We start from the raw sequence: 461,373 nt of genomic DNA on the forward strand, positions 1-461,373 counted from the left end.
ATCTTCGAGGAGTTCAAGGGCACCGGCAACATGGAGCTGAGGCTGACCAGGGACCTGGCCGACAAGCGCATGTTCCCCGCCATCGACATCAACGCCTCCGGCACCCGGCGCGAAGAGCTGATCACCGCGCCCGAGGAGCTGGCTGTGGTCTACCGGCTGCGTCGCCTTCTGGGCGGTATGGAGACCGAGCAGGCCTACCAGACCCTGGTGCCCAGGCTGAAGAAGACGGCCACCAACCGGGACTTCCTGGCGGCCATCAACCAGTCCATGCTGGCTCAGAAGTGACTCGGGTCTGACGCCTGATATATTTCATTGGGCCCCATCCGCGATTCAGTTCGCGGATGGGGCCCAATCATAGGCAGCGGCGAGACAAGACAGCCGTTTGGGACGATGATCTATTCGAAGCCTGTCAGCCCTGGTTGTTCATAGTGCCGTCCCTGCTCTGTCAAGCTGTCATCCTGTTCTCCCGCCGCTGGAATCTGGCAGCCATGGCGGCTCCCATGACCAGCAGGCCAGCCATGACCAGCAGGATTATGCCGTTGCTGCCGGTCAGGGGCAGGACGGCCAACTGGTCGTAGGTGTAGGGCAGGGTCTGATTCTGCTGGTCCACGCCGACCAGGCTCCAGTGAATGACGGTATCCACCTGCCCGGGCCTGTAGCGTGGGGTGAGTGCCAACCAGGTGCCATTCTGGTACTGCGGTGTTCCCTCTGCAGACATTCCGGCGAAGGTGACCGCTTTGACCAGGCTTCTGATCACGACAGCCTGTGGCGTCTTGCTGTTCAGGTCCGGCCCGGACTGATCGTCACCCAGCTGACCGGAATCGTCGGCGCCCCATCCATAGGCCAGACCGTCGGAGCCCAGGGCCAGTGAGCTCGGGTCGCCCGTGCAGACGGCAGTGAAGCTGAAATCTGCAGGCACATCCTTGGGTTTGGCCAAGAATGCGGGACCTGTCCCTTCTGCGGCATTGCTCCAGGTCAGGATCCGTCCGTCGGAGCCCAAAGCGGAGGATGCTCCGGTGCCGGCACTGATCTGTGTAATGGCAAATCCGGTCGGCAGTCCGTCAGGAAGGGTCAATAGGGCAGGGGTTTTCTTGTTCTCGCCCTTGACCTGTCCCCAGGTCCAGATGCGTCCCTGGGAATCCAGGGCCAGAGCCTGGTGGTCTCCGGCGCTGACGGCGATCATCTCGACCGTCAGTCCTTGGACGGCGGACGGCGTGGGGTTGGCGCCGTCCTCGCTGACTGGCAGGGTGGGATCGCCTAGCTGGCCGGCATCATTGATGCCCCAGGCGTAGACTTGTCCATCCACGGTCATGGCCAGTGAATACCGGCTTCCGGCGCTGATTGCCGTTATGGTCGCCGGGATTCCGGTCACCATGGCAGGGCTGGTTCGCCCGTCTGGCGAGATGGTATCGCCGCCGGCATTATCCAGGCCCAGCTGCCCGTATTGGTTGGCGCCCCAGGACCAGACTCGTCCCTGGGAATCCAGAGCCAAGGCATGTCCGCCGCCTGCACTGATGGACCGGATCTTGGCCGGCAGGCCGGGTACAAGGTGGGGCCTGCTTTGGGCGTCCAAGGTGGAGTCGCCCAGCTGGCCGACATCGTTGTTGCCCCAGGCATAGACCTTCCCATCGGAGCCTAGGGCCAGGCCATAGTCACCGCCTGCGCTGACCTGGGTGAAGACGAAGTCTGCCTCCGCCTTCTCGGGCTTGTCCACTCGGACCGGCATGGTGCTGGCGTTGCCCTTGGCGATGTTCGCGTTGCCCAGTTGGCCCTTGTTGTTCTTGCCCCAGGCGTAAGCCATCCCATCGGATCCCAGGGCCAGGGACCAGTGGGAACCGGCACTGACCTGGCTGAAGCGAATGCCCCGCAGGGCCGGCGGCGTCAGGGTGATCTTCGTTCCGCCCATCTCAGTTCCATGGTCTGGTGTCATGGTCCAGTTCTGACTCTCAGGGCTCCAGTGGGCCTTGAGCGTCATGGAACTGGTGACTGGCTTGGAGAAGTCGTAGGCGGTCTTGCCTAGGAACCAGCCATCGAAGCGATAGCCGGCCTTGGTCGGATCAGTGCCGGGACGAACTGCCCGCTCTCCCGCTTCCAGACTCTGGCTGGGAGGCGCTGGTGAATCGCTTTGCGACTGGAAGGTTACGGTCACCCCGCTCGACAGGTAGCGGAAGGGCAGGTGGACCAGGGTCTGTTCTTGATCGTTCAAGGTCCATGTCAGGGTCACATCCACCAGCCCTGGGGCGTGCGGCGGGGTAGTAGCCTTCCATGTCCCGTTCTTTTGCGCCTGCATTCCGGTGGTGATATCCGTTGTGTCGAATTGGAGTCCGGTCAGTTTTGCCGGCCAGGGGAAGGCGACCGCGGAGGGCCGGTTATGGGCGTCATCGCCGCTGGTGCCCTGACCCAGCTGACCCATGTTGTCACGTCCCCAGCTGTAGGTCAGGCCGTCGTCGCAAATTGCCAGGTTATACTCCTCGCCAGCGTCGATGCTGATCCAGTGTCGGCCGGCAAGTTTCGGATCCTCCAAACGTTCCGGAGTGGTCTGGGGGCTGTCTGCTGCAGAGGTCTTGCCGTCGCCCATTTGTCCGTAGCTGTTGTCGCCCCAGGCCCAGATATTGCCGTCGGAATCCAGAGCCATGGCGTGGCTAAGATAGAAATTGCCACCGCCAGTGATGGCAGTGATTCTGGTCCCCTGCGGGAAGCTGACCTGGACCGGGTCTTTGAATATATCGGTCTTGCTGGCGCTTGACCCGTTGCCGATTTGGCCGGCTTTATTCATACCCCAGGTCCAGACCCTTCCCTGGTCATCCAGGGCCAGGGTGTTTGCGAAGCCGTTTGCTATGGCCACCACATGGACCTTGTCAAGGCCGTTGATCTTGATCGGCTTAGAGTTGCCAACAACCGCGCCGGCGGACGGGTCCAACTGGTGGTCAAGGTTGCTTCCCCATGACCATACCGTGCCAGCGTCATCCAGAGCCGTTGAGTAGTTCAGCCCGGTCTGCAGGGCGACGATTTTGTGATTCTTGTCGAATCCTTGGATGAGGCTGGGCCTGTAGTCGCATATGCCTTCGCAATCATGGCTACCGGTCTCCCCTTCGCTGCAGGTGCCCCAGCCATAGACGTTGCCATCCGATCCTAAAGCCAGGGTGTGGGTGTAATTGCCGTTGACGGCCTTGTAGGTGAATCCGGCCGGCGCTCCTTCAGGCAGCATCACCTTTACCAGATATTCTGAGTAGTTATGCATGCCGCTGTCGGCCACATTGGGGTTGCCCAAGGTCTTCAGATAGTTGTACCCCCAGGACCAGAGGGTGCCATGGTTATCCAGGGCCATGCTGAAGAACTGACCAGCGTTGACGCTGACGAACCGAAAATCCTTGTCATTGCGGACTTCTTCGGGCCGGGGCACCCTTATGGGAGTTGACCTGTTGACAATAGTGCCGTCGCCTAGCTGACCGGCACGGTTAAAGCCCCAGGCGTAGACGTAGCCATCCGATCCCAAAGCCAGTGAGAACCTGATGCCTGCACTGACCTGGCTGAAACGGACACCGGAGGGCGGGGGTGGGGTCAGGGTCACTCCGGTGCCTCCTGATTCTGGCCCCTCTTGCGGCTGCATGGTCCAGGTCTGGTCGGCCCGGGCCCACTTGGCTTTCAGGGTCAGGTTCGCGTGTACAGGAGCGGAGAAGTCGTAGGCTACTTTGCCCGCGAACCATCCTTCGAGAACGAAGCCTCGGCGGGTGGGTTCAGGACTGGGGCGCGCAACCTGGGCGCCATCGGCCACAGTCGTGGTTGTCGGAGTTGCAGACTGCATGTTGTAGTCGAAAGTGACTGTGTGGCTGGTGGCATTCGATGGGGAAGAGGCGGTTGAGGTCGGCTCCGGGGAACCTGCTGTGCCGGGCGATGATGAGGACGGCGAGGTAGGCGATGTGCTGGCGGCAGGCGCTGATTGTTCTGTTGCCGTCGCATGAGTGCCGTTGGACAGGGTGGGCATGCCCGACGGTGATGATGACGGACCGGGGGAAACCGAAGGAATCTGTCCGGGAGTATTGGTTCCAGTACCAATTGCTCCATTTCCCTGAGTTGCGACTGCGGTCTCATTGGCTTCCGGCGCTGCTTGACCGAATTGCAGGCCGAGCATGCTGCAGGTGACCAAAATACAGCATAGGCTGACGAGCACTGTGACGCGATGACTACGTACCATCTTCATGTGAAGGCATCCTCCCCCCATGCGTCCGGCACTTGCATAGGCAGGTGTAGGCGAACGAGACTCTCCCCAAGAGTCAATAATCCCATCCAATACAATAACACCACTGGCAAGGTGGAGAGGAGCCCGGCATAGTCGCCTAGGGCGCTTGATTAGACTGGTATTTTATGAGCGATGCAAAGACGGAAACAGTGATCGATGACCAGGCGCAGAGCGGGGGTCCACAATCCCAGGGCGCCCGCCAGGTGGAGGAGCTGCGTGCCGATGTGGACACCATTGATGCCGCCATAGTCGCCATGATGGCTGAACGGTTCCGGGTGACCCACCGCATCGGGCTGCTCAAGGCCCAGGCAGGATTCGCCTCGGCGGATATGCACCGGGAGAGTGCACAAATAGCTGCCTTGCGAGACAAGGCTGATGATTACGGGCTGGATCCTGAGCTAGCTGAGGCCTATCTGCATCTGGTGGCCGATGCCGCAAAGCGCGACCATGAACGGTTGGCCAGCCAGGTCAACTCACGCTGAGCAAATCCGTCATATTGTCATGGCCGACGGCACGGGTTAACTCCTATGCCATCGGCCATGAGGTATCAGTGAGTGCTGGCTGGAGCCTGATGGGCTGTTTCCAGGTAATGCTGCCTTGCCGCCAGGACCGTCACCGTAACGAACAGTCCTACAAGCAGTATGACGAGCAGACCCTGGCTGCCGGTCAGGGGCAGAATATCCCTGTAGGTAAAGGGCAGGCTCTCAGTCTGAGAGCTGCCTTGGCCCACATCCCAGGTGATATTGACTGTTGTCTGGCCTGCCTTGAAGGCTGGGGTATAGAAGGTCCAGGTATTCCATGATCCCCATGTGTCGGCTGTGCCGCTCCGGGTCAGTTCAAGAACCGATGCAGTATGCGGATCCGTGCCGACTGTGGCCGAGCTGATGGTCAATTGCGGCGGGCAGACCAAGGTGGCCGCCTTGACTGAGTCGCTGTCCAAATTGGTGCCGAGCTGCTTGCCGCCATTGTCACCCCAACCGTAGGCCATGCCGTCGGAGTCGATGGCCAGGACTTGGCGCTCGCCTGCACTGATCTGTATGGTGCTACCGTCCTTGCTCACCAAAACGGGGGATGTGCTGATGGATCCTGAGATGGAGACATTGCCCAGGGCGTTTTGACCGTTGTTGCCCCAGGTGTAGATTCGCCCTTTGTCGTCGATTCCTGCGCAGAACCATCCTCCGGCGCTGATCTCGGTGGGTTTGAATCCATCGCTGCCTCCGTCGGGATCGGCCACCGCGGTTGGTATTGCGGCATCATTGGTGTCTCCGGTACCCAGTCGCCCATCGGTATTCGCACCCCAGGCGTAGGCTTTGCCGTCTCTGCCAATGGCCAGGGAGTGCGAGCCTCCTGCGCTGACCTGAGTGGCGAAGAATCCCGTTGACCCGTCCTCGTATTGCACGGGTGACGATACCGACACAGGAGTGGCCTGTGAGGATTTGGCATTGTTGCCCAGTCTACCGCTGTCGCCGTATCCCCAGGCGTAGGTTTGCCCGCTTATGCCGATAATCAGAGAGTGCTGATATCCCGCACTGACCTGTCTGGCCTGGAATCCAGGACTGGTGGCGCTTGCGTTGACGGCTACTGGAGCAGGGGCATTTCCGGTCGTGTTGCCGTCGCCCACCTGTCCGCCGTTGCTCCTGTCTCCCCAGGCGTAGACCTGATGATCCTTGCCGATGGCCAGGGAATGATAGCCTCCTGCACTTACCTGGGTGTATGCGAAGTCGGTACCTGCGTCGGATGGCTTCTTCACTTGGACGGGCGTCTTGCTGCTGTCCTTGCTGCCGTTACCGAGCTGTCCCCTGCTGTTGTCTCCCCAGGCGTAGGCGTTGCCGTCACTGCCGAGTGCCAGCGAGAATCCATATCCAGCGCTTACCTGAATGTAGGCGAAGTCGGTACCTGCGTCGGATGGCTTCTTCACTTGGACGGGTGTCTTGCTGCTGTCCTTGCTGCCGTTACCGAGCTGTCCCCTGCTGTTGTCTCCCCAGGCGTAGGCATTCCCGTCGCTGCCGACAGCCAAGGAATGGTTTTTGCCTGTACTGACCTGGGCGAAACGGATGCTGCGCTGTGAGGGTGGAGTGATGGTGACCTGGTATCCGCCAGTGGACGGACTGACGGTTGGGTCGACGGTCATTGGGGTCGAAGGCGTCCAGTGTGCGACCAGGGTCAACGGGTCTGTGACCGGCTTGCCGAAGTCGTAGGCCACATTGGAACTGCCGTCAGCCGCTTTGACGAACCACCCGTCGAACAGGAAGTCCGTTTTGGCCACGGTCTGTCGGGGTACCAATTCGCCTTCCTCGATGTCCTTGCTCGTCCATGCAGCTCCAGTGCCTCCCTCAGGGTCAAGCGTTATGCGTTTCTTGGTCCGATCGAAGGTGTAGTCGAACTGCTGTGTCTGCCTTGAGTCTCCGGTATCGTCGGCAATAGTCCATGTGATGGTGAAGCTGGAGGGGCCGTAGGGGTACGCGGGCGTGACAAAGGTCCAATCCTGGTTTGTATCCCAGGTGTCTTTGCCTGTCTGGGTCAGATTCGTGGCCGGCTTGGTGCTGCTGGCCATGGTGCCGAAGATGACCTTAATCAGGGTGATCTGCGGTGACTGTGTGGTGCCGGGCACTGAGGTCGCTCCGGTTCGTCCAAGCTGGTTGTAGTAGCTGTATCCCCAGGTGTAGAGCAATCCGTCAGACCCGATGGCCGTCTGGTGATGGCTGGAGGTGGACACTGCGGAAGCCTTTATTGACTGAGCCAGTGTGATGGCTTTCGGATTGGTTTGCCATGCCGTATTATCGTTCACACCGTTGCCCAGCTGGCCGTAACCCTCCTTGCCCCAGGTAAAGATCCTTCCGCTGTCATCTATGGCTTCCGATCCATCGTCGCCTGCGCTGAAGGCGGTGATGTTGACAGCATCGGCTCCGAAACTGATCGCGGTGGATCCTCTCGTACTGACATTGGTATCTGTGGTGGAGCCGATGGCGGTGCCGGAACCCCATCCATAGAGGTCATGATCCGTATCCAGCGCCAGCACGTGCTGGTAGCCTGCGCTGATGGCGATATAGAACCGGGTATCAGGCTGTCCGGTGTCCAGGTCTTGGACACGTGTCGGTGTCGGACTGTCATTAGGGGCGCCGTTGCCAAGCTGCCCCTTGTCGTTCTGGCCCCAAGTCCAAGCGTGGCCTTGACTGTCCAGGGCCGTGCCCGAGGTAAATCCTGCGCTGATGGCGGTGATGTTAGACAGCGCCGTGACCTTGGTAGGGGTGGAATGGCTGTCATAGTTGCCGATGCCGAGCTGGCCGTAAGTGTTGTCGCCCCAGGTGTAGACCGTGCCGTCCGAGGCCAGGGCCATGGCATATGCCCGTCCTGCGCTGATGGCGGTGATTTTGGCATTGTCTGTCTGTGCTTTTACTGGTTCGTTGGAATTATCGGTAGTGCCGTTGCCGAGCTGTCCCTTGCCGTTGCTGCCCCAGGTGTAGACCGTGCCGTCCGAGGCCAGGGCCATGGAATAAGCATCCCCGGCGCTGACGGCTATGAAGATCTTTCCTTTTATGGCATCATTTTCGGTGATCCGCACCGGCGTTGTTGCCGTGCCTGAGTCTTTGCCGTTTCCCAGTCCGCCGCTGGCCTGATTCCCCCAGGCGTAGACGTGTCCGTCAGAACCCACAGCCAGGGTGTGGTAGCGCCCGGCGCTGGCCTGGGCAAATCTCACTGCTCTGGGCTTGGGGGGAGTCAGGGTGATTTTGGAGCCCCCGGTGTCGTCGCCATGGAGGGCATCCGAGGTTTTCCATTTCATGTCTGACGAAGACCAATGCGCTTTCAGATTCAGCGGTTCGGTGACCGGACTGCTGAAGTCATAGGCCACATTGGAACTGCCGTCTGCCTCTTTGACGAACCAGCCGTCGAACAGGAAGCCTGCCTTGGTGACGGTGGGAGGCGAGGCCTGCTTGCCTGCGGTGACGAACTGGTCCGAGGCCGATGAACCCCCGTCCGAATCAAAGGTGACCTTCTGGGCAGTGGGTGTGAATGTATAGTTGCCAATGCTTTGCCCCTGTTGTGCAGCACCGCCAATGGACCATTGACCGTCGTTGATCCTGATCTTGGTGGTTCCGTAAGTGTGGTGCGGGGTAGTGACCGTCCATGGGGTATTTGAACTCCAGGTGTCGTCGCCTGCTGAAGTTCGGCTAATCGGGCTGTTGGTGTCGGTCTTTGCTACATCTGTCCTGCCAAAGGTCACCTTGGCCAGATCTATCTGGGGTGGGCCGACCGCTGCAGGCTTGGTCTGCGAACCGCTTTGAGGTCCCTTGCTGCCCTGTCCCAGCTTGCCGCTTTTCGCTTCCCCCCAGCTGTAGGGGAGCCCGTCCGAGCCGATGGCCAGGCTGTGCCGGCAGACATCGAATGCGGCGACTGTGACGCCTGTCAGGCTCACCTCGGTCATAGTTGATTTAGGCTTTGTGGTTCCGTCGCCCAGCTGACCGCTGGAATTGCTTCCGAACATATACAGGCTGCCCTCGGAGTCGACCACCGCAGAGGAGTAGTCCCCGGCGCTGACCGAGACAGGCACCGCCGCTCCTGTGGGCAGACTTACCTGGCTTGGATAGAAGGAGTGAACGCTGTCGGCATTGGCGTCATTGCCCTTGGTCAGCGGATAGCCCCAGTAGTTCACGTTGCCTGTATTGCTCAGTGCCAGGACGTGCAGGTACCCCGCATCGATGTCGGTGTAGACAGTGCTGTCTGCGGCACCGGTCGAGTCGCCGAGAATGCGCTCAGGAGTGTAGACATTGGAACCGCTGCTGGTACCGTCCATCGTGCCGATGCTGAGCTGGCCGCCCTGGTTGCGTCCCCAGGCGTAGGCATGACCTTGGCTGTCCAACGCCGTTTGGAAATCATATCCGGCACTGATGGTGGTGAAGGTGACGCCGGATGGAGAGGCCACCGCCGCGGGTGAAGGGTTGACGTTGACACCCGTGTGCCCGTTGCCAAGCTGGCCGTATTGATTGTCTCCCCATGTGTAGATCGTCCCGTCCGAGGACAGGGCCATGGCATGCCAGTATCCGGCACTGATGGCGGTGATGGTGGCGTTGAGATTCGCCTTTACCGGCACTGAGGAATCCGTGGTGGAGCCGTTGCCGAGTTCACCACGGTCGTTGTTGCCCCAGGTGTAGACGGTGCCGTCCGAGGCCAGTGCCATGGAGAACGTGGTTCCCGCGCTGACGGATACGAAGATCTTTCCCTTGATAGCGTCATTCTCGGTGATCCGAACCGGCGTGTTTCTGTTGATTGTGGTGTCGTCGCCGAGCTCACCCCTGCTGTTGTCTCCCCAGGCGTAGACGTGGCCGTCCGAGCCTACGGCCAGGGTGTGATCGTGGCCGGTGCTGACCTGTGCGAATCTGACCCCTCTGGGCTTGGGGGAAACCAGGGTGATTGCCGAGCTCCCGGTGTCGTCGCCGCTGACGTCGGCTGTCGTCCACTGGGCGTCGTTGACCGACGACCAATGGGCCGTCAGCGACTGCGCGCTGGTGACCGGCTTGCCGAAGTCATAGGCCACATCGGAGCCCTTCAGGAACCATCCGTCAAACAGGTAACCTGATTTGGCGACGGTGGGAGGGGATGCCAGATGGCCTGAGGTTACTGTCTGGCTCAAGGCCGGCGAGCCGGACGTCAGCGAGCCCCCGTCAGGCTCGAAGGTAAGGGTATATGAGGATGAATCCCTGGTCTGTGGCGACTTGGCTCTCGGTGAGCTGTTCCTGATGGGTTTGTCTGTCTTTTTCTCACTGAACGGTTGGATGGACTCGAAAGGCGAGGGATTGTTGCTGGCCAGCGGCGATGGTGTGGCGGTCGGAGCAGCGGCCCCGGCCTGTGCTTCGCCGCCCGTCCTGAGCAATGGACTCACGCTGCTGTACGGGCTGGGAGAGGGCGTTTCCGTGGTAGGCGAAGGTGCCGTATCGCCTGTGGTTGCGTATGCGCCTGTTGATGCTCCGATCAGCGCCAGCCCTATCATGGCTGTCAGCGTCATCAGTCTGCGGATGCCATGAGCATTCCCCATTCGATTCTTCCTCCCCAAACGTGCCGATTCCCCAGGTCGTAGCCCCAAAATCTGCGTCGGTGCACACTAAAATAAAGTCCCTCTATAACTTCTACTGTAGCATTGCAATCTTCGAGCAGTTCATAGTGTCGTGATCAGGCCCTTGCAGGACAAATTCGTTGCAAGAGGCATGCCGTTGATTGTGGAAGCCGCACTTTTTGTATGAGCGCCGAAGGTTCGATTGGCATTGCGGATTGCCACGATGGTTGCACTGATAACGGCCTTGTCGCCAGTGACGCCGACAAAAAACCGGGGCGGTGCCTATGGCTGAACCGCCCCGGTTGCATTGGGAATTGTGAAGCCTACTTGCGAGGCTTCTTGGCGGGGGGCTCGCCCAGCTGGCTGGTGGTCACACGGATGCCCGCCTCATCCTCGCCGGCTCCCGTCGCCTCGGACTGAGCGGTCTCCTCGACCAGATCCAGATCTCCGGTGACCCTGCCCGCTTCGGCTATGTCGTCCAGGGCGGCCTTGACGGCTTCCAGGCCCTCCGGCGCCACGCTCAAGGAGGCTGAGAGGATGGGGGTCTTCATGGAGACCTTGGCCTCGGACTTGATCCGCCGCAGGGAGGCCAAGGCCGTGCCTGCCCAGGCCAAAAGAGCCGGATCCTGGCCCTGGGCAGCTGCCCGATAGGATTCCGGACGTGGCCAGGAGGCGCGGTGGACCGATCCGTCCCCCTGGTGCATCCACTGCCAGGCCTCTTCGGTGGCGAAGGGCAGGAAGGGTGCCAGGAGACGATCCAGAGCATCCAGGACCAGCCCCAGGGTTGTGCGGGCGCTCAGCACCTGGGCCTCGTCAGGGGTCCTGCCGGTGGCATCCGCGGTCCCATAGGCCCGGTTCTTGGCCAGCTCGATGTAGTTGTCGCAGAAGTCCCAGAAGAAGGATTCGGTCACCTCCAGGGCCTTGGAGTGCTCGTAGGATTCCAAGGCCCTGGTGGCCTGGTCGATCACCTGGGCAAGGCCGGCCAGAACCGCGCGATCCAACGGGACCGTGACGTCAGCGGGGTTCCAGGTGGCCTCCGCTGACCGGGTGACCTTATGGTTCTCATCCTCCCGACCGATGGCCAGGGCGAACTTGACGGCGTTGAGGAGCTTGACGGCCAGGCGGCGGCCGATTTTCATCTGCCCCTCATCGTAGGTGGCATCCAGGCCCAACCGGGCGCAGGATGCCCAGTAGCGCACAGCGTCGGCTCCATACTTCTTGATGGGTTCGTCGGGCACCACCACATTGCCCTTGGACTTGCTCATCTTCTTATGGTCCGGGTCCAGGATCCACCCCGACAGAGTGGTGTCGCTCCAGGGCAGGCAGCCGTTCTCCAGGTGGGCGCGGTCCATGGAGCTGAAGAGCCAGGTGCGGATGATGTCCTGGCCTTGGGGGCGCAGGTCCATGGGGAAGGTGGCCTTGAAGAGGGCCTGGTCCTGTTCGCCCGGCTCGGCCCAGTGGGTCACGATCTGGGGGGTCAGGGAGCTGGTGGCCCAGGTGTCCATGATGTCCTTCTCGGCCGTGAAGCCGCCAGGCTGGTCTCGCTGGGATTCCTCGAAGCCCTCGGGCACATCAGTGCTGGGATCGATGGGGAGCCTGTCCTCGGCCGGGGTGATGGGATGGGCGTAGTCGGTCTCGCCGTTCTCCTTGACCGGATACCAGAGGGGGAAGGGGACTCCGAAGAAGCGCTGCCGGGAGATCAGCCAGTCGCCGTTTAGGCCCTCGACCCAGTTGTTGTAGCGCACCCGCATGAAGTCCGGGTGGAAGTTGAGCTCCTTGCCGCGCTCCAGCAGCTCCTGGTTCAGTTTCTGGTCGGTGCCGCCGTTGCGTAGGTACCACTGGCGGGAGGTGACGATCTCCAGAGGCTTGTCGCCCTTCTCGTAGAAGTTGGTCATGCGCTTGGTGGGCTTGGGCTCGCCGTCCAGGTCGCCGGACTCGCGCAGGGCGTCCACGATGATCTTGCGGGCTGAGAAGGTGGTCTTGCCCTCGGTCTGCTCGAAAATGCGCCGCCCGCCCTCATCGGTGATCCAGTCCGGCACGTCCATGACGATTCGTCCGTTGCGCTGGATGATGGACCTGGTGGGCAGATTCAGATCCCGCCACCACTGCACGTCGGTCACGTCGCCGAAGGTGCAGCACATGGCGATGCCGGCGCCCTTGTCCATCTCGGCGGCGGGATGGGCCAGGATGGGCACCTCCACCTTGAACAGGGGGGAGTAGACCTTCTGCCCGAAATACTTCTGGTAGCGCTTGTCATCCGGGTGGGCGATCAGGGCGCCACAGGCCGCCAGCAGCTCAGGCCTGGTGGTCTCGATGTATATCGGCGTGCCGTCCGCAAACCGGAAGGCCACCCTGTGGTAGAAGCCGTCGTACTCGCGCGACTCCAGCTCGGCCTGGGCCACGGCGGTCTGGAAGGTCACGTCCCAGAGCCCGGGGGCCTCCTTCTGGTAGGCCTCGCCCCTGGCCAGGTTCCGCAGGAAAGCCTTCTGTGCCACACGGCGGGGATGCTCGCCGATGGTGTGGTAGGTCTGCGACCAGTCCACCGACAGGCCCAACGACCGCCAGAGCTGCTCGAAGAGCTTCTCGTCCTCGGCGGTCAGTTCCTCGCACAGTTCGATGAAATTCTGACGGGAGACGGGCACCTGGTCCTTGGCGCTGATCTTCTTGCCCTTGGTCCCATGGAAGGGGGGTTTGAAGTCCGGATCGTACTTGAGCGAGGTGTCCACGCGGACACCGTAATAGTTCTGGACCCGCCGCTCGGTGGGCAGGCCGTTGTCGTCCCAGCCCATGGGGTAGAAGACGTCGTAGCCCTGCATCCGCTTGAACCGGGCGATTACGTCGGTATGGGTGTACGAGAAGACGTGTCCGACGTGCAAATGCCCCGAAACCGTGGGCGGCGGGGTGTCGATGGAGTAGACGCCGGAGCGCTCGCGGGTGTTGCGGAAGCGGTAGACGCCGGACTCGTCCCAGTCGCGGCACCACTTTTCCTCCAGGCCATCCACGCCCACCCTCTCGGGCAGGGGGGTCAGATGGGCATTGACGATTCCTTGGTGTTCAGCAGACATACCAGCATTTTATGGACGAACAGTGACAAGGGGCACCGGCCTTTTCACCCCTGGATGCGCAGGTTCCACAGGGGCAGGTAGCGGTCCAACAGAGAGCTGGGCATGCCCTTCAGGCGCGGGGCGGTGAGGACCAGGGGCGTACGCTGATACAGCCAGTCGCTGGGGGAGAGGTCGCTGACCTGTCGGGCAAAGGCCTTCAGCCGCTCGGCATAGGTGTTCTGGTCGGTGCAGTCCGTCACCTGCTTCCAGGAGTTCTGAACATCGACGTTGTCGAAGAGCATGGTGGAGTCGGGGTCGGCGAAGCGGTCGATTTCATCATTGTCCATGACCATCAGGGCCATGTCGTAGTCGCGGCGGTTGAGTACTTGGTCACGGAAGGTGGGCTGATCCACCATGGATACCTGGGTGGGGATGCCTGCTGCTTTGAGTTGTGTGCGCATCAGGTCGCCCACTTGGCTGCCGAATTCGCGTGGATAGACCAGACGTAGACCGTTCTTAAAGAAGGAAGGGCGGTAGTAGGAGGACCGATGAATCGCCTGGGCACGGTCGAAGGGGAAGGCCTGCAGGTCGGGATCGTAGCCGGGGCTCAGCTGGTTGAGCGGTCCGCCCAGCGCCTTGGCCCCGCCTCCCCCCAGTTTGGCGATGGATTCTCGATCCAGGGCGTAGCGGACGGCCTCGCGCATGTGCTGGTCGGACAGCGGGCTGGTTGCTATGTTGTTGAAGGCCAGGACCACATTGTCTGTGCTGGGCGTAGCGGTCGGCGTCCTGTGGGCCTGCGCGGCGGTGGCGGAATCCATGTCCACTACAGCGTCCAGGCGTCCCTGGTCCAGATCCTTGATGGTCTCTTGTGGGCTGCCGGTGTAGCTGAAGATTACCTTGCCGATGGCGGCCTTGTCCGGGCCTTTGTAGGATTTGCTGGCGGTCAGGGTAAGGCTGGTGCCCGGCTGCCAGTCATCCACCTGGTAGGGGCCTGAACCAGCTGATCGAGTGGAATAGTTGACCCTGGCCTGGCGGTCGTAGACTATGCCTGCCCGACCGCTCAGGGCGGTCAGCAGTCTGGCGTTCGGGCTCTTCAGACCGATCACCAGTGTGGCATCATCGGGGTTGGTGACCCTGGCCAGTCCGTCCAGATCCCGATGGCCCTGGTACTGATGGTCGATGATCTGGTGCAGGGACCAGAGGGCATCCTCCGAGGTCAGGCGGCGGCCGTCGGCGAAGCGGGCGTCATTGCGCAGATGAAAGGTATAGAGCAGGCCGTTTGCGGAGATCTCCCAGTTCTGGGCCAGGCCGGGCGTCGGCCGACCTTTGGCGTCGGGCCTGGTCAGGGTCTGGTAGACGTTGCCCATCAGGGCCTGGTCGGTGGCGCGTCCTGGTTCGGTGCGGATGTCCAGGGAGACGGGGGCCTGGCGGGCCCGGATGCGTACGATTCGGCCTGAACCCTCCTGGGCCCAGGGCAGCCGCCAGCCTCCTTGGCCTGTCACCAGCGGCCAGGCCATATAGGTGCCCGCGGTCAGGACCGCCAGTACCAGGAAAAAGATGATTCCGGATCTGATTTGCTTGTGTCTGCCGCGTGCCATGGTCTCGATTCTACCGAGAGGCTGGTCCGGCCAGGAGCTCGGCGCTGGGGCATGTTTCGGCCAGGGGGCAGTGGAGGCAGTCGGGCTTGCGGGCGTGGCAGGTGGCCCGGCCATGCAGAATCAGCCTGTGCGACAGATTGGTCCAGTCCTCGGGCGGGAAGCAGTCGCAGATCTCATGCTCGATCTTCACCGGATCGGGGTGGGTGCTGCGCCAGTCGGTCCGCCAGCGCAGACGGCCGGTGACCCGGGTGACGTGGGTGTCCACCGGGAATCCGGGGATGTTGAAGGCATTTCCCAGGACCACGTTGGCGGTCTTGCGCCCCACGCCGGGCAGGCTGGTCAGCTCCTCCATGGTCTGGGGGACCTTGCCGCCGTAGTCTTCGGTCAGCATCAGGGAGAGCCCCAAGAGGTGGCGGGCCTTGGTATGGTAGAAGCCCACCGGGTGGATGATGGCCTCCAGTTCGGCAGGCTGGGCCTGGGCCATGGTCGCGGGGTCGGGGTAGCGCTCGAAGAGTTCGGGGGTCACCGAGTTGACCCGCTTGTCGGTCGTCTGGGCGCTCAGGACCGTGGCAACCAGCAGTTCAAAGGGGTTGCGGAAGTGCAGGGCGCAGACCGCCTCGGGAAAGACCTGGCAGAGGATGCGGTACTCCTCGTGCATGCGGGCCAGGCGTCGGGCCTTGCTTTCCCTGCCCTGAGGGCGCTTTCGATTTGATGATGCATCAGTCACTGTGATTGGTTTTCTTCTTCTGGGAATCCTGGGATTGTTCCGACTGGCTGTCCTTTTGCTCGGCTGGGTCTGGGCCGGTCTCGGCATCCGGCTCGGGCTTGGGGACTGAGGCCGTCCGTGCCGACGAGGGCGGATCGAACCGGTAGCCCACGTTGCGGACCGTGCCGATCAGGTGCTCGTACTCACTGCCCAGCTTGGCCCTGAGCCGCCGCACGTGCACATCCACCGTTCTGGTGCCGCCGTAGTAGTCATAGCCCCAGACCTCCTGGAGGAGCTGGGCTCTGGTGAAGACCCTGCCTGGATGCTGAACCAGGTATTTGAGCAGCTCGAACTCCTTGTAGGCCAGGTTGATGGGCTGACCGTGGATCCGGGCCGTGTAGCTCTCGGTGTCCACAACCAGGTCACCCGAGCGGACCTGACCGGTGGGCACCTGGTCCTCTACCTCTTCTGGCTGGACATCCGGCTTGCGTGTCGGTGTCACGCGCTGGCAGACCAGACGCAGCCGGGCCTCGACCTCCGCGGGGGATGCGGACTGAATGATAATATCGGCCACGCCCCAGCTGGCATTGACCACAGTGAAGCCGCCCTCGCTCAGAATAAGGATGATGGGCGTGGACAGGCCCGAGGCCCGGGTCAGGTTGCAGAGGGTCTTGGCCTCGGCCAGGTCGTCGCTGGCGTCAATCAGCAGCACGGTGTCCTCGGGCATTCTTACCAGGGAGGCGGCATCCAGGGGCAGGACGCGCACCCGATGGGAGAGCAGGGCCAAGGCTGGCAGAACCGATGCCGGGTCCTCGGCGCAGGTCATCAAGGTCAGATCCGTCACGGGGGTACCTTCTTCCCTGTCCGTTCGTCCATAGCGGGGGGTGGATTCGTTGAACAGTCGTCATCATTGTACAATCGGCCCGTCACAGGGGCTCTGAGTTCACAGGATGGCCTTGCCCTAGGATGTGACGTATGGCTCCCCGACGGGGACAGGCAGGAGGACCCATGGCGCAGACAGTAAAAGAAACCCGGGATGGGCACGCGCCCGCCCTGACGCAGCTGCTGGCCCTGGCGGCCCTGATCCTGCCGGGAGTGGCGACGGGCTTGCTGGCCGAGCCCCGGGTCGCTCGAGGGGTGCAGGCCGTTCTGGTTCTGGCGCTGGCATTGGCCATGCTGGCCTCTTGGCCACTGGTCGGCCAGGGTATCCGACCCGGTCCAGACCGGGCTGTGTTCGGTCTGCTTGCCTTGGCAGCTCTGGTGCCGACCCTGGCCGTGCAGGGGCCTGGTGCCCTATGGGCCTGGCTGTCGACTGCGGCATTCCTGCTGGCCCTCCTGGCCGTATTCATGTTCGTTCGGCAGATGCTGCGTCGGGACCGGCGGATGGTCATCCGTGGCATTTCTGCAACCGCCATGGGCGGGGTGACCGCTGTCGCCGCCTCGGGGTGGGTCTTTCTGCCGGAGCTGGTCAGAGGCCTCCATCCCGACCTGATGCCGATTCTGGTGATGCTTGTGGCCTTGCTGCTGCTGGTCGGGCTCATGACCTCGGGTTACCGCTGGGCCCAGGAGGCAGCTGATCGGCGTGGGGCCGTTGGTCTGGCGCTGATGTCGGTTCTTCTGGCCGGATCCATCGTGGTTCTGGCCGCTATGGTCTTGCAGACGACGTTCTGAGTCAGGCATTCATCAGGTGGTCCAGAAGGATCTGGATGCCCATGACGATCAGAATGATGCCGCCGGCGATTCTGGCAGGCTTGCGCCAGCGGGACCCGACCGCGTATCCGATGCGCAGCCCCAGAATGGAGGCCGCAGCCGTCACCAGCCCGATGACCAGTGCGGATAGCCAGATGTTGATGCCCAGCAAGGCCAGGCCTGCGCCCACGCCGAATGAGTCGATGCTGGTGGCGATGGCTGCGGGAAGCATCTGCCGCCAGGAGAAGCTCTCCTCGCCGTTCGTTCCCCCTTCCTCGCCATAGACGCCCTCGCGGATCATATTGACCCCGATGGCTGAAAGGATACCGAAGATAATCCAGTGATCCACGGCGGCCAGGGAGTCCTGCAGCATGGAAGCGGCGAAGTAGCCCAGCAGGGGCAGCAGCGTCTGGAATCCGCCGAACCAAAGTCCGACCAGCCAATGATGGCGGGCCCGCAGTCGGTCCACGGACAGTCCCTTGCTGATGGAGACGGCAAAAGCGTCGGAAGATACACCTAAAGCGATAAACAACAATCTCAAGAACACGGCATTCCTTGAAAGGGTTCATCCCCGGTGGGATGGGCCTCGACCAGGTCTCCTCAAACCCGCCTACGCCTCGGGAGCGTCGAGCGCGGAACTGCCGATTGGAGTCGGCTTTGAATTCGTTGAATGCCGTTCACATGCTACGCCATAACAGTATGGACATGGATTTTACCTGTCATCGCTGGAACAATCAAGCATGACATGAGACTGGATTTGGACTTTCAACGAGCCACGGTCACAGTCAGGCTGCCCCTGCTGAGTGGATGGCGTTACTGGTCCTGGTAGGTGACGGCATAGAACTCGCCGTTCTGGAAGCGGGCCATGTACACATCGCTGACCTTGTGGATGCCCTGCTTGGCCAGTTGTTCGTCAAGCCAGTCCTCGTCCCGTCCCATGGTGTCAAGAACGTCGGGATTGACCCGCCCGTCCATGACCACCGGGTAGCGCACGTCCTTGTCGCCCTCGGAGATGATGGTCAGGCCGCCGTTCTGCTCGACGATGCCCCGCTTGACGTCGCGGATGTCGTTGATGCCCTTGGTGCGCAGCTTGAAGTCCACCTCCTTGGCCGTCAGGTTGACCTTCAGGCAGTTCTGGACCAGCAGTTTGCCATTCTTGATGATGGTGACCGGTTCGCCGTCGATGTACTTGCCCACCGCGTGGATGTGGGTCTTGGCGTACCGGGTGATGAGAATCAGCGCAGCCCATATCAGCAGGATGACAATGTACTGGGCCATGGAGATGCTGTCGCTGTAGATGACCCCGCCGATGATGCCGCCCAGGACGTAGTTCTGCAGCTGGTCCATGGGCGAGGTGGGCGCCAGGTTCCCCTTACCGGTCACATTGATGAGCAGGGTGATGAAGAGCAGCCCGACAATCAGCTTCAGGGCCACGTTGACGTAGAAATTGATATCCATGGGTCACTCTCCGATCACGGTGATGTCTGGGTGGTACAGGTCGGCCCGCTGTAGCAGGAACTCGGAGCCGGAGCTGTTGAATACCAGGGTGTAGTAGCCCTTGGGGGTCTTGATGATCATGTCGTTGTTGCGCGAGGTGTCGTTGATGCTGATCTGCTCGGGATTGACCTTGAGCTTGGCTGCCGACTTGTCGATGACCGTGGTCAGCTGTCCGCTCTGCAGGCTGGCCGTGCGCAGATTGGTGTAGTCGCTGTACTGGATGGCCGCCGCCAGCAGGAGCAGGGTGGCCAGGATGATGGACAGATCCTTGTACTTATGGTTCCAGCGATGGCGGGAGTACATGAATAGGAAGAAGAGGAAGGCCAGGGCCAGAAGGACGACCACGATGATCCTGATCATGGTCCAGTTGGTCTGCCCGCCCTTGAGGTATTGGTACGTATAGAAAGTCATAGCCGCTCCTACCCTTGCGCGCGCACCCGCAATTCGCAATCGTAGACGGCTGGAGGCGTTTTGGGAGGATTTGGGCATGCAAAACCCCGGTTCGGGCGCTCGATTGGGCCCTTGCCGGGGTGGTTGAGACCGCTGGGCGGCCTTGAGAGGTCAGTGCTGGGCGGCCAGGCGCTCGCGTGCAGCCTTGATCTGGGTCTCGGCGGCCTCGGCGTTGGTCCAGTAGTCGCCGGGCATGACCTCCTTGCCCGGCTCCAGGGCCTTGTACTGCTCGAAGAAGTGCTTGATCTCCTGCTTGTGGAAGTCGGAGACGTCGTCGATGTCCTTGATGGCGTCGAAGCGGACGTCGGCGGGCACGCAGAGGACCTTGTCATCCCCGCCGGCCTCGTCGACCATGTGGTAGAGACCAACGGCGCGGCATTCAACGATGCAACCCGGGAAGACCGAGTCGGGAATCATGACCAGGGCATCCAAGGGATCCCCGTCCTCGCCCAGGGTGCCATCGATGTACCCGTAGTCATCGGGGTAGCCCATGGAGGTGAAGAGGGTGCGGTCCAGCCTGATATGGCCGCTGTCGTGGTCCATCTCGTACTTGTTGCGGGAGCCCCGGGGGATCTCGACCAACACGTCGAATGTCTCTGCCATTGTCCTGTCTCCTTTTCGGTCTGGACGGCATAGGTATGTCTCATACACAGCATAACCGTCCCGCGGCACATTCGACCACAGTCTCCCGCTCACGCACCTATATGCCCGTCGGCCGCTCATACTCAAGGCATGGGCGGGTGAAGAGTGAGGACGAGTATGAACAAGCATAGATGGATCGGCCTCTTGGCGGCTCTGGCTGCCCTGGCGACCCTTGCCGGTCCGGCGGCTCCAGCCGTGGCTGGCGGGGGATCAGGTCATGCCGGCGGCAGACCGGTGCCTCCCGGTGGCCAAAAGGTCCGGCTCTGGCAGGGTTGGGCCTACAAGGATGACGATCATGGTGCCTTTGGCGGCTATGAGATAGGCAGCGTAGACAGGGCGTTCTCCCAGATGGGGGTGGTGGACGGAGGCAATGCCACCACGGCACGGGTCAAACGGCAGGCTCTGGATGAGGCCAACGGCAACTGCCAGGCGCGCTTTAACGAGGCCCATGCCGACCAATCCGGACAGGGCCACTGCCGGGTGACCGGCGTGGGCGTGGTTGCCGGCTACCGTGGGTCCCGGCGTATCTTTGACGGGATCTCCGTGGCTATTCACAAGCTTTGGATGGATAACTGGCGCAGCCAGGTGGCCAACAGCACCTTCAGCAACCGTGGGGTGACCTATCGGACCAGCGACTCCTTCTGGGATCAGTCCAACGACAATCTGGACAAATTCGCTGACGAGTATGCGGGCAACGAGAAGGGCATCTCCCTGGTGGTGATCATGCTCAACGACTACGAGCCCAAGCCGGCCGATCTGCCGCCGGATCCACCTGACAAGCAAGTGGATCGTGGCACCAGCGCGGATGGGATGACCAATCGCACCCATATCGTCACTGGAACCGGTCGGGGCGGTCGCGAACTGACCTTTACCGATGTCTTCAACCCTCAAGGCAAGCAGTACCGTATCAGCGGTCAGCATGTCAAAGACCAGACCAGCGGCGAAGACCTGACCGACAAATTCGTTTTCAACACGGACGAAGGGACCAGGCCGCCTGGAGACCGGGCCACAGCCACCTGGAAAGGCGGTGCTCTGCCGGAGGAACACCGCTGGGCATGGCAGTTGGATGTGACCGTCGACCGGCCGGAGACCGGGGTAATCCTGGACCAGGGGAAAGTCCATTGGAAAGGCGGCGCCCGTGAGGTTGACCAGTCGACACCGGAGCGTCGGACACCCACCTGGAAGCCCAGGCCGGACAAATCCTGGATTCTGCGAGACACAGCCACGGGGGCGTGGAAGAGTGTTGTAGACCCCCAATGGAGTAACGGGACCGGTGCTGACGGACACGTCTTTCTGGACGGCGACCGGGTGGGGTCGGTGGTCAACGCCACTGTCGAAGCCCATCTGATTGAGGCCCCTAAGGTTTTCGCCCTGACCGACGACTGGAGCGCCGCCGACTATCTGGTTGATCAGGATGGGGCTCGGGCCATTCGTATCTTCATGGCCAAGGCTAAGGCGGATGCAGACGGGCACTATCGCCGCAGCAGCGTCGGAGACATCGTGACCAAGGGCAGGGATGTGACCGACCGTTTCGAGATCAGCGTGACAGGCACTCGGGCTCGGGCCCAGGCCAAGAGCGGGTGGCTGAACGGCCTCAAGGGGATGGAGGACCCTATGCAGGTCACCATGCTGGTTCCCTTCACGGTCCGATTTGCCAACGGCGGTGGTGCGGCCAAGGTTCGCAAGGATCTTGGCGGAACACCCGACCAGGAGCTGACCTTCTGCAAAGCGCCTGACGGCCATGGCAACCAGGGCGAGGCCCTGACCAATTCGGGCTCCCAAACGGTCAACACGCAGAGTGTACGGACCAACAAGCCAGGCATCTGCGGATACCTGCCTCCGGTGCGCAAGGATGTCATCTCGGAGGCCGGCCAGGGCGGTCAGCAGGCCAGTGTTGATGGCAAGGTGGTCTTCCCTGGTCAACGGTTGGAGTATCAGCTGGATACCCAGCCCAGCCTGCCCGACAAGCTGGCCTATCCTGTCAAATCAATCATCCTGACGGATGTCTATGATCGCTGGTTTTTGCCCGACAAGCAGACTCTTGAGGTGACTGACCTGCAGAGCGGCGATGTCATCGCCAAGACCGGATATGCCACAAAGTGGAAGGACAAGGACCATAGCCTGCGGGTGACCATTACCGACCCCGCCCGTATCGGCCGGTGGCGGGCCGGGGGCAACCCCAGAATCCGCCTGCGCTTCGAGGGCAGTGTTGATCCCAAGGCCCCAACGGATCATCGTGTGGACAATCAATGGGTGCTGACGCTGAACAACTCGCTGACTCCCTCCAACCGGGTGAGCAACCCGCCGGCTGACTTCCATCCTTCAAAGAGCGATGTCAGCTGGCATGACCCAGGCATCAGCATCGATGGCAAGGTGCTTTTTGTGGGCGACCGTGGTGTCTATCGGATCAGTCTGGACGCCCGCCGAAAAGACACCGCCTATCCGGTCTGGCGGTTGGGCATGACGGATGCCTACGACGCTCGTCACCTGGATATCGATCCCAAGGGCATCGAGGTTCTGGGTTCCGATGGCCGTGATTACACCAAGACCTTCAACATTCAGGTGGCTGACGGCATGGTCCTGGTCTTCGCCAAAACCGTTGATACCTATGTTCCGGCCACAGGTGTGATCCTTAAAGGGGATCCCCAGCCTGCCGACCTGGCTGCTTATGCCGCCGCCCGAGGCCATAATCCCCTCTTGGAACCGTCTATTGACCAAGGGCTGCTGGGGCGCACCTACAATCTGGTCCTGCCATACATGGTCATCCGTGCGGAAACCGGTCACGTGGTTCGCAATCAGGCGACTCAGATTGTCAACGACCTACATAAAGCGACCAACGTGGTCGCCAATCCGGTCAAGCCGCTCAATCCCGCCAAGGATGTGGTAGTCGCAGTGGGTGGAGGAAGCGCTCATGGTGGCAGTATCTACCGTGACCGACTCTTCCTCTACCGTCTGGACTCCAGTCTGCTGCCGGCCGGACGTGCCTATCCGCAGGTGAAGACCTGGCGGATTGAGGATCAGCTGAACCCAGCGGTGGATCGGTTCACTGGCCATTGGGCCGTCTACGCAACCCAGGACCTCTACGGGAATGGGCGCATCCTGATTCATCATGGACAGATCATGGCTGGTTCAGACATGTCTGCAGATATCCATGGCGGTCCTTTGTTTACGATGACCGCAGACCCTGCAGGTCTGATCAAAGTGGAGGCTACATCCCGGTATCTGGCCCTGGTCAGCGCTTCAGGCGACCGCCCGGTCGGTTGGAGGGTCTACCTGCAATGCAGGCGGCTGAAGAAGGTGGAGCGTCATGAGAACCGATTCACTGAGTTCTATCAGGACAAGACCCTGGTCTCCAACACGGTCTGGACCAGAACGCCCGATATGACACCGGCCCTGCATATTGAGAAGTTTGATCAGGCAGGCGGTATGCCCAAAGGGGATCGGGATCAGCCGGAACAGGCTCTCCGGACTCATGACGATGTCCCCATCGTCTTCCGAATCACCAATGATTCTCCTCGTGATCCCAGCGATGGAACCGGAGCAGTCTTCCCTGCCCGACAGCTTCATCTTGAGGATCAGACAGTCGTGGGGCAGGGGCGGGTGACCGGGATCCGCTATCCCGATAATTGGTCGACCCTTATGCTCCGTCCTGGCCAGTCAGTGGACGTGCATGCTAGGGTGACGGGCATATCAGGTCGGCACACCGACAGGGCCAGGGTGATCGGCAGTCCTCTGGTGCCCTGTCCGGTAGAAGATGAGGCGTCCCTTCCTGAACGGGAAGATACCGGCAAGGCTTCTCTACAGCCTGATTCTCGGGGCGTGATGGTCGAAGGTCATCTGCTGTGCTCGGATCGGGCCGTCCGTTCCAATAGCGACGATTGGAACGCCCTTGGGGAAGCACTGCCCAAAACCGGGGAAGCAGTGGTCCTTCCTCTGGCCATTGTTGCATTGGCAGTCGTGACCGGCTCGCTTCTCTCCGGGATGGCCAGGAGGGTGTCCAAGGGCCACGGGGGATGGAAGTGATCGCCGATTTCAGGCACCCAGCCCATGCGTGTCCCCTGGTCTGTCGGCTTTCTAACGGGGCCACTGCTCATCCAAGGGCGGCCGCGTTCCATCGCAGGCCAGGTAGACACGGGCGATGCGCATGCCGGCCCGTTCCGGCTCCAAGGTCAGGACGTGCCGGCCGTTAGTCAGTTGGACGGCGGTCATTTCCGACCATCCCCAGACATGCTCGGTGGCAAAGGTCATCAGTCTTCCCCCTCGGGGGAAGAGGTCGGTCCGGTCCAGCGGGTCACCGTCCAGAATCAAATGGCAGGAGTCCTCCAGGTCGGAGGCGAACTGGGCCAGCAGCCAGATCCGGTAATTGCCTGGCCTGCCAACCTGGAAGGACAGGTTCATGCCGGGAGCCCGACCGGGATCGGGCCAGAGCCGTTGCCTTGGCTCGGCCCGCATGGCCAGTCCCCGGCCCCTGTGAGTGGGGGCGTCGGTGGGGACCCAGCAGCCCTCCCGTGGCTTGCCATTGTGCGGCCCATCCTGTGACAGCCAGGCGTTTTCGTCCTGTCTCAGGCAGGCGGCGGTCTCAAGGTAGATGCGCTCTGGAGCCTTGTTGGCCTCGTTGTTCTGCCTGAGCTCCTGGTCCTGCTGATGCCCGGCAGGCCAGACCAGCTTCGGGCGCGTATACAAACCGCCGTGCAGCCAGTAGTCCTGATCGAAGTAGGGTACAGGTACGTTCGGAGTGCAGTCCGGGTCGATTCCGTAATCCTTGATGGCCAGGTTCCGCAGAGGGCGGTCCAAAGTCTCGGCCGTGGGCGTTGGCTGAAGGTCTGCAATCTGATTCCCGGTCTGAGCCCTGTCTATGTCAGATGAGTGAGAGCTCCCATTATCAGCCTGTTCGGAGGGCCGGCCATCTGTCACCCAGGTACTGAAGGCCGGTCCCAGCCGGCTGGACCGTTCCCTACCTGTGTTGATCACGACTTTGTCGATGCCGAAGGAGTCGTCCACGGCTATCAGATGCAGCCGGTGGGGTCCTGCCTCCAAATAGGGCAGAATCATGGTCAGTTGCTCGGCGTTGTATACGATGGTCTCCTGCCAGTCGCCACGGAACTCGTCGGTGGTGGGCGATTCCAGGATTTCGCCCCGGTTGCCATCAAGGCTGACACGTAGGCGAATTCGGCCACGTGAGTTTAGGGTGGGCAGGCGGTGAACCTCCAGACGATGGCGGCCGGGGGTCTTCAGCCAGAAGTGCAGACTCAGACAAGCCCCGCTTCCTGATTCCGGGTCGCTCCATCCCCGGGTCTGCATCAGGTCCGGGCCGAAACGCCCCAGGTCTTGGGTCGCCAGCCAAGTAGTGGCCTCGGTGAGGTCGTGGTTGACGCGTCCGCGTGAAGGGTCCATGCTGATGTGGCCGTCCGCCTCGACGTAGCCAGTGAATCCCTGTTTGAGGACAGGATTCTCACCTACCAGAACATCGACTCTGATCGGGGCCGACCAGGCTTTTTCGGTTGTCTCCGGGTTGCAGGGACGGGTGATGATGGTTAGCGTGCCCTGACAATCCGCATGGGTTGAGGGGTTCTCGACCTGTACATGGATTCGCCACTCGTCCCTGACGATCCGCCGCTCCTCTGGCAGACGGATCCAGTCCTGATTGGCGCTGATGCACACTTCCTGTGCGGGGCATCCCATAAGGTCCAGGTCAATCCAACGGTCGGTGATGCCATAGGGGTCAAAGACCAGCTTGACGTGATCGTTATCGCCGGGGACCATGGCGCCCTCCTGTGCTCCTTGTGGCGTCAGGATTAGCCTCCGGTTCGGTTGGACCTTGACCGGTCTGCAAGCCGGGTACTGAGGCAGCGTGGGGGGAGGGAACCTGTTTGGAGTGAGGATGCCATCCCAGCAGCCCTGGGTAAGTTCCTCGTTGTACCAATGGAGCAGAGCCCGGATCATCCCCTGGAAGAGATGGGAGATCCTCATCTGCCTGTCGGCGGCCGGCATAGCGCCTCGGGCGGCCTCAAGACGGCTGCGGTCCGCATGGTAGAACTGTGCGTTCACGTAGTAGGCCATGGCAATCTTCAGATCCACCAACGATCGGTAGGATTCGCGAAACTCTGGTTTCATGCTCCTGCCAAGATTGTGCGAGCGCTCAGCCAGTTCTCGTAAGGCTGCCAGGCGGCCGCCGGCCTCGTCGTCGTAACCTATCTGGGTGAAGGAGTCCTCGTGCAGGTGTTCGATTTTGGTCTGATTGTTGATCCGGTAGTAGCTCATACACAGGTCGGCAGCCTCAGATCCGCGATCGTCGTCGAAGGTCTGATCGAACCAGGCGGCCACGAAGTCCCGGGCCGACAGACTGTGGTGATCCTCGTCCGCATTCCAGGCCAGGTGGAGGAAGTAGGACCCCTCCAACTCCAGGCGCTTGATGGCTCCCAGATTATCCACCCATACCCGGCGGATGCCCCGATCCCAGCACTTGCCCAGCTGGTCGTTCATCAGAGCCAGGGGAGTGGATGAAGTGCAGCGGTAGCTGGTCCTCGGCGGCGCCCAGTAGGAGCTGTGGTAGTAAACCCCATTGCCTCCGCTACGTGCCCGTTCGGCCTGATTGGGGAAGCGGCGCATATACCCGTAGTTGTCGTTGACCCACATGATGGTCACGTCTTCGGGCAGGTTCAGGCCCGCATCGTAGAGGGGCAGCACCTCCTTGTATGGAATGAAGAGCTGTGGGATCTCCTGTGGCGGTCGGTCCAGGTGCTGACGCAGGATGTCCCTCTGGTCGTGAATGATCCGACCGAGCAGATCGACTCGCGCTCGCAGACGACCCTCCTGATCCAGATTCGGATTCTCGTCGATGGCGCGCGTGGTCAGGCCCGTGTCGTGGATGCCTCGCATGCCCAGGGTCCAGGTGACCTCGTAGTTCCGGTTCATGTCCACGCTCTGCGACCAGTAGCGCCGAATCATATCCCGGTTGCGTCCGGGCAGCGAATAGTCATAGTCCACATGTGCGCCCTGCGAGGCTACCCAGGGATCCCACTCATGTTGGTTGCTCCGAAGGAGCATGTCGCAGTGGCTGCTTCCGATGACCAACCCCATGCTCTGGGCTAGTCTGCCGTTGCGCGGGTCGGAGTTGAAGGCGTTGACGTGCATGGCCGGCCACAGATAGTTACCACCCAGTCGCAGGATCAGATCGAAGACTTTTTCGTAGGTCGCCGGTCCGATGGTTCCGTCCGGGGTGTGCAGGCGGGCCCAGTCGTCTAGCTCCTCCTCGTCGTTGATGAAGAAGCCTCGGTATCGGACCGAGGGCCAGTCGAAGACGCGCAGGTCGTCGGGCAGACATATCCGTTCATGGCGGCGGGCTGGCACGTTTCCCCACCAGTGCAGGGGTGAGATGCCGATGGCCCGGCTGAGAGCGTAGATTCCGTAGATGGTTCCGCGCCGGTCGGCCCCGACGACATTGAGGGTGCCGTCGACGACCTGCAAGGTGAAGCCTTCCCAGCGGTACCTTCCTTGGGGGTCCTTGAGTGGAGTCAAATCAAGCTCGTCGGAGCAGACAGCTGAATCGATCCAGCTGGAATGACCCAGAGTGCCCAAGCGGATGTTCGGGCTGCTTTCGGCGATCTGATTGGCCGATCTCTGGGCCCGGCCTGTCACGGTCGCAAAATCACGCATCAGGTTGCCGGCCGCAATTTGCACGGCAGAATTCTCCCCATGATCCAGTAACCAATTGGGCCGGACCCCTGAATCGGCCAGAACTGCGCCCGACACGGCGGTCACTGGGATGGTTCCGGGCTGGGGATGAAACAAGGTGACCATGTGGCGCTCCCACTGTCTGCGGATCAGGCGGATGATCTGCCGCCCGTGTTCGGACATCCATAGGCTAACACCGGATTAGGAAAATTTTCAATGAGGAAAAACTAATGCGACCGGGAGGGCCTGATGGCCGCTTTATTCCGTTACCATGGTTGGAGACGTTCACAGTCCAGCAGAGCCGGGAGGCGATCCGATGAGCAAGAAAGTGACGCTGGCCGACGTTGCCGCCAAGGCGGGGGTTGCGGTGTCCACGGCCTCCAAGGCGCTGCGCAACAGCGCACAGGTCAGCGGTCCGACAAGGGCCAAGGTGTTCAAGGCTGCGGCGGAGCTCTCCTTCTCGCTCAATGAGCGTCAGAAGCAGTCCCAACCTCCCAGCCTGCCCAAGTCGGTGGGCCTGGTCACTTCGGACCTGGACGGCCAATTCTCCATGCCCATCCTGATCGGCGCGGAAAGCTACTTCGGGGTCGAGTCCATTCCTGTTTTTCTCTGCAATGCCGGCAGGGACCCGGCTCTTGAACAGCATCACATAGACAATCTGCTGGCCTATGGTGTCAAAGGTCTGCTGATGGTCGGATGGCGTACCGATCCGCGGCCAGCGCTGACCGGTTGCCCGGTGCCGGTTGTCTATGCCAACCAGGCGTCCCTGGATCCCCATGACTGCTCGGTCGTCACCGACAACGAGGATATCGGGCGGTTGATGGTCCGGCATCTGGTCGAGGGAGGATCGAAAAAAATCGTGCTGATTGCCGGCGATCCGGCCTTTCAGTCCTCGGTCAGGAGACTCAAGGGCGAGATGGCCGAACTGGATAGCCATGGGTTGGCGCCCGTGCGTACGGTTCGGTATGGGGGCTGGAACGAAGAGACCGGACGTCGCACCATGGTTGGCTTGCTGGATGAGGGCATCGACTTCGATGGGGTGGCTTGCGGCGACGACGAGATAGCCCGGGGATGTCTGGATATCCTGCATGATCGCCAAGTCTCCGTGCCGGATAGGGTTTCGGTAGTTGGGGTTGACAATCGGCAGGTCATTGTCGGCAACTCGCGTCCCCCGCTGACCAGCGTTGACCTGAACCTGAAGGCCATCGGCACCAGAGCGGCCAGCTGTCTGGCTGAGATGATGGACTGCCGAGGTCACCAGGGCATCGAATATGTCAAGGGCACGCTGGTTCAGCGAGCCTCTACCAGAATGCCGTTGTAAAGCAGTCCGTCGGCAGATTTCAGGGGGTCATACAATTGCGACCTTACTGATACGAGCGAGTATCTCGCTCTTTAACTGTCAGAAACTTTTGCATTTAACAAACTTTCTCCTTGCCATGACCAGTGTCGGAGCTGCCGCTCAGAATCCAGCCAAAGGCCGTCTGGTCTGGTCTGGTTTCCATCGTCAGCGATCTTGATCCTTTCGGCGTCTCGTATTCCACTTGATGAAGAAAGGACATGCCATGGCCTTGCACCTTACAAAAGCGCATTGGACGGAGATTCCGGCTCATCGCGTTTCCTGCGGGATCGGACCCTTAGTGAGATGTCCGCACCATGTTTGGCGCCACTGCTGTTGGTTCCGCAGTGCGTAAGACCTGCGCACAGCTGGGGAAGCCGATTTCGAAGCGTTTGCCGTAGAAAGTCCTGACGCGGAGGGATGTTGGCAGAGTCAATTCTCCTCTGCATCCAGCAACACCACGCCCTGGGGAGGATTGCTGTCGATGGCTCCCACGGTCTCATGTGGCAGGTAGGGCTCCTCCATGGAGGTGATTTCCTCGGGTGTGAGTTTCAAATCCAGTGCGGCCGCCGCATCGTCAAGGTGCCGGGCTTTGGTGGCTCCGATGATCGGTGAAGCAACGCCTTTGGCCCACTGCCAGGCTATGGCTACCTGGGCCATAGGAACATCGTGCTGCTCCGCCACTTTTTGTACGCGGTCAATGATGGCCAGGTCGTTGTCTTCGGCCCGGTCATACTTGCCGCGAGAGACCTTGTCGGTGGCGCTGCGCAGTGTGTCAGTGGCTTTTGGGTTCGGATAGCGGTTCATCGCTTGAGGGCAATCGGCCGCCTGAAGAATTTTGAATTCATATGGTTCTCATCTTGGTCGATTCTGGAGATTCGTATTTAAATTCGATGTTTTCGACTGATGGTATAGATGTTCAGTTATCTGCACAATCAACTCGATGGCCGAATATGGTGGTCAAAGCATTGACTGTTGTTATAAATTTGCCACTGATACCAGGCGTACGCTAGTACAGTTGCGCATCAGCGGCAAATCCAGGCGAATTTTGAATGGCATAGAGCAACAGGATTACCACGGTTGCAGGCGTGATTCCCTGTCCGCTCTTAACGTTAATGCCATGTGATGGTGTCCTGAAATCATGTCAATGAGCTATCTTTGACCATACCAATAGGAACATTTGTGTATCTCCGCTTATGGTGAGTGCAGTCTCGCTTGGCAAAGAAGTGCTCCGCTCAATCGGTGTGGTCAATTTCAATTCCCCTGCTACAGTATATAATCCGCGATATTTCCAATAAATATGTTCTTCGTCAAAGGAGACTATGTGCACTGCAGTATTCGAATCCATCTGAGCTGGTAGAAGCGACTGGCTGACGAAGTACCTGAATTTATCTGTATCGGTCGGGTCTGAGTTATGCGAATTTATAGAATAGGAAAGACCATTTCTTCTAGGGAAGAGCACCATTAAGGTATTGTCCTGCTTTAAGTCATGAATTGTCCAAAGTATGTCATACATACCCGAATCGTAGATAGAAGATTGGCTTTTGATCTTGTCCTCGGCATCTTTGTTCTTTACCATGAAATCAATGACCGCTGAGGGTTTCTTGTAACAACGTCTCCCGTCAGGAACGACGACATCCTCTTTTGCGTTTACTGATAACAGTTGCACAATTATACCCCTTTCATCATGACCGGGGTGCTGTACTTGGCCTTATTCGAACATTATTGCAACAACACAATAAATTTCAATAACCCATAACCCCAGCTTTGATAATTATACATTATTCGGGTCACTTTTATTGGGGAAAGAGGTGGTTAAGGAAGATGCGTTGAATGTCCGTAATCAGCATCGTCTTTGAAAGATAAACTTAACTACGACGTTATTTTGTGCGAGCTCAATTTAGCGGGCTATTGCTAAAGAAGCGGCAAACTCAAATCCAAACCGTGACGTGTGGTGGAATTGCCGCGTTCGTCTTTTTTTTTTCTTAATAAATGTTCTATCTAGGAAACCGACTTCCCATGAAGCAGCGAAGTAGAAAACTGCACAAGGCGTTTGTCGGTTGGGTGAGTTGATGCACAATACGCCCATGGAAGATTCCATGGTGACTGATTTATGGAAATGCGTGCCGACTATAGTTACAGTAGGTTTGAGAGCAACCCTCAACCATTTGGGCATGTCCGTGTGCCACCAATTGGATATCATGGCTAAAAATATTGAGTCGCGAGGCTGAGGTCCTAGGTGCGTCTCATTCATTTTGACTGTTAGCCGGCTACAGTCCTGACGGTAAGAACGATCGCTTGTTGGCTTAGACTCTTGTCGGATCTCAGGCAGAGCGCAGATTTGTCTGCCGCATTAATCGGTGATGAATCGTTTATCTGACTCGAGATCCTGTTTCAACTGTTGATGCTGGAATCAGGAGTTCTTGAGCGCCATGTTGTATGAGGTAGGTTAGGAACGTAAGTGGCTGTGACTTCTTTGGATTGTAAATGAAGAAAAGAAAGCGGCCGCTGCTGCGCCTACCAAGTCGCAGGATTAGTATTGCTTAGCGGCGGCCTCTTACGTTAGTAAATGCAAGAAAGCAATCACTTCCTGTGATGGCATTCTCAATTCAGTCGGATTATGCTATTCGTAAATCATAACTGTAACTGCGTTTTGGTGCTGGCTTGATTGCGAGAATCGGGAATATATCGATGCCTGAAACATGTCAAAAAGCTTCAAGACTCGAGATTTTGAAATATTTGGTAAGCCTATATAGTGCAGATTATGCGAACCGCGCTCTTGGTGCGTCTGCCGGGCCATGGCATGATTGTGATATCCGCGTCACCTGCTGTGAGCGGTCAATGCACGAGTGGTGGAGTCGAGGGAGCCCGGGTACTCGTTGATTCTCACAAAAAATTGGAAGTTTTTAATCAAAATGTGTTGAATACAAATGTTGTATTGTGTAGATATTCATAGTTGCTCTGGAAATTAACAATATGACCTACGAATGGATTGTATGATTAGTAATCGAGCATGTTCCATCGGGGTTTTCCGCACGTTGGTGGAAGAGGTAAGGAAAGATTATTTAATCCTGCTGTATAGGAAACTACGATATCTTATGAATCTGTAGATAATATAGCACGACAGACAAGTGATATAGCAAACTTTGTCGAAGTAATTCTGTAGTTGTTGTCAACCTTCTATCTTGGTTGGAACACCCGTCGATACAGGTTCGAGCGGCGTCTAAGATTTCTATAAATCAAGCATAAATAAGAAATATAGGTATTCAGGTGACCTGTAGTTATATAATGTTAGAAGTTATTTTCAGAGTTGAGGGAGTCCACATGCAAATTAAGTCTTTAAGGATAAAAAACTTCCGTGGATACAAGGATGAGACAACTGTCAATTTTGAAGACTTGACGGCTTTTGTCGGAAAGAATGATGTAGGTAAATCAACTATTCTTGAAGCACTTGACATTTTCTTTAACGATGGTAAAGGATGTGTCAAATTGGACAAGGATGACATTTGTAAAATGTCAGATAGTCAAGAAATCGAAATAGCAGTTGTATTCGACCATTTGCCTGATCAGTTGGTATTAGATCACTCATATAAAACTACCCTTAAAGATGAGTATCTGCTTAACAATGACGGTTTGCTCGAAGTTGTAAAAAAGTATCCTAATGCTGGTAAGTCAAAAGTATTTGTTAGAGCTAATCATCCGACAGGTGAGCACGTTAAAGACCTTTTATCTGCAAAAAATGGTGATCTAAAAAAAATAGTTGACACGTATAACATACAAGCCAATCGAACTATTAACTCCGAGATGCGCAAAGCGATATGGAGAAACTTCGAAGATGAACTTGATTTGCAACTAACTGAGGTGGACGTTTCAAAAGAAGATGCAAAGGAGATTTGGACAAAACTACAATACTTTTTGCCAACGTATTCTTTGTTTCAATCTGATAGAACCAATGATGATGGAGATGGGGAAATACAGGATCCCCTAAAAGAGTCAGTTAAAGCAATTATTAATGATCCTGACTTAAAGAATAGTTTCAATACCATTTATACGAAGGTAACCGATAGCCTCAATGAGGTAGCTTCGAGAACATTGAAAAAGATGAAAGAAATGGATAAGGAGGTGGCAAAAACGCTAAATCCGAAGATTCCCTCTGTTGAAGATTTAAAATGGGCTGATGTATTCAAAAATGTTTCAATTACAGGCGACAATGATATTCCGATGAACAAAAGAGGTAGTGGTGTCAGAAGGTTGATACTGCTCAGTTTTTTCCGTGCCGAAGCAGAGTATAGGTTGGCTTCAACCGATACTAACAATGGGATAATTTACGCGATCGAAGAACCTGAAACTTCTCAGCACACGGCAAATCAGAGAATGCTGGCCGGCGCTTTTAAGGAGCTATCACAAGCTGAAAATACTCAAGTAATTCTTACAACGCATAGTGCTACTGTCGTTAAGGCACTCGCGTATAATCAAATAAGAATAATAACAGATGATGCCTCTGGCAAGCAAATCAAGTGCAGCAAAGAGCATTATATTAGGTACCCCTCGTTGAATGAAGTGAATTACAGCGCTTTTGGCGAGGTATCAATTGAATACCATATTGAGCTGTTTAACGAACTGCATGAAAGACTGAAGGAAATGAAAAGACGTAGTGGCGACCACAAAAAATACAATAGCATTAGCAGCGTGGATAAGTGGTTAGAAGAACAGCCTGGTGCTGAGAAAATAAATTACAATTCTCCTGATTGCATGCATTATAATCACTATCGCGATAATGAAGATCATACAATGACTGCTTATATTCGTAATTATTTTGATCATCCTGGAGACAATCCAAATCATGAGGATTCGAGGAAAAGAGCAAAACCTACGTATGCTGAAATTAAGCGTTCGATCGAATTCATGGCCCATCTGTTGGATACCAAGCTAAAAAACTATGCTATAAGATAAAAAGCACTTAATTATATTAGAGCTAGCGCGCATAAGGTAGTCTAGATGCCAGAGATTATTTGTCCCAAATGCGGAACCGCATTCACCATTGACCAGGCCGGATATGCCGATATCCTGAAGCAGGTTCGTGATAAGGATTTTGACAGGCAGCTTCATGAACGGCTTGAGCAGACTGAACGTGAGAATAGCAAGATCCGCGAACTGGACAAGGCGCAGGCCGAGCAAACCTTGCAGAAGACCAAAAGCGCTAAGGATGCCCAGATACAGGAGCTGCAGGCAAAGCTGGAATCTGAGCAGGCTGCAAAGGAATTGGCTGTTTCAGAAGCCTTGCGGAAGGTCGAGAAGGAGAAAGACGATCTGAGCGCCAAACTGGATAAGGCCGAGTCGGAGAAGCAACAAGCGCTCGATCTGGCAGAGGCCAATTCCAAAAGCGAGCTGCAAAAGGCGGCTGCGGACAAAGAGGCCGAGATAGTCAAATTGCAGAATCAGCTTGATGCTTTTGAGTTGCAGAAGAAGCAGGAGCTTGCCCAGGCTCTGGGTCCGGTGGAGAAGGAGAGGGATGATTTCAAGGGCAGGCTTGAGAGGCTGCAGCTCGAGAAGGAGTCGGAGGAGAAGCTCTCCAAGGAGCAGCTGAAATCGCAGCTGCAGGCGGTCGCCGCGGACAAGGATTCCGAGATAGCAGAGTTGAAGAGCAGTCTGGACAAGGCGGAACTGCAGAGCAAGGTCGAGGCCAAGTCCCTCAAGGAGCGTTACGAGGTCCAGATCCAGGATCGTGACGAGCAGATTGAGCGTCTGCGTGATCTGAAGGCGAAGCTGTCCACCAAGATGGTGGGGGAGACGCTTGAGCAGCATTGCCAGATTGAATTCAACAAGCTGCGGTCCACGGCCTTCCCCAATGCCTACTTCGAGAAAGACAACGATGCGCGTACGGGCAGTAAGGGCGACTTCATCTTCCGCGACAAGGATGATTCCGGCACGGAGATCGTGTCCATCATGTTCGAGATGAAGAACGAGACGGACACCACCTCCACCAAGCACAAGAACGAGGACTTTTTCAAGGAGCTCGACAAGGACAGACGGGAGAAGGACTGCGAGTACGCCATCATGGTCTCCCTGCTGGAGCCTGACAGTGACCTGTACAACACGGGTATCGTGGATGTCTCCTATCGCTACCCGAAAATGTATGTCGTCCGTCCGCAGTTCTTCATACCGATAATCACCCTGCTTCGTGATGCCGCCAAGAACTCTTTGCAATACAAGAACGAACTTGAAGAGGTGAAGGCACAGAACATCGATATAACGCATTTTGAGGACGAGTTGGAGTCTTTCAAGAGCGCTTTTGGCCGCAATTATGATATCGCTTCGAAGAAGTTCAAGACCGCAGTGGAGGAGATCGACAAATCCATCAACCACCTGAACAAGATCAAGGATGCCCTGCTGGGCTCCGAGAACCAGCTTCGTTTGGCCAACAACAAGGCGCAGGACGTGACCATACGAAGACTGACCAGAAACAATGAGACCATGAAAGCCAAGTTCGACGAAGTAAAGAAATCCAAAGCCATAGGAAGCTGAGAACTTGAACGGTGCAACCATGTGAAGGGTTAGGCGTAGACGGCTTCTCTAATTTTGCAGTCGGGATGTCCAACCATAACTGGTTGCACCATGTCAGCAACTGTTCTGATCTTCCTCAAATACGCTGAGATAGAAAAGCAAAGGCTCGGAATCCAAACGATTCCGAGCCTTACTGGTAGCGGGGTCAGGATTTGAACCTGAGACCTCTGGGTTATGAGCCCAGCGAGCTACCGAACTGCTCCACCCCGCGTCGGCTGTTCAACACAGCAGTTATCTATGTTACGGATTCCAGCGCACTTGTCAAGTCCGTGTGTGGGCACGCCCGCGCTGGGCCATAATAGAGTCATGCCTATCACCATCCCCACCGGATTGCCGGCCAGATCCATCCTGGATTCGGAGCGCATCTTCGCCCTGGAAAGCCACGAGGCGGAGCGCCAGGAGATGCGTCCGCTCAGGCTAGTCATCCTCAACCTGATGCCGACCAAGGTGGAGACCGAGACCCAGCTGCTGCGCCTGATCTCCAAGTCACCGCTGCAAGTGGAGATCGACTTCATGAAGACTTCCACCCATCAGGCCGTGCACACCAGCATGGATCACCTGGTCAAGTTCTACGAGAATCTGGACTCCTTCAAGGACAACTGTTATGACGGTCTTGTCGTAACGGGCGCCCCGGTGGAGCAGATGGACTTCGAGCAGGTCGACTACTGGGATGAACTGACCCGCATTCTGGACTGGGCGTCTACCCACGTCTTCTCCACTATGTATCTGTGCTGGGGGGCCATGGCTGGGCTCTACTACCGCCACGGCATCGCCAAGCGCAACCTGGATCGCAAGGTCTTCGGGGTCTTTCCCCAGTATCTGCAGGACGAGTACTGCTTCATCACCAATGGCTTCGACGAGGTAGCCCTGCAGCCCCACTCCCGATGGGCCGGAGTGGACGAGGACCAGGTGCGGGCCTGTCCGGATCTGCAGGTGCTGACCTGGGGTCCCCAGTCCGGCCCAGGGCTTATCAGCACCCAGGATTTCTCGGAGATTTTCGTGCTTGGCCACTGGGAGTACGACCGTGACACCCTGGCCCACGAGTACCAGCGTGACATGGCCAAGGGCCTGGATCAGGTGCCTTTCCCGGTCAACTACTACCCTCACGATGATCCGACTTTGGAGCCGGTCTTCTCCTGGCGGGCCCACGCCAACCTGCTCTGGCGCAACTGGCTGAACTGGGTCTACGAGACCACCCCCTACGACTTGGACCAGGTGCCGACTCTGCGGGCTGCTGGCCGGCTAGGCACCGACCGATCCATCAGACACGCCCCTGCCTGCCCACGCACCGACGGTTATCGGCCCTTGACGGGTGACGGGTATGGGCTTATTCCGGGTGCTGTCAAGAGTTGATGACGGTCGCATTACATTCGTCATCGGCCTGTCCACGTCGCGGTGCGGATTGGACCTGCGGCCACTATTTGTGACACACTGGATGAATCTATGATTACCGTGGCTCCTGGTCTGGGCTACACTACCCATACGGTGCAGCCATGAGTCGCGTGCGCGCTATAGTGTTCACTGTGTCGTTCAGGAGGCGATAGATGCTAGAGGCAATGGGAAGTGAAGCTTTCAGTCTGGCCATGGCCAAGCCGAGTGAGCTGCCTTCCATCGATGATTTCCTGCCTCCTGAGATTCTTTTCCAGGGAACGCCCTTTGCCATGAACCGGATCATCCTGATCAGATTCGTGGCCATGGTCATCATTCTTCTGGTGCTGGGGATCACTGCCGCAAGGGCCAAGCTGATTCCATCCCGCTGGCAGGGGGCAATTGAGTGGGTCATCGAGTTCATCCGTGACTCGGTCGTCTATGACACCTTGGGCGAGATTCGTGGCAAGCGCTACGTGCCCATGATCACGACCATCTTCTTGACCATCCTGGTCTTCAACCTCTGTGGCATCGTGCCAGGCATGAACATAGCTGCTACGGCCACTATCACCATGCCTCTGGTCTTCGCCATCTGGACTTTCTGCCAGTACATGGTAACGGGATTCCGGGAGCAGGGTGTCTGGGGCTACTTCAAGTCGGAGCTCTTTCCAGCTGGTGTGCCCTGGCCTCTCTATATTATTCTGACGCCCATCCAGCTTCTGGAGATGGTCATCGTCAAGCCGGCCTCTCTGACCATCCGACTCTTCGCCAACATGATCGCTGGCCATCTGCTGGTGGCGGTTACCCTGGCCTTTACCCAGTTCTACATCATCGAGGTCAGCAATAAGGCTTTGGCACTGGCGGGCGTCGGCTGGTTCGTTCTGGGCTTCGCCCTGACGGCCTTTGAAATCTTTGTGGCGGCCCTTCAGGCCTACATCTTCGCCATCCTGACCACGGTTTACATCTCCATGAGTTACCCTGAAGAAGGTTGAGCGAAAAGAACAAGCCGCGGTCGGCGTTTTAAGCGGTCGCAGCCCACATATTCGTTGGTTCCGACCAGTAGACGGGGGTCGGGGCCGAACCACAATCCAAGAACCGGCAACGGTGGAGGAAAGGAAAATAAATGGACATCATCACACTTGCTGAGGTCTCCGGCAATCTGAGCATCCTGGGATACGGCATTGCAGCTCTCGGCCCCGCGCTGGGTCTGGGCATCGCCGTCGGCAAGACCGTCGAGAGCATGGCTCGCCAGCCTGAGATCAGCGGACAGCTGCGCACCACTATGTTCATCGGCCTGGCTCTGATCGAGGTGCTGGCCCTGCTGGGCTTCGTGGCGCTCTTCATCGCCTGAGCCGTGTGATTCTTGCATGATCCGGCTTCGATAAAGGAAAGGAGGAGCCAATGTACGCTCTAGCGGTAGGCAAAGGGATCAAGCTGTTTATTCCTCCGATTTACGATATCTTCTGGTCGCTGGTCATCCTGGTCATCCTGGCCGTCTTCTTCTACAAGTTCTTCATGCCCAAGTTCCAGGCCATCTTCGATGAGCGCTCGTCCAAGATTGAGGGCAACATCCAGAAGGCCGCCAAGGCTCGTGAAGAGGCGGATCAGGCCCGTAAGCAGTATCAGGATCAGCTGGGCAAGGCTCGTGTTGAGGCTTCCCAGATCCGTGATGACGCCCGCGCCGAGGCCTCCAGGATCGTGGCGGATGCCAGGACCCGGGCCGAGACCGAGGCCAACCAGATCACCGAGAACGCCCAGCGATCCCTCAAGACCCAGCAGCAGCAGGCGCTGGTCTCGCTCAAGGGCGAGGTGGGCACGCTGGCTACGGCTCTTGCCGGCAAAATCCTGGGCTCGCAGCTTCAGGATGATGCCGTGCAGTCCTCTATGATCGACTCGATCATCGCGGACCAGGGCTCGGACAAGCGGCAGGCAGGGTGACTGATTGGCGGACGATGGGAACGTTGATTCCGCGAAAGGGGAGGTGACATGCGAGGAGAGACTTCGCTGAGCTCCGACAAGGAGACTAGGGCCAAGTATGCCCCTTTGCTCAAGAGCAAGGGGAAGGATGCCCTCCGTGTGGCCATGGAGCTCTATACCTTCGTGACCCTGCTCGATGCCAACAGGCCCCTGGAGCGTGCGCTGACCGACCCCTCCCGTCCTGCTGAGGACAAGTGGCGGGTGATCGACACCATCCTGGCTGATAAGGCCGATCCGCTGACCGTGGATATCCTCCATGATCTGACCGATCATCAGTGGAGCCGTGTGGTGCACATCGCCAACGCGGCCGAGGACATGTCAGTGGATGCCACCGCCTATTACGCCGATGCTCTGGGCATCACCAACCAGGTGGCCGGCGAGCTGGCTGAGATCCATTCGGCCCTGCTCGGGATGCCTCTGGTGCTCTTCCGGCTCTCGGACGAGTACAGTGATTCCAAAGCCCGGGCCGACCTGCTCAGGGCGCTCCTTGACGGGCAGCATATGCATCCGGTCACCGAGCAGATGGCCCTGAACGCCACCATCGACCTGCGCGGACGGCGCTTCCCAGACACTATCGTTTGGTTGGTGGACCGCTTCTCCGAGCACATGGACCAGGTCATGGTCACCGTCACCACGGCGGTCTCCATGAAGGACAAACAGGTCAGCCGTCTGCAGGAGGTCTACGGGCACAAGCTGGGCAAGCCGGTCCACATCAACTCGGTGGTCGATCCTTCGGTCCTAGGCGGCATGAAGGTCCAGTACGGCTCGGTCTCCACCGACGGCACGGTGGCCACCCAGCTGAAGCACCTGAAGCGGCGGATGGCCGTGGCAGGATGAGCATGGGACCAACAGACTTGAACAAGAACAGAAATAAGGAGTGATCATGGCAGAAATGACCATTGATCCCGCCGTGGTGCGCAAGGCGCTCGACCAGTTCGTCGAGTCCTACAAGCCGACGGACACCCCCACCCAGGAGGTGGGCTACGTCCGTACGGCTGGTGACGGCATTGCGCATGTGGAGGGACTGCCTGGTTGCATGGCCAACGAGCTGCTGACCTTCGAGGACGGCACGCTGGGTCTGGCTTTCAACCTGGACGCCCGAGAGATCGGCGTGGTCATCCTGGGCGACTTCGCAGGTGTCGAAGAGGGCCAGGAAGTCCACAGGACCGGTGAGGTGCTCTCAGTGCCCGTCGGCGACGGCTATCTGGGGCGTACGGTCAACCCTCTGGGCGAGCCCATCGACGGCCTGGGCGAAATCAAGAGCGAGGGCCGCAGAATCCTGGAGGCTCAGGCCCCCGACGTCATGCACCGGCATCCCGTCGATGAGCCCCTGGCCACCGGCATCAAGGCCATCGACGCCATGACACCCATCGGCCGCGGTCAGCGCCAGCTGATCATCGGCGACCGGCAGACCGGCAAGACGGCCATCGCCATCGATACCATCATCAACCAGAAGCGCAACTGGGAGTCCGGAGACCCCAAGAAGCAGGTGCGGTGCATCTACGTGGCCATCGGTCAGAAGGGCACCACCATCGCCTCGGTCCGTTCCTCCCTGGAAGAGGCCGGCGCCATGGAGTACACCACCATCGTGGCCTCCCCGGCTTCCGACTCCGCAGGCTTCAAGTACATAGCCCCCTACACCGGTTCGGCCATCGGCCAGCACTGGATGTATGGCGGCAAGCACGTCCTGATCGTCTTCGACGACCTGAGCAAGCAGGCCGAGGCCTACCGGTCCATCTCCCTGCTGCTGCGTCGTCCGCCGGGGCGTGAGGCTTACCCTGGCGACGTCTTCTACCTGCATTCGCGTCTGCTGGAGCGCTGCGCGAAGCTCTCCGATGACCTGGGCGGCGGATCCATGACCGGTCTGCCCATCATCGAGACCAAGGCCAACGACGTTTCGGCCTACATTCCGACCAACGTGATCTCCATCACCGACGGCCAGATCTTCCTGCAGTCTGATTTGTTCAATTCCAACCAGCGTCCCGCCGTGGACGTGGGCATTTCAGTCTCCCGTGTGGGCGGCGCCGCACAGACCAAGGCCCTGAAGAAGGTCTCCTCGACCCTGAAGATCTCCCTGGCCCAGTACCGCTCCCTGCAGTCCTTCGCCATGTTCGCCTCGGATCTGGATGCGGCCTCCAAGGCCCAGCTGACCCGCGGCGCCAGGCTGACCGAGCTGCTCAAGCAGCCCCAGTTCACGCCTTACTCCATGGAGAAGCAGGTCGTCTCGGTCTGGGTGGGCACCCATGGCAAGCTGGATGATCTGGACCTGGAGGACGTGCTGCCCTTCGAGTCAGGGCTCCTGGACTACCTGGACCACAACACCGACATCCTCAAGACCATCCGCGACACTGAGGACTTCACCGACGACACCGAGAAGGCCCTGGATAAGGCCGTGGACGAGTTCGCCAAGACCTTCGTGACCCACAAGGGCCAGACCATGGATGGCCACAAGGCCGATCAGGACCAGGGGCAGCCTGTGGCCGTCCAGCAGGAGAAGCTGGTGGCCGACGGCAAGAGCGGCAGCAAGGCCGGGAAGCGGTAGACCATGGCCTCACAACTCGCATTCAAGTCAAGGATCGCCTCCACTTCGGCATTGGAGAAGATCTTCAATGCCCAGGAGATGATAGCCTCCTCGCATATCGCCAAGGCCAGGACCGTGGCCCTGGAAGCGAAGCCTTACTCCGATGCGATCTTCGATGCAGTCCAGGCCCTGGTGGCCCATACGGACGACATCCGCCATCCCATTGTCAGGAAGGACGAGAAGAACCCGCGCGTGGCTGTGCTGGCGCTGACGGCCGACCGCGGCATGGCAGGGGCCTATACCTCCTCGGTCATCCGCGAGACGGAGTCCCTGCTGGCCCGACTGGACCAGCAGGGCCGACAGCCCCAGCTCTTCGTCTACGGTCGTCGCGGTGTCTCTTACTACCGCTACCGCAACCGCAGCATCGTCAAGACCTGGGAGGGCGACAGCGATCGGCCCGGCGTGGATGTGGCCAGGGAGATCTCCCAGGCACTGCTGGAAACCTATATGACTCCAGCGGCCAAGGGGGGCGTCTCCGAGCTCTACATCGTCTACACCGAATTCATCAACATGGTGGTGCAGAAGGTCCGGGTGTTGCGTATGCTGCCTCTGGAGCTGATCAGGCCGGACCAGGAGCAGCCTGAGGAGGCCATTGATGCTCCCGTGCCGGACGACGAACATGGGCGCCAGGGTGACCGCTATGCGGCCCTCTACGACTTTGAGCCCAACTCCCAGGAGGTGCTGGATGCCGTCCTGCCCAAGTACATTCAGTCGCGCATCCATGAATGCCTGCTCACTTCGGCCGCCTCGGAGACAGCCAGCAGGCAGAACGCCATGCACACCGCCACTGATAACGCCAAGGGGCTGATCGACGACCTGACCCGCAGGCTCAATGCCAGCCGCCAGGCGGCCATCACGCAGGAACTTACCGAGATCGTCGGCAGCGCCGATGCGCTCAACAAAGAGGAAGAGTAGGAACGCCAATGGTTGCACAGCAAGAACAGCCGACCACAGCGAGCCGCAAGCCGGATTCGGCCTCCATGGGGCGCGTCACCCGAGTCCAGGGTTCGGTCATCGATGTGGAGTTCCCGGCAGGTCACCTGCCGGACATCTACAATGCCCTGACCGTGAATCTGAGCCAGTCCTCGAACACCGAGGGCGAGTCGCTGACCACCATCATGCTGGAGGTGGAGCAGCACCTGGGCGATTCCACGGTCCGCACCGTGGCCCTGAAGCCCACCGACGGCCTGGTCCGCGGCGCCACAGTCACCGATACGGGCGGGCCCATCATGGTGCCCGTGGGCGACGTGACCAAGGGACACGTCTTCGACGTGGCCGGCAACATCCTCAACAAGAAGGAGGGTGAGCAGATCAAGGTCACCGAGCGGTGGCCCATCCATCGCAACCCGCCTGCATTCGATCAGCTGGAGTCCAAGACCCAGATGTTCGAAACCGGCATCAAGGTCATCGACCTGCTGACCCCCTACGTGGAGGGCGGCAAGATCGGCCTGTTCGGCGGCGCAGGTGTGGGCAAGACCGTGCTCATCCAGGAGATGATCCAGCGTGTGGCGCAGAACCACGGCGGTGTCTCCGTCTTCGCAGGCGTGGGCGAGCGTACACGTGAGGGCAACGACCTGATCGGCGAGATGGACGAGGCCGGCGTTCTGGAGAAGACCGCACTGGTCTTCGGCCAGATGGACGAGCCCCCGGGGACCCGTCTGCGTGTGCCCCTGACCGCCCTGACCATGTCGGAGTACTTCCGCGACGTGGAGAACCAGGATGTGTTGCTCTTCATCGACAACATCTTCCGGTTCACCCAGGCCGGCTCCGAGGTCTCCACCCTGCTGGGCCGTATGCCCTCGGCCGTGGGCTACCAGCCCAACCTGGCCGACGAGATGGGTGCCCTGCAGGAGAGAATCACCTCAACCCGTGGCCATTCGATCACCTCCCTGCAGGCCATCTATGTGCCGGCCGATGATTACACCGACCCGGCCCCTGCGACTACCTTCGCCCACTTGGACGCCACCACCGAGCTCAGCCGTGACATCGCCTCCCAGGGCATCTATCCGGCTGTGGATCCGCTGGCATCCACCTCCAGGATTCTGGACCCGCGCTATGTGGGGCAGGCCCACTACGACTGCGCCAACCGGGTCAAGGCCATCCTGCAGAGGAACAAGGAGCTCCAGGACATCATCGCCCTGATCGGCATCGACGAGCTGGGCGAGGAGGACAAGACCACCGTCAACCGCGCCCGCAAGATCGAGCAGTTCCTTGGCCAGAACTTCTACGTGGCTGAAAAGTTCACCGGTCGCAAGGGTTCCTACGTGCCTGCGGACGAGACCATCGAGGCCTTCACCCGCATCTGCGACGGCGCCTATGACGACGTGCCCGAGCAGGCATTCTCCGGCATCGGCGGCATCGACGACCTGGAGCACAAGTGGCACGATATGCAGAAGGAATACCGGTAGTCATGGCGGACACAGGCAAGGCTTCCATGCAGGTCAACATCGTCTCGGCGGACAGGCCCATCTGGTCGGGTCAGGCGCGGTCGGTCACCGTGCCCGGCACCCAGGGGTCCATGGGCATCATGCCCGACCACGAGCCGGTGCTGGCACTGCTGCAGGAGGGCAACATCCGGGTTCAGGCCACCGATGGCGGTCGTCAGTCCTTCCATGTGGACAGCGGATTCGCCTCCTTCGACAGCAACAAGCTGACTGTGGCCGTGGACCACTACCTGGAGGATGCCGATCAGGGGCAGCAGTCCTGACTTCCTTTCCTCTTCCGCCCGGCTGGTGCACTCGCATCGGCCGGGCCTTTTCTTTCTCGGCCGGAACAGCGACTGATATATTGGCACCTGTGCGAATCATTGTTGCCGACTGCTCCGCCGAATACTCCGGGCGTCTCAATGCCAGCCTGCCGACGGCCAGGCGCGTTCTGCTGATCAAGGCCGACATGAGCTGTCTGATCTTTTCGGAACTGGGCTCATACAAACCCCTGAACTGGATGTGCGCCCCCTGTACCATCAGGGAGATCGAACCCGAGGAGACCGGCAAGGACGTCCCGGGTGTCAAGGCTGATTCAGTGGCCGGAACCGGGCCGGACGAGGTGGTGGAAGCCGCCGCGCCCGATGCGCTGATCGCCCAGGAGCAGGACCAGGACCAGACTCGGCCCGTCCGTATGGTTCTGCGTGTTTCGGCCGTCAAATCCAGCGATGTGCTCACCATCAGGCTCTACCAGGTCTATGCCGACGACAGTTATGACCTGGGGGTGGATCCGGGATTGGTCAAGGACGGTGTGGAAGCGCATCTGCAGCGCTATCTGGCCGAACAGATCGACCGCATCGGCCCGGGGGCAACCCTGGTGCGCAGGGAGTATCCCACGCCCATCGGTCCGGTGGACATCATGGCCGTGGACGGCCAGGGACGGCATGTGGCCATCGAGATCAAGCGGCATGGGGGTATCGACGGAGTGGAACAGCTGACCCGCTATTGCCGCCTGCTCAACCGCGACCCCCTGCTGGCTCCTGTCCGCGGGATCTTCGCGGCCCAGACCATCACCCCCCAGGCCAGGGTCCTTGCCGAGGACAGGGGATTCGAGTGCCTGATTCTGGACTACGAGGCCATGAAGGGCGCCGACAGCGACGAACTGACCCTCTTCTGAGGCAGTGTTCAGTCTTGCATGGACTTGCACAGGCAATATGTCGGGCAGCTCACATAGATTCTCGGTTGGTTCGAAAAGACCCGAAAAGCTACTAGATATTGGGGTTTATGGCCTGACACGCCACTACAGGTGGTATTGTGCTCACGCCTGGGAGTGTGTAGAGTGCAATCAACAGGTTCCAAGCAGAGGGCTATGGAGCTTGGAAGACACGGCTACATTTACGGGAGAGGCGATTATGTCCATCATGGTCTACACCAAGGCGCACTGTCCCCAGTGTGACGCCACCAAGCGTCAGTTGACCAAGCAGGGGCTGGAGTTCGAGCAGGTGGATTTGACCGAGAATCAGACCTTGATCGACCAGTTCATCGCCCAGGGATTCAAGCAGACCCCCATCGTAGTCACTGACCAGGAGACGTGGAGCGGGTATCGCCCCGATCTGATCAGGAAGGTAGCGCAGAGCGCCAAGGTCTTTGCCTGATCAAAGTACTCGGAGCCCGGTTCACGAATATGTGGACCGGGCTTTTTTCATAGCTTGGTGAGCAGTGGGGCTAATCAAAAACGTGGAATCTACTGCCAGTTTTCGGCAGCCACGATCTGAAGGCGTCGGTCAGCCTTTGCCGACTGAAGCCATCCCATCAGTACTGCCCAGTTGCTGTATGAATTGTCTGGCAACGCGGGCGGTCTCGGCATGATTGCGGATTGTCGTTCAGGTTGCTGTGAGCGCGGATGATAACGCGGTATCCGGTATTCGTATATCCAAAAGCAGAGGAAAGCGGCCCGCCTTCCCTAGGATTGTCGACTATATGCCGCGGTCGACGGGAAGCGGGCGGGAAGCGGTGAAGAGAAGACGATGAACAAGATGCGAGCAAGTAGGGAGGTGAGGGCATGAATTGGACCTTTATGGCGCAGAATCTGCATTTCTTCGTCAATGCGGCCTATGTAACGGTCTTCATCTCCTTCTTCGGCGTGGTGCTTTCCATGCTGATCGGGCTGGTCTGCGCCGGGCTGGAGGTCTTCAGGATTCCCCTGCTCACGCAAGTGGCCAGGGTATACATCGAGCTGTCAAGAAACACCCCGCTCCTGGTTCAGCTCTACTTCCTCTATTTCGGGTTGCCCAAGCTTGGGGTCAACTGGAGCGCCCAGACCTGTGCCATCGTCGGGCTGGCCTTCCTGGGCGGCTCCTACATGGCCGAGGCCATGCGTGGCGGACTGGAAGCGGTGCCTCGGGTTCAGATCGAGTCCGCCCGCGTCCTGGGATTCACGCGAGCCCAGACCCTGTCCAGAATTGTGCTGCCCCAGGCCCTGAGCAGCGCCATACCGGGCGTGGTGGCCAACATCATCTTCCTGATCAAGGAGTCCTCGGTGGTCTCGGCCATCGCTCTGGCCGACGTCATGTATGTCACCAAGGATCTGATGGGCACCTCCTACGACACCTATGAGTCCCTGACCCTGCTCATCGTCACCTATCTGGTAATTCTGCTGCCCATCTCCGTCATTGGAACCGTTCTCGAGCGGAGGTTCGACTATGCAAGGCGTTGAGGTGCTCTTCCAGCCGGGGGTCATGCCCAGGCTCTTCCAGGGGCTCTGGGTGACCGTCTGGATAGCCGGCGTCTCGGTCCTGCTCTCCCTGCCCCTGGGGTTAGTGGTCGGATGGCTGATGACCCTGCGCAACAGCCTGGTTCGATTCCTGATGAGGATCTATCTGGACTTCATCCGCATCATGCCCCAGCTGGCCCTGCTCTTCATCGCCTTCTACGGGCTGTCCAGGGCGTGGAACCTGAATCTTGACGCCACCGGCGCCTGCCTGCTGGTCTTTGTGCTCTGGGGCGGGGCCGAGCTGGGCGACCTGGTCCGCGGGGCCCTGGAGTCCATTCCCCGCACCCAGGTGGAGTCGGCCTATGTGCTTGGGCTGGGGTCCTGGCAGACCTTCTCCAAAATCATCCTTCCGCAGGCCTTGCGCCGACTGCTGCCGGCCAGTGTCAACCTGGCCACCAGGATCGTCAAGACCACCTCCCTGGCCGCCCTGCTGGGCGTCATCGAGGTCATCAAGGTCGGTCAGCAGATCATCGATGCCAACCGTTTCGCCTATCCCCAGGCGACCCTGTGGATCTACGGTGTGATCTTCTTCATGTATTTCTTCATCTGCTGGCCCCTGTCCCTGGTGGCCCGGCATCTGGAAAAGAGGTGGGCCCATGACTGAGGGGCAAGCGATGGCGAACCGGCCACAGGACGAACAGGCGGAGCGGGCGGTGCTGACCGTTGAGCATCTGGTCAAGCAGTATCCGCAGGCGCAGAGCCCTGTGCTCAATGACATCTCCTTCCAGGTGCCCAAGGGCAAGGTCTTTGTGGTCCTGGGTCCCTCGGGCTCAGGCAAGTCCACCCTGCTGCGGACCATAGCCGGACTGGAACCCATACAGGGTGGCCGGATTCTTCTGGACGGTCAGGTGGTGGAGACCGGTCATCCCCTGGGCAAGCGCAGCGGAGGTCCTGGCGGCCTGATGTCGGGCAGCCGCAGCTCCGATCTACGCACCAGGATCGGCATGGTCTTCCAGAGCTACGACCTCTTCCCCAACAGGACGGTGCTGGACAACGTGACACTGGCGCCTGTCCTGGTTCAGAAACGCAAGCGGGACCAGGCGCGTCAGGAGGCTCTGGAGCTGCTGGACCGGGTGGGGCTGGCCGACCGCCGGGATGCTTGGCCCAGCCAGCTCTCGGGCGGCCAGCGGCAAAGGGTGGCCATCTGCCGGGCGCTCATCCTCCATCCTGAGATCATGCTCTTCGACGAGGTGACCGCGGCTCTGGATCCTGAAATGGTCCGCGAGGTTCTTCAGGTCATTCTGGAGCTGGCCGACCAGGGGTTGACCATGATGATCGTCACCCACGAGATGGCCTTCGCCAGGGGCATCGCCGACCATATCGTCCTTTTGGATGGAGGCACCCTGGTCGAACAGTCCGACGATCCGGAGGCCTTCTTCACCCACCCGACCACTGACCGGGCGCAACGCTTCCTGTCCACCTTCACCTATGAGCGCAGGCGGAATCAGGACCAGGATCAGGAGTCCCGATGAGGACTCCACATATTCGTCCGGCGGTCTTCGCCGGAACCGTCCTCAGGGGCGGCCATAGGAAAGAGAACAGGAAAAGAGGGATCATGACCGCAAGGGTAATGAACCGAGTGATACGGGCGGCGCTGGCCACGGGGGCGACGATCGCGATGATGGCTTCCATGGCGGCCTGCGGCCCTTCGGCGGCCACCCCCGGTGACGCTGGAAGCGGTTCGGGGGGCAGCTCGGGCCCCTCGGCGGCATCCGGGTCTGCACGCACCCCGGAGCAGATCACCAAGTCCGGGAAGCTCAAGGTGGCGGTCTTCACCGACAAGGCCCCCTTCGGCTACGTGGACAAGGACGGCAGGAACCAAGGCTACGACGTGGTCCTGGCCGAGCGCCTGGCCAAGGATCTGGGCGTCAAGCCCGAATACACCTCGGTGGACCCGGCCGCCCGGGTGGACGTGCTGTCCAGCAACAAGGTGGACGTGGTCCTGGCCAACTTCACCGTCACTGATGATCGCGCTCGCAAGGTGGACTTCGCCAAGCCTTATATGAAGGTCTTCCTGGGCGTGGTTTCCCCGGATTCGGCGCCGATCAAAGATGTCAAGGAGCTGAACGGCAAGACCCTGATCATCGCCAAGGGGACCACGGCCGAGCCCTACTTCGAACAGCATTACCCGGAAGTCAAGCTGCAGAAGTACGACCAGTACGCCGATGCCTACAACGCCCTGCTTGACCACCGTGGTGACGCCATGAGCACCGACAACACCGAGGTGCTGGCCTGGGCCAAGGCCAACAAGGGCTTCTCGGTGGGCATCACCAAGCTCGGGGACGAGGCGGTCATCGCTCCTGCCGTGCGCAAGGGGAACAAGCCCCTGCTGGACTACATCAACAAGGAGCTGGTCAAGCTGGGCCAGGAGCGGTTCTTCCATGAGGACTACCGCAAGACCCTGGAGCCGGTCTACGGCAGCGAGGCCAACCCCGACGAGATTGTGGTCGAGGGCGGCAAGGACTGACCCGGCCGTCCGGTTTATGGCAGGGGCCCGTACCTATCCGAATGCGACTGGATGGGTACGGGCCCCTGCTTGTCTGAGTTGGTGGATCGGCTGGTCAGTAGGCGGCCAGGATGTCGACCACGAAGATCAGGGTCGAATTGGCCGGGATCTTCTGCTGTTGTTGGCTGCCATAGCCCAAGTCGGGCGGAATGACCAAAAGAACCTGAGATCCCACCGTCTGGCCTGCCAGACCCTGTTGCCAGCCCTTGACCACCTGGTCCAGGCTGAAGTCGCTGGCCTCACCCCTGTCCCAGGAGGAGTCGAACTGCTTGCCGTCGGAGGCCAGCCAGCCGGTGTAGTTGGCGCTGACGCTCTGATGCTCGCCGACCTTGGCCCCCTCGCCCTTGATCAGGGGCTGGACGACCAGTCCTGCCTTGGGCTTATACCCGTTGAGATCCAGTGAGGGCTTGCCCTTGTCGTCCAGGCTGATCCTGGGCAGGTCGCTGGGCAGGTCGGTCACCTTCTTACCCTGTGCGCGGGTCAGGTTCTTGGACCTGGAGACGAAGGTCAGGGCCATGATATAGGAGTCGCTCGCCTGGCTGCTGCCGGAGCCTGACTCATCGATGCCCACGGCCACGGTGGAGTTGACCTTGAGGCCTTTGAAGGTGTCATAGTAGGCCGGGATGGATTTCCTGCTGATGACGATGGAGCACTCCGGGCTGCTCTTGTCCCAGGTGGAGTTGATCACCTTGCCGGTCTTGGCATCCAGAGCCAGGCTCCTTGTACATACACGGTCCCCGTCGCGGATGACCTCGCCGTTGCCCTCCTGGATGACCTGATGGGTTTGGTTCTCGACCTTGAAGGGCGTCTTGAAGCTGATGTCGGGCTTGCTGCCAGGCTTGCCGCTGGCTGATACTCCCTGCATGGTGTCGCCCGAGTGCCCGCCCCCGTCGGATTCCCCGCCGCAGGCTGACAGTCCGAGGCATAGGGCCAGAGCGGTCATGGCGCCCAGCAGACGCTTGCTGCCTGATTTCCTTGCGATGATGGTCATGGAAGACCAGTTTAGGGCTTATGGGTGATTTCCCGGTGCTGGAAACCATCTCATAGGGTGCCGACGGTAGAATGTGGATGATATGGAGCAAGTACCCGAGGAAAAAGATGAGATGACGCGGCCCGGCAAGCCCTCGCGTCACAGCATGATCATGCGCGGCATCGTCACCCCCATCTTCGGACTGTTGGCTGTAACGGCCATAGTGCTGGGTATCTTCAACGCCACGGTCTGGAAGCCTTCGGCTCATGTGGATGCGCATGCGCGTACGAAGGCGGCCTATGTGGTGACCGATCCAGGTGTGCTTCCCCTGGTGGACAGCAAAGTGACCATGCGAGTGGATGCGGCATCGGCTGGGGCTTCCGCGTCAGCAGATCAGGATTCACAGAAGCCCACCGTCTGTATGGCCCTGACCACGGCCAAGGATGCAGCTGGCTGGACGGCCGGGCATGATGTGGCCCGGGTGCGCGGCCTGGATGATTGGCAGACCCTGTCCGTCGGCAGGGACACCAGCCCCGGCAAGGCCGTCAAAAGTGATCAGGGCGTGGCCTTTCAGGATTCGGATATGTGGCAACAGGTCACCTGCTCCGACAGCAGCGTGTCAATGTCCCTGAAGACCGACGATCCGCAGGCCGTCCTACTGGTGGCAGTTCCCCAGGGCGCTCATTCCCTGGGGCTGGAGATGCTCTGGCAGCGTGACAAACTGCCCAACTTCGCCATGCCCTTCTACTTTGCCGGCGGGCTGTTGGCCCTGCTGGCTGTTCTTTCGGCTACGGTCTTTGCCATGGATCCGGCCAAGCGCCGCAGGCAGACCGAACCTGAAGAAGAGGATGAAGAGACTCCCGAGGTCAGTGTGGTCCAGGCCCTGGGCAGCGCCATTCTGCCTGGTCTCGGAAATCGGCATACCCCGGCTTCAGGCCGACGCCTGCGTCACGCTCGTGGCCAGGCGCGGCAGGGGGATCCAGGACCCCCGCCCAGGCCGCCTGTGGTGATTGATCCGCGCAATCGGAACCTGGTCGCTGACCAACAGGAGGGTGCCGACGGCAGTACCGTCAACGGCGACCGGAGAGCCGACGATATGTCGTCCACCAGGGTTATCAGCAGCCAGGAGATGGCCTCCTACCTGGCCAGGCTTGCCCACGAGGGGGAGGAGGAGCGCCAATGAGTATGAACAAACCGTTGAACGGGGTGGCGGCTGTAGCGGCGTTGGCTTTGTCCCTGGCCCTTCTGCCGGGTCTGTCCGCCTGCGAGGGGCAGGTTCCCCAGGCGCGCCGGACCGAACCCCAGAGCACTGCAACCACTGCTCCCGCCCCCAACCTGACCCCGGCCCAGGAGGCACGTATCCGCAAGAGCATCGGGGCTGTTCTCGATCAGGCCAACGAGGCCAAAGACCCGGCCGGGCTGGACCAGCGGGTCAGCGGCCCCCAACTGGAGATCCGCACCAGCGAGCTGACCATAGCACGGGCCACTGGGCAGTTGGATCCCAAGACGACCATCCCCACAACCATCGCCCAGACGGTCATTCCCGGCGATCCGGGCTGGCCGCGTTCGGTCTTCTCGATTACCACCACCACGCAGGATCAGCAGTCCAAGCGCCTCTTGGTTCTGGACCAGGAGTCCGCCCATGACAACTACAAGCTTTGGGGCGTGGCCCGACTCTTCCAAGGAGCCCAGTTGCCCAAGTTCCCGGTGGCCACCATCGGCGCCAGGATGGGGCAGGGCGACGACCAGGGGCTCAAGGCTACACCGGTGGAGGCCGTGCGCCGCTATGCCGACCTCCTGCAGAACCCCCAGGGCAGCAAGTATGTCAAGGAGTTCGCCCAGGATGACTTCCGCAACTCCCTGGGCACGCTGACTCAGGTGGTCCAGCAGGGAATCGAAGCCAACAAGGGCAGTCAGTCCCAGACCTTCACCCCGGCACAGGGGCAGCTGCGGGTCATGCACTCCTCCGATGGGGGCGACCTGGTCGTGGCCCGGATCGATTCGGTCTGGACCAGGCAGGCGGGGGAGGGCCGTGAATCCTCGCCGGCCTCGGATGCCGAGACGGCCCTCTTTGGGCAGGGCAAGCCCACCAGCACCATGAAGGTCACCTATGTCAACGTAATCGCCCTTTACGTGCCTTCGGCGGACTCGCATGAGCCCATCAGGGCCGTGGGCGCCGAGCGTGAGCCCATCAAAGTGGAAGCGGTCTGAGGGGCGGGATTGCGCTGGGTGAACGCCCGGGCCTTGGACTAGATTGGCTTTCAGGAGTTTGCAATCAAGGGCGGGCCGAAGCTGCAGTCGGCGACCGCGGGGTTAAGGAGGACTGACATGGCGAACAAGAACGGGCAGGGGCAGCCGGGCGTCTCGTTGGCAGGAGCGGTCGACCTGGGCGCGCTCAAGCACCAGGTCGATGCCGAGCCAGGCCAACAGGGAGGGGCGCCCGCGGCCGGCGGCTACGTGATCGATACCACCGAGGCCAGTTTCCAGGCCATGGTCCAGACCTCGACCACCTTCCCCATTCTGATCCTGCTCTGGGTGCCCACCGACGACCGTCTCTTCCCCCTGGCCACCCGTCTGGCACAGGCCGTCAACGCCCAGGAGGGGCGCATTCAGCTCTCCCGCATCGACATCGCTTCCAATCCGCAGATCGCCCAGACCTTCCAGGTGCAGGGCGCCCCGGCCCTCTTTGCCCTGCTGGCCGGCAGGCCCATGCCCATCCTGCAGGGGCTGCCCACCGACGAGGAGATGAACCAGATCACCGATCAGCTCATTCCCCAGGTGGTTCAGATGGCGCAGAAGGCCGGCATCACCGGCAGTGCCCCCTACCAGGAGACCAACAACCAAGGGCAGGATGGGCAGGTCGGCCAGTCAGCGGCTGATGCCATCCCCCCTGCCCATCAAGAGGCCCACCGGTTGGCCCAGGAGGGTGACTATGCAGCTGCAGCCGAGGCCTATGGCAAGCTGGTCCAGGCCGACTCGACCGACGATCTGGCCAAGCGTGAACAGGCCAAGTGCCTGCTGATGGCCAGGTCGGCCAAGGCTGACGTCCGCAAGGTCCGTCAGGCTGCTGCCGATGCCCCTGACGACCTGCAGGCCCAGCTGGATGTGGCCGATGTGGATATGATCGGTGGCCAGATTCAGGATGCCTTTGATCGCCTGCTGGACTTTCTGGCCGGGCACCGGGATCAGACAGATCCCATCCGTCGCCGTCTGCTGGAGTACTTCGTCATTCCCGAACCGACCGATCCCCGGCTGGCCAAGGCCCGTCGCCGTCTGTCCACGCTGATGTACTGAACCGCTCCTGGATCACGATTCGCGATTCCCGTCGAAGTTGGTCAGGAAGCGCGGTCCGCTGGCCTTCAGCTCCCGGTCGAAGTCGGTCGCCCAGTCACCGAAGGGACGGTCGGCCAGCCCGTCGTTGGAGAACCGCGGATCGTCGGTGATTTCCGTGGTGCAGAAGTCGGGGATGGTCAGGTCGGTCACCGGACCGGTCCGTTCCACCTCGGCCACCACAAGGGGGGTGTTGCCGTCCCCGAAGACATCCAGGTTCCACCAGTCCTCGTCCAGCCAGACTCCATATCGGTTCTTGACGATGGGAACGCCGCCGCGCAGAACCAGCTCCAGGGCGATTCCCGGGTCTATGGCCCGTTCGGCCTCGTAGCGGGTGCCGCCGACAGAGGGGCCCTTGGCCGTCATTGAGGCGGCCTCGAAGTGGTCGCCTTCCTCAAGCAAGGTGTGGAGGGCATCGGTCCGGGCAGTCATGGGCACCACCGGGTCCACCTGTCCCTGAAGGCGAACACGCAGGGCGAAGTTGTCCTCATGTACGTAGTAGCTCTGCACAATAAGGGTCGGCCGACTCTCCCCGAGCAGCTCCCGGGGGAGGTCCCGGCAGAAGAATCTGCGCTCGAACTCGAAATCGTCCTCGTCCTCATTCATGGCCATGTCTCCCATGGTACGGTAGGCCTGTCGCGTCCACCATTTGCCGTCCACAGCCCATCAGACTTGTCCAGGTATGTGAAGGCCGCTTGTGATGGCCGGGTGAAGGAACTACAGTGGAGACTATCCCGAGAGAAGATCATCCGGGAATGTTGGCGGCTTCGCGCCACCGCATGAGGATGCAATGGCGCAACCGGGGCGGTGGCACGAAGCCTTGCCATCACGATACCTACGAAACGCCCGGAATTTTGCGGCAACACGCCGAGAGTGGCTGGAGCCGGACCGACACGTCAGGACGCGCATGGGTGCGAAAATGTGCAAAGTGTCCTAGTATGGTCTCTGTTGTCCACTGGAAAGTGGCTGTCGGGTTCGTAGCTCAGCGGATAGAGCGTCTGTCTCCGGAACAGAAGGTCGAGGGTTCGAATCCCTTCGAGCCCACCAGGATGAAATCCCTAGGGCCAGGAAGAGCGCAGGGTTTTCGCTATGTGACTCCGGTCTGTCATCGTGCCCGGGATTATGATTACGGCACTGACTGGATGAAACAAGCGCACGCTATGCGTCACGATATGTGTGGTGAATCACTAAGCTTTTGAGGAACATGGCCCTTGGCCCGCTCGTGTCTTCGTTCTCAGGTGCCATAGTGAAAGGGTAAGACCGAACGTCGGGGAGGACCGACGCTTCCGCGTTGTGGCGGAGCCTCCTTTCCCCGGTGAAGCAAAGGAGTTCACATGGCCAATCGAATCAATGCAGGGGATGCTGTCCTTCACGTCCTGGAGCAGTGGGGGGTGCCGCGCATCTATGGCCTGCCCGGCGGTTCCTTCGACTCCATGATGAACGCCATCCACAACGAGCGTGAGCGCATCGACTTCATCCAGGTCCGTCATGAGGAGGCCGGAGCCCTGGCTGCCGCCGGCGAGGCCAAGCTGACTGGCCGGATTGGTGTCTGCTTCGGCTCGTCGGGCCCAGGGGCTGTCCACCTGCTCAACGGCCTCTATGATGCCCGCGAGGACGGCGTGCCGGTGCTGGCCCTGGTGGGCGAGGTGCCCCAGGCCTTTATGAACATGGACTTCTTCCAGGCCATGGACGAGGTGCCTATCTTTACCGATGTGGCCGTATTCGCCCGGGCCGCCACCAACGCCCAGGGGCTGCCGGCCCTGGTGGACGAGGCCATCCGCCGCGCCTATGCCAACCACGGGGTTTCCGTGGTCATCATTCCCAAGGATCTGGCCTGGGCCGAGATCGACGACCGCCCGGTGGCATCTGCACCTAACTTCCGCAAGCCTGAGCCCCTGAAGCCTGCGGCCGACCAGGTCAGCAAGGCGGTGGAGATCATTCAATCCGCCAAGGCTCCGCTGCTCTACTTCGGCCAGGGCGCTGCCGGGGCCCGCGATGAGCTGGTCGCCATGTCAGAGCGTTTCAAGATGCCCATGGTCTCCACCTTCCCGGCCAAGGGGATTGTGGAGGACACCTATCCTGCCTACCTGCAGTCGGCCGGCCGTGTGGCCACCAAGACCGCCACGGAGGCCATCTACACTTCCGATCTGACGGTCTGGGTTGGCTCGGACAACCCCTTCGGGTCCATGTTCGTCACTCCCAACACCAAGGTCATCCAAATCGATCTGAACCCGGTCAAACTGGGCAAGCGCTTCCAGGCTAACGTGGTTCTGGCCATCCAGGCCGATGCCCGCGAGGCCCTCAAGGCGATAACCGCCGCTGGCCAGGACCAGGAGGAGTCCGTCTTCTACAGGGCCTGCCTGCGCAGCAAGGAGAACTGGGACCAGTGGCTGGCCTCCTTCAACGAAGACACCCGTACACCCCTGCGGCCCGAGCCCGTCTACCACGTCATCGATCAGCAGCTTGAGGACAATGACATCGTCATCCCCGACGTGGGCAATGTGGACATCGACTTCCTGCGTCTGCTGCATCTGAAGCCCACCAACCGCTGGACCGTCTCCGGCAAGCACGCCACCATGGGCTATGCCGTGCCGGCCGCCTTGGCTGCCAAGCTGGAGCATCCGGAATCGACCGTCTATTCCCTGAGCGGCGACGGCGGATTCGCCATGCTCGGCGAGGAGGTGCTGGCCCAGCTCAAGTACCATGCCCCGGTCATCAATGTGGTCTTCTCCAACCAATCCTTGGGCTACATCGAGGCCGAGCAGCGCGACGACAGCCATCAGCCCCTGAGCGGGGTGGATCTGCCCGACACCGACTGGGCCAAGGTCGGCGAGGGCATGGGCGCCCTGGGCTTCACTGTGCGCACGGTGGCTGATGCCCGTCATGCCTTCTCCGAGGCCCGCAAGGCCGACAGGTCTTCGGTCATTGACATCAAGCTGACAGGAGCCAGCCCTCTGGATACCCGCTACATGCGGTTCCCGGAGACCTGCTCGGATCCGGACCAGGTCGAGAAATTCGTCAAGACCTACGAGGCCGGCGATCTGCGCTCCCTGGCCTACTGGATGGGTCAGGAGGCTCGCAAGGGCTGAGACTGGTGCCGCTTCTACCGGGCGGGCACTCCTATAGTGGACGGTGTCCGCCCGGGGCTTCGGCCCGGCATGGGTGCGGCGGACCTGAAGAAAGGACGGACTCATGGAAGATGGACCGGAAGAGATCGGCACGCCATATGCGCCCCAGGCCTTGGGGGCTTACAGTCAGGCTGTCAAGGCCGGGGGCTTTGTCTTTGTCTCCGGACAGCTGGGCATCGACCCGGGAACCGGCGAGCTGGTGGAGGGCACTGCGGCTGACCAGGCCACCCAGGCGCTGAAGAACGTCAAGAACATCCTTGATGCAGCCGGCACCGGCATGGAGAAGGTGGTCAAGGCCACCATCCTTATGCGGCGGGTGGAGGATTTCACCCAGGTAGACCAGGCCTACTCCCAGGTTTTCATCGGCTCGGTGCGGCCGGCCCGCGTGGCTTTCGGTGGCGCTGACATCCCCAAGGGGGCCCTGGTCGAGATCGAGGTGGTGGCTCTGGCCTGAGACGGGCCGGCTGCTGTTCCCCGCCATCGCTAGACTTGAGGGCATGAGTCCTGAAGCACTTGCCCGTATCATCTCTTCGACAGCCGTCAAGTTGGCCCAGTCAGGCCGCCTGGGAAGCCTGGAGCCCGACATGGTTCCAGACGCCGACCATCTGGCGGTCATGCGTCCCAAGGACCGTTCCCACGGGGACTGGTCCACCAACATCGCCATGCAGCTGGCCAAGAAGGCTGGCATGAGGCCTGCAGAACTGGGGCAGGTCCTGGCCGATGCCCTGCGAGAGGCCGACGGGATCGCCCAGGTGGACGTGGCCGGTCCCGGCTTCATCAACATAACTTTGGACTCGGCCTCAGCGGCTGCTGTGGTCGATGCGGTCCTGGAGGCGGGACCCGCCTTCGGAAGCAACGATCACCTGAGCGGGCGCACGCTCAATCTGGAATTCGTCTCGGCTAACCCCACGGGTCCCATCCATATCGGCGGCACACGGTGGGCGGCTGTGGGCGACTCCATGGCCCGCGTCCTGGAGGCCAACGGCGCCAAGGTGGTCAGGGAGTACTACTTCAACGATCACGGCACGCAGATCGACCGCTTCTCCCGTTCTTTGGTGGCGGCGGCCCACGGCGAACCTGTGCCTGCTGACGGCTACAAGGGCTCCTACATTGATGAGATTGCCTCTCGGGTGGTCAAGGAAGCGGCCGACCAGGGGCAGGACATCCTGGCCATGCCCAGGGTGCGCGACGAGGACGGCGCCGAGGGTGACAGCCCACAGCGCGAGGCCTTCCGCACCCGGGCTGTGCCCATGATGTTCGCCGAGATCCAGCAGTCCATGCGTGACTTCCGGGTCAATTTCGATGTCTGGTTCCATGAGAACAGCCTGTATGAGTCCGGTCAGGTGGACCGGGCCATCGACGAGCTGCGGGCCAAGGGCGACATCTTCGAGAAGGACGGGGCTACCTGGTTCCGCTCCACCACCTACGGCGACGACAAGGACCGGGTGATCATCAAGTCCGACGGTAACGCAGCATACGTGGCGGCAGACATCGCCTATTACCTGAACAAGCGGCGCAGGGCCAAGGATCCCTGCGACGAGGCCATTTACATGCTGGGTGCCGACCATCATGGCTACATCGGCCGGATGATGGCCATCTGCGCGGCTTTCGGTGATACACCAGGCGTGAACATGCAGATCCTGATCGGCCAGATGGTCAATGTCATCAAGGACGGCCAGGCCGTGCGCATGAGCAAGCGGGCAGGCAACGTGGTCACCATCGACGACCTGGTGGATGCCGTGGGTGTGGATGCCGCCCGGTATTCCCTGGCCCGCACCGACTACAACCAGAGCGTGGACATCGACCTGGACCTGCTGGCCTCGCATACAAACGACAATCCCGTCTACTACGTGCAGTACGCACACGCCCGCTCCAAAAACGTGGATCGTAACGCAGCCCAGGCGGGTATCGACCGGTCCGGGGCCGACCTGTCCCTGCTGGACACTGCCGCCGACAATGATGTTCTGGGCGTCCTGGCCCTCTATCCCAATGTGGTTCAGACTGCCGGCGACCAGAAGGCCCCTCACCGGGTGGCCCACTACCTGGAGCAGCTGGCTGGGGTCTATCACCGCTGGTACAACCTGGAGCGCGTGGTGCCCATGGAGCCCACCGGCCGGGCGGATCTGGACCAGGACGAGGACAGGAATCCTCAGCCGGCCCGCGCGGCGGCGCGTCTGCGGCTCAATGACGCTGTGCAGCAGGTCATCGCCAACGGTCTGGGCCTGCTGGGCGTCCAGGCCCCGGACCGTATGTAAGTCTGAAGGTCACCGGGAGGTCGTCGATGGAAACAGGGATGTGCGGGCTGGGGCCCGACGGGTTCTGGCCTGGAGCTCTGCAGCGGGACAGCGAGGGCATGCTGACCATGCACGGGTGCTCCATGGAGGACCTGGCCAAGCGTTACGGCACCCCCATGTATCTGATGGATACCGCGATGATGGCGGAACGGGCCTCGGCCTTCCGTAGGGCGGCCCTGCGGGATCTGGGTGGTGCGACCACCAGGGTCAGCTACGCCGGCAAGGCCTTCCTCAGCAAGGAGACCGTGCGGATCATGCTGCGCCAGGGGCTGGATATCGACACCTGCTCCCTGGGCGAGATGCTGATTGCCCGGGCCGCCGGCGCACCCGGTCGCCGCCTGGTCCTGCACGGCAACGACAAGTCCGATCAGGAGATCGACCTGGCTGTGAGGGAAGGCTACAGGGCCATTGTCATCGATGCACCCGACGAGCCCGCGCGGATTGCCGCTGCTGCCAGGGCTCAGGGTCGTCGCGCCAAGGTCATGCTCCGGGTGACTGTAGGCGTGCACGCCGGCGGTCACGAGTACATCTCCACTGCCCACGAGGATCAGAAGTTCGGCATCCCCCTGCTGCCCCAGGGCACCGATGTGGGCCTGCTGGACCTTGGGCCTGGGCCTGGTTCCTCCCAACAGGCTGGGGCAGCGACTTCGGTGGCCACGAACGAAAACGGCTCCTCGGCTCCTGTCGATTCCGTGCTCTCACCCTCCTCTTCGGCCCTGTATTCGGCTGCCGACGGGCCCCTTGAACCGGCTGATCCCGCCCGGATCAAGGCCATGTCCGCCCTGGCCGACGGACCGGCCATCGCCCTGCTCAAGGAGATTCGCTCCCACGAGAAGGAACTGGAGCTGGTGGGCATCCACACCCATATCGGCTCCCAGATCCATGACTCTTCGGCCTTCATCGAGGCCGCCCGGCGCATGATGCTGCTGAGGCACACCTTCTGGGCCACTGACGGATACCTGATGCCCGAAGTGGATCTGGGCGGCGGTTTCTCTGTGCCCTATACCCCGGATGAGGACCGGATGGACCTGGACCAGACCCTGACCGGTCTGGGGGCTGACATGGTCGCCATCAACCGTCGCCTGGGCATGCCCATGCCGGTCATTGCCTTCGAGCCCGGCCGCTGGATCGTGGCCCCCTGCGGCATGAGCCTGTATAGGGTGGGCACCGTCAAGCCCGTTCCCCTGTCTGACGGAAGCGTGCGTACCTATGTTTCGGTTGACGGCGGCATGAGCGACAACATCCGTCCGGCCCTATACGGGGCCGAATACACCGCTGTTCTGGCCAACAGACATGGCAGCGGGGACCGGATCCAGGCCCGTGTGGTGGGCAAGCACTGTGAATCGGGGGACATCCTGGTGCAGGATGTCCCTCTGCCTGCGGACATCCGCCGGGGTGACCTGGTCCTGGTGCCGGTGACCGGCGCCTACGGGCGGACCATGGCCAGCAACTACAACCAGGCTCTGATCCCTCCTGTGGTGGGCCTGGACCGGTCCGGCGCCCATCTGATGATGCGGCGGCAGACCATGGATGACCTGCTGGCCCTGGACCAGGGATGAGTCCCGCCCCGGATGGAAGCGGCCGCCGGGGTGGATACGGGTGTCGGATTGGCTTTCTAAGATGGAGCAACACACGGTGACCGGCCCCGTTGGGGCGGATGGAGGATCCATATGCCCAGGAATACGCAACAGCAGGAGGCCGTCAGGCCTATCCGCATAGCACTTCTAGGGGCAGGGACCGTGGGATCCCAGACCGCTCGCCTCCTGGTGGAGCAGAGCCAGGATCTGGCCAGCCGAGTGGGTCGTCCCCTGGAGTTGGTGGGCATCGCCGTCCTCCATCCTGACAAGGTCAAGGCTGATTGGATCGATCCGTCCCTGCTGACCACAGACTCAGCCGACCTGGTCACCCGGGCGGACATCGTCATCGAGCTGATCGGCGGTATTGAGCCGGCCCGCACTCTGTTGCTCAAGGCCATCGAATCCGGCGCCAGCGTGGTCACCGCCAACAAGGCCCTGCTGGCCCAGCATGGTCCCGAGCTCTACCGGGCTGCCGAAGAGCAAGGCGTCGACATCTACTTCGAGGCGGCCGTGGGCGGGGCCATACCCATCGTGCGGCCCCTGCGCGAATCCCTGGTGGGCGACGGCATCACCAGCCTGGTGGGCATTGTCAACGGGACCACCAACTACATTCTGGATGAGATGACCACCAAGGGTCTTCAATTCGACCAGGCCCTGCGCGACGCCCAGGCCAAGGGCTTTGCCGAGGCGGACCCCACTGCCGATGTGGATGGGCTGGATGCAGCCGCCAAGGCCGCCATCATGGCCACGCTGGCCTTCCACACCGATGTGCGCCTGGATGATGTCCCTGTGGAGGGCATCAGCGCCATCACCGCCGACGATATTGCGGCCGCACAGACCGAGCACCGGGTCATCAAGCTTCTGGCCGTGGCCGAACGTGGCGAACAGGGCATCTCCGCCCGGGTTTACCCGGCGTTGATCCCCGACAGCCACCCCCTGGCCTCGGTCCATGGCAGCTTCAACGCGGTCTTTGTCACCGCCAAGGCCGCCGACGACCTCATGTTCTACGGCCGGGGTGCAGGTGGGGCACCCACGGCATCGGCCGTTGTGGGGGATGTGGTCACCGAGGCACGCCACATCGTCCAGCATGGCATGGGCCCGGGGATCCCCATGTACGCCAACATCCCCATGGCCCCGCTGGATGCATCCCGGGCCGCCTTTGCCGTCCGTTTCCTGATCCACGACAAGCCTGGCGTGCTGGCGGCCATCGCCCAGGTCTTCTCCGAGGCGGGCATCTCCATCAACGGAGTCAATCAGGACATCAAGCCCACCCTGCATGACCCGGGCTACAGCGGCGAGATCCAGCAGCTGCGCGTGGTCACCCACCTGTGTGACGAGGTGACCCTGCGGAAGGTGGTCGAACGGATCTCCACCTTTGACTCGGTCACCGGACAGGCATCCATCCTGCGCGTCTTCGATCGGCAGGCCCGATGATGGCAACTGCTGCAGAGGGCCCGTCCATTGTGCGGGTGCGTGTGCCAGCCACCAGCGCCAACCTGGGTTCGGGTTTCGATGCTGTCGGCCTGGCGTTGGACTATCATGACGAGATTGTCTTCACCCGTTCCGTGGATCCGGGTGACACCACCGCCTATGTGGTTATCAAGGGTGAGGGGGAGCGGACCCTGCCCCGAGACGAGACCCATCTGGTCGTCTCCACTTTCAGACGGGCCTGCCAGGTCTTCGGACTGCCAAGGTTCGGCTTCATCATGCGCGCCGTCAACCGTATCCCCCAGGCCAGGGGGTTGGGATCCAGCGCCGAGGCCATCGTGGCCGGGATTGCTGCGGCTGCGGCTTTCGCCCACGTCGGTCCCCTGCGCCGTGATGCCGTCTTCACGCTGGCCGCCCAGATCGAGGGGCATCCCGACAACGTGGCGCCTGCCGTCTATGGGGGACTGACCGTCTCCTATGATCTGGCCACTGGCGAGGGGGTGGGTTCCCTGCCCATAGCCGGGGGCGTGCCCTTGGAGGGCGGTTACCATACCTTGCGCTACCAGGTGGACCCGGCCATCAAAGCCACAGTCTTCGTCCCTGGTGCTCATCTGTCCACGCAGAAGGCCCGGCAGGCGCTGCCCAACCGGGTGCCTTACGCGGATGCCGTTCATAACCTCTCGCGGGCTGCCCTGATTCCCGGTGCCCTGAACCCAGGGTCACTGGATGACCTGGAAACTGATGCAGCCGAGCAGGCCGCCAGGGCCAACGCCCTGCTCTTCGTGGCCACACAGGACCGGCTCCATCAGCCATACCGGGCCGGGCTCATGCCCTCCTCAACCAAGCTCCTGCAGCTCCTGCGCCGTCAGGGCTACGCGGCGGCCGTCTCTGGAGCCGGGCCCTGCATTATCGTCCTGCACTACGGGGAAGCTGAAAACGAGCTGCGGATCCTTGCCAAGGACTATCTGGATTCCGGCCGCTGGCGGATCCTGTCCTTGGACGTGGATCGCAGGGGGGTCCAGGTGGAAGGGGACCAGGAAGGCAATCGTGAACACTGAAGACAGGCATATCCCGCTCATCCTGGCTTCATCCTCCCCCTCAAGGCGTCGGCTTCTGGTCCAGGCGGGCATCGACCCCATCATCCGACCCTCAAAGGTGGATGAGCCGGCCGTCCTGGCGGAACGGGCCCGTGGACTGGGCTGTCACCTGGAAGACCTGGATGTGCGCGAGCGGGTCAGCGTCCTGGCTGAGGCCAAGGCTTCGGCTGTCCAAACGACCATGGATGCCGTCAAGGATGCCGAAAGGCGCTCGCGGGGCGACCTGGTCACCTTTAGGCCTCTGAGCCAGGGCGATTCGGATGCATCCTCCAGGAATCCCATGAGCCAGGTCATCGGGGCCTGGGGCGGGATGCTCGGCGCCGGGCGTGGACCCCTCCTGCTGGGGTGCGACTCCCTGTTCAGCATGGATGGCGCCGTCATGGGCAAGCCTCACAAACCGGAGCGTGCTCTGGAGCGGCTGATGGCCATGCGCGGCCGAACCGGCAACCTGGTCACCGGCCACTGTCTGATTGATCTGGCCACCGGCCGACGGGTCCGAGCGGTCAGCAGCGCCCAAGTGACCTTCGGAGACTATGACCGGGCCTCCATGCAGGCCTATGTGGCCACCGGCGAACCCCTGGAGGTGGCCGGCTCCTTCACCTTGGAGGGATTGGGCAGCGCTTTCATCCAGGGCATCCAGGGCGATCCCAGCGGAGTGATGGGATTGAGCATGCCCACCCTGCGCGCCCTGGCCCAGGAGCTGGGCGTCTCCTGGCCTGACCTGTGGGCCCAGCGGGTCCTGCCCGAGCGGCAGCAGGCAGACGAATCGACGCATGGCTCTGAGGGGCTGGTCGCCCCTGCGGAGAACGTCCACCAGCCTGGCGACGGGTGGGTGGACTGTGCCTGTGGCAGTCGGCACTGGGGGCTCAACGGGGCTGCCGGCGTCTTGCTGGCCAGGCGTGATGCCCGCACCGGCGCACCCGTCAGCGTGCTTCTGCAGCACCGGGCCCGCTGGAGCGCCGAGGGCGGCACCTGGGGTGTGCCGGGCGGCGCCATCTCGGACGGGGAGAACCCCTTGGAGGGCGGTCTGCGCGAGAGCTATGAGGAGGCCAACATCCGCCCGGAGGACATTCAGGTGGTGGGCTCCTACCTGGAGGACCACGGCCCCTGGGGCTACACGACCATCCTGGCCTTCGAGCGTCCCGGCCATCAGGTCGATCCACGAATGAATGACGATGAGAGCATTGCCCTGGAATGGGTGGATCTGGACAAGGTCGCGGACCTGCCCCTGCTGAAGGCCTTCGGTCGGGACTGGCCGCACTTCCGGCAACGCCTGGAGGCCCTGGCGGCCGAAGGTTGAATGGAAGGCCTGGTCTGGCGTGTCAGCTCAGTAGCAGGGCGACCAGGGCGATGATCACGGGCGAGCTGATCGTGCTCAGCAGGATGCCGTCCCTGGCGAAGGTGGTTCCCACCTCGTAGCGGGCTGCGTAGTTGTAGACGTTCTGGCCGGTAGGCAGGGCCGCAAGAACCACGCACCCGTACAGTTCAGCCCCGCTGAAGCCCAGCATGAACCGGGCCAGCAGGTAGGCGATTATGGGCATGACCAGATTCTTCAGGATCACCGCGCACAGGGTGGCACGACGGTCGGTGCCCTGGCCCATGGGCCGCGAACCCCGCAGGGACATGCCGAAGGCCATGAGAATCATGGGCACGGCCGACTGTCCGATCATGTCAATGGGTTTGTAGACGAAGTCGGGGATGATGAAATGTCCGACCTGGGCGCTGATGGCCGAAATCACTATGCCGCCTATGGAGCCGATGAGGATGGGTTGCTTCAGGGGCTGTTTGAGGATGGTCTTGATCGAGAGCCTGCCAGAGGTGGTCGCGTCCAGAACGGTCAGCCCAATAGGAGTGAACAGGGCTTGCTGCATGACCAGGATGGGTGCCACCAGTGTGGGATTGCCCAGAATATAGGTGGCTACAGGCAGCCCGATGTTGTTGGAGTTCAAATACAGGGAGTCCAGAGCGCCGATGGTGGCTTCGGCTGCCGGCAGGTGGAAGCTGGCTGCGTTCAGGGCCACGAAGAGCAGGCCCACAGCCGCCGCCGACAGGAAGGCCACGATGATGCTGGGGTGGAAGATGACCGACAGCTTCTGCTTGGAGAGGATGGCGAACATCAGGCAGGGTGTTGAGACAAAGAAGGAGAACTTGTTGAGCACCAGCTGGGCTGTGGGACCGCCTACATGGAAGCGGGCGGCCACATACCCCACGGCGATGACCACGCCGATGATGAAGAACCCTTCCATGGCACTGAGCAGTCCAGGCACTCCGGCATCCTCCTCGTCTCGCAGGGTGGACGGCGGCCTTCCAGGCGGAGTGCCACCGCTTCCGTCCTCCCCATTGTGCCACCCGGACCTCATGCTTGCGGCTGCAGGTCCATCCGCGCTCCTTCGGCCCGCTAGCATGGCACTATGGCCAAGAACACACAGACGGATATTGATCTTCTCGCCGGCGTCCGGGAGGCTGAACCTGCCCAGGCCCTGGCAAGGATACTGGAGTCCATGACCGCCCTGCCCTCGGTCAGCGGTCAGGAGGGCGCCCTGGCTGATGCCGTCCAGAGGGCCCTGTCCTCACGCTCCGACCTCGTGGTCCGACGGCTGGGCGACACGGTCGTGGCCTCCACGCAGCTGGGCCGTCCCCATCGCATCGTCCTTGCCGGGCATCTGGACACCGTGCCCGTGGATGGGAACCTGCCCCCGCGCTGGCTGGAGCCCGGCGATCCGCATATCCGCACCGATCCGGCCGCCGCCCACCCCGGATCCCGGGTGCTGTACGGTCGGGGCACCGCCGACATGAAGGCCTCGGACGCCGTATTTCTCCATCTGGCGCTCACCCTGCAGGAGCCGGTCCATGACCTGACCTTCGTCTTCTACGACCATGAGGAGGTCCAGGCCGACCTGAACGGGCTGGGCCGGGTGGTGGCCGCCCACCCTGACTGGGTGCGGGGGGATTTCGCCATCATCGGCGAGCCCACCGACTGCGCCATAGAGGCCGGCTGCAATGGAACCATGCGTTTCGACCTGATCACCCACGGCACGACGGCCCACTCCGCCCGGGCCTGGATGGGCAGCAACGCCATCCACGCCGCCGCGCCCATCCTGGACCGGCTGGAGCAGTACCGTCCGGCCACGGTGCGGGTGGACGGCCTGGACTATAGGGAGGGGCTCAACGCCACCATGATCGAGGGCGGTCTGGGCACCAACGTCATTCCCGACCGCTGCCGGGTGCATGTCAACTACCGGTTCGCCCCCGACAAGAGCCTGGCCCAGGCCAAGGAGCTGATGATTGGTCAGGGGACAGGCGCCGAGCTGGGCAATGGCGAGCATATGGCCCGCGGCGGGGTCTTCCAGGGATTCTCGGTGCGCATGTGCGATGAATCTCCCGCGGCCCGTCCGGGTCTGGATTCGCCATGGGCGCGTTCGCTGGCGGACCTGGTCGCTCGGACTACGGGCCAACAGCCTCGCGCCAAGCTGGGATGGACCGATGTGGCGCGGTTTTCAGCCCTTGGCCTACCAGCCGTCAACCTGGGTGCAGGGAACCCCCTGCTGGCCCACAAGGCCGACGAACAAGTGCCCCTGGATGACCTGGTCCGGCTGGAGGCAATACTGGTCGAGTGGCTCAATGGACCTGAAGGCCGCTGATTTGTGTCATACTAGAGGACGGTGGTTCTGCCTGACCACTTGCAGCGTAGGCGTTGATCCCCCCGGATGGAGACCCAGTGATCCGTACGGGCGTCGGTGTCCGCCTGCGTCAGGAAGACTTTTTGCCAAGGCGTTTCGATCGGGCGTACGCAGGTGCGCGGCTGCAGTGAGAGTGCAGCGTGAGGACGGATCGGGACCGTGAGAGCGGCGCGAGGCGGCGTGCCGCAAGGAGCATTGTGCCCGAAAAAGCGAATAACGAGGATACCCAGGATAATAGGTCCACCATCAGGGATGGGCAGGAGCGGCAGGTCGAGGAGACCGCCGCTTCCGGCACCCGTCGCCGCGCCGGACGGCGTGTGGTCAGGGTGGCCGGCGCCGCCGGTGCCGACGTGCCCGTGAAGGTCGAGGCCGAGAAGCGCAAGGCCAGCCGCAAGGCCAAGGAGGAGGACGATGAGTCCAAGCCCGCCGCCACCCGTCGCCGTCGCGCTCGCAAGCCCAAGGAGGATCAGGCTGCCGATCAGAGCCTGCAGGAACACTCCAGCCAGGATGCCCAGGAGGAAGAGAGCGAGTCCAAACCGGCCAGGACGACCACCCGTCGTCGCACCCGAACTACTGCCCGTCGACGCACCGAGGAGCATGCCCAGGAGGGCGAACCTGATCAGGAGCGTCAGGAGCGTGCCCTTGAGGCTGTGGAGGCACTGACCTCGGGCCGCAGCCAGCGGGCAGTCCGGAAGGCCGAGGAGCAGGATGAGCATCCGCGCGCCGCCCGTGCCTCCCGTCCCCGCCCTATGACATCCCTGCTCTTCCAGGAGCCCGTCATACCCGCCTCCCGGCCTGAGCAGGATGAGCGCGAGGAACGGGATGAGGAGGACGAGGATACCGAGCAGTCATCCAAGACCTCCCGCCGGAGCAGGTCCAGGAACACTTCGGAGGGCGGCTCGCGCCGTTCCCGCAGGCTCAACGCCGAGGAGCGCCGGGCCGCTGACGAGGTGGAGCGCATCGAGGAGGATCTGGATCACGAGGGCATCACTTTCGTGGTCGACGAGGACCAGGAGCAGGACGAGGATCAGCAGGAGTCCGGCACCCGCACCCGTCGCCGTCGCCGTTCCAAGAGCGATGACGAGGACTCTGAGAAGTCCGTTTCCACTCGTCGCCGCCGTCGTGGGCACGAGCAGGAGAAAGAAAGGGACAAGGATGACGAGGACGAGGCCCCGCTGACCCGTCGCCGTCGCCGTCGCAGGGGTTCCAAGTCCGCTGAGGGCGAGTCGGAGGAGTCCGGCGCCCGCCGTTCGCGCAAGCAGCAATATATCGACGAAATCACCGACGTGGAGGGCTCCACCCGCCTGGAGGCCAAGAAGCAGCGTCGGCGGGACAACCGCCGCGAACGCTCCCGTCAGTCCCAGCTGGTTGAGCAGGACTTTCTGGCCCGCCGCGAAAACGTCAACCGTCTGATGGTGGTGCGCGAGAAGGAGCATCACACCCAGATTTCGGTCATCGAGGATGACATCCTGGTCGAGCATTACGTCTCCGACATCCAGGAGGTCTCCACTGTCGGCAACATCTACCTGGGCCGGGTCCAGAACGTCCTGCCCAGCATGGAGGCCGCCTTCGTAGACATCGGCCAGGCCCGCAACGGCGTGCTCTACGCCGGCGAGGTCAACTGGGATTCCACCCGTCTGGAGGGCCAGCCCCGCCGGATCGAGCTGGCCTTCAAGTCCGGCGATCCCGTGCTGGTCCAGGTCACCAAGGATCCCATCGGCCACAAGGGCGCCCGCCTGACCTCGCAGGTCACGCTGGCCGGCCGTTTCCTGGTCCTGGTGCCCTCGGGCGGCATGACCGGTGTCAGCCGCAAGCTGCCCGACCGCGAGCGTTCCCGCCTCAAGAGCATCGTCTCCAGGGTGGCTCCCAAGGACATGGGCGTCATCATCCGTACCGCGGCCGAGGGGGCCAGCGAGGAGGCCCTGACCAAGGACCTGGAGAACCTGCAGCGTCAGTGGAGCAAGATCGAGGACAAGCGCAAGGAGTTCCTGCACGGCAAGCGCCCCAAGCTCCTGCAGGGCGAGCCGGACGTGGCCATCCGCGTGGTCCGCGATATCTTCAACGACGACTTCGCCAAGCTGGTGGTCCAGGGCCAGGGGGTCTACGAGAGGGTGCGCAACTACCTGGAGACCATGGCCCCCGACCTGGAGGAGAAGCTCGAGCACTGGGATCCGGCCGAGCATCAGGGCAAGGATGTCTTCGACCGCTGGAGCATCGACAGCCAGCTGCGCAAGGGCATGGAGCGTCAGGTCTACCTGCCCTCCGGTGGCTCCCTGGTCATCGACCGCACCGAGGCCATGACCACCATCGATGTGAACACGGGCCGCTTCATCGGCAAGGGCAAGTCCCTGGAGGAGACGGTGACCCGCTGCAACCTGGAGGCCTCCGAGGAGATCGCCCGGCAGCTGCGCCTGCGCGACATCGGGGGCATGATCATGATCGACTATGTGGATATGGTCATGCCGGCCAACCGCGACCTGGTCCTGCGCCGCCTGGTGGAGTGCCTGGCCCGGGACCGCACCAAGCATCAGGTGGCCGAGGTCACCTCCCTGGGGCTGGTGCAGATGACGCGCAAGCGGGTGGGCCAGGGTCTGGTCGAGGCCTTCTCCGAGGAGTGCCCCACCTGCCATGGCCGAGGCTTCATCCTCCACGACAAGCCGACCATCTCCGCCTCCTATGCCGATCCATACGCGGTCAAGGGCGGCGATCCCTTCGTCAAGACCAACAAGCATGGACATGGCTCCTCTGCCAAGGAGACCCTGTCCACAGGTTCGACTCCTGCCGTCAAGGCCAAGCTGGCCAGGATCGCTGCGGCGGCCCAGGCGGCCTCGGACGAGGACGACGCCCAGGCTGGGTCGGCGGATGTCGCCAAGGAGTCATAGACTGAATTTCGTTTTGTCGGCGGGGCAGGCACATTTGACGACGCGGTGTGTTTGCTTCTATACTGGTTAGCTGGTGTCTGGACGGGTTCGTCAATCGAATGGCGGGACTCGGATGCCGGGCGCATACAGCTTTGGACAACAGGCAAGGTAGGGCTATGTACGCGATTGTGAAGGCCGGAGGCCATCAGGAGAAGGTCGAGGTCGGTGACCAGATCACGGTCAACCGTCTGGCTGCCAGGAAGGGCGAGTCGGTCGAGTTTCCGGTCGCGCTGGTCGTCGACGGATCCAAGGTGACCATGGCCGCCAAGGATCTGGCCAAGATCTCCGTCAAGGGCGAGGTCGTGGACGACGAGGCCAAGGGCCCCAAGATCAACATCCAGAAGTTCAAGAACAAGACCGGCGTGGCGCGCCGCAAGGGTCACCGCCAGAAGCAGACCGTGGTCAGGATCACGGCCATCGCCTGAGGGCCTAGGTCGAGGTAGGAAAGGAACCAGACATGGCACATAAGAAGGGCGCGTCCAGCTCACGCAACGGGCGCGATTCGAATGCACAGTACCTGGGCGTCAAGAAGTTCGGCGGCGAGGCTGTAGTGGCCGGCAACATCATTGTCCGCCAGCGTGGCACCAAGTTCCATCCCGGCCAGAACGTCGGTCTGGGCAAGGACCACACCCTCTTCGCCCTGACGGACGGAACCGTTCGGTTCGCCAACCGGCGTGACCGTAAGGTCGTTGACGTGCTTACCGCCTGATTGCCCCTTATCGGCATGGGCCGAAGGCCATCCCTGTATAGGGGTGGCCTTTTTGCATATGTATGGAGATGCCGGGCATTCAGCTCTCAGGGGCCGCATGTCAGGCCGGATTGAGTACCATGGGCCCCTATGAGTGCATTTGTGGATCAGGTCACCGTCCATGTCAAGGGTGGCGACGGCGGCAATGGGGCGTCCTCCATCCGCCGCGAGAAGTACAAGCCCCTGGCCGGGCCCGATGGGGGCGACGGTGGCCAGGGCGGCTCGGTCATTCTTCAGGCCGACGCCAACGCCACCAGTCTGCTGGACTACCGCTTCCTGCCTCACCGCCAGGCCGGATCGGGCACCATGGGTCTGGGCGGCGACAAGGACGGCAGCCGTGGCCAGGATCTGATTCTGCCGGTGCCGGTGGGCACTGTGGTCTTCACCGCCAAGGGAGGCCAGGGCGAGCGCAAGCAGCCGGGTGAGCGCCTGGCCGACCTGGCTCATGCGGGGGACCGGTTTGTGGCGGCCCAGGGTGGCGTGGGCGGATTGGGCAACCGCTCCCTGGCCACCAAGGCCAGGCGGGCTCCCGGCTTCGCTCTGCTGGGGGACCCCGGTCAGGAGCGCGATCTGGTGCTGGAGCTCAAATCCATCGCCGACGTGGCCCTGGTGGGCTTTCCCAGTGCGGGCAAGTCCAGTCTGGTGGCGGCCATGAGTGCGGCCCGACCCAAGATCGCCGACTATCCATTCACTACCCTGGTGCCCAACCTGGGCGTGGTCCAGGCAGGGGAGGGTCGCTTCACCATGGCCGACGTGCCAGGGCTGATTCCGGGAGCCTCCCAGGGCAAGGGCCTGGGGCTGGAGTTCCTGAGGCACATAGAGCGCACCGAGATCATCGCCCATGTCATCGATTGCGCCACCCTGGAGCCTGACCGGGACCCCATGAGCGACTATCGGGCCCTGGAAGAGGAGCTTTCCCGCTATGCCGACCGTCTGGAGCTTCCGCTGGGGGTCATCCCCATGGCCGAGCGGCCCAGGGTGATCATCCTCAACAAGGCCGACCTGCCGGAGGCCCGCGAACTGGCCGAATTCGTCCGGCCCGACTTCGAGGCCCTGGGCCTCAAGGTCTTCATAGTCTCCACAGCCTCGCATCAGGGGCTCAAGGAACTGGGCTACTACCTGGCCGGTTTGGTGGACCGCCTGCGCAGGCAGTTGCGCGAGCAAGAGGAGACCAGGCAGGAGGAGCGTGTGGTCATCCGCCCCCTGGAGCGTCGGCGCAGGAATGGCGACCGGTCCGGCGATTTCACTCTTGAGCGGCATCAGACCCGGTCCGGACAGACCTGGTTCAGGGTCTGCGGTGCCAAGCCCGAGCGCTGGGTCCGCCAGACCAACTTCGACAACGAGGAGGCCGTGGGCTATCTGGCCGACTGCCTGGCCCGGATGGGCGTGGAGGATGCCCTGCGCAAGGCCGGTGCCAGACCCGGGGACGAGGTCCGCATCGGTCCTGGCGACGATGCGGTGGCCTTCGACTGGGATCCAAGCGTGGCGGCCGGCGCTGAAATGCTGGACGGCACCCCCCAGGTGGCCCGGGGTCGTGACCTGCGTCTGGAGGAGAGCCAGGGGCTCAACCGTCGCCGCACCAACAGCGAACGCCGCCGCCAGTACCACCAGATGATGGACGCCCGGCAGGCGGTGCGTCAGGTCATGGAGCAGGAGCGGCGCCAGGGGCACTGGGCCGATCCCTCCGTGGACGACGATCCCCACGATAGGCAGGGTCTGCTGGGGCGCGGGGACACGGAGTCCGCCGGTTCGGAGGAGGCCGGGCAATGACCGGAGGGGAGGGATCCGATGAGGCCGCGGTCCGCTCCCGGGTGGCCCAGGCCCGCACCATGGTGGTCAAGGTGGGATCCAGCTCCCTGACCGATCCCCACGGGCACCTGGACCTTGGCCGCCTGCGTTCGCTGGTGGGCGCCCTGGCCTCGGCTGCCGTCAACGGCGCCCGCCTGGTCCTGGTCACCTCCGGGGCCATCGCTGCAGGTTTCGGCACCCTGGGATTCGACGAACGCCCAGATGACGTGGCCACCCAGCAGGCTACGGCCTCGGTGGGCCAGGGTCTGCTCATGGCCCAGTACGAGACTGCCTTCGCCCGCTATGGCCTACGTGTCGGCCAGATCCTGATCACCGCCCGTGACACCACCCATGCCGTCCAGTACCGCAACGCCCGGCGCACCCTCTGCCGGCTGCTGGATCTGGGGGTCATCCCCATCGTCAACGAGAACGATGCCCTGGCCAGCAACGAGATTCGCTTCGGCGACAACGACCATCTTTCGGCCCTGATCGCCAACATCGTCAGTGCCGATGCCCTGGTCCTGCTGACTGACGTGGATGCCCTCTACACCGAGCCCCCATCCAGGCCGGGGGCGCGCAGAATCGGCTTCGTGCCCGATGTGGCGGCCATCATGGACCAGGTGGATGCCCAGGGGTCCGTCTCCGGACTGGGGACCGGGGGCATGTCCACCAAGCTGGAGGCGGCGCGGATTGCTGCGGCCTCCGGTATGCCCGTGGTCCTGACCCGCGCCGACCTTGCAGGTCCCGCCCTGGCCGGCGACATGGTGGGCACCCTATTCGCCCCCATTCGTCCACGGGGCTCCTCGCATCGGCTCTGGATCAAGTTCGCCTCCCGTCCCCGGGGCGGCTATCTGGTGGATCAGGGGGCTGTCAAAGCCCTGCGTGGCGGCCGGGCCAGCCTGCTGGCAGCTGGCGCCAGAACGGTCCAGGGTGAGTTCTCGGCCGGTGATCCCGTCTGGATCCATGATGAGTCAGGCCACCAGGTGGCCAAGGGCCTGTCCGGCTACGATTCCGAGGAGGCCCAGGACATGCTGGGCCTAAACACCAAGGAACTCCGCCGTCGACTGGGCGCCCACTATGCCCACCCGCTGGTGCATAGGGACTCTCTGGTCCTGGTCTGAGCACAGCCCTGGGGGTGCTGGGCGGTAGCATGGCAACATGACTATGGCGCAATGGCAGACCCTGAGCAGACGCATAGATGCGGTGGCCCCCAGTGCCACTCTGGCCGTGGATTCAAAAGCCAAGGCCATGAAGGCCCAGGGCATGAATGTGATCAGCTTCGGTGCCGGCGAACCCAACTTCCCCACGCCTGACCACATCGTGCAGGCGGCGGCCCGCGCCTGTCTGGATCCACGCAACCACCGCTATACGCCTACGGCTGGTCTGCCCCAATTGAAGCAGGCCATCGCCGACAAGACCTTGCGCGACTCGGGCTATCAAATCGACCCGAATCAGGTGGTGGTCACCAACGGCGGCAAGCAGGCCGTCTACGAGACTTTCCAGATCCTCTTGAACCCAGGCGATGAGGTCATCATCCCCGCACCCTACTGGACCAGCTATCCCCAGATGGTTCTGCTGGCTGGCGGTCGGCCGGTACCGGTGCTCAGCGGAGCCGAACAGGGCTATATCCCCACCCTGGAGCAGCTGGAGGCGGCTCGAACCGAGCACACCCGTGCCATCATCCTCAACCTGCCCGTCAATCCAACCGGGGCGGTCTGGGACGACGACCTGGTGGCTGCCGTGGACCGCTGGGCCATGGAGCACCGGATCTGGGTGATCAGTGACGAAATCTATGAGCACCTGACCTACCAGGGGGCGCACACCCCCTATCCGGGCGCCCTGGCGCCCCAGGTGCGCGAACAACTGATTGTGGTCAACGGTGTGGCCAAGACCTATGCCATGACCGGCTGGCGGGTGGGCTGGCTGGTCGCACCGCTGCCGGTGGCCCAGGCGGCCGCCAAGCTTCAGGGGCATATGACCTCTAACGTGGCCAACGTCTCCCAGCAGGCGGCCCTGGCTGCCCTGACCGGTGGCCTGGAGGACGTGGAAGCCATGCGGTCGGCCTTCGCCCTGCGTCGGCGGGCCATCGTGGATGCCCTGAACGCCATGGAGGGGGTGACCTGCCCTGAGCCTCTGGGTGCCTTCTACGCCTTTGCCGACGTGACTGGTCTGCTGAATCGGCCGGTGGGTCCGAAAGGCACGGTCTGCTCTACTTCGGGTGATCTGGCCGAGGTCATCCTGGAACAGATCCAGGTGGCGGCCGTACCAGGCGAGGCCTTCGGCGCGCCCGGCTGCCTGCGCTTCTCCTACGCGTTGGCCGACGACGACCTGGCCGAGGGCATGCGGCGCCTTGGGGACTGGGTCGGCGCCTGATTCGGCTCCTGGGCAAAATGCCCTCGGGGCAACACGGTTGGACGCAATCCATCCTTTAGGCTAAACTAGCGATTTGGCGGTTTTTCCTCCCGGTCGAGTAGGCTGGTGGGAAGTTCCGATAGGGAAGTGGCGCAATTGGTAGCGCAACGGTCTCCAAAACCGTAGGTTGTGGGTTCGAGTCCCGCCTTCCCTGCCAAGGCTTGCAGCAGATGATGCAGAACAAACGAAGGACGGATGACCATGGCACAGAAGGATGGGGCTGAGGAAGCCAGGCCGAACTTCTTCATGCGTATCGGGCTCTTCATCAAGCAGGTCATCGATGAGATCCGCAAGGTCGTGACCCCCACGGGCAAGGAACTGGTGGGCTGGTCCGTGGCCGTCTTCATCTTTGTGCTGCTGCTGATGGTCTTCGTGACCGTGATGGACTTCGGGCTGGGCAAACTGGCCTTCCTGATATTTGGCTGAGCCGTGACAAGGTAGAAGGTGGAGTGATCCATGAGTGATGATCTGACCAGAGAGGGATTGGACCCCGATCAGGCCGCTGAGTCGGTCCCGTCGGCGTCCAACGATGCCCCCACGCAGGAGGATGCCCAGGTCCAGGATCAGTCTCTCGGGTCCCCTGCTGAGCAGGACAGCACGCCCGCCGAATCCGCCCAGGCCAATGACACGCAGGCCGATTCTTCCGATTCCGACGACCAGACCGATCAGGAGGATCCCGGTCAGCGGGCCGTGGACGAGTTCTCCAAGAAGCTGCGCACCCTTGAGGGCAAGTGGTACGTTCTGCACACCTACTCAGGCTATGAGAAGCGCGTCAAGGCCAACGTGGAATCCCGCGTGGCCTCCTTCGGCTTGGAGGACAAGGTCTTCCAGGTGGAGATTCCCATGGAGGAGGTCGAGAAGCACACCGACAAGGGCAAGAAGGTCGTCACCCGCGTGCGTGTGCCCGGCTATGTGCTGATTCGCATGTGGCCCGACGAGAACGCCCGCCGCATCATCCGCGACACCGAAGGCGTCACCGGGTTCGTCGGCCCCAGCAAGGAGCCGGCGCCGCTGACCCGCAAGGAGGTCGTCCAGATGATGGCCCCCATGATCGCCTCCGAGGCCCTGAAGGCCGCCGGGGACAAGCCCGAGGCCGCCAAGAAGCGCACGGTGGAGGTCTCCTACGCCGTCGGCGATCAGGTCACCGTCACCGAAGGACCCTTCGCCACCATGGCCGCCGTGGTCTCCGACGTGGAGCCCACTACGCAGAAGCTGACCGTTCTGGTCTCCATCTTCGGCAGGGACACCCCCGTGGAGCTGGGCTTCGACCAGGTCGAGAAGATCGTCTGAGCGCCGTTGGCCGGTCCTCGGTCGATGCGATAATCGTCAAGCTTGTGCTCCCCTGTGGAGCGCATTTGGAAAGAACAGGTTGCGGGAGGGGATCTATGGTCTCCGACATCACCGCTTCGTAGAAAGAAGAACCAGCATATGGCTGCAAAGAAGAAAGTCACCGCGCTGATCAAGGTGCAGATAGAGGCCGGCAAGGCCAACCCCGCACCCCCCCTGGGCCCGGCTCTGGGTTCCCACGGCGTGAACATCATGGACTTCTGCAAGCAGTACAACGATGCCACCAAGGACAAGATGGGCCAGGTCATCCCCTGCATCATCACCGTCTACGAGGATCGTTCCTTCACCTTCATCACCAAGACTCCGCCGGCAGCCGACCTGCTGCGCAAGGCGGCCGGTGTCTCCAAGGGTGCCGGCAACCCGCTGACCACCAAGGTGGGATCCGTCACCAAGGCCCAGGTCCGCGAGATCGCCCAGACCAAGATGGAGGATCTGTCGGCCCGCGACGTCGAGGCCGGGATGAAGATCATCGAAGGCACCGCCCGTTCCATGGGCATCACCGTCACCGACTGAAATTTTCGTTGTGAGCGGTAGGGCACACGCTTGCCCGCACCGCGACTGCTGATAGGAGAAGCAGATGACCAAGCGTTCCAAGAAGTATCGCGAGGCGGCCGAGAAGGTCGATCGCACCAACCTGTACACCCCTGAGGAGGGCATCGCCCTGCTCAAGAGCATGCCCAAGCGCGGGTTTGACGAGACCGTGGAGGCCGTCTACCGCCTGAACGTGGACCCCCGTAAGGCCGACCAGTTGGTCCGCGGCACCGTCAGCCTGCCCAACGGCACCGGCAAGACCGTGCGCGTCCTGGTCTTCGCCCGTGGCCCCCAGGCGACTGCAGCCGCCGAGGCCGGAGCCGACGAGGTGGGCGACGACGAGTTGGTGACCAGGGTCGCCGGCGGCTACCTGGACTTCGATGCCGTGGTGGCCACCCCCGACATGATGGGCAAGGTCGGCCGTCTGGGCCGCGTGCTGGGTCCCCGTGGCCTCATGCCCAACCCCAAGACCGGCACCGTGACCATGGATGTGGCCAAGGCGGTCACCGAGATCAAGGCCGGACGTATCGAGTTCCGTGTGGACAAGAACGGCAACCTGAGCTTCCCCGTGGGCAAGGTCTCCTTCGAGCAGCAGGCTCTGGAGGAGAACTTCCACGCGGTCGACGAGGAGATCAAGCGCCTGAAGCCGGCCACGGTCAAGGGCCGCTACATCACCAAGGCCACCGTCACCACCACCATGGGCCCGGGCGTTCCCCTGGACATCGCGGTGCTCTGAGCCGGTTCGGCTGTATACTTCCAGAGCGGGAGACCTTCGGGTCCCCGCTCTTTTTGTATCTTGGCCAGGAGCACTTGGTCCGGCACCAGTCAGTCGGCGCTCGGATGCGACCTGCGGATTCTACCGATGATCAGGGCTGCCTGGAGGACGAAGGATTCCCGCGGGTCCATGGCATCCCAGCCGGTCACCTCCACGCAGCGCCTGAGCCGGTAGCGCACGGTGTTGGGATGGATTCCCAGCTTCTTGGCGGTGATCTCCAACGAGTTGCCCGAGCGCAGGAAGGTGAGCAGGGTGGTCGGCAGGGGCCCGTCCGGATCCTGTCCGGCCAGGCTCAGATAGACCTCCTGGTAGAGCTGGTCGGCAGCGTCCGTGTCCCCGTTCAGGGCTCGTTCGGGCAGCAGGTCGTCGGCGTGCAGTGGCCTGGGCAGGGCGGCGGTGATGGGGTCGGCAACTGACGGGGCCGCCGCGTGCGTGCTCAGGGCGGCTCGGAGGGAGGCTCCCGCACCGGATATCCCATGGTTCGGTGGCCCCAGACAGACGGCTGACTTGTCGGCGAAGAAGCGCAGGATGGAAGCGCAGAAGTCGGCCGGGGTGCCCGACCGGTCGGGGTCGATCAGGACCACCATGAGCCCCTCGCTCTCGCCCACCAGAGCCCTACCGCCTTGACGGGCCACCGTGGTGTGGATGGGCTGGCGGGCATTCTCCATGCCCTGTCCGTCTTCGTTGCCCCGGGCCTCGCCAACGACGGCGAAACAGTCGAACTCGGTCGGCCAGCCCAGCCGGGCCAAATCGTCAATGGTCCGTGTGTCCGCTGTTTTCTCGATCAGATGCCGGATGATTCTTGACTCTGTTGCGGCCTTGTGTCCGTTCCTTGCCTCGGCCAGGTCGGCGTAGAGAGCGGCTGCTGCGGTGGCGGCGTGACGGGTGTAGACCAGCGTCGACCGTTCCCCCTCGGCCCCCATGGTCCGGCCAGCCTCCTCAAGCATGTCCAGAATGACCCGGGTCAGCTCCATGGCCCTGTGGGGGCCCAGGCTCCGGGAGAGCTCGGCTGGCACGGGGGAGGGGACTTCACCATCTTCTGTGCCTTGTAAGTCGAGTCGGGAGAGCAGGTCGTCCAGGGCTGTTCGAACGGCCCCCTCCAAGGTTCTGTGCCCGTCGGCGGGCAGGGACCTGGCCCAGGGCAGTGCCTCCTCCAGATGATCCAGCGTCTTTCGGAGAATCTGCTGCATGGCGGCATCGGAGGCGGCAGGTGCCCGGTGGGCTTGCTGAGTTTCTGCAGGGTCGTCGTCCTTCGGTCCGGAACGTTTCGACTTGCCGATCATGACGGCCGGTCCATCAGGTTTTCGGCGCGCGCGCGGCGGCTCTGCCGGACCATGTCCAGGATCAGGAAGGGCACCACCATGTCCACCGGCAGCATGTGCCGTTCGAAGTTGTTGGCGGGGGCGGTGATCATGACCCCCATGATCAGCAGGAGGGGGAACCAGCACAGGACCCCGCGCCAGTTACCTGCCGCCAGGCGGGCGACGATCAGCAGCAGGGCGGCCACCACCCAGAAGTTGGCCCGGGCCACCAGGCCCAGCAGGGGGGTGTCGGCCCAGGTTCTGACGAATCCGGTCACCCCGTTGCGCCAGTCGTGGCACCAGGCCGCCAACCAGGAGCCCGAGTTCTGCACGTAGCCATTGTTGAGGTAATAGGACATGGCCACGTAGGCAGGGTCGCCGGGGTCGAAGTAGCCATAGGACTCGGCCAGGAAGGCATCCAGGTAGATCACCGGGTTGCGCATTCCCACTTGGAGCCAGGCCCGATTCAGCCGGGACAACTGCTCGGGCGTGACGGTCCTCCAGCGGTAGACGATCAGTTTGGGCTGGTTGCCCGAGGACTTGACCCGGTCGGCCTCCCAGGGGGTGTACTGGATGGCGGCGTTGTCCAGGTCCATGATGGGCTCAAGGTCGGCCCTTGCCTGGGCTGGAATCCCCTGGGGGTTAAGCTTGGCCACCCGGGCGATCTGCTGCAGCTGGATGCTGCGGCTCTCCACGGGATCGCCCTGGATGACCGTCCCCGTGGCCGTAAGGGCCCCGGTCACCCCCGTGAACAGGACCAGGGGCAGCAGAAGCCCTATCAGGATGGTGGCCCATTGGCGACGGTGGACGATCAGGGCCAGGACCAGCTGGGCCAGGACGATGTAGAGGGCGTACTTGGCGCTGATCAGCATGATCAGGGTGCTCAAGGCGAGGGCGGGCCGCAGTCGGGCCGCTTGGCTGGCGTAGAGCGGTGAGTTCTTGTCCACAGACTCCAGCTGGTGCCAGATGCCGAACCACCAGATGAAGGCGAAGGCGAAGAGGGGGGACTTGGTCAGGCTGAAGGTGCTGAAGACCACGAAGGGGGAGAGGAGGAAGAAGATCATGACCAGGGTGCGGGCCAGTGCCCCGACATGTTCGATTCCGCTCCCGCGCAGGAAGCGGTCGGCAGTGACGGCGCAGCAGAAAGCGGCGAAGATCACCTGCAGCCCTGCCAGGAGCACGATGCCCGCATCATAGGATCCGGTCAGATGGTTGGAGGCCATGATGGTCATCCCGTAGACGAGGGTCAGCACCATGTTGTGCTGGTCGGTCAGGAAGGTGGGATGCTCCGGCCACAGGTAGTGGCCGATGGGGTAGACGTCCATCTGGGTGAAGGCATTGCCGCCGTAGGGGGGCTGATCGCCCTGCAGCTGGGCCAGGAAGTTGGCGCATTCCTGGGCCTGCGCGTAGAGGTCGGCCCCGTAGGCGGCCAGCAGGGTAAGAAAAGCCCAGGCCCATCCCAGCAGGAGCAGACGCATGATGGGTCGCCAGCCACTGGTTTGTCTGGTGATGAAGGCCGCGTAGGCACGCATCCGCGGGCGCTGTGCCAGTGCGGTCAAGCGCTGTGGCATCCGGAGGGGTTCACAGCCCAGCAGAATCCGGCGGCAGGCCAGGACCAGTGCCAGGCAGATGGCCAGGGTTCCCAGCATGATCAGCACCTGGGGCAGACCCACCTGTGCCAGCGAACCCTGCTGACGGTAGATGGGGCCCAGACCGGTGCAGCAGGCAATCCAGAGGCAGGCCAGCAGGGCCAGGACAAGGCCGAGGGTCCGGGATGCACGGGAACCAGGCCTTCCGGTCTGCAAGGCTGAAGTCCGCACAGGTTGTTCGCCCGCCTCTCTCGGTTGCGCCCTTCCACTGTCTGCGCTCAAAAGAACCCCTTTCGCGGGTCATGCCTGGTCTACGGCTTCCCCATTTTATCCAGTGCCCATCCGAGGATGCGCTCAGAGCTGTCCAAGGGTCTCCTGTGAAAAGATACAAAAACCGGCAGCCGCTTTTGTGGGTGGTTCGCTACCGGGGCTGACCCCTTGTGCCGTATAGTGGAACGCGTGCCTCATCAGAATATCAAGTGGCAGCCATCGGCATCGCTGGACAGTGGCGTACTCTCCTCGATCGTGGTGCTCGACACCGTCGATTCGACCAATACGCTCGTGGCTCATGCTCTGGAAGCCTCGACGTATTCGGATGCGCGCGACCGGGTCGAGCGGCTGTTTGGGGGCGGTGAATCGACAACGAGCACGGAGACCGTGAAGGGACTGGCCTCTGGCACAAGGGGAAAAGCCGAAGATACGCCTCGAAAAAATGCCCTCCAGGGTGTTTCTACGACTACACGATACGAGGGAAGAGTCGCAAGTAAAGGTATTCGGCGATGGCCGGGCGCCGGGGGGAGCACCATGCCGCTGAGCGTAGCGGTTGCCGATGCGCAGTCCCGGTGCCGCGGTCGTCTTGCCCGAACCTGGGTCAATCAGCCCCGACGTTCCCTGCTGGCCACTTGGGCCCTGCCGCTGCCCACCAGCTTGCTGACCGGACCCTTAGGTGGATGGATGCCCATGGTGGCGGGAATGGCTGCCTTGGAAGGCCTGCAGGATGTGCTTGGGTACCACGGCTGCCGGCTGGCCGACGGCGGCGACCCGAAAAGGGTCCTGACCCTCAAGTGGCCCAACGATCTGTTCTGCCGCGGGGCCAAGCTGGGGGGCATCCTCTGCGAGCTGGTCCGGGTGGATCAGGACTGGTCGGCCCTGGCTGTCGGCATCGGCATCAACCTCCTGTTGCCCCGGCAGGCGCTGCCCATTGCGGAGTCCACCTCCCTGCAGCTGCATTACCAGGACCTGCCCGACTACCGGACCCTGCGCGACGATCTGGTCGACGCCATCAGCTGGCACCTGAGCGGGGAGATGGCCCCCCTCGGCCTTGACGGGTCGCTGGACAGGACCTTGAACGGGCCACAGGGGCTGCGCTCGCGGATTGTCGAACTCAGTTGGACGCTGGGCAGGCGGGTCAGGGTCGTTCCCGTGGCCGGTGAGCCTGTGGAGGGCCGGGCCCTGCAGATCAATCCGGATGCTTCCCTGCGGGTGCGGTTGCCCGACGGCAGCCAGGTCGACGTTTCCACGGCAGATGTGGGCGTCCTGCCTGAAGTGGCCGCTGTGGGAGCCTAAAGCCCACCCTGTCCATACTTTCCGTCAGTCCGAATCACCCTTGAGCAACCAGTGAGGAGAGGGGAATGAAAAAACTGCTGATCGCCAACCGTGGCGAGATAGCCCTGCGGGTTGTGCGCACCGCCCAGGAGATGGGCATCGCCACCGTGGCCGTCTATGCCGACCAGGATCGGGATGCCCCCTATGCCCAGATGGCGGACGAGGCCTACCTGCTGCCTGGGGACACCAACATGGAGACCTATCTGAACGAGGATCTGATCGTCTCCATCGCCCGCAGGTCCGGCGCTGACGCCCTCCACCCGGGCTATGGCTTCCTGTCCGAGTTCTCCTCCTTCGCGCACAAGGTGATCGAGGCGGGCATCACCTGGGTGGGGCCGGATCCGGAGGTCCTGGACGAGCTGGGTGACAAGATCACCGCCTGCAAGGTGGCCGAGCGGGCCCGGGTGCCCGTGGTGCCAGGCCTGAGCGAGCCCGTCACCGACATGCGCCCACTGCTGGACTTCGCCGACGAGCACGGCTATCCGGTCATGATGAAGAAGGCTGACGGCGGCGGCGGCCGGGGGATCACCCTGATCAACGACAGCGACGAGCTGCGCACCTTCTACATGAACCATGATGCCCTTCAGGGCGGCGACCTGGGCGACTACTTCATCGAGAAGTTCGTGGACCGGGCCCGGCATGTGGAAACCCAGTCCGGCAGGGACAGCCACGGACAGTTCACCGTCTACTCCACCAGGGACTGCTCGGTACAGCGACGCAACCAGAAGCTGGTTGAGGAGGCGCCGGCCCCCTTCCTCTCCGACGACGTGATCGCCCAGCTGGAGGGGTTCTCCCGCCGCCTGTTCGACACGGTGGGCTACGTGGGTCTGGGCACCTGCGAGTTTCTGGTCACCCCCAGGGACGACGTCTACTTCATGGAGGTCAACCCCCGGCTGCAGGTGGAGCATACGGTCAGCGAGCAGGTCTGCGGACTTGACCTGGTCCGCGAGCAGCTGCGGATCGCCGACGGTGGCTCCCTGAACGTGGCGCCTCCGCCCCGAGGCCACAGTTTCGAGCTGCGCATCACCAGCGAGGATCCGGCCACCAACCTGACCCCCAGCTCCGGGACCATCGAGTCGATTCAGTGGCCCTCCGGCCCCGGCATCCGCGTGGATTCGGGTGTCGAGGTGGGCGACACGGTCTCGCCCAGGGACGACTCCATGATGGGCAAGCTGATCGTGACCGCCCAGGACCGTCCGGCGGCCGTGGCCAGGGTCCGTCGGGCCCTGCGTGAGATGAGCATCAGCGGGGTCCCCACCCCGGCCGGCCTCTTCCAGAAGATCTTCACCAACCCCGAGTTCACCGCCGAGGACGGGCACTCCTTCGACGTGTCCACCAAGTGGCTGGAACGGGTCTACCTGAACGTGGAGCCTGCCTCCAACGGGAGCGGCCAGCCCGCCTCGGTCTCCGGCGTTTCGGCCCAGGAACAGGACAGGGACAGCGATCCCATGGAGACCTACAACGTGGAGATAGACGACAAGAGGGTCAGGCTTGCTCTGCCCCAGTCGCTGCTTGGCGGCATGGGCGGCGTCGGCGGCCACGGCGGCATTTCCCGGCCCCGGCAGCCCCTGCGCGGGCGCGGGCTGCGCGATCAGGAGCCCGGCGTCCCCCGGCAGGATGCGGCCCGGTCCGGCGTCATCGTGGCCACCATGCAGGCGGTGGTCACCCGCATCAACGTGGCCCCCGACCAGGAGGTGGACAAGGGCGACCTGTTGGTGGTTCTGGAGTCCATGAAGATGGAGAACTACGTCTATGCCCCGGCCAAGGGCCGCGTGAAGACCATCGAGGTGTCCGTGGCACAAGGGGTGGATCCGGGTCAGACCCTGGTCACCCTGGATCTGGGCGGAGAGGAGCAGGCATGAGCGTCACCGAATCCACCTTGGGCTCCCAGCCGGTGCGCCAGGGCATCCATCGGGCCGCCGCCCTGGCCAAACAGGCCGAGGAGCACGCCCGCGACCGTCAGCATGCCAAGGGCAAGCAGACCGCCCGGGAGCGCCTGGATCTGCTCTTCGACAAGGACACCTTCGAGGAGGTGGGCCGTTTCGCCGGCGGCGACATCGCCGGAGACCGGGCGGGCTCTGCGGTCATCACCGGCTTCGGCCTGGTCTACGGGCGCAAGGTCGGCGTCTACGCCCAGGACTTCTCCGTTAGAGGCGGCACTTTGGGCCGGGCCGAGGGTGAGAAAATCTGCCGGCTCATGGACATGGCCCTGCGGATCAAGGTCCCCATCGTGGCCATGATCGACTCGGGAGGCGCCCGCATCCAGGAGGGTGTGGCCGCCCTGACCCAGTACGGACGCATCTTCCGCAAGACCTGCCAGGCCAGCGGCTTCGTCCCGCAGATCTCCCTGATCCTGGGACCCTGCGCCGGCGGTGCCGTCTACTGCCCGGCCCTGACCGACCTGATCATCATGACCAAGGAGAACTCGGACATGTTCGTCACCGGTCCCGACGTGGTCAAGGCGGCCACCGGCGAGACCATCAGCATGGACCAGCTGGGCGGCGGCTACGTGCACAACACCCGTTCCGGCGTGGCCCACTACCTGGGCGAGGACGAGGCCGACGCCATCGACTATGCCCGGACCGTGCTGGCCTACCTGCCGGCCAACAGCGGCCAGGAGCCTCCCCGGTACGCCTTCATCTCCGGCCATGCCGAGCGCCAGGCCGCCAAACGACTGGCCGCGGTCATCCCCGAGAACGACCGGCAGCCCTACGATGTGCTGGACGTCATCCATGCCATCGTCGACTACGGCGAGCTGGTCCAGGTCCAGGAGCTCTACGCCCGGTCCATCGTGGTGGGCTTCGCCTGCCTGGAGGGCCGTCCGGTGGGGATCGTGGCCAACCAGCCCATGGTGGACGCGGGCAGCCTGGATGTGGAATCCTCCGAGAAGCTGGCCCGTTTCGTCCGCCTCTGCGACGCCTTCAACCTGCCGGTCATCACCCTGGTGGACACCCCTGGCTACAAGCCGGGCTCGGACCAGGAGCACGCCGGCATCATCCGCCGGGGGGCCAAGGTCATCTACGCCTACGCCAACGCCCAGGTGCCCATGGTCACCATTGTGCTGCGCAAGGCCTTCGGCGGCTCCTACATCGTCATGGGCTCCAAGGCCATCGGCGCGGACCTCAACTACGCCTGGCCCTCCTCGCAGATAGCAGTGCTGGGAGCCCAGGGTGCGGTCAACATCATCCATCGGCGCGACCTGCAGGAGGCCAAGGAGGCCGGCCGGGACGTGGATGAGCTGCGCAACCGGCTGGCCCAGGAGTATGAAACCAGCACCGTCAACGCCAATCTCTCCCTGGAGATGGGCGAACTGGACGCCATGATCGACCCGGAGCAGACCAGACCGGTCCTGATCCAGGCCATGGACCTCCTGGCAGACAAGCAGCGCGTCAGGGTCAACGACAAGCACCACGGCAACCAGCCTCTATGAGCTTCCCCTCGTCATTATCAGTAATCCCCAACTCTCTATGAATAGGACATCATGACCAGTACATTCTTCATCAACCGTCTCGCCGAGCAGCCGCACGCGCTCATGTTCGCCGGCCAGTCCAACCCCTGGACCGTGGCCCTGGCCGATCTGCAGGGTGATCCCGACATCGACAAGGCCCTGAGGGAGCGGATGGCGGCGGCCACCGACCTGCTCAGGGCTGTCAAGCCCGACCTGCTGGCCACCAACGGCCGTCAGCTGGACCTGTTCGGCTACAGGCCTGACCCGGTCAGGCTGGGACCGGCCGCCGACGCGGCGGTCAGCGTGCCCGGCATCGCCCTGGTGCAGCTGGGTGCCCTCATGGACATGGACCAGCTGGGCTACGATGCGGCCCAGGCCCGTCCGGTGGCCCTGCTGGGGCATTCCCAGGGCATCATCGGCGTCCACATGGTCCAAGAGATCCAGGCGGCTGGGTCCCTCAAAGCCGCCCAGGGTGCCATCGACCAGATCCTGGCCACCGCCATGCTGATCGGCGCGGCCGGCACCCGTCAGGCCCGTCGTCTGGGCATCCACCGCCAGGGTGAGGCCACGCCTATGCTCTCGGTGCGCGGTGCCACCCGCCGCCAGGTGGAGGTTCTGATCGATCGGGTGCCCGGCGCTCGCGGCCCCATCAGTGTGGCCGTGACCAACTCGGATCGCAACCTGGTCCTGTCCGGCTATCCGGAGGATCTGGCCGCCTTTGCCATCGAGGCGGGCAAGGAGGGCGAGCATCAGCGTCAACTGCGCGAGGACAAGGTCCGTGGTGGAACCGCTTTCTCACCGGTTCTGGAGTACCTGGATGTGACCCTGCCCTTCCACTCGCCGCTCATGAAGGACGCCGTGGATCTGAGCGTGGACTGGGCCTCCCGCTGCGGTCTGGACACCGAGCGTGCCCGGGTCCTTGCCCAAGAGGTCCTGCTCAACCATGCCGACTGGGCCGGCCGGATCGCCGAGGTCATGGACCAGCAGGATGCCGCCTCCCTCTGGCTGGTGGATCTGGGCCCGGGCGAGACCCTGGGCAAGCTGGTGGACAACCTGGTTCAGGGAACCGGCGTGGGCGTGGTCGAGGCCTCCAACCAGGCCCGGCGTGCACAGCTGTCCACCATGGAGGAGGATCCGGCCAGGACCCAGGACTGGTCCAAGCTGGCTCCCCGTCTGATTGAGACACCGGCCGGTCCCCGGGTGGAGACGGCCTTCAGCCGGTTGACCGGCAAGCCCCCGGTCATGCTGGCCGGCATGACCCCGACCACCGTGGAGCCCGAGATCGTGGCTGCGGCTGCCAACGCCGGCTACTGGGCCGAGCTGGCGGGTGGTGGCCAGGTGACCGCCGAAGTCTTCGATCGCCATGTGTCCCAGCTGGAGGACCAGCTGCAGGAGGGCCGCACGGTCGAGTTCAACGCCATGTTCATGGACCGTTACCTGTGGAACCTCCAGTTCGGCAGCCAGCACATCGTGCCCAAGAAGCGCGCCTCCGGCACCCCCATCGACGGGGTGGTCATCTCTGCCGGCATCCCCGAGCTGGACGAGGCCATGACCCTGATCCGTCAACTCAACGAGGAGGGCTTCCCCTACGTGGCCTTCAAGCCCGGCACGGTGGACCAGATCCGCCAGGTCGTGGCCATCGCACGCAAGGTAGCCCCCACCCACATTCTGATGGAGGTCGAGGGTGGGGCCGCCGGCGGGCATCACTCCTGGGAGTCCCTGGACGACCTGCTCTCGACCACCTACGCCGAGGTTCGCGCCTGCCCCAACATCGTTCTGGTGGCCGGCGGCGGCATCGGCACCCCTGAGCGGGCGGCCGACTACATCAGCGGCCAGTGGTCCCGGGCATACCATCTGCCGGACATGCCCGTGGACGGCGTCATGATCGGCACAGCGGCCATGACCGCCAAGGAGGCCCACACCAATCCCGAGATCAAGCGGGCTCTGGTGGCCACCCCCGGCATCGACACCTCCACCCCCGATCCGGATCCCTTCGCCCCCATGGGCGAGAAGTGGGTGCCCAGCGGCAAGTCTGTTGGGGGCGTGGGCTCCGGCCTAAGCCACCTGCACGCCGACATCTACGAGATGGAGAACTCCTCCGCCGAGTGCGGCCGCCTGCTGGTCCGGGTCATGAAGCACCCCGAGGAGCTGGAGACCCGCCGCGGGGAGATCATCGAGGCTCTGAACAAGACCGCCAAGCCCTACTTCGGCGATTTGGAGACCATGACCTACCAGGATTGGGCCCAGCGTTTCGCCGACCTGGCCTACCCCTGGGCCGACGACACCTACATCGACCGCTTCCTGCACCTGCTGCGGCGCATCGAGGCCCGTGTCTGCGAGCGTCAGAGCGGCGAGTTCGACTCCATCTTCGCCTCCAGGCAGGATGTGGCCGAGCCGGGGCAGGCGCTTCGTCGGCTGCATGAGGCCTACCCCCAGGCAGCCGAGCTCAAGGTGGTGCCCACCGATGTGGCCTGGTTCCCCGTCCTGGTACGCGAGTACCCCAAGCCCATGCCCTTCGTGCCGGTCATCGATAACGATCTGCTGCGCTGGTGGGGTCAGGATCAGCTCTGGCAGTCCGAGGACCCCCGCTACGGCGCCGACTCGGTCAGGGCCATCCCCGGACCCATCTCTGTGGCGGGCATCACCACGGTGGACGAGCCGGTGGCCTCCATTCTGGGACGGTTCGAGCAGGCGGCCATAGACCGGGTGCGCGACCTGGACAGCGGTCCTGCCAAGGCCTACAGTCAGCTGGCAGGCGCTGCCGACGCACAGGAGTTCATCCGCCGCAGCCCCAACATCTCCTGGGTGGGCCACCTGATGGCCAATCCTGCCTATGGGACGGCCATGGACGACCCCAACTACACCATCACCGCCACCGGCCGGGATGACCAGGGCGAGTACTACGACCTGGACATCCACCTGGATACCTACTGGGACGACGACCCCGACGGCGGCCTGGACCGGCATGCGGTGCGCGACATCGTCGTACCGCTGACCCTCAAGAGCGACCAGGTCGGCCTCTTCCCGGTGGTCGACCGTAGCCGCCTGCCCAAGGACGTCTACGCCTTGCTGGCCGATACAGCCGGGATCGCCAACACCACCATCACCGGCGACAAGCTGGAGGCCATGCCTGTCATCGAGAAGGACGGTGACGACCCTGAGCATCCCTTCGGCCTGGCCCACAGCGGTTACACCCTGGCAGCTAACCTGGGCTTCGACCATGAGGCGGCCACCGGAGGCGCCCTGCCCGATGCGCTGATCCCCTCAGGCTTCGCCCCCGACGCCCTGGTGGGTCCTGCCTGGCCGGCCATCTACGCAGCCCTGGGATCCGTCTATGTGGATGGCTTCCCCATCATCGAGGGCCTGCTCAACGCGGTCCATCTGGACCACCTGATCGAGCTGGAGGTCAGCGAGAAGCGCCTGCTGGAACACACCGGCCAGCGGATCGAGCTGACCAGCTGGGCCGAGCCCTACCAGGAATCTTCCTCTGGCCGGGTGGTGACCATCCATGTGGTCCACGCAGCCCAGGACGGGACCGTGTTGGCACGCGAGGTCGAGCGTTTCGCCATCCGTGGCCGTGCCTACAGCGACCAGCTTCCCCAGGAGGCTCCCGAGTACGGCGGCATCAGCGCCGACACGGTGGACACACCCCGCAGGCTGCTGCGCCGCGTCACCGTCACCGCCCCCAAGGACATGACCGCCTTCGCACGCACTTCAGGGGACTTCAATCCCATCCACACCTCCAGGCGGGGTGCTGCGGTCTCGGGCCTGTCTGCGCCCCTGGTGCACGGCATGTGGCTGTCGGCCACCGCCCAGTACGCGGCTCAGGCCACCGACGAGCAGGGCGTCCACTACGAGATCGCCGGATGGACCTACAACATGTACGGCATGGTCCAGCTGGGCGACAAGGTGGAGATCAGCCTGGAGCGTGTGGGCAAGGTCCGCCATGGCGGCTTGGTCCTGGAGGTCACCTGCAGGATCGACGGCCAGCTGGTCTCCCGCGGCACGGCCATCGCCCGCGCCCCACGGACCGCCTACGTCTATCCCGGCCAGGGAATCCAGCAGCAGGGCATGGTCCTGGACGAGAGGGCCAAGTCTCCGGCCGCCCGCGAGACCTGGGAACGGGCCGATGCCCTGACCCGCAGCAAGCTTGGGTTCTCCATCCTGGCCGTGGTGCGTGATAACCCCCACACCCTGACGGCCAAGGGGGTCACCTACCACCATCCGGAGGGTCTGCTCAACCTGACCCAGTTCACCCAGGTGGCCCTGGCCACAGTAGCCTTCGCCCAGACCGCCCGCCTGCGCGAGTCCGGCATGGACATCTGGCCCGCCTACTTCGCCGGCCACTCCCTGGGCGAGTACAACGCCCTGAGCTCCTTCGCCGGGGTCATGTCCCTGGAGACGGTCCTGGAGCTGGTCTTCCACCGCGGGTCCACCATGCACTCCCTGATCGAACGTGACGAGCAGGGACGCAGCAACTACCGGATGGGCGCCCTGCGTCCCAACCAGTTCGGCGTGGGCGACTCCGGTGTCAAGCAGTATGTGGAGTCCGTATCCAAGGAGTGCGGCGAATTCCTGGAGATCGTCAACTACAACCTGGCCGGCCAGCAGTACGCCATAGCCGGAACCATCGCAGGTCTGGAGTACCTGCGTGCCGATGCCAACCGTCGGGCCAAGGAGGCGGGTGGCAAGCCGGCCTTCATGTATGTACCCGGCATCGACGTGCCCTTCCACTCCACCCTGCTGCGCAAGGGGGTGCCCGAGTTCCGCGACACCCTGGACGCCCTGCTGCCCGAGCATATCGACTACTCCCGCCTGGAGGGTCGCTACATACCCAACCTGGTTGCACGGCCCTTCCAGATGACCAAGGAGTTCGCGGCCTCCATCCTGGAGGTGGTCCCTTCCGAACGCATCAAGAAGGCTCTGGACGATCCCAAGGTCTGGGATCAGTATGCGGCCGACGACCAGAAGCTGGGGCGTCTGCTGCTGACCGAGCTGCTCTCCTGGCAGTTCGCCTCCCCGGTGCGCTGGATCGAGACCCAGGCACTCATGTTCGATGCCCCCGAGCAGGGCGGCCTGGGCGTGGAGCAGCTGATCGAGGTAGGGCTGGGACATTCGCCCACCTTGGCCAACCTGGGCACCAAGACCCTGAAACTGCCCGACTTCCGCGAGCGTCACGTGAGCGTCTACAACCTGGGCAGGGACGAGAGCCGGGTCTATCTGACCGACACCGATCCCATGGCCCCGGTGGAGGAGGAGCCCGCAGTTCCGGTCCAGGATTCCAGTCCTGAACCTGCTCAGGCTCAGGCTGCTGCGCCTGCACCGGCATCGGAGCCAACTCCAGCCCCTGCCTCTGCCCCTGCCTCTGCCCCTGCGGTAGCCGAGGATTCGGCTCCTGCTCCGGCCCCGACCGCCGGTGGCCCATCAGGTGCCGATGTGGCCGACCTGCCCTTCAAGGCCTCGGATGCCATCGCCGTTCTGCTGGCCTACTCCACCAAGATCCGCCCCGAACAGATTGGACAGACCGACACCACCGACACCCTGACCAACGGCGTCTCCTCCAGGCGCAACCAGCTGCTGATGGACATCAGCTCCGAGCTGGGTGTGGCCAGCGTGGACGGTGCCGCCGAGGCCAGCATGACCGACCTGAGCGCCCTGGTGAACAAGGTGGCCCCCAACTATCGGCCCTTCGGTCCGGTGCTCTCCGACATCGTGCGTGAGCGCATCCGCGACCTCTTCGGCCCCTCCGGCCTCAAGCTGCAGCAGGTTGAGCAGCGGGTCTCCGACGTCTGGCAGCTGGGTGCCGGCTGGGTCTCGGCCACCGTGGCCAGCCTGGTTCTGGACACCCGTGAGGGTGCCTCCTCGCGTGGCGGCGACCTGGCGCTCCTGCCCACCGAAGCCGTCCCCACCGTGCCTGCGGCCAATGCGCTGATTGATCAGGCTGTTCAGCAGGTGGCCCAGCGTCACGGTGTCACGGTCTCCATGCCTTCTGCAGGCGGTGCTGCTGGCGGTGCCGTGGTTGACTCCGCCGCCCTGGATGCCTTCGCAGCCCAGGTGACCGGCTCTGAGGGTGTGCTGGCCTCTACCGCACGCTTCCTCCTGGACAAGTTGGGGCTTAAGCCTCCGGTCGTCCAGCCTGGCGAGAATGAGGATGCCGCTGTTGTGGCCGCCGTCGATGCCGAGCTGGGCAGCGACTGGCCCGAGCAGGTGGCGCCAAGGTTCGAGGCTTCGCGCGCCGTCCTCTTCGACGACCGCTGGGCCAGCGCCCGTGAGGATCTGGCTCACATCTACCACGAGCATGATGATGACCGCAGCCGCCTGAGCTTCGTAGGAGCCGGACGCGAGGTGCACGATCAGGCCGTCTGGTATGCCGAGCAGGCGGGCAAACGCGGCGAGCAGGATCTGGCCCGGGTCTTCAGCGGCATCGCCGACCAGGCCATGACCCCTGCCGACTCGGACCAGACCGCCGCACGATTCGCCAAGGACGTGGCCGTGGTCACGGGCGTGGCCCCCAAGTCCATCGCAGGGTCTGTGACTGCGGGCCTCCTGGAGGGCGGGGCGACGGTCATCGCCGTCTGCCACTCCCTGAAGCCGCAGACCGTCATCTGGGCCCGCGACCTCTACCGTCGCCATGCCGTAGGCGGTGCCCGTCTCTGGATTGTGCCCGCCAACCTGTCCAGCTACCGGGATGTGGACGCCCTGGTTGACTGGGTCGGCAATGAGCAGCGCAAGACCACGGGGGCCACGACCACCGTGCTCAAGCCCGCCTACGAACCCACCCTGCTGCTGCCCTTCGCAGCCCCCGCCATGCACGGGACCATGGCCGACTCGGGCCGGCTCTTCGAGTCCCAGGCCCGGCTCATGCTCTGGAGCCTGGAACGCCAGATCGCCGGGTTCGCTGGCATCGGGGCGGATACCGACGTCGACCACCGTCTGCATGTGGTTCTGCCTGGCTCGCCCAACCGTGGCATGTTCGGCGGCGACGGAGCCTACGGGGAGGTCAAGGCCGCCCTGGACGCCATCGTCAATCGGTCACGACCCGAGCAGGACTGGTCCGGTCGGGTCACCTTCGCCCACCCGCTGATCGGCTGGGTTCGGGGCACCGGGCTCATGGGCGGTAACGATCCGCTGGTCCAGGTGGTGGAGCGCCACGGCATCCACACCTACTCCACCGGTCAGATGGCTGATTCCCTGCTGGAGCTTTGCACTGTAGAAGCACGTCAGCAGGCCCTCCAGGCCCCGCTTCAAGCTGACCTGACCGGCGGCCTGGGCTCCAGCCCGCTGGACCTCAAGGCCCTGAAGGCCGAGGCTGACCAGGATGACAATCCGTCGACACCGGCCCCAGCCGGAAAGTCCGGTGATGCGCCCGCAGATGCCGGCAAGGATCCGGACCGGGTCATCAAGGCCCTGCCCACACCCCGGGTGCCCGCCCAGGCCCCGGTGGATCTGCAGGATTGGCAGGGCGTGACCGTTCGGCCCGAGGATCAGATCGTCATCGTCTCCATCGGTGAGATGGGTCCCTGGGGTTCCGGCCGCACCCGCTTCGAGGCCGAGATGGGCATCCACTCGGATGGACAGGTCGATCTGAGCGCCGCCGCCGTCCTCGAACTGGCCTGGAACATGGGTCTGGTCGAGTGGCAGGACAGCCCCAAGCCGGGCTGGTACGACACCGACGGCGAGCTGGTGCCAGAGCAGGACATCGCAGAACGCTACCACGACCAGGTGGTGGCCCGCTCCGGCATCCGTCCCTTCGACGACGGCATGGGCTCCGACTACCGCCAGGGCACCAATGAAGAGGAGGTCGACGTCTTCCTAGATCACGACGTGGCCTTCTCGGTGCCCACCAAGGACATGGCTCAGGAATACGTGGCCCAGGATCCGGACCACACCAGCATCGCCCGCGACGAGCAGTCCGGCGAGTGGACCGTCACCCGTCTGCCCGGCTCCCGCATCCGCGTGCCGCGTCGGGCCACCATGTCCAGGACCGTGGGCGGCCAGTTCCCCAAGGGCTTTGACCCGGTCAAGTGGGGCATTCCCGCCTCCATGGTCGGGGACGTGGATCAGATTGCCCTCTGGAACATCGTGACCACCGTGGACGCCTACCTGTCGGCCGGATTCACCCCTGTGGAGATCCTGCAGGCCGTGCATCCCTCCAAGGTTGCCTCCACCCAGGGGACCGGCTTCGGTGGCATGGCCTCCATGCGCAAGCTCTACCTGGACCGCTTCCTGGGCAAGGAGATCCCCACGGACATCCTCCAGGAGGCCCTGCCCAACGTGGTGGCCGCGCACGTCATGCAGTCCTACATCGGCGGATACGGCAACATGGTCCAGCCGGTCTCGGCCTGTGCCACGGCTGCGGTCTCCCTTGAGGAGGGCGCCGACAAGATCGCCCTGGGCAAGGCGGACTTCGTGGTCACGGGCGCCATCGACGACATCGGCGTGGAGTCGGTCATCGGCTTCGGCAACATGAACGCCACCGCAGATTCCGCCGAGATGTACGCCAAGGGCATCCAGCCCCGGTTCTTCTCCCGGGCCAACGACCGTCGGCGCGGCGGCTTCCTGGAGTCCCAGGGCGGCGGGACCATCCTGCTGACCCGCGGCGACATCGCCCTGCACATGGGTCTGCCCGTGGCTGGCGTGGTAGGGTACATCCACTCCTTCGCAGACGGTGCCCACACCTCCATCCCCGCACCCGGGCTGGGGGCTCTGGCGGCCGGCATGGGCGGCAGGGATTCGGACCTGGTGCGCTCGCTGGCCAAGCTGGGCGTGAGCCCCGACGACATCGCCGTGGTCTCCAAGCATGACACCTCCACCAACGCCAACGACCCCAACGAGTCCGAGCTGCACAACACCCTGGCCCACGCCATCGGGCGGACGGACGGCAACCCGCTCTACGTCATCTCCCAGAAGAGCCTGACCGGCCATGCCAAGGGCGGTGCCTGCATCTTCCAGATCAACGGGCTTACCCAGCTCTTCCGGTCCGGGGTGATCCCGGCCAATGCCTCCCTGGACTGCGTGGATCCGGTCCTGAGGCGCGACGACCATCTGGTCTGGCTGGAACAGCCCCTGAAGGTGGGCAGGATCAAGGCCGGGCTGGTCACTTCCCTGGGCTTTGGCCACGTCTCCGGCATCGGGGTCATCGTCAGCCCTGGGGCCTTCGAGGCGGCTGTGCTCAAGACCTCCGGCCAGGAGACCCTGGACCAGTGGCGTCGCCGGGCCAACGACCGTCTGGCCGCTGGTCAGCGCCACCTGGAGGAGGGCCGCATGGGTCGGGCCCCGCTCTACGAGCCCATCGACAACCGCCGCTTCCATGAGGACGGCCACGGGTATGTGGGCCATGAGGTCGAGAAGGCCATGCTGCTGGATCCCCAGGCCCGACTGGGTGCCGACGGCTACTACGACCGGAGCTGAGATCAACCCGAGTTGGTCGATTCCCCATCTTCTGCAGTGGGAGATGGGAAATCGGTGAGAGTCCAATCGCTGCACTGATCAGGGAGGTGGGCCAGACGGCTCACCTCCTTTTTTTGAGCCGAGGCTCTCTGTGCCTTATCTTCCTTTAGTTATGGATAGATGCAGCTGCTCCTACTAGGGTGGCTGCTTCCTTCGTGGAAGCATGGATTGAAATAAAAACCAAATTTGAACCCGACAACATGTCTTATGCTGCTTCCTTCACGGGAACGTGGATGAAATGTCCCTGGGTACGTCAGACCTGGCTATGACGATTACTCGTTTTGCCTCATGTCTCGAGCGTAGAGAGTCATACATAGGTATACGGGCTATATCCGGCATCAGAGCGATTAAGAAGGGCGGGTTTTGGGATCTTTCCCGGCTGCCTTTGGATTGGGTTGCTTTAGTGCTGCTTGATCGTGATTGGACCCGGTTCGTGAAAAGGTATAAAAAGTAAATGGGTGGCCCAGGTTTTACTTGGGATTATTGCTGGGCCACCCGAATGGCCAGACTTGTCTTGGGGCAGTCGTCCGGCCTCTTACTCGTGCGAAGTGTTAGTGTTAGTGGCCGCTGTTACGGAATTCCTGCGGCTGAGGTTCGTTGCCATAATACTCATGGCGAGAAGCTCGATTACCATAGCCACGCCGATATTTTTCCCTTCAGCTGTGGGCAGGACTCCTGCAGGCAGGAAGGTGCTGATTGTTGATGTCGTCGGATTGGGCGATCAAATCGAGCGGTTAGCAGATAGTGGCCTTTACAAGAACCGGAGTGTGCGGGGGGTGGGGTACTGCCCAGTGAAGTCTGCATAGGTTTGTTACTGGGATAAACCGTGCGATGACCAATTTGCTGCATGTTCCGGCTGGCCCGTGTGCTATGCTCTTTACCGAGCCAACGGCTTTGCGGGCGTAGCTCAATGGTAGAGCCTCAGTCTTCCAAACTGATTACGCGGGTTCGATTCCCGTCGCCCGCTCCACGATTATCGTAAGTATTCTGTCACTCTCGGCGGGTTTTCCAACAACTTGGAGCGGTCAGGATCGGGTCTGACTGAGCGAAATCTTCCCCAGTATTCGGTACTTTACGGGCTGAATGGGTACACGTTAGGGTACACACGGAGGTGCTCGGCTGACTGCAGCAACAAGGCCTCCCAGATGTCGCACAGGTATCGTAATCGTCCAGGACGGGAGAGGCTACTGGCATTTCCACTGGAACCATCTCTGGGTTCTATGACCAGGTTGGACAGTTGATAAAACGGGCCGCCAAGAATGGAAAGCTAATTGAGTTGTTATATCCAGTCAAGTATGCTTGGTGCATTAAGAGGTATGAAGCTTGACAAGAAAGTTGCCGCTTCCTTAAAGATTGAAAGAATTTCGAGAACACTTAAGGAAAGACACTGCTGGCAGCCCTCGGTGTTGATGGTTGTTGGGCATTGTTCAAGGGATTGGCGGGGTGATGATAGTGAGTATTGTGGCATCCGTCGGTTTTGCGCTGTCAATTATCTGCCTGGTCGAGTGTGTGACTCGTCTATTCCCCAAAGGAGTGACCACTGGCCGGGCAGTCTTGGTTGTTCTGCTATGCCTGGCGTTGATAATTCTGGGATTTGTCTCCTTGCATTTCATGGGTGGCCCTAAGGGTTCCATTCCCATGACTAACTGGATTATCTCTATAGCGCTGCTGGTGATATACGTGGCTGTACGGTCGGCGTTCTCCATTGTCGAGCAGATACATAGCGGCCAGCAGGATACGGATGAAAACCAGCTATAGTTTGCTGCGCCATGCGCACTAATGCCTGCAGCTTGCTTGCTGCTGGAAGCCGTATCTTTTTCGCATGCCTGCACGATGGGTGCAGGGCGTCGTCGCGACATTGCAGGCGCGCCTATTGTTTTCTGGTCACTGTTGTTCCCATGATCTTATCGGCGAAGGTCTGCCCTCTGCCATCCCATAAAGGTTAAAGAAAACCAATGAAGAGCGATGCGAAATCAGCAAGATGCGCTATCTCCCGCACGCCCATTCTCAGACCGGATATGGGCAGGTTGGAATCCTGGTCGCATACCTGAAGCTTGAGGAGAGGTGCGCCCAGGATTGCCCATTGCGCGTGGACCATGCGGAAATCACGCAGGCAACAGCCACAGAAACGCAATCGATCCAAGGTTGAGCAGATCCGCCTGGCGAAGATTTTCCAAATGCAATGGTCCCCACCAACTGTGACAGCAACGACGCAGGCAATACTATGCGAAGCAGGTACGACGCCACTCTGCGCCACCATAAAGCTGACATTATTACCTCCCCTCAAATACCATCCTCTTGCTTTTATTTTCGGTATGACAAGCGTAGTCCTGCATTGTCTATGATGACGTTCTCTCGGCTGCGCATCGAGAACGAAGGACTCAAGCAACTCCACTCCGAGCTGGAGAAGGTCGCAGTGCTTCCCGAACAAACAAACAAGTGTGAACCACTCTGGCCGAGATTCACGCATGGGCATGAGAGAATGGACGAGTGATTTGAACTCCTGATCAATGTCCAGCCGCTAATGATTCTTTTGCCGCTGTTTTCTGTATCTCCGTTCGCAGGTACGTGGCAAGCTAAGGACAATGCGTACTCATCACCGCTTGGATGGGATTCCTGTGGCTTCAGGTCCTACGAAGAGTCTATGAGTTGCTGCGCTGAATGTTCCTCAATGATTTGTGTGCGGTTGGCCCAGCCCGCTGACTTCCGAGCAGGTTGCTGACTGCGCTCTATGAGATATGGCAGACTCTCACTTCATCTATTCTTATCCATACCTTCCCTTCTTGCTAACCTCTTATTCCTTGTGGTTTTATTCCTGTCCAGGGTCATTTCTGCACGATTGCAGTGATCGTCGATTAGGACCATGGGTTGTGTGGTCTCCAAGCTCCTGACCGGATGATTTGCTGTAGGGGCCGATGAGGGGCATACTCGGGCCTATGAATGATGCCGGGTTTGGACAAGTGCTGGGGTTGGGACATGACCTGGTCGACCTGAAGGAGTTCGGCCGGCAGCTGGCTATGCCTGGCACACGTATGACAAGCTTGTTCTCGCCTCGGGAGCGGCGGCAGGCAGAGCAGCGGGCCCTGCTCAAGCATGACGATATAACGGCGCATTTGGCGGTGCGCTGGGCCGGTAAGGAGTCGGTGCTCAAGGCTTGGTCGCAGGCGCTGGGGTCTGAGCCATCGCCCTATGATCTGGATGATTTCCCCTGGAGCGGGGTGGAAATCTTGGACGACGGCCGAGGTCGGCCGAGCGTAAATCTAGAGTCCTCCGTGGAAGCCAGGCTTTACCATTCCTTGCCTCTACCCGGTGGTCAGGTCGATCGAGTGCAGTTGTGCTGGCACATCGCTCTCAGCCATGACGGGCCGGTGGCTTCGGCGGTTGTGGTTCTGTGCAGGTGCATCTGCAATTAGGCCAGGACATGTGGCGCATGTGGCGTTAATTCCTAGTTGTCGTGTTCGACAACCAAATAGAAGTCCTCGGCATATGGGGGTGATGCTTTTACTGTGTCGAAGTCGAATTCGACGTTCAAGGCTACAAATGCAGTCAGTTCTATGTATTACATGCGTCGCTCTAAGGGTTGACTGTGGTTCCCGTGTAGACTACATAAAGCTTCTTCTTGAGGTGTGTTCCCCGCTTCTGTGGGGATGATCCTTTGTGCCATTAGGATTTTATGTGCTCCCTGAATAGTCAGGGTATATAAGTCAACTTGTGTCATTAAGAGATTATAAATTTGGTATATTCCAAATCTTCGTGTTATGCTTACAAATTGTTACAACGAAGTCGTCCAATTGGCAGGATCGCTGAGCTGAGAACGGGGGAACAATGAGCGGAGTGATACCAACAGACTTGGATTTGGACGCTGTAGCCATGTCCCTGTGGGGCAAGACTAATCTGCTTAACGAGGATGACTGGCTACAGGTTTTCGCGCATTTGAGCGATTCCGCTGCAGTGGCTAGGTATCTTTGGCGTGACTGGGTGCCCCGGGGCACCCGAGAGATCATCATCCGCGATGTTGGTGATCCGGAATTGGCTCGCAAAGTCTGCATGTTTATCACCGGTGTCCATGATATCGGTAAAGCAACCCCGGTTTTCCAAAGCAAGCCGTTGACGCATGCGCCTGGTATGCAGGATCTCTCCCTGCGGTGGAAGCCCAGACAGGCTGGTCTGCGGTTCCCTGATGTTCCGATTACGGATACCAATTATCCTACCCATCCCATAGCGGGCCAAAGGATTCTGGAGTCGTATCTGACGCAGGTACGGAATTGGAGCAAGTCAGTGGCCGAATCCTATGCCTGTGTCGTTGGAGGGCATCATGGTCAGCCTCCTACGCGTCAGGCTCTATGCAAGTCCGATATGGATGTGCGGATGGGCACTGCTCAGGATTATGAGGACTGGGCTGAAGTCCAGCGCCAACTGATTGAATTCGTGGCCAAGCAGTGTGAGCTTAGTGATGATGACTTCGCTCGGCTGAGCAGAAGGCGTCTAAACATATATGCCGAATCTGTGCTGGAGGGGCTGGTCATTATGGCCGACTGGATCGCCAGCAACAGCGACGATGCTCTATTTCCCTTGGTGCCGCTCAACCCTAAGAGCTATGACGAACAGACCTGGGACCGGATGAATTCAGTACGTACAAGAGCTGGTCTTAAGGCACGTCAGGAGCGCGGATGGCGTAACCTCGATCTGCCTCCTAAGTGGCAACCGATTCACGAGCAGATCAGCGTAGGGGAGCGCTTCGCCTCCAGATTTGATCTGCCGGCAGGTGCCAATCCCAGACCAGTCCAGGAGCAGGCCGCACATTTGGCGGAAACGACCAAGGATCCAGGCATTATGGTCATCGAAGCGCCCATGGGCGAAGGCAAGACCGAAGCAGCCCTGGCCTGTGCGGAAATTCTGGCTGAACGAACAGGCAGGGGAGGAGTCTGCGTGGCCCTGCCAACAATGGCCACCACCGATGCCATGTTCTCGCGTTGCAAGAGCTGGATCGATAGATTGCCCCAGCCTGAGGGACGCTCTGAGAAATCCACCTCGCTCAGACATGGCAAAGCTGCTCTCAACAGGGAATTCATGTCTATGGCGACTTCAGCCGGGGGTTCGGCCACATCATCAGTCTTCGATGAGGATGTCCTCCAAGGCTCTGGTGCACAAAAGGCCGTCTATCCCGAGGCAGTGGTGAATGACTGGCTGAGAGGCAGGAAGAAAGGGGTGCTGGCTAACTTCCTGATCTGCACTATCGATCAGGTGCTCATGGCCGCTCTGCAGATGAAGCACGTCAGTCTGCGGCAGCTGGCTCTAGCCAACAAAGTTGTCATCATCGACGAATGCCACGCTTACGACACCTACATGCGTGAATACCTCAAGAGAACCCTGGAATGGTTGGGAGGATTCCACAACCCAGTCATCCTTCTGTCGGCAACCCTGCCTGCATCAATGCGACGTGAGCTGGTGGACGCTTATATTAAGGGGTATGCCTCGGTGCTCGGCGGGTCGAGTAACCTTGCGGAGCAGTCCCCCCAAGTTGCACCGCGTCGTTTTGCAAGCATGGAGGCATTTGCTGACCGCTACTCCAAGCAACGTAATGATAAGGCTTCTGACTCTTCACAGCCGGGTGACAGGCAGCCCTTTAATGAGGGAAATGACCCTGACGACCTGCATGCTTATCCGCTGATTACCTACACATCTGGAACGACCTGCCGGACCAGCTCGGTGCGATCTTCAGGTCGTGCGGTAGACATCGATTGTCATGTCATTGATGACGATCTTGAACATTTGTCAGACTTGCTGCAAGAGCGTCTGGCTGAAGGTGGCTGCGCCGCTGTGATTTGCGACACCGTAGACCGTGCCCAGCAAACTGCAGCAGCTTTGACCAATGTATTTGGTTCGGACCAGGTCAGACTGACGCATTCACGCTTCATCGACCGGGATCGTATGGACAACGAACGAGAACTCCGAGAACGCCTTGGCCCGGATGCAACCCTAGCCAATGGAGGACGTCCTCACCGGCTGATTGTTGTGGGCACGCAGGTCCTGGAGCAATCCCTGGACATCGACTTCGATCTTATGGTCACCGATATAGCTCCGGTCGATCTGTTGTTGCAGCGCATGGGTCGTCTGCATCGCCATCGCAGAGGACAAGGTGAGGGCGACCGTCCAGCTGGTCTGCGGAAAGCCTTCTGCTATCTGCGAGGCATTGCCTCCTGGAACGCGGATGGGCCAGTATTTCCTGACTATATAGACAGGGTCTATCCACCGGCATCACTGCTTGAAGCTCTTGCTGTGCTTTGTCTGCAAACAGTTAGCGCCCACCGCTTGCTGCATCTTCCTGATGACATCTCTCCGCTGGTCCGCATGGCTTATGACTCTGATGCAATTGCACAGTTGATACCCAAAGCCTGGCAAAAACGGTATCGGCTGGATGTACACAAGCGTGCCCAAAAGGATGCGGAAGAGATCGATAAGGCCCAAGTCTATTTGATGAAAGATTCGGCCCGTCTGCTGCACCAGTCTCACACCTTGGTGGACCTGTTTACAGGCACTGTGGACGCCAGGTCTGAAGCCAAAGCCAGACAGGCTGTCAGAGACACTCATGATTCGGTGGAGGTGGTGCTTCTGCGCCGGTGTGGTGATGAGTATGCGCTTCTGCCATGGATCGGAAGCGATACAGTACCTTGCGGGGCTCCTGTGCCCACAAAAACCGAACCTGAAAACCGGCTGGCGCAAGTGGTGTTGCGTTGCTCGGTAAATCTGCCGGATCGCATCTGTCACGACATTGATGCGCTGATCAATGAACTAGAGCTCCGAGCCAGTGACTGTGTTGATGCATGGCATCAATCTCCTTGGCTGGATGGCTGTTTACCTCTGGTATTGGATGAGGAAGAATCCGATTCGGGTCGCCGGAGATTTGTCGCCACTGTACTTGGTTACCTTATCGGATACACCCGTGAGGATGGGCTTACTTGTGTGAAAGCCGACGAGGACGAAAAGAGCTGAACGTTGCAGTGCCTCGCCAGTGTAGGCATTTTCCACTTATGAATAATCGAACAAGCAGAAAGGACAATGATAATGAATGATGTTGGAGCGACCGGCGGAGGTCGGCCGTCGTTCAATCTCTTGGACCAGCCCTGGATCAGGGTTACATATTTGGCAGGACACGTCGGCCTGGTCTCCCTTCGTGACCTTTTGGTTGAGGCCCATCGAATCCGTGAGATTTCAAGTGACATGCCTCAGCAGACCTTGCCCATACTGAGGGATGCCTTGGCTGTGCTTTACCAGGCATACGCTCAGCGGTTTCGTCCTATGATCGGGGATGATAATCCGACGGCCTTGCTGCAGCTGTGGTGGACGCTTTGGCAGACTGGGCAGTTCGACCCTCAAGTAATTGACGATTACTTTGAGCGCTATCACGACCGGTTCGATTTGTTCAACCCGGAGCATCCTTTTTACCAGACGCCGGGATTGACCTACTCGTCCGAGGATAAAGAGTATGACAGCATTGGCGAACTTCAGGCTGACGTGCCTAAGCCCAAGAAGTTTCTCTTTTCCATGCGCGCCAAGAACGACCTGGACTCGCTTACATTGCCTGAGGCAGCCCGATGGTTGGTCTTTCTCCAGGCCTATGACCCTGCAGGTATCAAATCGCCGGTGAACGGGGAGACCCATGTGCGGAACAATAAGGTTTATCCGCCTAAGTCCAAGGTGGGAACCGGCTGGCTGGGCGCCTTGGGCAACGTCTATCTTGAACAAGACAACTTATTCGCCACCCTGATGCTCAACTGGTGCTTGATCAATCCCAGAGGCCGCGGAGATGATGATATCTGGTTCGGCAAGCCTGGTGATTTGGCACCCTGGGAACGTGAGCCGGCTGGCCCTGACATGAATCCTGACTATCAGCCCACGGGCATTGTGGACATGCTTACTTTGCAATCACGCAGGGTTAGGCTGATACCCGATAGTTCAGGTTCCCGTGTGGTTGGCATCATCGTCTGCTACGGCGATGTCATCAGCGCTGACAACATGGACGCTTATGAGCCTATGACGGCCTGGCGGTACGGCAGTGAGAACCTGCGGAAGAAATTGGGACTGCCGACGGCTCCTCGCATGCCAGTCACATTCACTTCTGACAAGGCCATCTGGCGGCAACTGCAGCCTTTGATCAGCGCGGGAAGCAACGGTGCGGGTCAGACTGATGACACACGGCCTGGCGTTATTCGATGGGTTGAGACTCTATTGAATTGGAATCAGGATGATGCCGGGTCCGGAAAAGTGATGCAGATGGCTCGCATTCATACCCAGAGCATGATCTATGGTCCGCAGAACAGCTTCTTCTCGGATGCCATTGATGATTCGCTCGATGCAAACCTTCAACTGCTTCATTTGGATGCTCCTGCTGTGGATGTGGTGGTTCAGGTTGTTGAGCGTACTGAGGATTCCATCAAGGCGTTGGACTCCATGGTTGCCCAGTTGAACCAATCCGCAGGCGACAAAGCGCAGAAGGACCGCTTCTACGCCGCAGTAGCCCGAGTCAAGGAACGTGCATATGCTTCCCTTGATCAGCTGTTCAGACAGCGGATTGCGGAGTTCGGTCCTTCAGAAGACATCGAACGCTACCGGAATGACTGGTTTCAGGCCATTCATCGGGATCTGATTGCGGTGGCTGGTGGGTACCGCGATCAGTCTCCGGCGCCGTCTTTCCTGCCCAAGGCCAATGGTGTCCGATCTTCTGAGCAGATCTTCGATAGATTCCTAAGCCAATTGAATAAATATCTAGGTCCTCTTCCCTCGCGTGAGGGCGAGACCGCAAATGAAAAGGAGGTTCAATGATGACTGCAGCCACCATGACGAACGAGCATGTTTTGTCCGTCGACGACCGCAAACAGGCTGTCGGGCGGTATGCCAACTACCGGATCGGGAAATTGCAGTACGCCTACACGGTTCAGGCCAGCAGCGTGGCCAGGGCTCATCTGGCTTTGCTGCGCCGAGGCATTGACGATGGCAGAGTGCGGTGGATGAATGTCGGGTTTGATCTATATGAGGATTGGCCACAGGATATCCTGGGAAACCCAGCCCTTGACAATGACACCAATATCGTCACTGAAACGCGGGCTATTGCCACTGCCTTGCAGATGTATGCCCTTCATCAGCAGTCGAAATCTCAGGGTATGGCCTGGATGCCGGATCATAAGGGCACAGGGAATGGCGCCGAGGCTAAGCAGCGGAAGCGATCCGAACGCTTCCGCTACAGTTTCGGCCGCGCCTGCCGCATGATTGACGCCGACCAGGACGGTTCCAAGGCCACCCCGGTTCTTCGAAGGCTGCAAATCATGGAGGATGCTCCTGATTTCGACGGCATCCGGCATCAGCTGTATTCGCTGATAAGGATGATGAGGAATCAGGATGTGAAGCTGGACTATCAGGCTTTCGCTCAGGATCTTTATCTGTTGCAGCTGCCTGGTCGGAGGGCCTCTGTCTTTCACCGTTGGGCTCGTCAGTATTACGCCGTGCACAAGGCAGCGGATGCGAAAGAGGGTGAGAAGGCCAGTAGAGCAGCTGAGGTCTAGCAGCACGGTCAATGATGACAAGCCGTTTCGATTGATTCGCCATCTAGTAGATACACATACACAAGATCACCAATTTTCAAAATAAATATTAAGGAGAATATGCCATGTTTATGGATATTTACGCAGTTCAGAACGTCCCGCCGAGCAACATCAATCGTGACGAAACGGGTAATCCCAAGACCGCTCAGTATGGCGGTGTCTTGCGCTCGCGAGTCTCCAGCCAGGCCTGGAAGCGGGCCATGCGCGAGACCTTCAAATCGTTGCTGGACAAGAAGCAGCTGGGGGTACGGACGAAGAATGCAGTCGAGCTGATCGTAAAGGCCATGGTCGATCAACGGCCCGAGTCAGAGGATCAGGCTGAAAGCTACGCCTCCTTGGTTTTGCAGGCTACTGGAGTCAAGGTTGTCGCTTCCACGCGTGCAGGAGCAGCCAGTGGCAAGCCGGTCACTCAATATCTGATCTTCATCGGCAACACTGAAATCAGCAAGTTGGCTGCTATCGCACTGGAATGGATGGATCAGGGAAAGGATCTGGCCAAGGCTCCGGATTCGGCTATGAAGAAGGAGGTATCTGCAGTTTTCCACGGTGAGCAGGCGGTCGACATCGCCCTGTTCGGCCGCATGCTGGCTGATGCCCCTGACCTGAATACGGATGCCAGCGCTCAGGTGGCTCATGCCATCTCTGTGGATGCCATTAAGCCCGAGTACGATTATTTCACCGCCGCTGATGACTTCACGGAAGCGGACAACGCTGGTGCGGCTATGATTGATTCTGTCGGCTTCAATTCATCCACACTGTATCGTTACGCGACCGTGAACTTGGATGCCCTGCAGGAGCAGATCGGCAATGCCGAGGCCACTGCAAGAGTGGCTTCGGTCTTCGTAGAGGCCTTCATCCGATCCATGCCGACCGGTAAACAGAATTCCTACGCCAACAGGACTCTGCCCGAGACCTGCGTTGTAGCCTTCCGTGACAGCCAGCCCATCAATGCTGTGGAAGCCTTTGAACGTCCGGTTGTAGCCGAGCATGATCAGCCTATCTCGCAGGTCGCTGGCCGCAGGCTGGTTGAGGAGTTGCGCAGGATTCAGGATGCTTATGATGAGCAACCTGTGCATGCTTGGGCGATCAGCACGGATTTGTCAGCGCAGGACTTGGCTCCGGTGGCTGAGTCTGTCGGTCTCAAGGATCTGACCAGCCAGGTGGATGCTGAGACTATGCGCGTGTTGGGTCAGCAGGAGTAACTATGAGCATACTGCTGTTGCGATTGTCGGGGCCGTTGCAGTCCTGGGGGAGCTCCTCGCGTTTTACGATTCGTACCACACAACGGGAGCCCACCAAGAGCGCGGTGATTGGTCTGCTTGCTTCGGCGCAAGGGCGTCAACGCGGTGATGACATTGAGGACCTGCTACATCTAAGCTTCGGTGTCCGCATCGATCAACCGGGCATCTTGGTCAATGACATGCAAACAGAGCACGGTGCCAATGTCAAAGCCATGCCATTGACCACACGGTACTACTTATCCGATGCGAAATTCCTGGTGGCTTTAGGCGCTGATTCTGCGCTTTTGGAAGGTCTGGACCAGGCTCTGCGTCATCCCCGTTGGCCATTATATTTGGGTCGCCGGGCTTGCCCGCCGGATTACCCGGTCTCGCTTGGTTTGGTTCAGAAGGACCGTGTGGATCAGGCCCTGCGCACCCATCCCTGGATGGCCGCTTCTTGGTATAAGAGGCGCCATCAAGGCTGCCGACTGGAGGTGGTCTGTGACGCGGACTTCGCTAAGGACGAAGACAATGGGATTGTCTCTTCCCAGGCGGATGCTCCGCTGAGTTTCGGTGCTGCCCGCAGATATGCGGTCAGAACGGTTTGCCGATACAGAATCCCCAATCCGGATGGTCCCGGCTCTGACGAGCAGCGGACTAAAGACGTTCCGGATCACGATCCAATGTCGTTTTTCTAGGAGGCAGGCATGTATATATCCAGAATGCCGTTGAACACTGCACGGTATGCGGCAAAGCAACTGATTGCCTCGCCTTACCGTCTTCATGCCGCCGTGGAGAAGTCCTTCCCGCCGGGTGCTGTACGCAGTGGCGATGGGGGACGTATCCTGTGGCGATTGGATTTCTCCCGTGATGGAGATTCGACCTGGCTGTATGTGGTGAGTCCTGAGCGTCCTGACTTCACCCATATTGTTGAGCAGGCCGGTTGGCCGACCCATGCAGAGTGGGAGGTGAAGGACTACGAGCCGTTAATCACTCATATAGCCAAGGGACAGGAGTGGGCCTTCAGGCTTCGGGCCAATCCCGCCAGACAGGTCTATGTCGACAAAGGGCGGCGGTCCAATCATGCAGTAGTCGGCAAGGTGATGGGGCATGTCACTGTGGGTTATCAGTTGTCTTGGCTGCAAAAGCACAGTGAACGCAACGGATTTGCCCTCCTAGGCAGCTCTGATGAGAGTCATGGACCGTCCTGCCTTGTTTCCCAGCGCCGCAAGGAGAAGTTCGACCACGGGGGCGGCAAGGTCACCTTGGTTACAGCCCAGTTCGACGGACAGCTTCGTGTAACCGATGCGCAAGCTTTTCAGCGTTGCCTACGGCAAGGCATCGGCAGGGCCAAGAGCTTCGGCTGTGGGTTGCTGACGGTGGCTCCGATCCGATGACTAAGGATCAGTCTATGGGGTCTGCCGGGAGAACCGAGATTCCCGGCAGTCCCCCTCCTGAATTGGGTGATTTGGTACGGGCCGAGGATAGGCTCTCGTTCGCATATTTCGAGCACTGTGTTATCACTCGCGAGGACAATGCCATCGCGGTTACCAGAGATACCGGGACTATACGGCTGCCTGCCGCCAATCTAGGTGTGCTCATGCTTGGTCCCGGCACCACCGTCAGCCACCAGGCCATGGTGGTAATCGGTGACAATGGTGCCAGCGTGGTATGGGTGGGGGAGCGCGGTGTGAGGATGTATGCGTTCGGCCGTCCTCTGACGCATTCGGCTGCCCTTCTGCAAAGGCAGGCGGCTTTGGTCTCCAACACCCGCAAACGTTTGGCTGTAGCGAGGGCCATGTACCAGATGCGCTTCCTAAACGAAGATGTCAGCTCTTGTACCATGCAGCAGCTGCGTGGGCGTGAAGGTGCCCGAGTTCGACAGGTCTACCGTCACTGGTCGGAACTGACTGGCGTAGCTTGGGATAAACGAACCTATGACCACGAGGATTTCGATGCCGGCAACGAGATCAACAAGGCTCTGTCGGCTGCTCATACCTGCTTGTACGGAATCGCTCACTCGGTGATCGTAGCCCTTGGGTGTTCACCAGGCTTGGGATTCGTCCATGTAGGCCATGAGCGCTCCTTTGTCTATGACGTGGCTGATCTGTACAAGGCCGAGATATCGATTCCTGTAGCTTTCAAGACTGCTGCAAAGCAGCCCGACGACATCGGCTCGGCCACCCGGCACGCCATGCGTGATGCTGTCTATGACCTCTCGCTCATGCGACGGATGGCTCGCGATATTCCACGACTGCTTGGAGCACCTGTTTCTTCCTCTTCTGATGAAGAGGACGGGACCTTGGAGCTCTGGGATGAGAAGGTCGGCGGCGTCCCGGCTGGGAGATCCTATGCAGATGAAGAGGAGGGGATGAGCTGATGGTGGTCGTTGTTTTGACGGCATGCCCACTGGGCCTGCGCGGGGATTTGACCCGATGGCTCCTAGAGATAGCCTCTGGAGTTTTCGTTGGCCACGTCACCGCTAGGGTCCGGGACCGGCTTTGGGAACGTATCACAGGGCAGATCCGAACGGGAAAGGCCATCATGGTCTATTCTGCCCGCAATGAGCAGCATCTGAGTTTCAAGGTGCATCGCTCAGATTGGAACCCAGTCGACTGTGAAGGATTGACTCTTATGGAGAGGCCTGCTGAAGGCGGCGATGGCAGATCTGCGGGTGGTGGAAACCGATACCGCCGAACTGGTTGGAGCAATGCAAGCAAGTACAGACGAGTGGCAAAGTTCCGGCGCTCGCGATCCAACTGAGTCCAAGCGGGACTCACTTTTCAGATGAGTTTTGCCGATGAGTGCCAGGTACTGATTACTGGGCCAGTGCATTGATAAGGATCTCTGTGTAGATGGTCTGAATCGCAGTGGCTGGGACGGGGAATGGAAGGGGCTCGAAATGCAAACTCATTAAAAATCAGAGATTTAGTCTATTATATTGTTGGGATTGCAAGGATTTCTAAGTGTGCTCCCCGCATCCGCGGGGATGATCCTGCAAGGCACATGCCAAGCGTGGTCAACAAAGAGTGCTCCCCGCATCCGCGGGGATGATCCTTTGAGGACGGTTCTGGCGTTCTTCCATGCGTCGTGCTCCCCGCATCCGCGGGGATGATCCCCCTGTGCGTGAGTTATTTACCACTATGTGCCCGTGCTCCCCGCATCCGCGGGGATGATCCCCACCTAATCCTTTCACCACCAACCATACCACAGTGCTCCCCGCATCCGCGGGGATGATCCGGAAAGGACGTGACAAATGGAAAGCATGTGGATGTGCTCCCCGCATCCGCGGGGATGATCCCCGGATATGTCGGCGCTTGGCTGTCAGGCACCAGTGCTCCCCGCATCCGCGGGGATGATCCGGCTGCTCGGACGGCGTGCCTGTCGTGGCAGAAGTGCTCCCCGCATCCGCGGGGATGATCCCCAGGAGGCGGAAGACAGACACGCAATCACCCGGTGCTCCCCGCATCCGCGGGGATGATCCTCCGCCAGTCGTCTTCTCCCCCTGATACAATCCGTGCTCCCCGCATCCGCGGGGATGATCCCGCGAGCTACCACTATGATGCAGCAGCCATCAGGTGCTCCCCGCATCCGCGGGGATGATCCCCCTCTTTCAAAAAGAGTCATTTCTATGAAACGGTGCTCCCCGCATCCGCGGGGATGATCCGTACTCAACAAGCCAAAGCTCAAGGCCGAGGAGGTGCTCCCCGCATCCGCGGGGATGATCCACGGTTCATGGTCTCTCCGAAGGCTTACGTGAGGTGCTCCCCGCATCCGCGGGGATGATCCGGAGGAGGCGCGCGACCAGGCTATGGAGACGGGGTGCTCCCCGCATCCGCGGGGATGATCCGCTCATAGGGATCCACTTTGATGCCGACGGCCGGTGCTCCCCGCATCCGCGGGGATGATCCCCATGTCAAAAGCCCGGGAGACCACGTTTTGAGGTGCTCCCCGCATCCGCGGGGATGATCCCTCAACTCATGCCTTTCTCGGAATCTATAAAATGTGCTCCCCGCATCCGCGGGGATGATCCTCAGTTGAGCAAGAGGCTCAACCAGAAAAGCGAGTGCTCCCCGCATCCGCGGGGATGATCCCAGCCCAGACAGCAGCAAGCGCCACGCCAGCAGGTGCTCCCCGCATCCGCGGGGATGATCCTGTGCAGACGCTGATGAGGATTTTCCCCAATCTGTGCTCCCCGCATCCGCGGGGATGATCCGTTTCGGAAACACCATATCGGGTTTAGGCAAGAGTGCTCCCCGCATCCGCGGGGATGATCCGGGCGGCAGATTGTACCCGGTGGGCCAGTAACCGTGCTCCCCGCATCCGCGGGGATGATCCTTCGTCCGGCGTAATACGGATGGGCACTGGAAAGTGCTCCCCGCATCCGCGGGGATGATCCCCGGCTGATCCAAACCTTAGAGCGTGCGGCAGTGTGCTCCCCGCATCCGCGGGGATGATCCCTGCTAACCCTGCCCCGAGGAGCGCAGGTGACCGTGCTCCCCGCATCCGCGGGGATGATCCTAAGGGGACCGCTGCCGCTAACTACGACTATCTGTGCTCCCCGCATCCGCGGGGATGATCCTGACTACATGAGCACCACAGACTTTGCTTTACAGTGCTCCCCGCACCCGCGGGGATGATCCCGGCTGGAACGGTAATATCGATCTGAGCGTGGTGTGCTCCCCGCATCCGCGGGGATGATCCCACATCCAGAATGGTCAATATACGTCTTGTTGTGTGCTCCCCGCATCCGCGGGGATGATCCCTCGACCGTCGACGGCACCGCCTGAGACACCCAGTGCTCCCCGCATCCGCGGGGATGATCCCGCAGATCGCCAGATGGGTCAAGCAGACAACCGGTGCTCCCCGCATCCGCGGGGATGATCCCTCTCCCGTGGCACGGGGGATACGGTCGCGGTCGTGCTCCCCGCATCCGCGGGGATGATCCATGTTCGCATTCATGCCGGAATTCTGCAATCTCGTGCTCCCCGCATCCGCGGGGATGATCCTGTCAAGATAATTCAAACCATAATCGTCATTCTGTGCTCCCCGCATCCGCGGGGATGATCCCCCTGCGCAAAGCCAAGCTCCCCCAGGTGCGCAGTGCTCCCCGCATCCGCGGGGATGATCCTCCCCGGTCGGCGGCTTGGTTTTTGCGCAGGCCGTGCTCCCCGCATCCGCGGGGATGATCCCGTGTCTGCGGCTCGGGTGGTGCTGTTCGATGGGTGCTCCCCGCATCTGCGGGGATGATCCCAGACGCTCAAAGACTCACGCCACACCAACAGCGTGCTCCCCGCATCCGCGGGGATGATCCCCTCTACGCTCAGGTCACCCGGTATCCCGGTGGGTGCTCCCCGCATCCGCGGGGATGATCCCTTCTAACCCGTTGCCCCGGCCATCCGGTCGGGGTGCTCCCCGCATCCGCGGGGATGATCCTCATGGGCTTGCTCTGCTCACGCCGGCCCAGCAGTGCTCCCCGCATCCGCGGGGATGATCCGGACCAGGACGCTTACCCGGTCCTCGCGACCATGTGCTCCCCGCATCCGCGGGGATGATCCTGTCACGACCACTGGTGCTGACGTGGTGGTAGCGTGCTCCCCGCATCCGCGGGGATGATCCCGTTTTGTCATCTCTCGCGGGTCGAGTACAGTGGTGCTCCCCGCATCCGCGGGGATGATCCTTTTGCGCCGTCGTTTCCGGCTTCGGTCTGCGCGTGCTCCCCGCATCCGCGGGGATGATCCTCGGCGGAAGGACGCGGATATCTCGGCTTGTTCGTGCTCCCCGCATCCGCGGGGATGATCCGCCCACCAGGCCGTCGGGCGTGGAAAACAGGCCGTGCTCCCCGCGGATGCGGGGATGATCCACGGGCTCAACACCACCCACGCGCGGACCCGTGAGTGCTCCCCGCATCCGCGGGGATGATCCTCAGACGGGGCCATCCTTTGTTTATCAGTATGCGTGCTCCCCGCATCCGCGGGGATGATCCGGAAAAGTGGATGGACGATATCCTATTTGAATTGTGCTCCCCGCATCCGCGGGGATGATCCGTGTTCCCCGACAATCTAAGATTCCTGAGCAATGTGCTCCCCGCATCCGCGGGGATGATCCCATAGCCTTTAGGCGGGCCAGCCGTCTGGCCGAGTGCTCCCCGCATCCGCAGGGATGATCCTCTCATCATCGCTCTTGTTCTGCCACTGGGCAAGTGCTCCCCGCATCCGCGGGGATGATCCCGGATCAAACGAGATGGGCCTGAACACGTCCTCGTGCTCCCCGCATCCGCGGGGATGATCCCCTCTGATACATCCTGACGCGCGTTGTCTGCTGGTGCTCCCCGCATCCGCGGGGATGATCCTCCGTGGCGCAAAGACCGACAGACCGGCGATACGTGCTCCCCGCATCCGCGGGGATGATCCCGGCATGGAAGCCCTCCTGCCTGGCCGAGGGGAGTGCTCCCCGCATCTGCGGGGATGATCCCGTCTGTGAGAAACGATGGATGATCCGTCCCCAGTGCTCCCCGCATCCGCGGGGATGATCCCCCATCCCGCAGAATGCCTACGATCATTATCAAGTGCTCCCCGCATCCGCGGGGATGATCCCTGCACCATCTTCAACCCCATCCAGTCCTTGCAGTGCTCCCCGCATCCGCGGGGATGATCCCACGCTCATGGCCTCCGTGTTGGCGGACAGGGGGTGCTCCCCGCATCCGCGGGGCTGATCCCAGCCGCCGCCAGCAGGGCCAAAGCCTGCAGATGTGCTCCCCGCATCCGCGGGGATGATCCCGGGATGTACTCAAGCATTTTAAGGGACGAATTGTGCTCCCCGCATCCGCGGGGATGATCCTGATCTTCAAGACGTTCTGAAGTCTGCAAGACGGTGCTCCCCGCATCCGCGGGGATGATCCCATCATCTTGGTGCCGAGGCCGGTCTGATCCATGTGCTCCCCGCATCCGCGGGGATGATCCCGGAACAACACGATGCACGCCTGGGCCAGCGCTGTGCTCCCCGCATCCGCGGGGATGATCCGTCACTCTTGAGCAGATCGGACCGCTGTGCATCGTGCTCCCCGCATCCGCGGGGATGATCCTGACCTCGCACCACTCGGTGTCACCAGTGTGCTGTGCTCCCCGCATCCGCGGGGATGATCCCCACTATGGAAAGGATGAAGATGATGAATAGTGGTGCTCCCCGCATCCGCGGGGATGATCCTCACCCTGACGAGGACAGCCTGCCGGAGCCTTAGTGCTCCCCGCATCCGCGGGGATGATCCCTACTGGGTCCATTTGACCAAGTGGTACCCAACGTGCTCCCCGCATCCGCGGGGATGATCCCCCGGTGACGAGCTGGCATCGGTCATGAGAGTGGTGCTCCCCGCATCCGCGGGGATGATCCCAATTGGCACGGGCCACATGTAGACCCGATATTGTGCTCCCCGCATCCGCGGGGATGATCCTCAGTGGCCGACTGCCGGCTTTGCGGTCCATGGGTGCTCCCCGCATCCGCGGGGATGATCCGTCATCCGGGACTTATCCGACATCAGGGTGGCCGTGCTCCCCGCATCCGCGGGGATGATCCTGCCTCTCCCAATGGGCTTTTGCATATGCGTCGGTGCTCCCCGCATCCGCGGGGATGATCCTCTGCCGGATGGTGGGTCCAGAAAGTCGTTGGTGTGCTCCCCGCATCCGCGGGGATGATCCCCGTGTTGAGCTGCTTGTCGTCGCCCACCAGGAGTGCTCCCCGCATCCGCGGGGATGATCCCGGGCCTCTTGGCAGGTCCTCGCAGATCGGGCAGGTGCTCCCCGCATCCGCGGGGATGATCCCCGTTGCATGATTTCCTGCGTCGAGGAGCAATGGTGCTCCCCGCATCCGCGGGGATGATCCTCCCAGTCACCGTTCTTCAGGGCGATGGTGTACAGTGCTCCCCGCATCCGCGGGGATGATCCATCGTCTCTGGGCATGTCTTCATACCACTGTTTGTGTTCCCCGCATCCGCGGGGATGATCCACGCACGGTCCGCCTTGTTCGAAGCAGCGTCGGGTGCTCCCCGCATCCGCGGGGATGATCCGGCTCCAGGGCGATATCACCGGACTTGGTGCCAGTGCTCCCCGCATCCGCGGGGATGATCCCGAGTACCTGCACGCCCTGCAGGACCTGGGCATGTGCTCCCCGCATCCGCGGGGATGATCCCGGGGTAGATCGCAAGTATGTAGACCGGCTGAAGTGCTCCCCGCATCCGCGGGGATGATCCTGGACGGCTGCACTTTTCAGCTTTGCCTGCTCGGTGCTCCCCGCATCCGCGGGGATGATCCCAACGAGACATTCGGCCCATACCCCATCACCACGTGCTCCCCGCATCCGCGGGGATGATCCTGGTGCGGACTGGCCCGGCATCCCATTCGTCTCGTGCTCCCCGCATCCGCGGGGATGATCCCCCGACAATACGATCGTACGATGAACAGACTTTGTGCTCCCCGCATCCGCGGGGATGATCCCCGGCAGATGGAGAAGCTGAAACTCGGGTCTTCGTGCTCCCCGCATCCGCGAGGATGATCCCTGGGCCAGCGCCCACTCCAGGGTCATGCCCGAGTGCTCCCCGCATCCGCGGGGATGATCCTTGTCGGGCGATGAAACCAGTCGGGTGAAAGTCGTGCTCCCCGCATCCGCTGGGATGATCCTATGGGAGGCTTTCACCTCTTTTCTCAGCTCATGTGCTCCCCGCATCCGCGGGGATGATTCCCTGCTCCTGTCCGCCGCCGGCCATCTGGTCCGGTGCTCCCCGCATCCGCGGGGATGATCCCCTGTACAATGCCGAAATCGAAGTCATCGTATGGTGCTCCCCGCATCCGCGGGGATGATCCTGACTCGAAGGCTGCCAAGGCCGGAGCCGACCAGTGCTCCCCGCATCCGCGGGGATGATCCTTTTGCAATCTGTGATGGTTTGCGGGTCTCAGGGTGCTCCCCGCATCCGCGGGGATGATCCTGAACCAGCTTTCGTTTGCCGCCACCCGATACAGTGCTCCCCGCATCCGCGGGGATGATCCGCTCTGGGTGGAGGGGTCGAACGGCATGGCCTGGTGCTCCCCGCATCCGCGGGGATGATCCCAAGCAGTGGACCGTGGCTTCTTAAGAGTATACAAATACTATCGGTGTTCCCTGCATCCGCGAGGATGATTCCACAGGCTATCGGATGGATGCCCTGCAGGTTCACAAATATGAGAGGAGACGAATGACTATGGATGAGGATTTCATGAGAAAAATGGCATCCAAGGATAAGGCCTGCACCACTACTCATGACCATATTCCTGATGACCGGATCAACAGTCACGCGTCATGCTATCCCATCACTGATGATATGGATGAAACCGAACGCCGGGTCTGGGATTTGCTGGATGACGAGGACAGGAAAATGATTCAGTCGGATCGTACATACTATGGGACAAACTATGGTGCTGGCTTCGGCGGCAATAGCAAGGTGAGTTTCTACGATGTGCTCGGCATCAGGCAGTTCGACTGATTCATCCCGGGCTTCCACATGTTGCTGCAATCATCAAAAGAATCACTATAGGAGCGCCGGGAAGAATCCATGACCGCTTCATAGTTCGAACATGAGTGTTTGATTCTCTTTAAGTCCCAGTAATCGCATTGGTGTGCCCTGATTGAAGGTTCTGTCTGCCCTTCAAGGCATCGATTGCCGCTTTGCAGATGACTAGCAGGGTGTTAGAACACGGAGTGTCATGGTGTTCAGATGCGCATGATCGGGTGGTCAGAAGACACGGTCCGGGTGCTCCTCGCACACGTAGTGGATGACTCTGGGTCTGCTGCATTTTCGGTCGCAGAGTTCAGGTCTTCCCCGCACCCGCTGTGATGGACTATATCGCTTGCAGAATGAATCCATTTATCCGCTATCGCCTGGATGCCGAGTGTTTGCGAATTTTACTTTCCGCTCCTAAGCGTGAGCGCGCCGCCCGGTATAAGCTTGTAGGCGATGTGTCCACGAGTAGCGGACTTGGAGGTGTGGTCGCCGATGGAACAATTCGACGATGCGGATGACGCGGAATTCGGCAGAAGCGATTCAGCTGGTTCCACAGTCGCACCATCGCACCCGGATGAAGCGACTGCGGCGAACAAGGTTTCCGCCCATCCTGAGGCGACCATTCCTGACTCTGAATATTCGCTGGCTGAGATCGAGCAGCGCCGTGCCCGCCCGGTCCGCTGGGTGGTCTTCGCGCTGGCGGTCCTCCTGGCCATCGTCATTCCTTATGGATATGGGCGCTCGCTGGCCATCAACCACACCCAGGGCGTGCTCCACTATGCCTCGGTCCTGGACCCGCGAGGCATAGCCTTGATTGCCTGGACTGTGACCGTGCTGACCTTTATGGGCATCGGCATGTCCATCATCGAGTCGTCCTCCTGGTTCTGGCGGGTGGTCTTCGTGCTGGGCCTGGCCGCCGAACAGCTAATTGCCGGCCTCTGCCTGCTCAAGATGAACTTCTGGTACAGCACCTTCGTCGTATACCAGCATCAGGCCATCCTGGCCAACGCGGCCAATCTGGGCATCATCGCGGCCGGGCTGGGGGTGGCGGTCTTCGCCGTTATTTTTGTGGCCATCCTGGTCTGCGTACGCAAGGATTCCCCCTGGAACACGCTGACCCACAGCTGGTCGGCTCTCTCCTTATTCTTCATCATCGAGCTGGCGGCCATCGCCATCGTCCTCTTCGGAGGCCTCATCACCGCTGTTTGAATCATAGGATTGCTGAATTTACTAGAATATGCTGCACGATGGGTGTCGGTAACTGTCAGTTGTGGTTTTGGGTTGATTCCTGTCCGCACGCTGTCAAGAGGTGCGAACGTAAGATCAAAGCGCAATTGACCGCGGGGGAGGGGGCTGATGCATATGGGCTTTACTCGGCTAATTCCCGATCCAGGCGTTTGGCTATCCGCTCGGCGTAGGAGGTATCTATGATGATTAGGCTCCCGCAGGTCACAAACAGAGCGACCAAGGGCCAGCCCATGAGGGTATGGACCCATTCGGGAAGGGTGAAGAAATCAGTGAGGAACATGAGCGGCACCAGGGTGTAAACGCTGTAGCCGAGGACATGCATGGTGTAGGGGATGGTAGTTCCTGTGATGTATCGCATGCCGATCCAGTAGTTGTCGAGGGCGATTTGGAGTTCGCGGCTGCTGGCCGGGGTCATTTGGTGTTGGGGGAATTGCCGGTGGGTGGCCCAAACCCATGCGCCGACGCCGATGGCGAGGCCTAGGACGCAGCTGACGATCGCTGTGGTCCGTCGGGGCATACCCAGGAGGACATCGCCGCCCTGGAGTGGATGGTACGGTTCGGAGCGGTGCCATGCGCGGGCTATTTTCAAGGCAGATATGAACATGATGACGATCATCGCGGTGATGTATAAGGGGACGGAGTAGTGTCTTCTGTTGTATTCCCTGGCTTCCGGGGTCCGGTAGAGCATGGGGGCCTTGACGGGCTGGTTGCTGACGCGGTCCCAGTAGACACGGGTGAACCGGTCGGGCAGGAAGCCGATGGCTTCGTAGCGCCACCATGCGGGGCGGCTGGCGTGCCAGCTCGGTGTCGGCCGTGCCCGGCGGCGAACCTGGTCCTCCCGCCGGTGGTCGCGGGCGAGGGCGCGGACCTGGCGGGCGCGCAGGAGCCTGGTGACGGGGTTGTCGGGTCCCTTCCAGGCCGGGAGACTGACCTGGTCCTGGGTGAAGGTGACCAGGTCGGGGTCGGGGGTGTGGCCGACGCCGACCTCGGGCAGGGGAGCGTCGCCCCCGGGAACTACGCCGGGTCTGCAGGCAAGGCCGCCCACGGAGCAGATCCTGCCTGCGTACCATGGACCGGATGACCCGGCGGCCTGTTCGGGTGGCTGCACGTACTGGCCGACCAGACGAACCACCAGCCCGTCCTTTCCCAGCCCGTCAAACCATCCGGTGCCTCTGTAGGCCCCGGATACGGTGGCGGGCCCGTCGGCCAGGACGACCAGCGAGCCCAGGGGCAGGACCTGTCCGGGCCGGGGCCGGCCGATCCTGCCGCGCCGCCGCCACACATGCCCCTGGAAGGTCTGCAGGCACAGGCCCCGGGCCAGGAGGTAGGGCGCCAGGACGCGGTCCATCAGCCGCCTCGACCTCCACGCATTGAACGACATCAACACAAACAACCAGACCAGCATCGCCGGAGCACCTAATACGACATCTACCAATAGGTACAGCATCAGTATGCATCCCCTGATATCATTCCTGGTTTCAATCCGAGCCGCACACATGGCAATGCAGGAGACAGCAGGAAAGCTACCATAGATTGTCCTTAATGTGGCCCCACATGTCATCTCCGTTCCTGCGATTGACGGAATTGTCGTAAAAAGTGTTGCCGGCTACTGCACCGAGGTATCCTACGACTAAACCAATTCCAGCTCCTACAATCGTACCTGGTGCAGGGGCGATTGAATCCCACAACTGCTCCAGCGGCGGCTCCTGATTCAGCACCGATAACACCACCAGAGGCAGTGATCAGGCCATGAGCCATAGCATCTTGGGTAGCTGCCTTTTGATGCCGCTCAATGATTCAAAACCGCCAGAAAGAAAATCGCCGACCATGAAAGAGCGGCTCAACGTGCTCAGTTGCATAGCCTTGGCGGTTGCTTCATCAACGCATCCGTCAAGGTCGTTTTTGGTCTTCTCCCTTCTATCTCTTTTATCGAGTATGTCATGTGTGACCGGTAACTGAATCAGAGATGAAGGTGGGGGTAGGAGGTCGATTCGGTGACTTCATCAAACCTTCGTTCATAGGATCGTTCCTCGGCGTTGATATATCCCATGAACACTATTTCCGTCACGTCTTGGCGGTTGAAGAAAATGATCTTGGCCGGATCGGTCATGCCATACGGGAATTGTACGGCACCATAGTCAAAGTAACCCGTTGTTCCATGCATGTAACCAGCAGGGTACCCGGGTCTCTTCTGGTTTTCACCACGGATCCCAAAGGAAGAATGGTATCTTCTGGTTTGATGGCGTTCTGCTCGGATTGTTTCATTAGGTGCCCTCTTCGGTGGATGAATGAAGTTGCCTTCCTTCAACTTCTCTAACAACCTATGGTAGGACTACACGGTAAATCACGGTCGGTTCATGCAAAACAGTGCGACATCTTCGCTACATCGGAGTGAAATGGCTCATTCCTCATTGGCGCTAATCCAATTTTCGCTGTGCTCTCCTTCATTTTGTTGATTCCGTCATTGTTCGTTTGGTCCGCAAAATGTGTATAATAGACTTTTGGCGTGTTTCGCCCGCGGATCGAGAGCGCTTCAGCATAGGGCTGGTGCACCGCGTAACGGAAGAATGCAAGAGGAGGAGCCGTGGCTCTTACGAGTGAGCAGAAGCAGGCAATCGTCAAGGAATACGCGACCCACGAGGGTGACACCGGTTCCCCCGAGGTCCAGGTGGCTCTGCTGAGCAAGCGCATCTCCGACCTGACCGAGCACCTCAAGCAGCACCAGCACGACCACCATTCGCGTCGTGGCCTGCTGCTTATGGTCGGCCATCGTCGCCGGTTGCTGGATTACCTCAAGAAGGTGGACATCAACCGCTATCGTTCCCTGGTGGAGCGTCTTGGACTGCGCCACTGATATGCATGCTTTCGCCCGGGCCTAGCGCTCGGGCGCTTTTGCATGACTGAACCAGGCACTGTCGATCCCGGGACGGGATTGCAGAAGATGGTGCCGGACTGAAAAGCAAGGCTGGTCCGCAAGGCATGAAGATAGCCGGACATGGGGTTCGGCAGGACCAGACCGAAGTACAAGGATCTCCGGCAGTCAATTGATGCCGAGCATCCTGACGTCAGGTAGTAAACAAGCAGTAAACAAAAGGAGGAACCCTATGGAGGGTCCCGAAATCACGGCTGTAGAAGCCACGATCGATAACGGATCATATGGCAAGCGCACGGTGCGCTTCGAGACGGGTCGTCTCGCCCAGCAGGCGGATGGGGCAGTAGCCGCCTATCTTGATGACGATTCCATGGTGCTGTCCACCACCACCGCTGGATCCAGCCCCAAGGAGAACTACGACTTCTTCCCGCTGACCGTCGATGTGGAAGAGAAGATGTACGCCGCAGGCAAGATCCCCGGCTCCTTCTTCCGTCGCGAGGGTCGGCCCTCCAACGAGGCCATCCTGGCCTGCCGGCTGATCGACCGCCCCCTGCGTCCCCTCTTCCCGCACACCCTGCGCAACGAGGTCCAGGTCGTGGAGACCATCCTGGCCGTCAACCCCGAGGATGCCTACGATGTGCTGGCTCTGAACGCGGCCTCTGCCTCCACCCTGATCTCCGGTCTGCCCTTCGAGGGTCCGGTCTCGGGTCTGCGTCTGGCCCTGATCGATGGCCAGTGGGTGGCCTTCCCCCGCTGGAGTGAGCGCGAACGCGCCGTCTTCGAGCTGGTCGTGGCCGGTCGTGTGGTCGAGGGCGGGGACGTCGCCATCGCCATGATCGAGGCAGGTGCCGGTAAGAACGCCTGGAACCTGATCTATGACGAGGGCCAGATCAAGCCCGACGAAGAGGTGGTCGCCCAGGGTCTTGAGGCTGCCAAGCCCTTCATCAAGGTTCTGTGCGAGGCCCAGAGCGAGCTTAAGGCCAAGGCCGCCAAGCCCACCAAGGACTTCCAGCTCTTCCCCGAGTACACCGACGAGCTCTATGCTCGCATCGACCAGGTGGCTCATGCCGACCTGGACCAGGCCCTGTCCATCGCGGAGAAGCTGCCCCGCCAGGAGCGCATCCACGAGATCAAGGAGAAGGTCCGCGAGGCTCTGGCCGACGAATTCACCGACATGGACGAGGCCGAGAAGGACAAGGAACTGGGCAACGCCTTCAAGGAGCTCCAGCGTCAGATCGTCCGCCGCCGCATCCTGACCCAGGACTACCGCATCGACGGTCGTGGCCTGCGCGACATCCGCACCCTGTCCGCCGAGGTGGACGTGGTGCCCCGCGTGCATGGCTCCGCCCTCTTCCAGCGCGGTGAGACCCAGGTGCTGGGTGTAACGACCCTGAACATGTTGAAGATGGAGCAGACCATCGACGCCCTGTCCGGACCCACCACCAAGCGCTACATGCACAACTACGAGATGCCGCCCTATTCGACCGGCGAGACCGGCCGCGTGGGTTCGCCCAAGCGCCGCGAGGTGGGCCATGGCAACCTGGCCGAGCGCGCGCTGATCCCGGTTCTGCCCAGCCGTGAGGAGTTCCCCTACGCCATCCGTCAGGTCTCCGAGGCCATCGGCTCCAACGGGTCCACCTCCATGGGCTCCGTCTGCGCCTCCACCCTGTCCCTGCTGGCTGCCGGCGTGCCTCTGAAGGCCCCCGTGGCGGGCATCGCCATGGGCCTAGTCACAGGCGAGGTCGACGGTCGGCCCACCTACAAGACCCTGACCGACATTCTGGGCGCCGAGGATGCCTTCGGCGATATGGACTTCAAGGTGGCCGGCACCTCCGAGTTCATCACCTCCCTGCAGCTGGACACCAAGCTGGACGGCATCCCCGCCGACATCCTGGCCGCAGCCCTGCAGCAGGCCAAGGAAGCCCGGGCCACCATCCTGGACGTCATCAACGAGTGCATCGACGGGCCCGCCGAGATGAGCCCCTATGCGCCGCGCATCATCACCACCCAGGTTCCTGTCGACAAGATCGGCGAGGTCATCGGCCCCAAGGGCAAGATGATCAACCAGATCCAGGAGGACACCGGCGCCGATGTCTCCATTGAGGACGACGGCACGGTCTACATCGCCTCCGAGGGTGGCGAGGCCGCAGCCAAGGCCAAGGAGGTCATCGACCAGATCGCCAACCCGCACGTGCCCGAGGCGGGGGAGACCTTCAACGGCAAGGTGGTCAAGATCACCAGCTTCGGTGCCTTCGTCAACCTGACCCCTGGCACCGACGGGCTTCTGCATATCTCGCAGATCCGCAACCTGGCCAACGGCGAACGTATCGACTCCGTGGAGGATGTCCTCAAGGAGGGCGACACCGTCGAGGTCATCGTCCAGGGTGTGGACGACCGCGGCAAGATCTCCCTGGCCATCCCCGGCTTCGAGGACCAGGAGTCCGCAGGAGGTCGCGATCGCGGAGGCCGTGGTGACCGTCGGGACCGTGGCGGTGATCGTCGTGAGCGCAGCGGTCGTGGTGACCGTGATCGCCGTGATCGCCGCAGCCGTTCCTCCGAACGCGAGGATCGGTATGAGGCCCCGCGTCGCTCCCGTTCCGAGCGTGATGACCGCTACTACGACGACGAGGACCAGGAGGACCGTCCCCGGCACCGTCGTCAGAGCCGCGACCGCGACTATGAGGATGGCGGAGACTGGTTCGAGGACGAGGACCGTGGCTCCCGTCGTGATCGTCGTCGTGTCTCCCGCGATGATGACGAGGATCGTGGCGGCCGTGGCCGTGGCGAGCGTCGTGGCCGTGGCAGCCGTTCCGAGCGTGATGACCGCGGTGATCGTGGCGGTCGTCACGAGCGTCGGTCTTCCGGACGTGGCGGCTATCGTGGCCGCAGGGAGAACCCGCGCTATGCCGCCGACGAGCACTATGACGAGTACCGGGCAGACCGGGAGGAGCGCTCCGAGCGTCCCCGTCGCCGCGTGCGCAGGGACTTCGATCCCTTCGACAGTGAGGACTGATTCCCACTGATGCCGGATGTTGATTGATTCGGCGTTTTCCGACAGGACCCCGTTCCAATGGGCGGGGTCCTGTTTTGTCTGCAGACCCTTCCGTGAGAGAATTGGGAACATGTCCGTATCACTGATCGTGCTTATCGTCATTGTCCTGCTGGTCGTGTTGCTGGTCATCTGGGGCATCGGGGCCTACAACGGTCTGGTCAATCTGCGCAACCGGGTGGCCAATGGCTGGGCCCAGATTGATGTCCAGCTCAAGCAGCGTGCCGACCTGGTGCCCAACCTGGTTCAGACGGTCAAGGGCTACGCCTCACACGAGTCCACCGTCCTGGAAGAGGTGACCAAAGCCCGCGCCGACGTGGCTCAGGCCCAGGCGGCTGGCGGGGATCAGATGCAGGCCCGTGCCGATGCCGAGCAGCGGCTGGGCCAATCCCTGGTCACTCTGATGGCTCGGGCGGAGGCCTACCCTGAGCTCAAGGCCAACCAGAACTTCCTGGACTTGCAGCGTCAGCTCAAGGACCTGGAGGACAAGATCGCCTACGCCAGGCAGTTCTATAATGATGTGGTTCAGAAGTTCAACACCCGCATCGAGACGGTCCCCTCCAACATCATCGCTTCACTTTTCCACTTCCGTCAGGCCCAGTACTTCCAGGCTGACGAGGGTAGCCGCCAGGCGCCCGTTGTGGACTTCGGACAGTGAACGCCCCAGCGGCCTCCTCCGGGAAGGCGGCCTCGAATCATCCCTCCTCGGGCCATCCCTCCTGGAGCACCTCACGCTTTCTCGGGGCCTTGGCGCTGGCTCTGGTGGCAGCCTTGGTGACGTGCCTCGCTGTCCTGTATATCTCCAACAGGAATCGTCCCGACCTGGTATACGATTCGGTGGATTATGATGTCCAGGTCCTGGATAATGGGGATTTGCGTATCAGTCAGACCCTGACTGTCACCATGAATTCCCGCAAGGACGACAACGGCAAGAAACGCCCTTGGCGGGAGCTCTACCAGCGCTATCAGATCAAGCCTGACCGGCTGACCGGCATAAGCGACGTAAGCGTGACTGACCTGACTAATGGCTCCACATATAGGCAGACCAACCCGCTAAAGTATCCTGATGCTGTCAGTTACATTCACGACTGGGACAAGAACTGGGCCGGCACCTGGTATATGGGCATGGTCTCGGACTGGAGGCTGAAATCCTACAAGCCGGGCGATGCGGGCCAAGGGTCCGCCTGCGGCGATCTGGGCAATCAATGCCAAGTGGAGCTGGGCTGGAACATTCCACAGACTACCAAGGATTCAGGTCGGCGCTTCCGCATCGACATGACCTTCCACGGGGTCACCACCGCCCATCCCGATGTGGCCGAATTCCAATGGGAGCCCGTGGGAGACACCAACCAGATTCCCGTTGAGCATGTGAGCGCCAATGTCAAGCTGCCCAAGCAGACAGGAACGGAGAAGGGCAAGGACGCGAAGGCCTGGCTGCACTTCGCTGGCAGGGGTTCCTACCAGGTGGTGGATGACAGCCGTATCCGATTCTCCGCAGACCACATCAAGCCGGGCCAGCATCTGGATTTGGTGGTGCTCTTCGATGCGGGGAGGACTTCCTCGGTGGTCAGGACCGATTCTCAGCCGGCACGCGACCGTATTGTTGGGCAAGAGCGTCCGCAGTACGAGCACTGGCACGCTGAGCAGACCAGACGGGCGAGGATCGGACTCTTGACGGGCGTCTTGGTACTCTTGGCTGCTATCGGGCTGATTGCAGTGATGCTTTGGCGGTCCTTCCGCAATTATGGAGACTCCCAGTACCAAGGCGATATCATCTACTACCGTCAGCCTCCTGATCTGTCACCCGCCGTGGCCGCCGTTATCAACGATGTGATGCTGACCCGAGAATCCCCTATTGGCAGGCAATTGTCAGCAACCATTCTCTCCCTGGCCTCCAAGCGGGCCATCGCTCTTGTTCCCGTCAAGTATGAGGACCGGGCGAGTTTCGGCGAAGGATCCGTGACCACCCAGGTGAGGAGCTTGCTGCTCAAAGGCAAACAGCAGTCCATGGAGGTGGTCATCAATCCGGTCTGCAGCAAGGATCGAGCATCCCTGGCCCTGTCCTCAAGCGAGGAAGCCTGCCTGAGCATGCTGGAAGGTGCCTCCACTATGATCGGCTCCGAGAATAAACGCTTCGACCTGTATGAGATGATTGCGCTCTTCGCCAAGACTGAATCCGATAATGGCAGGGCCTACCTGGATGCTTTCTACCAGGCTGTCGAGTATGAGACCGACAATGCCGACCTGCGCGCCTATCGTCATAATGTAGGGATCTTTGCCTTCCTGGCTGTGCTCTTGGCTGCTTTCATTCTGTTGGCCGGATTCCTGCCGGGCACCGTACTGGTACGTGCGCCCTTGGCCATGCTTCTGGTGGCTGTGGTGACATTCTCCTTGCGCTATAACTGTTGGCGGGTGCTGAGCAGGAATGGACAGCCCATGGCCGGGCAGGTGTCGGGACTTCGGCGCTATCTGCTTGACTTCAGCGATTTTAGCCACCGGGGTGTGGAGGATCTGGTGCTCTGGGACCGTTACCTGGTTTACGCTACGGCCTTCGGCATAAGCGACCGGGTCGTCGCTCAGCTGGCACAGGCCAGCCCTGAACTGACCGACTCCGACTGGCTGAATGACAATGCGCGCGGCAGCCTGCTCTACTGGACCTTCCTGCCTTACAGCCAGGATGTTGCGGCGGCTTCCTCCCTGAGTGACCCTGAAGCATTGGCTGTCAATTCAGCGCTCGGCCAAGGTGGCGTGATTGATTTGGGTACTCAATTGACCCAGGGACTCGACCAGATTGGCGGCCTGATTGGCATGGCCAGCGGCAACGGCTCTGGCAGTGTTATTGGTGGGTTTGGCGACGGCGGTGGCTCTTTCGACGGTGGCGGCGGTGGTTCCGGTGGCGGATCCTTCGGCGGCCGCTGAGGCCGGGCCGCCAGTTAAGCTCGATGGAGGCCGGCGGCGTCGAAGCCGGCCTCCATCTACAAGACGGGAGTACATACATGACATCGTCGATGCGGGCCTTGGGGCCCTTTACTACGACAGCGGTCGGACTGGGTTGCATGGGATTGTCCATCGAGGGCAAGCCGGACCAGGCAACGGCCATCGACGTCATCCACCAGGCCCTGGATGCCGGTTGTCGACATCTGGATACCGCCTGGTCATACTACGAATCGGGCGGCCCTGAGCAGACCAACGAGCGACTGGTTCGCCAGGCTTTGGACTCCTGGAAGGGCCCCCGTCAGGACGTGCTGGTGGCCACCAAGGTTGGGCACTACCGCAACTTCACTGACGGACGGCCCACCTGGGCTGTGGACGGTCGGCCGGAGAGCCTGATCCGGCACGCCAAGGAGTCCGCTCAGGCCCTGGGCGTGGACACCATCGATTTGCTTTACATGCATCGACCTGACCCGGAGGTGCCCTACCAGGAGTCCCTGGAGGCCATGGCTGAGCTGGCCAAGCAGGGTGTGGCCCGGACCCTGGGTGTTTCCAACGTAGATATTGAGCGGATGGACCTGGCTCGCAAGATTCTGGGCGATGACCTCGTAGCCGTGCAGAATCAGTTCTCGCCTACCTTCACCAGCTCCCGCCAAGAGCTGGACCATGCGGCCGAACTGGGTCTGGCCTTCGTCTGCTGGAGCCCCCTGGGAGGCTTCCGAGCACCCAAGGACGAGACCCGCTACGACCCCTTCCGCCAGGTGGCCCAGGAACGCGGCGTCTCCCACCAGCGTGTGGTCCTGGCCTGGGAGCTGTCCCAGAACAGCAACGTCTTTGTGGTTCCCGGGGCTCACAGGGCGGCCACCATTCTGGACTCCCTGCAGGCGGCCGATATGGAGCTGAGCGAGGAGGAAATGGAGCACCTGAACCGGGCGGCGACTGCATGAGTCGCAAGCCCCAACCAAGCAAGCAGAATGCCCAGAGCCTTCAGGGCGAAGCCTGGGATCGGGAACGAACCCTGCTGGACAGCAGCCCCCTATCCTCGCTGGACGAACAGGGTCGGCCCATCCCAGTCACCATTCCCATAGCCTTGGCGCCAGGGATCAAGGTGGTCTACACCACCAGGCTGGGCGGGGTCTCCTCAGGCGATTATGCCCAGCTGAATATGGGCGGCAAGGGAGGCGATGACCCGCAGGCAGTTGCTGCCAACCGTCAGGCTCTGGGTCGCCAGCTGAACCGTCCTGTGGTCCTGGTGGACCAGGTTCACTCAGCCCAGGTCTGGGATGCCGACCAGGGTCAGCCCCAGGGGCGCTGCGAAGCCGATGCTCAGGTGACCACCCGTCGCGACCTGGCCTTGGGCATCTTCGCCGCTGACTGCCTTCCCGTGCTGCTGGCCGACCCCCAGGCTGGCGTGATGGGGGCGGCCCACTGCGGTCGTCGTGGTCTGGTTGCCGGAGTCATTCCGGCCACAGTCCAGGCCATGGCCGACAAGGGAGCCGACCCGTCCAGGATTGTGGCAACCCTGGGGCCTCGGATCTGCGTGGATTGCTATCAAGTGGGCCCGGACCTGGCCGATGACTTCGAGAAACGCTTCCCCGGCGCATCCGGACCATGCCGGTTCGGCGGAATCGCCATTGACATCGCCGCTGCAGCCAGGATGGAACTGGAGGCGGCAGGAGTGACCAAGATCGTAGACTCCGCCCCCCGGGTCGGTGCCGCCACCAGATATCTGCGTCAGGACCCGGACCTGGCAGAGCTGTGCAGACAGGACGGTGAGGGTCCCGACCTGTCCAAGCGTCTCGAGGAGTTGCGTCGGCCCTTGTGCACCCTGGAGAATCCGCTCTGGTACTCCCACCGCCGGGCCGCGCTGGCCAGCAAGACGGGGGAAGGCCGCATGCTGGCCCTTATCCTGGCAGACGACTGACCTTGTAGATTGATTGATCCTGCTCCCAGCAGCCGGAACAGGCCTCGGGTGCAGATGTTCGGTGCAGATAGCGCCGGGTCTGCACCTTTCTCTGTTTGCGTATGAGTACCGTTGAATCTATGAGTGAGAGCAGAGCATCGGCAGCCCCGTCCGAGGTCAGTCAGGATGACGTAGAGTCGGAAGAGCAGATTCAGCCAGTTGTGGCGGTGATTCTGGCGGCCGGGCTGGGCGTTCGATTCGACGAGAACAACCCCAAGCAGCTGGTGCAGGTGGGCGGCAAACCCATCATTACCTGGTCAATTGACGCCTTCCAGCTCAATGACCGGGTCACCGACATCCTGGTCGTGGTCAACGATCGGGTGCGGGAGGCTGTCGAGGCCATTGTGGCAGATGATGCCTACGACAAGGTCCGCACGGTCATCCAGGGCGGCATCGAGCGCACGGACAGCACCGAAGCGGCCCTGCAGACCCTGGCTGATGCGGAGATCCCCCGGGATGCCAAGCTGCTCATCCACGATGCTGTGCGTCCCTTCGTCAGCCAGGAGTCCATCAATGGCTGCATCGATGCATTGGATACCTTCAACGCCGCAACCGTGGCCGTGGCCTCGACCGACACCATGCTGATGGCCGGCGACCTGGGCGAACGCAAGGTGGTGCGCCAGGTGCCCGACCGCGACAACATGTTCAGGGCTCAGACCCCACAGGCCTTCCGTTTCAGCACCCTCCGCAAGGCCTATGACCTGGCCGCCGCGGACCCCGACTTCCACCCCACCGATGACACCCGGGTCGTGGTGGACCACCTGCCCGAGGAGCCGGTGGCCATCGTGACCGGCAGTGTGACCAACATGAAGATCACCCTGCCCTCGGACGTGCCCATGGCTGAATGGATAGCGCGCTCCCTGGCGGGGTGAAGCCCTGTGTACCATGGGGCACATGGAGCAGATCAAGGTCATCGTCGCCGGATACGACCATTACCAGGGTGTTGACGTCAACCCCTCCTACCAGGTCTCACAGGCTCTGGCCGAGCATGGCATGGAGGGCATGCGCCCTGTCGGCCCCACCGAGGAGGACCCCTTGGAGGGCGTGGACCTGGCTATTTCCTCCGTCACCATGCCTGTCAGCTTCGCCAAGGCCTGGCCCATACTGCATGAGGCCATAGAGCGGGTGCATCCCGATATCATCATTGCCACAGGGCTCAAGCGTCGGGCTCGCGGCATCGCCATGGAGCGCTGCGCCGTCAACCTCAAGGAGGACGACGCTGACGACCGTGAGAACTTAGGGGAGCAGGAGCCTCAGGATACCGTCCGCCAGACCAGCCGCCAGCCCATCGATCCCCAGGGTCCGGCCGCCTACTGGACCCGACTGCCGCTGAGGGCCATCCTGCACGACTTCGGCACCTGCGGCATCCCTGCCACGCTGAGCTCGGACGCGGGCACCTACGTCTGCAACGCACTCTTCTACAATCTGCTGGCATGGGCTGCAGGACACAAGGATGTCCTGGCCGGGTTCGTCAGCCTTCCCCTGGTCAATGAAAACGGCGGTCAGGAGTGCGGCCTGCCCCTGGATCAGCAGATACAGGCTGTGCGCGAGGTGGTCAATGAGACCATTCGCTACTACCGCAGGCCCTCCTCCAGCCCTATTCTTATTGCCTGAGACCCGTATGTAAGGCCAATGTGTCGGCGGCAGGTCAGACGGCGAATTCCGGCCTGTCATGGGGTAGAGTCGAGGTAAATTCACCGGACCGAAGACATTCTTGTCACGGGCCGGCATGTCCTGGTGGCGAAGAGGAGTGTTTCCATGGCCGAAGATCAGTTTCCCGTTGTCCTGCGAGGCTATGACAAGGAGCGGGTCGACCAGACCCTGGCGGCCTCGCGGAGCAATCTGGCCCGGTTGCGTCAGCAGATCAAGGCTGACGATGATCGCATTCTGAAGCTGGAGGCGGAACTTCAGGAGGCCAAGTCACGCAAGGTCGAACAGCCGCGCAACTCCTTCGCCTCCCTTGGGGCCAACGCCCAGCAGCTGCTGGCCTCGGCCGAGCAGACCAGCACCGAGCTGCTCAACCGCGCCAAGCAGGATGCGGCATCCACTAAGACCTCCGCCCAGGAGAAGGCGACGACCCTGGTCAACGAGGCCCAGCTTGAAGCCAAGCACATCGTGGACGAGGCCAATGCCAAGGCCAAATCTATCGTCGAAGCCGCCAATGACGAAGCCAGGACCGTCACCACCACCGCCAAGCAGCAGAGCGAGCAGAGCAAGTCAGCAGCCGACAAGGTCGTGGCCGAACGTCGCCAGGCCCTGGATCTGGAGCTGCAGAACTCCCGCGAGGAGCATGAGAAGCGACTGGCCACCAGCAAGGCCACCCAGGACAAGGAGCTGTCCGAGCAGAAGGCCAAGGCCGCCAAGGAGATCGCCGACAAGCGGCGCAAGAGCGACGAGGAGATCGCCAAGCTCAAGAAGGATGCCAACGATCAGATTCAGAAGGCCCTGGCCGAGGCCAACAAGAAGCTGGCCGACGTGCGCGAGCAGGTCTCCAAGAGCCTGAATGATGCCCGCAGGCAGGCTTCGGAGATCACCGACAAGGCCAAGTCCGAGGCCCAGCAGATTGTGGACGAGTCCAAGGTCACCAGTGCCGAGACCATGGCCAAGGTCAACGCCGAGGCCGAGCAGGTCCGCTCCGACATCGCCGCCCAGCAGGAGGATGCCACCAAGAAGGTGGGCGAGCTGCTCAAGAGCCTTGAGGAACGGCGGGTCAAGACCGAGAAGGAGTCCCAGGAGCTGATTGAACAGGCCAAGGCCACCCGCAAGGATGCCGACTCGTTCGCCTCCTTCAAGCGTGAGGAGTCCGAGCGCAAGGCCAGCCAGCTGCTGGAGGAGGCCAAGCAGCGCGCCCAGGATGAAGTCGAGGCCCATCGCAAGGCCGCCCAGGCTGAGCTGGACGGACTCAAGGACCACATCACCAAGCTGCAGCACCGTGAAGCCACCATCACCTCCCGGGTCGACGAGCTGCGGAACATCTTCTCCAAGTCCTTCGGCAACTTCGACGGCTTCCACGATGAGGCTGTGGTCAGTGACCAGGACGAGGGGCAGGCGCCCAGCGTACCCGTGGTCAACGCTGTACCTGCCGCGGATCCGTTGCCGGCTCCAGCCCCAAATGCCGAAAGCGAGGATGAAGGTGTCGGCCAGCCCGTCACCGACACCCAGGAGGAAGCCACTCGGACTTCGATCGATCAGGTCGCAGTGGGCCAGCCGGCCGATGACCTGACAGCTGATGACGCGGCAACTGATTCCACCAGCAATTCAGAGGATAAGGCCAACGCGGCCGTGACTGTCCGTTCCTCGGCCAATATGCCCACTCAGGTTCTGCCCTCCCCGGCCCCGAGCGTCCTGCCCGGTGCATCCGGCCAGGCCGATGATGCGCCGGTCCAGGCCAAGGATGGACAGGTGGAGAAGGCGGTCACCGACCAGGAGACTACGGTCATTCCGCCCATCAACGATGACGTGCACCCAACAGATCGTGACTGATTAGGGAACATCGGTAATTCAACAGGGCCGGGTTGCAGGCATGGTCTGCGACCCGGCCTCTGTTTTGCCTGGAAGTTGCCTGGCCGCATGTCGAAACGGGCGCGGGCGTCAATCTCGATTCCAACCCTTGCTCTGGCCTAGAGTCGATGGTGAAGAGGTGCAGGCAAGGGTCACGGGATTGGGAGAGCATCATGCAGCAGCCAAATCAGTCATCATCAGATTCGTCCGTCACGGATTCGACCGAGGCGGATGCGGGAAGACGGGGAGGATCGGGCGCATCTCCAGGACCCGCACGCTCATGGATCGCCCAGGTTCGTCGTGGGGTGGATCTGCAATCCCTCTATGCCCTGGTGTATCTGGTGGTGGCCAACCTGATTGCGGGAGTTCTGAATTTGCCCTCGGTGGCCGCAGCCCTGGGAATTGCCCGCCAGCCAGGGCTGGCCGATCTGCTGGGCGATCTGGTCATGCTGGTCTTCCTCTTCGGCACCCGTGGCCAGGACCTGCTCGGCCGTGGCTCCAACCCTGTAGGGTACAAGGCTCAGACCAATCCCGGCCCGGCCGTGCTGATCGGGGCCATCCTGCTGATCATGCTGGCCAGCAGCATCGAGACGGGCTTCACCTGGGTGGTCAACCAGGGATCCCAGGCCCTGGGGCTGGTCTACCATTCAACAACTTCCCAGATCGCGGCGGGCCAGCATGGGTTCCTGTCGCCCCTGGACACGGCCATCCTGGTCCCCGTCGTCGAGGAGTTCCTGCTACGCGGCGTGGTCATGGGCAGGCTCAGACCCTACGGTCGGACCTTCGCCATCGTCACCTCCTCCTTTATCTTCGCCTGCCTGCACGGAGACATCACCCAGAGCGTGTTCACCTTCCTGCTGGGTCTGATCCTGGGTTTCATCGCCATGGAATACTCCATCCTCTGGTCCATGGCTCTGCATATCTTCAACAACCTGATCCTTGCTGACGCCATGATGTGGCTGACCCAGACGGTGCCGGCCCGCACCGGCACGATGATCAACCAGGGTATGACCCTTCTGGGCTTGGTTGGCGGACTGGTCGTCCTCTGGCTGATTCGGGGACAGCTGGCAGACTACCTGCGCGCCAATCGTTCACGCCACGGAACCTATAAGGGCTGGATCTCCCTCGGGCTGGCTGTCCTGATGGTCCTGGCCGTGGTCAATGCAGCCCAGCGCTTCTCCCTGGCTTGACAAGGTACAGTTGTCCACATCCTCCTCCAGGCGAACCCTCGATGACCAATTCCCGCTATGCTGGATGCAGGGATGCAGATACATCCGCATGAAAGGAAACAAGGACAGACCGTATGACATCAGCACTGACACCACTGGATCAGACCCGTTTGGAGGGCCTGCGCACCGCCTTCGACGAGCGCGAGGCCAACCACGTCGCCATGAACGCCGTCACTCAGGTAGGCATTGACGAAGTGGCCCACAACTATAATCGCTCCCGCCTGCTCCAGCACCGATTTTCGGTCAGCATCGACAATGGCACGGTCACCTCGCAGGCGCACTCCGGCCGTTGCTGGCTCTTCAGCTCGCTGAATGTAGCCCGATTCGTGGCCCGCAAGGCTCTGAACATTGACGGCAAAAGCACCGCCAACCCGATGGGCGATTTCGAGCTGTCCCAGAACTACGCCATGTACTACGACAAGCTTGAGCGCGTCAACTACTTCCTGCGCGACGTGGCGGCTCTGGTGCGTGCCGGCGAGCCCGTCGACTCCCAGCTCATGCGCTTCCTGATGGGCGATGTCATGGGCGATGGCGGCCAGTGGATCATGGCCATGAACATCTATAAGAAGTACGGCGCAGTGCCCAAGCAGTACTATCCCGAGACTGCCTCCTCCCAGAACACCAGCCAGATGAACGATCAGCTGCGTCGTCTGCTTCACCAGGCCACGGCTCACATGGTGGCCAACCCGGACGGCATCGACGAGATCATCGACCGGACCCTGGAGGCCGGTCACCGTATTCTGACCATTCACCTGGGCACTCCGCCCACCAGCTTCGACTGGGAGTGGACCGACAAGGACGGCGTCTTCCACCGTGATGGGCGGATCACCCCGCAGGAGTTCTGGAAGCGCTACGTGAATGCCGGGCTTGAGGACTATGTCTGCCTGGTCGACGATCCGCGCCCCGAGCATCCCAAGGGCCGCAAGATCGGCATCGAGCACCTGGGCAACGTGGCTGGCGGCGATCCCACTGAGTACCTGAACGTCCCGGTGGAGGTCATGAAGGACTGCGCCCGTCGTCTGATGAGCGAGCAGGGTCTGCCGGTCTGGTTCGGCGCCGACTGCCACCCCATGATGGACCGCAAGGCCGGTCAGTGGGCCACCGACCTGTTCGAGTACGGCCGGGTCTACGGTGTGGACTTCAACATGGACAAGGAGCAGCGGGTGCGCTTCGGCGATTCGGCCCAGAACCATGCCATGGCATTCGTGGGCGTGGATGTGGCCGATGACGGCCGGACCACCAACCGCTGGCGGGTGGAGAACTCCTGGGGCGGGGATATCGCCAACAAGGGCTACTTCACCATGAGCGACGACTGGTTCAGCCAGTATGTCTACGAGGTGGCCGTGCCCAAATCCATGCTGTCCGAGGAGTATCGCCAGGCCTTCGACCAGGAGGCCATCATGCTGCCCGCCTGGGACCCCATGGGTGCCTTGGCCTGAGCTTACCTATCTAACTGTTCGCTCCCGTGGCCTATAAGGGTCGCGGGAAAGGACCGTCCACATTGGCCCGGATGTGGGCGGTCATAAGCAATTCGGGCATGATCGTCGTAGCGCGACAGAGAGGAGAGCGACCGTGGCATTCGTCAAGGAACCGGATATCATCCCGGAAGAGGGGCGGCAGTATTTTGCCGATACGGCCGTCTTTCCCGAGACAGTGGATGTCAATATTCGTCAGCTGGATCCCATCCCGGCACCCAGGGTCTTTCTGCGCTCGCGGCCCCTGGATTCGAAGCGTATGGAACTGGTCCGGGACTCCCGCCAAGCCATTCGCGATGTTCTGCATGGGCGGGACGACCGGTTGCTGGTCATCACCGGCCCCTGCTCCATCCACGACCCGGAGGCTGCTCTGGAGTACGCCCGTCGTCTGTCGGCCGTCAATGAGCGGTTGAAGGATCGGCTCCTTATTGTCATGCGGGTCTACTTCGAGAAGCCCCGGACCACGGTCGGCTGGAAGGGCCTGATCAACGACCCCGACCTGGACGGAACATTCAACATTCGCAAGGGGATCCGCCTGGCCCGCCAGGTGCTCTGGCAGGTCCTGGGCCAGGGGATTCCGGCTGCCACGGAATGGCTGGATCCCATCACCCCACAGTATCTTTCCGACGCGGTCAGCTGGGGGGCCATCGGCGCTCGGAACACGGAGAGTCAGGTCCACAGGGAGCTGGCCAGCGGCATGTCCATGCCCATGGGCTTCAAGAACTCGACCGAGGGCAGTGTAGAGGCTGCGGTCGATTCCTGTCTGGCTGCGGCATCCGAGCATCACTTCCTGTCCATCAACCTGGACGGCCATGTCATCGCCGCCGAGACCAGGGGCAACCCCGACTGCCACATTATTCTGCGTGGTTCCAGTCATGGCCCCAATTACGATGCGGAATCCGTCAGGTCCGCCCTGGAGGTCATGCATCAGGCGCCGCTGGGTCCTGGTGCCTGCCAAGGTCTGATTGTGGACGCAGCCCATGGCAACTGCGGCAAGGACCCCGTACGTGAGGCCCGGGTGGTCGAGGAGCTGGCAGACCGTCTCGCCAAGGGCGAGCAGGGTCTGTCGGGCATCATGATGGAGAGTTTTCTTGAGGGCGGTCACCAGAAACCGGCTCCACTGGATCAGCTGGTCTTCGGCCGGTCCGTCACCGATGCCTGCATTGCCTGGGATAGGACCGAGGAACTGCTGCAGATCCTGGCCGATGCCGTGCAAGCCCGTCGGGAAAGGAAGAAGGCATGAGTGGGATGAAGGATGAGCCACAGGAGCCTCTGCCCCGACCCAGCAAGGCCTACGAGGTTGAACTGGTGCACAAGGCGCTGGCGGCCGGCGTCAACCCCTTGCAGACCGGGAACCTGCCCAGATGGGAGGACGAGGTAGGCATAGGCAGGATCGTCAACAGGCGGGTCTTTGAGCTTGACCGCCTGCCTTCGCCCGCGCAGATGCTGACCCGATACCCCTTGGATGGACCGGCCAAGGACCTGGTCATCCGCTCCCGGCAGGAGATTGTGGACTGTCTGCATGGGCGGGACGATAGGTTGCTGGTCATTGTGGGCCCCTGCTCCATCCATGACCCCGATGCCGCGTTGGACTATGCCCGTCGTCTGTCGGCCGTCAATGAGCGGTTGAAGGATCGGCTGCTGATCGTCATGCGGGTCTACTTCGAGAAGCCCCGGACCACGGTCGGCTGGAAGGGGCTGATCAACGACCCCGACCTGGATGGCAGCCACAACATTCAGAAGGGCCTGGTCCTGGCACGGCGCATCCTGCTGGGTGTGCTGGACACCGGGCTTCCGGCGGCCACGGAATTCCTTGAGCCCACATCGCCCCAGTACATTTCTGATGCGGTCAGCTGGGGGGCCATCGGTGCTCGGAACACGGAGAGCCAGGTCCATCGGCAGCTGGCCAGCGGCATGTCCATGCCCATTGGCTTCAAGAACGCCACGGACGGCAGCGTGGATGTGGCCATTGACTCCTGCTATGCGGCCTCTCAGCGCCACACCTTCTTTGGAATAGACCACGAGGGTCAGGCCGCAGCCGTAGCGACCATGGGCAATCCCGACTGCCATCTGGTCCTTCGTGGCTCCAAGTCCGGCCCCAACTACGATCAGGATTCGGTGCGGGCGGCCCTTGCCGTGCTTCGCCAGCGCATGCCCAAGGACAGCGCGGCCGCCCACGGACTGCTCATCGATGCCTCCCATGGCAATTCCGGCAAGGATGAGCGGCGTCAGATCCAGGTTGTCCATGAGTTGGCCCAGCGGATAGGCGACGGCGAGGAGGGCTTTACCGGGCTGATGATGGAGAGTTTCATACGTGGCGGCAATCAGAAGCCGGCCCCGCTGGACCAACTGGTCTACGGGTGCTCGATCACCGACCGCTGCATCTCCTGGCCCGACACTGAGGATCTGCTGGAGGAACTGGCACAGGCAGTGGACCGTCGTCGCAGCACGGCTCGTTGACTTACGGCCTGCAGTAGGCTGGTCGGGCCGCAGTCGCGGGTGAAATCATGGATAAGGAGTCAGGCATGAGTGAAACGGACGGTTCCCTGGAGGGTGAAGATCGACGGCCGGTTGTCGTCATAGGAGCCATGGACGAGGAAGTGGCCCTGATTGGCCAAGGCCTGAAGCAGGCGGATCAGGATCCGCACGCCAGTGATGCTGGACTGAAAGTCATATGTGGCACCCTTGATGGGTCGCAGGGCCCGGTTCGACTGGCTGCCACAGTGGGCGGCATGGGTACTGTCAACATCGCCGCCACCACGCAGTATCTGATTGATGCCTTCCATCCCAGGGCCGTCATCTTCTCCGGCATTGCCGGCAACCTGAACAAGGACCTGCACATCAACGACGTGGTTCTTGGAGGCACCCTGCGTTATTTGGACACGGACATGCGGTTGGTGGCCCAGTCGGCACCCGGCACCGAGGAGTTTCACTCGGACCCCCACCTGCTGGATCTGGCAAGCCGGACTCTGGATGCCATGGGGCTCAAGCACATCGTCGGCACCATTGCCACAGGCAACTACTTTGTGGACAACTCGGAGAAGATTGCCCAGGTCAAGGAGCAGACCGGGGCTGATGCGGTCGAGATGGAGGGGGCTGCCGTCTGCCACGTGGCGGCCCGCAACAAGGTCCCGGCCCTGGTCATCCGCGCTCTGAGCGACAACGCCGACACCGACTACGAGGTCTTCCGGGAGTTTGACATCTCCGAATATGCCGACACGGCCGCCAGGCTGGTGCTGGGCATCGTGCGTGAGCTTTGAGCCTAGATCGATAAGAAGCCCATGGGCGTGTGGCTCGGCGCCCGTGGGCCTGCGAGCTGATTGGTCGCGCCCGCTGAGGTTTGTGTACCATGAATCCGCCGCAGTCCTGCAGCCTTCGGATCTGACTGATGCCGAGCTTGGGGCGTCTGCGGATTTGACGGCCGCAGCCGAACTGTGTATTATTACCCTTTGCATACCAAAGACCGTTGGTCGGGACCCTTGGGTCTCCTAAGTTCGGTTGATCGAGCCAGCACAGGTTGAGTTTCAGATCGGTCCTTACGACCTGTTTTCCGCTCTGCCTGTCGGTAGGGCTTTCTTTTTGCCTGTCATGCTCGGTCGTCCGGCTCCCTCCAGAGGTCTGTCTAGGAAGGAACGCCATGAAAAGGCCCGAAAAGGAAGAGGCTGTCGCCAGGCTGACGGACAAGTTCCGTGACGCCGATGCCATCATCCTCACCGAGTACCGCGGGCTCAGTGTTCCGCAGGTCGCCGATCTGCGAAACAAGCTAGGCCGCGATACTTCCTACAATGTGGCGAAGAACACGCTAGCCCGGATTGCGGCCAAAGAGGCTGGAATCGAAGGTCTCGATGAGATGCTTGCCGGCCCCTGCGCCATCACCTTCGTCAAGGGTGATTACGTCAATGCCGCCAAGACGCTGCGTGATTTCGCCAAGGACAACCCGGCACTGATCGTCAAGGGCGGCTTCATCGATGGAGCTGTTGCTGACGCGGATGCCATGGAGAAGATCGCGGATCTGGAATCCCGCGATGTTCTGCTCTCCCGGATGGCCGGCGCGCTCAAGGGCACCATGTCCAAGGCCGCCAACCTGTTCGTCGCTGTGCCTACCAAGGCAGTGCGCACGTTCGACGCCCTGCGCGAGAAGCAGGAAAAGGCCGCCTGAGTCCACGGCCATCGGCCCGGATTCATACGGCAAACACAAAAAAAGATGTTCGGTGATCGGCCTACCAGTCAATGCCGGTCGCCACAAATGAAAGGAAGCCATTATGGCCAAGCTCTCCGCTGACGAGCTCATCGACGCGTTCAAGGAAATGACCCTGGTCGAGCTGTCCGACTTCGTCAAGAAGTTCGAGGACGAGTTCGATGTTGAGGCCTCCGCCCCTGTGGCCGTGGCCGCTGCCGCCCCCGGTGCTGCTGCTCCGGCTGAGGAGGAGAAGACCGAGTTCGACGTCGTCCTCTCCGCCATCGGCGACAAGAAGATCCAGGTCATCAAGGCCGTCAAGGCCATCACCAACCTGGGCCTGGCCGATGCCAAGGCTCTGGTTGACGGTGCCCCCAAGGCCGTCCTGGAAGGCGCCAAGAAGGAAGACGCCGACAAGGCCAAGGCCCAGCTGGAAGAGGCCGGCGCCACCGTCGAGCTCAAGTAGTCATCGGCTCTTTCTGAGCCCTTGCATGCTGGAAAGCCCTGTGCTGTCATCGACAGCGCGGGGCTTTTCCTATATCTTGTCAGACCTGCGCGCAAGGGTGGTTGCGCTGCCCCGTGCTGAGCCGATTTTCACCGGAGTATATGTGTTTGTTCCCCTCTGCCCCTGTGGACGCAGTTTCGGCCACTCAGCGGCATGGGGACGGCCATATAGTTGGAACGATTGCAATAGATTGCAACATTTTTTTCATGATTGAAACCGCAGCTAAGCTAAGGCTCTGTCCTATCGACCGTGACGCCGATGCCCAGATATGACAACGAGAGAGCAATCATGACCATCACCTTCACCAACCAGTTCTGGACCGTGACCTCCGGAGATCTGACCGATCGACGCAGGCCCCTGCAGGCCCCTCCAATGGGGGAGAAGCCCAGGGGCGCCATGCCCATCGTCATCGATCCCTGCCAGCGCCATCAGCCCTGGATCGGTGCCGGAGCCGCAATCACCGATGCCGCGGCCTCGTTGATCTGGGGCAGCCAATCCGCGCAGCAAAGGCATGTCCTTCTGGACGACATGTTCAACCCTGACAAGGGCGGCTTCTCGGTCATCCGCATCCCGTTGGGCTCCTGCGAGCCGTCCTCCCAGCCCTACTACACCTACGATGACATCCCCTACGGGGAGCATGACAGGGATCTGACCAGGTTCTCCCTGGGTGAGGGCGAGTCTGGCGCTCCGGACGCCACCAAGGACTACAAGTACATCATTCCTGTAGTCCAGGAGATTCTGTCCATCAATCCTGCCGTGAAAATCATCGCCTCGCCCTGGAGCGCCCCGGCCTGGATGAAGAACACCGGTCACCTGTGCATGGGCGGTCACCTGCGCTTCGGCGAGTGGACCGGCAACGGCTATGATCCGCTTGAGGATTCCATAGAGGGGGTCTATGCCCGTTACTTCGCCCGCTACATCGACGAGATGGAAGCCATAGGCATCCCTATATGGGCGGTCACTGTGCAAAACGAACCCTCAAACGCCGCCCCATGGCCAGCCATGACCTGGACTCTGGCCCAGCAGGCCGACTTCGCCCACCGCTTCCTACGGCCTGTGCTGGACCGTCGGCACGCTCAGGTGCGCATCTTCATCAACGATGACTCGGCGCACTGCCTGACCGGACCGGTCGACAAGGATGTCACCGCCGAGCAGGCCCGCTCCATCGATGGTCTGACCTTGCATACCTACGACAACGACTACCCGAATCTGGACTATGCCAACCGGGTCTATCCACAGTGGATCTACGGCATGACCGAACGTCGCTGCATGCTGAACCAGACCCCCGAGGATGCTGCTCACATCATGTCCGGTGTCATTGGCAACTGGCTGGTCCGCCATGGCTCTTCCTTTATCACCCTGTGGAACATGGCCCTGGACGAGCGGGGGCTGCCCAACCAGATCGGTGCCGACGGCAGACGCGGGGTGGTCACCATCGATCATGGCAGCGGCAAGGTCCGCAGGAACCTGGAGTATTTCATGCTCCGCAGCTTCGGCCAGGACGTGGAGCCAGGTTCGGTAGTGATCGACTCCAGCAACTACACTCCGGACGGCTGGAGCGGCTCGCTGGGCTCCGTGGCCTTCCTGGCGCCGGATGGATCCATCGCCGCACATATCTACAACCCCACGGGCAAGCCAGTCAAGGCGGCTGTCACTGTCAACGGTTGGGGGGACCGTTGGCAGAGCGTGACTGTGCCTGCATGGGGGACCGTGACCATGCACGCGACGACGGGCGAGCGGATCAATGATTCGGCCGTACCCGAGGATGAGGACTTCGCTCTGCAATTGCCTGAGTACACCGTGGATGACAAGGCTCCCGGACAGGACTGAGGCTCGGATTCTGCAAACTGGGAAAGAGCCCGGCGGAAGGAGAAATACGATTATGGAGGAGATTTGGACCGCAACCGCAGGGGACCTGTCCCAGCGGCGAGAACCTATAGCGACCCCGGAGACGACAACTGGGCCCGGCGCAGCCGTCCCCATCGTCATCGATCCAACCAGACGCTATCAGTACTGGGAGGGGGCCGGCGCTGCTCTGACGGACTCCAGTGCCTACCTGTTCATGACGGCCATGGATGCCGACCAACGTCATCGGATTCTGACCGAGCTCTTCGACCCGGCTCAGGCGGGCCTGTCCACCTTGAGGATCTCCATGGGGTCCTGCGACTTCTCCAGCCAGCGCTACTACTCCTATGATGATCTGCCCGATGGGGTGATGTCGGATTCGGGCATGACCTACTTCTCCATTGGGCAGGGGAAGCCGGGCACGCCCGAGGCCACCAAAGACATGAAGTATGTGGTCCCCGTCCTTCAGGAGATCATGGCCATCAACCCGGGCGTGCGGATTCTGGCTTCGCCCTGGAGCGCACCCGCTTGGATGAAGGACAGTGGTCGGCTGGACGGGGCTGGACGTCTGAGGCTGGGGCAATACTGCGGCAATGGCTACCGTCCACGTGACACGGTCGATGCCGCCTATGCCCGCTATTTCGTGCGCTTCATCGAGGCCTACCAGAAGCTGGGGATTCCCATCTCGGCAGTGACCATGCAGAACGAGCCCTCCAACAATCCGCCCTGGCCCATGACGATTTGGACCCCTGAACAGCTGGTGCGTTGGGGCGTGGACTACCTGCGTCCGGCGCTGGACCGTAGCTTCCCCGAAGTGGAGATCTTCTTCGGGGATGATGGATTGAGGTTCTTCAGCCGCCCGGTCAGCGACTATATGACCCCTGTGGAGGCCCTGAGCTTCGCCGGGACTGCCATGCACACATACTCCGGTCTGCCCAAGTGGGTCGTGAACGCCACCAGGCAGTTCCCCGGATGGCGCTCGGTCATGAGTGAGCGCCGTTGCATGTTGGACGAGCAGGTGGACGAGGCCAGCCATGTCATGTTCGGGGAGATCGGCATCGGACTGGTCCGCCAGGGCGTGGGCATGATCGACCTATGGAATCTGGCCCTGGATGAGCAGGGTCTGCCCAGTTGGGCGCGAACCATGGGCCGGCGCGGGGTCATCACCGTCGATTCCCGAACCGGCGGGATCAAACGCAATCTGGAATACTTCATGCTTCGTAATTTCGGACAGGATGTGCCGGTCGGCGCTCGCAGGGTGGCCTCCACCAGCCACACCCTAGATGGCCGGACCGGCGGTCTGGGTTCGGTCGCCTTCGTTCGCGACGACGGCGAGCTCAGCGTCATCCTCTACAATCCGACCGGAGAGCCCATCCAGGCGGCCCTGACCGTCAATGGCTGGGGCGCCAACTGGCGACCGGTAAGCGTGCCGGCTTTCGGGACTGTTTCCTGCCACATGTCAGACTCCGATCGTCTCAACCGCAGCACGGTGCCCGAGGATGACCAATTCGTCGTCCATATGACTCCGCACCCAGACGACGACCACGACGAGGGAGAGGACGGCCAGGACTGATCCGATGACGGCGGCCGTTGCTTGACTCTGATGGTTGTGCCCAGAGCAAGGGCGGCCGCCGTTTCTTGTTGATCCAGTCAATCGCTTCGTTGCCAAAGCCTTGCCTGAGGGGAGGGTTCGCTGCACCGGCATGCCTGCCAGTCTTTCATGTGTCCTTTATCGGTTAATTCGGCACGCAATCAATCCTATCTCTGGGTTTCATGACAGAATAGGCGATAGTACCGAGTGAAGGCGGCTGCAGATTTGGGAGGTCGAAAACGTGAGTGACGATCGGCGACCGGGGCAGGTGTGGATAATCAAGTTTAATGGGGCGGAAGAGACCCGGCTCAAGCCTGGCGAGACCGTCGAGATCGGCCGCAAGCCCCTGCGTCCGCTGGCCGATGACGGTCGGCGTCGTCTGGAGGTGCCCGATCAGACTAAATCCATGTCCAAGCGACATGCCATTTTCGCCGTCGACCAGGACGGTCTGGCCACCCTGCGCGACATGGGTTCCACCAACGGGTCCTATCTGATCCAGTCCGACGGATCCCTGGTCAGGTTGCCTGTGGATGCCGACTTCCCCCTGTCCAGCAGTTCGGCTCGTTTCCAATTCGGTGATGTCCCTGTCGACTTCGTGCGCATCAGCAATCCTGAAGAAGATAAGACCGATCCTTCGACCCGGGTGCCCGACCTCTTCTCATACTCCACGCAGCCCCGGGGCATGGTGGAGCCTGATGCAGCTGAGATGTCCGTCGACGACATTCTGGACATGCGCGCCGGCGAGCCCACTGGCATCTTCAAGGCCGACGGGGTCCGCAACAGGGTCACTGCCCTTCACGATATGGCCCTGGGTGCCGCCAAGACAGCCGATTCTTCCCAAGAGGTCAACGGCGCTTCTCAGGATCGTCCCGGGTCTGTCTCAGTCGCTCGCGACTCGCGGGACAATCCGTCGCAGCCCGCGGATTCGCGGGGCTCGCAAGCGCGGCATTCTGACGATTCTGATCCAATCGAGCATAGCCAGGCTGACAGGGGGCCGGTCGATGCAGGCTCAGCGGATGGTCAGGGATCGGACCGTCGCAGGGTCTATGCCGACCAGCCGGATGACAGGGCATTCGAAGACCGCCAGGGTGACCGGCGTGCAGGTGACTTCCAGGCCCAGGGCGCTCGTGGCGAAGCTCGTCGGCCTCTGCCATGGCAGGAGCATGAATCCGAGCAGGGCCTGCCTCTGGTCGGCACCCAGGAGGAGGACAGCCGGCCTGTCGACCGTGACCTTTTCGCGGATGCTCGCCGATCACGTTCCCCCGAATCCGCTTCTGATCAGAACCACTACAACCAGGATGCCGGCGATGCCCATGACGTCCGTGACAATCGTGGTCATCATGACGATCGTGCGGCTTCCGGCCGCAGCGGCTATGCAGACGGCCAGTCACGGCAAGGCCGGAGGGGCGAACCGGGCTCGGCCCAGGGGTTCACCCCGCTGGGAGCCGTGGAGCTGGCCCGCCTGTCCAAGAAGGAATCAGATCAGGCCCGGCGTCCCCAGCCAGCGGATAAGCAGGGTGATGACCAGCGTTATCAGCCGGCCTTCGAGCCCGGATCCGTCTTCGAGCGGGTCTCCAAGGGGGACTATGACCGTGGCCAGGAGGCCATCGTGGTGGACGGGATGAGCTCCGATGATGCCAAGCGTACCGGGGACTTCGCCCTGCAGTTCGCCATGGCCAAGCATCGGCAGCTGCTGCCTTTCCTGGCGATGAACCCGGCCCTCTATGATGATCTGTACGCCTGGTTGGAGGCTCAGGGCGACCAGGACATCGACGCGGCCCTGCGCAACAATGACGGGTATCACGAATATCTGAACGCCGTGCGGAAGTGAGTGGACGGATGAGCGAGACGGTAATGAGCACCGGGGGATCGGAAGAGGAGAAACGGGCTGAAGATGCACAGGCATCAACGGCCGGCTCCTCCTCCGACCGCGCCGCAGAAGAGGTCAAGGCCCCGTTGACTCCACTGGAGCGAATCCGGGGATGGCGCCAGGATTACCAGAACCAGGTGGGCCTGACCCCCTTGGAGAATGTGTCGCAGCTGGCGGCGCAGATGGACCTGACCCATGCGCATCCTTCAGGCATCGCCCAGCTCTTCGCCAGTGGCCAGGTTCATCTGGATGCGCTCTTCCGAGACCGGGGTATGCTACGCGCGGCTCACCGGCGCATGGAGCGGGTTCTGGACGATCAAGCCGCCAAGGAGCGTGCCAGTGGTTTCGCCCAGCTTTCCATGGTGGTGGGAGTGGCTGCCTGGCAGGGGCGCGATATGCCTGTACTGCTCTATCCCGTGCGTATCGACGAGAGCACACAGGGGGCCTCCAGATCCTCCATCAGGTTCACAGGCAAGGTGGACCTTAATCCTGCCCTGATTTCGGCCATGCGTGAGCGGGGCATCACCCTGGACCCGGACCGCCTGTTTTCCGCCTCCCACTATCAGGGCGGCACCCCCGAAACTTCTTCACTGTTCAAGGACATGACGGCCCTGATTACGCCGCATATCAGCGACTTCACCATTGAACGGAAAATCGTTCTTGGGTGCTTTATCGAGCCATCCGCCCAGTTGCTGGGCGAGAGCCTTCGGATTCTGGACCGGATGACCGCCGGGTCCACCGGCAACGATCTGCTGGATGCCTTGGCTGGCGACCAGGCTGCCTCGGAGCGGCTCAAGGGCGGACCAGTGCCCGACTACAGCCCCTTTGATGCTGACCCCCACAGCGAGTTCGAGGCCGGAGACGTCGACAACCAGGTCCGTTATGCCGCCCAGCTGGTGGCGACCGGACACAGTGTGCTTGTCGATGAACAGACCGGCCGCCACAGCGCTGACGATGCTCTGGCCATCGCCTCGCGCTGCGTCACTGCCGGCAGGACCGTGCTCTATGTGCCCTGCGTGGTGGAGGAGAAGCGACGCTTCCAGCATCGTCTGGATGCCGCCGGGATGGCGGACATGGCTCTTGACCTGACAGACGATCAGCTTGGCCGGGTCCTGGACCAGCGGCTGATTGATGCAGTGGGGTTCAAACCCGGCAAGGCCAGCGAACACTTCGATCAGGTGGCTGACGAGCTTGTGGGTGTCCGCTCTCGGCTGACCCGCTACCTGGGTGATCTGCATGGGGTGGATTCCAGCTGGGGGGTTTCGGCCTACCAGACCATTCAGAATCTGGCCAACATCGCCAACATGCCTACGCATCCTGCCACCCGTGTCCGCCTGGGTGCGGCGACGGCCCGCAACCTGCAGCCCGAGCTGGATGCCTGGGCGGACAAGCTGGAGAGGGCTGCCGAGCTGGGCGAGTTCGTCATCGGCCCACAGGACACGCCTTGGTTCGGCGCCACTCTGGTCAACGAGAACGAGGCTGTGGACGCGTACTCCCGTGTGGTTCGCCTCCTGCAGCGGCTTCTGCCGGACACCCGTGAACAGGTCAAATCCACTGTGGAGACCTGCGGATTCCCCGTGCCGGCCACCGTCAAGGATTGGGGGCGGCAGGTGGTGGTCCTCAAGAACCTGCGACGGGTCCTGGATGTCTTCCAGCCTTCCATCTTCGAGCGTGATATTCCCTCCATGATCGAGGCCACCAAGTCCAAGGCCGATCGCAAGGCCAATGGCACCAATCTGGGATTCTGGGAACGCCGACGTCTGGTCAAGGAGGCCAAGAGCCTGCTCAGGCCCGGCGCGCAGGTCGAGGATCTGCATGAGTCGCTGGTGGTGGTCTCCAAGCAGGCCGAGCAGTGGCGGACCTTCGTTCCTCACGGCGGCTGGCCGGTCCTGCCGCCGAAGCTGGACGTCATCATCGACACCCAGGAATCCCTGATTCGCGACATGACGGCTCTGGACACCGTTCTGGCCTCGACTCCAGCCGGCGGCGATCTCGAGACCATGGATTTGAACAAGGTGGAGGAGCGGCTCAAGGCGCTCTTTGACGACCATACAGCCCTGGATACCTTGCCTGAGCGCTGCGCCCTGGAGGGCGAATTCAGCAAGGCGGGGCTGCAGGACCTTGTCCAGGACCTGCGCAACCGTCAGGTCGAGGGCAAAGCGGTACGGGCCGAGTTGCAGCTGGCTTGGTGGACCACGGTCTTCGACGACATCATGCGCTCCTCGCAGATCATCTCCAACCAGGACGGTTCCGCCCTGTCCAACGCAGCCGACCGCTTCAGTCAGGTGGATGCCCAGCACGTGGCCAGCGTAGGGCCCATGGTCGCCCAGGAGAGCGAAAAGCGTCTGTCCGAGCTGCTCTTCTCCCGCACCCAGGAGGCCAATCAGCTGCACACCATGCTGGCCGGCAACCCCGGCGCCTCCCTTGCGGTCTTCCAGCAGGCCCACCCCGGCATCCTGTCGGCGGCCAAACCCATCATCATCGCGACTCCGGCCACGCTGGCGACCAGGACCAATCCGACACAGCTGGCCGACACGGTCATCATCGATGCGGGAGCCCATATGCCTTCCATCCAGGTGCTGACAGTGCTGGCTCGTGCCCGGCAGGTGGCGGTCATCGCGCACCGTCCTACCATCACCTCGGATGGTCTCTTGCAGCTGGTCGACCACCTGGTTCCGGTCACCGTCAAAGCCCGACCCTCGCGCCGCTCGATTCGGCTGGACACCTTCCTGAAGGATCATGGCTATGGGGATTTGTCGGCACCTGTCCCCGATTGCCGGGAGCCTGGCAGGGTAACCCTGACCAGGGTGGAGGGAGCCGGCGTCCCTGTCATGGCCACTGGGCTGGTAGAGTCCAGCCAACAGGAGGTGGCCGCAGTTGTCGAAATGCTCAAACGCAAGGCCGGATCCTTCTCCCTGGTGCCGAACAGTTATCTGCTGACTGTGGTCACCCTGTCGGCCACCCACCGCTCAAGGCTGGGGGCCGAACTCAAGTCGGCTGCGGTCAAGGACAGGGTCTTCGCCAAGTTCCTGCGGCATGTACGCATCGTCGGCATTGACGAGGTCTGTGGCGCCCGGGCCACGGACGTAATCCTTACTCTGGGCTTTGCCAAGACAACCCACGGCCGTCTTCTGCAGCAGTTCGGTGATCTGGAAGGCGAAGGGGGCAAGGGTATGTTGCTGGATGCTCTGGTCCTGCCGGATCGGAATCTGGACATCGTCGCTGCATTCTCGGCCGATGATCTTGAGGCTGACCGCATCCACCAGCCGGGGCCGCGTCTGCTCAAGGATCTGTTGACTTGGGTTGAGCATCCCGATGCCGAACCTGCCCGGCCCGAGCAAGCCGAGCAGTCCACCAATGTGCTCTTCAGGGATCTGGCCCAGAGACTGCGGACCCGGGGGCTGGATGTGGCCCTGGATTACGGGTACGACCAGGCGCCCAGAATTCCGCTGGTGGTGGGGCTCAAGAACAAGCCCTATGCTTTGGCTGTGCTGACCGACGATGCCGAGTTCATGCACACCCAGTCCACCCGGGAGCGTCATCGGTTCACCACCGAGGATTTGCAGTATCTTGGCTGGTCGGTCATGACCGTCTGGAGCGTTTCGGCCTTTGTCAACCCCGACAAGGAAGCCGACAGGATCGTTGCCCGCCTTGCCGACATCTACCAGCAGGCGCGTTGATGGCGGATAATCAGCCGGACCGGGGGAACCAGACCGGTGAGTCTGCGGCTCCGCGTCGGCGTCGGCATCGGCGGGTGGTTCGTCCAGGCAAGGAACGGTTCGATGTCGATGGCACCGAGGAAGATCCCCAGGACCGTGTCTGTGCACAGGATCGCCTTGATGGGGATGATCGACGGATTCTGGGCGAACTGCCGCCTCACTGGGGGCTCTTCCCCAATGAGCGCGGCGACTGACTGTCGGTCCTAATCCTGACTCTTGGGCAGTCCGGTTCCAGCCTGTTGACTGTCTGCACCTGTCGACTGGTGGATGTCGTCGGCGATTTGGCGCAGCAGCTGCAGGCTCTGGTCCTGGGGGCTGGGAGCGTTGGGCTGGTCCTTGATGCCCGAGGCCGCCCGGCTCAGCTGCCGCAACTTGTTGATGGGCATGATGATGCAGAAGTAGACGGCGATGGCGATCAAGAGGAAGTTGAGCAGAGCCGTCAGAATGGCACCGAAGGAGATGGTGGCGTTCCGGTAGCTGATGGTCAGGAGTCCCGACAGGTCCGGTTTGCCGAAGATCATGGCGATCAGTGGGCTGATCAGATTGTTGACGATGGCGTTGACCACGCTGGTCACCGCCGAACCCATGACCACGCCCACGGCCATGTCCACCATGGATCCACGCGAGATGAACTGCTTGAATTCGCCCAGCACACCCTTGTTGCTGATTTGTGAGATTTTGTGGACTGCTTCGGCGGTATCCTTGGCCGCCACCTGGTTGATCGAGGCCATTCTGCATCCTTCCGTAGCTGACAAGAGACATGGAGTGCCCATGCCTGCTTCTTCCTCCATTATCGCGGGCCCAGGATTGTTTCGGTTTTCCGACATGATTGGAGGGTGTCGATGCGGACGCTCTGTCAGGTCGGATGGCAATGACCGGGGTGGATGGATCCAGCGATAACAGGAGCAGAGCCTGACTGGCATCCAGGGCGAAGACCGCCTGGGATGTTTGCCGGACCCGGTTGCCCTCTCGGCCTTCCAGATCGGATCGATCTTTGGCGATGGTCTGTGCCGGTTGTAGAGCCAGTGCCTGCTCGGCTAACGTGCAGCGTCCAACGCCTTGGGTCTGTCCGGGCGTCGGTGTCTGCAGGCCGTTGACTTGCTGGACATGGGAAAACCCTGGTTTGCTGTCAGAACCTGGCTGGTCTCTCGCGGAGGGTGGTAGGGAACTCGGCTGGGCGGAATGCGTGTCGGCACCGGTTGGGCAGTCTCCCGAGGCCAGCAAATTCACCTTGTCACCAGCCTGCAGGTCTCCTGGATCGTCGGCCAGGCGGACGGTCACCGGGGTGGTCCCGGGTGGCTGTGCCGGTCTGCTGCTGATCATGGCTGTGGTCAGCGGTTGCCCTGTGTGCAGGCTGATCATCAGCCGCCGCCCACGTACTTGTCCAAATGAGGAGATCAGGCCAGGCAGCCGTTCCCTGCCGTGCAGGATTCGCGTTTCGACCATGCCAGGTTCGATGGCTGATCCGCGTGCAATAGGTCGCGCGGCGACCAGTATGGACAGGCGGCCCTGGGCCTGGACCAGGATCTGCAGGGCGCAGAAAACCGCCAGCCCCAATGCCAGGGCGGCTCCCGCACGGCGCAGCTTAAAAAGCCGCCGTCGGCGGATTAGGGATCCGGCTGCTGAAGGCTTGCCCTTGTTGCTGAAGATGGAAAAATCGACCATGCCCCCAGCCTGTCAGGAATTTGGCAGGCATATGGGTTTGCATGGTCGATGTGGTCGAATGTGCCTCTCGGTCTACTTGCTGCTTGTGGAGCCTGAAGAGGATGAGGATGAGGCTCCATCGGTCCGGTAGAAACCATGGCCCTTGAACTCGATGGGCACTGCGGAGAAGACCTTGCGGACCTGCTGCTGCCCGCACTTGGGGCAGATGGTGATGGGCTCGTCGTTGAAAGACTGCTCCTTGGTAAAGTCGTATCCGCAGTTCTTGCAACGATAATGATAGGTGGGCACCGTTCTTTCCCTCCGCTGATGGTCGGTTCGCGCGACGATTGGTTCAACACCCAATATCCTAGTGGTGGCTTCGACCAGAAGAATCGGCACCGGGCCTCTCGTCAGTCTTATTCATCACCATTATGGTCCGCTCCGGGCCTTCGTGACAGACCTGCGGCTGTGGGCGTGAAACCTTCAGGCGTCAGGACGGCATCCACAGGAAGGTCATGGTCCAGATGGGGCAGAGGGTCTTCCACGAATTCGCCAGGCCAGCAGATGCCCACCACTGAAGTCTGTTCTGCCCGCAGGGCCAAAGCCCGGTCATACCAGCCGCCGCCTCGACCCAGACGAATGCCGGCATGGTCGATGGCCAGTGCGGGCACCAGAATCAGATCGGCCTGATCCAAGGCCTGCGCTGGCAGGGCCGACATATCGGGTTCGTCCGGCCGCCAGCCGGGAATCCGCTTCATGTCGTCCAGATCCTGCTCTGATTGCAGGCATCCCCAACCTACTTGGGTGCCCGTGCCCAGCATGGGGATGAGCATCCGGTGGCCCCGGCTCAGCAGGAGGTCCAGGCTGGGGTCCATGGCTATCTCTCCCCGAATGGAGGCAAAGGCAGCCACGGTCAGGCTCTGATCGCCTCGGGAGCGTTCGACCTTGGCAAGCACCTGGACGGCCAGCAGATCGGCCAGCTTGCGGCCTGCGTCCAGACATTGGGCCGGGTCGATACGCCGCCTGGCTTCAAGCAGCCGGCCGCGCCGATCCTGCTTTTCCGCATTGATGCGTTCCTGCTCGTCCATGTCCTCAGTTCTACCAGCAGGAGTTCTCCCCGAGTGGACGCATGCCCGCCTCGGCTACCGTTCGGTGGGAATATGGAGTCATGTCGGTTCTGCATACCTTCCGCCAGGTCTGGCAGGGTTCCCGAGCCCGGTCGTACCATGCATTGAATCTGCCTGATCGTCTGACTGCGCCCCCAGGCCATGGGGACTTCCTGCTCAGGCCCATCCGCGATGGTGACCAGGCAGCCTGGAATGCGGTCCGATGGAGGAATCGTGAGTGGCTGGCCCCATGGGAATCAGGGGATCCCCGCCACGGACCCGGAATGACCTATGCCCAATGGATGCAGGAGTTGGAGCGTTCCCGGCAGGAGGGGACTTCAGCGGTCTTTCTTATGGAGTTTCACCAGGGCATCGTGGGGCAGATTTCCCTAGGTGCCATCCGCTACGGGTCCATGTGCACGGCGACAGTGGGCTACTGGGTGGACCAGGATTGGATCGGTCACGGATTCGCACCCCTGGCACTGGCCATGCTGGCTGACTGGGCATTCACAGACAGGAGTGGGCCCCATCTGCACCGTCTGGAGGTGGCGATTCTGCCTGAAAACCAGCGCTCCCTGCGTGTAGTCCAAAAGCTGGGCATGGAGCCGGAGGGGCTGCGCCATAGCTACATGTATGTAAACGGACAGTGGCGGGACCACCTGACCTTTGCCTGGATCAGCGACCAATTCGATCCGGATCTGCTGGCTCGTCTGTGAGCTCCTGCGACGGACATGGTCGACACGCTGGGTTTGACTTGCCGCTTGGGGCATACCGTCAACTAACGTAGTACCTATGGTTTATGAATCACTCAGCAGCATCGTGGTTTTGGTGATTGCGGTGATTCTGGTGCTGGGTTGGCTGCCGTTTCGCACCGTCAAGGGTATGAAGCGGGCCTCGGAGCATCGCCAGGACAGGCTTTCCACCTCCCTGCACATGGTGGGGCGGGAAGACGGCATGAGGTTCTGCGACAGGCAGTCGAGGACGGTGAAAGGGTTGGTCATGCAGCAAGGGCAGCAGGATGGCAACCGGCGCAGTCAGGCCCAGCGCATCAAGCAGATCAGACAGTTGCGCCGCGCGGCCATACGCCGTCGTCGCATCCTGGTCCTTGTCCTCTTGGTCGTCACCCTGCTGGTGGCTGGGCTCTCTTTCCCCTTGGGCTACAGCCCATGGTTCACTTTGATTCCTCTAGCCTTGGTGATGGTGGTGTTGGCGGCAGGCGCGCATGCTTCAGCCCAGGCTCGGGCCTGGGAGCGCAATTTGGCCCAGCGGCGTGCCCGGCAGCGTCGTCAGCAGGCGGCCAGTCTGACCAAGAGCAGGACCTCTGGCAGGCCTGGGCAGACCAAGAATGAGGGCCGCACGGACACTGCCACGGATGTGCTTGACCAGGGTGAGATTCGTCGAACGCTGGCCCAGGCCAAGGCTGATCAGCAGGCAGCCCTCAAGGTCAGGCGGCACAATTCGGCCAAGCCTGCGAAGTCGACGGTCAACAGCAGCAAGGCCAAGGGTTCGGCCGGGTCCGTCCAGTCGACGAAGAAGACCGCTGCGCAGACCGGACATGCGTCGAATAGTCCGTCCGTCGCCAAGAAGGCCTCTGAACGGACCCCAGCCAAACAAACGGCTTCTGGGCCGACGGCTTCCAAATCGGCAACCACCAAATCTTCAAAGGCTCAAAAGACTGCCTCCAAGCCCACAGCGCCTAAATCGTCAGTGAGCAAGTCTGCTGCCTTCAAGTCTGCATCCCAGCCGACTGCGCCGGAGTCCGTACCTGCCCAATCCACCGCTGCCCATTCAGACCAGCCCGGATCGGTCTCTGAATCTGCTGGCAAAGAGCACCCGTCTCCATCGTCCACGGCAAAGGCCCAGGACGATGCCACCAATGAGCTTGAGCGCATCAGTCCTTCTCCGGCCTTGGATGCCTTCGGCATGGCGGCGGGCCAGGATCTGATTTCCTTTTCCTTGGGATCGGCCCGTGGCGAGGGGTCAGGCAAGGACGGCAGGAACAGCGAAGACGAGGGTCCCCACAGCCTGGAGATCAAGTCCACCCGTCAGGTCTCCGTGGCCCGTCCCCCCGAAAAGAAGAAGACCGATGGCCGGCCCGACGACTTTCACAAGCGGGAGTTGCAGGCCCAGGTCGAGGCGCCCGATCGCAGCGAGGACTCCCTGTCCATCGGCGTGGAGGCTATATTGGCCCGGCGTCGTCCGGCAGCCAAGTCCTGAGCGACCAATCGGCAAGTTATCTTTCACCACCAGCGTTAGCACTCAAGTTGGCAGAGTGCTAATTTCGCGCTACTATGGCTTGTAGCGCAAAGGAATGCGTGGTGAGTGTTCGTCAGCCTCTCATCGACGTTCCGGCGTGGGTTCATTGGCTGTTCTCACAAGATGTAGGAGGTCCACAGTGTCGATTTCACTCACACCGTTGGAAGACAAGATCGTCATCAAGCAGGCTGAGGCGGAGACCAAGACCGCTTCCGGGCTGGTCATCCCCGATACCGCCAAGGAGAAGCCCCAGCAGGGCGAGGTGCTGGCGGCAGGCCCCGGCCGTCGTGACGACAAGGGCGAGCGCATCCCCATGGATGTCAAGGTTGGCGACAAGGTTCTGTACTCCAAGTACGGCGGCACCGAAGTCAACTACGGCGGCGAGGACTACCTGATCGTGTCCGCGCGCGACGTTCTGGCCATCCTCAAGTAAAGAGGCGGTGATAGTGGCCCCTGGTCCTGTGGAAGGACCAGGGGTCATTTGCATCCCGGGAGGGTCGTGCAGCGGAACAGACACCGCAGGGACATTTGGGGGCCGCTAGCATGGTGCCCATGTACTATCGTCATCGCGCCAGCATCGATTCCCTTCCCGGATACCGGCAGGGCAGCCCGGCACCAGCCGTTCCCGGGTTGACAAGCTACAAGATCTCCAGCAACGAGAACCCCTACCCGCCCCTGCCCGGCGTGCTCCAGACCGTCTGGGAGCAGGCCCTGGGCCATCTGAACCGCTATCCTGACATGCGTGGCACCCGTCTGGTGGAGCGGCTGGCCCAGCTGCACGGGGTGGATCCGGCATGCATTCAGCTGGGATGCGGATCCACGGAGGTCATCACCCAGCTGGTTGACCTGGTGGCCGGTCATGGCGATCAGGTGGTCTACCCCTGGCGCAGTTTCGAGGCCTATCCCATCATCGTCACCTCGGCTGGCGCCACCGGGGTGCCCGTGCCCCTGGATGACCAGGGGTGCCATGACATCGAAGCAATGATTGCGGCGGTCAACGAGTATACCAGATTGGTCATTGTCAACAACCCCAACAATCCGACTGCGACCAATGTCGATCGCAGCCAGGCCGAACGGCTGCTGCAAGCCCTGCCTGCAGACCTGCCGGTGCTCTTCGACGAGGCTTACATACAGTTCAACGACGACCCTGATCGGGCCGACGGGCTGTCGCTCATGCGTGAGCATCCCAATGTGATAGTGGCCCGGACCTTTTCCAAGGCCTACGGGCTGGCCGGTCTGCGGATCGGATACGCCGTGGCCGCCGAGCCGATCATTGCCGGCATGAACAAGGTGGCCCTGCCCTTCGGCGTCACCGATGTGGCCCAAACGGCGGCGATGGCCAGCCTGGACGCACAGGATCGCCTGGCCGAACGGGTCCGGGCTCTCAAGCAGGAACGGGCCAGAATCCTGGCTGGTTTGAAGGAGCAGGGGTGGGAGATCCCTGAACCTCGGGCCAACTACTACTGGCTGCCTCTGGGCCAGGCCGCGTCGCAGGCTGATCAGCGGTTCCGCGATGCCGGCCTGTCTGTCAGAACCTTCCCCGGCGAGGGCATCCGCATCACTGTGGGGGAGCGGGAGGCCAACGACCGGGTCCTGGAGGTTTGCGCCGACCTGCGTCGACAGGGTTTGCCGCAGGACCCGATCCCTGACTAAAGGTCGTAAGGGGCGCCAGCGTAAATGTAAATGATGGACGTCTCCGTTCTTGTATGGAATCTCACAGCGGGGGCGGTTTTGCTCCTGTGAACTTGTGTCGCCCTGGATAAACCTATATATTGTGGTAGGCTGGCCAATTTTATCCAATATATAGTGTTTACCAAGGAGCAGCGGTCACTATGTCCTCAGCAGATGTGGATCGGCGCGATCCTCCCGATGGCGCCTCCAGGCTGGTGTATTTCTCCAGCGTCTCCAACAACACCCACCGCTTTGTACGGCGGCTGGGCGTAGAGGGGCCCATCCGCATCCCCCTGTATGAGCGGCGCCAGCCCATGCCCGTTATGGATACGCCCTACCTTCTGCTGGTGCCCACCTATGGCGGCGGGTCAGCCAAGGGAGCCGTGCCCAAGCAGGTCATCCACTTCCTGAACAATCCGGTCAACCGCGGGCTGATTCGCGGGGTCATCACCTCGGGCAACCGAAACTTCGGCAGCGCCTATTGTGCAGCCGGCCCGTTGATAGCCCGCCGGTGCGGCGTCCCTGAGCTTTATCGCTTCGAGCTGCTGGGCACCTCGGAGGATGTTCAAGCGGTCAGGGCCATCCTGGCTGGAATGGGAGTGCAGCTCCAGCAGCAGTCGACTGATTCACGAAAGGCGGTTTTGTCATGAGCCAGCAGGAAAGCACCAAAGAGAGCGCCAAGTCAGAGGCCGGCGTCTATGCCGACGACGAGATGATGCGCCAATCCATCACCCCGCCCCAGTACCGGGTCACCCCTGAGGCGAGGATTCGCCCGGTCAACTGGAACAAGATCACCGACGAGAAGGATCTGGAAGTTTGGAACCGCCTGGTCTCCAACTTCTGGCTGCCCGAGAAGGTGCCCCTGTCCAACGACATACCCTCCTGGAACACCCTGACCGATCACGAGCGCCAGACCACGGTCCGCGTCTTCACCGGACTGACCATGCTGGACACCACCCAGGCCACCATCGGCGAGCTGGTACAGATCGATCACGCCCGGACCGAGCAGGAGCAGGCCATCTATACCAATATCGCCTTCATGCAGTCGGTCCACGCCCGCTCCTACTCCTCGGTCTTCTCCACCCTCTGCTCCAGCGAGGAGATCGACAAGGCCTACCGCTGGGCCGTGGCCAACGACGTCCTCCAGGAGCGCGTCCACACGGTCCTGCACGAGTATGTCAGCGAGGATCCCCTGAAGCGCAAGGTGGCCTCCACCATGCTCTCCTCCCTCATGCTCTATGCCGGCTTCTACCTGCCCCTCTACTTCTCCAGCCATGCCAAGTTGATGAACACGGCCGACATGATCCGGCTGATCCTGCGCGACAAGGCCATCCACGGCTATTACTCGGGCTACAAGTATCAGCGGGGTCTGGAGGAGAGGACCCAGGCCGACCAGGCCATGCTGGAGAAGTTCACCAATGATTTGCTGGACAAGCTCTACGATCTGGAGATGGTCTACTCCGGGCAGATTTATGAGGGCTTCCCCTTCGTCGAGGACGTCTTCGCCTTCGTTCGCTACAATGCCAACAAGGCGCTGATGAACCTGGGCTACCCGGCCCGGTTCGCAGCCGACCAGACCGATGTCAGCTCGGAGATCCTGGCGGCCCTGTCGCCATCGGCCAACGAGAACCATGATTTCTTCTCGGGTTCGGGCTCCTCCTACGTCATGGGGCACTCCGAGTCCACGGACGATGACGACTGGGACTTCTAGGCCAGTTGGAACCGGTGTGATATTGGGCACAGAAAACCCTATATATGCTCACCGTTTTTGATATCGACAGCACATATAGTAGTTCAGGCTCGCGCTGGGCGGGTTCTGATCGGTCCGTCCTCAGGGCGGGCATCACCGTCAAGACAGGCTCTGGATGGCCTGATCAGGAGGAAGCATGGAGCAACAGCAGACCGCCGGGACAGATTCGGAGCTCAGCGCTCCCGAGTTCGCCGCCCAGGGCCAGCGCCTGGGGGCCGTGGTCTACTTCTCTTCGGCCTCGCGCAACACCGCCCGGTTCATAGCCAACTGCCATTTGGACGACGAGGGGATTGACGTCTTCCGCATCCCTCTGAGGCCCAAGGATCCGCCGCTCAACATTCGGCAGCCCTACATCCTGATCGTCCCCACATATGGGGGAGGATCGGCCAAGAAGGCGGTCATGCCGCAGATCAAGCGCTTTCTGAACGACCCGGCCAACCGGGCCGGCATCCGCGGGGTCATCGCCTCGGGCAACACCAACTTCGGGGAGGCCTTCTGCATGGCGGGGGACATCATCTCCCGCAAGTGCAATGTGCCCTTCCTCTACTATTTCGAGCTCATGGGCACCAAGGAGGACCAGGAGAAGGTCCGCCGCGGGGTGGTGGATTTCTTCCGCAACCACTCTGAGTCCTGAGCCGATTTCATTACACGTATCATCACTGCCATATTCATGAAAGGACACCCGATGGGAGCAAACGAGGACACGTCCCTGGCCCTGGACAGGACCGCATCCGAGGATGAGGAGGCCTTCGATCCGGCTCACGACTACCATGCTCTGAATGCCATGCTGAACCTGTATGACAAGGACGGCAGGATCCAGTTCGACAAGGACCACGAGGCCGAGCGCCAGTACATGGACCGGCACGTGGGGCCCAACACCATGACCTTCCCCTCCACGGCCGAGCGGATCGCCTACCTGGTGGACCACGAGTACTACGACCGGAAGGTCTTCGATCGCTATACCCCTGAGTTCCTGGACAGGATCTACAGGCATGCGGCTGAGAGCGGCTTCGAATTCGAGACCTTCCTGGGCGCCTTCAAGTTCTACACCTCCTATGCGCTGAAGACCTTCGATGGCAAGCGCTACCTGGAGGACTTCCCCCAGCGCTGCGTGGCCGTGGCCCTGGAGCTGGCCGACGGGGATGAGCAGGCAGCCATGAAGTACACGGATGAGATCATCTCCGGCCGCTTCCAGCCCGCCACCCCGACCTTCCTGAACCTGGGCAAGGCCCAGCGCGGCGAGCCGGTCTCCTGCTTCCTGGTGCGCATCGAGGACAACATGGAGTCCATCTCCCGCGGCGTCAACGCCGCCCTGCAGCTGTCCAAGAGGGGCGGCGGCGTGGCCCTGCTGCTCAGCAACCTGCGCGAGATGGGCGCACCCATCAAGCACATCGAGAACCAGTCCAGCGGCGTGGTCCCGGTCATGAAGCTCCTGGAGGATTCCTTCTCCTACGCCAACCAGCTGGGTGCCCGCCAGGGTGCCGGCGCCGTCTACTTGTCGGCCCACCACCCCGATATCATGCGCTTCCTGGACACTAAGCGGGAGAATGCGGACGAGAAGATCCGCATCAAGTCCCTGGCCCTGGGCGTGGTCATCCCCGACATCACCTTCGAGCTGGCCAAGCGCAAGGAGCCCATGGCCCTCTTCTCGCCCTACGACGTGGAGCGGGTCTACGGCAAGCCCTTCGCCGACATCTCCATCACCGAGCACTATGAGGAGATGGTCAAGGACAAGCGAATCCACAAGAAGTACATCGATGCCCGTGACTTCTTCATGACCCTGGCCGAGATCCAGTTCGAGTCCGGCTACCCCTACATCCTCTTCGAGGACACGGTCAACAAGGCCAACCCCATCGACGGCCGGATCACCATGTCCAACCTCTGCTCGGAGATCCTGCAGGTCCAGGAGCCCAGCACCTACTCCGAGAACCTGAACTACGAGCATATCGGCCGCGACATCTCATGCAACCTGGGGTCTCTGAACATCGCCAAGGCCATGGACGGCGGCCTGGCCGACACGGTCGAGACCTCGGTGCGGGCCCTGACCTCCGTCTCCGACCACACCAACATCGAGGCCGTCCCCTCAATCAAGCGGGGCAACGACGAGGGCCATGCCATCGGCCTGGGCCAGATGAACCTCCACGGCTTCCTGGCCCGCGAGGGCATCCACTATGGGTCCGAGGAGGGGCTGGACTTCACGGACATGTACTTCATGACCGTGGCCTACCACGCCTACAGGGCCTCCCATGCCCTGGCCGTGGAGCGGGGGAAGGCCTTCGCCTCCTTCGCCAAGTCCGACTACGCCAAGCCGGCAGGGCAGGGGAACTACTTCGACAAGTACACCGAGGGCAGCCGTTCCCTGGAGCCCAGGACCCAGCGGATCAAGGACCTCTTCGACCAGTATCAGGTCCACATCCCCACCGTGGAGGACTGGAAGGAACTCCAGGCGGCCATCCTCAAGGACGGCATCTACAACCAGAACCTCCAGGCCGTCCCCCCGACCGGATCCATCTCCTACATCAACCACTCAACCAGCTCCATCCATCCGATCGCATCCAAGATCGAGATCCGCAAGGAGGGCAAGATCGGGCGCGTCTACTACCCGGCTCCCTACATGACCAACGAGAACCTGGACTACTTCGAGGATGCCTACGAAATCGGCTGGAAGAAGATCGTGGACACCTACGCCGAGGCCACCCAGCATGTGGACCAGGGGCTCTCGCTGACCCTCTTCTTCCCCGACACGGCCACCACACGCGACCTGAACAAGGCTCAGATCTACGCCTGGCGCAAGGGGATCAAGACCCTCTACTACATCAGGATCCGCCAGCAGGCGCTGGAGGGCACCGAGGTCGAGGGCTGCGTCAGCTGCATGCTCTAAGGCACCTGTCCTCAGGCATGTGCAATCGATGGCCGGTGCCGTCTTTGAGGGCGGCGCCGGCCCTTTGGTATCCCGCATACACAGGTCGGGCCCGTCCATGCAGTAGACTGGCGGTCCTGTCATGATCCGCGTCGCACCGTCGAACACCCATCCAACAAGGAGCAATCAACCATGGTCCCACCCATTTCCATTCCCCGGCAGCCACTGAAGCTGATCGACCGGGTCTCCGCCATCAACTGGAACCGTCTGGAGGACGAGAAGGACCTGGAGGTCTGGGACCGTCTGACCGGCAACTTCTGGCTGCCCGAGAAGGTTCCCGTCAGCAATGATCTGCCCTCCTGGCAGGCCATGAGCGAGGAGGAGCACACCCTGACCATGCGTGTCTTCACAGGTCTGACCCTTCTGGACACCATCCAGGGGACCGTGGGCGCCGTCAGCCTGATCCCGGACGCGCTGACCCCCCATGAGGAGGCGGTCTACACCAACATCGCCTTCATGGAGTCGGTCCATGCCAAGTCCTACTCCTCCATCTTCTCCACCCTGGCCTCCACGCCGCAGATCGACGCCGCCTTTGAGTGGAGCGAACATAACGAGTTCCTCCAGCGCAAGGCCCAGATAGTCCTGGACTACTACGAGGGCGACAACCCTCTGAAGCGCAAGGTGGCCTCCACCCTCTTGGAGTCCTTCCTCTTCTACTCGGGCTTCTACCTGCCCATGTACTTCTCCAGCCATGCCAAGCTGACCAACACGGCCGACCTGATCCGTCTGATCATCCGGGACGAGGCCGTGCACGGCTACTACATCGGCTACAAGTACCAGAAGGGGCTGGCCAAGGTCTCCGACTCCGAGCGTCAGGCCATGAGCGACTATACCTATGAGCTCCTGGGCGACCTGTACGACAACGAGGTGGAATACACCGAGAGCCTGTACTCCGGGGTGGGCCTGGTGGAGGACGTCACCAAGTTCCTGCGCTACAACGGCAACAAGGCCCTGATGAACCTGGGCTATCCCGCCCTCTTCCCATCGGACAGCACCGATGTGAATCCTGCCATCATCGCCTCGCTGAGCCCCAATGCCGATGAAAATCACGACTTCTTCTCCGGCTCGGGCTCCTCCTATGTCATGGGCAAGGCTGTGGAGACGGACGACGACGACTGGGATTTCTGACCTGTCTGTCCCGCTCTGACACGGAAGACACGACGTTGGAGCGGGACTTGCGGAAAATGGAAAAACATGTCATTATAGGCAAGTTGCCGTACGGAGCTCCGGTTCTAGTGCGACATGGCGGATTTCCCAAGCGGTCAAAGGGAGCTGACTGTAAATCAGCCGCGTAATGCTTCAGAGGTTCGAATCCTCTATCCGCCACGCCTCGGTAGCTCAGTGGCAGAGCACTTCCTTGGTAAGGAAGAGGTCGTGAGTCCGATTCTCACCCGAGGCTCTCTGGCGGGGTAGCTCAGCTGGCTAGAGCGTACGACTCATAATCGTAAGGTCAAGAGTTCGAGTCTCTTCCTCGCTACTGTGGCCGACATACGTCGGTCATGCAACGACTATAGAGGTGAACCATGGCAAAAGCCGCAGATATCCGTCCTGGCATTACGCTGGCGTGCACCGTGTGCAAGGAGCGTAATTACATTACGACCAAGAACCGTCGTAACACTCCTGACCGTCTGGAGCTCAAGAAGTTCTGCCCCCGTTGCGGCAAGCATACCCTGCACCGGGAGACCCGCTGAGTTCTTCCCGTTTTTTGGCTTCATCGGAACCCGACCATTCGGTCGGGTTCTTTTTTTATACAACGGTTCTTCTGTATGTAAATCCGTGCATATGCCTGCGCCGCGCTACCCGGGGATAGCGCTGGGGCGGAATAGGTTTTGTGCTGTATGGGAGGGGCGCAGTCTCTAGAGATTACTCTGGTAGGCGGCCGCGAAGGCCTGATCCAGGTCGGCGATCAGGTCGCCCGGGTTCTCCAGGCCCACGGAGATTCGAATCAGATCGTCGCCCACACCGGCGCTCAGGCGGTAGGGGCCTGGAACCTCCCTGTGGGTGATCCTGGCCGGGTCCACAATCAGGGTGCGGCAGTCGCCGATGTTGGGCATGTAGCTCATGAGACGTACCGAGTCCACGATGCGCTTGACCTGTTCGTAGCCCCCTTGGACTTTGAAGGAGAGGATCGTGCCGACACCCTTGGGCAGCAGAGTCGAGGCCAGGCGGTCCTGCTGGTCTGTATCGCCCTGATGTCGCCCCTCGGGAATGCCTGAATAGTTGACCTGCTCCACCTGGGGAACGGTCAGCAGGTGGCGGGCCAGGGCTTCTGCCGTCTTCACCTCGGTGGCGACCCGCTGGGCCAGAGTCTCAAGTCCGGTCAGCTGCAGGTAGGCGGTGAAGGGGCTCATGACCGCCCCGAAGGTGTGCAGGTACTTGGTATGGACCCTGTGCAGAAAGGCCATCCTGCCGAAGGCATCCAGAAAGCTGACCATGGACCCGTGCCGCTCGTCGCTGATGATCAGTTCGGGCTGGCTCATCTGCGGGAAGCGGCCGTTGCCCCAGTCGAACCGTCCCGCATCCACGATGGCCCCGCCCAGGGCATTGCCATGGCCGCTGATCCCCTTGGTGGTCGAATGCACGACGATGTCGGCGCCGAAGTCGATCGGGTTAAGCAGGTATGGCGTGGGCACCGTATTGTCGATGATCAGGGCCAGTCCATGCCGGTGGGCCAGTTCGGCCAGACCAGGGATGTCGGCTATGGCTGTGGACGGATTGGCCACGGACTCGGCGAAGATGGCCCTGGTGTTGTCCTGGATCAGGGATTCCACGGCATCAAGGTCGTTGATGTCATCCACGAAATCCGTCTCGATGCCGAAGTTGGGGAAGAAGGTCTTCATGGCATCCACAGAGGTTCCATAAAGATCGACCGGGGAGATCAGTCTTCCACCGCCCTCGGCTGCGCACATGAGGGCCGATGACACGGCTGCCATCCCTGAGGCCATGGCCACGGCCCCCTTGCCACCCTCCAGGCTGGCCAGGCGGTCCTCCAGGACCTTGACCGTGGGGTTGGCCAGGCGTGAGTAAGAGAATCCTTGAATTTCACCGGCGGCCAGGGCATCCCCCCGGTCGGCAGTGACCATGTCAAAGGCGGCCGACTGGAAGATGGGGACGCTGGCCGCGCCTCCGCCCAGGCCTTGACAGTCATAGCCGTCATGGACGGCCTTTGTTGCGAATCCTTTGCTCATGACGGCCCGCTCCTCTGAATGTGGCCTAGATGCTGGCTTGCTTCAGGGATTATCAAACCCGTTTTCGGATGCCGAGACAACACTGTTTCTATAGGCGTTCCTTATAAGAGGTTATTCAGTCTTTGCCGTCCTTGTCGGTAGCATCGGCTGACCGCGGATAAATCAAGAGAACCTACCCATGTGTGGCTCTATATTTTGCTTTTGTTTGCCGTGTGCAGGCTGAGGGCACATGGCGTGCCTGCCGTAATTCACTGTATCGAGCCAGTGGGTCGAGAAGGCAGATCAAGACAGCAGATCAGATGGCTGGTAGTCAAGAAGGGCTCTAGATCAACTCTGTCACCTGCGATGATACAGTGAAATACATGTCAGAAGCAGTCACCGCCAACATCTCAACTCCGACATTTGCTGATATCACCACCATAGGTGTGGGCGGGAGCATGGCCGCCTTCGTTCAGCCCCGAAGCCGTGTGGATATGATTGAGGCTGTGGAGGGCGCGGATTCCAAGGGGCTGCCTCTCTGCCTGATCGGTGGGGGATCCAACCTGCTTGCCTCTGACCAGGATTTTCCCGGCGTGGTTGTGCGTGATACCCGTCAGGACATCAGCGTGCCTGACGAGGTGGCTCCGCCTGAGGGTGGGCTTCCCGTCGTTCACATCAATGCCACGGCAGGGACCAACTGGGATGACCTGGTCTCCTACTGCGTGCGCATGCATTTGATCGGGGTGGAGGGCCTATCCGGCATCCCAGGTACTGTCGGGGCTTCGGTGGTCCAGAACATCGGCGCCTACGGCCAGGAGGTCGGACGTCTGGTTGACTCGGTTGAGGTCTGGGATCGCCAGGACAAGGTCACCGCCTATTTGCAGGCCTCGGATTTGGGTTTTGGATACAGGACCTCCCTGCTCAAGCAGACCATGTACCAGGCGCCGGCTGTGCCCGATGCACGGTTCTTCCCGACGCCGCGGTATGTGGTCCTTTCGGTCACCCTGGTTTTGCGACATGGGTCCGCTGCTCAGGTGGGTTCGGCCCAGCTTGCCAAGGCCCTGGGCGTGGAGCCCGGAGCAACCCTTCCCCTGGAGCGGATTCGACAGGCGGTCCTGACCGTCAGAGCAGGCAAGGGGATGCTGGAGGATCCTTACAGGTACCTGACCGACTGGATGGGATCATGCCGTCGAACCTCCGACCTGGAAGAGGCTCTGGAGGCGGTCCAGGATGACCTTCACGGCCCCAGGGGCGAACGGGTGCTGCTTGACCGCCACAGCTGCGGGAGTTTCTTCACCAATCCGATCATCACTCGTGAGGCCACGGATGCCCTGCCGGCGGATGCCCCTCGTTACCCTGTCGGAGACTCGGCTTTGGTCAAGACCTCAGCTGCCTGGCTGATCGATCATTCGGGTTTCCATAAGGGATTCGCTTTGGAGCAGGGGTCGGCTGCCGCCCTGTCTGACGTGCACACGCTGGCGCTGACCAACCGGGGAGGTGCCGGCTCAGACGACATGGTGGCCCTGGCCCGTGCCATCCAGAAAGGTGTGGATTCCACCTTTGGCATCCACCTGATTCCCGAACCTGTCACCCCGGGTATTGATTTGGCCTGGTAACCCCTGCTCCAAGCTCCGTTTCTTCCGACCCTCAGATCGACGCAAAGATCTGGGGGTCTTTTTTTAAAAAAGCGTTCATAAAAATGCCGGGATAAGCAACAGCTGGCAACATATTCCTCCGCCACCGCTCTATCACATAGCTTGAAAACATCAATGGACGAATCGGACCGTCACCTGCGTTGTCGCTGGTTGAAACAGACCTGTCGGATCCATCAGTCCTGATGATGGCAGGGATGGTATGGCGGTTTCCCATGACATAGCGGTCGGCGGGCGGGAGGCAAACGGACGGAAAGGAAGCATCGTGGAGAGGCTGCAGGAAGCAGTGGCCGTGCATCTGGGGCTGACCAATCCAGAGGCAGCTCGACGGCCCATCAGAATCATCCAGTTCGGAGAGGGCAATTTCCTCAGAGGATTTGTTGAGTGGATAGTCCAGCAGCTCAACAACAAAGGCGTGTTTGGGGGGAACGTAGCAGTGGTCCAACCCCGGGAAAACGGCAGAGTCCAAGCCTTGGAGGACCAGGAAGAGCTTTACACCGTCATTTTGGAAGGTCTCAAGGACGGACAGCCGGTCCGTAGCCATGAGCTGATCGACTCCATCGGCAAGACAGTCAACCCTTACCAGGACTGGGAGGGGTTTCTGTCTCTGGCGGATGATCCTGATACGCAGATCATCGTCTCCAACACGACCGAGGCAGGCATTGCCGTCAACGACGGGGATAAGGTCACGGACCAGCCACCAGCGGGGTATCCGGCGAAGTTGGCTCATCTGCTCAAGCGTAGGTTCGACAGGTCCATGCCAGGCTTCCTGATTATGCCCTGCGAGCTTATCACCGACAACGGTCCGGCCCTGTATCGTGCCCTGATAAAGGTCGCCGAACGGTTCGGATGGGGTAAGGACTTCATCGACTGGCTTGATCGGGAGAACACGTTCGTATCAACACTTGTGGATCGGATAGTCCCCGGCTATCCGCGCGAAGATGCCCAGGAGCTTTGGGGGAGGCTTGGCTACGAGGACCAGAACATGGTCAAGGCCGAGCCCTTCCTGCTCTGGGTCGTGGCCGGCGACCAGACCGCCCAGCGCAAGGTCGATGAACTGCTTCCCGCGCGGAAGGTCGGAATCGACCTGGTGACCTGTGATGCCGTCCAGCCCTACCGTGAGCGCAAGGTTTATCTGCTCAACGGCCCTCATACCACCATGGCCCAGGTGGCCCGTCTGGCCGGATTCAAGACCGTAGGACAGGTCATGGGCGATAAGACCATGCGTTCCTTTATCACCCGCGAGATGGAGGAGGAGATCATCCCCGTACAGACCCTGCCCAAGGAGGAGCTGGAGAGCTTCGCTGCTGCGGTTCGTGAGCGGTTCGACAACCCCTTTGTCCAGCATTCTCTGGATTCCATAGGGTTGAACTCGGTCTCCAAATTCGTCTCCCGTCTTCTCCCGCTGGTTACGGCCAACGTAAATCGGGGGAGTGGGCTTCCGGAACGGATCGTCCTGGCGCTGTCCTGCCTGTTGTGGACTTATGGCGGCAAGGCCGGTGATGCTGTGAAGATTCAGGATGATCAAAAAGTCATTGATGCCTTCCGCGAGGCTGCTGGTCAGGATGATTTTGTCAACCGGATTCTTGCTGATGCCTCCATATGGGGCCATGACCTGACCGGGATCGCAGGGCTGGGGGAGGCCGTCCGGAAGAACCTGGACGATTTGGCCGACTGGGGCGTCCAGCCCTTGATTGACCGATTGGCATGAGCCTTCAAGGCAATTTAATTCTCGCATTGCAGGTATGTCGGCTTTCCAAGGTTGGAAGAAGCTTCCCTCAAGGCATGGTCCTGACGGGAATATCGAAAAAGTGTCTGATGCCAGGTTGGGTTTGCGATTGACCCAGACTGGCTCAGACACCTTCTTATTGTTCAGGATTTCTTCTGCTTCACCTTCGGGCCAGCTTCGCTTTCAGGTCTGCTTGGTCGCCGGACGAGGCTTGTCTTGACGAATGAGACCAGGCAATAAGCTGCTAAAGCGGCCGCAAACGAGGAATACAAAGGCCCCCTTGCCCGAACAGCATGGCAAGGGGGCCTTGCCTGATTGTGTTTCATCAACGGTTGTATCGGAAAGCGTCCCAGACTCCGAGCAGATACTGGATGCCCATGGCGCGGTCATAAAGGCCGTAGCCCGGCCGCGGTCTGCCGGCTTCCGTGTTCTCATTCCATAGATGCCGTCCGTGGTCGGGGCGGATGTAGCCTTGGTAATCGGCCTCGGCGTAAGCCTTCACGATGCCGACGGTGTCCACGTTCCCCTCGCAGGCGCGGTGGCCCACCTCGTAGAATGAGCCCTGCTCGTCGGTGAACCGGATGTTGCGCACATGGCTGAAGTAGATCCTGTCCATGAAGGTCTTGACTGCATCCACGGCGTTGTTGCCTCTTCTGGATGAGAAGGATCCCAGGCACAGGCACAGTCCGTTGCAGGGGCTGGGGTTAAGGTCGAGCACTCGTTGGATTCCCTTCTTGCTGGAGACCACGCGTGGCCAGCCGAACAGGTCGAAGGCAGGGTCGTCGGGGTGGACGGCCAGCTTGACCCCGTAGCGTTCGCAGGTGGGGATCACGGCATCCAGGAAATACTTGTAGTTGGCGTACATCTGCCCGTGGTCCATTCCCTGATAGGCCTCCATCAGTTCAGGCAGATGGGCAAGCCGCTCAGGTTCCCAGCCAGGCACAGTCAGGGACCCGGCCCCCTTCAGGGTTTCGTCGATAATGCCCTGTGGGCTGAGCAGGTCCACCTGGTGCTGGTTGTAGTAGAGGGCGGTGGACCCGTCTGGGCAAGGGTGGAACATCTCCGTGCGCAGCCAGTCGAAGACCGGCATGAAGTTGTAGGTGACAACTTTGACCCCGGCCTTGCCCAGGTTGGCTATAGTCTCCATGTAGGCGTCAATGGCCTGGTCACGGCTCATCCCGAGGACCGTCGAACCGGTCTTGATGGATTCGTGAACGTTGACTGACTCAACCACGTCGGCGTTGAAGGTCTTGGTTATGCCTGCCGCCCGATCCCTGGCAGACAACCCGGTGATTGTCGCCATGGCCTCTTCGATTTCGCCCGGCTGCCAAACCTCGCCGGCCTGTTTATGGTGGAGGGACCAGACAATGGTCTCCACCCCCGGAATCTGACGAATATCATCGAGGCTGATGGTGTCGTTGCCCTCTCCATACCAGCGGAATCCCATGTGCATGATGTTCTCTCCTCACATTCGAATCGGGGGAACCCCGTCATTGCCTGCCTTGACCAGTCAGTAGATACCGAGGTCACCAGGCGCTTGCAGCTTTGTGAAGGGTGTTGGCGACGGCGCCGGTGCCCTGGCACATGGCGGCCAGGAGGGTCTCGATTTTGTCGGCCAGCGGGGTGGCGTTCAGATCGGTTCCGAAGATGGAGGTATCGGCCAGGATGGACTTGATCGTCGTCGTCAGAGTCTCCTTCTTTGCTGACCCATTGAGTGGGATGTCGACCATAATCCTTTGAAGCTCTTCCAGACGTGGGTCTGGGCTCAGCTTGATCAGCTGCCCGGCATCGTCGGTTCCATGGCCATCCGAACCGATCAGCAGCCGCAGCCAGGCTGCGATGATCAGCGGGATGGCTTCCAGATCGGCTGTGTCAAGGTCCTGGGATCGGATGTACTTGCTGATGGTGATTCCGTACCTGACCGGAATCTTCTGCGAGGTGTCGGCGCAGATGCGTGCCGGTGTATCGGGCAGGCCAGGATTGGGAACCCTGATTTCAATGACTTGGCGGAGGAATTCCTTTGGGGAGAAGATGCCCGGATCCTCGACCACAGGCAACCCTTCCACATAGCCCAGCCGGGTGACCAAGGCTTTGAGGTCCGGGTCGGCGACGGTCTTCGACATGGTCGGATACCCCAGGAGCATACCGAAGACGGCCAAGGCTGTATGCAGGGGGTTCAGACAGGCGGTGACCTTCATCCGGTCGGCGGCGTTGACCGTATCCTTGTCGGTCATGTAGACCCCTGCCTTTTCCAGAGGCGGGCGGCCTGCAGGGAAGTCGTCCTCAACCACCCAATACCAGGTCTCCTCGGTGTTGGCATAGGGGGCCATAGCGGTTCCGCCCCTGGTACGGAAGGGTTCCGCATCGGCAATGCCCAGAGCCTTGAGTCTGCGACCCACTTCCGCGTCTGGGTTGGGAGTGATTCTGTCGATCATGGTCAGCGGGAAGCTGATCTTGTTCTTGTCTCTGAGGTAGTCGCCGAAGCTTTTTTCGGCCAGGCCTCTCCCTATCCACTCGTCAGCCATCTGCCTCACGGCTTGACCGAACCGCTCCCCGTTTCGTGAGAAGTTGTCGGTGCTGACCAGGGCCAGGGGAAGGGCACCGGCCCGGTAGCGCTCCAGCAGGAGGGCCGTGATGACTGCGATGGCGCTCTTGGCCTTGTCGGGTCCGCCCTCGAATTCCGGAGCAATCCATGGCAGCGGCCGGCCTTGGGAGTCGACCAGCGCGTAGCCTTTCTCGGTGATGGTTGTGGTGACCATCTGCAGGCTGGGATTGCGGAAGACCAGCCTCAGATCACGCAGGGGCTTCGGGTCTTCGCCCAGCGGATAGGTGCCCGCAACTGAGGCGACCAACGAGGTTTTCATGGATTCGTCCGCTTTCAGGATGACCTGAAGATAGCGGTCGTCGAAGGGGGTATAGGCCTGATCGACGATGGCTGGGTCGAAGGATTCGGCCACTAATATGCCTCGGTCGGTGGCGCCTGAATCAAGAAGTTTTTGGGCAATGGGGGCATGAACTGCCCTGAAGAGGTTGCCTGCCCCGAAGTGGACCCAGGCAGGCAAGCGCTTGGTGGCCTGGCGCATGGCCTCGATGTCGTAGGACGGCAGGGTGACACCGGCCTTCTGCCAGGCAGCAGTCTGATTATGTATATCGTCGCTCAGGTGAAGCATCAGTGTCTTCCTTTATCAAAAGAGCCATTCCGCGGAGACCAGGCGTACGCACTTGCCCCACTTGTTTTCGAACCTACTCAAGTCGGAGCTTGCCTGCCTTCGGAGTTGCCGTTTGTTTCTCACCAGACTGCTGTCGGCTGCTATGGACATTGTGGAATTACTTATACTTGGACGCTAAGAGGTACTTGGCTTTGTTGGCGTATGTTCCATGCGCTATGGGGCTGCAGAGGGAAGGCTGATACGGCTAGATGAAGACCGAAGCAGATTCGGGCGGCGATTCCTCCAAGGGCAACCGCCGCATCACCATATATGATGTGGCCCGCCAGGCCGGCGTCTCTCCTTCAACGGTCTCGCGCACCTTTTCACGCCCGGATCGGGTCAGCATTTCGACCGCTCGGATGGTTCAGAAGGTCGCTGATTCGCTGGGCTATCACAGCGACATGGTCGACAGCAGGTCAGACTCCCAAGGCAGGGGACTGGTGGCGGTCATTGTGCCCGACCTGGGTAATCAGTTTTTCACCGGAGTCATCCGCAATATCCAGGACGAATGCGAGCGTTTCCATTTCGAAACTCTGATTCTTGATACCCGGGAGTCCATTACCCGGGAGCGCAGAATCGTCGATGCGGTCGCCCCTGTGGTCTCGGGAATCATCCTGGTCTCCCCTAGGATGCCCGATGCCATGATCCGCAAGTGCGCCCAGCTGCGTCCTCTTGTCAGCGTCAACCGTGATGTTCGGGGCGTCTCCAGCATCAGCATCGACTCGTCCAAGGGGGCATGCCAGGCGGTCGACTACCTGCACTCATTGGGTTGCCGGAGTCTTACTTATTTGGACGGGCCGGCGGCCTCCTGGTCAAGTGGCATACGGTGGCGGCACATCCTCGATGAGTGCGACGCCAAGGGGATGAGCGTCAAGCGCTCGCTGCCTTGCGCTCCCACCTTTTACGGGGGCTATTCCTTTGCAGAGAAATATCTGGCAAATCCTACGGGAGCGGTCATTGCCCACAACGATCTGATGGCGATCGGTCTGATTGTGGCCTTACGACGGCTGGGTTGCCTGTGCCCTCGTGATGTCTCGGTCATCGGGTTCGACAACGACATCATGTCCATGGTGAGCAGTCCGCCTCTGACCACCATTCATATGTCCCTTTCGGCCCTTGGACGTGGGGCTGCCGATCTTCTTATGCAGCGTCTTTCCGGAGCCTCCCTGTCTGTAGCCCCGACGGTTCCAGCCCGTCTGGTCATCAGGCAGAGTACAGGCAAGGTTGCGTCAGGTTCCTGATCAGGAAGGTTTCCGACAAGTCATGGCAACATCATGCTGAGCCTTTTCGGGTGCACATAGGCTGAGCAAGAGCATGTGTGAGTTCCGATTGTCTGACTGCTTTACCTGCCCCTTGGTCTGTACAGGAGGATTTGGGCATCGCGGAAATTCGGATGCCGGACTTGCTGTTTTCGACTAAGGAGTTTGTAGTGGCTTTCCTGGATGACGATTTTCTTCTCGGGACGCGGTTGTCTCGAGGGTTGTTCCATGACGTGGCTGAGAATCTTCCCCTGGTGGATTATCACTGCCATCTGCACGCCAAGGAGATCTATGAGGACCCCAACTTCGATAATATCGTCGACGCCTGGCTGACAGATGGACACAACTATGGAGACCACTATAAATGGCGACTGGAGAGGGCCAATGGTGTTCCGGAACGGCTGATCACCGGGGACGGCGACCCTTGGGACAAATTCATGGCTTACGCCCGGACCATGGAACAGGCTGTGGGCAGCCCGGTCTATCTATGGACGCACATGGAGCTGCGGAGGTACTTCGGCATCTGCGAACCCCTGACCACCAAGACCGCCAGGTCCATCTTTGATCAGACCAACGAGTTGCTGGCCACCCCGGACTTCTCGCGAAGAGCGCTTCTGCGTCGCATGAACCTCAAGGTGGTCTGCACCACGGATTCCCCTGAGGACAGTCTGGAGTACCACGATCGGTTCGCCAAGGAGGGGGAGTCCTTCAGGATGGTCCCCGCCTTCCGCCCGGATGCGGCCCTGAATCCGACAGCCAAGGGGTATGGCGGGTGGATCGGCACAATGGAGTCGGTCTGCGGCAAGCCGATCAATGACTTCAGCGATCTGGTCGAAGCTCTGCGCAATCGTGTGGATTACTTCCATCAGCATGGTTCCAGACTCTCCGACCATGCTGTCGATGTGGTGGAGTTCGCTCCGGCGACTGCCGAGCAGCTGGATGCCATCTTCAGCAAGGCCAGGGCCGGACTGGACCTTGGCAGGCAGGAGCAGGCCCAATACCGTGCAGGCCTCATCCTTGAGCTCATGCGGATCTACAAGGATAAGGGCTGGACCATGCAGCTCCACCTCCATGCCAGTCGCAACAACAATTCGACAGCCTTCCAGCGGTTGGGAGCGGACACGGGTTACGATGCCCTGGCGGACGGTTCGGTGGCCGCCCCCCTTGCGGCCCTTCTTGACCAGGCGCAAAGTTCGAACATCCTGCCCAGAACCATCGTCTATTCCCTCAATCCCAACGACTACATGGCCATAGCCACTGACCTGGGCTGCTTTGGCGGCGATGATCGGGGCCAGCTTCAACTGGGCAACGCCTGGTGGTTCAACGACACCATCACCGGGATGCGCCGCCAGCTTGAGGTTCTGGCAGAAACCTCTCTCTTGGGCAATGCGGTAGGAATGACCACGGACTCCCGCAGCTTCCTGTCCTTCCCCAGGCACGAGCTCTTCCGCAGGGTGCTCTGCGGGCTCCTGGGCGACTGGGCGAGCCAAGGCGTCATTCCTGATGACGAGGAGTATCTTGCCCCTCTGGTCCGCGCGGTCTCCTATGAGAACGCCCTGGCCCTTTTTAAGAGCTGATGTGCAGGTTGGCTGACCCCCATGGCCAGAAAGTCGCTTCGTGCGACAGCTCTGACGGCTCGGCGAGAATGCGGCGCCAGGGCCGCAAAGGCCTGGTCGCTCTGTATCAGGGGGATTCGATCCCTGTGTGATTTGACGGTTCCGGTCGTGCTCCCCAACGGGTAGTATCCCGAAATGGGCAAAGTCCGGACTTGTGTATTCCCATCTCCTATAGTGATGGGCCGGAGGAGCTTACGGCACAATAAGTCACGATTGGGAGCAGAATGGAATTATTCAGGAAGAAATCGGTTGAACAGACCCTGGCAGAGACCGGGGAGGAAGGCAGGTCGCTCAAGCGGACGCTGACCACCTGGGACCTGGCCATCATGGCCGTCGCAGTGGCCGTGGGCGCCGGTATTTTCTCGGTGGGTGCCCAGGCGGCGGCCTTCCATGCGGGCCCGGCCGTCATCATCTCCTTCGTCATTGCAGGCATCGTCTGCGCGGCAGCCGTCATGTGCTACGCGGAGTTTGCCTCCATGATCCCTGTTTCAGGCTCGGCCTACACCTTCACCTACAACACCATGGGCGAACTGGTGGCCTGGATCATCGGCTGGGACCTGATTCTGGAGATGCTCATGGCTGCCTCGGTCATCTCCAAGTACTGGGGCGTTTACCTGAATGACTTCATCCATCTGATGGGCGGCACCTCGTTCAGCTCCAGCTTCCATCTGGGCGGCGTGGACGTGGATCTGGCCCCGCTGGCGGTCGTCACGCTCTTCACCGTCCTGCTGGTCCTGGGCACCAAGCTTTCCGCCCGGTTCGACGGCGCCTTGACCGTCCTCAAGATCGGCATCGTGGTCTTCGTCATCGTGGTGGGCTTCTTCTACGTCAAGTTGGACAACTACCGGCCCTTCATCCCGCCTTCCGAGCCGGCCTCGGCTGTTCCGGGTGCCAGCGTGCCGGGAATCATGGGCCAGCCGCTCTGGCAGTGGGTTTCGGGCATGCAGCCCACCATCTACGGTGTCCCTGGCATCCTCTCAGGTGCTGCTCTGGTCTTCTTCGCCTTCGTGGGTTTCGATATCGTCGCCACCACCTCCGAGGAGGCCAAGGAGCCCCATAAGACCATCCCCCGTGGAATCGGCCTGGGCATGCTGATCGTCATCACCCTGTACATCCTGGTCGCCATCGTCACCACCGGCATGGTCTCCTACAAGGACCTGGCCAAGGCCAAGAGCCCCTCCCTGGCCACTGGATTCGAGATGGTCGGCGCTCCCTGGGCTGCCAAGATCATCTCCTTCGGCATCGTGGTGGGGCTGACCACCGTGGTCATGGTCCTCCTGCTGGGGCTGACCCGCATAGTCTTCGCCATGAGCCGCGACGGGCTCCTTCCACGTGCCCTGTCCCGCACCGGCCGTCATGGCACGCCGGCCCGCATTCAGATCCTGGGCGGCATCGTGGTAGCCGTGGTGGCCTCCTGCTTCCCCATAGACGTCCTGTCCGACATGGTCAACATCGGCACGCTCTCGGCCTTCCTGCTGGTGGCCATCTCCCTGCCCATCATGCGCAAGCGCCGGCCTGACCTGCCTCGGTCTTTCAAGATGCCCGGCAACCCCTGGGTGCCCATTCTGATCGCCCTGGCCTGCCTCTGGCTGATGCTCAACCTGACCGTGCTGACCTGGATTCGATTCGTGGTCTGGCTGGCTGCAGGCCTGGCCATCTACTTCGGCTATTCCTACCGGCACTCCCTGCTCGGCCGTCATCAGCTCAGCGGGAAGATATCCAAGGCCACCCAGGCCGGTCTGGACTGACCTGGAGCGTCTGCGCTGCAGTGTAGAGTGAATACTCGCATACTCAGGAGGTAACCCATGACCTACGTCATCGCTCAGCCCTGCGTGGACGTCAAGGACAAGGCCTGCGTGGACGAATGCCCGGTGGACTGCATCTACGAGGGCGTCCGTTCGCTCTACATCAACCCCAACGAGTGCGTGGACTGCGGAGCCTGCGAGCCGGTCTGCCCGGTGGAGGCCATCTTCTACGAGGACGACCTGCCCGATGAGTGGACCTGGTACAAGGACGCGGCGACTGATTTCTTCGCCCAGGTGGGGGATGCCGGCGGCGCTGCTGCAGTCGGGCCCTACGATCACGATCCGGAGGGTGTGGCAGCCCTGCCACCCAACAAGTAGTCGATAAAGGCTGACGGGCCGCGGATGGGAGCCATCCCTCCGCGGCTTATTCATAGGAGAAAGGCGGGCCATGGGTTTCCACTCTTTCGAATCCCCCTACGACTGGTCAAGGATTGACTCTTTCCGGCGGCGTGCTGAGCAGTGCCCCGGCGGTATGGTCGACCTGTCGGTGGGTTCGCCGGTGGATCCTGTACCCAGGTCGGTCAGGGATGCCTTGACTGCGGCTTCGGATGATGGCCAGGCACGGGGTTATCCGAAAACCGCCGGTGATGGTCCCCTGAGGCAGGCCGCGTCCGACTGGTTCCGTCGTCGCCGCGGGGTCGATCTGGCTGCCATTGGCGCGGATCTGGTGCCCACGGTCGGATCCAAGGAGGCGGTGGCGCTCATGGCCTCTCTTCTGCATCTGGGACCGGGGGACCGGGTGGTGCAGCCGACGGTATCCTATCCCACCTATGCCATCGGAACCCAGCTGGCCGGGGCCCAGGTGACGACCGTGGACGATCCGACTGATACGGACTCATGGGTGGATCTGCCCGGTGTGCGAGCAATATGGATCAATTCGCCAGGCAACCCCGGTGGGCGGATCATCGACCGAGCCGGGCTGGCTAAGATTGTGCGGGCGGCCCGTTCGATAGGGGCGACGGTCCTGAGTGACGAGTGCTATGCCCTGCTGGATTGGTCATGGCCCACCCAAGCCGGGCAGGATGCACCGATCCCCGCCTCGCCCTGCATCCTGGAGCCTCAAGTCTGTGGCGGCGATGCCAGTGGGATACTCTGTCTGTACTCGATGAGCAAGCAGTCCAACATGGCCGGATACAGGGCGGCGCTGGTGGCCGGAGATGCTGATCTGGTGGAGGCCATGACCGCCTACCGCAAGCAGGTGGGACTGATTGTGCCAGGTCCGGTGCAGCGGGCCATGCGGGCCGCTCTGGACGATGGAGAGGCCGTGCTGGCCCAGCGAGAGGTCTACGCCCGTCGCCTGCGAGCCTTGGCTCAAGCTCTGAGGGCTTACGGGTATGAGGCCGTCATGCCCCAAGGCGGCCTTTATATCTGGACGCAAGCCCGTTCGGGTGATTGCTGGGCGGATATGGCTGACCTGTCCCGTATGGGGATCCTTGCCAGTCCTGGGGAGTTCTACGGGGATGGTCGCCGTTTGCGATTCTCGTCCACCATATCTGACGAGCAGCTGGAGCTGGCCCTGGAGCGTTTGCGTACCGGCCCTAAAGACCCATGCTGACTGAACCCTTGCCGTAGCGGCTCCTGATGGAGTCCATGGTGGCCTCTGCCTGATCCAGGCGCTGGGCCTCGCTGCCGGTGTGACGTTTGCTCTCGCGCATGATGTCATCCAAGGATGGCTGGATTGGGGTATCCTCCACCCGGCTCAGACCGGATGCGCTGACACCGGCTAAGCGGATCAGCCGGGGCAGGGGGGTGTCCATGGGCACCCCATCGGGCAGCCCCAGCATGGCCTTGAGCAGGCCGACCGCCTGCGGATAGATGCGGTTGGCTGAGTTGACCGGGGTTTCCAGGGTATGGGCCTTGGTCATATAGCGCAGATCATCAAAGCGCAGTTTGACGGTGATGGTCCGGGCGACCAGGTCATGCGCTCGCAGTCCGGTGGCCACCTCGTTGCTGCAGACGCGCAGGAGGTCGCAGACCTGCTTCATGCTGGTGGTGTCGTGCAGGAAGGTACGTTCCGCGCCCAGGGATTTCTCAGGTGCTCGTGGCTGGACCGGATCGTCGTCCAGCCCGTGGGAGGCCTGTGCCAGCTTCCTGGCTGTAAGGCTCGAGCCTGTGGCCCGAGTCAGGTCGCGCTCGCTCATGCTAGCCAGATCAGCCACATCCTTGACGGCCCAGTCGTTGAGCCGCTTCTCCAGGGCGGGGCCGATGCCGGGAATGCCGCGCAGAGGCATCAGCTGGACGAACTCGGCCTGCCTGGCCTTGGGAATCAACAGCATTCCGTCGGGCTTGGCGTTGGTCGAGGCCATTTTGGCCACCAACTTGTTGGTAGCGATGCCTACTGAGCAGGTGACGTGGAACTGACGGGCCACGCTGGCTCGGATCCACCGGGCTATGGCTGTGGGCTTGCCCCAGCGTATGAGCGCTCCTGACACATCCATGTAGCATTCATCCACCGAGACTTGCTCGATCTGATCGGTGATCTGTGAGAAAACCGTATCAAATATCCGTCGTGAGATGTTCCGGTAATAGGTCATGTCAACCGGGAGGAAGATCCCTTGAGGGCACAATCGCCTGGCGCGTGCCAAGGGCATGGCCGAATTGATGCCGAAAGCCCTGGCCTCATAGCTGGCCGCGGAGACCACTGCACGACGTCCAGTGCCGATGATGACCGGTCGGCCCTGCAGTTGCGGGTGCCGGGCTACTTCGCAGGAGGCGTAGAAGGCGTCCATGTCAATGTGCAGCACTGTGCAGCCGCTCTCGTCATGCCCCCAGTCCTTCTTGGCGGCTGCAAGCCTTGGCGCTGTACTCATAGCTCTATGATATAAGGCGACCCCGGAGGAATGTGTAATACATTATTCTCAAAATTCAATTCTGGGGAAAGAATCATTTTTCTGGTTTTTATCCAAGAAAATGAAACAGGTCTGTTCTCCGATTCATTGGGTCCGCCTGCTCCGGCGAGTCAGATCAGTCAATCATGGTATTCTATTGTTTTGTTCTCGAAACTTTGGGATCAAGTCTCCGGTTCGGGAGCCAGCATGGAGACGTGCCTGAGTGGCCGAAAGGGGCACCCTGCTAAGGTGTTGACTGCGCAAGCGGTCCAGGAGTTCGAATCTCCTCGTCTCCGCCAGATGGCCGGTGATCGCTGATTCTGGACGATCATCGGCCTTATCCATTGTTAAGGGATTCATCACTAGCAGAGTCGTTGCCAAGGGCGTTTATTTCCATATTCTTTCTTTGCGAAGCTGAGGTCTGGAAAAATGCCAGTCCGCGTGGCGGTAGACCGACGGTGTCTGGCAGGCATCTGTATGACAGGGAAAGCCGCAGCCGAGTAAGGTTGCACGGACCGTCCGGGCGATCATGAGGCAGACGAAGCCTGGTCTTTCGACAGGGGAATCAGCCTGTGGCCTTCGCCCAGTGCACTGGGCTGGGCCCGGCCCTGCAGAAGGTCGTCCATTCGGCCATGAAAGGCCGGCGCCTCTGCAGGCTCCAGATCGTAGGTCAATCGGACCCTATCGGTGAAGTCTTCGGTCTCCACGTGCCCGCCAGAGGTGCGGATCAGACGGCGCAGGGGATCGTACTCCGGGTAGTCCACAGTGATTGTGAAGCGCTGCGTCGGGAGCACGCGTGCCGATCTCGCCGCCTTGAGCGCAAGGGAGGCTGCCGAGGAATAGGCCCGGATCAACCCCCCTGACCCGAGAAGGATTCCCCCGAAGTATCGGGTCACAGTCAGGACGCAGTCGGTCAGTCCCTGCCGACGCATGACCTCAAGTATGGGCTTGCCGGCCGTTCCGGAGGGCTCCCCGTCATCGCTCATGCGCTCGCTGGTGCGGCCCTCGGGTCCCCATATCGCGCAGTGGCAGACGTGCCGGGCCTTGGGGTGCTGCAAGCGGACCTCCTGGACGAAGGCCATGGCCGTCTCCTGATCCTCCACATGGCAGGCCTGGCCGATGAATTCGGACTTGCGCTCGATCAGAGAGCCTGTGGCCGGTTTCTGCGGCGTATCCAGTATGGTGAGCAAATCGGCTTGCCTCCTATGCCTCTTGTCTCCTCGATTCCCTCGTCATCTCCATGCTAGAGGGGATCGGATCCCTGGCCGAGTCCGTTATCAAGGAGACGACCTAAGCTGGCTGCATGACCAATCCCCAGGACCCACCGGAAACCGAATCACCGTCAACCGGCAAGCCCCACGAGGCCCTGACCGTTTTCTACGAAAGGCTCAGGCACTCCACGGATACGGCCGAGCTGCACGAATTCGCCCGCAGTCCCCTGCCCGACAAGTCCGATCAGGCCGCCTTCTCCCGCTTTACGGCACTGCTGGAGGCCGTGGCCGGCAACGAGCACACGCCGGTGGAGGACAGGATCTACCTGGCGAAGACCATGCCCTTCCCCAATATCCTGGTCAAGCTCTCCCAGGATTCCAGCACGGAGGTCCGTCGGGCGGTGGCCGCCAACAAGGACGACAAAAACTGGCTGGCCGGTCTGCTCACCAAGGACGAGGATGCCGGAGTCAGGGCTGCTGCGCTGACCAACCCCATGACATCCTGGAAGATGCGCCTGGAGGGCGCCCAGGACGAGCGCACCGACGCTGACACCCTGGACTTCCTGGGGGCTCTGGGCACTCGCGATGAGCGGGATGCACCCCATGTGCTGGCTGCCATGGTGCGCCGGGCCGTGGCCCTGAATCCCAACACCGGGCAGGCGACCCTTGACGCCCTGCGCAAGGACCCGGACGGGCAGGTGGCACGGGCAGCAGCCTCCCGCTGAGACCGGGGCCGACGCGAATTTTGACGAACGGCACTCAGGCGTTACAATAATGGATTGTTGTGTTTCCCTAAGGGGTCCTCAAAGCGCTTTTCCCACTCGCCGTCTAGGACTTTAAGGGAGCCCACGGAATACACGGCTTTCGGCCGGCATGGCAGCATGCGGCGCGGAGAGCCCGAAACACAATGCAAGGAAAAGGTTGAATCGTGAAGACTTTCACCCCGAAACCAGCCGATCTGACACATGACTGGTATATCGTCGACGCCTCCGGTGTGGTGCTGGGACGTCTGGCATCCCAGGTGGCCGATCTGCTGCGCGGCAAGAACAAGCCCACCTATGCGCCCTATGCCGACTCCGGCAACAACGTCATCGTCATCAACGCGTCCAAGATGGTGCTGACGGGCAACAAGAGCGACAAGGTGCTCTACACCCACTCCGGCCGTCCCGGCGGTCTGCGCCGCGACTCCTACGGGCAGTTGATGGAGCACAACCCCGAGCGCATCATCATGACGGCGGTCAAGGGCATGCTGCCCAAGAACAAGCTGGCCAAGGTCCAGCTGACCAGGCTGCGCGTCTTCGCAGGCGAGGAGCATTCTCACACCTCGCAGCAGCCCATTGAGTACAAGATCCATCAGGTCGCCCAGCAGGCCAAGTAGGACCAGAGGAGATAATCACCATGGCTGACAACAACAACAGCTCCGCGGTTCTTGAGGCCGAGGAGACCAGCGCTTCCTACACTTCTGAGACCAACGCCGGTGCAGGCACCGGCACCTCCGCAATCGAGCCGGGCTATGGCACCGGCCGCCGCAAGGAGGCAGTCGCCCGTGTCCGTCTGATCCCGGGCTCCGGCAAGTGGAGCATCAACGGGCACACCCTGGAGGAGTACTTCCCCAGCAAGCTGCACCAGCGCGAGGTCAACTCGCCCATCGTGCTGCTGAAGCTCGAGAACAAGTTCGACGTGGTTGTGCGCGTCGAGGGCGGCGGCGTGACCGGCCAGGCCGGCGCAGTCCGTCTGGGCGTTGCACGCGCCCTGAACGCCATCGATCGGGACGCCAACCGTCCTGCCCTGAAGAAGGCCGGGTTCCTGACCCGTGACGCCCGCGTGGTGGAGCGCAAGAAGGCCGGTCTGCACAAGGCCCGCCGCGCTCCGCAGTTCTCCAAGCGCTGACGTTCGCAGCTTCTTCCATCCCCAAGGTCCTCACGGACCTCGGGGATTTTTTCATGCCCGGATTCATTACTGGACGGCCCAGTCTGAAGCGAACGCCAAAACGCACGTTGCGGTGCGGAAAATGACCAGGAAAGCCACGAATTCCCACACGACACGCGTCAAGCGAACGTTCGCTCATCCTGGGGCTCAATGGTGCCCCCTCTGGTCTATATTGTGATTTTCGTCACGTTATGACGGATGTCTTTCGTGGACCGGTACGGTCTGGGACCGTCTGAGACTTTCTGCCGGCCCTCATCGGCATCCGCGGAACATGAGGAGGGCCAATATCTTGGCTGGAACGCAGAAGCAGAAGCATGAGCATCAAGTGAAGGAGCCGGCAGCTGGCAGGGAAGGCGCTCGGGCCGACAGCAGTGAGCAGGCACGCAGGGAGGTGGATGACCTGGTCGTCCGTGCGCAGTCGGCTTTACGTGCCTTTGAGGAGCTCGACCAGGAACAGGTGGATCGGATCGTGGCCAAGGCCTCGATCGCGGCCCTGAACAAGCACTTGCCCCTGGCGCAGATGGCCGTGGAGGAGACCGGGCGCGGCCTGGTGGAGGACAAGGCCACCAAGAACATCTTTGCCTGCGAGCATGTGACCAATTACCTGGCCAGGCAGCGCACCGTGGGCATCATCAGCGAGAACGACGTGGACGGCATCATCGAGGTGGCCGAGCCGGTGGGAGTTGTAGCCGGCGTGACCCCGGTGACCAACCCCACCTCGACAGCCATCTTCAAATCGCTGCTGGCCCTGAAGACCCGTTGTCCCATCGTCTTCGGATTCCACCCCTACGCACAGCGCTGCTCGGTGGAGGCGGCCCGGATCGTCCGCGACGCAGCCGTCGAGGCGGGCGCTCCGCGCGATTGCATCCAGTGGATCGAGCACCCCTCGGTCGAAGCCACCGGGGCCCTCATGCAGCACCCCGGGGTAGCCACCATTCTGGCCACCGGGGGCACCGGCATGGTCAAGGCCGCCTATTCCTCGGGCAAGCCGGCATTGGGCGTAGGTGCCGGCAATGCCCCGGCATATGTGGACCGCAGGGTCAACGTGCCCCGGGCCGTCAACGACCTGATCCTGTCCAAGCATTTTGACTACGGCATGATCTGCGCTACAGAGCAGGCCATCATCGCCCATCAGGATGTGTATGGCCGGGTGATCGAGGAGATGAAGAGGCGCAAGGCTTACTTCGTCAACCCCGAGGAGAAGGTCAAGCTGGAGGAGTACATGTTCGGCGTGCGGGCCCATGCCGGTGCCGATGCGCCCGCTCCCAGGCTCAACTCCGAGGTTCCGGGCAAGTCCCCCCAGTTCATCGCCCGCCGGGCCGGCTTCAAGATACCCGAGGATGTGACCATCCTGGCCGCCGAATGCGACCAGGTCGGCCCCATGGAACCCCTGACCCTGGAGAAACTGGCACCGGTTCAGGCCGTGCTCAAGGCCAGCAACAAGGAGGAGGGCTTCACCCTCTGCCAGCAGATGCTGCGTTATGGTGCCGGACATACGGCGGCCATCCACACCGACGATGAGAGGCTGGTGCGTGAGTATGGACAGCGCATGCATGCCTGCCGGATCGTCTGGAACCAGCCCAGCTCCCTGGGCGGCATCGGCGACATCTACAATGCCATCGCCCCCTCCCTGACCCTGGGTTGCGGCTCCTACGGCGGCAACTCGGTCTCGGGCAACGTCCAGGCGGTCAATCTGATCAACATCAAGCGGATCGCGCGGAGGAACAACAACATGCAGTGGTTCAAGGTGCCCCCCAAGACCTACTTCGAGCCCAACTCCGTCCGCTATCTGCGTGACATGTTCGGCATCCGCCGGGCCGTCATCGTCTGCGACAAGGTCATGGAGCAGCTGGGGATCGTCGACAAGATCATCGATCAGCTGCGGGCCAGGTCCCAGCCGGTCACCTTCCGCATCATCGACTACGTAGAGCCGGAGCCCAGCGTCGAGACGGTGGAGCGTGGCGCGGCCATGATGCGCGATGAGTTCGGTCCCGACACCATCATCGCCGTGGGAGGCGGCAGCCCCATGGATGCGGCCAAGATCATGTGGCTGCTCTATGAGCATCCGGAGATCTCCTTCGCCGATGTTCGGGAGAAGTTCTTCGACATCCGCAAGCGGGCCTTCAAGATTCCGCCCCTGGGCACCAAGGCCAGGCTGGTCTGCATTCCCACCTCTTCGGGCACGGGTTCGGAGGTCACCCCATTCGCGGTCATCACCGACCATAAGACCGGATACAAGTACCCCATCACCGACTACGCCCTGACCCCCAGCGTGGCCATCGTGGATCCGGTACTGGCCCGCACCCAGCCCAAGAGGCTGGCCTGTGACTCGGGCTTCGATGCCCTGACCCACTGCATGGAGGCCTTCGTTTCGGTCTATGCCAATGACTACACGGACGCCATGGCCCTGCACGCCGCCAAGCTGATCTGGGACAACCTGGAGTCTGCCGTGGGCACCGCCGGCGGCGAGGCCAAGGTGCGGGCCCAGGAGAAGATGCACAATGCGGCGACCATGGCTGGCATGGCCTTCGGCTCGGCCTTCCTGGGCATGTGCCACGGCATGGCGCATACCATCGGAGCCCTCTGCCATGTGGCCCATGGGCGGGCCAACTCCATCCTCCTGCCCTATGTGATCCGCTACAACGGGCGGATCCCGGACGAGCCGACCAGCTGGCCCAAGTACAGCGAGTATGTGGCCCCGGAGCGCTACAGGCAGATGGCCCATGTGCTGGGCATCGAATCCGCTACTCCCGAGGAGGGTGTGGAGCTCTTGGCCCGTGCCGTGGAATCCTACAGGGACGAGCGCCTGGGCATGGATGCCTCCTTCCGGGCAGCCGGAGTGGACGAAGACCTCTACTGGCAGTCCTTGGATCAAATCGGCATGCGGGCCTATGAGGACCAGTGCACGCCGGCAAACCCCCGCATTCCGCTGATTGAGGACATGAAGGACATAGCTGTGGCCGCCTACTATGGGGTCAGCCAGGAGGAGGGCCACCGGATGAGGGTTGCCCGCCAGGGCGAGGATGTGGTCCAGGAGGCCTCCCAGCGGGCCTGACAGGATCGGAATTGAGCCGAGGGTTCCCCTGGGAGCGGCGCGACACGCCCGGATTCTTCTAGGGGAACCCTCGTGCTTTAATAAGAAAGTTGCCTGTTTTGGGCTCGCATTTTGTCAATCACAATAGCGGGTGCAGCGAGGAGTCCCATCCCCACGGGATTTTCCACGGCTGCGCATGGATCCGGCTGAGGCCTGTCGGGAGGAATGTCTCCTGTGGCCGTCGTTCCGTGCCCTCGAAACAGACTGGGTAATCAGTTCATAGATCGCTAGAAAGGGCGGACGGCAATGGCGGGACAGAAAATCCGCATCAGGCTAAAGTCCTATGACCATGAGGTCATCGACCAATCGGCGAAGAAGATCGTCGAGACGGTGACGAACGCGGGCGCAACTGTGGTTGGCCCCGTTCCGCTGCCGACTGAGAAGAACGTGTATGTCGTCATCCGTTCTCCTCATAAGTACAAGGACTCCCGCGAGCACTTCGAGATGCGCACCCACAAGCGCCTGATCGACATCGTGGATCCCACGCCCAAGGCCGTGGATTCGCTGATGCACATCGATCTGCCGGCGGACGTCAACATTGAGATCAAGCTGTAGGGGAGGAGGAAACCGCATGGCTGAAGAGCAGAGGAACCGCAAGGCTCTCCTGGGCCGCAAGCTGGGCATGTCCCAGGTCTGGGACGAGAACGGCTTCTTCGTCCCGGTGACCCTGGTGGACGTGTCCACCAACGTGGTGACCGCGGTCAAGAACCAGGAGAAGGACGGCTACCAGGCCATCCAGATCGGCTACGGGCAGATCGACCCCACCAAGGTGACCAAGCCGCTGGCTGGCCACTTCGCCAAGGCCGGAGTGACCCCGCGTCGTCACCTGGTCGAGGTCCGCACCGCCGATGCTGACAGCTATCAGCCCGGCCAGGAGCTGGGCCTGGACCTGCTGCCCGAGGGCAGCGAGGTCGACGTGACCGGCACCACCAAAGGCAAGGGCTTTGCCGGCACCATCAAGCGTTGGGGCTTCAAGTCCTACCGCCGCACCCACGGCTCGCACAAGAACGAGCGCCGTCCCGGTTCAGTGGGCGCATGCGCAACGCCCAGCCGCATCCTCAAGGGCAAGCGGATGGCCGGCCGCATGGGTCACGACACCTCGACCGTCCAGAATCTGACCATCGTCTCCGCAGATGCCGAGAAGGGCGTCATCGCCATCAAGGGTGCCCTGCCCGGGCCCCGCGGCGCCATCGTCCTGGTTCGTTCGGCAGTGAAGGGAGCCTGAAACCATGGCTAAGTTGACTCTGAACATCACCGACGCCCAGGGCAAGAACACCGGGACCGTGGAAGCACCCGAGCAGATCTTCGGCATTGCCGAGGAGGATGTCCGCTCGCACGTGCCGCTGATCCACCAGGTTGTCGTCGCCCAGCTGGCTGCAGCCCGCCAGGGCACACACTCGGTCAAGACCCGGTCCACCGTCTCCGGCGGCGGCCGCAAGCCTTGGAAGCAGAAGGGCACCGGACGTGCTCGTCAGGGCTCCATCCGCGCTCCCCAGTGGACCGGTGGCGCCATTGTCCACGGCCCGCAGCCACGCGATTACTCCCAGCGCACCCCCAAGAAGATGAAGGCCGCAGCCCTGCGCTACGTCCTGTCCGACAGGGTCAACGCCGGACGCGTGCACGTGGTCGACTTCGGCATTGGCGAGACCCCGTCCACCAAGGCCGCCAAGGCAGCCCTGCTGCCCCTGGTCGACAACAGATTCACCACTGTCGTGCTGTCCCGTGAGAACATCAACGAGTGGCTCTCCGTCAGGAACCTGCCCACCGTTCATGTCCTCTTCGCCGATCAGCTCAACACCTACGATGTGGTCACGGCCGAGGATGTCGTCTTCAGCAAGGATGGCTTCGATGCCTTCCTGGCTGTCAAGGGCGGCGCCAAGTCCGAGACCGTCAAGGAGGCCTGATTTTCATGGCAGCTATTCACAAGCCAGCACACGACATCATTCTGCGTCCGGTCGTCTCCGAGAAGAGCTATGCCAACTCGGACCGCGGCCAGTACACATTCGTGGTGGACCCTGATGCCAACAAGGTCGCCATCAAGCAGGCCATCGAGCAGATCTTCAATGTGAAGGTCACATCGGTCAACACCCTGAATCGGCAGGGCAAGCGGACCCGGACCCGTACGGGCTGGGGTCGTCGCGCCGCCGAGAAGCGCGCCATCGTCAAGGTGGCCGAGGGCCAGTCGATCGATGTCTTCGGTACCAACAACTGAAGGCTAGCCGAGAAAAGTTAAGGAAGAACTAGATTATGGCTATCCGTACATACAAGCCGACGACCGCGGGCCGTCGCAACGCCTCGGTTTCGGACTTCGCCGAAATCACGCGCTCCAAGCCCGAGAAGTCGCTGGTTCGCAAGCTGAGCAAGACCGGCGGACGCAACTCCTATGGCCGCGTCACCAGCCGCCACCGCGGCGGCGGACACAAGCGCCAGTACCGCCTCATCGACTTCCGTCGCTGGGACAAGGACGGTGTGCCCGCCAAGGTGGCTGAGATCGAATACGATCCCAACCGCTCGGCCCGCATCGCCCTTCTGCACTTTGCAGACGGCGAGAAGCGCTACATCATCGCCCCGCAGGGCATCAAGCAGGGTGACGTCATCGAGACCGGTCCCCAGGCCGACATCAAGCCCGGCAACAACCTGCCTCTGCGCAACATCCCCACCGGCACCATCGTCCACGCCATTGAGCTGCGGCCACTGGGCGGCGCCAAGATCGCCCGCTCGGCCGGTGCTGCCGTCCAGTTGGTGGCCAAGGACGGGGCCTACGCCCAGCTGCGTATGCCCTCCGGTGAAATCCGCAATGTCGATTCCCGTTGCCGCGCAACGGTGGGCGAGGTCGGCAACAATGACCACGCCAACGTCCAGCTCGGCAAGGCGGGACGTGCACGCTGGATGGGACGCAGGCCCATCACCCGTGGTGAATCCATGAACCCGGTCGACCACCCGCATGGCGGACGCACCCGTGGCGGCAAGCCGCCAGTGTCTCCCTGGGGCAAGGGCGAGGTCCGCACCCGCAGGCCCAAGAAGGCCTCCAACAAGATGATCGTGCGTCGTCGTCCAAATGGTAAGAACCGCAAGTAAGGGAGTGTCGGAAAGATGACTCGTAGCATCAAGAAGGGCCCATTCGTCGACGCCCACTTGCAGAAGAAAGTCGACGAGCAGAACGAGAAGGGCACCAAGAACGTCATCAAGACCTGGTCCCGTCGTTCCATGATCACCCCGGACTTCATCGGGCACACTTTCGCTGTGCACGATGGCCGCAAGCATGTCCCGGTCTTCGTCACCGAGGCCATGGTCGGCCACAAGCTCGGCGAATTCGCCCCCACACGGACCTTCAGGGGTCACGTGAAGGACGACAAGAAAGCACGCCGCTGAGGCGAGGGAGAGTAGAGACACATGGAAGCTAAGGCAATTGCACGTCACGTTCGCGTGACGCCTCGCAAGGCTCGCCGCGTCGTCGACCTCATCCGAGGCAAGCAGGCGACCGAGGCCGTGACCATTCTGAAGTTCGCCCCCCAGGACGCGGCCGTTCCGGTCCGTAAGTGCCTGGAGAGCGCCATCGCCAACGCGCGTGTCAAGGCGGACAAGGCCAACCAGCCCTTCCGCGAGAACGAGCTGATGGTCCGGGAGACCTACGTGGACGAGGGAACCACCCTGAAGCGGTTCCGTGCCCGCGCCCAGGGTCGTGCGGCCCGCATCAACAAGCGGACCAGCCACATCACCGTCGTGGTGGCCGACAAGGAAGGAGCCCGATAATGGGGCAGAAGATCAACCCGTTTGGGTACCGACTCGGCATCACCGAGGAGCACCGCAGCAAGTGGTACTCCGACTCCAACAAGGCGGGGGAGCGTTACAGCGACTTCGTCCTTGAGGACGACAAGATCCGCAAGGAGATGAACAAGGATCTGGAGCGCGCAGGCGTCTCCAAGATCGTCATCGAGCGGACCCGTGACCGTGTGCGCGTCGACATCCACACCGCCCGGCCGGGCATCGTCATCGGTCGTCGCGGAGCCGAGGCCGAGCGCGTGCGCGCCAAGCTGGAGAAGATTACCGGCAAGCAGGTCCAGCTGAACATCTTCGAGGTCAAGAACGCCTCCATCGATGCCCAGCTGGTGGCTCAGGGCATCGCCGAGCAGCTGACCAACCGCGTCACCTTCCGCCGAGCCATGCGCAAGGCTCAGCAGGATGCCATGCGGGCCGGTGCCAAGGGCATCAGGATCAAGCTGTCCGGTCGTCTGGGTGGAGCCGAGATGAGCCGCTCGGAGTTCTACCGTGAGGGCCGTGTGCCCCTGCAGACTCTGCGCGCCCTGATCGACTACGGCTTCTTCGAGGCCAGGACCACCTACGGCCGCATTGGCGTCAAGGTCTGGATCTACAAGGGCGACATGACCGAGCGTCAGTTCGAGGAGCAGCAGGCTCAGCAGAACAACCGGCCCGGTCGGCGCGGCGATCGTCGTCCCCGTCGTGGCGTCCGTCCCTCCGAGGGACGCACCCGCCGCGAGCAGGATGCAGCCAAGCAGAACAGCGGTGTGGCCGCGCCGCCGGCGGCGGCTCAGGAGCAGACCGCTTCGGCCCCCGTCGCAACCGAAGCAAAGGAGTGAGCCGTGCTTATCCCAAAGAGGACTAAATACCGCAAGCAGCATCGTCCGGGTCGTTCGGGCATGTCCAAGGGCGGCAACGAGATCGCTTTCGGCGATTACGGCATCCAGGCCCTGGCTCCGGCCTACCTGACCAACCGGCAGATCGAGGCGGCCCGTATCGCCATGACCCGGTACATCAAGCGTGGCGGCCGCGTCTGGATCACGGTCTTCCCGGATCGCCCCCTGACCAAGCATGCCCTGGGATCCCGAATGGGTTCCGGCAAGGGTGCACCCGAGTTTTGGGTGGCCAACGTCCGTCCTGGCCGGGTGCTCTTCGAGATCGGCGGCGTGAGCGAGAATGTGGCCCGTGAGGCCCTTCGCCGCGCTACTGACAAGCTTCCCATGAAGTGCCGGATTATTGCACGTGAAGGCGGTGACATCTGATGTCAGTCGGAACAGCCGAGTATTCCATCAAGAATCTGAATGAAAAGACCAATGCGGAGATCGAGGATTTCCTGAAGAAGTCCAAGGAAGAGCTGTTCAACCTGCGCTTCCAGTCGGCCACCGGTCAGCTGGAGAACACCTCCCGCCTCAAGGCCGTCAAGCACGACATCGCCAGGATGTACACCGTCCTGCGTGAGCGCGAGCTGGGCATCAGCCAGGAGCCCGCCGAAGCAAAGGCCGAGAGCAAAGCTGAGGAGAAGTAAGCATGGCTGACAAGCAGGAGCGCAACTTCCGCAAGGTTCGCAGCGGCTACGTCGTGTCCGACAAGATGGACAAGACCATCACCGTTGAGCTGGAGCAGCGTTCGACCCACCCCCTGTACGGCAAGGTCGTCCGCAGCAACCGCAAGGTCAAGGCCCATGATGAGAAGAACGAGGCCCATGTGGGCGACTTCGTGAGTATCATGGAGACCCGTCCTCTGAGCAAGACCAAGCGCTGGCGTCTCGACTCCATCGTCGAGCGCGCCAAGTAACAAGTTCGGCCAGGCTCCGCATTTCATCCCGCCCTTGCGCGGGGTGTCTGCGGAGAACCAGCGCGGCTAAGGAGAATCAATGATTCAGCAGGAATCGCGGCTTCAGGTCGCCGACAACACGGGTGCCAAGGAGATCCTGGCCATCCGCGTGCTCGGCGGGTCGAAGCGACGCTATGCCGGCATTGGCGACGTGATCGTCGCCACCGTCAAGGATGCCATTCCCGGCGGGTCGGTCAAGAAGGGCGAGGTCGTCAAGGCGGTCGTCGTCCGTACGGTCAAGGAGCATCGTCGTCACGACGGCTCCTACATCAAGTTCGACGAGAACGCGGCGGTCATCCTCGGCACCGGTCGTGAGCCCCGCGGCACTCGTATCTTCGGACCGGTCGGTCGTGAGCTGCGCGACAAGCGCTTCATGAAGATCGTGTCCCTGGCACCGGAGGTGATCTGAAGTGGTAGCCAAGATCAAGACAGGCGACCAGGTCAAGGTCATCCGCGGCAAGGATCGCGGCAAGGAGGGCAAGGTTCTGCGGATTCTGCCCAATGACCGCCTGATCGTCGAGGGTATCCAGATTGTCAAGAAGCATGTGCGGGCCACCCAGCAGGGTCAGGAGTCGGGCATCGTCCCGACCGAGGCGCCCATCCATCGCTCCAACGTGATGGTCATCGACCCGGAGACCAAGAAGCCGACCCGCATCGGCGTGAACATCAAGGAGGAGGCGCGTGACGGCAAGGTCAAGGTCGTGCGCACCCGCTTCGCCAAGAAGTCAGGCAAGGAGCTGTCATGAGCGATACCACCGTTGAAGCACCGGCAGTCCCTCGTTTGCTGCAGCAGTACCGTGAGAGCATCGTGCCCGAGCTGGAGAAGGAGTTCAAGTTCTCCAACCCCATGCAGGTGCCCAGGATCGAGAAGGTCGTGGTCTCCATGGGCGTGGGGGCCGCGGCACGTGACTCCAAGCTGATCGAGGGCGCGGTCAAGGACCTGACGGCCATCACCGGCCAGAAGCCCAAGATCACCAAGGCCAAGAAGTCCGTGGCGCAGTTCCACCTGCGTGAGGGACAGGCCATCGGCGCCTTCGCCACCCTGCGCGGCGTGCGTATGTGGGAGTTCCTGGATCGACTGCTCACCCTGGCTCTGCCCCGTATCCGCGACTTCCGCGGAATCAGCGACCGTCAGTTCGACGGCCAGGGCAACTACAACTTCGGTCTCACGGAGCAGTCCATGTTCCACGAGATCGATCCCGATCAGATCGATCACCAGCGTGGTATGGATATCACCGTGGTGACCTCCACCAAGAACGATCAGGAGGCCCGGGCGCTGCTCAAGCAGCTGGGCTTCCCCTTCAAGGAGAACTGATATGGCAAAAACCGCTCTGAGAAACAAGGCGGCACGCAAGCCGAAGTTCAAGGTGCGTGGATACACGCGCTGCCAGGTCTGCGGTCGTCCCCATTCCGTCTATCGCAAGTTCGGCCTGTGCCGCATCTGCCTTCGTGAGAAGGCCCATCGCGGCGAGCTGCCGGGTGTGACGAAGTCCAGTTGGTAAAGATCGACGCTGAAGGTCCGCGGTCGCGGCAGTTTGCTGCCCGGCGGCGGAAACCACGGCGAGGAAGGGCATAAGCCCACATGACAATGACAGATCCCATCGCAGACATGCTGACACGTCTGCGTAATGCGAGTGCGGCCAAGCATGAAACAGTCGATATGCCGTACTCCAAGTTCAAGGCGAACATCGCGCAGATCCTCAAGCGCGAAGGTTTCATCGCCGATTACCGCGCCAAGGAAGCGCGCGTCGGGCAGGATCTGGAGATCACGCTCAAGTACGGTCCCGATGGACGCCAGTCCATCCAGGGAATCAAGCGCGTCTCCAAGCCCGGTCTGCGCCGGTACGCCAAGTCGGATTCCCTGCCCATGCCCCTGGGCGGGCTGGGAATCGCCATCATCTCGACCAGCTCGGGACTGATGACCCAGAAGGAATGCCTCGACAGGGGCATCGGCGGCGAAATCGTCGCCTACGTATGGTGAGAAAGGAGAGCTGAACATGGCATCGCATATTGGTAAGCTCCCCATCGCCGTTCCGGCAGGTGTGGAGGTGGCCTTCAAGGGCCAGGAATTCACCGCCAAGGGCCCCAAGGGCTCGGACGGATACACGCTGCCTGAGGGCATCACCGGCAAGGTCGAGGGCAATGAGATCATCATGACCCCCGCCGACGAGGACCGCACCACCAAGGCCAAGCACGGGCTCAGCCGCTCAATCGTGGCATCGATGGTCGAAGGCGTCTCCAAGGGCTACAGCAAGCACCTGCAGATCGTCGGCACCGGCTACCGCGTGGTCGCCAAGGGCAAGTCCCTGGAGTTCTCGCTGGGCTACTCGCACACCATCACTGTCGACCCCCCGGAGGGCATCACCTTCGAGACGCCGAACGCCAACGAAGTGGTCGTCTCCGGCATCGACAAGCAGGCTGTCGGCCAGGCCGCGGCCAACATCCGCGCCCTGCGTGCGCCCGAACCTTACAAGGGCAAGGGCATCAAGTACGCCGACGAGCACATCCTGCGCAAGGCTGGAAAGGCTGGTAAGTGATATGACGGTCTCGATACTAGGCAAAGGCAAGAAGATCGCCCGTCTGCGCCGCCATGCCCGTCTGCGCAAGCGCGTCTCCGGCACGGCAGAGCGTCCCCGTCTGGTGGTCACACGGACCAACCGCAACATGATCGCCCAGATTGTCGACGACACCAGGGGCGTCACCCTGGTCAGCGAGTCGACCATGGCTTCGGACTACGGCTCCTTCAAGGGCACCAAGACCGAGGCTGCCCGCAAGGTGGGCGAGCAGATTGCGGCCAAGGCCAAGAAGGCCGGCATCACCACCGTGGTCTTCGACCGTGGTGGCAACAAGTACCACGGAAGGGTCGCAGCGGTTGCGGAAGGCGCCCGTGAGGGAGGTTTGGCACTGTGAGCGACAACGAAACGACAAAGGAAACAACCCAGGTGACTGAAGATTCCACAAACGCTCAGTCCAGCCAGGGTGGCAGAAGGGACCGGAACGACCGGAACGATGATCGCCGCGGCGGTCGTCGGGGCGGTTCCCGTGACGGCCGCAGGGATGGCCGTCGTGGTCGTCGTGACCGCGACGAGCGTGACGACATGCTCGACAGGGTCGTGACCATCAACCGAGTCTCCAAGGTCCACAAGGGAGGCCGTACCTTCAGCTTCGCGGCTCTGGTGGTCGTGGGCGATGGCAAGGGCACCGTGGGCGTCGGCTACGGCAAGTCCCGTGAGGTCCCCGCAGCCATCTCCAAGGGCCAGCTGGATGCCAAGAAGCATATGTTCACCGTCCCCCGCATCCGCGGCACCGTCACCCACCCGGTGATCGGCCACGACGCGGCCGGCACGGTTCTCCTGAGGCCTGCAGCCCCCGGCACCGGCGTTATCGCCGGTGGTCCGGTCCGCGCCGTCCTGGAGTGCGCCGGCATCACCGACATCCTGAGCAAGTCCATGGGATCGGCCACCGCCGTCAACATGGTACGGGCCACTGTAGCTGCCCTGAAGCAGCTGGAGGAGCCCGAGGAGATCGCGGCACGCCGTGGTCTGCCTCTGGAGGAGGTCGCCCCCGACTCCCTCCTGCGCGCACGTGCCGCCGGAATCGCCGACGAGCGCAAGGAGCGCGAAGAGGCCAAGGCCAAGGCTGACGAGCAGTCGAAGGCAGGTGAGTGATGACCAAGCAGATCAAGATCACCCTGGTCAAGGGCGTGGCTCATGCCACCGACCGCCAGAAGGAGAACGTCAGGTCTCTGGGCCTTCACAAGATCGGCCAGTCAGTCCTGCGTGAGGACACCCCCGTCTACCGGGGGATGGCCGACAAGGTCCGCCACCTGGTGAACGTAGAGGAGGCAGACTGATTATGGCCAGCGACAAGCAAGAGCCCACCATCCTGCAGATGCATGACCTGCGTCCGGCTCCGGGCGCCAAGCGCGACCGCATCCGTGTGGGTCGTGGCGAGGGGTCCAAGGGCAAGACCTCCGGTCGTGGCACCAAGGGCACCAAGGCCCGCTACCAGGTCCGTCCGGGCTTTGAAGGCGGCCAGCTGCCCCTGTACATGCGGCTGCCCAAGCTGCGCGGATTCAGGAGCCCCTTCAAGAAGGAGTACCAGGTGGTCAACCTGGGTGCTCTGGAAGGGCTCTTCCCCAAGGGTGGCGAGGTCACCGTCGAGGATCTGGTCAACAAGGGAGCGGTCCGCAAGGGCCACCCCGTCAAGGTCCTGGGTGATGGTGACGTCAAGGCTGCTTTCACCCTCAAAGGCGTCAAGGCCTCGGCCTCGGCCAGGAGCAAGATAGAAGCCGCAGGCGGGTCCGTCTCCGAGGACTGATACTCATAGGGGACAGACCGCAAGGCAGATGATTCCGGCCCTCCCCGCTCCAAGCGGGCGGGGGCCGGAACTCGTTTCCGGCCTGGTTGCCGTCGGGTTTGACGGAGCCATCGGCTAAGCTGGTCGGAGCAAGAAGGTGCGATGCACCGGGACCAACGCGCGGGCGCGTAGGGAGGGAACTTAGGTGAGGACGTTAATCCAGGCCTTCAAGACCAAGGAGTTGAGGAAGAAAATCTTCTTCGTCCTTGGCATCATCATCATCTATCGCATCGGGTCGTTCATACCTACCCCAGGCGTGGATTATCCCGCCGTGCAGAAGTGCATCACCACGGCTGGCAATGAGGACTTCATCGGCCTGGTGAACCTGTTCTCCGGCGGAGCTCTGCTGCAGCTGTCCATCTTCGCACTGGGTATCATGCCCTACATCACTGCATCCATCGTGGTACAGCTGCTGCGCGTGGTCATTCCTCGCTTCGAGGCTCTGCACAAGGAGGGTCAGTCAGGCGAGGCCAAGTTGACCGAGTACACCAGGTATCTGACCATTGGTTTGGCGGTGCTGCAGTCCACGACCATTCTGGTTACGGCCAACCAGGGCGCGCTCTTCGGTGGTGCCTGCCAACAGCATGTCATCCCTGACAGCTCCTGGTGGAACATGGGGGTCATGGTTCTGATCATGACCGGCGGCACCGGTCTGATTATGTGGATGGCCGAACTGATCACCGACAAGGGCATCGGTAACGGCATGTCCGTCCTGATCTTCATCTCCATCTGCTCCGGCTTCCTGCCCCAGCTCTGGAACATCGGTTGGGGGACCAACGGCAAGGACGGCGACTGGGTCAAGTTCGGCATTGTCGTGACCGTCCTCCTGGTCATTCTGATTCTGGTCGACTACGTGGAACTGGCTCAGCGCCGTATTCCCGTCCAGTACACCCGTAGGATGATTGGCCGCAAGATGTACGGCGGATCCTCCACCTATCTGCCGCTCAAGATCAACATGTCAGGCGTGATTCCCCCGATCTTCGCTTCCTCGATTTTGGCTATACCCACCCTAATTGCCCAGTTCGGCAATTCCGATCAGAGCTGGGTCAAGTGGATCGATGCCAACATGGCCAACACGACCTCGGTCTGGTACATCGTGCTCTACTCGGTCATGATTGTCTTCTTCTGCTTCTTCTACACGTCCATCACCTTCAACCCTGATGAGACGGCCGACAACATGAAAGAGTATGGCGGCTTTATTCCGGGCATCAGGGCCGGACGGGCCACCAGCCGGTACCTGTCATACGTGATGAATCGGCTGAACACGGTTGGCGCCATCTATCTGCTCTTCGTCGCTCTGATTCCCACGGTGCTGATCATGCTGCTGAAGATCAACTCCAAGCTGCCCTTCGGCGGCACCACCATCCTGATCATCGCCGGTGTGGGCCTGGATACCCTGCGACAGGCCAGGGCCCAGACCGAGCAGTTCCAGTACACCGGTTTCCTGCTGGAGGGTGAGCACAAGGAAGGCTGACCCTTCTGCCGAACACCCGTGAGTGATTTCAGGCTAAACAGTTTGAAGGTCCGGCCCCGGCCCTTGGTGGCAGGGGTCGGCCTTTATGTGTCAGGAAAACTGTTTGCATGGGTTTAGTGGGTGCTGCCTGTATTGGGCCAGGTAGCCGCTAGCATACGTAAATGAGGGTTCTGCGCGGTTAAGACGGCCAAGGCCGTCTGGGGCCGGAGAGCTGAGAGCAAAAGAATATCGAGCAAAGGATAGGGAATGGCACAGAGACTGTTGATCATGGGACCTCAAGGTGTTGGCAAGGGCACGCAGGCGGCCTTGCTCAGCAAGCATTACGGGATTCCGGCCATTTCCACCGGCGATATCTTCCGCTATAACCTCAAGAATGGAACCGAACTGGGCAAGCAGGCCAAGGCCTACACCGACAAGGGTGAGCTGGTTCCAGACGAGCTGACCAACAAGATCGTCAAGGACCGCCTGGGCATGGACGACGCAGCCCAGGGCTGGATTCTGGACGGCTACCCCCGTTCGGCCTCCCAGGTCGAGGCGCTGGACAAGATGCTCCAGGAGCTTGGCACTCCGCTGACGGCTGTGGTGGCCCTGGATGCCGACCATGACGTGCTCATGCAGCGCATCGCCAAGCGGGCAAGGGAAGAGGGGCGGGCGGACGATACCCCCGAGGCCATCGCCAAGCGTCTGGATATCTATGCCAAGGAGACTGCCCCCCTGCTGAACACCTATAAGTCCCGTGGCCTTCTGGTCGCAGTGGATGGCCAGGGTGAGGTCGACCAGATCTCCAAGGAGATTATCGCCCGGTTGGACAAGCGCTGATTCATAGCCTGTCAGGCGAGGGGTCTGTCACTGGCTCAATCAACGATCCCGGTCAATGAGCAGGGCCACGCATGCCTGTTCGGAGCACACAGGCAGGACCCGCTGGCAAGACCAACTGGAGCAAAGAAGCTGCATGACCCCAAGGGGCGTGACAGCTTCTTTTTGTGGAGGGCGGAAATCCGCACCCGTCCGCCCAACCCTGGCGGACAGGATGATAGCCTAGGTGCATTCAGACCCTCTTTCGAGGGTATTGCATGTCGGTGATTGGCCGTAAAAGATAGAGAAATCAGTACAGAAACAGAAGAGGTCCACTTGAAGGGGTCTACTGCATCCGTGGTCAGATCGGAAAAACAGGAACCAGCGCGTCCGAAGCATACCATCCGAACCATCCTGCGCTCCCTGCGCGAATACCGGAAGGCGAGCTTTCTGGCTCCGGCCTTCGTTTTTCTTGAAAGCGTTCTAGAGATTGTGATTCCGACCATCATGGCCTCCCTGATCGACCAAGGGGTCTCGGGAAGGTCCATGCCGGCCATCTTCAAGTTCGGGCTGATATTGTTGGCCTGTTCCGCCGTCTCGCTTTTCTCCGGGTTCATGTCCGGACGGTATGCGGCCATCGCCTCTTCCGGCCTGGCCAAGAATGTCCGCAGCGATCTGTTCGACAAGGTGCAGTCCTTCAGCTTCACCAACATCGACCGCTTCTCCACCGGCTCCATCATCACCAGGCTGACCACTGATGTGACCAACCTGCAGCATGCCTATCAGATGGTCATCAGGGTCGGGGTCAGGGCGCCGATCATGGTCATCGTGGCCTGGCTCTTTTCTTATAGGATCTCCAGGCCCATATCACTGGTCTTCCTGATTGCCATCCCCATCCTGGGCTTCGGGCTGATTGGCTTGTCCCTGCTGGTTCACCCCATCTTCGAGCGCGTCTTCCACACCTACGACCACCTCAACAATGTGGTGGACGAGAACCTCCAGGGCATCAGGGTGGTCAAGTCCTACAACCGGGAGGACTACGAAGAGCGCAAATTCAACGGGATTTCTTTGGCCATCTACCGGGCCTTCTGCAAGGCCGAGCGGATCATGAGCCTGAACCCGGCGCTGTTGAACTTCTGCATCTACGCCTCTTTGCTGGTCATATCCTGGATGGGCGCCTCCCAGATTGTGGCCTCCGGGAACAACGCCGCCCTGGGGCTGACCACGGGCGATCTGACCGCCCTGGTCACCTATGCCATCCAGATCATGATGGCCATGAACATGGTCTCCATGATCGTGGTCATGGTGGTCATCTCCCAGGCTTCCGCCGAGCGTATCTGCCAGGTGCTGAACGAGGTCAGCACCGTGCATGATCCCGCCAATCCGATCATGAAGGTGGCCGATGGATCCATCAGCTTCCAGGATGTGACCTTCCGCTACTCGGACCGGTCCGAACGCCCCGTTCTGAGCCATGTCAATCTGGACGTTCCCTCGGGCTCCACCCTGGGCATCGTGGGCGGGACCGGCTCCTCCAAGTCCAGTCTGGTTCAGCTCATTCCTCGTCTCTATGACGTGACAGAGGGGTCCCTCCAGGTGGGCGGGGTGGATGTGCGTCAGTACGACCTGACCGTCCTGCGCGATCAGGTGGCCATGGTGCTCCAGAAGAATGTCCTCTTCACCGGGACCATCGCCGAGAATCTGCGCTGGGGCAACCCTGAGGCCACGGACGACGAGCTGGTGCGAGCCTGTACCCTGGCTCAGGCCGACGATTTCGTGCGGGAGTTTCCTGACGGGTATCAGACCTACCTGGACGAGGGCGGCACCAACCTCTCCGGCGGCCAGCGACAGCGTCTGTGCATAGCACGGGCCCTTCTGAAGAAGCCTGACATCCTGATTCTGGATGACTCGACCAGCGCCGTGGACACCAAGACCGACCAGCTGATCCGCCGGGCCTTCAGTCAGGAGATTCCCGACACCACCAAGATCATCATCTCCCAGCGTCTAGCCTCTGTAGAGGATGCCGACATGATCGTGGTCCTGGAAGAGGGCAGGATTCTCGACAAGGGCACCCACCAGGAGCTCCTGGGAACATGTCAGGAGTACCGATCCATCTACGAATCACAGACCAGGAACCAGAGCGAGGAGGACAAGGACCATGAGTGACGGATCATTCAAGGACCGCAAGCCCCGCCTGGACAAGGCCGCGCCGGGAACGACCCGTCGCATCCTGAGCTACTTGCTGGCCTACCGCTGGCAGCTGGCGGTAATAGTTGTCTGCATCATCATCAGCGCCGGGGCCCAGGCGGCATCGGCCTTCTTCCTCCAGCCGCTTATCGACAACTACATCCTGCCGCTGGTCGGGGCCGACAACCCTGACTGGGGACCGTTGCTGAGAACCCTGATTCTGATGGGCTGCCTCTATGCGGTGGGGACCTTCTGCTCCTGGTTCTGGAACTGGCTGATCGTCAAGGTGGAACAGGGCACCCTGAAGACGATCCGCGACCAGATGTTCGCCCACCAGCAGGAACTGCCCATCGGCTTCTTCGACACCCATGAGCACGGCGACACCATGAGCCGCTACACCAACGACACGGATACCCTCCGGCAGGCCATCTCCCAGTCCTTCCCGCAGATGGTCTCCTCGGTCCTGTCCGCTCTGGCGGCCCTGATCTCCATGCTTTGGCTCTCCATTCCCTTCACCGTCCTGACCCTGGTCTTCGCGGCGGTCCTGATTGTGGTGGTCCGGGTTCTGGTCACCCGAAGCGGCCGGTACTTTGTTCACCAGCAGCGCTATCTGGGCCAGGTGAACGCCTTCGTCGAAGAGGCCGTCAACGGGCAGAAGGTCGTCAAGGTCTTCAACCATGAGGATGCCACCGCCAAGGTCTTCGCGGAGAGGAACGAGGAGCTCTTCCAGGCCTCGGCCCAGGCCAACACCTACGGCAATGTCACCATGCCGGTCGTGGGCAACATGGGCTACCTGCTCTATGTCATCCTGGCCATCGTCGGTGGGCTGGCCGGCATTGCGGGCATGGGCAATGTAGGACTGACCGGAGCGGGGCCGCTGACCCTGGGAACCATCGTCTCCCTCCTTACCCTTTCCCGCTCCTTCATCAACCCCATCGGCCAGGTCTCCATGCAATTCAACATGGTCATGATGGCCCTGGCCGGCGCCTCCCGGATCTTCGACCTGATGGACCAGCCTGCCGAGTCCGACCAGGGTACGGTCAGATTGGTCAGTGTCGAACTGGCCTCGGACGGACGGACCATGACCCCCGTCGATCACGAAACAGGGCACTGGGCCTGGAAGCGCGAGGCGGATGACGACGGCAGGCGCTCGTTGGAGGCCGCCATGAAGCTTCCCGGCGATGCCCGTGATGTGGCCCTGAAGGCCAAGGATCAGGCCATCACCTCCCCTGACGGGAGATACACCCTCCTCCAGGGGGATGTGCGATTCACCGACGTCAGCTTCGGATACGACCCGAGCAAGCCTGTCCTGCACGATATCACCTGGTTCGCCAAGCCCGGGCAGAAGGTGGCGCTGGTCGGTGCCACAGGTGCCGGCAAGACCACGATCACCAACCTGATCAACCGTTTCTACGACATCCAGCAGGGGCAGATCCTCTATGACGGGATCGATGTGAGGAATATCCGCAAGCCTGACCTCCGCCGCTCCCTGGGCATCGTCCTTCAGGATGTCAACCTCTTCACGGGCACCGTCCTGGACAACATCCGCTATGGGCGACTGGACGCCACGGACGAGGAGTGCATCGAAGCTGCCAGGATGACCAACGCCGACAGCTTCATCCGCATGCTTCCCCAGGGTTATCAGACCGTTCTTGAAGGTGATGGAAGCGGATTGTCCCAGGGTCAGCGCCAGCTGATTTCCATTGCCAGGGCGGCGGTGGCGGATCCTCCGGCCATGATTCTGGACGAAGCCACTTCCTCAATCGACACCCGAACCGAGGAGGTGGTCCAGCAGGGCATGGACGCGCTGATGCGCGGCAGGACGGTCTTCGTCATCGCCCATAGGCTCTCCACGGTTCGCAACTCCGATGTGATCATGGTCCTGGACCACGGGCGAATCATCGAGCGCGGCAATCACGATGAGCTGATAGCCAAACATGGCGAGTACTACCAGCTCTACACCGGAGCCCTGGAACTGGAGTAGGGTTCTCCGGGATTGCCGAAGGTCAAAGGAAGGCGCCGAAAGGTATGACCCGGCGCAAGGCGAATGCCAGCCTAGGGGGTCGGTCCTTGATGGGCCGACCCCCTTTCATGTGTATGTCCCCGTCCATTCTCAGCTGTCGCCCCGAGCTGAACAAGTGCCGGTCAGTCATAGGACTCAGTAGCAATTTTTTAATATTTTCAAACAATTTATGCAGTTCTGAGGGCCGATTCCGACTATAGACTGAGAGCAAATATATACAGTTTTGCTGAGCAGACAAGGGGCTGATGACCATGGGCGTCACAGTGAAAGTCACAGAGCTGACGATTCCAACCTACGGAATCGGAAAACCGGACAAGAATCCGCAATTTATTGAAAATCGAGTCTACCAGGGTTCTTCGGGTCGGGTCTATCCCTACCCGGTCATCGAGACCATCTCGGATGAATGCAAGGATCAGGACTACAAGGCGGTCATTCTGGAGAACGAATACCTGGAGGTGACCGTCCTGCCTGAGCTGGGCGGACGCATCCAGTATGCCCGGGACAAGACCAACGACTATGACTTCGTCTACCGCAACCGGGTCATCAAACCTGCCCTGGTGGGCCTGACCGGCCCTTGGATTTCCGGCGGCATCGAGTTCAACTGGCCGCAGCACCACCGGCCCAGCACCTTCCTCCCGGTGGACTGCACGCTCAAGGACCTACCGGACGGTGGCAAGGCGGTGGTCTGCCATGATACCGACCGCATATACGGCACCCAGGTCACCACGACCATCGCCCTGCATCCCGGGCTCAGCGTCATCGAAATCTCGGCCCGGCTCTACAACGGCACGCCTTTGCCGCAGTCCTTCCTCTGGTGGGCCAACCCGGCCGTGGCGGTCAACGAGCACACCAGGACCGTCATGCCGCCAGATGTCACTGCGGTCATGGACCATGGCAAGCGCGACGTCTCCCGCTATCCCATCGCCACGGGGACCTACTACAAGCACGACTATTCCCAGGGAGTGGATATCAGCCGCTACAAGAACGTGCCGGTGCCCACCTCCTATATGGCTGCCCATTCGGACTATGACTTCGTCGGCGGCTACGATTTCTCCCGGCAGGCGGGCATTCTGCATGTGGCTGACCATCACATCTCCCCGGGCAAGAAGCAGTGGACCTGGGGCTGCGGGGACTTCGGCCACGCCTGGGATCGCAATCTGACCGATGCCGACGGCCCCTACGTGGAGCTGATGACCGGGGTCTTCACCGACAACCAGCCGGACTTCACCTGGCTCAAGCCCTACGAGGGCAAGACCTTCACCCAGTACTTCATGCCCTACAAGCAGGTGGGGCTGGTCAAGAACGCCAGCGTGGATGCGGCCCTGAACCTGGAGGTCGGCCCCGAGCAGACCTTCGGAGCTGCCGGAGAGCATGAGGGGATCGAGGCCCAGGGGCTGAAGGCCGGGCAGGGGCGAGTCACCGTCTACGCCACACGGGTTCAAAAGGATGCGCGTGTCCAGGTCGCTGCAGATGACGGATCCATCCTCTACCAGTGGCAGGGCACCCTAGGCCCCGACAACCAGGTCAGGGCCGAATTCGAGACAGGTGATCGTCCGGCCACTGCGCTGACAGCCCGGGTGGAGGACGCTCAAGGACGGCTCCTGGTCAGCTATCGTCCACAGCCGCCCGCCGGCGGAAGGATTCCCGAGCCGGCACAGGCCGCCGATCGGCCGGAACGTATCGCCACCAACGAGGAACTGCTGCTGACCGGTCTGCACCTGGAACAGTACCGCCACGCCACCTACCGGCCTGATCCCTACTACCTGGAGGGGCTCAAGCGTGACCCGGGCGATGCCCGCATCAACAACGCCTACGGCCGACTCCTGCTTCGACGCGGCGACTTCGCCGGAGCCGAGCGGCACTTCCGCACGGCCATCAAGCGGTTGACCTGGCGTAACAGCCAACCCTATGATTCCGAGGCCCATTACAATCTGGGCCTCGCCTTGAGCTATCAGGGACGAATGGACCAGGCCTACGACGCCTTCTACAAGGCCACCTGGGATGATGCGCAAAAGGAACGGGCCTTCTTCTGCCTGGCCTGCATTACGGCATGTCGCGGCCAGCTGGAGCAGGCTCTGGACTTCGTCCAGCGTGCCCTGACCCGCAACACCGACAACATCAGGGCTCGTGGGCTCAAGGCCTATCTGCTGCGTCGGCTGGGCAGGCAGGATCAGGCGGACCAAGTGGTCCGCGAGAACCTGGCCCTGAATCGTTTCGACTTCGTATCCGGCTACGAGCGGGTCCTGGCAGGCGGTGATCCGGACGAGCTGTCCGGACTGATGCGCGGGGATTACCTCAACCTGCTGCGGACGGCACGAGACTATGCCGCATTCGGCGCCTATGAGGAGGCGCTGCAGCTGCTGGGCCAGGCCGATCAGCAGCAGCCCATGGTCCGGTATTATCAAGGCTGGTATCTGCACCTGCTGGGTCGGAAGGATCGGGCCCTTCAGGCCTTCCAAGCCGCTGAGGCCGCGCCTTCGGACTACTGCTTCCCCAATTCCCTGGATGATATCGCCCCCCTGCGCACGGCCATGACCCTGGTCGACGGTCCCAAGGCAGCCTATTATCTGGGCTGCCTCTACTACGACAAGTCTCTGACGGACCGGGCCATCAAGCTCTGGGAGCACTCCCGGCAACTGGATCCCGACTTCGCCACCGTCCACCGCAACCTGGCCATCGCCTATGGCAACAAGAGACACGATTGGCAGGCCGCCAATCAGGAAATCGAGACCGCCTGTCGGTTGGATCCCGAAGACGCCCGGGTCTTTCTGGAGCGGGATCAGCTCCACAGGCTGATGGGCTGGAGCTTTGCCCGGCGACTGAAAGAATTCGAGCAGCATCCGGAGGTTGTGGCCCGCAGGGACGATCTGTACATCGAATACCTGAGTCTGCTCAATCAGACTGGCGGCTACGAACGGGCCTATCGGCTGATGAGCGGCCGGCACTTCCATCCCTGGGAGGGCGGCGAGGGCAAGATCACCGCCCAATACAGAATCTCCCTGAAACTGATGGCCAAGGACGCCATGGCGGCCAAGGACTGGGACCGCGCTGCTGATCTGCTGGAGCGAGCCATGAAGTATCCGGAGAACTTGGGCGAAGGCAAACTGGAAGGCCAGAAGGACAACGATCTTCACTACTACCTGGGGCTGGTCAGACGAGCCGCAGGTAACGAGGAAGCTGCGGATCAGGAGTTTCGTCTGGCCTGCCTGGGTTCCGGGCAGGTGGGGGAGTCGCTCTACTACAACGACCAACCCGCTGAGATGGTCCTCTTCCAGGGGCTGGCCCATCAGGCCCTGGGCGAGCAGGGTCCGGCCAACGCCTGCTACTACCGGCTGCTGGACTTCGGCGAGCAGCACTTGGACGACCACGTGGAAAAGGACTACTTCGCGGTCTCCCTGCCCGACTTCCTGACCTTCGATGCGGACTATACACGCATGAACCGGGTCCACTGCCTCTACCTGATGGCCCTGGCGGGCATCGGCACAGGGCAGATCGATCAGGCTCGGGAGTGCCTGAAGCAGGTGCTGGAACTGGATGCCGGCCATATTCAGGCCGGGTTGTTCACTGATGAATTGGACCACAGGGCAATTCTTACCGGGAGGAAAGCATGACCAAGGTGGCATTGACCGGAGCCTGGCGGGTTGAGTCCCCGTCTGAGCTGCAGGGGACCGTCCTCTTGCCAGGCACGTTGGACACCAACGGACTCGGACATGATGATCAGGAGCTGTCAGCCAACTATGGCAGTGACAAGCCCGGCCCCATCGGTTCTCGGCTGACCAGGCGGCATACCTTTGAAGGGACGGTCAGGCTGTCCCGGCAGATCCGATGGACCCCACAGCCGGGGCGGAGGGTCTTCTTCGAGGTTGAGCGCGCTCGCCGCCTGGAGGTCAGGGTCGGCGAACATCCGGCTGAGCCCTATCGCCCCCAGACCCTGAACACGCCGCATGTCTTCGAGCTGACTGGGCTGCTGACGGGCGATGACCTGCTGCAGGTGGATTCCGACAACGCCTACCAGGGCATGCCCCACGACGCCATCCTGGATTCCTCGACCGCCACTGACCACACCCAGACCAACTGGAACGGGCTTCTGGGGAACATCGACCTGCGTGTGGAGGAGGATACCTTCCTGGACAGGGTTCGTGCCTACCCCCATGGCGATGCGCTGACCGTAGAGGCCGATGTGGATTCGGGACAAGGATTTCATGGTCGCCTGAGGCTCTCTTCCGATGCGCTGGCCCAGCCTCTGGAGGTCGCTGCAGACCTGGAACCGGGGCGGCGAACACTGACCTGGTCCGATCTGCAGCTTGATGCCCGGGCGGATCGCTGGGACGAATACCAGGGCTGTCTGCACGGCATGACAGTTGAACTCCTGACGCCGGACGGAGCCAGGGTGCTCTCGCGGGTCAGCACGGACTTCGGCATCCGTGACTTCGCTGCCGATGAGCAGGGGAGACTGGCGCTGAACGGGAGGGCCTTCTTCCTCCGTGGCGAGGCCAATTGTGCTGAGTTCCCGCAGACCGGCTTCCCGCCCATGGACGTGGGCTCCTGGATCCATATTCTGGAGGCCTACCGGTCATACGGAGTGAATGTGGTCCGCTTCCATTCACACTGCCCTCCTGAAGCAGCCTTCATCGCGGCGGACCGAGTGGGGATGATGATGCAGCCCGAGCTCTCCCATTGGGACCACCAACATGCCTTCCAGGAGGATGTCAGTTACCGCTACTATCGCACCGAACTGGAGCAGACACTGCTCTTCCTGGCCAACCACCCCTCCTTTGTCATGCTCACCCTGGGCAACGAGCTGTCTGCGGATGCGACCGGTCACCAGCGCATGGCTCAGCTGATTGAGGATGCGCGAGGCATTGACGATACCCGGCTCTATGCCAATTCCTCCAACCCGCACTATGGTCAGCTTGGCAGCGACGACTGCAACGAGGTCTACACTTCTGAGTCTTATAAGGGCCACGACCTGCGCTGCTGCTTCGCCAACATGCGTGGGTCCACAAACGCGGTTCATCCGGGCACTGCCCACAATTTCGAGGACTCCATGCAGGAAGTCCGCAAAGAGTGCGAGGTGCCGGTCTATGGATTCGAGGTAGGGCAGTATGAGGTGCTGCCTGACTTCCGGGAGATCGAGGAGTTCACCGGGGTCACCCGTCCCGACAACTATGCAATGATTCGTGACAGGGTCCTTGAATCCGGCCTGGACCGGCACACCTGGCTGGATTGGGTGGCCGCTACAGGCGAACTGTCGCGGATCTGCTACCGGGAGGAGGTGGAGTCCGTCCTGCGAACGCCCTCCATGTCTGGGCTTTCGCTGCTGGGTCTTCAGGACTTCCCCGGACAGGGCACGGCTCTGGTGGGCATGATGGACGCCCATCTGCACCCCAAGCGCTTTCCCTTCGCCCGCCCTGAACGCTTCCGGTCCTTCTTCACCGACCAGTTGCCGCTGGCAGTCATGGACCGCTACGCCTATACCAGCCGGGAGAAGCTCTCAGGGACGGTCAAGGTGGCCAACTACGGCCGACGTACGCTGCAGGGTGATCTGCGGCTGCGGTTGCAGGGCCGGGGGGTTGATCAGGAGCGTGTCTTCCGTCAGGTCACATGTCCGGTGGGCAAGCTGACTGAACTGGGGGCCTTCGAATTGCCTCTGGACGGAGTTGAAGGCAACCAACGCTGCCGTCTGAGTCTGGAGATCGACGGCGTGGCCAACGTCTATCCGGTCTGGGTCTACCAGGGCAGCCAGTCTGACCGTCCAGACGGTCTGTACGAGGCCAGGAGGTTCGACCGTCAGGCGCGTCGGATTCTGGATCAGGGGGGCACGGTCTATCTGAGTCCCGACTCCACGGCCCAATCCCTGCCCAGATCCGTTCAGGCTCACTTCTCCACGGACTTCTGGTCGGTGGGAACGTTCAAGGAACAGAGCGGCACCATGGGGCAGTTCATTCAGTCCGACCACCCTGTTTTCGCAGATTTTCCGACCGACCCGCACACCGACTGGCAGTGGTGGCCCATGGCCACCCAGCGGGCCATCATCCTGCCCGAGCGCTACCAGTCCATCATCACCGAGATGGACAGCTACGCCTACCTGCGACCCATGACGCAGCTGCTGGAATGCCGTTGCGGCAAAGGCCGGCTTCTGCTCTCCTCCATGGGCCTGCAGAATCTGACCGAATATCCGGAGGCTCGGGCCCTTCAGTCCAGCATCTATCGGTATCTGGGCTCCGAGGACTTCAACCCGCGCCAGCGGATCGATCCCGAGGTCATCGACCAGCTGGTCGCCTGAGTCCCGCTGTCCGCCAAAGTGCAATAAGGGGTCCGACCCGCAATTTCTGCAGGTCGGACCCCTTCTGTCCGGATGGGCTGAGTCCTATCTCAGAGGATGCCTTGGGCCACCATGGCATCGGCCACCTTGGTGAAGCCGGCCACATTGGCGCCCAGCATCAGGTCGCCCTCATGCCCGTATTCCTTTGAGGCCTGGTAGGACTTCTGGAAGATTCCGGTCATAATGTCCTTGAGCCGCTGGTCCACCTCGTCGAAGGTCCACTGCAGGCGCAGCGAGTTCTGGCTCATCTCCAGACCGGAGACTGCCACGCCGCCGGCATTGGCCGCCTTGGCGGGCCCGTAGAGCACCTTGTTATCCTGGTAGACCTGGATGGCCTCGGGGGTGGAGGGCATGTTGGCACCCTCGCAGACCACGGTGCATCCGTTGGCGACCAGGGCCTTTGCGGATTCCTCGTCGATTTCGTTCTGTGTGGCGCAGGGCAGGGCGATGTCGCAGGGTACGGTCCAGACACCCTTGCAGCCCTCGTGGTACTCAGCGGAGTCCACGCGGTCCGCATACTCGCGAATTCGGCCGCGGTGACCCAGCTTGATGTCCTTGACGACGTCGAGGTCAATCCCCTTGGGATCGTAGACGTATCCGTTGGAGTCGGATGCCGTCACCACCTTGGCGCCCAACTGCTGGGCCTTTTCGGTGGCGAAGATGGCCACGTTGCCCGAACCGGAGATGACGACGGTCTTGCCCTGGAAGGAATCCTTGCGCAGCGTCTGCAGGGCTTCCTGGGTGTAGTAGCACAGGCCGTATCCCGTGGCCTCGGTCCTGGCCAGGGAGCCGCCGAAGGTCAGGTCCTTGCCGGTCAGCACGCCCGAGTATTCGTCGCGTATTCTCTTGTACTGGCCGAACAGGTAGCCGATCTCGCGCGATCCCACGTTGATGTCGCCGGCGGGCACGTCGGTGAACTGTCCGATGTGGCGCTGCAGCTCAGTCATGAAGGCCTGGCAGAAGCGCATGACCTCGGCATCCGAGCGGCCCTTGGGGTCGAAGTCGGATCCTCCCTTGGCGCCGCCCATGGGCAGCCCCGTCAGCGAATTCTTCAGAATCTGCTCGAAGCCCAGGAACTTGATGACCGACTCGGTCACGGTCGGGTGGAAGCGCAGGCCGCCCTTGTATGGGCCGATGGCCGAATTGAATTGGATCCGGTAGCCGCGGTTGACCTGGACATGGCCCTGGTCATCGGTCCAGGCCACACGGAACTTGACTGCACGCTCGGGCTCGACCAGGCGCTCCAGCACGCCGTTGGCCTCATACTCGGGATGCCGCTCCACCACGGGCTCCAGGCTGGAGAAAACTTCACGCACAGCCTGCAGGAATTCCGGCTGGTCGCCGTCGCGCTTCTCAACCTGCTGGTATACGCGCTTGATGTATTCGTTGGTGAGCATCTGAGCTCCTTTGATTAGGAATGGCCGGTCCGTCCGGTCCACAAACGATTGGGGCCGCCCTCAAGAGCCTACGGGGGCTGGCGGAATCTTATTCTATGGTAAATGCCTCAAAGTTACGTCACAAGAATTTTGGCCCGTAATGTCTGACATGTGGTCGTTCAAGGCCCGAAGAATGAGAGAGCAAGGATGAGCAATCAAGGCTGCTAGCGAAAGTTGAGTCTCTATGACTCAACTTTTATTCCTTGGGTGAACATCGGGCATGGAACCCGAGGCCTGCGGTTTGGACAAAGTGAAGGGCAGGGAGCCCGGGAGGACAGGTCAGGATGTCCGCCTGGGGTTCCGGTCTGCGAAAACTATTGACTTACAGAATCAGGAGATGCGATTATGGCTATGTTTCCCGCATTGATGAACAATTCGATCTTCGGCGACTTCTTCGACGATCCCTTCTTCAACAACTGGCGTGACGGGCGTCGGCAAGGTCAGGGCGCCAAGAACGCGCTGAACAGCCCCCTGATGAACACGGATGTACGTGAGAAGGACGGACAGTACCAGCTCTCCATCGACATGCCCGGCTTCGACAAGAAGGACATCGGTCTGCGTCTGGAGGATGGCTACCTGATTGTCTCCGCCCAGAAGAACAGTGACCAGGGCGACAAGGACGACCAGGGACGGTGGATTCGGCGTGAGCGCTACACCGGGTCCTGCTCCCGCAGCTTCTATGTGGGCGACAAGGTCCGTCAGGAGGACATTCATGCCCACTATGCCAACGGCACCCTTGAGGTGACCCTGCCCAAGACCAGCATCGAGCCGGCTGACAACACGCAGAACATCGCCATCGAGGACTGAGGAATTCGGGTCCTTATCGGACCGTCTGAACGACTGCTATACTGATTGAGCGACAGCCGTTCAGACGGCCCTTTTGTCGTGTCAACACGCTATTGCCCAATTTTGGGCCCATCAATGCTATACTTGCCATTTGGCGTGTCTTTCGGCGCGCTGTGTAACCGGCCGAGGATCGGATAGAAGGCTTATGGCAAAAGATGGTGTGATCGAGGTGGAAGGGCGTGTGGTCGAGGCCCTCCCCAATGCGATGTTCCGCGTCGAGCTCGAGAACAAGCACCTGGTGCTGGCCACCATTTCCGGCAAGATGCGTAAGAATTACATTCGCATTCTGCCCCAGGATCGGGTGGTGCTCGAAATGAGTCCCTACGATCTGAACCGCGGACGGATTACGTACCGGTACAAGTAACAAGGTACACAAGCAAAGGAAAACCATGAAGGTCAGCCCTAGTGTGAAGAGAATCTGCGAGAACTGCCGCGTGATTCGTCGTCACGGCCGCGTCATGGTGATCTGCAAAAACCCACGCCACAAGCAGCGCCAGGGCTGAGCGGATTCCCAGCGGCAACGAACACCAAAGGCGCTGAGTCACAGCCGACAGGCTGAACCCCGGGTGCGCAGGCCCGGGCCGGGAGACCGGAAGACTCGGTGCACGACCTGCGTAGAACAAAAAGGAATCGCAATGGCACGTCTTGCCGGAGTCGACATCCCCAACGAGAAGCGCATAGAGATAGCTCTCACCTACATCTTCGGTGTGGGCCGTACTCGCGCCAAGGAAACACTTGCCGCGACCGGAGTGAATCCGGACACCCGCGTCAAGGATCTCACGGACGAGCAGCTCATTACGCTGCGTGATTACCTCGAGGGAAACTACAAGATCGAGGGTGATCTGCGTCGTGAGATCGACGCTGATATTCGCCGTAAGATCCAGATCAATTGCTACCAGGGCCAGCGCCACCGCCGGGGCCTGCCTGTGCGCGGCCAGCGGACCAAGACCAACGCCCGCACCCGCAAGGGACCCAAGCGCACCGTCGCCGGAAAGAAGAAGGCGACCAAGTAAGGCCGTATGCGAAGCGGGGATGAGGGTCCCCGATGGTTCGTACTAGCAATCAGTTATTCGTGACAAGGAAACGAGGATCAATGGCAGCAGCAAAGCAGGCCGCGCGCAAGCCTCGTCGTCGGGATCGCAAGTCGGTTCCGGTCGGGCAGGCGCATATCAAGTCAACATTCAATAACACCATCATCTCCATCACCGATCCTTCCGGTGCTGTAGTGGCCTGGGCTTCAGGTGGTGACGTGGGCTTCAAGGGCTCCCGCAAGTCCACTCCTTACGCAGCGGGCATGGCCGCCGAATCCGCAGCCCGCAAGGCCATGGAGCATGGGGTCAAGAAGGTGGATGTCTTCGTCAAGGGCCCGGGTTCGGGCCGTGAGACCGCCATCCGCTCCCTGCAGTCCGCAGGCCTGGAGGTCGGTTCCATCTCCGATGTGACCCCACAGGCACACAATGGCGTTCGTCCTCCCAAGCGCCGTCGCGTCTGAGCACTAGAAAACCCATGAATCCACCCGCGAAGACCGGTGAGTGCACCACCGGTCGGAGCTGAAAGGATAGCAACAGTGCTTATTGCACAGCGTCCGACTCTTACTGAAGAAGTCGTCAATGCCCAGCGCTCCCGTTTCACCATCGAGCCCCTGGAGCCGGGATTCGGGTACACCCTGGGCAACTCCCTGCGTCGTACCCTGCTGAGCTCCATACCTGGTGCGGCTGTGACCTCGGTCCGCATCTCGGGTGCCCTGCACGAGTTCACCACGCTGCCAGGTGTGGAGGAGGACGTCACTGAGATCCTGCTCAACATCAAAGGCATCGTGCTGACCAGCGAGTACGACGAGCCCGTGGTCATGTATTTGCGCAAGAGCGGCAAGGGCGAGGCCACCGCCGGGGACATCACCCCGCCGGCCGGCGTCACCGTGGCCAATCCTGATCTGCATATCGCGACCCTGGCCGAGGATGGAGAGCTGGAGATCGAGTTTACGGTGGAGCGTGGGCGTGGATACGTCCAGGCCCAGCTCAACAAGCAGGACAACGATGAGATTGGCCGCATCCCGGTCGATTCCATCTACTCTCCTGTGCTCAAAGTCAGCTACAAGGTCGAGGCCACCCGTGTCGAGCAGCGCACGGATTTCGACAAGCTGATCCTGGATGTGGAGACCAAGCCCGCCATCTCGCCGCGTGACGCGGTGGCATCCGCCGGGTCGACCCTGGTTGAGCTCTTCGGCCTCTGCCGCGAACTCAACACCCAGGCTGAGGGCGTGGAGGTCGGACCCGAGCCTGTGGTGGAAGAGGCCGATCCGCAGATGTCCGTGCCGATTGAGGACCTGAACCTGACGCAGCGTTCCTACAACTGCCTCAAGCGCGAAGGAATCCATACCATCGGCGAGCTGGTCTCGCATACCGAGCAGGATTTGCTGGACATCCGCAACTTCGGTATGAAGTCGATCGACGAGGTCAAGGAGAAGCTTGAGGGCATGGGGCTGTCGCTGAAGGCCTCCCCGCTGGGCTTCGACACCAATAATCTCGAGGGAGGCACCTTCTTCTCGCCTGATGACGAGTGAAGGGTAGCAGCCTTCGTATGAGCGGGCGAGGGGGAAGGGTTCCGTCGCCTGCTGACAGAAATGCCGGGAAGTCGGATGTTCGGGCGTATGCCCACCTGTCCTCCCGGACCGTAAGGAGATAATCCAATGCCAAAACCTAGCAAGGGCCCACGTCTGGCCTCCAGCCCGGCGCACGAGCGGCTGATGCTGGCCAACATGGCCACAAGCCTCTTCGCCAACGGCCGTATCACGACCACCCTGCCCAAGGCCAAGCGCCTGCGTCCGCTGGCCGAGCGGCTGATCACCTTCGCCAAGCGGGGGGATCTGTCCGCCCGTCGCCGCGTCATGCGAGTCATCCGTGACAAGTCTGTGGTCCACATCCTGTTCACCCAGATCGCCGAACAGATGCAGCAGCGTGAGGGTGGCTACACCCGCATCACCAAGATCGCGCCCCGCCGCGGAGACAACTCCCCCCAGGCTGTGATCGAGCTGGTAACCGAGCCCCTGTCGGCCAAGAAGGCCGTCGTCAAGGAGGCTGAGTCCGCTGCCAAGGTGGCCGCCAAGGACGACAACGCCGAGGTGGCCGCAGCCACCGATGCCGCCGTCGCCGAAGGCGCTGCCAAGGACGCTGTCGACCAGGCCGTCGAGGCCAATGAATCCGATCAGGACGTGGCCCAGGCCGACAAGGCCGCCGAGGATCTGGAGCAGACCGCTGACAAGGCGGATCAGACCGAGGCCCAGGCCGAGGAAGATGCCGACGTGGCCGAGGATGCCGAGAAGGCCGCTGAGTAATCGGTTATTGCATTCGATGACGGGGTCGGGGAGCATGGCTCTCCGGCCCCGTTTGTCATTGGCGCCAGGGAGGTCTTGATGGAGGATCAGGAAGGGAAGATGTCCCTTGTCAGGCTGCGCTTGGATCTGGCCTACGACGGCGGTGGCTTCCATGGCTGGGCCCGGCAGCCAGGACTCCGCACGGTCCAGGGCTGCATCGAACATGCCCTGTCCTTGATCACTGGGGTGCGCAGATCACAAGGCGGGATTGCCCACAGACAAGTCATCTGGGAGCCAAGACTGGTCGTGGCGGGAAGGACCGACACAGGTGTCCACGCATCTCATCAGGTGGCGCACCTGGACATTCCTGAAGCTGTGCTGGAGGCCTGCAGAGGACATATGGGGGTGGATGGTGTTTCGGCCCTGGAACGCCGTCTCCGGCACCTGTTGCCTGCTGACATCGTTCTGCTCGGTCTCAGATTGGCCCCTACCGGCTTCGATGCCCGCTTCTCTGCCTTGGAGCGCACCTACCTGTACCGTGTCAGCCAGGGGGGTCAGCCGGGGGATCCACGTATGCGGGGCTATGTGCTGGACATGGAGGGGAGCCTGGATCTGCAAGCCATGAACGAGGCTGCAGCGGAGTGCATCGGCTTGCATGACTTCGGGTCCTTCGCCAGACCAAACCCCGGCGGCACGACCATCCGCAAGGTCCTGGCAGCACACTGGGACCAGGTTCCCACCGTGAATCTGTTTGGGGCTGATCCAGGGCGGAGCGCCGTCGGATACCTTCCTCCCTTCATGGAATCCGGGCTTACCGTCTTTCGGATCGTAGCCGATGCATTTGCCCATAACATGGTCCGCTCGTTGGTCGCGGCCTGCATTCAGGTGGGCCAGGGACGCCGGTCCGTGCAATGGTTCGCCGACAAGGTGGCCCACCCCCTGCGTGAAGGCTCCACCGGTCCCATAGATGCTCGGGGACTGACCCTGGAACATGTGGCCTACCCGCCTGATGACCAGCTTGCTGAACGGGCGCAGGCCATCCGAGCCCGCCGTACGCTTTGACATCAGGGTTGTTCATGCTGACGGTTGACTGCGCCACGCCGCTTGCCAGGTAGGGACTCTGTGGCATAATAGAAAAGTTGTTGTTCGGCAGTGTCGGGCAACGACCATGGTTGAGTGTCCGAGCGGTCTAAGGAGCACGCCTCGAAAGCGTGTGAGGGCAACTCCCTCCGCGAGTTCGAATCTCGCCTCAACCGCCCTCATCGGCCCCGGCCCGACGGTCGGGGTCTTTTATGTTTGATCCTGTTGCCGCCTTGCACACTTGCAGTGGCTCACTTGGAGCATCAAGTTTCGTAATTGCTGCCGGTATGCAGTCCATGGAAGATCGGCTTTTTGCGCGGATCTGGGAAAATGACACTCGTCGTTTGATTTACGGACTGTCAGACGGGATTGATCCTCCGCATGCCCTCTTTGGCCACTTGGTCCGGCTTGGCCATGAGCCGCGATACCGAGCAGACGAAAAGACCGTCCAATGCAGAAGGCGATGTGGTGGCCAGCACCAGGTCGCCTCCTGCATTGCACGGGTTCATACCCCCCTGCGTTCCTAGGGAATGTTCCTGTGGAACACGTTCTATAATATCACCACCTGAGCCTTTGACGCCACCCGCAATGTTCTGTGAAATTTGCAGTATGCAATAGTGAATCTGTTTTGTGTGATGGTCGATCTTCATGATTGGTCAGGTTTTGGGCATGAGTTGCCAGGGTTGCTCGTATATGCATATGAGAAAACTTGCGAGTGCAATCAGTGCAACCTACGGATGGGCTGGCCCGGCGTCAGTGCTTTGGTGTCTGCAGCAGGGCTGACGATGTGGCCGGGTAGCCGAGGATCATGGCCATGGACATGTGGGCTACGATCATGTCGACCAGGGCCGATGTGGCCTGCTGGTGGCTTTTCGCGTTCTGGCTGGCATCAGTTCGTATGGTGCCTGAGGAGCCGTTCAGTTTCTTCCCCACGGCCAGGAGGGTCCGGGCCGTATCCATCTCGATCAGGGCAGGGGTAGGGGTCTGTATTCCGTTGGCGGGATCGGTGCACTCATCCGGGTGCGCCAGCAGATCAGTGGTGGGATAGACCCCCTGCCGGGGATCGTGCTTGGCGTGACCAACCAGAATCTGCGCAGCCGTAGTGTGCGCATCGGCCAGGGTGAGCATCCATGCGGCATCCGTCTTGCGCGCTGCGAGCACCGAAAGTTCGAACCCGGAACGATCTTCACCTGTAATGGCCTGATCAGCCAATTCGACTGGCAGTGCCTTGGCCAGTGGATCCAACTGCTGCGCAGCCTGGACCAGCCTCAACGTGGCTGTTTGACGATTGGCCTGTCCGCCCTGGGAGGCTGCCAAAGCCTGGGCTGCGTGTACCGTGGCTTCGTCCAGGCGAGCGGGGCATTCACGGGCCGCTTGGATCCAGACCTGGGTCCGGCTGTTTGCCTGATCTTCTTGAAGTCGTTCCGACTGCCGGGCTCGCGTCCATGCCTGCTCACAGGCTGTGGGACGAAGATTGTCAGGGTCGTGCTGGCTGACATGCACCGCCGAGGGTGCGCATCCTGAGATGGTGACAGCCAGCAGAAGAACTGCGATACCGGCCCTCATTCGTCGTGCCGGGATCACTGGCCGACGACTCGCCCACCCTTGGTGTCCAGGAACCGGCAGTGTCTGCATGAAAGGCTAGAATAGTAGGCATTGCAGACTAAAAGAAGCACGGTCTGAATAACTTCATAGGAGGTCTTGACATGGAACTGGACCTGGCTGAAATTCATCAGCTGGCACACGAACAAGGGATTGATGCCGAGACCTTGGATCAAGCACTGGGCGAGGCTCTTCTTCTGGCCTACCAGAAGTCGCCTCATGCAGCCAAACACGCACGTGTGGAGCTGGACGAACGTGCGGGGACTTTTACCATCTGGGCGCAGGACGAGATTGCTCGCGAGCCCACGCCGGAAGAACCCGAACCGGGATATGATCTGGGCGAGGAATACGACGACACACCGAAGGACTTCGATCGGCTGGCAGCCTCCACGGCCCGCCAGGTCATCCGTCAGCTTTTCCGACAGGCCGATGATGAGCGGGTCTTCGGAGCTTTCTCGGGCCAGAAGGGCCATCTGATCACCGGAATCGTGCAGCAGGATGCCAGCGATCCCGGCAATGTGCATGTGGCCGTGGACAATGTCGAGGCCATTCTGCCCCGCCGCGAGCAGGTGCCTGGAGAGCATTACCGGCACGGCCAGCGGATTCGCGTCTACGTGGTCAATGTCTCCCGTGGGCTCAAGGGGCCGGAAATCATCGTGTCACGTTCCCACCCGGAGCTGGTTCGCCGCCTCTTTGAGCGGGAGGTGCCCGAGCTGGTCTCCGGTGCGGTCTCCATCATGGCCATTGCCCGTGAGGCCGGTGCCAGAACCAAGATCGCGGTCCGTGCCAACGCCAAGGGGGTCAATCCCAAGGGCGCGCTGATCGGTCCTGCCGGCGCTCGCGTCCGTGCCGTCATGGAGAACCTGGGACCTGAGAAGATCGACATTGTGGACTGGTCCAAGGATCCCGCCGAATTTGTGGCTGCGGCCCTGTCTCCGGCCGTGGTCCGCCAGGTGCAGATCGTCAGCGAGTCCAACCGCACGGCCATCGCCTTCATCAAGGACGCCCAGCTCTCCCTGGCCATCGGCAAAGAGGGACAGAATGCCCGTCTGGCCGCCAAGCTGACCGGCTGGAAGATTGGCATCGAGTCCGAGGAGGCTCACCAGCAAAAATTGCGTGAGCTGCAGGCGCAATCGGCTTCGGCTGCTGGTGAAGACGCCTGACAGCAAACATCCGACGACGCGAGTATGCTGGACCCGGTATCCCGAGTCCGGTGGTTCATGCCGTCGGCCCCGGCACAGAGACGAGGTAACACGATCATGGTCGCACGATGAGACAGGATATGTTCGCCGTCATGAAAGAGTGATCGCGCCGGTCATATGCGCGGTCCGGTAAGGAGAAAGTAAGTGCCCAAAGCACGCGTGTATGAGCTGGCCAAGGAATTTGGCGTAGACAGCAAGACTGTTCTGGCGAAATTGAAGGACATGGGCGAGTTCGTCAAGTCCGCATCCTCCACTGTCGAGGCCCCTGTGGTTCGTCGACTCAAGAACGCTTTCCCTCAGAAGGGACAGGGCGACGCCGGTCAGGCCGCTGCACGAAATGCCCGCCCCGGCAACCCTAATCATGGAAGCGGCCAGGGTCAGCATGGCCGCCCGCAGTCCGGCGGCACCCAGCAATCCACACCTGGGCCCAAGCCCGGACAGAACCGTCGGCCCTCGGCCGGCGGCGAGGCGCCACGGGGTCAGCAGCGTCCCGGTGGCCACTTCCCCAAGCCTGGTGCCCCTCAGGGCAACCGCAACGAGCATGAGCCGCGCAACCAGTCCCGTGGGCCCAAGCCTTCAGCCATGGGCAGGCCCGGTCCCCAGGGCTCACGCAACAACGGTCGTCCCGGCGGTTCCAATGCTGCGGCGACGCGTCATGGTGCACGGCCGGGAGCATCCACGCCTCGTCCAGGCAACAATCCTTTCAGCCGCAAGCAGGGGATGAAGGCCCCCATGCCTTCGGATATCCCCAGGCCGCATCCTATGGCCCGGCCCACCGTCAACGACTCCCGCAGGGGCCGGGGCGGATTCCGTAACGGTCGTGGCGGCCGTTCCGGGCAGGGCGCCCGTCCAGGGCAGTGGGGCCATAACCGTCCAGGCCAGCAGGCGCATCAGGGCGGCGGCAGTCGTTTCGGCGGCGCTTCGTCGGCACCATCAGGTGGCTTCCGCGGCGGTTCAGGCCGTGGTGGTCGCGGTCGTGGCGGCGCTGCTGGAGCATTCGGTCGCCAGGGAGGCAAGTCCTCCAAGGCCCGCAAGAACCGGATGGCCAAGAGGCACGAATTCCAGGAGATGAAGGCACCCGTCATCGGCGGCGTGCGCATCCCAGCAGGCAATGGGCGTACCGTCAAGCTGCGCCAGGGCGCCACCCTGGCCGACCTGGCTGACAAGATCAACGTCAACCCCGCTGCCTTGGTCACGGTGCTCTTCCACCTGGGCGAGATGGCTACGGCCACCCAGTCCCTGGATGAGGCCACCTTCCAGATTCTGGGCGACGAGATCGGGTGGAAGATCCGCATCGTCTCCGCCGAGGAGGAGGACAAGGAACTTCTTCAGCAGTTCGACATCAACCTGGACGAAGAACGCGAGGACCAGGACGACAAGAACCTGCAGCCCAGGCCTCCGGTGGTCACGGTTATGGGCCATGTCGACCACGGCAAGACCCGGCTGCTGGACACCATCCGCAAGACCAACACGACCACCCAGGAGGCTGGCGGAATCACCCAGCGCATCGGGGCCTACCAGGCCACGGTCACCCTGGACGGGGAGGATCGCAAGATCACCTTCCTGGACACTCCTGGCCACGAGGCCTTTACGGCCATGCGTGCCCGTGGTGCCGAGCTGACCGATGTGGCTGTCCTGGTGGTGGCCGCGGACGACGGCGTCATGCCGCAGACTGTGGAGGCCATCAACCATGCCCAGGCCGCCCATGTACCCATCGTGGTTGCTGTCAACAAGATCGATGTCGAGGGAGCCAATCCCCAGAAGGTGCGTGGCCAGCTGACCGAATTCGGTCTGGTATCCGAAGAGTATGGCGGCGACACCATGTTCGTCGACATCTCCGCCAAGCTGGGCACCAACGTGGACAAGCTCCTGGAGGCCGTACTGCTGACCGCCGACGCCGATCTTGACCTTCGGGCCAACCCCGACATGGACGCTCGCGGCGCCACGGTCGAGGCCCGTCTGGACAAGGGACGCGGAGCTGTGGCCACTGTGCTGGTCCAGCAGGGTACCCTGCATGTGGGCGATGCCATTGTGGCTGGATCGGCTTACGGCCGTGTGCGAGCCATGCTGGACGAGAACGGTCGGCAGATGGATGCGGCCGGTCCTTCCACGCCCGTCCAGGTGCTCGGTCTTACCTCGGTGCCCACGGCCGGCGACCTCTTCCTGGTCGCGCCAGACGATCGCACCGCTCGTCAGATTGCGGAGAAGCGCGAGGCCTCGGCCCGTGCCGCTCAGCTGGCCAAGCGCCGCAAGGTGGTCTCCCTGGAGAGCCTGAAGGAGCAGTTCGCCAAGTCCGAGGTGGACATGCTCAACATCGTCATCAAGGGCGACTCCTCCGGCTCGGTCGAGGCTCTGGAAGACTCCCTGATGAAGATCGAGGTCTCCGACGAGGTCGGGATCCAGGTCATCCACCGGGGCGTGGGCGCCATCACCCAGAACGACGTCAACCTGGCCACGGTCGACAAGGCCGTCATCATCGGCTTCAATGTCCGTCCCAACAGGCAGGTCCAGGATCTGGCCGACCGCGAGGGTGTGGAGATCAAGTACTACTCGGTCATCTACAACGCCATCGAGGACATCGAGGCAGCACTCAAGGGTATGCTCAAGCCGGAGTACGAGGAGGTCACCACCTCCCACTCCGAGATTCGTGAGATCTTCCGCTCCTCCAAGTTCGGCAACATCGCTGGCGTCATGGTCCAGGACGGCACCGTCAAGCGGGGCACCAAGGCTCGCATCGCCCGCAACGGGGTGGTCACCATCAACGACCTGGAGATCTCCTCCCTGCGCCGGTTCAAGGACGACGTCAACGAGGTATCCGAAGGATACGAGGCTGGCATCAACCTGGGCTCCTTCAACGACATCGAGGTGGGCGACATCATCGAGACCTACGAGATGCAGGAAGTGGAACGCAAGTAGAGCCTGTCGACCATCCGACCGCGCGTGGGATGGTCCGTGGCGATCCGCCCCGGTCCGGGTACTCCCTGGCCGGGGCGGATGTCCATGAATGCGAAGATTGGTCATGGACGGTTCGAGAAAGGAATCATGATGGCTGGAAATCCCCGCGCTGTACGCATAGCGGCCCTGATACAACGGGTCGTGGCCTCTGCGCTGGAGTCCCAGATGCACGACAAGCGCCTGGCAGGGGTCACCGTCACTGAGGTTCGGGTCACCAACGATCTACAGATAGCCAAGATCTACTGGACCCAGCTGGGCCGGTCCGGACACGAGGCCGGGGAACGCAAGCGAGCCCAGCAAGCCCTGCGGCAGGCCTCCGGCAGGCTGCGCACCCTGGTCGGTGCCCGGGCCGGTCTGCGGCTGACGCCTACGCTGCGCTTCATCTACGATGAGGTGCCTGCCGAGGCTACCGAGATTGAGGACGTGCTGACTGTAGCCCGTCGCCGGGACGAGGCCATGGCCAAGGCACGGGTCAATGCCAGCTATGCCGGCGATCCCGATCCATATCGGCATGACGACGAAGAAGAGACCGATGAGTCCGACCCCGTCCCTGATGAACCTGCGGCGGAGGATGTGGATGAAGCCGACCGCTGAGCTATCGGACCTGGCGGATTCTGGCCATGATGAGCCGACCTCGGGCATTATCCTTGTTGACAAGCCGAGCGGTGTGACCAGCCACGACGTGGTGGCCGCCGTCCGCTCTGGCCTCGGCATGCGTCGCGTGGGCCATGCCGGGACCTTGGATCCCATGGCCACCGGCCTGCTGGTCCTTGGATTCGGCCAGGCCACGCGGTTGCTGGCGGTCATCGTGGGCCATGACAAAACCTACCGGGCCACCATGCGCCTGGGACTGGGCACGACCACGGACGATGCGGACGGGGATTTGCTGCCGGTGCGTCCTGGAGCTGCGCAGAGGGTGGACGAGCTGACAGCCCAGGGTCTGCAGGATCTGATTGATCGCTGCTTCACCGGCTGGATCGACCAGGTGCCCGATGCCTTCTCCGCCATCAAGGTCAAGGGCAGGCGGGCCTATGACCTGGCTCGTGCGGGCCAGGAGGTCAGGCTGGAACCTCGTCACATTCGGATTGCATCCTTCCGTCTGCTCGACTTTCGCCGTGTGGATCTGCCCGACCAGGGCGCCAGGGTGGTCGATGCGGATGTGGAGGTGACCTGCTCCAGTGGCACCTACATCAGGGCCCTGGCTCGCGACCTGGGCGAGCGGCTGGATTTGGGTGGCCACCTGACCGCCTTAAGACGGATACGTGTAGGTCCGTTCGACCTGGAGGATTCCGACCTCAAATCTAAGGTTGTGGGCGGTCATGTGGTCCCCCATACATACCGGAACCGACAGGGTCAGACGATTGTCCGCAGTCGTATGGTCCCTGACCGCGACAGGGAGGGGATGTTGGATGGCTCCCTGAGTCTGGCGCAGGCGGCACGTATGAGCATGCCTATCCTGAACCTGGATGCCGACCAGGCCGCCAGAGTGGCTAACGGAGGATTCTTGGATCTGCCTGTCGCCGGACCCACGGCCGCCCTGGCCGGGCCAGAGGACAGGCAGCGGCTGGCCGCTATCCTGGTGCCCGGTTCACGAGGTGGGGCCAAGCCGGATGTGGTCTTTCACCCCGAGGCCTGAGTGTGCCGGTTCGGGTTTGGTCTCAGGGTCTTGCCAGGGCGCGACTGTGGGAATACAGTGCTTAAGGAATTTTCGGCGCCCGGGTACGGGGGCCGTCATGGCTAAGTGATGGGAAGCGGATGAAGGTCAGCCAGGTCAGCCCGGATGAGTCGGGCATTGTCAGGTGGCCGGGAACCTTGTGGGCCCGGTCCAGCGTGATTACCATCGGTGTCTTCGATGGTATGCATCGGGGGCATCAGGCCCTTCTGCGTCGGGTGGTGGAGCTGGCTGCCAAGGGCCAGGACCGGCCTATGGCTCTGGTATTCGACCCCAGTCCCAAACTGATTCATAGCTACGCCGACAGCCATGACATGACTGAGCCGTCCCTGGACCTGATTCGCCATGACCCTGATCAGATCATGCCTCTGGAGGAGCGTCTGCGACTCATGGCCCAGCTGGGGCTGGATCAGGTTGTGGTAGTGCGATACACGCTGGCCTTTGCAGCCAAGTCCTATAGGTTCTTCCTCAAGCAGGTTACCGAGCAACTGGCCATGCAGACGCTGGTCCTGGGCCGCGATGCGCAGATGGGCGCAGGGCGGGTCGGTGACATCAAGGCCATTGGTGATCTGGCGGTCACTGGACTGTTCAACCTGGAAGTTGTGGACGACCAGGGCCCAGGCGATTGCACCCTGCCTGACGCTGACGGTCTGGAGCGACGTCGGGTGCGAGCCTGGAGCAGTTCCCACCTTCGGCGGTTGATTCTGGACGGCGATGTGGATGCGGCCATGGAAATTCTGGGTCGGCCGCACATGGTTCAAGGCACGGTGGTCCACGGGGAGCAGCGGGGCCGCCGCTTGGGATTTCCGACTGCCAATCTCGCTCCCGACAGCCAGGGGATGATGCCCGCGGATGGAGTCTATGCAGGCTGGCTGGTCGACCTGGGACTGCCTACGGATCCGATGGCGACGCCGGAGGGCCGGGAGGGTCGGCTGGCTCAGGGTTCGCCCTGGCGGATGCCTGCTGCCATCTCCATCGGCACCAAGGAGACCTTCCTGGCTCCGGGAGAGCAGATGCCGAGAATCCTGGAGGCCAATGCCGTCCGGCCGGATTGGGTGGACCTGTACGGTCACCGGGTACGAGTGGAGTTCCTCAGCCGTCTGCGCGGTCAGAAACGGTATGCTGGCGAGGAACCCCTCAAACGACAGCTGGCCTTGGATGCCGATCGCACCCTGGAACTGACCAAGGCTGCAGGAAGAGCGTTTTCCGCCAACTGAAAGCTGAAGGTACTTGGGAAGTCACAGCCCTCGGAAGTGGCTGAAGAACTCCCTGGTGCGCGGATTCTCCGACTCGTCCATGACCTCTTGCGGAGTTCCGTTCTCAGCAATGACACCGTCCAGCAGCAGAACCACCCGGTTGGCTGCGTGATGGGCGAAACTCATTTCGTGGGTGGCCATGAGGATGGTGGTGCCGCCGGCGGTCAGCTCCGAGACCATGGCCAGTACCTCGCCCACAAGCATGGGGTCCAGGGCTGAGGTGATCTCATCCAGCAGGAGCAGCTCCGGGTCGGTCATCAGGGCTCGGACGATGGCCACCCGCTGCTGCTGGCCGCCGGAGAGCTGGTCGGGGTATGCTCCGGCCTTCTTCCTCATGCCGATCCGGTCCAACAGTTCCAGGGCCCGCTCCCTGGCCTGGTCCTTGGGCATGCCGTGGACCTTGATGGCTCCCAGCGTCACGTTTTTCAGAACGTTCATGTGCGGGAAGAGGTTGAACTGCTGGAAGACCACGCCGATTCTGGCCCGGCAGGCATCCTGGTTGATCCTGGGATCGGTGATGTCGGTGCCACCCAGCCAGATTCTGCCGTCGTTGACGGTCTCCAGCAGGTTGATGCACTTCATCAGGGTGGATTTGCCCGACCCGGACGGGCCCAGCAGGGCCACGGTCTCATGGGGCATGATGGTCATGGAGATGCCGCGCAGGACCTTGTTGCCCCCCGGGTAGGTCTTGCGCACATCCTCCAGACGGAGCACCGGCTGGTTCTGATTGGCGCCTGCCTGTTCGCTCATACCATGCCTCCGCTCTGTTCGCGCTTGCGCAGCCGGTTGGAATACCAGTCGTTGAGAAGAATGAAGGGGACCGAAGTGGCGATGAAGAGCACCGAGGCCACCACGTAAGGGGTGAAGTTGTAGGAGGTGGCCACGATGATCTGGGCCGCCCTGACCGCGTCGACGGCACCCAGAACAGAAATCAGCCCCACGTCCTTCTGCATGGAAATGAAATCGTTCATCAGTGCCGGAGCCACCTTGCGCAGGGCCTGGGGAATGACTACCAGACGCATGGTCTGCCCCGAGGTCAGGCCCAGTGAGCGTGCCGACGCCCTCTGGGAGGGGCCGACATCCTGGAAGCCGGCTCTCAGCACCTCGGCGATGTAGGCCGAATAGGAGAGGATGATCGCCACTGTGCCCAGCAGGGCTGCCGGAATCCGGTTGAAGATGGCCAGGCCGGGGATGCCGAAGCCGATCAGGTAGAGGACCACGATCATGGGGATGCCCCTCATGATCGTGGTGTAGACCTGGGCCAGCACCCGCAGGGGAAAGAGCAGCGGGTTCCGGCTGGTGCGGATCATGGCCAGCAGGGTGCCCAGCAGGGCCACGCCGATCACCGCGAAGAAGAGAACCTCCAGATTGAGCCAGAGTCCCTGGAGGACCTTGGGGAAGGCTTGGGCGAAGTAGGCTCCGGAGAAAAACGACTGCTTGACTCGGGGCCAGCCGGGTGAGGCGTGCAGCCCCAGAGCAATCAGCAGGGCCAACACCAGTGTGCTGGCGATGCTGATTCCCACTGAGCGCAGATTCTGTCGACGGCCGTAGCGTTCCCGCTCCCGTTGGATATCGCTGACCGCGTCCTGTGCCGAGGTGGCCATGAACGACAAGGTTTCCTTTCTTCTCTCAGCCCAGGATAGGCAGGGAGGTGTAGACGTGCAGCCACTGCTTCTGCAGCTTGTCCAAGGTCCCATCCTTCTTCAGGGCGGTGACGGCCTTGGAGGCGGCCGGGGTCAGCTTGGAACCCTTGGGCAGGACTATGCCCATGCCCTCCGGGTCCTGCGAGCCCTTGATCTGCCCGAGGATCTTGGCGTTCTTGACCTGCTTGGAGTCGACCATGGTCACGGCCGAGGGGGTGTCCACGACAAGCGCGTCGATCTGATTGGCGTCCAAGGCCTGGGATGAGGCCACGTCGTCGTTGAAGGTGTCGATGTCGGGCTTGACCAGCTTGTGGGCCATCTCGTAGGAGGTGGAGCCGACCATGGCTCCTATCTTGGCGTCCTTGATCTGGGCAAGGGAGGTGGCGGAGGCGTATGGGGAGTCGTTTCTGACCACCAGAGACTGGGTGGAGTTGTAGTAGCTGGGAGTGAAGTCCACAGCCTGCCGACGTTCCGGGGTGATGGAGAACTGCTGGATGTTCAGGTCGTAGTCCTTGCTTCCCGGGGCGATGGCGGCGTCGAAGGTGGTCCTGGTCCAGGTGACGTGCGCCTTGTCGAAGCCCATTTTCTCTGCCACTGCATAGGCCACGGCCGCCTCGTATCCCTTGCCGGATTCGGGCTTGTTGTCCTGCACGTAGGGGGCGTAGGCCGGGTCCCCGGTGGCAATGGTCAGGGTGCCGGGATTGATGGTCTGCTGGGTGATGTCCTGCTTGTCTGCCGACTGCCCGCTGCTGCTCGATGAGGAGCCACAGGCCGCGCCGGCCATGAGCGTGACTGTCGTGAGTGCGGCCGCCGTCAGCCTGCGTATGGTTTTCCTGGTGAAGATGGTCATACTGATCTGCTCCTCGCGATGGTGATGGGTGTCGGTCTTCCAGCGACTCCATCCTAGTCCGGCAGGTTAACGAGTCGGCAGGCGGGTGCCATAGGGTGCGGTAGGGGACCAGCTGCCACCGGGTTCAGACCAGTCCCAGAGCCTCCAGGGCCTCGGCCAGATAGGTGACCTCGACCACCTCCAGTCCCTGGATGGGCTTTCGGCCTCCTGAATGCCGGTCGGGCGGGACCAGCGCCCGGGTGAATCCCAGCCGAGCGGCCTCCTGCAGACGGTGGTTGAGCTGAGGCACAGGCCTGACCTGCCCGGTCAGCGAAATCTCGCCCATGGCACAGGTCGTGCGCAGGATGGGCCGGGACTTGGTTGCACTGGCCAGCGCGGCCACGATGGCCAGGTCACATCCGGGTTCCTTGGCCAGCCCGCCGGCGATGGTGGACACATACAGGTCCCGTGTCAGCAGGTTGACGCGGCCGTGACGGTAGAGCACCGCAGCCAGCATGGCCAGGCGGTTGGCGTCGATCCCGTTGGTGTTGCGTCTGGGCGTGGGCAGAACAGATGAAGTGACCAGGGCCTGGATCTCGATGGGCAGGCTGCGGTGGCCGTCCAAGGTGAAGGTCACGCAGGTACCCTCCACTTCCTGTCCGGTTGTGGACAGGAAGAGCCCTGTGGGGTCGCTGACCTCCTCGATGCCCTGCTCGCCCATGTCGAAGCAGCCCACCTCGTCGGTGGGGCCGAAACGGTTCTTGACGGCCCTCAGCAGGCGCAGTGCGGTCTGGGAGTCGCCCTCGAACTGGCAGACCACATCGACCAGATGCTCCAGGGTCCGGGGCCCGGCGATGGAGCCGTCCTTGGTCACGTGGCCGACCAGGAGGATGGGGATGTCGTGTGATTTGGCCATGTCTATCAGGCTGATGGCCACCTCGCGTACCTGGGTGGAACCCCCGGAGATGCCGTCGACCTGGCTGGAGACGATGGTCTGGGCGGAGTCCACAATGGCCAGTGCCGGCTTTTCGCGCTCAATCAGCCCGAGCACCGTGGCCAGGTCGGTCGTCGAAGCCAGCAACAGCGAATCCTTGAGCGCTCCCACCCGACTGGCCCGCATCCGCACCTGGGCCTGGGACTCCTCGCCCGACAGGTAGAGCACCTTGCCTTTTTCACCACCCCGGTCGGCCACGCGGCCGGCGGTCTCCAGCAGGAGGGTGGACTTGCCTATGCCCGGCTCGCCGGCCAAAAGGATGACCGACCCGGGTACGATGCCCCCACCCAGGACCCGGTCGAACTCCTCGAATCCTGTGGGAATGCGCTTTACCTGGTCCGTGCCCACCCGTGTGATGGGCCGAGCCAGGCCGCTCTTCGGGGGTGCAGGTGCCGTATGGCTGCCGCCGGAGGAGGACAGACCCCCGCCTGCACCTACGACACGGGCTTCGTGGAATTCCTCTATGGTTCCCCACTGGCCGCATTCCGGGCAGCGTCCGAACCACTTGCCGCCGGTCCACCCGCACTCCGTGCACACGTATTGCGTCGTCGTCTTGGCCATACCTGCACGCTATCGGGATTCAGGGACGAGGAACCAGGCTTTTACGGCATCTTCGCAGTGCCGACACCCTGCCCATGAGAGAATGGAGGCATGGCTGACAATCCTTCTGCACCCGTGTCCTCCTCCGACTCCTCCGCGCATGCCAGGCAACGCCGTCGACGGATCGGTCTGGTCATCGCCCTGGCGGCGGTGGTGGTCCTGGTGCTCCTATCGGCCTTTGTCTGGCCTCATTGGGCGGTGCGCAGCCAAGAGCCCACTGCCCAGGTCCCGGCCTCCACATCCTCACAACCCTCGCAAGCCAGCAGCCCCAAGGCCACGGCGGTGCCCCTGCCCGGCTCGGCTTCCGAGCTGCTCAAGGCCATGCCCGATACGGTGGGAGAGTTCGCCCGTGTCAAAGCGGATTCTGACAGCGAGTGGAGCACCCGTACGCCTATCGAGGAGTACAACCTGGTCTATTCCACCGGCAGGTCGGGCGGGGATGTGACCCTTCACCTGGCTCAGTGGTCCAGGAGCGAGGATGCCAAGGCGCTCTATGACAGCCAGTCCACGGGCATGTCCGGCAAGGAGCTGGCCGCGGGCAATGTTCGCAGCGGCGGCACGGTCACCGGATCCTACCTGGAGAAGGCGGATGGCGACGACGAGCACAAGGTGCTGGTCATTTGGCAGAATGATACCGTGGTCTTCCGTGCCCAGGGCCAGCGGACTGCGCTGGAGGCCTTCTACAAGGCCTTCCCGCTCTAGTCGTCCCGTAAGCGGTGTACGATAAGCAAGTTGGACACTTCCAGGTAACTAAGGATCGGAGGCTCGGATGGGTTCTGTCATCAAGAAGCGCCGCAAGCGGATGAGCAAGAAGAAGCACCGCAAACTGCTGCGCAAGACTCGTCACCAGCGCAAGTAGCTTTATGACTTCTGGCCCATCAGGGCCGACGAAGCCCCCCGCATCGAATGGACGCGGGGGGCTTCATGTATATCATCGCCGGTCATCGTGGCCAGTCGGATGCTTCCAGCCGGGAGGCAAGAGGTTCGCTGATGATTACTTGTTGGCGTTGGTCATGACCCGGGGTCCGTTGGGATCGCCCACGATGACCGTGTCGACCATGTTGAGGAAGAGGCCGTGTTCCACGACGCCCACGGTGGTGATCAGGTCCTGGGCCAGATCCTGCGGATGATCAATTCGATCCAGATGCAGATCAATGATGTGGTTGTGCTCGTCGGTCAGAACCGGTTGCCCCTGGCCGTCCATCCGCAGGACCGGGTGATAGCCGCGCTCCTTAAAGCGATCCAGAATGTGGCGCTCGCCGAAGGGGATGACCTCCACTGGCAGGGGGAAGCGGCCGATGGTGTCGACCACCTTGGACTCGTCCACGATCCAGACGATTCTTCGGGAGTTGACGGCCACGATTTTCTCCCAGAGCAGGGCAGCGCCGCCGCCCTTGATGCCATTGAAGTCCTTGTCGACCTCGTCGGCCCCGTCGATGGTGACGTCGATGTGGTCCACCTGGTCGATGTCGACGATGCGGATTCCGTAGCCTTCAGCCTGTTCCTTGGTCCTCCGGGAGGTGGTCACGCCGGTGAACTCCAAGCCCTCTTCCTTGACGCGCCGTCCCAGTTCATCCACGAAGAACCGGACCGTGGATCCGGTGCCCAGTCCGGCGGTCATGCCATTCTCGACCAGCTTGGCTGCTTCGATGCCGGCGGCTTTCTTCAGTCTGTCCTGCTCGGTCTTGTCCATACACGCTCCTTCATGCCCGCCATGCGCTCAACAGCTGATGTCTGCGGGTATTGTTGGTTCAGGTTCACTCCAGTGTAGACGATGGCCCCTGACGGTCCAGGAGCCGCTCAATCCTCCACTTCGATGGCGTGCAGGCGGAAAGGCGCCTCCTGGATGGTCACGTAGCCGTCAGGGTCGATGTCCGCATCTATATCGATGCTGCCGACGATATGCAGGTCCTGTCCCGTGAACATGCTGCTGCCGGATGGGGGCGGCGTGATGCGGATGCGGCCGCTGGCTCTCAGTCCCCGAGCCCCGGAGTTCCTGGTCTCCTGGTCAACCGTATCGGCGTCCGAGGTATCCTTGGAAGCCGGCGCGACTTCGTCTTCCTGACCGTCGGCCATGTCGGGGTCGGGTGTGTCGTTGTCTGCGACAGTTGTTGCTTCCACAGATTCGGCCTGCTCCGCATCCACGGCCTCGGACTCGACGGCGGTTTCGGCCAGGTCCTTCTGCTCCTTCTGATCCAGGCGAGCCTTCTTGCGACCCAGCTCGTCCAGAACTTGGGGCCCTCCGTCCAGCTCATCCTTGACTGCGGGCGGTACCTGCGTGCCTTTGGCGTAGGGGGAGGCCAACAGTGAACGCCAGCCTTCGATAGGCAGATAGCCTTCCCGGTTGCCCTTGCCTGCAGCTGTGGCGTAGCCGCGGGCCAGAGTGTCCACTTTCTCATTGAAAGTGTTGCCGGCATGGCCCTTGACCCAGACAAACCTGACCGATCCCTGCCGGGCCTGGATCTCCCGGTCGATGGCTTCAATAAGCGGGCGATTCTTGACCGGCTTGCCCTGGGAGTTCTTCCACCCCTTCTTCTTCCACCCGGGCACCCAGGTGGTGGAGCAGTTGATGGCGTATTGTGAGTCGGTTTCGATGACCAGAGGGTGCTCGCCTGGGTGGGCGCGCAGGGCCTGCAGGACGGCGCATAGTTCGCCGATCTGATTGGTGCCGTTGCTGGCGCCGCCTGCATCCGCGTCGCCGCCCTCCTGATCGGCCCAGGCCCAGCCCATGGGGCCATTGGGATTGCTCAGTGCGCTGCCGTCGGTCGAGACGACCAGATTTTTGTCATTGGTCATGGTTCCAGTCTAAGCAGAAAAATAGAGAACTCCCGCGCCAGGGATGGTTCTGTCTGCAGCTCAGCCCAGGGCCTTGGCGACCACCTGGTCGGCGTCGTCAAGAACCTGGTCCAGGGCTTCAGGTGAAACGAAGGATTCGGCGTAGACCTTGTAGATGTTCTCGGTGCCGGAGGGGCGGGCGGCGAACCAGTTGTTCTGTGTGCTCACCTTGATGCCTCCGATTTTGGCCCCATTGCCCGGGGCCTCGGTCAGTTTGGCGGTGATGGGCTCGCCGGCCAGGGTGGAAGCCGTTACATCGTCGCCGTTCAGCTGGGCGAACTTCTGCTTCTGCTCCAAGGTGGTCGGGGTGTCCACCCGCTTGTACCAGCTCTGGCCGAAGCGCTCCACCTGCTCCTGGTGGAGCTGGGCCGGGTTCTTTCCGGTCTTGGCTGTCATCTCGGCAGCCAGGAGGTCGGGGATCAGACCGTCCTTGTCGGTCGTCCAGACACGGCCGTCCCGGCGCAGGAAGCTCATCCCTGAGCTCTCCTCGCCACCGAAGGCCACCTCGCCCTTGAAGAGGGGGTCGACGAACCACTTGAATCCCACGGGCACCTCGATCAGCCTGGCGCCGATGGAGGCAGCCACGCGGTCGATCAGGGAGGAGGAGACCAGGGTCTTGCCGATGCCGGCGCCCTGGGGCCATCCGGGTCGGTTACCGGAGAAGAGGTATTCCACGCAGACGGCGATGTAATGGTTGGGGTTCATGACGCCGGTCCCAGGGCAGACGATGCCATGCCGGTCGGCATCCGGATCGGTGCCGCCCACCAGATCGTAGGAGTCCCAGGCCCCGGCGTTGAGGCGATCCACCAGCCCTTTCATGGCATAGGGGGAGCTGGGATCCATGCGAATCTTCCCGTCGTGGTCGATGGTCATGAACCGCCAGGTCGGATCCACCTCCGGGTTGACGATGCCGATGTTCAGGCCGTACTTTTCATTGATCAGCGGCCAGTAGTTGACCGAGGCGCCGCCCAGCGGGTCGATGCCCAGACGGACCCCGGAGGATCTGATCAGGTCGAAGTCGATGACATTGCCCAGGTCGGCCACGTAGTGTTCCCGGTAGTCGAAGCGCTCCACCAGCTCGGATTTGATGGCATCCTCAAAGGGAATACGCTTGACCCGCCTGTAGTCGCCCAGAAGTTCATTGGCCCGTTGCGCTATGGCGTTGGTGGTTTCGGCCGGAGCCGGACCACCTGTGGGCGGGTCATACTTGAATCCGCCGTCGGTGGGCGGGTTGTGGGAGGGGGTGACCACGATACCGTCAGCCAGGTCCTTGCCGGAGAAGCGCTGGGTGCCGTCGGCCGCCCGATTGTGCGTCAGGATGGCCTGGGATACGGTGGGTGTGGGTGTGTAGTCATCATTGGCATCGATGCGCACCCGTACCCCGTTTGCGGTCAGGACCTCGATGGCCGTCTTCCAGGCGGGCAGGGAGAGGGCGTGGGTGTCGCGGCCCAGGTAGAGCGGTCCGGTGACCCCGTCCTTGGCCCGCTGTTCGGCTATGGCCTGGCTTATAGCCACGATGTGGGCCTCGTTGAAGGAGGTGGTCAGGGCGGAGCCACGATGCCCGGAGGTGCCGAAGGACACCTGCTGGGAGGGTGTGGAAGGGTCTGGGATGGAATCGTAATATCTGCCGATCAGATCGTCGACGTTGATCAGATCTTCTGGGCTGGCAGGCTTGCCCGCGTTCTGTGCTGTCATGGCTCCCATCATGCCACCCCGGCATGAGAAAGCAGACAGAGGGGCAACAGGCTCCTTCGGTTTCAATCGGACCGGGGTACCCGCACGTCTAGGGCCTGGCGCTCAACGCTGAGTGCTATGTGGCAGGTCTCGCCCAGAATGTCGCCGTCCACCTGAGCCAGGGCTGGTTTCTCCAGGCGAATCTCCGCCTTTGTCCCCTGCAGCTGGACAATGGTGGAGTTGGTCGACAGGGGGCTCTGATTGGACTTGCGCGTGATGGTCTGATGCATCACATCACCGAAGAGGTTGGCCCAGCCGATCAGGCCGGCGGAGGTGTCGATGATCTCGAAGTCCAGGATGCCATCGTCGTAGGAGGCGTCGGGCATCAGGGAGAATCCTGGAATCTCCCCGCAGTTGCCGGCCATGAAGGTACGGAAGGTCACTGAGGTGTTGGTCTGTATGACCTGGTCGGGCCGGGTTATGGCGATGTCGGCCGTGTACTTGGGTGCGAACAGATGCTTGGCGCCACTGATGAAGTAGGCCAGCCAGCTGACCGTCTTCTTCAGGTTGGGGTCGGTGTCGTCAATCATCAGGGCGTCGAAGCCGATGCCGGCGATGATCAGGAAGGCGTGACCATGGCCTTGTTCCTCACCTTCTGCGTCTAGCAGGGCCATACGGCCCACATCCACCTGGGTGGAGCCGTGCGATGTGGCCACGGCCAGGGCGGCGTCCAGATCGCCTACGGGAATGCCCATGTTCCGTGCGAAAAGGTTTCCGGTCCCGATGGGGATGATGCCCATGACATGGTCGCTGGAGGCCATGGCGCTGGCTACGGTGCGTACGGTCCCATCCCCGCCCACGGCAACGACTACGTTGGCCCCACGCTCCAGTGCCATGCGCGCACAGGCTCTTCCATCCCGATCCAGCTGGGTTTCGATGAAGCTGAATTCGCGGATGCCCTTGTCCCGGCAGTATTGCTGGATGCGTTCGCGGGCGGCGGCTGCCTGGGGTTTGGAGGGGTTGATAACGAAAGCGTAGCTGAGCTGGTCGTCGTCCCGGGCCAGGATCTGCATGGCGAACTTGTGCCGTCTTTGAGCGCGGACGATCAGCACCACCGCAGTGACGGCAATGGCCGCCGCAGCCAGGATGGCGAGGATGACGACCGCTGGAATTGGCATGACTCTATTTTGCGCGCCGTGCCGACCCGAAGCCCCTGGGCGTGTCCGACGTGAACGAACCCTCTACAGCAATCACGCTGACAGTATGAGCTGATTGAGTTATGAAAATCGCAAAGTTATGATTGCACTCGGTCCATGTGGTCCCCTCGGTCTGGAGCTGCAACGGCTTCGTGCGCTGGAAGTCTGGGAAAGCCAGGGGGTATGGGGAGAGGAGGCAGGCATGGATAAGTACAAGAGCGTGTTCGACATCATAGGGCCCATCATGATCGGACCTTCAAGCTCGCATACAGCTGGGGCAGTGGCCATTGGCCGGGTTGGGCACATCCTCGCCGGGGGTGTTCCAAGCCGTGCCGATATCCATTATTACGATTCTTTCGCTCGCACGCACAGCGGCCACGGCACCGACTATGCCATCATCAGCGGCCTGCTGGGTTTTGCGCCGGATGATCCCCGGGTGCCTGATGCCATCGGCATCGCCCGCAGACAGGGTATGGAGCTGACCTTCCACGAGGAGGACGAACCCAGCCCCATCGACCATCCGAACACCGCCGTCCTGGACCTGCAGGGCCCAACCGGTCGGGTGATGTATGCGGCTTGTTCCATTGGGGGCGGGACCATCGAAGTGCGGCGTATCAACTTGGACGGCTGCCTGATCACTCCTCCGGGGCTTCTGCCCATCCTGCTGGTGGAGCTGGATGAATCCGAAAACGACGCCGGTCGGCGATTGGAGCACATACGCCATCTGCTTCGGGAAGAGGGCGTGACCAAACAGACCAGGTATGAGCCCGAGGGGCCGGCCGGCATGGCCGTGTACGAGTTTGATTTGGACAATCCGCTTTCCGCGCAGCGGCAGAAGCAGATCGCTGGTCACTCGTCCCGGATGATTTATATCGACTAGGAGGCATGGCGCATGTTCACTTCGATCGCTGAACTCGTGAGTATGGCCGAAGAGCGCGGCTCGTCGATATCCGAAGTGGCCATCGACGAGGAGGTGCGACGTTCGCACCAGACCCGTGAGCGGATCTGGGCAAGAATGGCCAGGAACCTGCAGGTCATGCAGGCTGCCGTGGCCAGGGGGTCCCAGGGCGATGGCGTGTTTTCCAAGACAGGGCTGAGCGGTGGCCAGGCTGCGCTGCTGGAGCATTACCGGAAGACACGAACCAGCCTGAGCGGCGATGCCATGTTGCAGGCCGTCGAGGCCGCCATGGCTACCAATGAGGTCAACGCGGCCATGGGCATCATCTGCGCGACGCCTACGGCCGGCTCCTCCGGGACCCTGCCCGGAGTACTCACCGTGCTCAAGAACCGACTGGGGCTGGATGATGATGGACTGATCCGCTGCCTGTTCACTGCAGGGGCTTTCGGACTGGTCACGGCCAACAAGGCGATGATCTCCGGAGCTACAGGCGGCTGCCAGGCCGAGGTGGGCAGCGCATCCGGCATGGCTGCCGCTGCGGCGGTTGAGGGCGCAGGGGGCGATCCCGATGCCTGCGCCCAGGCCTTCGCCATAGCCATGAGCAATCTGTTGGGCCTCGTCTGCGATCCCGTGGCCGGCCTGGTGGAGGTGCCTTGCGTGAATCGGAATGCCATCGGAACAGCCAACGCTTTGATCGCTGCTGACATCGCCTTATCGGGTGGCGTCAGCAGGATTCCGCCCGATGAGGTCATCGCAGCCATGAAGTCCATCGGCGAGAGCATGCCCTCGTCACTGAGGGAGACCGGCATCGGGGGACTGGCGGGCACTCCCACCGGCAAACGGTTCCGCAAGACTGTGTTCGGCAAGTGATGCGGGGCAGCTGTATATAAAAGTCGGACGGTTCCCGTCCGCCTTCCCGTCGTGATTGCTCTTCTCGGCTGGTCGGCGGCGGCCGGACCGGTTGCAGCAGAGGTCATAAGGCTCGGAAAGGGGTGTGCGGGGCCGATTTTCGTGTCCCCTGAAAGTCATACAATTCAGATATGCTAGATATCAGGTTCATTCAGGAGCATCCGGATGTTGTCCGTGAATCACAGCGCAAACGAGGCGAATCGGTCGAGCTCGTCGACGAAGTGCTGAAGGCGGACAGCGAGCGCAGGGCTGCACTCCAGGATTACGAGAGCTACAGGGCTGAGCAGAAGTCGCTCGGCAAGCGCATGGGCTCGGCGTCTCCTGATGAGAAAGCCGACCTTCTGGCCCGGACCAAGAGCCTGTCGGACAAGGTGAACGCCTGCAAGGCAGCCTCCGACGAGGCCAACGCCAGATACACCAATCTCATGTGGAAGTTCAGCAACGTAGTGGAGCCTGAGGCGCCCGAGGGTGGGGAGGACGACTACGTGGTGGTCAAGAAGGTCGGCACCCCGCGCGACTTCGCCAAGGAGGGTTTCGAACCCAAGAACCACCTGGACCTGGGCGTGGGCGTGGCTGGCATCGACATGCGCAGGGGCGTCAAGGTCTCCGGTTCCCGCTTCTACTTCCTGCGCGGGGATGTGGCCCGGCTGGAGATTGCCATGTTGACCATGGCCGTGGACCAGGCCATGGAGCATGGATTCATCCCTACCATCACACCAACCTTGGTCCGCCCTGAGGTCATGGCCGGCACCGGCTTCCTGAATGCCCATGCCGACGAGATCTATCGCCTGCGTGAGCCTGACGACCAGTATCTGGTGGGCACCTCCGAGGTCTCCCTGGCCGGCATGCATGAGGACGAGATTCTGGACCTGAGCAAGGGTCCGCTGCGCTACTGCGGCTGGTCCAGCTGCTACCGGCGAGAGGCTGGCTCCGCCGGCAAGGACACCATGGGCATCATCCGTGTCCACCAGTTCGACAAGGTTGAGATGTTCGTCTACTGCAAGCAGGAGGACTCCCGCGACCAGCACCAGCAGCTGCTGGCCATGGAGCAGGAGATGCTGGCCAAGGTGGATGTGCCTTACCGGATCATCGACACCGCCGCAGGAGACCTGGGGTCCTCGGCAGCGCGCAAGTTCGACTGTGAGGCCTGGGTGCCCACCCAGGGTCGCTACCGCGAGCTGACGTCAACCTCCAACTGCACCGAGTACCAGGCCCGCCGCCTCAACGAGCGCGAGCGGTTGGAGGACGGCTCTACGCGTCCTGTCAGCACCCTGAATGGGACCCTGGCCACCACCCGTTGGTTGGTCGCCATCCTGGAGAACCACCAGAACGCCGACGGCTCCATCGTCATTCCTGAGGCCATGCGCCCCTATGTGGGCGGCAAGGAGGTCATCGAGCCCAAGACCTGGGAGGCCTGAGCCGCCTCTGCTGGGATCGACCGACATTCCGTTGGTGGTCGGCCCAACCTTGATGTCGTATGATGAGTGACGTGCCTGATCGGCACGTCTTTTGGACAGGTGTCTGAGCGGCCGAAAGAGACGGTCTTGAAAACCGTTGTGGCGTAAGCCACCGCGGGTTCGAATCCCGCCCTGTCCGCCTGGTTGATGCCCCGGAGCTACGTCCGGGGCATTCTTGTGCTCGCTGAAGCGTATGTTTCCAGTCCTGAGGTCAGCGGTTGCACAGTGGTTTGAGTTGGAGCCCGGTGTCTACAATAAAAGACTGTAGCCATGCTTAATCACGCGGGTCGACCGTTGGGTGCCGGCTCTGCAAGGGAAAGGTCGGGTCGTGGATCAATTCATCGCCATTGTCTCTCTGATCGGGGATTGGTTGCTTTTCACATTCCCTCTCTTCCAGGGGCTGATGGAGCTGCAGGAATATCAGGAGCTCTTGGACGACTTTGATCAGCTCAGCAAGAATTGGGATGAGGTCTCGCCATGGTGGTGGCTGGTGCCCATCGTCAAGATTCAGCTGGAGCGCAAACGCGGGCACGAAATTCTCCGTCAGGCTACCAGGACCAGATCAGAACGTCGACGGGCGCTGAGCTTCCTCGACCAGGCGACCGCCTGGTACTTCGTGTCGGTCGCAGGCTGGCTGAAGATGATCTCCTCCTCTTATGAATTGCTTGAGAAATACGATGCCGAAGAGAACATATGGCTGCTGGTCCTTCTGATCGTTCTGCTGACCTCCGGCGGTCTCTTCAACGCGTACTATCGCATAGACAGAAAGCGGATAGGCCAGAAGGAGAAGGAGCTGAAGCCCGACTCAGAGGTGGCCAACGACTGACGAGGCGACCTTGAGACCAGGCAATGACAGCACCGATCCTGCAGCCAGAGCAGAGCTTGACGCCTCAGCCGGTATGGATAAGGGGTCATTAGGCTCGGGGGACAGGATGGTTCCCCAGCCGGTGCGAGAGCTTCTGGATAGTTTGAGAACAAATTGGCGAGTCGCTCAACACCCGCCCTTGGACACCATTGACCAGGGCATGGAGCTGGGCATTGCTGACCTGCTGGGGCTTTCTATAGAAAACCTCTCCAAGTTCTTGCTGCTGGAGGATGCTGGAGGTCTGCTGATACTCCTGGTGGCCAAGGGCATAGAGCGGCCTGATTTGCGCCAGGTGCGGGCAGTGGTCGGATGCCGAAGGCTGCACATGGCCTCGGCCGCCACCCTGCGCCAGTGTCTGGATACGGTGCCGGGTCGGGTCTCGCTGCTGGATCTTGTGGGCCATCGCGGCCAGGTGGACACCGTCGTCCTGGACGGTAATCTGACGGCAACAGACGAAGAGACAGCACTGCCTTTGGGCTCTGACTATGTGTCCGTCTGCTTGCCCGGCTCCTGCCTGGCGGATTTTGCTCGGAAGCTGGTATCCCGGGTGTTCATAATGTCTGAGAGTTGAAGCCGTCGACTCAGCCATTGCTCCTGGTCTCTGCCCTGAGAGAAGCTGGAAACCGTTGTGCGCAAAGGAGGGAAGGAGCAGGCCTGTGAGGCTGAACCTGTCTTGGAGAAAGCCGTCGGCAGATGAGATGGATCAGACCCATCGTTCCGACCCTGTGCAGGCGACCAGGCCGGGTCGAGCCAGCCGGTGGCTGGTGGCTCTCAGAGCTGCCTGTTGCGGGTTGCTGGTGGGATTGCTGGTGGTGCTCTACCGGCAGGGCATCGGTTATGGCACAAGGTTCGCTCGATGGGCCTACGCGCAGATGCGTGACCAGCCCCTGATGATTCTTCCTTGGCTGCTGGCCGCCCTGCTGGTAGGACTGGCCCTGGCCTGGATGGTCCGCCGGGTTCCTATGGCCTCGGGCTCCGGTATTCCACAGGTGGAGGGCGTGGTCATCCACGGCATGCGCATGTCTGCCCTGCCTGTGCTGGGCGTACGGTTCCTGGGCGGTCTGGCCTGCGGCATGTTCGGCCTGTCTTTGGGGCGCGAAGGGCCCTCGGTGCAGATCGGCGCGGCCGGTTCCCAGCTGGTTTCCCGTGGATTGCGTCGGGACCGTGTGGAGGAGACCTGCCTGGTGACCTCCGGTGCGGCCGCCGGTCTGTCTGCGGCATTCAACGCGCCCCTGTCGGGGATGGTCTTTGCTCTGGAGGAGATCCACCGGTCCTTTTCGCCAATGATTCTTCTTTCGGCGGCCATGGCCTGCCTGAGTGCTGATTTCATCGCCAAGAACCGCTTCGGCCTGCGTCCGGTCCTGGACTTCACCGCTATGCCCCAGCTGACCATCGCCCAGTATCTGCTGATGATCCCCCTTGGGCTGGTGGCCGGCCTGGTGGGAGCTGCCATGAACCGTCTGTTGCTGGGCGCACAGAGCCTTTACAGCCACCTGCCCTCGAAGCTGGGGCCGGTGATCTCCCTCTTCCTGGCCCTGCCGGTCGGATTGATGCTGCCTGCCGTCCTGGGTGGCGGCGAGGACCTGATCGGCAAGGCGGAAGGCGTTCGCGAGGTGGCCTGGTCGGTGGCCGTCAACCTGCTGGTTCTGCTCCTGGTCAAGATGCTCTTTACGGCCAGTTCCTTCGGCAGTGGCGCCCCCGGTGGCATCTTCATGCCCATTCTGGCTGTCGGTACGCTGACCGGGTCCCTGTGCGGGATGGGTGCGGCCGCCCTGGGAATGCCCGTTCGGATCATTCCGGTCTGCGCGGTCTGCGCCATGGCAGGCACCCTTACGGCCTCGGTCAAGGCCCCCATAACCTCCATCCTGCTGACGGTGGAGATGTCTGGTTCCTTGGTTCACATGCTCCCCGTGGCCCTGTGCGCTTTTACTGCTCTGATGGTGTCCGATTTGCTGCGTGTCGAGCCTATTTACGAGGCTCTTCTGGAGCGTTACCGTCGAGGGCATGCTCCCGATACACAGGCTCCTGACAGGGTCACTGTGGAGTTCCCCATAGAGCATGGCAGCCCGGCGGCTGGTCGTCTGCTGGGGCAGGTTCCCTGGCCGCACGGATGTGCTGTAGTCGGTCTGCGCAGGGGCGAGCATCGGCTGATTCCTGCTGGTGATTTACGGCTACTTGCCGGTGACGGTGTCATCCTGCTCTGTCCTGGTGATCGCTTGGATCAGGCCCGACAGGTCATGGAAAGCCTCTGTCGCTGACGGGTGCTTTTCCAACTGGAGTTTTCTCTAAAGAATGGTCAGGCACTGCCCGTGGACAGCCACGGCCTGGCTGTTGCTGATGGCCACCATGGGACCATCATCGCCGTAGTGGTCCAGAATTTTCCTGGTCACCTCGGCGAAGGGCTCGGAATCAAGGTGGGGGAGGAGGCGGAAGTCCACTAGACCCAGCCCAGTAGTGGAGTCCAGATCCGGGGCGGCCGAGCGAGGATCCATGGCATCCAGGAAGCCGATATCGGGACCGGTCACCACAGCGCCAGCCGATTCGCCGATATAGGGTTTGCCCTGGTTCACCTGCTGTCTGATCAGATCCGCAGCGCCTGAGCGACGCAGCTCCTGCAACAGGAAGAAGGTGTTGCCTCCGGACAGATAAATCAGGTCGTCCTCCTCCAGGCTCCGGCGCATGGTCTCCGGATCGGCGGTCGAGACCTCCAGATCGTCAATCTGACAGCCCATGTCGGTGAAAGCCCGGCGAGCATCCTGGACATAACCATCCGAACGCTGGGGAAGGTTGGCCGTGGGGATGAAGGCCACCGTATGGTTCTTGGGCGAGCCTTCGAGGAAGGTGGGCAGCCTGCCAGCGGTAGCGGAGAATGAGGACGTGAGCAGCAGCCGACGCATGACGGCTCCTTTCGTGACGGGCGGGACTTCCGCCCAGGGCAGGTTATAAAAGGTAAGATCCGATCATTGCTGGCTTCAATATATCCATGCCATGGCCTTCGCCTGGTGATTGACCACGTTGTAGGCTCGGATGCCTAGTCTGGGGGCATGGCAAGGCAGCATCAGGAGTTTCGGCAGAAATCGGGTCAAGACGTCTCGAGTGACATGTCTGGTTATGATTTCTCCGGCAACGACAGGTTCAGCGATGACCGCCCCGATCCTGCGGCCCCCGGCGGCAGCATCATCTTCGCGTTGCCCGGGACCTTGGTGGATTGGGATCCGCGCAGAGCCCTGGTCGGGCAGTACCCTGACGGGGTGATCGATATGGTGCTGGACCCGGAGGACCCTTGGGGCTTCACCTGTGTCAGAAGACAGGTCAATCTGGGTGTGGACCCGCAGCAGGCACTGGCCGACTATGAAACCACCCACGGGCCTGCGGTCGCCTGGGTGGTTCGCGTCTGTCTGGAAAACTACACCCTGGCAGTGAACGGTCTGCTTCCCGGAGCATCGGATCTGCTGGGGGATCTGGAGCGGGCTGGCCTGACCCTTTGGGGTCTGGCGGCAGCGACCGGTCAGCTGATTGAGTCGGTATCCGAGGTACTTTCGCCGCTCTCTGCCCTGAAGGCCGTCCTGATTTCGTCAGAGGAGCATCTGGACCTTTCCGATCCGCTCTTCTATCGTCTGGCCCTGCGCCGCTTCGCCATCAGCCCCGGGCATACGATTTTCGTTGATGCGGACCCTGAACATGTGGCTATAGCTGACAGGCTAGGCATGGATGGAATTCTTGCCCAGGACATCAGCAGCCTGCGTCAGCTCCTTCGTCAGCGGGGCATCGCCTGCTGAGCGGACGTTCAGACGATGCGGCGGTCTGCAGCCCAGCGGGTCAGTTCGGTTCGGTTGGATAGCTGGAGTTTGCGCAGGACGTTGGAGACGTGGGTCTCAACCGTCTTGATGGAGATGAAAAGCTCGGAGGCCACCTCGCGGTATGTGTAGCCCCGGGCGATCAGGCGCATGACCTCCTGCTCGCGCGCGGAGAGCCGGTCCAGTTCGTCGTCTTCTGCCAGGCCGGCATCTGCGACCTCGTCCTCCTGGAAGGCGGAGAGCACGAATCCGGCCAGCTTGGGTGAGAAGACGGCGTATCCTTCGTGCACCTGGCGGATTGAAGAGACCAGATCCTTGGCGGAGATGGTCTTGGTCACGTAACCACGGGCTCCGGCACGGATGACCGAACCCACGTCCCTGGGTGAGTCGGATACGGAAAGGGCCAGAAAGACCGACCGGGGGGAGAGGGGATGGGAACGGCTCAGAATTTCGGCACCTCCACCGCCCTGGCCACCCGGCACGTGCACATCCAGCAGAACCACGTCGGGACGGGTCTGCCCGACCATGAGGATGGAGGATTCCACGTCCGCCGCCTGACCCACGATGTGAAAATGCGGCTGTAGGGTGGTGATGACGCCGGTGCGGAACATCTCATGGTCGTCGACGACGGCTACGCGGATGTTTGCGGACCCATCCTTGGCTTGATGGAGCTCTGCTGCAGTCGTGGTCATGGGCGTGGTTCAGCCCGCCTTTCCCGACGCGGGGTCCTCAAGTGTGGGTGGGATCGGACCGGCATGCGTCTGTGAATGAATGGTTCACCATGCATCCTATCATTGCTGGGCATCGGTCCCTTTTTCACGCTGACCAACCTTGCCCTCCTGATGCTGGCTGGCCTCGGACAGCGGCATGTGCATTCTGACCTCGGTGCCCCAACCAGGACGGGAGACGATCTCGACCCTGCCACCACGTCGCCGAATCCGGCCGATGATGGACTCGCGGATTCCCAGACGGTCAGCCGGAATCGCATCCACATCGAAACCCGAACCGTGGTCGCGCACGTAGACCTCAACCTGATTCCTGCGGGCCTCGCAATATAGGGAGATGGGTTCACCGCCGTGGGTGACGGCATTGACCAGGGCCTGTCGGGCCGCGTTGAGCAGGGCATCGGTCTGGGCGCAGGGCATGGCGTCCCCCACGGTGACCACCTCGATTGGCTTGCCTGAATCGTCCTCCACCTGTGCGGCTATCTGGCTCAGCCCGGTGCTGACGGACCGGTCTGAGGGGGTGCGTTCCTGGTAGAGCCAGTTACGCAGATCTCGCTCCTGGGATCGGGCCAGGGTGAAGACGGTATGCGGGTCGTCGGCATGCAGCTGAATCAGGGCCAGGGTCTGCAGAACGCCATCGTGCAGATGGGCTGCCATATCGGCCCGCTCCTCCTCGCGTTCCTTCATGGCGCGTTCATCCCCCAGCTGGCTAATGATTGAGCCGACCCAGGGCACGACCACCGCGGTTACGCCTACAAGAAGCAGGCCGGCCAGGACTATCAGGGTCAGCGCCCAATGCAATTCCTGGGTGGACAGCAGGAAGATTACCGCAGCCGACAGGATCAGGGCCAGGCTTCCGATCAGGGCCGGCAGGTGGTAGCCGGTTCCTTGGTTCTCCGGCCTCACCCAGGCCAGGACAAGTCCGGCGCAGAAAAGCAGGCAGGGGACGACAAAGGCGGGGCGCATACCGCTGCTGAGCAGAATGACCGCGGTCAGCAGGAGGATGATGCCCAGGCCTGCCAGCAGTCTGGTTACCCGCCCGGGAGTGATGCTGTGATCCTCCTTCTGACCTGGTTGCCCAGTAAGGATGCTGGGCGCCAGCGGGGCTGACCGCGGATCATGCGGTTGGACTCCCTGGGTGGGATCGCCCTGGGGAAGTGTCAACCAAAGAAAGCAGTAGACCACGCAGGTGATCATTTTGGGAGCCAGGAGAACCATGACCAGGCGTATCCAGAAGACGGGGATACCCAGGTGCAAACTGACGCCCTTGCAGACTCCGCACAGGATCCTGCCCTTGTGCGGCCTCATCAGGGGCATGCGCGCAGGGTGCAGAGGAGGCGGTTCCTTCAGCGTTTGTTCTTCCTGCATGGTTGCGTTCATGCTTCCATTATCGTTTTCGGACGGTGCCGATAAGGCAGTAAGGGGAAGAAATCAGGGTTGAATCAGGGTGTTCCCCCATAAGATTTGCGCTCGCTGGGTGTTGTAATGAAGACATGAGTAGCGACATGAACGGCAATGGCCCTGATAACGGCTGGCGGTGGAAGTCCGACAAGTTCTTCCGCGCCTGCAGGGAGTCCTATCTGATCCGCGACCAGGGATGGATCGGCGGCGTCTGCGTAGCCTTGGCCCGTCGGCTGGGCTGGAGCGTGACCCTGGTCAGAGCGCTGATGATTTTGGCGGTCTTTCTCTTCGGCACCGGTGCTGCCTTCTACGGTTTTGCCTGGTTCGTCTTGCCGGACCGGCGTGGGGTCATTATCGCCCAGGAGCTGATTCACGGGATTTGGCACGCTTCCATGGTGGGCATCATCATTTACTGGCTGCTGGCAATCCTGATTCCTGGAGTCGGAATCTTTTCCCTGGGAGTCGGAATCTTTTCCCTGGCTTTGGGTGCGTTGATCCTGTATCTGCTCATCCGGTGGAGCCGCAACAAGGCCCTGGAGTATCAAAGAGGGTACTGGGCTGGGCCGGATGCCGGCAGGCCGGTTTCGGGCGATCCGTGGGTGATGGGATCGCAGTATTCGGAACGGCCGAATGGCACAGGTTCGCAGCGGTATTCGAATCAGCCTGAGTACCCTAGCTTTTCGGGGTATGAGGGATACCAGGATTACACAGGGACGCGAAGCAATGCACAGACAGCAAGTGATTCGAGCTCGGAAGGACTCAAGGATCAGCCAGAGCATTCCGATTCGTATGGAACTTCGGAGCAACAAGGGGAGGTAGCCTCTCCTGGACCCATCTCTGAGACAGAGGATTCGGCAAACGCCGGCAGCGATTCGAATAATACGCAAGATGGGGGCAATCCCAGCGCTGGTGCAGCTCCCGGAGGTTGGACGGGGGCAGAAGGCCCTGCAGAACCTGCTGGGAACAAGAATCAGTCGTATGGATTCAGTGCCTGGCCGGGCTATGGCACAGCCGGGTCATTCTCGACAGGGCCGGGAATAGCCCGTCAGGGTCCGTCGGTTCCGCCCCGGCTGAGGCGTCGTCCCGCCGGACCTATGCTGGTCAGTCTTCTGTCGGGACTGATCCTGGTCTCCGGAGCAGGGGTCTGGTGGATGGCCACGAACCCCTATCGCGGATTGAATGCGACCTTGGCCTATGCTCTGATCTGGGCTGGAGGCGTCACGCTGGCACTTGGCGTGGTCATACTGATCCTGGGCTTGATGGGCCGCAGGTCTGGAGGGTTGACCCCCATTGCCTTGATGGCCTGCCTGGTTGTCCTGATTCTGGCTACCGGTTCGGCCATACCAGGCATTGAGCAAACCCAGAACCGCAGGGTCTTGGCCGACTACGCCACAGTTCAGGTTAACGGCAATAACCACGGGCGTTTGTTGGGGGCGGACAGTGCGGACATGAGGCGTTATCGCCGCGGCACCGCGCTGGTCGGAGACCCGCAGGATCAGGGAAGTGCCGTCATTGACCTGACTGGTTATGAGCGGGAACACGGCACCCATCGTGTTCAGATTATGGATGATGCGGTGAGCACAGTCTCAGGCTGCCCGACGGGCACCGTCCGCCTGGCTGTGGCCTATGCTGACGTTCGCCTGCTCATACCTAAGGGATGCAGCTTGTCCTATAGGGAACACGCCGACCTCTACAGGGTCTTGGGATCAGGGGCGGCTGACTGGATAACCGAGACGGAACAAGGAAACTGGATGTGGTGGGGCAATACGTCGTCATCAGCTGAACGACGCGATTGGGAGGAAGCCCTGCGAGCGTCCAAGGAGGATCAGTGGCATATGCCCGACGAGCCCGAATTGATCGTCGAAGCCAATCTCATGGCCGGTGCACGGGTCACCGTGCAAGCCCGGGGGAGTGCTACCCAGCCAAAACGGGCGCAGCTCTACAGCGGCTTGATCAATGATTATTGGGATTACAGCTACAATCCATGGCAGTTTGGGGAGGACCAGGAAGATGACTGATACGCAGCAACCAGAAGGAGACCAGCCGATGGATCGTCAGGAACGCATCACCAAGGCCATGCCGGTTGAATCCCCACCCCCGATATACCAGGTTCGGATGCAGCCGCCGGAGCCGGTCCGTCCTAGCGGGCCCAGCCTGCCTACCATCATTTTTGGCGCCCTGGTTGGACTTTTGGCTCTGACCATGTTGGCTCTAGGATTGGTCTTTCTGCGTTACGGTACGGATCTGACCATAGTCGTACCCTGGCAGCGGGTTATTCCATTGATTTTTGCCGGCCTGGGCGTAGTGCTGATTGGCGCGTCTGTATTAGCCTGGCTGGCATCGGCAAGGCGCACCCGCTCTATCTCAAAAGACCAGGATATTCCAGAAGATCAGGCTGCCAAGGATGGCCAGAGACCCCAGCAGGGTCAGGGTCAGGGTCAGCCAGTGGCCACTCCCGGCGACAGCCGGCTTGCCGTCAGCTCGGTTGAAGATAGAGGTCAGGGTGCTCGCCAGGAGCAGGATGAGTATCAGGCACAGGACGGATAACAGGGACCAGCATGATGCCATCATCGAGGACAGGTGCATAAGGCCAAGCGCCTTGCGGACCACAGTGAAGGCATAGGCCAGCAGGGCAGCCATAAGTCCTGCGGCTAGCAGGCCTAGCGACCAGAGCCGTCCGGCCAGGCCTTTGCTGAAACCTGACCGTCGGTGGTTATTGCCTTGAGCTCGCAGATGTGAACTTAAGGCTCCAATCAGGGCAGATACCAGGGCGGCAGCCAGCAGGATGGGGCCACAGGCCATTAGCGCCAGCAGGGCGGTGAGCGAAGGTATCAACCCTGTATTCGTGTGCTCGGGCACTTGATTGAGCTGATGGGGCTGGCTGCCGGCAATCATGGGGGTGGACCACTGGTTGGCATGGGTGCCCAGTGCCACGGCGTTGATCCAGTCTTCCAAATTATGGGTGTATCTGGGTTCCAAGGGCAACCCGGCCTTGGCCAGCCGACTACCGGTGCGGATCTGATGGTTGGTGGGATAGTAGCGCAGGGTCACGTTGTCGTTGCCGCTTGCATGGGTTCTGCTGATGATCTCGCGCGCACCCTGCTCGACCGGCATGGAGACGTCCATGGTCCCGAAGTTGACCATGACCGGCATCCGCAGCTGGTCCAGATAGGTCAGGGAGGGGAAGTCGGCGTACTCCAGGCCCAGCAGGGACAGATTCATGCCCATGAGTCGGGGTATCACGTTGCGGATTCCCTTGGGTGCGCCAATCAGATCCAAGTAGCTGGTGGCCGCCATGGCCATCTGCTGTCGTCCCGGGTAGACGGGAGGCGAAGTGAGGATGGAGAAGGCGATGCTGGGGTCCTTGGCGGTCATGATTGACGATATCCAGGTGCCCTCGGACTCAGCATAAAGACCAACCTTGGTCGGATCAACACCTGGCCAGGAGCGCAGACGTTCAAGGGAGTGCCCGTAGTCGGCGGCCATGGCCTGATAGTCACGGTGGAAGGTGGTATAGGTGTCCAAACGTTTGTCGGGCACCAGGGTGGTGATGCCGGCCGAGGCCATGGCAGAAGCCAGGTCGCCGTATACTTCGGAGGATTTGCCGGTTCCGGCACCATGAATGAACAGGCAGGCTGGTCCAGTGCCCTTTCGGTCGCTTGGCTCCCTGACGATGGCCTGAATATGGACTCCGCCATCCAGAGTGATGCTGATCTTCCGTTCCCTGACTGGGTGGGTGCCCTCAGGAGTGGTGGTTCCCAGCCTCGAAGCGATGGCAGTGGACCGGGTCGAGACCTGCAGATGGTCGCGGTAGGGTTCCACCTGCCAGTCCGGCGTCATGGCTTGACCCAAAAGGAGCATGACCAGCAGGATGACCACAAAGGAGGCGGCGGTGAAACCCGCCCGTTTCAGCTTTTGCACCCGTCAACTCTACCCGACCGCCCGACTGGTTGGTCAGATGGACCTCATGATTGTGGTTCAGGGTGTCAGTCCTGGGCCTGTTCGGCCTCGTCCAGGGTCTCAAAGCCGTTCATCTGCACCGTGGCCAGGATGGTTTCCTCGGTCAGGTTGCCGCCTCGTGCCTCGATCCGGTCCACCATGGACTGGTAAAGATCCAGCGTCCGTGCCGAATAGGTGCCCAGTTCGCCACGCAGATAGGTCTCAAAGGAGGTGGCCTCCGGCGTGTCCTCGCTGGTGCGCAGGACCCGCATCTCCTGACCCAGGCGGGGGTAGCGCTCGCGGAAGTCCTTGGCCCAGGCCACCTGCCGGTCGATGATGCGCTCCTGCTGCTCCTGGCGATCCAGGCCCAGCCTGGGCAGGTAGGGGGCGATGTTGCTGTGATACAGGTCCGGGGCCGTGGACTCCATCATCCGCCCGTACTTCTCGGTCAACAGGTTGCGCCCCGCTTTGTCGGCCTGGTCCAGGTCGTCCGCATAGCTGGTCAGCAGGGGATGCGGCCAGGTCAGGAACTGGCTCAGACGCATCTGGTGGAACATGGGCCAATTGCCCTGACAGTTGGCCGGACCACCCTCGTTGTTGACCTGCTGGAACTGCTCCCATTCGTGGCGGACGATCCGCTCGCGCAGGGATTCCTCATCCTGACATTGCTCGTCGTTTGCCATCCTTGGCTCCTTTCAGATGCTGTGCAGAACCGGATCATCGCTGGAGATGTGGGCCTCGACATAGGGGCGCTGCCATTCCAGGAAGGTTTCCGGGCTGTTGGTCAAGCCCTCCGCCTGCAGCTCTTCTACGATTCTTGCGCAGATGGACTCCACAAGCTCGGTGACGCGTTCGGCGGCCGGCCGGGCTCCCTTGCCGCCCTCGCCGAAGCCTTGTCCCCCATAGCAGGCAGCAGATGCCAGGCGCAGGATGTCCTCCAGCTGCTCGGTCAGGTCGGCCAGCCTGGTGGCCATTCTTCCGCTCAGTCGCCGAAGGGCCGCGAAGGTCCACTTGTAATAGGGAAGATACCCGACGGTCAGCGGATTGTTGATCAGGAAGATCAGGGAGGCGCAGGCCTTGATGAATTCGGTGATCGACAGCATGGCTGCAGCCCCGTCGCCACGCTGCAGGCTCCGCGGTAGGTTGTACTGGCCTGCTTGGGCGATCATGCCCAGCCGGCGGGAGATCAGGCAGAAGCGCACATCGTCGGGCATGGCCTTGAACCCCTGCCGGGTGGCCAGTATCTGTCCCAGAGGATCCGCGAAGATCCTGCCATTGGTGGCCGCCGCCAGCGTGGCCTCGTCCAGGAGCAGCCACTCGTGGGGGTGATCTTCCGGGGGCGCCTGCCGGTAGCCGGTCAGGGATTCGAAGAAGGCGCCGATCTCGAAGACACCCACGCGGCGGTCGGCTCCCTTTGCTCTGACGCTATCGGTTCGTGAGCCGAACCCCATGAATTCGGTGGGCAGGGCCTCGTAGTCCTTCTGCAGCTGGTCGCCAATGGCCCGATAATCCTCGCTGGTCAGCCACAGGCAGAAGCCGGGGCCGAAATCGTGGTCCCGGGAGATGGCATCGTCAAAGCCGTAGCAGTCCGAGCCATGGCCCATCAGGCCTACGGCGATCCGGCCGCGATATCGGGGGTAGCGTTCCTCCAGCATGGGACGGCCCACCTGCTCCCAGTAGGCCTTGGCCAGGTCCAGTCCCTGAATATCCGGATGGGAGCCATGCCGATCGTTGTCACTGCTGTGATTTCTGGCCGGAGTCCGATCTGAGCTGGCTTTCGGCTGGCTGGATGTTGCTTCGTCGGCCTGCTTGGATTGGTCCTTGTCCCCGGTTTCTTCGGCGGCGGCCTGGGCCTGGTCCAGATTGGCCTTGGTGATCTGGTAATAGTCGCTGCCCTTGCCGTACCGGTCCTCGATGATGGCCAGGGCCCTTCGGTAGGTGTCCGCCGACTGGCCGAAGCGCCCGGTCATGTAGCAGACCTGGGCAAAGCCAGCCAGGGCCGAGGCATAGTGTGCGCTATTTTCCAGGTGGCCGGTTCGATAGATGTCCAGGGCTGTGCGGGCCTGGTCCCAGGCCTCTCGCAGAGCCTGCGGATTGTCCTTGCGCTGCATGAGCAGGAGGGCAAGATTGGTGTGGGTGGAGGCCAGATCCAGATCCCGGGAAGGATCAGTACTGGAAGTCTCCAGGATGTCCATGGCCTGGCGCAGCTCCTGTTCGGCTTGGTCGGGCCGGTCGGTTTCGCTGTAGAGCATGGACAGGTTGTTGTGCAGGGCCGCCAGCCGCCGGTCCTTGGGCCCAAGGGTTTTGGCTGTGGAGGCAAGCGCCTGCCGATAGAGGTCTTCAGCCTGGTCGTACTTCTTGGCCGCCCGCAGACCTGTGGCTGCATTGATCAGGGTGGTCGTCCAGGCCTCGGACCCCTCGATGCGCATGCGCGAGGCCAGTTCGATGGCGCGCTGGATCATCCACATATTCTCCCGGTGGCGGCCCTGGGACCGGTAGAAGCCCATGGTTTCGTTCAGCACGGTCAGCAGTCCGGCGTCGTCGCCCGCATTCTCCGCATCCACCAGCGCCTGCTGCAGGTAGGGTTCGGCCTGATCACGGGCCTTGCCGGCGTTGAAGATGGCATCCAGTCCGTCCAGGAAGGCTTGGGTGCCGAAGCTGCCGTCCGGTTGCATGTAGGACTGTTGAGGCTCTTTCTGCTTGCTGTCCTGCCAACCGACCTCGTCCATGTGGCCTCCGCTCGTCATCAATGATGGAATCGTGATGCACGCGATCATACGATGCGTCTATTATTCATATACATTCTACGGCTTGAACTTCTGCGGGGAACTGCGGGTCCGGGTCGGCTTGCTCACAGTCAGCGACATCCGTTATCTACGGACAAAGAGTAATCGGTTTCGTAATCTAGCGGGATAAGCAATGACGTCAAAGGCGGAAACGACGGTTTGTCCAAATGGTGTCGCGATTTTCTGAATATCCATAAAACGCTGCAATGACAATGAAAAATCAAGTGCTGAGCCTGTCGTGATTGGCATTTTTGCCAAGCGGCTGCTTGCGCGATCGCGACGAATGGTATAAGACTTTGAGTAACCGGTTACGTAATCGTTGTCGTACAAGGAGGTATTGCAGCACCATGAATCTCGATTCAGTTGTGCAGGCCCTGGACCACGGTTTCAATTGGTTCATAGGTCTGGGCGGCGCGGCCATGATGTTCTTTATCATCACCCTGTTGTCGCTGGCCTTCGGCGTCAAACTGTCCAAGGCGTTTGAAGGCGGTTTGAGAATGGCCATGGCCCTGACCGGCATGAGTGCGGTCATTGGGCTGTTGACCAACACCTTCAGCCCGGCTCTCAAGGCTTTCGTGCGTTATACCGGCCTTCAGCTGTCGGTCACGGATCTGGGCTGGGCACCCATCGCCGTCATCACCTGGAGCTCGTTGTACACGCTCTATTTCGCTCTTATCTGCATCGTGACCAACCTGGTCATGCTGGCTTTGAAACTCACCAACACCCTGAATGTCGATCTGTTCAACATTTGGAATGTATCCATACTCGGCCTTCTCATCAACTGGAGCGCCGGCGGGAACTTCTTCCTCATGTCAGTTTTCGTGGTCTTCATCTACGCCTTGATGCTCTTCAACGCTGATGCTATGAAGCCCACCATTGATGATCTGCTTGGCTATGATCAGGACAACATCACCACCACGGCACACCCTGCCCTGCTGGTCACTCCAGTGGTTGTCCTCCTCGACCGTCTGATCAGCAAGGTCCTGCCTTTCATCGATCGATTCGACTTCGACGCCGAGACCCTGAACAAGAAGATCGGATTCCTGGGAAGCAAGGGGGCCATAGGCGCATATTTGGGCGTATTCGTGGGTCTTCTGGGTCGCCAGGATGCCGCCCATATCTGCGCACTGGCATTCTCTTCCGGTGTCTGCCTGGAGCTATTCGGAGTCGTAGGGGACTGGTTCGCTCCCGCTATCGGTCCTCTATCCCAGGGGGTCACCTCTTTCATGGAGCGTCGCATGAAGGGGCGCAAGCTGTATATCGCCATTGATTGGCCCATCCTGGCCTCTCGGGCCGAGCTCTGGGCTGTGGCCAACATCCTGGCGCCCATTCTGCTCTTGATCGCCATGATCCTTCCAGGCAATTCGGTATTGCCTCTCGGAGGGATCATCCTCACCGTACTGGCGCCCTCGCTCCTCATAGGAGCCAGGGGCAAGGTGGTGAGGATGACCCTGATAGGGACCATCATGATTCCCCTCTTCCTTTGGGCCGCAAGCCTGATCTCGCCCTTCCTGACCCAGACTTCGAGGGCCATGGGAGTCTTCCCCGCCGGGCTGGGCAAGAACGAGATGTTCTCGGCCGTGGATTCAGATCCGCTGGAGAAGATGCTGGCCATGCTGATCGGCAATGCGGTTCGTACACTCGATCTGAAAACCATCGGCCTGGCTCTGCTGGCTCTGTTGGCTTACATTGCACTTTTCGCTTGGTATATCAGGAGGCTTCGCAGGGAGGCGGCAGCAGGAATCAGTGTCGGTTCGGTTGCTGTTGACCAGCTCGATGCCGCCCCTGGGGCTGGTTCGGATTCCGCACAGAGTGGAGTCGCCGCAGCCGAGGAATCTTCATCACCTTCTTTGCCTCCTGTCGGCAAGCGCTCGGGCGAGCCGGAAGGAGCTGGAGTCGGGGGTGATGCCTCCGGTCTATAGAAGTCCTGGAAACCTCGCTGAAATCACGTCTCCGGTTTAACCTGAAGTAACCGGTTAGGCCCAGGGAATCCATCCCATGCAGGGCCCTCCATCGCAAAGATATAAGGATCGACTGATGGTGACGATTAGGGATATTGCGGAGCTGAGCGGTGTTTCCACAGCAACCGTGTCGCGCATTCTCAACAAGAAAGGAGGGGCCAGCGATGCGACAATAAGCAAGGTAAACGCCATAGTCAAAAAGCTTGGATATCAGCCGAACTTCGTGGCAAGGACCCTGTCCGAGCAGTCATCGGATTTGGTCGCTCTCTTGGTTCCCGACCTGGGCAATCCCTACTTTGCTGATTTGTCAGGGAGGATAGAACAGGCCGCTGACCGGCGGGGACTCCATATATATCTATGCAACAGCAGGGATGAACGCGATAAGGTCGATTATTATCTGCGGTTTATGGAGGGCATCCGAGTCCGCGGGGCCATCATCAGCTCCTTGTTTGTTGATGAAGAAGATCTGACCAAGCTCAACAACCTGGGAATCTTCACGCTCACGATGGACCGGGCATGTTTCTCGCATCCGTATTCGGCCTTATATGTGGACCATCGAGCGGGAGGGTACAAGGCCACCAGATATCTGATCCGACAGGGTTCCTGCAGTCATCTCATGTTCATATCGGGACCTGAGCAGGAAAAAAGCTCTGGGGATCGGTATGCCGGGTACCTGAAGGCGATCACCGAGGCAGGGGCCAAGCCGGTTGCCAAACTGACGACTTCCTTCTCCTTGGCCGGCGGATACCAGGCAGCAAAGGGTTTCCTGGAGGATCACCCGGGGTCCGTGGATGGCATCTTCTGCTCTGATGACATTCTGGCCATCGGAGCCATGAGAGCCTGTACCGACCTGGGAATCCGGATACCCCAGGATATGCGGGTCTTTGGCTATGACGACATTGAACTGGCTGGATATTCCGTGCCGCGTCTGAGCACGGTCAATCAGCTTCCCGAGGACATAGGCGAGCAGATCATGGATTTGTTCGAAAGCACAGTGTCCAGCAAGGGGAAGCCGCAGAAACGTTCAATCGAACCGCACCTTGTCATTCGTGACAGCTCACAGACAAGGGGCGCGTAAATAGGAGATGTAATGCTGGAAATAGGGCCATCGCTCATGTGCGCCGATCTGGGCAATCTGGAACGTGATGTCAGGGAGCTCGATGCGGCGGGTGTTGATTTCTACCATATCGATGTGATGGACGGATCGTTCGTTCCGAACTTCACCCTTGGTCCCGACTTCGTACACAAGGTGCGGGCCATTACCGACAAGCCGCTGGATCTGCACATGATGGTGGAGCGGCCGGAACGCTATATTGACATGTTCGCTCTGGCCGGGGCTTCCGGAATCGCCATTCATGCAGAGTCCACCAGAAACCTGCAGGGGACTCTGACGGCAATCCATAAGGCAGGTCTCAAGGCCGGTGTGGCCATCAGCCCGGCTACGCCGCTGGACGTGTTGGACTACGTATACGACGTCACGGATTATGTGATTCTGATGACGGTCAATCCCGGCTTCGCAGGGCAGCGATTCATCGAGCCCATGTACGGCAAAATCAGTGATTTGGCCGATCGAATCCGCAACAGAGGCATGAATATCCCCATTGAGGTGGATGGGAACATCGGCCGGCAGACCATTCCTGAATGCGTGCGCAGAGGAGCCACCAGATTCATCGGAGGCACCAGCGCCATATTCCGCGAAGGCCGCAGCCTGGCTGAGAATGTCCGCGCCACGCGCGAACTCTTCAAGGAGGCGGTGGGCCCGCAAGAGGTCTGACATCCGTTCCTTGTTCTCGATCGGTTACTGATGAGCCGATTATTGCGCATCAGCATGCTTGCCGACTGAGTCCAAACCAGTTGTAAAACACATCACACGTTAAGGCCGAGAGCCGCTGCGTGAGGCGAAGCCTTGCCTGATAGCGGCAAATTCATACCAATTTTGAGGAGATTATCATGCATTATGACGTCATAGTACTGGGCAGCATCAATCTGGATGTCAAGGCCCTGGTGACCAGCTATCCCAGACGCGGGGATACGGCTACAGCAAGGAGCATCACCATGCTGCCGGGCGGGAAGGGTTCGAATCAGGCCGTGGCTGCAGCCAAGTTGGGAGGCAAGGTGGCCATGCTGGGCGCGGTCGGTGAGGACGGCGCAGGCAAGCAGATGCTTGACAATTTAAGCGATTGGGGAGTCGATACCCGGTTCGTCATGCGCAATGGCAATGAGGGGACCGGAACATTCATCGTCCAGGTCGATCAGACCTCCGAGAACACCATGGTGGGAACGCTTGGCGCCAATGACACCATCACGGCCGCAGAAGTGGATACAGCCTTGGATCAGATGGAGGCTCCGGTTCTGCTTATGCAGCTGGAGACCAGTCGCGAGTCCGTTCTGGCTGCTTTGAAGGCCGGCAGACGCAAGGGTATGTACATCATCCTTGATCCCGCTCCGGCTGACGGTTTCTTCCCAGAGGCGCTCGCCTATGCTGATTGTGTCACGCCCAACCAGCAGGAAACCGAGCGGATCACCGGTATTCATGTGACCGACAAGGTGGAGGCGGTCAAGGCTGCCAAAGCCATAGCCGGCATGGGGCCGAAGACCGTCATCGTCAAGCTGGGTGCCGATGGGAGCGTGGTTTTGCATGAGGGGGAAATCTACGAAATCGACTCAGTCAAGGTCCACGCACTGGACTCCGTCTGTGCCGGTGATGTGTTTGCCGGCGCCCTTGCGGTCAACTATGCCCAGCATGGGGATTTTCTGAAGGCGGTGAATTTTGCCAACAAGGCGGCCGCCATCAAGGTCAGTCGTGTGGGCAACCATCAGGTCTTCCCCACCTTGGCCGATATGAGCTGACATGGGTCAGGAACTGCATCGTGCAGCCTGGTGATTACACGAAGCAAAGGAATGAAGAAGAGGCCGACGGAAATTGCCGGCCTCTTCTTGCATCTGTCGGGGTAGGGGGATTTGAACCCCCGGCCTCTTCGTCCCGAACGAAGCGCGCTACCAAGCTGCGCTATACCCCGTGACAACGTTCTATATAGTACACGTACCGTCGGCCAAACGCCATCGTCTGCGCGGCGCGACCGTTCAACCGCTTGCCCCTCGGCGGTACCCCGGGCCAAGTACTGGCTCATGCGTAAAATAGCGATTTATGAATGACTCATCGGAAGAAACCCCTCGCCTGACGACGGTCGAACGCGCTCAGGCGCTGCTTGATCAGGATATGGCCATTACCGAGAAGATCGATCATGGCGCCCAGCTGGATGACGCCATCGATCCCGGCAACCTGACTGACGGCGTTGAAGGCCATCCTGAACAGGTGCGCATGCGTGTGGCCAAAAGGGCGCTCATGCTCAAGGAGGGCATCGAACCATACCCGGTCCATCTGGATGTGACGGATCGCATCGAGGATGTGCGCCGCAAGTATCAGGACCGCCTTGAGCCAGGCCAGGAGACCGAGGACGTGGTTGGCATCGCCGGCAGGGTCCTGTTCCTGCGCAATGGCGGCGGCCTCTGCTTCGTCCAGCTGGCGGCGGGTGACGGCACCCGCATCCAGGGCATGATCTCCAAGCGTGAGATTGGCACTGATTCCCTGAAGCAGTTCAAGCAGCTGGTCGACTTGGGCGACCACCTCTATCTGCGCGGCCGCGTGGTTGCCTCCAAGACCGGCGAGCTCTCCGTCTTCGCCACCGAGTGGAACATCGCGGCCAAGGCCCTGCAGCCCCTGCCCGCCCTTCACAAGGAACTGACCGAGGAACAGCGCACCCGCAAGCCCTACCTGGCCATGATCGCCGATGAGGATGTGCGGGCCATGGTCCGCCGCCGTTCCAAGGCCGTCTCCTCCCTGAGGCGTACCTTCGAGGACCACGACTTCATGGAGGTCGAGACCCCCATGCTCCAGACCGTGCATGGCGGCGCCGCGGCCCGGCCATTCACCACGCATATGAACGCCTTCGACATCGACCTCTACCTGCGCATCGCCCCTGAGCTCTTCCTCAAGCGCTGCCTGGTCGGCGGCATTGAGCGGGTCTTCGAGATCAACCGCGACTTCCGCAATGAGGGCGTGGATGCCACCCATGCTCCGGAGTTCACCATGCTGGAGGCCTATCAGGCCTACGGCACCTATGACACCATCGGGCAGCTGACCAAGGAGCTGATCCAGAAGGCTGCACTGGCCACGTCGGGATCGCTGAAGGTGACCCTGCAGGATGGCAGCCAGTACGACTTCGGCGGGGACTGGCGCCAGATCAGCATGTATGAGTCACTTTCCGAGTCCCTGGGCGAGGAGATAACCCCGCAGACCGGCGTGGACCATCTGCGGACCATCGCTGACAAACTGGGCCTGGAGGAGGAGCCTGCCGAAAACCATGGCAAGCTGGTCGAGCACCTCTGGGAGCACTTCTGGCAGGACAAGCTGTATGAGCCGACCTTCGTGCGTGATTTCCCGGTCGAGACCTCGCCCTTGGTCAAGGCCCACCGCACCAAGCCGGGTGTGGTCGAGAAGTGGGACCTTTACGTTCGCGGGTTTGAGTTGGCCACGGGCTACTCCGAACTCAATGATCCGGTGGTCCAGCGGCAGCGGTTTGTCGAGCAGGCCAAGATGGCCAGCCGTGGCGATGTCGAAGCCATGGACATTGACGAGGACTTCCTGGAGGCCCTGGGCGTAGGCATGCCTCCGGCTGGGGGCATGGGCATGGGTATCGATCGTCTGCTGATCGCCCTTACCGGTGCATCCATCCGCGAGACCATCACCTTCCCGCTGGTCAAGCCGCTGGTCTGAGATAACAGGGGAGGGACGGTCATGAATATCAGGCTGTGGATGGATGGTATGCGTCCCCGGACGCTGCCCGCCTCGGTGGCACCTGTCTGCGTAGGCGCTTCGGCTGCACTCTTGGAGCGGTCACGGCTTCTGGAACAGTGCACCAACTCGTGCTCGCCCACGCCTGTCGATCCCGCCCTGAAGGCTGCCACGCCGGGACGGCTGGCTCTGATCGTGGTCTTGTTGGTCCTGCTCGCCCTGTCCATGCAGATCGCAGCCAACTTCGCCAACGACTACGCCGATGGTGTTCGCGGCACCGACTCCGGCCGTGGAGGCGAGGAGGCCGCCTCCGGCAGGCCCAGACGTCTGGTGGCCGCCGGCGTGCCTCCCAGGAAAGTGCTGTACGCCACCATGATCTCGGCGGCCTTCACCTGTCTGATGGGTCTGGCCGTCATGGCATTGACCGGTCACTGGTGGATGATCCTGGTCGGGGTCTGCTGCCTGGTCGCCGGCTGGTGTTACGTGGGCGGCCCGCATCCATATGGCTACCACGGGCTGGGCGAGGTCAGCGTATTCATCTTCTTCGGTCTGGTGGCCACCCTGGGCACCGAGTATTTTCTCATTAATAGGGTTGATACCGCCGGCATCCTGGGTGCCTGCGTCTGCGGGCTCAATGCCGTGGGCCTGCTCATGCTCAACAATTACCGGGACCTGGATGACGACCGCCGATCCGGCAAGCACACATATGCGGTTCTGGTGGGGGCGCGCGCAGCGGCTATTTCCATTTACCTGGTCTACATCCTGAGCCTGGTTCTGGGTCTGATCCAGTTCGTTCCGGCTGTCATGAGGCGTGGCCTGCCCGGCTTCCCTCTTGTGCTGGTCCTCCTGCCTGTGGCCGCTGTCTTTCTGCTGATCTGTCGAGCCTTTGCCCGTGGCCAGGTGCCCAAGGCCTTCGGCATGGCAGGCAAGGGTACCCTGGTCTCCGCCCTATGCTGGTCGGCGGGCCTGCTCCTGCAGCTGTGAAAATCCTGATACTCTCCTAATAGAGCAGTCCGACTTTCGAGCGATTTGGTGGATAATCAGGCAATCATGTTCATCACACTTCAGGAATACAAGGACGCACTGCGACCCTCGGCCTTGCTCTGCTCGCCCACGCCGGTTCTGATCGGTACGGCGGTGGCCCTGCGGCAGCTGTTCAGCCAAAGGCTTGGGCCGGATGCGCGCTTCTGGCTCATAGCCCTCTTATGCTGTCTGACGGCTGTGTTCATCCACAGCACCTGCAATCTGGCCAATGACTACTTCGACGGCATCAGGGGTACCGATGAGGGCCGGAGCAGCCTTTCGGGCGCCGGCGCTGACGGCTCGGTGCCTGATCTGCCCAGAAGAGGGGTGGCCGGCGGCGTGGAGCCTCGCAAGGTCCTGCTGTCTGCCTATCTCAACATCCTTATGGCCTGCATATCCGGTCTGATCCTCTGTTGGGTGACTGGCCACTGGTGGATGATCCTGGTCGGCATCTTCTGTCTGCTGGGAGCCTGGTTCTACACGGGAGGCAGGCATCCTTACGGCTATAGGGCCATGGGCGAGCTGAGCATCATGATCTTCTTCGGGCTGGTGGGCGTGCTGGCCACCCAGTACCTGGAGACCGGTGGCATCGACCGTCACGGGTTCATCGGCGCCCTGGTCGGCGGTCTTGTCTGCATTCCCGTCCTGGAGATCAACAACTACCGGGACATCGATGCGGACCCTCTGGCCGGCAAGTACACGCTGTCTTCATTCATCGGAGCCAGAGGCACACTGATTCTGATGGGGTCCTGCTATGCCCTGGCTGTGATCCTGGGCGTGGTCGAGTCATGGTCCCTGTCCGGCGGCTCCCTTGCGGACGCCTGGCCCCGCCTGCTCTGCCTGCTGCCCGTCCTGGCCCTGGCCATCACCACCACAGTGGCCAGCTGTCGGAACCGCTTCAGTAGAGCGTTCGCGCTGTCGGGCTATACGGATCTGCTGACGGGGTTCTGCTGGCTGGGGGTCTGCCTGCTTTAAGCGACCGCTCTACAGGGGGAGCTGTAGGTCCGCCAAACAGTCCCTCTTAGGTCTTAGAATTTTGACTATGACCTACAAACTAGTATTGCTCAGGCACGGCCAGAGCGCATGGAACAACACCAATCAGTTCACCGGCTGGGTGGACGTCCCGCTGACCGAGCAGGGCGAGCAGGAGGCCCGCAGGGGCGGCAAGCTGCTCAAGGATAAGGGTGTTCTGCCGGACATCGTCTTTACCTCACTGCTGCGCCGCGCCATCAACACCGCCAACATCGCCTTGGACGAGGCTGACCGCCTTTGGATCCCGGTCAAGCGCGACTGGAGGCTGAACGAGCGTCACTACGGAGCACTGCAGGGCAAGAACAAGACCGAGATCCGTGAGAAGTACGGCGACGAGAAGTTCATGCTCTGGCGTCGCTCCTACGCCACCCCGCCGCCCGAGATCGACCCTGACGACGAATACTCGCAGTCCCATGATCCTCGGTATGCCGGAGCCCCCGTGCCCCGTGCCGAGGCACTGGCCAACGTGGTCAAGCGCGTCACCCCTTACTGGGAGAGCGATATTGTCCCGGAGCTCAAGACCGGCAAGACCGTCCTGATCGCCGCCCACGGCAACTCCTTGAGGGCCATCGTCAAGATGCTCGACAACCTGACTGAGGACGAGATCGCCAAGGTCAACATCCCCACGGCCATTCCCCTGGTCTACGAGCTGGATGAGGACTTCAAGCCCATCAAGCCCCGCGGCGAGTACCTGGATCCGGAGGCAGCCGCCGCCGGTGCTGCTGCTGTGGCGGCCCAGGGCCAGAAGTGAGATCCTCCGGATTGATTCATCCGATGATGTGAATCGGACATTTGGATGCAGAGCATCCAAGCTGATTGGGCGGTGTCTTCTCTTATGCGGAAGGCACCGCCTTTCATATTCATTCCTGGCGGTCGGAGAAGTAAAAAATGGCCCGTCCCCCGACCAATTGTCGGGTGACGAGCCGCACAGTTGCTGCCCGTTCAGTCCAGATCGAGGTCGAGGTCCTTGGGATCCTTGGAGGGGTCGAAGCCTGAGACGATATAGACCACGCGCCGGGCCGCCGAAACGCCATGGTCGCCCAGACGCTCCATGAACCGCGCCACCAGGACCAGGTCGATCAGTTGCTGCCTGGTTCCCTTCCAGTCGTCTGAGAGCGCGTAGCCGAATGTCTGCTGGTGGAGCTTGTCCATCTGGTCATCGCTGACGATGATCTGCTCTGCTATGGTCGTGTCCCTGTCGGAGAGCATCTCGACCAGACGATCGGCCATGACGTCCAGAAAGTCCTGCATCTGCTTGAACAGGGGGATGACCTCCTCGGGCAGGGTCGGTTCGGGGTAGGAGCGCCTTGCCGTCTCGGCGATGTGCCTGGCCAGGTCTCCCATGCGTTCAAAGGTGGCTGACAGGCTCAGCGTGGAGACCACCACCCGCAAATCGGTGGCCACGGGGCTCTGCTTGGCCAGGAGCCTGATGCATTGATCGATGATGCTGGCCTGTAGGTTGTCTATATCGGCATCCCCATCGATGACTTCCTGGGCCGTCTCTACATCGCTGTCCATCAGGGAACGCCCGGCTTTTTTGATGGCATCGCGGACCTTGGCGGCCATCCGATCGAGATCGTCGGCCACCAGCCCCAGCTCTTCGTTGAAAATCACGCGCATTGTTCTTCCCTTTCGGCCTCGGTCAACGATATGACTCCAGTCTATGTGACCAGGATGGCAAGAAAAAGCCAGAACCGAAGAATGTCGGGCCATTGAAGCCAATCAATGTCGGATATGCGAGAATAAAGCCGGAACTGCCGATAAGACTTGGTTGATGTCGCAGCGTCCGGAGTCGGCGCCGGACTGGAGGGAAGTCCTTATGAGACGGTTCATGGACCGCCTACGCAGCCTTATGGGCAACCGGAGCAAGGATGGTGGACAGGCCGATGGCGAGGCTTTGGAGGGACCGACCCAGGCCTTGCTGGCGCTTATCCCCGCCGCCACGGTTGTGGTCGATGGCGATGACGAAGTCGTTCGTTCCAGCCCGGATGCCTACAGGCTGGGAATCGTCAGCAACGACGAGATCTCCAATCCGAAGATCATCGAAGCCATCGCACAGGTGCGCCGCTCGGGCGGTCGACGCAGCTTTAATCTGATCACGCGAACGCCAACTGAATTCGCCTTGGATGCCGCGGCTGAGAGCACGGAATCCGATGATTGGGAGATTGACCAGACCGAGGATCCCGGGGATGCGACCCGTGTCCAGGCCCAGGCGGTGTCCAGAAGGAACTGGCTCAAGATCACCCTGGGTCGCATCGACCGGTCCTTGGTGGTGGTGCTTATCGATGATGTGAGCGATTCGGTCAGGTTCGTTCGGACCAGGGATGCTTTCATGACCAATGTATCCGAACAGATGCTCAAGCCGGTCCAGGCCCTGGAGGAGTTGGCGGCGCAGCTGAAAACCACTTCCCATCTGGAGGGTGATGATCCGGATCTGCTTCGCAGCCACCTGCGCAGCGTCTCCAAGGATGCCTCCTCGGTCCAGCGTTACAGTGCCTATCTGGGGCATGTTCTCAAGGATCTCCTTCTGCTGATACGGGCTCAGGAGCGGATCAGACCCAGCAGGGAGAACGTGCTTGATGTGGCTGAACAGATACGTGCAGTGGTGCAGGGGGAGCAGGATAGAGCCGACCAGGCTCATGTGACCCTGCGGTGGCGATGCGACCAGCCGCTGACGATTCATGGCGACGGGCAGCAGATCAGAGTGGCCCTGGCCAAGTTGGTGGAGAACGCCATCTCCTATTCGTCTTCAGGCTCTACAGTCTCCCTGGTGGCACAGGCCTCCAAGGATGGGCACTACGGAATCATCAGGGTGGTCGATCACGGCCGAGGCATATCCAAGGCCGACCAGGGCAGGATCTTCGAGCGTTTCTACCGCGCCGACAACCAGAGCGAGGAGACTGCCGTGGGCATTGGCCTGGGACTGGCCATCGTCAAGCATGTGGCCCTGACCCACCATGGCTCGGTCACGGTCTGGAGTGCGCCGGGAGAGGGGAGCACATTTACGCTGATGCTTCCTCTGGCTCAGGGTCCGGTTGCTGGGCAAGGCGGCGATAATCCCAGCGATTGAAATGCTCCCAGATCATCAGCAGGATGCCCACGCCTATCCCGGACAGGCAGACAATCAGAGGCTTGGTGACCGTCATTCCGGTCAGGGCCAGAATGCCCACCACGGCCAGGGCCAGAATCCAGGCGCCAGTGCCGAGCAGGAAGATGCGTCGCAGGTCCACCTGCACGGGCCGAGGCGATGGCCTTCGGGCATCCGGGTCGAAAATGGGAGCCAGCTTCATACCCCCACTGTACCGTTTGCAATGACATGCGGTGACCCCCACGCCTTGCCCAGGCTTCGGCCCGTGTCATATTATGACGGAGATTGGTGGGTTCGTATGCACCGGCCCATGGAGGGATTTCCCGTGGAAAGGGGAGTGCGTGTATCCGATCCAAGCTGTGGAGAAGCACTACGCCTGGGGCTCACATGACCGACTGCAGCGCATGTTCCATTTGCATGAGCCGGAGGGATGCCAGGGGGATACCTTGGCGGAGATGTGGTTCAGCGGGCACACCGAATCCCCCTCGCCCCTGACCCTGCCCGACGGCTCGCTCATGCCGCTGACCGAGGCCATACGCCGCAATCCCATGGCCATGCTGGGGGAGCGTGACTCCCGTCTCTTCGGTCCCACCCTGCCCTACCTGTTCAAGATCATCTCGGCCCGCATTCCCCTGTCCCTGCAGGTGCATCCGCTGGATTTCGAGGCCCGTGCCGGTTTCAACCGTGAGAATGCCCTGGGGGTGCCTGACGACGATCCCAGCCGCTCCTTTCACGACAGTCTGGCCAAGAACGAGATGGTGGTGGCCCTGGAGCCCTTCCAGGCCTGTGTAGGCTTCGCGACCATCTCCACGCAGCTGACCCTCCTGCGCGCCGTGGATCACCCCCTGGCCGAGCTGATGACCGAGGCGCTGACCGCCCGCACCTTCCACCTAGGGGTCCCTCCGGCCCGCTTCGCTTCGGCGGATGCCATGATGCCGGTCTCCTCCTTGATCTGGCCGGATTCCCGCCGACGTATCTTCCGGGCCTTCCACGCCGCCGTGACTGCCGAGCCAGAGGCGGCCCGAGGCCTGGAGGAAGCCTTGGAGGCTGCTGCCGGGCGGCTGCGTTCCAGGCGGGCGGGATCTGTGTTGGACCATGCCCTGTGTGCGGCCCGGGCCTTTCCGGATGACCCCGCCGTGCTCTGCTTGCTCATGCTCAATCCCGTGGACCTGGAGGAAGGTGATTCTGTCTATATCCCCGCCGGGACTCCTCATGCATACATCCATGGCACTGCGGCAGAGATCATGACCAACTCCGACAATGTGCTCAGGGCCGGCATGACCCCCAAGCATCGGGACATTCCCAACCTCCTGCGCAGCCTGGACTGCCAGCCTTCAGCCCCCATCGATCCGTCCAGCTCCATGATCGCCACCCTGATCATGCACAATATGGTGACCTACCGGCCCAAGATCAACGAGTACATGCTGGTCTACGGGCATGTGGAGGAGGGTGGCGCCACCTGGCCCCTGCTCAACAGGCTTCAGCAGCGCTATGGGGATCTGATAGAGCGTCTGGGGCCTCGCCACCTGATGATTCCCCGCAGGGGACCGCGCATCATCGTCTGCACTGATGGGCGGATCCGTTGTGCGGCCGCCGACCAATCCTGCCTGCTGGACCAGGGACAGGCCCTCTTCATTCCCTCCGAGGATGGTCGTGTCGACATCACCATGCCTGAAGATTCCGACGAGGCTGGCGGGTCCTTCCTCCTGGCTTCGACCCCGGTTTGACTTCGTGTGAGCCTGGTTCGCTCAGGGTGGACCAGGCGGGGTTCAAAACCGGGGGACACGCCGTGGCGGTCGGCACGCATGCCGGTTTGCTCATGTCCGCCTCATGTCCGTATAATCCTAGCGTATTCCGTGGTTGTCGAAGATGAGCGACCACCGAAGCCATGCTTGAGTACACCAGTATGGACAATCCAGGTTATTTGGCCCGGGTTCTCACTTGCGTTATGGTGTTCCCTTGTGATGGTTCGTGATACGGCACGAAAGTCGCGTCGGAACATAAACGGGAGTGATTCTAGATGAAGCATGCTGCGCACAGGGCTTCGGCCAAGCGAGGCGCAGGTGTCGGCAGTTGGTCGACCGGCCGATCGTCAGGCGTAACCCAGGCAGAGGGCATTGAGGGTCTTGATGATGCCCTGGCGGCCAAGCTCAACGAGGTGGCCCCTCGAACCCGTCGTTCCATTCGTCTGGCGGCCAAGGCCTCAGCCCGTCGCTCCCACATCATGACCGGTTCGGCCCTGACTGTCCTGGTCGGTGCTGCCGCTTCCTCTATGGCGGTCAATCAGGCTCGCAACGACTGGTCCCTGCCTTTGGCCGACAGTGTCGCAATCAATTTGGTCACCCCCTCCTCCTCTGCCGGCTCCTCTGACGCAAATGGTGGTGCAAGGGTCTCCCGCTCTGATTACCGTCAGCCCCTGCCGACGGCTTCTCAACGCAATGAGGGCAGCTGGGAGCTGGGCGAATCCGAACTCGATGCCGGACAGATGTCCAAATCCCTGGCCAACAATCCGGTCGTGGCTGTGCTGATGGATGCCAACCGATCGGTCCTGCCTTCAGGGTTCAATCCCAACCATGCCACTGGGGATGCGGGCAATGTCTACGAGTTCAGCCAGTGCACCTGGTGGGCCTACGTCCGGCGTCACCAGCTGGGTTTGCCGGTGGGCTCACACATGGGCAATGCCAAGGATTGGTCCGGCTCTGCCCGTTCCCTGGGCTATTGGGTGGACAACACGCCGCGCAATGTCGGCGATATCGTGGTCTTCCAGGCCGGCCAGGAGGGTTCGGATTCCACCTACGGCCATGTGGCCATCGTCGAGAAGATCAATCCCGACGGCTCCATCGTCACCTCAGAATGTGGTGCAGTCATGAACGGAAAGACCTACTCTCGCACCCTGTCCAATGTGCACGCTTTCAGCTACATCCACTACTGAATCCGGTACTGATTCCTGGCTGTGCGGATCATATCCGTATATAGCTGGTTCTTGTTCCCGATACGTGATAGAATTGTGTCCGATGAAAAAAACACGCAAGTATGTGAGCATGATGGCAGCTGCCACAATCTGTGGCATGCTTTCCATCGGTATACCCGCCGTGGCCCAGGCCAGTGACGGCAGTGAAGCCGTAGTTACTTCGTCGCGTTCATTCACCCCCGGCAGCAAGGTGCGTGCCGACCTGTTGACCGAGTCGACGGCTACCACCGTCGAAAAGGACAGCAGCTGGGGTGGCATTGAGTCTTTGAACGTTCCTGCCACCAAGTCTCAGGCCGAGAAGGATGCTGAAGCCAGGGCCCAGCAGGCCCAGGAGCAGGCGCAGGAGCAGGCCCAGGTTGCATCATCCAGCCGGCGTCAGTCCGCACAGCAGGTCAGTCGTTCGGCTGCTCGCGCCAGCACCACCAGCACAGTCGTTGATGCGCCGGTCTCCGGCACGGGTGCCGATGTGGTCAACTACGCCCTTCAGTTCCAGGGGATTCCTTATGTGTTTGGCGGGACCGATCCAGCCAAGGGCTTCGATTGCTCTGGATTCACCCAGTATGTGTTCGCCCACTTCGGCATCAGCCTGCCCCGCACGGCCGATGCGCAACGTTCAGTGGGTGTACCGGTCACGGATCCTGCTCCTGGCGACCTGCTGGTGACCTCTGATGGTAGTCATGTGGGCATTTATGTCGGCGGTGGCCGCATGATTCATGCCCCGCGTCCCGGTCGGACCGTAACAGTTCAGAAGCTTTATCGGGATTTCGAGTATCGTCGTCTGGTCTAAGGCATAGTTGTTATGCAGGTTCAACGCCCCTACGGGGGCGTTTTGCATATTCAGCGTCGAAGTTCCTCGCGTGTTGGCCCTTGTCAACTTATTGATCAGGACTGCATGCGATATTCTGACAGAAAGAGCGATGTCGGTTTGTCATCGCCAAGTTTAAAGGAGGTCGTCGGATGAGCAACGACAAGGCTGTTCTGGTAGGCGTCGATGGCTCGGACGCCAGCTACAAGGCGGCGTGGTGGGCCGCCAACTACGCTAAGCATGCAGGGTTGACCCTGCAAATCGTCTGCGCATATTCCCTTCCCTCGTATGCGGCCGTCTCCTTCGATGCGACCTACACCACCATGGGAGACGACGTTGCGGCTCACAACGACGCCCAGGAGATTCTCTCCAAGGCCAAGGCCATCGCCGATGAGCAAGGTGTCGGTGCAGCCACACTGATTGTGACAGGGGATCCTTCATCGGTCTTCGTGGAACTGAGCCGCAACTACCGGTTGATTGTCATCGGAAACCGGGGCAAGGGCGGCCTGGCTGAGCGTTTGCTGGGCACCACAAGCTCCAGCCTGCCCGCCTATGCCTACTGCCCTATCGTGGTCGTTCCTTATACCGACGACGACGGCAAACTGATGCATCTGAGCAACGACATCAAGCGGGTCGCCGTGGGTTCCGACGAGTCCAAGTGGGGGCTCAAGGCCCTGCAGATCGCCGCCGCCTTCGCCGACAGCTGGAATGCAGAACTGGATGTCATGTCGGCTGTGCCCAATATCTCCGGACTGACCGGCACGGGTTCGGCCGAGGAGCGCAGCGTCATGGACTCCTACCTGGATGACCTCAATACCCGAATCACTCCGCTCATGAAGACCTATCCCGATCTGCGCATCAACAAGACCGTGGTGCCGGGGTCGGCTGTGGAGGCCCTGACCCAGGCCAGCAAGACACACGACGTGGTTGTGGTCGGCTCGCGTGGCCGCGGCGGCTTCACCGGACTCTTGCTGGGATCGACCAGCCAGGGGCTCCTGCAGCATGCCGTCAGTCCTGTCTATGTGGTGCCGCGCAAGTACGTGGAGGCCGAGGAGTCCGGGCTCAAGGCTGCAGCCGAAGCTGCCGAAAGCACTGACGTGGCTGAGATCACCGGCGTGGAGCAGGTCTCTGTGGATTCGGCCAAGCCCGAGCAGCTGGCTGACCTGGAGTCGACCATCGACCCCGAACACAAGGAGTAAGGGCAATGTGCGGGGACCCACGAAGTTCCATGAACCTCGGGGTCCCCGCCCCTTCACTGTTGTCGGATCAGTGGCGAACCTTGACGGAGATCCTTACCGGGGTCTCCCGCTGATAGGTGTGTGCCACGGTGCAGGACTTGGCGATATGGCGACGGACCCGCTCCTCCAGCTTGTCTGCATCATCCTGGGCCAGCCTGGCCGAAGTGGCATCGACGTCCACCTGCTCGTCGAAGCTCAGGTAAGCGTCATCGTCGGCGTCATAGGTGCCGTCCACCACGATTTTCGCCCCCTTGCCCTTGCCCAGGGCGCTCTCCACGGCGAATTGACTGGAAAGGGCTCCGCAGGCGGCCAGAGCGATCTTCATCAGGTCGCCGGGGTTGAACTGATCCTCGCCCTTGCCGAAGGTGATGTGGGCACCGTTGTCGCCATAGGCGTTCCAGGTGCCGTCCTCGTCGCGTTCGACCCAAAGTCTCTTGCCCATCTGTTCCTCCTTGTCCACACCCGGCTGGGTGCGTCATTCGGATCCGACCCTGTGGCCGGACCTGCTCCTCCAATCTAACCCGGACTCGGCGATTCGTCACCGGGGCGCGCTCAGCTGACCGAGGACTTGATAGTATGGCCGCATGGCCTTGACTTCCGAAGAACTGCAACGCATCCGTACACGCATCCCCGAGCGTCCCAACTCTGACATCCCCACCCCCTACGAGGACCTGGTGCGCACCATCCTGCGCGAGGGCACCCTGAAGTCCGACAGGACGGGCACAGGGACCATATCCCTGTTCGGGCGGCAGATGCGCTTCGACCTGTCGCATTCCTTCCCGTTGATCACCACCAAGAAGGTCTACTTCCGCGGCATCGCCTACGAGCTGCTTTGGTTCCTGAAGGGATCGCAGAATGTGCGTTGGCTGCAGGAGAACCGCGTGCATATCTGGGATGAATGGGCCGACCCGGAAACCGGGGATCTGGGTCCGGTCTATGGGGTCCAGTGGCGCAGCTGGCCCGCTCCGACCCCAGAGGACCCCCATCACACCATCGACCAGATCGCCAAGGTGCTGGATCTGATACGCACCCACCCGGACTCCCGTCGAATGCTCGTCACCGCTTGGAATCCAGCCCAGATTGACAGCATGGCCCTGCCGCCCTGTCATGCGCTCTTCCAGTTCTATGTGGCCGATGGCAGGCTGAGTTGCCAGCTCTATCAGCGCTCCTGCGACATGTTCCTGGGGGTGCCTTTCAACATCGCCTCCTACGCCCTGCTGACCCTGATGATGGCCCAGCAGGCAGGCCTTGAGCCTGGGGAGTTCGTCTGGACCGGCGGCGACTGCCACATCTACGACAACCATGTGGAGCAGGTTCTGGAGCAGCTGTCGCGCAAGCCTTACCCTTACCCGACCATGCGCATCCGCAAGGCCGACTCCATCTTCTCCTATCAGTACGAAGACTTCGAGGTGGTGGACTATCAATGCCACCCCGCCATCAAGGCCCCTGTGGCGGTCTGATGGTGCGCTGAGCCTAATACGGGCACCGTCGGATCCGAAGATTAGAATGTACTCGTATATCTACTCACTATGAGGAGTGAACACAACAGATGGAGCATGACAATAGTCGAAGCGGCTATCACGAACCCGAGCCCGGTCAGGCCGGGCTTCTAGGCGATGAGGAATGGCGGCATCAGGAAGAAGAGATAGGCCGCCGCTCATCGGTGAATATGATCTGGGCGCAGGCACGGGCCACCGACGGCCGGCGCGGCGCCATCGGTTACCACAATGCCCTGCCCTGGCATCTGAGTGAGGACATGCGGCATTTCAAGGAGCTGACCGTATCCCATCCTGTCATCATGGGGCGGCGGACCTGGGTCTCCATGGGGGAGCGGCCCCTGCCCAAGAGGGACAACATCATTCTGTCCAGTGACCCAGGGTTCCGGGCACCAGGCGCCACTGTGGTATCCGCGGCCGATGATGCCCTGGAGCTGGCCAGGCAGGAAGCCATTCCCGACGATGGGATGGATCGTAGTGAAATCTGGGTCATCGGCGGTGCGGGGGTCTTCAGTACCTTCTTTCCGCTGGCTGATGCAGCCTACGTGACCGACCTGGACCTGCAGACTCCGGCCGACGTCTTTGTGCCCGATATGGAGGAGCTGGTCAGCAAGCGGTTCTGGCAGGTGCGCGACAAGACCCAGTGGATGACCCCTGCCAAACCGGACCAGGCGGCCGCCATCCCGCGGTTCCGGTACGTCACCTTTGGGAAGGTACGTTGATGGGCCAGGATTCTGAAGGAAAGGCCTTGCAGGGTCCCTACAACGTCATGACCGTCTGCACCGGCAACATCTGCCGGTCACCAATGGCTGAGGTCATCCTGCGCAAGTTCTTCCAAGATCGCGGACTGGATGAGGATCGGGTCAGAGTGGAATCCAGTGGGGTCAGCGACGAGGAGTTCGGCAACCCTATAGATCGGCGTGCCCAGAAGGTTCTGCGCGAGCGGGGCTATGAGGTGCCGGTTGACCACTTCGCCCACCGGATCACCCGGGAGGAGGCCGAAGACGCCGACCTGCTGCTGCCCATGACGGCCGACCATATGCGCGCCTTGCTGCGTCTGCTGCCCTCAGGCAAGCGATCCGCCGTACATCTGTACCGTAGCTTCGACCCGGATCTGCCCAGGCCGGCGCCGGGCCGGGAGAGCCAAATCGACCTGGTGGACCCCTGGTATGGTGGCCCCCATGAGTTCGAGGTGGCCATCGATCAGATCGAGCACACCGCGCCATACATCGTCGACTGGGTGGTGCGTCAACTGTCCTGAACGATGGATGAATGGCAAATATCAATTAAGCCCCTGGATTCCTCACGAATCTCAGGGGCTTAATGGCTGGTGGCTCCGAGCGGGATCGAACCGTTGACCTAGCGATTTTCAGTCGCTCGCTCTACCAACTGAGCTACAGAGCCATGAACAGTCGAAAAGACCCGGACAAACCGGGCCAGACCATTCCCAGCGACTCCGGCCGGACTTGAACCGGTGACCTCCGCCGTGACAGGGCGGCGCTCTAACCAACTGAGCTACGGAGCCGAGGCTGCTCGAACAGCCAAGAGGAAAGTTTACATGAGCGCCGGAGGAATGCAAGCCCCGGCGCGTCGCTGCCTAGTCCTGCTGCTGCCAGCCATCGGTGTCGATGTGGTGGGCGGGGTTGGCCTGCCATGCCTTCCAAGCTGATTCGACGATCTCTTCGACGCCATACTTGGCATGCCAGCCCATCTCGGTGTTGATCCGGGTGGGGTCGCCGATCAGGTGCGGCGGGTCGCCGGCGCGGCGGGGCTTGATGGCCTCGGTGAAGGGCAGACCCGTCACTTTCTTGACCTCGTTCACGATCTGGCGAACGGATGTGCCCTGGCCAGTGCCTACGTTGAAGGCATCGTAGCGGCGTTGGTCGCGGTCCAGATAGTCCAGGGCGGCGATGTGGGCGTCTGCCAGATCGGAGACGTGGATGTAGTCGCGCACGCAGGTGCCGTCGGGGGTGGGGTAATCGTCGCCGAAGATGGCGGGTGCCTTGCCCTGCCGCAGCCTGTCGAAGAGCATGGGGATCAGGTTGAGGACAGCCGGGTCCTCCAGGCTGACCGGCCCGCAGCCGGCCACGTTGAAGTAGCGCAGGGCGCAGAAGCGGATGCCGTAAGGCTGCTCGCAGGCCCGGGCCATCCACTCGCCGACCAACTTGGTCTGGCCGTAGGGGTTGATGGGGACCATGGGCTGCACATCCTCGGGGACCACGTCGACCGGAGGCTCGCCGTAGGTTGCTGCCGAGCTGGAGAAGACCAGCTTCTTGGCATCGGTCTTTGCCATGGCCGACAGGACGTTGATCATGCCGTTCAGGTTCTGCCGGTAGTACCAGATGGGCTTCTCCACCGACTCGCCCACCTGCTTGCGGGCTGCGAAGTGGATGACCGAGTCGACCTTGTTCTCCTTGATGATCTCAGCCAGACGCTGGTCGGCCCCCGGTGCGGCCACGTCGGCGCCGTAGAGACGGGCATCGCCGATCCGGCTGGGCTTGCCATAACTCAGGTCGTCGACCACGACGACCTCCTTGCCGGCCTCCTGCAGGGCGTGGACCACATGGGCGCCGATGTATCCGCAGCCGCCTGTAACCAAAACTGACATCTGCATGCCTTTCCTGTCGAAACCGGACGTACGAGCTTGTTCGGTTTTGCAATCTTTTGTTGTTTTTTGTTCTAGATTGAGTATATCACGGGCACATGTGACTCTTGTACCCGCTTGTATCCGCTTCCTAGGATATATATGAGCTGTGATGAGTGCAGAAAGACAGAGCAAGGCCCCCATGAGGTCAATCGTCTCCTATGTGAGGCGGTCCGAGAAGCTGAACGACCGGCTGGCGAGGGCTTGGGCTCAGTATTCCCCCAGATACCTGCTCGATTTGGGCCAGGCTGAGGGTTCATTGACGGTTGCCGGGGATCTGCGTTGTGATGCTGCAATGGTCAGGTCGGCTTGGGGACGGGATGCGCCGCTGATCGTCGAGATCGGATCCGGCCAGGGGGAGAACGTCGTGGCCAGCGCCCGGGAGCACCCCGATCGGAACTACCTGGCCCTGGAGGTCTATCAGCCGGGGTTGGCCCATACCATGCTGATGGCCGGTAAATCCGACCTGCATAATCTGCGGCTTGCCCAGGTCAACGCCCCGGACCTTCTGGCCCGGATGGATCCTGGACTGATCAAGGAAGTCTGGACCTTCTTCCCCGACCCCTGGCCCAAGATGAAGCACCACAAGCGTCGTCTGGTCCAGCCGGCTCTGGCTGGAGATCTGGCGAAGTGCTTGGTGCAAGGCGGCATCTGGCGAATCGCAACCGACATCGAGGATTATGCCCTGCATGTGCATGAGGTGATGGATGGCAATCCGAAATTCACAAACCTGGGCACTTTGCCAGTCAGTCTGCCCACCCGGCATGTCGGCAAGGGGACGGCTGATCAGGCCAAATCCCTGCCTCATGCCATGTTCATGGAGTCGGAGCGGTTCGAAGGCAGAATCGTAACCAACTTCGAGCGCAAGGGGATTCGGGCCGGCCGGGCCATTCACGACCTGACTTATCAGGTTTCGGCAGACTGACCGTAGAGTTGCGCATAGGCATGAAGAGCGAGGGAGGCCCCGATGGTCAAGAGGATAGTGGTGGGGATGCTGGCCCATGTGGACGCCGGCAAGACCACGCTCTCGGAGGCCATGCTCTACCGGGGAGGGGAAATTCGCCGTCTGGGCAGGGTGGACCATGGCGATGCCTATCTGGACACCAACGATCTGGAGCGGCAGCGGGGCATCACCATCTTCTCCAAGCCAGCCCGGCTGACCTATCACGATGTCGACCTGACCCTCATCGATACACCCGGCCATGTGGATTTCTCGGCCGAGATGGAGCGGGTCCTGTCGGTCTTGGATTATGCCCTTCTGGTCGTCGATGCCACAGCTGGATTGGAGGGGTATGTCGACACGCTCTGGCGACTTCTGGCACGCTACGGGGTACCCACCTTCATTTTCGTCAACAAGTTGGATGCCCCTGGAGCTGATGCCTCCCGCATTCTTGAAAGCTGCAAGCAGCGGTGGTCTCCAGGCTGCTTCGATTTGAGCCGTGGACTTGAACATGGCGATATGGAGGATGTGGCCCTGCTTGACGAGGATGTCATGGACGAGTACCTCAAGACCGAGGATATATCGGATGAGAGTCTGGCAAGGCTGGTCGTAGGTCGCCGTCTCTTCCCATGTTTCCTTGGGTCTGCCCTGCGCCTGGACGGGGTCGACGCCCTCCTGGAGGGGCTGGGGCGGTACACCCTTTCGCCTGTGTACGACAAGCAGTTCGGCGCAAGAGTGTTTAAGGTGTCGCATGATGACAAGGGTGCCAGGTTGACCTGGCTCAAGGTGACCGGTGGCGACCTGCCGGTCAAATCCTCTTTGACCACCGGACTGCGTCATGGAGATGGCGCCGGCAAAGCGTCGGGTTCTGTTGCGGAGGCGTACGGGACAGCCGGAGATATGGGGAGGAACGGACACGTTGAGACCAGGGAGACGGTTGATCAGCTTCGTGTCTATTCGGGAGCTTCTTACACGTTGACGGACTGCGCCCAGGCCGGAAGCATCGTGGCGGCAACCGGCCTTGACCTGACACGTCCGGGGCAGGGGCTTGGGTGCGAGCGGAAGGACCTGATTCCTGTACTGGAGCCGGTGCTGTCCTATGCAGTGGCTGCCGAAGGGGTGGACCCGCACCACTTGTTGAGCGCCTTGCGCATCCTGGAGGATGAGGATCCCCTCCTGCATGTGGTCTGGCAGGAACGGCTCCAGGAGATCCACCTACGTATCATGGGCCAGGTTCAGTTGGAGGTGATTCAGGAGGAGTTGGAGCGGCGGTTCGGCATGCAGGTCTCCTTCAGCCAGGGCGGGATTCTCTATAGGGAGACCATTGCTGCCCCCGTCGAAGGAGTCGGACATTTCGAGCCCCTCCGCCACTACGCCGAAGTTCACCTGCTCCTGGAACCTACGGAGCCGGGCAGCGGTCTCAGTTTTGCGTCGACATGCAGTCTGGATCGCCTGGAAGGGAACTGGCAGCGGCTCATCATGACCCACCTGGCGGAGAAGGAGCATCTGGGCGTTCTGACGGGGTCGCCCATCACCGATATGCGCATCACCCTGCTGGACGGCCGCGGGCATATCAAGCACACCGAAGGCGGGGACTTCCGCCAGGCCACCTACCGGGCCGTCCGGCAGGGGCTGATGAAAGCCCGCAATATTCTGCTGGAGCCCTGGTACCATTTCAGACTCACCATTCCTCAGGGGAATTTGGGCAGGGCCATGTCGGACATCTACCGGATGAAGGGCGGTTTCTCGGAGCCGCAGGCAGACGGGGATACTGTCGAACTGGAAGGGGATGCGCCGGTATCACAGATGCGTGATTATGCCATCGAGGTCAGCACCTACACTCATGGCCGTGGACATCTGACCTGTTTCTTCAACGGGTATCGTCCCTGCCAGGACCAGGATGTTCTTGTGGATTCCATCGGTTACGACCCCGAGTCCGACCTGGAGAACACACCTGACTCGGTCTTCTGTGCCCATGGAGCAGGATATCCGGTCAAATGGAACAAGGTGGAGGACTTCATGCACCTGCCCGGCGGCCAGTACATCTGAAATATAGCCTTGAGGGTTGCGTTCGGCGATCCTCGGCATCGAGCGGCACGAGGGAAGATCATTCCGGGTGGTCTGCCCTCATTGGTTGATGATTCACCTAGAATTACGGGCATGATCGATCATCTGACGCTGAAGGTTCGGGAGATCCAGGCTTCCATCGATTTCTACAGCAAAGCCCTGGCGCCATTGGGGTACGTGGCCAAGGCCCACCATGAGCCCACCATTGGGTTCGGTGCAGAGGATGATGGGGCCCACTCGGACTTTTATCTGACACCGAGCGAGGACGGGGCCGGCTCGCCGGTGACCCACATAGCTTTCAGGGCCGCCGATGCTGCAATGGTGGATGCCTTCTACAGGGAGGCGCTCGCTGCCGGTGGCCGTGACAATGGTGCTCCAGGGCTGCGAGATTATCATCCCGGGTACTATTCGGCTTTCGTCTTGGACCCGGACGGGAACAATGTCGAAGCAGTGGTGGACTGGTCAGGAGCCCAGGGGTAACTGTGTCGGTCCACATACGGGATCATGCCAACCTTCGGAAAGTCGGGAAAGCCTAGGATGGCCGGTATGACCTATACAGCCGCATTTGACGTGGGGACCACGCAGGTCAAGGCCGTTCTTGTGGATGACCAGGGTTCTGTCAGGGCGTGTGCATCCAGCGGTCTCCTGCCGATTGACACAGGTGACGGGCGTATCGAACAGAATCCCGAGGATTGGTTGCAGGCCTTCATCGAGGTGTCCCGTGACCTTTTGGCCAGGGCCGGGCGGAGCATCAAGCACTTCAGGAGCGACCAGGTCACCGGCATCATCATGAGTGGGCAGATGCAGGACCTGATCGCCCTGGATGCACAGGGGCAGCCAGTCGGGCCGGCGATCCTGTATGCGGACGGCAGGGCTCAAGAAGAGTCTGCTGAGCTGACTGAAACCTATGGGGCTGAATCCTTCCGCGCCCACGTGGGCAACCCGTGCGATGGGTCCCTGCCTGTATCCAAGCTGATGTGGATGTCCAGACATCAGCCGGACCGGTATGCCCAGGTTCGCCATGTGCTCATCGATGCCAAGGATTATCTGATTTGGTGGCTGACCGGTGTCTATTGCGGCGATGTGACGGCCTGTTCGACGGCAGGTGCCATGGATCTGCGCTCGCGGACGTGGAGAAGGGACATCCTGGAGGCAGCAGGCGTGGATGCCGCGATCTTCCCGGAACTCCATTGGCCATGGGAAGGCGTTGGCACCAGCACGCCGGGCGCATCCGCTGCCACGGGGTTTGCTCCGGGAACCACGGTCTTCGCGGGAATGGGGGATACCGGGGCATCCACCTTGGCCGGCGGGGTGTTCCATCCTGGTCAGTTCAATATCAATTTGGGCACATCCGGGTGGATTGCCACAGTGACGGACCGGGCTGTAACTGACCGCCCTGGAATGGTCAATCTGGCCTATCTGGGTACAGACAGCATCATCAACACGGTGCCATTCCTCAATGCAGGCAACGTGCATGCTTGGGCCACTGGAGTCTTTGCGGGGGGCGGTCCGACCGAGGGCGACGACGACCCCTATCGACGCATGGGGCACTTGTTGGAATCCAGCCCGGCGGGAGCGCGTGGTGTGATTTGCCTGCCCTATCTGGTGGGGGAGCGCTTCCCGATGATGAACCCCTCGATCCGCGGAGCCTATATCGGTATTTCTTCCGAGACCGAGGCCTGCGATCTTGCCCGAGCGGCGCTGGAGGGCGTGTCCTATTCGATTCGCCAGGGGCTTGACCTGATGGGCACGCCTATCGAACGCGTCACTCTGATTGGTGGTGGCACCCGTGAACCCCAGTGGTGCCAGATGCTGGCGGATATCCTTGACGCGACCGTTCAGGTGCTTGACGATGCCCATCTCATGCCTGCAGTGGCCCTGGCAGAGCTGGTCTCCGTTGGCAAACGGACAGGTTCGTCTTCCCGGCCCGATCTGCAGGCCTTGGAGGAGCTGGTGGAAGCGAATCTTGTTGGACGGGTCTATTCACCTGACGACGCAAACCGCCATGTGTACGATGCCGGTTACAACCGGTTCCGGCGGTTATATCCGGCTTTGGATTCCCTCCGGTAGGTGCCCATCAGATGCAGTTGTCGCTCGTGGCTGGCGAGGACGATTCAGGCTGGCCTAATGATGGCAACAGGTTTGATTGCTTTCGCAGTGATTTGTACCCCCGGAGAGAGTCGAACTCTCGCTGTCAGATTGAAAGTCTGGTGTCCTAACCGTTAGACGACGGGGGCGAACGTGCCCATGATACCCGCCCCCTATGGACCAGGCAAGCCTGGTGTGCCGTCCGCAGGTCAGTGGTCCTCCTGGTCCAGCTCCTGGTCGCGTCGGTGGAAGAGCTCCATCTGTTCGCGGATCCAGACACGTTCCGCAGGGTTGATGTCGGCGGATTCCAGGTACTTCTGGTAGACGGGGTAGAAGGCTCGAAGGATCGGGTAGATGGCGTAGAGGGTGTGTTCGGGCTTCTGCTCCCTGGTGTGCTGCGGGTGGGCGTCGAAGGTGTTCTTGAAGCGCTGCATGTAGTGGCGGAAGGATGTGAAGGAAGTGTCCATCCGGCGGGCGCTGATGCCCACGTTCATGTCCTTGCAGTAGACCGTCTTGAACCCTTGGTCGATCAGGTGCAGGGAGATATCGACATCCTCGTGCATGATGTCCTCCTTGTCCCTGCAGACCTGGTTGCGTATGGCTCGCCAGGCCGTGGCGCGCAGGGCCATGTTGGAGCCGTAGAGCAGGTATTGCCCGTCATCGGCCCGGTAGATGGCCCGGCGGATGGTATTGTCGCCCTTGAGCCCGATCTTCTTGCCTGGCATGTCATAGTAGGCCACTGGACCGGTGGCGCCCATGGCCTTGGGGTCTCTGGTGAAGATGCCGGAGACCACCTCGACCCAGTTGGGTCGCAGCATGCAGTCGGCGTCGATCCGGCCCAGCACGTCGCCGGTGGCCCGGTCAAGTCCGTAATTGCGGGTGGGGATCAGCCCCTGTTCGCTGTCCTGGTGGAGGAGCTTGACATGCTGGTCAGGGTGCTGGTCGATGAATTGCTGGACGATGGAGGCCGTTGCGTCCGTGGAGTGGTTGTCGACTACCAGCACCTCCTTGGGTGCCTGGCTCTGCCTGGTGGCGTTCAGGAGGCAGTCTTCAATGCGTTCTTCCTCATTCCAGGCGGGTATGACTATGGAAACGGTCAACATACCCATTAGGATACGTGTGCCCGGATACACTGTCGGCTCAACCTGCGTCCCATGCCCCGCCATGTCAGCCATCTTGGGATAATGGAACATATGGCCAACGAGCAAAAGCAGCGCTTCGATTTCGCGACGGTCTTCCCGCCCAAGGGGGATCCGCGCCGACCTCCGGAATGGTTCGGCCGCGCCCTCCTCTACGTGGTCATAGCCGTCTTCCTGGCCTGGTTCGCCTACTCCTCCTGGTGGAAGATCGAATTCCTTGTTCTGGACGTGGTGATCGCCATCTTCGTCTCCCTGGCCATGGAGCCCCTGGTGCTCAGGCTGGTCAAGCATGGCTGGCGGCGGGGAGCGGCTTCGGCGGTCACCCTGATAGGCCTGATCATTATTGTGATCGTCCTCCTGGGCATGTTCGGCAATCTGCTGGTCCAGCAGGTCATCGGCATGGCCAACGGCTTGCCGGCCCTCTATGAGCAGGTGGCGGAATTCATCGCCAGCCGCACCCCCTGGCACCTGCCGGCCATGCAGGATCTGGGCGGGGAGATCGTCAAGAACATCCAGACATCCTGGGTGACTGACTTCGCCGGGCAGGCCTTGACCACGACCGTGGGTCTGGCAGGGTCCTTCATCAATATCATGACCGTTCTGCTGGTCATCTACTACATCTCCGCTGCAGGCCCCAAGCTGCGCCGCAGCCTCTGCCAGTGGCTGGCCCCCAGGAGCCAGCGCCGCTTCCTCTTCGTCTGGACCATCGCCCAGGACCAGATCTCCAGCTTCCTGTTCAGCAGGACCATCCTGGCGCTCATCTCCGCGGCCTGTATGTCGGTTTTCCTGGTCATTCTCAAGGTGCCCTACTGGCTGCCGCTGGCCCTCTTCTGCGGGCTGGTCTCCCAGTTCGTGCCCACCATCGGCACATACATAGGCGGGGCCGTTCCCATAGTGGTGGCCTGGGGGAGCCGTGGACTGCTGATGGCTGTTATTGTGCTGGTCTACATCATCATCTACCAGCAGATCGAAAACATGATCCTGGCCCCCAAGATCTCCCAGCGGACCATGGACCTCAACCCGGCCATCGCCTTCCTCTCCGTACTGGCACTGGGCGCGGTCTTCGGCGCCTTGGGCGCCTTCCTGGCCCTGCCTCTGGCGGCCAGCTTCCAGGCCATCTTCTCGGCTTCGGTCAAGCATTACGAGCTGATTGACTCACCGCTTATGCAGGATCCCAAGCCGGTCGGCAAGTCCAAGGTGGTCGAGGGTGTCGAGGCCTTCAACGAGCACGTGGTCCAGCCGGTGGCCAGCCACGTGGGCAGCCGGTCCGCCAAGGGGAGCAGCGCCAGGGTTCGAGTGGAGGACCCTGTCATGACCATTGCCAGCCAGCTCTATCCGACATCCTCGCCGACGGCCAAGGATCTGGACGAGTCGGTTACGGTGCCCATACCCAAGTCGGCATCGGCTCCGGTAAAGCACAGGCCGCTCAAGGGTACCGAGACCGGGGACGAGGCCTCCGAGGGGGAGGACAACCCCCGCAAGGAGTGGCGCTGATGGCTCTGCTCAAAGTACTGGACGTTCTGATGCTGCTGCTGGGTGGAGTGGGCATCGTCTACCAGGCCATCTGCATCGTCATCTCCTTCGTCTCCAAGCCGGTGGTCTTTCCCGAGGCTCCCTTCGACAAGCGGTTCGCCGTCCTTATTTCCGCCCGCAACGAGGAGAACGTGGTCGGTCATCTGATCAACTCCATCAAGGAGCAGACCTATCCATTCTCCATGGTCGACATATGGCTGGTGGCCGACAACTGCACCGACAACACAGCCGGGCTGGCCAGATCCCTCGGCTGTCACGTGGTCGAGCGGCAGGACCCGGACCGGGTGGGCAAGGGCTACGCTCTGACTTTCCTGCTGGAGCAGATACTCGATCGGGGTCTAGACTCCCGCTACGACGCCTACTTCGTCTTCGACGCGGACAACATCCTGGACCGTCATTACATAGAAGAGATGAACAAGGCCTTCCAGTCCGGCTTCCGCATACTGACTAGCTACCGGAACTCGGTAAACTTCTCGGACAACTGGGTCTCTTCGGGCTCGGCCCTATGGTTCATCCGCGAATCCCGGTTCCTCAACACCTCAAGGATGGTCATCGGCTCCAGCTGCCATGTGGGCGGCACCGGGTTCATGTTCTCCAGGGAGGTTATGGAGCGCAACAACGGTTGGAAGTTCCATCTGCTGACCGAGGATCTGGAGTTCACCATGGACTCGGTTCTGCATGGCGAGCGCATCGGCTATTGCGGCACCGCCATCCTCTATGACGAGCAGCCGGTCACCTTCAAGCAGAGCTGGCGGCAGCGGCTGCGCTGGAGCAAGGGCTTCCTTCAGGTCTTCCGCTACTATGGGCCTGCCCTGATCTCCCGGGCCTTCCGTGAGCGCGACTTCTCGGCCGTTGATCTGACCATCCTGATCTGTCCCCTGACGGTCCTGGGCCTGGTCCGCTGTTTCTTCGGGCTGCTCTTCCCGGCTCTGGGTTTTGTGACCTGGACCAGCCAGGTGACCACCCTGATCGATGGCATAGCGGCCGGGATTCTGGGCCTCCTGGCCATGATGGGTCTGGCTGCCCTGACCGTGCTGGCCGAGCGGGACAAGATCGGCGCATCGAACAAGGAGCTTTTCGCCTACTGCCTGAGCTTCCCCATCTTCATGCTCAGCTACGTGCCCATCTCCTTCCAGGCCATTTTCGCCAATCCGGGATGGAAGCCCATCGAGCACTCGGGGCATTAAGGCCGGTCATTCCTCGAATGCTAGACTTAAGGCCATGTCCGATGAAGCGCAACCAACCAGCATGACCGCCCGGACGGCAGTGGTTCCTCCGCCAGATCCGCAGGCGGCGGTTTCTATCCGCGCCTTGGTCAAGTGCTACCAGGGTCGGCCAGCTGTCAACGCCCTCTCTGTGGACATTCCCAGGGGGTCCTTCTACGGGATCGTCGGCCCCAATGGCGCAGGGAAGACCACCACGCTGAATATGATGACCGGACTTCTGGTGCCCGACTCCGGCAATGTCATGATTCTGGGCAGGGACGTGTGGTCGGACGTGGATACGGCCAAGCGGGTCATCGGCGTCATGCCCCAGGCCGATCAGATCTTCGACAGGCTGACGGGTCTGCAACTGCTGGTCTACTCGGGCATGCTTCGACGGATGCCGCGCAATGAGGCCCTGGGCCGGGCCAGGGACCTGCTGGAGGCCTTCGACCTGACTGATGCCGGCGGCAAGCGGGTCTGCGATTATTCATCGGGCATGACCAAGAAGATCTGCCTGGCTACGGCCATGATTCATTCCCCCAGGCTTCTGGTGCTGGACGAGCCCTTTGAATCGGTCGACCCGGTCTCCAGCGCCAATCTCAAGGACATTCTGGCCGAGTATGTCGATACCGGAGGGACGGTGGTCATTTCCTCCCATGTCATGGCCTTGGTGGAGCGGATGTGCACCCATGTGGCCATCATCGACCATGGTCTGGTTCGGGCTGATGGCACGGTGGCCCAGGTCGCTGCCGGCGAGGATCTGGAGGATCGCTTCCTGGAGCTTGTCGGCGGCCGTCATCAGGCTAAGCGAATCGCCTGGCTGAACGGCTCCGGGTCCGAGGAAGACCAGGGGACGCAATGAGCATGGCAGCCACCATCATCGCCATGCGTTGGTCCATCACCTGGGGCACAATCAAGCACTCCTCCTGGCAGGTGGTCGGGGCCATCATCAGCCTGCTCATGGCCATAGCCATCTGCCTGGCCTCGTGGCAGGCTGCGCTGACGCTGGGGGACTGGCTGCCCAGTGCCGGTCCGGGCGACCGGCAGCGTATGGGATCCATATTGGTCCTGTTCCTGGCCGGACTGACTCTGGGAGTGATCCTGATTCAACTGGCCTTTCTGGGCCAGGGGTCGAACCTGAGCCCTTCGCGATTCGTCCTTTACGGGATTCCTGACAGCCAGCTGCAAGTGGGGCTCTACCTGGCTGGGCTGATTGGGCCTGCGGGATTGACCGGCCTTGTCTGTTTCCTGGCCCTGACAGCCATCTATGCCCGCATGGGTGTCGGAGCCGCAATCGTGGCCTTGATCGCAGCCCTGCTGGCTGTCATGGTGATGCTGGCCTTGTCCCGGGCTGTTTTGGACCTGGTCGGTACCCTGGTGGTCTCCCGGCGCACCCGATCCGGGCTCTACCTGCTGGTCACCATGGTGATCATGCTTTTGTGCATGCTGCCCTCTCTGCTGGACAGCGGGATTACGGATGGCATGGCAGTCGACACTGACTCCCTCAAGTCCGTGGCCGACATACTGGCCTGGACGCCGCTGGGCGCCGCCGTCCGTCTGCCGGAGGATTTCCTTTCGGGATCATGGTGGGCTCTGGTCGGACGTCTGTGTATGGAGCTGGTCACCCTGGCTCTCTGTTCCATGATCGGCATGCTGTGTCTGCGCCATAGCCGTTTGCATGCCGGGGCGAGGACTGAACGGTCGACTGCGCCCAAGGGGCTGGGGATGCTGGGTCGTTCCCGGAACATAGTGGACGCCATGGCTGCGCGATCGCTGATCTATCTTCGTCAGGACCCCCGCAAGCTTGTCAGCTATCCGCTTCTGCTTGTTGTGGTGATTCTGTACGCGATAATCTTCCGCCAGATGCCCATGATGCTATGGCTGGGACCGATTGTGGGCGCCTGGGTGCTGGAGGTTCCCGAGGGCAACGCCCTGGCCTACGATGGGCTCGCCTTGCGCATGGAGATAGCGGCGGGAGTGAAAGGTCGTGAGGACCGGCTCTCCCGTGTCCGCAGCCATCTGAGTGTAGCTCTGCCCTGCATACTCCTGCTTGGGCTGGTGACTTTGGTATTCTCCGGGGCAATGAAGGGCGGACCAGATCTGGTCATCTCCTTGGATATGCTGGCTGCGACCATAGGATTGCTCCTGTCCGGGCTGGGAGTTGCCCAGGTCTTCTCGGCCCTGCTGATCTATCCGGTACCCTCCATGGATCAGCCCTTCACCTCACCACAGGGACGTGCCGTTGCCCAAGGCTTCCTGCCCATGCTGCAGTTGCTGGCCAGCCTGGTGATCATGCTGCCCACCTTCCTGGTGGCATTGCTGGCCATGATCACGGGCGGGATTCTTCCGTCCTGGCTGCCTATGCCGGTCGCACTGGCCAACGGCCTGATTGTGCTTGCCATAGGCGTCGCTTTGGGGTCCCGGATCTTCGATCGTCGACAGTCGGCCATTCTGCTGACACTGGATCGCTATGCCTCTCTGCAGTCCTGAGACGGTGACAGGACCAGTACTAGGCTGATTGGATGATGCCGACCGAGCCGAACTCGGTTGGCGAACACAAGCCAGGGAGTGAGCAATTGGGTGACAGACATCAGCTGCGCATGACACGCCGTCGTCAAACCAAGCGACGCTGGCGGGTGGCCCTGGCAGCGCTTGTGGCTATCATGTTGGTCCTCGGCTATGCATGCATGGACTTGGCCGACCTGGCTCCCGGACCGCTGACCTTGGCCAAGACCAGTCATTCTTCGGTTCCCCCTGCGGTCATGATGGGCGAGCCGCCCACCCTGGTCGCAGACAAGCCCGGGTCTGCAGTGGATGCCGGCCAGGTCCAGCAGCTGGTCAACGCCTTCGCCGGCACGCCGGGCCTGGGCAATGCATACTCGCTGGTCGTGCGGCAGGCTGATGGACGGGTGCTGGCTCAGAAGAACGCCGACCAGGCGCGCCAGCCGGCCTCCACCATGAAGACCTTGACAGCAGCCGCAGCCGCCTCCGTTCTGGACATGTCCTCCCAGCTGGATACCGAGGCTGTTCTGAATTCCTCTGCCTCCTCACAGGCGACGCTGACCCTGCGCGGTCACGGCGATATGCTTCTGGGGGTCGGCGAGGACGATCCCCTGCACGTCAATGGCCGGGCCGGCCTGGGGACCCTGGCCGGGAAGACGGCCCAGGCTCTGCGCCAGCAGGGAATCAGCCGAGTGACCCTGGCCTACCAAGACACGCTCTTCGGCGAGGATCGTGCGCCGAAGGGAATCGAAGCAAACAATGCTGATGGAATCTATTTCCAGGAGCCTGTCGCTATGGCCGTGGATGAGGCCAGACAGGGGCGGAATGAGCCTTTTGCCTATCCGGATGCGGGTGGTGTCTACCTGCCCAGGGTCCAAAATCCGGCAGGAGCCGCTGCGGCAGTCTTTGCCAGCCGCCTGATGGAGTCCGGGATCCAGGTGGACAATGCCCAAGGGCCAGACCGGACCGACCATGCCCAGGGCAAGGTTCTGGCCAGTATCAGCTCGGCACGGCTCAGCGAGATCATGTCGCTGATGCTACGCAACTCCGACAACAGTCTGGCCGAGCTTTTCGGCCGTCTGACCGCTTTGGCCCTGGACATGCCCAACAGCCCGGCCGGGGCTGTGAAAGCCGTGACCAGTACGCTGAACAAGCTGGGCGTAGACACCACAGGCCTCAACATGGCCGACTGCTCGGGGCTGACCCCTGGCTCAAGCCTAAAGGTGGGCACCTTGGCGGACGTCCAGCAGCTGGCCCTGTCCGAGAAGGGGCTGACCCCCCTGGTCAAGGGTCTGTCGGTGGTGGGGCTGACCGGCACGGCAGCCAGGCGGAAAATAGACAATCAGGCCGACGGGCTGATCCGGGTCAAGACCGGTACCTTGGACCATGTGACTTCATTGGCAGGCAATGTGATTCGACGCTCAGGCGGTGTTCTGGTCTTTGCCGTAGTCGTCAACGATCCCGAGGATGTGGCTGCTGCCCGGCATGCTGTGGACACCCTGGTCGGATCCCTGGATCGGCTCTGAGCGGGAAGCAGCCTGGACCATGGTCTATTCAGCGGAGATGAAAAAGGCGGTGGGGCTCCTGCGTTCGACCCTGGACAGTGAGGGCCTGGGCCTGCAGGATAGGCGGTTCACCCATCACGGGGTTCACCGGCCCGATTCGGATGCCCCATTGATCCTGGTGGCCTGCTCTGGAGGCCGTGATTCGCTGGCTCTGGCCTGCGTGGCCCACCTGGTGGCCGATATGACCGGGCTGCGGTGTGGGGCACTGCTGATCGATCATGGTCTGGTGCCTGATTCGGATCGTATCTCCGAACGTGCGGCTGGAACCTGCCGGGAGCTGGGAATGGATCCTGTCCGCGTCACCAGAGTGAAGGTACCCGTCACTTCGGCCGGCCCTGAGGCCGATGCCCGTGCGGCCCGCTACCAGGCCCTCTCCGAGCAGGCCCTCGGGTTGGGTGCCAGGGCCGTTCTTCTGGCGCACACCCGTGACGATCAGGCTGAAACGGTGCTGATCGGCCTGATCCGCTCCCAGGGGCTGGAGGCCATCACCGGCATGGCCCGGCGTGTGGAACGTGGAGGAATGTGCTATCTGCGTCCATTCCTGGACCTGGACCGGAAGGATACCACGGCCATTTGCCGCCAGCAGGGGATCGGTTGGTGGGACGACCCCACCAACGGCGATGATCAGCCGGCTGGTTCCGCGCTTCCCGAGACGCTGCCGCTGCGCTCGCGGATCCGTCATGACCTGCTGCCTGCCTTGAATCGCTTCGCAGGCCGGGACATGGTCCGCCGACTGGCCCTGGGCGCGGATATGGCCCGTCTGGATCAGGATTACCTGGATTCCCAGGTGGATGGGTTGTTCCAGCGACTGGTGGCCTGCCCTGACACGGACCAAAAGGCCGAAGGGGTGCTGGCCTGCTTGGATGCCCACGGATTGGCCGACTGCCACCCGGCCCTGCGCACCCGTCTGCTGGCCCAGGTGTTGACCAGGCTGGGCATACGGTTCACTGCCGTGCAGGTCCGGGCCCTGGATGATTTGGTCTGCCGATGGCACGGCCAGCAGGGCCCTCGCTTTCCCAGCTCCCATACAGCAATCCGTAAGGGTCAAGTCATTCTCATATGCAATGATGGAGACCATGCGCATCGCTGATATTCAATCCCATATCGACCATGAACTGGTGTCCAAGGAACGGATAGAAGAGCTGATCAACCGGACGGCCGAGCAGGTCAGCCGGGATTACCGGGGCAAGAACCCGATCATGCTGGCCGTGCTCAAGGGGGCTTTCAACACGCTCGCCGCCCTCTCACAGGCCGTCACCATACCGGTGCAGATCGAGTTCATGAGCATCTCCAGCTATCCGGCAGGCAAGACCAGCGTTTCCAGGGGGGACCTGGACATCAGGATGGATCTGGATTGCGATGTGCGCGGACGGCATATTCTGATCGTTGAGGATATTATCGATTCCGGCTACACCTTGCACTGGCTGGTCGAGCATCTCAAGGAGCGAGGAGCCGCATCGGTGGAGATCTTCACCCTGCTGGACAAGACCTCGCGACACGAGGTCGAGGTGGATGTCAAGTATCCAGGGTTCGCCATACCCGACGAATTCGTTGTGGGCTTCGGGTTGGATTACGACGAGCAGTACCGTAATCTCGACTCGATAGCCGTACTCAGGTCCGAGGAATACATGGACCCGACCCAGGAACAGGATCATCAGGATCAGGGGGAGCAGTCATGAGCTACTCGCAGGGACCGCAGCAGGGTCCGCCCAATGGGGGCAGGGACAACGGGGACAAGGGCAACAACCCCTTCAACTTCAATCTGGGCAACAACGGCTCCGGCCCCAACGGGGGCAACCGCTCCTTCTGGCGTTCCCCCTGGCTCTGGGGGATTCTGGCCGTGGTCATCATCCTGGCCATCTTCGGCTTCTTCAGCAGCCAGAACGGCGCTCAGACCATCAATACCCAGGATGGCCTGGAGCTGCTGAACGACCGCAGCAGCATGGTCAAGAAGGCCGAGATCACCGAGAAGATGCAGGTCGTCGAGCTCAAGCTCAATAGCGACTTCGTCAAGGATGTACCCGGCTTCCGCGGCAACCGCACCTCCAAGAACTTCGGCAAGGATGTGCAGTTCTACTACGTGGAGGCCCAGGGGGAGCAGGTTGTCAAGGCAGTCGAAAAGGCCAAGCCCTCCGAGGGGTACAACTCGGTGGTGCCGCAGACCAGCATGATGAGCTACCTGATCTCCTCCATCCTGCCCATGCTGATCATTCTGGGGGTCTTCTGGTTCCTGCTCTCGCGCATGTCCTCGGCGGCCGGCGGCGGCATGTTCGGCATGGGGGGCAAAAAGAACTCCGCCAAGCTCAGCGACGGACAGACCCCCAAGACCAAGTTCTCGGACGTGGCCGGCGAGGAGGCCGCAGTCCAGGAGGTGGAGGAGATCAAGGAGTTCCTCAAGGATCCCTCCAAGTACAAGGCCCTGGGCGCCCGCATACCCCGTGGCGTCCTGCTCTATGGTCCCCCCGGAACCGGCAAGACCCTGCTGGCCCGGGCCATCGCCGGTGAGGCCAGCGTGCCCTTCTACTCCATGGCAGGATCAGACTTCGTCGAGATGTTTGTCGGTCTGGGTGCCTCCCGAGTGCGTGACCTGTTCGACGAGGCCAAGAAGAATGCGCCGGCCATCATCTTCATCGACGAGATCGATGCAGTGGGCGGAAAGCGCGGCTCCGGCATGAGCGGCGGCCACGATGAGCGCGAGCAGACCCTGAACCAGCTGCTGGTCGAGATGGACGGCTTCGACAACGACACCAACCTGATCATCATTGCCGCCACCAACCGCCCGGACATCCTGGACCCGGCCCTGCTCAGGCCCGGCCGGTTCGACCGTCAGGTGGCCGTGGAGGCCCCGGACCTGGAGGGCCGCGAGGCCATCCTCAAGGTCCACGCCAAGGGCAAGCCCTTCGTGCCGGATGTGGATCTGCACACTGTGGCCGTGCGTACGCCTGGCTTCACCGGCGCCGACCTGGCCAATGTGCTCAACGAGGCGGCTCTGTTGACCGCTCGCTCGGATGCCCAGCTGATCGACAACCGGGCCATCGACGAGGCCATCGACCGTGTGCTGAGCGGACCTCGGCGGCGGACCAAGGGCATGGCCCTGGCTGAGATGCGCAACACCGCCTACCACGAGGGCGGCCACGCCATGGTTGCTGCGGCCCTGCACCACACCGACCCGGTCACCAAGGTGACCATTCTGCCGCGCGGGCGGGCCCTGGGCTACACCGCGGTCATGCCCACCACAGACCGCTACTCGCAGTCCCGCAACGAACTGCTGGACCAGATGGCCTACGCCATGGGCGGTCGCGTGGCGGAAGAGGTGGTCTTCCACGACCCGACCACCGGTGCCTCCAACGACATCGAGAAGGCCACCAGCATCGCCCGGCAGATGGTCCTGCAGTATGGATTCTCATCCAAGCTGGGGGCCATCAAGTGGGCTGATGAGAACGACCAGGATGCCGGACTCGATGCCCTGAAGCCCCACAACTATTCGGAGAAAACCGCCGAGGCCATCGATGAGGAAGTCCACAATCTTATCGAGACGGCCCACCAAGAGGCCTGGCGGATCATCACCGAGAACCGTGACGTGCTGGACGAGCTCGTTCGACAGCTGCTGGTCAAGGAGACCCTGAACAAAGACGAGCTGGCTGCGGTCTTCGCTGGTCTGCGCAAGGCTCCCGAGCGCCAGCTCTGGCTGTCTGCGCCGGATCGGCCGGACTCCGAGCAGCCCCCGGTGGAGATCCCCGAGGAGCTCAGGCGCAGCGTGAACGGGTCGTCCACAGAGGACCAGCACTGAATTCCGGATTGGCCCGGTGAAGTGAATGGTCCAAGGCGAGGGAGGAGCGTACATCATGGATTCCATCCGTTTGAGTTCCATCAAGGTCGCACCCCTGCACGGCCAGCATAAGCCTGGGTTGGGCTACCAGGTCGATGCCGTCCTTTACCTGGATTTGAGTGAGGCAGGCAGGCTCAACGACGGCACCCAGACCGTGGACTATGTGCAGATTGTCCGTCGGATCGTCAACCTGATCCAGAACGAGCCGGCTGATGAGATTCTGGAATCCCTGACTGCCAAGGTGGCTGATGCCATCCTGCTCTCCCACCAGATCCGCCGCACACGGGTCACGGTCACCCGTCTGGGTGCTGACCAGGGAACTGGGGTCGATTTTCAGGTGGGCGTCACCCTTGAGCGTGCAGCTGACGATCAGGTGGAAGGCAACCCTGCCAGCATGGAATCCGGGCGGGTTAGCGGCGGCGGGAATCCTTCTTTAGGGCATCCCTCCTTCCTGCTGTCTGGTCGGGCTGATTCTGGCCATGCGGCACAGGCCCGGCTGCGTCACCCCCTGACCTCCTCCATCCAGAGCGGCCTGTCCTCGGATCCGGATAGTGATAACGAAGCGTCTACTCAGCCGTCTGTTGGAGGAGTCAAGCCACAGGGCCTTCTGATGCGTGATGTGATTGCGCTGGAAGGAGCATCGGGAACCGACCGGTTGACCATGCTCCGTGCTCTTGCAGCCCTGGACGGAATTCCCGGCAGTCAGCTGGTCGGCATCTCGCCCCTATATGCCTACCGGGATGATCAGGGGGATCAGCGTCTATCGGCTGTGGTTATTCTGCAGACGCCGCTGAATCTTGGTGAGCTGCGGTCGGCCCTGGACATGGTGGCCGCTCCTATCAGACAGATGGGCGGACTGGATGCCGATGTGGTTGAGGTGGAGACCTCGGACGGTTCGGTTCTGTCTTCCCGGGACCGCCCCCCTCTGCTGACCGCCGATGCTCCATCGCGCATTCTGATTCCCTGGGCCTATTTGGAGCCTGAACACTGCCTGCCTGGGGCTGGCGGATCCTGTCTGGCCAGTCTGGCCAACCGTGCTCCTGACCGTGACCGTATCAGCCTGGTCTCGGAGGACTGGATTCTGGACGGTCTGTCATGAGGGCCCGCCGCACCCCGCTCGCGCACTATCTGGTCGCCCTGGTCCTGGGCCTGATGGGAGGCGCCGGCATCTCGGAACTGGGCATGTCCACCAGGACGGACCTGATGGGGGTTCCCTGGCTGGTCAGTGTATTGCTATTCCTACTGGGGTTGGCCATCCTGATTATGGCCTTCCAGGTGCATCGCTACGCCAAGGGGGACCGCAAGCAGATGGATTTGCGCTTCGCGGTCAACGTGCTGATCATGAGCAAGGCCTTGGGCATCGCCTGTGCCGCCCTGTTGGGCTGGTACGGCAGTCAGGCCCTGATCAGCATGGGTCATGCAGGCGCGCCCTATTACACACGGGTCATGCAGGAGTGCCTGGTCGCATCCCTGGTCTGTCTGCTCGATGTGGTGGCCGGAGCCGTGGGGGAGTGGCTCTGCCAGTTGCCCCCGGATGACGGGCCTGAGAACCCCGACCGTCGCAAGAAGTCCTCGCGAAGACCGATGGCCGATGCGGCCGATACCGCCGATAGGGCGGAGATAAAGGCCGATTCAAGCAAAAAGCACAGCTGAACAGCGTTCAAGGCCCTAACTGGGGACGTTTCTGAAGATAGCTGGCCTGCTGTCGACCAAGCTATTGATCCCTTGCTGGGGAAGAATATGCGATGACGTAGTGGAAGCTCAGTCTTTGGGCACCCTGATCATGGCCTCCTGAACCATGTAGGCAGCCAGGTCACCCTGGCGGTTATAGACCTTGGCCATGCACAGGTTGCGGCCGTGATCGGCTACAGGGGACTCCTGGATGAAGCAGTGCCAGTCACAGGGGTCCAGATCCTGATACCACCACATGGCATGGTCGATGGACGCGAAGGAAATCCCTGGGGTGGTCATGCTCAGCCCGGCACGGCGCAGTGCGGGCTCCATCATGATCTGATCGCATTCCATGGCCAGCAGGGCCCGGCGCATCAGCGGGTCCAGTTCGGCTCTCCCCTGGGTACGGCTCCAAACGGCCTGGCGACTCCTGCTGTCATCCTTGGAATCCCCATGTTCTGCATCATCTGCATCGTCCAGCAGTACCGTGCCGCCGACATGACGCATATCGAAGGGACTCTGATGGGCGTAGTAGTCAGCGAAAGGGGACTTGTCGGCATAGGGTTCCATCAGCTCCCGGGAGCCAGGCAGGTCCTCCGGATCGGGCAGCCCCGTCGGCATGGGGTCGGCATAGAGGACGCCCTCCTGGCCGACCTGCTGATAGGAGAGCAGGGCGTTCAGGATGGTCCGTTCCCCCTGGTGCAGATCAACCCGTCGGGAGGAGAAGGAACGCCCGTCACGGATGGTCTCCACATCCGCCTGAACGTCCTGATCAAGCAGTCCAGTGCGCAGGTAATAGGCGTGCATCGAGTGGGGTAGTCGGCCTTCGGGCACGGTCCGCCCGCCGGCCATGATGGCCTGGCCCAACATCTGGCCCCCGTAGAGGCGGCCGGTGGGGAAGTCCAGCGATTTGCCCAGGAAACGGGAACGGCCATCGGCAGACTGCTGCTCCTGCAGGTTCAGCCCGGCGATGGCCTGGGCCAGTGATTCATCCTCGACGCTCATGCTTCTCCTTGGCCCTCGATCCCTTGTGATCTACTTTGTTCAGCGGGTCAGCTTGCGATGGATGCGGTGGGGCCTGGAGGCCTCCTCGCCCAGACGCTTGACCTTGTTCTCCTGGTAGGCCTGGAAGTTGCCTTCGAACCAGTACCAGGAGGCCGGATTTTCGTCCGTGCCCTCCCAGGCCAGGATATGGGTGGCGATACGGTCCAGGAACCAGCGGTCGTGGGAGATGACCACAGCGCAGCCGGGGAAGGCCAGAAGGGCATTCTCCAGACTTTCCAGGGTCTCCACGTCCAGATCGTTGGTGGGCTCGTCCAAGAGGAGGAGGTTGCCGCCCTGCTTGAGGGTGAGTGCCAGGTTCAGCCTGTTGCGCTCGCCTCCGGAAAGGACGCCGGCCGGCTTCTGCTGGTCCGAGCCCTTGAAGCCGAAGGATGCCACGTAGGCGCGGGTGGGCACCTCGACGCCGCCGACCTCGATGAAGTCCAGCCCTCCGGAGACCACCTCCCAGAGGTTCTTATCGGGGTCGATGCCCTCGCGGTTCTGATCCACGTAGGAGATCTTGACCGTGTCACCGACCTCCAGGGTGCCCGAGGTCAGGGGCTCCAGGCCCACAATGGTTTTGAAGAGCGTGGACTTGCCCACACCATTGGGTCCGATGACGCCCACAATGCCGTTTCGAGGCAGGGTGAAGCTCAGGTCGTCGATCAGAACGCGGTCGCCGAAGGCCTTGTGGATGTGCTCGGCCTCCAGCACCTTGGAGCCCAGGCGGGGTCCCGGCGGAATCTGGATCTCGGAAAAGTCCAGCTTCTTGTTGTTCCGAGCCTCGTTCTCCATCTGTTCGTAGCGCTCCAGGCGGGCCTTGTTCTTGGCCTGCCGGGCCTTGGGGGAGGAGCGGACCCATTCCAGTTCGTTGTTGAGACGCTTGGCCAGCTTGGCATCCTTCTGGCCCTGGACCTCAAGACGCTTGGCCTTGGTCTCCAGGTATGTGGAGTAGTTGCCCTGGTAGGGGTAGAGGTGGCCACGGTCCACCTCGCAGATCCATTCGGCCACGTTGTCCAGGAAGTACCGGTCGTGGGTCACGGCCAGGACCGCACCCTTGTAGGTGTGCAGGTACTGCTCCAGCCAGAGGATGGACTCGGCGTCCAGGTGGTTGGTGGGCTCGTCCAGGAGCAGCAGGTCGGGTGCCTCCAGCAGTAGACGGCATAGGGCCACCCGGCGGCGCTCGCCTCCCGAGATGACCGAGACCGGGGTGTCCGGGTCGGGGCACTGCAGCGCATCCATGGCCTGGTCAAGCTGGGAGTCAAGGTCCCAGCCATTGGCGGCATCGATCTGCTCCTGAAGCTGGCCCATCTCGGTCATCAGGGCATCGTAATCGGCATTGGGATCGGCCATCTGCTCGCCGATTTGGTTGAAGCGGTCGACCTTGCTCATGATGTCGCCGAAGGCCATGCGGATGTTCTCGCCCACGGTCTTGTCCTCGTCCAGCGGCGGCTCCTGCTGGAGGATGCCTACCGTATAGCCGGGGGTGAGCTGTGCCTCGCCGTTGCTGACCGTGTCCAGGCCGGCCATGATCCGCAGCAGGGTGGACTTGCCCATGCCGTTGGGGCCCACCACGCCGATCTTGGCGCCGGGCAGGAAACTCAGGGTCACATCGTCCAGGATGACGCGGTCGCCGAAGGACTTGCGCGCCTTGATCATCTGATAAATGAATTCGGCCAAGAAGCTACCTCACAGAACCATAGAAAGACAGTGCAAACTGCATTCATCGTAGTGGGAACTTCTGACTTATGCGCCGGGCTGATAAGCAAGGTCAGTCAGGTGGATGGCCGCCTATAAACAAGACCTATGACCAGACCCTGGTCCTGCCGCCTTGGTCGGGGTAGCCTTGAGTCGGCGTTCCCGCCCGGCATGCGCAGGTCAAGGAACGCCGGACGGGCCTTTGCCGGCTTGGGTGGGTTCCTTCCTATCGCTGTGCGCATGAGGAACGGACCGTCTGTTCTATGGCGGTCGTAAGGGAGTATCAATGACGGTGAAACAGCAACAGGGTCGGATTTCCGCATCTCATCGGTTGCGCTGGAGGCCGCTTGACATTGCGGTCGGCGCCGGCCTGGGCGCGGTGTCGGGGTTGATTTACTGGTTGGCCAGCCTGCTCGCCTCGTGGATATTCCCGCTGATGACGGCCCTTCTTCCCGGGGCGGCGGCCCTTTTGCATGGGGTCTTCTACTTTCCCTGCACCCTTTCCCTGCTGATACTGCGCAAGCCAGGCGCGGCCGTCTACGTCGGCATCATCAGCGTCCTGGTCGAGATTCTGCCTGGCAACGCCTATAACGTGCCGATGATTATGGTGGAGGCCATCGTCGAGGCCCTCTGCGCGGAACTGGCCTTCGGAATATTCCGCTACCGCCGCTGGACCCTGGGAACGACCGTTCTGGGGGGTATCCTGATAGCCTTGGTCTATAACGCTTTTCTCCTGGCCTTCTACTATCAGGGGGTCTCCCTCCTCAGCCCGAGGGGGATCATCGGCACCATCTGCGAGCTGATCAGTGGAGTGGTTCTGGCTGGACTGGTCAGCTGGTTCCTCTTCCGGGCCATCGGCAGCACCGGTGCTCTGGATCGGCTGGCATCCGGGCAGGATGTCAGGCAGGTCTGAATATCGGCATCCTCGCCCAATCGACTGATTGACTATATCTTTCGTGACAAGGCCCGTACCGGGCAGGAAGGGTCCTATCATGACCAAGCTTCGTTCCTACATCGCAGCAGTGGTGCTTCCGCTCGTCCTGGCAGCGGGCGCCTGCGGCACCTCCCAGGCTTCCCAAGAAGACCGGATCGATCCACAGGCCGCCATCAGCGTCAACAATGCCGAGCCTACGGCTCCCCTGATTCCCTCCAGCACCAACGACACCGCAGGCTGGAAGGTGGTGACCCAGCTCTTCGATGGTTTGGTCACCTTCGATGCCAAGGGCGGGATGACCATGCTTCAGGCCGACTCGATTACTCCCAATGAGGATGCCAGCCGGTACACGATTGTCCTCAAACCGGGACTCACCTTCAGCGATGGGGAGAAGATCACAGCCAAGACCTATGCGGATTCCTGGTCCTTCGCGGCGAATGCGGCCAATGGACAGCTGGGGGCCTCGGCGTTTTCGACCATCGCCGGGTACGAGCAGGTGCAGGATGAGCATGGCGACCCCAAGGCTCCTCTGTCTGGTCTCCGGGTGGTTGACGACCTGACCCTGGAGGTGACCATGGACAAGCCGGATTCCTCCTTCCCCTACAAGGTGGGAGACGTGGCCTTCCTGCCGCTGCCGGCATCCGCCTACAAGGACATCAAGGCCTTCGGCAAGAAACCAATCGGGAACGGGCCATACCGCTTCAAATCATGGGTGCCCAATCAGGGGATCAAGCTGGAGAAGGATCCTGCATACAAGGGACCTCGCAAGGCTCGGAACGGAAGCCTGGAGTTCAGGGACTACCAGAGCCTCGATGCCGCCTATGCCGATATCCAAGCCGGTCACCTGGATGTGCTCGATACGGTTCCGGTCTCCCGCCTGAAAACCTTCCACACCGATTCGGGCCTGCAGCCTTTGATTAAGCCGGGTCCGGCCTTCCGCTCCCTGACCATCCCGCAAGGCCTGCAACATTTCCAGGGGCAGGAAGGCGCCCTTCGCCGGGCGGCCCTGTCATATGCCCTTGATCGCGCGAAAATAGCCGACAAGGTCTTCGCTGGTTCAGTTACGCCGGCCACTGATTTCCTTGCCCCAACCATCAAGGGGAATGCCTCCGATATCAAAGGCAAAGAGGTGCTGAACCACGATCCGGACCAGGCCCGCAAACTTTGGAAGCAGGCTGACGCCATCTCTCCCTGGGAGGGCACGCTTCGCATCGCTTACAGCGCCGACGGGGCAGACAAGGACTGGGTTGATGCGGTTCTACATGAGTACGCCCAGGTTCTGGGCATCAGGACGGCACCGAATATCTTCCCGACGGGCAAGGAATTCAATACGGCGGTTCACAACCGTCAGGTCAACAGTATTTTCAATTCGGGCATCACTTCTGACTATCCCCACCCCGAAGGCTACCTGGTTCAGGGGTATGCCTCCAGCCAGGCCGATGGCAAGGGACTGAACAATGGGGACTACAAGAGCGCGGAATATGATGCCATCCTTTCCCGTGCCGCATCCAAGACCGACCAGGACGAAGCCATGCAGGATTACCGCCAGGCCGAGGCCGTGCTCTTCAAGGATCTTCCGGTGCTGCCGCTCTGGTACAGGAAGGTCTCGGCAGTGGCCGGCAAGCAGGTTCGCCAGGCTCCTTTCGGATACATGGGTCTGCCTGTCTACAATCAGGTCACCAAGTAGGTCCGACGACCCGGACCTGGCTGATGACGAGTCGTTTTGATACCATGACTCTGGCCGATATGTTCGGCGCGGGGCCTTAGCTCAGTCGGTTAGAGCAAACGACTCATAATCGTTCGGTCCAGGGTTCAAGCCCCTGAGGCCCCACACAAGCAAGCCTCGGAACCCTGAAAGTTCCGGGGCTTTATTGATAGATTGAATCGGGGAGACCAAGATGTCTCATCTCAAAGTCAATTGGGTAACTTAGCCCGATGCTGGTTCACGTCTTCAATGACTGCCAGTGGGCTGGTCAGGGTTTTGTGCCCCGAACTTTCTTGATAGTCTTAGTAGAAGGACAGCCCCGGCTATTGTCGGGGCCATCCTCTCGCCGCCTAGCTCTAGCATCCATGATTCACCGATGCAATATGTATGGCTTCACATGTAAGCCGGGGGAAAAGAGCTAGGCGCGTTTTTATGTCGGATCACAGGACACCTTCGGTGTATATCCACTTTTCGGTGTCCCAAGCGTGCATACGTAGACAGCCATAAGATCTGCGCATGTCGCAATAATCCGGAAGCGTTTCCGCAGAAGCGCTAAGTATGAGAATTTATCAGGGAAAAGAATACGGGACGAGCTCGAGTCGGAGCCGTCGGCATATGCCGGGAAACTATACGCATGTACATCTCCTCTGAGACTGAAAATAATTCAGCCCCTGTAGGTCCATCGTGTATACGTCCCCCGTATATCTGTTTTCAATCATACACCCTGGAGGGGGTGTGTCAAAGCTGAGCAGGGCGAGCCTAGGTGCTCTGATCAGGGCCTACAGCGGCATTGCGTATCGTATGCAAATAGCGGTAGACGCTGGGGGAGGAGATCCCTAGAGCCCGGGCAACCGTGTCCACTGAGCCCTTGACCAGAAAGACCCCTGACCCATCCAGTCGTGTAATAAGCTGCATTCGCTCCTGCAGGTTCATCCTTGCCGGAGAAATACCAAGCTCTGTGGCGAACTTGGCGATATTATGCGTAACCACTTCGTCTGCGTTGACGGAGAGGACTTCATGGACCGATTGGTCGGTTCCGGTCTCGGCCTCCGGTTCTTCTGGCGTGGCCTCATTGTCTTTCATTTCGGCAGTGGGATCGGCCAGTCCCAGAGCGTCCAGATAAGCGCTTGCCCGCCTGAGCTCTTGGCTGGCCTGTCGAAAGGCGGAATTGTCAAAATTGATGCAGAGAAAGCCGATCACCCGGCCTCTGGAATTCCGCACGAACAGGGTAGAGGAGACCACGGGATGCCCCTGAATGGTGTAGCCAGCGTAATGGGTCAGATAGTTGTGCTGGTCGTATTCGTGGTTTTGCCAGATGTGCCGGACCAGGTCGGTGGCGGGGCTGCCTATGGTGCGTCCGCTCAAATTGCCGTTGGCGATGGCAACCACCGAATGCGAGAAATCCTTGACGTTCTGAAGCACCACTTCCGTCTTAGGTCCGAGGATTTTACCCAGGAAGTCCACTAGCGGGACGAAAAGCTGCAGAGAAGATGAAACGGGTTTTGATGCACTCATTTTGTCACCCCATCCTCTGACTAAGGCCAGATAGTACCATCGCTGCTTTCGTATTGGACGCAGACACTCGGACGGAGCCCACGGCTGTAGACTGGCGTGAGGTCGCTGCGAGCGCATCTGCACGGGATGAGAGGTTGACTATGACATACGATTTCACCAGCATCATGGATAGGCACGGCAAGGACGCAATCGCGGTTGACGGCCTGGGTACCGAGCCTGGATTCGCCCCCGACCCTCCCAAGGAGGGCTTCGATGTCATCCCCATGTGGGTGGCCGATATGAATTTCCCCACGGTGCCGACCATACCCGAGGCCATCATCGAGCGTGCCAAGCATCCGGCCTTCGGCTATTTCAATCCCACTGACGAGTACTACGATGCCATCATCAACTGGCAGCGCACCCGCAATGGTGTGGAGGACCTGACGGCCGGGGACATCGGCTATGAGAACGGGGTCCTGGGCGGGGTTGTCTCGACTTTGACTGCCTTTGCCGCTCCCGGCGATGCGGTATTGCTCCACAGCCCTACCTATGTCGGCTTTACCTCCTGCATTGAGAATAACGGCTACCACATCGTGCACAGCCCCTTGAAGAAGGACGATAAGGGCGTCTGGCGTATGGACTTCGAGGATATGGACCGCAAGCTCAAGGAGAACAACATCCATGTGGCGGTCTTCTGCAGTCCGCACAACCCCTGCGGCCGTGTCTGGGAGAAGTGGGAGATCGAGAAGGCCATGGAGGTATATAAGGAGAACGACTGCGTGGTCATCTCCGACGAGATCTGGTCGGATCTGATCCTGTCGGGCCACAAGCACATCCCCACCCAGTCGGTCAGTGAAGATGCCCGCAACAGGACGGCTGCCTTCTATGCGCCCAGCAAGACCTTCAACCTGGCCGGGCTGGTCGGCTCCTACCACATCATCTACAACAAGTACCTGCGCGACAGGATTGTGGCCAAGGGATCCAAGGCCCACTACAACGACATGAACGTGCTGTCCATGCATGCCCTGATCGGAGCTTACAAGCCCCAGGGCCAGGAGTGGGTGGATGAACTCCGGCAGGTCCTGACCGGGAATGTGGACTACGCCTACGATTACATCCGGCAGCATTTTAAGGGAGTCGAGCTTTCCAAACCCCAGGGCACCTACATGCTCTTCCTTGATTGCACGCAATGGTGCAAGGATCACGATCTCAACCTGGACCAGTTGCTCAAGCGTGCCTGGGATGTGGGCGTCGCCGTCCAGGACGGGCGGCAGTTCAAGGCTCCCTGCGCCATCCGTATGAACCTGGCCCTGCCTTTGAGCCGTGTCAAGGAGGCCATGGATCGTCTGGACAAGTACGTCTTCAACGCCTGAATGATCCCTTGATGATCATGGACCCTCGCTGTCGGGTGGAACCGATCGGCGGGGGTCCATCATATGCGGGCGAATCCTTGCTACAGAATCACTGGAATTGCATGCCGCCGTCTACGATCAGGGTCTGTCCGGTTACGTAGTCGGAGTCATGCCCGGCCAGGAAGGCCACGGCGTTGGCCACGTCCTCCGGCTCGGAAAGCCGACCCAGGGCGATGCCGTCCGAGAAGGTGGACATGCCCCACTCGTCATCCTTGCCGGCGTTGACCCCGACCTGATGAGCGATGTCCATCATCATGGGCGTCTTGACAATGCCGGGGGCATAGGCGTTGGCGGTGATGCCCTCCTTGGCCAGATCGCGGGCTGCCACCTGGGTCAGGCCGCGGATGGCGAACTTGGTGGAGGAATAGAGCATCAGGTTGGGGTTGCCCACCACGCCTGCCTGGCTGGTGGCGTTGATGATCTTGCCCCCGTGGCCCCTATCGCGGAAGGCCTGAACGGCGGCCTGCATGCCCCAGATGGTTCCTGCCACGTTGACGTGGTAGACCTTGTCGAACAGCTCCGGGGTGATGGACTCGATGGGGGTGGTCGGTCCCAGGCCGGCGTTGTTGACAATCACGTTGAAGTCCCCCAGCTTGGTGGCGGTCTTCTCGACGGCCGAGCGCACCTGGACACGGTCGGTCACGTCCAGCGTGACGGCCATAGCCCGTCCGCCTGATTGATTGATGGAGTCGGCCACTGCCTGGGCCTTGTCCGTATTCATATCCGCCACGGCCACGGCGAACCCGTCCTTGGCCAGACGGCGGGCAATGGCCTCGCCGATTCCCTGAGCCGCCCCTGTAACGAACGCCACTTCCTGCTGCATTGCTGCCCTCCTTTGTCGCCTCGCCGGGCCGGTCGGTCCGACTGTTTGATTCTAGAGGACGCTCGACCGGCCACCTCGGTTGATTGATTCGGCGTGTGGCGCAAGGGTGCCGTAATCTCTTCGGGTTGCGCTAGACTATTACGCGGTTGCCGGTTCACGTCCGCCACAGGGGCGGTCGACCCGGGGCCCTTGGATCTAGGAGTAACCATGAAGCAGGGAATTCATCCCGATTATCATCCCGTTGAGGTCACGTGCTCGTGCGGCAATACCTTCATCACCCGTTCGACCGCTCCCGGCGATCATATGACGGTTGATGTCTGCTCGCACTGCCACCCCTTCTACACCGGCAAGCAGAAGATTCTGGACACCGGTGGTCGCGTGGCTCGGTTCGAAGCCCGTTACGGCAAGAGGACCAAGTAGCACTTCCAACGCCAGTCCCTTCCGGGTCGCTCTGCTATGCCCGGTGGGGACTGGCGTTTTTTATGACTTGAACCATGCGGATAAGCGGACGGGAAGGGTGCAGATGAGCGAGGAGCAGTTTCCGGCGGCGGTGGCTGCCGTCGAGGAGTACGGTCGCCTGGAAAAGCAGATGAGTCAGCCCGAAACGGCTTCAGATCCGGCACAGATTCGCAAGTTGGGCCGCAGACATGCTGAGCTCGCTCCCATCGTTGAAGCCTATAAGGCCTATCAAAGCGCCTTGGAGGACAGCCAGGCGGCCGAACAGATGGCACGGGAGGATCCTGACTTCGCGCAAGAGGCCAAGGCCATGGCTGACCGGATACCGGACCTGGAGCAGACCCTGCGTACCGCTCTTATCCCGCGCGACCCCGATGATGGCCGGGACACGATCATGGAGATCAAGGCCGGCAGCGGCGGCGAGGAGGCGGCCCTCTTCGCTGGCGATCTGATGCGCATGTATGTGCGTTATGCCGAAAAACGTGGTTGGACCACCGAGATCATGAGTGAGAACCGCACTCAGCTGGGCGGGGTCAAGGATGCCCAGCTGGCCATTCGCGCTCGCGGCCAGGTGGCTCCTGCCGACGGCGTCTGGGCTTCACTCAAGTACGAGGGCGGCGTCCATCGGGTCCAGCGTATTCCCGTCACCGAGTCCCAGGGCCGCATTCAGACTTCAGCCGCCGGAGTCATCGTCTTTCCTGAGGCCGACGAGGACGACGACGAGATCGAGATCGACCCCAAGGACCTCAAGGTCGACATCTTCATGAGTTCCGGCCCGGGAGGACAGTCCGTCAATACCACCTACTCGGCTGTGCGCATGACCCACATTCCCACCGGCATCGTGGTCTCCATGCAGGATGAGAAATCCCAGATACAGAATCGTCAGGCTGCCCTGCGGGTGCTCAAGTCGCGTCTGCTGGCCATGAAGCACGAGGAGGAGGCCGCCCAGGCCGCCGACATGCGTCATTCCCAGGTACGTTCCCTGGACCGGTCCGAGCGTATCAGAACCTACAACTTCCCCGAGAGCCGGATTGTGGACCATCGCACCGGCTACAAGGCCTACAACCTGGAGCAGGTGCTGGATGGCGACCTGCAAGCCGTCATCGACTCCGACATCCAGGCCGATGAGGCCCGCAGAATGGCTTCACAGGGGTGAATCAGCAGGAGCATGGGACCAGTCTGGCCGAGCTGGTTGACATGGGTCATCACTTGCTGGCCCAGGCCGGTGTGCCTACTCCGCTCAATGACGCCAGGCTGCTGCTGGCCGATGCCCTTGGGTGCGATCTGCATCAGCTGGATCAGGCTCTGCTCTTGGACCGGACAGCTGAGGAACTGTTGACGAATGAAGGTGGTCGCAGACAGGCTGGTGGTTTTCAGTCGGCGGCCCTGGAACGTTATCGGTCCTATCTGCAGAGGCGAACCGGACGCGAACCCCTGCAGTACATTCTTGGCCACGCCTACTTCCGTTATCTGGATCTCCGCCTGGGGCCGGGGGTCTTTATCCCACGTCCTGAGACCGAAACGGTGGTCCAGGCGGGAGTGGACGCCTTGACCGGAGTGAATCATCCGCTGGCTGTGGACCTGTGCTCAGGCAGCGGGGCCATCGGCCTGTCCTTGGCCACCGAGGTTCCAGGAGCTCGGGTCAGGGCCGTGGAGGTAGACGAGCAGGCGTATCGGTGGGGCGCCTTGAATGCCGCCGCTCAGGAGGCTGCCATCGGTGAGGCTGGGTCGGATTATCAGCTGCTGCAGGCCGATGCCGCGGATCCCGCCACACTCTCTGATTTGGATGCCCAGGTGGGTTTGGTCATCAGCAACCCTCCCTACGTCCCCCTGGATGCAATTCCTGACCAATCCGAAGTACGCGACTGGGATCCGGACCTGGCCCTCTATGGCGGTTCGCCTGACGGGTGCCTTTTGCCTTGCCGCATTCTGGACAGGGCCATGGTCTTGCTGGCTCCTGGCGGTCTGCTGGTCATGGAGCATGATGCCTCCCAGGGGCCGGCCATGGTTGCTGCTGCACTGGAGCGGGGGTTTGTTCAGGCACGTACTCATCAGGATCTGGCTGGTCGAGACCGCTACCTGACAGCCTGGCGGCCTGCCTTGGTCCTGGGATAGATTGGTAGCTGGTCGCATGAACATGTCGAGCCGAAAGGTTGTGATGCAGGGTATGAGCCGGGTGATGACCTATGACAGTCGGTCGCCGCAGTTGCTGGCCCGGGTGGTGGCCGCCGGAGGGCTGGCGGTCATTCCTACCGACACGGTCTATGGCATCGTCTGTGATCCATGCAATGATGCGGCCATCGATAGGCTCTTCCAGGCCAAGCACCGTCCCAGGACCAAGTCCATTCAGGTGCTGCTGGATGGGGTCGAGACCATGGACCGGCTGGATCTTAGCTTGCCTGCTCCTCTTGATCGCCTGGCCGATGCCCTGTTGCCGGGTCCCTTTTCGCCTATCGCCCTTGTGGGGAGGTCCTGCCCCCTGCGCACCCCTCGGATGGAGCCCGATGGTCCCACCCAGGCCGTCAGAGTTCCTGACTCGCCAATCTGTCGGGCGCTCCTGCAGGTGACCGGGCCTTTGGCCGCTTCCAGCGCCAATCGATCGGGCAATCCCAGCGTGGAGACCGCCAGGCAGGCCAGAGCCGAGCTGGGTGATAGCGTCGACCTTTACCTGGACGGGGGGCCGACTCCCGGTTCGGTGGCCAGCACGGTGGTGGAAGCCGACAAGGCTGATCCCGACGGAATACATGTGCTGCGGCAGGGCGTAATCGGCGAGGCCCGGGTCCGTGCTCTTCTGTCGGGCCGGTCCAGCGGAGGGGAGGGCCAGTGAGGGTATACCTGTTCATTGCCGCCATCGCTGGCGGGGCCACCTGGCTGGTCATGCCTATGGTTCGTCACCTCGCCATCAGGGTTGGCGCCGTAGGCGTGGTCCGCGCTCGCGACGTACATAAGGTGCCCACCCCCCGTATGGGCGGCCTGGGCATGTTGATCGGCTTTGCCGTGGCCATGTGCTTCGCCTCCCGCATCCCCTTCATCACAGGCCTCTTCCAGTCCGGACATCAGGCCTGGGTCATCCTGGCCGGGGCCGTAGCCATCTGCCTGCTGGGCATAGCCGACGACCTCTGGGACCTGGACTGGATGCTCAAGCTGGCCGGCCAGCTGCTGATCTCGGTCTTCGTCTCCTGGGGTGGCATCCAGATCATCTCCCTGCCGCTGGGATCCCTGGTGGCGGCCTCGCCCAGCCTGTCCATGGCCATCACGGCATTCCTGATCGTGGCCTCCATCAATGCGGTCAACTTCGTGGACGGACTGGACGGCCTGGCTGCAGGCATCGTGGCCATCGGGGGCATAGCCTTCGCCATCTACTCCTATATCATCGCCCGCATCTCGCCCGACTACGCCTCCCTGGCCACCCTGATCGACGTGGCCATGGTGGGCATTTGCGTGGGATTCCTCCTGCACAACTGGCATCCGGCCAAGCTCTTCATGGGCGACTCAGGATCCATGCTGCTGGGCTACCTGATCACCTGCGCCTCCATTGTGGTCACCGGCCGACTGGATCCGGCCACCATTCATGCCAGCATCTATCTGCCGGCCTTCATGCCCATTCTTCTGCCCATCCTGGTGCTTTTCCTGCCTGTTCTGGACATGTGCCTGGCCATCGTCCGGCGGCTCAGTCACGGGCAATCACCCATGCACCCCGACCGCATGCACCTGCACCACCGAATGCTGCGCATAGGCCACACGGTTCGTTCCGCTGTTCTTATTCTCTGGGGCTGGGCCGCCTTGATCGCCTTCGGCTCGCTCTTTACTCTTTTCTTCCGTCTGAGATATGTCTTGATCGGTCTGGCTCTGGCCGCCGTACTGCTGACCTTCGCCACCCTCTACCCCTACTACCGCCGTCGTCTTCCCGAAATCAGACGCGAGAACGCACTTCTCGCCGCACAAGGCTCGCAGCATGCGGCCAGACCGCCCTGGCATCGCAAGAGCCGCCACGATAAAGATGAGGAAGACTGATTCACCGGATGAAATAGTGTGGACACGGTGCTGTTAACGGTCAAGAAGCACTTGTAGCATGGTGCTATGGCTATGGAAAACCCACAAAGCGAACCCTCCTCCTACACTCAACTGCCCGACGCCTTCCAGAAAATCGGTCTGGCCTATGATGACGTCCTCCTGCTGCCCAACGAATCCGATGTCATCCCATCCGAAGTAGACACCACCACCCGGCTTACTCGGAACATCACCATGAAGTCCCCGGTCCTTTCGGCCGCCATGGACACCGTCACCGAGGCCACCATGGCTGTGGCCATGGCCCGCAACGGCGGCATCGGCGTCCTCCACCGCAATCTCAGCATCGAGGATCAGGCCAATCAGGTCGACATCGTCAAGCGCTCCGAGTCCGGCATGATCTCCGACCCCCTGACCGTCACCCCGGATGCCACGCTGACCGACCTGGACAAGCTCTGCTCCACCTACAAGGTCTCCGGTCTGCCTGTGGTGGATCGTCGCCAGCGGCTGGTGGGCATCATCACCAACCGTGACATGCGCTTCGTCAATCCCGCCGACTTCGACCGGCTCAAGGTCAGCGACATCATGACCAAGGATCACCTGATCACCGGTCCGTCCAACATCACCAAGGAGGATGCCCACCAGCTTCTGGCCAAGTACAAGGTGGAGAAGCTTCCCCTGGTCGATGACGAGGGCAAGCTGACCGGGCTGATCACCGTCAAGGACTTCGTCAAGACCGAGCAGTACCCCGAAGCCACCAAGGATGAGCGCGGCCGTCTGCGCGTGGCCGCCGCCGTCGGATTCTTCGGTGACGCCTGGCAGCGCATCACCGCCCTGGCCGATGCCGGGGTAGACATCTTGGTAGTGGACACCGCCCATGGCCACGCCAAGCTCATGCTGGATATGATTCGCCGGATCAAGGCTGATCACGCCTTCGACCATGTGGATGTGATCGGCGGCAATGTGGCTACCCGCGAGGGCGCCCAGGCACTGATCGATGCTGGAGTTGACGCGGTCAAGGTCGGCGTGGGCCCTGGCTCCATCTGCACCACCCGTGTGGTGGCTGGCGTGGGTGTGCCCCAGCTGACCGCGGTCTACGACGCCGCGTTGGCCTGCCGTCCTGCCGGGATCCCTCTGGTGGCCGACGGTGGAATCCATTACTCGGGCGACATCGCCAAGGCCATCGTGGCAGGAGCCGATTCGGTCATGCTGGGCGGTCTGCTGGCGGGTACTGAGGAGGCTCCTGGTGAGAAGGTCCTCCTGCACGGCAAGCAGTACAAGGTCTATCGGGGCATGGGCTCGCTGGGTGCCATGGCTCCGCGCGGCAAGAAGAGCTACTCCAAGGACCGCTACTTCCAGGCCGACGTCACCAGTTCCGACAAGGTGGTGCCCGAGGGCGTCGAGGGCGAGGTGCCCTACCGCGGTCCGCTCAATTACGTGCTCTACGAGCTGGTCGGCGGCCTGCACCAGACCATGTTCTACACCGGTGCCCGCACCATCCCCGAGCTGCAGCGCAAGGGCCGGTTCATTCGGATCACCGATGCCGGTCTGCGTGAATCGCATCCCCATGACATCGTCATGACCAAGGAGGCCCCCAACTACTCAGGCTTCCACAACTGAGCCCTACATAGGCAGGTGATCGGCGCAGGATCTCATCCGGACCTGCGCCGATTGCATATCTCATGTCAGTTACGGTCCGGTCGGCCGGGCTGAGGACCCCTCCGCCGGTCACGTGCTGGCGGTATCTTGTAATGTTCCGTCCAAGGCGGCGGAAGGAGCGATCCGGGAGGCAACCCGGATCTGAAAGGCGTACAGATGAGCGATAAGAATGATCTGACTTTCTCGGCGGAGGAATCCCGCATGATCTGGATAGACTGCGAGATGACCGGTCTGGATATCTTCCATGACGAGCTGTGTGAGGTCTCCGTGGTTCCCACCGACTTCAACATGAAGGTCCTGGACAAGGGCATCGACCTGGTCATCAAGCCCTCCCAGGCGGCCCTGGACCATATGGGGGATTTCGTCAGGAAGATGCACACCTCCTCCGGCCTGATCGAAGAGATGAAAACCGGCCTGGACCTTGAGGAAGCCCAGCGTCAGGTGATCGAGTATGTCAAGCCCTTCCTGCCCAAGAACGGCAAGGCCCATCTGGCAGGCAACTCGGTGGGCTCCGACAAGAAGTTCCTCGACAGGTACATGCCCGATCTGATGGCTCTTCTTCATTACCGGGTCATTGACGTGAGCACCCTCAAGGAGCTGTCCCGCCGCTGGTACCCGGACGTCTACAAGAACAAGCCGGCCAAGCATGGCGGCCACAGGGCCCTGGCCGACATCATCGAGTCGATGGACGAGCTGCGCTACTACCGCTCCATGTTCTTCGTTCCGGCTCCCGGACCCGACCAGGCCCAGTCCAAGGCCGGGGCGGAACAGATCGAGCAGACCAGTCTTCTGCGCCATTACGAAGAGTCCGGCAATCCTGTCGAGGATGCCAACAAGCCCGAGAAGACCGACTACTGACAGGCGTGGCCATGTACCTCTGACGTGGCACCATGGAGGCATGCAGCAATCCGAAGCCTTGACCATATTGAATGCGGGGGCCAATGCCTTCATCACAGGTGCCCCCGGGTCAGGCAAGACCTTTGTGCTCAACGAGTTCGTCGCCCAGGCCCGCCAGGCCGGGGCGGTTGTGGCGGTGACCGCCTCGACCGGCATCGCCGCCACGCACATCAACGGCCAGACCATCCACTCCTGGAGCGGGGTGGGAATCGCCACCTGCATGACCGAATCGCTCTTGAAGCGGATCAAGACCCGCCGCCGCAGGCAGATCGAGGGCACCGACATCCTGGTCATCGACGAGGTCTCCATGATGCACGCCTGGCTCTTCGACATGGTGGACCAGGCCTGCCGGGCCGTCCGTCACAGCCCCGAACCCTTCGGAGGGATCCAGGTGGTCCTTTCCGGGGACTTCTTCCAGCTGCCGCCGGTGACGAGGTCCAACCGAGCTTCAGGAATACCGCCCAGCCCTGAATTCCAGGCTGCCCGGGAACGCTACGCCCAGGCCGGCAAGGACCCGGACGGGTTCGTCACCGAATCCCTGGTCTGGCAGGACCTGGACCCGGTCATCTGTTACCTGACCGAGCAGCACCGCCAGGACGATGGACAGCTGTTGACCGTCTTGACTGACATCAGGGAGGGTGGCGTCACCCAGGAGGACCATGATGTCCTTGCCACCCGTGTGGGCGTAGTGCCCTCTCCCGGCCAGGTGGCGGTCCACCTCTTCCCGGTCAACAAGCAGGCTGACACTCTTAACGACAAACGTCTGGCCTCCATCGACGAACAGGCCCACCATTACCAGGCCACATCCCGGGGCGAGGCCAGGCTTGTGGAGCGCCTGAAGAAGAACATGCTGGCCCCCGAGGATCTGGCCCTGAAGACCGGAGCCGCAGTCATGGCCCTGCGCAACGACCAGGATCATCAATATGTCAACGGCTCTATAGGTACAGTCAGCGGATTCACCAGCTCGGCCAAGGGGGGATGGCCGATCGTCTCCTTCCAGAACGGCAACGTGGTCACCATGAAGCCGGCCGCCTGGGAGACCATGGATGGGGACACGGTCTTGGCCGCCGTCAACCAGGTGCCTCTTCGCTGTGCTTGGGGGATCACCATTCACAAGTCCCAAGGGATGACCTTGGACAGGGCGGTCATGGACCTGAGACGGACCTTTGCGCCAGGGATGGGATACGTGGCCCTCTCCCGCGTGGAAAGTCTGGATGGGCTCTACTTGACAGGCATCAATGAGCACGCCTTCCTGGTCTCTCCCGATGCTGTCGTTCTGGATGCTGGTTTGAGGGCTGAGTCCAAGGCGGCCTGTGTCCGTCTGAAGGATGAAGGTGCTGAGTCCTTTACCAAGCGTGCCGTGGGTCAGGAACCAGAAGACGAATTCAGCCAGGACCAGCTTTTCTGAAGGGTCGGCCTTACCTGTCTTGGGCCGGTGCGGTCGTTCGGGTCGCTAGAGACACCATGACAGACGGACCATGTCTTTAAGGGTGATTCCGTTCTCGACAATGGGCTGCTGGTAGCGGTCTACAAAATAATCCCGCACAATGCGGTCCATGCGAAATCCGCATGTCTGGTAGAAGCAAAGGGCTCCAAAACTGGTGGATCCGGTGCCGACTTCCAATCTTCTCAGACCCAGCCCGACAGTTTCCATCTTGGCTCGCTCTATTAATCTGCTTCCAAGTCCCTGTCTGCGAAAAGCCCGGTCTACGCTGATATTGGTGATTTCCAGGGTATCCGTGTTTCGTCTGACAAGCAGCATGACGCCGGCCAGGGCTTGTTCCACTCGGATTTCATAGGCGCGGGAATTGGTGAAAACGTCATGGATTATCCGTTCCGAAGGATCTGCCTCCAGGAGAAGCGTCATGTGCTCTGCATCGAGGTCGGTGAAGGTCTGGATGGTCACACCCGGCTCTGATGACATAGGTGTCCGCCTTGTCCTTGTAAATCAGAAAACCTGTTTGATATACAACCATCATATCTTGGCCCTCTTTATAGGAGAGGGTAATACTGGAGAGATGCCGGATGTCAGGATGTTAGGTTGAGGATTTGCCGACCTTTTCCGGTATGCGCCGTTTGGTTTGGGTTCTGCTGACGGCTAGGTGGACTCGGACAAACTCATGCACTGTTAAGGCCGGCAGGTTCTTGCACCTCTCACAAGCAGCTATGCTGGCTCTTTATTTCTTGTCCATGATCATTCCCCGGCCTCCGGTGACCGTCCAGAGTAAGACGGCGAAGACTGTCAAGACCGCTGCAATCGCCGGCCAGATCCCCTGTCCAGGAACAGGCGGTTTGATGTCCTCGGGGTATAGACGAAGCGTCAGCCCCATGCCTACCTGCATACCTTGGCTGGCGATATTGATCACTGCCAGCCCTACGCCCAGCCCAAGCCCGTAGAAACGACCCAGTAATGCGATGCCGAGCATGACCAAGGATGCGTCGACCAGGCCGTTGCAGGCAGCCAGTCTGAGCAGCGACTGTGCGGTTGTCGGGTCACCGTGGGAGCTAGGTATGGTAAGGAGGAGGCTGAAAAGAAACGGCAGCATCAGCACGCCTGTCCCAGCAGCCAGGGCTCGCCAACGGACGCGCGCCAGGTTCAGGCGCTCCCAGGTGGGCATAAGCGGGGCGAGCATGACCAAGGCACATGCGCTGAACGCCGCGTAGGCCAGCTCGGCCATGGGCACGACACTTGGCACGGCGCTTTTGCCTTGTGGGCATTGGGTGTGCACAGCGTCGTTGAATACCACTGCATGTGGATCAGGAAGGCAGACGTACCCGTAATAGGCTGGTCGAGCATAGATCTCTCCGCCGGTAGCGGAAGCGGAGACGGAGGCAAGCAGGAAGGGTACGGCCGCAGCCAGCGCGATGAATGCCAAGGCCGCCCATGGGTTGCGCCCAGCCAGCCATCCGACCGAGATTCCGCCCTTCATGGAACCACGTCGATGCCGGCCGCCCATCAGTGGTTCTTCCCCAGATCATTGATGACATTGGACGGCGTGACGGCGCAGCGTTCGATCTCAGAGAGGTTGCGACGCACATAGGCATGGAACTCTTCATTAGTGGCATCGTTGAGCAGATCGGCGGCAGGGCCTCGGGCGCTTCCCATCCCGGATGCCCCGCTTCCTCTGCCACCCATCGACTCGTAGGCGGTCTCGCTCATGCGCACGGGCAACTGCTCCAGCACGAAGGCGGACACGCTGGCACCGTCATCCAACGTCCCTTGTTTATAAACGTTTTCAAGTGCCGTAGCCGCGCAGTCGGCATGGACGAATTCCTTCACAATGGTCTCTGTGACGTTTTCTAGGCCGCTGTATCGTCCAGTGCGTTCGGTGACTGTGTCGGTCATTACCTGTATCTTTTTGCCGCCCAAGTGTTGCAGTTCGGTCATGCCTTGCCCGGTGAGATTCCATGCCTGGCCATGGGTTGTGGGCGTAAAGGCGTTGCCCAGCAAAAGCACAAGGCCCGAGCTGTCCTCCACACTGTCCTTGGGGAACCATGAGGCGGCCGACCGCATATATCGCATATAGCGTCTCAGGTGGGCATCATCATCCGGGTGGGCACACACTGATAGCGGCACGCCGTCTATGCTTTTGCAGACGGGGGTGAACGGAGCGGACCGGCGCCATTCTGCCGGACCGGACATGGCGACCAGGCCCCCGGCAGCAGTCGGAACAAGCAGAAGCACCGCCAAGGGGGCGACTATCCATGACAGGCCGGGCCGCCACCGGTGCGCGGTCAGAATGCATGCCGCTGTGGACGCGGCCAGCACTACTACGACCAAGACCCAGCGTGCTGTCACCGCTGAAGGGTTAATACTGAGTCCCGGCTCGGCACCGATGCCCGTGTTCATCACGGGCATCGCCACCGCAAGCGGCGACCCCCAAGATTGGGGAAACACATCTCCCCTGGGGGTGCGTGGCATCAGCAGCATCACGCTGACCCAACACAGAGCGGCAGGCAGGAGCGTGGCCGGAGCCAGGGACCAGCGGCTACCCATGATGGTGCCGAATGAGTAACCTAGGGCGAACATAGCTGCTGGCGCTGCCATGCCCATGAGCAAGGCTCCCACGGGAACCGACCCGCCAGTGAACCGCAGTGTCTGGACGATGGCAGGAAGACATCCTGCCGCATAGGCCAGGGCACACAATGCAGCACCCTTGAGGACAGGAACGCCGTATCTTCGGACAGCCGAGCCTCCAATCCAGGGTGGCGCCACCATAGATCGAGGGGAGCATGCCTTCCAGGCGCCCCATGCCCCGAACATGCAGGCGATTACATCAGTTACCAGATGCATGAAGGTCAGATCAAGCTGTAATTGGGCATTTGTCAACGCGAACAAAGACACGTCTGATCGGCCAATTCCATAGTTGCTCACCGAGCTTACGGCCGGATACGACATCATTGCAAGAAAGAACACCAGCGAGCTCACCGGTGACAAGGGATTAAGCAACCGGGCCATCATGAAATCCATTCCTGGTCGGATGGCAGAGGCTCGGTCCCTGTCAGCAGTCGTCGATAACCGGATTCCCAAGGAGATGCCATAGAGTCCTCAGGAGCGGCCAAGGCGGCGAGATCATCCATACCCCCGTTCAGGAGCAGATGCCCGTGATCGAGCACCAGTACACGGTCGGCAATTGCGGCCAGGTCCTCGACCAAATGCGTGCTCACCAGCACTGTGTGGCTGTCGGCATAGGCATCGAGGAATTTACGCACCTCAATGCGCTGCACTGGGTCGAGGCCAACGGTCGGCTCATCCAAGACAAGCACGTCGGGACGGGCGACAATTGCACACGCGATGCCCGCACGTTGACGCATGCCACCGGACAGGCTGCGCACCGGGCGGCGGGATTCCCCAGACAATCCCACCTGCTCCATGGCCCACACTGCCGCATCGCAGGAGGCATTCCAGGACAAGCCCCGCGCCCATGCGGCATACCGCACGTTGCGCATAAGACTGGAAGCATTCATCAGCTCGAAAGATTGTGGCAAATAGCCAATCCGACTCCTGGCCCGATGTCGTCCGGAGTTGGTCAGCACATTCGCGCCGGCTATCCTGACACTGCCCGACGAAGGACGCGACAAGGTGGTCACAATATTCATCAGCGTCGTCTTGCCGGCACCATTGGGTCCCAAGAGCCCGAATACGCCATTGCCGAAGCTCAAGGACACATCTGACAGCGCCTGTTTGCGGCCGTATGAGAAAGACACGTGCGAGAGAGAAACGTCTACTTTATAAGTCACCATTGAACCAAACCATAAAAAGAGAAGCGGCTCTTCTTTACAAAGAACCGCTTGACCAACCTAGTAGTCTTACGGGTTTCCTATTTCCATAGTCACAGGGTTACCGCTTGGAACATCGCTAACACCAAGTGGACACCCACCCGAATAACTGGTGCCGTTCTTAATCCAATTGGTGGCTTGATCGGACCAGAATCTACAGGCAATCTTTGCCCTGGCATATCTAGGCGAATTTTTGCAAGTAATTTTGGCTTGGTTATTATGCCGACTAGCTTTGCACGGGACAGATACCCTCGTCCCCGAGAACGTCACTGCCTCATCGGCGTATACTGCTGCTGGAACTGCTGCAAACATACCAAGCGCAGCAATAGCAACGAGAAGTTGTCTCATGATTTTGAAGAGCTTCATTGTTCCCCCTTACTTATAGAGTCCATTCTCTATTAGAGGTATTACCCTCAATACATAGTTTATAATAAATTATTATACGAGTCAAATCCAGCTTTCCCTGCGCTTCTTCCCAGATTCGCGGTCGTCATGATCGGCCTTGATTGTCCCTCTGGGTTATGGCCACCATGGCTAAGTGCAATTGGAGTTATCAATCGTGTCCGGGCAAGCGTTGTCTACCAGGATAATTTTCTTTCAACATTGTTGGGTAGTCGTATGTAACGAGAGCGGGTTTCTCTGCAAGAGCGTCCATAATCGCAGATTTCAGGCTCTCCTGCAGCAAATTGTAACAGGTCATCTTCTATGGCTGCTTGTCCCTTTGCGCGCATATCTTTGGGAGGTATGAGAACCAAAGCCATGTGCATGTCAACCCTCTTTCTGCGGACCCTCAGGGAGGATCCGGCCGACGCCGATGTGGACTCGGCCAAACTCCTTCAGCGGGCTGGTTACGTTCGCAAGGTGGCCCCGGGCATCTTTACCTGGCTGCCACTGGGTCTGAAAGTCCTTGACAAGGTCCAGGCCGTGGTCCGGGAGGAGATTAATGGCATTGGCGCCCAGGAGGTCCACTTCCCGGCCCTGCTGCCTCGCGAGCCCTACGAGGCCACCCACCGATGGGAGGAGTACGGCGAGAATCTCTTCCGCCTCCAGGACAGGCACGGCGCTGATTACCTGCTGGCTCCCACCCATGAGGAGATGTTCACCCTTTTGGTCAAGGACATGTACTCCTCATACAAGGACCTGCCGGTTGTCCTCTATCAGATCCAGACCAAGTACCGTGACGAGTTCCGTCCCCGCGCCGGGCTGATCAGGGGTCGCGAGTTCATTATGAAGGACGCTTACTCCTTCACTGTGGATGAGGAGGGGCTGAAGAAGGCCTACCAGGATGAGCGCGGCGCCTATGAACGAATCTTCAAGCGTCTGGGTGTCAATTACGTAATCGTCCATGCGGTCTCCGGACCCATGGGGGGATCCGAGTCCGAGGAATTCCTGGCTCCGCTGCCCATAGGTGAGGACACCTTTGCCCTGGCTCCCTCGGGGAAGGCGTGGAACGTGGAGGCGCTGACCACCCCGCACCCCGAGTCCGTCGACTATTCCGAGACCCCGGCCATGCAGGAGCTGGATACCCCCGACTCGACAACCATCGACACTCTGGTGGAGCGGTTCAATCAGCTGCATCCCCGCCAGGACGGCCGGGACTGGACCGCTGCCGATACTTTGAAGAACCTGATTGTGGCCGTCAAGCACCCTGCCGACGATGACCATCCCGAGGGCTGGCGGGAACTGGTGGCCGTCGGCCTGCCGGGCGACCGTCAGGTGGACATGAAGCGCTTGGAGGCCCAGTTCGCCCCGGCCGAGATCGAGGAGGCCAGTGAGACTGACCTTGCGGCCCATCCCGAGCTGGTCAAGGGGTACATTGGTCCTCGCGTGCTGGGCCCTCAGCGTTCGGACAGTGAGTCCGCCGCCCATATCCGCTACTTCCTCGACGCCCATGTGGCGCCCGGCTCAGCCTGGGTGACCGGTGCTGATGCCGAAGGCGTGCACCTGGCCAATGCGGTCTACGGGCGTGACTTCCAAGCCGACGGAGTGGTGGAGGCCGCCGAGGTCCGTCACGGGGATATGAGCCCTGACGGATCAGGACCGCTCAGCTTCGAACGTGGAGTGGAGATCGGGCAGGTCTTCCAGCTTGGACTGAAATACTCTGACGCATTGGGTCTGAAGGTTCTGGACCGCAACGGCAAGGCGGTGCCGGTCTGGATGGGTTGCTATGGCATCGGCATTTCCCGCGTGCTGGCCTGCATCGCGGAGATGCATCACGATGACAAGGGTCTGGCCTGGCCCAAGGCTGTCGCCCCTGCCGCGGTTCATGTGGTGGCCACCGGCAAGAAGCAGGAGGCCTTCGATGCCGCTGAGAAGCTGGTCGCCGATTTGGAGGACCGTGGCGTGGAGGTCCTCTACGATGACCGGCCCAAGGTATCCCCCGGGGTCAAGTTCAAGGATGCTGAGTTGATCGGGGTGCCCCTGGTCGCCATTGCCGGACGCGACACCATCGCCAACGGCACCATCGAGATTCGCAACCGCGACGGTTCGGATGTGCAAGCTGTTCCTGCTGATCAGGCCGCTCAGGTAATCGTGGATCGGATTGCAGCTCTGCAGTAGGATATGCCGCACTTATAGTTGCCTGCCGCAACCAATATAAATATAGAGGGGTGGGGCCTTGGCCGCGTTATGATCTATGCGACCAAGGCCCCACCCTTTTGGTTGCATCGGTTTTGGTTCGGGAACCTATCCGGTCAGATGCGCAGCAGGATGGGCAGGTGGTCCTGGCGCTCGCCTGTGTCCACGGGTTCGCTGGTGCTGACCTGGTCAGCGATTCTGTTGGAGGTCAGCCAGTAGTCGATGCGCCAACCGGAGTTGTTGATCTTGCTTTTTGGAGCCCGCTGGGCGAACCAAGTGTAGACGCTGCGGTGATCATCGTAGAAGCCGGCGGCATCGCCATGGATCTTTCGGAAGGTGTCGGTGAAGCCTGCGTCCAGCAGAAGGCCGAACTTCTCGCGCTCCTGATCAGTGAAGCCGGCGGAATGGTGGTTGGATGCCGGGTTGGCGATGTCGATCTCCTCATGGGCCACGTTGAAGTCGCCACAGGCCAGGACCGGCTTGCGGGCATCCAGTTCCTGCAGGTAGTGACGGTAGCAATCGTCCCAGACGCCGCGCGGCTTGAGCCTGACCAGTCCCGATCCGGAATTGGGGGTGTAGACCGTGGTGACGAAGCAGTCCGGGAACTCCAGAGTGAGCATGCGGCCCTCGTCGTCCATGGTGTCCGGAGCGCCGATGCGGGGACGGGTCACTGTAGGTTCCGGCAGGCTCTTGCGGTAGAGCATGAGCGTGCCTGCATAGCCTGTGCGGGCCGGGGCCTCGGAGCGGCGATCCACCTCCTGGTAATCGGGGAAGTAGCGCATGAGCGCCTTAAGGATGCCTGCGGATTTCTTCTGGTCACCGTTGAGTTTGGTCTCCTGGATGGCTACGACATCGGGGTCCAGATCCCGGATGGTCTCCACCACCTTCAGGGAGAGGGCGCTGCGGCTGCTCTTGCCCAGCAGGGCGGCGTTGAGCGAATCGATATTCCAACTGACCAGCGTGTGAACCATGACTGCGGGTCCTTCCAAACCGTACCGATGTATCTGCTCTCACAGTTTAGCCCAGGACCAATGTTCGATGGTTCTGGGCAGTGTAGAGGACATTCCGAATCCGGTTGTGGGTTCCGTTGATGAATTTTTCGGCATTGCGCGGAAGACAGCGGTGATCAGGCCTCCATCGAGAAATGCTGAGTGAATGCCATCCTCGAGCGCTGCTCGACTGGTTTCTCTCGCCGATCTTTCGGCCTTGTCGCACGTCTGCAGGTCAGCCTCGACCGGAATGATTCACACCTAGTGTTTGTTCGAGGAGGCTGTGACGGCGTCCGTTTTTCGTTATCGTGTTTTCCCTTGTTCCCGTTTTCATAATCATGGGTAAATCCACCTTGCTTTACCCAATGAGACAGGTCTTCCTGGCAATGGACCTATTTCATGTTTCTTATGGAAGAAAGGCTGGTTTGTCCACAAGGTGAATGAGCCGAGCCTGTTCGACCACAATGGTCTGCAAATCAGGTGCGGAGACGTGGGCGGAGGCAGGATGGATTCACCGTTCGACGGAGGGTTCCTGGCTGGGGCCAGTCCCTTCCCCCGCTCCGATTATCCGCGCTCCGGTCGGGGATCCTTCGTCGAATGGCCTCACCGCGCAAGATCAGGAATCGACTGGCAGATTTACAGCGTCGGATTCATAACAACAACAGAGAGGTTCCGGTATGTCCATCAACGAAATAAAAACGACCGTCTTCGGCTTTATGGGGACCCAGCCAACGCGTTTGGGACAGCCGGGGTCTACACCTGTCTGCTCTTTCAGGCTGGGCTCCACGCCGGCCTATTACGATGCTGCGGCTGGGGTTTGGAAACGAAAACCCACCACCTGGCTGACGGTCAAGGCTTTCAGGACTTTGGCGGTCAATGCCCTGGCCTGTCTGCACAAGGGTGATCCGGTAATTGTTTCAGGATCCTTGGTGACGGAGGAATGGACCAGCGATGGTCAGCCGCATAGCAGCCTGGTCTTGGTGGCGGATGGCATCGGTCACGACCTGGCCCGGGGACAGGACACCTTCACCAGGATCCAATCGGGTGTTGTGCCTATTGATGAGGAGGCCGACGGTCCGGATCCTTGGACCACGCCGCTATCATCTTCATCGTCCGAAACTGGATCGGCTCCTGCCTCATCTGTGTCATCTGCAGCCGATCGGACTTCGGTGAAGAATTCCAATGCCGGATGAGCAAAAGTTGTTGAGGCCGAGCAAGACGAAGGCGGGAGGCCAACTGATTCCCGTCGACCTACCGCCTTGATCAGCGGGCTGATTGAAACCGTCAACCAACCAACGATCTCAATCGAACCGGTTTACCAGATCTTGACCCGTGCTTCGGGTTCCAGCCACATACCGTCGTCGGCGGTGACCCCGAAGGCCTGGTAGAAGCGATCCACATTCCTGACGATGCCGTTGGTGCGGAATTCAGCAGGGGAGTGGGGGTCGATCTGCAGATATTGTTCGGCCAGCTGATCCCTGTTCTTGGTCCTCCAGATGGAGGCATAGGACAGGAAGAACCGTTGCAGGCCGGTGTAGCCGTCCATGACCGGAGCCGAGGCCAGTGCCCGGTCCATGGCGGCATCGTCCGTCCCTGCTGTGCCGCCCTCTTTCTTCTGCAAGGAGAGTGCATAGGCCTTGATGGCGATGTTGACGCCTCCCAGATCTCCGATGTTCTCGCCGATGGTCAGCGCTCCATTGACATGGGGTGCCTGCTTGGGCTTGTCGGCGTACTTCTCGGCGAGCTGTTGGGGGACGAACCCGTTGTACTGCTCGATGAGTGCCTTGGTCCGCTGCTCGAAGTTCTCACGGTCCTGCGGGGTCCACCAGTCCTGCAGACGCCCGTCGCCGTCGTACTTGGAGCCCTGATCGTCGAATCCATGGCCGATCTCGTGGCCGATGACCGAACCGATGCCTCCGTAGTTGACGGCATCGTCGGCTTCAGGATCGAAGAAGGGCGGCTGCAGAATGGCCGCGGGGAAGACGATGACGTTCAGAGTGGGCTCGTAGTAGGCGTTGACCGTCTGAGGGTTCATGAGCCACTCTTCCTTGTCCACAGGCTTACCGGCCTTGCCGAACTGGTAGCCGGACTCGTAGAGGTTGGCCCGCCGCACGTTGTCGACCAGACCCAGCTTTTCATCCACAGCCAGGGCCGTATAGTCGCGCCAGTGCTCGGTGTAGCCGATCTTGGGCGAGAATTTGTCCAGCTTGGCAAGAGCCTTGACCTTGGTCTGTTCGCCCAGCCAGTCGCTGGAGGTGATGGAGACCCGATAGGCGTCGATCAGGTCTGAGACCAGGGCCTCCATCCGGGCCTTGCTGGAGGCGGGGAAGTGCCGACGAACATATTCACGTCCGACATCCTCGCCGCAAATGCCGTTGACCAGGGAGACGGCTCGCTTCCAGCGGTCACGCATCTTGGTCGTGCCTGAAAGGACCTTGCCATAGAAGTCGAACCTGGCCTGATCGAAGTCGCCGCTGAGCAGACCTGCCCACTCGATCAGGGTGTGCACGCGGGCCCAGAGTTTCAGATCCTCCAGGTCGCTGGTCTTCCAGAGCTCGTTCAAACCCTGCAGGAAGGAGGGTTCGTGCACGATGGTTCTGGACAGGGCCGAGCTCAGATCGACCGGCTGCAGATTGGCGACAGGGCTGGCTGCGTATGCCTTCTGCCAGGACTCGATCCAGGTGTGCAGATCGAAATCGGCGAGTGTTGATTCCAGGTCAGTCAGGGTGGTGGGGTTGTAGGTACGATCCTCATCTCTGGTGGACACGTTGTCCCAGTGGCGTGCCGCTATGCGCGTCTCGATCTCGAGGAAGGACTCCGCCTGCCTGTGGGCATCCTCCTGGTCGTCGGCGTAGCCGGAGAGCCTGAGCAGGGAGGCGACCATGTCGGTGTAGGCCTGGCGGACTGGAGCGTAGCTCTTCTCCCGGTAGTAGGCCTCGTCGGGAAGCCCCAGCCCGGCCTGTTCCATATGGGCCACGTTGACACCGGCGTTGCCCGGGTCGCCATAGATGGCAATGCCGAACAGATCGGGGCCGCCAGTGGGATTGAGCCGGCCCAGCAGGCTGGTCAGTGCCTTCTTGTCGGTCACGGCATCAATGGCCTGCAGGTCTGGGCGAATGGGTTCCATTCCCGCGGCTTCGATGGCCTCGGTGTCCAGGAAACTGCGATAGAGCAGGGCTGACTTGACAGCCGGGGATTCCGGGTCCTCGAGGATTTCATGGATCTGGGCCTCGGCATCCTCGGCGAGCTTGTCGAAAGAGCCGAACCGGGAACGGTCCTCGGGCAGACTGTAGGTGTCGATCCAGGGGCCGTTGACGAAGCGGAAGAGGTCGTCCTGGGGGCGAATGACCGAGGAGAAGGAGGCCGGATCGAGTCCGGAGGAGGTCGTGGATTCTGTAGATTGTGCCATGCCACAAGCCTAGCCATCTTTGGTGACATGCCATGCCCCGGGGTCGCCGGGAATCAGCGGACCGGCGAACCATCCGCCGAAGGAAAAGCCGCGATTGCCTCCTTGGTGATTTAAACTTGGTAGACGGTAACAGGACGGCCGCTCGGTCGCCCTGAGCGAGCGAAAGAGGACGGTATGACGGATCCCATGCAGGGCGGTCAGCCCAATCAGTACGGTGGTCAGGATTCTTCGCAGAATAATAACGGCCAATACCAGAATTATTACGGACAGAATAATTATGGTCAGTATGGGCAATACCCCGGCTACCAGAGGCGCCCGCCACGGATGGATCCATTCTCCATGATCGCAGAGGATCTGGGATTCAGAACCCTGCGGGCCATTCGCATCATTATGGGCGTCATGGGTGTGATTGGCGTCATCCTGGGCCTGGCCCTGTTGCTCAGACCGGACAAGACCCTCATTGCCGTGACTGTGGTGCTGGGCATCTACTTCATCATCTCCGGTGTGGTCCGTCTGGCCACCTCCATCGTGTCCAAGGGGCTTCCTGGCGGTTGGCGGGTGCTGGGTGTCCTCTTTGGCGCCCTGATCGCCGTCGGCGGCATTGTCATCGTCAGGAACACGGCCCTGTCAGCTTCGGCGCTGACCCTACTGGTCACCATCATCGTGGGCATCAGCTGGATCATGGAGGGCGTGATGAGTTTGGCAGCATCCTGGGGGCTCCCGCATTCAGGCTGGGCCATCTTCTCGGGCATCGTCTCCATCATCGCCGGAATCATCGTCATGATCTACCCGCTGAGCTCCGTCATCTTCCTGGTCATTTTCAGCGGGTGTGCTCTTCTGGTGCTGGGAGTCGTCTCCATCATCAGGGCCTTCACCTTCGGTCGGAACTGAGAGCCGGACTCGTCCGACCGACCCGATAATACTGAGTGGTAGTACTTGGGCAGGATTCTGAGGGGTGGCACCCGCGGGCACCAATTATGAAAGGACGCAGAGGATGATCGAGCTCAAAACCAAGCAGGAGATCGAACAGATGAAGCCGGCGGGCAGATTTGTCGGCAGCATCCTCAAGGAGCTCAAGGCCATGAGCAAACCCGGGGTCAACCTGCTGGAGCTGGACGACTACGTCAAGGACAGGATCAACTCCCGTAAGGGAGCCACCTCCTGCTATGTGGACTACGCGCCTGATTTCGGCACCGGCCCCTTCGCCCACTACATCTGTCTGTCCGTCAACGATGCCGTCCTGCACGGGGTGCCATATGACTACAACCTCAAGGATGGCGATCTGCTCTCCCTGGACCTGGCCATCAACGTGGACGGCTGGGTGGGCGACTCGGCCATCAGCTTCGTGGTGGGCGAGCATGCAGATCCAGAGGATCTGCGCCTGATTCGAACCACGGAAGAGGCCCTGAAGGCGGGCATCGCCCAGGCTCAGCCCGGTAACCGCCTGGGTGATATCTCCGCCGCAGTCGGTCAGGTTGCCCATGAAAACGGATACAGCGTCAACCTGGAGTTCGGCGGACACGGAGTAGGGCGGATTATGCACGGTGACCCCCATGTGCCCAACGACGGCACGCCTCATCACGGCTACAAGCTGCGCCCGGGCCTGGTCATCGCCATTGAGCCTTGGTTCCTGGCGACCACCGATCAGATTTACCAGGATCCCAAGGATGGTTGGACCCTGCGTTCTGCAGACGGATCGCGCGGCGCCCACAGCGAGCACACCATCGCCATCACCGAGCAGGGGCCTGTCATCCTGACGACCAGGGACTGAGTCATAGGTTGCTCGCGGCCGAGCTAGGACTATAAGGGACCCAGGAATGTCCACAATGTGGATGCTTCTGGGTCCCTCTTTGATACCTGCCCTGTTTGACACTGGCCCTTTCTTCCCTGGCCTTGTGCCCGCAGGCTGGTGTGGGAACGAGGACGGCACTGGCCTGGCCCTGCGCGTCGTGGGTGGAGGTGACGGATTCATGCTTGTGGTTACAAGCCGGTAATCGAAGTCGTGGTTGTTTCTGCTAGCATGTCGGCAATTCCACGCCGGTACAGGTGCCGGTAGCCTGATCCGGCATGGCCGTCGACTCTCACTGGCACCTCACTGGTTGATTGACAGGAGGTGCGTGGTGTCCACAGCACGGTTGTCCATCGATTCCGAACAGGTTGATCTTCCCCTGGTTCGCGCCACCGAAGGGCCCGACGGCATTCTGGTCTCCTCCCTGCGCAACGACGGCTGGGTCACGCTGGATCCCGGCTTCCAGACCACGGCCCAGTGCGTCTCGGGAATCACCTTCATTGACGGCAAGCGGTCCATACTGCGCTACAGAGGCTATGCCATAGAGGACCTATGTGCCCAGTCCAATTTCCTCGAAGTGGCCTGGTTGCTGTCCCACGGTGAGTTGCCTGATGCCGAGCAGTACCAGCGGTTCCGCAGCCATGTCCTGGGCTACACGGTCGTAGGGGAGGACTTCCGCCATCTGCTCTCTTCCTTCCCCCGCCAGGCGCATCCCATGAGTGTGTTGGCTGCGGCGGTCAATGCTCTGGCCGGCTTCCACCCGGATACCTGTAATGTTGACGATTCCGATCAGCTGGATGAGGCCAGCGCCATCATCATGGCCAAGGTGCGCACCATCGTCTCCCTGATTCACCGTCGTCGCCGTGACCAGCCGCTGCTCTATCCGGACAGGACCTGGGGCTATGTGGAGGACTTCCTGCGGATGAGCTTCGCCATGCCCTACCAGCCCTATCAGGCCGATCCTCTCAAGGTGCAGGCCCTGGACAAGCTTCTGATCATCCATGCCGACCATGAACAGAACTGCTCCACCTCAGTGGTGCGGATTGCCGGATCGGCCCGGGCCAACCTGTATTCGGCAGTGGCCGCCGGCATCAATACCCTGTCAGGTCCCCTGCACGGCGGGGCCAACGAAGCCGTGCTGCGTCAGTTGAAGAGCATACGGGATTCCGGTCTGGGAGTGCGGGGGTATGTGGACCAGGCCAAGAGCGAGGGGCGGAAAATCGCGGGTCTGGGCCACCGGGTCTATAAGTCCTATGATCCGCGTGCGGCCATAGCCAAGCAGTGGCTCTACAAGCTCATGGACGAACCCGACCAGGATAGGAATGCCGAGGATGCGGAACTCTTCGACGTGGCTCTGGAACTGGAGGACCTGGCCCTGCATGACGACTACTTCGTCGAGCGCCACCTCTATCCAAATGTGGACTTCTACACCGGGCTCATCTACCGCGCCATCGGCTTCGACCCGGAGATGTTCACCACGCTCTTCGCATTAGGACGCATCCCCGGATGGATCGCCCAGTACAGGGAGATGCTGGACGATCCTGACACGAAAATCGGGCGTCCCAGGCAGGTCTATACCGGCCAGGGTCCGCGCGACTACCTGCCCATGGAGCAGCGCTGAGTCCGATGAGCGCCGGGGCTCAGTTGGCGTGCAGGCGCTCGTTCAGCTCGATCCCCTTCTTGCGGGGCAGGGCCTTGACCTGGCCGGTGCGGGAGTCGCGGATGAAGAGCAAATGATCCCGTCCGCTCAGCTCCGCCCCTTTGACCACTTGGTCGCCCAGGCCGATCTTGGTACCAGCGGTGACATAGAGCCCGGCTTCGACCACGCAGTCATCGCCCAGGGAGATGCCGATGCCGGCGTTGGCTCCCAGCAAGGAGTGCTCACCGATGGAGACCCGATGGCGGCCTCCACCGGACAGGGTGCCCATGATGGAGGCCCCGCCGCCGATGTCCGAACCGTCGCCGACCACAACCCCCTGGGAGATTCGCCCCTCGACCATGGAATGGCCCAGGGTTCCGGCGTTGAAGTTGACGAAGCCCTCATGCATCACCGTCGTTCCCGGCGCAAGGTGGGCGCCGAGCCGAATCCGATCGGCATTGCCGATGCGGACTCCCTCGGGAACCACGTAATCAACCATGCGTGGGAACTTGTCCACGCTCATCACCGTTACCTGCGTCACCGGGATACCCGGCATGGACCGGCTGGCTGCATCCATGACCCCTGACCTACGCAGGGCGAAGTCCTCCACGGCGAAGGGTCCGTAGTTGGTCCAGACCACCGTGGTCAGTTGTTCGAAGATCCCATCCAGGTTCATGCTGTTGGGCGGGGTCAGGCGCATGCTGAGCAGGTGAAGCCGCAGATAGGCGTCGGCGGCATCGGCTATCGGGCCATCCAGATCGGCCACGGTGAAGACAGGCACCCTGCGGATGCCGCGGGCGTCGGGCTGGTTGTGAACCTGGTCGCCGAAGTCGTGGTTGGGACGGTTCGCCGGGGTCGGCGGTGTGGAGATCTCGGCCTTGGGGTACCAGACGTCCAGGGTCCGGCCCTGTTCGTCCTGGCTGGCCAGGCCCCAACCCCATGCGGTGCGTGCTGTGCTCATCGTTCCTCCTTCAGGCGGTGCAGTCGTGTTGACATCAAGTTGTCTTACAGGATAAACCGGGTGATGCTCAAACACGGGCGGTCCGTCCGACAGCCGGGTCTGGATCGTCGTCAGCCAGGTCCCAGCCGATAGGTAAAATCATCAACTATGAGTGCCTACAGTCATGAGCGGGAGCGCCGGGAGCGCCGGCGTCGCAATACGGCCAGGGCGGTCTGCCTGGTCATCGCCGTGGCGTTGCTGGCCAGTCTCGTCATCCCTGCCATCTTCAGCGGCCTTTGACCCGGCCCGTCCGGTCGGCGGGAATTCGGCCGTCACAGGCAAAGGCAAACAGGAATGAAGACGGTGGCCGGCTCGTGCGGAGCCGGTCTGGAAAGCGGTGAGACGGTATGGCAGAGATGGATTTTGCTCAAGCATTGGAGCAGGCCAAGGCCAAGTACGAGATGATTTCCAAGGCGCTGGACCCGGAGGGTCTGCGCTCGCGGATTGCTGATTTGGAGCGTCAGGCCAGCGCGCCCGGACTCTGGGACGACCAGGAGAATGCGCAGAAGGTGACCAGCAGGCTCTCGGCCCTGCAATCCCAGCTCAAGCACCTGGAGTCCGCCTCCTCACGGCTGGACGATGTCCAGGCACTGGAGGAGCTGGGCCAGGAGGAGCATGATCAGGACACCCTGGTGGAGGCCCGCAAGGAGATCGACTCTTTGAGGTCCGACCTGGATGACATGGAGATTCAGACCCTGCTGGACGGGGAGTACGACGAGCGCGCTGCCGTGGTCACCATCCGCTCGGGCGCCGGCGGGGTGGATGCGGCCGACTGGGCCCAGATGCTCCTGCGAATGTACATGCGATGGGCTGAACGGCACGGCTTCTCTACCAAGGTCATGGACACCTCCTACGCGGAGGAGGCCGGCATCAAGTCGGCCACCTTCCAGGTGGACGCCCCCTATGCCTATGGGCGGTTGTCGGTGGAGGGCGGCACCCATCGTCTGGTGCGGATCTCGCCCTTTGACAACCAGGGCAGGCGGCAGACTTCTTTCGCTGCTGTCGAGGTCATCCCCCTGGTGGAGCCCACCGACCACATCGACATCCCCGACTCGGACATCCGAGTGGATACCTACTGCTCCTCCGGCCCCGGCGGCCAGGGTGTCAACACCACCTATTCGGCTGTGCGCATCACCCACCTGCCGACCAACATCGTGGTCACCATGCAGGATGAGCGCAGCCAGATCCAGAACCGCGCGGCTGCCATGGCCGTTCTGCAGTCCCGGCTGCTGGTTCTGCGGCATGAGGAGGAGGCCAAGAAGAAGAAGGAGCTGGCCGGCGACATCAAGGCCAGCTGGGGCGACCAGATGCGCTCCTATGTGCTGCATCCCTACCAGATGGTCAAGGACCTGCGCACCGGATACGAGACCTCGGATACCCAGGGGGTCTTCGACGGTGACATTGACGCCTTCATCGAGGCCGGCATTCGCTGGCGGCACCAGCAGCGGGTCCAGGCCCGCGAGGAGGAAGCCGACAAGTAGAGCTTCGTCCGGCTCAGGTCCGGTCGGTGTTTCATGGGTGAGTAGTGTCGGTCTTCTTGATAGCCTCTGTATGGGAATACCGAGGAACGGAGTGTAAATGGCGTTGATTTCGCTCAAGGGCGTGACCAAGATTTACCCCAAGGGGTCCCGTCCAGCCTTGGACAACATCAGCCTGGATGTCAATCGCGGGGATTTCGTCTTTCTGGTGGGTGCCAGCGGGTCGGGCAAGACCACTCTGCTGCGGCTGCTCCTGCGCGAGGAGGAGGCCACCGAGGGGGAGATCCGCGTGGCCGGCAACGACCTGCGACGTCTGCGCAACCGCGAGATCCCCGGCTATCGGCGTTCCATTGGTTTCGTATTCCAGGATTACAAACTGCTCAACAACAAGACAGTATGGCAGAACGTAGCCTTCACGCTGGAGGTCATCGGCGCTCGTCGGTCCACTATCAAGACCCTGGTGCCCCAGGTGCTCAAGACCGTGGGGCTGACCGGCAAGGAGCACAACTATCCCCACGAGCTCTCCGGCGGCGAGGCCCAGCGTGTGGCTCTGGCCCGGGCCTACGTCAACAACCCGGAAATTCTGCTGGCGGATGAGCCTACCGGCAATCTTGATCCCACCACTTCCTTGGGCATCATGGAGGTCCTGGACGCCATCAACAGGACCGGTACCACCGTGGTCATGGCCACCCACAACGAGGAGATCGTCAACTCCATGCGCAAGCGTGTGGTAGAGCTGCATACAGGTCGGATCATGCGTGATGAGGCCCACGGCTCCTATGATTCTTCCCGCTTCTTCCCCGATGCCGAAGTGGCTGCACGCTCCCATCATGCCATCGGGGATCCAGCTGATGGCGATGCCCTGGATCGTGTGCGTAAGGCTGGAGTTGCAGGGCGCCGTCCGGTGCAGGTCGTTGTGCAGGATGGGAACAGCTCGGCTACCGAGCCCATCGCGGATGGGACCAAGGGGGCCAAGCAGGTGGTCCAAGCGGTTGCACAGGCCGTCAACCAGGGTCAGTATGGCGACGAGGGGATCGCGCGTCTGGCCAAGTCCATGCATTCGGGCAGAACCGGGCGTTATGGACAGGTCTTCACCTCGGTGGAGGACACCCTGACCTGGGGCAAGGGTCTGGGCAGCCTTGAGTCCGCCCAGGAAGATCTCGGTCAGCACGAAGACGCCGGTGCAGGGCAGCTCGATCGGAGCAAAGGCTCTGACTCGGATGAGCGGTTCCGCAGGCCTGCGGCCCAGGGCAGCCAGGGTCGATCAGGTCAATCGAGTGACGATTCCAGGGACAGGGACCGCGACAAGGCAGGAACTGATCGTGATGAGTCCGCCAATCATCCCCGTGCGGAACGTACAGCCTCCAGAAAATCTCGGAAGTCCGCGCCTGGTTCGGATGTTGCCGAACCCAAGGTGACCGCTGAAAGCGGGTCCCAGGATCGGCAGACTGAAGATCCGGGCCTTCGGAAGCAGGACGGGAAACAAGGCATTGACCGTGGCCAGGGGGATAAACGAGACAGTGATGGCCAGCCTCAGAAGCATGAAAAGACCGAGGAACGTCCACACTTGAAGAGCTCTTCAGCCGAATCCTCTGATTCTGAACAACGGTTCAAGAGGCCCAATCAGCCCGCGGGGTCTGATGGCTCCAGCCCGGCAGAACCGACCGGCAAATCCGGTCAGACTACAGGCCGGAAGAAGCGGGACGACCTCAAATTCTCAAAACAGACCTCCAACAAGGCCAGGAGCAATAAAAAGGTCTCAACGAGCGAAAATCATCATGACATCAAGTCCATGGGGGCCCCGCCGGCTCCTCCTGCTCCGCCTGAAGTCCCCAAGGCGGCCAGGAAGTCCCATGGAGAGAACGACGCACAGGCTCGGGATGAGCATGATGACAAGAAGAAGGCGGCACGATGAGACTGCGGTTCATCCTTTCCAGCACCTGGGACAACCTGCGCCGCAACGGGTCCATGATCCTCTCGGTCATGCTGGTCACCTTCATCTCCTTTCTGTTCATAGGTGCCTCGGGCCTCATGCAGGCTCAAATCAGCAAGGCCAAGGGAGACTGGTACGACCAGGTGGAGGTGGTGGTCTGGCTCTGCCCGGACGGCACCAGCCAGGCGGCCTCGTGCGCGACCGGCAAGGCGCCCACCGATGATGAGATTGTCAAGCTGGAGAACACCATTAACAACGAGCTGAGCGACTCCGTGGCCAAGATCACCTATCAGAGCCGTGAGGACTTTTTCAAGAACACCTTCCTCAAGCAGTACCCTGACGGTACCTACGAGGGAAGGACCATGACCGCGGCGGACATGCAGGCCTCCCTGCGGCTCAAGCTCAAGGACCCGACCAAGTACCAGGTGGTCTCCGAGGTGCTGTCCGGACGCGATGGCGTAGAAGAGGTCTCCGACCAGCGTCAGATATTCGACCCGGTCTTCAAAATTCTCAACAGGGCCACGGCGGTCACTCTGGTCCTGGCTGTGGTCATGGTGATTGTGGCCATTCTGCTGACCGGCACCACTATCAGAATGAGCGCCGCCTCCCGTCGGAACGAGACGGAGATCATGAGACTGGTGGGAGCCTCCAACTGGACCATCCGGCTGCCCTTCATCCTGGAGGGCGTGGTGGCCTCCCTGCTGGGTTCGATTCTGGCTGTCGGAGCCCTGAGCGCCATCGTCAAGCTCTTCATTACCGACTGGCTGGCTCGCACGGTCCAATGGATGCCTTTTGTGAACCAGTCCACAGTACTGCTCATAGCGCCAGCCTTGATCCTGGGGGCCATGCTCTTGTCCGCACTGGCCTCCTCCATCTCCCTGCGGCGGTATTTGCGGACCTGATTTTCGGCGACTGGCCAATCGATTGGGGGCGCAATCTCTGTCATAATGGTGACTAGCATGGAAAACGATAGTGAGGGACTTGACCATGAATCGTACCAAACAGTGGGAGGCTATTTGCGGTCTCGTCGGATCGTTGGCCATGATGCTGGGCGGCGGAATCCTCGGACTGTCAGTAGCCCCCGAACCTGCCCGAGCCGACTGGAGCAGCTACCAGCAGCAAGTTCAGAACCACGCGGCCCTGAAGAGCAAGCTGGCTGGTGTCAGCGCCCAACTTGCCAACCAGATATTGAGCCTTGATGATCTGACCTCCAACCAGATTCCGGCTGCGCAGCAAAGCGCTAACGATGCCCAGCAGCAGGCCGAACAGGCCGACAGCCTGGTTCAGGCCACCAACGACCGCCTGGAGGCTGCCCGCAAGGATCGCGCAGACCTGGAGGCTAAGATACGTCAGACCGGCCTCGACTATGACGATGCCAAGGCTGGCGTGGCACAGATGGCCAGAAAGAGTTTTCATGGGTCCGAGACTTCTCAGATCATGGATGTGGTGACCAAGTCTTCAAGTACCCAGGATTTTGTAGACAAGATGCAGTCCGATGCGGCTGTAACCAGGTCCGAAGCCAATGCGGCCAACGATGCAGCCAATACCCTTAACTCCTCCATGAACCGCAAGCAGCGTCTGGAGGCCATCGAGGAGCAGATTAGCACGCTCAAGGCCAAGGCCGATCAACAGCAGGCGGTGGCCCAGCAGGCTGTAGCGGCGGCTCAGGCCAAGCAGGACCACCTGCAGGCCCTGCGTGACCAGGGGACCGCAGCACGTAAGCAGCTGGAGAGTCAAAAGGCTGCCCTGACCACACAGTCTGCCCGAGAGGCTGCAGAAATTGTAGCCACCGAATCCATGATTGACTCGCTGAACACCGGCAATGCGGGCGGCAGAGCTGACCCGCATGCCGGAGGAGCCCAGCAGATCAGCAATGGCGGCGGATCCCGTCCGGCACGGAATCCACGGCCTGCCCCGCCCAGTAACAATGGCGGCGGTGGTAATAGCGGTAGAGGCAACGGTGGCGGTAGCGGCGCCTCCGGTATGAATTATGCGGTGCCCGGTAGCTGTCCTTCAGGTTCTGGATTCTGTTATGGCCATAATACTGGCAATACAGTGGGCGGTAGTGCTTATTCTTACCCACAGTGTACACTTTGGGCCTATAAACGCCGCTCGCAGCTGTCTCTTCCTGTGGGATCCTATATGGGTAATGGGGCTGATTGGGCTGGCAATGCACGTAAATTGGGCTATTTAGTCAACAATACTCCCCATGTCGGTGCTGCCATGGTCTTCGCCCGTGGCCAGCGGGTAACTCGTTGGAACGCCAATTGGACCTATGGCCACGTGGCTGTGGTCGAGCGGGTCAATGCAGATGGATCGGTACTCATCTCCGAAGGAGGTGCAGGCTTCGCCTCCTTCCCTACCTATGAAACGGTCTATGGGGCAGGCAACTACCAATACATTCATTACTGATGCCGATGAGGGCCAGGTCCGCCGCTTGGAACGGTATTATCGCTGTCCGGAGTGCCAGGTAGCCTCCTTGGCGCGATCAGGAGGAGGATATTATGGCTAAGGAAACCGGCACGTCGATGATTGCCCAGAACCGCAGGGCCCGTCATGACTACCAGATCGAGGATCGGTACGAGGCCGGCATCGCGCTGACCGGGACCGAGGTCAAGTCTCTGCGCGAGGGGCGTGCCTCCCTGGCCGAGTCGTTCGTCAGCATTGACCGGCGGCACGAGGTCTGGTTGGAAAACGCCAACATCCCCGAGTACCTCAATGGCACCTGGAACAACCACGCACCCAAGCGCAAGCGCAAGCTGCTCCTCCACGCCCGGCAGATTGTTCGCTTGGAGCGGCAGATTCAGGCCAAGGGCTATACCATCGTTCCCTTGAGTCTGTATTTCAAGGACGGCAAGGTCAAGGTCGAGATCGCTGTGGCCCGAGGGAAGCGCGAGTATGACAAGCGCCAGTCTCTGCGGGAGGAGCAGGATCGCCGTGAGGCCCAAAGGGCCATGCGTTACCGCAACCGGCGCGGCTGAGTTCACAGATCAATTTTCCAGTTCCTCAACAAACCGACAGTCGCCCGTTTAAGTCTGCCTGCTCTATGCAGGCTCGACACGCCCGGGGCTGATGGCGATAGGCAGTCTTGAATAGCATCTTTGGCCTGCTATTGAGCCAAAAACATCAGGATAAGCAGTCAGTAATATCGCATTAATCTTATTCTGTATGCATAAAAATACAAATGTGTGCATAATAGTGCATGTCACTCAAGAGCAATGAGGGGTCGCTTCGGGGCGGTCCGGAAGAGGAGAAGACATGGGCAAGATCAAGGCGGTGTTGGCGGCGGCTCTGAGTATCACCCTGCTGGCCTCCATCGGAGCCTGCGGAACCACTGACGAGGCGGACACCAGCAGTGCGTCGGGCAAGGCCACCACCAGCTCCCATCCAGCGGCTTTTGACGTCAGTGGCATCAAGAAGGATCCGGCCATTGCGGCCAAGGTGCCCGAGTCAGTTTCCAAGGACGGCAAGCTGACCGTGGGTATGGAGACCTCATATGCGCCTGGCGAGTTCATGAATGAGGATGGAAAGACCCCCATCGGCTATGACGTGGACCTGTCGAACGCCATTGCCAAGGTCATGGGGCTCGAGGGGGAGATGGTCAGCGCCTCCTTCGATACCATCATCCCGGCCATCGGCAGCAAGTATGACGCGGGCATCTCCAGCTTCACCATCACCAAGGAGCGGATGCAGTCGGTCGACTTCGTCACCACATTCAAGGCGGGCACGGCCTTCGCCGTCAAGAAGGGGAACCCCTCCAAGATCAATCCTGACGACATCTGCGGCGTCAAGGTCGGCGTGCAAACCGGGACCATCGAAGAGCAGCAGGCAGCCGACAAGATCTCGGCCGAGTGCAAGGCCAAGGGCAAGAAGCCGGTGGATGTGCAGTCCTACAAGCAGCAGACCGATGCCGCCACGGCAGTGGTCAATGGCAAGATCGACGTCTTCTACGCCGATTCCCAGGTGACCGGGTATGCCATCAAGCAGACCGATGGACAGCTGGAGAAGCTGGGCAAGGATACCGACATCGTCCTGCAAGGTGCCGCTCTGAAGAAGGGCAGCGGCATGGCCGAAGCCACCCAGGCGGCTCTTCAGAAGTTGATTGACGACGGCGTCTACGCCAAGATCCTCAAGAACTGGGGCGTCCAGAGCGGTGCGATCGAAAAGGCCGAGATCAACCCTGCGGTCTCTGACTGAGGCAAGGCCAGGCGCGGGTCGTCATATCGGGCGACCCGCGCCTCAGCAGGTGGTTAGGCAGTAGATCAGGCCTCAACAAGTACAGCAGTGCGGAAGGAAGCAGGAGATGCATACCAAGAAGGGGACGGACCAGATTCAGATCCCCGGCAGAATACATGCCAGGCCGGTGCGCAAGCCGGGGCCGATCGTTGCTGCCGTCATCGTGGCCATCTTCGTGGCCATGCTGATCCACGGCATGGTGACCAATCCCAACTTCGATTGGCCCACGGTCTGGAAGTACCTCTTCAACGAGCACGTCCTGGACGGCATCAAGTGGACCCTTCTGCTGACCGTCTACGCCATGGTCCTGGCCACAATCCTGGCCATCATCCTGGCGGTCATGCGCAAATCGTCCAATCCGGTCCTGCGCTGGGTCAGCTGGTTCTTCATCTGGTTCTTCCGCGGTACTCCTGTATATACCCAGCTGGTCTTCTGGGGCCTGCTTTCCGTGCTGATTCCCAAGCTGGCCATCGGGATCCCCTTCGGTCCCGAATTCTGGAGCATCGATACCAAGACCGTGCTGAACGCCACAGTGGCCACAGTGCTGGGCCTGGGACTCAACGAGGCCGCCTATCTTTCCGAAATCGTCCGTGCCGGCATCGAGGCTGTGGACCCCGGCCAGGAGGAGGCAGCCAAGGCACTGGGCATGCCGCCGTCCATGATCATGCGGCGGATTGTCCTGCCTCAGGCCATGCGCATCATCGTGCCGCCCACCGGCAATGAGACCATCGGCATGCTCAAGACCACATCCCTGGCTCTTGCCGTGCCCTTCACCCTGGAACTTCAGTTCGCCACCAACGCCATCGCCAACCGCATCTACAAGACCATCCCGCTGCTGATTGTGGCCTGCATCTGGTACCTGGTCATCACCTCCGTTCTCATGGTCATCCAGGCCCAGCTGGAAAAGCACTATGGCAAGGGCTTCGACTCGCGGCCCTTGGTCGGGTCGGGGACCAAGGACGGCAAGGATGGCGAGGACCCGCAGACCCGTCAGGAGACTGACAAGGTCAACAAGGTCATGATGGCCGGGCTGAACGCCTGAGCGCAGGAGGAGAATCATGGACGAGGACAGGCAGACCAAGAAGGACGGTCAAGGCGGCAAGGATCCGGCCATCGTCATCAGGAATGTGCACAAGGTATTCGGCGATCAGCATGTGCTGCGGGGAATCAACCTGGAGGTCATGCCCGGCACGGTGACGGCAGTCCTGGGACCTTCCGGTTCAGGCAAGTCAACGCTGTTGCGGCTGATCAACCAGCTGGAGACCCGCACAGCCGGCGAGATTTATGTGGACGGCGAGCTGACCGGATACCGGAAGATCGATACCGGCAAGGGCCCTGTGCTGCAGACCCTGGACGACAAGGCCGTTGCCAGGCAGCGCTCCAAGATCGGGATGGTCTTCCAGCGTTTCAACCTCTTTCCTCACATGACCGCCTTGGAGAACGTCATGGAGGCGCCGGTCCATGTGGGACGGGTTCCCAAGACCGATGCCCGCAAGGAGGCACAGGCCCAGCTGGAACGTGTGGGGCTGGAGGACAGGATGGATTACTATCCCGCCCAGCTCTCCGGCGGCCAGCAGCAGCGTGTGGCCATCGCGCGAGCACTGGCCATGCACCCCGACATCATGCTCTTCGACGAGCCCACCTCGGCCCTGGATCCGGAGCTGGTGGGGGAGGTCCTGGGGGTCATGCGGCAGGTGGCTCAACAGGGCATGACCATGGTGGTGGTCACCCATGAGATGGGCTTCGCCCGCGAGGTGGCCGAGCAGATCGTCTTCATGGACCAGGGCGTCGTGGTGGAACAGGGAGGCCCTGACATCATCGACCATCCTCATACCGAGAGGTTCGCTGAATTCCTGCATACCGTGCTCTAGAAGCAGGCAGGGTTCAGGTTGTAGAAATTCCGGCAAGAAGCCTTTCGGACGGGCAGCGGCGGAATTCCCATGGCTAAACTGGGGCCCATGTGCGGAATCGTCGGTTATGCGGGATCGGTACGGACGGCCTGCGGCAGGCCCCTGGAGGTCTGCCTCAAGGGTCTGGAACGCTTGGAGTACCGGGGTTATGACTCGGCCGGAGTGGCCCTGGCTGCCCCTGGGATGGCGCGGGTGGCCGTGCGCAAGAAGGCCGGGCGCCTGGGCAACCTGATTGCAGATTTGAAGGCCAAGCCCATGCCCGAGGCCACGGTGGGTATCGGCCACACACGTTGGGCCACCAATGGCGAACCCACTGACGTCAACGCCCATCCCCACATCAGCCGTGACGGCAAGGTCGCGCTGATCCACAACGGGATCATCGAGAACGCCTCCAGGCTGCGGTTGGACCTGGAGGCCGAGGGGTACACCTTCGTATCCTCCACGGACACCGAGGTGGCCGCCAAGCTTTTGGGCAAGATCGCCCAGGAGATTATCGATGCCACCGGCCAGCCCGACATCTTCGAAGCCATCAGGCGGCTGGCCCGCATGCTCAAAGGAGCTTTCACCATCCTGGCCGTGGACTCAAGGCAGCCCGATCTGGTGGTGGGCATCCGACACGATTCACCGCTGGTGGTCGGCCTGGGGGACGGGGAGAACTACCTGGGATCCGATGTAGCGGCCTTCGTGGCCTATACCCGTCAGGCCATGGAGCTGGGGCAGGACCAGGCTGTCTGCATCAGCGCGGACCAGGTCCTGGTCACCGACTTCCAGGGGCATCCTGTGGAGCATCCCCGCCGCTACACCATTGATTGGGATGCTTCGGCTGCCGAAAAGGGCGGATGGGACTCCTTCATGGACAAGGAGATCCACGAGGACCCCGCGGCGGTCTCCAACACCCTGCTGGGCCGGTACGACGAGTCGGGCGACCTGGATCTGGATGAGGTCCACATCGATGAGGAGGTCTTCCGCCAGATCGACAAGATCATTGTCGTGGCTTGCGGAACGGCCTCCTACGCAGGGTTGGTGGCCAAGTACGCCATCGAGCATTGGGTCCGCATCCCGGTGGAGGTCGAGCTGGCCCACGAGTTCCGCTACCGTGATCCCATTCTGACCCCGCGCACCCTGGTCGTGGCCATCTCCCAGTCCGGGGAGACCATGGACACGCTGATGGCGCTTCGGCATGCGCGCGAACAGGGTTCACGGGTTCTGGCCATCTGCAACACCCAGGGGTCGACCATCCCCAGGGAGTCCGATGCCGTGCTCTACACGCACGCCGGCCCCGAGGTGGCTGTGGCCTCCACCAAGGCCTTCCTGGCCCAGATTGTGGCGGCCTACCTGCTGGGGCTCTACCTGGCCCAGGTCAAGGGAACCATGTACCGGGACGAGATCCACCAGACCATCGACAACCTCAAGGCCATGCCTGCCAAGATCCAAAAGGTGCTGGACAGCCAGGCCGAGGTCATCAGCCAGACGGCTCAGCGCATGTCCAAGGCCCGCTCCTTCCTCTTCCTGGGGCGGCATGTGGGCTATCCGGTGGCACTGGAGGGGGCGCTCAAGCTCAAGGAGATCGCCTACATCTTTACCGAGGGGTTCGCCGCCGGCGAGCTCAAGCACGGCCCGATCGCCCTGGTGGAGCCGGGGGAGCCCGTGGTGGTCATCGTTCCCAGCGCCCGGGGCCGCAATGTGCTGCACGACAAGGTCATCTCGGCCATCGAGGAGGTCAAGGCCCGCGGCGCCTTCACCATCGTCGTGGCTGAGGAGGGCGATCCGGATGCCGACCGCTATGCTGACGTGGTCTTTTGGCGGCCGCCCTGCCCGACCCTGCTCAGCCCTCTGGTGGATGTGGTCCCCCTGCAGTTGTTCGCCCTGGACATGGCCAGGCTCAAGGGTCTGGACGTGGACAAGCCCCGCAACCTGGCCAAGTCGGTCACTGTGGAATAGAGGCTGTCCATGGTCGTCGGGTCCGAGCAGCGGGGGCATCGGATCGTTCTGGATGAGCCCTTGATTCCCTTCGAACCCAGAGTCATCTACGAGGACCGTCGCATCATTGTGGTCGACAAGCCCCATTTTCTGGCTACCATGCCCAGGGGGATGTGGTACGCGGGCACCGTACTGATTCGAATGCGCCAGCTGTATGGGGAGCCCGACATCATACCCGCCCACAGGCTCGACAGGGCCACTGCGGGCGTGCTGGTCCTGGTGCGAGATCCGGCTGCCAGGCGGGCCTACCAGATGCTTTTCCAGGAGCATCGCGTGCGCAAGGTCTACCAGTGCCTGGCGCCGGTGCGACCCATGGTTCGCCCGCGGACCGGCATCGTGCGACGCCTGGATCCGCCCCGGGTCTTCCCGCTGGAGCGCCGCTCCAGGGTGATGAAACGCCGAGGGATTCTCCAGGCCTGGGAGGAGCGTGGACCGGTCAATGCCGTCACCAGGGTCGAGCTGACGGCGGGCCGGGGATGTCTGGCCATTTACACCCTCTATCCGCAGACCGGCAAGACCCATCAGCTTCGTGTGCACATGAACGCTCTGGGCCTGCCCATCGTGGGCGACGATCTTTACCCCAGAGTCCAGACCCGGGCCTACGACGACTTCTCCCGGCCACTGCAATTGGTGGCACGTCGTCTGGAGTTCACCGACCCCTTCACCGGGGTTAAACGCATCTTCACCTCCTCCGTTCCCTTCGATTCTCAAGAAGAAGCCTGAACAGTCAGCCTGGTGGGACATAATGGTCAGGGGATACCGGAGCTGCGGGACAACGTGGACGCGGCAGGCATCCCCGTCCGAGGGTTGAGATGGACCAGGAGGTTCTACCCATGAGCATACCGACACGGCGGCCCTATCGATGGCCCAAGCATCTCAAGGGTCAGCAGTCCCTCTGGTACGGATGCGACTACAACCCCGACCAGTGGCCCGAGGATACATGGGATGAGGATGTCAGGCTGATGACCAAGGCAGGGGTCAACGTGGTGGCCCTGGCGGTCTTCTCCTGGTCGCGTATCGAGCCCAGCGAGGGCGTTTTCGACTTCGATTGGCTGGACCGGATCATCGACAAGCTTGGTCGTGCCGGCATCGGGGTCAACCTGGCTTCGGCCACGGCCTCGCCGCCGCTCTGGCTGACCCAGGCCCATCCCGAAGTCCTGCTCAGGGACGAGCGAGGCGACACGGTCTGGCCCGGGGCCCGGCAGCACTGGCGGCCCACGTCGCCGATCTTCCGCTCCTACGCCTTGAAGCTCTGCCGGGCCATGGCCGAGCACTACCGGGACAACCCCTATCTGGTGGCCTGGCATGTTGGCAATGAGTATGGCTGTCACAATCGCTTCGACTATTCCGACGATGCCATGAGGGCCTTCCAACGCTGGTGTCGTCGCCGCTACAAGGACATCGACGCCGTCAACCGCGCCTGGGGCACGGATTTCTGGTCACAGAAGCTGAGCGACTTCTCGCAGATTCTGCCCCCGCGTTTCATCGGCCAGGGGAATTTCCAGAATCCGGGCCGCATGCTGGACTTCGAGCGGTTCAGTTCCGACGCCCTCAAGGATTTCTACATGGCCGAGCGTGACACCTTGGCTGAGATCACCCCGGATATACCCTTGACCACCAACTTCATGGTCAGCGCCGGCGGATTTACCCTGGACTACGACGACTGGGGCGACCAGGTGGACTTTGTGGCCAATGACCACTACGCGACGCCAGGCAGGGATCATCTGGAGGAGCTGGCCTATTCCTCCAGCCTGGTGGACGCCATTGCCCGCCGACGTCCCTGGTGGCTTATGGAGCAGTCCACATCGGCCGTCAACTGGCGGCCGGTCAATCCCCGCAAGGAGCCTGGACAACTGGAGCGCGACTCCCTGGCTCACCTGGCACTCGGTGCTGATGCCATCTGCTACTTCCAGTGGAGACAGTCCCGGGCCGGCGCGGAAAAGTTCCACTCGGCCATGCTGCCCCATGCCGGCGAGGACACGGCTGTCTTCCGCGACGTCTGCCAGCTGGGTGGGGACCTGCAGGGGCTCTCGCAGGCCGGTTTGGCTGGCACTACGCTGGCCAAGGCCCCGGTAGCCTTGGTCCTCGACTACGCAAGCCAGTGGGCCAGCTCCCACGCGTCCTCGCCCAGCGACCGGGTCGAGCATGGCCAGGAGCCGCCGGTCTGGTACCGGGCCTTTCTGGACAACGCCATCCGGCCTGATGTCCTGCCGGTCAGGGCCACCTGGGAGGAGTATCCGCTGGTGGTCCTGCCGGCCCTCTACCTGATCGACGCCGAACTCTCCAAACGGCTGCACAAGTATGTGCATAGTGGAGGGCGGCTGATCGTCACCTGGGGCAGCGGTATCGCCGACGAGCAGGACCGTGTCTGGACCGGCGGGTATCCGGGGCCGCTTCGGGACCTGCTGGGGCTGTCGGTCGAGGAGTTCGTACCCATGGCTCCCGGCACGCCCGGTCTGCAGGACCATCTGGACCTGACCGACGGGGTCACCGCACACGATTGGGCCGATGTCATCGGCAACCTGGACAAGGACACCAAGGTCCTGGCAGGCTACCGGGCCGATCCCTGGACAGGGATGGATGGCATACCGGCCATGACCGTCCATGATTGGGGTCATGGCAAGGCCGCCTACCTGGGCTGCCGTCTGGATGCCCGGGATCTGGCCAAGGTCCTTCCTGCCCTATTGAAGGCCCTGGATGTGGCCGATATGAGGTCGGCCCAGGGCAATCCCGATCTGTTGAGAGTGGAGCGGGTCAGCAAGGATGATCGTACGCGCTTCGTTTTTCTGTTCAACCGGACCAGGCATCCGGTGCAGGTTCAGCTGGAAGGCCAGGTCCTGGTGGGTTCGCTGGCCAGCATCGCCGGGGATGGCAAGCAGGCCGATTTGCAGGTCAATGGTGCGCTGGTGCAGCGTGTGGTCGGCCATCGGCATTGAGCTGGTGAATCCTGTACATGCCGGTGAAGATCAGCTCGGGGTCGTAGACCTCGATCAGGTCGGTGTCCTCTGAGAAGGTACGACCCATGCCGCCCGTGGCCACTACGTGGAAGTCCCGGCCTATCTCGCTGCGGTACTGGCGGATGATCCGCTCCAGGCCGCCGAGGAAGTTGTAGTAGAGCCCGGCCTGCATGGCCGTCCTGGTGCCCGTGGCCATGATGGTCTGCGGACGGGTGATCTCCACCTGGGGCAGCTGGGCGGTCTGACCGGCAAGGGCCTGGGCCCCTGAGCGGATGCCCGGCACGATCAGGCCTGAGCGTATGGCGCCCTTGGCATCCACATAGTTGAAGGTGGTGGCTGTGCCGAAGTCGATGACCAGGACCGGCCCTCCGTAGCGGTGGAAGGCGCCCACGCAGTCGGCCAGGCAGTCGGCGCCCAGGGAGCGCGGGTCGGCCAATCGGATGTTCATGCCTGTCTTCACGCCGGGGCCGACCACCATGGGGTCGATGGAAAAGAAACGGATCAAGCAGGACCTCAAGGCGTGCATGACCGCAGGAGCCACTGAGGAGATGATGGCATCCTGCACATCCGCAGTCCTGTAGCCGGCCAGGGCCATGAGCTGTCCCAACAGAAGCCCGAACTCATCGGCCGTGTGATCGATCCTTGTGGTCAGTCTGTAGGAGGCGGCGACCCGGTCGCCCTCCATGAATCCGACCTCGATGTTGGTATTGCCGATGTCGATGGCCAGCAGCATGTCTTTTCCTCCCTGCCGTCGTCCGGGCGCGTGGCGCTTTCCGAATCCATCCTAAGCGCATAAGCCCAGGTGATGGCTTCAGGGAGTATGCTGGTGGGCGGTGATCGACCAGAACGGCGGTCAACCGCAGCATAAGGATTTGTCAATGAATGCAGATCGACACGGCACGCATGCCCACGGCAGCGTGACCGCAACAGATACAGACGCGGCCCAGGAGTCGGGACCCAGCACCGATCCCGAACTCAACGCCAGGATCAGGCCCATGAGGTCGGGTGGCAACACCCTGCCCTGGAAGCTGCTCAGCCTCCTGCTGGCTCTGGCCTTGGCTCTCTCCCTGTGGACCGGGCATCGTGGATCCGCCGGTCCGGCTCAGGGAGGAATCGTGGCGGATACGGTCACGGTGGGGCTCAAGCTGGCTCCCACCAATCTGGACATCCGCAACCAGTCGGGCACAGCGCTGGATCAGCTTCTGATCGGCAACGTCTATCAGGGCCTGGTGTCACGGGATTCCCGGAACCGGGTGCGTCCGGGCCTGGCCAGGACCTGGGATGTCTCCGAGGACGGCCTGGTCTACACCTTCCACCTGCATGAGGGCATCCGCTTCTCCAACGGTCATGCTCTTCGGGCCCAGGACGTGGTTGACTCCATTCGTGGGCTCATGGAAGGCCACTATCAGGGCAGCGAGATGCTGGAGGGCTTCCAGGGCGTTGAGGCCACAGATCCGCTGACGGTGCGCCTGACGCTTTCCAGACCCTACCAGGATCTGCTCTGGCAGCTGAGCGGCCGGGCCGGCCTGGTCCTTGACCGGCGGGCTCATTACGACATGAAGACCCAGGCCGTGGGATCCGGCCCATACCTGCTGGAAAACTTTCGGCCAAACGATTCGGTCACCCTCAAGGCCGATCCGCATTACTGGGGCAGCGACAAGCCCAAGACGCCAACAATTGTCATCCGCTATCTCAATGACGACAACGCCGCCGTCAACGCCCTGCGCAGCGGGGATGTGCAGGTGCTGGCTCCGATCACCGAGAACCTGGCCAGTCCCTTCCGCGAGAACCCCGACTTCCAGGTCAAGGCGGGCGACGACACCGACAAGTACGTCCTGGCCATGAACGGCAAGGGTGCCGCCACATCCGACCCGCGGGTGCGCCAGGCCATCCGCCATGCCATCGACCATCGGCAGCTGATCGCCTCCCGGGGCGGATCGGACAGGGCCCTAGGCGGCCCCATACCCTCCCTGGATCCCGGCTATCGGGATCTGACCGGGCTCTACCCCCACGATCCGGAGCAGTCACGGCGGCTTCTGGCCCAGGCCGGGTACGGTCCCGAGCACCGGCTCAAGCTGCGGTTGACCTACGCCAACACCTATGGCAGCGAGTTGGGCGATCAGCTGCGTTCGCAGCTGCGTCAGGTGGGCATCGACCTGGATGTCAGGGTGGTGGAGTTCTCGGTCTGGCTGCAGGACGTGCATGCCAACAAGGACTACGACCTGTCTCTGGTGGATCATGGCGAGAGCCACGACTTCCATCAGTGGGCCAACCCTAACTACTACTACAACTATGACAATCGTCAGGTCCAGGATCTCTACCAGAAGGCCATGGCCACGACCTCCGCCGATGACTCCGACAGGCTCCTGGCCCAGGCCGCACGGATTGTCAGCAGCGATGCGGCGGCGGATTGGCTCTTCAACTACCGGGTGACCACGGCCTGGCGGACGGGGTTGGAAGGCTTCCCGGTCGACCTGAACCAGTCCCTCATGCCCTTGTCCGACCTGATCTACAGGCGAGGATGACCATGGCTAGATTCCTGATGCGGCGCCTGGTGCTCTTCATCCTGGCGCTGATGGGCATCTCCCTGCTGATCTTCCTGGCCCTGCGTATCCTGCCAGGGGATGTGGCCGCCGTCATGGCCGGGCTGGATGCCCCGCCTGAGCGGGTCGACCGGCTGCGTCGGCAGATGGGCCTGGACCGCTCCTATCCCCGGCAGTATCTGGATTGGGTCAGCGGCTTTCTGCAAGGGGACCTGGGCAGGTCCATTCTGACCAACCGTTCCATCGCCTCCCAGGTGGGTATCCGGGCCCAGATCACCTTCCCGCTGATTCTTTTGGGACTGGGCGTGGCCCTGCTGCTGGGCATCCCCCTGGGTTGCGCAGCCGCCCTGGCGCGCTCGCCGCGGATGCAGTCCTTCAGTCACATGGCAGCCATCGTGGGCGGATCAGTACCGGCCCTCTGGTCAGGACTGCTGCTGATCATGCTCTTCGCCAAGGGAAGCGGCCTGATTGGTTTGCTGCCCTCCCAGGGCTTTCCTGCTCTCGGCTGGGCTCAGCCTGGGCAGGCCTTGGCAGCTTTGATTCTGCCCGCTCTGTCCACCGGAATCATCGTGGGCGCTGGCATCATGCGGTACACCCGCTCTCTGCTGGGCGACATGCTTTCTTCGGGGTATGTGGACATGGGCATGGCCTGCGGAATGACCCGAACCCAGGCCGCCCTGCGGATCGGTCTGCGGCTGGCTTCCCCCCAGCTGGTCTCGGTGATTGGGCTGACCATGGCCGAGATGATCACCGGGGTCATGGTCAGCGAGAACCTGTTCGCCCTGCCGGGACTTGGCTCCATGCTGGTCACTGACGTGGGCAACCGGGATCTTCCGGCCGTTCAGTCTGAGCTGCTTCTTCTGGCGGCCTTCTTCCTCTTCCTGGGACTGCTGGTGGACGTTGTCCATAGGCTGATCGATCCGCGTTTTCGAGGTGTGGCCAGGCAGGAGGTGGCTGACTGATGAGCTGGGTGCATACAGACAGGCCTCATCTGGGATTGAAGGCCGCCTTCCCCGGCCGATTGGGATTCTTCGGGCGGATGCGGGTGGTGCTGGCCAGCATGTGGTGCAAGGCCTCGGGGCGGTACTCGCTGATTATTCTGGCCATATGGATCCTGGTCTCCCTGGTCTCCAAGTTCTGGACCCCGGTCCCTATCTGGACCACCGACGGGTACCGGATCTGGCAGGCCCCCAGCCGCGCCCACCTTCTGGGAACGGATGGTACAGGAGCAGACATCCTCTCCTGGCTGATGGCGGGGTCGGCAACCAACCTGGTCATCAGCCTTCTGGCGGTCATCCTGTCGGGCGTATTGGGGCTTCTTCTGGTCATGGCCATGGTCTCGCGCAGTTCTGGAGTATCGCAGACGGTCGTGGTCCTGGTAGACGCCCTGATTTCCCTGCCCACGGTTCTGCTGGCCCTGATTCTGGCCGTTCCCCTGGGACCCAGCATCGCCGTGGTCGTCGTGGCCTGCGGATTCGGCTACGGACTCAACCTGGCCCGGATTGTAAGGCCCCAGGCGCTCCTGGCGGCGGAGTCGGACTACGTGCAATCCGCCCGGCACAGCGGGGTCGGGTCCTTCAGAATCTTCTGCACCCATCTGGTGCCCAACGTCATTCCGGTCCTGTGCGTGCAGCTTTCCATGTCGGCGGGGACCTCCGTTCTGGCTGAAGCAGGGTTGACCTACCTGGGGGTGGGTGTTCCATCCGGCCTGCCCTCCTGGGGGCACTCGCTGACCACCTCGGTCAAGTTCATCAACGTCTTTCCGCTGACCGTGCTCTGGCCTGGCCTGGTGGTCACCATGGTTGTGGTGGCGCTGAACCTGTTCGGTGATGCCTTGCGTGATGCCATCGATCCGGTCACCAACCCCAGGTTCAGGGTCGCCGTGGCTGCCTCCGGACGATCCGCTCTCCAGTCTGAGCGCCAGACACCTTCTCCGCAATCGGATGACTCCGGTCATCACGTCGAGAATGCGATCCATACAGGCGAAGGAGGTCGATGATGTCGCTGGTTATTGACGGCCTAGGTCTGTCCATCGGTGGTCGCACCATTCTTGACCGGGTGAACCTCAGGGTGGCGGACGGCCAACGGGTCGGCCTGATCGGCTCCTCGGGCTCCGGAAAGTCGATGATCGCCCGCAGCGTTCTGGGTACCGCACCACTGACGGCCTCCCTGTCCGGCTCCATTCTGGTGGACGGGCTCCAGATTCTTGGTTCCGATGACCGGTCCCTGGCGGACCTGCGCGGTTCCCGGATGGGCATGATCTTTCAGAATCCTTCCACGGCCCTGAACCCGGTCAAAAAGGTCTACAGCCAGGTGGAGCTCCCTCTCCGCCGCCACTACCGCCTGAGTGCCCAGGAAAGGCACAGACGGGTCATGGAGATGTTGGCCCAGGTCGGTCTGGATGCGGATCTGGCTGGCTCCTATCCGCATGAGCTGTCCGGGGGCCAGCAGCAGCGGGCGGCTATAGCCACGGCCCTGGTCACCAAGCCCAGACTGATACTGGCAGACGAGCCCACCACAGCCCTGGATGCCATCACCCAGCGGCAGATTGTGGACTTGCTGGTCTCCCTGGTCGACCAGAGCGGGGCCTCCCTCCTGTTCATCACCCATGACTTCTCCGTCCTGGCCCGGGTTGCTGATTACTGCTACATCCTTGACGCGGGCCGAGTGGTGGAAAGCGGGCAGACGCAGAGCATTCTGCGCGACCCATCCAGTCCACAGGGCAGGACCCTGGTGAGGGCGGCCAGAGAATTGACGCTGCGCGCGGATGGAGGCAAGCATGAGAACGACTGATGGTGCACAGGTCGACCCGATCCTGGTCGGGAAGGGCCTGACCAAGGTCTATGCTCCCGCCGGAAGCGGCATGGCTCGAAAGGCCGCGGTTGACGGAATCGATGTCTCCCTCCTGCCAGGGGAGTGCCTGGCGATCATAGGGGAGTCCGGTTCAGGGAAGACCACGCTTTCCCGCCTGCTTCTAGGGCAGTTGAGGCCTGATGGCGGACAGGTGATGTATCAGGGCAGACCGGTTCTCCACGGTTCTCCGGCCGCCAAGGCGCTTGCCCGGGACTCTGCTCTGGTCTTTCAGAATCCCTTTGCCTCCCTCGACCCGCGGTGGACCATCGGCCGATCGGTCGCCGAACCTCTTCTGGCTGCCAGGCGCAGGGGGGGTGGGCACCTATGGCATCGTCGTCAGGGTGGGACAGACCTTGCTGAGCGGGTGGCCGAGGTCTTGTCAAAGGTTCAGCTTGATCCGTGCAGGATCATGACGGCTTATCCCTCGGATCTGTCTGGAGGCCAGGCTCAGCGGGCGGCCATAGCCCGGGCCCTGATCGTCAAGCCCCGGATACTCTTGGCCGATGAGCCTATGAGCGCCATCGATGTCTCGGCACGCGTCGGGATCCTCCATACCCTTCAATCCATCATGACCCAGTCCAGGCAGCGGAGTGATTCGTCAAGTGGCATGTCCATGATCATCATCTCCCATGATCTGGGCGTGGTCCAGCACATAGCAGACAGGGTCATGGTGCTCGTCCAGGGGAAGGTGGTGGAGGAGGGTCCGGTGAAAGCCATCCTCAATCATCCCAGGCAGTCCTATACCCGGCAGTTGCTGGCAGCTGCAACCCTGTAGGTATCCGTCTTTGTCAGGCGATCGGAATACCAGTCATCGATAGCTGCCCGTGATTCAAGGATACGACCTCCTGGATTGGCTACCGGGGAATCGTGAAGCTCGGAGACGATCGACCACATGGTCGTTCGCCCACTGCTTGACTCCTGTTGGGGCAATAGACTGGGGAACCATGGTGGACATCCAGGATGCAGGACAGGCGCTGAAGCGGTATTTCGGGTATGAGTCCTTTCGCCCGGGTCAGGAGGATCTGGTCAAGGCCATCCTGAACGGGCAGGACTGCCTGGGTGTTATGCCGACCGGTGCCGGCAAGTCCATCTGCTATCAGATACCTGCCACTCTTCTGGACGGTCTGACCATCGTCATCTCCCCCTTGGTTTCCCTGATGAAGGACCAGGTGGACGGGTTGGAGGATGCCGGCATCCAGGCCTCCTTCGTCAATTCCACCCAGGATATGGATGAGCAGTCCCTGGCCCTGGCTCAGGCTGCCCAGGGACGCAGCAAGATCCTCTACGTGGCTCCCGAGCGGCTGGATGCCCCCAGATTCAGGGAGTTCGCCCAGCATACGAGGATCTCCCTGCTGGCTGTGGACGAAGCCCACTGCGTATCCCAGTGGGGTCAGGACTTCCGCCCTGCCTACTTGGGCATCGGCGACTTCATCGGATCCCTGCCCAACCGGCCCACGGTGGCGGCCTTCACTGCTACGGCGACAGAGAAGGTTCGGCGCGACATCATACACATGCTGGGCCTGAACGACCCTTACGTGGCGGTGACGGGATTCGACAGGCCCAACCTCTTCTTCGATGTGATCAAGCTGGAGAGCAAATACAAGAATCGCTGGGTGGTCCAGTATGCCCTGAAGCACGGCGATGACTCAGGCATCGTCTACTGCGCCACCCGCAAGGAGACCGAAGCCCTGGCTGATGATCTGCTCAAGGCTGGCGTCAGCGCTGTCAGCTACCACGCTGGTATGGATGCCCAGGACAGGGAGCAGGCGCAACGGGACTTCGTCAACGACAAGGTGCAGGTGGTCGTGGCCACCAACGCCTTCGGCATGGGCATCGACAAGTCCAACGTGCGCTATGTCATCCATCACAACATGCCCGAGAGCATCGAGGCCTACTACCAGGAAGCTGGCAGGGCGGGACGTGACGGCGAGCCCGCCAGATGCTCACTGCTGTGGAACGAGAGCGACATCGTCACCCGCAGGCGCCTGCTGGACATGGACAACGGCAACGACAGACTGACCGGTGAACAGGCCGAAGCGGTCAGGGCCGAACACCGGCGTCTGCTCAATGTCATGATTGGCTACTGTCGGACCACGGGTTGCCTTCACCAGTACATGTTGCGGTACTTTGGTGAGGAGGTGGATCAGGCTGCCGCGGGCCTTTCTCCTGCCGAGGCCGACAAGGGCAAATCCGTCCCGGTCGGGCATCCCGACACGGGCAGAGGCGGCTGTCGGAACTGTTCCAACTGTCTGAGCACCTTTAAGACCATCGACGTCAGCGATGTGGCCCGTGCCATCAGCAGGTGCGTGCATGATGTGAATCAGGGGTTCGGCTCCGGAAAGATCGCCCAGATCCTCCGTGGCTCGCGCTCGCAGGACCTTCTTCGGCGCGGGCTGGATCGGTGCCCCAGCTATGGCGTCCTGGCCCAGGTTCCAGAGGCACGAATCCGCGACGTGCTCAACCAGATGGCCTCGGACGGGTATCTGTACATCACCGAAGGACGGCTGCCCATGGTCCACTTCGGGCCCAAGGCCGCGCAGACCGTCAGTCCGGACTTTCACTATGAGATCAAACGGACGGAACGCCCGAGTACTTCAGACAAGGCCTTCGGCGGCGGGTCTTCTTCGACGGTCGACGATGACGGTCTCGATCAGGCCGGTGCAAGCGATGCCAGCCCAGAGGATGAGGAACTTTTCCAGAAACTGCGCGCACTGCGGACCAGCATAGCCCGCGAGATCGGCAAGCCTCCCTACATCGTCTTCTCCGACAAGGCCCTGCGCGATATGTGTCGCCTTCGGCCCGCCGATGATGCGACCTTCCTGGCCGTCAACGGGGTGGGACAGCACAAGCTGGAGCAGTATGGACCTCAGTTCATGGGGGTCATCTCCCAGTTCTCGGCCAGAAAAGGAGCGAATGTAGTCATGGGCGCTGCCTGATCTGATAGGCAGGTCGGCCTACCATGAGATATACATGACTTCATCAAGGTTGCCTTTCATACCGGGCGCCCGACAGGAAAGGAAATAACAATGGCTGACAAACCTATTGTAGAGAGCTTCCAGCTTGATCACACCAAGGTAAAGGCGCCCTACGTTCGTCTGATCGACGAGGAGAAGGGCCCCCAGGGAGACATCATCTCCAACTATGATCTGCGCCTGGTCCAGCCCAACCAGAACGCCATTCCAACTGCCGGGTTGCACACCATTGAGCACACCATCGCCGTGCTTCTGCGCGAGCGCATTCCCGGCTATATCGATTGCTCGCCTTTCGGCTGCCGGACGGGCTTCCACCTGCTGGCCTGGGGTCGTCATTCGACCGAAGATGTGGCCAAGGCCCTGAAGGAGTCGCTGGAGTTCATCGCCGAAAAGGCCACCTGGGACGACGTGCCCGGCACCGAGATCACCTCCTGCGGCAACTACCGCGACCATTCGCTCTTTTCGGCCAAGCAGTGGAGCCGTGACATCGTCGCTGCCGGCATCAGCTCCGATCCTTACGAACGCAAGCTGGTCTGAGCGCTGACAGACAAACAATGGGGTCGGAGGAAGGGTAAATTCCTTTTCTCAGGCCCCGTTCGATGCAACAGGTGAAATCTCAACTGCGCAGTATGGTCTCGATCTGTTTCATCTGGTCGTCATCAATCTGTATAGCAGGTTCTCGGATGCGTGTGCTGATGGGCAGACCCTGCAGCCGCACGGCTCCCTTGATGGCCGACACGAACAAATCCGCAGTGTCGTAAATCGCCATCAGGTGGTTGATGCGTCGGGCCTTGTCGAGCGCAGTCTGGTAATTGCCCTCTTGATAGGACTGATGCATGGCCACGAAGGTTTCCGGTTCCACGTTGGTCAGGCCCGATAAAACACCGTTGCCTCCGCAGATGCGATTGACCATATAGTATTCGTCGAATCCGGAGAACACCGAGAACTCAGGGCTGACACGTCTGACTGCCGATACGACTCGACGTGTGTGGCTGATCGTGTCCACGGTGTCTTTGATACCAACGATATTCGGACATTCCTGGGCCAGTTTCGCGACCAACTCCGGAGAGCAGTCGTTGCCTGTACGAGCCGGGAAATTGTAGAGGATCACCGGTACAGCCGAGGCGTGGGCGATGCTGGTGAAATATCGGTAAGCGGTCGGTTCCGAAGGGCCGAAATAATAGGGGCTGACAGCCACCACGGCATCGGCGCCGATTCGTCCGGCAAACCTGGTCAGCTCCATGACCCGGTCCATGTCGGTATCGCCTACCCCGACGAAGATCTTCATGCGCCCTCGTATATGGTCGACAGCGAATTGCAGGGCTGAGCGCTTCTCTTGAAGATCATAGGCATAAAATTCACCAATGCTTCCAAACAGAAGCACCCCATCAATGCCAGCCTGGATCAGATGGTCCAGGTGTCGTCCCCACAGGTCAGTGTCGATGGCTCCCTGATCGTCGCTGATGGTTATCGACGGGCAGAAAATTCCCTCGAATTTGGCTGATGATGTGCTCATGTTCGCCCTTCCACAGTAAGCATATCGGCATCGATTCCATAGGCCCTCATGGCATTGTGCTTGAAGAAGTCCTCATCAGGGCCAAAGGTGTCCAGCATCAGTTGCCAGTGTTCCCTGAGTGAGGAGTGCACGGTGACTACCGGCCAGTTGGAGGCATAAAGGATCCTGTCCGGGGGAAATGTGTCCCTGACGAAGGCGACGATGTCTCGATTGACCGGCAAGTCGCCTGATACCTTGATATAACAGTGTGGCAGGGCCGCCATGGCCTGCATGGCTTTTTTGCAGGCCGGCGACAAGTCGGGCATATTGCCCATATGGTCCATGACGACAGTCAGGGAAGGAACCTGAGAGAATGCCTGAGCCATGTCCGGCAGTTCTGCCCCCCTGTTGCATAGCTCGAAAGGCAGGCCCTTATCAGCCATGGCGTGGAGCCCGGCGATGAAGGAGGGTTCCATGCAACGGCCGCGCGGGGCAGAGTCAGTATGCAACGGCTCTCTGATGCCCGTAGCATTGATGGGCACCCTCGTATAGGGGCCTACCTGGGCTCTTAGCATTCGGGCAAGAATTTTCGGGTCATTGTCCTCATAGACCAAGCGGTCCTCTAATAAGGGGTCATCCGAGTCAACTTCCACGTAGACTCCCCCCAAAAATTCCACTCCCAACTGCTCGTACTCGTCTTCCAGCTCATGAAGAGAAAAGCTCCGGTTCAGTGATGGCATCCCGTCCAGCCAAGGTAGATGTTGCCGTTCAAGATCCCACATGTGGAAGTGAGCATCAATGACCTGTAATTGTCTCGTCATGTCAGGCTCCCTGCTTAAGGCCTATACGGCACCCACGGAAGGCATACCAGGCGATGTAGAGGAATCCGGGCACGGTCACCAGCATGGCGATTTCGATGCCCATGGCATCCTGGATGACACCCAGCAGCAGTGGAATCAGAGCCGCTCCGACGATGCTCATGACCAGCGCCGAAGATCCGGTCTTGGCGTCGTTGCCTCTGATGCCCTTGAGCGTCAGCGAGAAGATCGTGGGGTAGCCGATCGATATGAACAGATAGGCGATCAGGAAGCAGATGACCGAGAATCGTCCCAGACCCAGGAATACCAGAACCATCAGCACGGCAGTGATGCACATATAGATGCCCAGTATCTTGCCGGCATCGAATTTGGTCATCAACGGAGTGGTCAGGAACCGGCCAAGGGTGAACAGTAGCGACAGCAATGCCAACAGTGTGGCGGCCAGGCCGGCGGTGATGCCAGCGCCCCAATGTTTGAGAGCATAAGCGGAGAACATGGCCATGCCCGCCACCTGCAAACCGATAAAAATGAACTCGGCTACCACGCCCAGTACGAAGTAAGGGCGTTTCAGCAGGCTTGAGGTGCCCGAATCGGTGCCGGTGTTCCCTTCCTGCTCGTCATCGCCAGGGGGTGTTGGCAGTTTGAAGACGATGAAAACAGCCAACACCAGCAGCAGGACGATGCCTATGACGATATAGATCATTCTGGTATCAGACAGGAACTTGACCTTGGCTTGCTCAAAGCCTGGATCTTTTGGGGTCAGGGTTTTGGACAGGACTCCGCCCAGAATCAGAGGTCCCACAACGTTGCCGACGCCGTTGAAGCTCTGTGCCAGATTGAGTCTGAAGGATTCGCCTTTTTCGTCGCCCAACTTGGTGACGTAGGGGTTGCAGTTGGTTTCCAGAGAGGAGGCTCCCAGCGCTACCACGAACATGGCGAACAGGAAGAGTCCGTAGCTGGCCATATTTGTGGCCGGCACCACGATGAATGCTCCAACCGCGAACAGTATCAGTCCGGAGATGACCCCGCCCTTGTAGCCGAATCGCTTGGATATGATTCCAGCTGGGATGGCCATGATGAAGTAGGCTCCGTAGTAGGCCACCTGCAGCAGTGACGCCTGGGTGCTATTCAGTTCCATGTAGTTGCTGAACGGACTGTTGAGGGCGTTGACCAGGTTCATGGTCAGTCCCCAGATGAAGAAGAGTCCGATGACCAGGGTTATGGCCACGGTGGCTTTGGAGCCGCCCTTGTTTTGCGTATTTGTATTTTCCATGTCAGAGCTCAATTCAGTGCCCGGTCCAGGTGGACGTATCCGCCATCGACAAACACCCATTGGCCGGTGGTGTGTGATGCGCGATCGGAGAGTAGGAAGGTGGCGGTGTTCCCGATTTCCTCTGGTGTGGTCATGCGATGCTCCAGAGGAATCTTGTCTGTGATGACCGACAGGCGGGCCTGCTGGGCCTTTTCATCGCCAAAGGTCTTGATCCAGTCAGCATAGAGCGGGGTCCAGCATTCCGAGACCACAATGGCGTTCACTCGTACGTCATCGTGGACCAAAGCCGCAGCCCATTCTCTGGTCAGGCCCAGAATCCCGCCCTTGGCAGCCGCATAGGCGCTGGTCTTGCCCTGACCGGTCACAGCGGTTTTGGAGGTGATGTTGATGACGGACCCGTGGCTTTCCTTGAGGTAGGCACAAGAGGCATGCATGAGTTCGTAGTAGTGGGTGAGATTGCCATGCACGGAATGTTCGAACTCCCGCCAGTCAGTAGTCTCCAAGGCCTTGTTGTCGTTGACTCCAGCGTTGTTGACTATGCCATCGATATGGCCGAATTCCTTGTGCACCTGCTCCACAATGGGGGCTATGCCGTCGGTGTCATTCAGATCCAGGATGAAAGTCCGATAGGTATCGGTATAGGCCTCGATGTCTTTGCAGAACTGGCCCCTGGCTGACTCGTCACGGTCTATGACTGCGGTTATGGCGCCCTCCTGGGCCAGTTGCAGAGTGATGCCCCTGCCGATGCCCTTGAAGCCACCGGTGATGATGAATACCTTGTTCTTGAGATGCAGATCCATGAGAACTCCTTTGTCTATATGGATGGTTGATTTGTTGAGGTCCAGTGATTGGACCGAGTTTTGATTGACGGTGCCTGAAGTCATTCCTGGTGGAGGTAGCGCTGTGCAGTCTCCACGGTCATTTCAGCCCCATTGCCGGGAGCGGTCGGTGCCTGATACATGCCCTGGCTGATACGCACGGGGTTCACGAAATATTCATGCTGGTTGTCGACGTACTCGATCATCCGACCCTGTGTGGTGCAGGAGACGGCTGCGTAGTCGAACATGGCGAAGTGGCAGACCATCTCGCACAGTCCGACCCCGCCAGCGTGGGGGCAGACTGTCTTGTGGAACTTACGGGCCAGCAGGTATTCGAGAACTATCTCCTGTGGGCCCGCCACTCTGGTGGCGTCGATCTGCATGATGCCGAAGGCGTTGGCCTGCAGGAATTGCTTGAACATGATGCGGTTCTGCATCTGTTCACCGGTTGCCACGGGGATGGGATTGATGGCCCTGGCAATGGTTGCGTGGCCGATGATGTCGTCGGGGCTGGTGGGCTCTTCGACCCAAGCCAGGTCGAAGTCATGGAAATGGTTGATCCAATCAATGGCTTGAGGGACATCCCAGACCTGATTAGCGTCGACGGCCAGGCGGACGTCGGGGCCGATGGCATCCCTGGCCAGTCCCAGGCGGCGTATGTCATCATCGAGGTTCTGGCCTACTTTGAGCTTGATTTGCTTGAAGCCCTTTTCTTGAGTCTCCCGTTTGGCGATCTCCACCATTTTTTCGTCGCTGTAGCCAAGCCATCCTGGTGCTGTTGAGTAGCCGGGGTATCCGTGCTGGCGAATGTCCTCGATGCGCCCTTTCTTACCGGATTGCCCATCTTTGAGGATGTCTATGGCCTCTTCGGGGCGCAGGGCATCGGACAGATATCTAAAGTCCAGGGTGTTGACCAGGTCTTCGGGGTCCATTTCTGCCAACAGCAGCCATAGGGGTTTTCTCGCCCTTTTGGCTTTCATATCCCAAAGGGCGCTCAGCAGTGCGCCGATGGCCATGTGCTCGACTCCCTTTTCGGGTCCCAGCCAACGCAGCTGTGAATCATGAACCAATAAATCCCAGGCAAGACCCATGCTGTCCAGCAGACGTTCAACCTCCAGGCCGCGCAGAGTCTCTCCTATGGAATCTATGGCTCTACAAACAACATCGTTGCCCCGTCCGATGGTGAAGACCAAACCACAGCCTTTGATCCCGTCGTCAGCCGAGGTGTGTATTTCCACATAGGCGGCTGAATAGTCGGGGTCCTTGTTCATGGCATCCGATCCTGACAGGGTCAGAGAAGTGGGAAAACGAAAGTCATACGTTTTCACCGCAGTGATAGTACTCATCGTGGCTCCTTTGCCAATCTTGTGAACGTATACGTCAGTATAGGCGCAGAAATAGAAATTTGAAAATTAAGAATATAAAAATTCTAAATCCAGCGTGGGTACTATTGCAGCTTCGTTGGTTACGATAAGTGGGTAATGGAAAGGATGCACATGGCCAGACAGGAACCCGGCAATCCGCACGTCGGCGCTATAGCCGAGCAGCTCGGCATCTCAGCGTCGACCGTCTCCAAGGTGATTAACGGTCGACCGGGTGTGGCGGCAAAAACCCGTCGGAGAGTCGAAAAGGCCTTAGCCGATCAGGGCTATGCGCATCCGCTCGTCAGTACCAAAATCGCCCAGACCATTGAACTTGTGGTGGATTATATCGCCAACAATGGCACCATCGAGATGATACGCTATGCCTCAAAGTGGGCTTTGGATGCCGGTCTGGCTCTGACGGTGACACAGACTGACCACCAGAGGCGTGCCGAGGAATGTCTGAGGGGAATCATTGATCGAAACCCGCTGGGTGTGATCACTCAGATGTCCTCCATAGACCAGGAGGGCAAGAACGTGCTCAAAGCAAGGGGCATCCCCTTGGTGGCGGTCGATCCGGTGGACTTGGTCAGCGATGAGGACATGAGCATAACGCTCGACAATTGGACTGGCGGATACCAAGCGGCCAAATGTCTTCTGGATGCCGGACATCGGTGCATAGGCGTCATCGCTGGACCGGCGAATGTGCAATCCGCGCAAGCCAGACTTGCAGGATACCGAGCAGCACTGGCAGCCATCGGTGCCAGCCTGCCGTCGGGTATGGTTCAGCAGGGAGACTATCTGCCTGACAGAGGGTACCAAGCTGCCTGTGATCTGCTGGACCGTGCTCAACGTCCGACTGCGATTCTGGCATGCAACGACTTGACAGCCGTCAATATCTACAGAGCAGCGCGCGAACGTGGACTGGAGCCCGGGCGGGACCTGTCTGTGGTCGGATTCGACAACGTCTATCCATCCTCTTATCTGATGCCTTCACTTACCACGGTGGACCAGCCATTTGATTTGATGGCCAGGATGGCGGTGGGAATGATTCTTGATGCACGCCAAGGCAAGGAGTTCCAGCGGCATGTGGTCATGCCGACTCGACTGGTCAGCCGACACAGCGTGGTCAATCTGACCCGTGCCCGTCATCTGCGCTCGGAAAGTCGGGTTCAAGAGGCCGCACAATAGCCCAAACTATTCCCCGATTCGCTCAATGCGTACTCACTTCGTGACAGCTTCCTGATGGATACACTCGTACTTCGGCAATCGCGGGGGCGGGTTTTGCCCCTGCCGCACCGGTCGAGAAAGAGGTAGCCACAGTGAGCAGGTACGCGATGGAAACTGCACGTTGGATCCGTCATGCCACCATGGACGACTTTGAGGCGATCATGCCCGTCTACGCCTACGCCAGAAAGCGGATGGCCGAGACCGGCAACCCCCGTCAGTGGGGGGACAAGTACCCCCTGCCCGAACGCATCCGCGAGGACATCGCCGGGGGTCACACCATGCTCTTGGTTGACGATGCAGCTGGCATGGATCGGATTCCCGGGGATCCCGCCTACCCTGAACCTGAGTTGGACGAGCACAAGGGCAGCCACGAGCGCATCATAGGCGTCTTCGCCCTCTTCCATGACCCGGAACCAGATTATCGGGTCATCGATGGCAGCTGGCTGGATGACCGGCCCTATACCACCATCCATCGGGTGGCCGCCTCGGGGCTGGGGCGTCACGCGGCCGGGGATCTGCTTGACTGGAGCATGCGCCGGTACGAGAACATCCGCGCCGATACGGGACTGAAGAACTATGCCATGCAGCACATCCTGGAGACCCATGGCTTCACCCGCTGCGGCAACATCATCATGCCCGAGAACAATGAGATCGAGAACGTGCGGGTGGCCTACCAGCGGCACGATCGTCCCCTTGACCTGGCTGAGCGCGAAAGGGCGGCCAAGCGCTTGGTAACTGTCTGAGGGCGGGTGCCGACCGTCGCAGCGCCGTCGCACAATGGAGCCATGACTTTGAGTGCAGCACCGGCATGGCAGTTCTCCGGGCCCGAGGGCCAGCGGCATTACGAGCAAGCTCTTCGGGCCTATCCTGGGCAGATCATCGTGGACTTGCGGACCTTGAAGGCCAATATGGCCACCCTGGTTAAGCTGGTTCATTCCACGAACCCCGGTGCTGCAGTCATGGGTGTGGTCAAGGCCGATGCTTACGGCCATGGGCTCATCCCTGTTGCCCTGGCTGCACTGGCTGGCGGGGCCACCTGGCTGGGCACGGCCCAGTCCAGCGAGGCCCTGCGTCTGCGTCGTGCAGGCATCGGCCCCGACCGTTGCCGGATTCTGTCCTGGATGTTCAACGGGGATCGCGCCCCCTTCGATCAGCTGATTCAGGCTGACATCGACCTGGGTGTTGGTTCCCTGAAGACCATGGACATGGCGGCGCAGGCGGCAGATCAGGTCGGCAGGCCTGCCCGCGTCCACATCAAGGTGGACACCGGCTTCGGACGCAACGGTTTTACTCCCGAAACCTTCGGGGATGCCCTGCGCGAGCTCTCCCGCCTGGCCGCCCAGGGTCTGTTGGAGCCCGTAGGGCTTTTCAGCCACCTGGCGGTGGCCGACATGCCTGGCGTGGACGAGTTCGTGTCGTCCACTGACGAGCAAATCGCCCTCTTTGAGGAGTTCTCCGATAGGATGACCGCCGCAGGCATGAAACCCGAAATCCGGCATCTGGCCAATACCGCCGCCACACTCACCCGTCCCGGGATACGTTACGACCTGACCCGTCCGGGCATCGGCCTGTATGGATACGAGCCCGATCCCTCCATGGGGGTTTCGGCCGATTATGGTCTGCGTCCGGCAATGACCCTTCAGGCCCAGCTCGGCACCGTCAAGGACATGCCGGCCGGTCATGGCGTATCCTATGGACGCACCTATCTGACACAGCAGCCGACAAGCACGGCCATCATGCCCCTGGGCTACGCCGACGGAATCCATCGGTCAGCCTCGGGCTTCGACCGGGAGGGTGCTATAGGCCGGGACCACTTGGGCGGCCCCGTCCGTCTGATGACTCTTCAAGGGCCCAGGTTGGTTCGCGTCGCTGGCAGGGTCTGCATGGACCAGTGTGTACTTGATCTAGAAGGCATGGCCTCTGACTTGGGAGTGCGCGAGGGCGATACCGTTGTTCTCTTTGGGCCAGGCCAGGGGGAGAATCGGGCTGAGCCAACTGCTGATGACTGGGCCCGGGCCGCCGACACCATCAGCTATGAGGTCTTCACTTGCCTGCGTAGTAGGATTCCACGGCTCTACCTGGGCGTGCATGATGTGGTCAACCCCTCCGACCTGCACCTGATTGCCTCTGAATCGATTCTTTGAGACCACGATTTTGAGACCACTATCACAGGTCGAACCCAGGCTTGGGGCCTTGTCAAGGGGCAATATAAGTGGTGAGATGAGGTTATGACTACATATTCAGGAAATGAACCAAGCAATATCTCATACACAGCCGTAGCTGACATCACCGGTGGCCGTGAGGGCCATGCGGACAGCCACGAGCCCGATCTCTCCCTGGACCTGGACACACCCAAGGCCATGGGGGGCAAGGGCCAAGGCACCAACCCCGAGCAGCTCTTCGCCATCGGTTGGGGCGCCTGCTTCCAGGGAGCCATGGGACTGGCCGGCAAGGAGTTGCGCGTGCCGGCCACCAAGCTGGCCCAGAGCAGGGTACGTACCCATATCTCCCTTGGCGACCAAGGCGAGTCCTTCGGTATCAAGGCTCTGATCGAGGTCTGCCTGCCCGGCGTCGATCGTGATCTGGCCACCCGCCTGGTGGAACGCACCCAGGAGCTCTGCCCCTACTCCAAGGCCACGGCGGGCAATGTGCCCACTGAAGTGGTGGTCGTGGACAATCTGGACTGAACGGAGCGGACGGGCCTGATGGGCACTGACGAGGAGGGCGGATCCCGCCTGCTGGCCGAGGGCTACTCCGCCCGGGATCAGGAACGGTGGGCTCCAGAGCCTCCAAAGACCAGCGGCAGGACTCCCTTCGAACGGGATCGGGCGCGTCTGGTCCATTCTTCGGCGCTCCGTAGGTTGGGGGCCAAGACGCAGATCCTGGTCGCCGGCACTGACGACTTTGCCCGCACACGGCTGACCCATACTTTGGAGGTGGCCCAGATCGGTCGGCAGATTGGGACCATGCTGGGCTGCGACCCCGATGTGGTGGACTGCGCCTGTCTGGCCCATGACCTGGGTCATCCGCCCTTTGGCCACAACGGTGAACGTGCCCTGTCCTCGCTGGCCTCGGATATTGGGGGGTTCGAGGGCAATGCGCAGACCCTCCGACTGCTGACCAGACTGGAGCCCAAGGTCTTCCATCCGGACGGACGTTCAGCAGGAGTCAACCTGACCAGGGCCGCCCTGGACGCTGCGGTCAAATATCCCTGGACCCTGGCCGAGGCCTCGGCTCATCCCAAGGGGGAGAGGACCGCCAAGTTCTGCGTCTATCCCGACGACCGGGAGGTCTTCCATTGGCTTAAGCAGGGGGCGCCTCAGGCCAGCACGCCTATGGAGTGCCAGGTCATGGACCTGGCTGATGACATCGCCTACAGCGTCCACGACGTGGAGGATGCCATCGTAGTCGGCTCCTTCATGCCTGAGCGACTGGCTGAGCCTCGAATCATCGATGGCGTGGTCCGGGCCGCCCGATCCTGGTATGGCGACCGCTGGGATGCCGACCAGTTGGTCCGAGCCCTGGAGGCTGTCCGTGGCATGTTGCCGACGGGCTTCGATGGTTCACGCCGGGCCCTGGCTACTTTGAAGAACACAACCAGCTATCTGATTGGCCGCTTTGCCGACTCTGTGGAGGAGGCCACCCGAAGCCGCCACGGCCAAGGTCCTCTGACCAGGTACTCGGCGGGACTGGTCATTCCTCCCCGGACCTCCTATGAGATTGTGGCCTTGAAGGGGATCGCTGTCTACTTCGTCATGGCTCCTCGTGAGAAGGAGCCCTTCCATGCTGAGCAGCTGAAAATCGTGACCGACCTGGTCGAGGTGATGATGGCCGACTCGCCAGCCCCCTCTGATGCCTTGGAGGACGTCTTCCTGGAGGATTGGCGCCAGGCGGGTTCGGATGCGGAGCGTCTGAGGGTGGCCATCGACCAGGTGGCCTCCCTGACCGACGGTTCGGCGCTGGCCCTGCATTCCCTGGTCTGCCCCTAGGCCAGCGGCATTTATGCCGGGCGCAACACATCGCCCTGGCCCGGTAGGCTGGGTGTCATGTCCGGAATGATCAAGAAGGAAGACATCGAGAAGGTCAGAGCCAAGGCCGATTTGTATGAGATCGTATCCGAAAGCGTGACCCTGAAGCCCTCCGGTTCCGGCACTTACATGGGCCTGTGCCCTTTCCATGACGAGAAGTCGCCCTCCTTCTCGGTGCGTCCTTCCATGGGGGTCTGGCACTGCTTCGGTTGCGGTCTGGGCGGCGATGTCTTCACCTATGTTGAGCAGGAGGAGAACGTCGAGTTCGGCGATGCCGTCGAGATCCTGGCTGACAAGTACCAGATCGAGCTGCATTACGAAAACTCCCGTCAGGACAAGCGTCGCGGGTCCAAACGTTCCCGGTTGCTGGAGGCCAACGAGGAGGCCCAGCGGTTTTTCGTCTCGCAGATCATGAGCAAGGAGGCGCTGGCCGCGCGAAAGCTCTTGGCGGGCAGGACCTTCTCCCAGGCTGACAGCGCCCATTTCGGCTGCGGATACGCCCCACGCGGATGGGACAACCTGGTTCGCCACCTGTCCACCAAGGGTTTCACCCAGCAGGAGATGCTGGATGCCGGGCTGGCCAGGCAGGGGCAGCGGGGAGTCTACGACTACTTTCGGGGCAGGGTTACCTGGCCCATCAGGGATTCCACGGGCCGGACCCTGGGCTTCGGCGCTCGCAAGCTCTACGAGGACGACGGAATCAACGCCAAGTACATCAACACGCCTGACACCCAGCTCTACCGCAAGAACCAGGTGCTCTACGGCATCGATCTGGCCAAGGACGCCATCGTCCAAAAGCGGCAGGTTGTCATCGTTGAGGGTTACACCGACGTCATGGCCTGTCACCTTGCCGGCGTCGACACGGCTGTAGCCACCTGCGGTACCGCATTCGGCGAGGACCATGCCAAGATCGTCCGCCGGCTCATCTCCGACGACGCCCTTGGCGCCATCCAGCTGGTGGGGCCGGTCCAAGGCTCCCGGGTGGTCTTCACCTTCGACGGGGATGCAGCCGGACAGAAGGCCGCCCTGCACGCCTTCGGCCTTGACGGGAGCTTTCTGACGCAGACCTTCGTGGCGGTGGCCCGGGAGAATCTGGATCCCTGTGATTTGCGCATCCAATATGGCGATGAGGCCGTGCGATCCCTGGTGGAGCATGCCCGACCGCTGTACGACTTCGTCATCGACACCGCCGTGGCCATGTTCGATACCCAGTACACCGCCGGACAGATGGGTGCGGTCAAGGCCGTTGCACCCATCCTGGCCCAGATCAGGGATCGCTCCCTGGTGGGGGCCTATACCCGCAAGACCGCCAGAAAAATCGGCGTGGATCTGGATCTGCTGCGCCAGGAGGTCAACAGGGCCCGTCGCAAGCTGCATGTAAAGGACCAGGATGCCTATGCGGTCCGCACTCCTCACCGCGGCGCAAATGAATCGGGGGGTCGCGCGGGCCATGGCAGCGACGACGCCATGCAACGCCGGAGGATACAGCGTGAGGATGCCCTCCGACAGGGCTATCATCACATCGATGATTCGGTCTTCATTTGCGAGCAGCAGTTCATGGGCGTGCTTATCCAGATTCCCAGGGCGGTCGGATCCGATGCCTTCGGCCAGCTGAGTCCGGAAAGTTTCGAGGTTCCGATTTTCCGCTCGCTCTATCGGGCGGTGCAGGCCGCGGGAGGACTGCCCGACAGGAAAACGCCCCAGGGACTGTGGATGCATAATTTGACCAAGGCTGGCGGGCCCATGCTGGAGTCGGCCATCAACGAACTGGCTGTCATGCCCTTGCCGCTGAATTTGGATAAACAGGAGGATAGGCAGAGGGGCTCAGGACCGGGCTCCAAGAAAAACGATAAGGGGGACGATCAGGGTGCGGGCTCCGAGGACACGGATGTTCAGCTGAAGCAGCCTAGCCCGGAGGAGCGTCAGTATGCTTCCGAGTTGCTGGCAAGACTGTTGGACGCCACCTACATGCGGCTTATTGCATCGGCCAGGCATCGGATGAATCAGTTGCCCGACGGTCAGGAGAAGTTCGACCTTCTTGGCCAGCTCACCCAGTACGAGACCCAGCGCAACGAATTGCGCAACCAGGTCTTCGGCAACGCCGAGTGAACTTGTGGTCGAATAAGTTGGTCCTCCCTGTCCTTGTCGAAGTTTTGCTTGTAGACAGGGGCAGGAAGGACTTAGGTCAGGTGTGGTCTCCCCGTCAGGCGGGGAATGATATCTGTGAGTTGATGCAGGTCATCACGGTGACAATGATCGCGGTAATGATGCCACCCAGATAGGGATTTCTGGTGTGACGGTAGATCGCCCGGGTCACCATAGGCATGACGGCCAGCGGGACCAAGGGTGTCAGCATCCAGTCCGGTATCTGTGTGTTGTTACCGAACAGGCCGTTGACTCCAGTGACGAAGAAATACCCGTATCCAACTACAGCTATAAGCAGGGCCGGCAGCATGTTGAAGAATGCCAGCAGACCTATGTTGGCTGTTGAGTTCCTCCCGAATGAGGTGGAGTAATTCAGACTATTGATGAAGACCGATGTGGTTCCGTAGGCTACAAGGAAGAAGGGCAGTAGCTTGAACTACGTCAGACCCAATTTTGGTGTAAGACAGAGCACGGTATTCGTCTCTCGTTTAAATAACCAGTAATGCCTTACTGATATAGTATTACCGGTAAGGCATGACAATTTGTCTCTGGTTTCTATCTTGGCTCTGTGGCACATTCTCAAGTACCGAGTGGATGGGCGGAATACGCCGTAATAATGGGCATGAACATACAACGCAGAAGGATGGCTCTGCACTACAGCCAAGAGTTCGTCGCCTACACTGCCAACCTTTCCCGGTTCGCATACCAACAGTTGGAGCATGGCCAGTCGCGACCCGGGAGTCCGGCCAATCCCAGTTTGATCAACATCATGGCAGTTGCCCAAGTGCTTAATGTGAGTCTGGATGAGCTGTTGCCTGATCCGTGGCCTGATCTTCATGCCAAGTAATTTGGGTGGCACCATTGTCAAGACAAGCCCTGCCGATAGGGTGAATGCATGAACATGGAGCATCAAATGGAGGAAAGTCGTGCCGGGTCGACTGACAAAGCCCGGTCTGCTGTGAGTCGCCGACCGCTCGCGGTCTTTTGGGACATGGACGGAACCCTGATCGATTCAGAGCCCTACTGGCATCAGGCGGAGGTCGATCTGGTGCGCGAGCATGGGGGAGACTGGAATGCCGACATGGGTTGGCAGGTTTCCGGCAGACCCCTGACCAAAGTGGCAAGGGTGATGCGCGATCGTGGTCTTGACCTTCCTGAGGATCAGATTCCGGATTTGTTGATCGATGGAGTAATCGCCATGGAGGAGCGTCACATGCCATGGATTGAAGGGGTTCGTGCCATCCTGACAGACCTGGTTGAGGCTGGCATCCCCTCGATTCTGGTCACTACTTCGCCACGCCGCATGGCTCAGGCTGTGGTCGCCAAGGCGCCCAAGGGGGCTTTTGCAGACTATGTTTGCGGGGATGATGGGCTGGCCCAGAAGCCCGATCCTGCCCCCTATCTGCATGCGGCCGGTCTGGTGGGCATCAAGAGCCCTGATTTGATGGCATCCTGCCTGGCTTTCGAAGATACCTTGACCGGTATCACTTCGGCTGTGGCATCAGGAGCCACCACTGTAGCCTATACCGGCACCAACCCGGTCGACACCTCATCAGGCCCTCAGTTCGCTTCCATAGATAGCTATGTTGGTGTCACCTTGGATGATCTGTCCGCACTGATCGCCAAGCGACTCGGGCAATCGGGGTTGCCGGCTGCGCAGACTTGCTGAATCGATCCGCCTACTGCAGCGGTCGGTATTTTCGGCTGGAGCCACGCGAGGTTGCCACCGGATATCTGTCGGCCGTCCTTTGCAGTTTGTCCAAGATGATTCGATCCATATCCAGATCCAGCCGATCTGCCAGCTGGATGCAATAGGTGAGCACGTCAGCCAGTTCGTCGGTAACGTGGCCTTCATCTCCGTCCCTGGGATCATCCCCCCACTGATAGCATTCCAAGAGCTCGGCGGCTTCGATGCAGATTGATTTGGCCAGGTTGGCGGGCGTGTGGAATTGATCCCAGTCGCGCTCGTGCACAAAATCCATCACCGCTGTTTCCGTTTCCTTGCTGATCATGATTTCGAGCCTATCAGTCGGCCCTCCTGCCATCAGATTGGTGTGGGTTCGTGGCATAGTGAAAACCATGGATTCATCAAGCGCGCCGCAGCCTGTGGTGATGACGCTGCCTTATGGCGATTTCAGAGATGAGGATTTTTCCAAGGCCATCGCTGAGTACAAGCAGGCGAAAGCTGTTGGCAGTCAGGGCAGTAAGTTGGAGGGGAGGCTGCTTGAGGAGCTGTTCCTGCGCTATCCCACTGTATATATTGTCTCTGCCGACGAAAGGGACAGCAGCAAAAAGCATGGCGGTGGGCCACCTTATGTGGTTTACGTCGGTGAGACCAACGACATCCGTTCTCGAACCAGGCAGCACATCGAGCTGGATCCACGTACACGAACGGATTGGGAACGCCTGGTGCGATTCATGCGCAATCATCAGGACAGGGTCTGCCAGTACATCATCGGTGATCGCCACTTCAATAAGTCCCTGACGCTGGATATGGAAAATCGGTTGATGGGGTATATGCAGAGCGTAGACGCGGTCAAGCTGGTTATGAACCGTAGAACCAACGCTCAGGATATGTATTACACCAGCGATGAGTTCGACAGCATCTTTTCCAAGGCCTGGCAGACCCTGCACGAAATGGAGCCCGATCTGTTCCCGGAAGAGAAGGCCATCCTGGACTCTGCCCTGTTCAAGGCCTCGCCCTTCCGCAAACTCACCGACGAACAACGGCGGGCTGAAGAGGCTGTTCTGCATGTGCTGGAGTCGGTCATTATTCAAAACCGTGACGAGGGTTTCCACTCGATGACAGAATCCATAGGCCCGGTTCGAATCAATGACAAGGCACGTACCCAGGTCATTGTCGTTCAGGGCATGTCAGGGACGGGCAAGACTGTTTTGCTCAGCCATCTCTTCTATCAGATATGTGCCAGATATGGCATCTACGGGAATTTGAACGGTAAGGACGATAACCGTTCGGCAAACGCCAGGCAGCGTTCCTACATCATTGTTAACCAGGCCGAGCAGGCTAATGTATACAATCAAATGGCTCTGAAGCTGGGACTGCAAAAGAAACGCGGCCAGTGCGTGGTTGGCGCTGTCCAGTTCATCAACCGGTTCAGCAAGCACACCAATCGAAATGGTCGGTCTACAGGCAGGGCGGCGGACCCCATGAATAGCGTCGACGCTCAGGCGGATGTGGTGCTGATTGACGAGGCGCACCTGCTGCTGACGCAAGGGTCGCAGAGCTACTCCGGAGGCAACCAGCTCTATGACATTCTGCGGCGGGCAAAAGTAGCCATCGTGGTCTTCGACCCGGAACAGGTCTTGCGCGGATCCCAGTTCGTAGATGCCCAGGAAAGTCGGCTTCTGGGATTGACGGGTTCCGAACATGACAAGACCTTCTCGCGCCCCATGCTCATCCGCGAAAGGTCAAGGGACGGTCAGCATGTACGCGAGGATACCTTCCAAGTCAGTCATGTTCGCTTGGATCAACAGATGCGCATTCAGGCTGATCCCGCAACATGCGCCTGGCTGGATCGGATGACAGCCAAGGATGGCGTCATCGGTCCACTGCGTCCGGATCCCTGGGAGCATACTTACGAGATCAAGGTTTTTGATTCGCCTAAGGATTTGAGGAAGTTCATCCGTCAAAAGGACCAGGAGCAAAGGGGCGAGGGCTCCTTGGGCCTCTGCCGGCTTCTGGCCACCTATGACTGGCCTTACAGCAGCAGGAATCACCCGGATCCACAGAATCCCTCCAGACACTGGCAGGTTGTACTGCGCCAAGAGGATTCAGGCCAGTGGGTGTGGGCCGAAGAGGGGCAGGACGGGGATGGTGAATTCGCCATGCCCTGGAATTACGAGCTATATGAGGCGCAGGGAAACTCCACTGCGAATCACCGGATCGCCTGGGCCGAGTTGCCTTTCACCATTGATGAGGTGGGCTCCATCTTCACCATCCAAGGTTTTGATCTCAACTACGCGGGGGTCATTATCGGGCCCTCGGTCACTTACAGGAACGGAAAGATCGAATTCGAACCCAAGCTCAGTTGCAACACATTGGCAACCAACCAGCGGTCGGAGCCGGAGATGAATCCTGTGGATAATCTTCGGCACGAGTTCAATGTGCTGCTCAAACGAGGGGTGCACGGATTGGGGCTATTCGCAGTTGATCCCGAGCTTCGGGATCGACTGGCCTGGGCAGTGGGTGGGTTCGCCCAGGTCCGGGACTGACCAGTCTAACGCGCCTACATCGATTGAATGCCAATCAGCGGTATCATGTCCTGGGCCATGGTCAATGGCCCAGGACATATTCATGAGAAAGGCGTAGGCGAGTATATGACGACGCGCAAGATCATCCTGGACTGCGATCCAGGTCATGACGATGCGGTGGCTATCCTTCTGGCAGTAGGCGATCCGCGGATCGACCTGATCGGAGTGACTACGGTTGGCGGCAACCAGAGTCTGGACAAGGTTACCTATAATGCGAGGGCTGTGCTGGAGAAGGCACATGCGCGCCAGGTGCCGGTCCATGCCGGATGCGATAGGCCGTTGGTGCGTCCTCAGGAGGTGGCTGCTTCCATTCATGGCCAGACCGGCCTGGACGGTGTCGAGCTGCCTGAGCCTACCCGGCCCCTGGATCCCGGCCATGCAGTCGATTGGATCATCGAAACCATCATGCGCGAGGAGCCCGGCACAGTGACACTGGTTCCCACTGGGCCCCTGACCAACATCGCCATGGCTGTCCGCAAGGAGCCCCGCATTGTCGACCGCGTCCGCGAGGTCGTGCTCATGGGTGGCGGCTACCATGTTGGCAACTGGAGTGCTGTCGCCGAATTCAACATAAAGGTGGATCCCGAGGCCGCGCATATCGTCTTCAACGAGCCCTGGCCAGTCACCATGGTTGGGCTGGATCTGACCCATCAGGCCCTGTGCACCCCGGAGGTCCAGCAGCGCATCGAGGGCATCGGCACCGATCTGGCCCATTTCGTCAGCGGGCTGATGGACTTCTTCCGCAAGTCCTACCAGGACAACCAGGACTTCGTGGATCCGCCGGTGCATGATCCCTGCACTGTGGCCTACCTGATCGACCCCTCTGTTGTGAGCACCCGTCGTTGCCCGGTTGATGTGGAGCTGCGTGGGGACCTGACCTGCGGGATGACCGTGGCCGATCTGCGCGGCCCGGAGCCCTCTGCCGAGGACTGCCACACCCAGGTGGCCGTCAAGCTGGACTTCCAGGGATTCTGGGACCTGGTGGTCAAGGCCATCACCGCGATTGGATGAGATCGATGAAGACTTCGAACACAGCCGCGCCCAAGAATGACAAGCCCGTTGCCACGACCGCTGGTGGCTCCGGCGCTTCTATAGTCGCCTTGATGACGGCCCTCATGGCCGCCGTCTTCGCCTTCCAGCTCAACGCCTCCATGCTCTCGCCGGCCCTGACGACCATGGGGACCGAGCTCAATGCCAGCAGCTCCAGCATCGGTCTGACCCAGACGGTGTTCTTCACCTCCTGTGCGGTCTTCTCCCTCTTTCTGCCTCGGCTGGGCGATCTGGCCGGCCGCAAGAAGGTGCTGTTGGGCATGCTGAGCCTCACTGCGCTGGGATGTGTGGTCTCCGCTCTGGCTCCCAATGTGACGATGCTCATGATTGGTCGCGTCATTCAGGGGGTGGCCGGTCCGGTCGTACCCATGACCCTGATCATGCTGCACGCCGAGGTGACCGATGAGGCCCGATACGCCAAGCTTATGGCCATTTTGACGGCGGTCAACGGCGGCATCGGCGGCGTGGATGCCATCCTGGGCGGTTGGCTGGCCGGCACCTTTGGCTTCCGCTCGGTCTTCTGGTTCATGGTGGCCATCGCCGTGATCGCCGTACTCCTGGTGGCCCTCTTCGCCCGTGAGAGCTATGCAGACGATCGTCCCCGCATGGACTGGGCCGGTGTGGTCTTCCTCTGCATCGCCTTCCTGGCGGCCTACTTGGCCATCAATGAGGTCGAGAAGTTGGCACAGGCGCGCTGGATCCTGGTGATCGTCGAGATCCTGGTGGCTGCGGTCTTCTTCATGATTTTCTGGAAAGTCGAGAGCACCACGTCGGCACCCATGGTCACCACCACCTACCTCAAGCAGCGGCGCACCTGGGGGCTTCTGCTGACGACTCTCACCACCATGGTCGGTGTCTTCGCCATCATGAACGGGATTGTTCCGGCCCTGGCCCAGGACGGCGAGGTCGGCGTCGGTTTGAAGGCCAGCATCGTCTCCTTTGCCACACTGACCCCCTATGCCCTGGTCGGTCTGGTCTTCGGCCCGGTTGCCGGGACGCTGGCATCGCGCTTCGGCTACCTCAAGGTTCTGAGAGTCGGTCAGCTGGTGAGCGTGTTGGGACTGGTCTTCGGCATCTACGTATGCCTGGTGCCCAGCATCTGGAGTCTGGTGGCCCTCTCCCTGATCCTGGGCGTCTCCTATGCGGGGACGGCCAACATCATGCTCAACGGGCTGGGTGTGGTCCTGTCTCCTGCGGACAACACTGGTTATCTGCCGGGACTCAACGCCGGAGCCTTCAACCTGGGCTCAGGTCTGAGCTATGCGGTCCTCTACGCATTCATGAGCGGCCTGGCGGCGTCCGGGGGAGCCCGCACCGGCTATGTTGCCGCCATGATCGGCGGCGGAGTACTGGTGCTGATTGCCCTGGCCCTGTCCTACCTGATTCCCGATCCGGAACGAATGGATGACAAGTAATATTGCGATCTAATAGGGGTTCTGCGAACGCGCTGATTCGCAGGACCCCTTTCCATGCTTCAGCCGGCCGGTATCCGACTCTATGAACATTCGACAAGGGCCGAAAGTCGGGGCCAGATAGGCTAACAGCCAGTAAGTGCCGAGTGTCCCGACCATAGGCTCAGAAGCGGAAAATAGCGCCTGGCAAGGTCCTGTAAGCCGGGGGCGGGCGCGTAAACTAAGTGAGGAATTCGTTCGCCGGAGGTGACCATGCAACATCGGGTGATCGGACTGTTGAAAAACGAGACCGTCCTGGTCGTCGCGGCAGTCATCGCTCTCGTATCCTGCATCCTCATTCCTCCAGACCGGCAGTATCTGGGCTACATCCACGTCAATACCCTCACCCAGCTGGGATCCCTGATGATGGTGGTCTGCGGATTTCAGCGCATCGGGGTCTTCCATGCCATTGGCGCCGGCCTGTTGAGTCGAGTCCGCTCGGTGCGGGGCCTGGCCTTGGTCCTGGTTTCTCTGCCTTTCTTCTCCAGTATGTTCATCACGAATGATGTGGCCCTGGTTACTTTCGTGCCTTTTGCCATCGCTGTTCTCATCATGGCTGGTCTGGAAAACCATGCCCTGCTGATCGTCACCCTGATGACCCTGGGTGCCAATGTAGGCAGCATGCTGACCCCCATCGGCAACGCTCACAACTTATATCTCAAGGCCCGCTCCGAGATGCCTACTGGTGAATTCCTGCTCCTCATGGCCCCTTACGCCCTGGCTGCAGCCCTGATGCTCTTCCTGTGCTGCTGGTTCGCCTTCAGGAATCAGCATCTGAACAAGTTCGAGGGGATGGATCCGCAGCAGATTCGCCGCAGCATACTAGCACCCAGGGAGGAGGGGATACAGCCTCAGGTGAAGGAGATGCAGCGGTCCAGCGGATGGCGCATCACCCTCTATCTATTCCTTTTCCTTGTTTGCCTGCTGGGTGTGGCCAAGCTGATTCCCCAGTGGGCCATGGTCCTGGTGGTAGCGGTGACCTTTCTGATCTGCGACAGGCGGGTCTATCTTCATGTGGATTGGGGACTGCTGCTGACCTTCGTGGCTTTCTTCATTTTCATCGGCAATGCCAGAAGGATTCCCCAGTTTTATAATCTGGTCAGTGGTCTGGTCAATATCCACCCTCTGATTACCTCGGTCCTGTGCAGCCAGGTCATCAGCAATGTGCCGACGGCCCTGCTGGTCTCAGGTTTTTCGACAGCCTGGCGTCCGATTATTCTGGGCACCAACCTGGGTGGGCTCGGAACTCTGGTGGCTTCAATGGCCTCACTGATTTCCTACAAGGCTGTAGTCAAGCAGTATCCGGGCAAGAAAGGCTATTACCTGAAAATCTATACCGTTTTTAATCTGCTCTTCCTCGTCGTGTTGGTTGGCATGGCCCTGCTGCTGGAGTAGACTGCCCTCCATCAACCAAATGGTGCCGCTAACATTAAGAGGGAGGCAGGAACGATGGAACCGGCCCCGTGCACGTCTAAGCCAAAGCACACAGGGATATTGACCAGACGGAATCTTGGGGTTCTGGTCGGAATCATGGCCTTGGCCATCATGTCGCGGTTTGACTCCATCATCTCTCCTTCCGTTGCAGCCATCCAGGCATCCTTTCCTCATACCGATCCCTCCACCGTTGAATCGGTGGTCTCCATAGGCTCTTCGGCAGCTATAGTTTCAGCTCTTTTATTTGGCCAACTCTTGACCAGAATGAGTTTCAGAATTGCTGCCTGCATCAGCTGTCTGTGCGTCGCCCTGGGCGGCTTGATGCCCTTGGTTGTGCACAGCAGCGTAAGCCAGCTTCTCCTGTTTGCTTTGGTAGTCGGGTTTGGCGTGGGTATCGCTACCACAGTTCTCCCTAGTCTGTCGGCCAGGTTCTTCTGCGGAAAGCAGTTGGCGGCGCTGATGGGGCTGGTCCTGGCTGTTCAGGATGGCTCTTCCATGCTGGTTCTTGCCCTGGGCGGTGTTCTGGCCAAGGGAGGGTGGCTGCACAACTATTGGCTTTATTTCCTGGCCTTGCCTGCCCTGGTCCTGGTCATCTTCATGGTCCCCGGGGTCGGTGCCGTCGAGGAGGAGTCGGGAAAGGCCGTAGGTTCTAAAGTATCGTCCTCCCGAAAAAGCGGACAATGCTGGTGGGCTACCATTGCCTGTGTTCTCATCGGGTTTCTGAGCATTTTCCTGGTCGCGGTCCTCTATAACAAGCTTGCGGTCTACATAGCCAAGTACGGTCTGGGCGGCACCAGTGCAGCCGGGGTGGCCCTGATGTTCAACACGGGTTCCTCGGTCGTGATCGGGCTTAGTGTCAACGCCATCAAGCGGATTTGTCGACAATGGACCATTCCGGTCGCCTTCCTTCTGATGGCCCTGGGTGCCCTGCTCTTCCTGACCACCCGCTCCTTCCCGCTGGTTTGTTTATCGGCCTTTTTGGTTGGTTCGGGCAGTGCCATCAATATGGCTACCTGCCCCTTCCTCCTGTCCAATCTGACTCCACGCAAGCGCTATCCACTGGTAATGGGAATCTTTTCGGCCACCACCAGCCTCGGTTTTACGGCATCCACCTGGGCCTTCAAGGCTTTTTCATCAGTGTTTGGTCTGGATCCGGTAACAGGCAGTTTCATAGGCATGCTGATCATCGCTCTGCTGGCTGCTGTCATTCTCTCGCTTGTCCGCTTCCAGAGCTGTGTTGAATCCCGCTACATTGAGCAATAGCCACCTTTTAGGCTGTAGAAATCAGAAGTATAGGATTCCGTCCTTTCATCGCGACAGGTAGCGGTTACCGGTGATGACGAACCGTCGTAGGGTCTCTTTGGCATGGGAGATGCCTATTCGCGGGGTTGCCGTGATGGTCTCGTCCTGATTCAGCCCTGCGGCTGCCAGGCGTATGGGCGGTTTCCTGAGGTCGTGGCCGTAGTGGCGCTTGTCTATGTCCAATGCCTGGCAGAGCTTGGCGGGGCCGTTGGTTAGTTCCCGATCCGGGTGACTGCCGTGCCTGTGGCTGCGTAGAAGATCCAGACCCTGCACTGGCTGGCAGGCTCGAATCAGTACCCCGGCGCCGAATCCGTCCTCCTGACAGGAGACGTTCATGCAGTAGTGCATTCCATAGGTAAAGTAGACGTACATGTGTCCGCTGGGGCCGAAAAGGGCATCGTTGCGGGCCGATCGCCCGTGGTAGGCATGGCTGGCCGGATCATTCTGATCGTAGGCCTCGGTTTCCACGATCCGAACCCTGGCCTGTTCACCTTCCGACTCGTAGTCCCGGATGATCAGGCAGCCCAGAAGCATCCGGGCGGCCTCCTCCACAGGGCGGTCCAAAAAGTCAGGGAAGACCAGGTGACCGTCATGGCTTGCACCGGCCTTCATTCCGTTTGGTCCTTGCGTACCCAGACCGCGCGCTGGCCGCGTGATTCCGGCTGAATGCAGACGAAGTTATCCTGGTGGGGCAAGGCGACGACCTTTGGATGGTCGTGATCATAGGGACCCTGGGCCTGTGCGCCGCCTGCATCGCCGACCTGGGCAAAGAAGTCTTCGGAGGCATCCTTGAACCAGGTCCATTCCTCCGGCAGGTCCTCTTCGTAGAAGATGGCTTCCACGGGGCAGACCGGCTCGCAGGCACCACAGTCGATGCATTCGTTGGGGTTGATATACAGGTTCCTGGGGCCCTCGTAGATGCAATCCACCGGGCACTCGTCCACGCAGGCCTTGTCCTTGACGTCCACGCAGGGCTGGGCAATTACGTAGGTCATTGCTTTACTTTCCTCCTTGGTTTGTTGTCCATTTTCGCTACTTTCAGGAAGCATCCTTTTGGCGAGGACAGGGGTTTCAGCAATACACGGGCCTTTTGATCCTTGGCCGCCTTGCTGTTGCCTTCCACAATTCCTTGGATCATGCCCAGATGGATTGTGCAGATAATGGGATGGCTGCTGACACTGTCCAAGAAGGGGCATGAGGTCAGATACAGACTCGCTGAATCCGGTTCTGCCGTAACCGGAGCAAACCCCAGGGTGGCCAGGATGTCCAACAGTGTCTGCGTCATGCTCGATGACACGCCCTTTTCCGCATTCGCCCTGCTTTGTCTGGCCAGGGCACGGCCCCAGGCCTGACCTGCTTTCAGTGCGGCCCTATCCCTGCTGCAAGTATCGGGGCAGGCGGTCTCCAGAGCCATGCAGAGCGAGGAGATCATATCCTCCTGGGCGTGGCTTGTGGATGTGGGGGAGTAGATGACAGCCGGTCTGCCTCGACCGGCTGATTGACCGTCACTGTCGTTTCTCCGGCGGACCGCTTCACCCTGTTCGACCAGACGTTCAAGATGGAAACGAGCGGTCGTCGGATGGATGCCAAAGGCAGCTCCGATCTGCTGTGCGGTCAGACCTGTGCCGGTCTGTTCGGCCGCCATATGCAGATAATCCAAGATTCCGGAGCGGATCTCCTCACCGCTTCTGCGCTTGCCGGGGGCTTGGACCAGTTGTTTACGGGCTTGAATTTCCTGACTCATCGATTAAATTGTATAACTATCAAATTAATTATCAAACCAGGACAAGGCGGACAGACCCATGCACAATGACCCAAAGATGCGCAAGTCCGGCGGCAGGACGGCCTTGCCCAGGTCCAGGATGGCCCTCCTCCTCGGCGCTGGTCTGGCTGCATTGCTTGGCCTGGTTGCGGCGCTGATCCGCGCGGATCTGATACACCCCTCAGGTAGGGTTCCCCTGGCGGATCTGCACGGCGGACTCATGGTCTACGGGTTTTTGGGCGCTGCCATCGGCCTGGAGAGGGCGGTGGCCTACCGTAGCGGCGGTTCCGGCAAACCTGCTTGGGGATTTCTCGCCCCTGCCTTGGGCCTGCTGGGGTCCCTGCTCTGCCTGCTGTCGCTGCTAGCTTCAAGCTGCGGTGCTGCGCCGGCATGGGTCAAGGTGGAACTTATTGGCGGCATTCCGTGGACTTTGTCCATGTTGGTCCTGACAGCCATCTACTCGGCCATCTGGCGTCGGCAACCCTCTGCGGAGGTGATCATACAGGTTCTCGGATCCCTGGTTGGTCTGGTCGGGGCCGCTGGCTGGGTTGCAGGATTGGACGCCGCGGTTCTGGCTCCGACCTGGCTCTTCTTTCTGGTTCTGACCATCGTCGGTGAGCGGGTGGAACTGGCAAGGGCGGTCTTTTCGGATGTCCGTCTTGAATCGGGGATTCTGGGACTCAGCCTCCTGGCGGTCCTGATGCTGCCGGTCCAAGCCATGGCGCCTTCGGTCGGCTATCCGCTTCTGGGGCTGTCCCTGGGTCTGCTCCTCCTGGTCATGGCCAGTCACGACGTAGCCAAGGGCACCTTCCGTCATGGCGGCCTGCCAGGGTTCATGGGCACCTGCATGCTATCGGCCTACGCCTGGGGACTTCTGGCTGCCCTCATCTGGATGGTGGCACCCCTGGATTCCAGCACCTACTGGGGCGACATGGCACTGCACGCGCTGGCTGTGGGATTCATCATGACCATGGTCATCGCCCATGTCTGCATGATCGTCCCCTCGGTCATTCGCAGGCCTCTGCCCTTCCATCCCCTCCTTTGGGGTGCCTGGGCGCTTATGCAGGTTGGTTTGCTGATCAGGCTCCTCGGAGCCATCCGGCTCTATACGCCCTTGTGGAAGGCGGGGAACCTGCTGAATGTTCTGGGAATCCTCTCCATGATGCTGACTGTGGTCTATCTGGCTGCTCGTGGCAAGCAGGTCCTGGCATCCAAGCGCTACCGTCGGCGCCAGCCAGAGGGTTCACAAGCCGAACATGTTGGGACCCTGGCCCTGCGGATGGACCTGATTGCCACCTCGGCTACAGTGCTGGTCCTGGTGGCCGCCGTTGTTTTGATGGCCCTGCGGCCGACGCTGGCCGTCTCGGTCGGGGCTGCGCCCACCGGAGGCGTCCAGGAGGCTTCATCGAAGAGCGTCCAGCCGACGGGTCACATCAGCCGAGCTTCAATCAGAGTAAAGGGGATGGCCTTTGTGCCGGATACCATCACCATTGAGGCAGGCGACCGGCTGGTTGTAAATTTTCAGAACACCGGAGATCAGCGGCATGACTTGGTTTTCGCCAATGGCAAGAGCACAGGGTCGGTTCCGGTGGGCAAGAGCGTCTCGGTCGATGTCGGGGTCCTGGGGGGCGACACACTGGGCTGGTGCTCGTTGGCAGGACACCGCCAGATGGGCATGGAGTTCAAGGTCGAAACACAGGGCGGAACTGTTGCCGAGCAAGGTCAGTCCTCTCTAGGGAAGGCGGCGTCAAGCCATGTCCCATCACCAGCCAAGCTCAAGTCGCAGGCCGAGAAGAGCGATCCTGCCATGGCGGCTCTTCCACCCTTGAATGATCAGGGGAAGGTTGGAACAAGAAAGTACACTTTGGAGGTCAAAGAGCGCAAGGAGCAGGTGGCAGCAGGGCTTGAGCGCACGGTCTGGAGCTTCGACGACGCGGGCGATCCACGGGATAAGGGGTCACGGCCTCTGGCTCAGGGTCCGGTGCTCAGAGGCCGGGTGGGAGACACCTTTGAAGTAACCATCAGAAACAAGGGAAGCATGAGTCATTCCATTGATTTTCATGCCGGTCCGGCCGTTCCGCAGACCATGATGCGCAACATAGAGCCAGGCAAGGAGCTCATGTACACCTTCACCGCTGATCGGGCCGGCATTTGGATGTACCACTGCAGCAGCGACCCCATGTCAAACCATATAGCCAACGGCATGTACGGGGCCGTGGTTGTCGATGACGGCACCCTGCCACCGGTGAATGCGGAGTATGTTCTGGTCCAGTCCGAAATCTATCTGGGGCCCAACGGAGGGACAGCCGATGCTGAAAAAGTGGCGGCCATGAACCCGGATATCATGACCTTCAATGGACGGGCCTTTCAATATGACGCCCATCCTCTCAAGCTGGAGAAGGGGCAAAGGGTCCGCATCTGGGTCCTGGATGCCGGACCCAACCAGCCGCTGTCCTTCCATATCGTGGGAACCCAGTTCGAGGCGGTCTGGACCGAGGGCCGCTACCTGATTGGCGCAGGCACAGGTGCAAATTTCGCCGGTGCTTCATCGGCCGGAGCGCAGGTCCTTCCTCTGCTGCCGGCCCAAGGCGGATTTGTCGAGCTCAAGGTCGATCAGCCGGGCGACTATTCCATAGTCAATCACGTCATGAGCCTGGCCGAAAAAGGCGCGCATGGCATCCTTCGGGTGTCGTGACGCGATTACACGACGTCTGTCGTCTTCAATCCTGCAGCTGGAGTCCCTTGCCGTCCATGTGGTAAGGCGAACCTGGATGTGAGCCAAGAATCTGTGCTCCTTCAACGATGGCCCAGACCGAGGAGATGAGAGGGCCGATGAAGAGCACGAAGATGGTGATCAGCAACTGTGCGACCCCACGCCCGGTCTTGCCCAGATAAAAGTTGTGTATGCCGAAGCCGCCCAGGAAGAAAGCCAGAATGGCCGCCGTGACCTTCGACTTGTTCGACATGCCGGGTCCGCTGACATATTGTGTCTGAAGCTGCCAAGGCTGAATTTGGACCGGTCCGCTGGTGCCGCTGGATTGAGGAGTATATGCGGTTTGGCCATAGGGATCCTGTGGACCTCCCTGGGCGTTTGAAGCCTGCCAGGACTGATCCGCATCAGGGTAGCCATCGGCAGCTGTCGAGGGATTCCCTTGTTGGGAAGCGGACTCGTAGTTGTTGTTGGCAGGCTCCTGGCTGTATCCCTTGTGGCCAGAGTCATTATTGTTTTCCTGAGCCGGGTCTTGGTTGTCGCCTGCTTGCTGATCTGTTGGTTGATACCGATCGTTCATGGTTGCCTTTCCTGTGGATGCCATTGTGGGAATGTATCATTATATCTCCGAGAAGGCTTGATTAAGGGGAGGGCCTGGCATTGAAAACCGTTCAGGCTTGTCCATATTGCCTCTGTCACCGCAATCGTCGTGGGTTGTCCATGGGTGACACATGATGCTATGGCGATATGAAGAAGGACACGAAGAATCCTTGCTCCTTGGGCAGAAGCAGGGAGTCCGATTGGTGACCCCGGAGAGATTCGAACTCTCGACCTACAGATTAGAAGTCAGTTGCTCTATCCAGCTGAGCTACGGGGCCAAACCCTTTCATTGTACCCGCCTGGGTCCACCGGCGGGTCAGATCTATGAAGCCTGGTCGGTAAGGGCATCCGATATGGCTCGAGTCATTGCCGGAACGGTCATGCCATACCTTTCCAGCAGGGTGGTCTTGGGGACCCGGTCGTTGAACTCCTTGGCCGCTCCGAAGGCCAGGGTGTGAACCTGACTAGGCCCGTAGTATGCAGCCACGGCTTGGCCCCAGCCGCCGTCCAGCTGACCGTCCTCGATGGTGACCACCAGGGGGTGGGTACTGGCCAGGGCATCCAGGGTCTGCTCATCCAGGCGGTCATAGCGATGTGGGTCCACCAGTGTGGGCTTCAGCCCCGTGGACCTCTCCAAGAAATCAGCAAGATCGCGGCCAAGTGGGAGGGCGTCGCCGAGAGCCAGCAGGGCTACGGTCTTACCTTCTTGCAGGATTCGATAGTGATCCCAGGGAGCAGCGTCCAATCCGCATTCAGCATTGGTCTTCGAGGGATTTGCAGCCAGCTCCATTGGCTTGCCTGCGCGTTCTGTCGCCAGCGTGCGCTCGCCGGGCACCCTGATGACCACGGGCTGCCGGGCCGGACCCGTGGCCCAGGCCAGCATGTCTAGGAATTCGGCCCCGCTGGTCGGAGCCAGGCAGGTCAGTCCGGGGATGCCTCGCATCATGACCATGTCGGCCGCGCCGGAATGTGTGGCATCGGTTTTGGCAACGCCGGTTGAGAAGACCAGCAGAGTCACCGCACTGCCGTTCAAGGCCATCTCCTGCTCAATCTGGTCGTAGGCCCTCTGGAAGAAGGTGGCCGAGGTGGCGACCACGGGCGTGCCTCCGGCCTTGGCGATGCCCGCAGCGTAGGCTATCGCGTGGGATTCGGCAATGCCCACGTCCCGGTAGTGGTTCCCGGCCCGCTGGCGGAAGTCGGGATCGATACCGTTGGACAGAGGCGTGGCGGGGGAGATGACCACCAGGCCCGGCTCTTGTGGGAACCTGGTCTCCAAGGCCTGCATGGCCATTCTTCCGTAAGTCTTTCGTGAGTTGGGCAGGCGACCAAGAGAGTCCAAACCGTCCTGCCAGTGGTTGGCCTCCACCGGACCTTCAGCGGGCAAATCCGGCAGGGAAGTCATATGAGCTGTTTGTCCATCGCTTTGAGTTATGGAAGTCGGGCCGATTTGTCCCTGACTGCCCTGTCCCAGCCCCAGGCCTTTGCGGGTGTGGATATGGACCACCACCGGATGGTCGGTGCCTTTAACCTGACGGAAGGCCTCGATCAGATTCTCAATCCGGTTGCCCTTATCCACGTAGCGGTAGTCCAGTCCGAGGGCGCGGAAGGGATTGTCCGGGCTGCGTCCCCCACTGGCACGCAGGGCGGCCAGGCTCCTGTAGAGCCCCCCGTGGTTCTCGGCGATGGACATTTCGTTGTCATTGACCACGATGATCAGGTTGCCGCCCTGTTCTGCGGCCCAGTCAAGCCCCTCGAAGGCCGGCCCGCTGCTTAGGGAGCCGTCACCGATGAAGGCGATGATGTTGGCCTTGCCGCCGGTTGCATCCCGCTGGGCGGCCATTCCGCAGGCCAGGCCGATGGAGGTGCCGGTGTGCCCCAGCATGAAGTCGTCGTAGGGGCTCTCCTTGGGCGAGGTGAATCCAGACAGATCCTCCTGCGACCCAGGGTCCGTGTAGGCCCGGCGCCGACCGGTCAGGATCTTGTGGGTGTAGGCCTGATGGGAGACGTCGAAGATCAGATGATCATGAGGCATATCGAAGACGTAGTGCAGGGCGATGATGGGCTCGATGGTGGCAAGGTTGGAGCCCAGGTGGCCGCCGTGACGTCGACAGAAGCGGATCAGCAGCTGACGGATCTCGCCGGCCAGTCGAGTCAGCTCTTCCGAAGAGAGAACCTTCAGATCCTGTGGGGAGTCGATGCTGTCCAGAAGCTTGCCCATAACCCTCCTGTCGGTTTCTGTAATGCAATCCAATGATTCTAGGTCTGGCACGAGGGTTCGGAGCCGCTGAAAGCCCGATGTTCACCAGGCCCGGCCCTTACATCCATAGGACCGTCACGATTGGCTGGCTTCTCCCCGGTCTTGCGTAGTATCGAATGTGCATGAACATTGGAGGGCCAATGGCTGACAATACACATGAAGGGGCACGCGTCGCAGTGATCATGGGATCATCGAGCGACTGGGAGACGATGAAGGAAGCCTGTCGGATGCTGGACCGGTTCGCTATCGTCTACACCAAGGAGGTCATCTCTGCCCATCGCACACCCGGGCGCATGGCGGAGTTCGCGCATCAGGCCCGGAGCCAGGGCATAGGGGTCATTATTGCAGGGGCTGGAGGAGCAGCCCATCTGCCTGGGATGGTAGCGGCTCAGACAACGCTGCCGGTCATCGGGGTGCCAGTAAAGTCCCATGCACTGAGCGGGGTTGATTCACTCCTGTCCATCGTGCAGATGCCTGCCGGCATTCCTGTGGCGACCACGGCTATTGGGGCGTCCGGGGCTACCAACGCCGGCCTGTTGGCGGCTTCGATTCTTTCCATCAACGATCCAAGGCTGGCTCAGTCCCTGGATGACTACCGTGCAGAGCTGGCCCGATCCGTGGAGGCTTCCAATGCCAAGCTTGTCTGAGGAGACCAAGGGAAGAATCGACCACCTGGAGCCGGGGTCCGTCATCGGTATCGTGGGTGGCGGCCAGCTGGGACGGATGATGGCCCTGAGCGCCCGCTACCACGGATTCCGTATCGGTGTGCTGGATCCCACGCCCGATGCTCCCGCGGCCCAGGTGGCCGACTTCCAGGAGACGGCCGACTATGACGACCTCGACGCTATCAAAAGGCTTGCCGACCGCAGCGATGTGCTCACCTACGAATTCGAGAACGTGGATGCCGACGCACTGGATCAGGTGAGGGACCGTGTGGCCATCCCCCAGGGAACCGACCTGCTCAGGGTCACCCAGGACCGGGTCCACGAGAAGACCTTCATCAACCGCCATGGCATCGATACCGCCCCTTGGAGGCAGGTTGACAGTCTTGATCAGCTTGATGCAGCCCTGAAAGAGCTGGGAATGCCCGCTGTGCTCAAGACGCGAACCGGCGGCTATGACGGCCACGGCCAGGCGGTCCTGCGCACGAAGGAGGATCTGCAGGCCCTGAAAGCGCGGATGAAGGGCCGGGACCTCCCGCCCTCCGTGTTGGAAGGGTTCGTGGACTTCGCCTTCGAGGCCTCCATACTGGTCTCAGGCAATGGGAAGGACTATGTCACCTTCCCCATGGTGCGCAATGAGCACCGTCACAACATCCTGCACATGACCCTGGCACCGGCCCAGGTCGAGCCTGGGATGGCCGACCGCGCGCGTGACATGGCCCTGACCCTGGCTGACGGCTTCAAGCTGGCCGGGACTTTGGCCCTCGAGCTCTTTGTCATGCCCGATGGCGGTCTGGTGGTCAACGAGTTGGCCCCGCGCCCCCATAACTCAGGCCACTACACCATTGAGGCCTGTTCCATGGACCAGTTCGATGCCCACGTCCGGGGCATTGCCGGGTGGCCCCTGCCCAATCCCCGCCTGCTCAGCCCCGCGGTCATGGTTAATGTTCTGGGCCAGCATGTGGCACCGGTCAGAAGGTTGCTTGGTGAGCATCCCGAATGGTTCCTGCATGATTACGGCAAGGCTGAAGTGCGCACCGACCGCAAGATGGGGCATCTGACCGTGCTGACCGACGATCTCGAGCAGACAGCCAAGGATCTGGAGGCCACAGGCTGCTGGTCCGACCTGGACTGAACCGAATCCTCACATCTGTTACGGCAATCCGGATGTAGGCTTGGTGGAGCCCAAGGAGTGTGTCTAATCATGAACGCTGGCTCATCCGTCGGTCGCCGGACGCGGCAGAAGAACGCCATCTGGAGGGTTCTTCAGGCCCAGAACGACTTCGTCTCAGCCAAGGAGCTGCACAGGCTCCTTCGCGATTCAGGCCAGCGAATCGGCTTGGCCACGGTCTATCGTCAGCTGGGGTCCCTGCATATGTCCGGCAGCCTGGACTGCATTGAGCATGGAGGCATTCGCCTGTACAGGGTCTGCCTGGCCCAGCGGAGGCACCACCATCATCTGGTCTGTGAACGCTGCGGCAGGACTGTGGAGATCAGCCCGCCGGACGATGGCTGGCTGAAGGACGTGGCGGCTGAACATGGTTTTACGGTCTCCTCGCACACCTTGGAGGTCTACGGCCTGTGCAGCAGTTGTCGGGGCCGCTCCGGTCAGACAGACGTCAGCGATCCTCCCGGCCCTTGGGCATGATGGTCTTGATGGCATCCCAGGCCTGCGAAGCCTTGAGATTGGGCAGGTAGGCCTGGACCACGGCCAGTCCGATCTGGGCCAGCTGGGCCGGGTCGGGGTAGCAGATATAGACCGGGTGCTCACTGGGCTGGAACTTCTTCTTGAAGAAGAAGAGGGAACGGAAGCCGTAGGCCGGTTCCATCAGGTCGGCCACCAGATGCAGGGCATGCTGCAGGAAGGCGGTCCGATCTTCACTGCTGTCCATGCCGGCCAAGGGAGCGGCCGACAGGCTCATGAATTCCGCCGTGCCCTGGTCGCGCAGCCGTTCGGCCATCCGCGCAATCAGGAACTCCATGATTCCATTGGGGCTGTCGGTCCTGTGCCGCATGAAGTCCAGGGTCCAGCCGATCACCTGGCCCTGGCGGTAGGTGGGCATCCAGCTGGTCACGGCCAGCACCTTGCCCTGGTCGTCCACGGCGTAGAGGATGGCCATGCGCGGGTCCCTCAGCTCATCCAGGCCGCCCAGGGTGAACTTCATCTCAGGCAGCGCCTTGAGTTCGGCCCACTGCTCGGAGATGTCCACGATCTGCGACTGGACGTCCCAAGACGCGTCGTTGAAGGTGGTCAGCAAGTCGGTGATGTTGTCACGCTTGGCCTTGTTGATGGCTGTGCGAATGTCCTGCCACTTTTTGCCCTTGGTCTGCCAGAGGCTGGGGGTGACAACCATCTCCGTGCCGACCGTCAGGGTGGACCAGCCGCGTGCGGCAAGCAGATCACGTTGGGGCTTGTGGATGCTGTAGAAGACCGGTGACCAGGAGTGTGCGGTGCAGAAACGCGTGAATTCGTCCAGGTCGTCCGCATATTCATCAGGGTCGCCGAATGGGCCAGTGGTGGTCAGGGCTATGCCGTGCAAAAGCCGGTAGGCTATGCCGGAGTGGCCGCTGGGGGAGAACCAGTAGCTGTTGCCCTCCCAGGTGGTCATGAAGGACATGCTTTCACCGCCGTATTCGACCAGCTTGTCGGCCTCCTGGCGTTCGCTGCCGTTCTGGATGACCGAGCTGCGCATCCAGGAGAGTAGGACCACCAGGACCACCAGCCAGAAGATCAGTCCTATACCGTGGCTGACTAGTCTGCCTGTGGGAGTGCGCGGCACCAGTGTTGGAAGGAAACGTGAAGCCACTCCATTGGGCAGATAGAGCCCGGGCAGCTGGGAGAGTGCCCTGCTAGTGGTGGGCCGTGGATTGAAGGAGCCCGGACTGATGGCGGTGAAGGCCATGTAGCCCATGGCGGTGGCCAGGAAGGCCAGGACGATGGCCGCCCAGCCCAGTTGCAGACGTGAGGTCTTGGTCCGGACCAGGAAGATGCCCAGGTTGCGCACCAGGAACCAGCTGAGAATCAGCGGCGGCAGGGTGATGATCAGCAGGGAGGGCAGGGCGCCGTGACGGATGGCCTGGGGCAGGCCTTCGCCGATGGTCAGTGGGAATACCAGGAAATAGAGCAGGGCCATGACGATGGTCAAAGCGTTGAGGACCACACCGGTGACAGCGGCGACCCGTCGGCCATGGTAGATGCCCCAAGCCGCAACCAGCATAACGAGGGTGGGCATGATCAGGGCGGAGATGCCAGTGGGGGCATGGCCGGCGACCAGGCCGTAGTGGGCGTAGCAGCTGACCTGGTTGTTTTCCGCAAGGCAGCGAGACAGTGCAGCGCTTCCGCCTGTATTGGAGCCCATGAATGTACCCAAGGGAGTCAGGAAGCCGGCGCGAATGCGGGAGGAAACGGTGACCAGGGGGCCGAGAGCCAGAACCGTGGCGACCGCTCCCAGCAGGTGGCGGGTCTCGTAGGATCCGCTATGGCCATGCGGGTTGGCATCCTGGACTGGCCCGTGCCAGAGGTGCCCGGTCAGGTGCCCGATCAGCGCGGCCGCCAGGGCGCAATAGGAGCCCGGATTGCCGGTGTAGAGCACCATAAGGATCAAGGCTGTGTAACCGATGGTGGCAATCCTGCGTCGCCAGAGGAAGTCGCTGAAGGGAATGGATGCCATCAGGGAACCGACCACCAGGATGATGGGGCTGAGCGACATGGGCACTCTGATGAACCAGGCCCAATGATTCTGGAGGGCGTTAATCAGCCAGCAGATGATCAGACCGACCGCCGCGCCGCCTATAGCGCTGATGACCGCTGCCAGCACGGTGCGCCTGCGCCCCAGCCTGGTTTCGGCGATGCATAGCATTACCAGCACCAGGGCAACGTCGATAGCCAGCGGCAGGGGACCGGGGGTGATGACCAAGGACACCAGTAGGCGTGCAAACTGGACCAAGAGCGGGGGGCGACCCTGTCCATGGAAGGGCCGGGAGGCCCGACGAATGATCAAATCGGACAGGGGCATGCCCAGCCGGTTTCTGCCGGGGATGCGCAGCAGCCAGATCAGCAGCCAGCTGATCAGGTTGAGCAGGATCAGTCCGAGGCTGAAGGCCAGTGCAAGGGCGTGGCGTCTGACCCATCGTGCCAGGTCTGTCAGCAAGACACTCTTGGCTGAAGGCTCCATCAGTCTGGATCCCTTATTCGTTGTCTGCATGATTGCGGCGGCTCTTTCTGCTGATGATCTCTATTGATCTGCTGTATCGGCGCTTCAGCTGATGTTCATCTCAACAATATCCGGAAAGTCCTGGATTGGTTGGGATATTGGCCCAAGACCCATGGCTTCGCCCAGCCATTCCAGTCCGGGCTTCCAGGCGGTCTTGACCGTGTGCCAGTCATGGCCCGACCCTTGGGCTATGACGGCCTCCACACTCATGCCTGCCTGGTCGGCGGCCTTGGCGATGACCATCATATTATGTTGGGACTCCTTGTCGTTGGAACCAGCGGCAGTGAATAGCCGCTGGCTCGATGGCGCCCGATCCATGATGGCTTTGGCGGGAACCTGGGCCAGGAAGCGTTTCCGGTCGCCGCCGAAGTAGTCCTGGATCATCTGGTCCTGCCGACCCTGGGTCGGCTCCAGCTCCCCGTCGGCCGGTAGCATGTTCCCGTAGACGTCGGGATGCCGCGCACCCAGCTGAGTGGAGCAGGTCCCTCCCTGGGAGAATCCTCCGATGGCCCAGAGCTGGGGTTTGCTGTCGACCGGCAGGTTGGCCCGGATCCACGTGGGCACGTCACGGCTCAAATAGGTTTCGGCCTTTCCATAGACAGGGGAGTCTACGCACAGGCTGTTGTGGAAGGAGGACCCGTTCTGGTCGGGGGAGACCACCACTGGAGCCAGTCCATCGTGTTCGGCCGCATAGGCATCCATCATGGCGGGGATGGACCCGGCGGTGAAGAGCCGGTCGGGGCTGCCGGGTTGACCGGCCAGAAGGACGAAGACGGGCAGGGCAGGAGGCTTCTTGCTCAACGCAGCGGGCGGTAGGTAAATATCGGCTGGACGTGCCAGGAAACGTGAGCTGTCATTGGGGATGTGCACGCTGTAGGAGCGGCCGGTGCGGGGATAGGTCGGCAGGTTGCCCCGGGAGGCACGGGCACGCCACTGGGCCACACTCATAGCCGGTCTGGCTGCCTGATGGCTCCCGTAGTCGGGATAGAGAGTGACATCGAACAGGGATCCCAGAGTGGTGAACTCTCCGTAGATGATATCCACCCGCAGGCCGGTGGACAGCAGACAGAGCAGGACGCTCAGGGCTGCCAGGAGCCGCCGCCATCCATGTGCAGTGATGAGGATGCATACGGTGAACCCCACGGTCAGGAAGCCCAAGGCCACGGTGATGATGACCATCCAGCCCAGGGAAACCCCGAAGAGCATGAAGACGTCGGAGACCAGCCAGGTGGCCAGAAGTCCCAGGGCTCCTATGCCTACGGCGATGGCGATCTGTTTCAGCAGCGTCCGCCAGCGTCCATGGGTCAGTCCGGTCAACACCAGCAGGGCCAGGGCCAGGGCCGTCAGGGTGAACAGCGTCGCGGGCAGCCATCCCTGGGTCAGATGGACCTTAGCCAGCCATGTACCCATGCAATTCCTTCCAGCCAAAACGTATCCGCAGTTCAGTATAGGGAGTGTCCAGGCGGATGACTGCCATTTGTATAGGCAACCTTTCTGATCATGGGTTGTTCTATGGTAGATTTATTGATAATCAATCTCAGTAACGCTCGTGGGGCTTGTCAAATGACCCAAGGCCGTCGCCAGGAAGGAACCCTCATCCATGTATCCCAGCAGCCCACGCCTTCGCCGGACCCGCACCTTGGTCGCCGCCCTCCTGGCCGGACTGACCCTGCTGACCAGTCTGACAGGCTGCGGGAGGAGCGAATCGACCCCATCCGCCTCCGGATCCGGACCTCTGCAGGTGGTGGCCAGCATCAATCAGTGGCAGTCTTTGGCCGAGGACCTGGGCGGCGATCAGGCCAGGGTGGACACCATTCTGAGCAACACTTCGACTGATGCCCATGACTATGAGCCGACAACGGCCGACATCGCCCGAATCAGCCGTGCCGATCTGGTCATAGTCAACGGGGCCGGCATCGACGACTGGGCTGCCAAGGCCGCCGAAACCGGGCAGGCCAAGTTGGTGGACGTATCCAAGGCATCGGGGCGCAGGGCTGGCGACAACCCCCATCTCTGGTTCTCCTCCCAGGGCAGGAGCGCGGCCGCCAAGGCCGTGCATGAGGCTTACCGGCAGCTGCGTCCAGGCCGCGAGGCCGACTTTGGCAAGGCCTACCGGGACTGGCAGGCTCGACAGACCCGGCTGGACAATCTGATTGCCGATGCGCGCAAGCAGACCCAGGGACGTCACTATGCGGCCACGGAATCGGCTGCCTACTATCTCTGTCATGATCTGGGGATGAAGGACCTGACCCCAGAGGGGTACCTGCGGGCGGCCGCCAACGAGAGCGAACCCTCGCCCGAGGACCTGGTGACCTTCCGCCATCTGCTGACATCCAGGCAGTTGGACATGCTGGTGCTCAACACCCAGGAGGTCAATCGAACCTCCAAGGAGCTGGCCATTGAGGCCCACAGGGCCCATGTGCCGGTCTTCGAGGTCAGCGAGCAGCGCCCCAACAAGTACAGGAACCTGGAGGATTGGATCAGCGCCCTGGTCCAGCAGGTGCCTGTCGCCAAGGTCTGATGGGCCCGCTGGCTCTTTTTGTTCGCTAAGGGGTGTTTTCACGGGGCTTGTCGTCCTTAATGGGAACAATGGCACAGGTATCGGTAAAGGCCCATGGGGCCCAGTCACCAAAGTCAGGAGTAAGCGGTGAAGGATCGTAAGCGTCAGCCCGGCCGGTGGACATCCTGGATGCAGAACATGACCGGACGTCTTCGGGTGCGTGGGTGGGTCTACCTGCTCGCCTTCATCCTGATTGACTTCCTGTCGGTAGGCATCCTTCAGTGGGGGGTCTCCCTGAACAGTTCCCGCGTAGAGCTGTCCAACCCGCTGATCGGCTTCTGGGGCTTCATCTCGGCCATGTGGACCCAGCGCCGGTTCGTCCTGGTGCTCAACATGCTGGCTGTGGGTCTGGTCTACCTGGCCCTGGCCTACCTGACCAATCGCTTCTGGGCGGCTTCAGGGCTGATTCTGGCCATCTGTGCGGTCATTGCGATCATCGAGCGCTTCAAGGTACGCGCACGGTATGAGGCCGTCCTGCCCTCCGATCTGGATTTTCTCCATGCCGATGCGGCCAACCTGGTCTCCTTCCTGCCGGCCCGGTCCCTGCTCATGATCGGGCTGGGGATTGTGGCCCTGATCATTCTCGGATTGCTCTGCTGGGTGGTGACACGGATGGATGCCCGTCGCGGCCGTCCTGTGGCCACCGGCAACAAGCCCCTGGGCGCCGGACTGCGTACGGTGGGGGTCCTGGTTCCGGTCCTGGTGGTGGCGCTCTTCATGTCCACTGTGGGCACCTACGGCAGCCCCGCCTATCGCTTCTCGCAGTTCATGGGCGACATACCCTCTATGTGGGACTCGGTCTATGATGCCCAGCGCAACGGGGTCTTTGTGTCCTTCTCCCGGCAGCTGCGGCCCAAGGTCATGGACCAGCCCGCAGGCTACAGCCGTGCCACCATGCAGACTTTGGCCCACCGTTACCAGCTTTCGGCGGACCGCATCAACCGTGACCGTAAGTCCTATATGAATGAGTCGAGCCTGGTCTACATCCTCTCCGAGTCCTTCTCGGATCCCACGCGGGTGCCGGGCGTCGCACTCAACCAGGACCCCATGCCCCATATCAGATCCATCAAGGACGGCACCACCAGCGGGCTCATGCTCTCCTCCGGCTATGGCGGGGGCACGGCCAATCTGGAGTTCCAGGCCATGACCGGCCTGTCCATGGCCAACTTCGATCCCTCGCTGACCTCTCCCTATCAGCAGGTCATCCCTCACCTGAGCTGGATACCCACGGTCAATCAGGCCTGGGGGTCGCCGTCCAAGTCCCTGGCCTTCCACCCCTATGAGTCCTCCATGTACTCCAGGGCCGAGAACTACAAGAAGTTCGGCTTCTCGCACTTCTACTCACTGACGGGCCCTGACCAGATAGCCCACCAGGACCGCATCGACCGCAGCCAGTACGTGGGGGATCACTCCGCCTACGACTCCGCCCTGGAGCAGATGGGTGACGACAAGGGCAACCAGTTCGTCGAGGTCATCACCATGCAGAACCACATGCCCTACAACGACTGGTATGACGACAACAACTTCTCGGTCAGCTCCTCCGACCCAAACATGCCCCTGGGCGACGATGAGATGCAATCCATCCGCACCTACGCCAAGGGGGTCAGTCTGACCGATCAGGCCACTGCCGATTTCCTGAACAGCCTGGATTCCCAGAGCAAACCGGTCACCGTGGTCTTCTACGGGGACCATCTGCCCGGCATCTACGGCACGGCCGGTTCGGACCAGCGCAACTCCCTGGCCCTGCATCTGACCGACTACTTCATCTGGTCAAACAAGGCCTCGGATGCATCGGGGACACAGGTCAGCAACAGCGCCTATTCCTCGCCCAACTTCTTCCAGGCCCAGGTGGCCGAACACATGGATACCAAGGTCTCTCCCTTCACGGCCTTCCTGACCGAGCTGCACGACAAGATCAGTGCCATCGAACCCCCGGTGGCCAACCAGATCCAGGACTGGAACAGGATCCCTGCAGGGCAGACCAACTATCTGGATGCCCAGGGTCAGCCCATGAACGCCCGTGACTTCGACCAGGCCACCCGGCAGCTCCTGAACGACTACAAGCTGATCCAGTACGACATCATGGCCGGCAAGCACTACCTGCAGGGGACCGGCTTCAACACCACGCCCACCCGCCATTCGGATGCCGCCCGGCAGAAGGCCAAGGAACAAGCCCGCCAGGAGGAGCAAAGCCAGGATAAGGACAGCGAGGACTCGACCAGCTCGGCCAATTAGGCTTCCAGGCCGCGGTGGCCGATGTCGTGCCGATAGAAGAGGCCGGGCATCGACAAGCCGTCCAGCCGGGAATAGACCCGGTGGGCTGCCTGGGCCAGGTCGTCGCCTTGGGCCACCACCAGGGCGGTCCTGCCCGAGGACGATGTCAGACCGGTTGAAGCCGAGCCGGACACTCCGGCGTAGTAGGCTCTGAGGTCCTGCTCTGGAGCAATCAAGGGCACGGGCACCCCGGTCTTGGGGTTGCCGGGATAGCCCTGTGCTGCCAGGACCACTCCAAGGCGGCTGTGGGAGTCGTCCCAGGTGAATTGCGGCTCTCCGCCCTCCATCAGTGTGCGGATGGCCGTGCCCAAGTCGCTGGTCAGTGCAGGCAGCACCACCTCGGTCTCCGGGTCACCCAATCGTGCATTGAATTCGATGACCTGAGGGCCTTGATCGGTGACCATCAACCCCGTGTACAGGACCCCGGTGAAGGGACTGCCTTCCCGGGCCAGGGCACGGACGGTGGGTGCGACGATGGTGTCCAGGGCCTTTTGGGTCAGTTCCGGGCCGAACTGCGGCAGAGGGGAGTAGGCCCCCATGCCGCCGGTGTTGGGACCCTGGTCCCCGTCATAGGCGGGCTTGTGGTCCTGCGACAGCGGCATGGGCCAGAACTGCTCACCCCGGACGAAGCACATGAGCGAACACTCCTGGCCCACCAGCTGATCCTCGATGACCACCTGGGCTCCGGCCTGCCCGAACTTATGATCGATGAAGATGGCATCCAGGGCCTGCATGGCCTGGTCAAGGTCGGTGGCCACCGTCACACCCTTGCCCGCAGCCAGCCCGTCAGCCTTGATGACCACTGGTGCTCCGTGCGAGCGCACATAGGACTTGGCACCGTCCAAGTCATGAAAGACCGAATAATCAGCGGTCGGGATTCCATGCCTGCGCATCAGGTCCTTGGCAAAGCCCTTGGATCCCTCTATGCGGGCCGCAGCCTTGCTGGGTCCAAAGGCGGGGATGCCGGCAGCCTGCAGTTCGTCGACCAATCCAGCCGTCAAAGGAGCCTCGGGCCCGACGAAGACCCAGTCGATTCCCAACTCGCGTATGGCAGCGATCAGTTTTTCGGGTTGTGTGGGATCCTCTCGAAGCAGGCTGATGCCGTCCGGTTCCATGCCCGGGTTGCCCGGGGCGCACCAGACCCGATCCACTCCTGGCCCGGACAGCAGGGTGGTGGCGATAACGTGCTCCCTGGCTCCCGATCCGATGACCAGTACCTTGTCCGCCATGATGGGCTCCTCTCGCTATTGCTGACGACCGTCTTCGTTAAGAATGACCTGCTGGCCGTTTTGAGCACCTGTCACCCGACCGATCAGGGCGTAGGGCTCCTGCTCCTCATCCAGGACTGCGCGGGTCTGGTCCAGCCGGTCAGGGGAGACGACCAGGACCATCCCAATGCCCATGTTGAAGATGTTGTACATCTCCAGATGGTCGACCCTGCCCATCTCCTCGATCATCGTGAAGATGGGCGGCACCTTCCAGGAATCGAGGTCGAAGCTGGCAGCCAGACCCTCGGGCAGAATCCGGGGTACCTTCTCCACGAAGCCGCCCCCGGTGATGTGCGCCGCACCCCTGAGCAGGCCAGAGGCGAAGAGCGGGCGCAGCGCCTTGACGTAGATGCGGGTGGGCGTCAGCAGTTCCTCACCCAGGGTCCGTCCGCCAAGCTGGTAGGGCCGGTCCTCCAGCTTCATGCCCCCCTGGTCAAGCAGGACCTGACGAATCAGGGAGAATCCGTTGGAGTGGACTCCCGAGGAGGGCAGGCCGATCAGCTGGTCGCCTTCTGTGATGGCCGAACCATCCACCAGGGACTCCCGTTCGACCACGCCCACGGTGAAACCGGCCAGGTCGTACTCGTCGGGCTGGTACATGTCGGGCATCTCGGCGGTCTCCCCGCCTACCAGGGCGGCCCCGGCCTGGACGCAGCCGTCGGCGACGCCCTTGACCACCTGCTCCAGCAGAGCCGGGTCGTTGTGCCCGCAGGCGATGTAGTCCAGGAAGATCAGTGGCTCGGCCCCCTGGGCGATGATGTCATTGACGCACATGGCCACGCAGTCCTGGCCGATGGTGTCATGGCGGCCGGCCTCCCGGGCCACCATCAGCTTGGTGCCCACGCCGTCGGTGCCTGAGACCAGGACAGGGTGGCGGTAGTTGAGTGCAGACAGGTCGAAGTCGCCGCCGAAGCCGCCGATGTCACCGGCGCCCGGCCTATGGGTTCTGGCCGTGTGGGAGCGGATCCTGTCGATCAGTTCGTATCCGGCCTCCACCGATACCCCAGCCTGCTCATATGCCTTCGGCATGGTTGCCCCTTTCTCTGCCCTGTCTGTCCTGCTCTTCGCTGATGCTCATTGGTTGGCTTCCTGCCTGGACCCTGCAGGCATGTCAAGCCCGTAGGATCCCTTGGAGGCTTCCAGCCGGGCCCGGTCCTCTGGGGTCAGCGAGGCCAGGAAGCCCTGCTCGTAGTCGTCAAGCCTGGTTGGGTAGTCTCCGTTGAAGTAGGCCACGCAGAGCCCCTGGTAGGGTGCATCACGACCCAGGCCGATGGATTCCACCAGACCGTCCAGGCTCAGGTAGGCCAGGGAATCGGCTTCGATGGCTTCCCTGATCTGCTCCACGGACTTCTTGGCGGCAATCAGTTCGGATGTCCGTTGGATGTCGATGCCGTAGTAGCAGGGGTAGCGCAGGGGCGGGGAGGCGATGCGCATGTGCACCTCGCTCGCCCCGGCCTCCCGGAGCAGGCGGACGATTCTGCGCGAGGTGGTGCCTCGGACGATGGAATCGTCGATGACCACCACCCGTTTGCCGGCCACGACGCCACGCACTGCGGCCAGTTTCATCCTGACGCCCTGCTCGCGCATGGCTTGGCTGGGTTGGATGAAGGTGCGTGCCACATACTGGTTCTTGATCAGTCCCATCTCGTTGGGCAGCCCGGCCGCCTCGGCATAGCCTGAGGCTGCGGAAAGGGAGGAGTTGGGCACCCCGATGACCATGTCGGCGTCCACCGGGGCCTCGCGGGCCAGCCTGGCTCCCATCCTCTTGCGGGCCGAGTGGACGTTGACCCCGTAAATATTGGAATCGGGCCTGGCGAAGTAGATGAATTCCATGGAGCAGATGGACAGGCAGGTCTGATCGGTATAGCGTTCGATGCTGTAGCCCGAGTCATCCACACGGACGATTTCGCCGGGACCGATGTCCCGCACCAGCGTGGCGCCGACCAGGTCCAAGGCGCAGGTCTCCGAAGCCAGGACGTATGCGCCACCTGGCAGCCGACCCAGCGAGAGGGGACGGAAGCCGTTGGGGTCCATGGCTCCGATCATGGCGTCCTCGGTCATGAGCAGGTAGGCGAAACCGCCGTGGACCTGGCGTAGGGCCTGTTTGAGCGCCGCCATGAACTCCTTCTCGGGGGTGCGGCGGATCAGGTGCATGAGCACCTCGGTGTCGGAGTTGGAGTGGAAAATGGCTCCCTGATCCTCCAGCTGCGCCTTGAGGCTGTTGCAGTTGGTCAGGTTGCCGTTGTGTGCCAGGGCTATGTCCCCGTCATGGAAGCGGAAGACGAAGGGCTGGATGTTCTCGATGGATCCTGAACCGGTCGTGGCGTAGCGCACATGGCCGATGGCCCGGTCCCCGGTCAGCGGTGTCAGGCTGGACTCGTCCGGGAAGACCTGAGTGAGCAGACCCAGACCGCGCCTTCCGATCAGCTGCCCCTGGTCGTTGGAAACGATGCCGGCACCCTCCTGGCCGCGGTGCTGCAGGGCGTGCAGGCCGAAGTAGGTCAGCCGGGCGGCGTCGGGGTGTCCCCAGACCCCGAAGATCCCACACTCCTCGTGGATGCCTTCAAGCTCCAACGACATGGTTTATGTCCTTTCCCCTAGGCGGCAAAGTAATCCACTCCAGACTGGAAGAGCGGCTGCGTTCGTTTTCCGGGCACGTTGAGATACAGGTCGGGACCACTGCGTTCCGTGTGGCCCATCTTGCCCAGCACCCGGCCGTCCGGGCTGGTGATGGCCTCGACGGCCATGTCGGATCCATTGGGGTTGACCAGCGGATCCATGGAGGGACGACCCTGCTCATCTACATACTGGGCAGCCACCTGGCCTCGGTCGATCAGGGTACGCAGGAGGCCAGGCTGCGCCACGAACCGCCCTTCGCCATGGCTGATGGGCATGGTGTGTATGTCACCCACCCGGCAGGCGCTAAGCCAAGGGGAGCGGGTGGAGCTGATCCGGGTATGGACCAGACGGCTCTGGTGGCGACCGATGGTATTGACGGCCAGGGTGGGATCCTCGGGCGAGCCGGTGACGATTTTGCCATAGGGAACCAGACCCAGCTTGATCAACGCCTGGAAGCCGTTGCAGATGCCCAGAACCAGCCCGTCCCGGTCCTGCAAAAGCTCCTGAAGGGCATCGGCAACCTGGCTCGAACGCAGGAAGGAAGCCACCAGTTTGGCCGAACCGTCGGGTTCATCGCCGCCGGAGAAGCCTCCGGGCAGCATCAGTATCTGGCTGTTGCGGATGGCCTGGGCCAGGCGGCGGGAGCTCTCGGTCACGTCCTCGGCATTCAGGTTGCGGATGACCACGGTATCCACTTGGGCTCCAGCGTCCCGGAAGGCCCGTGCGGAGTCGAATTCGCAATTGGTGCCGGGGAAGACGGGCATGACCACCCTGGGTCGGGCGGTCTTGAAAGTTCCCTTGGCCCTGCGCACTGCAGGCCTGCCGGACTGGCGGTCGGTGCGCCCGATGGTCGGCACCGGGTCGCCTTGGCCTCGGTACGGGAAGATGGATTCCAGACCTTCGGCACGGATTTCCTCGAGCTCGGCCAGGTCCAGATCTTCGCCGCCGCAGCGAAGGTGATAGCCCTCGCGAGTGTGCCCTAGCAGGCGCAAATGCAGGCCGGAATCCTGAATGAACAGGGACTCCGGACCCGAGGCCTCCAGGATGAAGCTTCCATAGGCGGGGCGGAAGAGCGCCGATACAGCAGTGTCTGACGCCAGATCCAGCCCGATTCTGTTACCCAGGCACATCTCCATCAGGGACTGGGCGATGCATCCGTAGCCCGGAGTGGCTGCAGCATCCACCAGGCCCTGGCTGATCAGCGCCTCCACCTGGTCCATGACGGTCCGTAGGCTCTCCGCATCGGGCAGCAATCCGTCCTCCCGGTATTCGGGGGTCAAGAGGTAGACCTGGCGGTCGGCGGCCTTGAATTCTGGGGAGACTGCATCCTTGGCCTGTCCCAGGGCCACAGCAAAGCTGATCAGGGTGGGCGGCACATCCAGGTCCTCGAAGCTGCCGGACATGGAGTCCTTGCCGCCTATGGCGCCCACGGAAAGATCCAGCTGGGCCTGGAGGGCTCCTAGGACGCCGGCCACAGGCAGACCCCAGCGCCGGGGGTCATCACCGGGCTTGGGGTAGTACTCCTGCAGGCTCAGGTGGGCCCGGGAACGGCTGAAGCCAGAGGCCACCAGCTTGGCCAGGCTCTCGACCACGGCCAGGTAGGCGCCTGTGTAAGGGTCCTGGCTGCTGATCCAGGGGTTGAATCCCCAGGCCATGGCCGAAGCGGAGGTGGTGTGCCCATCCACCGGCAGCTTGGCCACCATGGCCTGGGCCGGAGTCAGCTGTCGGGCTCCACCGAAAGGCATGAGGACGGTGCCTGCGCCGATGGTGGAGTCGAACTGTTCGGCCAGACCCTGCTGGGAGCAGACGTTGATGTCCGTAAGCAGGGCCCTCATGCGCGCATCCAGGCTGCCTTGGACCTCGAAGGGGGCGTGGTAGGGAGCGGGGACCGCCACCTGGGCATCGGCCTTATGCGGGGCGCCGTTGGAGGCCAGGAAGGCTCGGGGGATATCCACGATGGTCTTTGACCGCCAGGTCATCCGAAGCCGGGGTTCTTCGGTGACCTCGGCGATGACGGTGGCCTCAAGGTCCTCCTGTCGGGCGTAGTCGATGAAGGCGGGCGCGTCTTCGGCAGCCAGGGCTACGGCCATGCGTTCCTGGCTCTCGGAAATGGCGATTTCGGTCCCGTCCAGCCCCCGGTACTTGAGTGGCACCCGGTCCAGGTCCACGCTCAGTCCGTCCGCCAGCTCGCCTACGGCCACGGCAACGCCGCCGGCTCCGAAATCGTTGCAGCGCTCAATCAGCCTGGCTGCCTCCGGGCGGCGGAAGAGGCGCTGGAGCTTGCGCTCCTCAGGCGCGTCGCCCTTCTGCACCTCGGCTCCGCAACGTTCCAGACTCTGCTCGTCCTGGGACTTGGAAGCCCCTGTGGCGCCGCCGATTCCATCGCGGCCGGTCCTCCCGCCGACCAGGATGATCAGATCACCGGGGGCGGGTCGACGGCGGATCACATGGTCGGCCGGGGTGGCGGCCACCACAGCACCCACTTCCATCCGCTTGGCCGCATAGCCGGGGTGGTAGATCTCCCGAACCTGCCCGGTGGCCAGCCCTATCTGGTTGCCATAGGAGGAGTAGCCATCGGCCGCCTGACGGACGATCCGGCTCTGAGGCAGCTTGCCAGGCAGGGTCTGATCCAGGGGCTGACGGGGATCTGCTGCTCCGCTGACCCTCATGGCCTGGTAGACGTAGCCCCTTCCGGACAGTGGATCGCGGATGGCTCCGCCGATGCAGGTGGCGGCACCGCCGAAGGGTTCGATCTCGGTGGGATGGTTATGCGTTTCATTCTTGAAGAGGAAGAGCCAGTCCTGATCCTGGCCGTCCACGTCCACCTTGGTTCGGATAGTGCAGGCGTTGACCTCCTCGGACTGGTCCATGTCGTTGAGGATGCCGCGCTTCTGCAGGTACTTGGCTCCGATGGTGGCCATGTCCATCAGGCATTCCGGGCGGTCCTGGCGGCCCAACTCCGCGCGAATGGCCCGGTAATGCTCCAGCGCGGCGCGAGCCCGGGGGTCGTCCGCCTTGATCCGCTCCAGCCTGGTGTTGAAGGTGGTGTGCCGGCAGTGGTCGGACCAGTAGGTATCGATCACCTTGAGCTCGGTCAGCGTGGGGTCGCGCTTCTCCTGACGGTAGTGGTCCCGGCAGAAGCGGATATCGGGCAGATCCATGGCCAGGTCCAGCTTGTCGATCAGCGCTTCCAGTCCAGGATCATCCAGATCGCGGAACCCGTTTAATACCGGCACTGGATCCGGATCGTCATCAGGCATGGCCAGGGTCTTGGGCAGCTCCAGCCCCACCACCCGGGAGTCGACCGGGTTGACCAGGTAATTGCGGATTGCCTCGATCTGCTCGGCATTCAGGTCGCCCTGGAGCAGATAGACGGTGGCCGTGGCCACCAAGGGGCGGGCGCCCTGACCGATCAGCTGGACACACTGGGCTGCGGAGTCGGCTCGCTGATCGAACTGACCGGGCAGGGGGGCCACGGCGAAGAGCATGGGAGAGTCCAGCGCTGGCAGATCCTCATCGCCCTTCATGCGCAGGGCCTGCTCCAGTTGCGTGGCCACCAGGTCGGTCTGGGGCTGGGCGAAGACCGTGGGCAGGCAACGTTTGAAGAGGTCTTCGTCGATTCCTTCCAGATCGTAGCGGTTGATCATGCGCAGGCCGGTCAGCCCTTGCACGCCCGGCAGGGTGCGGAGCTGTTCGGCAAGCCTTTCGGCGGCCTGGTCGAAGCCCTGCTTTTTCTCGGTATAGACACGGAAGAGCACAATGGATCCTTTCGCGATGGACTGGTTGGGGACCAATGAAAAACCCGGAGGCGATATGCTCGCTTCCGGGTCCACCGATTCAGCTGTTCGATTGGCTTTCGCGTTCCTCCAATTCGGTCAGCCCATCCAGAATGGTTTGATAAGCCGGAATGATGCTGCCCAAATCCCTGCGGAAGATGTCCTTGTCCAGGTGGGTGACATGGCCGTTATTATTGTTGTCAATCGCCCAGAGCCGACAGGTGTCGGGGGTGATCTCGTCGCCGAGAAGGATGATGCCCGATCCGGTCTTGCCCATTTCGATCTTGAAATCCACCAGCTCCACGTTGATGGCGCGGAAGATGCCGGTCAGAGCCCCGTTGATCTCCCGGGTCTTGGCGGCGATGATGTCCAGATCCTGCTCGGTGGCCAGTCCCAGGGCCAGAATGTCATCCCGGTTGATAAACGGATCATCCAGGGGGTCGGACTTGTAGAAGAATTCCAGCACCGGCTGCTTCAGGGCGGTGCCCTCCGCAACCCCATACCGTTGGGCGAAGGAGCCTGCAGCCCGGTTGCGCATGACGATCTCCAGGGGGAACATGTCCAGCCGACGGTTGAGCTGTTCGGTATCCGAGATGCTGCGTACGAAGTGGCTGGGGATGCCCCGGCGGGCCAGCAGGGAGAATATCACCGTGGTGATCCTGTTGTTCAGTCTGGCCTTGCCTTCGATATTGGCCTTCTTGGCCCCGTTCCCCGCGGTGGCCTGGTCTGTGTACTCGACCCAGAGTATGTCCGGGTCATCCGTCTCGTACAGTTTCTTGGCCTTGCCTTGATAGCGCATTCCCAACTTTTCCATTGTTCGCCTTCCTCGAGTTTGTTGCGAATTGGAAACTTCTGCACTGCTTGGGACACGACCACCATAGCAAGCCCGGGTTACATCCCCGCGCCCACTCGTGGTTTCAGATCGTTGACCACGGCTTCGGCACGCCCGATGGCGGTCTGCAGGTCAGGACCCAGGGCCAGGGCCACGCCCATGCGACGCTGGCCATGCACTTCGGGCTTGGAGAAGATGCGCAGATCAGTGCCTGGGTGGTCCAAGGCCTGCGGCAAACCTTGGAAGCTGACCGGTCCCTGGCCCCTGACCAGGATGGGTCGGCTGACCGCGCATGTGCCTTCCGGCAGATTCGGGGCCAGATCCTCCTGGTGGACGGGAATGCCCAGGATGGCCCGGGCGTGAAGGTCGAACTCACTGAGCCGTTGGGAGATCATGGTCACCATGCCGGTGTCATGCGGGCGGGGAGCCACCTCGTTGAAGAGCAGCGAGCCATCGCGCAGGACGAAGATCTCCACACCGTAGATCCCCCAACCAGTCTCGCCACTCTGGCGGGCCAGGGAGGTCATGGCACCAACCAGCCGGGTGGCCATACTCCGGGCCTGCTGTAAGATGTCGGGATTGAGCTCCGCCGGTTGCCAGGAGAGGCGATAGTCCCCATCCTCCTGACGCTGGCCGATGGGTGTGCAGGTGGCCACGCCGGCAGAGGAGGCCACGGTCAGAACAGTCAGCTCATGGGCCAGGGGGGCCAGGGCTTCCACAATGACCTCGGCCTTGCCCTGGTGCCTGGTGGCCGCCCGGCCCTGGGTCAGTGCCGAATTCCAGGCTTGCGACAAGCCCTCCTTGCTTCGCACCAGGGTTTGTCCGTGGCCGGAGGAGCTCATCAGGGGTTTGACCATGCAAGGGTAGCCCACCTGATCCGCCGCGCTGGCCAGCTCTTCGGGGGAGTCGGCAAATCGGTAGGGGGTGGTGGGCAGGCCCACCTGCTCGTGGGCGAAGACGCGCAGGGCCCGGCGGTCCATACACATGGCCGCCAGTGGGGCGGCAGGCACCACCTGGATGCCCCGGGCCGCGGCGCCGACCAGGCGGTCTGTGGCGATGGCCTCGACCTCTGGCACGATCAAATCAGGCTGGACCTTGTCGATCAGGTCCTCCAGGGCCTGCGGATCACTCATCTTCACCTGGTAGCCGGCATGGGCCACCTGGGTGGCCGGTGCGCCAGGGTAGGAGTCCGCCGCACCTACCCAGGCACCCAGTCGCATCAGGCTGATGGCAATCTCGCGGCCGAGTTCGCCGGCTCCCAGGAGAAGGACTCGTGTAGGTCTTGGCCCCAGAGGAGAGCCGAACGGTCGCTCCCCGGGATTGATGGTGTTGATAATCCGCTGCTGACCGGATGCGCTCATACCCACATTCTGCCACCGACCCGTAGACCAAGCAGGCCAAGTATCGATACATGCCTATAAACGACATCTATAGAGGCCTTCTTGTCCACTGGCCGCCGGGACGATTACCATGTCATGCAGTCGACCAGGGAAGGCGGGAACGTGAGCGAGCGGACACCGGCGGTGCGGATGGAGCACCTGACCAAGACCTATCACAGCGACGACGAAGACAAGACGGCACTGGCCGACATCGATCTGACCGTCGAGGCTGGGGATATTTTTGGCATCATCGGACTGAGCGGGGCGGGCAAGTCCACACTGGTCCGCTGCATCAACGGGCTGGAGGATTATGACTCGGGCAGCGTCAAGGTCCGCGGCCGCGAGGTCAAGGATCTGTCACCGGCTGAGTTGAGGGACCTGAGGCGTCGTACCGGCATGATCTTCCAGCACTTCAACCTGATGCCTTCCAGGACGGTGGCCGACAATGTGGGTCTTCCTCTGCGGGGGAGCGGACACGACCGTGCCTCTCGACGGGCCCGGGTGTCGGAGCTTCTGGAACTGGTAGGGCTGACCGAGCTGGCCGACCACTATCCCGCTGAGCTCTCCGGCGGCCAGCAGCAGCGCGTGGCCATCGCCCGGGCCCTGGCCAACGAGCCGGATATCCTGCTCAGTGATGAGGCCACCAGCGCACTGGATCCGACCACCACACGCTCCATTCTTCAGCTGCTGCGTGACCTGCACGACCAGCTGGGCATCACCGTGGTCATGATCACCCATGAGATGTCGGTCATCCGGCAGATCTGCAACCGGGTGGCGGTCATCGACCAGGGTGTCATCGTGGAGCAGGGCAGGGTCTTCGACGTCTTTGCGGATCCCAAGGCCCAGCTGACCAAATCCTTCGTGGCCACAACCTCCAACCTGGACAAGGTCAAGGATCTGATGGCCGCCGATTCGCCCCTGGTGGCCCTGGAGCCCGGGCAGATCCTCATGCGCATGTCCTATGTCTCCAAGGAGGTCTCCGAGGCCCTGGTCTCCACCATCAGCCGTCGCTACAACCTGGACGTCAACATCATCTTCGGCGACATCGATGTGGTGGAGGGGGCGCCCCTGGGTGGACTGGTGGTCAGGATGGGCGGCGACGCTGAAAATATCCGCCAGGCCATGGAATACCTGCGCTCGCGCAACATCGGAATCGAGGTTCTCAAGTCATGACGTCCCTGCTTACCACCTGGTTCCCCAACGTCATGAGCCGGCTGCCGGAGTTCTTCAGCAGTATGGTTCAGACCCTGGTCATGGTCGGCGTCTCCGGGGTGATCTCCTTCCTGCTGGCTCTGGTCATCGGGGTGGGACTGATCATCAGCCGACGCGATGGCATCCGTCGCAACGGCCTGGTCTTCACCATCCTGGACAAGTTGATCGACCTTTTCCGCTCCATCCCCTTCATCATTCTGGCGGCGGCCCTGGTTCCGGTCACCAGGATGCTCATGGGCACGGCCATCGGGCCCAAGGGGGCGATCTTTCCCCTGGTCGTGGGCATCACGCCCTTCTTTTCCCGGCAGATCGAGTCGGCCCTTGCCGGTCTGGACCCTGGGTACGTCGAGGCGGCGGAGTCCATGGGCATGACCACCTGGCAGATCATCTGGCATGTCTACCTGCGTGAGGGCATCCCCTCCATCATCCGGGTGACCACCATCACCATCGTCAGCCTGGTGGGCGAGACCGCGACCGTGGGCATCGTGGGCGGCGGCGGTCTGGGCGACTTTGCCATTCGCCTGGGCTACCAGCGGTCCATGAACGACGTGACCATCGCCACCATCATCGTTCTGGTCATTTTCATCGCCCTGATCGAACTGTTCGGCCGGCTTCTGGCCGAGGTCGTCGAACACTGAACAACCCGGGAAAGGTCAGATTATCGTGGTCGGTCGCAGTCACGTCGGCAAAAAGAACAGAGCCAAGATCCAGCTGGCGGCGCTCAGCCTGGTCATCGTCCTCCTGCTGGCGCTGGTGGTCGGTACCGATGTCCGTCTGAACCAGGTGGGTGCCGATGTCAAGGTCGTCAAGGTCGGCGTCATCGGCAGTTCGGACGATCAGATCTGGAAGGCTGTCCAGGCGGAGCTGGATCGGCGTGGCGAACGCGTCAGGATCGATCTCAAGCCCTTCCAGGATGCCATCTACGTCAACCAGGCCACGTCCAACCGCGAGGTGGACTTCAACGCCGCCCAGCATTACGCCTACCTGCAGGACGACGTGAAGACCAACCACTACCAGCTGGCCGTGCTTGGCAATACCTACATCTCGCCCATGAACCTCTATTCGCAGCGCTATGCCAAGCCCTCACAGTTCCAGGACGGCGACCGGGTGGCCATCCCCAACAACGCCACCAACATGGGCCGGGCCCTGAAGGTCCTTGCCGATGCCAAGCTGATCGGGCTGCGCGACCCCAAGGCCACCAACCCGCTGCCCGAGGATGTGGTGGACAACCCCAAGCATCTGCGCATCGAGCAGGTGGATCCGGCCGGCATCCTCAACCTTCTTCCTGATTATGCGGGTGGGGTCACCAATGCCAACTTCGTGGTCGATGCGGGTCGCAGCGTGCACGATGCCATCCACGAGGTTCCCTACGACCTGCAGAACCCGGCCAACAAGCCCTATATCAACATCATCGTCACCACCAAGGATCAGCGGGACAACCCCACCTATGCCGCAGTGGTGCGCGCCTACCATTCCAAGCCCGTGGCCGACACCATCGTCCGTGTCTACAAGGGCGCCTGTCTGCCGGCCTTCAAGGTTTCCTGATGCGATAGGTTCCAGCAATGAAGGAGGACGGATATGAGCACCAGAAGAACCAAGGCCAAACGAGAGCTGGTGGCTGTCTCGGTCGTCATCCTGGTGGTCGCCGTCCTGATGGGTGTGGCCTATGTCAAGGTCAACCAGCCCGAACGTGGCCAGCGGGAGATCAGCATCGGCCTGGTAGGCGATGCCGATGAGGAAATCTGGAAGGCTGTTCAGCACGAGTTGGACCAGCGCCGGGCCGGCATAAAAATTAAGCTCCGGTCCTTCCAATATGGGCGTTACGCCAATCAGGCGCTGTCCAACGGGGAGATCGACCTGAATGCCTTCCAGCACTACGCCTTTCTGGAGCAGGAGTCCAAGCAGCACGGGTACCGGTTTGCCGCCATCGGCGACACTTACATCTCACCCCTCAACCTCTACTCAAAGAAGTACCGGAGCGTTGACCAAATTGGCTATGGTGAGCGTCTGGCCATACCCAGCGATCCCATCGACCTGGGCCGCTCCCTGAAGGTGCTTGCCAGCGCCGGGCTGATTGGGTTGCGCGACCCCAAGGCCACCACGCCGGTTCCTGAAGACATCGTCGACAATCCGCGCGGGCTGGTCCTGGACCAGGTAGATCCTCCGGGAATCGTCAAGGTCCTGCCCGACTATGCGGCCGGCATCACCAACACCAATTTCATCCTGGATGCCGGCATGAAGATCCAGGATGCCATTTACCAGGTGCCCGGCGATCTCAAATCGCCAGCCAATCACCCCTATGTCAACATCATCGTGGCCAGGCAGGCCGACAAAAACGACCCCGCATACAAGGCTCTGGTCTCCGCCTACCACAGCCGATATGTGGCTGACGCCATCAACCGCTACTACCGTGGGGCAGCCGTCCCGGCCTTCTCCTACTAATATTGGGTGCAATTAGTGGGTGCAATCGGGTCGTCGCCCTGTCTTGGTCCGGCCCAAGGCTGCTAATGATGGACAGCGGAGGGAGCGCTGATGAGGGATCATGATCGCCTGACGCTGGCCCTGGTTCTGGACTCCTTCGGCAACAGGGGCAATGGGACCTCCAACTCCGCCATCCAATACGCCCAGGGTCTGGAAGCGTTGGGACACCAGGTCCGCCTGGTGGGGGTGGGTTCGACCGACTATCCGGCACGGGTGCATCGAATTCCTCTGGTCTCCCGTGTGGCGGCCAGGCAGCAGATGAGCTTCGCTCGTGCCGATCCGGAACTCTTTCGAAGAGCCTTTGCCGGTGTGGACCTGGTCCATATCTACGAACCTTTCGCCTTCGGCCGCGCCGCCCTAGCGCAGGCCAGGTCCATGGGTATACCGGTTACCGCCGGGTTTCACATCCAGCCTGAAAACATCACCTATTCCGCAGGCCCATTGCGCTGGTTGCCCGGGGTGGACGCGGCTATCTACCGGCTCTTTCGGTTCTGGCTTTACGATCATGTCGGGCACATCCACGTTCCCACCCAGCTGACTGCCGACCTGCTGCGCTCGCATGGGTACAGGGCCCGTCTGCATGTCATATCCAACGGGTACCAGCCCAGATTCAACCCCGGTGACCGATATGAGCGGGACCGAAACGAGCGGCTGCAATCCGGACGACTGATCCAGGTCGTGGCCTCTGGCAGGCTGGCCCGGGAAAAGGACCATCTGACTCTGATCCGTGCCCTGGCCTTGTGCAGGAACAAATACAGAATCCGCTTGACCATAGCAGGCACAGGCCCCATGGAGCGCCGGCTGAAGGCGGAGGCATCCCGGCAGTTGGACGGCATGCGGGTCTCGATTGGATTCCACCAGAACGCGACCATGCCCGACCTGCTCAGGCGGGCCGATCTGCTGGTCCATCCGTCAATCGCGGATCTGGAATCGGTCAGCGTCCTGGAGGGGATGGCCTGTGGCGCAGTCCCGATCATTGCCCGATCCGACCTGAGCGCCGCAGGACACTTCGCCCTGACGCAGCATTCGCTCTTCCCGGTTGGCAAGGCCTGGGCGCTGGCTGAGCAAATCGACTGGTGGATAGACCATCCTGATGCCCTTGCAGTCTGGTCCGGACGCTACGCCGAACATGCCAAGGAACATTATTCCCTGGATGCCTCCGTCAAGGCCTTTGCCCATATGGCCATGCAGGCCGTCAGCGATCAAAGAGCCGGAGCAGGTATAGCCTGACCTGGCTTAGATCTCCTGCTTGGATATGATCAGAGCCGATCCGATGATGGCCGCCAGGACCACGCCCACGGATGCTCCGGCATAGATCCAGGCCTGATCGGCCTTCAGAGTGTTCAGAACGATCTGTTCGCCGAACCCGACGAAGTCGAAGTATTTCAGCCACTGCCATTTTGCTGTCAACTCTACGAGGCCGATCAGCACGGGCCATATCACGATCACCACCGCTGGGGCTACCAGGGATTTGGCAATGATCAAGAGGACAATGCCCAGACTGATGATGACGGAAATGCAGAAGCTCACCAGTAGGGTCATGACGGCCACATCCTTGCCCAAGACGCCCCAGTCGGCCCCCGGCTTCCTTCCTAGAGCCAGACCGGTGATCAGGATGGTGATGAAGTAGCACAGGGTCAGGAGGATGATGTCAATCAGGATGGTCACGTACTTGCCTAGGATGAACTGTATTCGTGAGATGCCTGATGTCAGCGTGTTCTTCAAAGTGTGCTGGCTGTATTCCGAACCAATGACGATAACGAAGACCGCGATGTAAAAGTAAACCAGGGACGAGGCGGAGGCGACACCTGCTTGCAGGCCTGTTCTGACTGTCCAGCCCTGGCGTTCGATTTCCGACAGTTTATGAGCGTATTCTTCGCCTCCGGTGGTGATTCCTATGGTCGTCTTGCCCCATGTGGTCACTATGCCGAGGACCACAGTGGCAATCAGCAGAAGCAGCATGCCGATGGATCGCCGCTGCCTGTAAAAGTCGGCCCTGATCTGGTTAATCATTGTTGTCTCCTAAGCTCTTGAGGGTCCTTGTTCAGCAGATCCGCGAAATATTCCTCCAGCGATCCCTTCTGCTGGCCGATCTGATTGACCAAGATGCCTTCCTGAACCAGAAGACTGTTGATGGGTCCCGGTTCCAGATTCCCTTGCTTGATCAGAATCTGATGGTCGTCAAGGACTTGGAAGGGGCCGATTCCCTTGCGATCCAGGAGCATAGCGGCCTTGGAGCTCTGGTCCACGTCGATCAACAGTCCATTCTGATTGATCCGATCCAGTTCATCCTTGTCTACCTCCTTGATCAGGCGACCGTGGCTGATGAATCCGAACCGGGAGGAGACCAGGTAGAGTTCGCTCAGAATGTGACTGGAGATGAGAATGGTCGTCTGGCGCTCCTTGTTGAGCTTGTCCAGGAGTGTTCTGAATTCCATGATTCCTGCCGGGTCCAGGCCGTTGATGGGCTCGTCCAGAATCAGGAAATCGGGTCGGGTGAGGATGGCCATGGCCAGCCCCAAGCGCTGACGCTGGCCCAGAGAGAGGTGACCGGCCCGAGTCTTGGCCTTTTCGCTCAGGCCGACGAAGTCGATGGTCTGATCGATGGCCTTGTCGTCGGCCAGCCCGTGCTGGATGGCTGTCAGCTTCATGTTCTGGCTGACGGTCAGTTTTTTGAAGGCGGCTGGTGCCTCAATGACCGAGCCTATTCTGCTCAGTATCCGGCTGTCCTTGCCAATTGTGTGCCCCATCAGCCTTATGGTTCCCTTCTGTATGGGGGACAGTCCGGTGATCAGACGCATCAGGGTGGTTTTGCCAGCGCCGTTCTCGCCGATCAGCCCGTAGATCTCGCCCTTGTTTATGGAGAGGCTGAGATCGTCCAGTGCCTGGAAGCGGCCGAACCGTTTGCTGACATGGTTAATATCCAGAATGGTATCGTCCATGGAATTCCTTTCCCTGTGTCGCTGCCTTAAAATCTAAAGTGCCTTTCTTAAGTGCTTGGCTAAGAAATCATTAAGAATTTCATAAATCCGATTGGGCGAGATCGGCATCGTTAGGCGGCTTCAGTAACATGAGAGTGACCTGCGAAAGGAAGAAAGTATGCCGACGATTCTGGTCGTGGAGGATCAGGAGGACATCCAGTCCCTGCTCAAGGATGTGTTGGGAGGGACCTACCGAATCATCCAAGCGACGACTGGCGCCCAGGCCTTGGCCCGCTTCCAGCAGGAGGAACCCGACCTGATTCTTCTGGATCTGATGCTCCCCGTAGTCACCGGGGACAGCGTTCTCAAGTCCATTCGGCATATGTCGTCAGTGCCGGTCATCATCCTCACGGCCGTCCAGGACAAGACCAGGACCGTCAGCCTCCTGGAGCAGGGCGCCAATGATTATGTAACCAAGCCATTTGACATCGATGAGCTTCGCGCTCGCGTACAGGTTCAGCTGCGCCAATCCGGGGCACTGAAAGCGGATGCGAATGCAACAGGTGAATCCGACACCAAAATTTGTTTCGAGGGGATCGAGCTGGACCGGATGGAGCACACGGTCAGCGTTGATGGGCACCGGGTCGAACTGGCGCGCAAGGAATTTGCCATTCTTGAGCTTCTGATGGATCATCCGCATCGGGTTTTCGAGAAGGAGGACCTCTACAGGCAGGTTTGGAACCAGCCATACATCAATGCCGAGAATACACTCAATGTGCACCTGAGCACCTTGCGGACCAGCCTGAACAGATACGCCGGCAGTCAGCGCTACATCGTGTCGGTCTGGGGCATCGGCGTTCGCCTGGTCTGAATTCGGATGGAAGAAAGAACGATGAATAAGGGTCGTCGGAGGTGAATTCGTGAAGGTGGCCGCACTTGTTTTGGGTCTTGTCGCCCTCGCCCTGGCGATTGGCCTGATAATGCTGATTACCGACCTCAAACGGATCAGTGATGATCTGGACTTCATCAACCATGCCGACACTAATGCCTTGGTAACCACTGGGTCCAATATCGGGCTCATTCGCACTCTGGCGGATAGGATCAACGCCGTTCTGAACAAGACCAGACGGCTGCAGATCACCCAGGCTGAGCAGAACAAGCAAGTCCGGCAGATGCTGACCAATCTGACCCATGACATCAAGACCCCTTTGACCGTGGCCAGGGGATACGCCCAGTTGCTCAAGGAGGGATCGGCTGATCAGGAGCAATTGGGCAAGATCCTCAACAACCTGCAGTCGGTGGATCACTATCTGCATTATCTGATGGATTTCAATCTGATACAGGAAAAGAGCGTGAGCCTGGATCTGACCAGGGTGAACCTATCGGCATTGGTTCAGCAGGAGCTCTTCAATGCCTTCGATTCTCTTACCGCGCGGTCCGTCACGGTGGAGCCCAGAATTCAAACTGGTGTGGAAATTACGACGGATCAGACCATGATGAGTCGAATAATTCAGAACCTGATTGGCAACTGGCTCAAGTATGCGGAGAAATCAGCCTGGGTGGACCTGTACAAGAGTGAAGATGGACGAATTCATTTGGACTTCGGCAACAAGACTACGGGTGGAGCCGTCGATGTGGACAGGCTCATGGAACGGTTCCAGACAGATGACCAATCACGGACCAAGATCAGAAGCACAGGTCTGGGTCTCAGTATTGTCGATTCCCTGGTGGATTCGCTCGGCGGCTCCATGAGCCTGGAATCGGCGGCCAACGGAATTTTCTTGGTCCACTTGCTGCTGAGTGATGCTCCCCAATCGAGTGAAGGATAAATACTGTGGGTTCAAGATCCCTTGGTGAGATGCTGTGGCCTGTCACGGCCTTCATGACAAGGCCGTGACAGGCCACAGTGTCTGTAGACGAAGAATGGTATCAGCTCATCGATCTGATTGTGCTCAAATCCGATTGTGCTTAACCCCAATCGATAGATGAGCTGCTTCTCCGTCTAGGATCAAGGGAAAATCAAGCCTTGGTGTGGGGGACTATGACGGCCCTGGCTGAGAGCTTGTTGTCGACCAGCTTGTGGTAGGCATCCAGAGCATTGTCCAGCGAGTAGGTTTCAATCTCGGTCTGGATCTGGCCGTGGCGATACATGTTGGCCACATCGTAGAGCTCAGGAATGGAGCCCCAGTACACGCCCAGCAGCTCCTGCTCCCAGGGCTTGGAATACCAGTCGTATTCCGCCTTGCCGCCGGCGATGCCGACCACGGTCACCCGGGATCCCGGGCCGCCCGAGGCCTGTGCGGCAGCAATGGTCGGGGCCACACCCACGAAATCGAAGGCGGCATCCACGCCCTCGCCATGGGTGATCTTCCTGATGTTCTCCACCTGGTGCTCGTCGCTCATAACGGGAATGGCACCCTTGGCCTCAGCCTTAGCCAGAGCCTCCGGCTTGGTGTCAGTGGCGATCACGGTGGCGCCGGTCAGAGCGTGCAGAATCTGAATGGCGATCTGGCCCAGCCCGCCCAGGCCAATGACCAGAGCGTACTTTCCGCCGCCGTTCAGGTGGGGCATGGCAGCCCGGATGGCGTGGTAGGGAGTCAGAGCCGCATCAGCCAGGGGTGCTGCGCCGATTGGATCCGCATCGCCCAGCGGCACCAGATTGCGGGCAGGGACAGTCATGTACTCAGCCATGCCGCCGTCGCGACCCAAACCCAGGGCCAGTGACTTATTGGTCGCGGCGCTGGAGCAGTAGTTCTCCTGGCCGGCCACGCAGTGAGGGCAGTGACCGCATCCGGTGGGCCCGTAGACGATGTAGGCATCACCCTTCTTGAAGCCCGTGACATCGGGTCCTACCTCTTCCACCCAGCCAGTGGTCTCATGCCCCAGAATGAATGGCGGCTTGGTGTGGCTCCCGGTTTCTGGGGTGTAGTCCTGGAAGACGGAGACGTCGGAATGGCAGCAACCTGCTCCGGCCACCTTGAGCAGAACTTCGCCGCTCCCAGGGGTCGGCTCCGGCACTTCCTTGAGGGTGGGGAAGGTATTGAATTGTTCGAAAACAACGGCTTTCATAAGCTTCCTTTCATCGTTGAAACATTTCGACCCCCTATGCTCAGGGCGGGGGTGTGTGCATCAGCATTGTTGCAATAAAGATCTTACTGAACGAGAGCTTTGCACTCACCCGAACGAGTGTGATATGTCCAACAATGTGGGATTGGTCGTGTTTGCAGGGCGGATGAAAAGTTCACGTACACATGCGAATACCCCTCCCTAAGGAAGACCAGCAGGGGAGGGGTAGCAGGATGACCGTGGTTTGTCTTGGTTGAGCTCGGAGGGCCTTTACAGCAAATTGATCAGGGCTTGGGTGTCCTCAACAGTCGTAGCCCATGAGGTGGCCAGTCGGATCACGGTGTGGGTGGCATCGCTGCGTTCCCAGAAGTCGAAGGCGACCTGCTTCGATAGCTCTTCCATGCGCTCATTATCCAAGCGGACGAAGGTCTGATTGGTGGGGGAGTCCATGACAATCTGATACCCCTTCTCCCGCAGGGCCTTTTTGATCATCGCTGCTGTCTGGATGGCGTTGCGGCTGATTCGCGAGTAGAGGCCGTCGGTAAAGAGGGCGTCGAACTGCGCTCCCAGGAGTCTTCCCTTGGCCAGAAGGGCACCTCTTCTTTTGATCATGGTGCTGAAATGCTCGGGAGCGTTCCCCTTGGGGAAGACCACAGCTTCTCCACAGAGTGCGCCGACCTTGGTCCCGCCGATGTAGAAGACGTCGCAGAGACGGGCTATGTCCGTCAGATCGACGTCGGTTCCGGGGGCCACCAGTCCGTACCCAAGCCTGGCCCCGTCCAGGTAGAGTGGAATCTTGTGTTCCCGACAGATTTGCGAAAGGTCTTCCAGCTCGTGGCGGGCATAGAGGGTTCCATACTCTGTGGGATGGGAGATGTAGACCATTCCGGGGAAGACCATCTGCTCATGGTTTTCGTCGGCGTAGAAGCCTTCCAAAAAGGCCTTAAGGTCCTCTGCACGAATCTTTCCACGTTCGCCGGGGATGGTCAGAACCTTGTGGCCTACGGCTTCAATGGCACCGGCCTCGTGGACGTTGACGTGGCCGGTGCCCGCAGCAATCACTCCCTGGTAAGGCTTCAGCAGGCAGGAGGTGACGACCTGGTTGGTTTGGGTCCCGCCGGCCAGGAAATAGACCTGAGCATGGGGGCAGTCGCAGGCCTGAGCGATCTTCTGAGCGGCGGAGGAGCAGTACCGATCCTTGCCATAGCCGGGAAGATGCTCCATGTTGGTGTCGATCAGCCGCTGCAGGACTTCGGGGTGGGCGCCCTCGGAATAGTCGTTGACGAATGACAGCATAAATACCCTTTCTGAGGACCGTACCCGTGTATGCCTTATGGTACACGTAAATTGAGTTCCAACTCCCTCTCCGAGCTTTCTTCATTCTGGCTCGGAGCATTGGCGCATAATAAGAAAGGTTCGTGTACAAGATCGCGAAGATGAGATTGAATACAGCGACGATTGCATTCAAGCTGGCACAAATTCAAGTGTTGATGATTGAGCCCTGCTTCTTGTCCCCACTTCCCATTGATGTGAAGAAAAGATGTCGATGATGAAGACCTAAATAGCGATTATGACGGTAGCAACTGTGACCGCCCTGCAATTGCTGTTGGTCGGTATTCTCCCGTTCTCTTCACGCTAGAGGGGCAAATCCGATAAGTTGTGGGAAACATGTACCAATATCAGAGAGGGTTGTACTCATGACAGGGAGAAAAAGGGCAGAATATATAGTGACCCTTTAGAACAGTTATGAAGCACACATTGCTACCCGGAGACACAAGTTACACGTCTATTCCACACCCTGTGTTCAAGGCTCCGATGTAGTCCCTGCTGCCAGCTGTCTGCTACTTTTGCATGTGCCTCATGAGAATTGCCGGTTTGCATCATACATTCGGAATCCTGCTGTTGTTTACTCCACTTTTGCCAGGTGGCTTCAGCGACGGAGTCTCCTGACTGGGCAGTCCCGGCCTCATACTCAGCAACCTGGGCTACGACAGCGAGTTATTTCTTATTCTTATCCATCATGTCTTTTTGGTCACGTTCGTTATTGTTCTTGTGTCCTTTCTTTCCTGTTCTTCGTCTCTAATTGCTGATTTCCACTTGATTTGTTAAAAGGTCTACGTAATCCTATGACGCACTCGCTTTATCAGAACGGTCTTAGTCATTTCAATTAGTATGAATTTGTAAGGCTACACAATCCTTCTAAACTAATGATCCCGGGCAAATGAGGTATGTGGCATTCGGCTGTTGTAGTTGACTTATTTTAGGGTTCAGATGGGAATGGGCATAACCTTACATGAACCTGCCTGCTGGTCCCATTACCACCGAGAAAGCGCATAACTGGAGTAAGTATACTTGTGACACATGGTGGAGATACAAAGGGACGTACCATATGATGACAGTAATGTCAGTAGCATTGAAGAGTATGCCAAGCGCATAGTAAATAAAACCCTGAGAGAAGCTTTGGATTTGCCGCCGGATGCCAGACCCAAGGGTAGCGGAGGCAAGGGTGCCATGGGTGAGACTGTCGAAGAATACTATTTTCGCATCAGAAACAACAATGTTCAAGGTCCTGATTTCCCAAAAGTCGGTGTTGAGCTTAAGACTACAGGTTTGAAATACGATGCCGACCACAAGCCTTGTGCCAAGGAACGGCTCGCTATAACTAACATCAACTGGATGACGATTCTCAACGAGGATTTCGAGAAGAGCCATCTTATGGATAAGATGTCGAAGATTCTCCTGCTGGCCTACGACTATGACCCAGGTAGCGACAGCGTTTTGGATATGAGATTCAGGCTGGCCACCATGTGGGGTGTGCCGGAAAGAGATAAGCCTCAGATGCTGGCGGACTGGAATACGGTTCTCGCAAAAGTGAGGAATGGGGATGCAGATAAGGTAAGTGGCCGTGACACCGTTTACCTTGAAGCTGCCACTACCGGTTCCGGCCACGGGAAAAAATACCCGCAACCCAAATCGGACCGGTGCGCCAAGCCAAGAAGGTGGGCGCTGAAATCATCCTATATGACCACGGTCATCAATCAGCTCTTCCAAAAGAAAAAGTACGCTCCAATCAAGAGGGAAAAGAATGAGGGGAATCTGACCCTCCACCAGTTGGTGGAGACGAGATTCGATCCTTACATGGGAAAAACGAAGAAAGAGCTGAAATCCATCCTGCAAATCTCTGCAAGCGAGCGTGCTAAGAACTATTACGCGATAATAACAAAGAAAATCCTCGGTATAGGTACTGATAGGAGCATAGAGGAATTCGACAAGGCCGGTATCATGGTGCGCACAATCAGGCGGAGCCACACAGGACGTGTCAAAGAGTCGCTTTCATTTCCTGCAATGGACTATAAGGAAGTAGCCTGCACTGATTGGGAGGATAGTAAGCTATACGGATACATGACCACACCCTACCTGTTTGTCGTCTTCAGGCAGCGTGAGGAGCACGGACCCTTGATTTTGTCGCAGTTGGTGTGGTGGACGCCAACCGATGAGGACCTGGCCGAAGCCTGCCAAGTGTACAATATAACTAGACAGCACATCATTGCTAATGATTATGATCACTTTCCCGGCATCAAGGGTTTGGATGGTAAGGGTTCGCATATACACGTGCGTCCTCACGCTACGAAAGGTGAGACCTGTCTTACCCCACAGGGAACTAGGGAAACGAAGAAATCTTTCTGGATTACGAACAGATACGTTCAGCAAATCATCGACCAGGCGTCAGACGGCAGGCAATGACCTTGCCAATCCTGTGAGGGATTCCGGTGACAAGGGCATTGCCCATGCAGAAGGCCCTGTGCCCGTCGCTCATGCCGTCATCTGTCCAGCCCCGTGGGAACATTTGCAGCTGGTCGAGTTCATCTGGTACCAGCCTTCTGAGCCTGCCGTCCTGCTTGACAACATGCTTCATACGACTGGCCCCCTTACCGCCTTCACCTGTCAGAATGGTGCGGCTGGGTTTGTCCAAAGAATCTGGAAAGGTGACGGGTCCTTCGGCGTAAGTGTATTCAAAACCTGACTTTGCCTCCCGCTTTTCCTTTTTTGCGCCCTTCAAATATGACCATTTCGATAGGGAGCCTTCGTCAATCCAGAACTGCGGTGGAACATCTTGCGGAGGTACAAGGATGTCTCCTAAGACAGTTTTTTGGCCAGCATACACCGCTTCTACCCGTTCGCTGAATACGACACCGTCTTGCATTACGCCTGCATTCCGGAAGAGCGAAGTCTTCGAATCGATGCCGAATCGTTTGGTTACGTCATAGGGGTCATCGTTAATACGAAATGTACCTGAATCTTTTTTCCCGGAAGGCTCTGCCGGAAAGGCTTCCGCCATGATTCCGCTGCTGTGCAAACGAGTCGAAAGGTCCCATGTATTCCGGGTGAGTTCTGCGAAGATGTAGACCCTCCTCCTCCGTTGAGGCATCCCATAATCTGCAGCATTAATCACTCTCCATTCGACCGAGTAACCAAGTCGGGACAAGCAGGAAAGAATGATGGCAAAATCCCGTCCACGCTGTGTAGATGGTGATTTCAACAGCCTATCTACGTTCTCGAGCAACACAAGACGTGGTCTACGTTTCTCCAAAAGTGTATTTATGCTCCACCAGAGGACACCTTTTTTGCCTTCTATACCTGAAGATTGAGAAAGAGGCTTAGCCACGCTGTAATCCTGGCATGGGAAGCCACCGACAAGCATATCGAACTGTGGAATATCGACTTTCCCCTTGTCGACTTTCCTCAGTACCTCGGCTATATCTTCGTTAACGCAGGATCCAGTTCCGAATCGGTCCTCGTAGCAGCGCCATGCAAATTGCCTGGCTTTGCTGCCATTGGGCTCCCACTGGTTGGCCCAGACGGTCTGGAAGGGGCCGGCGGCTTCCATGTGAAATTCGGGATGGTCAGGATTGTTGTAACCATCCAGGCCCAGACGAAATCCGCCCACACCTGCGAACAGTTCGACCACCCTGATGGACATAAACGCACCAACTTACTTCCGAGGAAACTCTGACATACCAATGATACGAGGATATATCGATTTGATCAACCGGGAGAGGTTCTCGGGAGCATCGGATGTCTGCTCGACAAAAACCAAGTTGAGATGAAAACTGGTATGATATTTTCCACTAAATGTTGACGAAATGTTCATGTTTTGCTGCGAGTCAACAGCTATCCTCAACATTCCGGCCTGTCTGTATAGGTTACCGATTGTCCTGAATAGTTGTGTGAGTTGCATTGAGTCCAAAGGTTTACACGTGACGCCTGCCAGAGGTTCTGTTTCCTCGCCTTCTTTGGGCGTATCTATATAGATACGCCTACTTTCTTTTCACAACGAACGGTTCCTGCATATAAATACATTTTAAAATAACTGTTTGGTATAAGTGGCGAAAAGTCTGGCAGCAATGCTGCTTCTATCTTAAGGCAGACTTGATAAGTCTGATTGGTCTAATCAAATGTCAGAAAGTACAGTTTGTCGGCTTTGAATACCATTCTGCGTTAGATATGAAAAGCGCGGGCTTGTCCGCCTTTAATAATCGAGGGCGAGGTCCGATGCTTATGGAGTGTGAACAGACAGCCACTTGCGATACCTGAGTTTTCTTAATTGAAAAATCTTTTTGAAATTTTACGGTTTACGTGTCTCTTTGTAAATCCGAGTTTGCGCAGATTTATGCTGGACAAGCTGTGTATTACTTGTGATTTGTGTTTGTAGAGCTTCTGTTGAAATCAAACCTCTCCGAACTACAAATACTGAGCCTTGCTTCAAAATTTTAAGTATAGTTTTCTAATTAGGTGGGAAAATACGTATAGCTAATTTAGCACGTATAGACTAGTATGCAGGTCCATATTGTTCGATGATAATTGGCTCCGGACCGGCCAAGCCAATCCGGAGCCATGGCTCTGACTACAGCATATGCTCAGGCAATGAGCTCCTTGACGGAGGCAATGATCGCTTGCAGGCTGGCCTTGGCATCATTGAAGAGCATCTGCGTGTTCGGGTTGAAGTAGAGCTCGTTCTCGATGCCGGCGTACCCCTTGCCCCTGCCTCTCTTGAGGACGACAACATGCTGGGCCTTGTCAACGTCCAGGATGGGCATGCCAGACACCGCGGTCCCCGGTCGGCGTGCAGCCGGGTTGGTCACGTCATTGGCGCCGACCACCAAGGCGACGTTCGCTGATGGGAACTGGGGATTGATGTCGTCGAGGTCGATCAATTCCTCATAGGGGACGTTGGCCTCGGCCAAGAGGACGTTCATATGTCCGGGCATACGGCCGGCCACAGGATGGATGGCATAGGAGACCTCCACGCCACGGCTCTTGAGCAGCTCGCCCAGGTCGGCCAGTTCGCGCTGGGCCTGGGCTTGCGCCAGACCGAAGCCGGGGACGAAGATGACCTTGTCAGCATAGACCAGCTGGACGGCTACATCGTCGGGCGTGGTCTCCTTCATGGTTCCTTGGGCGCTCGCGTCCTGGGAGGCGCTAGTCGAGGAGCCGCCGAACCCTCCGGCCAGCACGCTCAGGAGCGGCCGGTTCATGGCCTGGGCCATCAGGACGGACAGAGTGGCACCTGCTGCACCAACCAAAGCGCCTGCCACAATCAGAGCCACGTTGTCGATGGCCAGGCCGTTCATCGCGACAGCTGTGCCGGTGCAGGCGTTCAGGACGGAGATGACCACGGGCATGTCGGCACCGCCAATGGGGATGACGAAGACCAGTCCATAGCCCAGGGCGAAGATGGCCGTGAGGATGGCCCATAGGGTTCGATTGCCGGGATTCAGGCAGAGCATGACCAGGCTGAGGACCGTCAACAGGGCGAAAAGCACATTCCAGACGGCCTTGGCCGGCAGCTTCAGGTTTTTGATCAGGCCGATGCCCTGGAGCTTGCCGGCAGCTATCAGAGAGCCGGTGAAGGTGATGGAACCGATGACCACGCCCAGGCCGGCGGTGATCAGCACTACCAGAGTCGGAGTGCCCTCGGAAGTCAATATGTCGTTCAGGGCGACCAAGGCAGCTGCGCCGCCGCCGACCGTGTTGAAGACGGAAACCAGCTGAGGCATGTCCGTCATTTTGACCTTCTTGGCCGAGTAGACCCCTGCTGCGGACCCGATCAGGATGCCAAGCACGAGCAACACGATGGCCAGGGAGGAGGTGAAACCGGTGGCGAACAAATGGATGAAGGCCATAGCCACGGCGATGACCATGCCTGCCGCAGAAATCCTATTGCCTGTACGTGCCGTCTTGGGTGAGTTCATGTAGTGCAGACCCATGACGAACATGACTGAGGAAAGGAGATAGACGAACCAGGTGATGATGTCGAGGGTGTTCACTTGTCGGCCCCCTGATCCTTAGCGGTCTCGGTCGTGGCGGTCGGAGCCTGTTCGTCCTGACCGGCCTTTTTCTTTCCCTTGTCGGGTTTGGAGGATTTGAACATCTCCAGCATCCTGTCGGTCACCACGTAGCCGCCCACCACATTCATGGCGCCAAGGACGGCAGCCAGGAAAATAAGCACATAGGAAAGCGGGGAATGAGCCTCGGCTGCGATGATGACCACCCCGACGATCACAATGCCATGAATGGAGTTGGCGCCTGACATGAGCGGTGTGTGCAGCGTGGCCGGAACCTTGCCGATCACCTCCACGCCGATCAGCAGGGCCAGAATGAAGAGCGTAATGGCTATGACCACAGAATTCATTGCTCTTGACCTTTCTCTTCGGTCTCTTCGGCATCTGGAGCTTCTGTGCTTTCATGCGTGCCGGATTCGGCTGCTCCTGATACAACCAATGCTTGATCGATTTCGTCGTCCGCTCTGATGCCGAGCGCGCCATCACGAAGGAAATGCACCAGCACGTCCGCCACATTTCTGGACAGTAGGTTGGAGGCTGTCGTGGCTACGCCGCTGGCCAGGAATGGGGCCCCGATCAAAGTGACCCCCTTGTCGGTGGTCCTGGTTCCCACCTGTGATCCCTCGACGTTGCCGCCCAGGTCACTGGCAGCGCAGTCCACGATCACTGCTCCGGGGTGCAGATTGGCCACACCCTTGGCGCTCAAAAGGCGGGGAGGCTTTCCGCCTGGAACCTTGGCCGTGGTGATGACCACATCGAAGCCTGCCGCTTTGGCATCCACCGCAGCCTGCTGCTGGGCCTGCTCCTGATCGGTCAGCTGGCGCGCATAGCCGCCCTGGCCCTGTCCCTTGGAAAAGTCCAATCCCAGGTCGAGGAACTTGGCTCCCAAGGATTCCACCTCCTGCCTGGAAGCGGGTCTGACATCATAGGCGGTGACCACGGCTCCCAGACGTTTTGCAGTCCCGATGGCCTGCAGACCTGCGATCCCCGCGCCCAGGACCAGGACCTTGGCTGGTCGGATGGTCCCTGCTGCAGTGGTCATCATGGGGAAGAAGGATCCATAGGCATCGGCAGCCACCAGTGCTGCCTTGTATCCCATGACCGAGTTCTGCGAGGTCATCTCATCCATGGACTGGGCCGAGCTGAGCTGGCGGGGGAGTCGTTCCATGGCGATTCCGGTAAGCCCGGACGCTTCTAGGGACTTGATGTAGTCCTTGTCGCTCAAGGACCCCAGCATGCCGATGATCCATGTTCCGGCTGGAATTCGCTTGAGCAAGGAGCTATCCGGTCTGTTGACGAAACCCAGGACTTGTGACTTGGATAGGATGCTATCCCTGTCAGTGACTGTGGCTCCCGTCTGCTGGTAGTCCTCATCCCGGAAGCCGGCTCGGGCTCCGGCTCCGGACTCCAATAGGCAAGCAATGCCTTGCCTGGTCAGCCGAGTCACGATGTCAGGGGTTAGGGCCACACGGGACTCGTCATCGTCAGTTTCTTTGAGGACCCCGAAGGTTACAGGAGATTGTTCTGGTCCACTCATGTCTTTCCTTTTTCAAGCACAACTGTGTGTCAGCAATTTCACCAATGATTCTAGTCGGTGCATGTTGCTGTTGGGAGGTTATTGCAGCCTGTATGTGCTTGCGCTTTATAAGTATCAGTCGAGAAGGGACCGAGCTCAAGGTATTTTCCGAATGTGGACGAGAAATAGAAGGGACATGAAGCTGTGCCTGCATAGTTGCACCCGCGTAACCTATGCAATGTCTGAAGAGTTGTATTGTCCGAGGAGTGGGCTCACGGTTTTGTTGCCGAATTTTTTGGGAGCCGGTCGGCGTAGCACATGGCATCGTAGCCTCTGTCCATCCGACAGTTTCCAGCTATGACCAGCTACGGTATGTGGGTTGATTATGCAAGGGTGCCGCGCGTCTTCAAGAACGATACGTGGCACCCTGAGACGCAAAATCTCAGTGGGCACGAGACCTTGGCGACAGAACGACTTGGCGAGCTGATTTGTTCGTCTGCTGTGACGGTCTCACATTGACAGTCAGTCTGCCTTTCTGGACTTGTGTGTCGTCTCTGATTTATGTGCGCTGTGGCGCCTTATTCCTTTCCCTCATGCTTATCGTTTGCCGCGGAATCCTTGGGCTTGGACTGCAGGGGATTGTGATGGTAGATAAGGGCGAAGGCAGCCAGGGTCTCGATCATGCTGGCGATGATCCAGGCGATCACGATGGCGTTCTGGTGTTTGCCGACTGTTCCCATTCGGGTGAAGATGAAGACATCCATGATGAAGGTCTGCAGCACCAGAAGGACCGTCGCCACAACCACGGTCCTGGTATGCCTGTCCGTCTCCGTTCCCTCTCCCTCCGGCTTGCCGGGAGACTTGAAGCTGGCATAGGAGAGGAGCCAGATGCCGATTCCAAACAAGACTGCGGCAAGAGGCAGGGAGAAGAAGATCGGCATGGTGCTCAGGCTGAGGCCCAGAGCTGCGACTAGGACTGCTGAGGCCAGGCCTAGATAGAAGGAGTCATGGTTCTTCGCCTTGGGCGGTTTGGCAGGTTTACTTTCCCTAGTTGGCTGAGATGGCTTCTCGACAGGTACAGGCGCATCCTTTGCGGCAGACTTATTGGGTTGACTCGGCTTGTCGTCATAAGAGGGGCCATCATGCTCTCTGTCTACGTGGCCGGCTTGTTCCTGTTTATTTCGTGCTTCAGGTCTGCCATGATCAGTGTCCTTGCTGGATGAGTCCTTGCCTTCCTTCTCGCCTGTTTGTTCTGGTGCGGGCTTCGGCTTGGATGCATTTGCTGTTTGATTTTCTTTTCTGGCGTTCGCAGTTTCCACTGGTTTTGGCATGTGGTTCTTGTCGTTCATGGTTGTTTGTTGGGAATCTTCACGTGTGTCGTCACTCCGCGAGGAGTTGCCCTCATGCCTGCCTTGGTTCTTATTCGCACGTTCGTTTCGATTGTTGCTCATCTGATCCTCCAGGCTTGTACTTCCCGTCACTTGTGGCAGGTCATCTGGCAGCCTGCCTATTTTCAGGAAGCAACCTCTGTTGAGGCCAGTTTATGTGTCATTTTCTCGTAAAAGCGGCATTGACTGGCACTAGGTCGGCATCATTTCGATATTGACCAAGTGCAGGTGAAGCACATAGAGTTAGACGAGAGGCAGGGCCGGCAAAAGCGTAGGAGTCGTTGCAATATATTCAACGACGAAGGGTGTTTGTTTATGCATGGGCAGCATCGGCGGTCATGATTAATGTTGTTGTGGGTCAATCAGATGATTGTATATCCTGACTTGTCGAGGGCATCCAGGGCGGCAGGGAAGTCCTCGGCCTTGGTAAGGACATAATCCGTGTTGTAGGTCGAGACGGCGAAAATGCCTATGCCCTTGTTTGCCAGAATGGTGGCGATGGGCGCCAGGATGCCGATGAGTGAAAAGTCGAGAATGCCTTGGATGCGGAAGGCCCGCCAGCCGTCGCTGCGTTCCAGGGTCCGGCTGGGAACAATCTCGGTTGGACAGACTAATGAAGCTTCTTGGTCGGTTCGTCCTGTAAAAACAAAAGGTGAGTTCAGATCAATCTCTGTATAATCAGCAACTTTGCAGACAGTCAGTTCCGCTTCTATGGGTTGGATGCAGATACCCTGCCCTTGCCTTGTCGCTGAGCTGCAATTCTTGGTCGTGAATGAATCGCTTTTTAAATATGATCTGATGATGGCGTATAGCGCAACTAGGGCCCATACGCATTCAAGGGCAAAAAAGGCCCACCTCCGGTTAGCCAGAGCATCGACGGCCAGCAAACATGCGCCGATAAGGTTCAAAACAAGATTGACCCGGCTGCCGCTGGGCAGGCCTAGCAGCATCATCGAAGCAAAGGCCATGAGGAGCAGCAGAAATCCAATAAGCTGAGTCATTAGGAACAAACCAACCACATCCTTCCACGAGTGACCTGTTGAGCGTCGTCGTCGATCCGGGTACGGCGCGTCTCGTCCGGGGAAGGAATGCTTCCGAAAGATACTGTAGCATTACTGGCAGGGGTCGAAGGTCCGGTGTGCATCCCCATAAGCAGAGGATGGATATATAGCCAAAAGTGGTAGGCAATACTGTCTTCCTATGCTTTGTTAGATTGCAGGAGGGCATCACCAAGGAGACGATAGCGCATGGAAAAACTGCAGCTGAGCAATGGCTTCGAGCTTCCCATATTGGGATTCGGAGTCTACCAGATAGGTGATCTGGATGAATGCAGACGTGGTGTGGCATCGGCTCTCGATTGGGACTACCGCCTTATCGATACAGCTGCCTTCTATGGCAACGAGAGAGCAGTGGGGGATGCGCTGAGGGAATCTGCTATTCCTCGAGAGGAAGTGAGCCTTTCCTCAAAGGTCTGGATTCAGCAAAATGGTTACGAGGGGACGATGCAGTCCTTTGAAAAGACCCTGATCAACCTGCAGACGGACTACCTGGATCTGTACCTTATCCATATGCCTTATGGCGATTATCAGGGGTCGTGGAGAGCTATGGAAGACCTGTATGACCAAGGCCGCGTTTGTGCCATCGGAGTCTGCAATTTCCTGCCTGACCGGCTAATTGATTTGATCCTTTCCAGCAGAATCGCGCCTATGGTCAATCAGATTGAGCTGCATCCCTTCACTCAGCAGATCGCACTTCGAAAGGTCATGGACGAGCAGGGGGTTGCACCCATGGCCTGGGCGCCTCTGGCTAAAGGTCGTCGGGGAATTTTCGACAATCCTGTCCTCATGCGTATCGGCCAGCGCTACGGCAAGACACCGGCCCAGATAGTATTGCGCTGGCTGACCCAGCAGGGGATATGCTCCATCCCGAAATCCGCGCATGAGGAACGGATTCGCGAGAACCACAATATTGCAGATTTCAGTCTTGATGATGACGATATGCATGACATCAGAGCCATGGATACAGGAGGTCGCCTATTTCTTAATGTGGATACGCCTGAGGAGACCACACGTCTGCATGGGTTATCTTATACACAGTGACTGAGGTCCGCTGAGCTGATAAGACGAGGGCGCCCGCAATTTAAGATTCCTGTGTGGATGCCCTCGTCTTAATATTAGGGATTCTTGCTGAGGCTCTTCATGCGCATGCGCCTATTGTGCCGGCCAGTCGCCTTGCAGACAGCTCAAGTAATCTTTGGCTGCCTTTTCCAGGCTCTGATCGCTCATACCTGAGCTAACGCCGGTCAGAATAAAGGGCTTCCGATAGACGGTTCCAATGAGATTGCTGGTAGCTTTGAACGGAGCCAGGAGCTCGTCCACCGTATAGCCGAATTCGCCCTCATGGTGATAGTTCTCTCCGGCAGAGCCGACCGAGACGGCGAGCATGAGTTCCTTGCCTTTCAGGGCATTGCCGTGGGTACCGTAGGCCCATCCGTAGGTAAGTACCAGGTCTTCCCACTCCTTGAGCAGCGGAGGACAAGCTGTACCAATACATGGGAAACTGCCATACCAGACGGTCACAGCCTTTGACGAATGCTTGCTCACTAGGGATGTCGATCTGATTTGAGCGCAAGGCAGCATATTCGTCCCGGACCAGGATACCCTTATCCTCATGTCCCTTGGCTTCCCGCATCAGGCGGGCATTGATCCGTGAGGCTTCCATATGGGAGTGGAAGACCAGGACTGCCGTCTTGGCGTTTTGCTTCATGCCTTATTCTCCTTCAGTCATCATTTTGCCAGATTTGCTTGGCGCGGTTGAAAGCCGACCAGGCCTTCGGCCAGCCTGCGTAGAAGGCCAGATGGGTAATTTCGGCTGCTATTTCGTCCTTGGTGATGCCGTTCTTTTTCTCGATGTTCAGGTGAACGTCGAGCTGTTCTGTGCTACCCATGGCAATTAATGCGGCTATGGTGATCATGCTTCTGTCGTGCGCGGACAGTGCTTGTTCATCAGCCCAGACTTCGCCGATAGAACATCGTCATTCAGAGTTGCGAACTGAGGCGCGAATTCGCCCAATTGCTCTCTTCTTGCTGTTTGCTTTGTGGCCATGATGTTCCCTTCCTCATTGACCGTATGATCGCCCAAGACGCAGGTTCGCTGCTGTCTTGGATGCGAACGGCAATAGTTTATGGCCCTCGAAATGGTATGTATAATGCCGATTGCTTATATGTTGGTATTCGGTTTTTGCATGGGTCCATTGCCGAGCTTTCATCCGATTGGTTTCTTCTTGGCTCTGGCAGGTGTGTTGTCTGTTGTGACTATGGGTCGCCTTCTCTGCTGGCCGCAAGGCATTTTTTCGCATGCGCTCGCTTAGGCTGTCTTTTGAGTTATTAGGCGATAGGAGTTGAGCTCTTGAGAATCACTGGTTTGGACCATCTGGTCATCACGGTGCGGGATGTCGATGCGACCTGCGCGTTTTACCGTGATGTGCTGGCCATGAGATTGATCCCAAGGCGAATAGGCCTACGCCCGGCTCGGCTGACTTGTGTCTGCTTATGGAGGATTCGCTGGATGATGTGGTTGCCGCGTCATGAGCGTCATGTCAACTGTCTGGGTCCGGTCAATCAGACTGGTGCGCATGGGGCCATCACCTCGGTGTACGTCAGGGACCCCGATAGGAACCTGATCGAGCTTTCCAGATACGACCAGGACTGATATGGAATACCAGCCATTTACTAATGCTTGTTCTAAGCGGGATGGTTGATAAAACGTTTTTATGAGGATATCAATCCCAACCTCTCAATTGCCCTCTCCCCCAGAAAGTACCTCACTTCAATATGAACTTCACTGACCTGTGTGAGTTGTGTCAAGTTAGCAAAATTTGCACTTACTTCAAGAACTGATACAGCGTGGTAAATACATCGGATTTCAGAAAAACACTTCTTTGTTAGAACGATGAGATCATAATTTATTTGATATAGGTATAAATAAACAGCAATAAGAACCAGCGATAAAGCAAGGGGTGAGCCCCATGCTTATAGCAATGTTGAGAGTTTTGAGATCTATTGCTACATTATCCAAGGTTGTATCTTCAATTTATCCAAATCCTTTGGATTCCTTGGGTGAGGGTATCTGGGGTAACGTTGTTTTCCTTTGTAAGTGACGCCTAAACAGTGAAGCCCTTCCTTGGGGAGGAGATACAAAACGCTTTCAATTCTTTTCCTGAATCCAGGCAAAAACTCTTCTCCTCCTGCTCCCCATGCGACGATTATGTTGTTTGGGTATTGCTGAACCACATCTTGTATAATTATGTCGTTTTCAGGGCCTACTGCATCTATGTATGACCTTTCGATAATTTTGTGTGAGTTGGAGTCAATAAAAGCATATAAATTGAGAATAACTATACCGTCATACGGTTTATTATTATCATCTTTTCCCCATGAATAAGTTTTATACAGGCATCTATTGCCGGATCGTCAACATACTCGTCACCCTTTGAAGGGTTCTGCATGATGAAGCATGCCAGATTTGGTTTTTCAACACCAGTTTTCCATTCCCTGGTTAGCAGGTAACGGTGGGTTCTTTTTTTAGGATTGGTATCGTTAAAAACAGCAGTCTGCCTCATATTTTCAGTAAGCGTAGGAAGTGAAGAGGTCAAATCTCTCATAATTCCTCCTTTTCAAATTTACAACTTGGCTGTTGCGTAAATATGTCATAGTGAATGAAAGAACTCTTTTATTTTAGTCTTTATTTTTAACTCGTAATCTTAGCTCTAAAGAGTAAGTTCTCATTTAACGAACTGTAAAGCAAGTCGGAAGTAAGGGTTTGATGTGAGGTGGTTAATGAGGTTCGAGCACGCGACCTTCTGGATCAGGATAAGAGGATGTTGGAGACTTGGCTTTGTGCCTGTAGATGTCTTCAGCAGCGTCAGCGTCTTGCTTGCTGGCTTCGTGACTCAACATACTATCATCGGATTTATGGAGAAATCCGGGCTCCGTAGAAAACACACCATATGTGTGGAAGGCTATGAACAGCCCCGGTGAAGCGATGCTAGAAATAAAAGGTCAAGGCTCACTAGTCGTTCAGATGCTGAAAGGTGCAATCAGCCTCCTACAATGTGAATTTGTCGGATTTACTTGTTGCTTGGTCACGGTCGGTGGCGGGGATCATGTTGTGGGCCGGTCGATTTATGTGCCGTCTCGTTGTGCGTTTCGATGGGTTTTGCTTGGATAAATAGGCCTGGGTATGCTGCTGGTCAGTGGCAGCGTGAGGCTGCTGGCTCAGTGATAGTGTTCGGTTCTGGTCAAGGTGAATAGTACACGGTTGATTGAAGGGGACGTTTGCGAGGGCCGAAAGAATGTTGTCTTCTACTCACTGTACTTAGTGATGGTGCTCTTATTGTTGGTCAAGTGGTGAGTAGTAGCGCTACTCCCGTTCAGCAGATTGATAATTATGGGAGTTCATGTCATATTTTCCTGCCAAAAGGTCAGTATCAGATCATACTGCGTACAACAGGTGCCACGGAGATTTTGAGATGAGTGGTGGAGCTATTTACGTTTGTCTCAACGATCCGAGAATTAAGGGGAAGCTTTTACCAGTATGCATTCATGACCGATTGGCAGCTATTCATATAAAAGAGATAACAGTTATCGTGTGTGAATGTATAAGCGTATCTGTAATTAATGGCGTGGTTTACCTCATAGTGAGGTACTTGCAATAACAGGTAGTAAATAGAGTTGAAAGTTCAATGGCAAGCTTAACAGCAGTCCGATCGTACTTCGGCTATGGAGGAGGGGATGCGGGTGCTCAAGAAGGGTGAGCTGGCGGCGTTACATCATCGCTATGTGAAGCAGTCCAGCCCTGTGTCGATTGCGACTAAAGATGAAGCTAATTAAGTGCATGAAGCAATTATGCTATAGGTGGTAACGACACTGGCACTCACTTGTATCAGGAGCTCATGGACTCCCCGTCCAAGAATTGTTGTTTTTGTCACGTGCAACATCCTGATGAATGGTTATATGCCTTGAAGTGCGCGAACATGAACATCGGTAATCAACCTGTACGCCAGCTGCAAGTTGATAGCGTGCCGCTAGTAAATATCGCACGGGAGGTTACGCCACAGCCAGACGAAGCAAGCTCTGGGAGGGTGGTGATGCTCGCGGCTAGCGTGCAAGTGTTGTAAATCGGATGTGCTACTGGTGTAATCTCGCCAATATAGGTTACAGCCAATCTGGCCGGTTGAACTTCTATCAATTTGGCAATGATTGCGACTGTAGTTCGCTGGTGATCAGAAATCTGCATAAGATGCTAACTTCTACGCCAGTGACGCTACCCATACAGGTAACCTGAGCGCGAATCTGGCGGTTCATGGCTGGGTGCGTCTGCCTAATGATAGGAACTTCCCGCCGTGAGACATTTTGTTCAATGAAGCGGATCATGTTGGCCGTGTATGTCTGCAGGGGCCGTCTGGCTCAAACCTATGAGAGTGAGTAAGGCACAGCATACGGTAACTCTGGTGATCAAAACCGACGGGGGAACTAACATCATTCAGTATTAGAACTTTTCGTGGAATTGCTGCTTGGGGTATGAATGAAACGAGAACACATCCGCAGCACAAGACTTATATGAGACGAAAGGCAACGACAGGCGCAACATTTACGATAATGTGACTCAATCTCTTTATGATACGGTAGTGTTGGAAACAATTATTACCGCTCAAGCCACCGCTATCGAGATCCTAGCCAAAGCAGTAGGTATAACCCTGCTGACATTGAATCTACCGTGCAGAAGCCGTCAAAAACAAGATCGGCCAGCTACACATCATCGTCAACGAGGAAGGCAAACAATGAGCAGCACACCAACTGGCTCACCATCCATACCATCTGTAGCGTGGGAGTAAGAGCACTCCGACAACCCAGCATACTGGCTGCCGGATAAGTTCTCTCAAGCGATCAATTGGGCCGGACTAGCGTTACAGCCTGCACTGGCTGCCTTTGTTGATGCCGTCGGACCAGCTTGTGGGTGGCTACATGCGAGGTATCGTCATCTTCCTCAATAGTGGAGTGTGCTCATAACTGTGACCATGGTAGTAAGGCAAACCAAAACCAGCTACATAAGCAAGTCTTCAAAATCACAAGTTTCAAGAAACTTTGATATTGATTTTTGCGTAAAGAATTGCTGGAGATCGAAAAGTCCATTAGCTTCATCATCAGCTGACTCATGGAAGCCGAACGGAGTATCACCATCTCCTGCCTCGCCTTCGGGGTAGAAACTTGTGATTCCCGATTGCATGACAATTTGTCCGATTTTTCTCTGATGTTGCTGTGCCGTGTCATGATAAATCAATTCAGTCACTTTGTCCAAGGTCTTATATGTAAAATAAGGCGGACGAACGTCAAGTTGCCAGGCAGAAGGGCTGTCATTGCCGTGATCATATAAACAGGAAATAACTTGTCTGGTTTGTTCAGTCTGACCCCACCAGTAATTCTGAAAATTGTTTATATTATCAAGTGTTACTTCAAGTTGCGTATCATCCAGGGGATGATTGGGATTCTGACTGTTCAACTTAAATATTTTTTTAAACACTTCAGAATCTTTCGTTAGGGACATTGGTTTGTTTTCTTCTGCCATCCTCCAACTATTTGTTATCTGCGTTCTTATTGTATTGATACATCCATTTAAATAAAGTTCTACTTCAGATATCCTTTTGTCACAAGGTTTGGCATCTACTTCAATTTTACGGAATATATCAGCCTGTGAAAAAATTTTCAATTTAGTTTCATCGTATTTTCCTTGAAGATTAGAGAACTCTGATATAAATATGATGTATGTTGTGTATCCGTCACAGTCACCGCTTTGCTTCAGTTTTTCAATCTGCCTTTTTGTATTTGATATTTTTTCCTTTATATTTTTATTAGCAGTTATTTGAATAAGAATATGATTTTCGTCATCACGTAAGTCATAGCCTGGTTTGTTTATTGCTTTCTTATTTGCATTGTCAACTTCGATATTGAAAGCTAGACCGGCAATTTCCCGATAAAAAGTTTCACAGTTGTGAGTTATATCGCTGCGACCGTTCATCACTCCAATTTTTGCTGCAGCTCCGAGTGTCGCCATGTCTAACTGAATCAGTTGTAGTTGTGCAGTAAGGGGTATATTATCCATATTTATATAGTATGCACATCAATTACGATTGTGACTTAAAATGACAATGGACGCTATAGCAAGTCTCGAGTGGCGAGATAATTGTTGCACCCCATTCGGTTCTACGAGGTTAGCCTGAAGCGGAGACAGGTTAATTGCAGCCGCATCCTGCTAAACGCACCTGTATCTTGAATGATGACGATTCTGCTGATGCGTCCATGCGATACCGAGGTCTCTAAGACTACAGCGAGTCCTGTGAGCGCCGCCTGAGAGGCAAGAACCTCTCGGAGCGGCGCAAAACCGGATCATTGACCAGCTGCAAGGCTCCGCCTCCGCAACTGAGTCGGCGCCCGTAGTTGGACACGCAAAAGGCCGAGGCTAAGGCTGATACAGCTGTTATCCGCCTGGGTAGGGGAGGGTGCGAGAATGGGAATATCAGGCGTAAGCATCGTGACTTCACGTTACGCGCTTACTGTTTTGTCTCGTTGAAGCATGGGATAAACACATTTTAGTTTTGTGTGTTCAAATTAAAAAATGAAAAACTACTAAACTGTTGGGAGAGTAGAGGTTGGAGATGGGGTGGCTAACGCGGCTCGAACGCGCGACCTCCTGAACCACAATCAGGTGCTCTACCGACTGAGCTATAGCCACCATGGTGAATCAACCCGTATCGCGGATCAATGCAACAGATGAAACTATACACGATGGCATGACATGGCACGCCGGTGAAATATGACCCATGCCTAAAGACAGTGCTTTGTCTTTGGGCCTTCAGTTCACGACCATGGCCTCTACATAAAAAGTCTCCAGTACCACCAGGGTCTGGTCGTCGACATTGAAGTCCGGATCTCCCAGTGCCTGTCGCATGTTCTCTGAGGTCCAGAAGGACTCATGAGCCTGGCGCCACTCAGGAAGGCTTTTATAGTCTTCTCCTTCATTCAGAACATGCTGCAGCGTGACCAGGCCGAGTCGGGTCACGCTCACCGAGTCATATCTGAGGACGGCAAGAGGCTGGTCATCTGAGTTCAACAGAAGCGTTCGTCGTCCGGCGGAGGGGAGTGGCTCATGATCATGAATGAACTCTGCCATCAGGCTGGTCGTAGTAGTTTTGCGCCCCTCCAGGATCGCTTCCACCAGGCAATCGCGTTCTGGACCGGGGAAGGCGAATTCATCCTTGGGAAGGTTCGCAACATCTTGGGCTTTGACCGTTGGTATTTGCCTATTTGTCATAGTCGTTGCGATTGTCTTGCCTATCAAGCTTGGGCTTTTTGTCGTCGAGCACTTTTCTTATGGGTCGGTAGGCCTTGATCAGATCGGCCAGGCTCATAGCGGCGTTGGCGGGACTGGTGGATGGCAGATTGATCATCGTCGGTCGATATCCCCTCTCCTGCAGGATCGGCAGGCAGTAGCGGCGGTAAAGCTGGCCGGCTTTGCGTCCTGTGGTGAATATGGTGCCGATGGGCACACGGTCCAGCAAGCCAGCGATGTCAGTCGGCACGACATTGGTTATTGAAGCGTCGGAGGCACCGTGGATGTCGCATTCCTGGATGACATCCCAGAGTGCTATGCAATGATTGAGGGCAAACCTAGCGCGGACAGCCGGATCAGGCCCTGGAACAGGCTGGTCGAAGAGTGCAGCCAGCACGGGCCAGAAGCGGTTGTGCGGAAACATGTAGTAGAAGCCGGCTTCACGCGAACTTGGGCTGGGAATGGATCCCAGGATCAGCACACGGGACCGGTCATCCCAGACTGGTCCGAACCCGTGGGTGACGTGTGTGACGGAACCTGCAGTCATGCGCCAAGCAGGCTTGTCAGAGACGCGGTCATCACGTCAGCCTGGGCAATCACCAGAATGAAGACCAGGAGGCTGGTTGCGCATTCAACCAGGCCCACATACAGAATGGGAATGCGGCGCCGACGGGAGATGGCAGGCAGCAGGGCCGCGCGCACCAACAGAACCAGAGCGGTCAACAGAGGCCACCATCCTGCGGTGCGTACCATGGCGACCCCGATCAGGCAGAGGGCCAGGTTCCAAGCCAGTGAAAGCAGGTAGCACCAGGTCTTGCCGCGCTCGCGGATCATGGTCTTGACGAAGATGACCGAACCGAACTGGGTCACAGCGAATACAGCTGCACTGACGACTCCGATCGATGGCAGGGCGGCGCTTGGCAGGAATCCGCTGGCGAAGCAGTCCACAGCAGGATTCGGCTGGCACCCGAAGTAGCCGGCGTTGGCACCTTCCAGTCCTGGTCCGGGCTTCTGGAATCGTGACCCCAGGGAGACAGCGATCAGACAGAGCGTGCAGGCCGCAATCACGACTACCGTATCGTTCCACCAGGAGCGCTCTGCACGCATCCAGGCGGCGGCAAAGTTCAGCACGCCCAGCACCAGGTAGAGCGGGGCCCATCGCAGAAGCCCAGGGGTGCCGACCAATAGGATCAGTCCGGTCACGGCCGTGAGCAGGGCGTAACCCAGAGCTGGTGGTGCGAATCTGGCAGCCCGGTGCGAGACCATCCATCGCGAGCCGGTGAACTCAAAGCAGTAGCAGAAGGCCCAGGCGACCATGAGCAGCAGACCCCTCCAGGTCGGGCCTCCGATCAGCAGACCGGCTAGGCCCGGCATCAAGGCCATGGCCCAGCCGCCTATCTGGTCGGGTATCCATAGCCGCCGCCACTGTCGTCCCTTGGATCCTGATCCGGTCGATTCTGCCGATTTGCGGGCTTGAGGGTTTGGTCTGCTGCCGTTCGACCCGGCGGCCTTGCCCTTGTCTGCGTCTGTAAGCATACTCATCAGCCTACGCCCCGGTATGGCTGTCACTGCCTCTTCCGTAATGCCGATTCGGTCAATATCATGGTCCAAGGAGATATGAATCACTCGGGTTCCTGGTTTCAGGAGGTAGATGATGGGTCAGGTGGATATCAAGCGCGTATACGAGCAGGCCGCCGACGAGGACGGGGTCCGCATCCTGGTCGACAGGCTTTGGCCACGTGGCGTCAGCAAGGAGCGGGCAGCGCTGTCCGGCTGGCTCAAGGATGTCGCACCCAGTCCGGACCTGCGACGCTGGTGGCACCATGATCCTGACCGCTTCGAGGACTTCGCCCGCCGGTACCGTACTGAGCTGGATGACAATCCTGCCTTGGAGGATCTGTTGAGCATTGTGCGCGAACACGATCGGACGACACTGGTATATGCGGCCAAGAATCCAGCCGTCAACCATGCCCTGATCCTGCGCGACTATATTCGGCAGGCTCTTGAGAAGGAAGACAGGTAGACGGCTGGCCATCCACGAATTCCAGATCACAACCGGACAATAACATTTGTGTCATCGGATGCCGACACTTACGTCCCCGGACACCGGCAGCTATGTTTCCGGCATCGATATTTACTGATTGAGCTATGTATTTTCCGACACCTATATAGAAACCACACCTATATAGACACCTATATACTAGGGAGCTGTTATAGGTGGATACCCGATTATTAAGCTATGGATACAAGTATGCGAATCCATGAATACGGGTATGCGTAAGGATTTGTTACAGATCTCTTCCAAGCCTTTCCTATTGACGGTTCCGGTGCGGTACCACAGTGAGCAAAGCCCAGAGCATACTTCCAAGTGCAAAACGTGGCCATGTCCGCCCGGGTGATATACTTTCCAACGTGTGTGCCGACAGCACGCCTTATGTCACAGGTGAGCTTGTCGGGATATCCCCGAATCCGAAGAGTGCAGGCAGCAATGCCCGGCAGGAGGATCAGGGGCCATCGGGCCGGTGGACAGTGGCTGATCTCTCCTCCTGGGAGCGACTGCGGCTGCGGTGCGGCGGTCTCGCAGTGCAAACGAAGACAAGTTCATCGAAGGAATCGGAGAGAGTCAGTTGCCAACAATTGAACAGCTCGTCCGCAAAGGGCGCAAGGCCAAGCCTCGCAAGTCGAAGACTTTGGCACTCAAGGGCAGCCCGCTGCGTCGCGGCGTGTGCACCCGTGTCTACACCACCACCCCCAGGAAGCCGAACTCGGCTCTGCGGAAGGTTGCCCGTGTCCGTCTGAGCTCCGGCATTGAAGTTTCCGCCTACATCCCCGGAGAGGGACACAACCTGCAGGAGCACTCCATCGTGCTGGTGCGCGGCGGACGTGTCAAGGATCTGCCCGGCGTGCGCTACCACATCGTGCGCGGAGCGCTGGATACCCAGGGAGTCAAGGATCGCAAGCAGGGCCGTTCCCTGTACGGAGCAAAGAAGGCCAAGTAACACATGTCACGCAAAGGACCAGCTAAAAAGCACCAGCTCCTGCCCGATCCCATCTACGGTTCCACCGTGGTGGCCCAGCTGATCAACAAGATCCTGCTGGACGGCAAGAAGTCCATCGCCGAGAACATCGTCTACACCGCCCTGGAGCAGGTCAAGGAGAAGACCGACCAGGAGCCTGTGGCCGTGCTCAAGCGCGCCTTGGACAACATTCGTCCCAGCCTGGAGGTCCGCAGCCGTCGTGTCGGCGGCGCCACCTACCAGGTCCCCGTCGAGGTCAAGCCGAACCGCGCCAATACGCTCTCGTTGCGGTGGCTGACCGATTACAGCCGCGCCCGTCGTGAGAAGACCATGTCGGAGCGGCTGGCCAACGAGATCCTTGATGCCTCCAACGGCCTGGGTGCCGCGGTCAAGCGCCGCGAGGACACCCACAAGATGGCCGAGGCCAACAAGGCGTTCGCCCACTATCGCTGGTAATCCAAGAGAGCGAGAACAAGGAATTATGGCACAAGACGTGCTCACGGACCTGACCAAGGTCCGCAACATCGGCATCATGGCCCACATCGATGCCGGCAAGACAACGACGACCGAGCGTATCCTCTACTACACCGGCGTCAACTACAAGATCGGCGAGACCCACGACGGCGCCTCCACCATGGACTGGATGGACCAGGAGAAGGAACGTGGCATCACGATCACTTCCGCCGCCATCACGGCCTTCTGGAACCGCCAGTCCCATGATCCTGAGGACCGCTACCAGATCAACATCATCGACACCCCCGGCCACGTGGACTTCACCGCCGAGGTGGAGCGCTCCCTGCGCGTGCTCGATGGCGCTGTGGCGGTGTTCGACGGCAAGGAGGGTGTGGAGCCCCAGTCCGAGACCGTCTGGCGTCAGGCCGACAAGTATGGCGTGCCCCGCATCTGCTTCATCAACAAGATGGACAAGCTGGGCGCCGACTTCTACTACTCGGTGGACACCATCAAGGACAAGCTGGGTGTCAAGCCACTAGTCATGCAGCTGCCCATCGGCGCTGAGAGCGACTTCCACGGCGTGGTCGACCTGGTGCGCATGGTGGCCTACTACTGGAAGGACGAGGCCGATTTGGGCGCCAAGTACGACACCATCGACATCCCCGACGACCTCAAGGACAAGGCCGAGCAGTACCACACCGAGCTGCTCGAGGCCGTGGCCGAGTCGGACGAGGATCTGCTGGAGAAGTACCTGGGCGGCGAGGAGATCTCCCAGCAGGAGATCCGCAGCGCTGTGCGCAAGATGACCATCGAGCAGTCGGCCTTCCCGGTCTTCTGCGGATCCGCCTTCAAGGACAAGGGCGTGCAGCCCATGCTGGACGCGGTCGTGGACTACCTGCCCAGCCCCGAGGACGTGCCGGCCATCAAGGGCTACAAGATCGGCGACGAGTCCGTCGAGATCGACCGCAAGCCCACCGTGGACGAGCCCTTCTCGGCCCTGGCCTTCAAGGTGGCCACCCACCCCTTCTACGGCAAGCTGATCTACGTACGTGTCTACTCCGGCAAGGTGGCCCAGGGCGAAACGGTCCTGGACTCCACCAAGGACAAGAAGGAGCGCGTCGGCAAGCTCTTCCAGATGCACTCCAACAAGGAGAATCCGGTCGACGAGGCCATCGCCGGCAACATCTACGCCTTCGTCGGGCTCAAGAACGTCACCACCGGTGACACCCTGTGCGACGAGAAGGCACCGCTGGTGCTGGAATCCATGACCTTCCCCGATCCTGTGATCGAGGTCGCCGTGGAGCCCAAGACCAAGGCCGACCAGGAGAAGATGGGCATCGCCCTGCAGAAGCTCTCCGAGGAGGATCCCACCTTCCAGGTCAAGACCGACGAGGAGTCCGGCCAGACCCTGATCTCCGGCATGGGTGAGCTCCAGCTGGATATCCTGGTGGACCGCATGCGCCGCGAGTTCCATGTGGAGTGCAACGTGGGCAAGCCCCAGGTGGCTTACCGCGAGACCATCCGCAAGCCCGTCATGAACCAGGAGTACACCCACAAGAAGCAGACCGGTGGTTCCGGCCAGTTCGCCAAGGTGCTCATGAACTTCGAGCCCCTGGACACTTCCGAGGGCGAATCCTACATCTTCGAGAACAAGGTCACCGGCGGCCACATCACCAAGGAGTTCATCCCCTCGGTCGATGCGGGCGTGCAGGAGGCCATGGAGTCCGGCGTGCTGGCAGGCTTCCCGGTCGTGGGCGTCAAGGCGACCCTGACCGATGGCCAGATCCACGAGGTCGACTCTTCGGAGATGGCCTTCAAGATCGCCGGCTCCATGTGCTTCAAGGAGGCCGCTCCCAAGGCCAAGCCCGTCATCCTCGAGCCCATCATGGCCGTCGAGGTCCGTACTCCCGAGGAGTACATGGGCGACGTCATGGGCGACATCAACTCCCGTCGTGGCTCCATCCAGTCCATGACCGACGCCACCGGCGTCAAGGTCATCGACGCCAAGGTGCCCCTGTCGGAGATGTTCGGCTACATCGGCGACCTCAGGTCCAAGACCCAGGGCCGCGCAATGTTCACCATGCAGATGGACTCCTACGCTGAGGTTCCCAAGACCGTCAGCGACGAGATCATCAAGGCCCAGCGAGGCGAGTAATGCCGGTCCGGTCCGCCGCCACGGCGGGCCTGCGCAAAAAGGCTCTTCTGTCACAAGTCGGCGTTACACTCTTGTAGCGCTGACTGGGCGGAGGGCAAAAGTGGCAAAGAACCCGATAACCCAGTAATATGTAGCGAGTGCTCTGTGCGTGGTTCGCGCAGGCAACCTACGAGACGTCCAGGAGGACAAAACACAATGGCAAAGGAAAAGTACGAGCGGACCAAGCCGCACGTTAACATTGGCACCATCGGCCACGTCGATCACGGCAAGACCACCCTGACCGCGGCCATCTCCAAGGTGCTGCATGAGGAGTACCCGGACGTCAACCCCGAGTACGATTTCGCTCAGATTGATGCTGCTCCTGAGGAGAAGGAGCGCGGCATCACCATCAACATCGCGCACATCGAGTACCAGACCGCCAAGCGCCATTACGCCCACGTGGACTGCCCCGGGCACGCCGACTTCGTCAAGAACATGATCACCGGCGCTGCTCAGATGGATGGCGCCATCCTGGTGGTCGCCGCCACCGACGGCCCCATGGCCCAGACTCGCGAGCACGTGCTGCTGGCCCGCCAGGTCGGTGTGCCGAAGATCCTGGTCGCCCTGAACAAGTGCGACATGGTCGACGACGAAGAGCTGATCGAGCTGGTCGAGGAGGAAGTCCGCGATCTGCTGGACGAGAACGGCTTCGACCGCGACTGCCCCGTCATCCGCACCTCCGCCTACGGCGCCCTGCATGACGATGCCCCTGACCACGACAAGTGGGTTCAGACCATCAAGGACCTCATGGATGCCGTCGACGACTACATCCCCACCCCGGTCCACGACCTGGACAAGCCCTTCCTGATGCCCATCGAGGATGTCTTCACCATCTCCGGCCGTGGCACCGTGGTGACCGGTCGTGTCGAGCGCGGCAAGCTGCCCGTGAACACCAACGTAGAGATTGTCGGTCTGCGGGACACCCAGTCCACCACCGTCACCTCCATCGAGACCTTCCACAAGCAGATGGACGAGGCCGAGGCCGGTGACAACACTGGTCTGCTGCTGCGCGGCATCGGCCGTGAGGACGTCGAGCGTGGCCAGGTCGTGGCTGCTCCCGGCACCGTGACCCCTCACCACAAGTTCGAGGGCGAGGTCTACGTGCTGACCAAGGACGAGGGTGGACGCCACTCGCCGTTCTTCTCAAACTACCGTCCGCAGTTCTACTTCCGGACCACCGACGTCACCGGCGTCATCACCCTGCCCGAGGGCGTGGAGATGGTTCAGCCCGGCGACCACGCCACCTTCTCCGTCGAGCTGATCCAGCCCGTCGCCATGGAGGAGGGCCTGACCTTCGCTGTTCGTGAAGGCGGCCACACGGTCGGCTCAGGTCGAGTCACCAAGATCATCGAGTAGGATTGTCTGTCGCTTGTCGACACAATCCGTGACGGGGCCCGGAATCCTTCCTGTGATTCCGGGCCCCGCCCATATCCGGCAGACTTCGCCGCCGGACCAGCCGCGGTGTTCATGCGCCGTGGCATAATAGGCGAGGATTTATCGCGAGCGGGCCGGATCCTGTGTGGCCCGGTGCTTTCGGCAGATGGCCAGGAGCCCTCCGAAGGAACGTTCATCAGAATGAGGTGGTATCAAGGTGGCACAGACTTCCAACGACATCAAGAACGGATCGGTCATCAACCTGGACGGCAAGCTTTGGACCGTCATCAAGTTCCAGCACGTCAAGCCGGGCAAGGGGCCCGCCTTTGTGCGCACGACCATCAAGGACGTCCTCTCGGGCAAGATCGTGGACCGCACCTTCAACGCGGGCATGAAGATGGACTTCGAGACCGTCGACAATAGGACCATGCAGTACTCCTACCGGGATGGCGACTCCTTCGTCTTCATGGATATGAACACCTACGAGCAGGTCAACATCCCCGAGGCCCTGGTCGGCGATCAGGAGCGCTTCCTGCTTGAGGGCACCGACTGCATCATCAGCTTCCATGACGGCAACCCCCTGTCCGTGGAGCTGCCTGCATCCGTGGTGCTGACCGTGACTGAAACCGAGCCCGGCGTCCAGGGCAACCGCTCCAACGCCGGTACCAAGCCCGCCACTGTGGAGACAGGGGCCGAGATTCAGGTGCCCCTCTTCGTAGGCGAGGGCGAGAAGGTCAAGGTGGACACCCGCGACGGCTCCTACCTGGGCCGCGAGAACTGAGCAAGGCGGAAATCACACATCCATGGCACGTTCCACAGCCCGCAAGCGGGCCTTGAACACCCTGTATGAGGCCGATGAGAAGAGCCAGGATTTCCTTTCCCTGCTGGAAGAGCGCAAGGTTCGGCCGGGGGCTCAGACACCTCTGCCTGCTTATGCGGTGACCATCGTCGAGGGTGTGGCAGATCATCGTCGCGATATCGATGAGGCTTTGCAAACCCATTCCACCCGATGGCCGCTGAGCCGGATGCATGCCATCGACCGCAACATATTGCGTATCGCCGCCTGGGAGATGCTCTACAACCCCGAGGTTCCTGACAAGGTGGCCATCGATGAGGCCCTGTCCTTGGCCAAGACACTTTCGGATGCCGATGCTCCCTCCTTCATTCACGGCGTTCTCAGCGCCCTGGAGCAGGAGAAGGATGAGCATCAGGCTCGTCGTGAGCAAGCCGATCAAATCGCTGCTCTGGCTGATGCCGAGGCCGATGCAGATGTTTCGGATGATGAATCCGATAAAGCAAAAGCAGAGGTCGTAACCTCCGAGCCCGTTTCCTCCGAGGACGCCCATGCTGACAGCGAGTCGGAATCGGCAGCGAGTGGATCCGAAGGAGGGGAATCCGGTCAGGTTCCTGACCATACTGTTGATCAGTGGGCCCCCAGCTTGGACCAGCTGAAACTGACCCTGCCGGAGGAACTGACCTCCGATGTGGATCGTCCTTCAGGCAACTGAGCAATGATTCGGATAAAGGCCGACCGATGTCCGTTAGCTATCAGGGCATCAGGTCGGCCTTTTGCCATGTTCAGACAGGTTGGCCAGCAGTCTATTTTGCAAGATTTGACCAACCATTTTTTGGCTGGGTCTGCCGGCATAATCCATGGGGGTCATTAGTATGGGTGCGAATATCCGCGGTAATCAAGGGGGTTCGGTGAACCTGAAAGACACCAACACCATCACCTCCGATAGCCGTTTCTCCAATCGTGCCTTGCTCATCCTTGAGGATGGGGAAGTGTATGCGGGGAGAGCCTTCGGAGCGGTGGGCACTACCATAGGTGAAATTGTTTTCTCGACCGGAATGACTGGGTATCAAGAAACCCTGACGGATCCCAGCTATGCTCGGCAGATCGTTGTGCAGACCTTCCCCCACATCGGTAATACCGGCGTCAATGACCAGGATGGGGAGTCAGACAGGATCTGGGTGGCAGGGTATGTAGTCCGGGAACCCAGCCCCAACGTCAGCAACTGGCGGGCTCGGGGCAGTCTCCATGACCAGCTGGTCGATCAGGGCATCGTCGGTATCAGTCACATAGACACCCGCCGGCTCGTGCGACACTTGCGTTCTGCAGGTGTCATGCGGGCCGGTATTTTTTCAGGCCCGGACCCAATGCTCAACGGCGGCGGCAGGCCCAGGACCATGCAGGAACTCCTTGACCAGGTCCGTTCGGCTCCCAAGATGAGCGGGTCCCATCTGACCGGCGAGGTCAGCACGCACAGGTCCTATATCGTCGAACCAATGGGAGACCGTCAGGCGAGAGAGCCTGTCTGCACGGTGGCGGCGGTGGATTTGGGAATCAAGTCCATGACCCCTCACAGGCTGGCTGAGCGCGGGTGCAGGGTCCACGTACTCCCCGTCGACACCACCATCGAGCAGATACAGGCCCTGCGGCCTGACGGGGTTTTCTTCTCCAACGGTCCAGGCGATCCATCAACCGCAGAAGAGGAGGTGTCGCTCCTCAGGCAAGTTTTGGATGCCGGACTGCCATTCTTCGGCATCTGCCTGGGCAACCAGCTTCTGGGCCGTGCCCTGGGCTTCGAGACCTATAAGCTGAAATTCGGTCATCGCGGCATCAATCAGCCGGTCATGGATCTCAGCACTGGCAAGGTTGAGATCACCGCCCATAATCACGGATTCGCAGTCAAGGCACCCAAGGGGGAACCAGTGCCCTCACCGTATGGTGAAGGCCGATATGGCCGTGTCCGGGTGTCTCATGTCGATCTCAACGACGGCGTGGTCGAGGGTCTGGAGTGTCTGGACATTCCGGCCTTCTCCGTTCAGTACCATCCGGAGGCGGCGGCTGGTCCGCACGATGCCTCCTATCTGTTTGACAGGTTCGTCACTTTGATGCAGGACGCCAAGGAAGGGAAGGCACATGCCTAAGCGGCAGGACATCCATTCGGTCATGGTCATCGGCTCGGGACCCATCGTCATCGGGCAGGCGGCCGAGTTCGACTATTCGGGGACCCAGGCCTGCCGGGTGCTGCGTGAAGAGGGGATTCGCGTCATCCTGGTCAACTCCAATCCCGCCACCATCATGACGGACCCCGAGATGGCCGATGCCACCTACATCGAGCCCATCGCCCTGCCCTTCCTGGAGCGGATCATCGCCAAGGAACGGCCGGATGCGCTGCTGCCCACCCTGGGTGGCCAGACTGCGCTGAATGCCGCCGTGGAGCTGGGCAAGGCCGGCGTGCTGGAGCGCTACGGGGTTGAGCTGATCGGCGCTTCGCTGGAGGCCATCGACAGGGGAGAGGACCGTGAGCTCTTCAAACAGGTGGTGGACCAGGCCGGTGCCGAGTCGGCCAGGTCCCGCATCGCCCACAGTCTGGATGATGCCGAAGCAGTAGCCGGCGAATTGGGCTACCCCCTGGTTGTTCGTCCCTCCTTCACCATGGGCGGCCTGGGCTCTGGGATCGCCCATGATCGTGAGGAGCTGCGGCGGATCGCCGGTGCGGGCATCCATTATTCGCCCACCGACGAGATCCTTCTGGAGGAGGGCATCGAGGGGTGGAAGGAGTATGAGCTGGAGCTCATGCGTGACCGCCTGGACAATGTGGTTGTGGTCTGCCCCATCGAGAATGTGGACCCGGTCGGCGTGCACACCGGAGACTCCATCACCGTGGCACCGGTCTTCACCCTGACCGACCGGGAATATCAGCGCATGCGCGACATCGGGATCGCCATCATCCGCGGCGTGGGGGTGGATACGGGCGGCTGCAACATCCAGTTTGCTGTCAACCCCAAGAACGGCCGGATCATCGTCATTGAAATGAATCCACGTGTTTCGCGGTCTTCGGCCCTGGCTTCCAAGGCCACCGGCTTCCCCATCGCCAAGATTGCGGTCAAGCTGGCCCTGGGATACACCTTGGATGAGATCGAGAACGACATCACCCGTTCAACCCCTGCCTCCTTCGAGCCGACCATCGACTACGTGGTCACCAAGATTCCGCGTTTCACCTTCGAGAAGTTCCCCGGGGCGGATACGACCCTGACCACCTCGATGAAGTCCGTGGGTGAGGCCATGGCCCTGGCCGGCAACTTCCGCGAATCCCTGGGCAAGGCCATGCGCTCCATCGACAAGCGGCACATGACCTTCTCTTGGGATGGCCCCCGGCCCGACCAGGCCGAGACCGACCAGCTGCTGGAGGCCATGCATACTCCCACCGAGCATCGCTACCTGCAGATTCAGCGGGCCTTCTGGGGAGGGGCTACCGTGGAGCAGGTCCACCAGGCCACCAGGATCGACCCCTGGTTCCTGGAGCAGATCAGCATGATCAACGAGCTGGCCCTTCAGGTGCGCCAGTCCGAGGTCCTGGACGAGGACCTGCTGCGCCAGGCCAAGCAATCAGGACTGAGCGACCTGCAGATCGCCCACCTGCGCGGCATGGGCGACCAGGGTGAGGCAGTCGTCAGGGAGCTGCGCTGGGCCTTCGGTCTTCATCCTGTCTACAAGACCGTGGACACCTGTGCAGCCGAGTTCGATGCCGTTACGCCCTACTACTACTCCTGCTACGCCGACGAGTCCGAGCTGCGCCCCCGCCAACGCGAGGCGGTCATCATCCTGGGCTCGGGGCCCAACCGGATCGGACAGGGGGTCGAGTTCGACTACACCTGCGTACACGCCGTCCAGGAGCTGGGCAAGGACTATGACACCATCATGGTCAATTGCAATCCAGAGACGGTCTCCACCGACTATGACATGTCGGACAGGCTCTATTTCGAGCCGCTGACCTTCGAGGACGTTCTGGAGATCTACCGGGCCGAGAAGGCCATGGGACCTGTCAAAGGGGTCATCGTCCAGCTGGGTGGTCAGACACCCCTCTCTCTGGCTGCCAGGCTCAAGGCGGCCGGGGTGCCCATCCTTGGCACCAGTCCCGAGTCCATCGACCTGGCCGAGAACCGCGAGCTCTTCGGTCAGGTGCTCAGCAAGGAGCACTTGAACGCTCCACGGTACGGCACCGCCCTTTCTCTGGATGAGGCCAAGAAGGCAGCCCATGCCATCGGCTACCCGGTTCTGGTCAGGCCCTCCTACGTGCTTGGCGGACGAGGTATGGAGATCGTCTACGACGACCAGCAGCTGGCCACCTACGTGGATCGCGCCCTGGATGAGGCCAAGGCTGATACGGTGGTCTCTGGCCGCCTGCCCTCGCCCCTGCTGATTGACAAGTTCCTCCAGGACGCCATCGAAATAGACGTGGATGCCCTCTATGACGGGCAGGAGCTCTACATCGGCGGAATCATGGAGCATGTGGAGGAGGCCGGGGTCCACTCCGGTGATGCGGCCTGCACCCTGCCGCCTTCGACCCTCTCCGACGACCAGATCAATCGGTTGCGGCAGGCCACCCTGGCTATAGCCCAAGGCTGCGGGGTCCAGGGACTGATCAACGTTCAGTATGCCTTCATGGCCAACACCCTCTATGTGATCGAGGCCAATCCCCGCGCATCCCGGACCGTCCCCTTCGCCTCCAAGGCCACGGGTACGGCACTGGCCAAGGCCGCGGCACGGATCATGGTGGGGGAGTCCATCGCCCAGCAACGAGCCAATGGTCTGCTCCTGCCTGTCGGCGACGGTGGCATGGTCCGCGTCGGCCAGCCTGTGGCTGTCAAGGAGTCGGTTCTGCCCTTCAAGCGCTTCCGCACACCGGTTGGTCGGACCGTGGACATCCTGCTGGGCCCGGAGATGCGCTCCACCGGAGAGGTCATGGGCTTCGATCGGGACTTTCCGCACGCCTTCGCCAAGAGCCAGCTGGCCGCCTACCAGGGAGGATTGCCCACCGGTGGAGTAGCCTTCCTGTCGGTCAACGACACGGACAAGCGCCAGCTGCCCATGCTGGCCGCCCGTCTGCTGGAGCAGGGCTTCAGCATCTGCGCCACCAGTGGCACGGCCTCTGTCCTGCGTCGGTACGGCTTCGACGTGGCCGTTGTAGACAAGATCAGCGATGGCGAAGAGCAGGGTCGGGCTTTCACGGATTCGGACGGGGTCAAACACATGGGCCGCAATCCTGTCCAGCTTATTGAGGAAGGGGCCATTGACATGATCCTCAACACACCCAGCTCCAGGGGTTCGCGCTCCGATGGCTATCTGATCCGGGTGGCCGCCATCGCCGCCGATCTGCCGCAGTTCACCACCATCACCGAATTCTCAGCCGCCCTGATGGCCATTGACGTGGTCAAAAAGGACGACTACGAGGTCATGAGCATCCAGGAACACGCGGCCCGACTGCTGGAGCTGGAGGAGGCCAGGTAGGTACTGGCTATATGATTGACCCATATTCCGGTCCGGATATGCCGGAGGATGACCTTAAGGAAAGGAAGTGGCCGTGTCAGCGATCAACGGTGCCGACATGTCGAGTCAGGACTCTTCGGGGGAACAGACCGGAGATCCAGGGGAGGCGGGCGGCCGGCTGATCGTGCTGACGGGGCCCACGGCCGTAGGCAAGGGCACTGTGGAGGCGGCCCTGCGCCATGCCCACCCTGAGGTCTGGGTCTCCGTCTCGGCCACCACTCGGGCACCGCGTCCGGGCGAAAAGGACGGCATCACCTACTGGTTCATGGATGAACAGGAGTTTGCCCGCAGGGAGGCCACTGGGGACTTTCTGGAGACCGCCCTGGTCCATGGCATGTCCCACTATGGCACCCCGCTGCAGCCGGTTCTGGACCATCTGGCGGCAGGGGTGCCCACGATTTTGGAAATAGATCTGCAGGGGGCGCATCGTGTCCGCCAACGGGCAGGGGAGCTGGGCCTGGAAGTGTTCTACGTCTTCCTGGCGCCGCCCTCATTCCAGGACCTCGTCACCAGGCTGAACATGCGGGGAACCGAAAATGAGGAGCAGCGGGCCCGCAGGTTGGAGACAGCCAAGGTGGAACTGGCCTCAGAGGATCAGTTCGACCAGGTCATAGTCAATGACAGCGTGGATAAGGCAGCCCAGGCGCTCTGGGAGGTAATCGCCAAGGAATACGGTCTCTGAGCACCTGGCCTTTATTCCAGAAGAGTCAAAAAATCCCCCAATCGAGTGGGAGCCCGATTGGGGGATTTTGGTCTATCAGTCCAGACCCGAAAGTTGGTTGATCAAATCCGGGTCGCGGGTCGCGCCCTTGTCTGCCGAGCGGGCGAATGCGGCGTAGGCCTTCAGAGCCAGGGAGACCTTGCGGTCCCTGTGGGCCACATAGCCTTCGCCGGCCTCCAGCTCTGCGCGGCGCTGGGCGAGTTCCTCATCGCTCAGCTCCACGTCTACACGCCGGTTGGGGATGTCGATGCGGATCATGTCGCCGTTGCGGATCAGGGCGATGGGGCCCTTGTTGGCTGCTTCAGGAGCGATATGGCCGATGGCCAGGCCTGACGAGCCGCCGGAGTAGCGGCCATCGGTCAGCAGGGCCACGTCCTTGCCGATGCCCTTGCCCTTGACGAATGAGGTGGGGTAGAGCATCTCCTGCATGCCTGGGCCACCCTTGGGTCCCTCGTAACGGATGACCAGGGCCTGCCCCTTGTGCAGGGTGCCGTTGAGTATGACCTCCACGGCCTGTTCCTGCGATTCGACCACCAGGGCCGGTCCGCGGAAGTTCCAGATTTCCTTGGGCACGCCTGCGGTCTTGACCACGCAGCCATCGGGGGCCAGATTGCCTCGCAGTATGGCCAGGCCGCCTTCGGAGACGGCCGGGTGATCCAGGTCGTGAATGGCGCCGTTGACGCGGTCGGTGTCCAGGTCCTCCCACTCCTTGGACTGGTTGAAGGGCTCGGGGGAGGTGATGTGTCCGGGCGCTGCGTGGTAGAGCTCCTTGGCCTGGTCCAGGCAGGTGGGGCGCATGATGTCCCAGTCGTTGAGCTTGGACTCCAGGTCCGGGTAGTCAATGGAATGTGTGTCCTGGTGGAGGACCCCGCCACGGTCCAGTTCGCCCAGGATGCCACAGATGCCGCCGGCCCGGTGGACGTCGGATATCTCCCAGTCTCCGGAGGGGGAGGCCTTGCAGATGCAGGGGACCGTGTGGGAGATGCGCTCGATGTCGTCCAGGGTGAAGTCCACATCCGCCGACTGTGCGGCGGCCAGGATGTGCAGGACGGTGTTGGTCGATCCGCCCATGGCCACATCCATGGTCATGGCGTTTTCGAAGGCTTTCTTGGTGGCGATGGAACGTGGCAGGACCGAGTCGTCGTCATCCTGGTAGTACCGGTTGGCAATCTCGACAACCAGCTTGCCTGCCCGCTCGAAGAGCATCTTCCGGGCTGTGTGCGAGGCCAGGGTGGTGCCGTTGCCGGGCAGGGCCAGACCCATGGCCTCGGTCAGGCAGTTCATGGAGTTGGCGGTGAACATGCCGGCGCAGGAACCACAGGTGGGGCAGACCGTCTTCTCCAAGGCCAGCAGACCTTCATCATCGATGCTGTCATCGGCCGAGGCGTACATGACATCGATCAGGTCGGTGCTCTCCTGGACCGTTCCATCGGGCATGACGGTACGTCCGGCCTCCATGGGGCCGCCGGAGACGAAGACCGTGGGGATGTTCAGACGCAGAGCGGCCATGAGCATGCCGGGGGTGATCTTATCGCAGTTGGAAATACAGATCAGGGCATCGGCGCAGTGGGCGTTGACCGAGTATTCCACGGCGTCAGCTATCAGGTCACGGCTGGGCAGAGAGTAGAGCATGCCGGTATGGCCCATGGCGATGCCGTCGTCCACGGCGATGGTGTTGAACTCGCGGGGGATGCCGCCCGCTTCCTTGACGGCCTTGGAGACCAGGCGCCCCACCTTGTTCAGGTGGACGTGGCCGGGCACGAACTCGGAGAATGAGTTGGCGATGGCCACGATGGGCTTGCCGAAGTCCTCACCCTTGACGCCAGCGGCACGATAGAGAGCACGGGCGCCCGCGAACTCTCGTTCCTTCATCAACTTGGCTGATCGCATCTGCATAGTTTTATTCAAGTGATCGTGGGCATCAACGGGTTGATCATGACCACATGTTGGAACTTTCGGTCTTTTCACCCTGCTTTTTCCGGCAGAGAAGCATCCGAAGCTAAAATCGAGCCCGGGCGGTAAAATCATTCAGATTGAATGAATGGTTCATCCAGTTGAATTGGAGAAACATCTTATGGCATTCGGTACCGAGCCCCATCCGCAGGGATTTGCGAATCCTCCCATCGACGATCTCATGAAGCACGCCGATTCGAAGTATGCGCTCTCTATCTTCGCGGCCAAGCGGGCCCGTCAGATCAATTCCTATTTCACGCAGCTCAACGAGGGCCTGCTGCAGAACGTTGGCCCACTGGTCGAGTACCAGAACCAGGAGAAGCCCCTGTCCATCGCCTTCCGTGAAATCAACGAGGGCCTGCTTGAGGAGACCCTGGGTGAGGACGATCTGAGCGAAGGCAACTGAGCCTTCGACTCTCAGTGCGGGGTTCTCGGGCGGTGACGGTTTCTAGACAAAGGTGAATGAAATGACAGAGCGACGGCTGATTTCGGCTGAATCAGTGACCGAGGGCCATCCAGACAAGGTCTGCGACCAGATTTCCGATGCCATCCTGGACGATCTGATCGCCCAGGATCCGCACTCGCATGTGGCTGTGGAGACCTCGGCGGCCACGGGCCTCTTCTTCGTCTTCGGAGAGGTCTCATCCCAGGGCTACACGGACATTCAGTCCCAGGTCCGGTCGGTGCTGCGCAGGATCGGCTACACATCGTCGGAAATTGGTCTGGACGCGGATTCCTGCGGCGTGACCGTGGCTCTGAGCGAGCAGAGCAAGGAAATCAACCAGGGTGTGGAACGGCTGTCGGCCAGTCAGGAAAGTGCTGCCACCCGTGAGGAACGTTACCAGTCCCAGGGGGCCGGCGACCAGGGCGTCATGTTCGGGTACGCCTGTGATGAGACCGACACGCTCATGCCCCTGCCCATCTATCTGGCCCATCAGCTGGCCTTCCGGCTGGCACAGGTTCGCAAGGAGGGGATCATCCCCCATCTGCGGCCCGACGGCAAGACCCAGGTCACCATCGAATACGATCAGGATGACCGTCCCCGCCGGGTGGACACGGTCCTCATCTCCACTCAGCACGATCCCGAGGTGGGTCATGACTGGCTGCAGGAGCAGTTGATGGAGCATGTCATCACGCCCGTGCTGGATCGCGTCTGCGGCAAGGCCGTCGAGCACCAGGGCTACCGGGTGCTGGTCAATCCGACCGGTTCCTTTATTCTGGGCGGCCCTGCGGCTGACGCAGGACTGACCGGTCGCAAGATCATCGTGGACACCTATGGCGGTGCGGCCCATCATGGAGGCGGCGCCTTCTCCGGCAAGGATCCCAGCAAGGTCGACCGGTCCGCTGCCTACGCCGCGCGTTGGGTGGCCAAGAACATCGTGGCCGCTGGACTGGCGCACAGGGTCGAGGTCCAGATGGCCTATGCCATTGGCGTAGCCGATCCGGTCAGCGTCAACGTGGAGACCTATGGCACAGAGCAGGGGGTCAGCCGGGAGCGGATCCAGGAGGCTGTGCGCGAGGTCTTCGACCTGCGGCCTGCTGCCATCATCGACGAGCTGAATCTGTTGAGACCCATCTATGCCAAGACTGCAGCCTATGGGCACTTCGGCCGGGAGGACCCCGACTTCACCTGGGAGCAGGTGGACAAGGTGGGCGAGCTCAAGGCCGCCATCGGCATGACCAGGTAGTAGCTGTTCGTCAAGAGCCACGGTGGGTTTCCAGGTCATCGACCGGGGGAATCCGCCGTGGTTCTCTTAATTGTGAAAGCGAGGGGAGCAGCCATGGATTCGCAGGCCGTCAGTCAGCCCGCCCTGGATGGTCTTGCCCCACGCCGTCGTTCGAGCAGCAGTCGAAAGAAGCCACCCCGCCGACCGGCCGATGAACTTCCTGTGGCACGGGTGGTGCTGGACGTGCAGGCCACTCATCTGGGCGGGACCTTCGATTATCTGGTGGATGCCGACCAGGACGATCATGCACAGCCGGGATGCCTGGTTCGCGTCCGGTTCGGGGCGCGCAGGGTCAACGGCATCATCTGGGAACGCGTGGCAGACAGCCAGGTTCCCCGCGCATCCCTGCGTTTCCTGGAGCGGGTGGTGCTGGATCGCAGCCTGATCTCACCTTCCCTGCGCGCGGACATCACTGCCATCGCCAGAGCCTATGGGGGCACCGAGGCCAACATTCTGCGGCTGGCCCTTCCCCCTCGCGTGGCGCGTATCGACAAGGAGCAGCAGCTGGTTCCCGGTCAGCCCCGATTGGCGTCCGACCCCGCCTGGGTGGCCGGGCTGGCCCAGCGACACAAGGACCTGAAACAAAGGCTTGATCCGGGCTATCAGGGGTTGGAGAATCTGGACCAATCGCTGGAAGACGATGCCTTCGCCTCCTTTTTGGCTGACATTCTGCCCGGCATGGACCAGGCCGCCCTGCTGGCTGCCAGGGTGCTGATAGCTGCCTTGCTGGCCGGCCGGTCGGCGGTTATGGTGCTGCCGGGCACCCGTCAGGTGGTCCACTTGTCTGCAGTCCTCCAGCAACTTGGGTTGCGTCCCTTTGGCCCTTCTGTCACCGCAGGTCCAGGCCAACAGGAGGCGCGCGGCTGGTCCGGGGATTTCGCCATTCTGGACAGCGGCACGGCTCCTGCCGAGCGTTACAGGGCCTACCTTGCCCTGGCTTCCGGTCAGGTCCGCTGTGCCATCGGGCTGCGGGCTGCGATGTACGCCCCGGTGGAGGGTCCAGCCCTCTTCGCTCTGATGGACGATGCCAGCTACCAGTATGCCGACGGGATGATGCCATACGCCAACGCCCGTGGGGTGTTGAGGCTGCGGGCGCGTGCCCATGGCGGCGTCTTCCTGGCCATGGCCCGTGCCAGAAGTGTGCGTTCCCACTGGGAGAGTCTGCCCGAGGCTGCCGAAGCAGACTCTGGCGTGACCGGTCCAGGCACCGCTTTGACGCTTGACCGGCCTGCGGTGACGACCCTACAGCCTTGGATTCGCTGGCTGAACCGGGAGGAACTGAGCCATCTGGCCGACCCGACCATGGGCGCCCGGGTTCCTCATACCGCTGTCGCTGTTATCAACAAAGCCTTGGAGCGTGGCCCGGTTCTGCTGTCCATTCCTCAGGACGGCATTTTCGAAAGCCTGAGTTGCGCTCGCTGCCATCATCAGGCTCGTTGCCCGCGTTGCACCGGACCCCTGTGGGCCAGGCGGCCTGGCGCGCCGCGATGCGCCTGGTGCGGGGCTGCGGCTACGGACTGGTCCTGCCCGGATTGCGGGGGTTCACGGCTTCGGGTGGTCAGGGTAGGTGCCGCCGGGACGGCCCAGGAGCTGCGCATGCTCTTCAGAAATGTGCCCATCGTCATCTCTTCGCCCAGCCAGCCCCGTGGAGTGGTCGAGCGTGTACAGGATCGTCCCAGTCTGGTCATCGCCACCCCGGGCGCCGAGCCCAGGGTGGTTGGTTCGGGCGTCGATGGCAACAATACAGACACTGGCGATTCGCATCTGCCTCGGCTGTCGCGAGGATACCGTGCCGTGGCCATTCTGGACGCCTGGACCAGCCTGTATGCCCCTGGCGTCGATGCTCGTATGGACACCCTGGGAGCCTGGATGCGCGTGGCCTCCTTCTGCTGTTCCCGGGCACAGGGAGGTCAGGTGCTCCTGCTGGGGGAGTGCGATCCTCAGCTGGCCCAGGCGCTGATGACCTGGCAGGGGCCGGTGTTGGCCGCCGCCGATTTGGAGGACCGTCGGCTGACCGCCATGCCCCCTGCGGTCGGCATGGCTGCAATCTGGGGCGAAAGGGAGGCCGTCGTCTGGATGTTGGACGCCGTCGGGATTGCGCCAGGTCAGGAGGCTGTGACGGATGCTGGTCCTGAGCCTGTTCCTGCCCTGCTTGGGCCTGTGCCCATACCGGCGCCGTCCACGCTGAAAGCCGGCTATCTGGAGGGAACCCAGGACAGGGTCCGAGCCCTGGTCCGGGTGCCCACCGCCCGCCGGGACAAGCTGGCTGATGATCTCAAGCAGGCTCAGGCCAAGTACCTGGCCGGCCGTGGGCGAGGAGAGCTGCGCTTCCGGATGGATCCCAAGGATCTGACCTGATTGGCGCTCCAGGCGGATATGCAGGGGGTCTATGCGACGTGGTTTCATGAGGGAACGCAGTCAAAGGTGTATAAGAACGAACTCAGGAAAGGCGGAGAGCCATGAAGGGATGGCCGGGCGAGATCCGGGTTGAGGCAGATGTGATCCAGGCTGGGCAGGAAGCAGCTCAGGCCCAGGGTCAGCCCATTGAGCAGGTCATCTTCGACTTCGGCAACGTCCTGATTCGTTGGCAGCCCGAGATGGCCATGGTGGCCCGATACGGGCGCGGGAGCATCGAAGCCCTTCTGGACGACAACCGTTCCGGCTTCTACCGGGCCAACAACATGATGGACGGCGGAGCCACCTGCGCCCAGGCCCGTGACTGGGTGGCCGCCAACTGCGGGTCACCCTGGGATGACATGTTCGCCTACTACTGTGACCACTTCGTCGATTCGCTGACCGGCCCGGTGCCCGGTGCCCGCATGCTGGTGGATGATCTGAAGGCGGCAGGCTTGGGTGTATGGGGGTTGACCAATTGGGGCGCAGAGCTCTTCCATTACGCCTGGGACGGCGACTCCTTCCTGCATAGGCTGGACGGGGTGGTGGTCTCCGGGCCCATCCACATGCGCAAACCCGACCCGGCCATTTACCGCTATGCCCTGGATCAGTTCGGAATCCAGGCTGACAGGACCCTCTTCGTGGATGACAAGGGTATGAATGTAGTCGGTGCCAACAAGGCCGGCATCCGCAGCCTGCGATTCAGTGACCCCTATGGACTGCGCACAGCTCTGATCGAGGCAGGGGTGAACATTCCTCAGGTGCAGTGAACGTGCAGAGGTCCGAAGTCGTCAGATGAAAAGGAGATTGCCGATATGGTCATGACATTGCTGTTTGCAGGCACGCCTCAGGTCGCCTTGCCATCTCTAAGATTGTTGACGGCCGATCAGGAGCATTTCCGGGTTGCTGCCGTGCTCACCAGACCCGACGCTCCCCAGGGGCGTGGAAGGCATCTGCATCCCAGTCCGGTCAAGGCTGAGGCCCTGAAGCTGGGGATTCCCGTTCTTGAAAACAACCCATCCGATCCGGATTTTCCGGCACGGCTGCAGGATACTGGTGCCAGCTGTGCAGCCGTCGTGGCCTACGGGCGGATCCTGCGTCAGCAGGTCCTGGATGCCTTTGAGGGGGGCTGGTACAACCTGCACTTTTCCCTGCTGCCGCAGTGGCGGGGGGCGGCTCCGGTACAGCGGGCCATCTGGGCCGGGGATACCATCACCGGCGCCACGGTCTTCCGTCTGACGGCCGGTATGGATGAGGGGCCCATCCTGGCCCAGTCCACGGTCGAGATCGGGCCGCACGAGACCTCGGGCGAGCTGCTGGATCGCCTGGCTGAGGACGGATCCCACCTGCTGGCTGCAAGCCTGGAGGCCCTTGCGGAAGGTCGGATTCAACCGAAGAAGCAGACTCAGGGCGCTTACCAGGTGGCCGCCAAAATCACCCACCAGGATGCCCACATGCGTTTCGATGTGCCCGTCTTCGCCCTGGATCGACAGGTCCGGGCCTGCAGCCCGGAACCGGGAGCCTGGTGTCTGTATCGGCAAGGCGATGACCCGCAGGACAGGCAGACAGGGCTGACCGTGCTCAGGGCGGCACCAGCCCGAGGGGATGAGCCCGGTCTTCCCTTGCATCTGGAGCCGGGTCGGCTGGCCATGGACCGTCGCCATCTCTGGGTGGGTACCAAGACCCTGCCCCTGGAGCTGCAGATGGTCAAGGCTGCCGGCAAGCGCGCCATGAAGGCCATGGACTGGGCCCGTGGAGCTCGTTTGGAGGACGGAGCCCGCTGCAGCTGAGTCCCTCCGCCCGGCTGGCTGTCCAGGCCGAGCGGGGCTCCCAGGGCGGACGAAGGAGAGAAGAGAGAAGTCATGCAGTCCGACGATGTTGAGCAGGCTGAATCTGCCAATGACCAGGGTCAGGCCGCTGATCGGCGCAACCGGGCCCTGGCTGCGGCGCTGACCAGGGCTGCCAAGGAACTGTCCAAGGCCAAGAGCCAGTTGGCCCAGCTGGGCCAACCGCCCTTGACTGTCGCCCTCGCCCTGGGTGTGGATTCCGTCGCCTATGACAGTCAGGGGGTGCAGCAGGCCCGTCTGTTGATCCTGAACGGTTCCAGGCGGATGGTGGTGCCCCTGGCGCCCGATATCCACGCCGAGCGGATCCGGGGCGGCCAGGAGGTTCTGCTCAATGCCGATATGGTGGTGGTGCGTGTGGGCGATCAGCCGGTGACCGGTCAGGTCCGCACACTGCGGGAGACCTTGGAATCCGGTGCCCTGCTGGTGGAAGACCCCTCCGGGCAGACCCGCGTCGCTGCTCGTGCGGGCTCTCTGCAGGACCAGCCCATCGAGGCAGGCAGCGCCTTGCTCATGGACGAAAGCTGTTCGATGGCCCTGGCTGTTCTGCCTGAGTCTGACCGGTCCGACATGCTGCTGGAGGAGACCCCCGACGTGGACTTCTCGGATATTGGGGGTCTGGACAGGCAGATTGAGCGGATTCGTGATGCGGTCCAGCTGCCCTTCCAACATGCCGATCTGATGCGTCGTTATGGGCTTCAGGCCCCCAAGGGTGTCCTGCTCTACGGGCCGCCCGGCAACGGCAAGACCATGATCGCCAAGGCCCTGGCCCGAGCACTGGCCCAGGAGAGCGACGGCCACGGGATCTTCCTGTCGGTAAAGGGCCCCGAGGTGCTCAACAAGTTCGTGGGGGAGTCGGAACGGCTGGTCCGCCGCCTGTTCGCCAGGGCCCGCAGCCTGGCAGGCCAGGGTGGACCGGTGGTGGTCTTCATCGACGAGATGGATGCCCTGCTGCGAACCCGGGGATCGGGCATCTCGTCGGATGTTGAGACCACCATCGTCCCCCAGTTCCTGACCGAGCTTGACGGTGTCGAGTCCCTGGACCAGGTCATGGTCATCGGTGCCTCCAACCGCATCGACATGATCGACCCGGCGGTTCTGCGCCCAGGACGGCTGGATGTCAAGATCCGCATCGACCGGCCCGACAGGACCAGGTCCGCCGCCATCCTGGGCAAGTATCTGAGCTCCGATATGCCCATGGAGGATGATGCCAGTCCGGAGGAGCTGATCCAGGTATTGGTCGATGGACTCTTCGCACGGGATGGTGACCATCTGCTGGGCAAGGTCATGGATGCCACGGGCCGCTGGCAGCCCCTCTACCTGGAGTCTGCGGTCTCCGGCGCCATGCTGCACAACCTGGTTGATCGGGTCAAGACCATGGCGGTCAAGGCCTCCATCGAGCAGGGTCGACAGGTGGGTCTTGACCGTGGGTTCTGCACGAGGGCGGTCCGCGGGCAGTATGAGGACACTCTTGAGGAGCTGCGTGGCCAGGATCCGGACCGCTGGGCCGATCTGGCCGGACTGCGTCCGGGACAGGTCCAGGAGGTTCGCCCGGTCGACGGGCCAGTGGAGCGGTCATGAATGCCGGGCGGGTTATGGGCACCGAAACGGAGTATGCCATTGCCGACCCCCAGGATCCCGGCGCTGATCCGCGTACTTTGGCCCTGCGTCTGGTAAGGGCCGCTGCCCAGCCGGACTTGGCGCACATCCGCTGGGACTACGGGAATGAGGATCCGGTCAATGATGCCAGGGGAGGTCGGCTACCACGTTCAGCTGCCGCTCCGAGCATGCTCACCGATGCGCCTGGTGCCCGGCTGATCGATGTGGCAGCTCCCAATGGCGCTCGGATTTATGTGGATCATGCCCATCCCGAGTATGCCTCGGCGGAAACGGTGAATGCCTTCGATGCGCTGGTCCAGGACCGCGCGGGGGACCGGATGATGGCCCTGGCCGCAGAAAGGGCCGGAGGCCTGGCTCTTTACAAGAACAATGTGGACGGCAAGGGTGCCGCCTGGGGATCGCATGAGAACTACCTGATGGATAGGGCGGTGCCCTTCGCCAGGGTGGCGGCCCTGATGACTATTCATTTCGTTACCCGGCAGATCTACACCGGTTCGGGCAGAGTGGGCCTGGGGCCCAGGAGCGAGGGGGCTGGCTTCCAGCTCAGCCAGCGCGCCGACTATCTGACCAGCCGGATTGGACTGCAGACCACCTTCGGACGACCGATCATCAATACCCGGGACGAGTCCCATGCGGGGCCGGGCAGCCGCCGTCTCCATGTGATTGTGGGCGATGCCAACCGGCTGGATGCGCCCCTTATCCTCAAGCTGGGGACCACCGATCTGCTGCTGGCGCTCCTGGAGTCGGAGGGGGATTCGACCCGTCTGGTCGATGAACTGCTGGATCGCTGGACGCTGGATGATCCGGTGTCGGCCCTGCACACGGTTTCCCGTGATGTCACCCTGACCAAGTCTTTGGCCTTGGCAAACGGAGGATTCGCCGATGCGCTGACCATTCAAGGGGCCTTGCTGGATGCGGTCCGACAGGTCAGAAGGGATGCCGACCGGCCAGGTTGTGCCGACGACCGGGTTCTGAACCTCTGGGGCCAGGTGCTCGAGGATCTGGCTCTGGTTCGTTCTTGCGACGACGAGGCCCGTCTGGCCATGCACGATCAGGCAGGCAGGCTGGAATGGCTGCTCAAGTGGCAGCTCTTGGAGCGTCTGCGCCGCCGTCGGTCCCTATCCGACTGGTCGGATCCCCGTCTGGCGGCCCTGGATCTGGCCTGGGCACGGGTGGATCCCGGCCGTGACCTGCCCTGGCGACTCAGAGGATCCGTTCTGCAACTGGCCAATCCCGACCAGATCACCAGGGCCATGGACCAGGGCCCGGAGCAGACCCGGGCCTGGTGCCGTTCCCAGCTGCTCCACCGTTGCCCTGATGTGGTCAGGGCAGTCTCCTGGAGTCGTGTCATTCTTGAGGAGCAGGGACCTGAGGAGGAGTCTAGGATCAGGGTCGTGGACCTGTCCGATCCGCTGGGTCACACACGGTCTTCCTGCCGGGATGGCCGCGACATATACTGCTCATAGCGCAGAAAATAGTCCGATATCAGACCGGACGACCACCGGTGGACCACGGTCGGCAATGCCTCGACCACCCGTTTGAAAGAGAAGAGAAGTATGGAATTGCGCGATTTGGCCATGCAGGCCGCCACCATCGCTGTGGAGGCCGGCCGTCATGCCCTCCAGGACCAGATCAATCCCCACGATCCCCGCTCCACATCAGCCATTGGCCAGGGCACCCAGTTCTCTCCGGGCATTGACACGCGTCTGATCCGTTACTGCCGGACCAAGATCGCCGCCCTGGACCCCATGGATGGCTTCTGGGAGGAGGAGGCCGGCAACCGCCGTCCGGGCGGCCGCTACTGGTGCCTGGGCCATATCGACGGTCCGGTCAACTACGTACGCAACATGGCCGAATGGACGCTGACCATCTCCCTGTTCGCCGTGGATGAGAAGGGCCACGCCTCACCGGTCCTGGGTATCGTGCATGCCCCGGTCCTGGGCCTGACCTATCTGGCAGCCAAGGGCCAGGGCGCCATCAGGATCCGACGAACCATCGTGGGCGACAAGCGGGAGAAGATCATCCCCTCCACTATGACCACCCTGACCGGATCAGTGATCAGCTTCGGCATGTCCTACTTCCCCAACGAGTCCGAAAAGGTCCTGCAGATCGTCTCGCGCATGGCCGGCAAGCCTGCCGACATCAAGCGCGTCGGTCCTGTCTCGCTGGATCTGTGCCGGGTGGCGGACGGAAGCTACGACGCCTATTTCGAGCCGGCCCTGCACTCCTGGGACATCCCTGCTGTCTCTGCGGCGGCTGTCGTGGTCCGGGAGGCCAAGGGCACTCTCTGGCGCTGGGACGGCGGACATGTGCGCTGGGAGGGGAGCAACGACGTGGTGGCCACCAACGGACTCATCGCGGAGGATTTGAACACGTATCTGAGCGGGCGCTGATCCGCGCAGGGAAGGAGAGCGACCATGGCTGAGGCATCCCAGCAGGGGCGGCGCATGGCAGCCGGGCAGCAGCAGGAGCAGGAAGAGGATCTGCCGCAGACCGGTGCACAGGAACAGGGCCAGACGGCTGGATCCGACCTGGATGCCGTCCTGGATGACATCGAGACCACCCTGGAGACCAACGCCAAGGAGTATGTGCAGGGCTTCGTCCAGAAGGGCGGTCAGTGATCCATGGCGGAAGGGCAGGGGCAGGGGACTGACTCGGACTTTCACAGGATATTCGGCATCGAGACCGAGTATGGACTGAGCCTGACCGGTGCCAGTGCCCCCTACGCCGCCGGCAGGGTGGCTATGGCCATGTTCCGCCCTCTCATTGATAAGCACGGATCAACCAACATCTATCTACCCAATGGTGCCCGGCTCTACCTGGACGTGGGCTCCCACCCGGAGTATGCTACAGCGGAGGCCCGTGATCCGCTGACAGCCCTGACCCAGGTGCTGGCCGGGGAGCGGATCATGGCCGACCTTGCAGATCGCGCCCGGAATCGTCTGGCGGAGGACCTGGGCAGGCCCGTCAAGGTTCACGTCTTCGCCAACAATGTGGATGCCCAAGGCCATGCCTTCGGCTGCCATGAGAATTACCTGTTGGACCGGCGAGTCCCCTTGGACATGGTTGGAGCCTGCCTGGTCCCCTTCTTGGTCACCCGGCAACTGATCACCGGGGCGGGTCGTCTGAGTCCCGATGGGTTCCAGCTCAGCCAGCGGGCCGACTTTCTGGATGAGGCGGTCTCCTCGGCCACCACCCGTGCCCGTCCCATGGTCAACACCCGTGACGAGCCTCTGGCTGATCCCGAGCGATGGCGTCGTCTGCATGTGATCGTAGGGGATACCAACCGGTCGCCGCTGGCCACTTGGTTCAAGATGGCTAGCACCCACCTTGTCCTCAATCTGATCGAGCAAGCCTGCCGTCGGGGCAGACGGCCAGACCTGGTCGACTGCGCCCTGGCTGACCCCGGTGCAGCCGTCCGAGCCGTCAGTCGGGATCGGACCGGCCGTGTCACCCTGGACCTGCAGGCTTCCACGAAGACCGGTGGCATCAGCGCTCTGGGTCTACAAGAGTCCTATTGGTCGGCCTGCAAGGCCTTGGTGGACCAGCAGGAGGATATAGGCATCGACCGGTCCCAGGCTCTGCGTGCCCTGCAACTTTGGAGGGCAGCCTTGGATGCGCTGGACGCGGGGCGTTGGCAGGATCTGGCTGACTGGGTGGATTGGGCCGCCAAGCTGCGGCTGCTCCAGGGCCTGAGTCGACGAGGCGCCGGACGGGATCTGGAAGAGGCGGTGGACCTGGACTATCACGATCTGAGCGAGGGAAGGTCCTTCCCCGGCCTGGTCAGGCATGGGCTCATGTGCTCACCGATCGACGATTCCGAGGTACAGCGCGCCATGGACCAGCCTCCGGAGGATACCCGGGCCCGTCTGCGTGGCGACTTCGTCCGTATGGCGGACCGGGGAACGCGCACATGGTCATGCGACTGGAGCCACCTGGTCCTGGGTGGTTCCCACCGAGTCGAGGTGGCCCTGCCTGATCCCTTCGACCAGCTGGGTCCACCCCGATACCATTCCCTGATGGACTTCCTGAGGGGTGCTGCAAAGCCGAGTGCCTAGGGTCCGGTTTGCACTGCTGATCATCCGTCAGGTCTTGCTGTAAAAAGAAGGGCCCCGGCATCCGTGGATGGATGTCTGGGCCCTTGCGGAAAGGCTGGTTTCACTTCTTGTTGGTGACGGCCTTCTTCAGCAGCGAGCCGGCAGAGATGCGCACGCCATAGCTGGCCGGAATCTTGATGGTCTCACCGGTGCGGGGGTTGCGTCCGGTACGGGCGGCACGCTTGACACGCTCGGCCGAGAACAGACCGGTCAGCTTCAGACCCTCACCGGACTTCATGGCCTCGACGAAGACATCCTGGAAGGCGTTGACAGCAGCTTCCGCCTGAGCCTTGGTCAGGTTGGACTTCTGTGCAATCTTCGAAACGAGATCAGACTTGTTGTATGCCATAGAACATCCTTCTTTCGGGGGCCTCCCACTGCTTGATTTGGGGAAAGCCCAACGGTCAATGACTGATATTAGCGCAGATTAGGCCCAAACACCGCATTTTCCGGGGGTTTTCGACATTTCACCACGCGATTTTTGAGGCCGTCGGGATTGGGACTGCCCGAAGGTTCCTCAGATGCGATTATGGCTGCTCAACCAGCGCATGGCCAGGGCTCCCAGGGGGATGCGTAGCCAGTAGGTGGCCACCCGGAAGACCAGGGTGGCCGATATGGCCACGCCCGAGGGAACACCTGCCAGGCGGAAGGCGGAGAAGAGCACCGCTTCGATGGCCCCCAGGCCGCCGGGGGTGGGGACGGCCGAGCCTAGTGTGTTGGCCAGGAGGAAGACGAAGGTGGTCTCGAACACGTTGGTCCTGCATCCGAAGGCCATCAGGGCGGCCCAGAAACTCATGCCCAGGGCGGCTGACTGCAGCACGGCCCCAAGCACGGCCACCACCAGCTGCCTGGGCTGGGTCAGAATCTCCACAAGGTGGCGGGCGTAGGAGGCCACGATGGGCATCAGCCGTTCCATGACCAGCCGCCGTGTGTATGGGATGGCCATGATCAGGGCCGCGATGATGGCCACCGTCCCGATGACGATGACCAGGGTGTTGGTGGGGATCATCCCGGATAGGGTGTTACGCCCGGTGAACAGCCCGATGACGATCAGCAGACAGAAGGTGGTTGCGAACTGAACTGCCACCACGGCGCTCATGATGGCCGTGGCCATGGTGTTGTCGTAACCGTCCCGCCGCAGGAACTGCAGGTTGACGAAGGCCGGCCCCACCCCTGCAGGCATGGAGACCGAGGTGAACGAGGAGGCGACCTGGGACAGGAAGATGCCCTTGAAGTCGCGTTTGGCCGGGTCGATGAAGACTCCCAGGGTGATGGCGCAGCCCACCCAGGACAGTGACCCCAGCAGGAAGGAGAGTCCGGCCATCCAAGGGTTGGCGTTGCGGACGGCGCTGATGACCTGGGGCAGGTTGAACTGGGTGATGATGACCGCCACAGCCACCACCAAGAGGGCCAGTGCCACGAAGCTACGCAGGCTGAAGCGGGAAAGGGTCACCTGGCCGGTCTCCGCCACCGACTCAGGTGGAGCCAGGGCCCGCAGCTGTTTGCGAAGGTCTGCCAGAATCTGCCGATCCCAGCCGGGCAGGGACTGGGTCTGTGAGGGAATGGCCACCATCTGGCAGAAGGGCGACAGTCCGGCCAGGGTCTTGACCCCCCAGGAGGCACGGGCGGCCTCGATGGCTTGGTCCACACCGATCATCGTGGCAACCAGGGCCAGAAGCTGGATACGGTCCAGGGCGATGTTGGCTTGGGAGCTGGCGCTGTCGCCGTTCTCCCAGCCGGCGATGACCATGGAGCCCGACTGGTCCATGGCCAGTGTCTCCGGGCGGATGCGGCGGTGTGTAAAGCCGCGATCGTTGGCCCGGCGGAGGTAGTCCATCAGCTGCTTGGCCCTGTCCGTGTCCAGGCTTCCAGGTTCCAGGGGCCGAAGGTGGACGTCATCCTCCAGGACCAGAATCGAGGATTCCGCGCTCTCCGCCAGGCCATAGGGGTGCAGGGCGGTCAGCCCCAGGTCCCGCAGTTCAGCCAGCATGGCCATGTGGTGCTGCATGGAGTTTCTGACCGACCGGTCCCGGCGCATGGAGACTCCGGACAGCTTGATCCACTGCCAGAGTTGCATCAGATAGCCCATGGTGTGCAGCTGGCCGTCCATGACCGACACCGTATAGTTGCGGCCATTCCTGTCCTGGGCTCTGTAGATGCGGGAAGCTTCGATAAGGTCGTCGTCGAGGGCGGGCAGAGGCTGGCCATCGGCATCCAGACTGGGATCCTGACGTTCCAGACTGGCGGTTTGGATGCCGATGGATGCTATGGCCTGTACCACTCCCTGTCCCCAGGCTCCCTTGTTCTGCGTGCCCGCCAGATATCGGACGACCATGCCCATGATCCGTCCCAGAATCAGCGAGACCAGAACCCCGCTGGCCGAGTTGGAGGATATGGCGACCATGATGACGGCCACAATATATAGGGCGTTCCATCCCCACTTGACCGAGCTGCGCAAGCGACGGGGTCCTGCTGCGCTCAGGAAGGCAGCCAGACCGGCATAGAAGTCGGGAAGCAGGACGGGTGACCCTATGGCGTTCTGGGAGCTGAATGAGGCAATCAAGGTCGGGTTGCCCGCCTTCAGGATCAGGTTGGAGGTCAGCATGACCAGCCCGAACCCTAGGAACATGGCCAGGGGGGCGGTGATGGCCTGGATCCATTCCCTGTTGACCAGTAGGTGGACAATCACGGTCAGGACCACGGTCACGGTCACTGCCTGCTGGAGGAAGGCGGTAGGTACGTCCATGAGCCAGTCCATGGCATTGCCGGCCTGGCGCATGTCCGATTCGACCCCGGCCGCTATGCCCTTCAGATAGACAGCCGCCAGGGTAACCAGGATTCCCAGGATCAGAGCAGCCAAGGCTCGCAGCAGATCCTCGGCATCGTGGACCCGTTGGGGCGGGGTGTCCCGGATGACGACCTGATCCGCCTTGACAGGATCGGCGGAATCGGTGTCCTCGGGGGTTATGGTCGACTGGGACGGGGTCATGGTCAGTCGCGATCGAAGTCCACCAAGGTTCCGGCTGCGCCTGTGTAGGTTGCCGGCGTCAAGGCCTTGAGCCGACTGGCCGTGTCCCGGTCCAAATCCAAGCCATCGATGAAGTGCTCGACATCCTCCCGTCCGATTCTCTTGCCCCGCATCAGCTCCTTGACCTGCTCATAGGGATGATCCATGCCTGAACGTCCCGCCAGTCCAGCGGCCCGCATGGCCGTCTGTATAGGCTCGCCCAGGACCTCCCAGTTGCTGTCCAGCTCGCGGGCCATCAGTGCCTTGTCCGGGTGGATGGTCTGCAGTCCGCCGTCCAGGTTGTCCAGAGCCAGCATGCTGTATCCCAGGGCCGAACCGATGTTGCGCTGGGTGGTGGAGTCGGTCAGGTCCCGCTGCCAACGGGTTTCGGTCAGGGTGGTGGCCAGGGTGTCCAGCAGGGCTCCTGAGATCTCCAGATTGGCTTCGGCGTTCTCGAAGCGTATGGGGTTGACCTTGTGGGGCATGGTACTGGATCCTGTCGCGCCCTTGACGGGTTCCTGGGCAAAGACGCCGCGGGATATGTACATCCAGACATCCACTGACAGGTTGTGCAGGATCCGGCCCAGGTGGGCGATGTTGCTGAAGAGCTCGGCCTGCCAGTCGTGCGACTCGATCTGGGTCGTCAGCGGGTTCCAGACCAGACCCATCCGCTCCACGATGAAGGTGCGGGTCAGATTGATCCAATCCACCTGCGGCAGGGCGGCAAGATGGGCGCCAAAGGTTCCGGTGGCGCCATTCATCTTGCCCATATAGTCCTGATTGTGGATTCGGTCCAGCTGCCGGTGCAGCCGATGGACGTAGACCGCCATCTCCTTGCCCAGGGTGGTGGGTGTGGCCGGCTGGCCGTGGGTCAGGGCGAGCATGGGCAGATCCCGGTACTGCTCCGCCATGGTTGCGAGATGCTTCTCGATCCGGGTGGCCTTGGGGAGCCAGACCTGCTCGACCCCGCCTCGGATGCAGCGGGCATAGGCCAGGTTGTTGATGTCCTCGCTGGTACAGGCGAAGTGGACCAGGGGTGTCAGCCTAGGGAGTTGGGACTCGGGGCCAAGGGCTGTGGCTGCAGCCTCCAGGCGGCGGTCGATGTAATATTCCACAGCTTTGACATCGTGGTGGGTCTGGGCTTCGATGCCTGCCAGTTCGGTGATGCCGTCGGCGTCGAAATCCTCGGGTATGGCGCGCAGGTAGGCCTGTTCTGCCTCGGTCAGAGGCTCTACGCCCGGCAGGACCGGGTGCTGGCCGTTGCCCTGGTAGCCGTTGGCCAGCATGATCATCCATTCGACCTCGACCCGCATGCGCTCGCGGTTCAGGGCAGGCTCGCTCAGATAATCCACCAGATCGGCGGTCTGTCTGCGGTAACGTCCGTCCAGGGGATTGAGGGGGATGACTGGGGTGATTCGGCTCAGGTTCATGCCTCCAGCCTAGACGACCGGGTCAACCAGCAGGAAGCGGCATGGGTGCTCCTGGGGGGCCGCGTGTCCCGCTCACCGTCGTAGCCTGCCACGGTAGTAGCGGGTCTCCTGCAGATCGCCCTCGATGGCATGGGCGAAGTGGTCGTCCTGACGTCGTACTGCTGGTGAGTTCTGATCTCGGGCATCAGCCCAGGCCGCCTGCTGGTAGGCCATGCCGTGGGTGGATTCCTTGCCGGGGCCGGCAGTGGTCACTGTCCGGCCGGTCTGTGTCCCACCTGGAGGGGGAGGCCCGCCCGCTCGTCCCCTGACTGTCAGCTGATTGGATCGAGAGGGGTTGTCGGCCCCATCAAGGCTGGAGACCAGCTCTTCGCGCATCTCCACGCTGGTCACCCAGGTGTCAGGCTGTATTTTCCGATGGGCGATGGGCGAGCCGACGGTCACGATGTGATCGAAGCTGTAGCGGTCCGAAAGATCCGAAGCCATGGTGGCGGCCACAATCCCACCCTGGGAATGGCCCACCAGGCTGACCGGATCGTCCGGGCGCACCCCTGCATCCTGCATGGCCTGGTCCACCAGACGCAGGGAGGCCGCCCTGTCGCGCACTGATGCCTTGTCACTCATGAGCTGGATGTTCTGGGCCCAACCGATGGGGGAGTCCAGATGGGAGCTGGTGCCGGGTATGTAGACCAGCCAGTGGTCTTTGCCGTCGGCCTCCCGATAACGCTGTACGGCGACTGTGGCGTAGGGAATGCCGTCCCGACAGGATCCCAGGGTCTCTAGGTTGTGCAGAGCACCGGCGATGTTATGGGCCTCGCCCAATCCTTCGCCTTGCGGATGAACGGGCTCCATAGCGATTCGGTCACCCTGGAAATGAGCGAGTATCAATGGCATCAGCAGGCCGGGGCCGGTGACCAATCCGCCAATGGGATCATGACGGTCCGATGACAGGCCGGATGCGACCGCGGTCAGCAGGGGCTGTTGGATGCTGGCCGTGGTTTCCAGAATTTCCTGGAATTGCGATGAGTCCAGGTGGCCGGTCAGTTTGGCTACTCCCAGGCCCAAACCGATGGATCCCAGCATGAACGGGGAAATAGGCCGGAAGACAGTCAAGGCCTTGGACGTCAGGGAGTTCATCAGCCTGTCAATGAATGATTCAGCCTGCGAGTAGAGCCCATAGGCCTTGGTCAGCCGGTCGGCCACGGACTGGAGCCGGGTGCGCAGGTCTTCGCAGGCCTGGGCCTGGTCACTGCAGAAGGACACCATCCGATCCATTGGCAGATGGGCGTGATCCGGCGGCGGCACGGCAGCCTGGGTGCAGGGGAGGGCAGGCAGCCCCGGCATGATTCTGCAGATGGCCCGATTAGTCAGAACCCACTGGGACTGCATGGTGGCCAAGGCACCACCTGCTTGGTTGAGCCTGTCCGCCATGCCGGTCAGGTGGTCCAGCTCGGTGCGCGTATAGCCGTTGGCGTCGGGGGCAGCGGTGATGGTCCGCTTCATGGCCGGATCTCTTGATCGATCAGGTTCAGGGTGCGGCCTGCCTGGATGCGCTGATCCTGGCAGACGGCATCCATGGCCCGCACCTGGGCCTTATAGGCCTCAGCAGCCCGGCCTTCCCAGTCGACCCTCAGAGCTTGGTCGGCTAATTCACTCAGATGGACCAGAGTGGTTCGCGACTGCCGTGCCATATCGAACAGCATGGCCCGGCAGCGGGCCGCTCTCGCATGACAGGGGCAGGTTTGGGCCTCTTCCGGATCAGTCAGGAAGGATTGCTGTTCGAGGAAGGGACCCAGGGTGGGTAGTGACGAGGATGACCTATACATGTCTCTACTACAACATTGCAATCATCTTGAAATGATCCCCGTAGGGCCATGTGGTCGAATGAGGTCCGGTTCATCTGGCTGTGGACGGATTTACCGCTAATTCTGTCGGTCTGATAGTCATGGGACGTTCGTCTGCATGGGAATCGATTTGTTGGGAAAGAGGGTGGTGGAATGACTCACGCGAAAGGTTGTGCGCGGTCGGTCACCAAGGCTTGACATTCTTCCCCTGACTCTTGTTGTCGTCCGGCTTGCCTGTCGGCGTGGGGGAGGCGGACGGTTCGCTCTGCTGCTGGTTGCGCTTGAGCAGGTCCTCCACCTCGGCCTCCTGCTGCTTGGTCAGTCCTGAAGAGGACCCTTTTCCGGATTCGTTCTTTCCGTCCTGGGCCTTATCGGCCTTCTGCTTCTTGAGCAGACGCTCCGTGCGGCTGGTCAGCGCAGCGTTGGCAGCACGGTTGGCCTGGGCAGCCTGTCTGGTCTGTGGCAGGATCAGGGGTCCCGGCCGTTCGACCTGGGCGAAGAGATGTTCGGCCTGGTCCTGCAGGGCCTTGATGGATGCTGGATCGGCCTGGGGGTTTTGGGCCTGTCGAACGTTGGTGCTCAACGTGTGCGTGCCCTCGTTATAGGAGGCAATGGCTTTGACGTTGATCAGGCCCCAGGCCCCGGTCAGGGCTGCAATCAAGGCCAGGCCAGCCAAAATCAGGCGCGCTCGCAGGCGGCCTGCGTCTCTTGCTCCTTGCCGGGACTTCCTACTCATAGCAGTCTCCTCGAAGTGCGGATCCAGAGCCCCGCCTCAATCAGGATCAGGACCAGCTCCACCAGGGCCAGCGGCCAGACCAGCGGGGCGACATGCTGGCGGACCTGGTCGACCTTGGTCACCCGGTAGCGCTTGGAAGCCGCAGCCGTGGCTCCTTCACCTACCGTGGTTCCCTTGGCCAGGGCCTGGTAGTGGCCGCTCATCTCGTCCGCAATGGCCTTGAGGGTTTTCGGGTCCATGGCGGAGATGCCCGGCTGCCCGGTCTTGGGGTCAGTCACCCAGCTGTCGGCATCGCTTCCACCGACATCGGAGCTCAAGGGCACCATACCGCCCTTGGCCGAGCCGGTTCCCAGCACAAAGGCATCGTCCAATCCCTCCCTGAGAACGCTGAAGGATCGTCGTTCATCGGGTCCGGTCTGTTCGCCGTCGCTGATCAGGTAGAGCAGGATTCGGTCGTCGGGATGCCGGTCCTTGGTCTGTTTCAAGACCAGGCTCAGGCGATCCAGTGGAGCATCCAGGCTGGAGCCGGAGGATCGGGATGTGGGCTCTGTAGCCAGCCCCCTGGCCCAGTTGTCCACAGCCCGCACGTCGGGGGTCAGGGGCAGATCGACGCTGGCCGAGGCGCCGAAGCTCAAGGCCGAGAAGGAGGCATCGGGGTAGATGCGTGTCAGGTCGTGCACGGCTGACCGGGCCGCATCCAGTCGGCTGATTCCTTCCTGGTCGCCATATCCGGCATCTTTGACCGCCATGGAACCGGTCACGTCAACCGCAATGAAGACATCAGTGGCGTTGACGGCTTTATTGGTGGTCTTGCTGACCGTGCTGGGGGTCATGACCATGAGGGCCAGGATCAGGACCATGGCAGTGCGTCGGGTCAGGGCCCAGCGGTCGGCATCCGTATCCCGACCCTCGCGCAGTCCATGGATGACCAACGCAATGGCCAGGAGCAGCAGCAGACCCGCCAGTAGGCCGCCGGCCAACCAGCCCAGGGAAGGCTCAAAGGTCACGGACTTGAGTATGTTCATCGCTTCAGCCTCCAGGCCAGGAGCAGATATCCCGACAGCGCCAGGGTCAGGGCCAGGGTCCACCAGCCGGGTGCATCCACCAGGCTGGACTGCTCCTGCTGGTGGGGGTCGGCTCCGTGTCGATGCTCTATCCGGCGGACCAAGGCGTTGATGGAGTTTCCATCCTGACGTCGCAGGAAAATACCGCCACGGGCTTCGATCAGCCTCTGCATCTGCCGGGTGCTCTCATCCTCGCTGCCCTGGTCCGGTCCTGAATAGAGCCCGTCCACCGCGATTCCTGCGGCCGAGGTCAGCTTGAGTGCCTCCTCCAGGGTGTATGTGGGTTTGCCGGAGACAACGTTATCGGTGGCCAGGACCAGTGAGCTGGACCGTTGGTCGGCCTTTGCCGATCCGGTCTGGTCCTTGGGAGCGAATTGTGGGAGGAGTGCAGCGCAGCCCACCAGCCCGTCGCCGATCAGCGAGGTGGTGTCCCGGCGGTTCTGCGTGCCCTCCAGCCAGTCGCTGATGTCCTGGTATTGTCGTCCGCTCATGGCATCGATACGGTCCTGGGACTGCACCCCGTCCAGGATCCGCCGCGCCTTGCCCAATTCTGCGGTGATCATCCCGTAGTCGTCGGTCAGGGGGAAGACGGTGCGCGAGGTGGAGTTGAATATGCTCAGGGCCATGCGTTCGCCCCGGAAGTTGCGGACCAAGTCAAGGTAGGAGGCAATCACCTGTCGGTCGTAGGGCAGGGTGGAGCCGGACACATCCAGACATAGGACAATATCGCGGTTATGGCCCTGTTCCAATGTCCGATCGACCCGGGCGGGCCTTGCGGCCAGGCTCAAAACCATCAGCAGGGCCAGAGCGAGCAGGATTGCGGAACAACGGTTCAGTCGTCGCCAGTGCCGCAGTGCCTCATGGCCCTCCTCGGTGTCCAGGTCGCTGTCCAAGGTCCAGACCCGTGCTCCCGGTTCCTGATCCAACTTGCCGCGACGTGCCATACGGTAGGCCAGCAGGCCGAACGCCAGGGCCAGGACCAGGGCCAGAACCGGCAGCCAGGGCCACCTCCAGGACAGATTGCCTATGCTCATCGCGGCCACCGTTCAATCAAATCCCGTACCCAGTCGGCAGCCTGATCCACTGTGGCATCGGTTCCTGCGCTGTCCCGGGGAAGGGCGAATTCAGGCGGATATAAAGCATCTATGGTCTGCCGAAGCAGGTCCAGGCCCTTCCGTGTACTGGGCGTACGGGGCTGGGCCTGGATTTCGGCCAAAGTCTTGGACTTCATGTCGCTGTTCCAGCAGCGGGAGGCAAATCCACGCGCTATGGTGGCCAGTGCCGTCATGGCCTGGTCGCGGTCCAGCTGGCCCTTGTCGTACCGGGCCACCACCTTATCGATTTGCTGACGCCACGCATCGCGGGAGTCGGAGCTCGCTTGGATCGGAGGCTCTTCCTGGTGCCGGCGGAACCTGGGCAGGAGAAGGGCCGCGGCAGCCAGGACCAGGGTCAGTATGATGGCGGCCGTCGTCAGAGCCAGTAGCCAGATGGGCTGGGTCATGGTGGGCATGACCTTGATTCGGCCATGACCGGACGCCAGACGAATCAGGACGACAGCACTCATGCCGACATCACTGTCCGTCGCATGGGGATGCCTGGTCTTCCGGCTGAAAGCAGGTGGATGAACCTGTTGAACATGGCTGTGCTGGAGTCGGCCCGGATCAGCGAGGCTCCGATTCTGGACAGTTCCCGGCTGAAGGCCTCTATCTGATAGCGTCTGTGCAGATCCACCGCCCGCGTCCCGTTCGCAGTGCGCAGGAATGCCGGGATCTTGCGTCCGCTGGGCGCATCCGTTACCGAGCCCGTAGCGGGCTGCAGGCGCAGGGGATTCATGGTCTCCACTCCGATGAGGTTCAGGGGGTGGGTGGTGGCCAACCGTCTGATGGTCGGAATCAGGTCGACCTTCAATGCCGACTGGTCGGTGGCGATGACCAGCATGGCCTGCCGGTCCTGGATGCCGGCGGCGTAGCCCAGCAGGGCCTCAAGGTTGCGCGGCTGATCCAGCCGTGACTCCAGAGCCCGGTCCAGGGTCTGCTCGAATCGGGCGAAACCGCCCTGGCAGGGTACGCGTCGGATGGCGGACGAATCGACCAGGACCAGATCCACTTCATCGCTGCGGCGCAGGCAGAGGGAGGCGAACATGCACAGGGCGTTGGCCGCCACTTGGATGGCCTGCTCCCCGTCAGGGCATGTTCCTGACATCTCGCGGCCGACATCCAGCAGCAGCCAGACCCTACTGGTGACCAGGCGCTCGCGCTCCACCACCATGGGCCGACCCATCCGGGCGCTGGCGTGCCAGTCGATCATGCGTGTTTCGTCCCCGAACTCGTATGCGCGCAGGTCGGCTCGTTCGTCCCCGCCGCCACGACGGCCGGAGGAGTGCTCGCCCTCCAGCAGGCCCAGGGCCCTGCGCACCGTGGGAAGCCGCAGGCTGGTGTCCAAGGACTCGATCCGCCTGCGGACCGGGTCATGATCCGGACGTCGACGGCTCATGGCACCGGCACCGTGTCGACGATCTGATCGATGATGTCGTCGCTGCTGACGCCGTCGGCCTGGGCCTCGAAGGTCAGCAGGATCCGGTGGCGGAGCACCGAATGGGCCCAGTCCTTCAAATCCTCGGGAATGACGTAATCCCTGCCTGTCAGCAGGGCTCTGGCCTGGCCGATGCGAACCAGGGCGATGGAGGCGCGCGGGCTGGCCCCCAGCCTCACCTGCTCTGCAAGCCCTTGGATGGGTCGCGATCCAGCCCCCCTGCTGGTGGCTGCCAGATCGACCGCATATCGCATGATGGGCTGTGCTACGTGGACCTGCCGGGCCTTCTGCCTGAGGAAGTCCACATCGGCGATGGTCAGTGCATCCCGATCGTCCTTGCCGGGCATATCGGTGCCTCGGCTGGTCAGCATCTGCAACATTCGGATCTCCTGGCCGGCATCAGGATAGGTCATGACGGCCTTGAGCATGAACCGGTCCATCTGGGCCTCGGGCAGGTTGTAGGTGCCCTCCTCCTCGATGGGGTTCTGGGTGGCGATCACCATGAAGGGCCGGGGCAGGGCTATACGCTCGCCGCCGATTGTGGTGGCACCCTCGGCCATGGCCTCCAGCATGGCTGACTGGGTTTTGGCGTTGGATCGGTTGATCTCGTCCAGAAGGACGAAGTTGGCGTGGATGGGGCCCAGCTGTGTGGAGAAGCGCTGTGTGGAGAAGTCATAGACCTGGGTGCCTACCAGATCCGAGGGCATCAGGTCGGGAGTGCACTGGATCCGCTTGAAGCTGCCGGAGACCGAGGTGGCCAGGGTCTGGGCGGCCGTGGTCTTGGCCAGGCCGGGCACGGATTCGATCAGGATGTGTCCTGAGGCCACCAAAGTCAGGATCAGGGCCTCCCGCAGGTTCTCCTGGCCTACCAGAGTCCTCGAAAAGCGGGTCCGGATCCGGTCGGCCAACTGGCGGCAACGTTGCAGGTCGTCCTGGCTGATTGGCGGAACCTGGCGGTCCTGACCGGGCTGAACAGATGGGGACTGACTGGGTCGAGGTGGGAATAATGCCATAGCAGACATGGTAACGGCATTTCCTGACGACTCAGCCGGCAGGACTCAGGTCAGTGACCAGTCCACCGGTTCGGCGCCCATGGCCTCCAGCGCTTGGTTGGCCTTGGAGAACGGACGGGAGCCGAAGAAGCCGTACCGGGCCGACAAGGGGCTGGGATGCGGGGATTTGATGATGGCCGCGTTGGTCAAGAGGGGCTCAAGGCTCTGGGCCTGCCTTCCCCAAAGAATTGCCACCAGGGGCCGGACCTTGCCCTCCTGGTCGCGTCTGTCGTTCAGAGCTCGGATGGCGGCGTCGGTGATCTCCTCCCAGCCCTTGTTCCGGTGGCTGGCCGGTTTGCCCACCCGCACAGTCAGGCAGCGGTTGAGCAGCATGACCCCTCGCCTGGTCCAAGGTGTCAGATCGCCGTTGGAAGGTGTGGGCAGGCCCAGGTCGGAGTTCAGCTCGGCATAGATATTGCGCAGGGAGCCGGGAATGGGGCTGACTGCAGGGTCTACGCAGAAGCTCAGGCCCACCGGATGGCCGGGCGTCGGGTAGGGATCCTGGCCCACGATCAGGACCTTGATGGAGTCGAAGGGGATGGTAAAGGCGCGCAGAATGTTCTTGCTGGCAGGCAGGTAGCGGTGACCCTGTGCCAGCTCGGATCTGAGGAAGTCGCCCATCCGATGAATGTTGGGCTCGACGGGTGCCAGAGCGCGGGCCCAGCCGGGGTCCACCAAAGCGCTCAAAGGTTTGCGCTGGGTTCGGCCCTGGCCTCCTGCTATGGTCGGAGGGTTGGTACCGGTTCGGTTCGTCGGCTCAGGGGGGGTTGCGGCAATTGGCTGGCTGCTGTTCATAAGGTCACTATATCGCTTGGCAATATGGGCCGGTCAGGACTGCCTCGGCCATTCCAGGGTTGGCGGAGGACGTCGAATGGTCAGTTGAATGTTGACCCGGCGACGCATTACTTATAATGGTTCAGGATCCGGTGGAGCAGAGGAGAGTTCATGGCTAGCACGCGCGACAATGGGACGCAGGCGCGCCCTCAGGTTCATGATGCGTTCGATAACCCTCCCAAGGGCCCGGTCGGCGTGCATCGCGGGCCGCGTTCCCTGTCGGTCAGGGTCCTGCCCTACCTGCTGGTGGTTGTCTTGGCGGTGCTGTGCGGTCTGGGCGTATGGGCTGCGGTCAGCGGCTCCCTGCCCTGGCAGCAGACGCACACTGAAGCCTCCCGGGTCATCAGCAGCCATCTGCCCAAGCGTTCAGCCTCCTCTTCGGCTTCAAGTAGCGCGACCGCTACCGATCAAGCCTCCCAGGAACAAACTTCTGAGCCGTCCACCCAGTCGCCTTCGGCCAGTGCCTCCAGCAGCAGCCCGGCTCCGGTGGTCAACCGGGGCACGCGGGTCACCGTCATCAACGGAACCAGGGTCACCGGGTATGCCGGCAAGAAGCGCCAGGTTCTGGTCAATGCCGGTTACACTGCGGTCACGGCATCCAACCCGCA

General features: G+C 60.9%; 380 protein-coding genes, 17 tRNA genes, 5 pseudogenes, 1 CRISPR repeat array and 1 riboswitch (2 of these 404 only partly in view). Of the genes and pseudogenes, 277 read left to right on the plus strand and 125 right to left on the minus strand.

Translation table 11 applies throughout. From position 1 onward, the window contains the following. Positions 1 to 285, plus strand: the final stretch of a protein-coding gene (gene rho / locus H3U90_RS04525; protein WP_198177219.1) for a transcription termination factor Rho. The gene continues 1,617 nt to the left of window position 1, outside the view; 285 of the gene's 1,902 nt are visible here — the last part of the coding sequence; its start codon lies off the left edge, out of view; the stop codon is at positions 283 to 285. 160 nt (positions 286 to 445) lie between these two features. On the opposite strand, the gene H3U90_RS04530 is transcribed toward rho, so the two are convergent. Together H3U90_RS04530 and H3U90_RS08395 are read right to left on the minus strand one after the other, a co-directional pair. Further along, positions 446 to 3,610, minus strand: coding sequence for an RCC1 domain-containing protein (locus tag H3U90_RS04530; protein ID WP_332461081.1), 3,165 nt, complete (start codon positions 3,608 to 3,610; stop codon positions 446 to 448). Between the two features lie 39 nt (positions 3,611 to 3,649). Next, positions 3,650 to 3,817 (minus strand): annotated as a pseudogene (locus tag H3U90_RS08395) (InlB B-repeat-containing protein); the annotation flags it as partial. Positions 3,818 to 3,833: 16 nt separating this feature from the next. Between H3U90_RS08395 and H3U90_RS08400 the strand changes: the two are divergent. Together H3U90_RS08400 and H3U90_RS04535 are read left to right on the plus strand one after the other, a co-directional pair. Beyond that, a complete protein-coding gene (locus tag H3U90_RS08400; RefSeq protein ID WP_332460615.1) occupies positions 3,834 to 3,962 on the plus strand; it encodes a hypothetical protein in 129 nt (42 codons plus the stop codon). 403 nt (positions 3,963 to 4,365) lie between these two features. Then, entirely contained in the window at positions 4,366 to 4,722 is a 357-nt protein-coding gene (locus tag H3U90_RS04535) for a chorismate mutase (RefSeq protein WP_198177221.1), read from the plus strand. A 65-nt stretch (positions 4,723 to 4,787) separates the two neighbouring features. On the opposite strand, the gene H3U90_RS04540 is transcribed toward H3U90_RS04535, so the two are convergent. The 5 genes from H3U90_RS04540 to H3U90_RS04560 form a co-directional block, all read right to left on the minus strand. Then, positions 4,788 to 10,271 carry an RCC1 domain-containing protein gene (locus H3U90_RS04540; RefSeq protein WP_198177222.1) on the minus strand — a complete coding sequence of 1,828 codons (5,484 nt, stop codon included), beginning with the start codon at positions 10,269 to 10,271 and terminating at the stop codon, positions 4,788 to 4,790. Positions 10,272 to 10,612: 341 nt separating this feature from the next. Next, positions 10,613 to 13,354, minus strand: coding sequence for a valine--tRNA ligase (gene valS, locus H3U90_RS04545; RefSeq protein ID WP_198177223.1), 2,742 nt, complete (start codon positions 13,352 to 13,354; stop codon positions 10,613 to 10,615). A gap of 44 nt (positions 13,355 to 13,398) precedes the next feature. Next, positions 13,399 to 14,931, minus strand: a complete 1,533-nt coding sequence (locus H3U90_RS04550) for an ABC transporter substrate-binding protein (protein ID WP_198177224.1) — start codon at positions 14,929 to 14,931, stop codon at positions 13,399 to 13,401. A gap of 10 nt (positions 14,932 to 14,941) precedes the next feature. Further along, the gene (nth, locus tag H3U90_RS04555; protein WP_198177225.1) at positions 14,942 to 15,589 is read right to left on the minus strand and encodes an endonuclease III; all 648 of its coding nucleotides are present in this window, start codon (positions 15,587 to 15,589) and stop codon (positions 14,942 to 14,944) included. 61 nt (positions 15,590 to 15,650) lie between these two features. Further along, a complete protein-coding gene (locus tag H3U90_RS04560; protein ID WP_198177226.1) occupies positions 15,651 to 16,481 on the minus strand; it encodes a winged helix-turn-helix transcriptional regulator in 831 nt (276 codons plus the stop codon). 164 nt (positions 16,482 to 16,645) lie between these two features. On the opposite strand from H3U90_RS04560, the gene H3U90_RS04565 reads away from it, so the two are divergent. Continuing rightward, complete coding sequence (locus H3U90_RS04565) at positions 16,646 to 17,308, plus strand: hypothetical protein (protein WP_198177227.1); 663 nt, start codon at positions 16,646 to 16,648, stop codon at positions 17,306 to 17,308. Position 17,309: 1 nt separating this feature from the next. Here H3U90_RS04565 and H3U90_RS04570 read toward each other — a convergent pair whose 3' ends face one another. The 4 genes from H3U90_RS04570 to H3U90_RS04585 form a co-directional block, all read right to left on the minus strand. Then, on the minus strand, positions 17,310 to 17,873 hold the full coding sequence (locus H3U90_RS04570; protein ID WP_198177228.1) for a manganese efflux pump MntP: 564 nt from the start codon (positions 17,871 to 17,873) through the stop codon (positions 17,310 to 17,312). A gap of 266 nt (positions 17,874 to 18,139) precedes the next feature. Beyond that, the gene (locus H3U90_RS04575) at positions 18,140 to 18,784 is read right to left on the minus strand and encodes a DUF421 domain-containing protein (protein WP_198177229.1); all 645 of its coding nucleotides are present in this window, start codon (positions 18,782 to 18,784) and stop codon (positions 18,140 to 18,142) included. 3 nt (positions 18,785 to 18,787) lie between these two features. After that, on the minus strand, positions 18,788 to 19,234 hold the full coding sequence (locus H3U90_RS04580) for a DUF3290 family protein (protein WP_198177230.1): 447 nt from the start codon (positions 19,232 to 19,234) through the stop codon (positions 18,788 to 18,790). Positions 19,235 to 19,384: 150 nt separating this feature from the next. Beyond that, on the minus strand, positions 19,385 to 19,876 hold the full coding sequence (locus H3U90_RS04585; RefSeq protein WP_015022497.1) for an inorganic diphosphatase: 492 nt from the start codon (positions 19,874 to 19,876) through the stop codon (positions 19,385 to 19,387). A 156-nt stretch (positions 19,877 to 20,032) separates the two neighbouring features. On the opposite strand from H3U90_RS04585, the gene H3U90_RS04590 reads away from it, so the two are divergent. Continuing rightward, positions 20,033 to 23,938 (plus strand): LPXTG cell wall anchor domain-containing protein, encoded by a 3,906-nt coding sequence (locus H3U90_RS04590; RefSeq protein WP_198177231.1) that lies wholly within the window; start codon positions 20,033 to 20,035, stop codon positions 23,936 to 23,938. Between the two features lie 51 nt (positions 23,939 to 23,989). Here the strand turns inward: H3U90_RS04590 and H3U90_RS04595 are convergent, their stop codons facing one another. Further along, a complete protein-coding gene (locus tag H3U90_RS04595; RefSeq protein ID WP_198177232.1) occupies positions 23,990 to 27,772 on the minus strand; it encodes a glycosyl hydrolase 115 family protein in 3,783 nt (1,260 codons plus the stop codon). A gap of 133 nt (positions 27,773 to 27,905) precedes the next feature. Here H3U90_RS04595 and H3U90_RS04600 point away from each other — a divergent pair, with 133 nt between their 5' ends. Beyond that, positions 27,906 to 28,910, plus strand: a complete 1,005-nt coding sequence (locus H3U90_RS04600; protein ID WP_198177233.1) for a LacI family DNA-binding transcriptional regulator — start codon at positions 27,906 to 27,908, stop codon at positions 28,908 to 28,910. Positions 28,911 to 29,357: 447 nt separating this feature from the next. Here H3U90_RS04600 and H3U90_RS04605 read toward each other — a convergent pair whose 3' ends face one another. Together H3U90_RS04605 and H3U90_RS04610 are read right to left on the minus strand one after the other, a co-directional pair. Next, a complete protein-coding gene (locus H3U90_RS04605; RefSeq protein WP_232340477.1) occupies positions 29,358 to 29,732 on the minus strand; it encodes an aldo/keto reductase in 375 nt (124 codons plus the stop codon). Positions 29,733 to 30,069: 337 nt separating this feature from the next. Further along, the gene (locus H3U90_RS04610; protein WP_198177234.1) at positions 30,070 to 30,594 is read right to left on the minus strand and encodes a hypothetical protein; all 525 of its coding nucleotides are present in this window, start codon (positions 30,592 to 30,594) and stop codon (positions 30,070 to 30,072) included. Positions 30,595 to 32,249: 1,655 nt separating this feature from the next. Here H3U90_RS04610 and H3U90_RS04615 point away from each other — a divergent pair. Both H3U90_RS04615 and H3U90_RS04620 read left to right on the plus strand, forming a co-directional pair. After that, positions 32,250 to 33,878, plus strand: a complete 1,629-nt coding sequence (locus tag H3U90_RS04615; protein WP_198177235.1) for an ATP-binding protein — start codon at positions 32,250 to 32,252, stop codon at positions 33,876 to 33,878. A 45-nt stretch (positions 33,879 to 33,923) separates the two neighbouring features. After that, positions 33,924 to 35,450, plus strand: coding sequence for a DUF2130 domain-containing protein (locus H3U90_RS04620; RefSeq protein WP_198177236.1), 1,527 nt, complete (start codon positions 33,924 to 33,926; stop codon positions 35,448 to 35,450). 173 nt (positions 35,451 to 35,623) lie between these two features. Here H3U90_RS04620 and H3U90_RS04625 read toward each other — a convergent pair. After that, positions 35,624 to 35,700, minus strand: a tRNA-Met gene (locus tag H3U90_RS04625). 95 nt (positions 35,701 to 35,795) lie between these two features. Here H3U90_RS04625 and H3U90_RS04630 point away from each other — a divergent pair. The 15 genes from H3U90_RS04630 (at position 35,796) to H3U90_RS04700 (ending at position 49,078) form a co-directional block, all read left to right on the plus strand. Further along, complete coding sequence (locus H3U90_RS04630; RefSeq protein WP_198177237.1) at positions 35,796 to 36,842, plus strand: homoserine O-succinyltransferase; 1,047 nt, start codon at positions 35,796 to 35,798, stop codon at positions 36,840 to 36,842. 191 nt (positions 36,843 to 37,033) lie between these two features. After that, on the plus strand, positions 37,034 to 37,849 hold the full coding sequence (gene atpB, locus H3U90_RS04635; RefSeq protein ID WP_045935803.1) for a F0F1 ATP synthase subunit A: 816 nt from the start codon (positions 37,034 to 37,036) through the stop codon (positions 37,847 to 37,849). A 131-nt stretch (positions 37,850 to 37,980) separates the two neighbouring features. Continuing rightward, a complete protein-coding gene (atpE, locus tag H3U90_RS04640) occupies positions 37,981 to 38,208 on the plus strand; it encodes an ATP synthase F0 subunit C (protein WP_015022486.1) in 228 nt (75 codons plus the stop codon). Between the two features lie 50 nt (positions 38,209 to 38,258). After that, a complete protein-coding gene (locus H3U90_RS04645) occupies positions 38,259 to 38,795 on the plus strand; it encodes a F0F1 ATP synthase subunit B (RefSeq protein WP_045935802.1) in 537 nt (178 codons plus the stop codon). Between the two features lie 48 nt (positions 38,796 to 38,843). Further along, positions 38,844 to 39,671, plus strand: coding sequence for a F0F1 ATP synthase subunit delta (locus tag H3U90_RS04650; protein ID WP_198177238.1), 828 nt, complete (start codon positions 38,844 to 38,846; stop codon positions 39,669 to 39,671). Between the two features lie 46 nt (positions 39,672 to 39,717). Beyond that, complete coding sequence (gene atpA, locus H3U90_RS04655) at positions 39,718 to 41,376, plus strand: F0F1 ATP synthase subunit alpha (protein ID WP_198177239.1); 1,659 nt, start codon at positions 39,718 to 39,720, stop codon at positions 41,374 to 41,376. Positions 41,377 to 41,379: 3 nt separating this feature from the next. Next, positions 41,380 to 42,330 carry a F0F1 ATP synthase subunit gamma gene (locus tag H3U90_RS04660; RefSeq protein ID WP_045935799.1) on the plus strand — a complete coding sequence of 317 codons (951 nt, stop codon included), beginning with the start codon at positions 41,380 to 41,382 and terminating at the stop codon, positions 42,328 to 42,330. 8 nt (positions 42,331 to 42,338) lie between these two features. Then, positions 42,339 to 43,823 (plus strand): F0F1 ATP synthase subunit beta, encoded by a 1,485-nt coding sequence (gene atpD / locus H3U90_RS04665; protein WP_045935798.1) that lies wholly within the window; start codon positions 42,339 to 42,341, stop codon positions 43,821 to 43,823. A gap of 2 nt (positions 43,824 to 43,825) precedes the next feature. Further along, positions 43,826 to 44,122 (plus strand): F0F1 ATP synthase subunit epsilon, encoded by a 297-nt coding sequence (locus tag H3U90_RS04670; RefSeq protein ID WP_015022480.1) that lies wholly within the window; start codon positions 43,826 to 43,828, stop codon positions 44,120 to 44,122. A gap of 89 nt (positions 44,123 to 44,211) precedes the next feature. Then, a complete protein-coding gene (nucS, locus tag H3U90_RS04675) occupies positions 44,212 to 45,015 on the plus strand; it encodes an endonuclease NucS (RefSeq protein WP_198177240.1) in 804 nt (267 codons plus the stop codon). Between the two features lie 235 nt (positions 45,016 to 45,250). After that, positions 45,251 to 45,493 carry a glutaredoxin domain-containing protein gene (locus H3U90_RS04680; RefSeq protein WP_198177241.1) on the plus strand — a complete coding sequence of 81 codons (243 nt, stop codon included), beginning with the start codon at positions 45,251 to 45,253 and terminating at the stop codon, positions 45,491 to 45,493. 407 nt (positions 45,494 to 45,900) lie between these two features. Then, positions 45,901 to 46,554: an amino acid ABC transporter permease gene (locus tag H3U90_RS04685; RefSeq protein WP_198177242.1), complete on the plus strand. Its 654-nt coding sequence runs from the start codon at positions 45,901 to 45,903 to the stop codon at positions 46,552 to 46,554. Beyond that, the gene (locus tag H3U90_RS04690) at positions 46,541 to 47,215 is read left to right on the plus strand and encodes an amino acid ABC transporter permease (RefSeq protein WP_198177243.1); all 675 of its coding nucleotides are present in this window, start codon (positions 46,541 to 46,543) and stop codon (positions 47,213 to 47,215) included. Before H3U90_RS04685 ends, H3U90_RS04690 begins: the two co-directional genes overlap by 14 nt. Positions 47,216 to 47,225: 10 nt before the next feature. After that, positions 47,226 to 48,083, plus strand: coding sequence for an amino acid ABC transporter ATP-binding protein (locus H3U90_RS04695; RefSeq protein WP_232340475.1), 858 nt, complete (start codon positions 47,226 to 47,228; stop codon positions 48,081 to 48,083). Positions 48,084 to 48,166: 83 nt separating this feature from the next. Further along, positions 48,167 to 49,078 carry a cysteine ABC transporter substrate-binding protein gene (locus tag H3U90_RS04700; protein WP_198177244.1) on the plus strand — a complete coding sequence of 304 codons (912 nt, stop codon included), beginning with the start codon at positions 48,167 to 48,169 and terminating at the stop codon, positions 49,076 to 49,078. 94 nt (positions 49,079 to 49,172) lie between these two features. Here the strand turns inward: H3U90_RS04700 and H3U90_RS04705 are convergent, their stop codons facing one another. Further along, on the minus strand, positions 49,173 to 50,108 hold the full coding sequence (locus tag H3U90_RS04705; RefSeq protein WP_198177245.1) for an FKBP-type peptidyl-prolyl cis-trans isomerase: 936 nt from the start codon (positions 50,106 to 50,108) through the stop codon (positions 49,173 to 49,175). 82 nt (positions 50,109 to 50,190) lie between these two features. On the opposite strand from H3U90_RS04705, the gene H3U90_RS04710 reads away from it, so the two are divergent. The 3 genes from H3U90_RS04710 (at position 50,191) to H3U90_RS04720 (ending at position 53,381) form a co-directional block, all read left to right on the plus strand. Further along, complete coding sequence (locus tag H3U90_RS04710; RefSeq protein ID WP_198177246.1) at positions 50,191 to 51,270, plus strand: hypothetical protein; 1,080 nt, start codon at positions 50,191 to 50,193, stop codon at positions 51,268 to 51,270. After that, positions 51,267 to 52,298, plus strand: coding sequence for a hypothetical protein (locus H3U90_RS04715; RefSeq protein WP_229281570.1), 1,032 nt, complete (start codon positions 51,267 to 51,269; stop codon positions 52,296 to 52,298). The genes H3U90_RS04710 and H3U90_RS04715 overlap by 4 nt, the downstream gene beginning before the upstream one ends. A gap of 117 nt (positions 52,299 to 52,415) precedes the next feature. After that, complete coding sequence (locus H3U90_RS04720; RefSeq protein ID WP_198177247.1) at positions 52,416 to 53,381, plus strand: tetratricopeptide repeat protein; 966 nt, start codon at positions 52,416 to 52,418, stop codon at positions 53,379 to 53,381. Between the two features lie 12 nt (positions 53,382 to 53,393). On the opposite strand, the gene H3U90_RS04725 is transcribed toward H3U90_RS04720, so the two are convergent. After that, positions 53,394 to 54,023 (minus strand): hypothetical protein, encoded by a 630-nt coding sequence (locus H3U90_RS04725; protein ID WP_198177615.1) that lies wholly within the window; start codon positions 54,021 to 54,023, stop codon positions 53,394 to 53,396. Between the two features lie 365 nt (positions 54,024 to 54,388). Here H3U90_RS04725 and H3U90_RS04730 point away from each other — a divergent pair. From H3U90_RS04730 to H3U90_RS04765, 8 genes are all read left to right on the plus strand, one after another. After that, positions 54,389 to 54,464: transfer RNA gene (locus H3U90_RS04730), tRNA-Arg, on the plus strand. A gap of 287 nt (positions 54,465 to 54,751) precedes the next feature. After that, positions 54,752 to 56,506, plus strand: coding sequence for a pyruvate oxidase (spxB, locus tag H3U90_RS04735; RefSeq protein WP_198177248.1), 1,755 nt, complete (start codon positions 54,752 to 54,754; stop codon positions 56,504 to 56,506). A 103-nt stretch (positions 56,507 to 56,609) separates the two neighbouring features. Next, complete coding sequence (locus H3U90_RS04740) at positions 56,610 to 56,999, plus strand: Rid family detoxifying hydrolase (RefSeq protein WP_198177249.1); 390 nt, start codon at positions 56,610 to 56,612, stop codon at positions 56,997 to 56,999. A gap of 43 nt (positions 57,000 to 57,042) precedes the next feature. After that, positions 57,043 to 58,800: an arginine--tRNA ligase gene (gene argS / locus H3U90_RS04745; RefSeq protein WP_198177250.1), complete on the plus strand. Its 1,758-nt coding sequence runs from the start codon at positions 57,043 to 57,045 to the stop codon at positions 58,798 to 58,800. A 26-nt stretch (positions 58,801 to 58,826) separates the two neighbouring features. Beyond that, positions 58,827 to 60,398, plus strand: coding sequence for a diaminopimelate decarboxylase family protein (locus tag H3U90_RS04750; RefSeq protein WP_198177251.1), 1,572 nt, complete (start codon positions 58,827 to 58,829; stop codon positions 60,396 to 60,398). Positions 60,399 to 60,509: 111 nt separating this feature from the next. Further along, positions 60,510 to 61,850, plus strand: a complete 1,341-nt coding sequence (locus H3U90_RS04755; protein ID WP_198177252.1) for a homoserine dehydrogenase — start codon at positions 60,510 to 60,512, stop codon at positions 61,848 to 61,850. After that, the gene (thrB, locus tag H3U90_RS04760; RefSeq protein WP_198177253.1) at positions 61,850 to 62,902 is read left to right on the plus strand and encodes a homoserine kinase; all 1,053 of its coding nucleotides are present in this window, start codon (positions 61,850 to 61,852) and stop codon (positions 62,900 to 62,902) included. Before H3U90_RS04755 ends, thrB begins: the two co-directional genes overlap by 1 nt. Then, positions 62,892 to 64,241, plus strand: a complete 1,350-nt coding sequence (locus tag H3U90_RS04765) for a Maf family nucleotide pyrophosphatase (protein ID WP_198177254.1) — start codon at positions 62,892 to 62,894, stop codon at positions 64,239 to 64,241. The genes thrB and H3U90_RS04765 overlap by 11 nt, the downstream gene beginning before the upstream one ends. A 22-nt stretch (positions 64,242 to 64,263) precedes the next feature. Here H3U90_RS04765 and H3U90_RS04770 read toward each other — a convergent pair whose 3' ends face one another. Next, entirely contained in the window at positions 64,264 to 65,208 is a 945-nt protein-coding gene (locus tag H3U90_RS04770) for an AEC family transporter (RefSeq protein ID WP_198177616.1), read from the minus strand. 144 nt (positions 65,209 to 65,352) lie between these two features. Here H3U90_RS04770 and dapE point away from each other — a divergent pair, with 144 nt between their 5' ends. From dapE to rplA, 12 genes are all read left to right on the plus strand, one after another. Further along, complete coding sequence (gene dapE / locus H3U90_RS04775) at positions 65,353 to 66,582, plus strand: succinyl-diaminopimelate desuccinylase (protein ID WP_198177255.1); 1,230 nt, start codon at positions 65,353 to 65,355, stop codon at positions 66,580 to 66,582. Positions 66,583 to 66,818: 236 nt separating this feature from the next. Continuing rightward, positions 66,819 to 69,503 (plus strand): Rne/Rng family ribonuclease, encoded by a 2,685-nt coding sequence (locus tag H3U90_RS04780; protein WP_198177256.1) that lies wholly within the window; start codon positions 66,819 to 66,821, stop codon positions 69,501 to 69,503. A 155-nt stretch (positions 69,504 to 69,658) separates the two neighbouring features. Further along, complete coding sequence (rplU, locus tag H3U90_RS04785; RefSeq protein WP_015022458.1) at positions 69,659 to 69,967, plus strand: 50S ribosomal protein L21; 309 nt, start codon at positions 69,659 to 69,661, stop codon at positions 69,965 to 69,967. A 32-nt stretch (positions 69,968 to 69,999) separates the two neighbouring features. Beyond that, positions 70,000 to 70,251 carry a 50S ribosomal protein L27 gene (gene rpmA, locus H3U90_RS04790; protein WP_015022457.1) on the plus strand — a complete coding sequence of 84 codons (252 nt, stop codon included), beginning with the start codon at positions 70,000 to 70,002 and terminating at the stop codon, positions 70,249 to 70,251. 129 nt (positions 70,252 to 70,380) lie between these two features. Next, positions 70,381 to 72,060 carry a GTPase ObgE gene (gene obgE / locus H3U90_RS04795; protein WP_198177257.1) on the plus strand — a complete coding sequence of 560 codons (1,680 nt, stop codon included), beginning with the start codon at positions 70,381 to 70,383 and terminating at the stop codon, positions 72,058 to 72,060. Further along, on the plus strand, positions 72,057 to 73,199 hold the full coding sequence (proB, locus tag H3U90_RS04800; protein WP_198177258.1) for a glutamate 5-kinase: 1,143 nt from the start codon (positions 72,057 to 72,059) through the stop codon (positions 73,197 to 73,199). The genes obgE and proB overlap by 4 nt, the downstream gene beginning before the upstream one ends. 43 nt (positions 73,200 to 73,242) lie before the next feature. Further along, entirely contained in the window at positions 73,243 to 74,451 is a 1,209-nt protein-coding gene (locus tag H3U90_RS04805) for a pyridoxal phosphate-dependent aminotransferase (RefSeq protein WP_198177617.1), read from the plus strand. Positions 74,452 to 74,571: 120 nt separating this feature from the next. Then, positions 74,572 to 74,647: transfer RNA gene (locus tag H3U90_RS04810), tRNA-Trp, on the plus strand. Between the two features lie 44 nt (positions 74,648 to 74,691). Next, entirely contained in the window at positions 74,692 to 74,916 is a 225-nt protein-coding gene (secE, locus tag H3U90_RS04815) for a preprotein translocase subunit SecE (RefSeq protein ID WP_015022453.1), read from the plus strand. Positions 74,917 to 74,946: 30 nt separating this feature from the next. After that, positions 74,947 to 75,780 (plus strand): transcription termination/antitermination protein NusG, encoded by an 834-nt coding sequence (gene nusG / locus H3U90_RS04820; RefSeq protein ID WP_198177259.1) that lies wholly within the window; start codon positions 74,947 to 74,949, stop codon positions 75,778 to 75,780. Positions 75,781 to 75,918: 138 nt separating this feature from the next. Then, positions 75,919 to 76,350, plus strand: a complete 432-nt coding sequence (gene rplK, locus H3U90_RS04825; protein ID WP_015022451.1) for a 50S ribosomal protein L11 — start codon at positions 75,919 to 75,921, stop codon at positions 76,348 to 76,350. A 64-nt stretch (positions 76,351 to 76,414) separates the two neighbouring features. Further along, the gene (rplA, locus tag H3U90_RS04830) at positions 76,415 to 77,104 is read left to right on the plus strand and encodes a 50S ribosomal protein L1 (RefSeq protein WP_029678147.1); all 690 of its coding nucleotides are present in this window, start codon (positions 76,415 to 76,417) and stop codon (positions 77,102 to 77,104) included. An 89-nt stretch (positions 77,105 to 77,193) separates the two neighbouring features. Here the strand turns inward: rplA and H3U90_RS04835 are convergent, their stop codons facing one another. Beyond that, entirely contained in the window at positions 77,194 to 78,426 is a 1,233-nt protein-coding gene (locus H3U90_RS04835; RefSeq protein ID WP_198177260.1) for a PucR family transcriptional regulator, read from the minus strand. Further along, positions 78,423 to 80,315 (minus strand): DUF6020 family protein, encoded by a 1,893-nt coding sequence (locus tag H3U90_RS04840; RefSeq protein ID WP_198177261.1) that lies wholly within the window; start codon positions 80,313 to 80,315, stop codon positions 78,423 to 78,425. Before H3U90_RS04840 ends, H3U90_RS04835 begins: the two co-directional genes overlap by 4 nt. A 522-nt stretch (positions 80,316 to 80,837) precedes the next feature. Between H3U90_RS04840 and H3U90_RS04845 the strand changes: the two genes are divergently transcribed. The 16 genes from H3U90_RS04845 (at position 80,838) to H3U90_RS04920 (ending at position 116,093) form a co-directional block, all read left to right on the plus strand. Beyond that, complete coding sequence (locus H3U90_RS04845) at positions 80,838 to 81,599, plus strand: biotin--[acetyl-CoA-carboxylase] ligase (protein WP_198177262.1); 762 nt, start codon at positions 80,838 to 80,840, stop codon at positions 81,597 to 81,599. A 65-nt stretch (positions 81,600 to 81,664) separates the two neighbouring features. After that, positions 81,665 to 83,500 (plus strand): acetyl/propionyl/methylcrotonyl-CoA carboxylase subunit alpha, encoded by a 1,836-nt coding sequence (locus H3U90_RS04850; protein WP_198177263.1) that lies wholly within the window; start codon positions 81,665 to 81,667, stop codon positions 83,498 to 83,500. Then, entirely contained in the window at positions 83,497 to 85,068 is a 1,572-nt protein-coding gene (locus H3U90_RS04855; protein WP_198177264.1) for an acyl-CoA carboxylase subunit beta, read from the plus strand. Before H3U90_RS04850 ends, H3U90_RS04855 begins: the two co-directional genes overlap by 4 nt. A 51-nt stretch (positions 85,069 to 85,119) precedes the next feature. Further along, a complete protein-coding gene (locus H3U90_RS04860; protein ID WP_198177265.1) occupies positions 85,120 to 94,497 on the plus strand; it encodes a type I polyketide synthase in 9,378 nt (3,125 codons plus the stop codon). A 935-nt stretch (positions 94,498 to 95,432) separates the two neighbouring features. Beyond that, positions 95,433 to 95,506, plus strand: a tRNA-Gly gene (locus tag H3U90_RS04865). Between the two features lie 1,966 nt (positions 95,507 to 97,472). Further along, a complete protein-coding gene (locus H3U90_RS04870; RefSeq protein ID WP_198177266.1) occupies positions 97,473 to 97,949 on the plus strand; it encodes a holo-ACP synthase in 477 nt (158 codons plus the stop codon). Between the two features lie 442 nt (positions 97,950 to 98,391). Next, the gene (gene cas3 / locus H3U90_RS04875; protein ID WP_232341298.1) at positions 98,392 to 101,529 is read left to right on the plus strand and encodes a CRISPR-associated helicase Cas3'; all 3,138 of its coding nucleotides are present in this window, start codon (positions 98,392 to 98,394) and stop codon (positions 101,527 to 101,529) included. Positions 101,530 to 101,601: 72 nt separating this feature from the next. Beyond that, positions 101,602 to 103,359 (plus strand): type I-E CRISPR-associated protein Cse1/CasA, encoded by a 1,758-nt coding sequence (casA, locus tag H3U90_RS04880; RefSeq protein WP_198177268.1) that lies wholly within the window; start codon positions 101,602 to 101,604, stop codon positions 103,357 to 103,359. Then, positions 103,356 to 104,096 carry a type I-E CRISPR-associated protein Cse2/CasB gene (gene casB / locus H3U90_RS04885; RefSeq protein ID WP_198177269.1) on the plus strand — a complete coding sequence of 247 codons (741 nt, stop codon included), beginning with the start codon at positions 103,356 to 103,358 and terminating at the stop codon, positions 104,094 to 104,096. Before casA ends, casB begins: the two co-directional genes overlap by 4 nt. A gap of 104 nt (positions 104,097 to 104,200) precedes the next feature. Next, positions 104,201 to 105,337, plus strand: coding sequence for a type I-E CRISPR-associated protein Cas7/Cse4/CasC (cas7e, locus tag H3U90_RS04890; protein WP_198177270.1), 1,137 nt, complete (start codon positions 104,201 to 104,203; stop codon positions 105,335 to 105,337). A 2-nt stretch (positions 105,338 to 105,339) separates the two neighbouring features. Continuing rightward, the gene (gene cas5e / locus H3U90_RS04895; RefSeq protein WP_198177271.1) at positions 105,340 to 106,053 is read left to right on the plus strand and encodes a type I-E CRISPR-associated protein Cas5/CasD; all 714 of its coding nucleotides are present in this window, start codon (positions 105,340 to 105,342) and stop codon (positions 106,051 to 106,053) included. A 9-nt stretch (positions 106,054 to 106,062) separates the two neighbouring features. Continuing rightward, a complete protein-coding gene (gene cas6e / locus H3U90_RS04900; protein ID WP_198177272.1) occupies positions 106,063 to 106,752 on the plus strand; it encodes a type I-E CRISPR-associated protein Cas6/Cse3/CasE in 690 nt (229 codons plus the stop codon). Positions 106,753 to 106,766: 14 nt separating this feature from the next. Next, the gene (cas1e, locus tag H3U90_RS04905; RefSeq protein WP_198177273.1) at positions 106,767 to 107,735 is read left to right on the plus strand and encodes a type I-E CRISPR-associated endonuclease Cas1e; all 969 of its coding nucleotides are present in this window, start codon (positions 106,767 to 106,769) and stop codon (positions 107,733 to 107,735) included. Further along, the gene (gene cas2e / locus H3U90_RS04910; RefSeq protein WP_198177274.1) at positions 107,735 to 108,118 is read left to right on the plus strand and encodes a type I-E CRISPR-associated endoribonuclease Cas2e; all 384 of its coding nucleotides are present in this window, start codon (positions 107,735 to 107,737) and stop codon (positions 108,116 to 108,118) included. Before cas1e ends, cas2e begins: the two co-directional genes overlap by 1 nt. Positions 108,119 to 108,323: 205 nt before the next feature. Continuing rightward, a CRISPR array of direct repeats spans positions 108,324 to 114,526; the repeat unit is 28 nt; unit sequence GTGCTCCCCGCATCCGCGGGGATGATCC. A gap of 58 nt (positions 114,527 to 114,584) precedes the next feature. Continuing rightward, a complete protein-coding gene (locus H3U90_RS04915; RefSeq protein ID WP_198177275.1) occupies positions 114,585 to 114,866 on the plus strand; it encodes a hypothetical protein in 282 nt (93 codons plus the stop codon). Positions 114,867 to 115,376: 510 nt separating this feature from the next. Beyond that, the gene (locus H3U90_RS04920) at positions 115,377 to 116,093 is read left to right on the plus strand and encodes a hypothetical protein (RefSeq protein ID WP_198177276.1); all 717 of its coding nucleotides are present in this window, start codon (positions 115,377 to 115,379) and stop codon (positions 116,091 to 116,093) included. 160 nt (positions 116,094 to 116,253) lie between these two features. On the opposite strand, the gene H3U90_RS04925 is transcribed toward H3U90_RS04920, so the two are convergent. Next, positions 116,254 to 117,480, minus strand: coding sequence for a hypothetical protein (locus H3U90_RS04925; protein ID WP_198177277.1), 1,227 nt, complete (start codon positions 117,478 to 117,480; stop codon positions 116,254 to 116,256). Between the two features lie 612 nt (positions 117,481 to 118,092). Beyond that, positions 118,093 to 118,440, minus strand: a complete 348-nt coding sequence (locus H3U90_RS04930) for a DUF4176 domain-containing protein (protein ID WP_198177278.1) — start codon at positions 118,438 to 118,440, stop codon at positions 118,093 to 118,095. Positions 118,441 to 118,716: 276 nt separating this feature from the next. On the opposite strand from H3U90_RS04930, the gene rpsO reads away from it, so the two are divergent. From rpsO to H3U90_RS05035, 21 genes are all read left to right on the plus strand, one after another. After that, on the plus strand, positions 118,717 to 118,986 hold the full coding sequence (gene rpsO / locus H3U90_RS04935) for a 30S ribosomal protein S15 (protein WP_024626835.1): 270 nt from the start codon (positions 118,717 to 118,719) through the stop codon (positions 118,984 to 118,986). Between the two features lie 250 nt (positions 118,987 to 119,236). Then, positions 119,237 to 122,017, plus strand: coding sequence for a polyribonucleotide nucleotidyltransferase (locus H3U90_RS04940; RefSeq protein ID WP_198177279.1), 2,781 nt, complete (start codon positions 119,237 to 119,239; stop codon positions 122,015 to 122,017). A gap of 109 nt (positions 122,018 to 122,126) precedes the next feature. Further along, on the plus strand, positions 122,127 to 122,711 hold the full coding sequence (locus H3U90_RS04945; protein ID WP_198177280.1) for a LemA family protein: 585 nt from the start codon (positions 122,127 to 122,129) through the stop codon (positions 122,709 to 122,711). Next, the gene (locus H3U90_RS04950; protein ID WP_198177281.1) at positions 122,708 to 124,972 is read left to right on the plus strand and encodes a DUF2207 family protein; all 2,265 of its coding nucleotides are present in this window, start codon (positions 122,708 to 122,710) and stop codon (positions 124,970 to 124,972) included. The genes H3U90_RS04945 and H3U90_RS04950 overlap by 4 nt, the downstream gene beginning before the upstream one ends. A 77-nt stretch (positions 124,973 to 125,049) precedes the next feature. Beyond that, positions 125,050 to 125,931 carry an aldo/keto reductase gene (locus tag H3U90_RS04955; protein WP_198177282.1) on the plus strand — a complete coding sequence of 294 codons (882 nt, stop codon included), beginning with the start codon at positions 125,050 to 125,052 and terminating at the stop codon, positions 125,929 to 125,931. Then, on the plus strand, positions 125,928 to 126,908 hold the full coding sequence (locus H3U90_RS04960) for a polyphenol oxidase family protein (protein ID WP_232340472.1): 981 nt from the start codon (positions 125,928 to 125,930) through the stop codon (positions 126,906 to 126,908). The genes H3U90_RS04955 and H3U90_RS04960 overlap by 4 nt, the downstream gene beginning before the upstream one ends. Positions 126,909 to 127,027: 119 nt before the next feature. After that, positions 127,028 to 127,819 (plus strand): IspD/TarI family cytidylyltransferase, encoded by a 792-nt coding sequence (locus H3U90_RS04965; RefSeq protein WP_198177283.1) that lies wholly within the window; start codon positions 127,028 to 127,030, stop codon positions 127,817 to 127,819. A 22-nt stretch (positions 127,820 to 127,841) separates the two neighbouring features. After that, positions 127,842 to 128,561 carry a pyroglutamyl-peptidase I gene (locus H3U90_RS04970; protein ID WP_198177284.1) on the plus strand — a complete coding sequence of 240 codons (720 nt, stop codon included), beginning with the start codon at positions 127,842 to 127,844 and terminating at the stop codon, positions 128,559 to 128,561. A gap of 144 nt (positions 128,562 to 128,705) precedes the next feature. After that, positions 128,706 to 130,430 carry a cell division protein gene (locus tag H3U90_RS04975; protein WP_198177285.1) on the plus strand — a complete coding sequence of 575 codons (1,725 nt, stop codon included), beginning with the start codon at positions 128,706 to 128,708 and terminating at the stop codon, positions 130,428 to 130,430. A 191-nt stretch (positions 130,431 to 130,621) separates the two neighbouring features. Beyond that, complete coding sequence (locus tag H3U90_RS04980; protein WP_198177286.1) at positions 130,622 to 131,638, plus strand: CPBP family intramembrane glutamic endopeptidase; 1,017 nt, start codon at positions 130,622 to 130,624, stop codon at positions 131,636 to 131,638. A gap of 113 nt (positions 131,639 to 131,751) precedes the next feature. Next, the gene (locus H3U90_RS04985; RefSeq protein ID WP_198177287.1) at positions 131,752 to 133,116 is read left to right on the plus strand and encodes a C1 family peptidase; all 1,365 of its coding nucleotides are present in this window, start codon (positions 131,752 to 131,754) and stop codon (positions 133,114 to 133,116) included. A gap of 133 nt (positions 133,117 to 133,249) precedes the next feature. Continuing rightward, the gene (locus H3U90_RS04990; protein ID WP_198177288.1) at positions 133,250 to 134,395 is read left to right on the plus strand and encodes a 3-deoxy-7-phosphoheptulonate synthase; all 1,146 of its coding nucleotides are present in this window, start codon (positions 133,250 to 133,252) and stop codon (positions 134,393 to 134,395) included. Beyond that, positions 134,392 to 135,612: a 3-deoxy-7-phosphoheptulonate synthase gene (locus H3U90_RS04995; RefSeq protein WP_198177289.1), complete on the plus strand. Its 1,221-nt coding sequence runs from the start codon at positions 134,392 to 134,394 to the stop codon at positions 135,610 to 135,612. The genes H3U90_RS04990 and H3U90_RS04995 overlap by 4 nt, the downstream gene beginning before the upstream one ends. Before the next feature lie 65 nt (positions 135,613 to 135,677). Next, a complete protein-coding gene (gene mtnN / locus H3U90_RS05000; protein WP_198177290.1) occupies positions 135,678 to 136,412 on the plus strand; it encodes a 5'-methylthioadenosine/S-adenosylhomocysteine nucleosidase in 735 nt (244 codons plus the stop codon). 377 nt (positions 136,413 to 136,789) lie between these two features. Further along, the gene (rplJ, locus tag H3U90_RS05005) at positions 136,790 to 137,311 is read left to right on the plus strand and encodes a 50S ribosomal protein L10 (RefSeq protein ID WP_015022404.1); all 522 of its coding nucleotides are present in this window, start codon (positions 136,790 to 136,792) and stop codon (positions 137,309 to 137,311) included. Between the two features lie 103 nt (positions 137,312 to 137,414). Next, complete coding sequence (gene rplL / locus H3U90_RS05010; RefSeq protein WP_045924837.1) at positions 137,415 to 137,795, plus strand: 50S ribosomal protein L7/L12; 381 nt, start codon at positions 137,415 to 137,417, stop codon at positions 137,793 to 137,795. 327 nt (positions 137,796 to 138,122) lie between these two features. Beyond that, complete coding sequence (locus H3U90_RS05015; protein ID WP_198177291.1) at positions 138,123 to 139,664, plus strand: glycoside hydrolase family 30 protein; 1,542 nt, start codon at positions 138,123 to 138,125, stop codon at positions 139,662 to 139,664. 52 nt (positions 139,665 to 139,716) lie between these two features. Continuing rightward, positions 139,717 to 141,252 carry a glycoside hydrolase family 30 protein gene (locus tag H3U90_RS05020; RefSeq protein ID WP_198177292.1) on the plus strand — a complete coding sequence of 512 codons (1,536 nt, stop codon included), beginning with the start codon at positions 139,717 to 139,719 and terminating at the stop codon, positions 141,250 to 141,252. Between the two features lie 259 nt (positions 141,253 to 141,511). After that, entirely contained in the window at positions 141,512 to 143,101 is a 1,590-nt protein-coding gene (locus tag H3U90_RS05025) for a variant leucine-rich repeat-containing protein (protein WP_332460588.1), read from the plus strand. Positions 143,102 to 143,109: 8 nt separating this feature from the next. After that, positions 143,110 to 146,820: a helicase gene (locus tag H3U90_RS05030; protein WP_232340471.1), complete on the plus strand. Its 3,711-nt coding sequence runs from the start codon at positions 143,110 to 143,112 to the stop codon at positions 146,818 to 146,820. Further along, a complete protein-coding gene (locus H3U90_RS05035; protein WP_198177293.1) occupies positions 146,820 to 147,053 on the plus strand; it encodes a hypothetical protein in 234 nt (77 codons plus the stop codon). The genes H3U90_RS05030 and H3U90_RS05035 overlap by 1 nt, the downstream gene beginning before the upstream one ends. Before the next feature lie 9 nt (positions 147,054 to 147,062). Here H3U90_RS05035 and H3U90_RS05040 read toward each other — a convergent pair whose 3' ends face one another. The 4 genes and pseudogenes from H3U90_RS05040 to H3U90_RS05055 form a co-directional block, all read right to left on the minus strand. Further along, the gene (locus H3U90_RS05040; protein ID WP_408610417.1) at positions 147,063 to 147,473 is read right to left on the minus strand and encodes an MscL family protein; all 411 of its coding nucleotides are present in this window, start codon (positions 147,471 to 147,473) and stop codon (positions 147,063 to 147,065) included. A 715-nt stretch (positions 147,474 to 148,188) separates the two neighbouring features. Then, a pseudogene (locus H3U90_RS08450) lies at positions 148,189 to 148,524 on the minus strand (SAF domain-containing protein); the annotation flags it as partial. A gap of 72 nt (positions 148,525 to 148,596) precedes the next feature. Continuing rightward, a complete protein-coding gene (locus H3U90_RS05050; RefSeq protein WP_198177295.1) occupies positions 148,597 to 148,812 on the minus strand; it encodes an FmdB family zinc ribbon protein in 216 nt (71 codons plus the stop codon). Positions 148,813 to 148,919: 107 nt separating this feature from the next. After that, complete coding sequence (locus H3U90_RS05055) at positions 148,920 to 149,591, minus strand: 5-formyltetrahydrofolate cyclo-ligase (protein ID WP_198177296.1); 672 nt, start codon at positions 149,589 to 149,591, stop codon at positions 148,920 to 148,922. 80 nt (positions 149,592 to 149,671) lie between these two features. On the opposite strand from H3U90_RS05055, the gene H3U90_RS05060 reads away from it, so the two are divergent. The 13 genes from H3U90_RS05060 (at position 149,672) to rpmG (ending at position 159,897) form a co-directional block, all read left to right on the plus strand. Beyond that, entirely contained in the window at positions 149,672 to 150,325 is a 654-nt protein-coding gene (locus H3U90_RS05060) for a GNAT family N-acetyltransferase (RefSeq protein WP_198177297.1), read from the plus strand. Between the two features lie 76 nt (positions 150,326 to 150,401). Beyond that, complete coding sequence (locus H3U90_RS05065) at positions 150,402 to 151,826, plus strand: hypothetical protein (RefSeq protein WP_198177298.1); 1,425 nt, start codon at positions 150,402 to 150,404, stop codon at positions 151,824 to 151,826. Positions 151,827 to 152,004: 178 nt separating this feature from the next. Then, a complete protein-coding gene (gene groES / locus H3U90_RS05070; protein WP_015022393.1) occupies positions 152,005 to 152,298 on the plus strand; it encodes a co-chaperone GroES in 294 nt (97 codons plus the stop codon). A 119-nt stretch (positions 152,299 to 152,417) separates the two neighbouring features. After that, positions 152,418 to 153,518 (plus strand): histidinol-phosphate transaminase, encoded by a 1,101-nt coding sequence (locus H3U90_RS05075; RefSeq protein WP_198177299.1) that lies wholly within the window; start codon positions 152,418 to 152,420, stop codon positions 153,516 to 153,518. Between the two features lie 179 nt (positions 153,519 to 153,697). Beyond that, positions 153,698 to 154,186: a class Ib ribonucleoside-diphosphate reductase assembly flavoprotein NrdI gene (gene nrdI / locus H3U90_RS05080; protein ID WP_198177300.1), complete on the plus strand. Its 489-nt coding sequence runs from the start codon at positions 153,698 to 153,700 to the stop codon at positions 154,184 to 154,186. 65 nt (positions 154,187 to 154,251) lie between these two features. Continuing rightward, positions 154,252 to 155,247: a class 1b ribonucleoside-diphosphate reductase subunit beta gene (gene nrdF / locus H3U90_RS05085; protein ID WP_045925134.1), complete on the plus strand. Its 996-nt coding sequence runs from the start codon at positions 154,252 to 154,254 to the stop codon at positions 155,245 to 155,247. Positions 155,248 to 155,422: 175 nt separating this feature from the next. Then, positions 155,423 to 155,920: a class Ib ribonucleoside-diphosphate reductase assembly flavoprotein NrdI gene (gene nrdI / locus H3U90_RS05090; RefSeq protein ID WP_198177301.1), complete on the plus strand. Its 498-nt coding sequence runs from the start codon at positions 155,423 to 155,425 to the stop codon at positions 155,918 to 155,920. Between the two features lie 51 nt (positions 155,921 to 155,971). Then, entirely contained in the window at positions 155,972 to 158,167 is a 2,196-nt protein-coding gene (nrdE, locus tag H3U90_RS05095; protein WP_198177302.1) for a class 1b ribonucleoside-diphosphate reductase subunit alpha, read from the plus strand. Positions 158,168 to 158,338: 171 nt separating this feature from the next. After that, entirely contained in the window at positions 158,339 to 159,334 is a 996-nt protein-coding gene (nrdF, locus tag H3U90_RS05100; protein WP_015022387.1) for a class 1b ribonucleoside-diphosphate reductase subunit beta, read from the plus strand. 116 nt (positions 159,335 to 159,450) lie between these two features. Continuing rightward, a tRNA-Tyr gene (locus H3U90_RS05105) sits at positions 159,451 to 159,532 on the plus strand. A 1-nt stretch (position 159,533) separates the two neighbouring features. Beyond that, positions 159,534 to 159,605 (plus strand) — tRNA-Thr (locus H3U90_RS05110). A gap of 4 nt (positions 159,606 to 159,609) precedes the next feature. Then, positions 159,610 to 159,683, plus strand: a tRNA-Met gene (locus tag H3U90_RS05115). 46 nt (positions 159,684 to 159,729) lie between these two features. Further along, the gene (gene rpmG / locus H3U90_RS05120) at positions 159,730 to 159,897 is read left to right on the plus strand and encodes a 50S ribosomal protein L33 (protein ID WP_015022386.1); all 168 of its coding nucleotides are present in this window, start codon (positions 159,730 to 159,732) and stop codon (positions 159,895 to 159,897) included. A 165-nt stretch (positions 159,898 to 160,062) separates the two neighbouring features. Here the strand turns inward: rpmG and H3U90_RS05125 are convergent, their stop codons facing one another. Beyond that, positions 160,063 to 161,394 (minus strand): O-acetylhomoserine aminocarboxypropyltransferase/cysteine synthase family protein, encoded by a 1,332-nt coding sequence (locus H3U90_RS05125; RefSeq protein WP_198177303.1) that lies wholly within the window; start codon positions 161,392 to 161,394, stop codon positions 160,063 to 160,065. Positions 161,395 to 161,756: 362 nt separating this feature from the next. Between H3U90_RS05125 and H3U90_RS05130 the strand changes: the two genes are divergently transcribed. Together H3U90_RS05130 and H3U90_RS05135 are read left to right on the plus strand one after the other, a co-directional pair. Further along, complete coding sequence (locus H3U90_RS05130) at positions 161,757 to 162,989, plus strand: FAD-binding protein (RefSeq protein WP_198177304.1); 1,233 nt, start codon at positions 161,757 to 161,759, stop codon at positions 162,987 to 162,989. 301 nt (positions 162,990 to 163,290) lie between these two features. Further along, positions 163,291 to 164,736 carry a tagaturonate reductase gene (locus tag H3U90_RS05135; RefSeq protein WP_198177305.1) on the plus strand — a complete coding sequence of 482 codons (1,446 nt, stop codon included), beginning with the start codon at positions 163,291 to 163,293 and terminating at the stop codon, positions 164,734 to 164,736. Positions 164,737 to 165,079: 343 nt separating this feature from the next. Here H3U90_RS05135 and H3U90_RS05140 read toward each other — a convergent pair whose 3' ends face one another. Together H3U90_RS05140 and H3U90_RS05145 are read right to left on the minus strand one after the other, a co-directional pair. After that, a complete protein-coding gene (locus tag H3U90_RS05140) occupies positions 165,080 to 166,207 on the minus strand; it encodes a mannonate dehydratase (RefSeq protein WP_198177306.1) in 1,128 nt (375 codons plus the stop codon). 73 nt (positions 166,208 to 166,280) lie between these two features. Then, positions 166,281 to 167,924 carry a mannitol dehydrogenase family protein gene (locus H3U90_RS05145; protein ID WP_198177307.1) on the minus strand — a complete coding sequence of 548 codons (1,644 nt, stop codon included), beginning with the start codon at positions 167,922 to 167,924 and terminating at the stop codon, positions 166,281 to 166,283. Between the two features lie 248 nt (positions 167,925 to 168,172). On the opposite strand from H3U90_RS05145, the gene H3U90_RS05150 reads away from it, so the two are divergent. From H3U90_RS05150 to dapC, 5 genes are all read left to right on the plus strand, one after another. Beyond that, positions 168,173 to 169,204, plus strand: a complete 1,032-nt coding sequence (locus H3U90_RS05150; protein WP_198177308.1) for a LacI family DNA-binding transcriptional regulator — start codon at positions 168,173 to 168,175, stop codon at positions 169,202 to 169,204. A 188-nt stretch (positions 169,205 to 169,392) separates the two neighbouring features. After that, a complete protein-coding gene (gene uxaC, locus H3U90_RS05155; protein ID WP_198177309.1) occupies positions 169,393 to 170,799 on the plus strand; it encodes a glucuronate isomerase in 1,407 nt (468 codons plus the stop codon). Positions 170,800 to 171,062: 263 nt separating this feature from the next. Further along, positions 171,063 to 172,586, plus strand: a complete 1,524-nt coding sequence (locus H3U90_RS05160) for an amino acid permease (RefSeq protein WP_198177310.1) — start codon at positions 171,063 to 171,065, stop codon at positions 172,584 to 172,586. A gap of 57 nt (positions 172,587 to 172,643) precedes the next feature. After that, positions 172,644 to 172,961 (plus strand): ferredoxin, encoded by a 318-nt coding sequence (gene fdxA / locus H3U90_RS05165; RefSeq protein ID WP_110425738.1) that lies wholly within the window; start codon positions 172,644 to 172,646, stop codon positions 172,959 to 172,961. Positions 172,962 to 173,031: 70 nt separating this feature from the next. Beyond that, positions 173,032 to 174,198 (plus strand): succinyldiaminopimelate transaminase, encoded by a 1,167-nt coding sequence (gene dapC, locus H3U90_RS05170; protein ID WP_198177311.1) that lies wholly within the window; start codon positions 173,032 to 173,034, stop codon positions 174,196 to 174,198. Here dapC and dinB read toward each other — a convergent pair. Continuing rightward, a complete protein-coding gene (dinB, locus tag H3U90_RS05175) occupies positions 174,182 to 175,453 on the minus strand; it encodes a DNA polymerase IV (RefSeq protein ID WP_198177312.1) in 1,272 nt (423 codons plus the stop codon). The two genes, dapC and dinB, sit on opposite strands and share 17 nt — an antisense overlap. A 227-nt stretch (positions 175,454 to 175,680) precedes the next feature. Between dinB and H3U90_RS05180 the strand changes: the two genes are divergently transcribed. After that, a tRNA-Ser gene (locus tag H3U90_RS05180) sits at positions 175,681 to 175,770 on the plus strand. A gap of 228 nt (positions 175,771 to 175,998) precedes the next feature. Here the strand turns inward: H3U90_RS05180 and H3U90_RS05185 are convergent. Then, the gene (locus H3U90_RS05185) at positions 175,999 to 176,661 is read right to left on the minus strand and encodes an IMPACT family protein (RefSeq protein ID WP_198177313.1); all 663 of its coding nucleotides are present in this window, start codon (positions 176,659 to 176,661) and stop codon (positions 175,999 to 176,001) included. Between the two features lie 113 nt (positions 176,662 to 176,774). Here H3U90_RS05185 and H3U90_RS05190 point away from each other — a divergent pair, with 113 nt between their 5' ends. From H3U90_RS05190 to H3U90_RS05340, 31 genes are all read left to right on the plus strand, one after another. Further along, positions 176,775 to 177,407, plus strand: coding sequence for an AbrB family transcriptional regulator (locus H3U90_RS05190; protein WP_198177314.1), 633 nt, complete (start codon positions 176,775 to 176,777; stop codon positions 177,405 to 177,407). Positions 177,408 to 177,610: 203 nt separating this feature from the next. After that, positions 177,611 to 178,060, plus strand: a complete 450-nt coding sequence (gene rplM, locus H3U90_RS05195; protein WP_198177315.1) for a 50S ribosomal protein L13 — start codon at positions 177,611 to 177,613, stop codon at positions 178,058 to 178,060. A 20-nt stretch (positions 178,061 to 178,080) separates the two neighbouring features. Beyond that, a complete protein-coding gene (gene rpsI, locus H3U90_RS05200; protein WP_015022361.1) occupies positions 178,081 to 178,572 on the plus strand; it encodes a 30S ribosomal protein S9 in 492 nt (163 codons plus the stop codon). 328 nt (positions 178,573 to 178,900) lie between these two features. After that, entirely contained in the window at positions 178,901 to 181,666 is a 2,766-nt protein-coding gene (gene adhE, locus H3U90_RS05205) for a bifunctional acetaldehyde-CoA/alcohol dehydrogenase (protein ID WP_232340470.1), read from the plus strand. Positions 181,667 to 181,951: 285 nt separating this feature from the next. Then, complete coding sequence (gene rpsJ, locus H3U90_RS05210; RefSeq protein ID WP_006295278.1) at positions 181,952 to 182,260, plus strand: 30S ribosomal protein S10; 309 nt, start codon at positions 181,952 to 181,954, stop codon at positions 182,258 to 182,260. A 16-nt stretch (positions 182,261 to 182,276) separates the two neighbouring features. Further along, positions 182,277 to 182,930 carry a 50S ribosomal protein L3 gene (gene rplC, locus H3U90_RS05215; RefSeq protein WP_015022359.1) on the plus strand — a complete coding sequence of 218 codons (654 nt, stop codon included), beginning with the start codon at positions 182,277 to 182,279 and terminating at the stop codon, positions 182,928 to 182,930. 4 nt (positions 182,931 to 182,934) lie between these two features. Then, positions 182,935 to 183,609, plus strand: a complete 675-nt coding sequence (gene rplD / locus H3U90_RS05220; RefSeq protein WP_198177317.1) for a 50S ribosomal protein L4 — start codon at positions 182,935 to 182,937, stop codon at positions 183,607 to 183,609. A 5-nt stretch (positions 183,610 to 183,614) separates the two neighbouring features. Further along, positions 183,615 to 183,917, plus strand: coding sequence for a 50S ribosomal protein L23 (rplW, locus tag H3U90_RS05225; RefSeq protein ID WP_015022357.1), 303 nt, complete (start codon positions 183,615 to 183,617; stop codon positions 183,915 to 183,917). A 35-nt stretch (positions 183,918 to 183,952) separates the two neighbouring features. After that, positions 183,953 to 184,783 carry a 50S ribosomal protein L2 gene (rplB, locus tag H3U90_RS05230; RefSeq protein WP_015022356.1) on the plus strand — a complete coding sequence of 277 codons (831 nt, stop codon included), beginning with the start codon at positions 183,953 to 183,955 and terminating at the stop codon, positions 184,781 to 184,783. Positions 184,784 to 184,798: 15 nt separating this feature from the next. Next, positions 184,799 to 185,077: a 30S ribosomal protein S19 gene (rpsS, locus tag H3U90_RS05235; RefSeq protein WP_015022355.1), complete on the plus strand. Its 279-nt coding sequence runs from the start codon at positions 184,799 to 184,801 to the stop codon at positions 185,075 to 185,077. A gap of 21 nt (positions 185,078 to 185,098) precedes the next feature. Then, positions 185,099 to 185,458, plus strand: a complete 360-nt coding sequence (gene rplV, locus H3U90_RS05240) for a 50S ribosomal protein L22 (RefSeq protein ID WP_024626790.1) — start codon at positions 185,099 to 185,101, stop codon at positions 185,456 to 185,458. Beyond that, positions 185,458 to 186,303, plus strand: a complete 846-nt coding sequence (rpsC, locus tag H3U90_RS05245) for a 30S ribosomal protein S3 (protein ID WP_029678066.1) — start codon at positions 185,458 to 185,460, stop codon at positions 186,301 to 186,303. Before rplV ends, rpsC begins: the two co-directional genes overlap by 1 nt. A gap of 3 nt (positions 186,304 to 186,306) precedes the next feature. After that, positions 186,307 to 186,726 carry a 50S ribosomal protein L16 gene (gene rplP, locus H3U90_RS05250; RefSeq protein ID WP_198177318.1) on the plus strand — a complete coding sequence of 140 codons (420 nt, stop codon included), beginning with the start codon at positions 186,307 to 186,309 and terminating at the stop codon, positions 186,724 to 186,726. Beyond that, positions 186,726 to 186,989, plus strand: coding sequence for a 50S ribosomal protein L29 (rpmC, locus tag H3U90_RS05255; protein WP_015022351.1), 264 nt, complete (start codon positions 186,726 to 186,728; stop codon positions 186,987 to 186,989). The genes rplP and rpmC overlap by 1 nt, the downstream gene beginning before the upstream one ends. Positions 186,990 to 186,991: 2 nt before the next feature. Beyond that, positions 186,992 to 187,258 (plus strand): 30S ribosomal protein S17, encoded by a 267-nt coding sequence (gene rpsQ / locus H3U90_RS05260; RefSeq protein ID WP_015022350.1) that lies wholly within the window; start codon positions 186,992 to 186,994, stop codon positions 187,256 to 187,258. Positions 187,259 to 187,337: 79 nt separating this feature from the next. Continuing rightward, complete coding sequence (gene rplN / locus H3U90_RS05265; protein ID WP_015022349.1) at positions 187,338 to 187,706, plus strand: 50S ribosomal protein L14; 369 nt, start codon at positions 187,338 to 187,340, stop codon at positions 187,704 to 187,706. A 1-nt stretch (position 187,707) separates the two neighbouring features. Then, a complete protein-coding gene (rplX, locus tag H3U90_RS05270; protein ID WP_015022348.1) occupies positions 187,708 to 188,043 on the plus strand; it encodes a 50S ribosomal protein L24 in 336 nt (111 codons plus the stop codon). Next, complete coding sequence (gene rplE / locus H3U90_RS05275) at positions 188,040 to 188,612, plus strand: 50S ribosomal protein L5 (protein ID WP_024626788.1); 573 nt, start codon at positions 188,040 to 188,042, stop codon at positions 188,610 to 188,612. Before rplX ends, rplE begins: the two co-directional genes overlap by 4 nt. Position 188,613: 1 nt before the next feature. Continuing rightward, positions 188,614 to 188,799, plus strand: coding sequence for a type Z 30S ribosomal protein S14 (locus tag H3U90_RS05280; RefSeq protein WP_015022346.1), 186 nt, complete (start codon positions 188,614 to 188,616; stop codon positions 188,797 to 188,799). Between the two features lie 80 nt (positions 188,800 to 188,879). Further along, positions 188,880 to 189,278 carry a 30S ribosomal protein S8 gene (gene rpsH / locus H3U90_RS05285; RefSeq protein WP_024626787.1) on the plus strand — a complete coding sequence of 133 codons (399 nt, stop codon included), beginning with the start codon at positions 188,880 to 188,882 and terminating at the stop codon, positions 189,276 to 189,278. Positions 189,279 to 189,294: 16 nt separating this feature from the next. Then, on the plus strand, positions 189,295 to 189,834 hold the full coding sequence (rplF, locus tag H3U90_RS05290) for a 50S ribosomal protein L6 (RefSeq protein WP_015022344.1): 540 nt from the start codon (positions 189,295 to 189,297) through the stop codon (positions 189,832 to 189,834). 1 nt (position 189,835) lies between these two features. Further along, entirely contained in the window at positions 189,836 to 190,207 is a 372-nt protein-coding gene (gene rplR / locus H3U90_RS05295) for a 50S ribosomal protein L18 (RefSeq protein ID WP_029678064.1), read from the plus strand. Beyond that, entirely contained in the window at positions 190,204 to 190,965 is a 762-nt protein-coding gene (gene rpsE, locus H3U90_RS05300; RefSeq protein ID WP_024626785.1) for a 30S ribosomal protein S5, read from the plus strand. The genes rplR and rpsE overlap by 4 nt, the downstream gene beginning before the upstream one ends. Then, positions 190,965 to 191,150, plus strand: coding sequence for a 50S ribosomal protein L30 (gene rpmD, locus H3U90_RS05305; RefSeq protein ID WP_015022341.1), 186 nt, complete (start codon positions 190,965 to 190,967; stop codon positions 191,148 to 191,150). Before rpsE ends, rpmD begins: the two co-directional genes overlap by 1 nt. A gap of 2 nt (positions 191,151 to 191,152) precedes the next feature. Next, complete coding sequence (gene rplO, locus H3U90_RS05310) at positions 191,153 to 191,617, plus strand: 50S ribosomal protein L15 (RefSeq protein WP_045935711.1); 465 nt, start codon at positions 191,153 to 191,155, stop codon at positions 191,615 to 191,617. A gap of 184 nt (positions 191,618 to 191,801) precedes the next feature. After that, on the plus strand, positions 191,802 to 193,130 hold the full coding sequence (gene secY / locus H3U90_RS05315; RefSeq protein WP_198177319.1) for a preprotein translocase subunit SecY: 1,329 nt from the start codon (positions 191,802 to 191,804) through the stop codon (positions 193,128 to 193,130). A gap of 246 nt (positions 193,131 to 193,376) precedes the next feature. Continuing rightward, complete coding sequence (locus tag H3U90_RS05320; RefSeq protein ID WP_198177320.1) at positions 193,377 to 193,949, plus strand: adenylate kinase; 573 nt, start codon at positions 193,377 to 193,379, stop codon at positions 193,947 to 193,949. 333 nt (positions 193,950 to 194,282) lie between these two features. Next, positions 194,283 to 196,088 carry an ABC transporter ATP-binding protein gene (locus H3U90_RS05325; RefSeq protein WP_415873742.1) on the plus strand — a complete coding sequence of 602 codons (1,806 nt, stop codon included), beginning with the start codon at positions 194,283 to 194,285 and terminating at the stop codon, positions 196,086 to 196,088. Then, positions 196,081 to 198,093: an ABC transporter ATP-binding protein gene (locus H3U90_RS05330; protein WP_198177322.1), complete on the plus strand. Its 2,013-nt coding sequence runs from the start codon at positions 196,081 to 196,083 to the stop codon at positions 198,091 to 198,093. The genes H3U90_RS05325 and H3U90_RS05330 overlap by 8 nt, the downstream gene beginning before the upstream one ends. A gap of 284 nt (positions 198,094 to 198,377) precedes the next feature. Next, a complete protein-coding gene (locus H3U90_RS05335; RefSeq protein ID WP_198177323.1) occupies positions 198,378 to 201,743 on the plus strand; it encodes a DUF5107 domain-containing protein in 3,366 nt (1,121 codons plus the stop codon). After that, on the plus strand, positions 201,740 to 204,418 hold the full coding sequence (locus H3U90_RS05340; RefSeq protein WP_198177324.1) for a glycoside hydrolase family 2 TIM barrel-domain containing protein: 2,679 nt from the start codon (positions 201,740 to 201,742) through the stop codon (positions 204,416 to 204,418). The genes H3U90_RS05335 and H3U90_RS05340 overlap by 4 nt, the downstream gene beginning before the upstream one ends. Positions 204,419 to 204,507: 89 nt before the next feature. Here H3U90_RS05340 and gdhA read toward each other — a convergent pair whose 3' ends face one another. Next, complete coding sequence (gene gdhA, locus H3U90_RS05345; RefSeq protein WP_198177325.1) at positions 204,508 to 205,854, minus strand: NADP-specific glutamate dehydrogenase; 1,347 nt, start codon at positions 205,852 to 205,854, stop codon at positions 204,508 to 204,510. Between the two features lie 384 nt (positions 205,855 to 206,238). On the opposite strand from gdhA, the gene H3U90_RS05350 reads away from it, so the two are divergent. The 9 genes from H3U90_RS05350 (at position 206,239) to H3U90_RS05390 (ending at position 211,308) form a co-directional block, all read left to right on the plus strand. After that, positions 206,239 to 206,700 carry an Hsp20/alpha crystallin family protein gene (locus H3U90_RS05350; protein WP_045935704.1) on the plus strand — a complete coding sequence of 154 codons (462 nt, stop codon included), beginning with the start codon at positions 206,239 to 206,241 and terminating at the stop codon, positions 206,698 to 206,700. Between the two features lie 184 nt (positions 206,701 to 206,884). Beyond that, positions 206,885 to 207,103 (plus strand): translation initiation factor IF-1, encoded by a 219-nt coding sequence (gene infA, locus H3U90_RS05355; RefSeq protein ID WP_015022331.1) that lies wholly within the window; start codon positions 206,885 to 206,887, stop codon positions 207,101 to 207,103. 25 nt (positions 207,104 to 207,128) lie between these two features. Then, positions 207,129 to 207,242 (plus strand): 50S ribosomal protein L36, encoded by a 114-nt coding sequence (rpmJ, locus tag H3U90_RS05360; protein ID WP_015022330.1) that lies wholly within the window; start codon positions 207,129 to 207,131, stop codon positions 207,240 to 207,242. A gap of 132 nt (positions 207,243 to 207,374) precedes the next feature. Next, the gene (gene rpsM, locus H3U90_RS05365) at positions 207,375 to 207,752 is read left to right on the plus strand and encodes a 30S ribosomal protein S13 (RefSeq protein WP_015022329.1); all 378 of its coding nucleotides are present in this window, start codon (positions 207,375 to 207,377) and stop codon (positions 207,750 to 207,752) included. An 80-nt stretch (positions 207,753 to 207,832) separates the two neighbouring features. After that, positions 207,833 to 208,231, plus strand: a complete 399-nt coding sequence (gene rpsK / locus H3U90_RS05370) for a 30S ribosomal protein S11 (protein ID WP_015022328.1) — start codon at positions 207,833 to 207,835, stop codon at positions 208,229 to 208,231. 75 nt (positions 208,232 to 208,306) lie between these two features. Next, positions 208,307 to 209,302, plus strand: coding sequence for a DNA-directed RNA polymerase subunit alpha (locus tag H3U90_RS05375; protein ID WP_015022327.1), 996 nt, complete (start codon positions 208,307 to 208,309; stop codon positions 209,300 to 209,302). Between the two features lie 126 nt (positions 209,303 to 209,428). Beyond that, entirely contained in the window at positions 209,429 to 210,073 is a 645-nt protein-coding gene (gene rplQ / locus H3U90_RS05380) for a 50S ribosomal protein L17 (protein ID WP_198177326.1), read from the plus strand. 78 nt (positions 210,074 to 210,151) lie between these two features. Next, positions 210,152 to 211,114, plus strand: coding sequence for a tRNA pseudouridine synthase A (locus H3U90_RS05385; RefSeq protein ID WP_232340469.1), 963 nt, complete (start codon positions 210,152 to 210,154; stop codon positions 211,112 to 211,114). A gap of 108 nt (positions 211,115 to 211,222) precedes the next feature. Next, positions 211,223 to 211,308 (plus strand) — tRNA-Ser (locus H3U90_RS05390). A 183-nt stretch (positions 211,309 to 211,491) separates the two neighbouring features. Here H3U90_RS05390 and H3U90_RS05395 read toward each other — a convergent pair. Both H3U90_RS05395 and H3U90_RS05400 read right to left on the minus strand, forming a co-directional pair. Then, the gene (locus H3U90_RS05395; RefSeq protein ID WP_198177327.1) at positions 211,492 to 211,641 is read right to left on the minus strand and encodes a hypothetical protein; all 150 of its coding nucleotides are present in this window, start codon (positions 211,639 to 211,641) and stop codon (positions 211,492 to 211,494) included. A gap of 244 nt (positions 211,642 to 211,885) precedes the next feature. Further along, positions 211,886 to 212,698, minus strand: a complete 813-nt coding sequence (locus H3U90_RS05400; protein WP_198177328.1) for a hypothetical protein — start codon at positions 212,696 to 212,698, stop codon at positions 211,886 to 211,888. A 140-nt stretch (positions 212,699 to 212,838) separates the two neighbouring features. Here H3U90_RS05400 and nusA point away from each other — a divergent pair, with 140 nt between their 5' ends. From nusA to ribF, 5 genes are all read left to right on the plus strand, one after another. Next, positions 212,839 to 213,897 (plus strand): transcription termination factor NusA, encoded by a 1,059-nt coding sequence (gene nusA / locus H3U90_RS05405; protein ID WP_198177329.1) that lies wholly within the window; start codon positions 212,839 to 212,841, stop codon positions 213,895 to 213,897. A gap of 183 nt (positions 213,898 to 214,080) precedes the next feature. After that, the gene (gene infB / locus H3U90_RS05410; RefSeq protein ID WP_198177330.1) at positions 214,081 to 216,852 is read left to right on the plus strand and encodes a translation initiation factor IF-2; all 2,772 of its coding nucleotides are present in this window, start codon (positions 214,081 to 214,083) and stop codon (positions 216,850 to 216,852) included. Positions 216,853 to 216,981: 129 nt separating this feature from the next. Next, complete coding sequence (rbfA, locus tag H3U90_RS05415) at positions 216,982 to 217,485, plus strand: 30S ribosome-binding factor RbfA (RefSeq protein WP_198177622.1); 504 nt, start codon at positions 216,982 to 216,984, stop codon at positions 217,483 to 217,485. Further along, positions 217,424 to 218,527 carry a tRNA pseudouridine(55) synthase TruB gene (gene truB / locus H3U90_RS05420; RefSeq protein ID WP_232340468.1) on the plus strand — a complete coding sequence of 368 codons (1,104 nt, stop codon included), beginning with the start codon at positions 217,424 to 217,426 and terminating at the stop codon, positions 218,525 to 218,527. The genes rbfA and truB overlap by 62 nt, the downstream gene beginning before the upstream one ends. Before the next feature lie 119 nt (positions 218,528 to 218,646). Continuing rightward, on the plus strand, positions 218,647 to 219,780 hold the full coding sequence (ribF, locus tag H3U90_RS05425) for a bifunctional riboflavin kinase/FMN adenylyltransferase (protein WP_198177331.1): 1,134 nt from the start codon (positions 218,647 to 218,649) through the stop codon (positions 219,778 to 219,780). Between the two features lie 21 nt (positions 219,781 to 219,801). Here ribF and H3U90_RS05430 read toward each other — a convergent pair whose 3' ends face one another. The 4 genes from H3U90_RS05430 to radA form a co-directional block, all read right to left on the minus strand. After that, positions 219,802 to 220,569, minus strand: a complete 768-nt coding sequence (locus H3U90_RS05430) for an amino acid ABC transporter ATP-binding protein (RefSeq protein ID WP_198177332.1) — start codon at positions 220,567 to 220,569, stop codon at positions 219,802 to 219,804. Then, positions 220,566 to 221,423 carry an amino acid ABC transporter permease gene (locus H3U90_RS05435; RefSeq protein ID WP_198177333.1) on the minus strand — a complete coding sequence of 286 codons (858 nt, stop codon included), beginning with the start codon at positions 221,421 to 221,423 and terminating at the stop codon, positions 220,566 to 220,568. The genes H3U90_RS05430 and H3U90_RS05435 overlap by 4 nt, the downstream gene beginning before the upstream one ends. Before the next feature lie 25 nt (positions 221,424 to 221,448). After that, positions 221,449 to 222,312 carry an ABC transporter substrate-binding protein gene (locus H3U90_RS05440; protein ID WP_198177334.1) on the minus strand — a complete coding sequence of 288 codons (864 nt, stop codon included), beginning with the start codon at positions 222,310 to 222,312 and terminating at the stop codon, positions 221,449 to 221,451. A gap of 124 nt (positions 222,313 to 222,436) precedes the next feature. Continuing rightward, positions 222,437 to 223,846, minus strand: a complete 1,410-nt coding sequence (gene radA / locus H3U90_RS05445; protein ID WP_198177335.1) for a DNA repair protein RadA — start codon at positions 223,844 to 223,846, stop codon at positions 222,437 to 222,439. 90 nt (positions 223,847 to 223,936) lie between these two features. On the opposite strand from radA, the gene H3U90_RS05450 reads away from it, so the two are divergent. Both H3U90_RS05450 and H3U90_RS05455 read left to right on the plus strand, forming a co-directional pair. Continuing rightward, the gene (locus tag H3U90_RS05450) at positions 223,937 to 224,587 is read left to right on the plus strand and encodes a hypothetical protein (protein WP_198177336.1); all 651 of its coding nucleotides are present in this window, start codon (positions 223,937 to 223,939) and stop codon (positions 224,585 to 224,587) included. A 67-nt stretch (positions 224,588 to 224,654) separates the two neighbouring features. After that, positions 224,655 to 224,744, plus strand: a complete 90-nt coding sequence (locus H3U90_RS05455) for a 30S ribosomal protein bS22 (protein WP_004268639.1) — start codon at positions 224,655 to 224,657, stop codon at positions 224,742 to 224,744. Between the two features lie 135 nt (positions 224,745 to 224,879). On the opposite strand, the gene rpiA is transcribed toward H3U90_RS05455, so the two are convergent. The 4 genes from rpiA to H3U90_RS05475 form a co-directional block, all read right to left on the minus strand. Next, positions 224,880 to 225,578: a ribose-5-phosphate isomerase RpiA gene (rpiA, locus tag H3U90_RS05460; protein WP_198177337.1), complete on the minus strand. Its 699-nt coding sequence runs from the start codon at positions 225,576 to 225,578 to the stop codon at positions 224,880 to 224,882. A gap of 107 nt (positions 225,579 to 225,685) precedes the next feature. Next, on the minus strand, positions 225,686 to 226,681 hold the full coding sequence (locus H3U90_RS05465; RefSeq protein WP_198177338.1) for a ribonuclease H family protein: 996 nt from the start codon (positions 226,679 to 226,681) through the stop codon (positions 225,686 to 225,688). Between the two features lie 60 nt (positions 226,682 to 226,741). Continuing rightward, positions 226,742 to 228,415 carry a phosphoglucomutase (alpha-D-glucose-1,6-bisphosphate-dependent) gene (gene pgm / locus H3U90_RS05470; RefSeq protein ID WP_198177339.1) on the minus strand — a complete coding sequence of 558 codons (1,674 nt, stop codon included), beginning with the start codon at positions 228,413 to 228,415 and terminating at the stop codon, positions 226,742 to 226,744. A gap of 62 nt (positions 228,416 to 228,477) precedes the next feature. Continuing rightward, positions 228,478 to 229,572, minus strand: coding sequence for a diacylglycerol/lipid kinase family protein (locus H3U90_RS05475; protein ID WP_198177340.1), 1,095 nt, complete (start codon positions 229,570 to 229,572; stop codon positions 228,478 to 228,480). A 220-nt stretch (positions 229,573 to 229,792) separates the two neighbouring features. On the opposite strand from H3U90_RS05475, the gene H3U90_RS05480 reads away from it, so the two are divergent. The 7 genes from H3U90_RS05480 to H3U90_RS05510 all read left to right on the plus strand — a co-directional run bounded on the left by H3U90_RS05480 (position 229,793) and on the right by H3U90_RS05510 (position 235,977). After that, positions 229,793 to 230,470: a serine dehydratase beta chain gene (locus H3U90_RS05480; RefSeq protein ID WP_198177341.1), complete on the plus strand. Its 678-nt coding sequence runs from the start codon at positions 229,793 to 229,795 to the stop codon at positions 230,468 to 230,470. A gap of 12 nt (positions 230,471 to 230,482) precedes the next feature. Beyond that, positions 230,483 to 231,358, plus strand: a complete 876-nt coding sequence (gene sdaAA / locus H3U90_RS05485) for an L-serine ammonia-lyase, iron-sulfur-dependent, subunit alpha (protein WP_198177342.1) — start codon at positions 230,483 to 230,485, stop codon at positions 231,356 to 231,358. A 170-nt stretch (positions 231,359 to 231,528) separates the two neighbouring features. Then, positions 231,529 to 232,815 carry a serine--tRNA ligase gene (gene serS, locus H3U90_RS05490; protein WP_198177343.1) on the plus strand — a complete coding sequence of 429 codons (1,287 nt, stop codon included), beginning with the start codon at positions 231,529 to 231,531 and terminating at the stop codon, positions 232,813 to 232,815. Positions 232,816 to 232,908: 93 nt separating this feature from the next. After that, positions 232,909 to 232,993: transfer RNA gene (locus H3U90_RS05495), tRNA-Ser, on the plus strand. A 189-nt stretch (positions 232,994 to 233,182) separates the two neighbouring features. Next, complete coding sequence (locus H3U90_RS05500) at positions 233,183 to 233,680, plus strand: hypothetical protein (protein ID WP_198177344.1); 498 nt, start codon at positions 233,183 to 233,185, stop codon at positions 233,678 to 233,680. A 178-nt stretch (positions 233,681 to 233,858) separates the two neighbouring features. Next, entirely contained in the window at positions 233,859 to 234,290 is a 432-nt protein-coding gene (locus H3U90_RS05505; RefSeq protein WP_198177345.1) for a YbaK/EbsC family protein, read from the plus strand. 127 nt (positions 234,291 to 234,417) lie between these two features. Next, positions 234,418 to 235,977: a ClC family H(+)/Cl(-) exchange transporter gene (locus H3U90_RS05510; RefSeq protein WP_232340577.1), complete on the plus strand. Its 1,560-nt coding sequence runs from the start codon at positions 234,418 to 234,420 to the stop codon at positions 235,975 to 235,977. 27 nt (positions 235,978 to 236,004) lie between these two features. Here the strand turns inward: H3U90_RS05510 and H3U90_RS05515 are convergent, their stop codons facing one another. Continuing rightward, the gene (locus tag H3U90_RS05515) at positions 236,005 to 236,616 is read right to left on the minus strand and encodes a Type 1 glutamine amidotransferase-like domain-containing protein (RefSeq protein WP_198177347.1); all 612 of its coding nucleotides are present in this window, start codon (positions 236,614 to 236,616) and stop codon (positions 236,005 to 236,007) included. 204 nt (positions 236,617 to 236,820) lie between these two features. Between H3U90_RS05515 and H3U90_RS05520 the strand changes: the two genes are divergently transcribed. Then, on the plus strand, positions 236,821 to 237,498 hold the full coding sequence (locus H3U90_RS05520) for a hypothetical protein (RefSeq protein WP_198177348.1): 678 nt from the start codon (positions 236,821 to 236,823) through the stop codon (positions 237,496 to 237,498). Between the two features lie 8 nt (positions 237,499 to 237,506). Here H3U90_RS05520 and H3U90_RS05525 read toward each other — a convergent pair whose 3' ends face one another. Together H3U90_RS05525 and H3U90_RS05530 are read right to left on the minus strand one after the other, a co-directional pair. Beyond that, the gene (locus H3U90_RS05525) at positions 237,507 to 238,208 is read right to left on the minus strand and encodes a LuxR C-terminal-related transcriptional regulator (protein WP_198177349.1); all 702 of its coding nucleotides are present in this window, start codon (positions 238,206 to 238,208) and stop codon (positions 237,507 to 237,509) included. Between the two features lie 99 nt (positions 238,209 to 238,307). After that, positions 238,308 to 239,621: an ATP-binding protein gene (locus H3U90_RS05530; protein WP_232340467.1), complete on the minus strand. Its 1,314-nt coding sequence runs from the start codon at positions 239,619 to 239,621 to the stop codon at positions 238,308 to 238,310. 113 nt (positions 239,622 to 239,734) lie between these two features. On the opposite strand from H3U90_RS05530, the gene H3U90_RS05535 reads away from it, so the two are divergent. Then, on the plus strand, positions 239,735 to 241,660 hold the full coding sequence (locus H3U90_RS05535) for a PspC domain-containing protein (RefSeq protein WP_198177350.1): 1,926 nt from the start codon (positions 239,735 to 239,737) through the stop codon (positions 241,658 to 241,660). Positions 241,661 to 242,006: 346 nt separating this feature from the next. Here the strand turns inward: H3U90_RS05535 and H3U90_RS05540 are convergent, their stop codons facing one another. From H3U90_RS05540 to H3U90_RS05555, 4 genes are all read right to left on the minus strand, one after another. Beyond that, a complete protein-coding gene (locus H3U90_RS05540; RefSeq protein ID WP_198177351.1) occupies positions 242,007 to 243,563 on the minus strand; it encodes an alpha/beta hydrolase family protein in 1,557 nt (518 codons plus the stop codon). A 65-nt stretch (positions 243,564 to 243,628) separates the two neighbouring features. Further along, positions 243,629 to 244,264 carry a DUF4125 family protein gene (locus H3U90_RS05545; RefSeq protein WP_198177352.1) on the minus strand — a complete coding sequence of 212 codons (636 nt, stop codon included), beginning with the start codon at positions 244,262 to 244,264 and terminating at the stop codon, positions 243,629 to 243,631. 12 nt (positions 244,265 to 244,276) lie between these two features. Then, complete coding sequence (locus H3U90_RS05550) at positions 244,277 to 246,310, minus strand: DUF4037 domain-containing protein (protein ID WP_198177625.1); 2,034 nt, start codon at positions 246,308 to 246,310, stop codon at positions 244,277 to 244,279. Positions 246,311 to 246,451: 141 nt separating this feature from the next. After that, positions 246,452 to 246,697 carry a hypothetical protein gene (locus H3U90_RS05555; RefSeq protein WP_198177353.1) on the minus strand — a complete coding sequence of 82 codons (246 nt, stop codon included), beginning with the start codon at positions 246,695 to 246,697 and terminating at the stop codon, positions 246,452 to 246,454. Positions 246,698 to 246,714: 17 nt separating this feature from the next. Between H3U90_RS05555 and H3U90_RS05560 the strand changes: the two genes are divergently transcribed. From H3U90_RS05560 to H3U90_RS05575, 4 genes are all read left to right on the plus strand, one after another. Beyond that, positions 246,715 to 248,289 carry a PTS transporter subunit IIC gene (locus H3U90_RS05560; RefSeq protein ID WP_198177354.1) on the plus strand — a complete coding sequence of 525 codons (1,575 nt, stop codon included), beginning with the start codon at positions 246,715 to 246,717 and terminating at the stop codon, positions 248,287 to 248,289. A 115-nt stretch (positions 248,290 to 248,404) separates the two neighbouring features. Next, positions 248,405 to 249,406, plus strand: coding sequence for a LacI family DNA-binding transcriptional regulator (locus H3U90_RS05565; protein ID WP_198177355.1), 1,002 nt, complete (start codon positions 248,405 to 248,407; stop codon positions 249,404 to 249,406). 12 nt (positions 249,407 to 249,418) lie between these two features. Further along, complete coding sequence (rpe, locus tag H3U90_RS05570; protein WP_045935676.1) at positions 249,419 to 250,102, plus strand: ribulose-phosphate 3-epimerase; 684 nt, start codon at positions 249,419 to 249,421, stop codon at positions 250,100 to 250,102. Between the two features lie 176 nt (positions 250,103 to 250,278). Further along, on the plus strand, positions 250,279 to 251,178 hold the full coding sequence (locus H3U90_RS05575) for a ribokinase (RefSeq protein ID WP_198177356.1): 900 nt from the start codon (positions 250,279 to 250,281) through the stop codon (positions 251,176 to 251,178). Between the two features lie 96 nt (positions 251,179 to 251,274). Here the strand turns inward: H3U90_RS05575 and H3U90_RS05580 are convergent. Continuing rightward, positions 251,275 to 251,348, minus strand: a tRNA-Pro gene (locus H3U90_RS05580). Positions 251,349 to 251,476: 128 nt separating this feature from the next. Between H3U90_RS05580 and lysS the strand changes: the two genes are divergently transcribed. The 4 genes from lysS to H3U90_RS05600 all read left to right on the plus strand — a co-directional run bounded on the left by lysS (position 251,477) and on the right by H3U90_RS05600 (position 255,929). Beyond that, the gene (gene lysS, locus H3U90_RS05585) at positions 251,477 to 253,105 is read left to right on the plus strand and encodes a lysine--tRNA ligase (RefSeq protein WP_198177357.1); all 1,629 of its coding nucleotides are present in this window, start codon (positions 251,477 to 251,479) and stop codon (positions 253,103 to 253,105) included. Positions 253,106 to 253,126: 21 nt separating this feature from the next. After that, entirely contained in the window at positions 253,127 to 254,107 is a 981-nt protein-coding gene (gene menA / locus H3U90_RS05590) for a 1,4-dihydroxy-2-naphthoate octaprenyltransferase (protein ID WP_198177358.1), read from the plus strand. Positions 254,108 to 254,173: 66 nt separating this feature from the next. Continuing rightward, on the plus strand, positions 254,174 to 255,121 hold the full coding sequence (menA, locus tag H3U90_RS05595) for a 1,4-dihydroxy-2-naphthoate octaprenyltransferase (RefSeq protein WP_198177359.1): 948 nt from the start codon (positions 254,174 to 254,176) through the stop codon (positions 255,119 to 255,121). 67 nt (positions 255,122 to 255,188) lie between these two features. Continuing rightward, entirely contained in the window at positions 255,189 to 255,929 is a 741-nt protein-coding gene (locus H3U90_RS05600) for a phosphoglyceromutase (RefSeq protein WP_198177360.1), read from the plus strand. 191 nt (positions 255,930 to 256,120) lie between these two features. Here the strand turns inward: H3U90_RS05600 and phoU are convergent, their stop codons facing one another. Further along, a complete protein-coding gene (gene phoU / locus H3U90_RS05605) occupies positions 256,121 to 256,798 on the minus strand; it encodes a phosphate signaling complex protein PhoU (RefSeq protein ID WP_198177361.1) in 678 nt (225 codons plus the stop codon). 154 nt (positions 256,799 to 256,952) lie between these two features. Here phoU and H3U90_RS05610 point away from each other — a divergent pair, with 154 nt between their 5' ends. Then, positions 256,953 to 258,248 carry a sensor histidine kinase gene (locus tag H3U90_RS05610; protein WP_232341301.1) on the plus strand — a complete coding sequence of 432 codons (1,296 nt, stop codon included), beginning with the start codon at positions 256,953 to 256,955 and terminating at the stop codon, positions 258,246 to 258,248. On the opposite strand, the gene H3U90_RS05615 is transcribed toward H3U90_RS05610, so the two are convergent. Beyond that, positions 258,181 to 258,468 (minus strand): DUF2530 domain-containing protein, encoded by a 288-nt coding sequence (locus H3U90_RS05615; protein ID WP_198177362.1) that lies wholly within the window; start codon positions 258,466 to 258,468, stop codon positions 258,181 to 258,183. The two genes, H3U90_RS05610 and H3U90_RS05615, sit on opposite strands and share 68 nt — an antisense overlap. A gap of 139 nt (positions 258,469 to 258,607) precedes the next feature. Between H3U90_RS05615 and manA the strand changes: the two genes are divergently transcribed. From manA to H3U90_RS05635, 4 genes are all read left to right on the plus strand, one after another. Next, entirely contained in the window at positions 258,608 to 259,993 is a 1,386-nt protein-coding gene (gene manA / locus H3U90_RS05620) for a mannose-6-phosphate isomerase, class I (RefSeq protein WP_198177363.1), read from the plus strand. Positions 259,994 to 260,286: 293 nt separating this feature from the next. Next, positions 260,287 to 261,198: a CHAP domain-containing protein gene (locus H3U90_RS05625; RefSeq protein ID WP_198177364.1), complete on the plus strand. Its 912-nt coding sequence runs from the start codon at positions 260,287 to 260,289 to the stop codon at positions 261,196 to 261,198. A gap of 82 nt (positions 261,199 to 261,280) precedes the next feature. Beyond that, the gene (locus tag H3U90_RS05630) at positions 261,281 to 262,024 is read left to right on the plus strand and encodes a C40 family peptidase (protein ID WP_198177365.1); all 744 of its coding nucleotides are present in this window, start codon (positions 261,281 to 261,283) and stop codon (positions 262,022 to 262,024) included. 170 nt (positions 262,025 to 262,194) lie between these two features. Continuing rightward, on the plus strand, positions 262,195 to 263,241 hold the full coding sequence (locus H3U90_RS05635) for a universal stress protein (protein WP_198177366.1): 1,047 nt from the start codon (positions 262,195 to 262,197) through the stop codon (positions 263,239 to 263,241). A gap of 67 nt (positions 263,242 to 263,308) precedes the next feature. On the opposite strand, the gene H3U90_RS05640 is transcribed toward H3U90_RS05635, so the two are convergent. After that, complete coding sequence (locus H3U90_RS05640; RefSeq protein ID WP_198177367.1) at positions 263,309 to 263,722, minus strand: OsmC family protein; 414 nt, start codon at positions 263,720 to 263,722, stop codon at positions 263,309 to 263,311. 142 nt (positions 263,723 to 263,864) lie between these two features. Between H3U90_RS05640 and H3U90_RS05645 the strand changes: the two genes are divergently transcribed. The 3 genes from H3U90_RS05645 to H3U90_RS05655 all read left to right on the plus strand — a co-directional run bounded on the left by H3U90_RS05645 (position 263,865) and on the right by H3U90_RS05655 (position 266,037). After that, positions 263,865 to 264,740 (plus strand): thymidylate synthase, encoded by an 876-nt coding sequence (locus tag H3U90_RS05645; protein WP_198177368.1) that lies wholly within the window; start codon positions 263,865 to 263,867, stop codon positions 264,738 to 264,740. 89 nt (positions 264,741 to 264,829) lie between these two features. Further along, entirely contained in the window at positions 264,830 to 265,498 is a 669-nt protein-coding gene (locus H3U90_RS05650) for a dihydrofolate reductase (protein ID WP_198177369.1), read from the plus strand. Further along, a complete protein-coding gene (locus H3U90_RS05655) occupies positions 265,498 to 266,037 on the plus strand; it encodes a low molecular weight protein-tyrosine-phosphatase (RefSeq protein ID WP_198177370.1) in 540 nt (179 codons plus the stop codon). Before H3U90_RS05650 ends, H3U90_RS05655 begins: the two co-directional genes overlap by 1 nt. 67 nt (positions 266,038 to 266,104) lie before the next feature. Here the strand turns inward: H3U90_RS05655 and H3U90_RS05660 are convergent. The 3 genes from H3U90_RS05660 to galE form a co-directional block, all read right to left on the minus strand. Beyond that, a tRNA-Phe gene (locus tag H3U90_RS05660) sits at positions 266,105 to 266,180 on the minus strand. A gap of 47 nt (positions 266,181 to 266,227) precedes the next feature. After that, positions 266,228 to 266,301 (minus strand) — tRNA-Asp (locus tag H3U90_RS05665). A 72-nt stretch (positions 266,302 to 266,373) separates the two neighbouring features. After that, positions 266,374 to 267,384, minus strand: a complete 1,011-nt coding sequence (gene galE / locus H3U90_RS05670; RefSeq protein WP_198177371.1) for a UDP-glucose 4-epimerase GalE — start codon at positions 267,382 to 267,384, stop codon at positions 266,374 to 266,376. 148 nt (positions 267,385 to 267,532) lie between these two features. Between galE and trmB the strand changes: the two genes are divergently transcribed. From trmB to H3U90_RS05690, 4 genes are all read left to right on the plus strand, one after another. Beyond that, entirely contained in the window at positions 267,533 to 268,345 is an 813-nt protein-coding gene (gene trmB, locus H3U90_RS05675; protein ID WP_198177372.1) for a tRNA (guanosine(46)-N7)-methyltransferase TrmB, read from the plus strand. A gap of 42 nt (positions 268,346 to 268,387) precedes the next feature. Then, a complete protein-coding gene (locus H3U90_RS05680) occupies positions 268,388 to 270,409 on the plus strand; it encodes an elongation factor G (RefSeq protein ID WP_198177373.1) in 2,022 nt (673 codons plus the stop codon). 111 nt (positions 270,410 to 270,520) lie between these two features. Next, on the plus strand, positions 270,521 to 270,907 hold the full coding sequence (locus tag H3U90_RS05685) for a VOC family protein (protein WP_198177374.1): 387 nt from the start codon (positions 270,521 to 270,523) through the stop codon (positions 270,905 to 270,907). A gap of 66 nt (positions 270,908 to 270,973) precedes the next feature. Then, a complete protein-coding gene (locus H3U90_RS05690; protein WP_415873743.1) occupies positions 270,974 to 272,497 on the plus strand; it encodes a xylulokinase in 1,524 nt (507 codons plus the stop codon). A 95-nt stretch (positions 272,498 to 272,592) separates the two neighbouring features. Here the strand turns inward: H3U90_RS05690 and H3U90_RS05695 are convergent. Beyond that, positions 272,593 to 272,664 (minus strand) — tRNA-Glu (locus H3U90_RS05695). A gap of 60 nt (positions 272,665 to 272,724) precedes the next feature. After that, a complete protein-coding gene (locus H3U90_RS05700) occupies positions 272,725 to 273,618 on the minus strand; it encodes a glycosyltransferase (RefSeq protein ID WP_045935657.1) in 894 nt (297 codons plus the stop codon). Positions 273,619 to 273,708: 90 nt separating this feature from the next. Here H3U90_RS05700 and H3U90_RS05705 point away from each other — a divergent pair, with 90 nt between their 5' ends. The 10 genes from H3U90_RS05705 (at position 273,709) to H3U90_RS05750 (ending at position 285,941) form a co-directional block, all read left to right on the plus strand. Beyond that, positions 273,709 to 275,148 carry an AI-2E family transporter gene (locus tag H3U90_RS05705; RefSeq protein WP_198177376.1) on the plus strand — a complete coding sequence of 480 codons (1,440 nt, stop codon included), beginning with the start codon at positions 273,709 to 273,711 and terminating at the stop codon, positions 275,146 to 275,148. Then, complete coding sequence (locus tag H3U90_RS05710; RefSeq protein ID WP_045935655.1) at positions 275,148 to 276,374, plus strand: glycosyltransferase family 2 protein; 1,227 nt, start codon at positions 275,148 to 275,150, stop codon at positions 276,372 to 276,374. Before H3U90_RS05705 ends, H3U90_RS05710 begins: the two co-directional genes overlap by 1 nt. A gap of 34 nt (positions 276,375 to 276,408) precedes the next feature. Next, a complete protein-coding gene (locus tag H3U90_RS05715) occupies positions 276,409 to 277,254 on the plus strand; it encodes an ABC transporter ATP-binding protein (protein ID WP_198177377.1) in 846 nt (281 codons plus the stop codon). Next, positions 277,251 to 278,882 (plus strand): hypothetical protein, encoded by a 1,632-nt coding sequence (locus H3U90_RS05720; protein WP_198177378.1) that lies wholly within the window; start codon positions 277,251 to 277,253, stop codon positions 278,880 to 278,882. The genes H3U90_RS05715 and H3U90_RS05720 overlap by 4 nt, the downstream gene beginning before the upstream one ends. Before the next feature lie 110 nt (positions 278,883 to 278,992). Continuing rightward, on the plus strand, positions 278,993 to 280,420 hold the full coding sequence (gene dacB / locus H3U90_RS05725) for a D-alanyl-D-alanine carboxypeptidase/D-alanyl-D-alanine endopeptidase (protein ID WP_198177379.1): 1,428 nt from the start codon (positions 278,993 to 278,995) through the stop codon (positions 280,418 to 280,420). 19 nt (positions 280,421 to 280,439) lie between these two features. Then, complete coding sequence (tilS, locus tag H3U90_RS05730) at positions 280,440 to 281,549, plus strand: tRNA lysidine(34) synthetase TilS (RefSeq protein ID WP_198177380.1); 1,110 nt, start codon at positions 280,440 to 280,442, stop codon at positions 281,547 to 281,549. Next, positions 281,536 to 282,138 (plus strand): hypoxanthine phosphoribosyltransferase, encoded by a 603-nt coding sequence (gene hpt / locus H3U90_RS05735; protein ID WP_198177381.1) that lies wholly within the window; start codon positions 281,536 to 281,538, stop codon positions 282,136 to 282,138. Before tilS ends, hpt begins: the two co-directional genes overlap by 14 nt. Beyond that, on the plus strand, positions 282,135 to 284,249 hold the full coding sequence (gene ftsH / locus H3U90_RS05740; protein WP_110413270.1) for an ATP-dependent zinc metalloprotease FtsH: 2,115 nt from the start codon (positions 282,135 to 282,137) through the stop codon (positions 284,247 to 284,249). The genes hpt and ftsH overlap by 4 nt, the downstream gene beginning before the upstream one ends. Positions 284,250 to 284,304: 55 nt before the next feature. Then, complete coding sequence (locus tag H3U90_RS05745) at positions 284,305 to 285,387, plus strand: dihydroneopterin aldolase (protein WP_198177382.1); 1,083 nt, start codon at positions 284,305 to 284,307, stop codon at positions 285,385 to 285,387. Beyond that, positions 285,384 to 285,941 (plus strand): DUF3180 domain-containing protein, encoded by a 558-nt coding sequence (locus H3U90_RS05750; RefSeq protein WP_045935650.1) that lies wholly within the window; start codon positions 285,384 to 285,386, stop codon positions 285,939 to 285,941. Before H3U90_RS05745 ends, H3U90_RS05750 begins: the two co-directional genes overlap by 4 nt. A gap of 108 nt (positions 285,942 to 286,049) precedes the next feature. Here H3U90_RS05750 and H3U90_RS05755 read toward each other — a convergent pair whose 3' ends face one another. Together H3U90_RS05755 and ettA are read right to left on the minus strand one after the other, a co-directional pair. After that, on the minus strand, positions 286,050 to 286,964 hold the full coding sequence (locus tag H3U90_RS05755; RefSeq protein WP_198177383.1) for an acyl-CoA thioesterase: 915 nt from the start codon (positions 286,962 to 286,964) through the stop codon (positions 286,050 to 286,052). A 39-nt stretch (positions 286,965 to 287,003) separates the two neighbouring features. After that, positions 287,004 to 288,680 (minus strand): energy-dependent translational throttle protein EttA, encoded by a 1,677-nt coding sequence (gene ettA / locus H3U90_RS05760; protein ID WP_198177384.1) that lies wholly within the window; start codon positions 288,678 to 288,680, stop codon positions 287,004 to 287,006. Positions 288,681 to 288,984: 304 nt separating this feature from the next. Between ettA and H3U90_RS05765 the strand changes: the two genes are divergently transcribed. From H3U90_RS05765 to H3U90_RS05775, 3 genes are all read left to right on the plus strand, one after another. Next, positions 288,985 to 289,611, plus strand: coding sequence for an ECF transporter S component (locus tag H3U90_RS05765; RefSeq protein ID WP_045935647.1), 627 nt, complete (start codon positions 288,985 to 288,987; stop codon positions 289,609 to 289,611). Between the two features lie 79 nt (positions 289,612 to 289,690). Then, positions 289,691 to 291,319 (plus strand): peptide ABC transporter substrate-binding protein, encoded by a 1,629-nt coding sequence (locus H3U90_RS05770; protein WP_198177385.1) that lies wholly within the window; start codon positions 289,691 to 289,693, stop codon positions 291,317 to 291,319. A 70-nt stretch (positions 291,320 to 291,389) separates the two neighbouring features. Further along, positions 291,390 to 291,463: transfer RNA gene (locus tag H3U90_RS05775), tRNA-Ile, on the plus strand. A gap of 633 nt (positions 291,464 to 292,096) precedes the next feature. On the opposite strand, the gene H3U90_RS05780 is transcribed toward H3U90_RS05775, so the two are convergent. Beyond that, positions 292,097 to 292,852 (minus strand): helix-turn-helix transcriptional regulator, encoded by a 756-nt coding sequence (locus H3U90_RS05780; RefSeq protein ID WP_198177386.1) that lies wholly within the window; start codon positions 292,850 to 292,852, stop codon positions 292,097 to 292,099. Positions 292,853 to 292,992: 140 nt separating this feature from the next. Here H3U90_RS05780 and H3U90_RS05785 point away from each other — a divergent pair, with 140 nt between their 5' ends. Further along, a complete protein-coding gene (locus H3U90_RS05785) occupies positions 292,993 to 294,204 on the plus strand; it encodes a MalY/PatB family protein (protein ID WP_198177387.1) in 1,212 nt (403 codons plus the stop codon). An 88-nt stretch (positions 294,205 to 294,292) separates the two neighbouring features. Here H3U90_RS05785 and H3U90_RS05790 read toward each other — a convergent pair whose 3' ends face one another. Next, positions 294,293 to 295,066, minus strand: coding sequence for a (S)-acetoin forming diacetyl reductase (locus H3U90_RS05790; protein ID WP_198177388.1), 774 nt, complete (start codon positions 295,064 to 295,066; stop codon positions 294,293 to 294,295). A gap of 207 nt (positions 295,067 to 295,273) precedes the next feature. Between H3U90_RS05790 and rpmE the strand changes: the two genes are divergently transcribed. The 8 genes from rpmE to H3U90_RS05830 all read left to right on the plus strand — a co-directional run bounded on the left by rpmE (position 295,274) and on the right by H3U90_RS05830 (position 303,494). Continuing rightward, positions 295,274 to 295,486 (plus strand): 50S ribosomal protein L31, encoded by a 213-nt coding sequence (gene rpmE, locus H3U90_RS05795; protein ID WP_015022244.1) that lies wholly within the window; start codon positions 295,274 to 295,276, stop codon positions 295,484 to 295,486. A gap of 103 nt (positions 295,487 to 295,589) precedes the next feature. Then, a complete protein-coding gene (gene prfA / locus H3U90_RS05800) occupies positions 295,590 to 296,678 on the plus strand; it encodes a peptide chain release factor 1 (protein ID WP_101432704.1) in 1,089 nt (362 codons plus the stop codon). 41 nt (positions 296,679 to 296,719) lie between these two features. Beyond that, entirely contained in the window at positions 296,720 to 297,637 is a 918-nt protein-coding gene (prmC, locus tag H3U90_RS05805; RefSeq protein ID WP_198177627.1) for a peptide chain release factor N(5)-glutamine methyltransferase, read from the plus strand. Positions 297,638 to 297,701: 64 nt separating this feature from the next. Then, positions 297,702 to 298,349 carry an L-threonylcarbamoyladenylate synthase gene (locus H3U90_RS05810; RefSeq protein WP_232340465.1) on the plus strand — a complete coding sequence of 216 codons (648 nt, stop codon included), beginning with the start codon at positions 297,702 to 297,704 and terminating at the stop codon, positions 298,347 to 298,349. Continuing rightward, positions 298,346 to 299,536, plus strand: a complete 1,191-nt coding sequence (locus tag H3U90_RS05815; RefSeq protein ID WP_198177390.1) for an MraY family glycosyltransferase — start codon at positions 298,346 to 298,348, stop codon at positions 299,534 to 299,536. The genes H3U90_RS05810 and H3U90_RS05815 overlap by 4 nt, the downstream gene beginning before the upstream one ends. Before the next feature lie 66 nt (positions 299,537 to 299,602). Beyond that, on the plus strand, positions 299,603 to 301,150 hold the full coding sequence (guaB, locus tag H3U90_RS05820) for an IMP dehydrogenase (protein WP_029678705.1): 1,548 nt from the start codon (positions 299,603 to 299,605) through the stop codon (positions 301,148 to 301,150). Positions 301,151 to 301,345: 195 nt separating this feature from the next. Beyond that, positions 301,346 to 302,047, plus strand: coding sequence for an oligoribonuclease (orn, locus tag H3U90_RS05825; RefSeq protein WP_029678704.1), 702 nt, complete (start codon positions 301,346 to 301,348; stop codon positions 302,045 to 302,047). 40 nt (positions 302,048 to 302,087) lie between these two features. Next, a complete protein-coding gene (locus tag H3U90_RS05830) occupies positions 302,088 to 303,494 on the plus strand; it encodes a PIF1 family DEAD/DEAH box helicase (protein WP_198177391.1) in 1,407 nt (468 codons plus the stop codon). A 45-nt stretch (positions 303,495 to 303,539) separates the two neighbouring features. On the opposite strand, the gene H3U90_RS05835 is transcribed toward H3U90_RS05830, so the two are convergent. From H3U90_RS05835 to H3U90_RS05850, 4 genes are all read right to left on the minus strand, one after another. Next, positions 303,540 to 303,992: a GNAT family N-acetyltransferase gene (locus H3U90_RS05835; protein ID WP_198177392.1), complete on the minus strand. Its 453-nt coding sequence runs from the start codon at positions 303,990 to 303,992 to the stop codon at positions 303,540 to 303,542. 271 nt (positions 303,993 to 304,263) lie between these two features. Continuing rightward, positions 304,264 to 305,043, minus strand: a complete 780-nt coding sequence (locus H3U90_RS05840) for a hypothetical protein (RefSeq protein ID WP_198177393.1) — start codon at positions 305,041 to 305,043, stop codon at positions 304,264 to 304,266. Beyond that, complete coding sequence (locus H3U90_RS05845) at positions 305,043 to 306,557, minus strand: hypothetical protein (protein WP_198177394.1); 1,515 nt, start codon at positions 306,555 to 306,557, stop codon at positions 305,043 to 305,045. Before H3U90_RS05845 ends, H3U90_RS05840 begins: the two co-directional genes overlap by 1 nt. After that, on the minus strand, positions 306,545 to 307,330 hold the full coding sequence (locus tag H3U90_RS05850) for an ABC transporter ATP-binding protein (protein WP_198177395.1): 786 nt from the start codon (positions 307,328 to 307,330) through the stop codon (positions 306,545 to 306,547). Before H3U90_RS05850 ends, H3U90_RS05845 begins: the two co-directional genes overlap by 13 nt. Before the next feature lie 780 nt (positions 307,331 to 308,110). Here H3U90_RS05850 and H3U90_RS05855 point away from each other — a divergent pair. Continuing rightward, entirely contained in the window at positions 308,111 to 309,925 is a 1,815-nt protein-coding gene (locus H3U90_RS05855) for a proline--tRNA ligase (RefSeq protein ID WP_198177396.1), read from the plus strand. A 134-nt stretch (positions 309,926 to 310,059) separates the two neighbouring features. Here the strand turns inward: H3U90_RS05855 and H3U90_RS05860 are convergent, their stop codons facing one another. Continuing rightward, positions 310,060 to 310,914 (minus strand): exodeoxyribonuclease III, encoded by an 855-nt coding sequence (locus H3U90_RS05860; protein WP_198177397.1) that lies wholly within the window; start codon positions 310,912 to 310,914, stop codon positions 310,060 to 310,062. Between the two features lie 695 nt (positions 310,915 to 311,609). Between H3U90_RS05860 and H3U90_RS05865 the strand changes: the two genes are divergently transcribed. Next, on the plus strand, positions 311,610 to 312,125 hold the full coding sequence (locus H3U90_RS05865; RefSeq protein ID WP_198177398.1) for a single-stranded DNA-binding protein: 516 nt from the start codon (positions 311,610 to 311,612) through the stop codon (positions 312,123 to 312,125). A 122-nt stretch (positions 312,126 to 312,247) separates the two neighbouring features. Here the strand turns inward: H3U90_RS05865 and H3U90_RS05870 are convergent, their stop codons facing one another. Next, positions 312,248 to 314,341 carry a M13 family metallopeptidase gene (locus tag H3U90_RS05870; protein ID WP_198177399.1) on the minus strand — a complete coding sequence of 698 codons (2,094 nt, stop codon included), beginning with the start codon at positions 314,339 to 314,341 and terminating at the stop codon, positions 312,248 to 312,250. A 174-nt stretch (positions 314,342 to 314,515) separates the two neighbouring features. Here H3U90_RS05870 and H3U90_RS05875 point away from each other — a divergent pair, with 174 nt between their 5' ends. The 3 genes from H3U90_RS05875 (at position 314,516) to H3U90_RS05885 (ending at position 317,751) form a co-directional block, all read left to right on the plus strand. Continuing rightward, entirely contained in the window at positions 314,516 to 315,232 is a 717-nt protein-coding gene (locus H3U90_RS05875) for a DUF308 domain-containing protein (protein ID WP_198177400.1), read from the plus strand. A 103-nt stretch (positions 315,233 to 315,335) separates the two neighbouring features. Continuing rightward, on the plus strand, positions 315,336 to 316,112 hold the full coding sequence (map, locus tag H3U90_RS05880; RefSeq protein ID WP_024626681.1) for a type I methionyl aminopeptidase: 777 nt from the start codon (positions 315,336 to 315,338) through the stop codon (positions 316,110 to 316,112). A gap of 349 nt (positions 316,113 to 316,461) precedes the next feature. Next, entirely contained in the window at positions 316,462 to 317,751 is a 1,290-nt protein-coding gene (locus tag H3U90_RS05885; RefSeq protein ID WP_081709080.1) for a citrate synthase, read from the plus strand. 19 nt (positions 317,752 to 317,770) lie between these two features. On the opposite strand, the gene dapD is transcribed toward H3U90_RS05885, so the two are convergent. Then, positions 317,771 to 318,730: a 2,3,4,5-tetrahydropyridine-2,6-dicarboxylate N-succinyltransferase gene (dapD, locus tag H3U90_RS05890; protein ID WP_198177401.1), complete on the minus strand. Its 960-nt coding sequence runs from the start codon at positions 318,728 to 318,730 to the stop codon at positions 317,771 to 317,773. A gap of 147 nt (positions 318,731 to 318,877) precedes the next feature. On the opposite strand from dapD, the gene H3U90_RS08355 reads away from it, so the two are divergent. From H3U90_RS08355 to H3U90_RS05945, 12 genes and pseudogenes are all read left to right on the plus strand, one after another. Beyond that, the gene (locus H3U90_RS08355; protein ID WP_255297770.1) at positions 318,878 to 319,009 is read left to right on the plus strand and encodes a hypothetical protein; all 132 of its coding nucleotides are present in this window, start codon (positions 318,878 to 318,880) and stop codon (positions 319,007 to 319,009) included. Positions 319,010 to 319,116: 107 nt separating this feature from the next. Further along, positions 319,117 to 320,250: a peptide chain release factor 2 gene (prfB, locus tag H3U90_RS05895; RefSeq protein WP_198177402.1), complete on the plus strand. Its 1,134-nt coding sequence runs from the start codon at positions 319,117 to 319,119 to the stop codon at positions 320,248 to 320,250. A 97-nt stretch (positions 320,251 to 320,347) separates the two neighbouring features. Beyond that, positions 320,348 to 321,379: pseudogene (gene ftsE, locus H3U90_RS08290) on the plus strand (cell division ATP-binding protein FtsE); the annotation flags it as partial. Positions 321,380 to 322,158: 779 nt separating this feature from the next. Then, entirely contained in the window at positions 322,159 to 323,082 is a 924-nt protein-coding gene (gene ftsX / locus H3U90_RS05905) for a permease-like cell division protein FtsX (RefSeq protein WP_198177404.1), read from the plus strand. Positions 323,083 to 323,167: 85 nt separating this feature from the next. Continuing rightward, positions 323,168 to 324,592 (plus strand): CHAP domain-containing protein, encoded by a 1,425-nt coding sequence (locus H3U90_RS05910; RefSeq protein ID WP_198177405.1) that lies wholly within the window; start codon positions 323,168 to 323,170, stop codon positions 324,590 to 324,592. A gap of 92 nt (positions 324,593 to 324,684) precedes the next feature. Next, positions 324,685 to 325,161: an SsrA-binding protein SmpB gene (smpB, locus tag H3U90_RS05915; RefSeq protein WP_198177406.1), complete on the plus strand. Its 477-nt coding sequence runs from the start codon at positions 324,685 to 324,687 to the stop codon at positions 325,159 to 325,161. 277 nt (positions 325,162 to 325,438) lie between these two features. Further along, positions 325,439 to 326,377, plus strand: coding sequence for an ABC transporter substrate-binding protein (locus tag H3U90_RS05920; RefSeq protein ID WP_198177407.1), 939 nt, complete (start codon positions 325,439 to 325,441; stop codon positions 326,375 to 326,377). Between the two features lie 106 nt (positions 326,378 to 326,483). Next, positions 326,484 to 327,458 carry an amino acid ABC transporter permease gene (locus tag H3U90_RS05925; RefSeq protein WP_198177408.1) on the plus strand — a complete coding sequence of 325 codons (975 nt, stop codon included), beginning with the start codon at positions 326,484 to 326,486 and terminating at the stop codon, positions 327,456 to 327,458. Positions 327,459 to 327,474: 16 nt separating this feature from the next. Further along, complete coding sequence (locus H3U90_RS05930) at positions 327,475 to 328,287, plus strand: amino acid ABC transporter ATP-binding protein (protein ID WP_198177409.1); 813 nt, start codon at positions 327,475 to 327,477, stop codon at positions 328,285 to 328,287. 87 nt (positions 328,288 to 328,374) lie between these two features. Further along, the gene (gene glmS, locus H3U90_RS05935) at positions 328,375 to 330,267 is read left to right on the plus strand and encodes a glutamine--fructose-6-phosphate transaminase (isomerizing) (protein ID WP_198177628.1); all 1,893 of its coding nucleotides are present in this window, start codon (positions 328,375 to 328,377) and stop codon (positions 330,265 to 330,267) included. 9 nt (positions 330,268 to 330,276) lie between these two features. Continuing rightward, a complete protein-coding gene (locus H3U90_RS05940; RefSeq protein ID WP_198177410.1) occupies positions 330,277 to 331,029 on the plus strand; it encodes a pseudouridine synthase in 753 nt (250 codons plus the stop codon). A 110-nt stretch (positions 331,030 to 331,139) separates the two neighbouring features. After that, positions 331,140 to 333,242: a beta-galactosidase gene (locus H3U90_RS05945; protein ID WP_198177411.1), complete on the plus strand. Its 2,103-nt coding sequence runs from the start codon at positions 331,140 to 331,142 to the stop codon at positions 333,240 to 333,242. On the opposite strand, the gene H3U90_RS05950 is transcribed toward H3U90_RS05945, so the two are convergent. After that, a complete protein-coding gene (locus H3U90_RS05950) occupies positions 333,199 to 333,996 on the minus strand; it encodes a type III pantothenate kinase (RefSeq protein WP_198177412.1) in 798 nt (265 codons plus the stop codon). The two genes, H3U90_RS05945 and H3U90_RS05950, sit on opposite strands and share 44 nt — an antisense overlap. A gap of 145 nt (positions 333,997 to 334,141) precedes the next feature. Between H3U90_RS05950 and H3U90_RS05955 the strand changes: the two genes are divergently transcribed. From H3U90_RS05955 to H3U90_RS05985, 7 genes are all read left to right on the plus strand, one after another. Continuing rightward, positions 334,142 to 335,788 carry an ABC transporter substrate-binding protein gene (locus H3U90_RS05955; RefSeq protein ID WP_198177413.1) on the plus strand — a complete coding sequence of 549 codons (1,647 nt, stop codon included), beginning with the start codon at positions 334,142 to 334,144 and terminating at the stop codon, positions 335,786 to 335,788. A gap of 2 nt (positions 335,789 to 335,790) precedes the next feature. Then, complete coding sequence (locus H3U90_RS05960; RefSeq protein ID WP_198177414.1) at positions 335,791 to 336,768, plus strand: ABC transporter permease; 978 nt, start codon at positions 335,791 to 335,793, stop codon at positions 336,766 to 336,768. Between the two features lie 77 nt (positions 336,769 to 336,845). Continuing rightward, positions 336,846 to 337,805, plus strand: coding sequence for an ABC transporter permease (locus tag H3U90_RS05965; RefSeq protein ID WP_232340572.1), 960 nt, complete (start codon positions 336,846 to 336,848; stop codon positions 337,803 to 337,805). Continuing rightward, positions 337,805 to 338,599 carry an ABC transporter ATP-binding protein gene (locus tag H3U90_RS05970; RefSeq protein ID WP_198177630.1) on the plus strand — a complete coding sequence of 265 codons (795 nt, stop codon included), beginning with the start codon at positions 337,805 to 337,807 and terminating at the stop codon, positions 338,597 to 338,599. The genes H3U90_RS05965 and H3U90_RS05970 overlap by 1 nt, the downstream gene beginning before the upstream one ends. Continuing rightward, on the plus strand, positions 338,586 to 339,434 hold the full coding sequence (locus H3U90_RS05975; RefSeq protein WP_198177415.1) for an ABC transporter ATP-binding protein: 849 nt from the start codon (positions 338,586 to 338,588) through the stop codon (positions 339,432 to 339,434). The genes H3U90_RS05970 and H3U90_RS05975 overlap by 14 nt, the downstream gene beginning before the upstream one ends. Before the next feature lie 169 nt (positions 339,435 to 339,603). Then, positions 339,604 to 341,595 (plus strand): RecQ family ATP-dependent DNA helicase, encoded by a 1,992-nt coding sequence (locus H3U90_RS05980; protein ID WP_198177416.1) that lies wholly within the window; start codon positions 339,604 to 339,606, stop codon positions 341,593 to 341,595. Positions 341,596 to 341,685: 90 nt separating this feature from the next. Continuing rightward, on the plus strand, positions 341,686 to 342,168 hold the full coding sequence (locus H3U90_RS05985) for an S-ribosylhomocysteine lyase (protein WP_029678668.1): 483 nt from the start codon (positions 341,686 to 341,688) through the stop codon (positions 342,166 to 342,168). Positions 342,169 to 342,247: 79 nt separating this feature from the next. Here the strand turns inward: H3U90_RS05985 and H3U90_RS05990 are convergent, their stop codons facing one another. From H3U90_RS05990 to H3U90_RS06010, 5 genes are all read right to left on the minus strand, one after another. Next, on the minus strand, positions 342,248 to 343,147 hold the full coding sequence (locus H3U90_RS05990; protein ID WP_198177417.1) for a dihydrodipicolinate synthase family protein: 900 nt from the start codon (positions 343,145 to 343,147) through the stop codon (positions 342,248 to 342,250). Then, positions 343,144 to 343,779: an amidohydrolase family protein gene (locus H3U90_RS08295; RefSeq protein WP_332460598.1), complete on the minus strand. Its 636-nt coding sequence runs from the start codon at positions 343,777 to 343,779 to the stop codon at positions 343,144 to 343,146. The genes H3U90_RS05990 and H3U90_RS08295 overlap by 4 nt, the downstream gene beginning before the upstream one ends. A 169-nt stretch (positions 343,780 to 343,948) precedes the next feature. After that, positions 343,949 to 345,217, minus strand: a complete 1,269-nt coding sequence (locus tag H3U90_RS06000; RefSeq protein ID WP_198177419.1) for an MFS transporter — start codon at positions 345,215 to 345,217, stop codon at positions 343,949 to 343,951. Positions 345,218 to 345,225: 8 nt separating this feature from the next. Then, a complete protein-coding gene (locus H3U90_RS06005; RefSeq protein ID WP_198177420.1) occupies positions 345,226 to 346,017 on the minus strand; it encodes an SDR family oxidoreductase in 792 nt (263 codons plus the stop codon). Positions 346,018 to 346,097: 80 nt separating this feature from the next. Next, positions 346,098 to 347,381: an enolase C-terminal domain-like protein gene (locus H3U90_RS06010; RefSeq protein WP_198177421.1), complete on the minus strand. Its 1,284-nt coding sequence runs from the start codon at positions 347,379 to 347,381 to the stop codon at positions 346,098 to 346,100. Positions 347,382 to 347,531: 150 nt separating this feature from the next. On the opposite strand from H3U90_RS06010, the gene H3U90_RS06015 reads away from it, so the two are divergent. The 6 genes from H3U90_RS06015 to dnaG all read left to right on the plus strand — a co-directional run bounded on the left by H3U90_RS06015 (position 347,532) and on the right by dnaG (position 354,763). Further along, positions 347,532 to 348,587: a LacI family DNA-binding transcriptional regulator gene (locus H3U90_RS06015; RefSeq protein WP_198177422.1), complete on the plus strand. Its 1,056-nt coding sequence runs from the start codon at positions 347,532 to 347,534 to the stop codon at positions 348,585 to 348,587. A gap of 146 nt (positions 348,588 to 348,733) precedes the next feature. Beyond that, positions 348,734 to 349,369, plus strand: coding sequence for an N-acetyltransferase (locus H3U90_RS06020; protein WP_198177423.1), 636 nt, complete (start codon positions 348,734 to 348,736; stop codon positions 349,367 to 349,369). A gap of 42 nt (positions 349,370 to 349,411) precedes the next feature. Next, a complete protein-coding gene (gene alr / locus H3U90_RS06025) occupies positions 349,412 to 350,770 on the plus strand; it encodes an alanine racemase (protein ID WP_198177424.1) in 1,359 nt (452 codons plus the stop codon). Between the two features lie 84 nt (positions 350,771 to 350,854). Next, a complete protein-coding gene (locus H3U90_RS06030) occupies positions 350,855 to 351,313 on the plus strand; it encodes an Ohr family peroxiredoxin (RefSeq protein WP_198177425.1) in 459 nt (152 codons plus the stop codon). 18 nt (positions 351,314 to 351,331) lie between these two features. Next, entirely contained in the window at positions 351,332 to 352,615 is a 1,284-nt protein-coding gene (locus tag H3U90_RS06035; RefSeq protein WP_198177426.1) for a deoxyguanosinetriphosphate triphosphohydrolase, read from the plus strand. Between the two features lie 57 nt (positions 352,616 to 352,672). Further along, positions 352,673 to 354,763: a DNA primase gene (gene dnaG / locus H3U90_RS06040; RefSeq protein WP_198177427.1), complete on the plus strand. Its 2,091-nt coding sequence runs from the start codon at positions 352,673 to 352,675 to the stop codon at positions 354,761 to 354,763. A gap of 94 nt (positions 354,764 to 354,857) precedes the next feature. Here dnaG and H3U90_RS06045 read toward each other — a convergent pair whose 3' ends face one another. Further along, on the minus strand, positions 354,858 to 355,109 hold the full coding sequence (locus tag H3U90_RS06045) for a hypothetical protein (RefSeq protein ID WP_198177428.1): 252 nt from the start codon (positions 355,107 to 355,109) through the stop codon (positions 354,858 to 354,860). A 312-nt stretch (positions 355,110 to 355,421) separates the two neighbouring features. Here H3U90_RS06045 and H3U90_RS06050 point away from each other — a divergent pair, with 312 nt between their 5' ends. Further along, positions 355,422 to 355,646, plus strand: a complete 225-nt coding sequence (locus tag H3U90_RS06050; RefSeq protein ID WP_269748672.1) for a helix-turn-helix domain-containing protein — start codon at positions 355,422 to 355,424, stop codon at positions 355,644 to 355,646. Between the two features lie 66 nt (positions 355,647 to 355,712). Further along, positions 355,713 to 356,468 carry an HAD family hydrolase gene (locus H3U90_RS06055; RefSeq protein WP_232340463.1) on the plus strand — a complete coding sequence of 252 codons (756 nt, stop codon included), beginning with the start codon at positions 355,713 to 355,715 and terminating at the stop codon, positions 356,466 to 356,468. Positions 356,469 to 356,478: 10 nt separating this feature from the next. Here H3U90_RS06055 and H3U90_RS06060 read toward each other — a convergent pair whose 3' ends face one another. Next, the gene (locus H3U90_RS06060; protein ID WP_198177431.1) at positions 356,479 to 356,811 is read right to left on the minus strand and encodes a nucleotide pyrophosphohydrolase; all 333 of its coding nucleotides are present in this window, start codon (positions 356,809 to 356,811) and stop codon (positions 356,479 to 356,481) included. 67 nt (positions 356,812 to 356,878) lie between these two features. Here H3U90_RS06060 and H3U90_RS06065 point away from each other — a divergent pair, with 67 nt between their 5' ends. The 4 genes from H3U90_RS06065 (at position 356,879) to H3U90_RS06080 (ending at position 362,967) form a co-directional block, all read left to right on the plus strand. Continuing rightward, positions 356,879 to 359,032 carry a DUF2075 domain-containing protein gene (locus tag H3U90_RS06065; RefSeq protein ID WP_198177432.1) on the plus strand — a complete coding sequence of 718 codons (2,154 nt, stop codon included), beginning with the start codon at positions 356,879 to 356,881 and terminating at the stop codon, positions 359,030 to 359,032. Between the two features lie 105 nt (positions 359,033 to 359,137). Further along, positions 359,138 to 360,082 carry a uridine-preferring nucleoside hydrolase UriH gene (gene uriH / locus H3U90_RS06070; protein WP_198177631.1) on the plus strand — a complete coding sequence of 315 codons (945 nt, stop codon included), beginning with the start codon at positions 359,138 to 359,140 and terminating at the stop codon, positions 360,080 to 360,082. A 5-nt stretch (positions 360,083 to 360,087) separates the two neighbouring features. Next, a complete protein-coding gene (gene uriT / locus H3U90_RS06075) occupies positions 360,088 to 361,536 on the plus strand; it encodes a uridine transporter UriT (protein WP_442859387.1) in 1,449 nt (482 codons plus the stop codon). Between the two features lie 249 nt (positions 361,537 to 361,785). Next, positions 361,786 to 362,967, plus strand: coding sequence for an SLC13 family permease (locus H3U90_RS06080; protein ID WP_198177633.1), 1,182 nt, complete (start codon positions 361,786 to 361,788; stop codon positions 362,965 to 362,967). Between the two features lie 11 nt (positions 362,968 to 362,978). Here the strand turns inward: H3U90_RS06080 and H3U90_RS08300 are convergent, their stop codons facing one another. Then, positions 362,979 to 363,161, minus strand: coding sequence for a hypothetical protein (locus H3U90_RS08300; RefSeq protein ID WP_232340665.1), 183 nt, complete (start codon positions 363,159 to 363,161; stop codon positions 362,979 to 362,981). Between H3U90_RS08300 and H3U90_RS06085 the strand changes: the two genes are divergently transcribed. Next, positions 363,118 to 364,269, plus strand: coding sequence for an MFS transporter (locus tag H3U90_RS06085; RefSeq protein WP_232340568.1), 1,152 nt, complete (start codon positions 363,118 to 363,120; stop codon positions 364,267 to 364,269). The two genes, H3U90_RS08300 and H3U90_RS06085, sit on opposite strands and share 44 nt — an antisense overlap. Before the next feature lie 45 nt (positions 364,270 to 364,314). Here the strand turns inward: H3U90_RS06085 and H3U90_RS06090 are convergent, their stop codons facing one another. The 3 genes from H3U90_RS06090 to H3U90_RS06100 are packed head-to-tail and all read right to left on the minus strand — an operon-like array spanning position 364,315 to position 366,052. Further along, a complete protein-coding gene (locus H3U90_RS06090) occupies positions 364,315 to 364,920 on the minus strand; it encodes a DNA-3-methyladenine glycosylase (protein WP_198177434.1) in 606 nt (201 codons plus the stop codon). Further along, entirely contained in the window at positions 364,917 to 365,303 is a 387-nt protein-coding gene (gene fdxA / locus H3U90_RS06095) for a ferredoxin (protein WP_198177435.1), read from the minus strand. Before fdxA (H3U90_RS06095) ends, H3U90_RS06090 begins: the two co-directional genes overlap by 4 nt. Continuing rightward, entirely contained in the window at positions 365,300 to 366,052 is a 753-nt protein-coding gene (locus H3U90_RS06100) for a helix-turn-helix transcriptional regulator (RefSeq protein WP_198177436.1), read from the minus strand. Before H3U90_RS06100 ends, fdxA (H3U90_RS06095) begins: the two co-directional genes overlap by 4 nt. A 58-nt stretch (positions 366,053 to 366,110) precedes the next feature. On the opposite strand from H3U90_RS06100, the gene H3U90_RS06105 reads away from it, so the two are divergent. Beyond that, positions 366,111 to 368,765, plus strand: coding sequence for a multicopper oxidase domain-containing protein (locus tag H3U90_RS06105; protein ID WP_198177437.1), 2,655 nt, complete (start codon positions 366,111 to 366,113; stop codon positions 368,763 to 368,765). Positions 368,766 to 368,790: 25 nt separating this feature from the next. Here the strand turns inward: H3U90_RS06105 and H3U90_RS06110 are convergent, their stop codons facing one another. The 3 genes from H3U90_RS06110 to H3U90_RS06120 form a co-directional block, all read right to left on the minus strand. Continuing rightward, positions 368,791 to 369,384 carry a TM2 domain-containing protein gene (locus tag H3U90_RS06110; protein WP_198177438.1) on the minus strand — a complete coding sequence of 198 codons (594 nt, stop codon included), beginning with the start codon at positions 369,382 to 369,384 and terminating at the stop codon, positions 368,791 to 368,793. A 197-nt stretch (positions 369,385 to 369,581) separates the two neighbouring features. Beyond that, positions 369,582 to 369,658: transfer RNA gene (locus H3U90_RS06115), tRNA-Arg, on the minus strand. A gap of 44 nt (positions 369,659 to 369,702) precedes the next feature. Beyond that, positions 369,703 to 371,598: a 1-deoxy-D-xylulose-5-phosphate synthase gene (locus H3U90_RS06120; RefSeq protein ID WP_198177439.1), complete on the minus strand. Its 1,896-nt coding sequence runs from the start codon at positions 371,596 to 371,598 to the stop codon at positions 369,703 to 369,705. Between the two features lie 179 nt (positions 371,599 to 371,777). On the opposite strand from H3U90_RS06120, the gene purE reads away from it, so the two are divergent. The 3 genes from purE (at position 371,778) to H3U90_RS06135 (ending at position 373,947) form a co-directional block, all read left to right on the plus strand. Further along, the gene (purE, locus tag H3U90_RS06125; protein WP_198177440.1) at positions 371,778 to 372,284 is read left to right on the plus strand and encodes a 5-(carboxyamino)imidazole ribonucleotide mutase; all 507 of its coding nucleotides are present in this window, start codon (positions 371,778 to 371,780) and stop codon (positions 372,282 to 372,284) included. Next, on the plus strand, positions 372,268 to 373,434 hold the full coding sequence (purK, locus tag H3U90_RS06130; protein WP_198177441.1) for a 5-(carboxyamino)imidazole ribonucleotide synthase: 1,167 nt from the start codon (positions 372,268 to 372,270) through the stop codon (positions 373,432 to 373,434). Before purE ends, purK begins: the two co-directional genes overlap by 17 nt. Positions 373,435 to 373,503: 69 nt before the next feature. After that, complete coding sequence (locus H3U90_RS06135) at positions 373,504 to 373,947, plus strand: Fur family transcriptional regulator (RefSeq protein ID WP_198177442.1); 444 nt, start codon at positions 373,504 to 373,506, stop codon at positions 373,945 to 373,947. Here the strand turns inward: H3U90_RS06135 and H3U90_RS06140 are convergent. Both H3U90_RS06140 and H3U90_RS06145 read right to left on the minus strand, forming a co-directional pair. Then, on the minus strand, positions 373,919 to 376,504 hold the full coding sequence (locus tag H3U90_RS06140) for a bifunctional lysylphosphatidylglycerol flippase/synthetase MprF (protein ID WP_198177443.1): 2,586 nt from the start codon (positions 376,502 to 376,504) through the stop codon (positions 373,919 to 373,921). The genes H3U90_RS06135 and H3U90_RS06140 overlap by 29 nt on opposite strands. Before the next feature lie 54 nt (positions 376,505 to 376,558). Next, positions 376,559 to 377,923 (minus strand): alpha/beta hydrolase, encoded by a 1,365-nt coding sequence (locus H3U90_RS06145; RefSeq protein ID WP_198177444.1) that lies wholly within the window; start codon positions 377,921 to 377,923, stop codon positions 376,559 to 376,561. Between the two features lie 190 nt (positions 377,924 to 378,113). Between H3U90_RS06145 and H3U90_RS06150 the strand changes: the two genes are divergently transcribed. Next, positions 378,114 to 379,034 carry a metal ABC transporter solute-binding protein, Zn/Mn family gene (locus tag H3U90_RS06150; RefSeq protein WP_198177445.1) on the plus strand — a complete coding sequence of 307 codons (921 nt, stop codon included), beginning with the start codon at positions 378,114 to 378,116 and terminating at the stop codon, positions 379,032 to 379,034. A gap of 126 nt (positions 379,035 to 379,160) precedes the next feature. After that, positions 379,161 to 381,308 (plus strand): LTA synthase family protein, encoded by a 2,148-nt coding sequence (locus H3U90_RS06155; RefSeq protein ID WP_198177446.1) that lies wholly within the window; start codon positions 379,161 to 379,163, stop codon positions 381,306 to 381,308. Here H3U90_RS06155 and purD read toward each other — a convergent pair. The 6 genes from purD to purT form a co-directional block, all read right to left on the minus strand. Then, positions 381,305 to 382,576, minus strand: a complete 1,272-nt coding sequence (purD, locus tag H3U90_RS06160) for a phosphoribosylamine--glycine ligase (RefSeq protein WP_198177447.1) — start codon at positions 382,574 to 382,576, stop codon at positions 381,305 to 381,307. The genes H3U90_RS06155 and purD overlap by 4 nt on opposite strands. Before the next feature lie 15 nt (positions 382,577 to 382,591). After that, positions 382,592 to 383,644 carry a phosphoribosylformylglycinamidine cyclo-ligase gene (gene purM, locus H3U90_RS06165; protein WP_198177448.1) on the minus strand — a complete coding sequence of 351 codons (1,053 nt, stop codon included), beginning with the start codon at positions 383,642 to 383,644 and terminating at the stop codon, positions 382,592 to 382,594. Between the two features lie 45 nt (positions 383,645 to 383,689). Further along, complete coding sequence (purF, locus tag H3U90_RS06170; RefSeq protein WP_198177449.1) at positions 383,690 to 385,195, minus strand: amidophosphoribosyltransferase; 1,506 nt, start codon at positions 385,193 to 385,195, stop codon at positions 383,690 to 383,692. A 17-nt stretch (positions 385,196 to 385,212) separates the two neighbouring features. Beyond that, positions 385,213 to 388,992 carry a phosphoribosylformylglycinamidine synthase gene (locus tag H3U90_RS06175; protein WP_198177450.1) on the minus strand — a complete coding sequence of 1,260 codons (3,780 nt, stop codon included), beginning with the start codon at positions 388,990 to 388,992 and terminating at the stop codon, positions 385,213 to 385,215. Between the two features lie 79 nt (positions 388,993 to 389,071). Then, on the minus strand, positions 389,072 to 389,824 hold the full coding sequence (gene purC, locus H3U90_RS06180; RefSeq protein ID WP_198177451.1) for a phosphoribosylaminoimidazolesuccinocarboxamide synthase: 753 nt from the start codon (positions 389,822 to 389,824) through the stop codon (positions 389,072 to 389,074). 77 nt (positions 389,825 to 389,901) lie between these two features. Then, on the minus strand, positions 389,902 to 391,203 hold the full coding sequence (gene purT / locus H3U90_RS06185) for a formate-dependent phosphoribosylglycinamide formyltransferase (protein ID WP_198177452.1): 1,302 nt from the start codon (positions 391,201 to 391,203) through the stop codon (positions 389,902 to 389,904). A gap of 141 nt (positions 391,204 to 391,344) precedes the next feature. Here purT and H3U90_RS06190 point away from each other — a divergent pair, with 141 nt between their 5' ends. The 5 genes from H3U90_RS06190 to H3U90_RS06210 all read left to right on the plus strand — a co-directional run bounded on the left by H3U90_RS06190 (position 391,345) and on the right by H3U90_RS06210 (position 396,144). Then, positions 391,345 to 392,394 carry a methionine ABC transporter ATP-binding protein gene (locus H3U90_RS06190; protein ID WP_198177453.1) on the plus strand — a complete coding sequence of 350 codons (1,050 nt, stop codon included), beginning with the start codon at positions 391,345 to 391,347 and terminating at the stop codon, positions 392,392 to 392,394. Further along, a complete protein-coding gene (locus H3U90_RS06195) occupies positions 392,391 to 393,071 on the plus strand; it encodes a methionine ABC transporter permease (RefSeq protein WP_024626621.1) in 681 nt (226 codons plus the stop codon). The genes H3U90_RS06190 and H3U90_RS06195 overlap by 4 nt, the downstream gene beginning before the upstream one ends. A gap of 25 nt (positions 393,072 to 393,096) precedes the next feature. Continuing rightward, positions 393,097 to 393,978, plus strand: coding sequence for a MetQ/NlpA family ABC transporter substrate-binding protein (locus H3U90_RS06200; protein WP_198177454.1), 882 nt, complete (start codon positions 393,097 to 393,099; stop codon positions 393,976 to 393,978). 33 nt (positions 393,979 to 394,011) lie between these two features. After that, positions 394,012 to 394,875 carry a MetQ/NlpA family ABC transporter substrate-binding protein gene (locus H3U90_RS06205; RefSeq protein ID WP_198177455.1) on the plus strand — a complete coding sequence of 288 codons (864 nt, stop codon included), beginning with the start codon at positions 394,012 to 394,014 and terminating at the stop codon, positions 394,873 to 394,875. Between the two features lie 90 nt (positions 394,876 to 394,965). Continuing rightward, positions 394,966 to 396,144, plus strand: a complete 1,179-nt coding sequence (locus H3U90_RS06210) for a glycosyltransferase (RefSeq protein ID WP_198177456.1) — start codon at positions 394,966 to 394,968, stop codon at positions 396,142 to 396,144. 6 nt (positions 396,145 to 396,150) lie between these two features. On the opposite strand, the gene H3U90_RS06215 is transcribed toward H3U90_RS06210, so the two are convergent. Both H3U90_RS06215 and H3U90_RS06220 read right to left on the minus strand, forming a co-directional pair. Beyond that, positions 396,151 to 396,927, minus strand: coding sequence for an ABC transporter permease (locus tag H3U90_RS06215; protein WP_198177457.1), 777 nt, complete (start codon positions 396,925 to 396,927; stop codon positions 396,151 to 396,153). Beyond that, positions 396,924 to 397,856 (minus strand): ABC transporter ATP-binding protein, encoded by a 933-nt coding sequence (locus tag H3U90_RS06220; RefSeq protein ID WP_198177458.1) that lies wholly within the window; start codon positions 397,854 to 397,856, stop codon positions 396,924 to 396,926. Before H3U90_RS06220 ends, H3U90_RS06215 begins: the two co-directional genes overlap by 4 nt. Positions 397,857 to 398,013: 157 nt before the next feature. Here H3U90_RS06220 and H3U90_RS06225 point away from each other — a divergent pair, with 157 nt between their 5' ends. Together H3U90_RS06225 and H3U90_RS06230 are read left to right on the plus strand one after the other, a co-directional pair. Beyond that, a complete protein-coding gene (locus H3U90_RS06225) occupies positions 398,014 to 398,706 on the plus strand; it encodes a response regulator transcription factor (protein ID WP_198177459.1) in 693 nt (230 codons plus the stop codon). A 49-nt stretch (positions 398,707 to 398,755) separates the two neighbouring features. Then, the gene (locus H3U90_RS06230) at positions 398,756 to 399,664 is read left to right on the plus strand and encodes a sensor histidine kinase (protein WP_198177460.1); all 909 of its coding nucleotides are present in this window, start codon (positions 398,756 to 398,758) and stop codon (positions 399,662 to 399,664) included. 190 nt (positions 399,665 to 399,854) lie between these two features. Here the strand turns inward: H3U90_RS06230 and H3U90_RS06235 are convergent, their stop codons facing one another. Both H3U90_RS06235 and H3U90_RS06240 read right to left on the minus strand, forming a co-directional pair. Then, positions 399,855 to 400,904, minus strand: coding sequence for an NAD(P)-dependent alcohol dehydrogenase (locus H3U90_RS06235; RefSeq protein ID WP_101432632.1), 1,050 nt, complete (start codon positions 400,902 to 400,904; stop codon positions 399,855 to 399,857). A 267-nt stretch (positions 400,905 to 401,171) separates the two neighbouring features. Next, entirely contained in the window at positions 401,172 to 402,197 is a 1,026-nt protein-coding gene (locus H3U90_RS06240) for a threonine aldolase family protein (protein ID WP_198177461.1), read from the minus strand. 1,065 nt (positions 402,198 to 403,262) lie between these two features. Between H3U90_RS06240 and H3U90_RS06245 the strand changes: the two genes are divergently transcribed. Further along, on the plus strand, positions 403,263 to 404,645 hold the full coding sequence (locus H3U90_RS06245; RefSeq protein WP_198177462.1) for a Sau3AI family type II restriction endonuclease: 1,383 nt from the start codon (positions 403,263 to 403,265) through the stop codon (positions 404,643 to 404,645). Here H3U90_RS06245 and dcm read toward each other — a convergent pair. The 6 genes from dcm to H3U90_RS06275 all read right to left on the minus strand — a co-directional run bounded on the left by dcm (position 404,614) and on the right by H3U90_RS06275 (position 412,149). Continuing rightward, entirely contained in the window at positions 404,614 to 405,882 is a 1,269-nt protein-coding gene (dcm, locus tag H3U90_RS06250) for a DNA (cytosine-5-)-methyltransferase (RefSeq protein WP_198177463.1), read from the minus strand. The two genes, H3U90_RS06245 and dcm, sit on opposite strands and share 32 nt — an antisense overlap. Positions 405,883 to 406,819: 937 nt before the next feature. Next, positions 406,820 to 408,229, minus strand: a complete 1,410-nt coding sequence (locus H3U90_RS06255; RefSeq protein ID WP_198177464.1) for an NAD(P)(+) transhydrogenase (Re/Si-specific) subunit beta — start codon at positions 408,227 to 408,229, stop codon at positions 406,820 to 406,822. Continuing rightward, entirely contained in the window at positions 408,226 to 408,594 is a 369-nt protein-coding gene (locus H3U90_RS06260) for an NAD(P) transhydrogenase subunit alpha (RefSeq protein WP_198177465.1), read from the minus strand. Before H3U90_RS06260 ends, H3U90_RS06255 begins: the two co-directional genes overlap by 4 nt. Then, positions 408,591 to 409,781, minus strand: a complete 1,191-nt coding sequence (locus tag H3U90_RS06265) for an NAD(P) transhydrogenase subunit alpha (protein ID WP_198177466.1) — start codon at positions 409,779 to 409,781, stop codon at positions 408,591 to 408,593. Before H3U90_RS06265 ends, H3U90_RS06260 begins: the two co-directional genes overlap by 4 nt. A 557-nt stretch (positions 409,782 to 410,338) precedes the next feature. Next, the gene (locus H3U90_RS06270; protein ID WP_198177467.1) at positions 410,339 to 410,701 is read right to left on the minus strand and encodes a hypothetical protein; all 363 of its coding nucleotides are present in this window, start codon (positions 410,699 to 410,701) and stop codon (positions 410,339 to 410,341) included. Between the two features lie 809 nt (positions 410,702 to 411,510). After that, on the minus strand, positions 411,511 to 412,149 hold the full coding sequence (locus H3U90_RS06275) for an ACT domain-containing protein (RefSeq protein ID WP_232340461.1): 639 nt from the start codon (positions 412,147 to 412,149) through the stop codon (positions 411,511 to 411,513). Positions 412,150 to 412,188: 39 nt separating this feature from the next. Beyond that, positions 412,189 to 412,249: riboswitch (guanidine-III (ykkC-III) riboswitch) on the minus strand. 146 nt (positions 412,250 to 412,395) lie between these two features. On the opposite strand from H3U90_RS06275, the gene H3U90_RS06280 reads away from it, so the two are divergent. Then, the gene (locus tag H3U90_RS06280) at positions 412,396 to 413,247 is read left to right on the plus strand and encodes an aldo/keto reductase (protein WP_198177468.1); all 852 of its coding nucleotides are present in this window, start codon (positions 412,396 to 412,398) and stop codon (positions 413,245 to 413,247) included. Between the two features lie 111 nt (positions 413,248 to 413,358). Here the strand turns inward: H3U90_RS06280 and H3U90_RS06285 are convergent, their stop codons facing one another. The 3 genes and pseudogenes from H3U90_RS06285 to H3U90_RS08305 form a co-directional block, all read right to left on the minus strand. Further along, positions 413,359 to 413,820 (minus strand): NAD(P)H-dependent oxidoreductase, encoded by a 462-nt coding sequence (locus H3U90_RS06285; protein ID WP_415873744.1) that lies wholly within the window; start codon positions 413,818 to 413,820, stop codon positions 413,359 to 413,361. Next, positions 413,732 to 413,914, minus strand: a pseudogene (locus tag H3U90_RS08455) (hypothetical protein); the annotation flags it as partial. The pseudogene H3U90_RS08455 and the gene H3U90_RS06285, both read right to left, overlap by 89 nt. A 13-nt stretch (positions 413,915 to 413,927) precedes the next feature. Further along, positions 413,928 to 414,122 carry a carboxymuconolactone decarboxylase family protein gene (locus tag H3U90_RS08305; RefSeq protein WP_232340459.1) on the minus strand — a complete coding sequence of 65 codons (195 nt, stop codon included), beginning with the start codon at positions 414,120 to 414,122 and terminating at the stop codon, positions 413,928 to 413,930. 449 nt (positions 414,123 to 414,571) lie between these two features. Between H3U90_RS08305 and H3U90_RS08460 the strand changes: the two are divergent. Together H3U90_RS08460 and H3U90_RS08310 are read left to right on the plus strand one after the other, a co-directional pair. Next, positions 414,572 to 414,640: pseudogene (locus H3U90_RS08460) on the plus strand (VOC family protein); the annotation flags it as partial. A 75-nt stretch (positions 414,641 to 414,715) separates the two neighbouring features. Next, positions 414,716 to 414,859 carry a hypothetical protein gene (locus H3U90_RS08310; protein WP_232340458.1) on the plus strand — a complete coding sequence of 48 codons (144 nt, stop codon included), beginning with the start codon at positions 414,716 to 414,718 and terminating at the stop codon, positions 414,857 to 414,859. Positions 414,860 to 415,212: 353 nt separating this feature from the next. Here the strand turns inward: H3U90_RS08310 and H3U90_RS08465 are convergent, their stop codons facing one another. From H3U90_RS08465 to H3U90_RS06330, 7 genes are all read right to left on the minus strand, one after another. Then, positions 415,213 to 415,602: a DUF1643 domain-containing protein gene (locus H3U90_RS08465; RefSeq protein ID WP_198177635.1), complete on the minus strand. Its 390-nt coding sequence runs from the start codon at positions 415,600 to 415,602 to the stop codon at positions 415,213 to 415,215. Then, positions 415,545 to 415,811 carry a DUF1643 domain-containing protein gene (locus H3U90_RS06305; protein WP_198177470.1) on the minus strand — a complete coding sequence of 89 codons (267 nt, stop codon included), beginning with the start codon at positions 415,809 to 415,811 and terminating at the stop codon, positions 415,545 to 415,547. The genes H3U90_RS08465 and H3U90_RS06305 overlap by 58 nt, the downstream gene beginning before the upstream one ends. A 2,441-nt stretch (positions 415,812 to 418,252) precedes the next feature. Continuing rightward, complete coding sequence (locus H3U90_RS06310) at positions 418,253 to 419,308, minus strand: SMEK domain-containing protein (protein WP_198177471.1); 1,056 nt, start codon at positions 419,306 to 419,308, stop codon at positions 418,253 to 418,255. A 554-nt stretch (positions 419,309 to 419,862) separates the two neighbouring features. Next, positions 419,863 to 419,938 (minus strand) — tRNA-His (locus H3U90_RS06315). A gap of 120 nt (positions 419,939 to 420,058) precedes the next feature. Further along, the gene (locus tag H3U90_RS06320; protein ID WP_198177472.1) at positions 420,059 to 420,517 is read right to left on the minus strand and encodes an ASCH domain-containing protein; all 459 of its coding nucleotides are present in this window, start codon (positions 420,515 to 420,517) and stop codon (positions 420,059 to 420,061) included. Then, positions 420,507 to 421,082, minus strand: a complete 576-nt coding sequence (locus H3U90_RS06325; RefSeq protein ID WP_198177473.1) for a DNA-deoxyinosine glycosylase — start codon at positions 421,080 to 421,082, stop codon at positions 420,507 to 420,509. The genes H3U90_RS06320 and H3U90_RS06325 overlap by 11 nt, the downstream gene beginning before the upstream one ends. Continuing rightward, the gene (locus tag H3U90_RS06330) at positions 421,079 to 422,071 is read right to left on the minus strand and encodes a YwiC-like family protein (RefSeq protein ID WP_198177474.1); all 993 of its coding nucleotides are present in this window, start codon (positions 422,069 to 422,071) and stop codon (positions 421,079 to 421,081) included. Before H3U90_RS06330 ends, H3U90_RS06325 begins: the two co-directional genes overlap by 4 nt. 118 nt (positions 422,072 to 422,189) lie before the next feature. Between H3U90_RS06330 and H3U90_RS06335 the strand changes: the two genes are divergently transcribed. The 10 genes from H3U90_RS06335 to gmk all read left to right on the plus strand — a co-directional run bounded on the left by H3U90_RS06335 (position 422,190) and on the right by gmk (position 434,595). Continuing rightward, entirely contained in the window at positions 422,190 to 422,558 is a 369-nt protein-coding gene (locus tag H3U90_RS06335; RefSeq protein ID WP_198177475.1) for a DUF488 domain-containing protein, read from the plus strand. A 604-nt stretch (positions 422,559 to 423,162) separates the two neighbouring features. Then, positions 423,163 to 423,534 (plus strand): 30S ribosomal protein S12, encoded by a 372-nt coding sequence (gene rpsL / locus H3U90_RS06340; RefSeq protein ID WP_198177476.1) that lies wholly within the window; start codon positions 423,163 to 423,165, stop codon positions 423,532 to 423,534. Positions 423,535 to 423,537: 3 nt separating this feature from the next. Further along, positions 423,538 to 424,008 (plus strand): 30S ribosomal protein S7, encoded by a 471-nt coding sequence (rpsG, locus tag H3U90_RS06345; RefSeq protein ID WP_015022140.1) that lies wholly within the window; start codon positions 423,538 to 423,540, stop codon positions 424,006 to 424,008. Between the two features lie 25 nt (positions 424,009 to 424,033). Then, positions 424,034 to 426,160, plus strand: coding sequence for an elongation factor G (gene fusA, locus H3U90_RS06350; RefSeq protein ID WP_045935561.1), 2,127 nt, complete (start codon positions 424,034 to 424,036; stop codon positions 426,158 to 426,160). 195 nt (positions 426,161 to 426,355) lie between these two features. Beyond that, positions 426,356 to 427,555 (plus strand): elongation factor Tu, encoded by a 1,200-nt coding sequence (tuf, locus tag H3U90_RS06355; protein WP_015022138.1) that lies wholly within the window; start codon positions 426,356 to 426,358, stop codon positions 427,553 to 427,555. Between the two features lie 235 nt (positions 427,556 to 427,790). Then, positions 427,791 to 428,354 (plus strand): elongation factor P, encoded by a 564-nt coding sequence (gene efp, locus H3U90_RS06360; RefSeq protein WP_101432622.1) that lies wholly within the window; start codon positions 427,791 to 427,793, stop codon positions 428,352 to 428,354. 22 nt (positions 428,355 to 428,376) lie between these two features. After that, positions 428,377 to 429,081 (plus strand): transcription antitermination factor NusB, encoded by a 705-nt coding sequence (gene nusB / locus H3U90_RS08470; protein WP_198177477.1) that lies wholly within the window; start codon positions 428,377 to 428,379, stop codon positions 429,079 to 429,081. A gap of 196 nt (positions 429,082 to 429,277) precedes the next feature. Beyond that, a complete protein-coding gene (gene carA, locus H3U90_RS06370; RefSeq protein ID WP_198177478.1) occupies positions 429,278 to 430,507 on the plus strand; it encodes a glutamine-hydrolyzing carbamoyl-phosphate synthase small subunit in 1,230 nt (409 codons plus the stop codon). Beyond that, positions 430,500 to 433,874, plus strand: coding sequence for a carbamoyl-phosphate synthase large subunit (gene carB, locus H3U90_RS06375; protein ID WP_198177479.1), 3,375 nt, complete (start codon positions 430,500 to 430,502; stop codon positions 433,872 to 433,874). The genes carA and carB overlap by 8 nt, the downstream gene beginning before the upstream one ends. Before the next feature lie 97 nt (positions 433,875 to 433,971). Next, entirely contained in the window at positions 433,972 to 434,595 is a 624-nt protein-coding gene (gene gmk, locus H3U90_RS06380) for a guanylate kinase (protein WP_198177636.1), read from the plus strand. Positions 434,596 to 434,670: 75 nt separating this feature from the next. Here gmk and ilvD read toward each other — a convergent pair whose 3' ends face one another. Next, positions 434,671 to 436,530, minus strand: coding sequence for a dihydroxy-acid dehydratase (ilvD, locus tag H3U90_RS06385; protein WP_198177480.1), 1,860 nt, complete (start codon positions 436,528 to 436,530; stop codon positions 434,671 to 434,673). A gap of 178 nt (positions 436,531 to 436,708) precedes the next feature. On the opposite strand from ilvD, the gene rpoZ reads away from it, so the two are divergent. The 10 genes from rpoZ to H3U90_RS06435 all read left to right on the plus strand — a co-directional run bounded on the left by rpoZ (position 436,709) and on the right by H3U90_RS06435 (position 448,230). Next, positions 436,709 to 436,993 carry a DNA-directed RNA polymerase subunit omega gene (gene rpoZ, locus H3U90_RS06390; protein ID WP_015022131.1) on the plus strand — a complete coding sequence of 95 codons (285 nt, stop codon included), beginning with the start codon at positions 436,709 to 436,711 and terminating at the stop codon, positions 436,991 to 436,993. Between the two features lie 61 nt (positions 436,994 to 437,054). Next, positions 437,055 to 438,275 (plus strand): methionine adenosyltransferase, encoded by a 1,221-nt coding sequence (metK, locus tag H3U90_RS06395; protein WP_198177481.1) that lies wholly within the window; start codon positions 437,055 to 437,057, stop codon positions 438,273 to 438,275. A gap of 93 nt (positions 438,276 to 438,368) precedes the next feature. Next, positions 438,369 to 440,672: a primosomal protein N' gene (locus H3U90_RS06400; protein ID WP_198177482.1), complete on the plus strand. Its 2,304-nt coding sequence runs from the start codon at positions 438,369 to 438,371 to the stop codon at positions 440,670 to 440,672. Between the two features lie 101 nt (positions 440,673 to 440,773). Continuing rightward, a complete protein-coding gene (locus tag H3U90_RS06405; protein ID WP_198177483.1) occupies positions 440,774 to 441,478 on the plus strand; it encodes an HAD family hydrolase in 705 nt (234 codons plus the stop codon). 45 nt (positions 441,479 to 441,523) lie between these two features. Further along, positions 441,524 to 442,498, plus strand: coding sequence for a methionyl-tRNA formyltransferase (gene fmt / locus H3U90_RS06410; RefSeq protein ID WP_198177484.1), 975 nt, complete (start codon positions 441,524 to 441,526; stop codon positions 442,496 to 442,498). Between the two features lie 72 nt (positions 442,499 to 442,570). Then, the gene (arc, locus tag H3U90_RS06415; RefSeq protein WP_198177485.1) at positions 442,571 to 444,133 is read left to right on the plus strand and encodes a proteasome ATPase; all 1,563 of its coding nucleotides are present in this window, start codon (positions 442,571 to 442,573) and stop codon (positions 444,131 to 444,133) included. Continuing rightward, entirely contained in the window at positions 444,130 to 445,638 is a 1,509-nt protein-coding gene (dop, locus tag H3U90_RS06420) for a depupylase/deamidase Dop (protein WP_198177486.1), read from the plus strand. The genes arc and dop overlap by 4 nt, the downstream gene beginning before the upstream one ends. Before the next feature lie 90 nt (positions 445,639 to 445,728). After that, on the plus strand, positions 445,729 to 446,565 hold the full coding sequence (locus H3U90_RS06425) for an inositol monophosphatase family protein (protein ID WP_045935548.1): 837 nt from the start codon (positions 445,729 to 445,731) through the stop codon (positions 446,563 to 446,565). Positions 446,566 to 446,589: 24 nt separating this feature from the next. Beyond that, positions 446,590 to 446,793, plus strand: coding sequence for a ubiquitin-like protein Pup (locus tag H3U90_RS06430; protein ID WP_198177487.1), 204 nt, complete (start codon positions 446,590 to 446,592; stop codon positions 446,791 to 446,793). 3 nt (positions 446,794 to 446,796) lie between these two features. Continuing rightward, a complete protein-coding gene (locus H3U90_RS06435; RefSeq protein ID WP_198177488.1) occupies positions 446,797 to 448,230 on the plus strand; it encodes a proteasome accessory factor PafA2 family protein in 1,434 nt (477 codons plus the stop codon). A 100-nt stretch (positions 448,231 to 448,330) separates the two neighbouring features. On the opposite strand, the gene H3U90_RS06440 is transcribed toward H3U90_RS06435, so the two are convergent. The 12 genes from H3U90_RS06440 to H3U90_RS06495 form a co-directional block, all read right to left on the minus strand. Then, positions 448,331 to 448,618 carry an HU family DNA-binding protein gene (locus tag H3U90_RS06440; protein WP_015022121.1) on the minus strand — a complete coding sequence of 96 codons (288 nt, stop codon included), beginning with the start codon at positions 448,616 to 448,618 and terminating at the stop codon, positions 448,331 to 448,333. A 168-nt stretch (positions 448,619 to 448,786) separates the two neighbouring features. Beyond that, positions 448,787 to 451,258, minus strand: coding sequence for a lysylphosphatidylglycerol synthase transmembrane domain-containing protein (locus H3U90_RS06445; RefSeq protein WP_198177489.1), 2,472 nt, complete (start codon positions 451,256 to 451,258; stop codon positions 448,787 to 448,789). A 2-nt stretch (positions 451,259 to 451,260) separates the two neighbouring features. Beyond that, entirely contained in the window at positions 451,261 to 452,706 is a 1,446-nt protein-coding gene (gene purB / locus H3U90_RS06450; RefSeq protein WP_198177490.1) for an adenylosuccinate lyase, read from the minus strand. Positions 452,707 to 452,778: 72 nt separating this feature from the next. Further along, positions 452,779 to 454,206 (minus strand): PGAP1-like alpha/beta domain-containing protein, encoded by a 1,428-nt coding sequence (locus tag H3U90_RS06455; RefSeq protein WP_198177491.1) that lies wholly within the window; start codon positions 454,204 to 454,206, stop codon positions 452,779 to 452,781. After that, positions 454,203 to 454,394 carry a hypothetical protein gene (locus H3U90_RS06460; protein ID WP_198177492.1) on the minus strand — a complete coding sequence of 64 codons (192 nt, stop codon included), beginning with the start codon at positions 454,392 to 454,394 and terminating at the stop codon, positions 454,203 to 454,205. The genes H3U90_RS06455 and H3U90_RS06460 overlap by 4 nt, the downstream gene beginning before the upstream one ends. Before the next feature lie 337 nt (positions 454,395 to 454,731). Next, a complete protein-coding gene (locus tag H3U90_RS06465) occupies positions 454,732 to 455,283 on the minus strand; it encodes a DUF6466 family protein (RefSeq protein WP_198177493.1) in 552 nt (183 codons plus the stop codon). Further along, a complete protein-coding gene (locus tag H3U90_RS06470; protein WP_198177494.1) occupies positions 455,280 to 456,308 on the minus strand; it encodes a vWA domain-containing protein in 1,029 nt (342 codons plus the stop codon). The genes H3U90_RS06465 and H3U90_RS06470 overlap by 4 nt, the downstream gene beginning before the upstream one ends. Further along, on the minus strand, positions 456,305 to 457,381 hold the full coding sequence (locus tag H3U90_RS06475; protein WP_198177495.1) for a vWA domain-containing protein: 1,077 nt from the start codon (positions 457,379 to 457,381) through the stop codon (positions 456,305 to 456,307). Before H3U90_RS06475 ends, H3U90_RS06470 begins: the two co-directional genes overlap by 4 nt. Beyond that, on the minus strand, positions 457,378 to 457,911 hold the full coding sequence (locus tag H3U90_RS06480) for a hypothetical protein (protein WP_198177496.1): 534 nt from the start codon (positions 457,909 to 457,911) through the stop codon (positions 457,378 to 457,380). Before H3U90_RS06480 ends, H3U90_RS06475 begins: the two co-directional genes overlap by 4 nt. Further along, entirely contained in the window at positions 457,908 to 458,840 is a 933-nt protein-coding gene (locus H3U90_RS06485; protein WP_198177497.1) for a DUF58 domain-containing protein, read from the minus strand. Before H3U90_RS06485 ends, H3U90_RS06480 begins: the two co-directional genes overlap by 4 nt. Beyond that, positions 458,837 to 459,892 carry an AAA family ATPase gene (locus H3U90_RS06490; RefSeq protein ID WP_408610405.1) on the minus strand — a complete coding sequence of 352 codons (1,056 nt, stop codon included), beginning with the start codon at positions 459,890 to 459,892 and terminating at the stop codon, positions 458,837 to 458,839. Before H3U90_RS06490 ends, H3U90_RS06485 begins: the two co-directional genes overlap by 4 nt. Before the next feature lie 45 nt (positions 459,893 to 459,937). Further along, positions 459,938 to 460,726 carry a uracil-DNA glycosylase gene (locus H3U90_RS06495; protein ID WP_232340457.1) on the minus strand — a complete coding sequence of 263 codons (789 nt, stop codon included), beginning with the start codon at positions 460,724 to 460,726 and terminating at the stop codon, positions 459,938 to 459,940. Between the two features lie 150 nt (positions 460,727 to 460,876). Between H3U90_RS06495 and H3U90_RS06500 the strand changes: the two genes are divergently transcribed. Then, positions 460,877 to 461,373, plus strand: the 5' portion of a protein-coding gene (locus H3U90_RS06500) for a LytR C-terminal domain-containing protein (RefSeq protein ID WP_198177499.1). The gene runs 148 nt beyond the window's last position; only the first 497 of its 645 coding nucleotides appear in the window; it begins with the start codon at positions 460,877 to 460,879; its stop codon lies beyond the right edge, outside the window.

It is taken from the genome of Bifidobacterium sp. W8103, from assembly GCF_016100775.1.
Taxonomy (GTDB): Bacteria; Actinomycetota; Actinomycetes; order Actinomycetales; family Bifidobacteriaceae; genus Bombiscardovia; species Bombiscardovia choladohabitans.

Coding starts and splice junctions, on each gene's coding strand:
- H3U90_RS04530 (WP_332461081.1), bottom strand. CDS start 3,610: ATGCAGCCGCAAGAGGGGCCAGAATCAGGAGGCACCGGAGTGACCCTG.
- H3U90_RS04535 (WP_198177221.1), top strand. CDS start 4,366: ATGAGCGATGCAAAGACGGAAACAGTGATCGATGACCAGGCGCAGAGC.
- H3U90_RS04540 (WP_198177222.1), bottom strand. CDS start 10,271: ATGGGGAATGCTCATGGCATCCGCAGACTGATGACGCTGACAGCCATG.
- valS (WP_198177223.1), bottom strand. CDS start 13,354: ATGTCTGCTGAACACCAAGGAATCGTCAATGCCCATCTGACCCCCCTG.
- H3U90_RS04550 (WP_198177224.1), bottom strand. CDS start 14,931: ATGGCACGCGGCAGACACAAGCAAATCAGATCCGGAATCATCTTTTTC.
- nth (WP_198177225.1), bottom strand. CDS start 15,589: ATGCACGAGGAGTACCGCATCCTCTGCCAGGTCTTTCCCGAGGCGGTC.
- H3U90_RS04565 (WP_198177227.1), top strand. CDS start 16,646: ATGGCGCAGACAGTAAAAGAAACCCGGGATGGGCACGCGCCCGCCCTG.
- H3U90_RS04575 (WP_198177229.1), bottom strand. CDS start 18,784: ATGGATATCAATTTCTACGTCAACGTGGCCCTGAAGCTGATTGTCGGG.
- H3U90_RS04580 (WP_198177230.1), bottom strand. CDS start 19,234: ATGACTTTCTATACGTACCAATACCTCAAGGGCGGGCAGACCAACTGG.
- H3U90_RS04585 (WP_015022497.1), bottom strand. CDS start 19,876: ATGGCAGAGACATTCGACGTGTTGGTCGAGATCCCCCGGGGCTCCCGC.
- H3U90_RS04590 (WP_198177231.1), top strand. CDS start 20,033: ATGAACAAGCATAGATGGATCGGCCTCTTGGCGGCTCTGGCTGCCCTG.
- H3U90_RS04595 (WP_198177232.1), bottom strand. CDS start 27,772: ATGTCCGAACACGGGCGGCAGATCATCCGCCTGATCCGCAGACAGTGG.
- H3U90_RS04600 (WP_198177233.1), top strand. CDS start 27,906: ATGAGCAAGAAAGTGACGCTGGCCGACGTTGCCGCCAAGGCGGGGGTT.
- H3U90_RS04605 (WP_232340477.1), bottom strand. CDS start 29,732: ATGAACCGCTATCCGAACCCAAAAGCCACTGACACACTGCGCAGCGCC.
- H3U90_RS04615 (WP_198177235.1), top strand. CDS start 32,250: ATGCAAATTAAGTCTTTAAGGATAAAAAACTTCCGTGGATACAAGGAT.
- H3U90_RS04620 (WP_198177236.1), top strand. CDS start 33,924: ATGCCAGAGATTATTTGTCCCAAATGCGGAACCGCATTCACCATTGAC.
- H3U90_RS04630 (WP_198177237.1), top strand. CDS start 35,796: ATGCCTATCACCATCCCCACCGGATTGCCGGCCAGATCCATCCTGGAT.
- atpB (WP_045935803.1), top strand. CDS start 37,034: ATGCTAGAGGCAATGGGAAGTGAAGCTTTCAGTCTGGCCATGGCCAAG.
- atpE (WP_015022486.1), top strand. CDS start 37,981: ATGGACATCATCACACTTGCTGAGGTCTCCGGCAATCTGAGCATCCTG.
- H3U90_RS04645 (WP_045935802.1), top strand. CDS start 38,259: ATGTACGCTCTAGCGGTAGGCAAAGGGATCAAGCTGTTTATTCCTCCG.
- H3U90_RS04650 (WP_198177238.1), top strand. CDS start 38,844: ATGCGAGGAGAGACTTCGCTGAGCTCCGACAAGGAGACTAGGGCCAAG.
- atpA (WP_198177239.1), top strand. CDS start 39,718: ATGGCAGAAATGACCATTGATCCCGCCGTGGTGCGCAAGGCGCTCGAC.
- H3U90_RS04660 (WP_045935799.1), top strand. CDS start 41,380: ATGGCCTCACAACTCGCATTCAAGTCAAGGATCGCCTCCACTTCGGCA.
- atpD (WP_045935798.1), top strand. CDS start 42,339: ATGGTTGCACAGCAAGAACAGCCGACCACAGCGAGCCGCAAGCCGGAT.
- H3U90_RS04670 (WP_015022480.1), top strand. CDS start 43,826: ATGGCGGACACAGGCAAGGCTTCCATGCAGGTCAACATCGTCTCGGCG.
- H3U90_RS04680 (WP_198177241.1), top strand. CDS start 45,251: ATGTCCATCATGGTCTACACCAAGGCGCACTGTCCCCAGTGTGACGCC.
- H3U90_RS04685 (WP_198177242.1), top strand. CDS start 45,901: ATGAATTGGACCTTTATGGCGCAGAATCTGCATTTCTTCGTCAATGCG.
- H3U90_RS04690 (WP_198177243.1), top strand. CDS start 46,541: ATGCAAGGCGTTGAGGTGCTCTTCCAGCCGGGGGTCATGCCCAGGCTC.
- H3U90_RS04695 (WP_232340475.1), top strand. CDS start 47,226: ATGGCGAACCGGCCACAGGACGAACAGGCGGAGCGGGCGGTGCTGACC.
- H3U90_RS04700 (WP_198177244.1), top strand. CDS start 48,167: ATGACCGCAAGGGTAATGAACCGAGTGATACGGGCGGCGCTGGCCACG.
- H3U90_RS04705 (WP_198177245.1), bottom strand. CDS start 50,108: ATGACCATCATCGCAAGGAAATCAGGCAGCAAGCGTCTGCTGGGCGCC.
- H3U90_RS04710 (WP_198177246.1), top strand. CDS start 50,191: ATGGAGCAAGTACCCGAGGAAAAAGATGAGATGACGCGGCCCGGCAAG.
- H3U90_RS04715 (WP_229281570.1), top strand. CDS start 51,267: ATGAGTATGAACAAACCGTTGAACGGGGTGGCGGCTGTAGCGGCGTTG.
- H3U90_RS04720 (WP_198177247.1), top strand. CDS start 52,416: ATGGCGAACAAGAACGGGCAGGGGCAGCCGGGCGTCTCGTTGGCAGGA.
- H3U90_RS04725 (WP_198177615.1), bottom strand. CDS start 54,023: ATGAATGAGGACGAGGACGATTTCGAGTTCGAGCGCAGATTCTTCTGC.
- spxB (WP_198177248.1), top strand. CDS start 54,752: ATGGCCAATCGAATCAATGCAGGGGATGCTGTCCTTCACGTCCTGGAG.
- H3U90_RS04740 (WP_198177249.1), top strand. CDS start 56,610: ATGGAAGATGGACCGGAAGAGATCGGCACGCCATATGCGCCCCAGGCC.
- argS (WP_198177250.1), top strand. CDS start 57,043: ATGAGTCCTGAAGCACTTGCCCGTATCATCTCTTCGACAGCCGTCAAG.
- H3U90_RS04750 (WP_198177251.1), top strand. CDS start 58,827: ATGGAAACAGGGATGTGCGGGCTGGGGCCCGACGGGTTCTGGCCTGGA.
- H3U90_RS04755 (WP_198177252.1), top strand. CDS start 60,510: ATGCCCAGGAATACGCAACAGCAGGAGGCCGTCAGGCCTATCCGCATA.
- thrB (WP_198177253.1), top strand. CDS start 61,850: ATGGCAACTGCTGCAGAGGGCCCGTCCATTGTGCGGGTGCGTGTGCCA.
- dapE (WP_198177255.1), top strand. CDS start 65,353: ATGGCCAAGAACACACAGACGGATATTGATCTTCTCGCCGGCGTCCGG.
- rplU (WP_015022458.1), top strand. CDS start 69,659: ATGTACGCGATTGTGAAGGCCGGAGGCCATCAGGAGAAGGTCGAGGTC.
- rpmA (WP_015022457.1), top strand. CDS start 70,000: ATGGCACATAAGAAGGGCGCGTCCAGCTCACGCAACGGGCGCGATTCG.
- obgE (WP_198177257.1), top strand. CDS start 70,381: ATGAGTGCATTTGTGGATCAGGTCACCGTCCATGTCAAGGGTGGCGAC.
- proB (WP_198177258.1), top strand. CDS start 72,057: ATGACCGGAGGGGAGGGATCCGATGAGGCCGCGGTCCGCTCCCGGGTG.
- H3U90_RS04805 (WP_198177617.1), top strand. CDS start 73,243: ATGGCGCAATGGCAGACCCTGAGCAGACGCATAGATGCGGTGGCCCCC.
- secE (WP_015022453.1), top strand. CDS start 74,692: ATGGCACAGAAGGATGGGGCTGAGGAAGCCAGGCCGAACTTCTTCATG.
- nusG (WP_198177259.1), top strand. CDS start 74,947: ATGAGTGATGATCTGACCAGAGAGGGATTGGACCCCGATCAGGCCGCT.
- rplK (WP_015022451.1), top strand. CDS start 75,919: ATGGCTGCAAAGAAGAAAGTCACCGCGCTGATCAAGGTGCAGATAGAG.
- rplA (WP_029678147.1), top strand. CDS start 76,415: ATGACCAAGCGTTCCAAGAAGTATCGCGAGGCGGCCGAGAAGGTCGAT.
- H3U90_RS04835 (WP_198177260.1), bottom strand. CDS start 78,426: ATGATCGGCAAGTCGAAACGTTCCGGACCGAAGGACGACGACCCTGCA.
- H3U90_RS04845 (WP_198177262.1), top strand. CDS start 80,838: ATGCCGCTGAGCGTAGCGGTTGCCGATGCGCAGTCCCGGTGCCGCGGT.
- H3U90_RS04850 (WP_198177263.1), top strand. CDS start 81,665: ATGAAAAAACTGCTGATCGCCAACCGTGGCGAGATAGCCCTGCGGGTT.
- H3U90_RS04855 (WP_198177264.1), top strand. CDS start 83,497: ATGAGCGTCACCGAATCCACCTTGGGCTCCCAGCCGGTGCGCCAGGGC.
- H3U90_RS04860 (WP_198177265.1), top strand. CDS start 85,120: ATGACCAGTACATTCTTCATCAACCGTCTCGCCGAGCAGCCGCACGCG.
- H3U90_RS04870 (WP_198177266.1), top strand. CDS start 97,473: ATGAATGATGCCGGGTTTGGACAAGTGCTGGGGTTGGGACATGACCTG.
- casA (WP_198177268.1), top strand. CDS start 101,602: ATGAATGATGTTGGAGCGACCGGCGGAGGTCGGCCGTCGTTCAATCTC.
- casB (WP_198177269.1), top strand. CDS start 103,356: ATGATGACTGCAGCCACCATGACGAACGAGCATGTTTTGTCCGTCGAC.
- cas7e (WP_198177270.1), top strand. CDS start 104,201: ATGTTTATGGATATTTACGCAGTTCAGAACGTCCCGCCGAGCAACATC.
- cas5e (WP_198177271.1), top strand. CDS start 105,340: ATGAGCATACTGCTGTTGCGATTGTCGGGGCCGTTGCAGTCCTGGGGG.
- cas6e (WP_198177272.1), top strand. CDS start 106,063: ATGTATATATCCAGAATGCCGTTGAACACTGCACGGTATGCGGCAAAG.
- cas1e (WP_198177273.1), top strand. CDS start 106,767: ATGGGGTCTGCCGGGAGAACCGAGATTCCCGGCAGTCCCCCTCCTGAA.
- cas2e (WP_198177274.1), top strand. CDS start 107,735: ATGGTGGTCGTTGTTTTGACGGCATGCCCACTGGGCCTGCGCGGGGAT.
- H3U90_RS04915 (WP_198177275.1), top strand. CDS start 114,585: ATGGATGAGGATTTCATGAGAAAAATGGCATCCAAGGATAAGGCCTGC.
- H3U90_RS04920 (WP_198177276.1), top strand. CDS start 115,377: ATGGAACAATTCGACGATGCGGATGACGCGGAATTCGGCAGAAGCGAT.
- H3U90_RS04925 (WP_198177277.1), bottom strand. CDS start 117,480: ATGGACCGCGTCCTGGCGCCCTACCTCCTGGCCCGGGGCCTGTGCCTG.
- H3U90_RS04940 (WP_198177279.1), top strand. CDS start 119,237: ATGGAGGGTCCCGAAATCACGGCTGTAGAAGCCACGATCGATAACGGA.
- H3U90_RS04945 (WP_198177280.1), top strand. CDS start 122,127: ATGTCCGTATCACTGATCGTGCTTATCGTCATTGTCCTGCTGGTCGTG.
- H3U90_RS04955 (WP_198177282.1), top strand. CDS start 125,050: ATGACATCGTCGATGCGGGCCTTGGGGCCCTTTACTACGACAGCGGTC.
- H3U90_RS04960 (WP_232340472.1), top strand. CDS start 125,928: ATGAGTCGCAAGCCCCAACCAAGCAAGCAGAATGCCCAGAGCCTTCAG.
- H3U90_RS04965 (WP_198177283.1), top strand. CDS start 127,028: ATGAGTGAGAGCAGAGCATCGGCAGCCCCGTCCGAGGTCAGTCAGGAT.
- H3U90_RS04970 (WP_198177284.1), top strand. CDS start 127,842: ATGGAGCAGATCAAGGTCATCGTCGCCGGATACGACCATTACCAGGGT.
- H3U90_RS04975 (WP_198177285.1), top strand. CDS start 128,706: ATGGCCGAAGATCAGTTTCCCGTTGTCCTGCGAGGCTATGACAAGGAG.
- H3U90_RS04980 (WP_198177286.1), top strand. CDS start 130,622: ATGCAGCAGCCAAATCAGTCATCATCAGATTCGTCCGTCACGGATTCG.
- H3U90_RS04985 (WP_198177287.1), top strand. CDS start 131,752: ATGACATCAGCACTGACACCACTGGATCAGACCCGTTTGGAGGGCCTG.
- H3U90_RS04995 (WP_198177289.1), top strand. CDS start 134,392: ATGAGTGGGATGAAGGATGAGCCACAGGAGCCTCTGCCCCGACCCAGC.
- mtnN (WP_198177290.1), top strand. CDS start 135,678: ATGAGTGAAACGGACGGTTCCCTGGAGGGTGAAGATCGACGGCCGGTT.
- rplJ (WP_015022404.1), top strand. CDS start 136,790: ATGAAAAGGCCCGAAAAGGAAGAGGCTGTCGCCAGGCTGACGGACAAG.
- rplL (WP_045924837.1), top strand. CDS start 137,415: ATGGCCAAGCTCTCCGCTGACGAGCTCATCGACGCGTTCAAGGAAATG.
- H3U90_RS05015 (WP_198177291.1), top strand. CDS start 138,123: ATGACCATCACCTTCACCAACCAGTTCTGGACCGTGACCTCCGGAGAT.
- H3U90_RS05020 (WP_198177292.1), top strand. CDS start 139,717: ATGGAGGAGATTTGGACCGCAACCGCAGGGGACCTGTCCCAGCGGCGA.
- H3U90_RS05030 (WP_232340471.1), top strand. CDS start 143,110: ATGAGCGAGACGGTAATGAGCACCGGGGGATCGGAAGAGGAGAAACGG.
- H3U90_RS05035 (WP_198177293.1), top strand. CDS start 146,820: ATGGCGGATAATCAGCCGGACCGGGGGAACCAGACCGGTGAGTCTGCG.
- H3U90_RS05040 (WP_408610417.1), bottom strand. CDS start 147,473: ATGGTGGACATGGCCGTGGGCGTGGTCATGGGTTCGGCGGTGACCAGC.
- H3U90_RS05055 (WP_198177296.1), bottom strand. CDS start 149,591: ATGGACGAGCAGGAACGCATCAATGCGGAAAAGCAGGATCGGCGCGGC.
- H3U90_RS05060 (WP_198177297.1), top strand. CDS start 149,672: ATGTCGGTTCTGCATACCTTCCGCCAGGTCTGGCAGGGTTCCCGAGCC.
- H3U90_RS05065 (WP_198177298.1), top strand. CDS start 150,402: ATGGTTTATGAATCACTCAGCAGCATCGTGGTTTTGGTGATTGCGGTG.
- H3U90_RS05075 (WP_198177299.1), top strand. CDS start 152,418: ATGTACTATCGTCATCGCGCCAGCATCGATTCCCTTCCCGGATACCGG.
- nrdI (WP_198177300.1), top strand. CDS start 153,698: ATGTCCTCAGCAGATGTGGATCGGCGCGATCCTCCCGATGGCGCCTCC.
- nrdF (WP_045925134.1), top strand. CDS start 154,252: ATGCGCCAATCCATCACCCCGCCCCAGTACCGGGTCACCCCTGAGGCG.
- nrdI (WP_198177301.1), top strand. CDS start 155,423: ATGGAGCAACAGCAGACCGCCGGGACAGATTCGGAGCTCAGCGCTCCC.
- nrdE (WP_198177302.1), top strand. CDS start 155,972: ATGGGAGCAAACGAGGACACGTCCCTGGCCCTGGACAGGACCGCATCC.
- nrdF (WP_015022387.1), top strand. CDS start 158,339: ATGGTCCCACCCATTTCCATTCCCCGGCAGCCACTGAAGCTGATCGAC.
- rpmG (WP_015022386.1), top strand. CDS start 159,730: ATGGCAAAAGCCGCAGATATCCGTCCTGGCATTACGCTGGCGTGCACC.
- H3U90_RS05125 (WP_198177303.1), bottom strand. CDS start 161,394: ATGAGCAAAGGATTCGCAACAAAGGCCGTCCATGACGGCTATGACTGT.
- H3U90_RS05130 (WP_198177304.1), top strand. CDS start 161,757: ATGTCAGAAGCAGTCACCGCCAACATCTCAACTCCGACATTTGCTGAT.
- H3U90_RS05140 (WP_198177306.1), bottom strand. CDS start 166,207: ATGCACATGGGATTCCGCTGGTATGGAGAGGGCAACGACACCATCAGC.
- H3U90_RS05145 (WP_198177307.1), bottom strand. CDS start 167,924: ATGCTTCACCTGAGCGACGATATACATAATCAGACTGCTGCCTGGCAG.
- H3U90_RS05150 (WP_198177308.1), top strand. CDS start 168,173: ATGAAGACCGAAGCAGATTCGGGCGGCGATTCCTCCAAGGGCAACCGC.
- H3U90_RS05160 (WP_198177310.1), top strand. CDS start 171,063: ATGGAATTATTCAGGAAGAAATCGGTTGAACAGACCCTGGCAGAGACC.
- fdxA (WP_110425738.1), top strand. CDS start 172,644: ATGACCTACGTCATCGCTCAGCCCTGCGTGGACGTCAAGGACAAGGCC.
- dapC (WP_198177311.1), top strand. CDS start 173,032: ATGGGTTTCCACTCTTTCGAATCCCCCTACGACTGGTCAAGGATTGAC.
- dinB (WP_198177312.1), bottom strand. CDS start 175,453: ATGAGTACAGCGCCAAGGCTTGCAGCCGCCAAGAAGGACTGGGGGCAT.
- H3U90_RS05190 (WP_198177314.1), top strand. CDS start 176,775: ATGACCAATCCCCAGGACCCACCGGAAACCGAATCACCGTCAACCGGC.
- rpsI (WP_015022361.1), top strand. CDS start 178,081: ATGGCTGACAACAACAACAGCTCCGCGGTTCTTGAGGCCGAGGAGACC.
- rpsJ (WP_006295278.1), top strand. CDS start 181,952: ATGGCGGGACAGAAAATCCGCATCAGGCTAAAGTCCTATGACCATGAG.
- rplC (WP_015022359.1), top strand. CDS start 182,277: ATGGCTGAAGAGCAGAGGAACCGCAAGGCTCTCCTGGGCCGCAAGCTG.
- rplD (WP_198177317.1), top strand. CDS start 182,935: ATGGCTAAGTTGACTCTGAACATCACCGACGCCCAGGGCAAGAACACC.
- rplW (WP_015022357.1), top strand. CDS start 183,615: ATGGCAGCTATTCACAAGCCAGCACACGACATCATTCTGCGTCCGGTC.
- rplB (WP_015022356.1), top strand. CDS start 183,953: ATGGCTATCCGTACATACAAGCCGACGACCGCGGGCCGTCGCAACGCC.
- rpsS (WP_015022355.1), top strand. CDS start 184,799: ATGACTCGTAGCATCAAGAAGGGCCCATTCGTCGACGCCCACTTGCAG.
- rplV (WP_024626790.1), top strand. CDS start 185,099: ATGGAAGCTAAGGCAATTGCACGTCACGTTCGCGTGACGCCTCGCAAG.
- rpsC (WP_029678066.1), top strand. CDS start 185,458: ATGGGGCAGAAGATCAACCCGTTTGGGTACCGACTCGGCATCACCGAG.
- rpmC (WP_015022351.1), top strand. CDS start 186,726: ATGTCAGTCGGAACAGCCGAGTATTCCATCAAGAATCTGAATGAAAAG.
- rpsQ (WP_015022350.1), top strand. CDS start 186,992: ATGGCTGACAAGCAGGAGCGCAACTTCCGCAAGGTTCGCAGCGGCTAC.
- rplN (WP_015022349.1), top strand. CDS start 187,338: ATGATTCAGCAGGAATCGCGGCTTCAGGTCGCCGACAACACGGGTGCC.
- rplE (WP_024626788.1), top strand. CDS start 188,040: ATGAGCGATACCACCGTTGAAGCACCGGCAGTCCCTCGTTTGCTGCAG.
- H3U90_RS05280 (WP_015022346.1), top strand. CDS start 188,614: ATGGCAAAAACCGCTCTGAGAAACAAGGCGGCACGCAAGCCGAAGTTC.
- rpsH (WP_024626787.1), top strand. CDS start 188,880: ATGACAATGACAGATCCCATCGCAGACATGCTGACACGTCTGCGTAAT.
- rplF (WP_015022344.1), top strand. CDS start 189,295: ATGGCATCGCATATTGGTAAGCTCCCCATCGCCGTTCCGGCAGGTGTG.
- rplR (WP_029678064.1), top strand. CDS start 189,836: ATGACGGTCTCGATACTAGGCAAAGGCAAGAAGATCGCCCGTCTGCGC.
- rpmD (WP_015022341.1), top strand. CDS start 190,965: ATGACCAAGCAGATCAAGATCACCCTGGTCAAGGGCGTGGCTCATGCC.
- rplO (WP_045935711.1), top strand. CDS start 191,153: ATGGCCAGCGACAAGCAAGAGCCCACCATCCTGCAGATGCATGACCTG.
- H3U90_RS05320 (WP_198177320.1), top strand. CDS start 193,377: ATGGCACAGAGACTGTTGATCATGGGACCTCAAGGTGTTGGCAAGGGC.
- H3U90_RS05330 (WP_198177322.1), top strand. CDS start 196,081: ATGAGTGACGGATCATTCAAGGACCGCAAGCCCCGCCTGGACAAGGCC.
- H3U90_RS05335 (WP_198177323.1), top strand. CDS start 198,378: ATGACCATGGGCGTCACAGTGAAAGTCACAGAGCTGACGATTCCAACC.
- H3U90_RS05340 (WP_198177324.1), top strand. CDS start 201,740: ATGACCAAGGTGGCATTGACCGGAGCCTGGCGGGTTGAGTCCCCGTCT.
- gdhA (WP_198177325.1), bottom strand. CDS start 205,854: ATGCTCACCAACGAATACATCAAGCGCGTATACCAGCAGGTTGAGAAG.
- H3U90_RS05350 (WP_045935704.1), top strand. CDS start 206,239: ATGGCTATGTTTCCCGCATTGATGAACAATTCGATCTTCGGCGACTTC.
- infA (WP_015022331.1), top strand. CDS start 206,885: ATGGCAAAAGATGGTGTGATCGAGGTGGAAGGGCGTGTGGTCGAGGCC.
- rpmJ (WP_015022330.1), top strand. CDS start 207,129: ATGAAGGTCAGCCCTAGTGTGAAGAGAATCTGCGAGAACTGCCGCGTG.
- rpsM (WP_015022329.1), top strand. CDS start 207,375: ATGGCACGTCTTGCCGGAGTCGACATCCCCAACGAGAAGCGCATAGAG.
- rpsK (WP_015022328.1), top strand. CDS start 207,833: ATGGCAGCAGCAAAGCAGGCCGCGCGCAAGCCTCGTCGTCGGGATCGC.
- rplQ (WP_198177326.1), top strand. CDS start 209,429: ATGCCAAAACCTAGCAAGGGCCCACGTCTGGCCTCCAGCCCGGCGCAC.
- H3U90_RS05385 (WP_232340469.1), top strand. CDS start 210,152: ATGGAGGATCAGGAAGGGAAGATGTCCCTTGTCAGGCTGCGCTTGGAT.
- H3U90_RS05395 (WP_198177327.1), bottom strand. CDS start 211,641: ATGAACCCGTGCAATGCAGGAGGCGACCTGGTGCTGGCCACCACATCG.
- H3U90_RS05400 (WP_198177328.1), bottom strand. CDS start 212,698: ATGAGGGCCGGTATCGCAGTTCTTCTGCTGGCTGTCACCATCTCAGGA.
- nusA (WP_198177329.1), top strand. CDS start 212,839: ATGGAACTGGACCTGGCTGAAATTCATCAGCTGGCACACGAACAAGGG.
- rbfA (WP_198177622.1), top strand. CDS start 216,982: ATGGCTGGAAATCCCCGCGCTGTACGCATAGCGGCCCTGATACAACGG.
- truB (WP_232340468.1), top strand. CDS start 217,424: ATGAGTCCGACCCCGTCCCTGATGAACCTGCGGCGGAGGATGTGGATG.
- ribF (WP_198177331.1), top strand. CDS start 218,647: ATGAAGGTCAGCCAGGTCAGCCCGGATGAGTCGGGCATTGTCAGGTGG.
- H3U90_RS05430 (WP_198177332.1), bottom strand. CDS start 220,569: ATGAGCGAACAGGCAGGCGCCAATCAGAACCAGCCGGTGCTCCGTCTG.
- H3U90_RS05435 (WP_198177333.1), bottom strand. CDS start 221,423: ATGGCCACCTCGGCACAGGACGCGGTCAGCGATATCCAACGGGAGCGG.
- H3U90_RS05440 (WP_198177334.1), bottom strand. CDS start 222,312: ATGACCATCTTCACCAGGAAAACCATACGCAGGCTGACGGCGGCCGCA.
- radA (WP_198177335.1), bottom strand. CDS start 223,846: ATGGCCAAGACGACGACGCAATACGTGTGCACGGAGTGCGGGTGGACC.
- H3U90_RS05450 (WP_198177336.1), top strand. CDS start 223,937: ATGGCTGACAATCCTTCTGCACCCGTGTCCTCCTCCGACTCCTCCGCG.
- H3U90_RS05455 (WP_004268639.1), top strand. CDS start 224,655: ATGGGTTCTGTCATCAAGAAGCGCCGCAAGCGGATGAGCAAGAAGAAG.
- rpiA (WP_198177337.1), bottom strand. CDS start 225,578: ATGGACAAGACCGAGCAGGACAGACTGAAGAAAGCCGCCGGCATCGAA.
- H3U90_RS05465 (WP_198177338.1), bottom strand. CDS start 226,681: ATGACCAATGACAAAAATCTGGTCGTCTCGACCGACGGCAGCGCACTG.
- pgm (WP_198177339.1), bottom strand. CDS start 228,415: ATGACAGCACAGAACGCGGGCAAGCCTGCCAGCCCAGAAGATCTGATC.
- H3U90_RS05475 (WP_198177340.1), bottom strand. CDS start 229,572: ATGCCAATTCCAGCGGTCGTCATCCTCGCCATCCTGGCTGCGGCGGCC.
- H3U90_RS05480 (WP_198177341.1), top strand. CDS start 229,793: ATGGATAAGTACAAGAGCGTGTTCGACATCATAGGGCCCATCATGATC.
- sdaAA (WP_198177342.1), top strand. CDS start 230,483: ATGTTCACTTCGATCGCTGAACTCGTGAGTATGGCCGAAGAGCGCGGC.
- serS (WP_198177343.1), top strand. CDS start 231,529: ATGCTAGATATCAGGTTCATTCAGGAGCATCCGGATGTTGTCCGTGAA.
- H3U90_RS05510 (WP_232340577.1), top strand. CDS start 234,418: ATGGATCAGACCCATCGTTCCGACCCTGTGCAGGCGACCAGGCCGGGT.
- H3U90_RS05515 (WP_198177347.1), bottom strand. CDS start 236,616: ATGCGTCGGCTGCTGCTCACGTCCTCATTCTCCGCTACCGCTGGCAGG.
- H3U90_RS05520 (WP_198177348.1), top strand. CDS start 236,821: ATGTCTGGTTATGATTTCTCCGGCAACGACAGGTTCAGCGATGACCGC.
- H3U90_RS05525 (WP_198177349.1), bottom strand. CDS start 238,208: ATGACCACGACTGCAGCAGAGCTCCATCAAGCCAAGGATGGGTCCGCA.
- H3U90_RS05530 (WP_232340467.1), bottom strand. CDS start 239,621: ATGAACGCAACCATGCAGGAAGAACAAACGCTGAAGGAACCGCCTCCT.
- H3U90_RS05535 (WP_198177350.1), top strand. CDS start 239,735: ATGAGTAGCGACATGAACGGCAATGGCCCTGATAACGGCTGGCGGTGG.
- H3U90_RS05545 (WP_198177352.1), bottom strand. CDS start 244,264: ATGGCAAACGACGAGCAATGTCAGGATGAGGAATCCCTGCGCGAGCGG.
- H3U90_RS05550 (WP_198177625.1), bottom strand. CDS start 246,310: ATGGACGAGGTCGGTTGGCAGGACAGCAAGCAGAAAGAGCCTCAACAG.
- H3U90_RS05560 (WP_198177354.1), top strand. CDS start 246,715: ATGAATCTCGATTCAGTTGTGCAGGCCCTGGACCACGGTTTCAATTGG.
- H3U90_RS05565 (WP_198177355.1), top strand. CDS start 248,405: ATGGTGACGATTAGGGATATTGCGGAGCTGAGCGGTGTTTCCACAGCA.
- rpe (WP_045935676.1), top strand. CDS start 249,419: ATGCTGGAAATAGGGCCATCGCTCATGTGCGCCGATCTGGGCAATCTG.
- H3U90_RS05575 (WP_198177356.1), top strand. CDS start 250,279: ATGCATTATGACGTCATAGTACTGGGCAGCATCAATCTGGATGTCAAG.
- lysS (WP_198177357.1), top strand. CDS start 251,477: ATGAATGACTCATCGGAAGAAACCCCTCGCCTGACGACGGTCGAACGC.
- menA (WP_198177358.1), top strand. CDS start 253,127: ATGAATATCAGGCTGTGGATGGATGGTATGCGTCCCCGGACGCTGCCC.
- menA (WP_198177359.1), top strand. CDS start 254,174: ATGTTCATCACACTTCAGGAATACAAGGACGCACTGCGACCCTCGGCC.
- H3U90_RS05600 (WP_198177360.1), top strand. CDS start 255,189: ATGACCTACAAACTAGTATTGCTCAGGCACGGCCAGAGCGCATGGAAC.
- phoU (WP_198177361.1), bottom strand. CDS start 256,798: ATGCGCGTGATTTTCAACGAAGAGCTGGGGCTGGTGGCCGACGATCTC.
- H3U90_RS05610 (WP_232341301.1), top strand. CDS start 256,953: ATGTCGCAGCGTCCGGAGTCGGCGCCGGACTGGAGGGAAGTCCTTATG.
- H3U90_RS05615 (WP_198177362.1), bottom strand. CDS start 258,468: ATGAAGCTGGCTCCCATTTTCGACCCGGATGCCCGAAGGCCATCGCCT.
- H3U90_RS05625 (WP_198177364.1), top strand. CDS start 260,287: ATGAAGCATGCTGCGCACAGGGCTTCGGCCAAGCGAGGCGCAGGTGTC.
- H3U90_RS05630 (WP_198177365.1), top strand. CDS start 261,281: ATGAAAAAAACACGCAAGTATGTGAGCATGATGGCAGCTGCCACAATC.
- H3U90_RS05635 (WP_198177366.1), top strand. CDS start 262,195: ATGAGCAACGACAAGGCTGTTCTGGTAGGCGTCGATGGCTCGGACGCC.
- H3U90_RS05640 (WP_198177367.1), bottom strand. CDS start 263,722: ATGGGCAAGAGACTTTGGGTCGAACGCGACGAGGACGGCACCTGGAAC.
- H3U90_RS05645 (WP_198177368.1), top strand. CDS start 263,865: ATGGCCTTGACTTCCGAAGAACTGCAACGCATCCGTACACGCATCCCC.
- H3U90_RS05650 (WP_198177369.1), top strand. CDS start 264,830: ATGGAGCATGACAATAGTCGAAGCGGCTATCACGAACCCGAGCCCGGT.
- H3U90_RS05655 (WP_198177370.1), top strand. CDS start 265,498: ATGGGCCAGGATTCTGAAGGAAAGGCCTTGCAGGGTCCCTACAACGTC.
- galE (WP_198177371.1), bottom strand. CDS start 267,384: ATGTCAGTTTTGGTTACAGGCGGCTGCGGATACATCGGCGCCCATGTG.
- trmB (WP_198177372.1), top strand. CDS start 267,533: ATGAGTGCAGAAAGACAGAGCAAGGCCCCCATGAGGTCAATCGTCTCC.
- H3U90_RS05680 (WP_198177373.1), top strand. CDS start 268,388: ATGGTCAAGAGGATAGTGGTGGGGATGCTGGCCCATGTGGACGCCGGC.
- H3U90_RS05685 (WP_198177374.1), top strand. CDS start 270,521: ATGATCGATCATCTGACGCTGAAGGTTCGGGAGATCCAGGCTTCCATC.
- H3U90_RS05690 (WP_415873743.1), top strand. CDS start 270,974: ATGACCTATACAGCCGCATTTGACGTGGGGACCACGCAGGTCAAGGCC.
- H3U90_RS05700 (WP_045935657.1), bottom strand. CDS start 273,618: ATGTTGACCGTTTCCATAGTCATACCCGCCTGGAATGAGGAAGAACGC.
- H3U90_RS05705 (WP_198177376.1), top strand. CDS start 273,709: ATGGCCAACGAGCAAAAGCAGCGCTTCGATTTCGCGACGGTCTTCCCG.
- H3U90_RS05710 (WP_045935655.1), top strand. CDS start 275,148: ATGGCTCTGCTCAAAGTACTGGACGTTCTGATGCTGCTGCTGGGTGGA.
- H3U90_RS05715 (WP_198177377.1), top strand. CDS start 276,409: ATGTCCGATGAAGCGCAACCAACCAGCATGACCGCCCGGACGGCAGTG.
- H3U90_RS05720 (WP_198177378.1), top strand. CDS start 277,251: ATGAGCATGGCAGCCACCATCATCGCCATGCGTTGGTCCATCACCTGG.
- dacB (WP_198177379.1), top strand. CDS start 278,993: ATGACACGCCGTCGTCAAACCAAGCGACGCTGGCGGGTGGCCCTGGCA.
- tilS (WP_198177380.1), top strand. CDS start 280,440: ATGGTCTATTCAGCGGAGATGAAAAAGGCGGTGGGGCTCCTGCGTTCG.
- hpt (WP_198177381.1), top strand. CDS start 281,536: ATGCGCATCGCTGATATTCAATCCCATATCGACCATGAACTGGTGTCC.
- ftsH (WP_110413270.1), top strand. CDS start 282,135: ATGAGCTACTCGCAGGGACCGCAGCAGGGTCCGCCCAATGGGGGCAGG.
- H3U90_RS05745 (WP_198177382.1), top strand. CDS start 284,305: ATGGATTCCATCCGTTTGAGTTCCATCAAGGTCGCACCCCTGCACGGC.
- H3U90_RS05750 (WP_045935650.1), top strand. CDS start 285,384: ATGAGGGCCCGCCGCACCCCGCTCGCGCACTATCTGGTCGCCCTGGTC.
- H3U90_RS05755 (WP_198177383.1), bottom strand. CDS start 286,964: ATGAGCGTCGAGGATGAATCACTGGCCCAGGCCATCGCCGGGCTGAAC.
- H3U90_RS05765 (WP_045935647.1), top strand. CDS start 288,985: ATGACGGTGAAACAGCAACAGGGTCGGATTTCCGCATCTCATCGGTTG.
- H3U90_RS05770 (WP_198177385.1), top strand. CDS start 289,691: ATGACCAAGCTTCGTTCCTACATCGCAGCAGTGGTGCTTCCGCTCGTC.
- H3U90_RS05780 (WP_198177386.1), bottom strand. CDS start 292,852: ATGAGTGCATCAAAACCCGTTTCATCTTCTCTGCAGCTTTTCGTCCCG.
- H3U90_RS05785 (WP_198177387.1), top strand. CDS start 292,993: ATGACATACGATTTCACCAGCATCATGGATAGGCACGGCAAGGACGCA.
- H3U90_RS05790 (WP_198177388.1), bottom strand. CDS start 295,066: ATGCAGCAGGAAGTGGCGTTCGTTACAGGGGCGGCTCAGGGAATCGGC.
- rpmE (WP_015022244.1), top strand. CDS start 295,274: ATGAAGCAGGGAATTCATCCCGATTATCATCCCGTTGAGGTCACGTGC.
- prfA (WP_101432704.1), top strand. CDS start 295,590: ATGAGCGAGGAGCAGTTTCCGGCGGCGGTGGCTGCCGTCGAGGAGTAC.
- prmC (WP_198177627.1), top strand. CDS start 296,720: ATGGGTCATCACTTGCTGGCCCAGGCCGGTGTGCCTACTCCGCTCAAT.
- H3U90_RS05810 (WP_232340465.1), top strand. CDS start 297,702: ATGACCTATGACAGTCGGTCGCCGCAGTTGCTGGCCCGGGTGGTGGCC.
- guaB (WP_029678705.1), top strand. CDS start 299,603: ATGGCTATGGAAAACCCACAAAGCGAACCCTCCTCCTACACTCAACTG.
- orn (WP_029678704.1), top strand. CDS start 301,346: ATGAGCGATAAGAATGATCTGACTTTCTCGGCGGAGGAATCCCGCATG.
- H3U90_RS05830 (WP_198177391.1), top strand. CDS start 302,088: ATGCAGCAATCCGAAGCCTTGACCATATTGAATGCGGGGGCCAATGCC.
- H3U90_RS05840 (WP_198177393.1), bottom strand. CDS start 305,043: ATGGGCGGCCGGCATCGACGTGGTTCCATGAAGGGCGGAATCTCGGTC.
- H3U90_RS05845 (WP_198177394.1), bottom strand. CDS start 306,557: ATGGATTTCATGATGGCCCGGTTGCTTAATCCCTTGTCACCGGTGAGC.
- H3U90_RS05850 (WP_198177395.1), bottom strand. CDS start 307,330: ATGGTGACTTATAAAGTAGACGTTTCTCTCTCGCACGTGTCTTTCTCA.
- H3U90_RS05855 (WP_198177396.1), top strand. CDS start 308,111: ATGAGAACCAAAGCCATGTGCATGTCAACCCTCTTTCTGCGGACCCTC.
- H3U90_RS05860 (WP_198177397.1), bottom strand. CDS start 310,914: ATGGTTCACACGCTGGTCAGTTGGAATATCGATTCGCTCAACGCCGCC.
- H3U90_RS05865 (WP_198177398.1), top strand. CDS start 311,610: ATGTCCATCAACGAAATAAAAACGACCGTCTTCGGCTTTATGGGGACC.
- H3U90_RS05870 (WP_198177399.1), bottom strand. CDS start 314,341: ATGGCACAATCTACAGAATCCACGACCTCCTCCGGACTCGATCCGGCC.
- H3U90_RS05875 (WP_198177400.1), top strand. CDS start 314,516: ATGACGGATCCCATGCAGGGCGGTCAGCCCAATCAGTACGGTGGTCAG.
- map (WP_024626681.1), top strand. CDS start 315,336: ATGATCGAGCTCAAAACCAAGCAGGAGATCGAACAGATGAAGCCGGCG.
- dapD (WP_198177401.1), bottom strand. CDS start 318,730: ATGAGCACAGCACGCACCGCATGGGGTTGGGGCCTGGCCAGCCAGGAC.
- H3U90_RS08355 (WP_255297770.1), top strand. CDS start 318,878: ATGAGTGCCTACAGTCATGAGCGGGAGCGCCGGGAGCGCCGGCGTCGC.
- prfB (WP_198177402.1), top strand. CDS start 319,117: ATGGCAGAGATGGATTTTGCTCAAGCATTGGAGCAGGCCAAGGCCAAG.
- ftsX (WP_198177404.1), top strand. CDS start 322,159: ATGAGACTGCGGTTCATCCTTTCCAGCACCTGGGACAACCTGCGCCGC.
- H3U90_RS05910 (WP_198177405.1), top strand. CDS start 323,168: ATGAATCGTACCAAACAGTGGGAGGCTATTTGCGGTCTCGTCGGATCG.
- smpB (WP_198177406.1), top strand. CDS start 324,685: ATGGCTAAGGAAACCGGCACGTCGATGATTGCCCAGAACCGCAGGGCC.
- H3U90_RS05920 (WP_198177407.1), top strand. CDS start 325,439: ATGGGCAAGATCAAGGCGGTGTTGGCGGCGGCTCTGAGTATCACCCTG.
- H3U90_RS05925 (WP_198177408.1), top strand. CDS start 326,484: ATGCATACCAAGAAGGGGACGGACCAGATTCAGATCCCCGGCAGAATA.
- H3U90_RS05930 (WP_198177409.1), top strand. CDS start 327,475: ATGGACGAGGACAGGCAGACCAAGAAGGACGGTCAAGGCGGCAAGGAT.
- glmS (WP_198177628.1), top strand. CDS start 328,375: ATGTGCGGAATCGTCGGTTATGCGGGATCGGTACGGACGGCCTGCGGC.
- H3U90_RS05940 (WP_198177410.1), top strand. CDS start 330,277: ATGGTCGTCGGGTCCGAGCAGCGGGGGCATCGGATCGTTCTGGATGAG.
- H3U90_RS05945 (WP_198177411.1), top strand. CDS start 331,140: ATGAGCATACCGACACGGCGGCCCTATCGATGGCCCAAGCATCTCAAG.
- H3U90_RS05950 (WP_198177412.1), bottom strand. CDS start 333,996: ATGCTGCTGGCCATCGACATCGGCAATACCAACATCGAGGTCGGATTC.
- H3U90_RS05955 (WP_198177413.1), top strand. CDS start 334,142: ATGAATGCAGATCGACACGGCACGCATGCCCACGGCAGCGTGACCGCA.
- H3U90_RS05960 (WP_198177414.1), top strand. CDS start 335,791: ATGGCTAGATTCCTGATGCGGCGCCTGGTGCTCTTCATCCTGGCGCTG.
- H3U90_RS05965 (WP_232340572.1), top strand. CDS start 336,846: ATGCGGGTGGTGCTGGCCAGCATGTGGTGCAAGGCCTCGGGGCGGTAC.
- H3U90_RS05970 (WP_198177630.1), top strand. CDS start 337,805: ATGTCGCTGGTTATTGACGGCCTAGGTCTGTCCATCGGTGGTCGCACC.
- H3U90_RS05975 (WP_198177415.1), top strand. CDS start 338,586: ATGAGAACGACTGATGGTGCACAGGTCGACCCGATCCTGGTCGGGAAG.
- H3U90_RS05980 (WP_198177416.1), top strand. CDS start 339,604: ATGGTGGACATCCAGGATGCAGGACAGGCGCTGAAGCGGTATTTCGGG.
- H3U90_RS05985 (WP_029678668.1), top strand. CDS start 341,686: ATGGCTGACAAACCTATTGTAGAGAGCTTCCAGCTTGATCACACCAAG.
- H3U90_RS05990 (WP_198177417.1), bottom strand. CDS start 343,147: ATGAGCACATCATCAGCCAAATTCGAGGGAATTTTCTGCCCGTCGATA.
- H3U90_RS06000 (WP_198177419.1), bottom strand. CDS start 345,217: ATGGAAAATACAAATACGCAAAACAAGGGCGGCTCCAAAGCCACCGTG.
- H3U90_RS06005 (WP_198177420.1), bottom strand. CDS start 346,017: ATGGATCTGCATCTCAAGAACAAGGTATTCATCATCACCGGTGGCTTC.
- H3U90_RS06010 (WP_198177421.1), bottom strand. CDS start 347,381: ATGAGTACTATCACTGCGGTGAAAACGTATGACTTTCGTTTTCCCACT.
- H3U90_RS06015 (WP_198177422.1), top strand. CDS start 347,532: ATGGCCAGACAGGAACCCGGCAATCCGCACGTCGGCGCTATAGCCGAG.
- H3U90_RS06020 (WP_198177423.1), top strand. CDS start 348,734: ATGGAAACTGCACGTTGGATCCGTCATGCCACCATGGACGACTTTGAG.
- alr (WP_198177424.1), top strand. CDS start 349,412: ATGACTTTGAGTGCAGCACCGGCATGGCAGTTCTCCGGGCCCGAGGGC.
- H3U90_RS06030 (WP_198177425.1), top strand. CDS start 350,855: ATGACTACATATTCAGGAAATGAACCAAGCAATATCTCATACACAGCC.
- H3U90_RS06035 (WP_198177426.1), top strand. CDS start 351,332: ATGGGCACTGACGAGGAGGGCGGATCCCGCCTGCTGGCCGAGGGCTAC.
- dnaG (WP_198177427.1), top strand. CDS start 352,673: ATGTCCGGAATGATCAAGAAGGAAGACATCGAGAAGGTCAGAGCCAAG.
- H3U90_RS06045 (WP_198177428.1), bottom strand. CDS start 355,109: ATGCTGCCGGCCCTGCTTATAGCTGTAGTTGGATACGGGTATTTCTTC.
- H3U90_RS06050 (WP_269748672.1), top strand. CDS start 355,422: ATGAACATACAACGCAGAAGGATGGCTCTGCACTACAGCCAAGAGTTC.
- H3U90_RS06055 (WP_232340463.1), top strand. CDS start 355,713: ATGGAGGAAAGTCGTGCCGGGTCGACTGACAAAGCCCGGTCTGCTGTG.
- H3U90_RS06060 (WP_198177431.1), bottom strand. CDS start 356,811: ATGATCAGCAAGGAAACGGAAACAGCGGTGATGGATTTTGTGCACGAG.
- H3U90_RS06065 (WP_198177432.1), top strand. CDS start 356,879: ATGGATTCATCAAGCGCGCCGCAGCCTGTGGTGATGACGCTGCCTTAT.
- uriH (WP_198177631.1), top strand. CDS start 359,138: ATGACGACGCGCAAGATCATCCTGGACTGCGATCCAGGTCATGACGAT.
- uriT (WP_442859387.1), top strand. CDS start 360,088: ATGAAGACTTCGAACACAGCCGCGCCCAAGAATGACAAGCCCGTTGCC.
- H3U90_RS06080 (WP_198177633.1), top strand. CDS start 361,786: ATGCAACATCGGGTGATCGGACTGTTGAAAAACGAGACCGTCCTGGTC.
- H3U90_RS06085 (WP_232340568.1), top strand. CDS start 363,118: ATGTCGCGGTTTGACTCCATCATCTCTCCTTCCGTTGCAGCCATCCAG.
- H3U90_RS08300 (WP_232340665.1), bottom strand. CDS start 363,161: ATGGCTGCAACGGAAGGAGAGATGATGGAGTCAAACCGCGACATGATG.
- H3U90_RS06090 (WP_198177434.1), bottom strand. CDS start 364,920: ATGAAGGCCGGTGCAAGCCATGACGGTCACCTGGTCTTCCCTGACTTT.
- fdxA (WP_198177435.1), bottom strand. CDS start 365,303: ATGACCTACGTAATTGCCCAGCCCTGCGTGGACGTCAAGGACAAGGCC.
- H3U90_RS06100 (WP_198177436.1), bottom strand. CDS start 366,052: ATGAGTCAGGAAATTCAAGCCCGTAAACAACTGGTCCAAGCCCCCGGC.
- H3U90_RS06105 (WP_198177437.1), top strand. CDS start 366,111: ATGCACAATGACCCAAAGATGCGCAAGTCCGGCGGCAGGACGGCCTTG.
- H3U90_RS06110 (WP_198177438.1), bottom strand. CDS start 369,384: ATGGCATCCACAGGAAAGGCAACCATGAACGATCGGTATCAACCAACA.
- H3U90_RS06120 (WP_198177439.1), bottom strand. CDS start 371,598: ATGGGCAAGCTTCTGGACAGCATCGACTCCCCACAGGATCTGAAGGTT.
- purE (WP_198177440.1), top strand. CDS start 371,778: ATGGCTGACAATACACATGAAGGGGCACGCGTCGCAGTGATCATGGGA.
- purK (WP_198177441.1), top strand. CDS start 372,268: ATGCCAAGCTTGTCTGAGGAGACCAAGGGAAGAATCGACCACCTGGAG.
- H3U90_RS06135 (WP_198177442.1), top strand. CDS start 373,504: ATGAACGCTGGCTCATCCGTCGGTCGCCGGACGCGGCAGAAGAACGCC.
- H3U90_RS06140 (WP_198177443.1), bottom strand. CDS start 376,504: ATGCAGACAACGAATAAGGGATCCAGACTGATGGAGCCTTCAGCCAAG.
- H3U90_RS06145 (WP_198177444.1), bottom strand. CDS start 377,923: ATGGGTACATGGCTGGCTAAGGTCCATCTGACCCAGGGATGGCTGCCC.
- H3U90_RS06150 (WP_198177445.1), top strand. CDS start 378,114: ATGTATCCCAGCAGCCCACGCCTTCGCCGGACCCGCACCTTGGTCGCC.
- purD (WP_198177447.1), bottom strand. CDS start 382,576: ATGGCGGACAAGGTACTGGTCATCGGATCGGGAGCCAGGGAGCACGTT.
- purM (WP_198177448.1), bottom strand. CDS start 383,644: ATGCCGAAGGCATATGAGCAGGCTGGGGTATCGGTGGAGGCCGGATAC.
- purF (WP_198177449.1), bottom strand. CDS start 385,195: ATGTCGTTGGAGCTTGAAGGCATCCACGAGGAGTGTGGGATCTTCGGG.
- purC (WP_198177451.1), bottom strand. CDS start 389,824: ATGGAAAAGTTGGGAATGCGCTATCAAGGCAAGGCCAAGAAACTGTAC.
- purT (WP_198177452.1), bottom strand. CDS start 391,203: ATGAGCGCATCCGGTCAGCAGCGGATTATCAACACCATCAATCCCGGG.
- H3U90_RS06195 (WP_024626621.1), top strand. CDS start 392,391: ATGACGTCCCTGCTTACCACCTGGTTCCCCAACGTCATGAGCCGGCTG.
- H3U90_RS06205 (WP_198177455.1), top strand. CDS start 394,012: ATGAGCACCAGAAGAACCAAGGCCAAACGAGAGCTGGTGGCTGTCTCG.
- H3U90_RS06210 (WP_198177456.1), top strand. CDS start 394,966: ATGAGGGATCATGATCGCCTGACGCTGGCCCTGGTTCTGGACTCCTTC.
- H3U90_RS06215 (WP_198177457.1), bottom strand. CDS start 396,927: ATGATTAACCAGATCAGGGCCGACTTTTACAGGCAGCGGCGATCCATC.
- H3U90_RS06220 (WP_198177458.1), bottom strand. CDS start 397,856: ATGGACGATACCATTCTGGATATTAACCATGTCAGCAAACGGTTCGGC.
- H3U90_RS06225 (WP_198177459.1), top strand. CDS start 398,014: ATGCCGACGATTCTGGTCGTGGAGGATCAGGAGGACATCCAGTCCCTG.
- H3U90_RS06235 (WP_101432632.1), bottom strand. CDS start 400,904: ATGAAAGCCGTTGTTTTCGAACAATTCAATACCTTCCCCACCCTCAAG.
- H3U90_RS06240 (WP_198177461.1), bottom strand. CDS start 402,197: ATGCTGTCATTCGTCAACGACTATTCCGAGGGCGCCCACCCCGAAGTC.
- H3U90_RS06245 (WP_198177462.1), top strand. CDS start 403,263: ATGGTGGAGATACAAAGGGACGTACCATATGATGACAGTAATGTCAGT.
- dcm (WP_198177463.1), bottom strand. CDS start 405,882: ATGTCCATCAGGGTGGTCGAACTGTTCGCAGGTGTGGGCGGATTTCGT.
- H3U90_RS06260 (WP_198177465.1), bottom strand. CDS start 408,594: ATGAATTCTGTGGTCATAGCCATTACGCTCTTCATTCTGGCCCTGCTG.
- H3U90_RS06265 (WP_198177466.1), bottom strand. CDS start 409,781: ATGAGTGGACCAGAACAATCTCCTGTAACCTTCGGGGTCCTCAAAGAA.
- H3U90_RS06270 (WP_198177467.1), bottom strand. CDS start 410,701: ATGCCGATCTTCTTCTCCCTGCCTCTTGCCGCAGTCTTGTTTGGAATC.
- H3U90_RS06275 (WP_232340461.1), bottom strand. CDS start 412,149: ATGACTCAGCTTATTGGATTTCTGCTGCTCCTCATGGCCTTTGCTTCG.
- H3U90_RS06280 (WP_198177468.1), top strand. CDS start 412,396: ATGGAAAAACTGCAGCTGAGCAATGGCTTCGAGCTTCCCATATTGGGA.
- H3U90_RS06285 (WP_415873744.1), bottom strand. CDS start 413,820: ATGAGGATAAGGGTATCCTGGTCCGGGACGAATATGCTGCCTTGCGCT.
- H3U90_RS08305 (WP_232340459.1), bottom strand. CDS start 414,122: ATGATCACCATAGCCGCATTAATTGCCATGGGTAGCACAGAACAGCTC.
- H3U90_RS08310 (WP_232340458.1), top strand. CDS start 414,716: ATGATGTGGTTGCCGCGTCATGAGCGTCATGTCAACTGTCTGGGTCCG.
- H3U90_RS06305 (WP_198177470.1), bottom strand. CDS start 415,811: ATGAGAGATTTGACCTCTTCACTTCCTACGCTTACTGAAAATATGAGG.
- H3U90_RS06310 (WP_198177471.1), bottom strand. CDS start 419,308: ATGGATAATATACCCCTTACTGCACAACTACAACTGATTCAGTTAGAC.
- H3U90_RS06320 (WP_198177472.1), bottom strand. CDS start 420,517: ATGACAAATAGGCAAATACCAACGGTCAAAGCCCAAGATGTTGCGAAC.
- H3U90_RS06325 (WP_198177473.1), bottom strand. CDS start 421,082: ATGACTGCAGGTTCCGTCACACACGTCACCCACGGGTTCGGACCAGTC.
- H3U90_RS06330 (WP_198177474.1), bottom strand. CDS start 422,071: ATGCTTACAGACGCAGACAAGGGCAAGGCCGCCGGGTCGAACGGCAGC.
- H3U90_RS06335 (WP_198177475.1), top strand. CDS start 422,190: ATGGGTCAGGTGGATATCAAGCGCGTATACGAGCAGGCCGCCGACGAG.
- rpsG (WP_015022140.1), top strand. CDS start 423,538: ATGTCACGCAAAGGACCAGCTAAAAAGCACCAGCTCCTGCCCGATCCC.
- fusA (WP_045935561.1), top strand. CDS start 424,034: ATGGCACAAGACGTGCTCACGGACCTGACCAAGGTCCGCAACATCGGC.
- tuf (WP_015022138.1), top strand. CDS start 426,356: ATGGCAAAGGAAAAGTACGAGCGGACCAAGCCGCACGTTAACATTGGC.
- nusB (WP_198177477.1), top strand. CDS start 428,377: ATGGCACGTTCCACAGCCCGCAAGCGGGCCTTGAACACCCTGTATGAG.
- carB (WP_198177479.1), top strand. CDS start 430,500: ATGCCTAAGCGGCAGGACATCCATTCGGTCATGGTCATCGGCTCGGGA.
- gmk (WP_198177636.1), top strand. CDS start 433,972: ATGTCGAGTCAGGACTCTTCGGGGGAACAGACCGGAGATCCAGGGGAG.
- ilvD (WP_198177480.1), bottom strand. CDS start 436,530: ATGCAGATGCGATCAGCCAAGTTGATGAAGGAACGAGAGTTCGCGGGC.
- rpoZ (WP_015022131.1), top strand. CDS start 436,709: ATGGCATTCGGTACCGAGCCCCATCCGCAGGGATTTGCGAATCCTCCC.
- metK (WP_198177481.1), top strand. CDS start 437,055: ATGACAGAGCGACGGCTGATTTCGGCTGAATCAGTGACCGAGGGCCAT.
- H3U90_RS06400 (WP_198177482.1), top strand. CDS start 438,369: ATGGATTCGCAGGCCGTCAGTCAGCCCGCCCTGGATGGTCTTGCCCCA.
- H3U90_RS06405 (WP_198177483.1), top strand. CDS start 440,774: ATGAAGGGATGGCCGGGCGAGATCCGGGTTGAGGCAGATGTGATCCAG.
- fmt (WP_198177484.1), top strand. CDS start 441,524: ATGGTCATGACATTGCTGTTTGCAGGCACGCCTCAGGTCGCCTTGCCA.
- arc (WP_198177485.1), top strand. CDS start 442,571: ATGCAGTCCGACGATGTTGAGCAGGCTGAATCTGCCAATGACCAGGGT.
- dop (WP_198177486.1), top strand. CDS start 444,130: ATGAATGCCGGGCGGGTTATGGGCACCGAAACGGAGTATGCCATTGCC.
- H3U90_RS06425 (WP_045935548.1), top strand. CDS start 445,729: ATGGAATTGCGCGATTTGGCCATGCAGGCCGCCACCATCGCTGTGGAG.
- H3U90_RS06430 (WP_198177487.1), top strand. CDS start 446,590: ATGGCTGAGGCATCCCAGCAGGGGCGGCGCATGGCAGCCGGGCAGCAG.
- H3U90_RS06435 (WP_198177488.1), top strand. CDS start 446,797: ATGGCGGAAGGGCAGGGGCAGGGGACTGACTCGGACTTTCACAGGATA.
- H3U90_RS06440 (WP_015022121.1), bottom strand. CDS start 448,618: ATGGCATACAACAAGTCTGATCTCGTTTCGAAGATTGCACAGAAGTCC.
- H3U90_RS06445 (WP_198177489.1), bottom strand. CDS start 451,258: ATGACCCCGTCCCAGTCGACCATAACCCCCGAGGACACCGATTCCGCC.
- purB (WP_198177490.1), bottom strand. CDS start 452,706: ATGAACCTGAGCCGAATCACCCCAGTCATCCCCCTCAATCCCCTGGAC.
- H3U90_RS06455 (WP_198177491.1), bottom strand. CDS start 454,206: ATGAAGCGGACCATCACCGCTGCCCCCGACGCCAACGGCTATACGCGC.
- H3U90_RS06460 (WP_198177492.1), bottom strand. CDS start 454,394: ATGGCACGGCAGTCGCGAACCACTCTGGTCCATCTGAGTGAATTAGCC.
- H3U90_RS06465 (WP_198177493.1), bottom strand. CDS start 455,283: ATGAGTAGGAAGTCCCGGCAAGGAGCAAGAGACGCAGGCCGCCTGCGA.
- H3U90_RS06470 (WP_198177494.1), bottom strand. CDS start 456,308: ATGAACATACTCAAGTCCGTGACCTTTGAGCCTTCCCTGGGCTGGTTG.
- H3U90_RS06475 (WP_198177495.1), bottom strand. CDS start 457,381: ATGAGCATAGGCAATCTGTCCTGGAGGTGGCCCTGGCTGCCGGTTCTG.
- H3U90_RS06480 (WP_198177496.1), bottom strand. CDS start 457,911: ATGAGTGCTGTCGTCCTGATTCGTCTGGCGTCCGGTCATGGCCGAATC.
- H3U90_RS06485 (WP_198177497.1), bottom strand. CDS start 458,840: ATGAGCCGTCGACGTCCGGATCATGACCCGGTCCGCAGGCGGATCGAG.
- H3U90_RS06490 (WP_408610405.1), bottom strand. CDS start 459,892: ATGGCATTATTCCCACCTCGACCCAGTCAGTCCCCATCTGTTCAGCCC.
- H3U90_RS06495 (WP_232340457.1), bottom strand. CDS start 460,726: ATGAACAGCAGCCAGCCAATTGCCGCAACCCCCCCTGAGCCGACGAAC.